Origin of the sequence: Cupriavidus alkaliphilus (assembly GCF_900094595.1) — a bacterium.
Lineage (GTDB): Bacteria > Pseudomonadota > Gammaproteobacteria > Burkholderiales > Burkholderiaceae > Cupriavidus > Cupriavidus alkaliphilus.
The window spans coordinates 337,191-747,599 of the sequence record NZ_FMAD01000001.1; the positions used below are offsets into that span (position 1 = coordinate 337,191).

General features: G+C 67.9%; 391 protein-coding genes, 4 tRNA genes, 1 other RNA gene, 4 pseudogenes and 2 riboswitches (1 of these 402 cut by a window edge). Of the genes and pseudogenes, 200 read left to right on the plus strand and 200 right to left on the minus strand.

Annotated features, from left to right (window positions below; genetic code table 11):
* Positions 1 to 1,283, plus strand: partial view of a malonate--CoA ligase gene (locus tag GA0116996_RS01565; RefSeq protein WP_092306666.1) — the 3' portion only. The gene continues 271 nt to the left of window position 1, outside the view; only the last 1,283 of its 1,554 coding nucleotides appear in the window; its start codon lies beyond the left edge, outside the window; it ends in the stop codon at positions 1,281 to 1,283.
* 103 nt (positions 1,284 to 1,386) lie between these two features.
* On the opposite strand, the gene GA0116996_RS01570 is transcribed toward GA0116996_RS01565, so the two are convergent.
* From GA0116996_RS01570 to GA0116996_RS01595, 6 genes are all read right to left on the minus strand, one after another.
* Positions 1,387 to 2,085 (minus strand): SIMPL domain-containing protein, encoded by a 699-nt coding sequence (locus tag GA0116996_RS01570; protein WP_092306668.1) that lies wholly within the window; start codon positions 2,083 to 2,085, stop codon positions 1,387 to 1,389.
* A 133-nt stretch (positions 2,086 to 2,218) separates the two neighbouring features.
* On the minus strand, positions 2,219 to 3,043 hold the full coding sequence (locus GA0116996_RS01575; protein ID WP_092306670.1) for a sulfite exporter TauE/SafE family protein: 825 nt from the start codon (positions 3,041 to 3,043) through the stop codon (positions 2,219 to 2,221).
* A gap of 75 nt (positions 3,044 to 3,118) precedes the next feature.
* Positions 3,119 to 3,601, minus strand: a complete 483-nt coding sequence (locus GA0116996_RS01580) for an EVE domain-containing protein (protein ID WP_208601225.1) — start codon at positions 3,599 to 3,601, stop codon at positions 3,119 to 3,121.
* A 106-nt stretch (positions 3,602 to 3,707) separates the two neighbouring features.
* Positions 3,708 to 3,925: non-coding RNA, 6S RNA (gene ssrS, locus GA0116996_RS01585), on the minus strand.
* A gap of 232 nt (positions 3,926 to 4,157) precedes the next feature.
* Positions 4,158 to 4,490, minus strand: a complete 333-nt coding sequence (locus GA0116996_RS01590; RefSeq protein ID WP_092306672.1) for a cell division protein ZapA — start codon at positions 4,488 to 4,490, stop codon at positions 4,158 to 4,160.
* The gene (locus GA0116996_RS01595; RefSeq protein ID WP_092306674.1) at positions 4,487 to 4,807 is read right to left on the minus strand and encodes a hypothetical protein; all 321 of its coding nucleotides are present in this window, start codon (positions 4,805 to 4,807) and stop codon (positions 4,487 to 4,489) included. Before GA0116996_RS01595 ends, GA0116996_RS01590 begins: the two co-directional genes overlap by 4 nt.
* 209 nt (positions 4,808 to 5,016) lie before the next feature.
* Positions 5,017 to 5,309, plus strand: a riboswitch (cobalamin riboswitch).
* 74 nt (positions 5,310 to 5,383) lie between these two features.
* Between GA0116996_RS01595 and GA0116996_RS01600 the strand changes: the two genes are divergently transcribed.
* From GA0116996_RS01600 to GA0116996_RS01630, 7 genes and pseudogenes are all read left to right on the plus strand, one after another.
* Complete coding sequence (locus GA0116996_RS01600; RefSeq protein ID WP_092306675.1) at positions 5,384 to 7,276, plus strand: TonB-dependent receptor domain-containing protein; 1,893 nt, start codon at positions 5,384 to 5,386, stop codon at positions 7,274 to 7,276.
* Positions 7,277 to 7,304: 28 nt separating this feature from the next.
* A complete protein-coding gene (locus tag GA0116996_RS01605; protein WP_092306677.1) occupies positions 7,305 to 8,312 on the plus strand; it encodes a FecCD family ABC transporter permease in 1,008 nt (335 codons plus the stop codon).
* 101 nt (positions 8,313 to 8,413) lie between these two features.
* Positions 8,414 to 9,151 (plus strand): annotated as a pseudogene (locus tag GA0116996_RS01610) (ABC transporter ATP-binding protein); the annotation flags it as partial.
* A complete protein-coding gene (gene cobO / locus GA0116996_RS01615) occupies positions 9,144 to 9,776 on the plus strand; it encodes a cob(I)yrinic acid a,c-diamide adenosyltransferase (RefSeq protein ID WP_092306681.1) in 633 nt (210 codons plus the stop codon). The pseudogene GA0116996_RS01610 and the gene cobO, both read left to right, overlap by 8 nt.
* Positions 9,777 to 9,809: 33 nt before the next feature.
* The gene (gene cobT, locus GA0116996_RS01620; protein WP_092306683.1) at positions 9,810 to 10,850 is read left to right on the plus strand and encodes a nicotinate-nucleotide--dimethylbenzimidazole phosphoribosyltransferase; all 1,041 of its coding nucleotides are present in this window, start codon (positions 9,810 to 9,812) and stop codon (positions 10,848 to 10,850) included.
* The gene (locus GA0116996_RS01625) at positions 10,847 to 11,689 is read left to right on the plus strand and encodes an adenosylcobinamide-GDP ribazoletransferase (protein WP_375790474.1); all 843 of its coding nucleotides are present in this window, start codon (positions 10,847 to 10,849) and stop codon (positions 11,687 to 11,689) included. The genes cobT and GA0116996_RS01625 overlap by 4 nt, the downstream gene beginning before the upstream one ends.
* Positions 11,674 to 12,255: a histidine phosphatase family protein gene (locus GA0116996_RS01630; RefSeq protein ID WP_092306685.1), complete on the plus strand. Its 582-nt coding sequence runs from the start codon at positions 11,674 to 11,676 to the stop codon at positions 12,253 to 12,255. The genes GA0116996_RS01625 and GA0116996_RS01630 overlap by 16 nt, the downstream gene beginning before the upstream one ends.
* On the opposite strand, the gene GA0116996_RS01635 is transcribed toward GA0116996_RS01630, so the two are convergent.
* From GA0116996_RS01635 to cobU, 4 genes are read right to left on the minus strand one after another with little or no spacing between them, the layout of a single operon-like run.
* Positions 12,256 to 13,161, minus strand: coding sequence for a cobalamin-binding protein (locus GA0116996_RS01635; protein WP_092306687.1), 906 nt, complete (start codon positions 13,159 to 13,161; stop codon positions 12,256 to 12,258).
* 24 nt (positions 13,162 to 13,185) lie between these two features.
* The gene (cobD, locus tag GA0116996_RS01640; protein ID WP_092306689.1) at positions 13,186 to 14,202 is read right to left on the minus strand and encodes a threonine-phosphate decarboxylase CobD; all 1,017 of its coding nucleotides are present in this window, start codon (positions 14,200 to 14,202) and stop codon (positions 13,186 to 13,188) included.
* The gene (locus GA0116996_RS01645) at positions 14,199 to 15,173 is read right to left on the minus strand and encodes a CobD/CbiB family cobalamin biosynthesis protein (RefSeq protein WP_092306691.1); all 975 of its coding nucleotides are present in this window, start codon (positions 15,171 to 15,173) and stop codon (positions 14,199 to 14,201) included. The genes cobD and GA0116996_RS01645 overlap by 4 nt, the downstream gene beginning before the upstream one ends.
* Positions 15,167 to 15,859: a bifunctional adenosylcobinamide kinase/adenosylcobinamide-phosphate guanylyltransferase gene (gene cobU, locus GA0116996_RS01650; protein ID WP_092306693.1), complete on the minus strand. Its 693-nt coding sequence runs from the start codon at positions 15,857 to 15,859 to the stop codon at positions 15,167 to 15,169. The genes GA0116996_RS01645 and cobU overlap by 7 nt, the downstream gene beginning before the upstream one ends.
* A 60-nt stretch (positions 15,860 to 15,919) precedes the next feature.
* On the opposite strand from cobU, the gene GA0116996_RS01655 reads away from it, so the two are divergent.
* Together GA0116996_RS01655 and GA0116996_RS01660 are read left to right on the plus strand one after the other, a co-directional pair.
* Positions 15,920 to 17,437 (plus strand): cobyric acid synthase, encoded by a 1,518-nt coding sequence (locus tag GA0116996_RS01655; RefSeq protein WP_092306695.1) that lies wholly within the window; start codon positions 15,920 to 15,922, stop codon positions 17,435 to 17,437.
* 165 nt (positions 17,438 to 17,602) lie between these two features.
* The gene (locus GA0116996_RS01660; RefSeq protein WP_092306697.1) at positions 17,603 to 18,796 is read left to right on the plus strand and encodes a PepSY-associated TM helix domain-containing protein; all 1,194 of its coding nucleotides are present in this window, start codon (positions 17,603 to 17,605) and stop codon (positions 18,794 to 18,796) included.
* A gap of 54 nt (positions 18,797 to 18,850) precedes the next feature.
* Here the strand turns inward: GA0116996_RS01660 and panC are convergent, their stop codons facing one another.
* The 3 genes from panC to GA0116996_RS01675 all read right to left on the minus strand — a co-directional run bounded on the left by panC (position 18,851) and on the right by GA0116996_RS01675 (position 20,957).
* Positions 18,851 to 19,699 carry a pantoate--beta-alanine ligase gene (panC, locus tag GA0116996_RS01665; protein WP_092306699.1) on the minus strand — a complete coding sequence of 283 codons (849 nt, stop codon included), beginning with the start codon at positions 19,697 to 19,699 and terminating at the stop codon, positions 18,851 to 18,853.
* 138 nt (positions 19,700 to 19,837) lie between these two features.
* On the minus strand, positions 19,838 to 20,731 hold the full coding sequence (locus GA0116996_RS01670) for a segregation and condensation protein A (RefSeq protein WP_092306701.1): 894 nt from the start codon (positions 20,729 to 20,731) through the stop codon (positions 19,838 to 19,840).
* Between the two features lie 34 nt (positions 20,732 to 20,765).
* Positions 20,766 to 20,957: a DUF3460 family protein gene (locus tag GA0116996_RS01675; protein ID WP_018008060.1), complete on the minus strand. Its 192-nt coding sequence runs from the start codon at positions 20,955 to 20,957 to the stop codon at positions 20,766 to 20,768.
* 189 nt (positions 20,958 to 21,146) lie between these two features.
* Here GA0116996_RS01675 and GA0116996_RS01680 point away from each other — a divergent pair, with 189 nt between their 5' ends.
* The 3 genes from GA0116996_RS01680 to bamE are packed head-to-tail and all read left to right on the plus strand — an operon-like array spanning position 21,147 to position 27,704.
* A complete protein-coding gene (locus GA0116996_RS01680) occupies positions 21,147 to 22,958 on the plus strand; it encodes an autotransporter assembly complex protein TamA (protein WP_092306703.1) in 1,812 nt (603 codons plus the stop codon).
* Positions 22,958 to 27,112, plus strand: coding sequence for a translocation/assembly module TamB domain-containing protein (locus GA0116996_RS01685; protein ID WP_092306705.1), 4,155 nt, complete (start codon positions 22,958 to 22,960; stop codon positions 27,110 to 27,112). The genes GA0116996_RS01680 and GA0116996_RS01685 overlap by 1 nt, the downstream gene beginning before the upstream one ends.
* A gap of 43 nt (positions 27,113 to 27,155) precedes the next feature.
* The gene (bamE, locus tag GA0116996_RS01690) at positions 27,156 to 27,704 is read left to right on the plus strand and encodes an outer membrane protein assembly factor BamE domain-containing protein (protein ID WP_092306707.1); all 549 of its coding nucleotides are present in this window, start codon (positions 27,156 to 27,158) and stop codon (positions 27,702 to 27,704) included.
* Between the two features lie 52 nt (positions 27,705 to 27,756).
* Here the strand turns inward: bamE and GA0116996_RS01695 are convergent, their stop codons facing one another.
* The 10 genes from GA0116996_RS01695 to GA0116996_RS01740 form a co-directional block, all read right to left on the minus strand.
* Complete coding sequence (locus GA0116996_RS01695) at positions 27,757 to 28,722, minus strand: ABC transporter ATP-binding protein (RefSeq protein WP_092306709.1); 966 nt, start codon at positions 28,720 to 28,722, stop codon at positions 27,757 to 27,759.
* Between the two features lie 23 nt (positions 28,723 to 28,745).
* Entirely contained in the window at positions 28,746 to 29,792 is a 1,047-nt protein-coding gene (locus GA0116996_RS01700) for an ABC transporter ATP-binding protein (RefSeq protein WP_092306711.1), read from the minus strand.
* Positions 29,789 to 30,679: an ABC transporter permease gene (locus GA0116996_RS01705; protein WP_092306713.1), complete on the minus strand. Its 891-nt coding sequence runs from the start codon at positions 30,677 to 30,679 to the stop codon at positions 29,789 to 29,791. Before GA0116996_RS01705 ends, GA0116996_RS01700 begins: the two co-directional genes overlap by 4 nt.
* Complete coding sequence (locus GA0116996_RS01710) at positions 30,672 to 31,583, minus strand: ABC transporter permease (protein WP_092306715.1); 912 nt, start codon at positions 31,581 to 31,583, stop codon at positions 30,672 to 30,674. Before GA0116996_RS01710 ends, GA0116996_RS01705 begins: the two co-directional genes overlap by 8 nt.
* A gap of 79 nt (positions 31,584 to 31,662) precedes the next feature.
* Complete coding sequence (locus tag GA0116996_RS01715; RefSeq protein WP_092306717.1) at positions 31,663 to 33,264, minus strand: ABC transporter substrate-binding protein; 1,602 nt, start codon at positions 33,262 to 33,264, stop codon at positions 31,663 to 31,665.
* 59 nt (positions 33,265 to 33,323) lie between these two features.
* A complete protein-coding gene (locus tag GA0116996_RS01720) occupies positions 33,324 to 34,112 on the minus strand; it encodes an IclR family transcriptional regulator (protein WP_092306719.1) in 789 nt (262 codons plus the stop codon).
* A 91-nt stretch (positions 34,113 to 34,203) separates the two neighbouring features.
* Entirely contained in the window at positions 34,204 to 35,937 is a 1,734-nt protein-coding gene (locus GA0116996_RS01725) for an AMP-binding protein (protein ID WP_092306721.1), read from the minus strand.
* A 46-nt stretch (positions 35,938 to 35,983) separates the two neighbouring features.
* The gene (locus GA0116996_RS01730; protein WP_092306723.1) at positions 35,984 to 39,319 is read right to left on the minus strand and encodes a carboxyl transferase domain-containing protein; all 3,336 of its coding nucleotides are present in this window, start codon (positions 39,317 to 39,319) and stop codon (positions 35,984 to 35,986) included.
* Positions 39,320 to 39,694: 375 nt separating this feature from the next.
* Positions 39,695 to 41,761 (minus strand): methionine--tRNA ligase, encoded by a 2,067-nt coding sequence (gene metG, locus GA0116996_RS01735; RefSeq protein WP_092306725.1) that lies wholly within the window; start codon positions 41,759 to 41,761, stop codon positions 39,695 to 39,697.
* A 288-nt stretch (positions 41,762 to 42,049) separates the two neighbouring features.
* Positions 42,050 to 42,688 (minus strand): YiaD family glycine zipper/OmpA-like lipoprotein, encoded by a 639-nt coding sequence (locus GA0116996_RS01740; protein ID WP_018008064.1) that lies wholly within the window; start codon positions 42,686 to 42,688, stop codon positions 42,050 to 42,052.
* 336 nt (positions 42,689 to 43,024) lie between these two features.
* Between GA0116996_RS01740 and apbC the strand changes: the two genes are divergently transcribed.
* The 14 genes from apbC to GA0116996_RS01810 all read left to right on the plus strand — a co-directional run bounded on the left by apbC (position 43,025) and on the right by GA0116996_RS01810 (position 58,337).
* Positions 43,025 to 44,113: an iron-sulfur cluster carrier protein ApbC gene (gene apbC / locus GA0116996_RS01745; protein ID WP_092306727.1), complete on the plus strand. Its 1,089-nt coding sequence runs from the start codon at positions 43,025 to 43,027 to the stop codon at positions 44,111 to 44,113.
* 17 nt (positions 44,114 to 44,130) lie between these two features.
* Positions 44,131 to 44,664, plus strand: coding sequence for a DUF3305 domain-containing protein (locus tag GA0116996_RS01750; RefSeq protein ID WP_092306729.1), 534 nt, complete (start codon positions 44,131 to 44,133; stop codon positions 44,662 to 44,664).
* 31 nt (positions 44,665 to 44,695) lie between these two features.
* A complete protein-coding gene (locus GA0116996_RS01755) occupies positions 44,696 to 45,304 on the plus strand; it encodes a DUF3306 domain-containing protein (protein ID WP_092306731.1) in 609 nt (202 codons plus the stop codon).
* Between the two features lie 100 nt (positions 45,305 to 45,404).
* Positions 45,405 to 47,570, plus strand: a complete 2,166-nt coding sequence (locus GA0116996_RS01760) for a 4Fe-4S binding protein (protein ID WP_092306733.1) — start codon at positions 45,405 to 45,407, stop codon at positions 47,568 to 47,570.
* Positions 47,571 to 47,607: 37 nt separating this feature from the next.
* Positions 47,608 to 48,246: a TorD/DmsD family molecular chaperone gene (locus GA0116996_RS01765; RefSeq protein WP_092306735.1), complete on the plus strand. Its 639-nt coding sequence runs from the start codon at positions 47,608 to 47,610 to the stop codon at positions 48,244 to 48,246.
* Positions 48,247 to 48,433: 187 nt separating this feature from the next.
* On the plus strand, positions 48,434 to 48,649 hold the full coding sequence (locus tag GA0116996_RS01770; RefSeq protein WP_092306737.1) for a formate dehydrogenase: 216 nt from the start codon (positions 48,434 to 48,436) through the stop codon (positions 48,647 to 48,649).
* Positions 48,650 to 48,722: 73 nt separating this feature from the next.
* A complete protein-coding gene (locus GA0116996_RS01775; protein ID WP_092306739.1) occupies positions 48,723 to 51,758 on the plus strand; it encodes a molybdopterin-dependent oxidoreductase in 3,036 nt (1,011 codons plus the stop codon).
* A gap of 15 nt (positions 51,759 to 51,773) precedes the next feature.
* A complete protein-coding gene (fdh3B, locus tag GA0116996_RS01780; RefSeq protein WP_092306741.1) occupies positions 51,774 to 52,475 on the plus strand; it encodes a formate dehydrogenase FDH3 subunit beta in 702 nt (233 codons plus the stop codon).
* Positions 52,472 to 52,708: a hypothetical protein gene (locus GA0116996_RS01785; RefSeq protein WP_018008073.1), complete on the plus strand. Its 237-nt coding sequence runs from the start codon at positions 52,472 to 52,474 to the stop codon at positions 52,706 to 52,708. Before fdh3B ends, GA0116996_RS01785 begins: the two co-directional genes overlap by 4 nt.
* A 49-nt stretch (positions 52,709 to 52,757) precedes the next feature.
* Positions 52,758 to 53,978 carry a formate dehydrogenase subunit gamma gene (locus tag GA0116996_RS01790; RefSeq protein WP_092306743.1) on the plus strand — a complete coding sequence of 407 codons (1,221 nt, stop codon included), beginning with the start codon at positions 52,758 to 52,760 and terminating at the stop codon, positions 53,976 to 53,978.
* 34 nt (positions 53,979 to 54,012) lie between these two features.
* Positions 54,013 to 54,372: a hypothetical protein gene (locus GA0116996_RS01795; RefSeq protein WP_092306745.1), complete on the plus strand. Its 360-nt coding sequence runs from the start codon at positions 54,013 to 54,015 to the stop codon at positions 54,370 to 54,372.
* A gap of 55 nt (positions 54,373 to 54,427) precedes the next feature.
* A complete protein-coding gene (locus tag GA0116996_RS01800; protein ID WP_092306747.1) occupies positions 54,428 to 55,258 on the plus strand; it encodes a formate dehydrogenase accessory sulfurtransferase FdhD in 831 nt (276 codons plus the stop codon).
* 93 nt (positions 55,259 to 55,351) lie between these two features.
* Positions 55,352 to 55,918 carry a dCTP deaminase gene (gene dcd / locus GA0116996_RS01805; RefSeq protein WP_018008077.1) on the plus strand — a complete coding sequence of 189 codons (567 nt, stop codon included), beginning with the start codon at positions 55,352 to 55,354 and terminating at the stop codon, positions 55,916 to 55,918.
* Between the two features lie 148 nt (positions 55,919 to 56,066).
* Entirely contained in the window at positions 56,067 to 58,337 is a 2,271-nt protein-coding gene (locus tag GA0116996_RS01810) for an arginine/lysine/ornithine decarboxylase (protein ID WP_092306749.1), read from the plus strand.
* Positions 58,338 to 58,402: 65 nt separating this feature from the next.
* On the opposite strand, the gene GA0116996_RS01815 is transcribed toward GA0116996_RS01810, so the two are convergent.
* The 3 genes from GA0116996_RS01815 to GA0116996_RS01825 form a co-directional block, all read right to left on the minus strand.
* Positions 58,403 to 58,819, minus strand: coding sequence for a type II toxin-antitoxin system VapC family toxin (locus tag GA0116996_RS01815; RefSeq protein ID WP_092306751.1), 417 nt, complete (start codon positions 58,817 to 58,819; stop codon positions 58,403 to 58,405).
* Positions 58,806 to 59,042 carry a FitA-like ribbon-helix-helix domain-containing protein gene (locus GA0116996_RS01820; protein WP_092306753.1) on the minus strand — a complete coding sequence of 79 codons (237 nt, stop codon included), beginning with the start codon at positions 59,040 to 59,042 and terminating at the stop codon, positions 58,806 to 58,808. Before GA0116996_RS01820 ends, GA0116996_RS01815 begins: the two co-directional genes overlap by 14 nt.
* 243 nt (positions 59,043 to 59,285) lie before the next feature.
* A complete protein-coding gene (locus GA0116996_RS01825; protein ID WP_092306755.1) occupies positions 59,286 to 59,981 on the minus strand; it encodes a glutathione S-transferase family protein in 696 nt (231 codons plus the stop codon).
* 126 nt (positions 59,982 to 60,107) lie between these two features.
* Here GA0116996_RS01825 and GA0116996_RS01830 point away from each other — a divergent pair, with 126 nt between their 5' ends.
* The gene (locus GA0116996_RS01830; protein ID WP_092306757.1) at positions 60,108 to 61,022 is read left to right on the plus strand and encodes a LysR substrate-binding domain-containing protein; all 915 of its coding nucleotides are present in this window, start codon (positions 60,108 to 60,110) and stop codon (positions 61,020 to 61,022) included.
* A 58-nt stretch (positions 61,023 to 61,080) separates the two neighbouring features.
* Here the strand turns inward: GA0116996_RS01830 and GA0116996_RS01835 are convergent, their stop codons facing one another.
* The 5 genes from GA0116996_RS01835 to GA0116996_RS01855 form a co-directional block, all read right to left on the minus strand.
* A complete protein-coding gene (locus tag GA0116996_RS01835; protein ID WP_092306759.1) occupies positions 61,081 to 62,799 on the minus strand; it encodes a TRAP transporter large permease in 1,719 nt (572 codons plus the stop codon).
* A 12-nt stretch (positions 62,800 to 62,811) separates the two neighbouring features.
* Positions 62,812 to 63,411, minus strand: coding sequence for a TRAP transporter small permease subunit (locus tag GA0116996_RS01840; protein WP_092306761.1), 600 nt, complete (start codon positions 63,409 to 63,411; stop codon positions 62,812 to 62,814).
* 294 nt (positions 63,412 to 63,705) lie between these two features.
* Complete coding sequence (gene argH / locus GA0116996_RS01845; protein WP_092306762.1) at positions 63,706 to 65,124, minus strand: argininosuccinate lyase; 1,419 nt, start codon at positions 65,122 to 65,124, stop codon at positions 63,706 to 63,708.
* Positions 65,125 to 65,256: 132 nt separating this feature from the next.
* Complete coding sequence (locus tag GA0116996_RS01850) at positions 65,257 to 66,012, minus strand: anti-sigma factor (protein ID WP_092306764.1); 756 nt, start codon at positions 66,010 to 66,012, stop codon at positions 65,257 to 65,259.
* Positions 66,009 to 66,605: a sigma-70 family RNA polymerase sigma factor gene (locus tag GA0116996_RS01855; RefSeq protein ID WP_092306766.1), complete on the minus strand. Its 597-nt coding sequence runs from the start codon at positions 66,603 to 66,605 to the stop codon at positions 66,009 to 66,011. Before GA0116996_RS01855 ends, GA0116996_RS01850 begins: the two co-directional genes overlap by 4 nt.
* 156 nt (positions 66,606 to 66,761) lie before the next feature.
* Here GA0116996_RS01855 and GA0116996_RS01860 point away from each other — a divergent pair, with 156 nt between their 5' ends.
* Complete coding sequence (locus GA0116996_RS01860) at positions 66,762 to 67,373, plus strand: ferritin-like domain-containing protein (protein WP_092306768.1); 612 nt, start codon at positions 66,762 to 66,764, stop codon at positions 67,371 to 67,373.
* Between the two features lie 278 nt (positions 67,374 to 67,651).
* Here GA0116996_RS01860 and ppc read toward each other — a convergent pair whose 3' ends face one another.
* On the minus strand, positions 67,652 to 70,699 hold the full coding sequence (ppc, locus tag GA0116996_RS01865) for a phosphoenolpyruvate carboxylase (RefSeq protein WP_092306770.1): 3,048 nt from the start codon (positions 70,697 to 70,699) through the stop codon (positions 67,652 to 67,654).
* Between the two features lie 74 nt (positions 70,700 to 70,773).
* On the opposite strand from ppc, the gene hemC reads away from it, so the two are divergent.
* From hemC to GA0116996_RS01880, 3 genes are read left to right on the plus strand one after another with little or no spacing between them, the layout of a single operon-like run.
* Positions 70,774 to 71,784 carry a hydroxymethylbilane synthase gene (gene hemC / locus GA0116996_RS01870; protein ID WP_092306772.1) on the plus strand — a complete coding sequence of 337 codons (1,011 nt, stop codon included), beginning with the start codon at positions 70,774 to 70,776 and terminating at the stop codon, positions 71,782 to 71,784.
* A 9-nt stretch (positions 71,785 to 71,793) separates the two neighbouring features.
* A complete protein-coding gene (gene hemDX, locus GA0116996_RS01875) occupies positions 71,794 to 73,953 on the plus strand; it encodes a fused uroporphyrinogen-III synthase HemD/membrane protein HemX (protein WP_092306774.1) in 2,160 nt (719 codons plus the stop codon).
* Positions 73,954 to 73,957: 4 nt separating this feature from the next.
* On the plus strand, positions 73,958 to 75,148 hold the full coding sequence (locus tag GA0116996_RS01880; protein WP_092306776.1) for a heme biosynthesis protein HemY: 1,191 nt from the start codon (positions 73,958 to 73,960) through the stop codon (positions 75,146 to 75,148).
* 21 nt (positions 75,149 to 75,169) lie between these two features.
* Here the strand turns inward: GA0116996_RS01880 and GA0116996_RS01885 are convergent, their stop codons facing one another.
* Positions 75,170 to 76,729, minus strand: coding sequence for a cryptochrome/photolyase family protein (locus tag GA0116996_RS01885; protein ID WP_092306778.1), 1,560 nt, complete (start codon positions 76,727 to 76,729; stop codon positions 75,170 to 75,172).
* A gap of 137 nt (positions 76,730 to 76,866) precedes the next feature.
* Here GA0116996_RS01885 and GA0116996_RS01890 point away from each other — a divergent pair, with 137 nt between their 5' ends.
* The 7 genes from GA0116996_RS01890 to GA0116996_RS01920 all read left to right on the plus strand — a co-directional run bounded on the left by GA0116996_RS01890 (position 76,867) and on the right by GA0116996_RS01920 (position 82,463).
* Positions 76,867 to 77,574, plus strand: a complete 708-nt coding sequence (locus tag GA0116996_RS01890; protein ID WP_092306780.1) for a pseudouridine synthase — start codon at positions 76,867 to 76,869, stop codon at positions 77,572 to 77,574.
* A gap of 102 nt (positions 77,575 to 77,676) precedes the next feature.
* Entirely contained in the window at positions 77,677 to 78,249 is a 573-nt protein-coding gene (locus GA0116996_RS01895) for a YqgE/AlgH family protein (protein WP_025583981.1), read from the plus strand.
* Positions 78,242 to 78,667 carry a Holliday junction resolvase RuvX gene (gene ruvX, locus GA0116996_RS01900; protein ID WP_010813827.1) on the plus strand — a complete coding sequence of 142 codons (426 nt, stop codon included), beginning with the start codon at positions 78,242 to 78,244 and terminating at the stop codon, positions 78,665 to 78,667. The genes GA0116996_RS01895 and ruvX overlap by 8 nt, the downstream gene beginning before the upstream one ends.
* Positions 78,664 to 79,200 (plus strand): bifunctional pyr operon transcriptional regulator/uracil phosphoribosyltransferase PyrR, encoded by a 537-nt coding sequence (pyrR, locus tag GA0116996_RS01905; protein ID WP_092306782.1) that lies wholly within the window; start codon positions 78,664 to 78,666, stop codon positions 79,198 to 79,200. The genes ruvX and pyrR overlap by 4 nt, the downstream gene beginning before the upstream one ends.
* A 106-nt stretch (positions 79,201 to 79,306) precedes the next feature.
* The gene (locus GA0116996_RS01910; protein ID WP_092306784.1) at positions 79,307 to 80,278 is read left to right on the plus strand and encodes an aspartate carbamoyltransferase catalytic subunit; all 972 of its coding nucleotides are present in this window, start codon (positions 79,307 to 79,309) and stop codon (positions 80,276 to 80,278) included.
* A 71-nt stretch (positions 80,279 to 80,349) separates the two neighbouring features.
* Positions 80,350 to 81,633, plus strand: a complete 1,284-nt coding sequence (locus GA0116996_RS01915) for a dihydroorotase (RefSeq protein WP_012353627.1) — start codon at positions 80,350 to 80,352, stop codon at positions 81,631 to 81,633.
* On the plus strand, positions 81,630 to 82,463 hold the full coding sequence (locus tag GA0116996_RS01920; protein ID WP_092306786.1) for a lysophospholipid acyltransferase family protein: 834 nt from the start codon (positions 81,630 to 81,632) through the stop codon (positions 82,461 to 82,463). Before GA0116996_RS01915 ends, GA0116996_RS01920 begins: the two co-directional genes overlap by 4 nt.
* 35 nt (positions 82,464 to 82,498) lie before the next feature.
* On the opposite strand, the gene GA0116996_RS01925 is transcribed toward GA0116996_RS01920, so the two are convergent.
* Positions 82,499 to 83,347 (minus strand): symmetrical bis(5'-nucleosyl)-tetraphosphatase, encoded by an 849-nt coding sequence (locus tag GA0116996_RS01925; RefSeq protein WP_092307342.1) that lies wholly within the window; start codon positions 83,345 to 83,347, stop codon positions 82,499 to 82,501.
* Positions 83,348 to 83,578: 231 nt separating this feature from the next.
* Between GA0116996_RS01925 and rfbB the strand changes: the two genes are divergently transcribed.
* The 12 genes from rfbB to GA0116996_RS01985 all read left to right on the plus strand — a co-directional run bounded on the left by rfbB (position 83,579) and on the right by GA0116996_RS01985 (position 96,347).
* On the plus strand, positions 83,579 to 84,643 hold the full coding sequence (gene rfbB / locus GA0116996_RS01930; protein ID WP_092306788.1) for a dTDP-glucose 4,6-dehydratase: 1,065 nt from the start codon (positions 83,579 to 83,581) through the stop codon (positions 84,641 to 84,643).
* On the plus strand, positions 84,633 to 85,547 hold the full coding sequence (gene rfbD / locus GA0116996_RS01935; protein WP_092306790.1) for a dTDP-4-dehydrorhamnose reductase: 915 nt from the start codon (positions 84,633 to 84,635) through the stop codon (positions 85,545 to 85,547). The genes rfbB and rfbD overlap by 11 nt, the downstream gene beginning before the upstream one ends.
* Positions 85,548 to 85,557: 10 nt before the next feature.
* The gene (gene rfbA / locus GA0116996_RS01940; RefSeq protein ID WP_092306792.1) at positions 85,558 to 86,436 is read left to right on the plus strand and encodes a glucose-1-phosphate thymidylyltransferase RfbA; all 879 of its coding nucleotides are present in this window, start codon (positions 85,558 to 85,560) and stop codon (positions 86,434 to 86,436) included.
* Positions 86,433 to 86,984 carry a dTDP-4-dehydrorhamnose 3,5-epimerase gene (gene rfbC / locus GA0116996_RS01945; protein ID WP_092306794.1) on the plus strand — a complete coding sequence of 184 codons (552 nt, stop codon included), beginning with the start codon at positions 86,433 to 86,435 and terminating at the stop codon, positions 86,982 to 86,984. The genes rfbA and rfbC overlap by 4 nt, the downstream gene beginning before the upstream one ends.
* 49 nt (positions 86,985 to 87,033) lie before the next feature.
* Complete coding sequence (locus GA0116996_RS01950; protein ID WP_092306796.1) at positions 87,034 to 87,867, plus strand: glycosyltransferase; 834 nt, start codon at positions 87,034 to 87,036, stop codon at positions 87,865 to 87,867.
* Positions 87,864 to 89,252, plus strand: coding sequence for a glycosyltransferase family 4 protein (locus GA0116996_RS01955; protein WP_141693706.1), 1,389 nt, complete (start codon positions 87,864 to 87,866; stop codon positions 89,250 to 89,252). The genes GA0116996_RS01950 and GA0116996_RS01955 overlap by 4 nt, the downstream gene beginning before the upstream one ends.
* A gap of 29 nt (positions 89,253 to 89,281) precedes the next feature.
* The gene (locus GA0116996_RS01960; RefSeq protein WP_244159741.1) at positions 89,282 to 90,325 is read left to right on the plus strand and encodes a glycosyltransferase family 2 protein; all 1,044 of its coding nucleotides are present in this window, start codon (positions 89,282 to 89,284) and stop codon (positions 90,323 to 90,325) included.
* A gap of 10 nt (positions 90,326 to 90,335) precedes the next feature.
* Positions 90,336 to 91,133 (plus strand): glycosyltransferase family 2 protein, encoded by a 798-nt coding sequence (locus tag GA0116996_RS01965; RefSeq protein ID WP_092307344.1) that lies wholly within the window; start codon positions 90,336 to 90,338, stop codon positions 91,131 to 91,133.
* Positions 91,126 to 92,217 carry an MraY family glycosyltransferase gene (locus GA0116996_RS01970; RefSeq protein ID WP_092306802.1) on the plus strand — a complete coding sequence of 364 codons (1,092 nt, stop codon included), beginning with the start codon at positions 91,126 to 91,128 and terminating at the stop codon, positions 92,215 to 92,217. The genes GA0116996_RS01965 and GA0116996_RS01970 overlap by 8 nt, the downstream gene beginning before the upstream one ends.
* 213 nt (positions 92,218 to 92,430) lie before the next feature.
* Positions 92,431 to 93,213, plus strand: coding sequence for an ABC transporter permease (locus tag GA0116996_RS01975; protein ID WP_092306804.1), 783 nt, complete (start codon positions 92,431 to 92,433; stop codon positions 93,211 to 93,213).
* 14 nt (positions 93,214 to 93,227) lie between these two features.
* On the plus strand, positions 93,228 to 93,974 hold the full coding sequence (locus GA0116996_RS01980; RefSeq protein ID WP_020384481.1) for an ABC transporter ATP-binding protein: 747 nt from the start codon (positions 93,228 to 93,230) through the stop codon (positions 93,972 to 93,974).
* Positions 93,975 to 94,019: 45 nt separating this feature from the next.
* A complete protein-coding gene (locus tag GA0116996_RS01985) occupies positions 94,020 to 96,347 on the plus strand; it encodes a glycosyltransferase (protein WP_092306806.1) in 2,328 nt (775 codons plus the stop codon).
* A gap of 109 nt (positions 96,348 to 96,456) precedes the next feature.
* Here the strand turns inward: GA0116996_RS01985 and GA0116996_RS01990 are convergent, their stop codons facing one another.
* The 10 genes from GA0116996_RS01990 to GA0116996_RS02035 form a co-directional block, all read right to left on the minus strand.
* Positions 96,457 to 97,539 (minus strand): glycosyltransferase family 4 protein, encoded by a 1,083-nt coding sequence (locus GA0116996_RS01990; protein WP_092306808.1) that lies wholly within the window; start codon positions 97,537 to 97,539, stop codon positions 96,457 to 96,459.
* Positions 97,532 to 98,635 carry a class I SAM-dependent methyltransferase gene (locus tag GA0116996_RS01995; RefSeq protein WP_244159742.1) on the minus strand — a complete coding sequence of 368 codons (1,104 nt, stop codon included), beginning with the start codon at positions 98,633 to 98,635 and terminating at the stop codon, positions 97,532 to 97,534. Before GA0116996_RS01995 ends, GA0116996_RS01990 begins: the two co-directional genes overlap by 8 nt.
* Before the next feature lie 8 nt (positions 98,636 to 98,643).
* Positions 98,644 to 99,813, minus strand: coding sequence for a glycosyltransferase family 2 protein (locus tag GA0116996_RS02000; protein ID WP_244159743.1), 1,170 nt, complete (start codon positions 99,811 to 99,813; stop codon positions 98,644 to 98,646).
* Positions 99,801 to 100,847: a DegT/DnrJ/EryC1/StrS family aminotransferase gene (locus GA0116996_RS02005; RefSeq protein WP_244159744.1), complete on the minus strand. Its 1,047-nt coding sequence runs from the start codon at positions 100,845 to 100,847 to the stop codon at positions 99,801 to 99,803. The genes GA0116996_RS02000 and GA0116996_RS02005 overlap by 13 nt, the downstream gene beginning before the upstream one ends.
* A gap of 114 nt (positions 100,848 to 100,961) precedes the next feature.
* On the minus strand, positions 100,962 to 101,594 hold the full coding sequence (locus GA0116996_RS02010; protein ID WP_092306816.1) for a NeuD/PglB/VioB family sugar acetyltransferase: 633 nt from the start codon (positions 101,592 to 101,594) through the stop codon (positions 100,962 to 100,964).
* A 378-nt stretch (positions 101,595 to 101,972) separates the two neighbouring features.
* Entirely contained in the window at positions 101,973 to 103,790 is a 1,818-nt protein-coding gene (locus GA0116996_RS02015; protein ID WP_092306818.1) for a DUF7657 domain-containing protein, read from the minus strand.
* A 20-nt stretch (positions 103,791 to 103,810) separates the two neighbouring features.
* On the minus strand, positions 103,811 to 105,067 hold the full coding sequence (locus GA0116996_RS02020; RefSeq protein ID WP_092306820.1) for a lipopolysaccharide biosynthesis protein: 1,257 nt from the start codon (positions 105,065 to 105,067) through the stop codon (positions 103,811 to 103,813).
* On the minus strand, positions 105,067 to 106,200 hold the full coding sequence (locus GA0116996_RS02025; protein ID WP_092306822.1) for a glycosyltransferase: 1,134 nt from the start codon (positions 106,198 to 106,200) through the stop codon (positions 105,067 to 105,069). Before GA0116996_RS02025 ends, GA0116996_RS02020 begins: the two co-directional genes overlap by 1 nt.
* A complete protein-coding gene (locus GA0116996_RS02030; RefSeq protein WP_092306824.1) occupies positions 106,200 to 107,519 on the minus strand; it encodes a sugar transferase in 1,320 nt (439 codons plus the stop codon). The genes GA0116996_RS02025 and GA0116996_RS02030 overlap by 1 nt, the downstream gene beginning before the upstream one ends.
* Positions 107,516 to 108,658 carry a glycosyltransferase family 4 protein gene (locus tag GA0116996_RS02035; protein WP_092306826.1) on the minus strand — a complete coding sequence of 381 codons (1,143 nt, stop codon included), beginning with the start codon at positions 108,656 to 108,658 and terminating at the stop codon, positions 107,516 to 107,518. The genes GA0116996_RS02030 and GA0116996_RS02035 overlap by 4 nt, the downstream gene beginning before the upstream one ends.
* Positions 108,659 to 108,901: 243 nt before the next feature.
* On the opposite strand from GA0116996_RS02035, the gene GA0116996_RS02040 reads away from it, so the two are divergent.
* The 3 genes from GA0116996_RS02040 to waaA are packed head-to-tail and all read left to right on the plus strand — an operon-like array spanning position 108,902 to position 112,663.
* On the plus strand, positions 108,902 to 110,287 hold the full coding sequence (locus GA0116996_RS02040) for a phosphomannomutase/phosphoglucomutase (protein ID WP_092306828.1): 1,386 nt from the start codon (positions 108,902 to 108,904) through the stop codon (positions 110,285 to 110,287).
* A complete protein-coding gene (gene waaC, locus GA0116996_RS02045; RefSeq protein WP_092306830.1) occupies positions 110,268 to 111,374 on the plus strand; it encodes a lipopolysaccharide heptosyltransferase I in 1,107 nt (368 codons plus the stop codon). Before GA0116996_RS02040 ends, waaC begins: the two co-directional genes overlap by 20 nt.
* Complete coding sequence (gene waaA / locus GA0116996_RS02050; protein WP_092306832.1) at positions 111,374 to 112,663, plus strand: lipid IV(A) 3-deoxy-D-manno-octulosonic acid transferase; 1,290 nt, start codon at positions 111,374 to 111,376, stop codon at positions 112,661 to 112,663. Before waaC ends, waaA begins: the two co-directional genes overlap by 1 nt.
* An 8-nt stretch (positions 112,664 to 112,671) precedes the next feature.
* On the opposite strand, the gene GA0116996_RS02055 is transcribed toward waaA, so the two are convergent.
* Together GA0116996_RS02055 and GA0116996_RS02060 are read right to left on the minus strand one after the other, a co-directional pair.
* Positions 112,672 to 113,763, minus strand: a complete 1,092-nt coding sequence (locus GA0116996_RS02055) for a glycosyltransferase family 4 protein (protein WP_092306834.1) — start codon at positions 113,761 to 113,763, stop codon at positions 112,672 to 112,674.
* Positions 113,760 to 115,190: an O-antigen ligase family protein gene (locus GA0116996_RS02060; protein ID WP_244159745.1), complete on the minus strand. Its 1,431-nt coding sequence runs from the start codon at positions 115,188 to 115,190 to the stop codon at positions 113,760 to 113,762. The genes GA0116996_RS02055 and GA0116996_RS02060 overlap by 4 nt, the downstream gene beginning before the upstream one ends.
* Positions 115,191 to 115,406: 216 nt before the next feature.
* On the opposite strand from GA0116996_RS02060, the gene GA0116996_RS02065 reads away from it, so the two are divergent.
* Positions 115,407 to 116,231, plus strand: coding sequence for an META and DUF4377 domain-containing protein (locus GA0116996_RS02065; RefSeq protein WP_092306838.1), 825 nt, complete (start codon positions 115,407 to 115,409; stop codon positions 116,229 to 116,231).
* 69 nt (positions 116,232 to 116,300) lie between these two features.
* On the opposite strand, the gene GA0116996_RS02070 is transcribed toward GA0116996_RS02065, so the two are convergent.
* From GA0116996_RS02070 to GA0116996_RS02095, 6 genes are all read right to left on the minus strand, one after another.
* Positions 116,301 to 117,821: a TolC family outer membrane protein gene (locus GA0116996_RS02070; RefSeq protein WP_092306840.1), complete on the minus strand. Its 1,521-nt coding sequence runs from the start codon at positions 117,819 to 117,821 to the stop codon at positions 116,301 to 116,303.
* A 77-nt stretch (positions 117,822 to 117,898) separates the two neighbouring features.
* The gene (locus GA0116996_RS02075; protein WP_062801478.1) at positions 117,899 to 118,222 is read right to left on the minus strand and encodes a rhodanese-like domain-containing protein; all 324 of its coding nucleotides are present in this window, start codon (positions 118,220 to 118,222) and stop codon (positions 117,899 to 117,901) included.
* A gap of 12 nt (positions 118,223 to 118,234) precedes the next feature.
* Positions 118,235 to 118,888 (minus strand): protein-L-isoaspartate O-methyltransferase family protein, encoded by a 654-nt coding sequence (locus GA0116996_RS02080; protein ID WP_092306842.1) that lies wholly within the window; start codon positions 118,886 to 118,888, stop codon positions 118,235 to 118,237.
* A 113-nt stretch (positions 118,889 to 119,001) separates the two neighbouring features.
* On the minus strand, positions 119,002 to 122,238 hold the full coding sequence (locus GA0116996_RS02085) for an efflux RND transporter permease subunit (RefSeq protein WP_092306844.1): 3,237 nt from the start codon (positions 122,236 to 122,238) through the stop codon (positions 119,002 to 119,004).
* 20 nt (positions 122,239 to 122,258) lie between these two features.
* Positions 122,259 to 123,368: an efflux RND transporter periplasmic adaptor subunit gene (locus GA0116996_RS02090; protein WP_092306846.1), complete on the minus strand. Its 1,110-nt coding sequence runs from the start codon at positions 123,366 to 123,368 to the stop codon at positions 122,259 to 122,261.
* Positions 123,365 to 124,189: a TetR/AcrR family transcriptional regulator gene (locus GA0116996_RS02095; RefSeq protein WP_092306849.1), complete on the minus strand. Its 825-nt coding sequence runs from the start codon at positions 124,187 to 124,189 to the stop codon at positions 123,365 to 123,367. The genes GA0116996_RS02090 and GA0116996_RS02095 overlap by 4 nt, the downstream gene beginning before the upstream one ends.
* A 272-nt stretch (positions 124,190 to 124,461) precedes the next feature.
* On the opposite strand from GA0116996_RS02095, the gene GA0116996_RS02100 reads away from it, so the two are divergent.
* The 3 genes from GA0116996_RS02100 (at position 124,462) to GA0116996_RS02110 (ending at position 126,328) form a co-directional block, all read left to right on the plus strand.
* Positions 124,462 to 124,746, plus strand: a complete 285-nt coding sequence (locus tag GA0116996_RS02100) for a zinc/iron-chelating domain-containing protein (RefSeq protein WP_092306851.1) — start codon at positions 124,462 to 124,464, stop codon at positions 124,744 to 124,746.
* A 60-nt stretch (positions 124,747 to 124,806) separates the two neighbouring features.
* On the plus strand, positions 124,807 to 125,367 hold the full coding sequence (locus GA0116996_RS02105; protein ID WP_092306853.1) for a DUF1439 domain-containing protein: 561 nt from the start codon (positions 124,807 to 124,809) through the stop codon (positions 125,365 to 125,367).
* Positions 125,368 to 125,446: 79 nt separating this feature from the next.
* Positions 125,447 to 126,328 carry an undecaprenyl-diphosphate phosphatase gene (locus GA0116996_RS02110; RefSeq protein ID WP_062801473.1) on the plus strand — a complete coding sequence of 294 codons (882 nt, stop codon included), beginning with the start codon at positions 125,447 to 125,449 and terminating at the stop codon, positions 126,326 to 126,328.
* Positions 126,329 to 126,406: 78 nt separating this feature from the next.
* On the opposite strand, the gene trmB (GA0116996_RS02115) is transcribed toward GA0116996_RS02110, so the two are convergent.
* The 4 genes from trmB (GA0116996_RS02115) to GA0116996_RS02130 all read right to left on the minus strand — a co-directional run bounded on the left by trmB (GA0116996_RS02115) (position 126,407) and on the right by GA0116996_RS02130 (position 128,691).
* Entirely contained in the window at positions 126,407 to 127,189 is a 783-nt protein-coding gene (gene trmB / locus GA0116996_RS02115) for a tRNA (guanosine(46)-N7)-methyltransferase TrmB (RefSeq protein ID WP_092306855.1), read from the minus strand.
* 66 nt (positions 127,190 to 127,255) lie between these two features.
* Positions 127,256 to 127,330 (minus strand) — tRNA-Gly (locus GA0116996_RS02120).
* A gap of 72 nt (positions 127,331 to 127,402) precedes the next feature.
* The gene (locus GA0116996_RS02125; RefSeq protein WP_092306857.1) at positions 127,403 to 127,636 is read right to left on the minus strand and encodes a hypothetical protein; all 234 of its coding nucleotides are present in this window, start codon (positions 127,634 to 127,636) and stop codon (positions 127,403 to 127,405) included.
* A gap of 62 nt (positions 127,637 to 127,698) precedes the next feature.
* Positions 127,699 to 128,691 (minus strand): LysR family transcriptional regulator, encoded by a 993-nt coding sequence (locus GA0116996_RS02130; RefSeq protein ID WP_092306859.1) that lies wholly within the window; start codon positions 128,689 to 128,691, stop codon positions 127,699 to 127,701.
* 90 nt (positions 128,692 to 128,781) lie between these two features.
* On the opposite strand from GA0116996_RS02130, the gene GA0116996_RS02135 reads away from it, so the two are divergent.
* From GA0116996_RS02135 to GA0116996_RS02145, 3 genes are all read left to right on the plus strand, one after another.
* On the plus strand, positions 128,782 to 129,771 hold the full coding sequence (locus GA0116996_RS02135) for a tripartite tricarboxylate transporter substrate-binding protein (protein ID WP_092306861.1): 990 nt from the start codon (positions 128,782 to 128,784) through the stop codon (positions 129,769 to 129,771).
* 8 nt (positions 129,772 to 129,779) lie between these two features.
* Positions 129,780 to 130,892, plus strand: a complete 1,113-nt coding sequence (locus tag GA0116996_RS02140) for a CoA transferase (protein WP_092306863.1) — start codon at positions 129,780 to 129,782, stop codon at positions 130,890 to 130,892.
* An 81-nt stretch (positions 130,893 to 130,973) separates the two neighbouring features.
* Positions 130,974 to 131,351, plus strand: coding sequence for a DUF5594 family protein (locus tag GA0116996_RS02145; protein WP_092306865.1), 378 nt, complete (start codon positions 130,974 to 130,976; stop codon positions 131,349 to 131,351).
* Positions 131,352 to 131,366: 15 nt separating this feature from the next.
* Here GA0116996_RS02145 and GA0116996_RS02150 read toward each other — a convergent pair whose 3' ends face one another.
* The 3 genes from GA0116996_RS02150 to ubiD all read right to left on the minus strand — a co-directional run bounded on the left by GA0116996_RS02150 (position 131,367) and on the right by ubiD (position 135,963).
* Positions 131,367 to 132,269 (minus strand): aldose epimerase family protein, encoded by a 903-nt coding sequence (locus GA0116996_RS02150; protein ID WP_092306867.1) that lies wholly within the window; start codon positions 132,267 to 132,269, stop codon positions 131,367 to 131,369.
* A gap of 22 nt (positions 132,270 to 132,291) precedes the next feature.
* Complete coding sequence (locus GA0116996_RS02155) at positions 132,292 to 134,316, minus strand: acetoacetate--CoA ligase (protein ID WP_092306869.1); 2,025 nt, start codon at positions 134,314 to 134,316, stop codon at positions 132,292 to 132,294.
* A 120-nt stretch (positions 134,317 to 134,436) separates the two neighbouring features.
* Positions 134,437 to 135,963 carry a 4-hydroxy-3-polyprenylbenzoate decarboxylase gene (gene ubiD, locus GA0116996_RS02160; RefSeq protein ID WP_092306870.1) on the minus strand — a complete coding sequence of 509 codons (1,527 nt, stop codon included), beginning with the start codon at positions 135,961 to 135,963 and terminating at the stop codon, positions 134,437 to 134,439.
* 647 nt (positions 135,964 to 136,610) lie between these two features.
* Between ubiD and GA0116996_RS02165 the strand changes: the two genes are divergently transcribed.
* Positions 136,611 to 137,720, plus strand: coding sequence for a lytic transglycosylase domain-containing protein (locus tag GA0116996_RS02165; RefSeq protein WP_092306872.1), 1,110 nt, complete (start codon positions 136,611 to 136,613; stop codon positions 137,718 to 137,720).
* A gap of 82 nt (positions 137,721 to 137,802) precedes the next feature.
* Here GA0116996_RS02165 and GA0116996_RS02170 read toward each other — a convergent pair whose 3' ends face one another.
* The 6 genes from GA0116996_RS02170 to GA0116996_RS02195 form a co-directional block, all read right to left on the minus strand.
* Entirely contained in the window at positions 137,803 to 138,984 is a 1,182-nt protein-coding gene (locus tag GA0116996_RS02170) for a pyridoxal phosphate-dependent aminotransferase (RefSeq protein ID WP_092306874.1), read from the minus strand.
* Positions 138,985 to 139,123: 139 nt separating this feature from the next.
* Positions 139,124 to 139,645 (minus strand): transcription antitermination factor NusB, encoded by a 522-nt coding sequence (nusB, locus tag GA0116996_RS02175; RefSeq protein ID WP_092306876.1) that lies wholly within the window; start codon positions 139,643 to 139,645, stop codon positions 139,124 to 139,126.
* Positions 139,638 to 140,138, minus strand: a complete 501-nt coding sequence (gene ribH, locus GA0116996_RS02180; RefSeq protein ID WP_012353576.1) for a 6,7-dimethyl-8-ribityllumazine synthase — start codon at positions 140,136 to 140,138, stop codon at positions 139,638 to 139,640. The genes nusB and ribH overlap by 8 nt, the downstream gene beginning before the upstream one ends.
* An 85-nt stretch (positions 140,139 to 140,223) precedes the next feature.
* Complete coding sequence (gene ribBA, locus GA0116996_RS02185; RefSeq protein ID WP_092306878.1) at positions 140,224 to 141,333, minus strand: bifunctional 3,4-dihydroxy-2-butanone-4-phosphate synthase/GTP cyclohydrolase II; 1,110 nt, start codon at positions 141,331 to 141,333, stop codon at positions 140,224 to 140,226.
* A 374-nt stretch (positions 141,334 to 141,707) separates the two neighbouring features.
* The gene (locus GA0116996_RS02190; protein WP_092306880.1) at positions 141,708 to 141,959 is read right to left on the minus strand and encodes a hypothetical protein; all 252 of its coding nucleotides are present in this window, start codon (positions 141,957 to 141,959) and stop codon (positions 141,708 to 141,710) included.
* Positions 141,960 to 142,027: 68 nt separating this feature from the next.
* Positions 142,028 to 142,318 (minus strand): hypothetical protein, encoded by a 291-nt coding sequence (locus GA0116996_RS02195; protein WP_092306881.1) that lies wholly within the window; start codon positions 142,316 to 142,318, stop codon positions 142,028 to 142,030.
* A 395-nt stretch (positions 142,319 to 142,713) separates the two neighbouring features.
* Here GA0116996_RS02195 and GA0116996_RS02200 point away from each other — a divergent pair, with 395 nt between their 5' ends.
* Complete coding sequence (locus GA0116996_RS02200) at positions 142,714 to 142,956, plus strand: hypothetical protein (protein WP_092306883.1); 243 nt, start codon at positions 142,714 to 142,716, stop codon at positions 142,954 to 142,956.
* Between the two features lie 9 nt (positions 142,957 to 142,965).
* On the opposite strand, the gene GA0116996_RS02205 is transcribed toward GA0116996_RS02200, so the two are convergent.
* From GA0116996_RS02205 to GA0116996_RS02240, 8 genes are read right to left on the minus strand one after another with little or no spacing between them, the layout of a single operon-like run.
* Positions 142,966 to 143,598 carry a riboflavin synthase gene (locus tag GA0116996_RS02205; RefSeq protein WP_092306885.1) on the minus strand — a complete coding sequence of 211 codons (633 nt, stop codon included), beginning with the start codon at positions 143,596 to 143,598 and terminating at the stop codon, positions 142,966 to 142,968.
* Between the two features lie 58 nt (positions 143,599 to 143,656).
* Positions 143,657 to 144,772 carry a bifunctional diaminohydroxyphosphoribosylaminopyrimidine deaminase/5-amino-6-(5-phosphoribosylamino)uracil reductase RibD gene (gene ribD, locus GA0116996_RS02210; RefSeq protein WP_092306887.1) on the minus strand — a complete coding sequence of 372 codons (1,116 nt, stop codon included), beginning with the start codon at positions 144,770 to 144,772 and terminating at the stop codon, positions 143,657 to 143,659.
* 51 nt (positions 144,773 to 144,823) lie between these two features.
* Positions 144,824 to 145,384 carry a GspH/FimT family pseudopilin gene (locus GA0116996_RS02215; RefSeq protein ID WP_092306889.1) on the minus strand — a complete coding sequence of 187 codons (561 nt, stop codon included), beginning with the start codon at positions 145,382 to 145,384 and terminating at the stop codon, positions 144,824 to 144,826.
* A gap of 7 nt (positions 145,385 to 145,391) precedes the next feature.
* A complete protein-coding gene (locus GA0116996_RS02220; RefSeq protein ID WP_092306891.1) occupies positions 145,392 to 145,847 on the minus strand; it encodes a type IV pilin protein in 456 nt (151 codons plus the stop codon).
* The gene (locus GA0116996_RS02225; protein ID WP_092306893.1) at positions 145,844 to 147,679 is read right to left on the minus strand and encodes a pilus assembly protein; all 1,836 of its coding nucleotides are present in this window, start codon (positions 147,677 to 147,679) and stop codon (positions 145,844 to 145,846) included. The genes GA0116996_RS02220 and GA0116996_RS02225 overlap by 4 nt, the downstream gene beginning before the upstream one ends.
* On the minus strand, positions 147,676 to 148,269 hold the full coding sequence (locus GA0116996_RS02230; protein ID WP_092306895.1) for a pilus assembly protein: 594 nt from the start codon (positions 148,267 to 148,269) through the stop codon (positions 147,676 to 147,678). The genes GA0116996_RS02225 and GA0116996_RS02230 overlap by 4 nt, the downstream gene beginning before the upstream one ends.
* Positions 148,263 to 149,207: a PilW family protein gene (locus tag GA0116996_RS02235; protein ID WP_244159746.1), complete on the minus strand. Its 945-nt coding sequence runs from the start codon at positions 149,205 to 149,207 to the stop codon at positions 148,263 to 148,265. The genes GA0116996_RS02230 and GA0116996_RS02235 overlap by 7 nt, the downstream gene beginning before the upstream one ends.
* Positions 149,204 to 149,524: a hypothetical protein gene (locus tag GA0116996_RS02240; RefSeq protein WP_092306899.1), complete on the minus strand. Its 321-nt coding sequence runs from the start codon at positions 149,522 to 149,524 to the stop codon at positions 149,204 to 149,206. Before GA0116996_RS02240 ends, GA0116996_RS02235 begins: the two co-directional genes overlap by 4 nt.
* Before the next feature lie 540 nt (positions 149,525 to 150,064).
* Here GA0116996_RS02240 and GA0116996_RS02245 point away from each other — a divergent pair.
* From GA0116996_RS02245 to GA0116996_RS02270, 6 genes are read left to right on the plus strand one after another with little or no spacing between them, the layout of a single operon-like run.
* A complete protein-coding gene (locus tag GA0116996_RS02245) occupies positions 150,065 to 150,670 on the plus strand; it encodes a GspH/FimT family pseudopilin (RefSeq protein WP_092307346.1) in 606 nt (201 codons plus the stop codon).
* Entirely contained in the window at positions 150,661 to 151,224 is a 564-nt protein-coding gene (gene pilV, locus GA0116996_RS02250; RefSeq protein WP_244159747.1) for a type IV pilus modification protein PilV, read from the plus strand. Before GA0116996_RS02245 ends, pilV begins: the two co-directional genes overlap by 10 nt.
* Positions 151,221 to 151,964: a PilW family protein gene (locus GA0116996_RS02255; protein ID WP_092306903.1), complete on the plus strand. Its 744-nt coding sequence runs from the start codon at positions 151,221 to 151,223 to the stop codon at positions 151,962 to 151,964. Before pilV ends, GA0116996_RS02255 begins: the two co-directional genes overlap by 4 nt.
* Positions 151,961 to 152,548, plus strand: a complete 588-nt coding sequence (locus tag GA0116996_RS02260) for a pilus assembly PilX family protein (RefSeq protein WP_092306905.1) — start codon at positions 151,961 to 151,963, stop codon at positions 152,546 to 152,548. The genes GA0116996_RS02255 and GA0116996_RS02260 overlap by 4 nt, the downstream gene beginning before the upstream one ends.
* Positions 152,548 to 155,922 carry a pilus assembly protein gene (locus GA0116996_RS02265; RefSeq protein ID WP_092306907.1) on the plus strand — a complete coding sequence of 1,125 codons (3,375 nt, stop codon included), beginning with the start codon at positions 152,548 to 152,550 and terminating at the stop codon, positions 155,920 to 155,922. Before GA0116996_RS02260 ends, GA0116996_RS02265 begins: the two co-directional genes overlap by 1 nt.
* Positions 155,923 to 155,927: 5 nt before the next feature.
* On the plus strand, positions 155,928 to 156,386 hold the full coding sequence (locus tag GA0116996_RS02270; protein ID WP_092306909.1) for a type IV pilin protein: 459 nt from the start codon (positions 155,928 to 155,930) through the stop codon (positions 156,384 to 156,386).
* A 15-nt stretch (positions 156,387 to 156,401) separates the two neighbouring features.
* On the opposite strand, the gene nrdR is transcribed toward GA0116996_RS02270, so the two are convergent.
* Complete coding sequence (gene nrdR, locus GA0116996_RS02275) at positions 156,402 to 156,866, minus strand: transcriptional regulator NrdR (RefSeq protein ID WP_012353559.1); 465 nt, start codon at positions 156,864 to 156,866, stop codon at positions 156,402 to 156,404.
* 152 nt (positions 156,867 to 157,018) lie between these two features.
* Entirely contained in the window at positions 157,019 to 158,266 is a 1,248-nt protein-coding gene (glyA, locus tag GA0116996_RS02280; RefSeq protein ID WP_092306910.1) for a serine hydroxymethyltransferase, read from the minus strand.
* Between the two features lie 122 nt (positions 158,267 to 158,388).
* Positions 158,389 to 158,514: riboswitch (ZMP/ZTP riboswitch) on the minus strand.
* A gap of 165 nt (positions 158,515 to 158,679) precedes the next feature.
* Between glyA and ybgC the strand changes: the two genes are divergently transcribed.
* From ybgC to GA0116996_RS02335, 11 genes are all read left to right on the plus strand, one after another.
* Positions 158,680 to 159,084: a tol-pal system-associated acyl-CoA thioesterase gene (gene ybgC / locus GA0116996_RS02285; RefSeq protein WP_012353557.1), complete on the plus strand. Its 405-nt coding sequence runs from the start codon at positions 158,680 to 158,682 to the stop codon at positions 159,082 to 159,084.
* Positions 159,081 to 159,764, plus strand: coding sequence for a protein TolQ (gene tolQ, locus GA0116996_RS02290; RefSeq protein ID WP_012353556.1), 684 nt, complete (start codon positions 159,081 to 159,083; stop codon positions 159,762 to 159,764). The genes ybgC and tolQ overlap by 4 nt, the downstream gene beginning before the upstream one ends.
* Before the next feature lie 61 nt (positions 159,765 to 159,825).
* On the plus strand, positions 159,826 to 160,269 hold the full coding sequence (gene tolR, locus GA0116996_RS02295) for a protein TolR (protein WP_092306912.1): 444 nt from the start codon (positions 159,826 to 159,828) through the stop codon (positions 160,267 to 160,269).
* Positions 160,270 to 160,305: 36 nt separating this feature from the next.
* A complete protein-coding gene (gene tolA / locus GA0116996_RS02300) occupies positions 160,306 to 161,364 on the plus strand; it encodes a cell envelope integrity protein TolA (protein WP_092307348.1) in 1,059 nt (352 codons plus the stop codon).
* A gap of 216 nt (positions 161,365 to 161,580) precedes the next feature.
* Positions 161,581 to 162,954: a Tol-Pal system beta propeller repeat protein TolB gene (gene tolB, locus GA0116996_RS02305; RefSeq protein WP_092306914.1), complete on the plus strand. Its 1,374-nt coding sequence runs from the start codon at positions 161,581 to 161,583 to the stop codon at positions 162,952 to 162,954.
* A gap of 15 nt (positions 162,955 to 162,969) precedes the next feature.
* On the plus strand, positions 162,970 to 163,482 hold the full coding sequence (gene pal, locus GA0116996_RS02310) for a peptidoglycan-associated lipoprotein Pal (RefSeq protein ID WP_092306916.1): 513 nt from the start codon (positions 162,970 to 162,972) through the stop codon (positions 163,480 to 163,482).
* Between the two features lie 15 nt (positions 163,483 to 163,497).
* Positions 163,498 to 164,256 carry a tol-pal system protein YbgF gene (ybgF, locus tag GA0116996_RS02315; protein ID WP_092306918.1) on the plus strand — a complete coding sequence of 253 codons (759 nt, stop codon included), beginning with the start codon at positions 163,498 to 163,500 and terminating at the stop codon, positions 164,254 to 164,256.
* A 120-nt stretch (positions 164,257 to 164,376) separates the two neighbouring features.
* Positions 164,377 to 165,060, plus strand: a complete 684-nt coding sequence (queC, locus tag GA0116996_RS02320; protein WP_092307350.1) for a 7-cyano-7-deazaguanine synthase QueC — start codon at positions 164,377 to 164,379, stop codon at positions 165,058 to 165,060.
* A 48-nt stretch (positions 165,061 to 165,108) separates the two neighbouring features.
* Positions 165,109 to 166,224, plus strand: coding sequence for a YeeE/YedE family protein (locus GA0116996_RS02325; RefSeq protein ID WP_092306920.1), 1,116 nt, complete (start codon positions 165,109 to 165,111; stop codon positions 166,222 to 166,224).
* A gap of 63 nt (positions 166,225 to 166,287) precedes the next feature.
* Positions 166,288 to 166,363: transfer RNA gene (locus GA0116996_RS02330), tRNA-Lys, on the plus strand.
* Between the two features lie 201 nt (positions 166,364 to 166,564).
* Complete coding sequence (locus GA0116996_RS02335) at positions 166,565 to 169,393, plus strand: EAL domain-containing protein (RefSeq protein WP_243419582.1); 2,829 nt, start codon at positions 166,565 to 166,567, stop codon at positions 169,391 to 169,393.
* A gap of 13 nt (positions 169,394 to 169,406) precedes the next feature.
* On the opposite strand, the gene GA0116996_RS02340 is transcribed toward GA0116996_RS02335, so the two are convergent.
* The 3 genes from GA0116996_RS02340 to GA0116996_RS02350 form a co-directional block, all read right to left on the minus strand.
* Complete coding sequence (locus GA0116996_RS02340) at positions 169,407 to 169,913, minus strand: DUF3318 domain-containing protein (protein ID WP_092306924.1); 507 nt, start codon at positions 169,911 to 169,913, stop codon at positions 169,407 to 169,409.
* A complete protein-coding gene (locus tag GA0116996_RS02345) occupies positions 169,910 to 170,290 on the minus strand; it encodes a phage holin family protein (protein ID WP_092306926.1) in 381 nt (126 codons plus the stop codon). Before GA0116996_RS02345 ends, GA0116996_RS02340 begins: the two co-directional genes overlap by 4 nt.
* 223 nt (positions 170,291 to 170,513) lie before the next feature.
* On the minus strand, positions 170,514 to 170,840 hold the full coding sequence (locus GA0116996_RS02350; RefSeq protein ID WP_010813729.1) for an ElaB/YgaM/YqjD family protein: 327 nt from the start codon (positions 170,838 to 170,840) through the stop codon (positions 170,514 to 170,516).
* A 275-nt stretch (positions 170,841 to 171,115) separates the two neighbouring features.
* On the opposite strand from GA0116996_RS02350, the gene GA0116996_RS02355 reads away from it, so the two are divergent.
* Entirely contained in the window at positions 171,116 to 171,754 is a 639-nt protein-coding gene (locus tag GA0116996_RS02355) for a peroxiredoxin (RefSeq protein WP_092306928.1), read from the plus strand.
* Positions 171,755 to 171,875: 121 nt separating this feature from the next.
* Here GA0116996_RS02355 and GA0116996_RS02360 read toward each other — a convergent pair whose 3' ends face one another.
* Positions 171,876 to 173,069: an acyl-CoA dehydrogenase gene (locus GA0116996_RS02360; RefSeq protein WP_092306930.1), complete on the minus strand. Its 1,194-nt coding sequence runs from the start codon at positions 173,067 to 173,069 to the stop codon at positions 171,876 to 171,878.
* 249 nt (positions 173,070 to 173,318) lie between these two features.
* On the opposite strand from GA0116996_RS02360, the gene GA0116996_RS02365 reads away from it, so the two are divergent.
* Positions 173,319 to 174,170 (plus strand): IclR family transcriptional regulator, encoded by an 852-nt coding sequence (locus GA0116996_RS02365; RefSeq protein WP_092306932.1) that lies wholly within the window; start codon positions 173,319 to 173,321, stop codon positions 174,168 to 174,170.
* 49 nt (positions 174,171 to 174,219) lie between these two features.
* On the opposite strand, the gene kynA is transcribed toward GA0116996_RS02365, so the two are convergent.
* From kynA to kynB, 3 genes are read right to left on the minus strand one after another with little or no spacing between them, the layout of a single operon-like run.
* Positions 174,220 to 175,098 carry a tryptophan 2,3-dioxygenase gene (gene kynA / locus GA0116996_RS02370; protein WP_092306934.1) on the minus strand — a complete coding sequence of 293 codons (879 nt, stop codon included), beginning with the start codon at positions 175,096 to 175,098 and terminating at the stop codon, positions 174,220 to 174,222.
* Between the two features lie 13 nt (positions 175,099 to 175,111).
* Positions 175,112 to 176,368, minus strand: a complete 1,257-nt coding sequence (gene kynU / locus GA0116996_RS02375; RefSeq protein WP_092306936.1) for a kynureninase — start codon at positions 176,366 to 176,368, stop codon at positions 175,112 to 175,114.
* 35 nt (positions 176,369 to 176,403) lie between these two features.
* Positions 176,404 to 177,054, minus strand: coding sequence for an arylformamidase (gene kynB / locus GA0116996_RS02380; RefSeq protein ID WP_092306938.1), 651 nt, complete (start codon positions 177,052 to 177,054; stop codon positions 176,404 to 176,406).
* A 157-nt stretch (positions 177,055 to 177,211) separates the two neighbouring features.
* Between kynB and GA0116996_RS02385 the strand changes: the two genes are divergently transcribed.
* On the plus strand, positions 177,212 to 177,694 hold the full coding sequence (locus GA0116996_RS02385) for an Lrp/AsnC family transcriptional regulator (protein ID WP_092306939.1): 483 nt from the start codon (positions 177,212 to 177,214) through the stop codon (positions 177,692 to 177,694).
* On the opposite strand, the gene GA0116996_RS02390 is transcribed toward GA0116996_RS02385, so the two are convergent.
* Together GA0116996_RS02390 and GA0116996_RS02395 are read right to left on the minus strand one after the other, a co-directional pair.
* Positions 177,691 to 178,149 (minus strand): MarR family winged helix-turn-helix transcriptional regulator, encoded by a 459-nt coding sequence (locus GA0116996_RS02390; protein ID WP_092306941.1) that lies wholly within the window; start codon positions 178,147 to 178,149, stop codon positions 177,691 to 177,693. The genes GA0116996_RS02385 and GA0116996_RS02390 overlap by 4 nt on opposite strands.
* Positions 178,150 to 178,165: 16 nt before the next feature.
* The gene (locus GA0116996_RS02395) at positions 178,166 to 178,726 is read right to left on the minus strand and encodes a flavin reductase family protein (RefSeq protein ID WP_092306943.1); all 561 of its coding nucleotides are present in this window, start codon (positions 178,724 to 178,726) and stop codon (positions 178,166 to 178,168) included.
* 191 nt (positions 178,727 to 178,917) lie between these two features.
* Between GA0116996_RS02395 and GA0116996_RS02400 the strand changes: the two genes are divergently transcribed.
* The 5 genes from GA0116996_RS02400 (at position 178,918) to msrA (ending at position 184,307) form a co-directional block, all read left to right on the plus strand.
* Positions 178,918 to 179,988: a 2,5-dihydroxypyridine 5,6-dioxygenase NicX family protein gene (locus GA0116996_RS02400; RefSeq protein WP_092306944.1), complete on the plus strand. Its 1,071-nt coding sequence runs from the start codon at positions 178,918 to 178,920 to the stop codon at positions 179,986 to 179,988.
* Positions 179,985 to 180,806 (plus strand): alpha/beta fold hydrolase, encoded by an 822-nt coding sequence (locus GA0116996_RS02405; RefSeq protein WP_092306946.1) that lies wholly within the window; start codon positions 179,985 to 179,987, stop codon positions 180,804 to 180,806. Before GA0116996_RS02400 ends, GA0116996_RS02405 begins: the two co-directional genes overlap by 4 nt.
* A gap of 95 nt (positions 180,807 to 180,901) precedes the next feature.
* Positions 180,902 to 182,155, plus strand: a complete 1,254-nt coding sequence (locus GA0116996_RS02410) for an acyl-CoA dehydrogenase family protein (protein WP_092306948.1) — start codon at positions 180,902 to 180,904, stop codon at positions 182,153 to 182,155.
* On the plus strand, positions 182,152 to 183,687 hold the full coding sequence (locus GA0116996_RS02415) for a class I adenylate-forming enzyme family protein (protein WP_092306949.1): 1,536 nt from the start codon (positions 182,152 to 182,154) through the stop codon (positions 183,685 to 183,687). The genes GA0116996_RS02410 and GA0116996_RS02415 overlap by 4 nt, the downstream gene beginning before the upstream one ends.
* A gap of 77 nt (positions 183,688 to 183,764) precedes the next feature.
* Positions 183,765 to 184,307, plus strand: a complete 543-nt coding sequence (gene msrA, locus GA0116996_RS02420; RefSeq protein ID WP_092306951.1) for a peptide-methionine (S)-S-oxide reductase MsrA — start codon at positions 183,765 to 183,767, stop codon at positions 184,305 to 184,307.
* A 25-nt stretch (positions 184,308 to 184,332) separates the two neighbouring features.
* Here the strand turns inward: msrA and GA0116996_RS02425 are convergent, their stop codons facing one another.
* The 5 genes from GA0116996_RS02425 to GA0116996_RS02445 all read right to left on the minus strand — a co-directional run bounded on the left by GA0116996_RS02425 (position 184,333) and on the right by GA0116996_RS02445 (position 191,605).
* Positions 184,333 to 185,412 (minus strand): DUF72 domain-containing protein, encoded by a 1,080-nt coding sequence (locus GA0116996_RS02425; protein WP_092306953.1) that lies wholly within the window; start codon positions 185,410 to 185,412, stop codon positions 184,333 to 184,335.
* Between the two features lie 15 nt (positions 185,413 to 185,427).
* Complete coding sequence (locus tag GA0116996_RS02430) at positions 185,428 to 186,669, minus strand: SAM-dependent methyltransferase (protein WP_092307352.1); 1,242 nt, start codon at positions 186,667 to 186,669, stop codon at positions 185,428 to 185,430.
* Between the two features lie 241 nt (positions 186,670 to 186,910).
* The gene (gene pdxH, locus GA0116996_RS02435) at positions 186,911 to 187,549 is read right to left on the minus strand and encodes a pyridoxamine 5'-phosphate oxidase (RefSeq protein WP_092306955.1); all 639 of its coding nucleotides are present in this window, start codon (positions 187,547 to 187,549) and stop codon (positions 186,911 to 186,913) included.
* Positions 187,550 to 187,689: 140 nt separating this feature from the next.
* Positions 187,690 to 188,901, minus strand: coding sequence for an MFS transporter (locus tag GA0116996_RS02440; protein ID WP_092306957.1), 1,212 nt, complete (start codon positions 188,899 to 188,901; stop codon positions 187,690 to 187,692).
* A 313-nt stretch (positions 188,902 to 189,214) separates the two neighbouring features.
* The gene (locus GA0116996_RS02445) at positions 189,215 to 191,605 is read right to left on the minus strand and encodes an AsmA family protein (protein WP_092306959.1); all 2,391 of its coding nucleotides are present in this window, start codon (positions 191,603 to 191,605) and stop codon (positions 189,215 to 189,217) included.
* A 209-nt stretch (positions 191,606 to 191,814) separates the two neighbouring features.
* Here GA0116996_RS02445 and tcdA point away from each other — a divergent pair, with 209 nt between their 5' ends.
* The gene (tcdA, locus tag GA0116996_RS02450) at positions 191,815 to 192,684 is read left to right on the plus strand and encodes a tRNA cyclic N6-threonylcarbamoyladenosine(37) synthase TcdA (protein WP_092306961.1); all 870 of its coding nucleotides are present in this window, start codon (positions 191,815 to 191,817) and stop codon (positions 192,682 to 192,684) included.
* A 19-nt stretch (positions 192,685 to 192,703) separates the two neighbouring features.
* On the opposite strand, the gene GA0116996_RS02455 is transcribed toward tcdA, so the two are convergent.
* On the minus strand, positions 192,704 to 193,282 hold the full coding sequence (locus GA0116996_RS02455) for a P-loop nucleotide/nucleoside kinase family protein (protein ID WP_092306963.1): 579 nt from the start codon (positions 193,280 to 193,282) through the stop codon (positions 192,704 to 192,706).
* Positions 193,283 to 193,414: 132 nt separating this feature from the next.
* Between GA0116996_RS02455 and GA0116996_RS02460 the strand changes: the two genes are divergently transcribed.
* Complete coding sequence (locus GA0116996_RS02460; RefSeq protein WP_092306965.1) at positions 193,415 to 193,855, plus strand: bacteriohemerythrin; 441 nt, start codon at positions 193,415 to 193,417, stop codon at positions 193,853 to 193,855.
* A gap of 18 nt (positions 193,856 to 193,873) precedes the next feature.
* Here the strand turns inward: GA0116996_RS02460 and GA0116996_RS02465 are convergent, their stop codons facing one another.
* Positions 193,874 to 194,251 (minus strand): cupin domain-containing protein, encoded by a 378-nt coding sequence (locus GA0116996_RS02465; protein ID WP_092306967.1) that lies wholly within the window; start codon positions 194,249 to 194,251, stop codon positions 193,874 to 193,876.
* Positions 194,252 to 194,319: 68 nt separating this feature from the next.
* Positions 194,320 to 195,171: a thioredoxin gene (gene trxA, locus GA0116996_RS02470; RefSeq protein WP_092306969.1), complete on the minus strand. Its 852-nt coding sequence runs from the start codon at positions 195,169 to 195,171 to the stop codon at positions 194,320 to 194,322.
* Between the two features lie 198 nt (positions 195,172 to 195,369).
* On the opposite strand from trxA, the gene GA0116996_RS02475 reads away from it, so the two are divergent.
* A complete protein-coding gene (locus GA0116996_RS02475; protein WP_092306971.1) occupies positions 195,370 to 197,085 on the plus strand; it encodes a long-chain fatty acid--CoA ligase in 1,716 nt (571 codons plus the stop codon).
* A gap of 70 nt (positions 197,086 to 197,155) precedes the next feature.
* Here GA0116996_RS02475 and GA0116996_RS02480 read toward each other — a convergent pair whose 3' ends face one another.
* Complete coding sequence (locus tag GA0116996_RS02480; RefSeq protein WP_092306973.1) at positions 197,156 to 197,965, minus strand: ankyrin repeat domain-containing protein; 810 nt, start codon at positions 197,963 to 197,965, stop codon at positions 197,156 to 197,158.
* Between the two features lie 17 nt (positions 197,966 to 197,982).
* Entirely contained in the window at positions 197,983 to 198,738 is a 756-nt protein-coding gene (locus GA0116996_RS02485; RefSeq protein ID WP_244159748.1) for a gamma-glutamylcyclotransferase, read from the minus strand.
* Between the two features lie 256 nt (positions 198,739 to 198,994).
* Here GA0116996_RS02485 and GA0116996_RS02490 point away from each other — a divergent pair, with 256 nt between their 5' ends.
* The gene (locus tag GA0116996_RS02490; RefSeq protein WP_092306977.1) at positions 198,995 to 199,315 is read left to right on the plus strand and encodes a hypothetical protein; all 321 of its coding nucleotides are present in this window, start codon (positions 198,995 to 198,997) and stop codon (positions 199,313 to 199,315) included.
* Positions 199,316 to 199,409: 94 nt separating this feature from the next.
* Here the strand turns inward: GA0116996_RS02490 and GA0116996_RS02495 are convergent, their stop codons facing one another.
* The 7 genes from GA0116996_RS02495 to GA0116996_RS02525 form a co-directional block, all read right to left on the minus strand.
* Positions 199,410 to 199,757 (minus strand): FKBP-type peptidyl-prolyl cis-trans isomerase, encoded by a 348-nt coding sequence (locus tag GA0116996_RS02495; protein WP_018008195.1) that lies wholly within the window; start codon positions 199,755 to 199,757, stop codon positions 199,410 to 199,412.
* Between the two features lie 62 nt (positions 199,758 to 199,819).
* The gene (locus tag GA0116996_RS02500) at positions 199,820 to 200,368 is read right to left on the minus strand and encodes a YaeQ family protein (protein ID WP_092306979.1); all 549 of its coding nucleotides are present in this window, start codon (positions 200,366 to 200,368) and stop codon (positions 199,820 to 199,822) included.
* 97 nt (positions 200,369 to 200,465) lie between these two features.
* Positions 200,466 to 200,774, minus strand: coding sequence for a hypothetical protein (locus GA0116996_RS02505; RefSeq protein ID WP_092306981.1), 309 nt, complete (start codon positions 200,772 to 200,774; stop codon positions 200,466 to 200,468).
* A 113-nt stretch (positions 200,775 to 200,887) separates the two neighbouring features.
* Positions 200,888 to 201,475: a YceI family protein gene (locus GA0116996_RS02510; protein ID WP_092307354.1), complete on the minus strand. Its 588-nt coding sequence runs from the start codon at positions 201,473 to 201,475 to the stop codon at positions 200,888 to 200,890.
* Positions 201,476 to 201,480: 5 nt separating this feature from the next.
* Positions 201,481 to 201,864: an MAPEG family protein gene (locus tag GA0116996_RS02515; protein ID WP_092306983.1), complete on the minus strand. Its 384-nt coding sequence runs from the start codon at positions 201,862 to 201,864 to the stop codon at positions 201,481 to 201,483.
* A gap of 66 nt (positions 201,865 to 201,930) precedes the next feature.
* Positions 201,931 to 202,173: an RNA-binding S4 domain-containing protein gene (locus GA0116996_RS02520; protein WP_092306985.1), complete on the minus strand. Its 243-nt coding sequence runs from the start codon at positions 202,171 to 202,173 to the stop codon at positions 201,931 to 201,933.
* Positions 202,173 to 203,930, minus strand: coding sequence for a glutamine--tRNA ligase/YqeY domain fusion protein (locus GA0116996_RS02525; RefSeq protein ID WP_092306987.1), 1,758 nt, complete (start codon positions 203,928 to 203,930; stop codon positions 202,173 to 202,175). The genes GA0116996_RS02520 and GA0116996_RS02525 overlap by 1 nt, the downstream gene beginning before the upstream one ends.
* Positions 203,931 to 204,178: 248 nt before the next feature.
* On the opposite strand from GA0116996_RS02525, the gene GA0116996_RS02530 reads away from it, so the two are divergent.
* A complete protein-coding gene (locus tag GA0116996_RS02530) occupies positions 204,179 to 205,639 on the plus strand; it encodes a CoA transferase (RefSeq protein WP_092306989.1) in 1,461 nt (486 codons plus the stop codon).
* Here the strand turns inward: GA0116996_RS02530 and GA0116996_RS02535 are convergent.
* From GA0116996_RS02535 to GA0116996_RS02550, 4 genes are all read right to left on the minus strand, one after another.
* Positions 205,636 to 206,253: a pyridoxamine 5'-phosphate oxidase family protein gene (locus tag GA0116996_RS02535; RefSeq protein ID WP_092306991.1), complete on the minus strand. Its 618-nt coding sequence runs from the start codon at positions 206,251 to 206,253 to the stop codon at positions 205,636 to 205,638. The two genes, GA0116996_RS02530 and GA0116996_RS02535, sit on opposite strands and share 4 nt — an antisense overlap.
* A 73-nt stretch (positions 206,254 to 206,326) precedes the next feature.
* A complete protein-coding gene (locus GA0116996_RS02540; protein ID WP_092306993.1) occupies positions 206,327 to 207,187 on the minus strand; it encodes a PhzF family phenazine biosynthesis protein in 861 nt (286 codons plus the stop codon).
* Between the two features lie 327 nt (positions 207,188 to 207,514).
* Positions 207,515 to 209,140: a gamma-glutamyltransferase gene (ggt, locus tag GA0116996_RS02545; protein ID WP_092306995.1), complete on the minus strand. Its 1,626-nt coding sequence runs from the start codon at positions 209,138 to 209,140 to the stop codon at positions 207,515 to 207,517.
* Between the two features lie 49 nt (positions 209,141 to 209,189).
* Entirely contained in the window at positions 209,190 to 210,167 is a 978-nt protein-coding gene (locus GA0116996_RS02550; protein ID WP_092306997.1) for a Bug family tripartite tricarboxylate transporter substrate binding protein, read from the minus strand.
* Between the two features lie 160 nt (positions 210,168 to 210,327).
* Between GA0116996_RS02550 and GA0116996_RS02555 the strand changes: the two genes are divergently transcribed.
* The gene (locus GA0116996_RS02555; RefSeq protein WP_092306999.1) at positions 210,328 to 211,212 is read left to right on the plus strand and encodes a LysR substrate-binding domain-containing protein; all 885 of its coding nucleotides are present in this window, start codon (positions 210,328 to 210,330) and stop codon (positions 211,210 to 211,212) included.
* A gap of 88 nt (positions 211,213 to 211,300) precedes the next feature.
* Here GA0116996_RS02555 and GA0116996_RS02560 read toward each other — a convergent pair whose 3' ends face one another.
* Together GA0116996_RS02560 and GA0116996_RS02565 are read right to left on the minus strand one after the other, a co-directional pair.
* Positions 211,301 to 212,803 carry a tripartite tricarboxylate transporter permease gene (locus GA0116996_RS02560; RefSeq protein WP_062801350.1) on the minus strand — a complete coding sequence of 501 codons (1,503 nt, stop codon included), beginning with the start codon at positions 212,801 to 212,803 and terminating at the stop codon, positions 211,301 to 211,303.
* A 13-nt stretch (positions 212,804 to 212,816) separates the two neighbouring features.
* On the minus strand, positions 212,817 to 213,278 hold the full coding sequence (locus tag GA0116996_RS02565; RefSeq protein WP_092307001.1) for a tripartite tricarboxylate transporter TctB family protein: 462 nt from the start codon (positions 213,276 to 213,278) through the stop codon (positions 212,817 to 212,819).
* Positions 213,279 to 213,660: 382 nt separating this feature from the next.
* On the opposite strand from GA0116996_RS02565, the gene GA0116996_RS02570 reads away from it, so the two are divergent.
* Complete coding sequence (locus tag GA0116996_RS02570; RefSeq protein WP_092307003.1) at positions 213,661 to 215,442, plus strand: potassium/proton antiporter; 1,782 nt, start codon at positions 213,661 to 213,663, stop codon at positions 215,440 to 215,442.
* Between the two features lie 30 nt (positions 215,443 to 215,472).
* Here GA0116996_RS02570 and GA0116996_RS02575 read toward each other — a convergent pair whose 3' ends face one another.
* The 3 genes from GA0116996_RS02575 to GA0116996_RS02585 all read right to left on the minus strand — a co-directional run bounded on the left by GA0116996_RS02575 (position 215,473) and on the right by GA0116996_RS02585 (position 218,299).
* Positions 215,473 to 216,468 carry a Bug family tripartite tricarboxylate transporter substrate binding protein gene (locus GA0116996_RS02575; protein ID WP_092307005.1) on the minus strand — a complete coding sequence of 332 codons (996 nt, stop codon included), beginning with the start codon at positions 216,466 to 216,468 and terminating at the stop codon, positions 215,473 to 215,475.
* Between the two features lie 28 nt (positions 216,469 to 216,496).
* Entirely contained in the window at positions 216,497 to 216,952 is a 456-nt protein-coding gene (locus GA0116996_RS02580; RefSeq protein ID WP_092307007.1) for a DUF2214 family protein, read from the minus strand.
* 126 nt (positions 216,953 to 217,078) lie between these two features.
* The gene (locus GA0116996_RS02585) at positions 217,079 to 218,299 is read right to left on the minus strand and encodes a CaiB/BaiF CoA transferase family protein (RefSeq protein ID WP_092307008.1); all 1,221 of its coding nucleotides are present in this window, start codon (positions 218,297 to 218,299) and stop codon (positions 217,079 to 217,081) included.
* 294 nt (positions 218,300 to 218,593) lie between these two features.
* Between GA0116996_RS02585 and alaS the strand changes: the two genes are divergently transcribed.
* Positions 218,594 to 221,227 carry an alanine--tRNA ligase gene (gene alaS, locus GA0116996_RS02590; RefSeq protein ID WP_092307010.1) on the plus strand — a complete coding sequence of 878 codons (2,634 nt, stop codon included), beginning with the start codon at positions 218,594 to 218,596 and terminating at the stop codon, positions 221,225 to 221,227.
* A 60-nt stretch (positions 221,228 to 221,287) separates the two neighbouring features.
* On the opposite strand, the gene GA0116996_RS02595 is transcribed toward alaS, so the two are convergent.
* From GA0116996_RS02595 to GA0116996_RS02605, 3 genes are all read right to left on the minus strand, one after another.
* The gene (locus tag GA0116996_RS02595) at positions 221,288 to 222,052 is read right to left on the minus strand and encodes a slipin family protein (protein ID WP_092307012.1); all 765 of its coding nucleotides are present in this window, start codon (positions 222,050 to 222,052) and stop codon (positions 221,288 to 221,290) included.
* 2 nt (positions 222,053 to 222,054) lie between these two features.
* Entirely contained in the window at positions 222,055 to 223,503 is a 1,449-nt protein-coding gene (locus GA0116996_RS02600; protein ID WP_092307015.1) for an NfeD family protein, read from the minus strand.
* A gap of 93 nt (positions 223,504 to 223,596) precedes the next feature.
* Positions 223,597 to 224,496: a LysR substrate-binding domain-containing protein gene (locus GA0116996_RS02605; RefSeq protein WP_092307017.1), complete on the minus strand. Its 900-nt coding sequence runs from the start codon at positions 224,494 to 224,496 to the stop codon at positions 223,597 to 223,599.
* Positions 224,497 to 224,624: 128 nt separating this feature from the next.
* On the opposite strand from GA0116996_RS02605, the gene GA0116996_RS02610 reads away from it, so the two are divergent.
* From GA0116996_RS02610 to GA0116996_RS02635, 6 genes are all read left to right on the plus strand, one after another.
* Positions 224,625 to 225,917 carry a YbfB/YjiJ family MFS transporter gene (locus GA0116996_RS02610; protein WP_092307019.1) on the plus strand — a complete coding sequence of 431 codons (1,293 nt, stop codon included), beginning with the start codon at positions 224,625 to 224,627 and terminating at the stop codon, positions 225,915 to 225,917.
* A gap of 133 nt (positions 225,918 to 226,050) precedes the next feature.
* Positions 226,051 to 226,824 carry a class II aldolase/adducin family protein gene (locus tag GA0116996_RS02615; RefSeq protein ID WP_092307021.1) on the plus strand — a complete coding sequence of 258 codons (774 nt, stop codon included), beginning with the start codon at positions 226,051 to 226,053 and terminating at the stop codon, positions 226,822 to 226,824.
* A 55-nt stretch (positions 226,825 to 226,879) separates the two neighbouring features.
* On the plus strand, positions 226,880 to 227,068 hold the full coding sequence (locus GA0116996_RS28405) for a 4-oxalocrotonate tautomerase (protein WP_012353493.1): 189 nt from the start codon (positions 226,880 to 226,882) through the stop codon (positions 227,066 to 227,068).
* A gap of 28 nt (positions 227,069 to 227,096) precedes the next feature.
* Complete coding sequence (locus GA0116996_RS02625) at positions 227,097 to 228,128, plus strand: threonine aldolase family protein (protein ID WP_092307024.1); 1,032 nt, start codon at positions 227,097 to 227,099, stop codon at positions 228,126 to 228,128.
* Positions 228,129 to 228,181: 53 nt separating this feature from the next.
* Positions 228,182 to 228,766: an NUDIX hydrolase gene (locus GA0116996_RS02630; RefSeq protein ID WP_092307025.1), complete on the plus strand. Its 585-nt coding sequence runs from the start codon at positions 228,182 to 228,184 to the stop codon at positions 228,764 to 228,766.
* Between the two features lie 51 nt (positions 228,767 to 228,817).
* Positions 228,818 to 229,045 (plus strand): sulfurtransferase TusA family protein, encoded by a 228-nt coding sequence (locus tag GA0116996_RS02635; RefSeq protein WP_010813669.1) that lies wholly within the window; start codon positions 228,818 to 228,820, stop codon positions 229,043 to 229,045.
* Between the two features lie 103 nt (positions 229,046 to 229,148).
* On the opposite strand, the gene galU is transcribed toward GA0116996_RS02635, so the two are convergent.
* Positions 229,149 to 230,039, minus strand: coding sequence for a UTP--glucose-1-phosphate uridylyltransferase GalU (gene galU / locus GA0116996_RS02640; RefSeq protein ID WP_025585208.1), 891 nt, complete (start codon positions 230,037 to 230,039; stop codon positions 229,149 to 229,151).
* 138 nt (positions 230,040 to 230,177) lie between these two features.
* Positions 230,178 to 233,045 (minus strand): valine--tRNA ligase, encoded by a 2,868-nt coding sequence (locus tag GA0116996_RS02645; RefSeq protein ID WP_092307027.1) that lies wholly within the window; start codon positions 233,043 to 233,045, stop codon positions 230,178 to 230,180.
* A 277-nt stretch (positions 233,046 to 233,322) separates the two neighbouring features.
* On the opposite strand from GA0116996_RS02645, the gene GA0116996_RS02650 reads away from it, so the two are divergent.
* Positions 233,323 to 235,671, plus strand: coding sequence for a UvrD-helicase domain-containing protein (locus GA0116996_RS02650; protein ID WP_092307029.1), 2,349 nt, complete (start codon positions 233,323 to 233,325; stop codon positions 235,669 to 235,671).
* 34 nt (positions 235,672 to 235,705) lie between these two features.
* Here the strand turns inward: GA0116996_RS02650 and GA0116996_RS02655 are convergent, their stop codons facing one another.
* The 3 genes from GA0116996_RS02655 to sauS form a co-directional block, all read right to left on the minus strand.
* The gene (locus GA0116996_RS02655; RefSeq protein WP_092307031.1) at positions 235,706 to 236,998 is read right to left on the minus strand and encodes an MFS transporter; all 1,293 of its coding nucleotides are present in this window, start codon (positions 236,996 to 236,998) and stop codon (positions 235,706 to 235,708) included.
* Between the two features lie 230 nt (positions 236,999 to 237,228).
* Entirely contained in the window at positions 237,229 to 238,758 is a 1,530-nt protein-coding gene (locus tag GA0116996_RS02660) for an acyl--CoA ligase (RefSeq protein ID WP_092307033.1), read from the minus strand.
* On the minus strand, positions 238,755 to 240,200 hold the full coding sequence (gene sauS / locus GA0116996_RS02665; protein ID WP_092307035.1) for an acylating sulfoacetaldehyde dehydrogenase: 1,446 nt from the start codon (positions 240,198 to 240,200) through the stop codon (positions 238,755 to 238,757). The genes GA0116996_RS02660 and sauS overlap by 4 nt, the downstream gene beginning before the upstream one ends.
* 186 nt (positions 240,201 to 240,386) lie before the next feature.
* Here sauS and GA0116996_RS02670 point away from each other — a divergent pair, with 186 nt between their 5' ends.
* Positions 240,387 to 241,145: an IclR family transcriptional regulator gene (locus GA0116996_RS02670; RefSeq protein ID WP_092307037.1), complete on the plus strand. Its 759-nt coding sequence runs from the start codon at positions 240,387 to 240,389 to the stop codon at positions 241,143 to 241,145.
* 72 nt (positions 241,146 to 241,217) lie between these two features.
* On the opposite strand, the gene GA0116996_RS02675 is transcribed toward GA0116996_RS02670, so the two are convergent.
* The 4 genes from GA0116996_RS02675 to GA0116996_RS02690 form a co-directional block, all read right to left on the minus strand.
* On the minus strand, positions 241,218 to 242,024 hold the full coding sequence (locus GA0116996_RS02675) for a BPSS1780 family membrane protein (protein ID WP_092307039.1): 807 nt from the start codon (positions 242,022 to 242,024) through the stop codon (positions 241,218 to 241,220).
* Between the two features lie 5 nt (positions 242,025 to 242,029).
* Positions 242,030 to 243,034: a homoserine kinase gene (locus tag GA0116996_RS02680; protein ID WP_092307041.1), complete on the minus strand. Its 1,005-nt coding sequence runs from the start codon at positions 243,032 to 243,034 to the stop codon at positions 242,030 to 242,032.
* Positions 243,035 to 243,163: 129 nt separating this feature from the next.
* Complete coding sequence (locus GA0116996_RS02685; RefSeq protein WP_062802232.1) at positions 243,164 to 243,598, minus strand: hypothetical protein; 435 nt, start codon at positions 243,596 to 243,598, stop codon at positions 243,164 to 243,166.
* 228 nt (positions 243,599 to 243,826) lie between these two features.
* The gene (locus GA0116996_RS02690) at positions 243,827 to 244,774 is read right to left on the minus strand and encodes an LOG family protein (RefSeq protein WP_012353484.1); all 948 of its coding nucleotides are present in this window, start codon (positions 244,772 to 244,774) and stop codon (positions 243,827 to 243,829) included.
* 4 nt (positions 244,775 to 244,778) lie between these two features.
* On the opposite strand from GA0116996_RS02690, the gene polA reads away from it, so the two are divergent.
* From polA to GA0116996_RS02710, 4 genes are all read left to right on the plus strand, one after another.
* Positions 244,779 to 247,598, plus strand: a complete 2,820-nt coding sequence (polA, locus tag GA0116996_RS02695; RefSeq protein WP_092307043.1) for a DNA polymerase I — start codon at positions 244,779 to 244,781, stop codon at positions 247,596 to 247,598.
* A gap of 170 nt (positions 247,599 to 247,768) precedes the next feature.
* Complete coding sequence (locus GA0116996_RS02700) at positions 247,769 to 249,094, plus strand: NAD(P)/FAD-dependent oxidoreductase (RefSeq protein WP_092307045.1); 1,326 nt, start codon at positions 247,769 to 247,771, stop codon at positions 249,092 to 249,094.
* 134 nt (positions 249,095 to 249,228) lie between these two features.
* Positions 249,229 to 250,107, plus strand: coding sequence for a dienelactone hydrolase family protein (locus tag GA0116996_RS02705; protein ID WP_092307047.1), 879 nt, complete (start codon positions 249,229 to 249,231; stop codon positions 250,105 to 250,107).
* A 115-nt stretch (positions 250,108 to 250,222) separates the two neighbouring features.
* The gene (locus GA0116996_RS02710) at positions 250,223 to 251,119 is read left to right on the plus strand and encodes a ZIP family metal transporter (RefSeq protein ID WP_092307049.1); all 897 of its coding nucleotides are present in this window, start codon (positions 250,223 to 250,225) and stop codon (positions 251,117 to 251,119) included.
* A gap of 13 nt (positions 251,120 to 251,132) precedes the next feature.
* On the opposite strand, the gene GA0116996_RS02715 is transcribed toward GA0116996_RS02710, so the two are convergent.
* The 3 genes from GA0116996_RS02715 to GA0116996_RS02725 all read right to left on the minus strand — a co-directional run bounded on the left by GA0116996_RS02715 (position 251,133) and on the right by GA0116996_RS02725 (position 254,260).
* Positions 251,133 to 251,990: a sulfurtransferase gene (locus GA0116996_RS02715; RefSeq protein ID WP_092307051.1), complete on the minus strand. Its 858-nt coding sequence runs from the start codon at positions 251,988 to 251,990 to the stop codon at positions 251,133 to 251,135.
* A 55-nt stretch (positions 251,991 to 252,045) separates the two neighbouring features.
* On the minus strand, positions 252,046 to 252,969 hold the full coding sequence (locus tag GA0116996_RS02720) for a DMT family transporter (RefSeq protein WP_092307053.1): 924 nt from the start codon (positions 252,967 to 252,969) through the stop codon (positions 252,046 to 252,048).
* A gap of 187 nt (positions 252,970 to 253,156) precedes the next feature.
* Complete coding sequence (locus GA0116996_RS02725; RefSeq protein ID WP_092307055.1) at positions 253,157 to 254,260, minus strand: aromatic ring-hydroxylating oxygenase subunit alpha; 1,104 nt, start codon at positions 254,258 to 254,260, stop codon at positions 253,157 to 253,159.
* Positions 254,261 to 254,637: 377 nt separating this feature from the next.
* Here GA0116996_RS02725 and GA0116996_RS02730 point away from each other — a divergent pair, with 377 nt between their 5' ends.
* From GA0116996_RS02730 to folE2, 4 genes are all read left to right on the plus strand, one after another.
* Positions 254,638 to 254,952, plus strand: coding sequence for an exodeoxyribonuclease VII small subunit (locus GA0116996_RS02730; RefSeq protein ID WP_092307057.1), 315 nt, complete (start codon positions 254,638 to 254,640; stop codon positions 254,950 to 254,952).
* Entirely contained in the window at positions 254,949 to 255,833 is an 885-nt protein-coding gene (locus GA0116996_RS02735) for a polyprenyl synthetase family protein (RefSeq protein WP_092307059.1), read from the plus strand. The genes GA0116996_RS02730 and GA0116996_RS02735 overlap by 4 nt, the downstream gene beginning before the upstream one ends.
* Before the next feature lie 24 nt (positions 255,834 to 255,857).
* Positions 255,858 to 257,774 carry a 1-deoxy-D-xylulose-5-phosphate synthase gene (gene dxs, locus GA0116996_RS02740; protein ID WP_092307061.1) on the plus strand — a complete coding sequence of 639 codons (1,917 nt, stop codon included), beginning with the start codon at positions 255,858 to 255,860 and terminating at the stop codon, positions 257,772 to 257,774.
* A gap of 209 nt (positions 257,775 to 257,983) precedes the next feature.
* Positions 257,984 to 258,787: a GTP cyclohydrolase FolE2 gene (gene folE2 / locus GA0116996_RS02745; protein ID WP_092307062.1), complete on the plus strand. Its 804-nt coding sequence runs from the start codon at positions 257,984 to 257,986 to the stop codon at positions 258,785 to 258,787.
* Between the two features lie 74 nt (positions 258,788 to 258,861).
* Here folE2 and tsaD read toward each other — a convergent pair whose 3' ends face one another.
* Entirely contained in the window at positions 258,862 to 259,896 is a 1,035-nt protein-coding gene (gene tsaD / locus GA0116996_RS02750) for a tRNA (adenosine(37)-N6)-threonylcarbamoyltransferase complex transferase subunit TsaD (protein ID WP_092307064.1), read from the minus strand.
* 156 nt (positions 259,897 to 260,052) lie between these two features.
* On the opposite strand from tsaD, the gene GA0116996_RS02755 reads away from it, so the two are divergent.
* The 4 genes from GA0116996_RS02755 (at position 260,053) to dnaG (ending at position 264,246) form a co-directional block, all read left to right on the plus strand.
* Positions 260,053 to 261,312, plus strand: coding sequence for a BaiN/RdsA family NAD(P)/FAD-dependent oxidoreductase (locus tag GA0116996_RS02755; RefSeq protein ID WP_092307066.1), 1,260 nt, complete (start codon positions 260,053 to 260,055; stop codon positions 261,310 to 261,312).
* 134 nt (positions 261,313 to 261,446) lie between these two features.
* Positions 261,447 to 261,659, plus strand: coding sequence for a 30S ribosomal protein S21 (gene rpsU, locus GA0116996_RS02760; protein WP_012353470.1), 213 nt, complete (start codon positions 261,447 to 261,449; stop codon positions 261,657 to 261,659).
* Positions 261,660 to 261,785: 126 nt separating this feature from the next.
* Positions 261,786 to 262,235, plus strand: coding sequence for a GatB/YqeY domain-containing protein (locus tag GA0116996_RS02765; protein ID WP_012353469.1), 450 nt, complete (start codon positions 261,786 to 261,788; stop codon positions 262,233 to 262,235).
* A gap of 199 nt (positions 262,236 to 262,434) precedes the next feature.
* Positions 262,435 to 264,246, plus strand: a complete 1,812-nt coding sequence (gene dnaG, locus GA0116996_RS02770) for a DNA primase (RefSeq protein ID WP_092307068.1) — start codon at positions 262,435 to 262,437, stop codon at positions 264,244 to 264,246.
* A gap of 106 nt (positions 264,247 to 264,352) precedes the next feature.
* Here dnaG and GA0116996_RS28345 read toward each other — a convergent pair whose 3' ends face one another.
* On the minus strand, positions 264,353 to 264,760 hold the full coding sequence (locus tag GA0116996_RS28345; RefSeq protein ID WP_232347993.1) for a hypothetical protein: 408 nt from the start codon (positions 264,758 to 264,760) through the stop codon (positions 264,353 to 264,355).
* Between GA0116996_RS28345 and rpoD the strand changes: the two genes are divergently transcribed.
* Complete coding sequence (gene rpoD, locus GA0116996_RS02775; RefSeq protein WP_208601227.1) at positions 264,750 to 267,026, plus strand: RNA polymerase sigma factor RpoD; 2,277 nt, start codon at positions 264,750 to 264,752, stop codon at positions 267,024 to 267,026. The two genes, GA0116996_RS28345 and rpoD, sit on opposite strands and share 11 nt — an antisense overlap.
* Positions 267,027 to 267,036: 10 nt before the next feature.
* A tRNA-Ile gene (locus GA0116996_RS02780) sits at positions 267,037 to 267,115 on the plus strand.
* 65 nt (positions 267,116 to 267,180) lie between these two features.
* Here the strand turns inward: GA0116996_RS02780 and GA0116996_RS02785 are convergent.
* The 6 genes from GA0116996_RS02785 to GA0116996_RS02810 all read right to left on the minus strand — a co-directional run bounded on the left by GA0116996_RS02785 (position 267,181) and on the right by GA0116996_RS02810 (position 272,939).
* Complete coding sequence (locus tag GA0116996_RS02785) at positions 267,181 to 267,891, minus strand: endonuclease/exonuclease/phosphatase family protein (RefSeq protein WP_092307072.1); 711 nt, start codon at positions 267,889 to 267,891, stop codon at positions 267,181 to 267,183.
* 116 nt (positions 267,892 to 268,007) lie between these two features.
* Positions 268,008 to 268,547, minus strand: coding sequence for a glycoside hydrolase family 19 protein (locus tag GA0116996_RS02790; protein ID WP_092307356.1), 540 nt, complete (start codon positions 268,545 to 268,547; stop codon positions 268,008 to 268,010).
* A 48-nt stretch (positions 268,548 to 268,595) separates the two neighbouring features.
* On the minus strand, positions 268,596 to 269,426 hold the full coding sequence (locus GA0116996_RS02795; protein WP_092307074.1) for a bestrophin-like domain: 831 nt from the start codon (positions 269,424 to 269,426) through the stop codon (positions 268,596 to 268,598).
* 4 nt (positions 269,427 to 269,430) lie between these two features.
* Positions 269,431 to 270,297 carry a hypothetical protein gene (locus GA0116996_RS02800; RefSeq protein ID WP_244159749.1) on the minus strand — a complete coding sequence of 289 codons (867 nt, stop codon included), beginning with the start codon at positions 270,295 to 270,297 and terminating at the stop codon, positions 269,431 to 269,433.
* Positions 270,298 to 270,367: 70 nt separating this feature from the next.
* Positions 270,368 to 272,065 carry a S8 family serine peptidase gene (locus GA0116996_RS02805; protein ID WP_092307075.1) on the minus strand — a complete coding sequence of 566 codons (1,698 nt, stop codon included), beginning with the start codon at positions 272,063 to 272,065 and terminating at the stop codon, positions 270,368 to 270,370.
* A 118-nt stretch (positions 272,066 to 272,183) separates the two neighbouring features.
* The gene (locus tag GA0116996_RS02810; RefSeq protein ID WP_092307077.1) at positions 272,184 to 272,939 is read right to left on the minus strand and encodes a hypothetical protein; all 756 of its coding nucleotides are present in this window, start codon (positions 272,937 to 272,939) and stop codon (positions 272,184 to 272,186) included.
* Between the two features lie 507 nt (positions 272,940 to 273,446).
* On the opposite strand from GA0116996_RS02810, the gene GA0116996_RS02815 reads away from it, so the two are divergent.
* From GA0116996_RS02815 to GA0116996_RS02830, 4 genes are all read left to right on the plus strand, one after another.
* Positions 273,447 to 273,722 (plus strand): response regulator transcription factor, encoded by a 276-nt coding sequence (locus tag GA0116996_RS02815; protein ID WP_092307079.1) that lies wholly within the window; start codon positions 273,447 to 273,449, stop codon positions 273,720 to 273,722.
* Positions 273,719 to 273,889 (plus strand): LuxR C-terminal-related transcriptional regulator, encoded by a 171-nt coding sequence (locus GA0116996_RS28605; protein ID WP_354674632.1) that lies wholly within the window; start codon positions 273,719 to 273,721, stop codon positions 273,887 to 273,889. The genes GA0116996_RS02815 and GA0116996_RS28605 overlap by 4 nt, the downstream gene beginning before the upstream one ends.
* Positions 273,890 to 274,047: 158 nt before the next feature.
* Positions 274,048 to 275,124, plus strand: a complete 1,077-nt coding sequence (locus tag GA0116996_RS02825; RefSeq protein WP_092307081.1) for an extracellular catalytic domain type 2 short-chain-length polyhydroxyalkanoate depolymerase — start codon at positions 274,048 to 274,050, stop codon at positions 275,122 to 275,124.
* A gap of 57 nt (positions 275,125 to 275,181) precedes the next feature.
* The gene (locus GA0116996_RS02830) at positions 275,182 to 275,760 is read left to right on the plus strand and encodes a hypothetical protein (RefSeq protein ID WP_092307083.1); all 579 of its coding nucleotides are present in this window, start codon (positions 275,182 to 275,184) and stop codon (positions 275,758 to 275,760) included.
* Positions 275,761 to 275,800: 40 nt separating this feature from the next.
* Here the strand turns inward: GA0116996_RS02830 and GA0116996_RS02835 are convergent, their stop codons facing one another.
* The 3 genes from GA0116996_RS02835 to GA0116996_RS02845 form a co-directional block, all read right to left on the minus strand.
* Positions 275,801 to 278,044, minus strand: coding sequence for a phosphocholine-specific phospholipase C (locus GA0116996_RS02835; protein ID WP_092307084.1), 2,244 nt, complete (start codon positions 278,042 to 278,044; stop codon positions 275,801 to 275,803).
* Positions 278,045 to 278,082: 38 nt separating this feature from the next.
* Positions 278,083 to 278,277, minus strand: a complete 195-nt coding sequence (locus tag GA0116996_RS02840; protein WP_092307086.1) for a hypothetical protein — start codon at positions 278,275 to 278,277, stop codon at positions 278,083 to 278,085.
* Positions 278,278 to 278,416: 139 nt separating this feature from the next.
* Positions 278,417 to 278,926 carry a nucleoside deaminase gene (locus GA0116996_RS02845; RefSeq protein ID WP_092307088.1) on the minus strand — a complete coding sequence of 170 codons (510 nt, stop codon included), beginning with the start codon at positions 278,924 to 278,926 and terminating at the stop codon, positions 278,417 to 278,419.
* Between the two features lie 307 nt (positions 278,927 to 279,233).
* Here GA0116996_RS02845 and GA0116996_RS02850 point away from each other — a divergent pair, with 307 nt between their 5' ends.
* Positions 279,234 to 280,151: a LysR family transcriptional regulator gene (locus GA0116996_RS02850; RefSeq protein WP_092307090.1), complete on the plus strand. Its 918-nt coding sequence runs from the start codon at positions 279,234 to 279,236 to the stop codon at positions 280,149 to 280,151.
* Positions 280,152 to 280,705: 554 nt separating this feature from the next.
* Here GA0116996_RS02850 and GA0116996_RS02855 read toward each other — a convergent pair.
* The gene (locus GA0116996_RS02855) at positions 280,706 to 281,485 is read right to left on the minus strand and encodes an IclR family transcriptional regulator domain-containing protein (RefSeq protein WP_092307091.1); all 780 of its coding nucleotides are present in this window, start codon (positions 281,483 to 281,485) and stop codon (positions 280,706 to 280,708) included.
* A gap of 191 nt (positions 281,486 to 281,676) precedes the next feature.
* Between GA0116996_RS02855 and GA0116996_RS02860 the strand changes: the two genes are divergently transcribed.
* Both GA0116996_RS02860 and GA0116996_RS02865 read left to right on the plus strand, forming a co-directional pair.
* Positions 281,677 to 283,314 carry an acyl CoA:acetate/3-ketoacid CoA transferase gene (locus GA0116996_RS02860; RefSeq protein ID WP_092307093.1) on the plus strand — a complete coding sequence of 546 codons (1,638 nt, stop codon included), beginning with the start codon at positions 281,677 to 281,679 and terminating at the stop codon, positions 283,312 to 283,314.
* Positions 283,315 to 283,487: 173 nt separating this feature from the next.
* Positions 283,488 to 284,486 (plus strand): Bug family tripartite tricarboxylate transporter substrate binding protein, encoded by a 999-nt coding sequence (locus GA0116996_RS02865; protein ID WP_092307095.1) that lies wholly within the window; start codon positions 283,488 to 283,490, stop codon positions 284,484 to 284,486.
* Between the two features lie 35 nt (positions 284,487 to 284,521).
* Here GA0116996_RS02865 and GA0116996_RS28185 read toward each other — a convergent pair whose 3' ends face one another.
* Positions 284,522 to 284,677, minus strand: coding sequence for a hypothetical protein (locus tag GA0116996_RS28185; protein WP_165835101.1), 156 nt, complete (start codon positions 284,675 to 284,677; stop codon positions 284,522 to 284,524).
* A gap of 326 nt (positions 284,678 to 285,003) precedes the next feature.
* Here GA0116996_RS28185 and GA0116996_RS02875 point away from each other — a divergent pair, with 326 nt between their 5' ends.
* A complete protein-coding gene (locus GA0116996_RS02875) occupies positions 285,004 to 286,506 on the plus strand; it encodes a DEAD/DEAH box helicase (RefSeq protein WP_092307099.1) in 1,503 nt (500 codons plus the stop codon).
* A 59-nt stretch (positions 286,507 to 286,565) separates the two neighbouring features.
* Here GA0116996_RS02875 and gluQRS read toward each other — a convergent pair whose 3' ends face one another.
* Positions 286,566 to 287,480, minus strand: a complete 915-nt coding sequence (gluQRS, locus tag GA0116996_RS02880; protein ID WP_092307101.1) for a tRNA glutamyl-Q(34) synthetase GluQRS — start codon at positions 287,478 to 287,480, stop codon at positions 286,566 to 286,568.
* 28 nt (positions 287,481 to 287,508) lie between these two features.
* Positions 287,509 to 288,429 (minus strand): LysR family transcriptional regulator, encoded by a 921-nt coding sequence (locus GA0116996_RS02885; protein WP_092307103.1) that lies wholly within the window; start codon positions 288,427 to 288,429, stop codon positions 287,509 to 287,511.
* 152 nt (positions 288,430 to 288,581) lie between these two features.
* Between GA0116996_RS02885 and GA0116996_RS02890 the strand changes: the two genes are divergently transcribed.
* Together GA0116996_RS02890 and GA0116996_RS02895 are read left to right on the plus strand one after the other, a co-directional pair.
* A complete protein-coding gene (locus GA0116996_RS02890; protein WP_092307105.1) occupies positions 288,582 to 289,280 on the plus strand; it encodes a pirin family protein in 699 nt (232 codons plus the stop codon).
* Between the two features lie 190 nt (positions 289,281 to 289,470).
* Positions 289,471 to 290,475, plus strand: a complete 1,005-nt coding sequence (locus GA0116996_RS02895; RefSeq protein ID WP_062801254.1) for a CobD/CbiB family protein — start codon at positions 289,471 to 289,473, stop codon at positions 290,473 to 290,475.
* Between the two features lie 42 nt (positions 290,476 to 290,517).
* On the opposite strand, the gene GA0116996_RS02900 is transcribed toward GA0116996_RS02895, so the two are convergent.
* The 3 genes from GA0116996_RS02900 to GA0116996_RS02910 are packed head-to-tail and all read right to left on the minus strand — an operon-like array spanning position 290,518 to position 293,082.
* On the minus strand, positions 290,518 to 290,823 hold the full coding sequence (locus tag GA0116996_RS02900) for a putative signal transducing protein (protein WP_092307107.1): 306 nt from the start codon (positions 290,821 to 290,823) through the stop codon (positions 290,518 to 290,520).
* A gap of 43 nt (positions 290,824 to 290,866) precedes the next feature.
* Positions 290,867 to 291,838: a ribosome small subunit-dependent GTPase A gene (gene rsgA, locus GA0116996_RS02905; protein WP_092307109.1), complete on the minus strand. Its 972-nt coding sequence runs from the start codon at positions 291,836 to 291,838 to the stop codon at positions 290,867 to 290,869.
* Positions 291,835 to 293,082 (minus strand): M48 family metallopeptidase, encoded by a 1,248-nt coding sequence (locus GA0116996_RS02910; protein ID WP_092307111.1) that lies wholly within the window; start codon positions 293,080 to 293,082, stop codon positions 291,835 to 291,837. Before GA0116996_RS02910 ends, rsgA begins: the two co-directional genes overlap by 4 nt.
* A gap of 221 nt (positions 293,083 to 293,303) precedes the next feature.
* Between GA0116996_RS02910 and orn the strand changes: the two genes are divergently transcribed.
* Positions 293,304 to 293,930, plus strand: coding sequence for an oligoribonuclease (orn, locus tag GA0116996_RS02915; protein WP_092307113.1), 627 nt, complete (start codon positions 293,304 to 293,306; stop codon positions 293,928 to 293,930).
* An 81-nt stretch (positions 293,931 to 294,011) separates the two neighbouring features.
* Entirely contained in the window at positions 294,012 to 294,893 is an 882-nt protein-coding gene (locus GA0116996_RS02920) for an AEC family transporter (RefSeq protein ID WP_092307115.1), read from the plus strand.
* 51 nt (positions 294,894 to 294,944) lie between these two features.
* Here the strand turns inward: GA0116996_RS02920 and mog are convergent, their stop codons facing one another.
* Together mog and yjgA are read right to left on the minus strand one after the other, a co-directional pair.
* Positions 294,945 to 295,583, minus strand: coding sequence for a molybdopterin adenylyltransferase (mog, locus tag GA0116996_RS02925; protein WP_092307116.1), 639 nt, complete (start codon positions 295,581 to 295,583; stop codon positions 294,945 to 294,947).
* Positions 295,580 to 296,191, minus strand: coding sequence for a ribosome biogenesis factor YjgA (gene yjgA / locus GA0116996_RS02930; protein WP_279327330.1), 612 nt, complete (start codon positions 296,189 to 296,191; stop codon positions 295,580 to 295,582). The genes mog and yjgA overlap by 4 nt, the downstream gene beginning before the upstream one ends.
* Positions 296,192 to 296,249: 58 nt before the next feature.
* Between yjgA and pmbA the strand changes: the two genes are divergently transcribed.
* The gene (gene pmbA, locus GA0116996_RS02935; protein ID WP_092307120.1) at positions 296,250 to 297,617 is read left to right on the plus strand and encodes a metalloprotease PmbA; all 1,368 of its coding nucleotides are present in this window, start codon (positions 296,250 to 296,252) and stop codon (positions 297,615 to 297,617) included.
* Between the two features lie 58 nt (positions 297,618 to 297,675).
* On the opposite strand, the gene GA0116996_RS02940 is transcribed toward pmbA, so the two are convergent.
* The 3 genes from GA0116996_RS02940 to GA0116996_RS02950 form a co-directional block, all read right to left on the minus strand.
* On the minus strand, positions 297,676 to 298,176 hold the full coding sequence (locus GA0116996_RS02940; RefSeq protein WP_092307122.1) for a dihydrofolate reductase: 501 nt from the start codon (positions 298,174 to 298,176) through the stop codon (positions 297,676 to 297,678).
* A complete protein-coding gene (locus tag GA0116996_RS02945) occupies positions 298,173 to 298,967 on the minus strand; it encodes a thymidylate synthase (RefSeq protein WP_092307124.1) in 795 nt (264 codons plus the stop codon). The genes GA0116996_RS02940 and GA0116996_RS02945 overlap by 4 nt, the downstream gene beginning before the upstream one ends.
* A gap of 139 nt (positions 298,968 to 299,106) precedes the next feature.
* Positions 299,107 to 299,814, minus strand: a complete 708-nt coding sequence (locus tag GA0116996_RS02950; RefSeq protein ID WP_092307126.1) for a TerC family protein — start codon at positions 299,812 to 299,814, stop codon at positions 299,107 to 299,109.
* 599 nt (positions 299,815 to 300,413) lie between these two features.
* On the opposite strand from GA0116996_RS02950, the gene egtD reads away from it, so the two are divergent.
* Complete coding sequence (gene egtD, locus GA0116996_RS02955) at positions 300,414 to 301,508, plus strand: L-histidine N(alpha)-methyltransferase (RefSeq protein ID WP_092307127.1); 1,095 nt, start codon at positions 300,414 to 300,416, stop codon at positions 301,506 to 301,508.
* Between the two features lie 167 nt (positions 301,509 to 301,675).
* Positions 301,676 to 302,932, plus strand: coding sequence for an SUMF1/EgtB/PvdO family nonheme iron enzyme (locus GA0116996_RS02960; protein ID WP_092307129.1), 1,257 nt, complete (start codon positions 301,676 to 301,678; stop codon positions 302,930 to 302,932).
* 82 nt (positions 302,933 to 303,014) lie between these two features.
* Here GA0116996_RS02960 and GA0116996_RS02965 read toward each other — a convergent pair whose 3' ends face one another.
* The 5 genes from GA0116996_RS02965 to GA0116996_RS02985 form a co-directional block, all read right to left on the minus strand.
* Entirely contained in the window at positions 303,015 to 304,919 is a 1,905-nt protein-coding gene (locus GA0116996_RS02965) for a DEAD/DEAH box helicase (RefSeq protein WP_092307131.1), read from the minus strand.
* A gap of 807 nt (positions 304,920 to 305,726) precedes the next feature.
* Positions 305,727 to 305,969: a hypothetical protein gene (locus GA0116996_RS02970; protein WP_092307132.1), complete on the minus strand. Its 243-nt coding sequence runs from the start codon at positions 305,967 to 305,969 to the stop codon at positions 305,727 to 305,729.
* A 105-nt stretch (positions 305,970 to 306,074) separates the two neighbouring features.
* Positions 306,075 to 306,347, minus strand: coding sequence for a hypothetical protein (locus tag GA0116996_RS02975; RefSeq protein ID WP_062801221.1), 273 nt, complete (start codon positions 306,345 to 306,347; stop codon positions 306,075 to 306,077).
* Between the two features lie 86 nt (positions 306,348 to 306,433).
* Entirely contained in the window at positions 306,434 to 306,703 is a 270-nt protein-coding gene (locus GA0116996_RS02980) for a hypothetical protein (protein WP_092307134.1), read from the minus strand.
* Positions 306,704 to 306,758: 55 nt separating this feature from the next.
* The gene (locus GA0116996_RS02985) at positions 306,759 to 307,028 is read right to left on the minus strand and encodes a hypothetical protein (RefSeq protein ID WP_092307135.1); all 270 of its coding nucleotides are present in this window, start codon (positions 307,026 to 307,028) and stop codon (positions 306,759 to 306,761) included.
* 408 nt (positions 307,029 to 307,436) lie between these two features.
* Between GA0116996_RS02985 and GA0116996_RS02990 the strand changes: the two genes are divergently transcribed.
* The gene (locus tag GA0116996_RS02990) at positions 307,437 to 309,521 is read left to right on the plus strand and encodes a serine/threonine protein kinase (RefSeq protein ID WP_092307137.1); all 2,085 of its coding nucleotides are present in this window, start codon (positions 307,437 to 307,439) and stop codon (positions 309,519 to 309,521) included.
* 49 nt (positions 309,522 to 309,570) lie between these two features.
* On the opposite strand, the gene GA0116996_RS02995 is transcribed toward GA0116996_RS02990, so the two are convergent.
* Positions 309,571 to 310,833 carry a formylglycine-generating enzyme family protein gene (locus GA0116996_RS02995; protein ID WP_425248307.1) on the minus strand — a complete coding sequence of 421 codons (1,263 nt, stop codon included), beginning with the start codon at positions 310,831 to 310,833 and terminating at the stop codon, positions 309,571 to 309,573.
* 257 nt (positions 310,834 to 311,090) lie between these two features.
* On the opposite strand from GA0116996_RS02995, the gene GA0116996_RS03000 reads away from it, so the two are divergent.
* From GA0116996_RS03000 to GA0116996_RS03040, 9 genes are all read left to right on the plus strand, one after another.
* Positions 311,091 to 311,516 (plus strand): DUF4399 domain-containing protein, encoded by a 426-nt coding sequence (locus GA0116996_RS03000; protein ID WP_092307141.1) that lies wholly within the window; start codon positions 311,091 to 311,093, stop codon positions 311,514 to 311,516.
* 49 nt (positions 311,517 to 311,565) lie between these two features.
* Positions 311,566 to 311,994, plus strand: a complete 429-nt coding sequence (locus tag GA0116996_RS03005) for a DUF4399 domain-containing protein (protein WP_092307142.1) — start codon at positions 311,566 to 311,568, stop codon at positions 311,992 to 311,994.
* Positions 311,995 to 312,297: 303 nt separating this feature from the next.
* Complete coding sequence (locus GA0116996_RS03010; protein ID WP_092307144.1) at positions 312,298 to 312,567, plus strand: hypothetical protein; 270 nt, start codon at positions 312,298 to 312,300, stop codon at positions 312,565 to 312,567.
* Positions 312,568 to 312,751: 184 nt separating this feature from the next.
* Positions 312,752 to 314,212: an efflux transporter outer membrane subunit gene (locus GA0116996_RS03015; RefSeq protein ID WP_092307146.1), complete on the plus strand. Its 1,461-nt coding sequence runs from the start codon at positions 312,752 to 312,754 to the stop codon at positions 314,210 to 314,212.
* Between the two features lie 228 nt (positions 314,213 to 314,440).
* Entirely contained in the window at positions 314,441 to 317,092 is a 2,652-nt protein-coding gene (locus GA0116996_RS03020) for an FHA domain-containing protein (RefSeq protein ID WP_092307148.1), read from the plus strand.
* A complete protein-coding gene (locus tag GA0116996_RS03025; protein WP_092307150.1) occupies positions 317,089 to 318,471 on the plus strand; it encodes a beta-barrel domain-containing protein in 1,383 nt (460 codons plus the stop codon). Before GA0116996_RS03020 ends, GA0116996_RS03025 begins: the two co-directional genes overlap by 4 nt.
* A gap of 78 nt (positions 318,472 to 318,549) precedes the next feature.
* Positions 318,550 to 319,302, plus strand: a complete 753-nt coding sequence (locus GA0116996_RS03030; protein ID WP_018005338.1) for a peptidylprolyl isomerase — start codon at positions 318,550 to 318,552, stop codon at positions 319,300 to 319,302.
* Complete coding sequence (locus GA0116996_RS03035; RefSeq protein ID WP_092307152.1) at positions 319,283 to 322,393, plus strand: peptidase domain-containing ABC transporter; 3,111 nt, start codon at positions 319,283 to 319,285, stop codon at positions 322,391 to 322,393. Before GA0116996_RS03030 ends, GA0116996_RS03035 begins: the two co-directional genes overlap by 20 nt.
* Positions 322,390 to 323,733 (plus strand): sigma-54 interaction domain-containing protein, encoded by a 1,344-nt coding sequence (locus tag GA0116996_RS03040; RefSeq protein ID WP_092307154.1) that lies wholly within the window; start codon positions 322,390 to 322,392, stop codon positions 323,731 to 323,733. Before GA0116996_RS03035 ends, GA0116996_RS03040 begins: the two co-directional genes overlap by 4 nt.
* Positions 323,734 to 323,746: 13 nt before the next feature.
* Here GA0116996_RS03040 and GA0116996_RS03045 read toward each other — a convergent pair whose 3' ends face one another.
* Both GA0116996_RS03045 and GA0116996_RS03050 read right to left on the minus strand, forming a co-directional pair.
* The gene (locus GA0116996_RS03045) at positions 323,747 to 324,523 is read right to left on the minus strand and encodes a PP2C family protein-serine/threonine phosphatase (protein ID WP_092307156.1); all 777 of its coding nucleotides are present in this window, start codon (positions 324,521 to 324,523) and stop codon (positions 323,747 to 323,749) included.
* Positions 324,524 to 324,589: 66 nt separating this feature from the next.
* Complete coding sequence (locus GA0116996_RS03050; RefSeq protein ID WP_092307158.1) at positions 324,590 to 324,883, minus strand: hypothetical protein; 294 nt, start codon at positions 324,881 to 324,883, stop codon at positions 324,590 to 324,592.
* Between the two features lie 316 nt (positions 324,884 to 325,199).
* Here GA0116996_RS03050 and GA0116996_RS03055 point away from each other — a divergent pair.
* From GA0116996_RS03055 to GA0116996_RS27910, 3 genes are all read left to right on the plus strand, one after another.
* Positions 325,200 to 325,274 (plus strand) — tRNA-Arg (locus GA0116996_RS03055).
* A 168-nt stretch (positions 325,275 to 325,442) separates the two neighbouring features.
* Entirely contained in the window at positions 325,443 to 326,645 is a 1,203-nt protein-coding gene (locus tag GA0116996_RS03060) for a tyrosine-type recombinase/integrase (RefSeq protein ID WP_092307160.1), read from the plus strand.
* A 24-nt stretch (positions 326,646 to 326,669) separates the two neighbouring features.
* Positions 326,670 to 327,533, plus strand: coding sequence for a hypothetical protein (locus tag GA0116996_RS27910; RefSeq protein ID WP_141693707.1), 864 nt, complete (start codon positions 326,670 to 326,672; stop codon positions 327,531 to 327,533).
* Between the two features lie 36 nt (positions 327,534 to 327,569).
* On the opposite strand, the gene GA0116996_RS03065 is transcribed toward GA0116996_RS27910, so the two are convergent.
* Together GA0116996_RS03065 and GA0116996_RS03080 are read right to left on the minus strand one after the other, a co-directional pair.
* Positions 327,570 to 328,109 carry a DUF1643 domain-containing protein gene (locus GA0116996_RS03065; protein WP_092307161.1) on the minus strand — a complete coding sequence of 180 codons (540 nt, stop codon included), beginning with the start codon at positions 328,107 to 328,109 and terminating at the stop codon, positions 327,570 to 327,572.
* A 671-nt stretch (positions 328,110 to 328,780) separates the two neighbouring features.
* Positions 328,781 to 329,770, minus strand: a complete 990-nt coding sequence (locus tag GA0116996_RS03080) for a phosphoadenosine phosphosulfate reductase domain-containing protein (RefSeq protein WP_092307167.1) — start codon at positions 329,768 to 329,770, stop codon at positions 328,781 to 328,783.
* Positions 329,771 to 329,805: 35 nt separating this feature from the next.
* On the opposite strand from GA0116996_RS03080, the gene GA0116996_RS03085 reads away from it, so the two are divergent.
* The gene (locus GA0116996_RS03085; protein WP_092307169.1) at positions 329,806 to 330,417 is read left to right on the plus strand and encodes a hypothetical protein; all 612 of its coding nucleotides are present in this window, start codon (positions 329,806 to 329,808) and stop codon (positions 330,415 to 330,417) included.
* A gap of 47 nt (positions 330,418 to 330,464) precedes the next feature.
* Here the strand turns inward: GA0116996_RS03085 and GA0116996_RS28350 are convergent, their stop codons facing one another.
* The 13 genes from GA0116996_RS28350 to GA0116996_RS03140 form a co-directional block, all read right to left on the minus strand.
* On the minus strand, positions 330,465 to 331,124 hold the full coding sequence (locus GA0116996_RS28350) for a hypothetical protein (RefSeq protein ID WP_208601228.1): 660 nt from the start codon (positions 331,122 to 331,124) through the stop codon (positions 330,465 to 330,467).
* Positions 331,121 to 331,324, minus strand: a complete 204-nt coding sequence (locus tag GA0116996_RS03095) for a hypothetical protein (RefSeq protein WP_092307171.1) — start codon at positions 331,322 to 331,324, stop codon at positions 331,121 to 331,123. The genes GA0116996_RS28350 and GA0116996_RS03095 overlap by 4 nt, the downstream gene beginning before the upstream one ends.
* Entirely contained in the window at positions 331,324 to 331,527 is a 204-nt protein-coding gene (locus tag GA0116996_RS03100) for a helix-turn-helix transcriptional regulator (protein WP_092307173.1), read from the minus strand. The genes GA0116996_RS03095 and GA0116996_RS03100 overlap by 1 nt, the downstream gene beginning before the upstream one ends.
* Positions 331,528 to 331,529: 2 nt before the next feature.
* Entirely contained in the window at positions 331,530 to 333,272 is a 1,743-nt protein-coding gene (locus tag GA0116996_RS03105) for an AAA family ATPase (RefSeq protein WP_092307175.1), read from the minus strand.
* Positions 333,269 to 333,958, minus strand: coding sequence for an Rmf/CrpP family protein (locus GA0116996_RS03110; protein ID WP_092307177.1), 690 nt, complete (start codon positions 333,956 to 333,958; stop codon positions 333,269 to 333,271). Before GA0116996_RS03110 ends, GA0116996_RS03105 begins: the two co-directional genes overlap by 4 nt.
* 59 nt (positions 333,959 to 334,017) lie before the next feature.
* Positions 334,018 to 335,169 (minus strand): hypothetical protein, encoded by a 1,152-nt coding sequence (locus GA0116996_RS03115; RefSeq protein WP_092307361.1) that lies wholly within the window; start codon positions 335,167 to 335,169, stop codon positions 334,018 to 334,020.
* A 14-nt stretch (positions 335,170 to 335,183) separates the two neighbouring features.
* Entirely contained in the window at positions 335,184 to 335,978 is a 795-nt protein-coding gene (locus tag GA0116996_RS03120) for a RecB family exonuclease (RefSeq protein WP_092307179.1), read from the minus strand.
* 120 nt (positions 335,979 to 336,098) lie between these two features.
* On the minus strand, positions 336,099 to 336,254 hold the full coding sequence (locus GA0116996_RS28190) for a hypothetical protein (RefSeq protein WP_167355467.1): 156 nt from the start codon (positions 336,252 to 336,254) through the stop codon (positions 336,099 to 336,101).
* A gap of 91 nt (positions 336,255 to 336,345) precedes the next feature.
* A complete protein-coding gene (locus tag GA0116996_RS03125; RefSeq protein ID WP_141693708.1) occupies positions 336,346 to 336,582 on the minus strand; it encodes a hypothetical protein in 237 nt (78 codons plus the stop codon).
* Between the two features lie 8 nt (positions 336,583 to 336,590).
* Positions 336,591 to 336,869, minus strand: coding sequence for a hypothetical protein (locus GA0116996_RS03130; RefSeq protein ID WP_092307183.1), 279 nt, complete (start codon positions 336,867 to 336,869; stop codon positions 336,591 to 336,593).
* A gap of 232 nt (positions 336,870 to 337,101) precedes the next feature.
* Positions 337,102 to 337,419: a hypothetical protein gene (locus GA0116996_RS03135; protein ID WP_092307185.1), complete on the minus strand. Its 318-nt coding sequence runs from the start codon at positions 337,417 to 337,419 to the stop codon at positions 337,102 to 337,104.
* Positions 337,420 to 337,421: 2 nt separating this feature from the next.
* Positions 337,422 to 337,598 carry a hypothetical protein gene (locus GA0116996_RS28195; protein WP_167355468.1) on the minus strand — a complete coding sequence of 59 codons (177 nt, stop codon included), beginning with the start codon at positions 337,596 to 337,598 and terminating at the stop codon, positions 337,422 to 337,424.
* Positions 337,599 to 337,847: 249 nt separating this feature from the next.
* Positions 337,848 to 338,894 (minus strand): S24 family peptidase, encoded by a 1,047-nt coding sequence (locus tag GA0116996_RS03140; RefSeq protein WP_167355469.1) that lies wholly within the window; start codon positions 338,892 to 338,894, stop codon positions 337,848 to 337,850.
* A gap of 40 nt (positions 338,895 to 338,934) precedes the next feature.
* Between GA0116996_RS03140 and GA0116996_RS03145 the strand changes: the two genes are divergently transcribed.
* The 6 genes from GA0116996_RS03145 (at position 338,935) to GA0116996_RS03170 (ending at position 342,909) form a co-directional block, all read left to right on the plus strand.
* On the plus strand, positions 338,935 to 339,231 hold the full coding sequence (locus GA0116996_RS03145) for a transcriptional regulator (RefSeq protein ID WP_092307363.1): 297 nt from the start codon (positions 338,935 to 338,937) through the stop codon (positions 339,229 to 339,231).
* A 276-nt stretch (positions 339,232 to 339,507) separates the two neighbouring features.
* Positions 339,508 to 339,774, plus strand: a complete 267-nt coding sequence (locus tag GA0116996_RS03150; protein WP_092307189.1) for a CII family transcriptional regulator — start codon at positions 339,508 to 339,510, stop codon at positions 339,772 to 339,774.
* Positions 339,775 to 339,776: 2 nt separating this feature from the next.
* Complete coding sequence (locus tag GA0116996_RS03155; RefSeq protein ID WP_092307191.1) at positions 339,777 to 340,649, plus strand: phage Gp37/Gp68 family protein; 873 nt, start codon at positions 339,777 to 339,779, stop codon at positions 340,647 to 340,649.
* Positions 340,646 to 341,815, plus strand: coding sequence for a DUF1376 domain-containing protein (locus GA0116996_RS03160; RefSeq protein WP_092307193.1), 1,170 nt, complete (start codon positions 340,646 to 340,648; stop codon positions 341,813 to 341,815). The genes GA0116996_RS03155 and GA0116996_RS03160 overlap by 4 nt, the downstream gene beginning before the upstream one ends.
* Positions 341,812 to 342,282: a RusA family crossover junction endodeoxyribonuclease gene (locus GA0116996_RS03165; protein ID WP_092307195.1), complete on the plus strand. Its 471-nt coding sequence runs from the start codon at positions 341,812 to 341,814 to the stop codon at positions 342,280 to 342,282. Before GA0116996_RS03160 ends, GA0116996_RS03165 begins: the two co-directional genes overlap by 4 nt.
* A 24-nt stretch (positions 342,283 to 342,306) precedes the next feature.
* Positions 342,307 to 342,909 (plus strand): DNA-binding protein, encoded by a 603-nt coding sequence (locus GA0116996_RS03170; protein ID WP_092307197.1) that lies wholly within the window; start codon positions 342,307 to 342,309, stop codon positions 342,907 to 342,909.
* Between the two features lie 93 nt (positions 342,910 to 343,002).
* Here GA0116996_RS03170 and GA0116996_RS03175 read toward each other — a convergent pair whose 3' ends face one another.
* Positions 343,003 to 343,566 (minus strand): hypothetical protein, encoded by a 564-nt coding sequence (locus GA0116996_RS03175; RefSeq protein WP_092307199.1) that lies wholly within the window; start codon positions 343,564 to 343,566, stop codon positions 343,003 to 343,005.
* 140 nt (positions 343,567 to 343,706) lie between these two features.
* On the opposite strand from GA0116996_RS03175, the gene GA0116996_RS28355 reads away from it, so the two are divergent.
* Positions 343,707 to 344,498 carry a ParB/Srx family N-terminal domain-containing protein gene (locus tag GA0116996_RS28355; RefSeq protein WP_208601229.1) on the plus strand — a complete coding sequence of 264 codons (792 nt, stop codon included), beginning with the start codon at positions 343,707 to 343,709 and terminating at the stop codon, positions 344,496 to 344,498.
* A gap of 6 nt (positions 344,499 to 344,504) precedes the next feature.
* Positions 344,505 to 345,089: a hypothetical protein gene (locus tag GA0116996_RS28360; RefSeq protein ID WP_208601230.1), complete on the plus strand. Its 585-nt coding sequence runs from the start codon at positions 344,505 to 344,507 to the stop codon at positions 345,087 to 345,089.
* Positions 345,090 to 345,093: 4 nt separating this feature from the next.
* Here GA0116996_RS28360 and GA0116996_RS27915 read toward each other — a convergent pair whose 3' ends face one another.
* Positions 345,094 to 345,675, minus strand: a complete 582-nt coding sequence (locus tag GA0116996_RS27915) for a hypothetical protein (RefSeq protein WP_141693709.1) — start codon at positions 345,673 to 345,675, stop codon at positions 345,094 to 345,096.
* Between the two features lie 91 nt (positions 345,676 to 345,766).
* On the opposite strand from GA0116996_RS27915, the gene GA0116996_RS03185 reads away from it, so the two are divergent.
* From GA0116996_RS03185 to GA0116996_RS03275, 20 genes are read left to right on the plus strand one after another with little or no spacing between them, the layout of a single operon-like run.
* Positions 345,767 to 346,177, plus strand: a complete 411-nt coding sequence (locus tag GA0116996_RS03185) for a hypothetical protein (RefSeq protein ID WP_092307201.1) — start codon at positions 345,767 to 345,769, stop codon at positions 346,175 to 346,177.
* Positions 346,128 to 347,678 carry a phage terminase large subunit gene (terL, locus tag GA0116996_RS03190; RefSeq protein ID WP_092307203.1) on the plus strand — a complete coding sequence of 517 codons (1,551 nt, stop codon included), beginning with the start codon at positions 346,128 to 346,130 and terminating at the stop codon, positions 347,676 to 347,678. Before GA0116996_RS03185 ends, terL begins: the two co-directional genes overlap by 50 nt.
* Positions 347,675 to 349,234 (plus strand): DUF1073 domain-containing protein, encoded by a 1,560-nt coding sequence (locus tag GA0116996_RS03195; RefSeq protein WP_092307205.1) that lies wholly within the window; start codon positions 347,675 to 347,677, stop codon positions 349,232 to 349,234. The genes terL and GA0116996_RS03195 overlap by 4 nt, the downstream gene beginning before the upstream one ends.
* Positions 349,185 to 349,817: a phage head morphogenesis protein gene (locus tag GA0116996_RS03200; protein ID WP_244159750.1), complete on the plus strand. Its 633-nt coding sequence runs from the start codon at positions 349,185 to 349,187 to the stop codon at positions 349,815 to 349,817. The genes GA0116996_RS03195 and GA0116996_RS03200 overlap by 50 nt, the downstream gene beginning before the upstream one ends.
* 1 nt (position 349,818) lies before the next feature.
* Positions 349,819 to 351,108, plus strand: a complete 1,290-nt coding sequence (locus tag GA0116996_RS03205) for a DUF2213 domain-containing protein (protein WP_092307209.1) — start codon at positions 349,819 to 349,821, stop codon at positions 351,106 to 351,108.
* Between the two features lie 12 nt (positions 351,109 to 351,120).
* A complete protein-coding gene (locus GA0116996_RS03210) occupies positions 351,121 to 351,615 on the plus strand; it encodes a structural cement protein Gp24 (RefSeq protein ID WP_092307211.1) in 495 nt (164 codons plus the stop codon).
* Positions 351,616 to 351,628: 13 nt separating this feature from the next.
* Positions 351,629 to 352,666, plus strand: coding sequence for a DUF2184 domain-containing protein (locus GA0116996_RS03215; RefSeq protein WP_092307213.1), 1,038 nt, complete (start codon positions 351,629 to 351,631; stop codon positions 352,664 to 352,666).
* Positions 352,667 to 352,679: 13 nt separating this feature from the next.
* Positions 352,680 to 353,066 carry an STY1053 family phage-associated protein gene (locus tag GA0116996_RS03220; RefSeq protein ID WP_092307215.1) on the plus strand — a complete coding sequence of 129 codons (387 nt, stop codon included), beginning with the start codon at positions 352,680 to 352,682 and terminating at the stop codon, positions 353,064 to 353,066.
* Positions 353,067 to 353,105: 39 nt separating this feature from the next.
* Positions 353,106 to 353,489, plus strand: coding sequence for a DUF4054 domain-containing protein (locus tag GA0116996_RS03225; protein WP_092307217.1), 384 nt, complete (start codon positions 353,106 to 353,108; stop codon positions 353,487 to 353,489).
* Between the two features lie 25 nt (positions 353,490 to 353,514).
* Positions 353,515 to 353,994, plus strand: a complete 480-nt coding sequence (locus GA0116996_RS03230) for a phage virion morphogenesis protein (RefSeq protein ID WP_092307219.1) — start codon at positions 353,515 to 353,517, stop codon at positions 353,992 to 353,994.
* A gap of 3 nt (positions 353,995 to 353,997) precedes the next feature.
* Positions 353,998 to 354,369, plus strand: coding sequence for a hypothetical protein (locus tag GA0116996_RS03235; protein WP_092307221.1), 372 nt, complete (start codon positions 353,998 to 354,000; stop codon positions 354,367 to 354,369).
* A 5-nt stretch (positions 354,370 to 354,374) separates the two neighbouring features.
* Positions 354,375 to 354,965 (plus strand): phage neck terminator protein, encoded by a 591-nt coding sequence (locus GA0116996_RS03240; RefSeq protein WP_092307223.1) that lies wholly within the window; start codon positions 354,375 to 354,377, stop codon positions 354,963 to 354,965.
* Between the two features lie 9 nt (positions 354,966 to 354,974).
* Positions 354,975 to 356,450 (plus strand): DUF3383 domain-containing protein, encoded by a 1,476-nt coding sequence (locus GA0116996_RS03245; RefSeq protein ID WP_092307365.1) that lies wholly within the window; start codon positions 354,975 to 354,977, stop codon positions 356,448 to 356,450.
* Between the two features lie 12 nt (positions 356,451 to 356,462).
* A complete protein-coding gene (locus GA0116996_RS03250; RefSeq protein ID WP_092307225.1) occupies positions 356,463 to 356,906 on the plus strand; it encodes a phage structural protein in 444 nt (147 codons plus the stop codon).
* A 2-nt stretch (positions 356,907 to 356,908) separates the two neighbouring features.
* A complete protein-coding gene (locus GA0116996_RS03255; protein WP_092307227.1) occupies positions 356,909 to 357,358 on the plus strand; it encodes a phage tail assembly chaperone in 450 nt (149 codons plus the stop codon).
* Between the two features lie 38 nt (positions 357,359 to 357,396).
* Positions 357,397 to 357,543, plus strand: a complete 147-nt coding sequence (locus tag GA0116996_RS28200) for a DUF6889 family protein (protein ID WP_167355470.1) — start codon at positions 357,397 to 357,399, stop codon at positions 357,541 to 357,543.
* Positions 357,533 to 359,281, plus strand: a complete 1,749-nt coding sequence (locus GA0116996_RS03260; RefSeq protein WP_092307229.1) for a phage tail tip lysozyme — start codon at positions 357,533 to 357,535, stop codon at positions 359,279 to 359,281. The genes GA0116996_RS28200 and GA0116996_RS03260 overlap by 11 nt, the downstream gene beginning before the upstream one ends.
* Positions 359,278 to 359,853 carry a phage baseplate protein gene (locus GA0116996_RS03265; protein ID WP_244159751.1) on the plus strand — a complete coding sequence of 192 codons (576 nt, stop codon included), beginning with the start codon at positions 359,278 to 359,280 and terminating at the stop codon, positions 359,851 to 359,853. The genes GA0116996_RS03260 and GA0116996_RS03265 overlap by 4 nt, the downstream gene beginning before the upstream one ends.
* Positions 359,853 to 360,170, plus strand: coding sequence for a phage baseplate plug family protein (locus GA0116996_RS03270; RefSeq protein ID WP_092307231.1), 318 nt, complete (start codon positions 359,853 to 359,855; stop codon positions 360,168 to 360,170). The genes GA0116996_RS03265 and GA0116996_RS03270 overlap by 1 nt, the downstream gene beginning before the upstream one ends.
* Positions 360,167 to 361,135, plus strand: coding sequence for a phage protein (locus GA0116996_RS03275; RefSeq protein ID WP_092307233.1), 969 nt, complete (start codon positions 360,167 to 360,169; stop codon positions 361,133 to 361,135). Before GA0116996_RS03270 ends, GA0116996_RS03275 begins: the two co-directional genes overlap by 4 nt.
* On the opposite strand, the gene GA0116996_RS03280 is transcribed toward GA0116996_RS03275, so the two are convergent.
* Positions 361,132 to 361,671: a hypothetical protein gene (locus GA0116996_RS03280; RefSeq protein ID WP_141693710.1), complete on the minus strand. Its 540-nt coding sequence runs from the start codon at positions 361,669 to 361,671 to the stop codon at positions 361,132 to 361,134. The two genes, GA0116996_RS03275 and GA0116996_RS03280, sit on opposite strands and share 4 nt — an antisense overlap.
* Positions 361,672 to 361,681: 10 nt before the next feature.
* On the opposite strand from GA0116996_RS03280, the gene GA0116996_RS03285 reads away from it, so the two are divergent.
* The 11 genes and pseudogenes from GA0116996_RS03285 to GA0116996_RS03320 all read left to right on the plus strand — a co-directional run bounded on the left by GA0116996_RS03285 (position 361,682) and on the right by GA0116996_RS03320 (position 368,861).
* Complete coding sequence (locus GA0116996_RS03285; RefSeq protein WP_092307237.1) at positions 361,682 to 362,413, plus strand: Gp138 family membrane-puncturing spike protein; 732 nt, start codon at positions 361,682 to 361,684, stop codon at positions 362,411 to 362,413.
* Between the two features lies 1 nt (position 362,414).
* Positions 362,415 to 362,765, plus strand: a complete 351-nt coding sequence (locus GA0116996_RS03290) for a contractile injection system sheath initiator (RefSeq protein ID WP_092307239.1) — start codon at positions 362,415 to 362,417, stop codon at positions 362,763 to 362,765.
* Positions 362,765 to 363,946, plus strand: coding sequence for a baseplate J/gp47 family protein (locus GA0116996_RS03295; RefSeq protein ID WP_092307241.1), 1,182 nt, complete (start codon positions 362,765 to 362,767; stop codon positions 363,944 to 363,946). The genes GA0116996_RS03290 and GA0116996_RS03295 overlap by 1 nt, the downstream gene beginning before the upstream one ends.
* A gap of 1 nt (position 363,947) precedes the next feature.
* Positions 363,948 to 364,403: pseudogene (locus GA0116996_RS28410) on the plus strand (DUF2612 domain-containing protein); the annotation flags it as partial.
* Between the two features lie 138 nt (positions 364,404 to 364,541).
* Positions 364,542 to 365,090, plus strand: a pseudogene (locus GA0116996_RS28610) (phage head spike fiber domain-containing protein); the annotation flags it as partial.
* A 114-nt stretch (positions 365,091 to 365,204) separates the two neighbouring features.
* Positions 365,205 to 365,450, plus strand: a pseudogene (locus GA0116996_RS28415) (baseplate wedge 1 family protein); the annotation flags it as partial.
* A gap of 10 nt (positions 365,451 to 365,460) precedes the next feature.
* On the plus strand, positions 365,461 to 366,414 hold the full coding sequence (locus GA0116996_RS27920; protein ID WP_141693711.1) for a hypothetical protein: 954 nt from the start codon (positions 365,461 to 365,463) through the stop codon (positions 366,412 to 366,414).
* A 366-nt stretch (positions 366,415 to 366,780) separates the two neighbouring features.
* On the plus strand, positions 366,781 to 367,533 hold the full coding sequence (locus GA0116996_RS03305) for a class I SAM-dependent methyltransferase (protein ID WP_167355471.1): 753 nt from the start codon (positions 366,781 to 366,783) through the stop codon (positions 367,531 to 367,533).
* A gap of 86 nt (positions 367,534 to 367,619) precedes the next feature.
* Positions 367,620 to 367,838: an HP1 family phage holin gene (locus GA0116996_RS03310; RefSeq protein ID WP_092307246.1), complete on the plus strand. Its 219-nt coding sequence runs from the start codon at positions 367,620 to 367,622 to the stop codon at positions 367,836 to 367,838.
* The gene (locus GA0116996_RS03315; protein WP_092307248.1) at positions 367,831 to 368,340 is read left to right on the plus strand and encodes a glycoside hydrolase family protein; all 510 of its coding nucleotides are present in this window, start codon (positions 367,831 to 367,833) and stop codon (positions 368,338 to 368,340) included. The genes GA0116996_RS03310 and GA0116996_RS03315 overlap by 8 nt, the downstream gene beginning before the upstream one ends.
* Entirely contained in the window at positions 368,337 to 368,861 is a 525-nt protein-coding gene (locus GA0116996_RS03320) for a DUF2514 family protein (RefSeq protein ID WP_244159752.1), read from the plus strand. Before GA0116996_RS03315 ends, GA0116996_RS03320 begins: the two co-directional genes overlap by 4 nt.
* Positions 368,862 to 368,882: 21 nt before the next feature.
* Here GA0116996_RS03320 and GA0116996_RS03325 read toward each other — a convergent pair whose 3' ends face one another.
* The 8 genes from GA0116996_RS03325 to GA0116996_RS03360 form a co-directional block, all read right to left on the minus strand.
* On the minus strand, positions 368,883 to 369,161 hold the full coding sequence (locus GA0116996_RS03325; RefSeq protein ID WP_092307250.1) for a transcriptional regulator: 279 nt from the start codon (positions 369,159 to 369,161) through the stop codon (positions 368,883 to 368,885).
* 31 nt (positions 369,162 to 369,192) lie between these two features.
* On the minus strand, positions 369,193 to 369,372 hold the full coding sequence (locus GA0116996_RS03330) for a hypothetical protein (protein ID WP_092307251.1): 180 nt from the start codon (positions 369,370 to 369,372) through the stop codon (positions 369,193 to 369,195).
* A gap of 119 nt (positions 369,373 to 369,491) precedes the next feature.
* Positions 369,492 to 369,707: a DUF2188 domain-containing protein gene (locus GA0116996_RS03335; protein ID WP_092307253.1), complete on the minus strand. Its 216-nt coding sequence runs from the start codon at positions 369,705 to 369,707 to the stop codon at positions 369,492 to 369,494.
* Between the two features lie 77 nt (positions 369,708 to 369,784).
* A complete protein-coding gene (locus GA0116996_RS03340) occupies positions 369,785 to 370,012 on the minus strand; it encodes a DUF2188 domain-containing protein (RefSeq protein WP_092307254.1) in 228 nt (75 codons plus the stop codon).
* Between the two features lie 292 nt (positions 370,013 to 370,304).
* Positions 370,305 to 370,532: a DUF2188 domain-containing protein gene (locus GA0116996_RS03345; protein ID WP_092307256.1), complete on the minus strand. Its 228-nt coding sequence runs from the start codon at positions 370,530 to 370,532 to the stop codon at positions 370,305 to 370,307.
* Between the two features lie 345 nt (positions 370,533 to 370,877).
* A complete protein-coding gene (locus GA0116996_RS28530; RefSeq protein ID WP_279615823.1) occupies positions 370,878 to 371,006 on the minus strand; it encodes a hypothetical protein in 129 nt (42 codons plus the stop codon).
* A gap of 157 nt (positions 371,007 to 371,163) precedes the next feature.
* Positions 371,164 to 371,469 carry a hypothetical protein gene (locus tag GA0116996_RS03355; RefSeq protein ID WP_092307259.1) on the minus strand — a complete coding sequence of 102 codons (306 nt, stop codon included), beginning with the start codon at positions 371,467 to 371,469 and terminating at the stop codon, positions 371,164 to 371,166.
* Positions 371,459 to 371,749: a DUF2471 family protein gene (locus GA0116996_RS03360; RefSeq protein ID WP_092307261.1), complete on the minus strand. Its 291-nt coding sequence runs from the start codon at positions 371,747 to 371,749 to the stop codon at positions 371,459 to 371,461. Before GA0116996_RS03360 ends, GA0116996_RS03355 begins: the two co-directional genes overlap by 11 nt.
* A 345-nt stretch (positions 371,750 to 372,094) precedes the next feature.
* Here GA0116996_RS03360 and GA0116996_RS03365 point away from each other — a divergent pair, with 345 nt between their 5' ends.
* Positions 372,095 to 372,337 carry a DUF2188 domain-containing protein gene (locus GA0116996_RS03365; protein ID WP_092307263.1) on the plus strand — a complete coding sequence of 81 codons (243 nt, stop codon included), beginning with the start codon at positions 372,095 to 372,097 and terminating at the stop codon, positions 372,335 to 372,337.
* Positions 372,338 to 372,416: 79 nt separating this feature from the next.
* Here GA0116996_RS03365 and GA0116996_RS03370 read toward each other — a convergent pair whose 3' ends face one another.
* Positions 372,417 to 372,749, minus strand: a complete 333-nt coding sequence (locus tag GA0116996_RS03370; RefSeq protein ID WP_012353408.1) for a DMT family transporter — start codon at positions 372,747 to 372,749, stop codon at positions 372,417 to 372,419.
* Between the two features lie 262 nt (positions 372,750 to 373,011).
* Between GA0116996_RS03370 and GA0116996_RS03375 the strand changes: the two genes are divergently transcribed.
* Positions 373,012 to 373,530: a hypothetical protein gene (locus tag GA0116996_RS03375; protein ID WP_092307265.1), complete on the plus strand. Its 519-nt coding sequence runs from the start codon at positions 373,012 to 373,014 to the stop codon at positions 373,528 to 373,530.
* A 20-nt stretch (positions 373,531 to 373,550) separates the two neighbouring features.
* Here GA0116996_RS03375 and GA0116996_RS03380 read toward each other — a convergent pair whose 3' ends face one another.
* The gene (locus GA0116996_RS03380; protein ID WP_092307267.1) at positions 373,551 to 374,729 is read right to left on the minus strand and encodes a benzoate/H(+) symporter BenE family transporter; all 1,179 of its coding nucleotides are present in this window, start codon (positions 374,727 to 374,729) and stop codon (positions 373,551 to 373,553) included.
* A 341-nt stretch (positions 374,730 to 375,070) separates the two neighbouring features.
* Here GA0116996_RS03380 and GA0116996_RS03385 point away from each other — a divergent pair, with 341 nt between their 5' ends.
* Positions 375,071 to 377,005 (plus strand): ATP-binding cassette domain-containing protein, encoded by a 1,935-nt coding sequence (locus tag GA0116996_RS03385; RefSeq protein ID WP_092307269.1) that lies wholly within the window; start codon positions 375,071 to 375,073, stop codon positions 377,003 to 377,005.
* A 942-nt stretch (positions 377,006 to 377,947) separates the two neighbouring features.
* On the opposite strand, the gene GA0116996_RS03395 is transcribed toward GA0116996_RS03385, so the two are convergent.
* On the minus strand, positions 377,948 to 379,159 hold the full coding sequence (locus GA0116996_RS03395) for an MFS transporter (RefSeq protein WP_092307272.1): 1,212 nt from the start codon (positions 379,157 to 379,159) through the stop codon (positions 377,948 to 377,950).
* A gap of 346 nt (positions 379,160 to 379,505) precedes the next feature.
* On the opposite strand from GA0116996_RS03395, the gene GA0116996_RS03400 reads away from it, so the two are divergent.
* From GA0116996_RS03400 to parC, 3 genes are all read left to right on the plus strand, one after another.
* Positions 379,506 to 381,497: a DNA topoisomerase IV subunit B gene (locus tag GA0116996_RS03400; RefSeq protein ID WP_092307274.1), complete on the plus strand. Its 1,992-nt coding sequence runs from the start codon at positions 379,506 to 379,508 to the stop codon at positions 381,495 to 381,497.
* Between the two features lie 91 nt (positions 381,498 to 381,588).
* Positions 381,589 to 382,389, plus strand: a complete 801-nt coding sequence (locus tag GA0116996_RS03405; RefSeq protein ID WP_092307276.1) for a lytic transglycosylase domain-containing protein — start codon at positions 381,589 to 381,591, stop codon at positions 382,387 to 382,389.
* 79 nt (positions 382,390 to 382,468) lie between these two features.
* Positions 382,469 to 384,808: a DNA topoisomerase IV subunit A gene (gene parC / locus GA0116996_RS03410; RefSeq protein ID WP_092307278.1), complete on the plus strand. Its 2,340-nt coding sequence runs from the start codon at positions 382,469 to 382,471 to the stop codon at positions 384,806 to 384,808.
* Between the two features lie 67 nt (positions 384,809 to 384,875).
* Here the strand turns inward: parC and GA0116996_RS03415 are convergent, their stop codons facing one another.
* On the minus strand, positions 384,876 to 386,705 hold the full coding sequence (locus GA0116996_RS03415) for an ABC transporter ATP-binding protein (RefSeq protein ID WP_092307280.1): 1,830 nt from the start codon (positions 386,703 to 386,705) through the stop codon (positions 384,876 to 384,878).
* A 180-nt stretch (positions 386,706 to 386,885) separates the two neighbouring features.
* Positions 386,886 to 388,568 (minus strand): L-lactate permease, encoded by a 1,683-nt coding sequence (locus GA0116996_RS03420; RefSeq protein WP_092307371.1) that lies wholly within the window; start codon positions 388,566 to 388,568, stop codon positions 386,886 to 386,888.
* Positions 388,569 to 388,982: 414 nt separating this feature from the next.
* Here GA0116996_RS03420 and GA0116996_RS03425 point away from each other — a divergent pair, with 414 nt between their 5' ends.
* Positions 388,983 to 389,636, plus strand: a complete 654-nt coding sequence (locus GA0116996_RS03425) for a LysE family translocator (protein ID WP_092307282.1) — start codon at positions 388,983 to 388,985, stop codon at positions 389,634 to 389,636.
* A gap of 27 nt (positions 389,637 to 389,663) precedes the next feature.
* Here GA0116996_RS03425 and GA0116996_RS03430 read toward each other — a convergent pair whose 3' ends face one another.
* From GA0116996_RS03430 to GA0116996_RS03465, 8 genes are all read right to left on the minus strand, one after another.
* The gene (locus GA0116996_RS03430; RefSeq protein ID WP_092307284.1) at positions 389,664 to 390,308 is read right to left on the minus strand and encodes a glutathione S-transferase family protein; all 645 of its coding nucleotides are present in this window, start codon (positions 390,306 to 390,308) and stop codon (positions 389,664 to 389,666) included.
* A 37-nt stretch (positions 390,309 to 390,345) separates the two neighbouring features.
* On the minus strand, positions 390,346 to 391,530 hold the full coding sequence (locus tag GA0116996_RS03435) for an aminotransferase-like domain-containing protein (protein ID WP_092307286.1): 1,185 nt from the start codon (positions 391,528 to 391,530) through the stop codon (positions 390,346 to 390,348).
* Between the two features lie 61 nt (positions 391,531 to 391,591).
* The gene (locus GA0116996_RS03440) at positions 391,592 to 391,921 is read right to left on the minus strand and encodes a DHCW motif cupin fold protein (protein WP_092307288.1); all 330 of its coding nucleotides are present in this window, start codon (positions 391,919 to 391,921) and stop codon (positions 391,592 to 391,594) included.
* Positions 391,922 to 391,928: 7 nt separating this feature from the next.
* A complete protein-coding gene (locus GA0116996_RS03445) occupies positions 391,929 to 392,396 on the minus strand; it encodes a RidA family protein (RefSeq protein ID WP_092307290.1) in 468 nt (155 codons plus the stop codon).
* An 11-nt stretch (positions 392,397 to 392,407) separates the two neighbouring features.
* Positions 392,408 to 393,406, minus strand: coding sequence for a DMT family transporter (locus tag GA0116996_RS03450; RefSeq protein ID WP_183298592.1), 999 nt, complete (start codon positions 393,404 to 393,406; stop codon positions 392,408 to 392,410).
* A gap of 38 nt (positions 393,407 to 393,444) precedes the next feature.
* Positions 393,445 to 394,095 (minus strand): LysE family translocator, encoded by a 651-nt coding sequence (locus GA0116996_RS03455; protein WP_092307293.1) that lies wholly within the window; start codon positions 394,093 to 394,095, stop codon positions 393,445 to 393,447.
* Positions 394,092 to 394,805, minus strand: coding sequence for an alanyl-tRNA editing protein (locus GA0116996_RS03460; RefSeq protein WP_092307295.1), 714 nt, complete (start codon positions 394,803 to 394,805; stop codon positions 394,092 to 394,094). The genes GA0116996_RS03455 and GA0116996_RS03460 overlap by 4 nt, the downstream gene beginning before the upstream one ends.
* Positions 394,806 to 394,836: 31 nt before the next feature.
* Positions 394,837 to 395,514, minus strand: a complete 678-nt coding sequence (locus GA0116996_RS03465; RefSeq protein ID WP_092307296.1) for a VOC family protein — start codon at positions 395,512 to 395,514, stop codon at positions 394,837 to 394,839.
* Positions 395,515 to 395,598: 84 nt separating this feature from the next.
* Between GA0116996_RS03465 and GA0116996_RS03470 the strand changes: the two genes are divergently transcribed.
* The 6 genes from GA0116996_RS03470 to GA0116996_RS03495 all read left to right on the plus strand — a co-directional run bounded on the left by GA0116996_RS03470 (position 395,599) and on the right by GA0116996_RS03495 (position 402,338).
* The gene (locus tag GA0116996_RS03470) at positions 395,599 to 397,149 is read left to right on the plus strand and encodes an aminotransferase-like domain-containing protein (RefSeq protein WP_092307298.1); all 1,551 of its coding nucleotides are present in this window, start codon (positions 395,599 to 395,601) and stop codon (positions 397,147 to 397,149) included.
* Positions 397,150 to 397,266: 117 nt separating this feature from the next.
* Positions 397,267 to 399,168 carry a molecular chaperone HtpG gene (gene htpG, locus GA0116996_RS03475; RefSeq protein ID WP_092307299.1) on the plus strand — a complete coding sequence of 634 codons (1,902 nt, stop codon included), beginning with the start codon at positions 397,267 to 397,269 and terminating at the stop codon, positions 399,166 to 399,168.
* 101 nt (positions 399,169 to 399,269) lie between these two features.
* On the plus strand, positions 399,270 to 399,773 hold the full coding sequence (locus GA0116996_RS03480) for a DNA-deoxyinosine glycosylase (RefSeq protein WP_092307301.1): 504 nt from the start codon (positions 399,270 to 399,272) through the stop codon (positions 399,771 to 399,773).
* A 232-nt stretch (positions 399,774 to 400,005) separates the two neighbouring features.
* Positions 400,006 to 400,443: a universal stress protein gene (locus GA0116996_RS03485; protein ID WP_092307303.1), complete on the plus strand. Its 438-nt coding sequence runs from the start codon at positions 400,006 to 400,008 to the stop codon at positions 400,441 to 400,443.
* 214 nt (positions 400,444 to 400,657) lie between these two features.
* Positions 400,658 to 401,410: a hypothetical protein gene (locus GA0116996_RS03490; protein WP_092307305.1), complete on the plus strand. Its 753-nt coding sequence runs from the start codon at positions 400,658 to 400,660 to the stop codon at positions 401,408 to 401,410.
* A gap of 55 nt (positions 401,411 to 401,465) precedes the next feature.
* Positions 401,466 to 402,338, plus strand: a complete 873-nt coding sequence (locus tag GA0116996_RS03495) for a class I SAM-dependent methyltransferase (protein ID WP_092307307.1) — start codon at positions 401,466 to 401,468, stop codon at positions 402,336 to 402,338.
* Between the two features lie 55 nt (positions 402,339 to 402,393).
* Here the strand turns inward: GA0116996_RS03495 and GA0116996_RS03500 are convergent, their stop codons facing one another.
* Positions 402,394 to 404,013, minus strand: coding sequence for an ABC transporter substrate-binding protein (locus tag GA0116996_RS03500; protein WP_092307309.1), 1,620 nt, complete (start codon positions 404,011 to 404,013; stop codon positions 402,394 to 402,396).
* Positions 404,014 to 404,130: 117 nt separating this feature from the next.
* On the opposite strand from GA0116996_RS03500, the gene trmB (GA0116996_RS03505) reads away from it, so the two are divergent.
* Positions 404,131 to 404,817 (plus strand): tRNA (guanine(46)-N(7))-methyltransferase TrmB, encoded by a 687-nt coding sequence (gene trmB / locus GA0116996_RS03505; protein WP_092307311.1) that lies wholly within the window; start codon positions 404,131 to 404,133, stop codon positions 404,815 to 404,817.
* A 61-nt stretch (positions 404,818 to 404,878) separates the two neighbouring features.
* On the opposite strand, the gene GA0116996_RS03510 is transcribed toward trmB (GA0116996_RS03505), so the two are convergent.
* The 4 genes from GA0116996_RS03510 to GA0116996_RS03520 form a co-directional block, all read right to left on the minus strand.
* The gene (locus GA0116996_RS03510) at positions 404,879 to 406,081 is read right to left on the minus strand and encodes a DUF2863 family protein (RefSeq protein ID WP_062800995.1); all 1,203 of its coding nucleotides are present in this window, start codon (positions 406,079 to 406,081) and stop codon (positions 404,879 to 404,881) included.
* Positions 406,082 to 406,187: 106 nt separating this feature from the next.
* Complete coding sequence (locus GA0116996_RS28205; RefSeq protein WP_165835099.1) at positions 406,188 to 406,343, minus strand: hypothetical protein; 156 nt, start codon at positions 406,341 to 406,343, stop codon at positions 406,188 to 406,190.
* Positions 406,344 to 406,557: 214 nt separating this feature from the next.
* Positions 406,558 to 409,263, minus strand: a complete 2,706-nt coding sequence (acnA, locus tag GA0116996_RS03515; protein ID WP_092307313.1) for an aconitate hydratase AcnA — start codon at positions 409,261 to 409,263, stop codon at positions 406,558 to 406,560.
* 276 nt (positions 409,264 to 409,539) lie between these two features.
* Positions 409,540 to 410,121: a hypothetical protein gene (locus GA0116996_RS03520; protein WP_092307315.1), complete on the minus strand. Its 582-nt coding sequence runs from the start codon at positions 410,119 to 410,121 to the stop codon at positions 409,540 to 409,542.
* Positions 410,122 to 410,409: the final 288 nt, after the last annotated feature.

The window sequence follows — 410,409 nt, forward strand, 5'->3', positions numbered from 1 at the left end:
CCGAGATCGATTACTTCGTCGGCAACGCCGAGCCGTCGGTGGTGGTCTGCAGCAGCAAGAATTTCGGCTGGGTCTCGAAGGTGGCGTTCGGCCACGGCGTGAACCATGTGTTTACGCTGGACGACGACCGCAGCGGCTCGCTGCTGTCGCGCGCGGCGGGCAAGCCCGATACCTTCGAGACGGTGGCGCGCGCCGACGATGACCTCGCGGCCATCCTCTATACCTCCGGCACTACCGGCCGCAGCAAGGGCGCGATGCTGACCCATCGCAACCTGGCCTCCAATGCGCAGACGCTGCATGACTTCTGGGGCTGGCGCAGCGACGACGTGCTGCTGCACATGCTGCCTATCTTCCATGTGCACGGCCTGTTCGTCGCATCGCATGGCGCGCTGCTGGCGGGCGCCAAGATGATCTGGGCGCCCAAGCTCGACATGGCGCAAGTGCTGAAATTCCTGCCGCGCTGCACCGTGATGATGGGCGTGCCGACCTACTACGTGCGCATGCTGCAGGAGCCGCGCTTCGACGACGACACCTGCCGCCGCATGCGCCTGTTCGTGTCGGGTTCGGCGCCGCTGCTGCTGGAAACCTTCGACGCCTTCCGCGAGCGCACCGGCCATACCATCCTGGAACGCTACGGCATGAGCGAGACCGTGATGCTGGTATCGAACCCGTATGACCCGGCGCTGGGCGAGCGCATCGGCGGCACCGTGGGCATGCCGCTGCCGGGCGTGTCGGTGCGCGTGGTCGACGGCGAAGGCAAGGCCTGCGCGCCGGGCGAGATCGGCAATGTCGAAGTGCAGGGGCCGAACGTGTTCAAGGGCTACTGGCGCATGCCGGAGAAGACCAGGGAAGAGTTCACCGACGACGGCTGGTTCAAGACCGGCGACGTCGGCCGCTTCGGCGGCGCCATCGTCACCCAGGCCGGCGAGCGCACGGTGCCGGACCACTACCTGACTATCGTCGGACGCAGCAAGGACCTGATCATCTCGGGCGGCTACAACGTCTACCCGAAGGAAATCGAAAGCTTTATCGACGAGATGCCGGGCGTGGCCGAGAGCGCCGTGATCGGCGTGCCGCACGCGGATTTCGGCGAAGCGGTGGTGGCGGTGGTGGTGCGCAAGCCCGGTGCCGACATCGACGAGGGCTCACTGATCGGCACGCTCAAGGGCCGCATCGCCAACTTCAAGGTGCCCAAGCGTGTGCACGTGGTGGACGAACTGCCGCGCAATACCATGGGCAAGGTGCAGAAGAACGTGCTGCGGGAACAGTTCGCGGTGCTTTGAGGAAGGTCGCGAAACGCCGTGGGGTTTCAACCACTGCGGGGTTTGCTCCCTCTCCCGCTTGCGGGAGAGGGGAGCACACAAGCGGTCGATCGAAGGCGCCAGCCTACTTCAGCATCTGCACCGATCCATTGACCGACACCGTGACCTGGGTCTTGCCGCCTTCGACCGGCACCGGCACCGCGGCGTCGGCCATCATGGCCTTGGCGGCGCCGTACATGCGCGGCACCGGCGGCACCATGCCGGTTTCGTTCACGCTGACTTCGCGGATGGTGAAGCTGTTGTAGCCGAACAGCCTGGTGGTGGCCTGCGCCTTGCTGCGGAACGAGGCGATGGCCTGCTCGGCGAGCTTGGCTTCGGCGGCCTCGCGCGCTTCGCGCGACAGCGAGAAGGCGATGTTCTGCACCTGCATCTGGCTGGCCAGCTCGCCCGCGAGCTTGGACACCGCCGAGAAGTCGCGCGACTTCAGGATGACCTCCGAGCGCCCGCGCCAGGTGCTGATGCGGCCGTTGCGGTCGGTGCTGGGGTGGATGGTGAAGCCGCCGGATTCGGCGGTCACGCCCTGCACGCGGCGCGCCTGCGTGATGACGGCCTGGGTCCGGCTCGACAGGCCCGAGGAGATCGCGGCCGGTTCCGCGCCTTCCTGCTCCGCGGCCAGCGTCAGGTGCACGATATCGGTCGGCACTTCGGTGACGGCCTGCGCGGTCAGCGACAGCACGCCCGACGGCGTTTCCGTGGGACCGCCGTGGGCCGAGGCGACGACGGCGGTGGTGCCGAGCAGGGTGGCGGCGAGCCATTGTTTCATGTGGTTCTCCCAATCAAAACGTGATGGGTATCAGACGTGGCCGCGAGGGCGATCGTTCCGCGACATTGCAAACGATTGTTGCGACGCCGCCGCGCGCAGGGTCCTGCTTCCCCCGTGCGGGTGACGCGCGTTATCAGAACGCCTGCCAGGCCTTCCACAACATATACGTGGCCAGGCACAGCAGCAGCACCGCAAAGACCTTGCGCAACTGGCCCACATCCATGCGGTGGGCGGTGCGCGCGCCGAGCGGCGCGGTCAGCACGCTGGCCGCGGCGATCACCAGCAGCGCCGGCAGGTAGAGATAGCCGAGCGAGGCCGCCGGCAGTCCGGGCGCGTGCCAGCCACTCCAGATATAACCCGCCACGCTGGCCGCGGCGATCGGGAAGCCGAGCGCGGCCGAGGTCGCCACCGCGTTGTGGATCGGCACATTGCACCAGGTCATGAACGGCACCGAGACAAAGGCGCCGCCCGCGCCCACCAGGCTCGACAGGAAGCCGATCACGCCGCCCGCGCCGGCCATGCCGGCAAAGCCCGGCAGCTGGCGCCCGGGCCTGGGCCGGCGGTTGCGCAGCATCTGCAGCGCCGAGAAGCCGACGAAGCCAGCGAACGCCAGCGACAGCCAGCTGGTCTTCAGCGCCGCGAAGACCTTGCCGCCGCCGACCATGCCGCCGATCACGATGCCGGGCGCCAGTGCCAGCACGATCGGCCAGCGCACCGCGCCGCGCTTGTGGTGCGCGCGCACGGACGACAGCGAGGTGAACAGGATGGTGCCCATCGAGGTGGCGATGGCCATATGGACGATGGCTTCGCCGGCAAAGCCCAGGCTGGTGAACAGCAGTGTCAGGAACGGCACCATCATCATGCCGCCGCCCACGCCGAGCAGGCCGGCGCAGAAGCCGGTGAAGGCGCCCAGCGCGAGCAGGGCGGGGATCAGCACCGGCAGGTTGTCGAACGGCATCGTGTCAGCAAGTCGTTGTTATTGTCGTCAGCCTTGCCGCGCAAGGCCTGGTTCGTTGCGGCGGCGATCGGCCGGTCAGTCCATCAGCTTGCCGGTGATATAGCGCCATTCCGCCGGCGTCACCGGCGTGATCGAGAGCCGGTTGCCGCGCCGGAGCACCACCATGTCGGCCAGCGCTTCATGCTCGCGCAACTCGGCCAGCGGAATCAGGCGGCTCTTGCGTTCGAAGCGCACGTCGACCAGCAGCCAGCGCGGCGCCTCGGCCTTCGAGGCGCCGTCGAAATACGGGCTCTTGCGGTCGAACTGCGTAGGGTCGGGGTAGGGCGCGGAGCAGACCTCGGCCAGTCCGGCGATGCCGGGCTCGGGGCACGACGAGTGGTAGAACAGCACGCCGTCGCCGACCTGCATGGCGTCGCGCATGAAGTTGCGCGCCTGGTAGTTGCGCACGCCGGTCCACGGCAGCGTCTGTTGCCGCGCCAGGTCGTCGATGCTGGCTTCGTCCGGTTCCGATTTCATCAGCCAGTACTGGCGGGCGCGTTGGTTCTGGTTAGGGCTCACGGCGCTGCTCAGGAAACGAAGGCAGGTGCGAAAAACACGGGCAAGCATGCGGGCGGGCATGCAGGCAAGAAAAAAGGCGATGGTTCAGAAAACCACCGCCTTTTTAGGGGTCCCCGCCTCGGCCGCTGGGTCGGCATCCTGAACCCAAGTGAGGTTCAGAGTGGCTGCGGAAGTCGCATTTCGGGTACATCATCCACTCAGGGAGTCCAGGCCAGGCCCGGACTATGAATGCGACGACGCGCTCGCCCACGCGACATAATCCCGCACCATGCAATGCATATCGGTTCAAGGAGTTTATGACCCTCACGAACCAGGCAGGGAAACTGTCAAACGTCTGACTGTCCACGTGCTGGATGTCAGACGTTTGCCGTTTCTAACAAGGATGGGATGAAAACGGCGGCCAGGCGCGATAACCTGACCTGTCAGCTGCACTTCTGTAGTGCCTCGTGCAGTCTGGCTACACTATACACCGCGTTGCAGGGCATACCAAGTGTGCTCGCGCGTGTCGTTACATTTTGCCGGCAGCGCGGCATCCGCAGCACATCCCCCTTGCCGCTCAGCCACGCGTACCGGTGCCCACGTGGGCATATTGCCGCAGCGCTTCGTCGGCGCGATCGTTCAGTTCGCGGATGCGCGCGCGGATGGCGTCGACCGGGATCGCGCCCTCGGCCTGCTGCTTGCGCTGGAGCGACAGCAGGTCCGAGGCGATGCTGATGGCGGCCATCACCGCCACGCGCTCGACGCCCTTGGCGGCGCTGCCGGTGCGCAGCTTGTTCATCTGCGTGTCGACCAGGGCCACGGCCTCGAGCAGCGCGGCCTCGTTCTCGGGCGCGATGGCAAAGCGGTAGGCCTGGCCGGCGATGTTGACTTCGACTTGCTTGTTGCTCATGCGTGTTCTCCGGGGGCCTTGTGCGCGTCGGCGCCCTGCGCCACGGCCTCTTCGCCGAGCAGGTCGAGCTGGCGCGTGTCGCTGGCGGTCGGCAGCTTGTCAAGGATGGACTGGATGCGCAGTTGCGCTTCCTCGATCTTGATATTGAGCAGTTCGCGGTCGGCGGCCATGGCCTCGCGCTCGCCGCGCAACTGCGCGGCTTCGCCCTCCAGCCGCGCGATCTCGTCGCGCAGCCGCTGGTTCTCCGCCGCCAGGGTGTCCGCATGGTGCAGCACGCGCCCGATCTTGGCGGCCAGTTGTTCGAGTTCGGTGAGCATAGGGCCTGTCATGATGGGAGTAGTGTCAGGTATCGCGATTCTAGCCGATGCGCCGGCATGCACAATGCGGAGGAAAGGTTTGTGACCGGCCGCCCGCATGGAAGTTGCAGGCTTCTGCACCCAAGACGCCGCGAGAGTGTGACAAAACGCTACCAGGCGAGCCATGCGAGCAGTGGGGTCGTCGCGTTGACGCGGGGGGCGAAACGCCATAGACTCGCGCACGTTCCAGGTGCTCGCCCTTTTCGTCCCTGGCGAAAGGGCAGTTCAACGGGAAACAGGGAGCCGGGCCGGCTGCGCGCCGGAGAGGCCAACCTGTGCTGCCCCCGCAACGGTAAGCGACCGCGGTGCGCATGCGCCAGCGACATCGCTGGCAAGGCCCGATCCGTCATCGGATGCCAGCCACATGCCCGCAGGACCGGCCACACGCCACTGAACCGCAGGTTCGGGAAGGCGCCGGTTTCGTGTCGCCAGCCCGGATACCGGCCTGAACGCGGGCTGCCGCCCGTGCGCGGCACGCCTCATCGCCATATGGCCCGCGGGGGAACGGGCCCGGCCGTTCCTATCCAGTCCTGCATCATGCGTTCATCGCTTCACAGGTCGACCCGCCCGGCAAGCCCGGCGGTGCGTCCGTCCGTGCCCGCCATCCTGGCGGCCATGGCCTCGTTCACCCTCGTTCCCGGTACCGCTTCCGCGCAGGCGGCGGACAGCCGCACCGCGCAGCTGGCGCCGGTGGTGGTCACGTCCACCCGCACCGCGCAGTCGATCACGGAGGCGCTGCCGCATACCACGGTGGTCACGCAGCAGGACATCGCCAATGCGCAGGCGCCCGACCTGCGCACGTTGCTGCGCAGCCAGGCCGGCGTGGAGTTCGCGACCAACGGCGGCATGGGCAGCAATACTTCGCTGTTCATGCGCGGCGCCAACTCCAACCAGACCCTGATCCTGGTCGACGGCGTGCGGGTGTCGTCGGCCAGCAGCGGCACCGCGCAGCTGGCCAATATCCTGCCCGACCAGATCGACCGCATCGAGGTGGTGCGCGGCAACGTCTCGGCGCTGTACGGCTCGGACGCGATCGGCGGCGTGGTGCAGATCTTCACCAAGAGCGGCGCGGGCCAGGCGCCGGCGGCCAACGCGGCGGTGGAGTACGGCAGCAACAATACGCGCCAGGGCACGGTCGGCTATGGCGGCCAGGTCGGCGACACCTCGTTCAACCTGACCGGCTCGGCGTTCAAGACCGACGGCTTCTCGTCGATCAATACCAAGCAGGCGCCGCGCGCCAATCCCAACGACAACCCGTACGAAAACCAGAGCGTGTCGGGGCAGGTAAAGCACCGCTTCACGCCCGGCTGGGATGCCGGCATCACCGGCTACTACTCGAAGAGCAAGCTGTCGTTCGACAGCGCCTTCGGCCGCCCCACCGACGAGAACCGCACCAACAGCGAGCTGTACACGCTGTCGGCCTTCGTCAACGGCAAGCTGGGCGCGGACTGGACCACGCATTTCAAGCTGTCGCAGAGCGAGGACCGCAGCGATACCTTCCTCAACGACAGGCCCAACGGCACCTTCAATACCCGCAACCGCCAGTTCAACTGGCAGAACGAGTACGCGCTGGCCGCCGGCCACACGCTGCTGTTCGGCACCGACTATCTGCAGCAGGAGCTGGACTCGAGCGCCTACGGCGCGCCCACGCGCAATGTGTTCTCGGTGTTCGGCGGCTATGACGGGCGCTTCGGCAAGCACCAGCTGCAGCTCAACGCGCGCAACGACCACTATTCCGACTTCGGCAACCAGGGCAGCTTCTTCGCCGGCTACGGCTACAACCTGACCGATGCGTTCAAGCTGATCGCCAGCGTCAGCAACGCCTTCCGCGCGCCGACCTTCAACGAGCTGTACTACCCCAACTTCGGCCAGCCCAACCTGCAGCCCGAGCGCGCCAAGTCGGTCGAGGCCGGCGTGCAGTACACCACCGCCAACGCCGGCCTGCTGCGCGTGACCGCGTTCGAGACGCGCTACCACGACCTGATCGTGTCGGCACAGCAGCCCAACGGCATGTTCCTGGCGCAGAACGTCAACCAGGCCAAGGTGCAGGGCATCGAGGCCTCGTGGCGCGCCAGCGTCCACGGCAACGACATCGGCGCCAGCGTGACTTTCCAGAACCCGGTCGACGAGCAGACCAACACCCAGCTGCTGCGCCGCGCGCGCCGCCATGCCGCGCTGGACGTGGGCCGCAATGTCGGCAACTGGCGCTTCGGCGGCGAATGGCTGCTGTCGTCGTCGCGCATGGACGCCGGCTCGCGCCGGCTGGGCGGATACGGTATCGTCAACCTCAACGCCCGCTACAACATCGACAAGCAATGGTTCATCGCCGCCCGCGTCGAAAACCTGTTCGACAAGGACTACCAGCTCGCCTACCCCTACAACACCCAGGGGCGCGCGGGCTTCATCACGCTGGGCTGGCGCCAGCGATGAGCGCGCGGGCGCGCCATGTCTGAGTTCCATGTCTGAGTTCAGGCGAGCCCTGGCGATCTGGCTGGTGCTGGCGTTCGCGGCGCTGCTGGCGTTCGCCTTGTCGCTGGCGCTGGGCAGCGTTGCGCTCGATGCGCGCGAGCTGTGGCTGGCGCTGAGCGGGGCCGACACCGGCACTGCCGGCGCCATCGTGCATGAGCTGCGCCTGCCGCGCGCGGCCGCGGCCTTTGCCTGTGGCGGGCTGCTGGCGCTGTCCGGGGCGCTGATGCAGGTGCTGCTGCGCAATCCGCTGGCCGAGCCCTATGTGCTGGGCGTATCGGGCGGGGCCTCCACCGCCGCGCTGCTGGCGATGCTGGCGCTGGCGCCGTGGTGGGGCGTGCAGGCGGCCGCGGCGATCGGCGCGTTGCTGGCGATGGTGCTGGTGGCCTCGCTGGCGCGGCGCGACCTGCTGCATCCGCAGGTGCAGGGCGGACATCGCGAAGCCGGCGCGCGGCTGCTGCTGACCGGCGTGATCCTGGCCGCCGGCTGGGGCGCGGTCATTACGCTGATCCTGTCGGTCGCGCCGGAGTCGCGGCTGCGCGGCATGCTGTTCTGGCTCACCGGCGACCTGGGCGGCACCGCCAGCTACGGTGGCGCGCTGGCCACGCTGGTGGCGGCGCTGCTGCTGGCCATGCCGATGGCGCGCGCGCTCAACGTGATGCTGCTGGGCGAGACCGTGGCGCAGTCGCTGGGCGTGCGCGTCGGCCGCGTGCGGCTGGCGACCTTCATGCTGGCCTCGCTGTGCATTGCCGCGGCCATCACCACGGCTGGCTCGATCGGCTTCGTCGGGCTGGTGGTGCCGCACCTGGTGCGGCTGGCGTGGGGCAACGACCAGCGCCTGCTGCTGCCGGCCGCGACGCTGCTGGGCGGGGCGCTGCTGATGGCCGCCGACCTGATCGCGCGTACCGTGGTGGCGCCGGCGCAGTTGCCGGTAGGCGTGATCACCGGGCTGCTGGGCGTGCCGACTTTCCTCTACCTGCTGTTGCGGAGGCCGCGATGAGCGCAGGTGCGCACTGGTCCCTGCCGCTCGCTGCCTGTCCGCGGCTGACGCTGCGCGACGTGCGCCTGCGCACCAGCCAGCGCGTGCTGGTGCAGCGCCTGAGCCTGGCCATCGGCCCGGGCGAGCTGTGGTGCATCGCCGGCCCCAACGGCGCCGGCAAGTCCACGCTGATGACCGTGCTGGCCGGATTGCGCCACGCCGACGGCGGCAGCGTCGAGATCGACGGCACCGCGCCGGCGCTGGTCGACCCCGCGGTGCTGGCGCGCCAGCGGGCCTATCTGCCGCAAGCCGTGCACGACACCTTCCCGATGCCGGTGCTCGACGCCGTGCGCGTGGGCCGCCATCCGCACCTGTCCGGCTGGGGCTGGACCGGGCGCGAGGACGACCGCATCGTGCACGACGTGATCCGCGCCATGGATATCGAGGCACTGGCCGCGCGCGATGTGCTGACGCTGTCCGGCGGCGAGCGCCAGCGCGTCTCGCTGGCCGCGGCGCTGGCGCAGCAGGCGCCGCTGCTGTTGCTGGACGAACCGGTCTCGCACCTGGACCTGCGCCACCAGATCCTGGTGCTGGAGCAGCTGGCCACGCTGGCCGGGGCGGGGCGCCACGCCATCGTGGTGATCCTGCACGACCTCACGCTGGCGCTGCGCTACGCCACCCACGCCCTGCTGATGGCCGAAGACGGCACCGCGCTGCACGGCCCGGCCGCGCAGGTGCTGACCCCCGAACACTGCTCGCGCGCGCTGCGCACCGCCATCGTCAGCGTCAGCGACGGCGCGCATACCGCGCTGATTCCCGATGGCGCGCGACTGACCACACCGAATTCACGACATGACTGAAAACCAGAACCCCGCTGTGCAAGACCCCGATCGCGATGCCCGCCACAAGGCGCGCATGGTGCGCAAGAAGGAAGTCGTCGACGCCAAGATCGCCGCCGCGCAGGACGAGCGCGGCGTGATCGTCATCACCACCGGCAACGGCAAGGGCAAGTCCAGCTCCGGCTTCGGCATGGTGGTGCGCGCGCTCGGCCATGGCATGCGCACCGGCGTGGTCCAGTTCATCAAGGGCGCGCAGCCCACCGGCGAAGAGATGTTCCTGCGCCGCTTTCCCGACGAATGCGCCTTCCACGTGATGGGCGAGGGCTATACCTGGGAAACCCAGGACCGCGCCCGCGACGTGGCCAAGGCCGAGGCCGCGTGGGAAGTGGCGCGCGGCATGCTGCGCGACCCCGGCATCGGCCTGGTGCTGTTCGACGAGCTCAACATCGCGCTCAAGCTGCACTATCTTGATGTGGAGCAGGTCATTGCCGACCTGCGCGCGCGCCCGCCGATGCAACACGTGGTCATCACCGGTCGCGGCGCGCCGCCGGCGCTGGTGGAGGCGGCCGATACCGTCACCGACATGACCCCGGTCAAGCACGCGTTCCAGCAGGGCATCAAGGCCCAGCGCGGCGTGGAAATGTAGCCCCATTTTTTCTGAGTACCCGATCCAGGCATCATGCAGTTTCCCGAAATCCCTCCGCTCGACGATGCCCTGCGCCCCGTGCTGCAGGCCGCCATCGACGACAAGACCAAGCCGCTCGGCGCGCTCGGCCGGCTTGAAGCATTGGCCTTGCAGCTGGGCCTGATCCAGGGCACCGCGCGCCCGGCGCTGCGGCGGCCCACCGTGATCGTGTTCGCCGCCGACCACGGCGTGGCCGACTCCGGCGTCAGTGCCTATCCGGCCGAGGTCACGGCGCAGATGGTGCAGAACTTCCTGGCCGGCGGCGCGGCCATCAACGTGTTCTCGCGCCAGCACGGCATTGCGCTGGAGATCGTCGACGCGGGCGTGCGCGTGCCGCTGCCGGCGGCGCCGGGGCTGGTCAACTGCCGCATCGCCGACGGCACCCGCAACTTCGCGGTCGAGCCGGCGATGACGCCGGAGCAGGCCGCCGCGGCGATGACCGCCGGCATGGCGCGCGTGCTGCGCCATGCGCAGCAGGGCTGCAACGTGATCGGCTTCGGCGAGATGGGCATCGCCAATACCTCGGTCGCGGCGTGCCTGATGCAGCGGCTGACCGGCCTGCCGCTGGAGGACTGCATCGGGCGCGGCACCGGCCTGGACGATGCCGGCCTGGCACGCAAGCGCGAGGTGCTGGCCGGCGCGCTGGCGCGGCATGCCGACGCGCAGGCGCCGCTGGACGTGCTGGCCGCCTTCGGCGGCTTCGAGATCGCGATGATGGCCGGCGCCTTCCTGGCCGCCGCGGCCAGCCGCATGGTGATCCTGGTCGACGGCTTTATCGCCACGGCCGCGCTGCTGGTGGCGCAGCGGCTGGACCCCAACGTGCTGCAGTACTGCGTGTTCACGCACTGCTCGCACGAGCGCGGCCACCGTGCGCTGCTGGCGCAGTTCGACGCCGCGCCGCTGCTGGCGCTGGACCTGCGCCTGGGCGAAGGCACCGGCTGCGCGCTGGCGTGGCCGCTGCTGGCCTCGGCCGCGGCGTTCCTGAACGAGATGGCCACCTTCAGCGGCGCCGGCGTCAGCACCGCATCGCCATGAGCGCGCCGACCGACCCGGTGCCCATGCCCGAACCCGGCCGCGAGCCACACCGCCCTGCCGGTGTGGCCGGCGAACTGCGCTATTTCCTGACGGCGCTGGGCTACTTCACGCGCGTGCCGCTGCCGGGCTGGCTGGCGCGCTGGGTCGGCTTCGAACCGCACTACCTGCACGCCGCGGCGCGCTATTTCCCGCTGGTCGGGCTGCTGGTGGGCGGCGCGGGCGCGCTGGCCACCTGGGGCGCGGCGCTGTGGTGGCCGCCCGGCGTGGCCGTGCTGCTGGGCATGGCGGCGACGCTGCTGCTGACCGGCGCCTTCCATGAAGACGGGCTGGCCGATTGCGTCGACGCCTTCGGCGGTGCGTGGCAGCGCGACGACGTGCTGCGCATCATGCACGATTCGCGCATCGGCGCGTTCGGTGCGATCGCGCTGGTGCTGGCGCTGCTGCTGAAGTGGCAGTTGCTGGTGGCGATCGCCGGGCGCGGCGGCATCGCGGTGCTGATCGCCGTGCTGGTCGCCGCGCATGCCGCCAGCCGCGCGATGGCGGTCAGCTATCTCGCCACGCTGGCTTACGTGCGCCCCGAGGGCAAGGCCAAGCCGGTGGCGCAGAAGCTGGCCGGCGCGGGCCTGGTGTTCGCACTGCTGTGCGGGCTGGTGCCGCTGTGGCTGGTGTCGCCGGGGTTCGGCGCGGCGGCCGTGGCAGCGTTGCTGGTGCTGCGCCTGCTGCTCGGCCGTTATTTCGTGCGCCGCATCGGCGGCTATACCGGCGACTGCCTTGGCATGGCCCAGCAATGCGCCGAAATCCTGCTCTACCTGGTGGCCGCGGCATGGACGTGGTCCTGATCCGCCATGCGCAGCCGCAGGTGCCGGCAGGAACCTGCTATGGCTGCCTCGACCTGCCGCTGCTGGCGCCGCTGACGCCGCCCGCCGCGAGCATCGTTGCCGGCCTGCCGGCACCGGATCGCATCGTGGCCAGCCCGCTGGCGCGCGCGCTCGGCACGGCGCAGGCGCTGGCCCAGGCATGGCCCGGCGGCGTGCCGGACATCGACACCGAACCGGCCCTGCGCGAAATCGACTTCGGCAGCTGGGAGGGCGTGGCCTGGGATGCGATCGACCGCGGCGCGCTCGACCAGTGGGCGGCCGACCTGCTGCATGCGCGTCCGCATGGCGGCGAATCGCCGGCGCAGGCGATGGCGCGGGTCGCCGGCTGGGCCGCGACACTGGCCGGGGAGCGCGCGCAATGTCTCTGGGTGGTCGGCCATGCCGGCCCGATGCGCATGCTGGCGGCACACTGGCTGGGCGTGCCGCTGTCGACCACGGTCTCCTGGAACCTGGGCTTCGGCGCCAGCTGCGGCTTCCGGCTGGGGCAGGGCGGGGCGCGGCTGGGCTGGTGGAACCGCGCCGGCTGATCAGCGTGCCGGCCGCCGGCTGCGCGCGGTATCCAGGTCCTTGCACATCTGCGCCGCACCTTGCACCACGCGCGGGCCGGCACGGTTGAGCAGGTCACCGTCGATCACGAACAGGTTGTTGCGCGCCACCGCCGTGACCTGCTTCCAGCGCCGCCACATCTCGAAATCCGGCAACGGCTGGTCCGAGCGCGTGGCGCCCATGCCCGCCGTCACCATCGCCTCGGGATTGCCCGCGATCACCGCTTCGACCGACACGGTCGGCACCAGCGGCGCCTCGGCCGCGAACAGGTTGCGGCCGCCGCACAGCGCCAGCATGTCGCTGACCAGGTGCTGGCCGTTGAGCGTCATCAGCGGCTGCTGCCAGACCTGGTAGAACACCGTGACCGGCGGGCGCGCCGCATAAGTCTTGCGCAGCGTTTCCACCTGCTGGCGGAAGCCGTCGGCGGCGCGCCGCGCGGTGGCCTCGGTGCCCAGCAGCGTGCCGAGCTTCTCGATGTTGTCCGGGATTGCCGCCAGCCGGCGCGGCTCGCTGTAGAACAGCGGGATGCCGAGCGCACGCAAGCGGTCGGCCTGCTTCTGCGCATTGCCGTGGCGCCACACCACGATCAGGTCGGGCCTGAGCGCGGCGATGCGCTCCAGGTCCAGCGCCTTGTTGTCGCCCACGCGCGCGATCTCGCGCGCCTGCGGCGGGTAGTCGCTGTAGTTGACGGTGCCGACGATGCGGTCGCCCCCGCCCGCTGCGAACAGCATCTCGGTGACGTGCGGCGCCAGCGAGACCACGCGGCGCGCCGGCTGCGCCAGGCTCACGGTCTGGCCGGCGTCGTCGATGACGGAGACCGTGGCGCTGGCGGGCAGCGCCGCGAACAGCAGGGCGGAGGCGATGACAGGGGTCAGGCGGTTCTGCATGGCAGGCGTCAGAGGGTCAGAGGGTCAGGCAGCGGCCGCCAGCGCCGCGTCCAGCCGCTGCCAGGCCAGCGGCTGGTCCGGCGGCAGGCCAAGGCGCAGGCTCGGCGCGCAGCCGCCGGCGGCATCGAAATAGCGGGTCCAGACGCCGTGCTGCGCCAGGGCGTGGTGCAGCCGCGCGGCGTCGCGATGCGGGACCCAGCAGAACAACGGGTGCATCGCCGGCGCCAGGCCGTGGCGGTCCAGCATGGCGGCCAGCCGTGCCCCGCATGCTTGCAGCCGGTCGCGGGTGGCGTGCTGCCACGGCTGGTCGGCCAGCGCGCGGCGCGCCACCTCGCGCGCGGGGCCGGCGACGGTCCAGTGGCCCAGGCGCGCGCGCAGCGCGTCGAGCAGCGCCGGCTGTGCCAGCACGAAGCCGCAGCGGATGCCGGCCAGGCCGTAGAACTTGCCGATCGAGCGCAACACTACCAGTCCGGGCCGGGCGCTATGCGCGGCGACGGAAGCGCCGGGCAGGCAATCGATAAAGGCTTCGTCGGCCAGCAGCGTGCCGCCGCGCGCAGCCAGCGCGCCATGCCAGCGCAGCAGCGTGGCGGCGGGCAGCACGCGCGCGGTCGGGTTATTCGGGTTGACGACGACCAGATGATCGAGCGCGTCGGCCAGATCAGGCCGCGTGAAATCCGCTTCGTCCAGCAGCACCACGGTGTGCCCCGCGGCGGCAAACGCCGGCGCGTATTCGCTGTACCCCAGCGCGGCGATGCCGACGCGTCCCGGGCGCAGCAGCGCCGGCAGCGTGCGGATCGCGGCCTGCGAGCCGGCCACCGGAAGCGCATGGGGCGCGCCGCATGCCGCCGCCGCCAGTTCGGCCAGGCCATCGTCGTCCTGCGGCAGCCGTTGCCACACCTGCGGCGGCAGCATCGGCACCGCATAGCCGTCGGGATTGATGCCGGTGGACAGGTCGAGCCAGTCGTCGGCCGGGCGGCCGTAGCGGCGCACCGCGGCGAGCAGGTCGCCGCCATGGCGGATCGGGGGCAGGGCGGCGCTCATGCTGGTGCGGAGATGATCAGCGCGGCCAGCGCGCTCGCGCCTGCCAGTGCCAGCCACAGCCATAGCGTGCGCTCGACCAGCCGCAGGCAGGCCATCACATGCGCCGCCTGCGGCGCGGTGCCGGCGCCCAGCGGCGGGCGTTGCTCGATTTCACCGTGATAGCGCGCCGGGCCGCCAAGCCGTACGCCAACGGCGCCGGCCCCCGCGGCCATCACCGGGCCGGCATTGGGGCTCGACCACGCCGGCGCCTGCGTGCGCCAGCAGCGCAGCCCCTGCGCGGTGGCGCCGAGCAGCGCATACGACAGCGCGGTCAGCCGCGCCGGCACCAGGTTGAGCGCATCGTCGAGGCGCGCCGCGGCCCAGCCGAAATACACCAGCCGCGGCGTGCGGTAGCCCCACATCGCATCGAGTGTATTGGCCAGGCGGTACACGATCACGGCCGGCGCACCGCCGGCCAGGAACCAGAACAGCGCGCCGAACACCGCGTCGTTGCCGTTTTCCAGCGCCGATTCGCAGGCGGCGCGGGCCAGCGCCTCCGCGTCGGCGTCGGCGGTGTCGCGCGAGACGATGCGTGCGGTCAGCGCGCGCGCGGCGGGCAGGTCGGCCGCGCCCAGTGCGCCGGCGATCGGGGCGATATGCTGGTGCAGGCTGCGCGCGCCCAGCGCCGCGTACAGCGCCAGCGCATGCAGCGCCAGCGCGGCGAGGGGATGCCAGCGGGCCGCGGCCGCCACCAGCCACCATGCCAGCGCGGCCGGGGCCAGCACCAGCGCACACCAGCCGGCAAGCCCGGCAAGGCGCTGGCGCCATGGCGCACTACGCTGCGGGGGAGGGTTGAGGCGTCGTTCCAATGCGGCCGCGATGCGGCCGAAGCCAACCAGCGGATGCCAGCGGCGCGGCTCGCCCAGCCAGCGGTCCAGCAGTGCCCCGATCCATGCCGCTGCCACGCATGCCGGCCAGGCCAGCATCAGCATGCGGGATCGGGCCCCTTTACCGCAACCGGGATGCCCGCCACCAGCAGCCGCACGCAGTCGGCGGCGGCAGCCAGCTTCTGGTTCAGGCGGCCCAGTTCATCGACATAGAAGCGCGTGATGGCGCCCATCGGGATCACGCCGAAGCCGATCTCGTTCGAGACCAGGATCACGTGGCCGGGCAGCGTCGGCAGCGCGTTGAGCAGCGCCTCGATTTCTTCGGTGAACGCCGCCGGGGGCGTGATCACGCCATGCTCGGGATAGCTGCGGCCGTTGGGGAAGAGCAGGTTGTTGATCCACAGCGTCATGCAATCCACCAGGATGCAGCCGTCGTGGCGCGCGTTGGCATAGAGCGCATCGGCCAGGTGCACCGGCTCTTCCACCAGGCGCCAGTCGGCGGGACGGCGGGCGCGGTGCAGCGCGATGCGCACCTCCAGTTCCTGGTCGGCATGGGCCGGATCCTGGTGCGCGGTGGCGATGTAGGTGACCGGCCCGCCGGTGAGGGTGGCGTGGTCGGTGGCGAGCTGTTCGGCAAAGTGGCTCTTGCCGGAACGTGCGCCGCCCAGCACCAGGGTGAGCTGGCGGCCGCCGGTGCCGCCGGCGGCAGCGCGCGGCTGTGCGGCAGGGGCGGTGGCGGGTGCGATGGCCGGGGTTTCCATCCGCGTATTGTAGCCGCCGCATCCAGGCATGGCACGGCCCGCGTGGGGCACAGTGCCAAAGTGCGATAAGGCCGGTGCGATAATCCGCCGATGCAACCCGACTCTCCGCAATTCCCGCCTGCGGGTGCCCTGCGCGGCACCCTGATGGTCCAGGGCACCACCTCCGATGCCGGCAAGAGCACTATCGTCGCCGGCCTGTGCCGGGTGCTGGCGCGCGCCGGCACGCGCGTGGTGCCGTTCAAGCCGCAGAACATGGCGCTCAACAGTGCCGTCACCGCCGACGGCGGCGAGATCGGCCGGGCCCAGGCCCTGCAGGCGCAGGCCGCGCGGCTGGCGCCGCACACCGACATGAACCCCGTGCTGCTCAAGCCCAGCAGCGACACCGGCGCCCAGATCATCATCCACGGCCGCGCGCGGCTGGACCTGGACGCGCGCGCCTACCACGCCTACAAGCCGCAGGCGATGCAGGCGGTGCTGGCCTCGCACGCGCGCCTGGCGCAGGCCCATGAGGTGGTGCTGGTGGAGGGCGCCGGCAGTCCGGCCGAGGTCAACCTGCGCGAGCGCGACATCGCCAACATGGGGTTTGCCGAGCAGGTCGACTGCCCGGTGGTGCTGGTCGCCGACATCGACCGCGGCGGTGTGTTCGCGCACCTGGTGGGCACGCTCGACTGCCTGTCCGAGAGCGAGCGCGCGCGCGTGACCGGCTTCATCATCAACCGCTTCCGCGGCGATATCGGGCTGCTGGAGCCGGGACTGGACTGGCTGGTGGCGCGTACCGGCAAGCCGGTGTTCGGCGTGCTGCCGTACCTGCACGGCCTGCACCTGGATGCCGAGGACGCCATCATCGGCGCGCAGGCCGATGCCGGCCAGGGCGCGCAGCGCCTGCGCGTGATCGTGCCGGTGCTGCCGCGCATCTCCAACCATACCGACTTCGACGCGCTGCGCGCGCACCCGCAGGTGGACCTGCAGTTTGTCGGCCCGGGCCGGCCGGTCCCGCCGGCCGACCTGGTGGTGCTGCCGGGCAGCAAGAACGTGCGCGGCGACCTGGACTTCCTGCGCGCCCAGGGCTGGGACGCGGCGCTGGCGCGCCACCTGCGCTACGGCGGCAAGCTGATCGGGATCTGCGGCGGCATGCAGATGCTGGGGCGGCAGGTGCACGATCCCGATGGCCGCGAAGGCCCCGCCGGCAGCAGCGCGGGGCTGGGCTGGCTCGATTTCGAAACCACGCTGGCGGCGGACAAGCAGCTGCGCCAGGTGCGCGGCCGGCTCGCGCCGGAGACGGCCGACGCGCCGGTGCGCGGCTACGAGATCCACCTCGGCGTCACCACCGGCAAGGGCCTGGAGCGGCCCGCCGCGTGGCTGGACCGCGGCGACGGCACCATGCGGCCGGACGGGGCGCGCTCGGCCGACGGGCAGGTGCTGGCCACCTATGTGCACGGGCTGTTCGACGATCCCGCCGGCTGCCAGGCGCTGCTGCGGTGGGCCGGGCTGGAGCAGGCGCAGGCGGTCGATCTCGACGCGCTGCGCGAAGCGTCGATCGAGCGCCTGGCCGACACCATGGCCGCGCACCTGGACCTGGCGGCACTGCTGGCGCCGTTGCAGCGCTGACGTTGCCGCACTGGCCTTGCCGCACGGTGGTCCCCCGCGCTGCAACGGCAGTGCCAAGGGGCCCTGCTAGAATCGCGAATCCTTCGCATTCGCACCGCGGCCCGGCATGGCTTTTACGCCATATTCCGCGCCTTGCAGCGTCCGCTCAACGTACTTCACCCCGTCATGGTCACCGGCCGCCTGCGCGTCGTCCTCGTCAAGCTGCATCGTTATATCGGCCTGAGTCTCGGCCTGCTGTTCGTCCTGATGGGGCTGACCGGCATGACCATCGCCTGGCGCGATGAACTGGACGCCTGGCTCAACCCCGACCTGCTGGTGGCCTCCGCGCCGATGACGGCGCCGGTCACTCCGGACACGGTCCAGGCCGTCACCGAGCGGCTCGCGGCGCCGCCCTACGGCAAGCCCAACCTGCTGATGCTGCCGACCCATGCCGACGGCGTCTTTATCGCCTGGTATCCGGTCAAGGGGCCGGGCGGGGTGGTGCCGGGGCGCTCGCGCCAGGTGATGGTCGACCCGCTCACGCTGGAAGTGAAGGGCGAGCGCGTCTGGGGCGAGCCCGGGCTGTCGCGCCGGTTGCTGCTGCCCACGCTGTTCCACCTGCACCGCTACCTGCTGTCGGGCGATACCGGCAAGACCATCACCGGCGTGGCCGGCATGCTGCTGTTGCTGACCACGCTGGTCGGGGTGGCGGCGTGGTGGCCCAAGATGAAGCTGCGCTCGGTGATGCAGGCGTTCCGCATCACGCATGGCGGCTCCTGGTCGCGTTTCAACTATTCGCTGCACCGTGCCGGCGGCATCCTGGCCGCGCCGGTGCTGGCCGTCATCGCGTTTTCCGGCTGGTACCTGAACCTGCCCAAGTGGGTGACGCCGATCGTGGCGGGCGTGATGACGGTGACGCCGCCCGCCAGGCACGTCTCGGCGCCGGCGCCGGCCGGGGCGCGGCCGCTGGAGGCGGGCGAGATCATGGCCGCGGCGCAGGCGCAGTACCCGCAGGCGCAGGTCACCCGCATCGGCTTTCCGCGCAAGCCCGGCGATGCCTTCGAGATCCGGCTGTGCCAGCCCGGCGAGGTGCGCCAGCATACCGGCGCGACGCGGCTCTGGCTCGATGCCTGGACCGGCGCGCCCCTGGGCGTGCGCGACCCGCAGCAGGCGCCCGCCGGCGACACGCTGCTGAACTGGCAGTTTCCGCTGCATACCGGCGAGGCCTTCGGCCTGCCGGGGCGGATCTTCATCACGCTGTTCGGGCTGGCGCCGCTGGGGTTTGCCGTGACCGGCACGCTGATCTGGTGGAAGCGGCGGCGCGGCCACCAGCGCCACGTGGTGAAGAGCGCGCAGCGCGCCGGCATGCGGCGGGCATGAAAAAAGGCAGGCCGCAGGGCCTGCCTTTGTCTTTGGCGGACGCGGATGCGTCGCTCAGATTTCCAGGTTGTCGATCAGCCGGGTCGCGCCCAGGCGGGCCGCGGTCAGGATCACCAGCGGCTCGCCGGCGAGGAATTCCTCGCGCGTGGGTGCCTGCAGGTTGACGCGCTTGCGGATCGACACATAGTCCGGCTTCCAGCCACGCTGTTCCAGCGAGGCGCGGGCATTGGCCTCCACCGCCAGCAGGTCGGCCGAGGCGCGGTCGCCGCCCAGCACGGTGTCGCGCACGTCGTGCAGGGTGCGGTACAGCATCGGCGCCTCGGCGCGCTCGTCGGGGCTCAGGTAGCGGTTGCGCGACGACAGCGCCAGGCCGTCTTCGGCGCGCACGGTCTCGGCCGGAATGATGTCGATCGGCAGCGCGAACTGCTGCACCATCTGGCGCACGATCATCAGTTGCTGGTAGTCCTTCTTGCCGAACACCGCCACGCGCGGCTGCGCGCACGAGAACAGCTTCATCACCACGGTGCACACGCCCTTGAAGAAGCCGGGGCGGAATTCGCCTTCGAGGATGTCGCCCAGGTCGTGCGGCGGCTCGACGCGGTATTCCTGCGGCACCGGGTACATGTCGCGCTCGGAAGGCGCGAACAGCACGTAGACGCCTTCGCTCTGCAGTTTTTCGATGTCGTCCTGCAGCGTGCGCGGGTACTTGTCGAAATCCTCGTTCGGGCCGAACTGCAGGCGGTTGACGAAGATGGATGCCACCACCGGGTCGCCATGCTGGCGCGCCAGGCGCATCAGCGACAGGTGGCCTTCGTGCAGGTTGCCCATGGTGGGGACGAAGGCCGCGCGGTTCTGGCCGCGCAACTGGTCCCGCAGCTCTTGGATGGAGGAAATGACTTTCATCTGCCTTGGTGTGCTGGTCGTGTAGGGGTGACCCGGACGCCGGTCCGCGGCGCGCGGCGGCTGCCGTGCCGGTCTGGGCCGGCTGTCGGCGGATTGTAGATCAAGTGGGCGGGGGCTGGCCTCGGCGGTTCGGACGGGTCAGCTGGGGCTGTACGCCAATCGCACATAAATCGGCGCGAACGGCTCGGCCTGGGTGATCTCCACCAGCGATTCGCGCGACAGCTCCAGCATGGCGATGAAGTTCACCACCACCACCGGCACGCCCTTGCCGGAGCGCACCGCGTCCTCGAACAGCTCCGAGAACTCCATGAAGCGCGCATGCTGCAGCCGGCGCAGGATCTGGCTCATATGCTCGCGCACCGACAGCTCCTCGCGCGAGATCTTGTGGTGCTGGTTGAGCTTGGCGCGCTTGAGCACGTCGGCCCAGGCCGCCTGCAGGTCGACGGTTTCGACGTCGGGAAAGCGCGGTGCCAGGCTCTGCTCGATATAGACCTGCGAGCGCAGGAAGTCGCGGCCCAGCTGCGGCACCGTATCCAGGCGCTGCGCGGCCAGCTTCATCTGCTCGTACTCCAGCAGGCGACGCACCAGTTCGGCGCGCGGGTCCTCGGCTTCCTCGTCGCTGTCGGCCTTCTTGACCGGCAGCAGCATGCGCGACTTGATCTCGATCAGCATCGCCGCCATCAGCAGGTATTCCGCCGCCAGCTCGAGGTTGGTCTTGCGGATCTGCTCGATATACGACAGGTACTGCCTCGTCACCTGCGACATCGGGATGTCGAGGACGTTGAAGTTCTGCTTGCGGATCAGGTACAGCAGCAGGTCCAGCGGGCCCTCGAAGGCTTCGAGGAAGATCTCGAGCGCGTCCGGCGGGATGTAGAGGTCCTGCGGCAGCTTGAACAGCGGCTCGCCGTACAGGCGCGCGAACGCCATCCCGTCGACCATGTCGGCGGGGCCGGCCGGGCCCGCGGCGGCAGCGGGCGCCACGGCGGGCAGCTCCACGGGCAGCGGCAGCTTGTCCTGGTCGCCTGCGCTCATGGTGCGGTCGGCTCGGGCTCGGGGGCGGCGGGGATCAGTTGTCCTGCGAGTAGACGTAGGGCTTCTGCGCCACGCGCGAAGCCTGGGCGCGGGCGCGCTCTTCGAGGTCGATCGGTGCCTTGTCCCACAGCAGGGCGCGGCCGTCGCGCTGCTCGGCCTCCAGCGTCGGGCGCTCTTGCTTGAGCTGCTTCAGGAACTGGGTGATATCGGATTCGTAGAGGGCCATGTTCAACCGGGGTGCACCCATGCGGGCGCCAGATAGGTACAGTGGGCCATGATTTTACAGTATCGGCCCCCCGGGATGCACGCCAGACCGTAGCCGGGGGCCGCGCGGGCACCGCAACGCGTGGGAAAGTTCCGGGCGTGTGGCCGGGTGTGGTCAAATACCGACTTTGTATGTGTGGACAATAGGGCGATGCCGCAAGACACCGCTAACACCGCTGACTCGGCTGGCCGTGCCGCCAGGCGCCTCGCCGCGCGCGCACCGGGCGTGCTCGGGGCGCTGGTGCTTGCACTTGCCGCAGGTGCGGGCCAGGCCGCCTACAAGGTCGAGGTCGAAGCGCCCAAGCCGATCCGCGAGATACTCGAGGAGCACCTCGACCTGGCCCGCTACAAGGACCGCACCGACCTGTCGCCCGACCAGTTCGACTACATGGTCGAGACCGTCGGCGAGCAGGTGCGGGCCTTCACCTCCACCGAAGGCTATTTCGACCCGACCACTACCACCCGCGTCGAGGGCGAGGGCGACAAGCGCGTGGTCCATGTGATGGTGGACCCCGGCGCGCGCACGCTGATCCGCAACGTCGACCTGCAGGTGACCGGCCCGGCGGCGACCCAGTCGCCCGAGCAGGTGGCGGAGATGAAGGCCAAGTGGGGCCTGCCCGCGGGCGAGCCGTTCCGCCAGGACGACTGGGACAAGGCCAAGGAAGACGCGCTGGTGACGCTGCAGAGCCACACCTACTATGGCGCGCGGCTGGCCGCGTCGCAGGCGCGGGTCGAGCCGGACGAGCTGCGCGCGGACCTGTCGGCGCACTATGTCAGCGGCCCGGCCTACCGCCTGGGCGCGCTCAAGGTCACCGGCACGCGCCGCTACCCGGAACAGATCGTCTACAACGTCAACCCGCTCAACGAGGGCGAGCCGTACCGGGTGGAGCGGCTGCTGGAGCTGCAGCGCGCGATCCAGAACCAGCCGTATTTCTCCAACGTGCAGGTCGACCTGGAGCCGCCGCCGGATGCCGAGCAGGCGCCGGATGGGGTGGTCACCGCGCCGGTGTCGGTGCGCGTGCGCGAGTATCCGGTGCACCGGCTCAACAGCGGTGTCGGCTTTACCACCGATACCGGGGCGCAGGTCGAAGGACGCTATTCCTACTACAACCTGTTCAACCGCGCCTGGACCTTCGATTCGCAGGCGCGCATCGAGCAGAAGCGTTCCTACCTGTTCGCCGAGGCGGCGATGCCGCCCTCGCGCGGGGCCTACCGCAACAGCGTCTACAGCAGCTACGAGCGCACCATCGACATCGAGAACACCGACACCACCAGCCTGCGCGCGGGCCTGAAGCGCGCGCGCTCGCGCGAGAAGTACGACGTCGCGATGTCGCTTGATTTCTACTACGACAAGCTGCTGCCCGCGGGCCAGGCCAGCCAGATCAGCAAGGCGCTGGTGCCGGCCTTTGCCTGGACCCGGCGCGATGTCGACAACCCGGTGTTCCCGCGCCGCGGCAACGTCATCAACACCCAGATCGGGGTGGCCGCCAAGAACCTGCTCAGCGATGCCACCTTCCTGCGCCTGTACGGCCGGATCCGCCAGTACGTGCCGGTGGGCAAGCGCGACCTGGTGGTGGCGCGGCTGGAGCTGGGCGCCGACCTTACCGGCGACAGCGCCAGCCAGATCCCGGCGACGTTGCGCTTCCGCGCCGGCGGCACCGACTCGATCCGCGGCTACAGCTACCAGTCGATCGGCACGCCCAGCGGCGCCAGCGTGCTGCCGGCCAAGTACCTGGCCACCGGCAGCCTGGAGTACCAGTACTGGTTCAAGCCGGACTGGGGCGTGGCCGTGTTCTGGGACGCCGGCACCGCCGCCGACAACCTGCGCGGCGTGACCATCTACAACGGCGTGGGTGTGGGCGTGCGCTGGCGCACGCCGGTGGGCCCGCTGCAGCTCGACGTGGGCTACGGCATCCAGGAGCAGCAGTTCCGGCCGCACATCTCGCTGGGGGTGGCGTTCTGATGAACGTGCACGACCTGCCTTCCGTGCCCGGCGGCGGCGACGCGCCGCCGCCTTCCGGTCCGGCGCCACGCAAGCGCCGGCGGCTGTGGCGCGCGCTGGGCTGGCTGGCCGGCATCCTGCTGTTGCTGGTGGTGGTGCTGGCGGCCACCGGCGTGGCGGCGCTGCGCACCGAAACCGGCACGCGGCACCTGTGGACGCTGGCCACGCGGCTTTCGGCCGGCATGCTCAGCGGGCGCCTGGAAGGCGGCACCGTGGCGCACGGCCTGCGCCTGCGCGACGTGGTCTTCGAAAGCGGCCAGACGCGCGTGACGGTCGATCGCGTCGACGGCAGCTGGAACCTGAGCTGGCAGCCGCGGCGGCTGCATGTGCAGTGGCTGCGCATCGGCAAGGCCGAAGTGCGGCTCGGGCCGTCGGAGCCCAGCACGGAACCGATGCAGAAGCCGGCTTCGCTCGAACTGCCGCTGGCCGTCGATGTCGATGCGCTGACGCTCGAGCGCCTAGCGCTGGTGCAGGGCCCGGCGCCCACGGCCGAGCCGATGGTGTTCAGCAACCTGTCAGGGGCGCTGCACAGCGACGGCCAGCGCCACCGCGTCAGCGTGGACAAGCTGGAAACGCCTTACGGCAAGCTGGCCGCCAACGCGCAGCTGGGCGCCGCCGCGCCGTTCGCGCTCAGCGCCGAAGCCTTGCTGGAAAGCAGCTGGCAGGACGAGGCCTTCGCCGTCAACGCCACCGCGAACGGCAATCTCGATGCCTTGCGCGCCGAGGTGCAGGCCAGCGGCGACCGCATCCACCTGCGTGCCGGCGCCGATCTGACGCCGTTCGGCAAGGTGCCGTTCACGCATCTGCTGGTCGACGGCGACCGCATCAACCCGCGCCTGTTCAGCCCGTCGGCGCCGCAGGCCAACCTGACCGTGCATGCCGAGCTGCGGCCGGTGGATGGCGTGGCGGGCGGCAGCAATGCGGCGGGCGCTTCGGTGCCCGCGGCTTCAGCGCCAGCCGCCTCCGCGCCATCGGCAGCACCGGCCGCCTCTGCCCCCGCAGCCGCGCCCGCGCCGGCGCCGCTGGCGGTCGCCGGCGAGATCGAGATCCGCAACCTGGAGGCCGGCCCGCTCGACCGGGAGCGGCTGCCGGTGCAGTCGGTGCGCGCCCGCGTGGAACTGAGCGAGGCGGCGCAGTCGGTGTCGGACCTGCGCGTGGCGCTGGCGGGCAAGGCGGAGATCGCCGGCAGCGGCTCGCTGCGCGGCGGCCGCGGCGGCTTCGACCTGGACGTGCGCAGGCTGGACCCGGCGGCGCTGCATGGCTCGCTGACCAGCGCCAGCCTGTCTGGCCCGGTGGTGGTCCGCATCGAGCCGGGCCGCCAGAGCGTGGCGCTGGACCTGTCCGGCGGGCAACTCAAGGTGTTTGCCGACGCCAGCATGGACGCCGAGACCGTGACCCTGGCCGCGCTGCGCGCCGTGGTCGGCACCGGCCTGCTGACCGCCGAGGGCAAGCTGGGGCTGAAGGACAAGCAGCCGTACAGCTTCAAGGGCAAGCTGTCGGCGTTCGATCCGTCGCGGCTGGCCAAGGTGGCGGCGGGCCGGATCAATGCGGATTTCACCGCCACCGGCGAACTCGCGCCGCAACTTGGCGTGGCGCTGGACTTCGCCGTGCATGAAAGCGAATACGCGGGCCTGCCGATGACCGGCGGCGGCAAGTTGCGCCTGGCGGGCGAGCGGCTGCTGCCGAGCGAGGCCGCGCTCAGCATGGCCGGCAACCAGGCCAGCCTGCGCGGCAGCTTCGGCGCGCGCGGCGATGCGCTCAGGCTGGCGGTCGATGCACCGCAGCTCGAGCGGCTGAAGTTCGGCGTGGCCGGCAAGCTCAAGCTCGACGCCACCATCACCGGCACGCTGAAGAAGCCCGAGGTGGTGGCCGACTACAACGCGCAAACGCTGGAAATGGGGCCGCACAAGCTGGCCAGCGCCAGCGGCCGCGCCGAAATCCGCGGCGGGCTCGACGGCCCGCTGTCGGTGCAGCTGGCGGCGCGCGGCTACCGCGGCCCGCACGCCAGCCTGAGCACGCTCGACGCCACCCTCAACGGTACCCAGGCCAACCACGGCTTCGACGTCAAGGCGGCCGGCAGCCTGAACCAGCGCCCGCTGCAGCTGGCGCTGGCGGGGCAGGGCGCGTGGCGCGGCCAGGAGGGCTGGAACGGCACCATCCGCACGCTGGAAGAGCGCGGCACCGTCAACCTGCGCCTGGCCGCGCCGGCGCAGCTGCTGGTGGCCGACCAGCGCGTGCGCCTGGGCGCGACGCGCCTGCTGCTGGACCGCGCCACGCTGGCGATCGACAGCCTGGACTGGGACCACGGCCGCATCCGCAGCGCGGGCAGCCTCGACGGCCTGCAGGTGGGGCGCGTGCTGGAGCTGATGGAAACCATCACCGGCGAGCGCCCGCCGGTGCGTTCCGACCTGGTCATCGACGGCCGCTGGAACGTGGCCCTGGCCGAGACCGCCACCGGCTTTGCGGAAGTGCGCCGGCGCAGTGGCGACCTCTCGGTCAACGCGGGCCGGGGCTTCACCACGCTCGGCCTGGGCGAGACCAGCCTGCGCGCCGACGCCGGCGGCAACCGCATCGCGCTGCGCGGCGGCATGGTGTCGGGCCGCATCGGCAAGGTGGTGGTCGATGCCTCGGCCGGCCTGGTGCAGGAGCAGGGGCTGCAGACCGTGGGTCCGGCCTCGACGCTGGGCGGCACCGTCACCGTCGACGTGCCGCGGCTGAAGTCGCTGGAGGCGCTGACCGGCCCGCAGTACGCCTTCGACGGCCGCCTGGCCGCGGCGATGCGATTGGCCGGCACGGTGGCGGCGCCGCTGCTGACCGGCACCATCAATGGCGACAACCTCGCGGTGACGCTGTACGACCAGGGCCTGCGCCTGACCGACGGCACCGTGCGCGTGGTGCTGGACCAGAACACGGTCGAGCTCAGGCAGGTGGAGTTCCATGGCGGCGAGGGCAAGCTCACCGCCACCGGCAATATCAAGCTGGGCGAGGCCGATCCCAACCTGACCGGCCGCATCGTCGCCGACAAGCTGCAGCTGTTCGCCAGCCCGGAACGCACGCTGGTGGTGTCGGGCGATGCCAGCATCGCCAACGAGAACAAGCAGGTGGTGATCCGCGGCAAGTTCCGCGTCGACCGCGGCCTGTTCGACCTGCCCAAGGCCGGCGCGCCGGTGCTGGGCGACGATGTCGTGGTGATCCGGCGCAAGGACCAGCGCGCGGTCAAGACCGCGGCCACGCCGGTGCCGGAAAGCAAGCCCGCCAGCCGCTTCAGCCCGGTGATCGACCTGACCGTCGACCTCGGCAACAACTTCCGCTTCCGGGGCGCCGGCGCCGACCTGCTGCTGGCCGGGCAGATGGGCGTGAAGAGCGAACCGCTGGCGCCGATGAAGGCCACCGGCACGGTGCGCGTCACCGACGGCACCTACGAGGCCTTCGGCCGCAAGCTGGACATCGAACGCGGCATCATCAATTTCAACGGCCCGATCGACAACCCGAACATGAACATCCGCGCCATGCGCCGCAACCAGGAGGTCGAGGCCGGCGTGGAAGTCACCGGCACGGTGCGGCTGCCGCGCGTGCGGCTGGTGTCGGAGCCCAACGTGCCCGACGAGGACAAGCTGTCGTGGCTGATGTTCGGCTACGGCGCGGAAAGCGCCGGCGCCGGCCAGCAGCGCCAGCTGAGCGGCTCGGCGCTGGGCGGCGCCGCGCTGGGGCTGATCGGCGGCAGGGCCGGCAAGGGCATCGTCTCGCATTTCGGCATCGACGAATTCTCGATCGGGCCCAGCACCGCCGGCCTGAACGACCAGCAGGTGGTCAGCATGGGCAAGGCCATCACCGAACGCATGTCGGTGGGCTACGAGCAGAGCCTGACTTCGGCCTCGAACGTGGTGAAGCTGACCTGGCAGTTCTCGCGGCGCTGGTCGCTGATTGCCAAGGGCGGCTCCATCAACGGTTTGTCGGTCTTGTTCAACCGCCGCTTCGATACCTGGGCCAACCTGTTCAGCGGGGCCCCGAATCGCGGCACCAGGAGGAGCCAGCAGGATGAAAGCCAGCCACTCGACCCCGAAAGCGCCGCCCAGGCAGCCTCGGCCGTCATCGCCGAGCCGGTGCGCCGGTGATTTGCCTTCGACCTTTGCCGCGTCGCCGCGACGCCTTGCCGCCATGGGACTGATTGCCTCGATGCTTGCGCTGTTCGGCTGCGACCAGCAGAAGGTCGACGAAGCCATGAAGAAGGCGGGCGAGACCGCCCGCAACACCTGGAACGCGATCAAGCCCGACAGCGAGCTGTTCAAGGGCATCGTGCCGGGCCAGTCGACCGAGGAAGAGCTGCGCCGCCAGGCCGGCAAGCCCGAGATCGTGTGGGAAGAGGCCGACGGCGGGCGCCGGCTGGAATACCCGCGCGGCCCCGAGGGCACCACCACGTGGATGGTCACCATCGGCGCCGACGGCAAGGTCGCGAAGATCGAGCAGGTGCTGTCGGCCGAGCATTTCGCGCGCGTGCGCGCCGGCATGAGCAAGGACGATATCCGCCGCCTGCTGGGCAAGCCCACCAGGGTGGAAGCGTTCGCGCTGAAGAAAGAAGAGGTGTGGGGCTACCGCTGGATGGAGACCTCGACCGACAAGGCCTTCTTCAACGTGCATTTCAACAGCGACGGCACCGTCACCACCACCTCGCGCAGCGACGATCCGTCGCGGATGCAGGGCGGCTGAACCCGGCCCGCGCCTGCCTTCCGCCTGCCTTCCGCCTGCCTTCACCGCAGCTTCACTGCAGCAGGTGGCAGGCGGCCTGGTGCGCCGGCATGGCCGCGCCGGCGGCCGGGTCCAGCCGTCGCATGGGCGGGGTCTCGGCCGCGCACGCCGGCAGCGCGCGCGGGCAGCGCGGATGGAACTTGCAGCCCGGCGGCGGGTGCAGCGCCGAGCCGATATCGCCCAGGATCAGGCCTTCGGCGGGCTGGTGGTCCGGGTCGGGCCGCGGCGCCGAGCCCAGCAGGGCCTGCGTATAGGGATGGCGCGGCGAGCCGAAGACCGCGCTGCTGGGGCCGCTTTCCGCGATATTGCCCAGGTACATCACGCCCACCGCCGAGCTGAAGTGCTCCACCAGCGCCAGGTCATGGGCGATCACCACATAGGCCAGCCCGAAGCTGCGCTGGATCTCCGCCAGCAGGTTGACGATCTGGGCGCGGATCGAGACATCCAGCGCCGAGGTCGGCTCGTCCAGCACCAGCAGCCGCGGCCGCAGCGCCAGCGCGCGCGCCACCGCGATGCGCTGGCGCTGGCCGCCGCTGAACTCGTGCGGGTAGAGCTCGAGCGCGCCGGGCGGCAGGCCGACGATCTCCAGCAGCTCCAGCAGCCGGGCCCGCAGCGCGGCGCGGTCGCCGCCCTGGCCATGCGCCAGCAGCGGCTCGGCCAGCAGCATGCTGACCTTCAGGCGCGGATTGAGCGACGACGACGGGTCCTGGAACACCGCCTGCACCTGGCGCCGGTAGGCCAGCACGCCCTTGCGGTCCAGCGACATCACGTCCTGGCCATCGAAGCGGATCGCGCCGGCGCTGGGGCGCTCGAGCAGCAGCAACTGGCGCGCGATGGTGGTCTTGCCGCAACCCGACTCGCCCACCAGCGCAAAGGTCTGGCCGGCATCGACGGCAAAGCTGACGCCGTCGACGGCCCGCACGGTGCCGCCGCCGCGCGCGGGAAAATGCTTCTTCAGGTCTTGCACTTCAAGCAGCATGGCGTCTCCTGGCTGGCGCGGTCTCAGCCGGCCGAGGCCAGCCAGCAGCTGACCTTGTGGCCGGACTCCAGTTCGATCTCGGGGGGATAGGCGTCGTCGCACAGCGGCTTGCGGTGCGGGCAGCGCGCCGCGAAGCGGCAGCCGTGCGGCGGGTCGACCAGGCTGGGCGGGCTGCCCGGGATCGCGTACAGCCGCTCGCGCCGGTCGCCGAAGCGGGGGATGGCCTGCAGCAAGGCCTGCGTGTACGGGTGGGCGGGGCGCTGGTAAAGCGTGCGCACGTCGCCGGTCTCGACGATGCGCCCCGCGTACATCACCGCCACGCGATGGCAGATGCTGGCCGCCACGCCCAGGTCATGCGTGATCAGGATGATGCCGACGCCGGTCTGCGCCTGGATGCGGCGGAACAGCGCCATGATCTGCACCTGGATGGTCACGTCCAGCGCCGAGGTGGGCTCGTCGGCCACCAGCAGCCGCGGCGCGCTGGCGATGGCCATGCCGGTCACCACGCGCTGGCGCATGCCGCCGCTGAACTGGTGCGGATAATCGTCCAGGCGGGTCTCGGGCGAGGGGATGCGCACGCTCTCCAGCACCTGCACCACCTGGCGCCGGCGCGCCTCGCGGCTGTCGGCGCGGCCGTGGTAGTGCAGCGGCGCGCCGACCTGGTCGCCGACCGTGAATACCGGGTTGAGCGAGGTCAGCGGGTCCTGCGAGATCATGGCGATCTTGCGGCCGCGGTACTGCGTGCTCAGGGTCTTTTCCGGCAGCTGCAGCAGGTCCACGCCGTCGAGCAGCACCTTGCCGCCCAGGCGCACGCCGCCCTGGCGCGGCAGCAGGCGCAGGATCGACAGGATGGTCATGGACTTGCCCGAGCCGGACTCGCCCACCACGCCCAGGGTCTCGCCCTGGTTGACATGCAGGTCCACGCCGTCGACCGCGCGCACCATGCCGCGGCGCAGTTCGAGGTGGGTCGTCAGGCCCTGCACCGACAGCATCGGCGTGCCGTGCGAAGACGTATCCTGGGCGGCCGTTGGCAACGGGCGTCGGGTCACGTGCGGGTCCGGTCCGTTCATAGCTGCCTCCGTTTCGGGTCGAAGTGGTCGCGCAACCAGTCGCCCAGCAGGTTGGACGCCAGGCAGGTGGCCATGATCGCCAGCCCCGGCATGGTGATGGCCCACCACGCGTTGGTGATGTAGTTGCGCGCGTCGGCCAGCATCAGTCCCCACGACACGTCGGGCTGCTGGATGCCCAGGCCGAGGAAGCTCAGCGAGGCCTCGAAGATGATCACCTGGCCCACCTGCAGCGTGGCCAGCACCAGCAGGGTGTTGAGCAGGTTGGGCAGCAGGTGGCGGCGGAAGATGGTGAGCGTGCCGCAGCCCGCCACGCGCGCCAGCGCCACGTAGTCGCGCTGCTTGAGCGACATCACCTCGCCGCGCACGATGCGCGCGTACCAGGTCCAGTAGGTGACCACGATCACCAGCACCACGGTCTCGAAGCCCGGCCCCAGCACCGCCGCCAGCACCAGCGCCAGCGCCAGCGCCGGGATCGACATCTGGATGTCGACCAGCCGCATGATGAGCGCGTCCAGGCGCCCGCCGAAGTAGCCGGCCAGCATGCCCGCGGCGGTGCCGATGCCGCCGGAGATCAGGATGGCGTACAGCGCGACCACCAGCGAGATGCGGGTGCCGGCCATGATCCGCGTGAGCAGGTCGCGGCCCATGTTGTCGGTGCCGAGCGGATAGGCCCAGCTGCCGCCGGCCAGCCACGCCGGCGGCTGGAACGCGAGCCCCAGGTCGAGGCCGTTGGGGTCGTGCGGCAGCAGCGCCTCGCCGCCGATGGCGCAGGCCAGCAGCAGCGGCAGCACCGCCAGCGCAAACCAGGGCAGGCCGCGCAGGTTGCGCCGCGGGCGCTGGCGCACCGGGGCGGTGGCGCCGGCAGGAGGGATGGCGATCTCAGGCATGGCGGATCCTCGGGTCGATCAGGCCGTAGCTCAGGTCGACCAGCAGGTTGGACAGCACGAACAGCACGGAGGTGAGCATCACGCCCGCCTGCACCACGGGGAAATCGCGCGCGAACACGGCTTCGACCACGGTGCGGCCGACGCCGGGCCAGGCGAAGATGACCTCGACCACGAAGGCGCCGCCCAGCATCGCCGCGAAGTAGACGCCGAGGATCGTCACCAGCGGAATCGCCGCGTTGCGCAGCGCGTACTTCCAGACCAGCACGCGCTCGGGCAGGCCCATGGCGCGGCCCATGCGGATGTAGTCGCTGTCGAGCACATCGAGCATGGCCGAGCGCACCACGCGGGTCTGCGCCGCCACCGGATACCAGCCCAGCGCAATCGCGGGCAGCACCAGGCTGTTCCACGAGTCGCGCCCGAAGGCCGGCAGCCAGTTCAGCTGCACCGCGAACAACAGGATCAGCAGCAGGCCAACCCAGAAGTTGGGCATGGCCTGGCCCGCCATGGCGAAGACCTTGGCGAAGCGGTCGAACCACGAGCCGCGCCAGACCGCCGACAGCACGCCGAACGGCACCGCCATCGCGATCGAGAACGCCAGCGCGGCCAGGGCCAGTTCCACCGTGGCCGGCAGCCGCTCCAGGATCAGGCCGAGCGCCGGTTCCTGCCAGCGGTAAGAGTTGCCGAAGTCGCCGGTGACGGCGTTGCGCAGGAACACCAGGTACTGCGCCACCAGCGGCTGGTCCAGGCCGAGGTGCTGGCGGGTCTGTTCGATTACCTCGGGCGGCGCGTCGGCCGGCAGCAGCAGGGCCAGCGGGTCGCCGGACAGGCGCGAGATCAGGAAGATGATCACGCTCGCGCCAAGGATGCTGATCAGGCCGTGCAGCAGGCGTTTGGCAATGGGCATGGCGGGCTCCGTCGGGGAGTCATCGGCGGGGATGCCGCGCCGGCGCGCCGGGTCGGGCGCGGCCGGGCGCGGCGGCGGCTCAGCGCGGCTTCCAGCTGACTTCCTGGAACGAGCGCCAATAGTCGCGGATCGGCCAGGGCACGTAGTCGATCTTGTTGTCGCGCCAGGCAAAGGTCACCAGCGGGCGGTAGGTGGGCAGGCCGCCCAGCACGCGCTCCTGCTTGAGGCGGGCGATCTGCTGCAGCAGCGCGGTGCGCGCGGCGGGGTCCATGGTCTGGCGCTGTTTTTCCAGCAGCGCGTCGACCTCGGGGTCGCTGGTGTACGAGTAGGTGCCCCAGCCGCCGCCGGCCTGGTAGCTGTGCAGGTGTCCCGACCACGCCAGGCCGGGATCGCCGGGCAGGCCCTGCGACCACATCCAGCTCAGCACGCCATCCATCTCGGGCGGACCGGAACGGCCGCGCTTGCCGAGGCTGATCCATGCGCCGTACTCCAGGTTGCGCACCTGGCAGCGGATGCCGACGGCGCTCAGGTAGGCGTACATGGCTTCGCCCACTTCCTTCACGCCCGGCTCGCGCGGCGTGGTGAGGTTGTAGCAGGGGGTGTCGAAGCCATTGGGGTAGCCGGCCTGCTTGAGCAGTTCGCGCGCGCGCTTCTGGTCGAAGGCATAGGGCTTGAGCGCGGGGTCGTAGCCGTTGGAGGCCTTGCCCACCTGCGCATAGCGCTCGCCCTGGCCGAACAGCACGCGCTTGATGATGGCGTCGACATCGATGGCATGCGCGGCGGCCTGGCGCACGCGCACGTCATTGAACGGCGACTTCGGCATCTGCGTGTTGAAGTTCAGGAAGAGATTGTTGCCGCTGACCAGCGTGACGGTCTTCACACCCGGCATCTTCCTGAATTCCTCCACCATCGATGGCGGCACGTTGTCGATGAAATCCACCTTGCCGGTCTTGAACGCCGCCACCCGGGTCAGGTCCTCGGGAATCACCTTGATCGTCAGTTCCTTGATGCCGGGGCGCTTGTCCTGGTTCCAGTAGCCGTCGAAGGCTTCCAGCCTGAGCTCGTCCTTGGCCGTGCGCGAGACGAACTTCCATGGCCCGGTGCCCACCGGTTTCCTGGCGAACTCTTCCTCGCCGACCTTCTGGATGTACTTCTTGGGCATGGCCCACAGCTGCATGTTGCCGACGATGAACTGCGCGTCGGGCTGCTTGAAATGCAGCTTGAAGCGGTGCGCATCGATGATCTCGAAGCGCTCGACCGACGACACATAGTGCGAGAAGAAGCTGCTCTTGGGATCGCGCTGGCGCTGCCACGAGAACTCGAGGTCCTCCGACGTCAGCGGGTCGCCGTTATGGAAGCGCACGCCCTTGCGCAGCTGCACGTCGAGCACCGGCTTGCCGTCCTTGCCGGTGTCGAGCTTCCAGCTTTCCGCCAGCCAGTTCTCGTCCTTGAGCGCGGCGTTGCGGCGCACCAGCATTTCGAAGATCTGGCCGACAAAATAATGGTCGACCCCGGCCGAGATCTTGACCGGGTCGAGCGTGGTCGACTCCGCGCCGAAGGCGACGGTGAGGCTGCCGGTGGCGGGCGCGGGCGCGGCATGCGCGAGCGGCACGATGGCCGCGGCGACGATGCCGGCCAGCAGCCGGTAATGGGTGGCGTCGGACGGTTTCTTCATTTGCATGGTGCTCCTCCTGTTGCGCCGTCTCGTGGCGGCGCTGTGGGTGTGAACAACGGGCGCGCTCAGCGCGGGAAGCTGCTCTCGAGCTGGCGCACCACCTCGAGCAGGCGCGGCCGCACTTCCTGCAGCAGGAATGACGGCGACAGCCGGAACGACGGCCCGCCCACGTTGAGCGCCATGGGCGGCATGCCCTGGCCGGGCTCGAAGCCGCGCGCGATGCCGTTGACATCGGCCTGCCACTCGCCCATCGAGCAGGTCACGCCGAGCTCGCGGTGATCGGTCAGCGCCTGTTCGATGCCCTGGCGCAGCCGCGGCCAGGCCACATCGTCGACATCGCGCACCTGCTCCATGAAGGCTTGCCGCTCGGCGTCGGTGACCACCGCCAGCCAGGCGCGGCCGATCGCCGAGGTCGCTACCGGAATACGCGAGCCGGTATCGAGCGTCAGTGCAATCGCGGCGCTGCTGCGGCAGTGCTCGACATAGATCATCGAGAAGCGGTCGCGCGTGCCCAGCGACACCGTGCCGCCGGAGAAATCGGCCAGCTCCTGCATCAGCGGGCGCGCCACCTTGCGGATATCCAGCCGCGACAGCATGGCGCTGCCCAGCCGCAGGCAGGCGGTGCCCAGGCTGTACTGCTGGCTGCCTTCGGCGCGCGCCAGGTAGCCCAGCCGGGTCAGGGTCGAGGTCAGGCGCGATACCGTGGACTTGGGCAGCTGGCAGCGCCGCGCGATTTCCTGGTTGCCCAGGGCGCGGTCGCTGGTGCGGAAGCACGCCAGCACCTCGAGCCCGCGCGCCAGCGCGGTGACGAAATGGCGGTCTTCCTTGGTGGTGCCGGTGGATCGATCGTGCATGGCCGATGGCTCCATGGTGGCGCGAAAGCGGCGCCCAAGCGCGTGGCATCCCTTTCGCCGGTGCTGCAGGACAGATGGGTAGCGCTTGCGCTCAGCCGCCGTCGCCGGTGTCCAGCAGCGCCTGCAGTTCCACCTTGCGCACCTTGCCGGTGGCGGTCAGCGGAAACTCGGCCAGGATGCGGATCTCGGGCACCTTGTAGACCGCCATCTGCTCGCGGCACCAGGCATGCAATGCATCGGCGCTGGTGCCGTCGGCATGCTCGGGGCGCAGGCGGATAAAGGCCACCGGCACCTGGCCCTTGTCGGGGTCCGGGCGGCCGACCACGGCCGAGCCCAGCACCGCCGGGTGGCGCGACAGCAGCACCTCCAGTTCGGACGGGAACACGCTCATGCCGCGTACCTTCAGCATCTCCTTGCGCCGGCCCAGGAAATGCAGGTAGCCGGCCTCGTCATACGCGCCGATATCGCCGGTGCGGAACCAGCCGTCGCGGAACACCTCGGCGTCGACGTCGGGACGGCCCCAGTAGCCCTTGAACAGCGACGGCGTGCTGACCACGATCTCGCCTTCCTCGCCAATCGGCAGCACCGCGCCGGTGTCGAAGTCGCAGATCTTGATGCGCGTGCCCGGCACCGGCAGGCCCACGAAGACCGGGCGCCCGCGCAGGTCCAGGTCGTCGGCCTGCATGCCGGTGGTGAAGGTGTCGCTGGTATGGGTCTCGGTCATGCCCCACGCGCCTTCGGCAATGATGCTGCCGGTCAGCGCGTGCCAGCGCTGGCGGATGTCGGGCGTGATCTTGCGGATGAACGAGGCCGCGCGCGTATGCTGCAGCGAGCGCAGGTCGTAGCGGCCGCACTCGGGATGGTTCATCAGCTCGACGGCGTTGTCGACCACGACGAAGGTGCGGTTGACGCGGTAGCGCTCGATCGCGGCCATCACCGCGACCGGGTCCCAGCGCGCCAGCAGCACCACGGTCGCGCCGCTGAAGATCGGGTAGATCAGGCCCAGGTTCTCGCCCGCGATCCAGAACATCGGCAGGAAGTTCAGCATCACGTCGTCGGAGCCCTCGGCCAGGCGCGCGGCGTCGACGCCGCCGGTCAGCGCATACGAGGCCGCGGCGGTGTACAGCATGTCGCGCTGCGTGTGCATGCAGCCCTTGGGCAGGCCGGTGGTGCCGCCGGTGTAGTTCAGCGCGGCCAGCGCGTCCAGGTCGACCGGCGGCAGCGCCACCGGCGCGGTCTCGCGCAGCGCCTGCAGCAGGTCGATGGCGCCATCGACGGCCAGCGCGGGGGCATCCAGCCCGGCCGGCAGCGGCAGCCCGGGCTGCGCCGGCAGCATGGCGCCGGCGCTGGTGGTGTAGACCGCCCGCAGCGCGGTCTGCGCGCGCACCGACATCAGCAGCGGCGCCAGCTGGTCCTGCACGATGATGGTGGTGGCGCCCGCATCGTTGAGCTCATACACCAGCTCCTGCTCCTTGAAGAGCGGGTTGACCGGCACGTATACCGCGCCCAGCTTCAGGATGGCGTAGAACACCACGTGGAACTGCGGGCAGTTGCCCATCATCACTGCCACGCGGTCGCCCGCGCCGACGCCGCGGCCCTTGAGCAGCGCGGCGCAGCGCTCGGACAGGTCGTCGAGTTCGGCATAGGTGACAGTGGTGCCGTACCAGACCAGCGCCGCATGGTGCGGGCGCTTGCGCGCCCACGCGCGCAGGTAGTCGCCCAGCGGGGCCTCGCCTTGGGGGTACACCGGTGCGTCGGGCAGGCCGGCGGGCCAGATCTTGCGATGCCGGGCTTCCAGGTCGGCGAAGAACGCCTGTTCGTCCATGTGCTGTCTCCTCTTGCTGTCGCTCTGGTGGTGTCCGCCGCCGCGCCTACCAGGCGTCGACGAAGGGGCGTATCGGCCGCTGGGCACGCTGTGGGTCGGCGGCGCCCGCGTCGAGTCCGCTGACCAGCCACTGCCGCGTGGCGGCGGGATCGATCACCGCATCGAGCTCCAGCGCCGCCGCGGCGTTGATGGCATGGCCGCGTTCGTACATCTGCGCCACCAGCTGCTGGTACAGCGCATCGCGCTGCGGCCCGGCCGGCAGCGCTTCCAGCTCCTTGCGGAAACCGAGCCGCACCGCGCCCTCCAGCCCCATGCCGCCGAACTCGCCGGTCGGCCACGACACCGTGAAGCTGGGCGCGCGGAAGCCGCCCGCGGCCATCGCCATCGCGCCCAGGCCATAGCCCTTGCGCAGCACCACCGCCAGGAACGGCACGCGCAGCTTGGCGCCGACCACGAACATGCGCGACACGTGGCGCACCTGGGCGCGGGCCTCGACCTCGGGGCCGACCATGAAGCCCGGCGTGTCGATCAGCGACACGATCGGCAGTCCGTGCGCGTTGCACACCTGCATGAAGCGCGCGGCCTTGTCGGCGGCGTCGGCGTCGATGGCGCCGCCGAGGTGGCGCGGATTGTTGGCGAGGATGCCCACCGGCCGGCCTTCGATGCGCGCCAGCGCGGTATGGATGCCGGTGCCGAAGCCCGCGCGCAGCTCCAGCACGCTGCCGACGTCGGCCAGCCCGTCGATGGCGGCACGGGTGTCGTACACGCGCAGGCGGTTCTCGGGCACCACGTGGCGCAGCGCCAGCGGGTCGGGCGCCTGCCACGCTTCGAGCCGGCCCTGGAACATCGACAGGTAGTGCCTGGCGGCGGCCACCGCCGCGGCTTCGTCGTCGACCAGCAGGTCGGCCACGCCGTTGTGGTACTGCACTGCGGCCGGACCGATGTCCTCGGGCCGGAACACGCCCAGGCCGCCGCCTTCGATCATGGCGGGACCGGCCATGCCGATGTTGGCGTTGCGCGTGGCGACGATCAGGTCGCAGCAGCCCAGCAGCGCGGCATTGCCGGCGAAGCAGCGCCCGGAGGCGATGCCGACCACCGGCACTTCGCCGCTCAGCTCGGCGAAGGCGCCGAACGATGGCTGGTAGAGGCCGGCCACGGTGGGGAAGTCGACATCGCCCGGGCGCCCGCCGCCGCCTTCGGCAAAGATCACCGTGGGCAGGCGGTTGCGCAGCGCCACCTCCAGGATGCGGTCGGTCTTGGTGTGGTTGCGCTTGCCCTGGGTGCCGGCCAGCACCATGGCGTCGTAGGCCAGCACCGCGCAGCGCGCGCGTTCGGGCGCGAACAGGCTGCCGTTGATGGTGCCGGTGCCGGTGATCAGGCCGTCGGCGGGGGTGTTGGCAATCAGGTCGGCCTCGCTGCGCCGGCTCGCCTGCGCCGCCAGCGCCAGCCCGCCGTATTCGCGGAAGCTGCCGGCATCGCACAGGTCGTCGACATTCTCGCGCGCGGTGCGCTGGCCGCGCGCATGGCGGCGCGCCACCGCCTCCGGGCGGGCCGCGTCGTACAGGAAGGCATGTCGATCGAGCACGCGCTGCAGGTCGGGGCGGATCGCCGCGGGGTCGGCGCATTCGGCGTCGGCGCCGGCATGCGCGCCGGCGTCGGCGGGCTCCAGCACCAGCATGACCTGGCCTTCGGCCACCTGCTCGCCGGATGCGGTGCGCAGGTCGATCACGCGTCCGGCCTGTTCGGCCACGATGGCATGTTCCATCTTCATCGCATCGAGCACCGCCACGGTCTGGCCGGCCTTGACCACGTCGTTCTCGCGCGCCAGTTCGATCACGCGGCCGTTCATCGGCGCGCGCACCGCGCACAGGCCTTCGCCCAGTTGCTCTTCGAAGCTGGCGCTGCTCGACGTGGCCGCCACCGGCGTCGCGGCGGCGCCCGCCAGCGCGTGCCTTGCCGCGTGCTGCGCGCCGATCTGCGCGGCGCGTTCCAGCAGCGCGGGCAGCGCCGTCTCGATGTAGCGGGTATGCACCTGCTGGCTGGCAAAGTCATCGCGCTCGGCCAGCGCGCGCAGCAGGTCCAGGTTGGTGGCGATGCCGGCGATATTGAACTCGGCCAGCGCGCGCTGCAGGCGCCGCACCGCGTCGGCGAAGTGGTCGCTGGCCGAGGTGACGATCAGCTTGGCCAGCAGCGTGTCGTAATGCGCGGACGGGGCATAGCCGGTATAGCCATGGGTGTCGACGCGCACGTCCGGCCCGGTGGGCGGATCGAAGCGCTCCAGCCGGCCCTGCGCCGGCCGCGCCAGCCCTTGCGGGTCGGTCGCTTCCGCGTTGACGCGCACCTGGATCGCATAGCCGCGCACGCGCGGCGGATGCCGCGGGTCCAGCCCCATCTCGGGCAGGCGCCGGCCCTGGGCCAGTCCCAGCTGGACCGCTACCAGGTCGATCCCGGTGACCTGCTCGGTGACGGTGTGCTCCACTTGCAGGCGCGGGTTGGCCTCGATAAAGACGAAGGGCAGGGTCGCGCCGTCGCGGCCGGCGCCGTCCTCGGGCTCTTCGACCAGGAACTCGAACGTGCCCAGGCTGCGGTAGCGCGCCTCGCGCGCCAGCGTGCAGGCGGCGTCGACGATGCGTTGGCGCAGCGCGGCATCGAGCGCCGGGCTGGGCGCGATCTCCACCACCTTCTGGAAGCGGCGCTGCAGCGTGCAGTCGCGCTCGCCCAGCGCGATCACGCTGTCGCTGTCGCCGGCGATCTGCACTTCGATATGGCGCGCACGGGCGACCAGTCGCTCGGCGTAGAGGGCGTCGACGCCGAACGCCGAGCGGGCTTCGGAGCGGCAGCGCGCATAGGCTTCCGGCAGGGCGTCGCGTTCGCGCACCACGCGCATGCCGCGCCCGCCGCCGCCGCCCACGGCCTTGAGCACCACGCCGGCGCCGTCCTGCTCGTCGAAGAAGGCCGTCACCGCATCGAGCGTGGCCCCGCCCGGCGTGGCCGGCATCACCGGCACGCCGCAGCGGGCGGCCAGCGCCAGGGCGCGGCCCTTGTCGCCGAACAGGGCGAGGTGTTCGGGCTCGGGTCCCACGAAGACGATCTGCACCGCCGCACAGGCGCTGGCGAAATCGGCGCGCTCGCTCAGAAAACCGTAGCCGGGGTGGATGGCATCGCAGCCGGTGGCTCGCGCGGCGGCGAGGATGGCGTCGATGTCGAGATAGGCCGCGGCACCTTCGCCCTGCAGCGCGACGGCTTCGTCGGCGAGCAGGCGGTGCCGGCTGCCGGCATCGTCGGTGGCGTAGACGGCCACGGTGGCGATGCCGAGATCGCGGGCGGCGCGCTGCACGCGCAACGCGATCTCGCCGCGATTGGCGATCAGGAGCTTCTTCACAAATGTCCCCTTCCATGCGAAGCGGCGGCACAGGATTACGCAAGCGCGCAAGCGCGCAAGCGGGTTGCGCTGCCGGCTTCTTGTTTTTGTGGTTTGTGATTCTGCGAGGTGGAATCTACGCGGCCAGCCAGGGGGTCACAAGCGCGATGCGCCGGAACCATGTATGACATGCCGCGTGTGCATAGAGCCGGGGAGAGGGAGGGGATTTGCCGCTGTTTTGTTCTGCATTGCAGAATTCAGCCGGCTGTGGCGGGCGAGATGTCTCGCCCCGGGGGTGCGGCGGCGATGCGCCGCCGAAGGAAGCCGCGTCACGGGCGTGCCGCGGGATGCAACCCTCTCCCGCGTGTCGGGAGAGGGAACAGCGATACCGGACGATCAGCCGATGCGCATGCCCGGCACCGCGCCGCTGTGCGGCTCGAGGATGTACAGGCCGGGCGCGGCCTTTTCATCCGCGGCCGAGGCCGCCAGCACCATGCCTTCGGACACGCCGAACTTCATCTTGCGCGGCGCCAGGTTCGCCACCACCACGGTCAGCTTGCCCACCAGCTGCTCGGGCGTGTAGGCCGACTGGATGCCGGAGAACACGTTGCGGGTGCGGCCTTCGCCGAGGTCCAGCGTCAGCTGCAGCAGCTTGTTCGAGCCTTCCACCTTCTGGCATTCGACGATCTTTGCCACGCGCAGGTCGATCTTGGCGAAGTCATCGATGGTGATGGTGTCGGCGATCGGCTCGATCGCGGCTGCGTTCGCGTTGGTGGCCGGCGCCGCGGTCGCCTGCAGCGATTCGCGGTTGGCGGCCAGCAGCGCGTCGACCTGCTTGGCATCGACGCGCGTCATCAGGTGCTGGTAGGGCTGTACCGGGCTGGCGGCCGACAGCTGCTGGTCGATGGCACGCCAGTCCAGCGGCGCGACGTTGAGGAAGCGCTCGACGCCGGCGGCCACGTTGGGCACCACCGGCTTCAGGTAGATGGTCAGCAGGCGGAACGCCTCCAGCGAGACCGAACATGCCGCATGCAGCGCGGCGCGCTTGCTGTCGTCCTTGGCCAGCTCCCACGGCTTCTCGGTGTCGACGAAGGCGTTGACGGCATCGGTCAGTTCCATCACCAGGCGCAGCGCCTTGCTGTACTCGCGGCTTTCATACAGGTGCGCCACCTGCGGCGCGGCCTGGCGCAGCTGCTCCAGCAGCGGATGGGCCAGCGCGGCTTCGTCGACCTTGCCGTCGAAGCGCTTGACCAGGAAGCCCGCGGCGCGGCTGGCGATGTTGACGTACTTGCCGATCAGGTCGCTGTTCACGCGCGCGATGAAGTCGTCGAGGTTCAGGTCGAGGTCTTCCATGCTGGCGTTGAGCTTGGCGGCGAAGTAATAGCGCAGCCACTCCGGGTTCATGCCGGTGTCGATATAGCTCTGCGCGGTGATGAAGGTGCCGCGCGACTTGCTCATCTTGGCCCCGTCGACGGTCAGGAAGCCGTGGGCGAAGACATTGGTCGGGGTGCGGTAGCCCGAGAAACGCAGCATCGCCGGCCAGAACAGCGTGTGGAAGTACAGGATGTCCTTGCCGATGAAGTGGTACTGCTCGGCGGTCGAGTGCGGGCCGACCCAGGCGTCGAAATCGATGCCGCGCTGCTGCGCCAGGTTCTTGAAGCTGGCGTAGTAGCCGATCGGCGCGTCCAGCCACACGTAGAAATACTTGCCCGGCGCGCCGGGGATTTCGAAGCCGAAGTAGGGCGCATCGCGCGAGATGTCCCAGTCGGACAGGGTCGAGGCCTCGCCCTCGGCGCCCAGCCATTCCTGCATCTTGTTGGCGGCTTCGGGCTGCGCCAGGTCGGCCACCCACTCGCGCAGGAAGCTTTCGCAGCGCGGATCGGACAGCTTGAAGAAGTAGTGGGCCGACGACTTGCGCACCGGCGTGGCGCCCGATACCACCGAGTAGGGGTTCTTCAGGTCGGTCGGCACGTAGGTGGTGCCGCACACCTCGCAGGAATCGCCGTACTGGTCCTTGGCGCCGCACTTCGGGCACTCGCCCTTGATGAAGCGGTCGGGCAGGAACATGTTCTTGACCGGGTCGTAGAACTGCTCGACCTCGCGCTCGGCGATCAGGTCCTCGGCCTTCAGGGCCAGGTAGATCTTTTCGCACAGTTCGCGGTTTTCCTCGGCGTCGGTGCTGTAGTAGTTGTCGAACGACACCAGGAAGCTGTCGAAATCGCGCTTGTGCTCGGTCCAGACGCGGTCGATCAGCGCCTTGGGCGTGATGCCTTCCTTCTCGGCGCGCAGCATGACCGGGGTGCCGTGGGTGTCGTCGGCGCCGACGTAGTAGACCTCGTTGCCCATCATGCGCTGGAACCGCACCCAGATATCGGTCTGGATGTACTCCACCAGGTGGCCGATATGGATCTGGCCGTTGGCGTAGGGCAGGGCGGATGTGACGAGGATGCGACGTGCGGTCATAAACAGGAGCCGGTCAGGAGCGGGGGAAATCGAGGGGTCGGCGCCAGCCAGGACGGGCAGGCGCGTGCCGGGAAGGGGCTATTTTAACAACTGGCCGGCCGCCGCGCGGCGGTTCCGCATCGCGGAATAGGCGGGGCGCCGGATCCGCGCGGGCAAAAAAAAGCGCCGGTCAGTGCCGGCGCAGCTTTCCACAACGGAAAAGGAGGAGAAATCAGGTACCGCCCGGGAGGTCAGCCACCCATCGCGAGCCAGCAACGGTGGCAAGCGGCACCTGTTTCTATGACAGGGTCACCCTTGAATTGGTTTCAAAAAAATTTCGACGCGGCGATTTTGTGCCCGTCCGGCCTCGGTCCCGTTGTCCGCGACCGGCTGGCTCTGGCCGCGGCCTTCGGCGCTCAGGCGGTTGCGTGCGACGCCGCGATCACCCAGGTAACCCGCCACGCTCTGGGCGCGGCGCTGCGACAGCTGCATGTTGTAGTTGGGGTTGCCGGTGCTGTCGGTATGGCCGACGACGTTGGCGCTGACGTCCTGGTGCTGGCCCAGCGTCTGCGCGACCTGGTCGAGCACCGAGCGGAACGACGGCTTGATGGTGGCGCTGTCGGTGTCGAAGGTGACCTGGCTGGGGATGTTGACCTTCAGCGAGCCGTCCGGCTGCTCGGTGATCTGGGTGCCCGTGCCCGCGGTGTCCTTGTTCAGCTTGCCGCGGATCGCGTTCCAGTTGTAGCCGGTCGCGCCGCCGATGGCGCCACCGACGGCCGCGCCCACCAGCGTGCCGGTGGTGTTGCCGCCGATCAGGTTGCCAAGCCCCGCGCCGACCGCGGCCCCGACGCCGGTACCAACCGCCGTGTGGGTTTGCTGTTCGGTGGCGCAGCCGGCGGCCAGCAGCGTGGCGGCGGCGAGCGAAACGGTAACGAGCTTGATCTTCATGCTTTCTCCTTCTGATGTTCCCGTAAATGTTCTTGGTACCGCGTCGCGATGGTAACGCCAAGGCAAGCGGCAGGTAACCCATTGTGCGCGTCGGTCAGGCCGGGCGCGGCACCGCTCGCGGTGTCGGCATGCCGGGCCGCCCAACCGCACTACAATATGGATATGGCGGCGCGCGCACAAGTGCAAGCTTGTGAGATTTGTAATTGTCTGTAATCCCCCACCCGACAGAGGGGATTGCGCGCGGACTTCCGGCGTTCATGGCCGGTGCTGCATACTTTGATACATTAGGCGCAGGCCATCATGCGCCCGTTCCCCACTATCCAAGCGGAGTTTGTCTTGAGCCTCAGCACTGAGCAGGTTACCGAAGCCCTGCGCACCGTCATCGACCCCAATACGGGCAAGGACCTGGTGTCCACCCGCTCGGCCAGGAACATCCGCATCGATGGCGGCGAGGTATCGCTGGAGGTGGAACTCGGCTATCCCGCGAAGAGCCAGTTCGATCCGATCCGCAAGCTGGTGGTGGCCGCGGTGCGGCAGGTGCCGGGCGTGACCAATGTCAGCGTGGGCGTGAGCATGAAGATCGTCGCCCACGCGGTGCAGCGCGGCGTCAAGCTGCTGCCGGGCGTGAAGAACGTGATTGCGGTGGCGTCGGGCAAGGGCGGCGTGGGCAAGTCGACCACGGCCGTGAACCTGGCGCTGGCGCTGGCTGCCGAAGGCGCGCGCGTGGGCATGCTCGACGCGGACATCTACGGCCCCAGCCTGCCGATGATGCTGGGCATCGACGGCCGGCCGGAATCCGCCGACGGCCAGACCATGGAGCCGCTGGAGGGCCACGGCCTGCAGGCCAACTCGATCGGCTTCCTGATCGAGCAGGACAACCCCATGGTGTGGCGCGGCCCGATGGTTACCTCGGCGCTGGAGCAGCTGCTGCGCCAGACCAACTGGCACGATCTGGATTATCTGATCGTCGACATGCCGCCGGGCACCGGCGACGTGCAGCTGACGCTGTCGCAGAAGGTTCCGGTCACCGGCGCGGTGATCGTGACCACGCCGCAGGACATCGCGCTGCTGGACGCCAAGAAGGGCCTGAAGATGTTCGAGAAGGTGGGCATTCCCATCCTGGGCATCGTCGAGAACATGGCGGTCTATTGCTGCCCGAATTGCGGCCATGTCGAGCATATCTTCGGACACGGCGGCGGCGAGAAGATGTGCGCCGACTACGGCGTCGACCTGCTCGGCAGCCTGCCGCTGAACCTCAGCATCCGCGAGCAGGCCGATTCCGGCCGCCCCACCGTGGTGGCCGAGCCGGACAGCCCGGTGGCCGAAATGTACCGCGCGATCGCGCGCAAGGTCGCGATCAAGGTCGCCGACAAGGCGCGCGACATGACCAGCAAGTTCCCCAGCATCGTCGTGCAGAACACCTGAGCGCTCCGCCTGCCGCCATGGACAGCCAGCCCACCGCCAACCCGCCGCCGCCCGGCACCCGCCCCGCCGTCACCATGGCCGTGGTGATGCGCAAGGTGGCGCTGGCCAACCGCTGGCAGCCCTGGAAATGGCAGCTGGACGCGGTGCTGCCCGACCTGGGCGAGTTCGGCACGCAGCCGGTGTGCCTGGAGCACGATGCCCACGGCGCGCGCTGGCTGTACCCGGGCTACGAGGTGGAGCTGTTCCGCGACCAGGGCGAGGGCTACTACCTGAACCTGACCTCGGCCACGCCGTGCTGGTTCGTGATGTGGCGCATGCCCGAGGACGAGGGCGAGGGTGACGAGGCGCATCCGGTGCCGGTCACCGTGACGCTGTCGTACAACGAGGCCGGCCGCTGGCTGGATGCCGGCGAGACCGTCGAGAACGTGCCGCTGGCCCCGGAGCAGCGCGACTGGCTGCAGGCCTACGTCAACGAACATTACCGGCCCGAGCCCAAGCAGCGGCGCCGGCCCGAATCCTTCAAGGCGCCGGACCAGCGCGCCCGCTATTGATCCCTGACACCACCGAGAAGCGGCCCTGCCCATGAGCGAATCGTCCTTCCTGTCGCGCTGGTCGCGCCGCAAGGCCGCGGTGCGCGAAGGCGTGGCCGTGCCCGCAGAACCGCCGCAGCCGGCGGTGCCCGCGGCCGAGGCAGTCCCTGCGACCGTCCAGGCCGGCCCCGAGGCGCCGCAGAGTCCGCCGCCGACGCTGGCCGATGTCGCGGCCCTGCGGCCCGGTGACGAGATCGCCCGCTTCGTCGCGCGCGGCGTGGACGAATCGGTCAAGCGCGCCGCGCTGAAGGCACTGTTTGCCGATCCGCACTTCAATGTGATGGACGGGCTCGATATCTATATCGACGATTACAGCAAGCCGGACCCGATTCCGCTCGCGATCCTGCGACAGTTGCGCCAGGCCGAGACCCTGGGCCTGTTCGAGCCGACCGACGAAGAACGCGCCGCGGCCGAAGCCGCGGCCCGGCTGGCGGGGCCGGACCAGGTATCGCCTGCTACGCATGAGGTGCCGCGGCAAGAGGCCGAGGATGCGCCAGTGCCGCCGGCGCAGGCCGAGGCGCCGGCAGGCGGCGAAACGCCGCCGGCAGCAGGCAGTCAAAGCGAACAACAGGGCCAGCAAGACCCGCATAAACGCGCGTAGCCCAGAGCGGCAGCGCAGGCCTACAATAGGCATCCCCACAATCCGCCGGCCCGCAGACCCCCGAAAGAAGGGACGTCCGGACCGGTCAGCCGCACTCGCCATGCCGACGCTGATCTGCAATTGCAACGACACCATGCCGCTGGACGGGGCGGCATTGTCAGACGCAACCCGCGACGCCAGCCAGGGACCGCTCAAAGTCCATCGACTGCTGTGCCGGCGCGAAATCGGTGACTTCACTGCCGCGCTGGACGGCACCGACGACGTGATCGTCGCCTGCACGCAAGAACGCCAGCTCTTTACCGAGGTGGCCGCGCAAGCCGCGCAGGGCCGCGATGGCCAGGCGGTAGTAACCGCGCCGGTGCGCTTCGTCAATATCCGCGAGACCGGCGGCTGGTCGCAGGGTGCCCGGCGCGACCCCAGGACCGCCAACGCCAAGATCGCCGCGCTGCTGGCCGTGGCCGCGCTGCCCGAACCCGAGCCGGTGCCGGTGGTGGACTACCGCAGCGACGGCGCCGTGCTGGTGCTGGGCCCGGCCGCGCGCGCGCTGCCGTGGGCCGAGCGGCTGGCGGCGATGCAATTCGAAGTCACGGTGCTGCTGACCGGTAGCGACCCGCGCGACGGCACCGCCGCGCAGCCCGCGGCGCGCGCCTATCCGGTCCACAGTGGCCGGCTGGCCGCGCTGAGCGGCTGGCTCGGCGCCTTCGAGGCCAGTTGGGAAACCGGCGCCGGCCGCAGCAACCCGATCGACCTGGACCTGTGCACGCGCTGCAATGCCTGCATCGAGGCCTGTCCGGAAGACGCGATCGATTTCAGCTACCAGATCGACCTGTCGCGCTGCCGCGCGCATCGCGATTGCGTGCGCGCCTGCGGCGCCGCCGCGGCGATCGACTTCGACCGTCCGCCGGGCACCGGCACGGGCCGCTTCGACCTGGTCTTCGACCTGTGCGACACGCCCGCCTTCACCATGCACCAGCCGCCGCAGGGCTACCTCCATGCCGGCGCCGACCCGGTCCGCCAGCAGGCCCAGGCGCTGCTGCTGGCCGGACTGGTGGGCGAGTTCGAGAAGCCCAAGTTCTTCCGCTACAAGGAAAGCCTGTGCGCGCACGGCCGCAACCAGACCACCGGCTGCACCGCCTGCATCGATATCTGCTCGACGCAGGCCATCGCCTCGCGCTGGCATGACGGCAAGGGCCGCATCGAGGTCACGCCCAACCTGTGCATGGGCTGCGGCGCCTGCACCACGGTTTGCCCCAGCGGCGCCATCAGCTACGGTTATCCCGGCCCGGAGACGACCGGCGCGCGGCTGCGCACGCTGTTGTCCGCCTACCGGCAGGCCGGCGCGCGCGATCCGGTGGTGCTGCTGCACGGCGAGGAATTCGGCACGCCCGCGCTGCTGGCTTTGGGCCGCGCCGCCCGCGGCGGCAAGGCGCGGGGTGTGCCCGCGCAGGTCATGCCGCTGTCGCTGTTCCATCCGGCCTCGGTGGGGCTGGAGCTGTGGCTGGCCGCGCTGTGCTGGGGCGCCAGCCGCGTCGCCGTGCTGCTGACCGGCGACGAGGCCCCGCAATACCGCACCGCGCTGCTGGAGCAGATGGCGGTCGGGCGCGCGCTGCTGTCGGGCCTGGGCTATGACGGCGAGGCGCTGTCGCTGGTCGAGTCCGCCGACACCGAAGCGCTCGATGCCGGCCTGGCGGCGCTGCGCCCGGCGCGCAACGCGCTGCCACCCGCGGCCTTCGGCCCGGTCGCGGCCAAGCGCGAGCTGCTCGACTTCGCGCTCGACCACCTGGTGCGCCATGCGCCGTCGCCGGCGCAGAGCGTGCCGCTGCCGGCGGGCGCGCCCATCGGCGCCATCGCCGTGGATACCGGCAAGTGCACCTTGTGCCTGGCCTGCGTCGGCGCGTGCCCGTCGCAGGCGCTGCGCGACAACCCCGAGCGTCCCGTGCTCAGCTTCATCGAGCGCAACTGCGTGCAGTGCGGGTTGTGCGAGAAGACCTGCCCCGAGGACGCCATTGCCCTGGTGCCGCGCCTGCTGGCCGGCGACGCGGCCCGGCGCCCGGTCACGCTCAACGAGGCCCAGCCGTTCCATTGCGTGCGCTGCGCCAAGCCGTTCGGCACGGCGCAGATGGTCGAGTCGATGCTGGTGCGCCTGGCCGGCCATCCGGCCTTTGCCGGCGCCGCCGCGGAGCGTCTCAGGATGTGCCCCGACTGCCGCGTGGTGGACATGATGGAACGCGACCCCGGCGCCATCACCGGCGCCACCCTGCGCTGAGACCCGGCCCGGGCCACCGGGCACAATTCATCACGACATGACAGATTTCCAGCCGATCCAGCTCACCGCCGCACCGCCCGCCGACCCCGCGGACAGCGAAGACACCGCCCGCGCCGACCTGTACGGCCTGCTGGCGACGCTGTTCTACCGCGCCCCCGACGCGGCCTTGCTGCATCACATCGCGGCCAACCGGGCCGTGGGCGAAGATGCGAAAACGGTGCTGGGCAAGGCGTGGAATGCGTTGTGCGACGCAGCATCCGAAACCACCGCGGCGGAAGCCGAGGAGGAGTACCGGCAACTGTTCGTCGGCGTGGGCCGCCAGGACGTGTTCCTCTACGGCTCCTTCTATATGACGGGCTTCCTCAACGAGCGCCCGCTGGTGGCGCTGCGCGAAGACCTGGCCCGCTATGGGCTGGAGCGCCACGAAGGCGTCAGCGAGACCGAGGACCACATTGCCACGCTGTGCGAGGTGATGCGCTTCCTGGTGGCGGGTGACGACCTGTCGGTGTCCAACCTGGGCGAGCAGCAGCGCTTCTATGCGAAGCATTTGCAGCCGTGGATCGAGCCCTTGTGCGAGGCGGTGGCGGCGCACCCGCAGGCGCGCTTCTATCGCAGCGTGGCCGGACTGCTGGGCACCTTCGCCGGCGTCGAGGCGGTGGCGCTGGAAATGACCTGAGCGGATCCGGGCGCGGGACCGATGCGGCGCAAGGCGCAGGTCCGGACCGGCTGCCTAGCTCAAATGGGAGCAGAAGGTAAGGAAAAACCCGTGCTTGTCATGGTCTTTCCTTCCAGTTGAATCTAGAATATGCATAACAACGCATAACGGCACAACCATCGGGCTTTGACAACCGAGGAGCCCCCACATGAGAGAAAAGCCAACCAGGGTCGGGCGCCGCACGTTTCTCGCGGGCGCCGGAGTTGTGGCCGCCGCCACGGGTGCGGCAGCGCTGAGCGCGCGCGCCCCCGCTGTGCCGGGCCAGGCTGCAGCCCTGCCGGAACCCACCGATCCTCCGTCGGACAGCAAGGGTTACCGGGTCTCCGACCACATCCGCAAGTATTACCGGACCACGCTGGTGTAACTGCCACGGCGGCGTGGTCTGGCGCGCCGCCCGCAACCGGACGCTACCCAATCGTCCGTTTCTGAGGTGAGACATGATCTTGACCCGCAAACGCGCGGCGCAGGGCGCATCCGCCCGCCTCGCTGATGGCCTTGCCAATCGGCCCGAATCCGCCGGCGCAAGCTCCGGCCGGCTCTCCCAACGACTCGCGGCCAGCCTGGCCGGCGCCATGCCGACCATGGACCGCCGCGGCTTCCTCAAGCGCTCCGGCATCGGCGTCGGCGCCGGCCTCGCGGCCGGGCAGCTGACGCTGCTGCGCAAGGCCGACGCTGCCGACGACAAGAAGGCAGCCGCCGGCGACGGCAAGACCGGCATCGTGGTCCGGCGTACCGTGTGCGGCCACTGCTCGGTCGGCTGCGCAGTCGACGCGGTGGTGCAGAACGGCGTGTGGATCCGCCAGGAGCCGGTGTTCGATTCGCCCCTGAACATGGGCGCGCACTGTGCCAAGGGTGCGGCGCTGCGCGAGCACGGCCACGGCGAATACCGGCTCAAGTACCCGATGAAGCTGGTCAACGGCAAGTACCAGCGCATCGGCTGGGACCAGGCGCTCGACGAGATCACCGCGAAGATGAAGGAGATCCGCCAGCAGAGCGGCCCGGATTCGATGTTCTTCGTCGGGTCTTCCAAGCACAGCAATGAGCAGGCCTACCTGATGCGCAAGTGGGTGTCGTTCTTTGGCACCAACAACACCGACCACCAGGCGCGCATCTGCCACTCCACCACGGTGGCGGGCGTGGCCAATACCTGGGGCTACGGTGCGATGACCAACTCGTACAACGATATGCAGAACGCCAAGGCGGCCCTGTATATCGGCTCCAACGCGGCCGAGGCGCACCCGGTGTCGATGCTGCACCTGCTGCATGCCAAGGAGAATGGCTGCAAGGTGATCGTGGTCGATCCGCGCTTCACGCGCACCGCGGCCAAGGCGCACCATTACGTGCGGATCCGCTCGGGCACCGATATCGCATTCCTGTTCGGCGTGCTGTACCACGTCTTCAAGAACGGCTGGGAAGACCAGAAGTACCTGAACGACCGTGTCTACGGCATGGACAAGGTCAAGGAAGAGGTGATGGCCAAGTGGACTCCCGACAAGGTCGAGGAGGTCACCGGCGTGCCCGAGGCGCAGGTCTACCTGGTGGCCGAGACCATGGCCAAGAATCGCCCCAGCACGCTGGTGTGGTGCATGGGCCAGACCCAGCACACCATCGGCAACGCGATCGTGCGCGCCTCGTGCCTGGTGCAGCTGGCGCTGGGCAATATCGGCGTGGCTGGCGGCGGCGCCAACATCTTCCGCGGCCACGACAATGTGCAGGGTGCCACCGACGTCGGCCCCAACCCTGACTCGCTGCCGGGCTACTACGGCCTGGCCACCGGCGCATGGAAGCACTATGCGGCGGTGTGGGGCGTGGACTACGAATGGATCAAGAAACAGTTCGTGTCGCAGGCGATGATGGAAAAGTCCGGCACCACGGTGTCGCGCTGGATCGATATCGTCACCGAGAAGAACGAGCTGATCGACCAGGACAACAACGTGCGCGGCGTGTTCTTCTGGGGCCATGCCCCGAACTCGCAGACGCGCGGCCTGGAAATGAAGAAGGCCCTCGACAAGCTCGACCTGCTGGTGGTGGTGGACCCGTACCCGTCGGCGACCGCGGCCATGGCCAACATGCCGCCGGCCGAGGGCGACAAGGTCAACCCCAACCGCGCGGTGTACCTGCTGCCCGCGGCGACGCAGTTCGAGACCTCGGGCTCGTGCACGGCGTCGAACCGCTCGCTGCAATGGCGCGAGAAGGTGATCGAGCCCCTGTTCGAGTCGATGCCCGACCAAACCATCATGCAGGCGTTCGCCGACAAGCTCGGCTTCGGCAAGGAGCTGTCGAAGAACTACAAGATGATCGAGGTCAAGCGGGCTGGCCGCACCTGGATGGAGCCGGAGCCCGAATCGATCCTGCGCGAGATCAACGCCAGCAACTGGACCATCGGCTACACCGGCCAGTCGCCCGAACGGCTGAAGTCGCACATGCGCAATATGCAGATGTTCGATGTCAAGACGCTGCGCTGCAAGTCGGGCAAGGACCCGGTGACCGGCTACGACCTGACCGGCGATTACTTCGGGCTGCCGTGGCCGTGCTATGGCACGCCGGAACTGAAGCACCCCGGCTCGCCCAACCTGTACGACACCACCAAGCACGTGATGGACGGCGGCGGCAACTTCCGCGCCAACTTCGGCGTGGAGCGCGACGGCGTCAACCTGCTGGCCGAGGATGGCTCGCACTCGCTGGGCGCGGAGATCACCACCGGCTATCCCGAGTTCGACCACGTGCTGCTGAAGAAGCTGGGCTGGTGGGACGACCTGACCGATGCCGAGAAGGCCAAGGCCGAGGGCAAGAACTGGAAGACCGACCTCTCCGGCGGCATCCAGCGCGTGGTGCTGAAGAACCATGGCTGCCATCCGTTCGGCAACGCCAAGGCGCGCGCGGTGGTGTGGAACTTCCCGGATCCGATCCCGCAGCACCGCGAGCCGCTGTACTCCACGCGTCCCGACATGGTCGCGAAGTATCCGACCCATGACGACAAGATGGCGTTCTGGCGGCTGCCGACGCTGTACAAGTCCGTGCAGCAGCGCAATATCGAGAACAAGGTGGCCGAGAAGTTCCCGATCATCCTGACCTCCGGGCGGCTGGTCGAGTACGAGGGCGGGGGCGAGGAAACCCGTTCCAACCCGTGGCTGGCCGAACTGCAGCAGGAGAACTTCGTCGAGATCAACCCGCGCGCCGCGTCCGACCGCGGCATCCGCAACGGCGACTACTGCTGGGTCAAGACCCCCACCGGCGCCACGCTGAAGGTGCGCGCGCTGGTGACCGAGCGGGTCGGTCCCGATACCGCCTTCATCCCGTTCCACTTCTCGGGCTGGTGGCAGGGCAAGGACCTGAAGGACTACTACCCCGAAGGGGCGATGCCGGTGGTGCGTGGCGAAGCGGTCAATACCGCCACCACGTATGGCTATGACTCGGTGACCATGATGCAGGAAACCAAGACCACCATTTGCCAGATCGAGCGGTTTGCCTAAGCGCAGAGGAACACCATGGCACGCATGAAATTTATCTGTGACGCCGAGCGCTGCATCGAGTGCAACAGCTGCGTCACTGCCTGCAAGAACGAGCACGAGGTGCCCTGGGGGGTGAACCGGCGCCGCGTGGTCACGGTCAACGATGGCATGGTCGGCGCCGAGAAATCGATCTCGGTGGCCTGCATGCACTGCTCGGACGCCCCCTGCATGGCGGTCTGCCCGGTCGACTGCTTCTACCGCACCGAGGATGGCGTGGTGCTGCACGACAAGGACGTCTGCATCGGCTGCGGCTACTGCTCCTATGCCTGTCCGTTCGGCGCGCCGCAGTTTCCGTCGACCGGCACCTTCGGCGTGCGCGGCAAGATGGACAAATGCACATTCTGCGCCGGCGGTCCGGAGAAAAACGGCTCGGAGGCCGAGTTCGAGAAATACGGCCGCAACCGGCTCGCCGAAGGCAAGCTGCCGCTGTGCGCCGAGATGTGCTCGACCAAGGCGCTGCTGGGCGGTGATGGCGACGTGATTGCCGACATCCTGCGCAACCGCGTGATCAAGCGCGGCACCGGCGGCGACGTGTTCGGCTGGGGCACGGCCTACGGCAATGCCCAGGCCGGCGCGAAGCCCGCGGCACCGGCGCAGCAGCCGGCGCCGGCACCAGCCGCGCCCGCCGCGCCGACCGCGCCGGCAGCCACGGCACCCGCAGGAGGGAAAGCGTCATGAATCGCATCCGCGTCGTTGCACTGGTGTCGCTGTGCGGCGTGCTGCTGGCCGCGTGCGGCGAAAAGCCGCAGACCATCGGCCCGTCGCACCGCAAGGCCGACGCCCAGGCGTTCCAGGGGGCCCCGGACGACCCGTTCGTGGCCAAGGGCTGGACCGCGGGCGACCGCAACAGCTGGAACAACCAGATCCGCCAGCGCAACCAGTTGCAGAACGAGTACAACCGGGTGCAATGACCGCGCCGCCGTGTGGATTTCCCGCCAGCCGGGAACTGAAGGAGGGGCTATGACGCCGTCGCACAATCGATGCCGCGCCGCAGGCTGGCGTGGCTGGCTGGCCGCCGGTGCGCTGGCGCTGGCGGCCGTCGCCGGCAATGCCGGCGCGCAGGCCCCGGCACCCGCGCCCGGGCCGTCGACCGGACCGGCGACCGAATCGGCCAGCGCCGACGCCAACAACCCGGCCACGCATCCGGCCCAGCCGCTGGCCGGCATTGCGTCCGAGAACATCTTCAACATCCCGCCGCGTGACATCGCCGCCGAGGCCCGGTCGCAGCAGCAGCGCAGCGTCACGCAGCCCGGCAACAACGCGCCGATGTGGCGCGAGGTCAATTCCGACCAGCGCCACTACAGCAGCCTGCCCGACAAGGAAGCCGGGGTGCTGATCCAGCGCACCGGCCAGTCGTGGCGGCTGTTCCGCAATGGCGTCATCACAGTCTGGGGCGGCTGGCTGCTGCTGATCGTGCCGGTGGTGATCCTCGGCTTCTTCCTGTGGCGCGGCACCATCCCGCTGCGCACGCCCAGGACCGGCCGCATGATCGAGCGCTTTACCCCGCTCGAGCGCATCGTGCACTGGACCATGGCGATTTCCTTCGTGGTGCTGACGGTGTCGGGCATCGTGATGCTGCTGGGCAAGCATTTCCTGCTGCCGCTGATGGGCCATATGCTGTTCGGCTGGCTCAGCTACATCCTGAAGAACCTGCACAACGTGGTGGGGCCGATCTTCACGCTGTCGGTGATCGTCGCCTTCGTGGTGTTCCTGCGCGACAACCTGCCCAGCCGCGACGACGTCCGCTGGGTCACCAGCCTGGGCGGACTGGCCTCGGGCAAGCACGTGCCGAGCGGGCGCTTCAACGCCGGCGAGAAGATGTGGTTCTGGGTGGGCGTGTTTGTGTTCGGCGTGGTGCTGTCGGCCTCGGGCTGGGTGCTCGACATGATCGTGCCGGGCATGGACTACTACCGCGCCACCATGCAGATCGCCAACGTGATCCACGGCATCTCGGCGGTGCTGATGATTGCCATGGCGTGCGGCCATATCTATATGGGCACCATCGGCATGGAGGGCGCGTACCGCGCCATGCGCGATGGCTGGGTCGACGAGGCCTGGGCCAAGGAGCACCACGAGCTCTGGTACGACGACATCAAGTCCGGCAAGATCCCGGCGCAGCGTTCGGCCGACTCCGATGCCGCAGCGGCCCGGCCGGCGCGGCAGAGTCCCGGCGAAGCCTGAAGCGGGCCCCACGACACAGCAGGAATCCACGACGATGACACGCATCCTGACGCTGATCGCCGTAGCCGCCGGTGCCGCCTGTGCGGCCTTCGCTCCGGGCGCGCTGGCCAAGCTGCCCGCGCCGACCGAGGCCCAGCAGGCCAAGTCCGCCGAGACCAGGGCGCGCGCCGCCTGGTCCGACAAGGTCGCGGCCTACCAGCTGTGCCGCGCCCAGGACAAGATCGCCGGGCGCTACCTGGCCGACCGCAAGGCGCACGGGCAGCAGGCGCGCGAGCCGGTGCAGACCGCCGCCTGCGCCGATCCGGGACCGTTCGTGGCGCCGGCCGCGGCCATCGCCAGCACCGCCGGTGCCCCCGCGGCAGGCGCGGTACAATCCCCCGCAAAGGCGCCGTAACTTCCGCCCCCTGCATGCCGCTCGGGGCCTCACCCGCAGCCCCGAGTCCCTCGTCATGACCTTGCGTCCCGAGCTTACCCAGGCAGCCGTTCCCCTAATCGAAGAGGTTGAGGTCGTCGACGAGCAAGGGCGCGTGCGCGCGGCCTACCTGCCGGGCGAGCGGCCGCTGACGGTCTATCTCGACAAGCGCGAGCTGGTCACGCTGATGACGCTGGGCGGCGCGCCCGAGCACCTGGTGCTGGGCTACCTGCGCAACCAGCGCCTGGTGGAATCGATCGAGGACATTGCCGCGGTGCAGGTCGACTGGGAGACCGAATCGGCCGCGGTGACCACCCGCACCGGCGTCGACCGCATCGAGGAGCGCACCGCGCGCCGCGTGGTGACCACGGGCTGCGGCCAGGGCACTGTGTTCGGCTCGCTGCTGGACGAGGTCGACAGCATCCGGCTGCCGGTTGGCGCCATGCTGGACCAGGACACCCTGTACGGCATCATCGACACCATCCGGCTGCAGCAGTCGGTGTACAAGCAGGCCGGCTCGGTGCATGGCTGCGCGCTGTTCCAGGGCACCGAGCTGCTGATGTTCGTCGAGGACGTCGGCCGCCACAATGCGGTCGATGCCATTGCCGGGCGCATGTGGCTGGAAGGCATGAGCGGCGGCGACAAGATCTTCTACACCACCGGGCGCCTCACTTCCGAAATGGTGATCAAGGGCGCGCAGATGGGCATCCCGTTCCTGCTGTCGCGCTCGGGCGTGACGCAGATGGGCTACCAGATGGCGCGGCGCGTCAACCTGACGCTGTTCGCGCGCTGCACCGGCAAGCACTTCCTGCTCTATACCGGGCGCGAGCGCTTCCGCCACCGCCAGCCCGAAGACATCGTGGCGTAGCGGTCACTTGCCCGCCAGCCTCCAGGCTTGAAGGACGTGCGCCGAATGGTTGTACAATGCGGCGCACTCCGAGCCGTCTATCCTCCCAACCTTATGAGCATCAAATCCGACAAATGGATCCGCCGCATGGCGGAGCAGCACGGCATGATCGAGCCGTTCGAGCCAGGCCAGGTCCGGGAGGCCGACGGGCGCAAGATCGTGTCGTACGGCACCTCGAGCTACGGCTACGACATCCGCTGCGCCGACGAATTCAAGATCTTCACCAATATCAACAGCACCATCGTCGACCCGAAGAACTTCGACGAGAAGTCGTTCGTCGACTTCAAGGGCGAGGTCTGCATCATCCCGCCCAATTCGTTCGCGCTGGCGCGCACGATGGAATACTTCCGCATCCCGCGCAGCGTGCTGACCATCTGCCTGGGCAAGAGCACCTACGCCCGCTGCGGCATCATCGTCAACGTGACGCCGTTCGAGCCGGAATGGGAAGGCTACGTGACGCTGGAGTTCTCCAACACCACGCCGCTGCCGGCCAAGATCTACGCCGGCGAGGGTTGCGCCCAGGTATTGTTCTTCGAGAGCGACGAGATCTGCGAGACCTCGTACGCCGACCGGGGCGGCAAGTACCAGGGTCAGCACGGTGTCACACTGCCGAAGACCTGAGCGCATTACAATCCGGCGTTTGCCGGCACGGCGGGCCTGCCAGGGGCCGCCAAACCTGACGTGAGAGCCACATGCCGCCGTCGCAGGGAACCCCTGCGGGCCATGTGGCTCAAGTCCTTTATGTCCTGCTTTCCATCAAGGATGCCCCATGAAATTCCGCTTCCCCGTCATCATCATTGACGAAGACTTCCGCTCAGAGAACATCTCCGGCTCGGGCATCCGCGCGCTGGCCGAGGCGATCGAGAAAGAGGGCATGGAAGTCATGGGGCTGACCAGCTACGGCGACCTGACCTCGTTCGCCCAGCAGGCCAGCCGGGCATCGACCTTCATCGTGTCGATCGACGACGACGAGTTCGCCAGCGACAGCGAGGAGCTCGAGGCCGCCGCAATCGAGAAGCTGCGCGCCTTCGTCACCGAGGTGCGCCGCCGCAACTCGGACCTGCCGATCTTCCTGTACGGCGAGACCCGCACCTCGCGCCATATCCCCAACGATATCCTGCGCGAGCTGCACGGCTTCATCCACATGTTCGAGGACACGCCCGAATTCGTGGCGCGCCACATCATCCGCGAAGCCAAGGTCTACCTGGACACGCTGGCGCCGCCGTTCTTCAAGGCGCTGATCGACTACGCGCAGGACAGCTCGTATTCGTGGCACTGCCCGGGGCACTCGGGCGGCGTGGCATTCCTGAAGAGCCCGGTCGGCCAGGTGTTCCACCAGTTCTTCGGCGAGAACATGCTGCGCGCCGACGTCTGCAACGCCGTCGACGAACTGGGCCAGCTGCTGGACCACACCGGCCCGGTGGCCGCGTCGGAGCGCAACGCCGCGCGCATCTTCAACTCCGACCACATGTATTTCGTCACCAACGGCACCTCCACCTCGAACAAGATGGTGTGGCATGCCAACGTGGCGCCGGGCGACATCGTGGTGGTGGACCGCAACTGCCACAAGTCGATCCTGCACGCGATCATGATGACCGGCGCGATCCCGGTGTTCCTGATGCCGACGCGCAACCACTACGGCATCATCGGCCCGATCCCGAAGAGCGAGTTCGATCCGCAGACGATCAGGAAGAAGATCGCCAATCACCCGTTCGCCAGCAAGGCGAAGAACCAGAAGCCGCGCATCCTGACCATCACCCAGGGCACCTACGACGGCGTGCTGTACAACGCCGAGCAGATCAAGGAAATGCTGGCGGCCGAGATCGACACGCTGCACTTCGACGAAGCCTGGCTGCCGCACGCGGCGTTCCACGAGTTCTATCGCAACATGCACGCGATCGGCAAGGATCGCCCGCGCAGCAAGGACGCGCTGGTGTTCGCCACGCAGTCCACGCACAAGCTGCTGGCCGGCCTGTCACAGGCCTCGCAGATCCTGGTGCAGGACTCGGAGACGCGCAAGCTGGACCGCTACCGCTTCAATGAAGCGTACCTGATGCACACCTCGACCAGCCCGCAGTACTCGATCATCGCCTCGTGCGACGTGGCCGCGGCGATGATGGAAGCGCCGGGCGGCACCGCGCTGGTCGAAGAAAGCATCCAGGAAGCGATGGACTTCCGCCGCGCCATGCGCAAGGTCGAGGGCGACTACGATGCCGGCAACAACGGCGACTGGTGGTTCAAGGTGTGGGGCCCGGACGCGCTCATCGAAGACGGCATCGGCGACCGCGAGGAATGGATGCTGAAGGCCAACGAGCGCTGGCACGGCTTCGGCGACCTCGCCGACGGCTTCAACCTGCTCGACCCGATCAAGGCCACCATCATCACCCCGGGCCTGGACGTCGACGGCGAGTTCAGCGAGCGGGGCATCCCGGCGGCGATCGTCACCAAGTACCTGGCCGAGCACGGCATCATCATCGAGAAGACCGGGCTGTACTCGTTCTTCATCATGTTTACCATCGGCATCACCAAGGGTCGCTGGAATTCGCTCGTGACCGAGCTGCAGCAGTTCAAGGACGACTACGACCAGAACCAGCCGCTGTGGCGCGTGCTGCCGGAATTCGTCGCCAAGTATCCGCAATACGAGCGCATGGGCCTGCGTGACCTGTGCGATGCGATCCACAGCGTGTACAAGGCCAACGACGTCGCGCGCGTGACCACGGAGATGTACCTGTCGGACATGGAGCCGGCGATGAAGCCGTCGGACGCGTGGGCCATGATGGCCCACCGCGAGATCGAGCGCGTGCCGGTCGACGACCTGGAAGGGCGTGTCACCGCCATCCTGCTGACGCCATACCCGCCGGGCATTCCGCTGCTGATCCCGGGCGAGCGCTTCAACCGCACCATCGTGCAATACCTGAAGTTCGCGCGCGAGTTCAACAAGCTGTTCCCCGGCTTCGAGACCGACATCCACGGCCTGGTGGAGGACGAGGTCGATGGCAAGAAGGCGTACTTCGTCGACTGCGTGAAGCAGGGCGCCTGAGCGCCAGCCGGCCTCCCGCCGATGCAGAGAAGGGCCCCGCCAAGGCGGGGCCCTTTCTTTTTGTCCTAGCTGAACGGATTCAGCACCATCGTGCCGGTGCCGCGGAAGTCCGCGACATTGCGCGTGACGATGGTGAGGCGGTGGATCAGCGCGGTGGCGGCGATGAACTTGTCCAGCGCGTGCTCGGGCCCCGCCGCGCGCAACTGGCCCCACACCTGCGCGACCTCGGCATCGACCGGCAGCACCTGTCGGCCGAAGTCCTCCAGCACATGGGCCAGCCAGCGCTCCAGCAGCGCCGCCTGCACCGCGTCGCCGCGATGGCGGATCAGTGCCACGCCGCGCTGCAGTTCCCCCACGGTCAGCGCCGACAGGTAGAGCGCGGCCCCATCGCGCGCCGCCTGCCGGAAGAAGGCGCGGACACCGGGGTTGGCGCGCTCCCGCTTGCGGGTCTCGCTGATGACGTTGGTATCAATCAAATACACGCGGCGCCTCGCCCGTATCCTGGATGCGCTCGAAGTCGGCGTCCTGCCCGACGTCCGGCATGGCGGACAGCACCTCGGCAAAGCTGCGCCGGGCCGTGCCGCCCAGCGCCTGCGCGAGGATGGCGCGGTGTTCTGCCTCGGCGCTGCGGCCATTGGCGACGGCCTGCTCGCGCAGGCGCTGGACCAGTGCTTCATCGACGCCACGAACCAGTAGGGTTGCCATCGTGAACTCCTCACCGTTGGATGGCGTGATGATAGCATTGTTATCACTACGGCGGTCACGTATCGATGGCAGGCAGAAGATCGGGGTCGCGGCGAAGTGCCCCGCGCATTTGGTGCTCGGCATGGTGTTCTCCTGGGTCATGGGCTGAACGCAGGAACCAGTCTGGGCCGTGCCGCCCCGCTGGTCGATGAGCCGATTCGCAATTGCGCGGGTTGCCTCGCCGCGACGCCGATGCCTGGCGCGTCAGCGCTGCGCCAGCACTTCTTCCAGCGTCACGTGCCCCTGGAAGCCGCCCGCGCTCTGCGCCGGCGCCTGGCGCTCGATGGCATGGGCAAAGCGCACCGCCGGATCGGCTTCCAGCTGGTTGTAGAGGCGTTGCAGGTTCGGGAAGTCCTCGACGTTCAGCACCTTGTGGTATTTCGACCAGCGCGCGATGCCGCTGAAGTAGGCGTCGGCCACGGTGCGGTGCTCACCCAGCAGCCAGGGCCGCTCGCCCAGCATGGCTTCGAGTTCCTGATGCACATGGCGGACCTGCTCCGTGCCGTAGCGGACCAGCGCCGGCCGGTCGCTCTCGTCCACGCCCTCCAGTGCGTGCCAGAGCGGGGCAAAGGCGCCGAAGTAGCTGGTGTTGAGGTAGGCCAGCTGCTGGTTGAGCCGGTCGAAATCGCGCGTGCCCTGGGCAAAGCCAAGCTTGCGCTCGATGCCGAGCGCGCCGATGTGGTTCAGGATCGCCATGCTTTCGCTGAGGAAGTTGCCTTGCGCGTCCATCAGCGTCGGCGTTTCGCCGACCGGGTTGATCTGGCGGTAGGCATCGCTGGTCACGACTTCGGGCATTTCGATGCGGCTCAGGCGATAGGGCTGGCCAAGCCATTCCAGCGCGACGATCGAGCCGAAGGAGCAGCCGGAGGGAACGCCGTAGAAGAGGGTGGGGGTAGTCATGGGTAGTTCTCCTGGATTCGGTTACGGCCCGCCGATCGGGCACGGGTGAACTGTAGATGCATGGACTTTGCGTGAGTAGTAGGCAAAAATTCGACCTATCGTCCACATACATAGACTTTGCAAGCGATGATCAACCTCAACGACCTGCGCTTCTTCGTCGTCGCCGTGACCCATGGCGGTTTTGCCGCCGCGGGGCGGGCGCTGGGGGTGCCCAAGTCCACGGTCAGCAAGCGCGTGGCCGAGCTGGAGCAGGCCCTGCAGGCGCGGCTGCTCTACCGCAGTTCGCGCAGCTTCACGCTGACCGATGCCGGCCGGGACTTCTACGATCACGCGCAGGCCGCGCTGATCGAAGCCGAGGCCGCGCAGGAGGCGGTGCAGCGGCGCGTGGCCGAGCCCAGCGGCACGGTGCGGATCACCGCCGCGGTGCCCACTGCGCAGCGCTACCTGGCACCGCACCTGCCGGCGCTGGCGCGCGCCTATCCGCGCCTGCACGTGCAGCTGGAGGTGTCCGACCGCATGGTTGACCTGGTGCAGGAAGGCTTCGATATCGCCGTACGCAGCCATTTCGCGCCGCTGCCGGACTCCGGCCTGGTGCAACGCCAGCTTGCCGTCGAGGACATCGTGCTGGTGGCGTCGCCCGCCTACCTGGCCGGGCGCGGCACGCCCGAAGCGCCCGCGCAGCTGTCCGGCCACGACGGGCTGCTGACCGGGGCCGCCGCGGGCACGTGGCGCCTGTGGGGTCCGCAGGGCGCGCGCGTGGAAGCCAGCCCGGTGCCGCGCATGACCGTGAACGAATCCACGGTGCTGCTCGGCGCGGCCATCGCGGGACTGGGCATCGTGCCGCTGCCGCACGAGCTGTGCCGCGCGGCGCTGGCGGCCGGGCAACTCGCGCGCGTGCTGCCGCACTGGACCGCCGGCAGCGTGACCACCACGCTGCTGTTGCCGGCGCGGCGCGGGCAGTTGCCCGGGGTGCGGGCCACCGTCGACTTCCTGGTGCAATGCCTGGCGCCGGGCGGCGCGGGCAACGCCATGCCGCAATGAAAAAGCCCCGCATTGCTGCGGGGCCTGGGGGTTGCCGGAGACTGCCGCCGGCGCAGTCCTATTTCTTCTTTTCGAACTCGAACTGCGGCGCGGCCGATTCGCTTTCCGCCGGCGGCTGCGTCGGCAACTCGAGCGAGCCGGACTCGGCCGGCGCGGAACCCGGGCCCGGAATCGACAAGCCCGGCGCCGTGGGTTTGGGGCTGCTGCCTTCCAGGTCGATGTTGAGGTCGCGCGTGATGCTGCGGTCCTGGGCCTTCTGCGTGCCGGTGCTGACCAGGCCGGGGAAGACGATGATCAGCGCCACCATCACCAGCTGGATCACCACGAACGGCACCGCGCCCCAGTAGATTTCGGAGGTCTTGACCTCGCGCGGGGCCACCGAGCGCAGGTAGAACAGCGAGAAGCCGAACGGCGGGTGCATGAACGAGGTCTGCATGTTCACTGCCAGCAGCACGCCGAACCAGATCAGGTCGATGCCGAGCTTGTCGGCCACCGGGCCCACCAGCGGCACCAGGATAAAGGCCAGCTCGAAGAAGTCCAGGAAGAACGCCAGCAGGAAGAACAGCACGTTCACCGCCACCAGGAAGCCGGTCTGGCCGCCAGGCAGCGCGGTCAGCAGGTGCTCGACCCAGATATGCCCGTCCACGCCATAGAACGTCAGCGAGAACACGCGCGCGCCGATCAGGATGAAGATCACGAAGGCCGACAGCTTGAGCGTGGCTTCCATGGCCTGCCTGGTCAGGCCCAGGTCGAGGCGGCGCTTCACCAGGGCCAGGATCAGGGCGCCGAGCGCGCCCATGCCGCCGCCTTCGGTCGGCGTGGCCACGCCGATGAAGATGGTGCCCAGCACCAGGAAGATCAGCGCCAGCGGCGGGATCAGCACGAAGGTGACCTTCTCCGCCATCTGCGACAGCAGGCCCAGCTTCAGCGTCTTGTTGATCACCGCCAGCACGAAGGCGAACAGGATCGCCGCGCCCACCGAGACCACCAGGCGCTCATCCAGCGGGGCTTCGGGCTTGTAGAGCTTGTCCACCGCCACGCCCACCGCCACCGCCAGCGCGGTCAGCACCAGCACCGAGGCGGCGCCGCTCTTGCCGGTGGGCTCGCGGAAGGTGCGCGCCTCGATCGGCAGCGCCGGCGCGGCGGATGGCTTGATCAGCGTGACCAGCAGCACGTACAGCATGTACAGGCCGGTCAGCACCAGGCCCGGCACGAACGCGCCCTTGTACATGTCGCCCACCGAGCGGCCGAGCTGGTCGGCCAGCACGATCAGCACCAGCGACGGCGGGATGATCTGCGCCAGCGTGCCCGACGCAGCGATCACGCCCGACGCCAGCCGCTTGTCGTACTTGTACTTGAGCATCAGCGGCAGCGAGATCAGCCCCATCGAGATCACCGATGCCGCCACCACGCCGGTGGTCGCCGCCAGCAGCGCGCCGACGAAGATCACCGCATAGGCCAGGCCGCCGCGGATCGGGCCGAACAGCTGCCCGATGGTGTCGAGCAGGTCCTCGGCCATGCCCGAGCGTTCCAGGATCAGGCCCATGAAGGTGAAGAACGGGATCGCCAGCAGCGTATCGTTCTCGATGATGCCGAACAGCCGGCTGGGCAGCGCCTGCAGCAGCTCGGGCGGCAGCATCCCCAGCTCGATGCCGATAAAGGCGAACAGCAGCCCGTTGGCGGCCAGCGCAAAGGCGATCGGGAAGCCCGATAGCAGGAATACGACCAGCGAGGCGAACATGATCGGTGCCATGTTCGCGATCAGGAATTGCGTCATCGTGCGCGCCTCTTATCGTTTTTCAGACGGGGCGGTCTGGTTGGCCTGCGCGATCGCGGCGATTTCCAGCGCCGGATCGACCGCGTGCTTGCGGAAGGCCGAGAACGGCAGTTCCCCCTTCAGGTAGGCAAAGCGCTTGATCAGCTCGGACAGGCCCTGCAGGATCATCAGGGCAAAGCCCGCCACGATCAGGAACTTGGCCGGCCAGCGGATCAGGCCGCCGGCATTGCCGGACATTTCATGGCCGGCGTAGGACAGCCAGAAGTAGGGGATCGACAACCAGAGGATGATGGCGCAGATCGGCAGCAGGAAGAACAGGATGCCGAACACATCGATCCAGACCTGGGTGCGCTCGGAGAAGCGGCCGGCGACGACGTCGATGCGCACATGCTCGTCGCGGCGCAGGGTGTACGGGGCGCCGAGCAGGAACACGCCGGCGAACATATACCACTGCAGTTCCAGCCAGGCGTTGGAACTGATGCTGAAGGTGTAGCGAATGATGGCGTTGCCCGCGCAGACCAGCACGGCCAGCAGGACCAGCCATTTCGCCCACTGCCCGATGAAAGCATTCACGGCGTCGATAAGCCGCGAGATCCTCATGAGGGAAGACATGTGATCGTCCTAGGGATTGGGGGATACAGGGGTGGCGCGTTAGTCTACGGCGTCGGCGGCCCCGCATCTTTAGGGTGAATCCCCAGTGCATCACATTTTCCCGCGAATTTGCACCAGTTATGTGCAGATTCGCGGGCCCTTCTAGGCCGATTCCATATTCCCGGATGGGAAATGGACGCGCGGCCGTGTCCGCTTCATGCAATATGCAACAGTCGTCGGTGCGCCGGCGCACGGAAAAGAAAAACGGGAGCTTGCGCTCCCGTTGCGGCTTGCCGGATTACCCGGGAAGGACGGTCAGCCGTTCAGCGCCTCGCGGGCCGCGGCGATGGCCGCGCGCACCTGGTCCGGCGCGGTGCCGCCGATATGGTTGCGCGCCGCGACCGAGCCTTCCAGCGTCAGCACCGCGTGCACATCGTCGCCGATCAGCGCGGCCTGGTCGCCCAGGCCGGAGACCTCGCGCAGCTCGGCCACGGTCAGGTCGGCCAGGTCGCACTGGCGGCCGTCGCAGGCGCGCACGGCGTGGGCCACGGCCTCATGCGCGTCGCGGAAGGGCAAGCCCTTCTTGACCAGGTAGTCGGCCAGGTCGGTGGCGGTGGCATAGCCCTGCAGCGCGGCGGCGCGCATCGCTTCGGGCTTGACGCTGATGCCCGGCACCATGTCGGCAAAGATGCGCAGGGTATCGACCACGGTATCGACCGTGTCGAACAGCGGCTCCTTGTCTTCCTGGTTGTCCTTGTTGTACGCCAGCGGCTGGCCCTTCATCAGCGTCAGCAGGCCGATCAGGTGGCCGTTGACACGGCCGGTCTTGCCGCGCGCCAGTTCGGGCACGTCCGGGTTCTTCTTCTGCGGCATGATCGAGCTGCCGGTGCAGAAGCGGTCGGCGATGTCGATAAAGCCCACGCGCGGGCTCATCCACAGCACCAGCTCTTCCGAGAAGCGCGACACGTGGGTCATCACCAGCGCCGCGGCGGCGCAGAATTCGATGGCGAAGTCGCGGTCCGAGACGGCATCCAGCGAGTTGCGGCAGACGCCGTCGAAGCCCAGTTGCTGGGCCACGAACTCGCGGTCGATCGGATAGCTGGTGCCGGCCAGCGCGGCGGCGCCCAGCGGCAGGCGGTTGACGCGCTTGCGGCAGTCAGCCATGCGCTCGGCATCGCGCGTGAACATCTCGTTGTACGCCAGCAGGTGGTGGCCGAAGGTGACCGGCTGCGCCACCTGCAGGTGGGTGAAGCCCGGCAGGATGGTGTCGGCGTGCTGCTCGGCCAGGTCCAGCAGCGAGGTGCGCAGCGCGCCCAGCAGCACGATGATGTTGTCGATCTCGCTGCGCAGCCACAGGCGGATGTCAGTCGCGACCTGGTCGTTGCGCGAGCGGCCGGTGTGCAGGCGCTTGCCGGCATCGCCCACCAGCGCGGTCAGGCGCGCCTCGATGTTCAGGTGGACGTCTTCCAGGTCCAGCTTCCATTCGAAGCTGCCGGCCTCGATCTCGCCCCGGACCTGCGCCATGCCGCGCTCGATCTCGGCGCGGTCGGCCTCGGCGATGATGCCCTGCTTTGCCAGCATGGCCGCGTGGGCCAGCGAGCCCTGGATGTCGAACAGGGCCAGGCGCTTGTCGAAGAACACCGAGGCGGTGTAGCGCTTCACCAGGTCGGACATCGGTTCGGAGAAGCGGGCGGACCAGGCTTCGCCTTTCTTGGCAAGTTGGGAGGTGGACATGGACGTCGGCTGCAGTGGCTCGCGCGGCAGGCGGCCGGCGTGCGGACGGCGGCGGGCGCGAAAAATTGGGAAACGGCGATTATATCGCCCGGCGGCGCGCTGGCGGTGCGCGCCGCCACGGCGGGGCGGTGCTCAGGGCCGGCTGTGGATCACGGGCCCCTTGAACACCACCGGGCCGCTCGGCCCGTCGGCATTGGGCGAACCGCCGGCAGGCTCGATACTGACGGCCAGCGCGGGCACCGCCGTTGGCCGCTGCGCCAGCGCCAGCCTCGCTTGCGGCACCCGGCCGATCAGGCCCAGGGACTGCGGCGTGCCGCCTTGCGGCAGCGCCCACAGCTGGAATACCTGCTGATCGCTCAGCTTTAAGTGGTCCAGGCGGCGCACCAGGAGGTCGCGTTGGCCTGCGTCCCATGACACCAGCATGGCCGGTTGCCCCCGGTCGTCGTTGAGCACGGCGATGACTTCAGCGGGCGCCGCCTCGCGCTGCGGCGCCAGGTGCATGCCAATACCGATCGCCAGCACGGCCACCAGCGCCATGGCCGCCGCGGCGCCGCGCCAGAATACCGGGGCTGACCACCGGCGCTGCCACCAGCTGGCGGCAGCACCGGGGCCAGGGGCGCCGGCCGCGGCGGCCGGGCTGCGATCCTCGGCCGCTTTCCAGCCCAGCCTTTCCTCGATCCCGCACCAGACCTTGTCGACCGGCACGGCCGCCGCCTGCAATTCGGCCACGCCGGCAAGGCGCGCCTGCCAGCGGCGGATCGCCGCGCGCACCGCCGGCTCTTCCTGCGCCAGCCGCTCCAGGCGCCGGCGCGCGCCGCCGCGCAGCACGCCCAGCGCGTACTGGGCGGCGATCCGGTCGAGCAGGTCGGGATGGCTGGCCAGCTTCATGCCGCGCCCTCCATGCAGCTGCGCAGCCGCTCCAGCCCGCGCCGGATCCAGGACTTGACCGTTCCCAGCGGCGCACGCAGGCGCGCGGCCAGTTCGGCATGGCTCAGGTCCTGCAGATAGGCCAGCATGATGGCCTGGCGCTGGGGCTGCTCCAGCCGCTGCAGGCAGCGGTTGAGGGCGCGCGCCTGCTGGCTGGCCTCGGCCAGCTCGGCGGGGCCGGCCGCGTCGTCGGCCAGCCATTCGCCAAGGTCTTCGTCCAGCTCGGCGGTCTGCGCGACGCGCGCCGCTGCCGCGCGGCGCAGGCAGTCCAGCGCGCGGTTGCGCACGATCGCGGTCATCCACGTCATCGGCGCGGCCAGTTGCGGCCGGTAGTCGCCGGCGTGGTGCCAGATGCTGACAAAGCTCTCCTGCACGACATCCTCCGCCCAATCGCGCCTGCCGGTAATACGCAGCGCAAGGCCAAACAGTTTCGTCGCGGTCAGGTCATAGAGCGCGCGCAGCGCCTGGCGGTCGCCCACGGCCACGGCCTGCAACAGCCCCTCCAGCCGGTCGGGGCTGGCGGGCGCGGCATAGGACGGCTGCGGGGAGGGCACCGGGACGGCTCCTTGCAGGGAAGCTTTGCCGGATTATAGGTAGCGCCGCCTCCAAACGCGCATCCAAACGCCCGGCCGCTGCGTAGATATCGACAGGCGCAAGCCAGGTACCCCGGCCCCGGGGCGCCACGTTGTCATCCCTCACAGGAGCACACCATGGACCGCATCTCACAGAGGCCCGCGCGCGAGCCCGACACCATCGTCACGCTGCCGGACGCGCGCCGGCGCGGGCTGCTCAAGGCGCCCGGCCTGTTCGCGCTGGGCTCGCTGGCCGTCATCACCCTCGGCGAGTCGATGCCGGCGTGGGCGCAGACGCAGTCGGGCAGCACCAAGGACGACATCAATATCCTCAACACCGCGCTGGGGCTGGAATACCAGGCGATCGCGGCCTACCAGATCGGCGCCGAAAGCGGGCTGCTGCAAAAGCCGGTGCTGGCCACCGCCGTCAAATTCCAGGACCACCACAAGGCCCATGCGCAGGTGCTGGCCGGCACGGTATCGAAGCTGGGCGGGACGCCGGTGGCGGCAAAGAAGGCGTCGGCGTATGAGTTCCCGACTGACAAGCTGAAGACGCAGGCTGATGTGCTGCGTTTTGCCGCCGGGTTGGAGAAGGGCGCCACTTCGGCTTACCTGGGCGTGCTGCCGAATTTCTACAACCGCGAGCTGACGCGCGCCGCCGGCAGCATCCTCGGGGACGAGGCGATGCACTGGGCGGTGCTGCTGCACGCGCTGGGCGAGGATCCGGTGCCGGGGGCGTTTGTCGGGTGAGGCGTTGAGATGGGGTGAAACTTGCCGACGGGTTGCTCCCCTCTCCCGCGTGCGGGAGAGGGGCAGGGGGAGAGGGGCAGGGGTGAGGGCAGGCGCTTCAACAGCTGAAGTCGGTGGGTTAACACCGTTGGGCTTGCTTGATGTGGTTCCTAGTCAAACCGCCCCTCACCCCGGCCCTCTCCCCGTGAGGGGAGAGGGGGAACACCTTGCCTGGGCGAGGTCGGGCGGCTTGGGCGTAGCCAAAACCGCCCTCCTTTGCCGAGGTTTGGGTTGGCCTGTCAGCCCGTATTGCGCAACCCCGCCGCCACCCCGTTGATCGTCAGGTGGATGCCGCGCCGTACCCGGATATCATCCCCATCCTTGCCGGCGCGGTAGCGCTTGAGCAGCTCCACCTGCAAGTGGTTCAGCGGGTCGAGGTAGGCAAAGCGGTTCTTGATCGAACGCGCCAGCAGCGGGTTGTCCGCCAGCCGTTCCTGGTGGCCGGTGATCAGCGCCAGCATGTCGCAGGTCAGGTGCCATTCCTTGCTGATGCGGTTGAACACGTTGCGGCGCAGCGCCGCGTCGTCGCACAGCTGCGCGTAGCGCGAGGCCACGGCCAGGTCGGTCTTGGCCAGCACCATGTCCATGTTGGACAGCAGCGTCGAGAAGAACGGCCAGGTCTTGACCATGCGCCGCAGCGTGGTGACGGCCTGCTTGCGCGCCTTGTCGTCCGGCGCGCTGTCGAGCAGCGAGCGCACCGCGCTGCCGAAGCCGTACCAGCCCGGCAGCAGCAGGCGGCACTGGCCCCACGAGAAGCCCCACGGGATCGCGCGCAGGTCTTCGATACGGCGGTTCTTCTTGTCCATCAGCTTGCGCGAGGCCGGGCGGGAACCCAGGTTCAGGTCGGCGATCTCGGTGATCGGCGTGGTGGCGAAGAAGTAGTCCTTGAAGCCGGGGGTCTCGTAGACCAGGTCGCGATAGGCGGTGAAGGCGCGGTCCGACAGCTGCTGCATCACGGCCTCGAAGGTATCCAGGTCCTTCGGTGCGTTCTGCTGCGGCAGCAGCGATGCCTCCAGCGTGGCGGCGACCACCGTCTCCAGGTTGCGCCGGCCGATCTCGGCGTTGGCGAACTTGCTGTTGATGATCTCGCCCTGCTCGGTCAGGCGGATCTGGCCGTTGACCGTGCCCGGCGGCTGCGACAGGATGGCCTGGTAGGTCGGGCCGCCGCCGCGGCCGACGGTGCCGCCGCGGCCGTGGAACAAACGCAGCTTGACGTTGCGCTGCTCGAACAGCTGCACCAGCTCCAGCTCGGCCTTGTACAGCTCCCAGGTCGAGGTCAGGAAACCGCCATCCTTGTTCGAATCCGAGTAGCCCAGCATCACTTCCTGCTCGACCCCATGGTGCGCGACCACCGCGTCGAAGCCCGGCAGGTCGAGCAGCGACTGCATGATGCCGGCGGCGTTGCGCAAGTCTTCGATAGTCTCGAACAGCGGGATCACCATCAGTTCCATGCGCGCCGGGTCGGTCTTGCTGCCCAGCGTGCCCTGCAGCATGCCCGATTCCTTCTGCAGCAGCATCACCTCGACCAGGTCCGACAGCGTCTCGGTGTGCGAGATGATGTAGTTGCGCGCCACGCGCTTGCCGTAGCGCGCACGCAGCCCGCGCGCGGCGGCGAAGATCGCCAGTTCCTTGCGGGTCTGCTCCGAGTACTGGTGCCACGGCAGCGTCAGCAGGCGCGGCTGGCGCAGTTCGGCCAGCAGCAGTTCGAGCTTGCGTTGCTCGGGCAGCGCGGCGTAGTCGGGGGCGATGCCGGCGGCGGCGAACAGTTCGGCGATGACCGCCTCGTGCACGTCCGAGACCTGGCGCATGTCGACCGAGGCCAGGTGGAAGCCGAACACGGCGATGGCGCGCGCCAGCGCGTCGATGCGGTGGCTGGCCAGCGCCTGGCCGTGGTGCGCGCGCAGCGAGTCGATCACCACCTGGATGTCGACGCCGAAGGCCTCGGCGCTGTCGTAGGGCTCGGCCGGCGCCACCGGGCGGCGGGTCGCGGCATGGCCGCTCAGCGCCTTGCAGGTGGCGGCCAGGCGCGCGTAGATGCCGATCAGCGCGCGCCGGTAGGGCTCGTCGGCGCGGTGCTCGGAATGGTCGGGCGAACGCTCGGCCAGCGCCAGCAGTTCCGGGCTGGCGTCGACCATCAGCATCGACATCGACAGCTCGGCGCCCAGCGCGTGGACTTCGTCCAGGTACCAGTCCAGGATCAGCTGCGCCTGCTGGCCGGCGGCGTGCTCCAGGGTCTCGGCGGTCACGTTCGGATTGCCGTCGCGGTCGCCGCCGATCCAGGAACCCATCTGCAGGAACGGCGCCAGCGGCGTTGCCTGCGCACCCGGGGCACCGGGGGTGCCCTTGCGCTTGCGCGTGGCCGGGAACACCGCGGCGATGTCTTCTTCCAGCTCGCTCATCAGCTGCGGGATGCCGCGCAGGAAGGTGGTGCGGTAGTACGACAGCGCGTTCTCGATCTCGTCGGCCACCGTCAGGCGCGCGTCGCGCAGCATGCGGGTCTGCCACAGCGTGGTGACCTTGGCGCGCAGCTGGGCGGTGTTGTGCTCGCGCTCGCGCGCGGTCATCGGCAGGTCGCGCTCGGCCAGCAGGCGGGCGATCTCGCGTTCGGCGTCGAGGATGCTCTTGCGCTGGACTTCGGTCGGGTGCGCGGTCAGCACCGGCACGATCAGCGCCTCGTCCAGGAACTTGCGCAGCTGCTTGCCGGTGACGCCGGCGGCGTCGATCTTTTCCAGCGCATGCTGCAGGCTGCCGTCCTGCGGCGGCGAGCCGGCCAGCGCGTGCACGCGGCGGCGGCGGTTGTGGTGCTGGTCCTCGGCGATATTGGCCAGGTGCGAGAAATAGCTGAAGGCGCGCACCACCTGGTTGGTCTGGTCGCGCGACAGGCGCTTGAGCAGCCGGTCCAGCTCGGCGCCGGCGGCGCGGTCATTCTCGCGGCGGAAGCGCACCGCGGTCTGGCGGATGGTTTCGACCACCTCGAAGGCGGCGTCGCCTTCCTGCTCGCGCAGGCAGTCGCCCAGCAGGCGGCCCAGGAAACGGATGTCCTCGCGCAGCGGCACGTCCTTGTCGGCGGTGCGGCGGGCGGGGGCGGCGATGGTGGTTCCGTTGCTCGACACGATCGAAAGCCTGGGCTTGGCGGAGCGCTTGGCTGCGCGGGCGGGGCGGGGCGGTTTGGCGCTGGTTGCGCCGCTTGCGCCGGTTGCGCCGGTTGCGTCACCTTTTGCGGCGGCCGAATCCTTGGCGGCCGCAGCGGTCTTCCGACCATTGGGCCGCGCAGCATGCTGCGTCATGCAATCTCCTCTTGCTTCTCTAAGCTTATCTAATGGTGCGGAGGGGCGATTGGGGCGCGTGCTACCATTGACGCATGTCGTCCGCCACCCCGTCTTCCGCTACCGCTGTCGTGTCTCGCAACCTTCCGCAAAAGCTCGTCATTGCCTCCCGAGAGAGCCGTCTGGCGCTGTGGCAGGCAGAACATGTGCGTGCTGCATTGCAACAATACTATCCCGCGTGCGACGTGTCCATTCTTGGCATGACCACGCGCGGAGACCAGATTCTAGACCGTACGCTGTCCAAAGTCGGCGGTAAGGGTCTGTTTGTCAAAGAACTGGAGTTCGCGATGGACGAAGGCCGGGCCGACCTCGCGGTGCATTCGCTCAAGGATGTGCCGATGGAGCTGCCCCCGGGCTTCACCCTGGCCGCGGTGATGGAGCGCGAGGACCCGCGCGACGCGCTGGTGTCGTCCGCTTATGCGTCGCTGGACGAGATGCCGGCCGGCACCGTGGTCGGCACCTCCAGCCTGCGCCGGGAGGCCGCGCTGCGCAGCCGCTACCCGCACCTGGTGGTCAAGCCGCTGCGCGGCAACCTGGACACGCGGCTGGGCAAGCTCGATCGCGGCGAATATGGCGCCATCATCCTGGCTGCCGCGGGCCTGAAGCGGCTCGGGCTGGGCGACCGCATCCGCGCACTGATCCCGGTCGAGGCGTCGCTGCCAGCCGCGGGCCAGGGCGCGCTGGGCATCGAGACCCTTTCCACCCGCCCCGAACTGGCCGAATGGCTGGCGCCGCTGAATCACCAGCCGACCGCGCTGGCGGTTACCGCCGAGCGCGCCGTGTCACGCCGGCTGGGCGGCTCCTGCCAGGTCCCGCTGGCGGCGCACGCGCGCTGGGACGGCGAGCAGCTGCGACTGGAGGCCTTCGTCGCCTTGCCCGACGGCAACCGCGCCATCCGCGCCGCGGCGGCCGGGCCGGCTGCCGACCTGGCTGCCGCCGAAGCGCTAGGCCAGGCTTGCGCCACCGACCTGCTGGCGCAGGGCGCCGAGTCGATCCTCGCCGCGCTGGCCGATTCAGGCGACGCCGCTTCTCCATCTCCCGCCTGAGGCTGCCCGATGCCCCGCCCGACCGTCGTTGTCACACGACCCGCCGGGCAGTCCCGGCAACTGACCGAGGCCCTGCAGGGCGCCGGTCTGGATGTACTCAGCTTCCCGCTGCTGGCGATCGGCCCGGCCGCTGACGACGCGCCGCTGCGCGCGGCGCTGGCGCGGCTGGAGACGTTTGCGCTGGTGGTGTTCGTCAGTCCCAATGCCATTGCCTTTGCGCTGGACGCGCTCGCCGGCGTGCAGGGCTCGGCCGTGGCCCGCTGGCCGGCTCAGGTCGCGGTGGCGGTGGTCGGCCCGGCCAGCGTCGCCGCGCTGGCCGAGCGCGGCATCGCCGCACCGGCATATCGCGTGATCGCGCCCGCGGGCGCCAATGCCAACGCGGCGGGCCATGACGATACCGTTCCCGATGCCGAGGCGCTGCGCTTCGATTCCGAGGCGCTGTGGGCGCAGCTCGATGCCGCCGCGCTGGCCGGCAAGCCGGTGCTGATCATCCGCGGCAACGGCGGGCGCGACTGGCTTGGCGAGCGCCTGCGCGAGGCCGGCGCCCAGGTCGAAGCCGTCGAGGCCTACCAGCGCACGCTGCCCGAACCGACTGCGATGCAATGGCAGGCCGTGCGCGACAACCTGCGCCCCGGCGCCGCCCCGCACGCCTGGCTGCTAACCAGTTCCGAGGCGGTGCGCAACCTCGACGTGATGGCACGGCAGCATCTGTCGCCCCAGGAAGACGCTTCCCTGCGGCAGGTGCAGTGCATCGCGCCCCATGCGAGAATCGCCGAACAGGCGCTGGCGCTGGGCTTCGCCCATATCCAGCGCGCCGCGCCCGGCGATGCCGGCCTGCTGGCGGCGTGCCTGCAGTGGGCCGATGCCTATGCTGGCCCCGCGCCCGCCGGTCCTGCGCCATCGAGCCTGCCGGCGCCGGTCGCGCCGGCGGCCGCCAGGCCGGTCGAAGCAACGCCGCCGGCCGCCGGCGCGCCTGCCGCAGTCCCTGCAATGTCAACGAAGGTCGAACGCGTGACGCAAGAAACCACGTCCTCCTCCGCTACGCCGCCGCCCGGCGCCGCCTCTGTCCACACGGCGCAGTCCGCGCAGGCGGTGCCGCCGCAAGGCGCCGGCCACGCCGGCGCTGCCCGTCCCGCCGCGCGCCGCTCCGCCGCGCTATGGGCGCTGGTCGCCGTGCTGGTGGTGGCGACCGCCGGCGGCTTCTGGTGGCTGCAGCAGCGTGTCGACCACCTGACCGGCGAGCTGGCGCGCCGCCAGCAAAGCAACGACGCCCTGGTGCAGGAGTCGCGCGTGCTGACGCGCAACGCGCAGGACACCGTCAAGGAACTGCAGGCCAAGGTCGGCGCGCTGGAGAACCAGGTCGGCGAGACCCGCGACAAGCAGGTGGCGCTGGAGCAGGTCTACCAGGACCTGATGCGCAACCGCGACGACTGGGAAATCGCCGAGATCCAGCAGCTGCTGACCAGCGCCGGCCAGCAGCTGCAACTGACCGGCAACGTGCAGGTCGCGCTGGCTGCGTTGCAAAGCGCCGACGCCCGCCTGGCGCGCGCCGACAAGCCGCAATACAACCTGCTGCGCCGGGCCATCGCCCGCGACGTGGCGCGCATGAAGGCGGTGCCCGACACCGACCTGACCGGCGCCGCGATCAAGCTGGACGAAGCCATCAACCAGGTCGACGCGCTGCCACTGCTGTCCAGCGAGCGCATGCTCGAACGCAGCGAGGCCAATGCCCGCAAGGGCGCCGCCGCCAACGGTGGCAATGGTGCCCAGGGCGCCAGCGCGCCGGCCGCCGCCAGCGGCAACGGTCCGGGCTGGATCACCCGCTTCTGGGACTACCTGCGCGAAGAGCTGGCGCAGGTGATCCGCATCCGCAAGGTCGACGATGCCGAGGCACTGCTGCTGTCGGGCGACCAGGGCTGGTTCCTGCGCGAGAACGTCAAGCTGCGCCTGCTCAATGCGCGCCTGGCGCTGCTGTCGCGCAACGAGCCCGTGTTCCGCAACGACCTCGCCGCGGCGCAGGCGATGATCGGCCGCTATTTCGATACCAAGTCGCGACGGGTGCAGGGCGTGCTGACGCTGCTGCGCCAGGCGCAGGCCGGCGCGGTCTCGGTGCAGCTGCCGACCATGGCCGAAAGCCTGGGCGCGCTGCAAGCCCTCAAGAAGGAGTAAGCCCATGCGCCTTCTGTTCTGGGTTGCGGTCCTGTTTGGCGGCGCCGTCGGGCTGGCCCTGTTCACGCAGTTCAACCACAGCAATGTGGTGCTGTTCTATCCGCCGTACCGTGTCGAGCTGTCGCTGAACCTGGCGCTGGCGCTGCTGCTGCTGATCTTCTTCGTGGTGTGGACGGTGATGTCCACCATCCGCCATCTGGCCGAAATGCCGCGCCGCGCCGCCGCCTACCGCGAGCGCAGCCGCATGAGCAAGGCCCAGGCGGCGCTGCGCGAGTCGATCGAAAACCTGTTCGCCGGCCGTTTCGCCCGCGCCGAGCGCGCCGCGCGCGAAGCCCAGTCGTGGGATGACCAGGCCCAGACCGCCGCGCTGATCGGCGCGCGCGCCGCCCACCGGATGCAGGAAACCGAGCGGCGCGACGCCTGGATGGCGCAGGTGACCGACCCCGAGCGCGAGCAGGCGCGGCTGGTGTCGATGGCCGAGCTGCTGGTCGATGCCCGCGACGCCGACGGCGCGCTCGAAACCATCGCCCAGCTGCAGTCGCAGGGCGCGCGCCAGATCCACGTGCAGCGCATCGCGCTGCGCGCGCACCAGCACCTGAAGAACTGGTCCGAGGTGCTGCGCCTGGCGCGCTCGCTGGAAAAGCGCAACGCGCTGCATCCGGTGCTGGCGCTGCGGCTCAAGCAGATGGCGGTCGAAGCCATGCTGGACGAGCGCCGCCACGATGCCGAGGCGCTGTCGGAGTTCTGGCGCTCCTTGTCCGCCGACGAGCGCCGCGCCACCCGCATCGCCGAGCCGGCGGCGCGTTATTTCGCCGCGCTGGGCCGGCAGAACGAGGCCCGCCGCATTATCGAAGACGCGCTCAAGGTCAACTGGGACAGCCGCCTGGTGCTGCGCTATGCCGATTGCGCCGTGCCCGGCCATGCGCTGCCGCAGATCCAGCAGGCCGAGAAATGGCTGGCCGCGCATCCCGCCGACGCCGACCTCTACTACACCCTGGGCGTGCTGTGCCTGGGCGAAAAGCTGTGGGGCAAGGCCCAGTCCAGCTTCGAGCGCGCGCTCAAGTATGCCGACCCCGACCAGCAGCGCCGCCTGCGCGTGCGCACGCACCTGGCGCTGGCGCGGCTGTTCGAGGAAACCGAGCGCTTCGAGGACGCGCAGCGCCACTATCGCGAAAGCGCGATGCTGGCCGCCTGAGCGGCGCCCCGGCCGGCGCGTTCAGTCCTGCGCGCCGGCGCTCTTCACCTCCTGCTTCGCCACCTGCTTCACCGCTTCATAGCGCCGCAGCGTTTGCTCGCGCGCCACGTCGTGCTGCACCAGCGGGCGCGGGTAGTTGTCGCCCAGGCGCACGCCGGCCTCGGCCAGCACGGATTCCGGCGCGGTCCACGGCGCATGCACGAACTTGTCCGGCAAGGCCGCCAGCTGCGGCAGGTATTTGCGGATAAAGCGGCCCTGCGGATCGAACTTCTGCGATTGCGTCACCGGATTGAAGATGCGGAACCACGGCTGCGCGTCGCAGCCGGTAGACGCGGCCCATTGCCAGCCGCCGTTGTTGGCGGCCAGGTCGAAGTCATTGAGCTGGTCGGCAAAATACTGCTCGCCGCGGCGCCAGTCGACGCCCAGGTCCTTCACCAGGAAGCTCGCCGTGACCATGCGCAGGCGGTTGTGCATATAGCCGCTTTGCCGGATCTGCAACATCGCAGCGTCGATCAGCGGATAGCCGGTGGCGGCGTCGCACCAGGCGCGGAAATAGCGCTCGCCGGTGTCGCCGTGCTGCCAGCGGATCGCGTCATAGGCCGGTTGGAACGCCGCGCCGGCAGCCACGCGCGGATGGTGATGCAGGATCATGAAGTAGAAATCGCGCCAGATCAGCTCCGACAGCCACACCGCGGCGCCCGCGCTGTCGGCGCCGCCGCGCAGCATGGCTGCGTGCGCCGTGCGCGCCAGCGTGCGGATCGAGATGGTGCCGAAGCGCAGGTGCACCGACAGGTAGCTGGGGCCGCGCAGGGCAGGGTAGTCGCGCCGGCGGCCGTAGTCGCCCATGCGATCGGTGAATTCCCCGAACAAGGCCTGCGCTCCCGATGCGCCGGTAGGCATCGCGATCTCGGCGAGGTTGCTGGCGCCAAAGCCGAGTTGCGCGAGCGTCGGCACCGGCTGGCGGTACGCGGCGGGCACCGGCGCCAGCGCCGGCAGGTACGGGTCGACGGGATAAGGGCGCAGGTCGAACGGCTCCACGCTCCTGAGCCAGGCGTTCTTGTACGGCGTGAACACCGAGAACGGCTTGCCCTGGCCGTTCAGGATCTCGTCGCGCTCGAACACCGCCTGGTCCTTGAAGGTAAACAGCGCGCAGGCCTGCGCCGACAGCGCCTGGCGCACCGCTTCGTCGCGGGCGTTCGCGGCGGGCTCGTAGTCGTGGTTGGCGAAGACGGCCTCGGCGTCCAGCGCGCGCGCCAGTGTCGGGATGGCGGTCTGCGCACGGTCGTGCAGCACGATCAGGCCGCCGCCGGCCGCGGCCAGTGTCTCGGCAAGTTCCACCAGGGATTGCCGGATGAACTCGACGCGCCGGTCGGCGCGCAGCCCGCGGGCGAGCAGCGGGTCGAGGATGTCGCGGTCGAACACGAACACGCACCACACCTGCGCGCAGTGCCGCAGGGCATAATGCAGCGCCGCGTGGTCGGTGGCGCGCAGGTCGCGCCGGAACCAGACCAGCCCGCGCGCAAAGGTCTTGCCGATCCGGTACGGTGGCCGGGACGTGGCCGGGTTGGCTGCTGACTGCATGTTCGCTTGCCTGTCTGACGGGTTTGCCGGCGCTGAACTCGTGGAACGCCGGATCGATCGCGCCGATACCCTAACATAGCGGTACAGGAGCCGGCACGCCGGCCGCCATGCCGCTACCCCATTCTCTACAGAAGCTCATGACTCTCGACCGAATTCTTCAATCCCAGGGCTTTGGCACGCGCCGGTACTGCGGCGACCTGATCGCCGCCGGGCTGGTCGAGGTCAACGGCGAACTGTGCGAAGACCCGCGCGCGCAGTTCGACGTCGATGGCCTGCGCCTGACCGTCGATGGCGAGGAGTGGCTGGCCTGCACCAAGGCCTACCTGATGCTGAACAAGCCCGCCGGCTATGAATGCTCGCAGCGCCCGCGCCATCACCCGAGTGTCTACAACCTGTTGCCGGTGCCGCTGCGCCAGCGCGAGGTGCAGGCGGTGGGGCGGCTCGACCACGACACCACCGGCCTGCTGCTGCTGACCGACGATGGCCAGTTCATCCACGCCCAGACCTCGCCCAAGCGCAAGGTGCCCAAGATCTATGAAGTGACCACCGCCGAGGCGGTCACGCCGGAACAGGCCGAAGCGCTGCGCAGCGGCGTGCAGCTGCTGGACGAACCGGCACCGATCGCGGCGGAAGCCTGCGAGATCACCGGCGAACGCAGCCTGCGGCTGACGCTGGTGCAAGGCAAGTACCACCAGGTCAAGCGCATGGTCGCGGCCGCGGGCAACCACGTCGACGCGCTGCATCGCAGCGCCATCGGCAGCCTGCAGCTCGATCCGGCATTGGCCGAAGGCGAGTGGCGTTGGCTGACGGCGGACGAACTGGCCGCGCTGACCCGCAAGGCCTGAGCCTGGCCGCGGTTGCGGCGGGCGGCGGAGCGCCCATTGCTGCACTGGGACGCCCGCCAATCTTTTCCGGAAGACCCCCGGCGATTTGATAAAATGCAAGGCATGGCGAAGCCCGAAGCACCCATCAATCTGACCAATCAGTTCCTGATTGCCATGCCCGGCATGGCCGATCCGACCTTTTCGGGTTCCGTCGTCTATATCTGCGAACACAACGAGCGTGGCGCGCTCGGGCTGGTGATCAACCGGCCCATCGACATCGACATGGCCACGCTGTTCGACAAGATCGACCTCAAGCTCGAGATCCAGCCCGTGGCGCACCAGCCGGTCTACTTCGGCGGCCCGGTGCAGACCGAGCGCGGTTTCGTGCTGCACGACCCGGTCGGCGTCTATGTCTCGTCGCTGGCCGTGCCCGGCGGGCTGGAAATGACCACCTCCAAGGACGTGCTCGAGGCCGTGGCCAATGGCAGCGGCCCGCACCGCTTCCTGCTGACGCTGGGTTATTCCGGCTGGGGAGCCGGTCAGCTCGAGGAAGAACTCAGCCGCAACGGCTGGCTCACGGTCCAGGCCGATCCCGAGATCATCTTCAGCGTGCCGCCCGACGAGCGCTTTGCCGCCGCCATCCGGCTGCTGGGCATCGACTTCACCATGCTGTCCGGCGAGGCCGGGCATGCCTGATGCCGTGGGGCGTGAACTGCCCCGCGACGGCACGGTCCTGGCATTCGACTACGGCGAAAAAAAGATCGGCGTTGCGCTGGGCAACTTCATCACGCGCGAGGCGCGTGCCCTGACCATCCTCCCCAATATCACCGTCGAGGGCCGCTTCGAGGCCGTGGCCGCGCTGATACAGGAGTGGAACCCGGTGCAGCTGATCGTCGGCATGCCGGTCAACCCCGAAGGCGGCGAGCAACCGTCGATGAAGCTGGCGCGGCGCTTCGGCAACCAGCTCAACGGCCGCTTCGGCCTGCCGGTGGAATGGGTGGACGAGCGCTATACCTCGCGCGCCGCGTCGATGGCCGGCGCCCGCCGCGGCGAACTCGATGCCGAGGCCGCCCGCATCATTCTGCAACAGTATTTCGACCAATTCCCGCTATGACGCAGATTTCCGTTCCCGACGCCGAGTCGCTGTACCGCAAGCTGCTGGACCAGGCGCAGGCGCTGATCCCCGAGGCCGAGCGCGCGCGCTGGTCGGTGGCCGGCATCCATTCCGGCGGGGCCTGGATTGCCGCGCGGCTGGCGGCGGACCTGCAGCTGCCCGACCACGGCGTGATCAACGTTGCCTTCCATCGCGACGACTATGCCAAGAAGGGCCTGCACAGCCAGGCCCAGCCGACCACGCTGCCGTTTGCCGTGGACGATCGCAACATCCTGCTGATCGACGACGTGCTGGCCACCGGCCGCACCATCCGCGCCGCCGTCAACGAGCTGTTCGACTACGGCCGCCCCGCGCGCGTGGCGCTGGGCGTGCTGGTCGACCGCGGCGGACGCCAGCTGCCGATCGCCGCCGACCTGTGCGCCGCCGAGATGGCGCTGCCGCCCGGCACGACCCTGGTGCTGTCGCGCCAGGGCGAGGGTGCGGCGGCGCAATTCGCCTTCGCCACCGAACCCACCGATTCCGCCACCGGCTGAACCCGCACCGAAGGGCGCCCGGCGCGCCCGGAAGCCCGGCCCGACAGCCCGCAAGCCTGCCCCGAGACCAGACCACCTCCCGTTTTTTGCCCGCGCCCGACCAGCCATGACCAAGACGTTCCGCAACCCGCAGCTCACCAAGAACGGCGAACTGAAGCACCTGCTGTCGATCGAGGGGTTGTCGCGTGACATGATCACGCACATCCTCGACACCGCCAGCCAGTTTGTCTCGCTGTCCGACTCCGACCGCGATGTCAAGAAGGTGCCGCTGCTGCGCGGCAAGAGCGTGTTCAACCTGTTCTTCGAGAACTCCACCCGCACCCGCACCACCTTCGAGATCGCCGCCAAGCGGCTGTCGGCGGATGTGCTGAACCTGAACATCAACGCCTCGTCGACCAGCAAGGGCGAGTCGCTGCTGGACACCATCAACAACCTGTCGGCGATGTCCGCCGACATGTTCGTGGTGCGCCATGCCAGCTCGGGCGCGCCCTACCTGATTGCCGAGCACGTTGCCCCGCACGTGCACGTGATCAACGCCGGCGACGGCCGCCACGCCCACCCGACCCAGGGCCTGCTGGACATGTACACCATCCGGCATTTCAAGAAGGACTTCACCAACCTGACGGTGGCCATCGTTGGCGACATCCTGCACTCGCGCGTGGCGCGTTCCGACATCCATGCGCTGACCACGCTGGGCGTGCCCGAAGTGCGCGCCATCGGCCCGCGCACGCTGCTGCCGTCCGGGCTGGAGCAGATGGGCGTGCGCGTGTTCCACAGTATGGAAGAGGGCCTCAAGGGCGTCGACGTGGTCATCATGCTGCGGCTGCAGAACGAGCGCATGAGCGGCGCGCTGCTGCCGTCCGCGCAGGAATACTTCAAGGCCTACGGCCTAACGCCGGAGCGCCTGGCGCTGGCCAGGCCCGACGCCATCGTGATGCACCCGGGACCGATGAACCGCGGCGTCGAGATCGACTCCGCCGTGGCCGATGGCCCCCAGTCGGTGATCCTGAACCAGGTGACCTTCGGCATCGCCGTGCGCATGGCGGTGATGGGCATCGTCGCCGGGAACAACGACTGATGCCGGACAGCTCGACCCCGTACGCCAGCCAGAACACACCGAACCAGCCCAGCGACACGACAAGCCAAGCTATGAAGATTCACATCCAGGGCGGCCGCCTGATCGATCCGGCCAGCAACACCGACGCCGCGCAGGACCTGTACATCGCCGCCGGCAAGATCGTCGGCGTCGGCAGCGCCCCGGCGGACTTCACCGCCAACAAGGTCATCGACGCCCGGGGCCTGATCGTGTGCCCCGGCCTGGTCGACCTGTCCGCGCGCCTGCGCGAGCCCGGCTACGAATACAAGGCCACGCTCGAGTCCGAGGTGGCGGCCGCCACCGCCGGCGGCGTGACCAGCCTGGTGTGCCCGCCCGACACCGACCCGGTGCTCGACGAGCCCGGCCTGGTCGAGATGCTGAAGTTCCGCGCCCGCACCCTGAACCAGACCCATGTCTACCCGCTGGGCGCGCTGACGCTGGGCCTGAAGGGCGAGACCCTGACCGAGATGGGCCAGCTGACCGAGGCCGGCTGCGTCGGCTTCAGCCAGGCCGAGGCGCCGGTGCGCAACACCCAGGTGCTGCTGCGCGCGCTGCAATACGCGCAGACCTTTGGCTTCACCGTCTGGTTGCGCCCGGAAGACCCGTTCCTTGGCGGCGGCGTCGCCGCCAGCGGCGCGGTGGCCTCGCGCCTGGGCCTGTCGGGCGTGTCGGTCATCGCCGAGACCGTGCGCCTGCACACCATCTTCGAACTGATGCGCAGCACCGGCGCGCGCGTCCACCTGTGCCGGCTGTCGTCCGCCGCCGGGCTGGAACTGGTGCGCCAGGCCAAGCGCGAAGGCCTGAAAGTGACCTGCGACGTCAATATCCACCACGTCTCGCTGACCGACATGGATATCGGCTACTTCAACTCGCAGATGCGCTTCTCGCCGCCGCTGCGCAGCCCGCGCGACCGCGACGCCATCGTCGCCGCGCTGGCCGACGGCACCATCGACGCCCTGTGCTCCGACCACACCCCGGTTGACGATGACGAGAAGCTGCTGCCCTTCGCCGAGGCCTCGCCGGGCGCTACCGGCCTGGAGCTGCTGCTGCCGCTGACCCTGCGCTGGGCCAGCGAGCACAAGGTCCCGCTGGCCCAGGCGCTGGCCCGCATCACCGCCGAACCCGCCCGCGTGATCGGCCTCAAGGCCGGCACCCTCGCCGTCGGCAGCGCCGCCGACGTGTGCGTGTTCGATCCCAAGCAGGTGTGGAAGGTCGAGCGCCGCTCCCTCAAGAGCCAGGGCAAGAACTCGCCGTGGCTCGGCTACGAAATGGAAGGCAAGGTCCGCATGACCCTGGTCGGCGGGCAAGTCGTCTACGGCAACCACGCCCAGGCATGATCTGGCTGCGCAAGACCGCACTGGTCCTGCACCTGCTGCGCGGGTTGCTGACCTGCGCCTTGCTGTTTCCATGGCTGGGCGTGCGCTCGCGCGAATGGCATATCCGGCGCTGGTCGCGGCGGCTGTTGCGGATCTGCGGGGTCGAGGTGGAGGTGGTCGACGCCACCGGCGCCGCGCATACCGGCGCGGCGCGGCAGGGGGCGATGGTGGTGTCCAACCACATTTCGTGGCTGGACATCTACGTCATCCACAGCTGGCAGCCGGTGCGCTTCGTCGCCAAGTCCGAGATCCGCAGCTGGCCGCTGATCGGCTGGCTGTGCGACAAGACCGGCACTATCTTCATCGAACGCGCGCGCAAGCGGGATGCGCACCGCGTGCTGCATGACATTACGGATGTGATGCTGCAGGGAGACCTGGTCGGGGTGTTTCCGGAGGGAACGACCACGGACGGGACCAGCGTGCTGCCGTTCCATGCCAACCTGATGCAAGCGCCGATTTCGGGCGGGCTGCCGGTGCAGCCGCTGGGCTTGAACTACCTCGATGCCGCCACCGGCCAGCCGACGCTGGCGGCTGCTTATATCGGCGACACCACGCTGCTGCAATCGCTGGAGGCTGTCTTGCGCGCGCCGCCGGTCAAGGCGCGGCTGGTGGTCGGGCCGGCCCTGGTGCCCGCCTCAGGCGACCGCCGCGATCTGGCCGCTGCCGCGAGGGAAGTCGTCGCCCATCTCAGCCAGGGCGCCGCGGAGCACGCCGCCACGGCAGCCCAACGGCTGAATCAGCCCTCAGAACCGGGCAGCGCGCCGCAGCCGGCGTCGGCTGCCATCGGCTAGCCGCCCTGTCGTCCCCGCCAACGCGGGATAGCGAGTCACGCCAGCGGATCGCAATATTGCGAGCACTCCACCTGGATGACAGTCCGCTCTGCGGGATCCTGCGCCAGGCGCGCCGCCGTCAGCTTGCCGCCCCAGACGCAACCCGTGTCCAATGCCATCAGGCTCGGCCGCATGACCAGGCCCAGCGTCGACCAGTGCCCGCAGACCACCGTCACATTCTCGGTGCGCCGCCCGGGCACGTCGAACCATGGCATGAACCCGTGCGGCGCCTTGCCCGGGCCATCCTTGGTCTTGAAGTCCATCACCCCGTCGATCGTGCAGTAGCGCAGGCGGGTGAGGGCATTCACCACCACGCGATAGCGGTCGATGCCGCGCAGGCCGTCTTGCCAGCGGTCAGGCGTGTTGCCGAAGATGTCGGCGAGGAAGCCCTGCCAGTTGGGACCCCGCAGCTGTTCTTCGACTTCATGGGCGAGGTCGATCACCTGGTCTGCGGTCCACTGGGGGAGGACGCCGGCGTGGACCAGCAGGAAGTTGTTTTCCAGCAGGGCCAGTGGGCGGTGGCGGAGCCAGGTGAGCAAGTCCTCACGGTCGGGAGCGGCGAGGATGTCGTCCAGGGTGTCGTGGCGGCCTTTCTTGCGAACGCCGGACGCTACGGCCAGCAGATGGATGTCATGGTTGCCGAGGACGGTTTCCGCACGGTCCCCCATGGCGCGGATGGTGCGCAGGGTTTCGAGAGAGGCGGGGCCTCGGTTGACGAGATCGCCGACCAGTCGCACGGCCGGCTGCGCCGGCATGCGGGCCAGCAGGGCGCCTAGCGAAGGTGCGCAACCTTGCAGGTCGCCGATGGCATAAAGTGCTGAGTGTGTAACTTTGTTATTGGGCATCTGGTCCAGGGAGAACAAATTCGCTTCTATTTGTAGTTTTGTGACCGATATACCGTGGCACGGTTACATGAGGCTACAAAAAGGCGCTACCGCCACGCAGGCTAGGGCGTTCCGTCGGATAGAATACCGCCACTTCTGCAGGCACTTACGGCCCCGCCGTCCAAAAAGAGGACAAGGTGGGCGCTCGGCTTTTGCCGGGTCATCGAAACATATCGAGGCAAGGAGCAAGTTTTGTCCCATATTCTGGTCACAGGGGGCGCCGGTTTCATCGGTGCCAATTTCGTCCTCGCCTGGTTGAGCGACAAGTCCGCGGATGGTGTGGTGAACGTCGACAAGCTCACCTATGCGGGTAATCGCAAGACCCTCGCATCGGTCGAGGACGATCCCCGCCACGTGTTTTCGCAAACCGATATTTGCGACCGTGCCGCACTGGACCAGCTCTTCGCCACCTATAAGCCGCGTGCCGTGGTGCACTTTGCCGCCGAGAGCCACGTTGACCGCTCCATCCATGGGCCCGGTGAGTTCATCCAGACCAATATCGTCGGAACGTTTACGCTGCTGGAGGCCGCGCGCGCCTACTGGAGCGGCTTGCAGGAACCGGCCAAGTCCGAATTCCGCTTCCTCCATGTGTCGACCGACGAGGTGTTCGGCTCGTTGAGCGAAACCGATCCGCAGTTCTCGGAAACGACCCCGTACGCGCCCAACAGCCCGTACTCGGCATCCAAGGCCGCATCGGACCACCTGGTGCGCGCGTATCACCATACCTACGGCTTGCCGGTTCTGACGACGAACTGCTCGAACAACTACGGCCCGTATCATTTCCCGGAAAAGCTGATTCCGCTGGTGATCGCCAACGCCCTCGCCGGCAAACCGCTGCCCATTTATGGCGACGGGAAAAACGTGCGTGACTGGCTGTACGTGCGCGACCACTGCTCGGCCATCCGCGAGGTGCTGGCACGCGGCCGCCTGGGCGAAACCTATAACGTTGGCGGCTGGAACGAGAAGACGAACCTGGACGTCGTCCACACGCTGTGCGACCTGCTCGACGAACTGTCGCCCAAGGCCGCCGGCTCGTACCGCGACCAGATCACCTTCGTCAAGGATCGCCCCGGGCATGATCGCCGCTATGCGATCGATGCACGCAAGCTGGAACGCGAACTGGGCTGGAAGCCGGCCGAGACGTTCGAGTCCGGCCTGCGCAAGACGGTGCAGTGGTATCTGGATAACCAGGCGTGGGTGCAGGACGTGATGTCGGGGGAGTATCGGAATTGGGTGGCGAAGCAATATGCCGCGTAACGCCGCCATTCCCACGTTTCTTATAACCGGCAGCAACGGCCAGGTCGGCTTTGAACTGCGCCGCAGCCTGGCACCGCTGGGCAAGGTCGTGGCGCTCGATCGTTCGAGCTGTGACTTGACCCGGCCCGACGACATTCGTCGCGTGGTGCGCGAGTTCCAGCCCGATGTCATCGTCAATCCTGCTGCCTATACGGCGGTCGACAAGGCGGAATCGGAGCCGGAGCTAGCTTACGCTATCAACGGCGCGGCTGTGGAAGTGCTGGCAGCAGAGGCAAAAGCGCTCGGCAGCCTGCTGGTGCATTACTCGACCGATTACGTCTTTGACGGCAGCAAGGCGGACGCCTATGTCGAAACCGATGCAGTCAATCCGCAATCGGTGTACGGCAAGAGCAAACTCGCGGGCGAGCAGGCCATTTCCGCGGCCGGCGTAGCCCATCTCGTCTTCCGCACCTGCTGGGTCGCCGGCGCGCATGGTGGCAACTTTGCCAAGACCATGCTGAAGCTGGGCCGCGAGCGCGACAGCCTGCGCGTGATTGCCGATCAGTTTGGGGCTCCGACTACGGCCGCGCTGATTGCCGATGTGACTGCGCAGGTGGTAGCGCGACACTGGCTGTCCGGCGACCGGACATCATTCGCATCCGGCATTTACCATCTCGCCGCGGCTGGCGAAACTACCTGGCACGCGTACGCCAGCGAAGTGCTGCGCTACGCCGCCGCCAAAGGCATCGAACTGAAGGTAGACCCGGCCCGCATCGAAGCGATTCCGGCTACGGCGTATCCGTTGCCTGCACCGCGCCCGGCCAACTCGCGCCTGGACACGAGCAAGCTGCGTCACACCTTCGGCATCCATCTTCCAGACTGGCAGCAGGGCATGCACTACCTGCTGGACCAGATCTTCTCCTGAGCTAGACACCATGCGTAAAGGCATTATCCTGGCTGGCGGTTCCGGCACCCGGCTCTACCCGATCACGAGATCGGTGTCCAAGCAGTTACTGCCCGTGTATGACAAGCCGATGATTTACTATCCGCTGTCTACGCTGATGCTGGCGGGTATTCGCGATATTTTGATTATTTCCACGCCAGAGGATACCCCGCGTTTCAGCGAAATGTTGGGTGATGGCAGCAAGTGGGGTATCAACCTCCAATATGCGGTGCAGCCTTCTCCGGACGGACTGGCCCAGGCGTTCATTATCGGCCGTGACTTCGTTGGCGGCGATCCGAGCACGCTGATCCTGGGGGATAACATTTTCCACGGTCACGATCTGGTGGCGCAGTTGCAGCGCGCTTCGGCCCAGCAGACCGGGGCTACCGTATTTGCCTATCACGTACACGACCCGGAACGCTACGGCGTGGTGGAGTTCGACGAAAATTTCCGCGCCCTGTCGCTCGAAGAAAAACCGGCGAAGCCGCGTTCCAACTACGCGGTGACGGGCCTGTATTTCTACGATAGCCAGGTCTGCGATATTGCCGCGGATATCCGGCCCTCTGCGCGCGGGGAGTTGGAGATCACGGATGTTAACAAGCGCTACCTCGAGTTGGCACAGCTTGACGTGGAGATCATGGGGCGTGGCTATGCCTGGCTCGACACCGGTACGCACGATTCGCTGCTCGAGGCGGCAAGCTTTATTGCGACCTTGCAGAGCCGGCAGGGCCTGATGGTGGCGTGCCCCGAGGAGATCGCCTTCCGCAACAAATGGATTTCTGCAGAGCAGGTCGCCGAACTGGCGACGCCATTGTTGAAGAACGGCTACGGCAAGTATCTCCAGCAAATTATTTCGGAGCCGATTAAATGAGTGTGACAGTTGTTCCTACTTCGCTGCCGGAAGTACTGATTCTCGAGCCCAAGGTATTTGGGGACGAGCGCGGTTTCTTCTATGAGAGCTTTAATGCGAGGGAATTCGAGCAAGTTACCGGCGTGCACCGGCATTTCGTCCAGGACAACCACTCCCGTTCTGCGCAAGGCGTGCTGCGGGGTCTGCACTACCAGATCCAGCGCCCGCAGGGCAAGCTGGTGCGTGTCGTCTCGGGCGAGGTGTTTGACGTCGCGGTCGACATCCGGCGCAGCTCGCCTAATTTCGGCAAGTGGGTCGGGGTGAAGCTATCGGCCGAAAACAAGCGCCAGATTTGGATTCCGGAAGGCTTTGCCCACGGCTTTCTCGTCATTTCGGAATCGGCAGAGTTTCTCTACAAGACGACGGATTACTACGCACCGGAATTTGAACGCAGCATCCGTTGGAACGATCCCAGCATCGGCATTGAATGGCCGATCGAGGGGGCGCCGGTGCTGGCGAAGAAGGACGAGAATGGCAGTCTGCTGGACCAGGCTGAGTTGTTTGACTGAGCGAACGCACGCGCGCGACGGTTCGGTATGGCAGAAGGAAGGGGTGCCCATGCACAGTGACTTATCCGTACTTATTCCATTCAAAGACAAGGCGGAGATGACTTTGCAATGCGTCGACTCCTTGTACCGCTTCGGCCCTGCATGCCGGGAAATTCTGCTGATCAGCAACAATTCGTCGGCAGCAGAGTTGAATGCCGTTGAGAAAGGTCTGGCGAAATATGACAACGCGCGCGTGCTGATCTACGACCAGCCATTCAACTACCAGAAGCTGAATAACTGGGCAGTCGCGCAGTCGCAGGGCAGCGATCTGCTGTTCCTGAACAACGATACCGAACTGGTCGAGCGCTCGCGCGGGTTGCTGGAATCGATGGTGGAGCGCGCGCACGCGCCCGCGGTTGGGGCGGTCGGCTGCGTATTGCTCTATGGCGACGCCAAGACGATCCAGCACGGCGGAGTTTTCCTGGTCTCCGGCGGGCTTGCCGATCATTTGTTTGTCGGCCGTCGGTTGGCAGACGTACTCGACGACTGCAAGGCGGGCCGTGTCGAACCGGATATTCGTGGTGATGTCCGGCTCAGCGCCGTAACGGGCGCTGTCACCGTGGTGCAGCGATCAAAGTTCGAAGAGATCGGTGGGTTTGACGAGGGCTTCATCATTTGCGGCGGCGACGTGGACATGTGCATACGCCTGGAAAAGCTCGGTTACCAGACGGTGCTGGCAGGAGCTGACTCCGGCTTCATCTTGCATAAAGAAAGCCAGTCGCGGGCGCACAAGCCCATCCCGTTCAACGATTTTTACCGCTCGTACTTGTCTTACCTGGAAAGTTACGACCCGCAACGGGGGGACCGCTTCGTCCCGACGAAAAACAAGGCCGCTCATTCATGAGTCAACGAATTTTCCTGCTACGCGTCATCAGACGCTTCGTCTTTATCGGTCGCAAGGCTACCAACCGCCTGTATCAGCTGGCTTCGGATACGGAGCATCGGCTGAGCGCCATGATCGAGTCGCGACCGGTAGTTGCAGGGGACGGGATGGTGGCCAAGGCCAGGCAGTTTGCCGAAGTCTATTACGGCGCCAATTCCGCCGTCACGCCGGTCATGCCGGCGCTTCCCACAGCCGGGCGCAAGCCGGCGGTGGTGCTCTTGCTACCGACCTTGTCGAATTCATCGCTGTTCGGCGGGGCTGCCACGGCGCTGATCTTTGCCGCATTACTGAGCCAGCGGCACGGCATGCCGTTGCGCGTGGTGCAGACTGTTGTCAACGGAGAAGCCAGCCGCCTGCAAGGGCTGTTCGACAAATACGGCATCCCGGTCAGCGCAGCATCGGTTGAAGTGCTGAGCGTCGCGGAGCGCCGCCATAATTTCTATGGCTACCTGGACCTGCATCCCGAGGATCAGCTGGTGGTCAGCGCCTGGTGGGACGCCGCACTGGCCGCAACCTTCCCGCTGCGCCGTAAATTCATCTATCTGGTGCAGGACTACGAGCCGATTTTCTACGCGAACAGCGACCAGAAATTGCTGGCCGAGCAGAGCTACGCCGGTGGTAATTTTGTTGCGGTCTGCAATACGTCGTTGATGGCGCAATGCATTAGTGAAAGCGGCAAGCTCGCGAAAGATACACCCGTGCTGCATTTTGAGCCCATGGTGGCCAGGCTGCCCAGGACTCAGCCGCAGGGCGCGGCTCGCGCAAAGCGCACGCTGTTCTTCTATGGGCGTCCGAGCGTGGAGCGCAACCTGTTCTATTTTGGACTGCGCATCCTGAACGAGGTGTTCTCGCGCAGCCTGTTGCGAGCCGAAGAGTGGGACGTCGTGATGGCCGGCGAAGGGTCGGCGCCCAATATCCAGCTTGAGTCCGGGGTGGTGATCCGTAATCTGGGCAAGCTGACGCTCGATGAATACGACGCGCTGAAGATGAAGACCGACGTGGCGTTGTCGCTGATGATGGCGCCGCACCCCAGTTACCCGCCGCTGGAGCTGGCGTTGGCCGGTGCCGCCGTCGTGACTTCGCGCTACGGACCCAAACAGAGTCTTGAAGACTATTCCGCGAACATTCTTTGCATGCCGGCCGATCTGGAAGCGATGATCGACGCCGTGGTGAAGGCGTCCCAGATGAGCGAGTCGGAACGGGTTGCCAACGCCAAGCGCAGCATCCTGCCGCTGGACTGGCAGTCGGCCTTTGCACCGTGCTTCGAGCAACTGGATCCGCTTTTCGACCGCCCTGCGAGTGGCCAGACCGGCACGGTCGCGGTGCCCGTCAGAACTACCGCGTAAGCGTCTTGGTCCTCCATTGAAGCTCTTGCATGCATCCCTGCCCCCCCAGCGCGCAATCCACTGACGCCGAGCGCGAGACTGCCCGCAGCCTTAGCTCCGGGGTCGCCATGTGCACCTGCAATGCGGGCGCCTTTATCCATCAGCAGCTCGACTCCATCGTCAATCAGACCGTGGCGCCGGACCAGATCGTCATCAGCGACGACCGGTCGGACGACGACACCTGGACGGTATTGCAGTCCTGGGCAGCGGCGACCGAGGCACAACGCGGCATCCGCGTTACGCTGCTGCGCAACGATCCGCGCCTCGGCGTGACCCGGAACTTTGAACAAGCGATCCGGGCGCTGGATACCGACATCATCTTTCTCGCTGACCAGGACGATGTCTGGACGGCCGGGAAGGTCGGGGCGCTGCTCGCATGTTTTGCCGCGGATCCGGAGCTGTTGCTGGTGCACTCAGACGCGGAACTGATCGATGAGCAGGGAAACGATCTGGGCAAGTCCCTTTTTGCCGCGCTGAGGCTGTCGGAACGGGAACAGGCTCTGGTGATGCAGGGCAAGTTCTTCGAAGTGTACTGCCGGCGCAACTTGGTGACGGGCACGACCGCCGCGTTCCGCAGACAGTTGCTGGACGTGGCCCTGCCGTTCGCCGAGGACTGGATCCACGACGAATGGCTGGCGGCGTGCGCGGCATCCGAAGGCAAGGTCGGCATGCTCGCGGACAAGCTTACGCAGTACCGCCAGCATCGGTCTAATGTGATCGGCATTCCCGTCGGCACCGTCTCGCGTCTTACGTCATACGCGATCCGGGTGGCACGAACGCCCCGCAACGAACACTTGCACTACAAATTGCGCCGCTTGCAGGCGCTGCGCGGCAGGTTAGTCGCAACGAATCCTGACGCTGCCGACAAACTTGCGCTGGTCGACGAGGCGATCGCCCACTATGTCCGGCGTATCGGCTTCGGACGCGGCCCGGTGTCGCGGCTGACCAGCATCCTGCACGAATACAAGGCGCGGGGCTATCACCGATTTGCCGACGGCTTTGCCGGCATGGTACGAGATGTCATTCATCTCTGAGGACGCGGCCATGCATCCATCGACGACATGGACGCCGCGGCTGACCGTCTCGGTCGTCAGCCATGGCCAGGGTCACCTGCTCGCGCCGTTGCTGCATCAGTTGCGTGAGGCTTCGCGACAGGTGCGGATGCAGGTCATTGTCACGCAGAATCTGCCGGAGCCGCGTATTCCGGTGGAGGAATCCGAGGATTTTCGGCTGACGTGGATCGTCAATACAGGGCCGCTCGGCTTTGCCGAGAATCACAATGCTGCATTCACGTATTGCCGTGCGCCGTTTTTTTGCGTGATCAATCCCGATGTGAGGCTGGAACAGCAAAGCCTGCTGCCGCTGCTCGATTGTGCTGCGCAATGGCCGGGCGTGGCTGGCCCGCGCGTGCTGGCGCCTGACGGACGCGTCGAAGACAGTGCCCGGCGTGTCCCTTCCGTTATCCGACTTGTGCGCAGGACCCTCAAGAAACGTTGCGAAGCCGACTATGCGGTTTCGCAGAAGATCCAGCAGGTCGACTGGCTCGCGGGAATGTGCATGGTGTTCCATGCAGATACCTATCGCAGCGTTGGCGGATTTGACAAGCGCTTTCATCTTTACTGCGAAGACGTCGACATCTGCCTGAAGATCCATTTGTCTGGCGGTTATGTGTCGTGGGTGCCGAATGCCGTCATCATTCACGATGCACAGCGCGCTAGCCGGCGCAACTGGCAATATTTGCGCTGGCATATAGGGAGCCTGTTGCGGCTGTTCGCTTCCGGCACCTACTGGCGCTTCCGGTTCTTTGCTTCAGGTCACGACAAGAGGGCCATGCATGTTTGATTTCTTCTGGGTGCCGTGCTTTGTTTTCCTGGTATGCGCATTTGCCATCATGGCGCTGCGCCCGTTGGCGCCGATCATGGGGCTGATGGACCGTCCCGATATGCGTAAGCGGCATCAGGGCGAAGTGCCCCTCGTGGGCGGCATCGCCATCACGCTGGCCGTCTGGATCGGCGCGCTGATGTTCATGCGCACCCAGGGCTACTATGTGGCACTGCTCGCCGGTTTGTCAGTGCTTGCGCTGGTGGGCATGGTCGACGATCTGAAAGGCATGTCGCCCGCAGCCAAGCTGGTGGTCCAGCTGTTTGCTGCGATCCTGATGACTTCGTGGGGCGGCGTCTACCTGTCTTCGCTGGGCGACCTGTTCGGGCGCCGCGAGATCGAGTTGCTCAACTGGGGCATCCCACTGACGTTGTTCGCGGTGGTCTCGGTGGTAAACGCGATGAATATGAGCGACGGGCTAGATGGCCTTGCAGGCGGCCTGGCGTTTTTTATCTTTGTCTGGCTGGCGGTGGTAGCGGGCGAGCTGGGCAACAACGCGGCACAGCGCATCTGTGTAATCTTCTGCGGCGCTATTCTGGGTTTCCTGGTTTTCAACATTCGCAATCCGCTGCGCGGCAAGCGACGGGTGTTTCTGGGAGACGCCGGCAGCCTGATGCTCGGTTTCGGCATCGTATGGTTCGCCGTGGAGCTGTCACAACCCGTCTATAACAGCGGGGCCAGGATTCCCCCCGTGGTGATGCTGTGGATTCTCGGCTTTCTGCTGATCGATTTGCTCGCCGTGGTGGTGCGGCGTGCGATGAAGGGCAAGAATCCGCTCGCGGCGGACCGTACCCATCTGCACCATATTTTGCTGCGGCTGGATATTGGCCACGGCACGATCGTGTGGCTGATTGTGCTGAGCAATGCTCTGATGGGTTTTGTCGGCGTGCTCGGCTGGAAAATGGGGGTCTCGGAGCAGGCCTTGTTCCTGGCCTTTCTTGCGGTGACGGGCGCACATCTGATGGTAACCCGCAATGCGTGGCGGTTTATCCGGATCGGGCGTCGGATGTTGAAGGGCCGCAAGCCGCGGATGCCGGCGCCGTGAGGGCGTGCCCAACCTGCTTCGAGCGGCTCGAGCGAGGCCGCCGCGCGCGTCGCCCAATGGGCTGCGTTGGCGGCTTGACGGCAAAGTCTTTATGGTATCGTGGCGCCTTTCGCGGCGAGGCAGAAGTCGCCGGCGAATCCGTCGCCGCGTTGGTTGATTCCGCTTCACCGCGCCGGGAAACCGGCGCAGCATCGTACTTTCTTGGTAACCCCTATGCTTTTGACTGCAATCGATGACCTCCGGGAGAGCGTCGCCTCCTGGCGCCTTTGGTCGTTACTTGGCTGGATCGAAATTCGCCAGCGTTACGCGCGCTCGGCGGTTGGACCGTTCTGGCTGACCATCAGCATGGCGATCATGATCGCGTCGATCGGTGCCGTGTACGGCACCTTGTTCGGCCAGGAACTGCGTGAGTACCTGCCATTTCTCAGCATCGGGCTGGTGATGTGGTTCCTGCTCGCGACGATCGTGAACGAGGGCGCGGTCGTCTATATCCATAATGCCCACTTCATCCGCCAGGCCGCCACGCCAAAATTGCTATACGTGCTGCAGGTTATGTGGCGCAACGTGATTATCCTGGGCCATAACTTTATTATTGTGGTGGCGCTGCTGATCATATTTGGCGTGAAAAATTGGGCCACGTTGCCATTGTTCATTCCGGCACTCCTGCTGTATGTGCTGAATGCAATGTGGATGGCGATGATTTCGGGCTTGTTGTCTGCGCGTTTCCGCGACCTGCCGCAGATCATTTCGTCGCTGTTCCAGGTGGCTTTCTATGTCACCCCGATCATGTACCGGCCGGATGCGCTGGTCCGGTTTTCCTGGATCGTTGACTACAATCCGCTCTCCTATTTGCTGCATCTGGTGCGCGCGCCGCTGGTGGGCGAGTTTCCGACAATGCTTACCTGGGGGGTTTCGCTGGGCATGGCTGTGGTGGGCTGGACTGCTGCGCTGTGGCTGACCGGGCGTTATCTCAAGCGCATTCCGTATTGGGTGTGAACGAATTCAGTAACATGGCATATATAGAACTTCGCAATGTCCGCCTCGAGCTTCCGATTTACGACGTCCAGGGGCGTTCGCTGAAGAAGCGCGTGCTGCGACTCGGACGGCGTAACCAGATCGCGGAAGAAGCTACCGGCGTGGTCGTAGTCAAGGCACTCGACGGTATCGATCTCCGGCTTGAGCCAGGCGATCGTGTTGGCCTGATCGGCCACAATGGAGCCGGCAAGTCGACCCTGCTCAGGCTGCTGGCCGGCATCTACGCGCCTACCTCGGGTAGCTATGACCGTCAGGGCAAGGCGGTGCCGCTGCTCGACATCAGCCTCGGGATGGACGAGAACTCGACGGGCTACCAGAACATCCGCTTGCGCGGCTTGCTGCTCGGCATGAGCGACGCCGAACTGCGCGCCAAGGAAAAAGACATCGCCGAATTCACCGACCTCGGCGATTCGCTCGACCTGCCGCTACGCACTTACTCCAGCGGCATGCGCATGCGGCTGGCTTTTGCGGTGTCGACAGCCGTGGACGCGGATATCCTGCTGCTTGACGAGGTGATCGGCGTTGGCGATGCATCATTCCAGGACAAGGCCAATGCGCGCCTGCATGATTTGCATAATCGCGCCCAGATCGTGGTGCTGGCCATCCATTCGAACGAAGTGATTCGCAAGATGTGCAACAAGGTCATCTGGCTGGAGCATGGAAAGATTCGCATGGCGGGAGCGGTCGAGGAAGTCTTGCCGGTCTACGAAGCCAACCACTAACCTCGCTCCGGGTCGTGGCCGAATCAAATTGATCAAGATGTCCGTATGACGGTTGATATCTCGTGCATCGTTACGCTGCACCACGAAGGCATTCTTGCTCACAAGACCCTGGCCAGCATCGGACGTGCGATGTATTTCGCTGCTGCCAACGGAGCGCGCACGGAGCTGTTGCTGGTAGCGGACCGAGCCGACGGCGAAACGCTGCAATATCTTCAGCGTAGTCCGCACCTTCCCCCGGATACGCGGATTCTGTCAACCGACTTCGGCGACCCGGGGCTTGCGCGCAATCACGGCGCTCGACAGGCCCGCGGCGAGTACATTGCCATCCTTGACGGGGACGACCTCTGCTCCGAAAACTGGCTGGCCAGCGCACTGCGGCAAGCCCGCGAGAATCCCGCCTATATCGTCCATCCCGACTATAACGTCTACTTCGGCGCGGAGCGCTGGATCCTGCGGCATCCGGACCAGCGCGATACCGGCTTTCGCGCGTCACAGTTGCTGGTCGAGAATGCCTGGACCGCATTATGTGTGGTGCGGCGCGAGACGCTTTTGACGATTCCTTATCGCGATACGCCGGCGGACTCCGGTTTCGGCTATGAAGACTGGCATTGGAACTGCGACACCATTGCCGCGGGCCTCATGCACGTCGTTGCCGCCGATACGGCGCACTTCATCCGGCTGAAGGTCTCGGGCAGCCGTAACGCGGCGGCGACGGAGCGCTCGCGGCTCATCCGGCATTCACCCCTGTTCGACCATGCGCAATTGCTGGGGCTGGAAGGTAAATCGGTACAAGCGACGGATACGCTAGCCGCGGGCGCCGTCGACGCGGATTGGGACGAGGAAGCCTATCTTCGGGTCCATCCTGACGTCCGGGACGCCGTGCGCGCGCGCAGCATGAAGTCCGGCAAGGACCACTGGCGGCTGTTCGGTCGTGCGGAAGGTCGCCTGCTGCCGACTCCGGCGCAGCGCGCCACAGTCAAGGCGTGGTCGGAAGAAGCTTACCTGGATGCCAACGAGGATGTGCGCGCGTCGGTGGCTCAGGGAAGGATAGCGTCCGGGTTGCATCACTGGCTGCGCTTCGGCGATCGCGAAGGCCGCGACCTCAAGGCGCCGGAGGTGCCGGCTTGGATCCGTAACGAGATGCACGCGCTGGCCGCCTACGAGTTGCAACTGTTTCCGTCCCGCCAGTTCTTCAAGGACGCACGGCGCCGCACCTTCCGCGCCAGCGTGGCTGTGGGAAACGCCTATCGCGATATGCTGGAGGTGGTTGGGCCAAGGCCGGTCACCCACGTCTTCATGCTGCCCTGGCTCAAGCGCGGCGGCGCGGACCTGGTGGCCCTGCATCACATCCATGCCCTGGTGCGTGATTTTTCGGCGCAGATCCTGGTTATCACCACCGAGAATACAGAGTCGCCCTGGATGTCGCGCTTGCCGGCGGATGTTCGCGTGCTGCCGTTCGGCATCACCCATGCGCCGCACCTGCAGCCAATTGAGCAACGGCTGCTGCTGTCTCGACTATTGTTGAAGCTGCGCCCTGGCGTAGTTCACAACATCAACAGCGCGACGGCATGGGACCTGTACGTGCGTCATGGCAACGCCTTGTCGGAGGACAGCGGCCTCTATGCCTCCCTGTTCGGGTTTGATTACACCGAAGAGCTGGAGCCATACGGCTATGGCGGCGCCCTTGAGGCATCGTACCGTTACCTGACCAAGGTGATGACCGATAACCAGGCTTTCGTCGGTCGGCTGATCTCGATGTACGGCCTGCCACCGGACTTGTTCGAGCGCTTCCGTTATCCCCAGCACAGCCGTCCGCGCTTCGAGTTCGATGCCCGGCAGAAACCGCGGATTCTGTGGGCAGGCAGGTTCGACAGGGAGAAGCGGCCAGACCTGTTGCTACAGATTGCTCAACGCTTGCCGGAGTGCCACTTCGACGTCTACGGCTCTCCCACGCTGTCGACGCCGCCGGAAATTCTCGCCGTGCTTGCGGCGTTGAGGCGCATGCGCAATGTTTCCGTTCTGGGCGCCTACGAAGGCTTCGACAGCGTGCCGGCAGAAAACTATGCACTGTTGCTCTATACGACGCAGTGGGATGGCCTTCCTAACGTGGTGCTGGAGGCCCAGGCTTCGGGCCTGCCGGTACTGGCCCCCGACATCGGCGGAATCAGCGAAGCCATTCCTGCCGGCAGTGGTTTCCTGCTGGAGCGTTTCGACGACGTCGAAGGTTATGTTGCCCGCATTCGTCAGTTTCTGACGGCGCCAGCCATGCTCTTGCATGAACGGGCTCGCGCATTGAGCCTGATCGAGGCAAACCATTCCCAGGAAGCCTTCCGAGAGCATCTCGCGCGCCTGCCGTCATACTCGGGAAGCTAGCGGACGCGCGGCCATGCCGTCGCGTGTGGTCGCAAGCCGCTGTGGCAGCGCCGTGAGCACGGTGAGCTGCCACAGCGGTTGTGCCGATCAAATAGGCCCGGGCGTGCAATCAGTGGGGTGCTTTCTCGCCCAGCTCTCGAAAGACATCATCATAGCTGTCCATCATCTGCTGGCGGCTGAAGTGCCGCTCCGCATACTGACGAGAGCTTTGCTTAATTCGTGTCAGTTCAGCCGGATTTTCCCGCCACGCGGACAGAATGCCCAAGATGCGGTCTGACTCCGCAGGGTGCGCCAGGAAGCCATTTACTCCCTCGGTAATCAGTTCAGGAACACCGCCCACCGGGGCTCCGATAACGGGGATGCCGCAGGCATTGGCTTCCATCACGATATTGGGCCGCCCATCCAGCTTGGACGGCAACACCAGTACATCAAGGGTCTGCAGTACGGCTCTTACATCAGACGCGTAGCCGCGATACTGCAGCTGGCCGCCTGCTGGACTTTTCTGAACCCGACGCCTTACTTCATCCGTCTGGGCGCCGTCGCCCGCAAGCACAAAGCGGGCGTCTGGCAATTGCGGATATATCCTTTCGATCAGGTCAATAAAGCCGAGCGGGTTCTTTTCCGGCGACATCCGCCCCACGTAGCCCACCACCAGCCCGTTTCCGGAGGGCGCCTCGGCCGCAGGCGTCAGCCACTCGGTGTCGATGCCATTCCGAACGATCCGCACCCTTGCGTCCGCCTTTGCCGAGTTTCGTTCCACGAACCGCTTCATGTGCTCGGTTTCGACGATCACGCCGTCGATGCACTGCTCATAGAGAAAGTGGTTCAGGGTATGGCCGATCTCGTTATACAGCGTATCGACGATGCGTAGCGACGGATTGCGCTCCTTCCAGTAAGGAAGGTGATGGTAGAGCAGCGGCGCACCGATCTGCAGCACCAGGCCGGTAGCCCGACGTTGCATCTCTCTCCACACAACATCAAGGGCGTCGTGATGCGGCACGGCGCTCAGATCAAGCAATTGCTTGTCGGCGCGAAAATCCTCCATATCGTCCGGTGTGTAGACGGACGAGGCGTCGGAGCAGAACGCCACCGTTACGTCGAAATTGCGGCGGCGCATCTCCCGTAACACCTGAAGAGACAATGCTCCTTTAACCAGGAACGGAAGAAGGGCCAGGATTCTCGGATTACTCATCAGTCTTTTTGCTTTCTTCTAATGCTTGCAAGTATCGAGTTTGCTTCGAATGCACATCCTGCAAGTTGTCAAACGAAGCCTTCCAGTTAGCTGCCTGCGTCTTGTACCACTCCGCGTTGGCTGCATCTGTGCAATCCGCATACCAGAGTTGCATCAGGTGCGTAAGCAGTCTGGGGCTGCAGGTTTTCTCGATGAGCGGAGGCAGGGCGAGGATGCGTTCAGGGCTAGGGCGGAACGAGTGGACTACTTGGTAGGCCACGTTCACATTGCTTTCCTGTTCATTCAGCCCGGACGGGGTGTCCTGCCTCATGCAGCGGAACAGATGTTCGACCCTGGCAAAAACTCCCGGGTCGCTTGCCACGGCACCGATGTAGGTCGAGCTATAGCCTTTGATGTCTGATTCAAAGCCGGTGAAGGAATAGCCGGGAAAGGTGCCGAGCAGGGTTTCGATACCTCGAACGGTCGGGTAGTAGATATGCTCATACGACCCTTCCAGCCAATCCTTGTTGTCGCGCGTTTGCGACATCAAGGGAATCTCGAAGATCAACACGCCCTCGGGCTTCAGCGCCTCCAGACAGGCACGGAAGGCACCGCGCAGATCCAGCACATGCTCGAACGTCGCAATCGAAGTGATCACGTCGAAGTGGCGCCTGAACTCATCGCGCCGCAAGTCCGCCAGCACATCGTTACCGATGATCGTCACGCCGCCCTGGCGCGCCCGTTCGGCAGCGTGCGCATTGACTTCGATGCCGTAAGTCTCGTAGGCCGCGCCGAGGCCGCGCAGCATGAAGCCATCGGCACAGCCCACATCCAGGACGCGACCGCCGCCGATCAGTGCCTGCACCAACAGCCTTGCCCATAACAGTGCATGCTCAGCGGTGAAGGCATAATCGGCGTAGCCAACTTCCAGGTGAGCTGCGCCGCCGTAATAGCCGTCCTGATAAAAGACACTGGTATCCGCAGGCGGGTTCTCGATCATTCCCATGCCACAACTTGCGCAAAACAGGATTCGCCGGCCGTCGCCACGCATTGCAGTATGAGAATAGTGCCGCTCGGCACATACATTGCATTCGAAAGCGCCGCTCTGGCGTTCCATACTTTGCGTCATCGGTAGCCGTCAAGTTTCCGTAATAGCTCAGGGGCAATCTTGGCGCGCCGCAGCAAGGCTGCGGCGATTCTCCGTGGGGTGTATCGGGTCCGCCGCATGTGATAGACCCGTTCCCAATGCTCGGCCTGTGCTTGCCAGTAATTCCGCGCATGGATGAACTCGCCAATATCCCGCTCCAGCTTATTGGCATAGGCGAACCCCGGCGAACCTTCCCGGTATGTAGTAAGCGCACGGCGTCCGGCGCGTACCAGGGCATTGTCCGGCTCGTCGGACAGCACCTCGCTGCGGAAGGCCGTAAAGTCGGGAAATTCAGGTGTTGCCAGGACAATGCCCAGCAGGCGATAGGCGTGCCTGGGTTCTAACTTGCACAACTCCCCGTGTCGCGCTACCCACGCGATGATGCTCTCGACGGTCGGATGAAGGGCGCGCGCTTCGGCCAGCGGGATCAGGTTGCGCATCATGGCGTAACTGAGTTCAAGGAACTGCCCGAGCGGGTCGGCGTGGGTGACGCCGCGCTTGTGCAGACGCATGAAGGTCAATTGCTGAGGCACGACTGCGAATTTGCACCCCATGCGTAGGGCGCGCGTCCACAACTCGTAGTCGGGGGCACGTACCATGGCCGCGTCGTCCAGGCCGATACGAAGGTGCGCTTCGCGACGTACCATGCTCGATGACCGGCACAGCCAGTTCATGCCAACCCAGTTTTGTACCAGGTTGAGGTTATGAGGCTGATTGATGCCAGCTTCGAGGGAGGGCGCATCGGGGTGCGGCTTGCCCTCGTGGTCCAGGATCTTGACGTGGGTGCCAATGATGTCGAGGCGAGGATCCTTCTGGACTGCGCGCAGCTGGATTTCTGCCTTGTTGGGCGCGATCCAGTCATCAGCGTCCAAATTGACCAGCCAAGTTCCGCGGGCCGCTTGCACCGCACGGTTGTAGCTGCCTGCGCCGCCGAGATTGTGTTCGTTGACAATGAGGCGGATGCGGGGGTCATTGAAGCTGCGGACCACCTCGACCGACCGGTCACGCGAGCAATCATCCACCACCACGATCTCAAAGTCCTGGACTGTCTGTTCCAGGATGGAGCGCAGTGTCGTGCCAATGTACTCTTCGTAGTTATATGACAGGACGATATAGGAAAGCAGCGGCTGGCCGTTCATTTCAGGCATGCTGTGATCCGGTCGAGGTCGGCGTCGGAAAGGTTGTCATGGAAGGGCAAGCCAATCACGCGGGCGGCCAGCTTGTCGGTGCCGGACAGATCTGCGCGCGGAACGTCGGCAAATGCCGGATGCCGGTGGCAACCCAATCCCCACCAGCGACGCCATTCGATGCCTGCGGCATCGAGCCGCTCTATGGTGCCAGCGACGTCTTGCTCGGGAATCGTCACATTCAGCGTCATGGTCACCCACTTCACGCCAACGCCGCGCTGCAACACGGCTGCCTTGCCCTCGAGACGGTGTCGATAGGCTTCAGTGAGATCGCGCAGCGCGCGCAGACGCTCCGGCAGGGCGTCCAGTGCAGCCAGGCCCACCGCTGCACTGTATTCCGAAATCCGGTAGTTGCCGCCGCGGATGCTCGACAGCCGCTCGACACCCATAAAACCGAAACCGGTCATCGCCGTCGTCCGGGCAGTCAGTTCGGTGTCGGCGGTCAGGATGGCGCCACCCTCGCCGATACCGAGCACCTTGGTGGCATGGAGGCTTACGCAGGCGGGTTGTGCGCCAACGTCGGAAATCGCGGTAACCGCGGCGGCGGCATCGAATACCACCGGGATGGCATGTCGTGCCTCGAATGCCGCCCAGGCCTTGAAATCAGGCGGCGCACCGAAGGCGCTCACCACCAGCACGGCCGCCGGCGGCTCGGGCACGGTGGCAAGCGCCGCTTCTGCGATTTCAGGCGTAAGGGCGAGACTGTCGGGATCGACTTCAAGCAGATAAGGCGTAAGCCCGGCATTGCAAACGGCATGGGCGCTTGCAATAAACGTGTAGGAAGGCATCAGGCAATAGCGCCTGCCCGGCGTTGATCGCGAGCGCAATGCAAGTTCGATCGCGGTCGTGCCGTTACTCGTGATCGTTACTCCTTTCGCACCCGTCAGCGCGCTCAGCCGAGCAACGAATTCACGATACAGTGGGCCATAGTTGCTGTAGCTGCGGTTCTCATCGATACGTCGCAGATAGGGCAGCAAGGCTGCGACTTCAGGCAAGTGGGGAACCAGTACTTTGATGGGGGCCTGCGACGCGGGAAGATGATTAGCCATGGAAGGAAGCAAGGAGCTGAACAATGTCAGGAATAACGCGAGCAACGCTCACGTCGGAATTTAAGAAGCTGCCGCCGATGCGGCACGCCGCACAATCGGACGTGCCGGGACGCCTACCACGGTGGCGCCGGGATCCACGTCACGGATGACGACGGCGCCTGCGCCGACGATGGCGCCGGCGCCGATCGTGCAGCGAGGTGCCACCACGGCACCAACGCCGAGATCCGCGCCTTCTTCTACAGTGACCCCGCCAGCCAGGGATACACCGGGCCCCAGGTTGACAAAAGCGCCGATCTTGCAATCGTGCGAAATCACACAACCAGGATTGATCAAGGCATGCTCGCCGATCTGGACATCCGTGGTCATGCTGGCCGGCCCCAGAAATATTGCTCCTTTTCCGATTTCCACGTGGTGTCCCTTGGCCACAGCGGGATGCATCAGCGTGGGGAAGTGCCGGGTATGCAACTTGCTGGCAATGCGTGCGCGCGCCTTGCAGTCTCCGACGGCGATGACAAAGGAGACATCTTCGCGGGCGAGCCACGGTTCGATGTTGTCGAAGACTGGTACGCCACGGATCGGCTGCGCCGCATAGCCTGGCTCGACGACGAATGCTATTACGTTATGTCCGGTGAGCTGCAGCGTCGCAAGCACCTCGCGACCAAGGCCGCCGGCCCCGAAGATCACAATCGACATAGCTGTTAGGGCGCCATTTGGCAGATTGTTTGGACATCGAAGTATCGCATACTGTCTGACGGGCTCCTGACGTTAACGGCAACCTTCCGGTAATCGACAGAGCATGAGCATGGCGGCGGTGTCGCCCATGGGAATGCCCACGCATCGGCTCCGGGTGGTGAGCAAACGCTTAACCCGCCATGTTACTGATGCCACGGTCCCCCGCGGCTATATGTGCGCTTTTGAAACAAAAGAAACTATGAGGAAACAACGTCGAGGTCGAGGGGCTGCCTTGTGTTAGTCGCGGCATTGGTCATCGGATGTGCGGTGATGGCGCGCCACGGCAAGCACGAAAAGAGCACATGCTGGTATAGAGCTAGACCATCGCTGTTGCGCTGCTTACAGCTGACCGACCCCGTTACTTTGCGGTTTGGCTGACATGGGAAACTTCCCGGGGCGGCTGCCGCTACCGCTGAAACTGAACAAATATCGCGGCACACCTACATTGTCCGGGCCCAGCAAGATTGGCATTTCCGAATCTATCAAAGTGATGTGCGAATACCTGTTAAATATGCTGTCTACCCGGCTTACGGGAAGCGCCGCGAAGCATTGTCGCCACATGGTCAGCGAGGGCACTGGCGTGACATGTGATGCGGAGCGATAACCGAGCCCGTTCAGCGTGGCGCCGGAAAAACCGTATGCGGCGAGAACGCCGTCATTGGCCTGCGCCTGTCTAGTGAGCTGCTGCAATATCACGGTATCGGGCACGTTGAATATAGGCCATGCCGATTGCACTGGATTGAACGGGAAGAACATCGTGGCTCCGCCAAATGCCGCGAGCCCTGAAATGGAAGTCAGCGGCTGCAGACTGCGCACTTTCTGGATGAAGCTGCACAGCAGCACAGCCGGAACCACGTACAAATCGTTCCAGTAGCGCGGGTGAAAGCCATATCTCGATGCCTTGAACAAGAGCCACGAGGCAATGGTGACGCCAATGAAAATCAGCGCCCGTTTGGTTGACCATGCCAGGCCCGTTACCCGCACGACGGCGAGCGCAAACAGGACGAGCAGCAGGCCGGCAGCGAATACCATGCGTTCGGGCTGTACGTGATTCCACAATAGTGGTTTGCCAAGCACCGCTGGAACCGGCAGCATCATCCAGCTCGTCACCAGCGCAAGTGCGGCAAACAGGACAGCCACTGGCACCCACTGACGTCTTGCGGCCAGTGCGTTGCGCAGGTTGCGGTAATCGAGGAAGCACAGGCACAGCACCACGAACCACGTTCCGACGACGCCAATCTCGGAGACGTTCGCGCCGATCAGGGAGTTGTATGACCGGTCAAAGCTACTGGCGGGAAAGAACTGCGAGAGCCAGCGCTCCACCGGCAGCGCGCCGCCCGAAAAGTTGCGCTGGCCCGGATAGAGCGTCTGCATGGTCCTTAGCAAATATTCCTTCAGGTAAAGCACCACAGTCGCGGCAGCCAGCAGCGACGTGCCGGCAAGGCTGGCCAGTCGTGCCGGACGCCACCACTCCCTACCGTAGCAGAGTAGGAAAACGACCCCGGCGAAGGCCAGAGATATGAATAGCGGCGGATAGAAATTAGTCATCAGCCAGCTTGTCGCCAGCCAATAGAAAAGAGCTACGCGCACTACGATCGGGGCCTCGATGAAAAGTACGGCCAGCGCGCCGGCAAACAAGGCAATGATCGGCCCTTTCTCATTCCACCAGAATTGTGAAAATCCGGTGAAATAGAGCGTCAGGGCAAGCAGGTACGATTGTGGTTGCGTGGCTCCGGCAACGCGGAAGAGCTTGCTGTATCCGACGATAAAGACCGCAAAGATAGCGAACCAATGAAACGAAAAAGCGTACGCTGCATTGACCAGCGGGTACAGCCACATGGTCGGCTTGAATATCAGGCCCCAATCGGCTATCGGCATACCATAGTTGATGCGCAGATCCTCCTGGTACAAAGAGGTGGCATTGAACCGTTGCAGGCCATTGCGTACAGTGGCCTGGGTCAGTGGCGTGACGACCGACCACTCATCGCTGCGTACCGCGCGCGGCTTGCCAAAGTGCAGCCCCTCGCCCTGGGCGCCGATGCGTTCGAGCACGACACCATACGACGATGGGGACCAGGTATTCCCGACATAAATCGCGCCGAGCGAAAGCAACACGAACCAGACCAGATATTTGCGGATCAGCGCAAATGGAAGCATTTTTTGCTTATCGGTAAAGCTCAGGCGGAAGAGGTGGCAACTGCCGGTTTCCGTCCGGAGACAAGAATCAAAGCGAGACCGAATATGACGGCGACCGCGTTGCCAACAGCGTATCCCAGGATAGCGCCCCTTGTGCCAAGGCTTGGCACGGTAATTAAATTGACAGCCACGGTGGTGGTGAGCACCAGAGCCCATTTCGCCGCCACCCAGCGCGGCTTGCGCAAGTAAACCGGCAGGAGGCCAAGTCCGACATCCGCAAAAATCAGCGCCGATGCCAGTGCGGCAAGTCGCAGCAGCACAACAGCCTGGGTAAAGGCATGGCCATAGAGCAGGCCGACGATCCACTCGGCGCAGATTGCGATAAGGCCCGCACCGCAAAGCCCGACTGCCGCCATGCCCACGGTGACGCGAAGCACGTTGCGACGTGCGGCCGCCCCGGATTTCTGTGCAAACACGTAGATCGGCGCCACTCCAGCCGCCAGGATGGTTGCGATGGTGGTGAAGTTGTCCAGTACTTGCATCGTGGCAGCATAGGCTCCAAGCTCGGCAAGCGGCACGACGGGCTTGAGGATCAGTTGATCGGCGCGGCGAGCTGCGACCATCAGCATGAAGCTGATCCAGAACAGTGCGCCGTCGCGGACCAGCTCGCGCGCCAGCGGTGACTGGTACGACGGAATGGCGCGCGGCGAGCGGTATAAGTAGTACCAGGCCAAAAGCAACGCCGCAACCAGTGGCTCGAAGGCAAAGGCGGTCGCGTAGGCCGGAACCGCCTTCACGCCAGCGATGAAGAGCATTGCAATCAATGCTGTTTTGAGCGCAAGCGCGAATAGATTGAAAACGACATTGGGACGGTTATGCGTACGCGCCTGCATCCATGCGATCACGATGCCGAAGGGTTCGCGCAGCATGATGGCGGTGCCCAGCAGGATGGCGGGAATCCACGTGTCAGCCGTTTGCTGGGTGAGTGCAAGCCAGGCACACATGAGCGCGTAGCCGGAAATGCCGGCGACGAGCCGGATCACGAAAGCATGAGCGACCAGGGTATGCCGATCCTCGGTCGTCGCTGCCGTCACCAGCCGCGGCACCACCACCTCCGCCGAACAAATCAACGGTATCGACGCCGCAATAAACACCAGCGACTGCGCATACTGGAAATGCGCGAACCCTTCCGTACCCAGCGCCCGTGCCAGCATGGCCACGACGCCGATCCCCACGATCACCTGCAGGCCACGGTCGGCCAGCATCCAAAGCAGGTTGCTTGCGACTTTGCGGCGCATCAGCGTTGTTTCCTCAGGCTGCGATATTGCGCCAGCCATTGCCGCGCCACACCGTTCACGTCGAAACGGCCGACAATCCGCTGGCGGCGGCGGTCGCGTTCCGACTCGGTGCCGGGCAGGCTGGCGATGGCGTTGCGCAAGGCGCTCGCCAGCGCCTGCGGATTGCCGGTGGGGGTCAGCGTAGCGGTGTCTCCCGCCAGTTCAGATACGCCCGCGGCGGCGGTCGCCACGACCGGCAGCCCGCTGGCCAGCGCTTCGCCCACCGCCAGCGGCATGCCTTCGATGCGCGAAGACAGCACGAAGACATCGGCGGCGCGCAGCAGGTCGGGAATGTCTTTCCTGGCACCGGCCAGCAGCACGACATGATTCAGCCCGCGCCGGGTAACCTGATGCGCCAGTTCATCGCGCAACGGACCATCGCCGGCGATCATGAGCCGTGCCTTTGGCAGGTCGCGGCTGACCTCGCCGAATGCCTCGATCAGCATGGCCTGGTCTTTCTCAGGCACCAGCCTGCCGACGTTGAGGACCAGCCGGTCGTCGGGTCCGAGGCCAAGGTCGCGCCGGGTCCGTTCGCGCGAAGGCGGGTCCGGCTGAAAGCGGCTGGTATCGATGCCGTTCGGCATCACGATCACGCGTCCTTCCGGCACGGCGCCGCTGGCGACCATCGCCAGGCGGCCGGCGTCGCTGACGTGGGTCGTCATGGCACACCATCGGTCAGTGATGCGGTAGGCGAGGGCGCGCAGGCGACCGCCTTCGCGCGCGCTGTGGGCGGAGCAGATGACTGGCGGCATGTGGCCGGTCCTGGCCAGCACGCGTGCGAACAGGTTGGCGTGGACCATATGGGCATGGATGACGTCCGGGCGCCACAGCCGTACCAAGCCCCGCGCCTGGCGCAGCGCCGACAGCATCGACAGCGGCGTTTTGCGCATGGCGAGTTCGGTCACGTGGACTTCGGCCGGCAAGTCGATCTCCCGCCCCTGCGTCAGGCTGAGGATGGCGACCTCGTTGCCCAGCGCCAGGAAGGCGCGCGCCAGCGCCGCGATCTGCTGCTCCGCGCCGCCCAGCTTGAGGCCTGTGGTGATGACAAGGATGCGCAATGGCGCCGGCGCGGCAGTCTCGTCGACGCTGCCCATCAGCGGGCTCCGTAACCGGTCGCGAGGGTCCTGAGCGTCTTCACTCCGATCAGCAGGTCCAGTGCCAGCGAGCAATGCTTGACGTAATACAGGTCATAGCTGAGCTTGGTCACGGTTTCTTCGTGGCTGCCGGCGTAACCCTGCTGCACCTGGGCCCACCCGGACAGGCCGGGCCGCACCAGGTGGCGGTACGGGTAATAGGGGATGGTTTCGGAAAACCGCTCGACCATGGGCGCCTGCTCCGGCCGCGGGCCGATCAGGCTCATATGCCCGAGCAGCACGTTCCACAGCTGCGGGATCTCGTCCAGGCGGTACTTGCGGATAAAGCGGCCGACCCGGGTCACGCGCGGATCGCGGCGGGCCGCAAACAAGGCGGGCGCGCTGGCGTCGACGCCCATGCTGCGGAACTTGAGCATGACGAAGGGTTTGCCGAACAGGCCCACGCGTTCTTGCCGGAAGATGGCGCCACCTGGGGTTTCCAGCCGGATGGCCAGCGCCACGGCAAGTCCCAGCGGCGCGGCAAGCGGTGCCAGGCACGCGACGGCCACGATATCGATCGCGCGTTTCAGGTAGCCGTAGAGGTAGTGCGCGGCGTAGTCGTCCAGGAAGTTCTCGTCGATGTGCGCCAGGCCGACGCGCCCGGTCAGCATTTCGCCGACACGCTCCACCGAGTACATGCGGACATGGCTCATCTTGTAGTGCGCCAGCAGTCGCGTGCGTTCGGGGTCGCCGGTGGCGCTGCGTTCTACCATCAGGCCGTCGAAGTGCCTGGCGTCCTCCAGCGAGCCTACCGGTTCGAAACGGATGCGGGCGGGCGCCGCGGCGCCGGGCATGGCGAGGATGGCGTCCAGCTGCGCCAGCGTACCCGGATCGGTATAGCCGAACAGCGGCACGTAGTTCTGCACGAAGCGCCGATAGCCGGTCCAGAGCCACGCCAGCGTGATCAGATAGGACAGCAGCAGGGCGCCGCGCGAGTATTCGATATGAAAGGCGGCAAACACAAAGAGCAGGCCGCAGAACGGCAGGGTCGCGGCAAGCCCGGCCAGGCTGTTGCCCTCCATCGCCGGCAGGTGCAGCGAGCGGTGCAGCAGCATGAACGCGACCAGGTACGGCATCACGGACCATAGCAGTGTGCGCGTGAACACGTAGGTCACGATGCCGGCGCGATGCGCCATTTCGGCGCCGACCGCGCTGAGCGCGAACAGCGCCAGGCCGAGCACCGCCCAGGCCACCATCCGGCTGACGCGGCGCACGGTCTCGGAGCCGCCGGTGCGCATGCGCAGGGCGCGGTGGCGCATGCTGTCGGCCTTGATGGTCATGACGTCGGCACCCGCGCGGCGCGGGGTGTCTGGGCGAGGGCGTCGCGGTAAACAGACCAGGTCGCGTCGGTCATGCGCTCCAGTCCATAGCATTGCTCCCACCGCTGGCGCGCGCCGTGGCCAAGCGCCGCGCGCAGGGCGCTGTCGTCGGCAAGGCGGCGCAGCGCTTCGGCGAACGCCTGCTCGTCATCGTGATCGACCAGCAGGCCGTAGCGGTTGCCGTCGAGCTGCTCCCGGATGCCAGGCAGATCCGAGGCCACGACCGGCAGTCCGGCTCGCATCGCCTCTAGCACCGACAGCGGGAAGCCTTCGTGGTCCGACGCCAGCACAAAGGCCTGGGCCGAAGCCAGCAGCGCCGGCACTTCCGTGACATTGCCGGAAAACTCCACGCGCCCCGGTGCAAGCTGTTGCGCCAGTTGCTGCATGGCGTGCCGCTGCGGGCCGTCTCCGACCAGGGTCAGTACGCACGACTCCAGCCCCGCGCGCGCGAACGCGCGGATCGCCGCGTCGTGGCGTTTGGGTGCGGCAAAGCGCGCGACCATCACGATTCGTCGCAAGGGGGCCTGCGGATCGGCGCGATGGGGTGTGTCGGGGATGCCGTTGGGGATGACCGAAATGCGTTCGGCGGGCAGGGGAAGCGAGCGGGCCAGGTGTCGTTCCGCCTGCGCGACGCAGATCACGCGCGCCGCCAGCGGCGCCAGCAGCCATTCCGCCACGCGCGCGGCCATGCGCTGGCGCCGCGGAGCTTCGGCCTTGAAGGCAAAGCCGTGGACGGTATAGACCACGGGTATGCCGAGCAACAGTCCGGCGATGCGGCCCAGGGCGCCCGCCTTGGCGCTGTGCGCATGGACCAGGTCCGGCGCGGCCTGCTTCAATGCCCTGACCAGTTCACGCAAGGCATGGATCGCGCGCCAGGGCGACAGGGCATTGTCCAGCCGTGTCAGCCGGATGGTCTGCGCGCCGGTGCGTGCCGCGATCTCGAAGAGGGGGCCTTCGCCGCCCGCCAGCAGCACGGTATCCGCCTTGCCGGCCGTCGACCGCAGCAGGTCGGCGACATGCGACTGCGCGCCGCCGATCTCCGCATTGGTGATCAGGTAGGCAATGCGAGGTCGGGACGACGGTTGCGCGGATGGCTTCAAGGCTGTGTACGTTTCGTGACGGATCGGGTCCGCCGCGGGTCCCGCGGCAGCACAAAATGCCCCTGAGCGCGAGGCAGGGCACCGCCGGATGTAGGACAGACTCCGAAAATTGTGTCCATCCGTGATAATGCGGCGATTATACCGCCCGGGCCCGCCGCAATCCGGCAAAATAGCTGCCTTTGGGGCGCCGCATCGGCCAGCTGGCGAGGTGTGGCGCGGACGACAAGCAACTCAGGACCCTACATGCAAATCGATCCTTCCGTCTTCAAAGCCTATGACATTCGCGGCATCGTGGGCAAAACGCTCACCCGCGACGTCGCGCGCCAGATCGGCTTGTCGTTCGGCTCCGCCGCCGTGGAGCTCGGCGAGACCTCCATCGCCGTCGGTCGTGACGGCCGGCTTTCGGGCCCGGACCTGATCGGCGGCCTGGTCGAGGGCCTGCGCGCCACCGGGCTGGATGTGCTCGACCTTGGCATGGTGGCCACGCCGATGGTCTATTTCGCTACCAATATCGAGATCGACGGCGTACGCCCCACCTCTGGCATCATGGTCACCGGCAGCCATAACCCGCCCGACTACAACGGCTTCAAGATGGTGCTGGCGGGACGGGCCATCTACGGCGAGCAGATCCAGGACTTGCGCAAGCGCATCGAGGCCGGCGCATATACCCGGGGCGCAGGTGCCTACAAGGAAGTCGATGTGCGCCAAAAGTACCTCGATCGGATCCTGGGCGATGTCAAGCTGTCGCGGCCGATGAAGATCGCACTCGATGCGGGCAACGGCGTTGCCGGCGCCTTCGTCGGCGACCTGTTCCGCGGACTGGGCTGTGAAGTGGTCGAACTGTTCTGCGAGGTCGACGGCAACTTCCCCAACCACCATCCCGATCCCGCACATATCGAAAACCTGCAGGACCTGATGAAGACCCTGCGCGAGACCGACTGCGAACTGGGCCTGGCCTTCGATGGCGACGGCGACCGCCTTGGCGTGGTGACCAAGGACGGGGAGGTGATCTTCCCGGATCGGCAGCTGATGCTGTTCGCCGAGGAAATCCTGTCGCGCAACCCCGGTGCGCAGGTGATCTACGACGTCAAGTGCACTGGCAAGCTGGCGCCGTGGATCCGCCAGCACGGCGGCGAGCCGCTGATGTGGAAGACCGGGCATTCGCTGGTGAAGGCCAAGCTGAAGGAAACCGGCGCGCCGATCGCCGGCGAAATGAGCGGCCATGTCTTCTTCAAGGACCGCTGGTACGGCTTTGACGATGGCCTGTACACGGGCGCGCGCCTGCTGGAAATCCTGTCGCGCCATGCGGATCCCAGCGCGGTGCTGAACGCGCTGCCGAACGCCAACAACACCCCTGAACTGCAACTGAAGTGCGCCGAGGGCGAGCCCTTCACGCTGCTCGACAAGATCCGCGCCAACGCCAGGTTCGACGGCGCGCGCGAAGTGATCACCATCGACGGCGTGCGGGTGGAATATGCCGATGGCTTTGGCCTGGCGCGTCCGTCCAATACCACGCCGGTGGTGGTGATGCGTTTCGAAGCGGACAACGACGCCGCGCTGGCGCGCATCCAGGCAGAGTTCAAGCGCGTGATCCTCGCCGAGAAGCCGGATGCTCAGCTCCCGTTCTGAGGGCGCGACGGTGCCTGCGGCATCGTCTGACGCGGCCGGTGTGGCACAGCCCATGCCGGCCGCGGTGCCTTTTGCACTGCCGGAGCGGCCGCGCATTCTGCTGGTCAAGGTATCGTCGCTCGGCGACGTGGTGCACAACATGCCGCTGGTGCATGACTTGCGCGCGCGCTGGCCCGGTGCCGAGATCGACTGGGTCGTCGAAGAAGGTTACGTAGAACTGGTGCGCCTGCTGCCCGAGGTGCGCCGCGTCATCCCGTTCGCGCTGCGGCGCTGGCGCAAGCGCCTGCTGCAGGGCGGCACCTGGCGCGAGATCGGCGCGGTACGCGACGCCTTGCGCCACGAGAGCTATGACGCCGTGATCGAAAGCCAGGGCCTGCTGAAGACCGCGGTAGTCGCGCGCGTCGCCGCGCGCGCGCCGGGTGCGCCCATCATCGGGCTCGGCAACGCCACGCAGGGATCGGGCTATGAGCCGGCGGCGCGGCTGCTCTATACCGACCCGGTGGCGGTGCCGCGCCAGACCCATTCGGTGCGCCGCTCGCGCTTGCTGGGCGCAGCGCTGACCGGCACCGCGCCGGCGGAGCCGCCGTTGTTTTTCGGGGAGGGTGCGCGCACGCTGTCTGTCGACGATCCGCTATGGGCGGATTTGCCGGCGCGCTATGCCGTGTGCTTCCATGCGACCGCGGGAGCGCGCAAGAAATGGGCGCTGCAGAACTGGCACGCGCTGGGCAGGCGCCTGGATCAAGCGGGCCTGGTAATGCTGTTGCCGTGGGGCAATGACAAGGAACGCGAGGCTGCCGAGGCCATCGCTGCCGGCGTGCCGCGGGCGAGGGTGTTGCCGCGCTTCTCGGTGATGCAGGGCTTTGGCCTGATCAATCGCGCTGAAGTCGTGATTGGCGTGGATACGGGCCTGGTCCACATTGCCGCGGCGTTGTGCCGGCCCACGGTGGAAATCTATACCGCTACCTGGCGCTGGAAGACCGAAGGCTACTGGTCGGCGCGCATTGCCAATGTCGGCGACGATGGCGTGGTGCCGTCGGTCGATGAAGTCTACGAGGCGGCTTGCCGCGTGCGTGGAGTGGCTGCCTGATGTTGCGCCTCGTGTACAGCTTGTTGTGGGTGGCGGTGCTGCCGCTGGCGCTGCTGCGCCTGGCCTGGCGCGCGCGCAAGGAGCCGGGCTACCTGCAGCATGTCGGCGAACGCCTCGGGACCTATGGCGGCCTGCCCCAGCCGGGGCCATGGCTATGGGTCCACGCCGTGTCGGTGGGCGAGACCCGCGCCGCCCAGCCGCTGGTCGAGGCACTGCTGGCCGCGCATCCGCATCACCGCCTGCTGCTGACGCACATGACGCCAACTGGCCGCCAGACCGGCGCGCAGCTGTTTGGCAAGGAGCCGCGCGTGGTCCAGTGCTACCTGCCGTATGACCTGCCATGGCTGGTGCGGCGGTTCATGCGGTATTTCCGGCCGCAGGTGGGCATGCTGATGGAGACCGAGGTGTGGCCGAACCTGGTCCATGGCGCGCGCAAGGCCGGCGTGCCGCTGTACCTCGTCAACGCCCGCTTGTCGCCGCGCAGCTACCGGCGCACGGCCCGCTTCGGTCGCGCCGCGGCGTCGATGTACCGCGACTTTGCCGGCGTGCTGGCACAGACGGCCGGCGACGCCGAGCGCTTTCGCGCCCTGGGGGTGCCGGCGGTACAGATCACCGGCAATCTCAAGTTCGACATGCAGCCCGCGCCGGCCGGCGTGGCGCTGGGCGGGCAGTTGCGCAAGGCCTTCGGCGCGCGCGCGGTGCTGGCGGCGGCCAGTACGCGCGAGGGCGAAGAGGCGATGCTGCTCGACGCCTTCTCGCGCTGGGAATCCCTTGCGCCGGGCGTGCCCCGGCCTGCACTGCTGCTGATTCCGCGCCATCCGCAGCGTTTCGATGAAGTGGCCGCGATGGCGGCGCGTACCGGGTTTTCGGTCGAACGCCGCAGCAGTCTGGATCTCGATCGCGAGCGGTCGCCGCTGACGGCCGATCTCGTGCTTGGCGATTCGATGGGCGAGATGGCAATGTACTTCGCCGCGTCGGACCTGGCGTTTATCGGCGGCAGCCTGTTGCCGCTGGGCGGACAGAACCTGATCGAGGCGTGCGCGGTCGGCACCCCGGTGCTGATCGGGCCGCACACCTTCAACTTTGCTCAGGCAACCGAGGATGCGATTGCCGCGGGCGCGTGCCTGCGTGTCGACAATGCCGACGTGCTGATGCGTACCGCGGCCAGCGTGTTGGCCGATCCGGCTCGCCTGGCTGAGATGCGCGCGCATGCGCAGACCTTCGCAGGCCTGCATCGGGGCGCCACGGTGCGCACCTTGGCGGCCGTTGCCCCGGCGTTGGAAGGCTGAGCTGGAGATCAGCCCGGCGCCCTGACCAGGGCATCCCACCGTTGCGCGATGTGTGCCAGCGCGAACTGGCTGGCCTTCTGGCGGCCGCTGGCGCCCAGCGTTGCGGCCAGTTCCGGTTGGCGGATCACGGCCAGCAGCGCCTGGGCCAGGGCATTGGCGTCGTCGGCGGCGACCACCAGCGCGTCCCGGCCCGGATCCAGTAATTCGCGCGGGCCGGTCTCGCAATCGGTCGATACGATCGGCAGCCCGAAGGCCATGGCTTCGATCAGCACCAGGCCGAAGCCCTCATAGCGCGAACTCAGGCAGAACACCGAGGCGTTGCCATAGGCTTGCACGGGGTCATGGCAGATCCCGGGCAGGCTGGCGCTGTCTTCCAGCCCCAGTTCCCGGATCAATGCCGCCAGCGCGGGGCGCTCCTCGCCTTCGCCATGGATCAGCAACTGCCATTGCGGCACCTGCGCCGCCACCATCTTCCAGGCGCGCAGCAGCACATCGAAACCCTTGGCCGGGACCAGCCGTCCCATGGCCAGCACCGTCCTTTGCGTGCGTGGCGCCGGCGCATCCGGCAAAGCAAACGGCAGCGGGTTCGGCAGGCACACCACCTCGCTGCGCGGCCGCAGAGCTTCCAGCCAGCGGCTGCGGTCGCGCTCCGTCAGTACCACCACCTGGCGGCAGAACCGCGCCGCCAGCCGGCGCGCCAGCTTGCGTGCGGGCTTGCCGAGGTCCTCGTCGAAGTGACAGTGCTCCCAGGCGATATGGTGCAGGCCCAGGCCGACCGTGGCGGGCCGCACGAACAGTTCGAGCATGGGGTCAACCTGCACCAGGACATCGATGCGGTGCGCGCGGCAGTGCCGGCGGATGCCGGCAATGGTGGCGAAATAGGCGCGCTTGAACGAAGGGCGTTGCGCGAACACCGCTTCATGGCGCACCTCGGGGTGCAATGGAAACTGGCTGGACGTGTCCCAGAGGCTGAGGATGGTGACGTGGTGTCCCAGCGCCGCCAGCGCGTTTGCGATGGTGGCGGTCATCCGCTCCGCGCCGGCCATCGCATTCAGGGTGCCGGTCAGGAAGCAGACATGGCGCCGCGAGTCCGGGTTCAAGGCGTTGCGGGCGCCGGCAGTTTGGTTTGGCGCGCGACAACGTAGCCAAAGCAAAACGCCATGACCAGGCTATAGAAGGCATTGACCAGCGTCGTGGCGAACATGACCTCGGTCAGCCCGAACACCATGAAGCCGCAGCACAGCGCCAGGCCCATGGCGCTGGCGACCCGGGTGCCGCGGTCGGTTCCGCGCAGGTGGCGCAGGAAGAAGACCGCTGGCACGAGGTACAGCGCGAGGATCGCCAGCAATCCAGGAATGCCGAGCGTCGCCGCGGCATGCAGCAGTTCATTGTGAGAGTGCGGCATGGTCGCCGCCAGCGGCGTGATGACCTGCTGCGCGGCGAGGGTCTGCAGGGTGGACTCGAAGTGTTCCGGCCCCACGCCGGTCCAGGGATGTGCCTGGATCAGTTCCAGCGACGCGCGCCAGAGCTGCAACCGGATCCCGGTCGAGGTATCCGACGTTACATGCTGAACAAATTGAGACAGTTCGGATACAACCGCGGCGGTCCTCTGCTGAACGATCGCACTGCTGAACCACCCCAGCGCCATCAGCCCGGCCAGCCCCACCAGCACCCCGGCCTTGTGCAGCCGCGTCAACCTGCGCGAGGCCGCCAGCGCGATCAGCGCCAGCACCGGAATGGCCAGCCAGCCGCCGCGGGTGCCGCTCATATAGGACGCATAGAGGCCGCCGAAGCCGGCCAGCAGTTTCAGGCCGGCCAGCCAATGATCGCCCGGGCGGTTCCAGCCTATCGAGATCACGGCGAGCATGCCGGTCAGCAGGGCCAGGTTGCCGAAGGGAATGACGTTGGAGAAACCGACATGGCTGGGACGTCCCGCCGCGGCGACTTCGTGCAGCCACAAGGCGGATATCAGCGCACAGGCCACGAAGCCCCACTGGATGCTCTGCATGCCGCGCCTGCCCAGGCGCAGCATGCCAGGGACCAGCAGGATGAACAGCGCAAAACGCAGGTAAAGATAAGGCACATGCGGGTCTTCGGCCCCGCTCAGCAGTTGCTGGATCAGCACGGCCAGCGGCAGCGCCGCCATGGCCAGCATGAAGGGCCAGTACCGGCGCAGGATCAGGCCATATTCCGCCACGGCGGCGCGGCCGCCGGCAGCCAGGGCGATGACGCTCCATCCCAGCAACAGCCCGAAGCAGGTGTTGCTGAGCGACGGCTTGACGAACATCAGCGCGGGAAACGCAGCCAGGACAACACAGGCGCTCAGGTACAGAGCTTTGTCGATCCCCAACGGTAGGGACCCTTGCAATCTCGTCATCAAGAGCATGGAGAAAGGTTTCCGGAGGAAGGTGGGTGCATGGGAGATGCATGCCGTTCCGTCCGTCTTATTATTGTCGCCGTCTCCTGAGGAGCGGTGCCCTGCGCCGGCATTGCGGCTCGGGGCGAAGCGATTATATCGGATGGCCACGGTGGCATTTCCAGGAGTTCCGCATCCTAGCCGGGTGAGCGTATCGACCCGTTACAGGATGTATGTGGAGGGTCAGGCGCTTCGGAGAGGGCTTGCCGGCTCGGCTTGCTAAACTGAAGGTCTATGGCCGGGTGCACTTTCCGGCATGCTGCTTGTCACATCCCTCGATGACATCGCTACGGGCGCCCCCGGGGCAGCCCCGCAACAGGAGTTTCTATGCACAGCCGTAACCGCCTGATTCCTTTCGCACTCGCTGGCCGCGGCGCGGCCGCCTTGCTGGTCGCCACCGTGCTCGGCGCCTGCGCCACCGCGACCGCGCCAGATCTGCCCTCGGCCGGCACCAACCTGAACCAGACCCAGCCGTCCGGCCCGAGCCGCTGGGAACTGGTGCGCTGGCAGCAGCCTGACGGCTCGCTGCGCGAGATCCCGCACGGCGACAATGGCCAGCCCATCATTTTCGAATTCAACGAGGGCATCGATGCCGCGCAGGGCACGGTCAGCGGCACCAGTGGCTGCAATCGCTTTAGCGGCAGCTATGGCAAGACCGAGACCGGCATCCGCTTCGACCGCATCGCCGGTACGCGCATGGCTTGCCCGCCGCCGCGCATGGCGCTGGAGTCGGCGCTGCTGAAGGCGATGCAGACGCCGTTTGCCACCGTGGGCACGCAACCGTCGGCGGGCAGTACCGGCCGGCAGATCATCTGGAAGACCGCGGACGGCGACCTGCTGCAGTTCGTCGAGCGCGAGGGCGTGGGCAAGCGTGGTGCGCGCGTGGAGGCCGCGGGCGTCGAGAAGACCGTCTATATCGATTCGCAGCGCGTGGAATGCACGGGCGTGGGCAAGATGACGTGCTACCGCTGGCGCGAGTCGCCGGATGCGCCGTGGCAGCTCTGGTATGGGCCGATCGAGGGCCTGGATTTCGAGCCGGGCGTGTCGTACCGGCTGCGCGTGCGCGAATACCAGGTGCCGAACCCGCCGGCGGATGCGTCGGCGATCCGCTGGGAGTTGCTGAACGTGGAGTCGCGCACGCGCGCGAAGTAGGGCGCCACGCCTCCATGCAAAACGGGCCGCGGTTGCGGCCCGTTTTCCTTTGCAGGTGCAAGCGGCGGGTCAGGAGCGCGGCGTGCCCGCGGGCGTGGTTTCGCGCCGCGTGCCGCGGCGCTCGGCCGACGACGCGCGCGGGTTTGCCGGGGCCTTCGCGCCAGCCTGTGCCGGGACCGGCAGCTTGTACAGCGCGCCCGGCGACGAAGTCAGCAGCGTGTTGATCTGCACCACGTCCGCTTCCTGCAGCACGCCGGTGGAGGCCTTCAGGCGCAGCCCGTTCATGATGGTGTCGTAGCGCGCCTTGGCCAGGTCGCGGCGGGTGGAGAACAGCTGGGCTTCGGCGTTGAGCACGTCGATGTTGATGCGCACGCCCACTTCATAGCCGAGCTGGTTGGATTCCACCGCGCTGGTGGCCGAGCGTTCGGCCGCCTCCAGCGCCTTGACCTGCGCCAGGCCGTTGGATACGCCGGAGTAGGTCTGGCGAGCGGTCTGCGCGGCGGTGCGCCGGGCGAATTCGAGGTCGCTGGCGGCCTTGTCGGCCAGCGCCAGGGTCTCGCGCACGCGCGACTGGATCTGGCCGCCGGCGAAGATCGGCAGGGTCAGCTGCACGCCGATCTGCGAGGCGTTGTAGTGCGTCGAGATCGCCTGCGTGGCGCTGCCGGTCTGGTTGTTGAAGCCGTACGAGGCCACCAGGTCCACCGACGGCAGGTGCCCGGCCTTGGCCTTGTTGGTCTCGCGCTGCGCGGTCTCGAGGTTGTAGCTGGCCAGGTTCACCTGCAGGTTGCTGGTCTCGGCCTGTGCCGCCCAGGCGTTGACATCGGGCGGCTGGGGTCCGGGGATCGGCGCTTCGGCGCGCAGGCCCATCAGTTCGTCGACGGGTTTGCCGGTGATCTGCTGCAGCGTGGCGCGCTTGATTTCCAGGTCGCTCTGCGCGGCGATCTCGGTCGAGGTGGCCAGGTCGAAGCGGGCCTGGGCGTCGTTGGCGTCGACGATGGTGGCGGTGCCGACCTCGAAATTGCGCCTGGCCTGTTCGAGCTGCTCGGAGATGGCCTTCTTCTGCGCGCGCGCCAGGTAGAGGTTGTCCTGCGCGGCCAGCACGTCGAAGTACGCCTGCGCGCTGCGCGTGATCAGGTCGAGCTCGGCCTGGTGGAAGGTGACTTCGCCCGCCTGCGCGGCCAGCTCGCCCTGTTTGTAGGTTTCCCAGCGGTCCCAGCGGAACAGCGGCTGGCTCAGCTGCAGCTGCCAGTTGTTGTTGTTGAAGAAACGCGTGCCGGAGGCGCTGGGCGCGCCGCCGATCGGCAGCGAAGCGGTCTGGTCGAGCTTGGTGCGGTTGGCGCCGGCGGTACCCACCACCTGCGGCAGCAGGCCGGCGCGGCCCTGGGGCAGCTTCTCGCGCGTGGCCAGCAGCTGCGCGCGGGCGCTGGCGAACTGGGCGTCATTGGCTTGCGCATCGCGATAGACCTGCAGCAGGTCGGCCGCGCCGGCCGGCGCCGCGGGCATCATCGCCAGCAGCGGGGCCAGCAGGGAAACCGCGATCGCCAGGCGCGTCCGGATTGCTCCGGGCTGGGCGTTGGGCGCAAACGTCATGACACCTCCAGGTGGGCGCGGCGGGTGCCGCGGCCGACAGTCGTTTCTTCTTCGTGTTGCTGCGCTGGCTTGCCGCGTCAGTATTTCGGCATGGCGGGGTCGACCTGGCTGGCCCAGGCGTCGACGCCGCCGGTCAGGTTGTAGACCTTGCCGTAGCCCTGGCGCTCCAGGTAGGCCGCCACCTGCATGCTGCGTGCGCCGTGATGGCAGATGCAGACGATGTCGGCGTCTTCGTCGAGTTCGGCGGCGCGCGCCGGGATGTCGCGCATCGGGATGTGGGTGATGCCGGGCAGGGCGCAGGTCTGCACCTCCCAGCCTTCACGCACGTCGAGCAGGACCGGCTTGGCGCGGCTGGCGTCGGCCAGCCACTGGGCCAGTTCGGTCGCTTGGATGACCTGCATGGCGGTACGTCCTCAGAACTGGAATTGCGAGGGCCGGGCCGCGCCCTGCAGGGGCTTGACCGCGGTCTCGAACAGGTTGACGACCTGGTACTCGGTCTCGGACACGCGCGTGACCAGGCGCGCTTCCATCACCGGCAGTTCGCCGACAAAGGCAGCGATGCGCCCGCCCACCTTCACCTGCGACAGGATCGACGGCGGGATCGCCGGCAGCGAGCCCGAGATGCAAATCACGTCGTAGGGCGCGGCGGCGGCCCAGCCGTCGGCGGCGTTGCCTTCGGCGACGTCGACGTTGGTGACGCCGGCGCCGGCCAGGTTGGCGCGGGCCAGTTCGACCAGCTCGGGCACGATGTCGACGCTCAGCACATGGCGGGCGCGGTTGGCCAGCAGCGCGGCCATGTAGCCGGAGCCGGCGCCGATTTCCAGCACGGTCTCATGCTTGCGCACCGCCAGGTCCTGCAGGATGCGGGCTTCGACGCGCGGCGCCAGCATGTTCTGCCCGGCGGGCAGCGGAATCTCCATGTCGACGAACGCCAGCGAGGCGTACGCGGGCGGGACGAACTGCTCCCGCTTGACCACCGCCAGCAGGTCCAGGATTTCCTGGTCCAGCACGTCCCACGGGCGGATTTGCTGTTCGATCATGTTGAATCGGGCTTTTTCGAGATCCATCTTGCCATTCCTTACCAATGCCAACCGCTGTCGGTCTGTGCGCCGGCCGCGCGGTGCCACGGCCGGACAGTCTTATCAAACCCGTTATTTTAACCTTGCGGGCGCCTCCGGGCTCATTCCGCGCTGGCCTCCGCCGGGGCCGGGCGCTCCGCTGCCGAAGGCCGGCCGGCCCCGGCCCGCGCGGGCGCTGCCGGCGCGGTACGCGGCTTGCCTTGCCACACCCGGCGCAGCCAGGCGGCGAAATCATCAAGGTACGTATAGATCACCGGCACCACCACCAGCGTCAGGATCGACGAGGTGATGATCCCGCCGATCACGGTCTGTCCCATCGGCGCGCGCTGCTCGGCGCCTTCGCCCAGGCTGAAGGCCAGCGGCACCATGCCGAAGATCATCGCCAGCGTAGTCATCAGGATCGGGCGCAGCCGCACGCGCGCGGCTTCGACCAGCGCCGCCTCCCGCGACAGCGGTTCGCGGCCATCGGCGCCATCCACATGGCCCTGGCGCGCCTGGTTGGCAAAGTCCACCAGCAGGATCGCGTTCTTGGTCACCAGTCCCATCAGCATGATGAAACCGATGATCGAGAACATGTTCAGGGTCGAGCCGAACAGCAGCAGTGCCGCGAACACGCCGGCCAGTGTCAGCGGCAGCGAGGTCATGATGGCGATCGGCTGGAAGAAGCTGGCGAACTGCGAGGCCAGGATCATGTAGATGAAGATCACCGCCAGCGCCAGCGCCGACACGGCGTAGCCGAACGACTCGTTCATCGACTTGGTCGAGCCGCCGAAGCGGTACTTGTAGCCGGCCGGCCAGTTCACCCCGTCCAGCGCCGCCTTGATGTCGCGCGCGACTTCGCCGGCCGAGCGCCCGGCCACGTTGGCGGTCAGCTCGACCTCGCGGTTCAGGTCGCGCCGGCTGATCTGGTTGGCGCCGGTGGTGGGCACCAGCTCGGCGATCTGGCGCAGCGGCACCATCTTCGGCGAGCCATCGGCATTGGCGTGGCTGCTGGCGATCATCAGCGCGCTGAGGTCGGCCATGCCGGTGCGCGCGTCCTTCGGCAGGCGCACGCGCACGTCATAGTTCTCGTCGTCGGGCGCGCGCCAGGAACTGATGGCATCGCCGGCCAGCAGCGGCCGCAGCGCATTGCCGATCTGCGCCACGCCCACGCCCAGGTCCGAGGCCAGCTCGCGCCGGATGCGGACCTCGATGGTGGGGCGGTCGTCCTTCATGCTCGAATCCAGGTCGGTCAGCCCGGGAATCGCCGCCATGCGCGCGCTGGCTTCGCGCGACAGGCGCCGCAGTTCGTCGAGGTCGTCGCCCTGGATCGATACCTGGATCGCCTTTTGCCCGCCGGCGCCGTCGGGCATGCCGACCATGGTCAGCGTGATGCCGGCAATGCCGGCCAGGCGCTCGCGGATCAGCGGGTTGAGCTGCGCGGTGGTCAGGGTGCGCGCGCGCCGCTCGGTCAGGCGTACCGACACCAGCGCGTTGTTGCGGCCCGAGGCGTTGCCCGAGTTGATGGTGGCGTAGGTGTAGGCCACTTCGGGGAAGGCCTTCAGCGCGGCTTCGACCTGCCGCACCTTGGCTTCGGTGACGTCGAGCGAGGTGCCGACCGGCGTGGTGAAGCCCACCTGGGTCTCGCCGAGGTCGGCATTGGGCACGAACTCGGTGCCGATCAGCGGCACCAGCGCAAAGCTGCCGAAGAAGGTCGCGGCGGCGATGAGGGCGGTGGCCAGACGGTGCTTGAGCGCCCAGCCCAGCATGCCGGCGTAGCCGTCGCCGAGCTTGTCCATCCTTGCCGAGAACCAGTCCAGCAACCGTCCCACCGTGCGTCCGTACCAGCTCTGCTTGTTGCCGGTGCCGTGCAGGTCCGGGTCATGCCAGACCGAGGACAGCATCGGATCCAGCGTGAACGAGACGAACATCGAGATCAGCACCGCCGCCACCACAGTGATGCCGAACTGGTGGAAGAAGCGCCCGATGATGCCGCCCATGAAGCCCACCGGCAGGAACACCGCGACGATCGAGAAGGTGGTGGCCAGCACCGCCAGCCCGATCTCGTTGGTGCCGTCCAGCGCCGCGCTGCGGTGGTCCTTGCCCATCAGGTTGTGGCGCACGATGTTCTCGCGCACCACGATGGCATCGTCGATCAGCAGGCCCACGCACAGCGACAGCGCCATCAGCGTGATCACGTTGAGGGTGAAGCCGCACAGGTACATCACGCCGAAGGTGCCGATCAGCGCGATCGGCAGCGTCAGCCCGGTAATCACCGTGCTGCGCCACGAGCCGAGAAACAGGAACACGATCGCCACGGTCAGGAAGGCGCCTTCCAGCAGCGTCGAGCGCACCTCCTTCACGCTGCTGCGGATGCCGCGCGCGGTGTCGTTGACCACGGTGAGCTGCACGCCGGCGGGCACCAGCTTGCGCACCTCGTCGGTCATGCGCACCAGGCCGTCGACGGTATCGACGGTGTTCTGGCCCTGCGCCTTCACCACCGACAGGAACAGCGCGCGCTTGCCGTCGAGCAGCGCCAGGCTTTCCTGCTCTTCCTGGCCGTCGCGCACGTCGGCGATCTCGCCCAGCGTTACCGGCTGGCCGGCGCGGCGCGCCACGATGATCTGCCGGAACGCATCCGGCGTGGGCACGCGGCCCTTGATCTGTACCACGGTCTCCGTCGCCGAGGAGCGCAGCTCGCCCGCGGGCAGCTCCTGGTTCTCGGTGCGGATCGCGTTCATCACCTGGTCCACGCCGATGCCCAGCGCCTCCAGCTGCGCCGGCCGGATGCGGATCTCGACCTCGCGCTTGGTGCCGCCCACGATATTGATGGCGCCGACGCCGCGCACCGTTTCCAGCCGCTTGCGCACGATCTGGTCGGCGATGGTGGTCAGCTCGCGCTGGCTGCGGCTGGCGCCCGGCGCGTTGGAGACGGACAGGTAGAAAATGGGCGCGTCCGACGGGTCATAGCGCAGCACGCGCGGTTCCTTGACCTCGTCGCGGAACTGCGGCCGGATCAGCGCGATCTTGTCGCGCACGTCCTGCGCGGCCTGGCCGACATCGACGCTCAGGTCGAACTTGATGACGACGACCGAAGTGCCCTGGTAAGAGTGCGAAAAGATTTCGTCGATGCCGGAGATGGTATTGACGATTTCCTCGACCTTGCGCGTGACGTCGGACTCGACCGACTCCGGCGCGGCGCCCGGGTATTCGGTCTGCACCACCACCACCGGGAAGGTGATGTCGGGAAACTGGTCGACCGGCAGCCGCTGGTACGAGAACAGCCCGACCACGATGAAGGCCATCATCATCATGGTGGCCAGCACCGGGTTGCGGATCGACAGGCGGGTGAACCACATGGGGCGCGTCCTCTACACCGTCAGGCCTTGACGCGCCTGACCTGGCTGCCGCTGCGCAGCGTGCCCAGGTTGTTGCGCACGATCTCGGCGCCGGCGTCGAGGCCGGAGACGATTTCCACCATGCCGCCGGCTTCGTCGCGCAGGCCGAGCTGCACCGGGCGTTCCGCCAGCGTGTCGCGCTCGATGGCATAGACGAAGGCGCGTTCGCCCTCGGTGCGCACCGCCGACACCGGCACCGCCACCACTGCGGCGCGCCGGCCCAGCACCAGTGCGCCGCGCGCGAACATGCCCGCGCGCAATACCTGGCCGGCATTGTCGACGCGGACATAGACCATGATGCTGCGCGTGCCCTCGCTGACCGCCGGGTTGATGCGCACCAGCTTGCCGGCAAAGCGGCCGGCGCCTTCCACTTCCAGCGCCACCGGCTGGCCCACCGCGGCGCGCGCCACGTCGGCCATCGGGATCGGTGCTTCCAGCTCCAGCACGCGCAGGTCGACCACATCGACCAGGCGCGTATCCGGCGACACCTTCTCGCCCGGCTGCACCGCGCGCGCGGCCACCATGCCGTCGAGCGGCGCCTTGACCACGGTGTCGGCGAGCGCCTTCTGCGCTACCGCCAGCCCGCCCTGGGCGGCGTCAAGGTTGGCGCGCGCCACCGCCAGGTCGGACTGGTACTTGTCGAAGGCGGTCTGCGAGATAAAGCCCTTGTCGACCAGTTCGCGGTTGCGTTCCCAGGTCTGGCGCGAGTTCTCGAACTGGCCGCGCGCGGCCAGCATCTGCCCGCGCGCCTGCGCGGCCCGGGCCTCGTATTCGGCCGGGTCGATGCGCACGATGACCTGGCCGGCGCGCACCGGTTCGCCTTCGCGCACCAGCACCTGCTTCACTTCGCCGGAGACCTTGGCCTTGACCGAGGCCTGGTTCAGCGCGCGCAGGCTGCCCGACAGCGGCAGCGACAGCTGCAGGTCCTGGCGCTCGACGCGAACCAGGTCGGTCTGCAGGAACTCGACGATATTGGCGGCCGCAGCGGCCACCGGCGGCTGGCGCGCGCTGCCGGCCTTGCGCACGGCCACCGTGGCGCTCAGCGCCAGGGCCAGGCAGGCGGCGGTGATCAACAGGGTCCTTCGCTTCATGTCGGGGTGCCGGGTCGTGGTGCGGCAGGGGCAGGATCGGCGTCGGCGGCCATCGCGGCGGCGCGTTGCGCCAGCATGTCGTCGCGGATCACTTCCCAGATGTAGGGGCCGTGCTGCGGCGGCAGCGGGCGGTCGCGGGCCTCGCCGGCGGTCAGCCCGAACAGCAGGGTGTCGAGCAGGCCATCGAGGAAGGCCTCGGGGTCGATGTCTTTCTCGGCGGTGGCGCGCAGCGCGCGCTGCCACATCATCAGGAAGACCAGCGGCGCGCAGATCAGCGTGGTGGTGGGGTTGGCCGGCAGCGGACGGAACTCGCCGCGCGCCACGCCGCGCGCCAGCACCCTGGCGAACAGCTCGTCGCCCGGCACCATCACTTCCTGGTTATAGAAGCGGGCGATGTCGGGGAAGTTGGCCGACTCCGCCATGATGAGCTTGGTCAGCCCCGCCACCGGCGTGGCGCCGATCAGCCCCCACCAGCCGCGCAGCAGTTCGCGCAACAACTCGGGCGTGCTGCCCTGGTAGGCATCGACCAGGTCGGCGCCGCGCGCCAGTGCCGGCACCAGGTTCTCGCGCACCACCGACTTGAACAGCTCTTCCTTGTTGGCGAAGTAGAGGTAGACCGTGCCCTTGGACACGCCGGCCGCCGCGGCTACGTCTTCCAGGCGCGTGGCGGCATAGCCGCGTTCGACGAACAGGTCCAGCGCGGCCGCCACCAGTTCCTGCGGACGCGCCGCCTTGCGCCGGCTCCAGCGCGGGCTGTCGGCGTCCTTGTGCGGATCGGCGGGTGGCTTGGTCACGGCGGGCTTGCGAAGACTGCGGGGCACGAGGGGCGTCGAAGAAAGTTAATAACTTGTGGGTCAGTAATGTAGATGAGGCCCTGCGAGGGGTCAAGCACACGCGTCGGCCAAGGCCACGCAAGGGCCGGGGTCCCACGGATACCTCGCTTGCCGTGTGATGGCAGAGGCGCGATCGTCTGGCGACAGTCGGTGCTGTGCTTACGGCGTTTTCCTTTTCTTACAGGACGGCCGCGGCCCTTCGGGCACAATGTCGCCTTTGTAGTGGCAGCCTCGGCGGCCGCCGATCCCGAACCATCGTCATGAGTTGCCGGTCAGACCTTTCCTGCCGCGCGGGCTGCGGCGCCTGCTGCATCGCGCCGTCGATCGCCTCGCCGCTGCCCGGCATGCCGGATGGCAAGCCGGCGGGCGTGCCGTGCGCGCAGCTGCTGCCGGATATGCGTTGCGCGGTGTTCGGCAGCCCGGACCGGCCCGCGTTCTGTGGCGGGCTGAAGCCGTCGGCCGAGATGTGCGGCGAGTCCCGCGAAGCGGCGCTGCAATGGCTGGCCCGGCTCGAGATCCTGACCGCGCCGCAAGCGCACACCTGAAAGGCCCGGCGCGCCATGACGCCTGGCATCCATTCCTGATATCCCGCCATCGGAGGCAATATGATCCGGACTTCCCGACGCCGCTGGCTCGCCGCTGCCGCCGCGGCCACCCTGGCCGTGGGGCTGGCCGCCTGCGGCGCCTTCCGCAACGAGTACACGTTCTCGCAAAGCGAGCTGCAGGCGGCGCTGGAGCGCAAGTTCCCGTTCAACAAGCGCTACATGGAGCTGTTCGACATCCAGCTGACCAACCCGCAGCTGACGCTGGATTCCGTGCGCAACCGCGTCAACGTGCAGTTCGACGCCACCATCGACAACAAGCTGTTCTTCAGCCAGGCCTTGAGCGGCCGCTTCGCGCTGGACAGCGGCCTGCGCTACGACGAGCCCACGCGTTCCGTGGTGCTGCAGGATCCGGAAGTGAAACGCTTCGACGTGCAGGGCATGCCCGCGCAGTTCTCGCGCCAGCTCAACGCGCTGGGCGGCATCCTGGCCGAACAGCTGTTGCAGGGCTATCCGCTCTATACCTTCCGCGAAGACCAGCTGCGCATTGCCGGCACGCACGTCGAGCCCGGTACAATCACCGTTTTGCCTGACGGCATCAACGTCAAGATCAACCGCCCCTGAACCGGGCGCATCGAACAACAATGCGGGCGGTCCGGCACCAGGCCGGACCACGCCCGTGACTACGTCTCTTTCGTTCCGCATGGAAATCGCACTAGCGCTGAAGGCCGTGATCCTCGGCATCGTCGAAGGCCTGACCGAGTTTCTTCCGATTTCGAGCACGGGCCACCTGATCCTGGCCGGCCAGCTGCTCGACTTCAACGACGAGAAGGGCAAGATCTTCGAGATCGTGATCCAGTTCGGCGCCATCCTGGCGGTGTGCTGGGAATTCCGCGCGCGCATCGGCAAGGTGGTGCGCGGCCTGCGCGACGACCCGCTGTCGCAGCGCTTTGCCGCCAACGTGGTGATCGCGTCGGTGCCGGCGATCGTGCTGGCGTTTATCTTCGGCAAATGGATCAAGGCCCACCTGTTCAACCCGATCTCGGTGGCGCTGGCCTTTATCGTCGGCGGCGTGGTGATCCTGCTGGCCGAATGGCGCGACGCGCGCCGCGGCACGGTCTCGCATCCGCAGGGCAATGCGCTGCTGGAAGCCGCCAAGGCCGGCGCGCCGCGCATCGAGTCGGTCGACGACCTGAACTGGCGCGACGCGCTCAAGGTGGGGCTGGCGCAGTGCTTCGCGCTGGTGCCGGGCACCTCGCGCTCGGGCGCCACCATCATCGGCGGCATGCTGTTCGGGCTGTCGCGGCAGGTGGCCACCGAGTTCTCGTTCTTCCTGGCGATCCCGGTGATCTTCGGCGCCACGGTCTACGAACTGTACAAGGCGCGCGCGCTGCTGAACGGCGACGATCTCGGCATCTTCGCGGTCGGCTTCGTCTTTGCCTTCCTGTCCGCCTTTTTGTGCGTGCGCTGGCTGCTGCGTTTCGTCGCCACGCACGACTTCAAGCCGTTCGCGTGGTATCGCATCGCCTTCGGCATCGTGGTGCTGCTGACCGCGTACACCGGACTGGTGTCCTGGCACGCCTGACCTCGCCGTAGCGCGGGCAACAAAAAAGCGTGGCAGGTGCCACGCTTTTTTGTTTGCGCGTTCGCGCGATTGGCGCGCTCAGGCGCGCTTGCGGAACACCACGTCCCACACGCCATGCCCGAGCCGCACGCCGCGCCGCTCGAACTTGGTCACGGGCCGGTAATCCGGCCGCTCGGCAAAACCGTCCGGCGCCGCCGAGGTGTTTTCCAGCAGCGGCTCGGCCGACAGCACTTCCACCATCTGGTGCGCGTACTCTTCCCAGTCGGTTGCGCAGTGGATATAGCCGCCCGGCTTCAGGCGCCCGGCCAGCACCTTCACCAGCGGCGGCTGCACCAGCCGGCGCTTGTTGTGGCGCTTCTTGTGCCACGGGTCCGGAAAGTAGATGTGCACGCCGTCGAGGCTGTTGTCGGTCAGCATATGCGCGATCACTTCCACCGCGTCGTGCTGCAGGATGCGCACATTGGACAGGCCGCGCTCGTCGATCAGCTTGAGCAGAGCGCCCACGCCCGGCTCATGCACCTCGCAGCCCAGGAAGTTGTCCTGCGGCCGCAGGCCGGCGATATGCGCGGTGGTCTCGCCCATGCCGAAGCCGATCTCCAGGATCGACGGCGCCTGGCGGCCAAAGGTCGCCTCCCAGTCCAGCGGCTGTGGCGCGTAGGGGACCAGCATGCGCGGCCCGACCTCGTCGATGGCGCGCTGCTGCCCGGTCGAGGTCCGGCCCGCGCGGCGCACGAACGAACGGATGCGGCGCGGATGCGCAACGCCTTCAGCATCGGCAGGGGAGGGGGCGGGCGCTGGTGCGGCGCTGTCTGCAGGCGCGGCGTCGTCGGCCGGTCTGGTGCTGGGGTCTTGGGGAAGCATGGCAACAAAAAAGCCGCCGGGCGGATCACCGTAACGGTGGCAAAGGCGGCTTGTCTCGACTGGAAGTGGAGCGGGCGATGGGAATCGAACCCACGTCTTTAGCTTGGGAAGCTAAGGTAATAGCCATTATACGACGCCCGCGAACCCGCGATTCTATGCGGGAACCCGGGGCAGTGCAAGCGAGTGGCTGATGAGGCCCATTCAGCGAATCATTCAGCGGCCCGGGTCCTTGCTCGCGAAATTCTTGCCGACGACCTGGCTGATATAGCTGCACAGCCCGCGTCCCGCCGTGGCGAGGCGCTTCATGTGTTCGACATGGCTGCGGCCCGTGCTTCGGTAGTCGTAGGTGTAGACGCCACCGTCTTCGAACTGGACCCGGATATGGTCGGGACCAAGTTCGTAGGCGACGATGCCTGATTGACCGCTGAGGTTTCGGTAGGGCTCCATGACCGCCAATGATATGCGCGTATGCCATGGCTGCTGGCACCAGAACGGGTCGCCCCGACGCGTCAGCGGCGTCGCACCGGCGCCGGCGGCAGTCCCCCGTCTTGTGCGGTCACCGCTACCAGCGCTTCGCGCAGCTGGTCCACCGCCGGGGGTGATTCGATTGCCGCCGGCGTGATGAAGACCAGATGGCCCGAGGCAAATGGCACGCGCAGCCGCACCTCGCGAACCATCGACATGGCCTGGTAGTGGGCCAGGGCGGTGGCCGGCGCCACCGTCAGGAAATCGCCCGCGGCGGTCATGGCCAAGTTGCTGTGGAACGACGCCGATTCGATATGTGGCACCGGCGGCAGCTGACCGCTGTCAAGAAAGGGTTGCTCGAACACGTCGCGGGTGTGGGTGCCGCGCGGCGGCAGGATCCACGGGCCGTCGTGCAGGTCCGCCAGCGCGACGTCGCGGCGCCGCGCCAGCGGGTGGCCGGGCGCGCAGACCACGGCCAGGTATTCGTCGCGCAGGCGCGTGATGCGGGCGCTGGCCTCGAGCTGTCCGGCGTCGTCCTGCTGCAGCCGGCCCACAATGCAGTCGAGTTCGCCGGCGGAAAGCATCGCGGCAAGCCCCGCGACGCTATGTTCCCGTACCGCCAGGCGCGGCAGGCTGCCCTGTGCGCGCAGTCGCGCCACGGCCCGCGGCAGCACGTCCACCCCCACCAGCGGCAGCATGCCGAGCCGCACCAGCGGGACTTCCGGCCGTGCCAGCAGCGCCTCGCCCGCCGCGTCGATCGCGCCCAACACCACGCGTAACCGTTCCAGCGCCCGCTCGCCCGCCAGGCTCAGGCGGCCGCCGCGCGTGGTCCGTTCGATCAGCTTGCAGCCGAAGGCAAGTTCCAGTTCCTGCAGCATCTTGGTGACGGCGGGCTGGCTGAGGTGCAGCACCTCGCCGGCCGCGGTCAGCGAGCCGTTGCGCGCCACCAGGTCGAGCAGGCGCAGGTGGCGGATGCGCAGGCGGTCGATCCGGCTGTGCAGTGGCGTGGCGCCACGCGCGGCAGAAGCTGGATTCATAACAAAACGTGATGACGGCATCAAGACTGGATAATTGTTTCGAATGCGTGGGCTGCGGACAATCGGGTCAAACCATGGAGGAGACCTGCGATGGATGCCAATCCCGGGCGGCGCCTGCTGCTGAAGTCATTGCTGGCGCTGCCGGCCGCCGCCGCGGCGGGCAGCGCGACCGCGGCCAACCCCTATCCGAGCCGTCCGATCCGGCTGGTGGTGCCCTACGCCGCCGGCGGCGGGCCGGACATCCAGACCCGCAAGCTGGCCGAGCGGCTGGCGCAAGTGCTGGGCCAGCCGGTCGTGGTGGAAAACAAGGTCGGTGCCGGCGGCATCCTCGCCGCCGAGTTCGTCGCGCAGCAGCCGGCCGACGGCTACACGCTGATGCTGGGCGCCTCCACCCATGTCGCACAGAAGCTGCTGCAGCCCGGCGCGAAGTTCGATCCGATGGCGTTCACACACATCATCCGCCTCGGCGTCAGTCCGTCGGTGCTGGTGGTCAGCGCCGGCGCGCCGTATCGAAACGTCGCTGACCTTGCCGCGGCGGCACGGCGGGCGCCGGGCACGCTGAACTACGCCTCGGGCGGGATCGGCTCGGCGGCGCATGTATCGGGCGCGGCGTTCGCGTCGGCGGCGGGCATCGACGTGGTGCACGTGCCGTACAAGGGTTCGGTCGAGATCGTGCCGTCGCTGCTCAAGGGCGATACGCAGTTCGGCTTCCCGGTCGCGGCCACGGCGATACCGCAGCTCGCCAGCGGCAAGGTACGGGCGCTGGCGGTGACCTCCGCCAGCCGCGCCGCGGCGTTGCCGCAGGTTCCCACGCTGAACGAGGCATTGGGGCGCAAGGACCTCGACCTCGATGCCTGGAGCGGGATCTGGGCGCCGCCCCGGTTGCCCGCCGCGATCACTGCGCGGCTGCATGCGGCGGTGATGCAGGCGCTGGAGGATCCCGGACTGCGCCGGACCTATGCCGACATGGGCGGCGTGCTCGCACCGACTCCCGCGCCGGAAGCGTTTTCCCGGCTGGTGGCCGACGAGACCGCGCGTCTGCGCCAGATCATCGACAAGAACCGCATCACCACGGAGTAGACATCGCCATGACCCTCACCCCCCAACCGGATTTCGCGCCGCTGGCCGGCATCCGCGTGCTGGATTTCTCGCACGTGATCGCCGGTCCGTTTGCCACCTTCCTGCTGTCTCGGCTGGGCGCCGAGGTAACCAAGGTCGAGAACGCGGGCGGCGGCGACGTGATGCGGCGCGCGGGCAAGGGCCATGCGGCCTTTGTCGCGCTCAATGCCGGCAAGTCGTCGCTTGCGCTCGACCTGGCCGATGCAGACGGGCGCGCGCATGCGCTGGAACTGGCCAGCCGCTGCGAGGTGTTCGTCGACAACCTGCGGCCCGGCGTGCTGGAGCGTTTCGGGCTGGGCTATGAGGCGGTACGCGCGCGCAACCCGCGCGTGGTCTATTGCAGCATCTCCGGCTTTGGCCGCGGGGCGGCGCAGTGGCACGGCCGGCCGGCGTATGACCACGTGGTGCAGGCCGCCACCGGCATGGCCTGGATGGGCGGGACCGAAGGCGATCCGCCGATGAAGACCGGCTTCCCGGTGATCGACTCCGCCACCGGCATGCTGGCCGCGTTTGCCATCCTGGCCGGCGTGCGCGAGAGCGAGCGCACCGGGCGCGGCATGCTGCTCGATGTGGCGATGGCTACCGCCGGCCTGCAGCTGATGTACCCGATGACATGCGATGCCATGACCACTGGCGGCGTGCCGGTGCGGCAGGGCAACCAGGGCTATTCGGGCAGCCCGTCGGCCGACTTCTTCCCCACGCAGGACGGCTGGCTGGCGATCGGCGCGAATACGCCGAAGCAGTTGCTGGCGCTGCTGCAAGCGCTCGGGCTGGCGGCGCTGGCGCACGACCCGGCCTTGTTCGACACGCCGCTGGATGCCACCGCCTTGCCATCCTTCGTGCGCTCGCTGGACCCGGCCGCGCTCAAGCGGGCCATTGCGGGCGCGGTGGCGGCCGGCACCGCGGCCGAGCTGGAGCCGCGCCTCGCGGCGCTCGGCATCCCCGCGGCGCGCCTGCGTACTATCGCCGAGTTCGCCGCGGAGTCGATGGCCAATGGCGGCCTGCAGCCGGTGACGCTGAGCGAAGGGCAGACCGAGGTCCTGTCGCCGGGGCTGGGTTTCCGCGTGTACCGCCAGGGCTGAAGCCCGGCGTATAGTGGCTGGCACGATGGCGCACCGCTGGATGTGCCGTCACCTTGCCCGCAACGTCAGGACGCCCTCACCTTGACCACCGACTTCTTCGCCCGCTTCGAAGCCGAATGCCTGCCGCGCATCGCCGATGCGATCGGCCAGCAACACCGGCGCGTGCAACTGCAACCCTTGCCTGCCGAAGCGCCGGGACAGGCGCCGCGCTTGCGCGTGACCGCAGACGGCCCGCCGGAGCTGCGGCGCCATCCGTATGCGCTCGATATCACGCTGGCGTGGGACGGGCTCGAGGTGCAGCGCCTGTTCGCGGCGGGCGGCGAGGCGCGCTTTGCCGGCTACCTGGCGGCATTGCCGTCCAAGCTGCGGGCGTGGCAGGAGCCGCGCGGCATCGATTTCCGCTCGCTGTCGCAGGCCGACCCGCAGATCCTGATCGGCGGGCTCGATTTCGAACACTGAGCGACGCCGCTTGAATCACCCGGCGACGCGCAGCCGGCACACCGCGCTTTCCGCCTGGCCGGGCTCGATCCAGCGCAAGCCGTGGCCATGGTGGATGGCATCGGGCAGGCCCACCCACGGTTCCACGCAATAGAAGTCGGAGGTTTCGGTTTCGGACCAGGTGGTCACGGCATGCCAGGGCGCACTGCCGGGCAGCCCGAGCTCGAACCGGACCTGGCGGCCCGGCATGGCCAGTTGCGCCGCGGGGCTGCCACGGAAGACGTGGAACGTGTCCTGCAGCCGTGGATCGGCAAGCTGGTAGGTCGGCTCGCCGGACTCGGCCGGCCCCGGGCTGCCATTCGGCAGCTGGCGCCGGCGCTCGGTGTCGGGCAGCGCCAGCGACGCCGCGGCGCGCTGCGCGTGGGGCAGGGCGAAATAGAAGTGGTGGCCGGGATAACAGGGCAGGCGCTGCGTGCCGGGGTTGGTGGTGCGCAGCGTCACCTCCAGGCCGTCGGGCAGCAAGGTGTAGACCACGTCGAACACGAAGGCGAACGGATAGCCGGCGCGCGTGGCCTCGCTGTCGCGCAGCGTCATCGTGATGGCGGTGTGCGTGTCGATGGCGCTGACCTCGAACGGCAGGTCGCGCGCAAAGCCATGCTGCGCCAGGGTATGGACCGTTCCGCTTGCATCGCGCCACTGGCCCGGGCTGCCATCGACAAAATGCCGGCCGATAAACGGGAACAGCAGCGGGTTGCCGCCGCGGATCCTGGCCGGGCGGCTCCAGTCGGCGGCGTCGGGCCAGTACAGCAGGGCTTGCCCGCGGTGCACCCAGCGCACCAGCCGCGCGCCATGTTGCGGCGCCAGCAGCAGGTAGGAATCGGCCTGGCCGATCCGCACCAGCGGCTGGCCCTGGAAGTCTTCGGTTGGCAGGTTGTGCATGGCCTGGACGATATGGTGGCGCTCAGGTCGTTGCCGACTCGGCCTGGCGCGCCTTGAGGAAGCGCGCGGCGTAGTCGAAGTACCAGTCGAGCGTGTCGGGATTGGCCATGGCGTCGCGGTTGGCGATGCCCTGCGGCGCATGGCCCAGCAGCAGCTTCTTGATCGGCACCTCCATCTTCTTGCCCGACAGCGTGCGCGGCACGCCGGGCGCCTGCACGATCTCGTTGGGCACATGGCGCGACGACAGCGCGCTGCGGATGCGCGCGCGCAGGGTGTCGCGCAGCGCGTCGTCGAGCACCACGCCTTCGCGCAGCACCACGAACAGCGGCATATACGACTCGCGGCCCAGGTATTCGAGGTCGACCACCATGCTGTCCAGCACCTCGGGCAGGTCTTCGACCACCCGGTACAGCTCGCTGGTGCCCATGCGGATGCCGTGGCGGTTGATGGTGGCGTCCGAGCGCCCGTAGATCACCGCGCCGCCGCGCTTGGTGATCTTGATCCAGTCGCCATGCCGCCAGGCGCCCGGGTAGGTGTCGAAATAGCTGTCGCGGTAGCGCTGGCCGTCTGCGTCGCCCCACAGGTAGAGCGGCATCGACGGCATCGGCTCGGTGCAGACCAGTTCGCCGACCGCGTCGACCAGCGGCTGGCCGTGGTCGTCGAAGGCTTCCACCTTCGCCCCAAGGCAGCGGCACTGCATCTCGCCGGAGTAGACCGGCAGCAGCGGGCAGCCGGCGACGAACGAGCCGGCGAAGTCGGTGCCGCCCGACATCGGCACCAGCCAGATGTCTTCGCGCACATGGCGGTAGATCCAGTCGTAGGCCTCGACCGGCAGCGGCGAGCCGGTCGAGCCCAGTCCGCGCAGCCGCGACACGTCGGCGATGCGCGCGGGCTCGATGGCGGCCTTCATGCAGTTGGTGAAGAACGCCGCGCCGGCGCCGAACAGGGTCACGCCGGCATCGTCGACGAAGCGCCACAGCACGCCGGCGTCGGGCCAGGCCGGGTTGCCGTCGTAGAGCGCGATGGTGGTGCCGAGCAGCAGCCCCGCGACCTGGGCGTTCCACATGATCCAGCCGCTGCTGCTGTACCAGTGGAACACGTCGTCCGGACCCAGGTTGTTGTGGAACGCCATCAGCTTGAGCTGCTCGATGACGATGCCGCCGTGGCCGTGCACGATCGGCTTGGGCATGCCGGTGGTGCCGGACGAGTAGACGATCCACAGCGGATGGTCGAACGGCACCGGTTCGATCGCCAGCGGCACTTCGTGCCGGAGCACGTCCTGCCACGCATGGACGCGCATGCCGGCGGACGGCGCGGTGCCGCTGCCGGTTTGCGGCACCAGCACCAGGTCCGTCAGCGAGGGCAGCGCTGCGACCAGTTCGGCCAGCACGGGTGCGCGGTCGTAGATCTTGCCGCCGTAGCGGTAGCCGTCGACGGCGATCAGCACCTTCGGCTCGATCTGGCGGAAGCGGTCGATCACCGCCACCTGGCCCATGTCCGGCGCGCAGCCGGACCAGACCGCGCCCACGCTGGCGGTGGCCAGGAAGGCGACGACGGTGGCGGGAATGTTCGGGAGATAGCCGGCGACACGGTCGCCGGGCTGCACGCCCATCTGGCGCAGCGCATGCGCCAGCGATGCCACCTGCGCTTCGAGCGTGGCCCAGCTGAGTTCAGCCAGCGGCTGCGCCTCGCCCGCGTAGCGGATGGCGGTGCGCTCGCGGGCCGCACCCGTGCCGGCGTGGCGGAACACCTGCTGCACATAGTTCAGCGTGGCGCCCTCGAACCAGCGCGCGCCCGGCATGGTGCGCCGGTCCAGCACTCGGGCCGCGGGCGTGTCGAAGCGGACGTCGAAGTAGGCGCGCACCGCGTCCCAGAAGGCTTCCAGCTCGGTGACCGACCATTGCCACAGGCTGTCGTAGTCGTCAAAGGCGAGGCCGCGCTCGGCGCGCAGCCAGCGCATGAAGGCGGCGATCTGGCTGCCGTCGCGGAACGCCTTGGACGGGGTCCACATCAGGTTCCCTTCGGTCAAGGGCGCAGTGCTGCTCATGTCTCCTCCTTGGGCCCGTCTGTCGCGGGTATCGGATGGTGGGCGATGGCGTCCCGGGCGCCTGTGGCGGCACCCGGGCATCAGCGTGACATGATAGCCGGGGATGGAGACGGTTGCCGGTCAGGGGCCCGCCGGCCGGTCGAACAGGCTTTCCCACAGGGTGTCGACCTTCGCCTTGACCGCGGCGTCCATGGCGATCGGCGTACCCCATTCACGCGTGGTTTCGCCGGGCCACTTGTCGGTGGCGTCGATGCCCATCTTGGAGCCCAGGCCCGACACGGGCGAGGCAAAGTCGAGGTAGTCGATCGGGGTGTTGTCGACCAGCACCGTGTCGCGGCTGGGATCGACGCGGGTGGTGATGGCCCAGATCACTTCCTTCCAGTCGCGCACGTCGACATCGTCGTCGACCACCACGATGAACTTCGTATACATGAACTGCCGCAGGAAGCTCCACACGCCGAACATCACGCGCTTGGCATGGCCGGCGTACTGCTTCTTCATCCGCACCAGCGCCATGCGGTAGCTGCAGCCCTCGGGCGGCAGGTAGAAATCGGTGATCTCGGGGAACTGCTTCTGCAGCAGCGGCACGAACACCTCGTTCAGTGCCACGCCCAGCACGGCCGGCTCGTCGGGCGGCTTGCCGGTGTAGGTGGAGTGGTAGATCGGGTCGCGCCGCATGGTGATGCGGTCGATGGTGAAGACCGGGAACCAGTCCTGCTCGTTGTAGTAGCCGGTGTGGTCGCCGAACGGGCCCTCCAGCGCATGCTGGTAGCCGGACGGGTGGTTCGGGTCCGGCTGGATATGGCCTTCCAGCACGATCTCGGCCGACGCCGGCACGCTCAGCTCGGACAGCGTCGGTGTCAGGCAGCTGGCCAGCGCGGTGCGGCTGCCGCGCAGCAGGCCGGCGAACTGGTATTCGGACAGCGTATCGGGCACCGGCGTCACCGCGCCCAGGATGGTGGCGGGGTCGGCGCCCAGCGCCACCGCGATCGGGAACGGCTTGCCGGGGTTGGCCAGCGCATGCTCGCGGAAGTCGAGCGCGCCGCCGCGGTGCGCCAGCCAGCGCATGATGACCTGGTTGCGGCCGATCACCTGCTGGCGGTAGATGCCCAGGTTCTGGCGCTTCTTGTGCGGGCCCTTGGTCACCACCAGGCCCCATGTGATCAGCGGCGCGGCGTCGCCCGGCCAGCAGGTCTGGATCGGCAGGCGCGCCAGGTCGACGTCGTTGCCTTCCCACACCACTTCCTGGCAGGCGGGGGCGCTGACGCGCCTGGGTGCCATGTCCCACACCGACTTGGCCAGCGTGAACAGCTTGCCGGCCTCGCGCAGCCCGCGCGGCGGCTCCGGCTCCTTCAGCGCCGACAGGACCCGGCCGATGTCGCGCAGGTCTTCCATCGATTCGGCGCCCATGCCAAATGCGACTCTGCGTGTCGTGCCGAACAGATTGGCCAGCACCGGCACGCTATAGATGTCGCCATGGGGAGCGCCCGCAGGTTGCTCGAAGACGACCGCGGGACCGCCGGCGCGCAGCAGGCGGTCGCAGATTTCGGTCATTTCCAGGTTGGGCGACACCGGGCGGGCGATGCGCCGCAGCTCGCCGAGCCCTTCGAGCTGGCCGATGAAATCGCGCAAGTCTTTGTATTGCATGGTGAATTCTGTTGTGGTGCGGCATCCCGCACCGGATCCAGGAGGCGGCAGTCAGGTCGGTGACAATACACATTCCTCGGGGCGGCGGCAAAAAAATCGTCCGGCCGGTACCGCGGAAATTGTAAGTTTTTTGTCCGCCCGGGGGCGGGCCGTAAAGCGGCGAGCCAAGGCCACACCTGCGATTGCGGGTATCCGAGTGATGCCGGGCCGACCAAAACTGCCTTGTTACAAATAACTGAAAGTAGTGAATTGTCGATTTATTATTCTTGACGGGATATAACACCGTTCCTACAATCCGGTCTGCTCCATGGAGTGTTGCGTCGCAACATGGATTTTCCCCCTGTGTCAAGGGGTGCACATCAAAAGAACGTGCCAGAAAGTCCCTCCAGCAAGGACCGATGGTCAGGCCCGCGCGCACGGCGGGCGACCGGTCGCCTCCGGCGGCTTGCCGGAGTGTAGAGAGTTAAGTCGTGGCAGGTAGCGCTCCCCCAGGGCGCGGCCTGTTTCCAGTTGGGCGCATGGGGAGCGCCCTGCCAACAGGTGCTTGGTCGTCACTGCTAGACGGCGCGGCATCCTTACTTGAGTACGTTGAGATCGGGCGCATGCCGCAGTCGGGCACGCGAAGCGGGCAACGGATGGAGGTAAGCATGAGCGGTTGGAAAACCCTTCATCTTCCCGGCATCGGGCGGGCCCTGCAGGTCCGTCTCCGACAGCCGGTACCCGGAGTGAGTCGGGCATTGCAGGTCCGTCTCGCGCATCCGGTCGCGGGCCGCGCCTTGCGCGGTGGCCGCACGACGCTGAAGTACGCCCTGAACAGCCTGGGCGTGATGGCGGTGGTTTCGGCGGTGTCGCTGTCGGTGAGCCAGGAATGGCGCACCACGTTGGCCGCCTTGCTGGCCGGTGACGAAGCGCCAGCGGTGCTGGTCAGCGCCGCCGTGGCAGCGCCCGCGCATGCCGGCACTGCTCCCGGCGCTGCGCCCAGCCCGGCCGTGTCCAACGCCGTCCCGGCGAGCACGGCGGACGTCGCGGCGGCCAAGTTCGGCTATGGCACTGGCCGCGGCGGCAAGCTCGGCCTGCCGACCGTGTCGGGCGTCGACGAATGGAGCCTGGCGGCCAATACCAAGGTGCCGTCGGTCGCGCACCTGGCCGCGCGCATCCCGGTGACGCGGGTGGCCATGGACGCCCGCAGCACCGGCGGCACGCTGGGCAGCGCGCGCGAACAGGCCGCGGTGGCGGACTATATCGCCCGCAAGTACCGCGTGGCGGCCCAGGCCACCGCGCAGCTGGTCAAGGCGGCCTACCTGACCGGGCGCGAGGTCGGCATCGACCCGCTGCTGATCCTGGGCGTGATCGCGATCGAGTCCAGCTTCAACCCGTACGCCGAAAGCGGCGTGGGCGCGCAGGGCCTGATGCAGGTCATGACCAAGGTCCACCAGGACAAGTACGAAGCCGTCGGCGGCGTGTCCGCGGCCCTGAACCCGTACGCCAACATCAAGATCGGCGCGCTGGTGCTCAAGGACTGCATCGCCCGCGCCGGCTCGCTCGAGGGCGGCCTGAAGTACTACGTCGGCGCCACCACGGCGACCGATGGCGGCTACGGCGCCAAGGTGCTGGCCGAGCGCGCCCGCCTGCGCCAGCTGATCGGCGTGCGCAGCGCGCCCGCCAATGCCGACAAGCCGGCCGCCGAGGACAAGGCGCCGGTCGAGCATGCGCCGACCGAGAAGCTGGAAGCCAACAACGGGCCGCACAACGCCTGAGCCGGCTCCCGCCATCGCCCAGAAAAAAAGCACCCCGCGGGGTGCTTTTTTATTGGCCTGCCGCCGCGGCGACCGGGTGCGGTCAGCGGAACAGCCTGCCCAGCCGTGCCATCGCCTCTTCGATATTCTCGCGCGAGGTCGCGTACGAGATCCGGATGTAGTCCCGGGCCGTATGCGGGCCGAAGTCCTGCCCCGGCACCATCACCACGCCCGCGTCGTGCAGCATGGCCTGCGTCAGGCGGTCGGCATCGCCGGCGGCCGGGTGGTTGACGCCGCGGCAGTCCGCATACACATAGAAGGCGCCGTCGGGGCGCACCGGCACGCGCAGCCCGAGCGACTCCAGCGCCGGCACGATCAGGTCGCGGCGGCGGCGGAATTCGGCCTTGCGCTCGTCGTAGATGGCCAGCGCCTCGGGCGTGAAGCACGCCAGCGCGGCGTACTGCGCCACCGCCGACGCGCAGATGAACAGGTTCTGCGCGACCTTCTCGAAGGCCTCGACCAGCGCCTCCGGCACCACCAGCCAGCCCAGGCGCCAGCCGGTCATGTTGAAGTACTTCGAGAAGCTGTTCACCGTGACCACGTTCGGGTCCAGGCTCAGCGCCGACACCGGCGCGGCATCGTAGGACAGGCCCTGGTAGATCTCGTCCAGGATGGCAAAGCCGTTACGCGCGCGCACCGCCTGCAGGATCCGCGCAAGCTCGTCGGGCAGGATCGAGGTGCCGGTCGGGTTGGACGGCGAGGCCAGCAGCACGCCCCGGGTCTGCTCGCCCCAGTTGGCCTCGACCTGCGCGGCGGTCAGCTGGAAGCGCTCGGCCGGGCCGCTCGGGATCATGCGCGCGACGCCGTCGAAGGCGGCGACGAAGTGGCGGTTGCACGGATAGCTGGGGTCGGGCATCAGCACTTCGGCGCCGATCTCGACCAGCACCGCGCACGCCAGCAGCAGTGCGCCCGAGGCGCCGGCAGTGACGATCACGCGCCGCGCCGGGATATCCAGCCCGTAGGCGGTCTTGTAATAGCCGGCGATGGCCTCGCGCAGCGGATGGATGCCGAGCGCGCCGGTGTACTGCGTGACGCCGCGGCGCATGGCCGCTTCCGCCGCGCGCACCACCGGCTCGGCGGCGGTGAAGTCCGGTTCGCCGATGCCCATGTGCACGATATGGCGGCCGGCGCGCTCCAGCGCGGCAGCTTGCTTGGCCAGCTCCATCACATGGAAGGCTTCGATGTTGGCGAGGCGGGAGGCGGTGGCCAGGTGCTGCAAGTCCATGGTGTTCCGGGGCGGGCAGGGGCCCGTTCAGCAATAGGGGTAGGTGGGAATGAAAACACCCGCCGCGGCGGGTGTCGTCTTCATCGGCGCCGGCCGCCAGGGCCAGCGCGACGGTACGGCAGGCCGCGGAGCCGGGCGCTCAGCGGCGCGCGGCCACCTCGGCGGCGCGCACCTGGGCGGCAAGCTTGTCCAGCACGCCGTTGACGTACTTGTAGCCCTCGACGCCGCCGAAGGTCTTGGTCAGCTCGACGGCTTCGTTGATGACAACCTTGTACGGGATGTCGAGGCAGTGCACCAGCTCATAGCTGCCGACCAGCAGGGCGGCGCGCTCGACCGGCGACAGTTCGTCGACGGAACGGTCCAGGAACGGCTCGAACGCGGCGGTCAGGCGGGCCTCTTCGCGCACGGCGCCGTTGAGCAGCGCGTCGAAGTGCTCGCGATCGGCCTTGTTGAAGCCCTGGGCGTCATGCAGGTGGGCCTGGATCGCGCCGATGTCGTTGCGGTTCAGCAGCCACTGGTACAGGCCCTGCAGGGCCAGCTCGCGCGAGCGGCGGCGCGCGCTCTTGGGCGGCGCCTTGGCTTCGGTGCGAGCCGCGGCGGGCTTGCCGCCGGCGCTCGTCTTGCCGGTGTCGTTGTCCGGGGTGTTCGACGTATCACTCATCGTCGTCCTCGTCTTCGTCTTCCTGGCCGCGCAGCGAATCCAGCGCTGCCACCAGGTTGGCCATCTCCACCGCGGCGCGGGCGCAGTCGCGGCCCTTTTCGCGGGTGCGGGCATGGGCCTGCTCGTCGGTGTCGACGGTCAGGATGCCGTTGGCGATCGGCACGTTGAAATCCAGGCCGACGCGGGTGATGCCGGCGCCCGACTCGTTCGAGACCAGCTCGAAATGATAGGTCTCGCCGCGCACCACGGCGCCCAGCGCGACCAGCGCGTCGAACTGGCCGCTCTCGCACATCTTCTGCAGTGCCAGCGGGACTTCCAGCGCGCCGGGAACGGTCACCACCAGGGTGTCTTCGCCCTCGACGCCGAGCTGTTCCAGCTCGGCCACGCAGGCCTCGAGCAGTTCGGCGCAGACCGGCTCGTTGAAGCGCGCCTGCACGATGCCGATACGCAGGCCTTCACCGTCGAGGTTGCTGGGGTAGAAGCCGTGATCCATTGTTCAATTCTCCAGTTATTCGGGAGGGCCGCGGCGGCATGCGCCGCGGCCCGGGTATTGGGGATGGCTCGGTCCTGGGGCCGGTTCAGTCGGCCTGGCCGCTCATCGGCTGGTAGCCGGTCACTTCCAGGTCGAAGCCGGTCATGCTGGGCATGCGCTGCTTTGCCGCCAGCACACGCATCTTGCCGACGCCGACATCCTTCAGGATTTGCGCGCCCATGCCATAGGTGCGCAGGTCGGGCTTGCGGCGCGGCCGCGACTGCGGCGCGTCGAGCGCGCTGAATTGCGTGAACAGCTGCTCGACGGTGTCGCCGCAGTTCAGCAGCACGATCACGCCCTTGTCGGCCTCGGCAATGGCCTGCATCGCCGCGGGGATGCTCCACGAGTGCGTCGTGCATTTCACTTCCAGCAGGTCCAGCACCGAGAACGGCTCGTGCACGCGCACCAGCGTTTCCTGTTCCGGCGTGGGCTTGCCCTTGACCAGCGCCAGGTGGGCCTGGCCAGTCGGCTTGTCGCGGTAGGCGATGCTGTGGAAGGTGCCGTACGGGGTTTGCATGGCGCGCTCGCCGACGCGCTCGATAATGCTCTCGGTGCGGCTGCGGTAGTGGATCAGGTCGGCGATGGTGCCGATCTTCAGGTCATGCTCCTGCGCGAACTCGATCAGGTCGGGCAGGCGCGCCATGGTGCCGTCGTCCTTCATGATCTCGCAGATCACCGCCGCCGGCGTCAGACCGGCCAGCGCGCCCAGGTCGCAGCCGGCCTCGGTATGGCCGGCGCGGATCAGCACGCCGCCGGGCTGCGCCGTCAGCGGGAAGATATGGCCGGGCTGGACCAGGTCGGCCGGCTTGGCGTCGCGGGCGACCGCGGCCTGCACGGTGCGGGCGCGGTCGGCGGCGGAAATGCCGGTGGTCACGCCTTCGGCCGCTTCGATCGAGACGGTGAAGTTGGTGCCGTGCTGGGTGCCGTTGCGGCTCACCATCGGATGCAGGTCGAGCTGGCGGCAGCGCTCGGCGGTCAGCGTCAGGCAGATCAGGCCGCGGCCATGCTTGGCCATGAAGTTGATCGCCTCCGGTGTGACGAAATCGGCAGCCAGGACCAGGTCGCCCTCATTTTCGCGGTCTTCCTCGTCGACAAGGATGACCATGCGGCCGGCGCGAATGTCGGCAATGATGTCTTCGGTACGGGCGATTGTCATGGCGTGCTGAACGGCAGGTTGGGGCGGAAAACAGGCGAAATCGGGCGGAAACCGTCGGATGGCTGTGGCAGGAACCATGGCCGCGGTGGAAAGCGGCCGGACTGAGGCGGGGCTTCGGGCCGGGCCGGCCGGGCCATATACGCGCGGCAGGTCGCCCAGTCAAGCCGGCTATTGTACGCCAAGGCAGGCCATGCGGGAGGCGGCGGCAGCGGAAAGTGCGCCGACTGGGGCAGCGAGTGGGGCGGGGTGGCCGCCGTGGCGAAACGCTGGGCCGACCGGGTGCCGGTTGCGGCGCCTAGGCGGCATGCGCCGCCGCAGGTGGCCTCAAGTGGCCTCAGGTGGCCTCAGGTGGCCTCAGGTGGCCTCAGGTGGCCTCAGGCGGCCTCGGCCAGCGGTGCCAGATAAGCGGCCCCGGCCGCGGTGCGCAGGCGTGAAGTCCTGGCGATGCGCGCCCGCGCTGCGTGCGTTGCGTCAGCCAGTGCGAGTTCGCGGGTGGGAAAGCCGGCGCCGGGCTGGGCGAACCTGGCGTGCGCATCGAGCGCATAGGACCATTCCCATTTGCCGAAGGTCACCTCGGCCAGCGTTACGACAACGTGGCAGTGTTGATAGAAGAAGCTTTCGCCCATGCGGGTTCCCTGTGTTGGCGCCGTGCCGGCGCGTGAGAAACGGTGAAAAGACGCTACGCCGCGGCCCTTCAGGCAGGCCGGCCATGGCACCACGGAAAGCCGGCATAGCGTCGCGCGCCGGCTCGCCTGAATGGCCGGAAGCGCATGAACAACGGTCGTGACGGCGGCTGCAGGCGCGGCCAGCCGTCGCCGACGGCGCGATCCCAGTCGATCAGCAGCGTGACGGCGCGCCGCAGTGGCGTTGAACTGAGCCGCAGCAGGCCCATGCGATGCGGCGCCTGGGCGGCATGGCGAGGCGGCTGCCACCGCGGCGTGGCGGCAACCCAGCGGTAAGTGATTCGGGAAGCTGGCGCGCTCATGTGATGTCCTCTTGAATGCCGGGCCGAAGGCGGCACAGCGGCCACGGCGCTTGCGCACGGTGTGGCGGATGCAGGGAAACGCCGGTGAACAGGACGCGTTGGCCGGCAGGGCAGCGTCCGGTGAGGCGTAGGCGAGGGAAGCTGGAATGCGTGGGTGCGCCGAGGGTCAGACATGTCCTGCGCACAGCCCTTTGATTCTAGGCGCGCCAGGCCATCAATCCCAGTTCACTTACAACATCGGGCATGGCGGCGAGAAATCCGCCACGAACGCGCGGCGGCAGCGTAAGCTGCGCCAGTGGCGAGGCGGAAGTTCCCGCCGGACTGCCGATCCGGCCCGGTCCGATCGCGTCCGCAAGCTTTGCATACTCATTGCGCACAAACTCAGGGAGACAGCCATGCCGAGACAGATCAAGAACAAGGCCGAACTGCGTGCGATGGTCCGGGCGGAGCAGGCGAAGGTGCCCGCGTGCGAGGGTGCCTGCTTCGGCGATATCGTCTGGCATGCGCCGGATGCCAGCGGCTGCAACTGGAGCCTGTCGACCATGGAAGGCGGCGACAGCGCCGCGTGCGTGGCAGCGCTGCGCCCCTTTACCGACCAGCTGCGCCAGTCTTACAACGTGCCCGACGAGGGCAAGTAGCCGCGGGTTTTACGCGGCGGCCTGGGCGGTCGACAGCATCCGTTCCACGTAGCGCGCGATCAGGTCGATCTCCAGGTTGACGCGCGCGCCGGGCTTGAGCTCCTGCAGCGTGGTCACTTCGACGGTGTGCGGGATCAGGTTGATCGAGAACACGCAGCCGTCGGCCTCGTCGGTGACGCGGTTGACGGTCAGCGACACGCCGTTGACCACCACCGAGCCCTTGTAGGCCAGGTAGCGCGCCAGCTCGCGCGGGGCGCGGATGCGCAGCTCGTGCGACTCGCCCACGGGGGCGAAATGCACCACTTCGCCCAGGCCGTCGACGTGGCCCGACACCAGGTGGCCGCCAAGGCGGTCGGCCAGGCGCAGCGCTTTTTCCAGGTTGACGCGGCCGGGGCGGTCGAGCCCCACGGTCTTGTCCAGCGATTCGCGCGAGACCTCGACGTCGAACGCGTCGGGCGCCATGGCGATCACGGTCATGCAGGCGCCCTGGATGGCGATGCTGTCGCCGATGATGACATCCGACAGGTCCAGCCCGCCCGCCGCGATGCGCAGGCGCACGCCGGCGTCGGCGGCCTCGGCTGCGGTGGCGAGCGGGGTCACGGATTCAATGCGGCCGACCGCCGCGACAATGCCAGTAAACATGGTGGAGTCTTGTGCTTGAGGTTTTGGGAATCTCGAATGGGCTGCCGGCGTTCCAGCGCTACGCATCGTTGCGCCGGGCGATCAGCCGCAGGTCGTCGCCGATCTGCCGGACTTCATGCCAGTGGAACTGCTCGGCATCCTGCAGCCGCGCCAGCGGCGGCAGGTTGAACATGCCCTGGGCATCGCCGAGCAACTTGGGCGCGAGGTAGATCAGCAGTTCGTCGGCGCAGTGCTCGCGCACCAGCGAACCGTTGAGCTTGAAACCCGCCTCGACGTGCAATTCGTTGATGCCGCGCCGGCCGAGTTCTTCCAGCATGCGGCGCAACTCGACCTTGCCGTGCGGGTTCGGCAGCACCACGACTTCGGCGCCGCGGCCTTCCAGCGCGCGCTGGCGCTGACGGTCTTCCACCGCGCAGAACACCAGCACGGGCTGGGCGAACTCGCCGGTATCCGGCGTCAGGATCTGCGCGTCGAGCGGCACTTCGAGGCGGGAATCGACCAGCACCCGCTGCGGCTGGCGCGGCGTGGCGATGGCGCGCACCGTCAGCGCGGGATTGTCGTCGCGCACGGTGCCGATGCCGGTCAGGATGGCGCAGGCACGGGCGCGCCAGGCATGCCCGTCGTCGCGCGCGGCCTGGCCGGTGATCCACTGGCTGGTGCCGTCATGCAGCGCCGTGCCGCCGTCCATCGACGCCGCCACCTTGACGCGCACCCACGGCAGCCCGCGCGTCATGCGCGAGACAAAGCCGATATTCAGGTCGCGCGCCTCCTTTTCCAGCAGGCCGCAGCGCACGTCGATGCCGGCATCGCGCAGGCGCTGGAGGCCGCGCCCGGAGACCGACGGGTTGGGGTCTTCCATCGCCGCCACCACGCGCGCCACGCCGGCGCGCACCAGCGCATCGGCGCAGGGCGGGGTGCGGCCGAAATGGCTGCACGGCTCCAGCGTGACATAGGCAGTGGCGCCGGCCGGATCGAGCCCGCGCGACAGCGCGTCTTTCATCGCCTGGATCTCGGCATGGTCCTGCCCGGCCGGCTGGGTGAAGCCCTGCCCGATGACCTGGCCGTCCTTGATCAGCACGCAGCCGACGCGCGGATTGGGCGTGGTGTTGAACATGCCCCGCGCGGCGAGCGCGAGCGCCTGCTGCATGGCGGCGTGGTCGGTATCGGAAAACATTCGGTGATCGGGTGGGCCTTGGCGCTGCGATTAGGTGGCAGGGCTGCCAGGTCATGGCGGTTCGGAGGATTCCGCCGCCTCGCAGTCAGCGTCGCGGCCGGGTGTGCAGAGTCGGATACGTCCCTGCGCGCCCAGCCTGACTTGCCGCTGCTCGCTACGGCAGAAAAGCGTGAAGGTGGCGGCCTGGAAACCGCCCTGCTCAGAACGAGAGTATCCCACAGGCAGGAATTTCAGCACATTGGCGCCGCGCACGGTTTGCCGCAGCGTCACGGACAGGCACGGCATGCCGGGCTCGACCACGGACAGCACTACCGGCTGGTCCGGGCCGGCGCCGGCCGTCACCAGTTGCCAGCCCGGACTCAGCGTGGCCTTTCCCGGCAGCGGCTGCAGCGTCACCTCGACGCGGCGCGACAGCGCGGTGGCGCGTGCCAGCGCCAACGACATCGCCAGCCGGTCGGCCGCCAGCGTGACCTGCTGGCGCGCGAGCATGCCGCTGAACAGCGGAAAGGCCGCGGCCGTGAACACGCCGAGAATGACCAGGCCGGCGACCAGTTCGACCAGCGTCAGTCCACCCGCGCGTCGATGCCTGCCGGCATCCCATGGTATGTCCATCCGGGCCTCAGCAATGGGGTGGCAACGGCCGCGGCACCGCGCCGTCGGGCAGCGCCAGCCACTGGCCGGTGCTGCGCAGGATCAGCGTTCCGCATTCGGGATCCGCGGCTTGCGGCACCGCACGGAGTTCGACACAGGCATCGAGCGCGACTTGCGGGCAAGCACCGGCGCTTACCAGATGGCGCACCGGGCCATCGGCTGGCACGCGCAGCGGCCACTCGCCCGCAACCATGTCGGTGCCTGGCGCGGCGGCAAAGGTCATGGCCTCGAGCGCATGCCGCTCCAGCTGCAGCATCGCGCCGGTCAGCGCGGCGCGGGCTTGCGCGCGCCAGCCTCGCGCCAGGTGGCGGTGCCATGCGGGCACGGCAATGGCCGCGAGGATGGCCAGCACGGCCAGTGCCGCCACCAGCTCGATCAGGCTGAAGCCGCGCTTGCGCCGGCCGGCCGATGCCAGGCTCGTCATGGCGCATCCTCCCTGGCCGGGCCGACGATCTCGCGCCAGCGCAGGCGTCCGGTGCGGCGCGTGGCCAGCGTTTGCGCGATCTGTGTGACGGCGTTGCCTGTGGCCGACCACACCGAGAGGGCAAACGCCTGGCGCCCGGCGCCGCCCGGTTGCGCGGGCGTGCTCGGCAATTCGGTGCGGGTCGCGAATACGCTGGCCTCGGGCGGCAGCAACTGGCCGGTGGCGACCAGCAGGCGCTCGCCGGAACTGCGCTGCACGACGGATTCCCCGGTCGCCGCCAGCACCAGGTAGCTGCGTTGCGCGCCATCGGGCGTGCGGGTCACGAACAGCAGGTAGCCGGGATAGACCGGCTCGATCTCGACCAGCTGTTCGCCGGCATGGGGCAAGCTCAGGCGCCAGCCGAGATCCTGCGCGTCGCCGGGGGGCGCGCGCAGGATGTGGCCGTTGTCCGCCGCCTGGGTCGTGACCTGCCGAGGCGCGCGCGCCGTGACGCTGCGTGAAGCGAGGCCATCGGGCACCGCGGCCAGTTCGTTGCCGGCGCCGTAGATGACCACGGGCGCGGTTGGGGATCCGAGCAATACGGGGGCTTCTTCCCTGGCCGGTTGCGCGCTCACCTGCATCCGGTACAGGCACGCCGAGGCGGGGCTTGCCGCGGCCTGCGACGCCTCGGCGAGCGCAAAGCGCCAGAGCTGGCCGGCATCGTCGGTGGCGTAGGCAGCCAGCGCGGCACCGGTGAGATCGGACAGCACGCTGACCGCCACGAGTCGGCTGGCCGCAGGGCCGCCGAGGCAATCGCGCTCCGGCAAGGGCAAGGTGCGGATGGCGTACTGGCCGGCCCATGCGGCGCTGGCGGGCTTGTCCAACGGCAGCAGCGCCAGTCCGGCGCGGCCAACGCCCGCCTCGTCATTGGCGCTTGCATCGACGATCCCCACCGCGAACCAGCGCAACCCGTCCGGGCCACGGATGCCGGCGGCGCGAACCGGCCCGCGCCCGGCCAGTGGCAGGGCGTCGGTCGCGGCGATCTCCCAGATCGGCACGAACGGCACCTGTCCGTCGGGATCGGTGACGTCGAGCGCGAAGGCTGCGGCGGGGTTGCCGGCCGCGGCATCGGTCGGGATGCCGCATAGCAGCACCGTGCGCCATTCGCCGCGGAGCGTGACGTCCTGCGTTTCCGGGCGCGGGCATGGCGGTGGCAGCGTCGGCGTGCCCGGGGCCGGCATGGCCAGGGCATAAGGCAGCAGCGCGCCCGGCAGGTAAGCGGCACGCTCCTCGCCGGTCGCGGCATCGAACGCGTGCAGCAGGCCGTCGACCGTGCCGTGCCAGGCCACGTGCGGGCGCAGGCCGTAGCGCAGGCGAAAGCCGGCGTGGCCGGCTTTGCCGGGCGACCAGGCCGGCGGCGCCACCACCCGCACGCGTGCGCCTGCCGCACTGCCCAGGCGCGTATCCCGCAGGCGCAGGCCCGCGCGGGTCTGGTCCCCGCGCAGCCAGTCCACCGCGGCGCTGTCGCCAGTGTGAAGGGCCTCGCTCACAGCATCCCACTGTAGCGGAATGGCGCGCGCCGTCTCGCCGTCCGGTGCCGCATACGTGAGGATCCGTCGCGATGGCACGGTCCGGCGATCGAGGCGATCGCCGGCCTCCCACAGGTCCGGCGAGGGCGCCTGCGTCAGGTCTTGCCAGCCGATGGCGAACAAGCGGCCGGTCCACGGATAGGCGCCGTTCGCGGTCCGGTAGGCCAGCGGCAGCCGGCCCGCTTCGGAACCGGCCGCATGGCAGGCCGCAGCCAGGACGAAGACAAGGCACGGGAGGGCGCAGCGGGCGGCTAGACGGATCATGGCTGGATTACGCTTTGCAACAGGGCGCGCACGGCGCGATTGCGGCCGAAGCCAACCGCGGTCACTCGCATCCGCGGCGGGGAGGCGAGCGCGGAGGCGGGGTCCGGCGCGCCTTGGCCGGCCGGCGCTTCGTCCAGGATTTCCGCGACATAGCGCGGCGGCTCCTGTACGACTGCGTCGGCCGGGAGCGCGGCGCCGGTAAATCGCCCCAGCGGCACGCCGATGGCGTCGACCTCGGCATCGGCCCGCAGCCACGGCTGCCACACCGGCGGCCCGGCCAGCGCGGGGCGGCAGAGGCCGGCCTGCTGGCCGCTGCCGCAGCGACCCGGCGCCGGCCACAGGCCCAGGCGGTCCTGCGTGTCCGGCGATGCCGCGGCCGCCAGCAGCTCCGCCTCGCCATCGCGCAGGGCTGCCTCGGCGGCACGGAACGCGAGTTCGCGCTCGCGCTGCATGACGGCAAGCTGTCGCCCGGACAGCAGCATCTGCAGCGTGGCGGCCGCGATCAGCACCACCATCAGCAGCAGGGTGCCGCACAGCAGCAGCGTGACGGCGCCGGCCTGGCATGGACGTGGCAGGCGGCGCGCTAGCACAGCGTCTCCTGGCAGCGTGGCGCATTGCGCAGCCGCACCGTGGCGGCGAACACGCGGCGGACGGTGCCGGCCGGCGCCGGTGCAGCGGGCGGCAGGTCCGCCGCGGCGGTGCCGGGCAGCGCCAGCGTGTCCGCACCGCTCCGGACTGGCGTGGCCGAGCCCGGCCGGTCGCCCCGCACGGCGATGGCGATCTGGACCGCCACCACGCGTTGCCAGGCGGCTTCGCCCAGCGCGGGGATCGCCGATGCCGTCTCGAAGCGCTCGGGGCGGCCGTCCTGATCCATATCGACGCCATAGCGTAATTGGAGAGATTCCACGCCGCGCACCAGCGCGCCCGAGGTCCAGCCGCTGCCGTCGATGAGGCCATTGCGGCGGGACGGGTAACGGCATAGCAGTTGCGGCACGCCATCGGCGCCAGCCGCCACATAGAGCAGGTTCTCGGCGACATAGCCGGCGGTTGGTGCGACGGCCGCCACGCCCGCCGCACTTGCCGCGACCGGATAGCCGCTGCAATCGGTCATGGTGTCGTCCGGCTGCGCCGGCGCGGCGGGCAGGCCGCTGCCGCTGAAGCGCAACAGCAGGGCGTCGCTTTGGCCGAGCGCAGCCCGGGCGCAGGCAGGTACGGCGGCCACGGCGGGTTGGCCACAATTGTCCGCGCCGCTGACCACCGGCAGGTCGGTGCCGGCCATGCCGGACGCGGGCTCGCCCGGCCAGCCGGATTGGCGCAGCAGCGTGGACAGAATGGCCAGCGCGCGCTGGCCGCGTTCCTCGGTCAGCACGCGGTCGGTGGCGGCGAGGTAGGCCGCGTGCGCGTTCAGGAAGGCCGCGCCGGCTGCGGCAGAGGCGATCAGGCCCAGCGTCATGCCGACCATCAGTTCGACCAGCGAAAAACCGCGCGGGCGGGTCCGTGCGCTGCGCGCGTGAATGAGCCCGCTCATGGGCGCCCCCATGTTGCCCCGGCCGGCAGGCAACCGCCGGCATCCGGCATCGGCACGATGGCGGCGACCGCGGTGCCCAGGGGTGCCGTGCAGCGGCCCAGCTCGGCATCGTCGGCCGCGCTGCGCGTGACCTGCGCCAGGCGCTCCAGCTGGCGCAGCCAGCCCAGTCCGGTGGTGCCGACCACCGCCATCGGCAGCAGTCCGGCAAGGACGATCGACAGGGCGCCAAGCGCCTCGATCAGCGCGTAGGCGCGCTGGAGCCTGGGTTGCGGGGTGACTGGCGGCGGTGTCCGGCGCGGGATGGCAGGTGAGGGCATGGCAGGTGAGGGCATGGCACGGGCTGTGAAGGCGACGGGCCAAGATTAGCGAGCCGCCACGGCCGCGAACGTGCCGAAACGTAAAGCGGGAAGATCCGCACCATTGTGTTAAGCGCGGGCATGCCGGCCGCGGTCATGACGCTTGCCCGCGGGCAGTTGCGGCGGCCCAACGCCTTGCCGGCTCGCCGCCAAACGCTGCGCGATGCAATTGACAGGAATTATCAAATTCCCCACTATCGCGGGTGTTGCAAAGTCGTAACGATTCCGCTATTCGATTGGCGATTCGCGGTATCCCGCTGCCGGCCGCTCAGCCGGCAGCGAGGCATAGAACAAGAATTTTCGGGTGCGGGCTGGCCTTTCCGCCGTCAGAGCGGAATGCCTTGCCCAGATAACAAAGCCATTTATCGGGGGTCAACATGCATCGGGTCATCCTGGCAGTTCCTTGTCCATCGGCGGCGGCATCTCTGCCCGCGCGCTGACATGCCGGCGACGGTTCGCCTTCGCGATACCGCGCCTCCCCGCCTTCACCACGATGTGGCCATGCCCGGTCCGGGCATGCCTGTGCGCGTGGCTCGCAGCGGCGCCGGCACCGGCCCGGGCCGGTTGCGCCGGCGCTGCCGCGGGCTGACGCTGGTCGAGCTGATGGCGGTGGTGGTGATGGTGGCGATCCTCGCGGCGATCGGCACGCCTTCGTTCGTCTCGCTGCTGCGCACCAGCCGCGTCGACAGCGAGATCCAGTCGATGGTCGGCACCCTGCAGCTCGCGCGCAGCGAGGCCATCAAGCGCGGCTTGCCGGTCAGCGTGTGCCCGTCCGGCAATGGCACGGCCTGCCTGGGCGCCGGCAACTGGGCGCGCGGCTGGATCGCGTTCGTCGACCGCAATGGGTCGGGAACGGTGGACGCGGCGCCGCCGGCCGACGAGGTGCTGCACTACCGCGCCGGCTGGTCCGCCACCGACACCTTCACCACGCCGGCCGGCGCGGCCTTCCTGACCTATAACCGCGATGGCTTCGCCGTGCTGCCCGGCGGCGCGCTGACGATGACCTTGCGCACCAGCCCGGTGGCCGCCGACGCCACGCGCTGCATCGCCATCAATATTGCGGGCCGGCAGACCATCCAGCGCGCCGGGGAGGGCGCATGCCAGTGACCGGACGGAACGGCAGCCTGCGCCGGCGCCGCATGGCGCGCGGACTCTCGCTGATCGAGGTGCTGATCACGCTGGTCATCACCTCGGTGGGGCTGCTCGGCCTGGCCAAGATGCAGGCGGCGGCGCTGGCCAATACGCAGATTGCGCGCGGGCGTTCGCTGGTGGCGCTGCAACTGGAAAGCCTGGCCGCGGCGATGCACGGCAACCGCGGCTTCTGGGCGGCCGGCACGGCGCCGCAGACGTTCACCCTGGCCGGCGCGACGGTGACCGACAGCACCGGCGCGCTCAGCGCCGCCGCGCCGGACTGCGCCAGCGTGGCCTGCACCCCGATCCAGATGGCCGCCTACGACGTGCAGCACTGGGCGGTGGATATGGCGGCGCACTTTCCCACCTACGCGGCCACGGTCAACTGCAGCAACGACATCAGCCGCCCGATCCGCTGCAGCCTGACCGCCTCCTGGAGCGAGCACTACCTGGCCTACAACCAGACCACCGCGGCGCAGACCTCGGCCATGGCCGCCACGCAAAGCCTGACGCTGCACGTCCAGCCATGAGATCCAGACCCGGAATTGCGCACGGATGGCATTGCCGCAGGCAGTCCGGTGTCTCGCTGGTCGAGGTGCTGGTGGCCATGGTGATCGCGCTGTTCATGCTGGCGGCGCTGATGACGGTGTTCCTCAACCTGCGCGGCACCGTGCGCGACCAGGAGCGGCTGGCCGCGCTGCAGGACAGCGAGCGCCTGGTGATGACGATGCTGGCCAACACGGTGCAGTCGGCGGGGTATTTCCCCGATCCGCTGAACCAGGTCGCGGCGGATGCGCTGCCGGCGCTGGCGGGCGGCGCCTTTGGCGATTTCGCCGCGGGGCAGGCCCTCGTCGGGCAGTCCGGCGCGGACGGTACGAGCGATACGCTGACGGCGCGCTTTGTCACCGCCAGCGGCGACGGCATCATGAACTGCCAGGGTGCGGCCAATGCCTCGGGCGCCAATGTCGCCTACCTCAACACCTTTGCGGTCAATGCCGCCAACGAGCTGACCTGCGCGGTCAACGGCGGCGCGCCGGTGCCGCTGGCCGGCGGCATCACCGCGCTGCGGGTGCGCTACGGCACCGACACCAGCAACGGCGGCAACGTCGACACCTACCTGAGCGCCAGCGCGGTCACCGCCGGCGCCCTGTGGGGCCAGGTGCGCAGCGCCCGCGTGACGCTGACCTTTGCCAATCCCTTTGCCGGTCAGCCCGGCCAGCCGGCCACGCTCGGCTGGACCCAGACCATCAGCCTGATGAACCGCCCATGACACGCGCCCAGCCAGCCCGTTTCCGCGCCGGTGCCGCGCCGCGCGGCTATGTCCTGATCATCGGCCTGCTGTTCCTGCTGATCCTGTCGCTGCTGTCGGTGACGATGTTCCGCGGCTTCGGCCTGCAGGAAAAGATCGCCGGCAACACCCGCGAGAAGCAGCGCGCGTTCGAGGCCGCGCAGGGCGCGTTGCAGTACGGGGAATGGTGGCTGGGGCGGGGCAATGGCTCTGCCGGCGCCGCCTGCAACACCGTGATCGACGCCAACGACCCGGCCAACCTGCAGGTCTGCGCCAACGCGCTGGCAGACCCGGCCAGCCTGCCGTGGACGCCGGCGCGGGCCGACTACCTGCCGCCGTCGATGCGCCTTGCGGCGGCCGGCAGCCCCGGCGGCCTGAACGGCACCGACATCAACTACGCGCGCGCGCCCAGCCTCTACATCCACTATCTGGGCCTGTCGCCGGATGGCCTGTCGATGCTGTTCCGCGTAACCGGCGCCGGCTACGGCGGCAGCGACGGCACCGCCGCGGTGGTGCAGAGCACCTACCAGCTTGGCGCGGGGACCAAGGACCTCGGGAAAGAGTGATGAGCCAACCTCCACGCCTCGCCGGCATTGCCGCCGCCGCAAGTGCCGTCGTCAACGCGCTGCTGGCGGGCCCGGCGCATGCGCTGGTGATCCAGGACAACCTCAACGGGGCTTCGTCCTCTTACGACTGGGTGGCGCTGAATGGCGCGTGCCTGACCGCAGGCAACGGCACCGGCTCGATTCCGGGCTGCGCCACGTCCAGCTTCACCTACTACCGGGACCGCAACTCGAAGCTGGTCGGGGGCGCCGGCGGCAGCGTGCCGGACGCACCAGGCTACGGCGCGCTGCGGCTGACCAACGGCGACACGGCCGAGGGCGCGAACGGCGACAACCAGACCGGCGCGGTGGTGTCCCGGTTCACCTTCGGCATGCAGGAAGGGCTGCAGGTTACGTTCTCCACCGTCACCTACGGCGGCGACAACCTGCGCGGCACCGGCGCCGACGGCATCAGCTTCTACCTGGCGGACGGCAGCAAGAGCCCGACCGTGGGCGGGCTGGGCGGCAGCCTAGGCTACAGCTGCTCCAACGTCAATGGCGCGTACGACGGCGTGGCCGGGGGCTATATCGGCATCGGCATCGACGAGTTCGGCAACTTCTCCAACAAGGCCGACAACACCGACTCGGGCCCTGCGTTCCAGGCCAACCGCATCAGCGTGCGCGGCTCGGGCGACACCAACTGGGCCGGCCTGCGCGCCGCCTATCCGGCCTATTACCCCGACAGCCTGAGCGCCGGCAAGCGCGCGCTGGCCGTGCAGAACACCTGCGCGCGCGGCTATGTGCAGGACTGGAGCAGCGGCAAGGACGGCGGCGACGTCAGGGGACGGCGGCTGGCCTACAACTACCGCATGCTCGGCATCAGCGACCTGCCCGACAGGATCGCCAACCAGCAGGCAGTGTCGAGGCCGACGCGCGCCAGGGGCATCCCCATCGTCTACTCGCTCAAGCTGACGCAGAACGGGCTGCTGAGCATGTCCTACAGCTACAACGGCGGCGCGGCCACGCCGGTGATCACCGACCAGGACATCACGCAGGCCAACGGGCCGGTGCCGGCGTCGCTGCGCTTCGGCTTCGCGGCCGGCACCGGCAGCGGCAGCAACGTGCACGAGATCACCTGCTTCAAGGCCGAGCCGGTGGGCCAGTCCAGCAGTTCGGCCGGCACCAACGTGCAGCAGTCGGCGCGGGTCGAGGCGGGCTCGCAGGTGTACCTGGCCTACTACCATCCGACCAACTGGTGGGGCGAGCTGAGCGCGCAGAACCTGCTCTACGATCCCGCCACCGATTCGGTGTCGATTGCCACGGTGGCCAACTGGAATGCCCACTGCACGCTGACCGGCGGCCACTGCGCGGCGACCGGCACCTCGGTGGTGGCGCAGGCGCCGGACAGCCGCAAGATCCTGACCTGGAGCGGCAGCACCGGCATCCCGCTGCGCTGGGACGCCAACCTGCCCGCCGCGCAGAAGGCGAAGCTGACCGCGGGCGATGCCGCGCCGAGCGGCGACCGCCTCGACTACCTGCGTGGGGACCGCAGCAAGGAACTGAGCGCAGCCGGTGCCGGGCTGTTCCGCAAGCGCACCGGCTTGCTGGGCGACATCATCGATTCCAGCCCGGCCTGGGTCGGCGCGCCGTCATCGCCGTACAGCGGGCCGTGGACCGATGCCTTGTACAAGCGCGCCAGCCCGCCCGAGCCCGCCGGCAGCTACGATGCCTTCCGGCAAGCGCGCGCGCAGCGGCTGAACGTGGTCTACGTCGGCGCCAACGACGGACTGCTGCACGGCTTCCGCTCGGGCTACTACAACGCGGCGGGCGCCTTCGTCGGCAACGACGCCGCCAAGCCCAACGACGGCCGCGAGGTGCTGGCGTACATGCCCGGCGCGGTGCTCGACACCATCCAGTCGACTAATGCGGCGCTCGCCTACAGTTCGCCGCAATACGTGCACAACCTGTTTGTCGATGCCACGCCCGGCACTGGCGACCTTTACTACGGCGGTGCCTGGCATACCTGGCTGGTGGGCGGCCTTGGGCCCGGGGCGAACCGCGGCGGGCCGCTCGCCAGCAAGAGCGCGACCGCGACCGGTGGCGCGCTCTACGCGCTCGACGTGACCGATCCGGAGCGCTTCAGCGATACCCCGGCGGCGGCCAGCGCCACGGTGATCGGCGAGTGGAACAACACGCTGCAGTGCACCGGCGATAGCGCGTGCGGCGACAACCTCGGCAACACCTACGGCACGCCCGTGATCCGCCGCCTGCACAACGGCCAGTGGGCGGTGCTGTTCGGCAACGGCCTGGGCAGCAAGAGCGGGTCGGCCGGCCTGTTCATCATGCTGGTCGACCCGGTCGACGGCTCGCGCAGCTTCCGCTATCTCGGCACCGGCTACGGGCCGCAACAGGATCCGGCCGGCGCCAACAGCCGCAACGGCATTGCCTATGTCACGCCGGCCGACCTCGACGGCGACCACATCACCGACTATGTCTACGCCGGCGACGTGTTCGGCAACCTGTGGCGCTTCGACCTGACCTCGGACAATCCGGACCACTGGCGCGCCGGCAGCCGGCCGCTGATGCAGACCGGCGGCAAACCGATTTCCACCAGGGTGGCGGTGGGCTCGGTGCCCGGCACCGGAACCGGCGCCGCGGCGATGCCGCGCGTGGTGGTGGCGTTCGGCACGGGGCGCCGGCTGGAGCAGACGCAGGGCAGCGAAGCGGTGTTCGAGCCGGGCGGGCAGGGCCTGTATGGCGTGTGGGACTGGGACATGGCGGGGTGGAACGCGGTGGCCGGCGCACAGGCCCGCTATGCGTCGCTGGCCAGCGCCACGCGGCCGCTGGCCAGCGCCAACCTGACACAGCAGTCGATCACCGCCGAAGGGCGCGCGGCCGGCAGCACGGTGACGGTGCGCACGGTCAGCGCGAACAAGGTGTGCTGGCAGGGCTCGAGCGCCTGCGCCAGCGGCAACAACAAGTACGGCTGGCAGCTGCCGCTGCCGTCGGCCACGCGCGAGCAGGTGATCTACAACCCGGTGATCGCGTACGGCATGGTGATCGTCAACACCACCATCCCGCCCGGTTCGGCGCTGTCGCAGGCGCTGTCGTGCAATGCCGAAGTGCCGTCGGGCTTCACCATGGGCGTGTCGATGGGCTCGGGCGGCGCGGCCGCGCAGTCGTTCTTCAGCAGCACCAACAGCAGCACCTTCCCGCTGCTGAACAACGGCATCGTCAGCGGCATCGGCCTGAGCGGCACCGGCACGCCCTCGGTGGTGACGGCGAAGAAGCGGCCTTACCTGGTGCAGCAGACCGTAGGCGGCAGCGGCGCCATCACGCAGATCAACCCCGGCGCCAACGGTGCCGGCGCCCGCCTCAACTGGATACGCTTGCGCTGACGACCATGAACCTGCCTGCCTTCCCGCTGCCGCGGCGTGCCGCCGCCGGCTTCACGCTGATCGAGCTGATGATCACGGTGGCGATCATCGCGGTGCTGGCTGCGATCGCCTATCCGTCCTACACGGAGCATGTGCGCAAGTCGCGCCGCACCGACGCCAAGACCGCCTTGCTCGACCTTGCGGCGCGCCAGGAGCGGTTGTTCAGCACGCAGAACGTGTATGGCGGCACGCCGGCGGCGCTGGGCTACGCCGGCGCGGCGTTTCCCGTGGCGATCCAGTCAGGCGGCCAGGCGTATTACCAGCTGACGGTGGCAGCGGGCAATCCGGCGACCAGCTATACCGCGACGGCGACGCCGATTGGCGCGCAGCAAGGCGACGACTGCGGCAGCTACACCATCAACCAACTGGGATTGCAGGGGAACACGGGGATGCGCGCCGGCGTGGCGTCGGCGCAGTGCTGGTAGCGGAAACCGCGGGCGTCAGCGCTTGCCGCTGCCGGCGGTGACTTCCGCCAGCACGTCCGAGAATTCGGACACGTCTTCAAAGCTGCGGTAGACCGAGGCAAAGCGGATATAGGCGATCTTGTCGAGCTTGCGCAGTTCGCGCATGACCAGCTCGCCGACCTGGCTGCTGGGGATTTCCTTTTCACCCAGCGCCAGCAGCTTTTCTTCGATACGGGTGATGGCTTCGTCGATGGCTTCGGCCGAGACCGGGCGCTTGCGCAGCGCCAGGCGCATCGAATCCTTCAGCTTGGCGCGGGCGTAGTCCACGCGCGAGCCGTTTTTCTTGACGATGGCGGGGAAGAACAGCTCGATCCGCTCATAGGTGGTGAAGCGGCGGTCGCAGGCTTCGCAGCGGCGGCGCCGGCGCACGGCATCGCCGTCTTCCGACATGCGGGTGTCGAGAACCTGGGTATTGGAATGACCGCAAAAGGGGCATTTCATGCCGGACCACCTTTAGTTGAACCCCATCGCCTTGCCGTGTTGTCGTTCTGCGGCGGCGGGGCGGGTTGGCGAGACCCGCGGCCCGCGCCGGGGGTGGCGCGGACCGCGGAGCTGCCGGCCGCCCATGCGCGCGCGCGGGCGGCCTGTCAGCGTCAGCCGTAGACCGGGAAACGCTTGGTCAGGGCCGATACCTGCTCGCGCACCGCGGCGATGTTGGCGGCGTCGTGCGGGTTGTCCAGCACGTCGGCGATCAGGTTGCCGACGATGCGGGCTTCTTCTTCCTTGAAGCCGCGCGTGGTCATGGCCGGCGAGCCGACGCGGATGCCGGAGGTGACGAACGGCTTTTCCGGGTCATTCGGAATCGCGTTCTTGTTCACGGTCAGGTGCGCCTCGCCCAGGATGCGCTCGGCTTCCTTGCCGGTGATGTTCTTGGCACGCAGGTCGACCAGCATCACGTGGCTCTCGGTACGGCCCGAGACGATGCGCAGGCCGCGCGCGATCAGGGTCTCGGCCAGCACCGCGGCGTTCTTCACCACCTGCTGCTGGTATTCCTTGAACTCCGGGGTCAGCGCTTCCTTGAACGCCACCGCCTTGCCGGCGATCACGTGCATCAGCGGGCCGCCCTGGATGCCCGGGAAGATCGACGAGTTGATCGCCTTCTCGTGCTCGGCCTTCATCAGGATCACGCCGCCGCGCGGGCCGCGCAGGCTCTTGTGGGTGGTGGTGGTGACGAAGTCGGCGTGCGGCACCGGGTTCGGGTAGACGCCCGCGGCGATCAGGCCGGCGTAGTGGGCCATGTCGACCATGAAGTAGGCGCCGATCGACTTGGCGACGCGGCCGATGCGCTCGAAGTCGATGCGCAGCGCGAAGGCCGAGGCGCCGGCGATGATCAGCTTGGGCTTCTTCTCTTGCGCCAGCTTTTCCAGCGCGTCGTAGTCGATGTCTTCCTGGGCGTTGAGGCCGTAGCTGACCACGTTGAACCACTTGCCGCTCATGTTCAGCGCCATGCCGTGGGTCAGGTGGCCGCCTTCGGCCAGGCTCATGCCCATGATGGTGTCGCCCGGCTTGAGCACGGCGAAGTACACGCCCTGGTTGGCCTGCGAGCCCGAGTTGGGCTGCACGTTGGCGGCCTCGGCGCCGAACAGCTGCTTGACGCGGTCAATGGCCAGCTGCTCGACGATGTCGACGTACTCGCAACCGCCGTAGTAGCGCTTGCCGGGATAGCCCTCGGCGTACTTGTTGGTCAGCTGCGAACCCTGCGCGGCCATCACCGCGGGCGAGGTGTAGTTCTCGGAGGCGATCAGCTCGATGTGGTCTTCCTGGCGCTGGTTTTCCTGCTGGATGGCGGCGAAGACCTCGGGGTCGATCTGGTCGATCGTAAAACGGCTGCGTTCGAACATGGCGAAACTCGTCTGAAAAAAAGGGAATCCGATTCAGGCATCGGGGGTAGGGCGCGCGGGGAAGGCTAGCGGCGACCGGCACCGGCGGCTTGGCCGTCGGCGCAGGGCGCACCCTGCTTCCCATTCGCTGCCCAGGCGAGCGGCAGGCATGACTCGCGTCAACGCCATGGCGTATGGAAACTTCACGCCAGAGAACTTGCGCTTCCTCGTGGTAGTGCCCACTGACTTCGCCAGTCGCGCAAGATGGAATGGTTGCGCGCAGTGTAGCGCGAGGCGGCCGCCCGCCGCAAGCCGTGGACCCGCCAGCCAAGCGCTGGCAAGGGCTGGCGCGGCCCTGGCCAGCAACTTGCTGTTGCAAAGTCGTCCTGCGGGTTTACACGAAACGGGTATCGCTCTCCGTTACAATCGCGGCCATGACAAACTTTGTCTGGACCCTGCGGGTGTACTGGGAAGACACCGATGCAGGCGGCGTAGTGTTCTACGCCAACTACCTCAAGTTCTTCGAGCGCGCCCGCACCGAGTGGCTGCGCTCGCTCGGCATCGAACAGCAGGCGCTCGCCGACCAGGCGGGCGTGGTCTTCATCGTCCGCAGCACGGCGGTGGACTACAATGCGCCCGCCCGGCTGGACGACCAGCTTGAGATCCGCACGCGCATCGACCGGGTCGGCCCGGCTTCGGTGCAGTTCACCCAGGAAGCCTGGCGTGGCGAGCTGATGCTCGCGACCGGCGCGATCCGCGTTGGCTGCGTCGACAAAAGCACTTTTCGTCCCGCCCCGATCCCCGACCCCGTTCTAGCCACCATCAAGTCAGCACGATGAATCCCGTGACCGTCACGCAAGACATGTCGATCGTAACGCTGGTGCTCCACGCCAGCGTGCTGGCACAGGCCGTCATGGCGCTGTTGCTCGTCATGTCGCTGTTTTCGTGGACCTATATCTTCCGCAAGCACCTGGCGGTGCGTTCGGCGCGCACCCAGACCGAAGGCTTCGAGCGCGACTTCTGGGCCGGCGGCGACCTGCAGGCGCTCTATAACAGCGCCGTCAACAACCGCCACAACACCGGTGCGCTGGAACGGATCTTCGAATCCGGCATGGGCGAGTTCCTGAAGGCGCGCGAGCGCGGCAACGAGGCCGGCGCGCTGCTCGACGCCGCCCGCCGCGCCATGCGCGCAGCCTACCAGCGCGAGATGGACGTGCTGGAATCGCATTTGCCGTTCCTGGCCTCGGTCGGTTCGGTGAGCCCGTATATCGGCCTGTTCGGCACGGTGTGGGGGATCATGAACGCGTTCCGCGGGCTGTCGAACGTGCAGCAGGCGACGCTTGCGTCGGTGGCGCCCGGCATTGCCGAAGCACTGGTGGCGACCGCGATCGGCCTGTTCGCGGCGATCCCGGCAGTGATCGCCTACAACCGCTATGCCACCGAAATCGATCGCCTGGCGATCCGGTTCGAGAGCTTCATGGAAGAGTTCCTGAACATCCTGCAGCGGCAGACCCGCTAACCGTATTCCCTATCAACGGTCCGGGCCGTGAGTCCGGGCCGGCGTTTCCAGGAGTCCTGCAATGGCAGCCATTCAGCGCCGCGGCGGCTCGCGCCGCCGGGCCAGCGCCGAGATCAACGTCGTGCCGTACATCGACGTCATGCTCGTGCTGCTGGTCATCTTCATGGTGGCCGCGCCGATCGTCAGCCCCGCCACCGTCGACCTGCCCACCGTGGCCAATGCCACGCCGCAGCAGAAGGCGCCGCCGATCGTCGTCACCGTGCATGAAGACGGCCAGCTCACCGCGCGCGGCAAGGACACCGCCGGCAATGCCTTCGAGCGCAAGCTCGACAAGCAGGGCCTGCTGGACTTCGTCCACCAGCGCCAGAACGAGAACCCGGACCAGCCGGTGGTGATCGCCGCCGACCGCGCGGTCAAGTACGAGGCGGTGCTGGACGTGATGTCGATCCTGAAAGCCGACGGCGTCAAGCGCGTGGGCCTGATGGTCAAGTCCAAGACCTCCTGACGCATTGAAGCGCCTATCCGATTGCCGTTGCGCCTGATGACGACCGCCGCCGCCTATCCCTACCAGCCGGTCAAGGAGCGGGGAACCCTGCGTTCCTTCCTGCTCGCGCTGCTCATGCACCTGCTGCTGTCCGTGGTGCTGTACTACGGCGTGAGCTGGCAGAGCAGCACCCCGGTCGGGGCCGAGGCCGAACTGTGGGAGGAGATTCCCGCCGCCACCGCGCCCCCGCCACCGCGGCCGCAACCCGAGCCCGAGCCGGTGGTGCAGCCGCGTCCGGCGCCGCCGCCGCCCCAGGTGAAGAGCAAGGTCGAGGACGACGCCGACATCGCGCTGGAGCAGAAGAAGCGCCGCGCCGAAGCGGCCGCGCGCGAAGAAGCCGAGCGCAAGGAAGCGGCGCGCAAGGAGTCCGAGCGCAAGGAAGAGGCCCGCAAGGAGGCCCTGCGCAAGGAGGCTGAGCGCAAGGAAACCGAGCGGCGCGAAGCCGAGCGCAAGGAAGCGCAGCGCAAGGAAGACGCGAAGAAGAAGGCCGCGCAGCAGGAGCAGGACCGCAAGGAACAGGCCGAGCGCGAGCGCAAGGAAGCCGCCGAGGCCAAGGCCAAAGCGCAGGCCGATGCCAAGGCCAAGGCCCAGGCCGACGCCAAGGCGAAAGCCCAGGCGGATGCCAAGGCCAAGGCGGATGCCGATGCCAAGGCCAAGCGCGAAGCCGCCGCCAACGCCCAGCGCAAGAGCGAGCTGGCGCGCCTGCAGGCGCTGGCCGGCGGCTCCGGCGCCGGCGGTGGCGGGGTCGGCAATGCGGCCGGCGCCGGTGCCGGCGGTGGTGGCAAGGCTTCGCCCGGCTATGCCGACCGCGTGCGCCGCCGCGTCAAGCCGAACATCGTCTTTACCGAGGACGTGCCGGGCAACCCGACCGCGGTGGTCTCGGTGCAGCTGGCGCCGGACGGTTCGCTGCTGTCGGCGCGGCTGTCCAAGTCCAGCGGCAACTCCGGCTGGGACAATGCCGTGCTGCGCGCAGTCGAGCGTTCCGATCCGCTGCCGCGCGACGAGAACGGCAAGGCGCCGGCCAGCTTCACCATTACCTTCCGTCCGAAGGACTGAGTGAGACTGAGTGAACGGCACAGCATGATTTGCAACATAATGCAACCTTCATCGTCGGGTTCCGGTCCCAGCGCTAGCATGACAGGTTGCCTGACGCAGCCGACGGTGCGGTATGCACACGGACGGGGCATGCGCCACGCGCTGCAATGCCGCATTTGCCCGTGTTGCCGATTGCCTGTCGTGCCCGACGAAACTTGAAATCGACTGAGGAGCAGCATGCGAAAGCTTTGGGCCCCCAACTGGCTGTCCGCGAGGCGGCACAACGCAGATTCCCCCGCATCCCGAGGTGCGAGCCGGCCGGTGCCGCTGGCGGGCCGGCGCGCGCTGATGGCGTGGCTGGCCGCGGCCATGACCATGGCCGCCGGCGCCGCCCACGCACAGCTGAACGTTGAGATCTCCGGCGTGGGCGCCAGCCAGTTCCCGGTGGCCACCGCCAACTTCCAGGGTGAGGCCCAGGGCCCGCAGAACCTGACCGCGATCATCCGTTCGGACCTGGCCCGCAGCGGCCGTTTCCGCAACGTCGACCCGGGCGGCGCGACCGTGGCCGAGTCGGCCAATGTCGACCTGGGCAGCTGGAAGGCGCGCGGCGCCGATGCCTTCGTCGCCGGCAGCGTGACCCCGGCCGCGGGCGGCAAGTACGAAGTGCGCTTCCGCCTGTACGACACCGTCAAGGGCCAGAGCCTGGGCGGGCTGGCCTTTACCGTGAACCAGTCGCAGCTGCGCGTGACCGCGCACAAGATCGCCGACTACATCTATGAAAAGCTGCTGGGCGAGCGCGGCGTGTTTGCCACGCGCCTGTCCTACGTGTCGAAGGTGGGTGGCCGCTACCAGCTGCTGATCTCGGATTCGGACGGGCAGAACGCCCAGGTGGCGCTGACCAGCAACGAGCCCATCATCTCGCCGTCGTGGTCGCCGGACGGCGCGCGCGTGGCCTACGTCTCGTTCGAGGCCAAGAAGCCGGTGGTCTATGTGCACGACCTGGCCAGCGGCAAGCGCACGCTGGTGTCGAACCAGAAGGGCAACAACAGCGCGCCGTCGTGGTCGCCGGACGGCCGCCACCTGGCGCTGGCGCTGTCGCGCGACGGCAATACCCAGGTCTACCAGGTCAACGCCGACGGCTCGGGCATCCGCCGCCTGTCGCGCAGCAGCGCCATCGACACCGAGCCGCAGTACTCGCCCGACGGCAAGAGCATCTATTTCACCAGCGACCGCGGCGGTGCGCCGCAGGTCTACCGCATGCCCGCCTCCGGCGAGGAGGGCGGCGGGGCGCAACGCGTCACCTTCAAGGGCAGCTACAACGTGAGCCCGCGCATTTCGCCGGATGGCAAGTACCTGGCGTACATTTCGCGCGGGGGCGGCTTCAAGCTGCAGTTGCAGGACCTGACCAACGGCGACGTGACGTCGCTGACCGATACGGCCAACGACGAAGCGCCCAGCTTCGCCGCCAACGGCAAGTACATCCTCTATGCCACCCGCGTGGGCGGTCGCGCGGTGCTGGCGGCGGTGTCCACTGACGGGCGTACCCGGCAGGTTCTGTCCCTCCAGTCCGGCGATGTTCGCGAGCCGTCCTGGGGTCCTTTCATGCAATAACAGGAGTCATTCACCATGCCTCAACTGATGACCAAAACCCTTGCCGTTGCCGCACTGCTGGCCCTGGGCGCCTGCAGCTCCGGCGTCAAGCTCGACGATACCGCCAACGCCGGCGCCGGCACGGCCGGCGCGGGCGCTGCCGATCCGCGCGCCGTCACCCCGGTGACCGCCGCCGATCCGCTGAACGACCCGAACAGCCCGCTGGCCAAGCGCAGCGTCTACTTCGACTTCGACAGCTACACCGTCAAGGCCGACTACCAGGGCATGCTGGGCGCGCACGCCAAGTACCTGGGTACCAACAAGGGCCGCAAGATCCTGATCCAGGGCAACACCGACGAACGCGGCACCAGCGAGTACAACCTCGCGCTGGGGCAGAAGCGCGCCGAAGCCGTGCGCCGCTCGCTGGCCTCGATGGGCGTGCCCGACGCGCAGATGGAAGCCGTCAGCCTGGGCAAGGAAAAGCCCAAGGCGACCGGCCACGATGAAGCCTCGTGGGCCGAGAACCGCCGCGCGGACATCAACTACTGATCTGGACCGCCTTCCATGAAAGCACGCGTTTCCACCCTGTTGTGGCTCGCCGCCGTTGTCGGCGGCGGCATGCTGCCGCTGTCGCAGGCGCATGCCGGAGTGTTCGACGATGACGAGGCCCGCAAGGCCGTCATCAGCCTGCGCGACCAGTTCAACGGTTTCCAGGCGACCGCGACGCAGCGCATCGAGCAGAACAGCCGCAACCTGCTCGACATGCAGAACCAGCTCGAAGGCCTGCGCCAGGAAGTGGCGCGGCTGCGCGGTCAGAACGAAGTCCTGCAGAACACGGTGGACACGCTGCAGAAGCAGCAGAAGGACTACTACGCCGACCTCGATGCACGCCTGAAGAAATTCGAGCCGCAGCAGGTCACGGTCGAGGGTCGCGAAGGCGTGTCGCAGCCGGGCGAGAAGCCTGAATACGATGCCGCGCTCAAGCAGTTCCAGGCGGGCGATTTCAAGACCGCGGGGAATTCGTTCTCGGCGTTCGTGAAAAAGTACCCGCAGAGCCCGTACCTGCCGCTGGCACAGTACTGGCTCGGCAACTCGCTGTACGCGCAGCGCGACTACAAGGGTTCCACCTTCGTGCTACAGAACATGGTCAACGCCAACCCGACGCACCCCAAGGTGCCGGACGCGATGATCGCCATTGCCAACAACCAGCTCGAGTCCGGCCAGAAGGCGGCCGCGCGCAAGACGCTGGAGCAGGTGGTGGCGAAGTATCCCGGCACCGAGGGCGCGCAGGCGGCGAGCAACCGGCTCAAGACGCTGAAGTAAGCGCCGGCGCCGCCGCCCGCCACTGCAAGGTCCGCTTCGGCGGGCCTTTTTCGTTTGTCGCGCTAGAATATGCGATTCGCCTGAATGTCCTTGCGCGCCGCCCCCGGCGCGACCCGCACCATGACTCAACGCGCCATCGTCCTGCTGTCCGGCGGACTCGACTCCGCCACCGTACTTGCCATGGCCCGCGCCCAGGGCTTCGAGACCTATGCGCTGTCGATGCGCTATGGCCAGCGCCATTCCTCGGAACTGGAAGCCGCCAAGCGTGTGGCCGCCGCCCTTGGCGCGGTCCGCCACGAGATCGTCGACCTCGACCTGCGCCGCTTTGGCGGCTCGGCGCTGACCGACGACGCGCTCCAGGTCCCCACCGACGGCGCCAGCGGCGGCATCCCGGTCACCTATGTGCCGGCGCGCAATACCATCATGCTGTCGCTGGCGCTCGGCTGGGCCGAGGCGGTGGGCGGGCGCGACCTGTTCTTCGGCGCCAACGCGGTCGACTATTCCGGCTACCCGGACTGCCGCCCGGAATACGTCGCGGCCTACGAGACCCTGGCCAACCTGGCCACCAAGGCCGGCGTCGAGGGCGACCGCTTCCGCGTGCATGCGCCCATCATCGACATGACCAAGGGCGAGATCATCCGCGCCGGCATCGCGCTGGGCGTCGACTACAGCCTGACCGTGTCGTGCTACCAGGCCGACGACGACGGCCGCGCCTGCGGCGTGTGCGATTCCTGCCGCATCCGCCGCGCCGGCTTCGAGGCCGCCGGCGTGCCCGATCCGACCCGCTACCAGGCCGCCGCCTGATCCTGCACCTGAGCCCGAGCCTTAGCCTGAGCCCGCCGTTCCCGCCCCATGCCTGAAATCGATCTTGCCGCGCTGTCGCGCTCGGTGCTGCTGAGCACCTTTGTCCTGACCTTCCTGTTCGGCGCGGTGCTGCAGCGCACGCACTTCTGCACCATGGGGGCGGTCTCGGACATCGTCAACATGGGCGACTGGAGCCGCATGCGCATGTGGGTCCTGGCGATCGGCGTGGCCATGATCGGCACCGGCGTGCTGGCCTGGAACGGCGCCATCGACCCGACCAAGACCATCTACGCCGCGAGCAAGCTGGCGTGGCTGTCGGCGCTGGCCGGCGGGCTGATGTTCGGCTTCGGCATGGTGCTGGCGTCCGGCTGCGGCAGCAAGACGCTGGTGCGGATCGGCACGGGCAACCTGAAGTCGCTGGTGGTGTTCGTGTTCCTGGGGTTGTCGGCCTACATGACGCTGCGCGGCGTGTTCGGCGTGGTGCGCGTCAATACCGTCGATGCGGTGGCGCTGGCGCTGCCGACCACGCAGGACCTGCCGTCGGTGCTGGCGCAGGGCACCGGCGCGGCGCGCGGCTTGCTGCAGCTGGGCCTGGGCCTGGCGCTGGGCGGCGTGCTGGCGGCGTGGGCGCTGGCAGGGCGCGGCTTCCGCACCTTCGACAATCTGCTGGGCGGCGTCGGCGTGGGCCTGATCATCGTGGCGATGTGGTACGTGTCCGGCCACCTCGGCTACGTCGCCGAAGACCCCAATACGCTGGAAGAACTGTTCGTCTCGACCAACAGCGGCCGCATGGAAAGCCTGAGCTTCGTCGCGCCGTATGCCTACACGCTCGACTGGCTGATGCTGTTCAGCGACAAGAGCAAGGTGCTGACCATCGGCATCGTCAGCGTGTTCGGCGTGATCGCCGGCGCGGCCGCGTATGCGCTGGCCACGCGCACGTTCCGCTGGGAAGGCTTCGGCAATGCCGAGGACGTCGCCAACCACATGGTCGGCGGCATCCTGATGGGCGCCGGCGGCGTCACCGCGCTGGGCTGCACGGTCGGGCAGGGGCTGTCGGGCGTGTCGACGCTGGCGCTGGGATCGTTTATCGCGCTGGCCGGCATCCTGGCCGGCGCGGTGCTGGCGTTCCGCTACCAGATGTGGCGCTTGGAACGCATGGTCTGAAGGCGACGGTGCGCGCTTGACACATCGAGAATCGCATCACTATAATCGCGGTTCTGTTTTTTCGGGTCGTTAGCTCAGTCGGTAGAGCAGCGGACTTTTAATCCGTTGGTCGCGTGTTCGAGTCACGCACGACCCACCAGCATTACGAAGGGCCTGTGGCGCACGTCACAGGCCCTTTTTGCTTTCTTTCCGTCCGGCATGCCCCGATGGTAGGGGGCGCTTTAACTAGTTCGAGGTAGAGACGCGGGCCCGGCGCGCGCCGCACAATGGGTCAGCCGCGGCATATGTGGACCGCGGGCGCTCGGAACGGCCGCGAGACACGGCCCCTCGGACAAGACCTATGCGGCGAGCAGGCGTTTCCTTGCCGGCCAGCGGGCATGTGCTGCGCATCATCTGGCCGTTCGTACCGGTGGTGGTCGCGCTGGCGTTGTTCAGCATCGCCAGCCTGGACCTGTTGTCGGCCGCGCGCGCCTTTGTCGCGGGCGAGAGCCAGTGGTCCAAGGGCCAGAAGAATGCCGTGCTGCACCTGCTGCGCTACGGCGAGGATCGCGATCCGGCGGATTTCGACGCCTACCTGGCGTCCATCGCCATCCCGTTCGGCGACCACCGCGCGCGCCTCGAACTGGACCGTGCCGAGCCTGACCTGGAACGCGTGCACGAGGGCCTGCTCGCCGGCGGCAACCATCCCGACGACATTCCGCGGATGGTGCGCCTGTACCGGAATTTCCGCCATATCCATGAGGTCGACGCCGCCATCCGCGTGTGGGCGCAGGGCGATGTCGAGATCTTTGCCTTGCATGAGCAGGCGCTGGCGCTGCGGCGGCTGGCCAGCCAGCCCGGCTGCGACGACGCCTGCGTCGCGCCGGTGCTGCGCAACATCGCCCAGATCGACGCCAGGCTGACGCCGCTGGAGCGTGCCTTCTCGGGCCACCTGGGCCAGGCTTCGCGACGGGTCACGCGGCTGCTCACCAACGGCAGCGCGGTGATGGCGGCGGCGCTGCTGATGTCGGCGATCCTGCTGTCGGTCGGGCCGCTGCGGCGCGAGCGCCGGCTGCGCGAGGCGCTGGCGCAGCGTGAGGAACAACTGCAGCTGGCGGTCGAGGGCAGCAACGATGGCCTGTGGGACTGGCACCTGGGCCGCGGCGAGCTGTATTTCTCGCCGCGCTGCGCGCAGATGCTGGGCTACCGCGGCGACGAGCTGCCGCATGCGCGCGAAACCGTGCTGGGACTACTGCATCCGTCGGAGCTGGCGGCGTTCGAAGCCAAGCTGGCGCATCACCTGCGCAGCGGCGAGCCCTACGATGCCGAATTCCGCCTGCGCAACCGGGCCGGCGACTATCTCTGGGTGCGCGCCCGCGGCCGGCTGGTGCGCGGTGCCGGGCGCCGGCGCGCGCGCATGGCGGGCTCGCTGACCGATATCTCCGACCACAAGCGCTACGAGACCCAGCTGTTTGCCGAAAAGGAACGCGCGCAGGTCACGCTGCAGGCGATCGGCGACGCGGTGGTGACCGCCGATGTATGGGGCCGCGTGCAGTCGCTCAACCCCGCCGCCGAAGCGCTGACCGGATGGCGCGAAGCCGAGGCCCGGGGCCTGCCGCTGAGCGAGGTCTGCGTGCTGCGCGACGAGGACAGCCTGGCGCCGCTGCCCGATATCGTGACGCTGGCGCTGCGCCAGCGCTGGCACAGCCGCTCGGCCCAGCTGGTGCAGCGCGATGGTGCCGGGCAGCCAGGGCAGGCACTGGCGGTCAAGCCGTCGGTGGCGCTGATCCGCGACCGCGCCGCGCAGGCCATCGGCGTGGTGGTGGTGCTGCACGACATCAGCCAGGAACGCGCGCATGCCGCGCGCCTGGCGTACGAAGCCAGCCATGACGCGCTGACCGGCCTGGTCAACCGCGCCGAGTTCGAGCGCCGGCTGGCCGCGGCGATCGAGCGCGCGCGCGCCCAGGGCATCCCCCACACCTTGATGTACCTGGACCTGGACCAGTTCAAGGTAGTCAACGATACCTGCGGCCACGCCGCCGGTGACGAGCTGATCCGGCAGATGGCCGAGATCATGCGCGGCCAGCTGCGCCGCAGCGACATGCTGGCGCGGCTGGGCGGCGACGAGTTCGGCGTGCTGCTCGAGCATTGCGGCACGGCCGACGGCGAGCGCGTCGCCGAGGGACTACGCCACGCGATTTCGAGTTTCCGCTTTGCGCACCGGCAGCGCACCTTCGCGGTCGGGGTCAGCATCGGCCTGGTCACGCTTGACCGGCACACCGGCAGCGTGGCCGAGGCGCTCAGCGCGGCCGACGCGGCGTGCTACGTGGCCAAGGAGGGCGGGCGCAACCGCGTGCAGGTCTACCATCCGCTGGACAGCGTGGTGCAGGCGCGCCATGGCGAGATGGAGTGGGTCAGCCGCGTGCACGCAGCGCTGGCGGCCGGCCGCTTCTGCCTGTTCTCGCAGGAGATCGTGCCGGTTCAGCCGGGCACGGTGCCGGCGGCGGGGCGCCATGTGGAGCTGTTGCTGCGCATGGTCGACGAGCGCGGACGGCTGGTGCCGCCGATGGCCTTCGTGCCGGCCTGCGAGCGCTACAACCTGATGCCGATGATCGACCGCTGGGTGGTCGAGACCGCGTTTGCCACGCTGGCCGGGCGCCAGGCCGAGATCACGACGTGTGCGATCAACCTGTCAGGCTCGTCGCTGGCCGACATCCAGTTCCCGGATTTCGTGCGCGAGCAGGCGCAGCGTTCCGGCATCGCGCTGGACGGCATCTGCTTCGAGATCACGGAGACCGCGGCCATTGCCAACCTGGCGCAGGCCGGCGCGTTCATCATGCAGTTGCAGCAGCTCGGCTGCCGCTTCGCGCTGGACGACTTTGGCGCCGGCATGTCGTCGTTTACCTATCTCAAGCACCTGCCCGCCGCCTACCTGAAGATCGACGGTGGCTTCGTGCGCGACATGCTGGCCGACCCGGTCAACCTGGTGATGGTGGAGGTGATCCAGCGCATCGGCCACGCCATGGGCAAGCAGACCATTGCGGAATTCGTCGAGAACGAGGCAATGCTCGAGCGCTTGCGCGAGCTGGGTGTGGACCTGGCGCAGGGCTATCACATTGCGCCGCCGGTGCCGTTCGCACCGGCCGCCCCGGAGGCCGGCGCGCGGCCGGCCATGGCGCTGGCCGGCTGAGTTGCCGGCACCGTCAGGGAATCAGCGGATCGCGGAAGCCGGTGTCGGCGGCGGGCGGGGTGCCTGCCGGGGCCGGGGTCGGCACGTTGGCCGGCGGCACCGCCTGGCCCTTGGCGTCGCGCCAGGTGTTGTAGGCCCAGTAGGCCGCGCCGGCGACCAGCCCCAGCTTGGACAGCTTCCAGGTCAGGCGCAGCACCGGCACCCGCTTGACCAGCGGCAGCGCCAGCGTCACCGCGGTGCTGAGCAGCGGGTAGTCCTTGGTCAGCCCGACCACCTTCATCCACGAGCCCGGCCGCGCGATCCGCGGCAGCCAGGCACTGACGGTGCCCAGGCGGTGCACGCCGCCGCGCACCGCGTGCAGCGCCTGCAGGCAATCGTGGCGTTCGAGGGCGGCGCGGGTCAGCAGCAGTTCCTTGCGCACCGCGAGCGGCAGGCGCACCTCCTGCGTGAACCGGGGCGCGCGCGGGTATTCGCCCCGTTCGCGAGCGGGCGTGCTGTCGTCAGGGTCGAGTGTGCTCATCGGCGCAGGATCTCCCGGTCTTTGTCGATTTCGGCAAGCGTGGCTTCCAGCATCGGCGGCGCGTTGCGCAGCACGCTGCGGGCGTACGCCAGGCAGACGGCGCACAGCACCAGGTAGAGCACCGTCAGCGCGCCCAGCGCCTGCCAGCGGTAGGTGTCCCAGAACAGGATCGCGATGAGGGCGGTCAGCGTGACCAGGCCCAGCCCGAAGAACGCCAGCCCGAACAAGGCCAGCAGGGCGACCTTCAGCAAGCGTGTGCGCTCCTCGGCCAGCTCCACGCTGGCAAGCTCCAGGCGCGTCTGCACCATCGCCACGAGCGAGCCGGCCAGGTTGCGCACGGCGTCGAGGAACTTGGGGGAAGGGGTGGCTTCGCTCATGCGGCTCCGGCGTGAAAGAGCGGTGCGCCGGCATGGCCGTACGCACCTATCCAGCTGGCGAGGCCGGATGACGGCGCCAGGTTGTGTCGGCAACGACGGGTCGACCATCACAGGCCAACCGCGACAGCGTTACCGGTACACCGGGCGCCCCGGCCATTGGCAACCCGCCGGGCGGGCTGCCGCGATGGCGCGGCCTTGGCGGGCCGCGCCGGATTTGCAGTGCTTACTTGCGGTTGAGCAGCAGACCGATCAGCAGGCCCACGCCGGCCGCCACGCCCACGGCGCGCCACGGGTGGTCGTGCACGTAGTCGTCGGTGGCGCGCGCGGCGGCCTTGCTCTTGGTTACGACGGCGTCTTGCAGGTCCTGGGCCTTTTCCTTGGCTTGCTTGAGCAGGCCCATGCCACGCTCGCGCAGTTCGGCGGCCTTTTCCCCGGTGGTCGAGGCGGCTTGCTTCAGCAGTTCCTCGGCGTCGGACAGAACGGTCTTGACATCGCTCATCAGTTTCTCCTGTTTGCGGGCGGTTGGTTCGGTTTGTGCGGATTCTGACATTTTCTTCGCTCCGAGGCTAACGGCATTTGTCGGTCTGATACTTAGCATATGTGGCGACACGTCGTCGTTTCAAGGCGACGCGCCCGGAACAGGGTTCGCGGCAGCGTTCGCTGCGGGTCGAGCTTCAAGTATTGCCAGCATGCACGAAAGCGGGCGTGATGAATGTCAGAGGATGTCTATATGACTACGAGTGATTTTGTAGTGACTTTATATTCGTTTGGGTTGGATATCAATCCAGTTACTCTGGTTCCACCGTGAAATCAGGAGAACAGAACATGGCGTTGCGTCTTGGCGATATCGCCCCGGACTTCGAGCAGGATTCCAGCGAAGGCCGCATCCGCTTCCATGCGTGGCTTGGCGACAGCTGGGGCGTGCTGTTCTCGCACCCGGCCGACTATACCCCGGTGTGCACCACCGAACTGGGCCTTACCGCACGGCTGAAGGATGAATTCGCCCGCCGCGGCGTCAAGGCGATCGCGCTGTCGGTCGATACCGTGGACTCGCACCGCGGCTGGATCGCGGACATCAACGAGACCCAGGCGACCGAGGTCAACTTCCCGATCCTGGCCGACGCCGACCGCAAGGTGTCGCAGCTCTACGACATGATCCACCCGAACGCGAACGAGACCCTGACGGTGCGCTCGCTGTTCATCATCGACCCGAACAAGAAGGTGCGCCTGATCATCACCTATCCGGCCAGCACCGGGCGCAACTTCAACGAGGTGCTGCGCGTGATCGACTCGCTGCAGCTGACCGACAGCCACAGCGTGGCGACGCCGGCCAACTGGCAGGACGGCGACGACGTGGTGATCGTGCCGTCGCTGAAGGATGAAGCCGTGCTGCGCGAGAAATTCCCCAAGGGCTACCAGGCCGTGCGTCCGTACCTGCGCCTGACGCCCCAGCCCGACAAATGAACACGGCCCCGCCAGGGCGGGGCCGTGTGCAAGGCAGGTGTTGTATCGACGGGGGCAGCCTCGTCGTCTCCTTGGTAGTGTGCTTGGCCCGGCTTCATCGCCGGGCTTTTTTATGCTGCCATCAGAAGAAGGCTTGCAGGCCGGTCTGGGCGCGGCCCAGGATCAGCGCGTGGATGTCGTGCGTGCCTTCGTAGGTGTTGACCACCTCCAGGTTGACCACGTGGCGGATCACGCCGAACTCGTCCGAGATGCCGTTGCCGCCCAGCATGTCGCGCGCCACGCGGGCGATGTCGAGCGACTTGCCGCACGAGTTGCGCTTCATGATCGAGGTGATCTCGACCGCGGCGGTGCCTTCGTCTTTCATGCGGCCCAGGCGCAGGCAGCCCTGCAGGCCCAGCGTGATCTCGGTCTGCATGTCGGCCAGCTTCTTCTGCACCAGCTGGGTGGCGGCCAGCGGGCGGCCGAACTGCTTGCGGTCCAGCGTGTACTGGCGCGCGGTGTGCCAGCAGAATTCGGCGGCGCCCAGCGCGCCCCAGGCGATGCCGTAGCGGGCCGAGTTCAGGCAGGTGAACGGACCCTTCAGGCCCTTCACGCCCGGCATGATGTTCTCTTCCGGCACGAACACCTGGTCGAGCACGATCTCGCCGGTGATCGAGGTGCGCAGGCCGACCTTGCCGTGGATGGCGGGGGCGCTCAGGCCCTTCCAGCCCTTTTCCAGGATGAAGCCGCGGATGTCTTCCTTGCCGTCTTCTCCCTGCAGCTTGGCCCAGACCACGAACACGTCGGCGATCGGCGAGTTGGTGATCCACATCTTGGCGCCGCTCAGCTCGTAGCCGCCGTCGACCTTCTTCGCGCGGGTGACCATCGAGCCCGGGTCGGAGCCGTGGTTCGGCTCGGTCAGGCCGAAGCAGCCGATCCACTCGCCGGTGGCCAGCTTGGGCAGGTACTTCTGCTTCTGCGCCTCGGTGCCGAATTCGTAGATGGGAACCATCACCAGCGACGACTGCACGCTCATCATCGAGCGGTAGCCGGAATCGACGCGCTCGACTTCACGCGCGATCAGGCCGTAGCTGACGTAGTTCAGGCCCGGGCCGCCGTATTGTTCGGGGATGGTCGGGCCGAGCAGGCCGAGTTCGCCCATCTCGCGGAAGATCTCGATGTCGGTCTTCTCGTTGCGGAACGACTGCAGCACGCGCGGCATCAGCTTGTCCTGGCAGTACGCCGCGGCGGCGTCGCGCACCATGCGCTCGTCGGCGCTCAGTTGCTGGTCCAGCAGCAGGGGGTCGGCCCAGTGGAATTCGGCGTTGGCAGCCATGCAGGTCTCCTTCGGTAGCGCAGGGGGAAGCGCCGGGCGGGCGGCAGGTATGCCGCGGGTCCGCGCCGGCGGATTCCGTCGTTCGTAACGGGTTCGGTGATCGATCGGTGATCGGTTTGACGATCGTGCGGAGGATTTTTTCGGGATCCTGGTAGTTCCGCATTGCGGAACTGTGTTCCGTTGAATTAGTATATCGCAATGGTCTTGCCACGCAACAGGCAAAACCCTGAACCTCCGCGCCTTTGTGCGATGAACGGACAAGCACCGAATGGAGCCGCGAACTTGGCCAACCTGAACCCCGATCCGTCACTTTCCCAGGAACCTGCCGCGGCATCCGTGCGCGACAGCGACCCGAATTTCGTCACCGCGCTGGCGCGCGGCCTGGAGCTGCTGCGCTGCTTCCGCACCGGCGAGGCGATGCTGGGCAACCAGGAGTTCGTGCGCCGCACCGGCTTTCCCAAGGCCACGGTAAGCCGGCTGGCCGGCACGCTGGTGCAGCTTGGTTACCTGCGCTATGACGAGAGCCTGGGCAAGTACGCGCTCGATGCCGGGGTGCTGGCGCTGGGCTACGCTTACCTGTCGGCGTCGGACGTGGTGTCGCTGGCGCGCCCGCACATGCTGGCGTTCGCGCAGTCGTACGGGGTCTCGGTGTCGCTCGGCAAGCGCGAGCGAATGGAGGTGATCTACCTGGAGTCGATCCGTAACGATGCCGGCGTGATGCTCGGGCTGGGCGTCGGCTCGCGGCTGTCGCTGGTGTCGAGTTCGATGGGGCGGGCCTACCTGGCCGCCTTGCCGGCGCCGCGCCGCGAGCGCGTGATGGCCGAGTTCAGCCAGGCTTTCCCGGAGCAATGGAAGCAGCAGGAGGCCGCCACCCGCGCCGCGCTGGCCGAGGCACAGCAGCGCGGCTATGCCGCGTCGTTCCGCGACTGGCATCCGGCCATCCATGCCTGTGCGGTGGCGTTCCGGCCGGTGGGGGAGAAAGAGCTGCACATGCTGAGCTGCAGTGCTTCCTACGGGGCGGTGGACGAGGCCGTGTTCCACCAGACGCTGGCGCCGGCGCTGCAGACGCTGGCGGCAAGATTGTCCGAGCCGGCGGGCTGAGGCAGCGCGCCAGCCGTACCGCGGTCCCTGCGCACAGGGACAGCGTGGATCAAAGGTCGGTCCGCAGCTTCCACAATTCCGGAAACAGCACCACGTCCAGCATCTTGCGCAGGTAGCTGACGCCTTCGGTGCCGCCGGTGCCGCGCTTGAAGCCGATCACCCGCTCGACCGTGGTCACATGGCGGAAGCGCCATTGCCGGAACGCGTCTTCCAGGTCGACGAACTTCTCGCCCAGTTCATAGAGTTCCCAATGCGCGCCGGGGTTGCGATAGACCTCGAGCCAAGCCGCCTCGACCGACGCGTTGTACGCGGTCGGCTGGGTCCAGTCGCGCTCGACGCAATCGGCGTCGATGGCAAAGCCGCGCCGCGCCATCAGCCGGATCGCCTCGTCGTACAGCGACGGCGTCTTCAGCGCGGCCTCGACCAGCGCCAGGTGTTCCGGCCGGTGCGCATGCGGCCTGAGCATGGCGGCGTTCTTGTTGCCCAGGATGAACTCGATCTCGCGGTACTGGTACGACTGGAAGCCCGACGACATGCCCAGGTAGGGCCGCATCGCCGAGTATTCCGGCGGCGTCATGGTGGCCAGCACGTTCCAGGCCTGCACCAGCTGGTCCATGATGCGCGACACGCGCGTCAGCATCTTGAAAGCCGGCGGCAGGCTGTCGCCCTTGACCGACTCGCGCGCGGCGCGCAGCTCGTGCAGCATCAGCTTCATCCACAGCTCGGTGGTCTGGTGCTGCACGATAAACAGCATTTCGTTGTGGTCCGGCGACAGCGGATGCTGCGCGCTCAGGATCTGGTCCAGGCCGAGGTAGTCGCCATAGCTCATGTCCCTGGCGAAATCCATCTGCGCGCCGTGCCAGCCCTCGCCCTGCGGCGTGGCTGCCGGCGCCGCGCCGGAGAAGGGGCATCCCTTGAATTCGCTCATGATGCGCTCCCGGTCAGGTTACCTGGCCGCGCGTCTGGAAGCGCGCGTCGCGATAGGCGCCGCTGTCCAGCACGTCGCGCAGGATTTCCACAGCATCCCACACCTCGGCGAAGCTGGTGTAGAGCGGGGTGAAGCCGAAGCGGGCGATGCGCGGCTCGCGGTAGTCGCCGATCACGCCGCGCTCGATCAGGGCCTGCACCAGGGCATAGCCCTCCGGATGCTCCAGGCTGACCTGGCTGCCGCGGCGTGCGTGCTCGCGCGGCGTCACCAGCGTCAGCGGGTGGTGGCCGCAGCGGGCTTCCACCAGCGCGATGAACAGGTCGGTCAGCTGCAGCGACTTGGCCCGCAGCGCCTGCATGTCGGTCTGCGCGAAGAGGTCCAGGCCGCATTCGACCAGCGCCAGCGACGTGACCGGCTGCGTGCCGCACAGGAAGCGGCGCACGCCCTCGACCGGGCGGTACTGCGGATCCATCGCAAAAGGAGCGGCGTGGCCCCACCAGCCCGACAACGGCTGCCAGAAGGCGTCGCGCAGCGCCGGCGCGACCCAGACGAAGGCGGGCGAGCCCGGGCCGCCGTTCAGGTACTTGTAGGTGCAGCCGATGGCGTAGTCGGCCCCGGCCGCCTTCAGGTCGACCGGCACGGCGCCGGCCGAATGGCACAGGTCCCACACCGTCAGCGCGCCGCGGGCATGGGCCAGCTCGGTCAGCGCGCCCATGTCGAGCATCTCTCCGGTCTTGTAGTTGACGTGGGTCAGCATCAGCACCGCGGTATCGGCGCCGACGGCGGCGTCGATCTCGGCCGGCGAGTTCACCAGCCGCAGCGAGTAGCCCTGCTGCAGCAGGTCGGCCAGGCCCTGCGCGATATACAGGTCGGTGGGAAAGTTGCTGGCCTCGGAGACGATCACCTTGCGCGCCGGGTCGCGCGTCTGCTGCACACGCAGCGCCGCGGCCAGCACCTTGAACAGGTTGATCGAGGTGGTATCGGTGACCACCACTTCATCGTGGCCCGCGCCCACCAGCGGCGCCAGCTTGTTGCCCAGGCGCTGCGGCAGGTCGAACCAGCCGGCGGTATTCCAGCTGCGGATCAGGCCGTCGCCCCATTCCTCGGCCACCACCTGGGCGGCGCGCGCGGCGGCGGCGCGCGGGCGGGCGCCGAGCGAATTGCCGTCGAGGTAGATCACGCCCTGGGGCAGCGCGAACTGGTCGCGCAGCGGGCGCAGCGGGTCTTGCTGGTCGAGCCGGATACAGTGCTCGCGGTCAATGGTCGTCATGTCGTGCAGAAAGGCCAGGCGGGTTCGGGAAAGGTTCAGTCGAGGCTGCGCAGCACCGCGCGCACCGGGCTGGCATCCAGCCCGGCAAAGCGCAGCGGCAGCGCGATCAGTTCATAGTCGCCGGCATCGACCTGGTCCAGCACGATGCCTTCCAGGATCGCCAGGCCATGGCGGCGCACGGCGTTGTGCGCGTCCATGGTCTTGGAATCCTGCGGATCGAGCGAGGGCGTGTCGATGCCGACCAGTTGCACGCCGTGCGCGGCCAGCAGCGCGATGGTGTCGGGCGACACCGCGCAAAAGCCGGGATCCCACTGTGCCAGCGGCGCCTGGCGGTAGGTACGCAGCAGCACCCGCGGCGGCAGCGCCTCGAGCGCGTGCTCGACATGGTGCGGCTGCACCAGCGGCGCGGCGCCGATGCAGTGGATCACGCGGCACGGGCCCAGGTAGGGCGCCAGCGGCACGGCGCCGATCGGCGCGCCGTCGGCGGCGTAGTGCAGCGGCGCGTCCGCATGCGCGCCGGTGTGCGGCGACAGCGTGATGCGGCCGACATTGACCGGGCAATGCGCGTCGATCTGCCAGGCCGGCTGCTGCTGGAACGGCGTATCGCCAGGCCACACCGGCGTGGCGGGCGACAGCGGCGGGCTGATGTCCCACAGCCGGCGCGGGTCGGGATTGGGGGCGGTCATGGGTTGCGCGGCGCCGTCCGTGGGCGCCGTTTCTGTGTGCCTCGATGTCGGGAATCATAGTCAAAATCGGCGACAAGAGGCTTGCTAAATGGCCCGTCATCCGCCCTGTCTTTCGCATAGAATGCGAAAAATTGCCGATTAATCGAAGGAAATTCGAATGAACCTCGATCCTACCGATCTGCGCATCCTGACCTGCCTGCAGGAGAATGGCCGCATCAGCAACCAGGACCTGGCCGACCGCGTGGCGCTGTCGCCGTCGGCGTGCCTGCGCCGGGTCCGGCTGCTGGAAGAGTCAGGGGTGATCGGCGGCTATCGCGCCTGGTTCGATGCCGAGCAACTGGGGCTGGAGCTGGAGGCGATCGTGCAGGTGTCGATGCGCCATGACGTGGAGGGCTGGCACGACACTTTTATCGCCGCGGTGCAGTCGTGGCCGGAAGTGCTGTCGGCTTACATCATCACCGGCGACAGCAACTACATCCTGCGCGTGCAGGCGCGCAACCTGAAGCACTACTCGGACTTTATCGTCAACCGGCTGTACCGTACCCCGGGCGTGATGGATATCCGCTCGAATATCGTGCTGCAGCGGATCAAGGTAGACAGCTCGCCGCTGGCGATCCTGAAGTCGGACGCTGAAACCTAGCGCCGCGTGTGCAGCGCGATCAGCTGCCGCAGGGTTTCCTTCAGCTGAGCGCCCTGGCGGACACCGAAGTCATCCAGCACCGCACGCTCGTGCTGCGCGGCGCGCTCGAGCAGCGGCTGCACCAGCGCCAGGCCGCGCGGCGTGATCGAGACCAGCGCCTGGCGGCGGTCGGTCTTGCCGGCGCGGCGCACGACCAGGCCATCGTGCGCCATGCGGTCGACCAGCTTGGTCAGCGTGGGCTGCTTGGTCAGCGTGATTTCCGCCAGCGCGCCGACGGTGCAGTCGGGGCGGTCGGCGAGCGTGGCCAGCACGCGCCATTCCTGCACGGACAGGCCGCTGGCCTCGACCTCGCGATGGAACTCGCCCGAGATCAGATGGCTGGCGCGCGCCAGCAGGTAGGCCAGGTAGCCGTCGACAAAGGGCTGGGACGAAGGGACTGCCGGCAGGTCCGCCATGATGGGGCAGGGCTGTTCAGAGATCGAGCGGGGCGGTGGTGGTGAACTGGCCGCCCTGGAATATCAGCGGGCCGTCCTTGCCATCGAGCACGCCGCAGCGCTCCACTTCACCGACAAAGATGACGTGGTCGCCCTCGTCGTAGCGGCTGCGGTTGTGGCATTCGAACCAGGCCAGCGCATTCGACAGGATCGGCAGGCCGGTGGCCGAGAGCCGGTAGTCGACGCCGGCGAAGCGGTCACCCTTGAGCGTGGCGAAGCGCTGGCACAGGTCGAGCTGCGAGGCCGACAGCACGTTGATGATGTAGTGGGTGCCATCGCGGAACATCGGCAGGCTGTTGGCACGCGTGGCCATGCTCCACAGCACCAGCGGCGGCTCCAGCGACACCGAGTTGAACGAGCTGGCGGTGATGCCGATGAACGGCGGCGCGCCGGCCGCAACCGATTCGTTGCTGGCGCGCGTGGTAATCACCGTGACCCCGGTCGCGAACTGCGACAGGGTGCGGCGGAAGTGCATCGCATCGAAGTCGGGGGCGGCGGCTACGTTGGCGATCCGTGGCTGGGCCTCAGGCATGCCCATGGGGGCTCCACTGGAGTTCATGAAATTTCATATATATTATTCGCGCCAGGGGCGGCGAGTTCAAGCCCGGCGCCGCAGGCGCTGGCCGGTGCATAAAAAGCCCCGGCGGCCCGCCCTATAGAACAAGTGGCGAACAAGAAGCGAACAACAAGCCAACAACAAGCCAACAACAAGCAGCAGGAGACAAGCGCATGCTCATCGAGCAGATCGAACACCGCTGGCTGGCGGCGTTCCGCCGCACGCTGGAACTCTGTGCCCTGCAGCACGGGGATGTCGTGGGAATTGTAACGGAGTCCCAATCCCGCCCTGTCAACGTGGCCTTGGCCGAGCTGGCGGTGCAGTCGCTTGGCGCCACCCCGGTGCGCATCCAGGTGCCGACCCCGGCGCTTGCGGCCCCGGCGCCGGTGCGCTCCACCGGCGCCAGCGACGCCTTGCAGCATCTGGCCCCGGTGCTGGCGGCATTGTCGCGCTGCCAGCTGGTGCTCGACTGCACCGTCGAAGGCCTGCTGCACGCCCCTGAGCTGCCGCAGATTCTGCGCGGCGCCGACGGCGTGGTGCCGCGCATGCTGATGGTCAGCAACGAGCACCCCGAGATCCTGGAGCGCTGCCAGCCCGATCCGTCGCTTGAGACCACCGTGCGCGCGGCCATGAAGCGCCTGCGCGGCGCGCGCGAGATGCGCGTGCATTCGGCCGCCGGCACCGAGCTGCGCATCGGCCTGGCCGAGGCGCGCGTGGGCGGCGTCTGGGGCTTCTGCAACAAGCCCGGCCAGGTCTCGCACTGGCCCGGCGGGCTGTGCCTGGCGTTTCCGGCCGGGCGCCAGGTCAACGGCATGCTGGTGCTGGCGCCCGGCGACGTCAACCTGACCTTCAAGACCTATCTGCGCGACACCGTGGTGTGCCATATCGAGGACGACTATATCGTCGCGGTCGAGGGGCAGGGCGTCGACGCCGACATGATGCGCGGCTACTACCAGGCCTGGGCCGACCGCGAAGGCACGCGCGACGCCTACGCGGTCTCGCACGTGGGCTGGGGCCTGAACCGGATGGCGCGCTGGGACGCGATGACGTTCTACGACAAGCGCGATTGCAACGGCACCGAGCTGCGCGCGTTCGCCGGCAATTTCCTGTTCTCGACCGGCGCCAACGAGGTCGCCGGGCGGCATACGCTGGGCCACTTCGACCTGCCGCTGCGAAACTGCACGGTTTCGCTCGACGGCCGCAACGAGGTCGAGGCCGGCACGCTGGTGGAGGACGCCGCATGAGCGCCGCCGCGACCACGCAGCGCCACGCCAACGGCATCGCCACGCTGGCCTGGGGCGACGGCCCGGTGGCGGTGGTGATGCTGCATGGCATCGGCGGCGGCAAGGCCGCCTGGCCGGCGCAGGGCGAGGCGCTGGCGCAGGCCGGTTATCGCGCCCTGGCGTGGGACATGCCCGGCTACGGCGACAGTGCCCTGATCGACCCCTATGACTTCGACGGACTGGCGCAGGCGCTGACGCCCGTGCTGCTGTTCGAACGCGACGCCGGCCGGCGCGTGGTGCTGCTGGGCCACAGCATGGGCGGCATGGTGGCGCAGCAGGCTTGCGCGGCCACGCCGGCGCTGGTCGACGGCATGGTGCTGTCCGGCACCTCGCCCGCCTTCGGCAAGGGCGATGGCCCGTGGCAGCGCGAGTTCATCGCCGCGCGCACCGCGCCGCTGGATGCCGGCAAGACCATGGCGCAGATGGCGGCCGGGCTGGTGCGCACCATGGTCGCCCCCGATGCCGACGCGCAGGCCGTCTCCTTCGCCACCGCGGTGATGGCGGCGGTGCCGGCGCCCACCTACCGCGCCGCGCTGGGTGCGCTGGTGCGCTTCAACCAGCGCGACGCGCTGGCCCGCATCGGGGTGCCGGTGCTGGCGCTGGCCGGCCAGCACGATACCAACGCCGCGCCCGAGGTGATGCAGCGCATGGCGCAACGCATTCCCGGCGCCGAGTACCGCTGCTTGCCCGACGTGGGCCACCTGGCCTGCATGGAGCGCCCCCGGTTGTTCAACGACGCGGTGCTGGACTTCCTGCGGCGGCACTTTCCCTTGCACTGAAGCGCGCCGCTTTCCGGCAACGCCCACACAAGAACCGCCGCCGCGCCGCCCCCTTTCCATCCATCGGCGCGAGCAGGCAAAACAGGAGACGCCACATGCCATCCGGCCAGCTCGACTTCATTCCCGCCGTCGGTACGGCGGACTTCTCTGCGGAACAGGCGCAATGGCTGACGCTGGCCAACCGCCTTGGCCGCGAGCGCTTCGCGCCGCGCGCCGCCACCTGGGACCGCGAGGCCAGCTTTCCCTTCGCCAACTATGACGACCTGCGCGAGGCCGGCCTGCTGGCCTTGTGCGTGCCGCGGGCGTTTGGCGGCGCGGGCGCCGACTTTGCCACCTATTGCATGGTCGGCGCCGAGATCGGCCGCTTCTGCGGCGCCACCGCGCTCACGTACAACATGCATATCTGCTCGACCATGTGGACTGGCGTGCTGTCCGATGGCATCGACATGACGCCGGCACAGCGCGACGAACACCAGGCCCGCCGCGAGCTGCATTTCGCGCGGGTGGTGCGGGACGGCGCGGTCTACGCACAACCGTTCTCCGAAGGCTCGGCCGCCGCCGCGGGCAAGGCGCCGTTCGGAACTACCGCGCGCAAGGTCGACGGCGGCTGGGTGCTGAACGGGCGCAAGATCTTCGCCTCGCTGTCGGGCGCGGCCGACTACTACGGCATCCTGTGTACCGAGGACCGCGGCGACCAGCATCCGGACATGCGCGACACGCTCTACATCGCCGTGCCCGGACAGGCGGACGGGCTCACCGTGACCGGCGACTGGGACCCGATGGGCATGCGCGGCACGGTGTCGCGCACGCTGCTGCTCAAGGACGTGTTCGTGCCCGACCACGAGCAGCTGATGCCGCGCGGGGTCTACCACCGCGCCGCGCAGACCTGGCCGGCGATGTTCTTCACGCTGTCGCCGACCTACCTCGGCGTCGCGCAGGCGGCGTATGACTTCACCGTGCAATACCTGCGCGGCGAGGTGCCGGGGCAGCCGCCGGTCAAGCGCCGCATGTATCCCACCAAGCAGATCGCGGTGGCGCAGATGCGCATCCAGCTGGAGACCATGCGCTCGATCTTCTGGCGCGCGATCCACGAAGCCAGGCCCAACCCGTCGAAGGACGAGCGCCTGCGCCTGTACGCCGCGCACTACACGGTGATGGAAGGCGCCAACGACATCGCCCGGCTGGCGATCCGCACCTGCGGCGGCCAGTCGATGCTCAAGGACCTGCCGCTGGAGCGGCTCTACCGCGATTCGCGCTGCGGCGCGCTGATGCTGCCGTGGACCGCCGAGCTGATCCTCGACCGCATGGGCCGCGAGACCCTGTACGAATCCGGCGAGCGCGACGAATGAGCGCCCCCCGCCGGGCCATCCGTGCCGGTGCCGCCGGGCTGGGCGCGCTGCCGGCCATGCTGCATGGCCATGCCGACGTGGCGCCGGGCCGGCCGGCGTTGCACTACCTGGGCCGCACCTTCACCTACGGCAAGCTGTGGCGGCGCGTGGAGCGCGCCAGCGCCCACCTGGCCGCAACCTGGGGTATATGCGCCGGCGACCGCGTCGGCACGCTGTGCCTGAACCACGAGCTGCAGCTGGTGCTGCTGTTCGCCTGCGCCCGCGTCGGGGCCATGTTCGCGCCGCTGAACTACCGGCTGGCGCCCGCCGAGCTGCGGGCGATCGCGGCCCACGCGCAGCTGGCCGTGTTGTTCCATGATGCGGCCCATGAAGCGCTGGCGCGCGAGGCCGGCGGCGATTCCCGGCTGGTGCCCATCGACCGGCTGGTCGACCATCCGGCGCCGTCCGGCGTGACCCATGCCGCCGTGCCGGACCACGCGCCGCTGCTGCTCGCCTATACCTCCGGCACCACCGGCAAGCCCAAGGGCGCGGTGCATACCCAGGCCGGCTTGCTGGCCAATGCGCGCGCCAGCTGGTGGGCGCACGGCATGAGCGCGGACGACCACGTGCTGTCGGTGCTGCCGCTGTTCCATGTCGGCGGGCTGTGCATCCAGACGCTGCCGGCGCTGCTGGCCGGCGCGCGCGTCACGCTGCATGACCGCTTTGCGCCGCAGGCGTGGCTGGAGGCGGTGGCCGCGGCGCGGCCGAGCCTGTCGCTGATGGTGCCGGCCACGCTGCGCGCGGTGCTGGAGCATCCGGGCTGGCCCGATGCCGACCTGGCGGCGCTGCGCGGGGTGATGGCGGGATCGTCGACCATTCCGCGCTCGTATATCGACGCGTTCCACGCCCGCGGCGTGCCGCTGGGACAGGTCTATGGCGCCACCGAGACCGGGCCGGTATCGGTGGTGCTGAAGCTGGAACAGGCCATGGCGCGCCCCGGCTACGCCGGCTGGCCGCAGCCCGAGGCCGAAGTGCGGCTGGCCGGCACCGACGGCGCCGAGGTGGCGCCGGGCGCGGTCGGCGAGCTGTGGGTGCGTGGGGCCAATGTCATGGTGGGCTACTGGAACCAGCCCGACAGCGGGCTGCCGGGCGGCTGGTTCCGTTCCGGCGACCTCGCGCACCGCGATGCCGAGGGCTGCATCGAGGTGGTGGGCCGCAGCAAGGACATGATCATCTCGGGCGGCGAGAACATCTATCCTGCCGAGATCGAGAACGTGCTGGTCGGCCTGCCCGGCGTGCAGGAATGCGCGGTGGTCGGCGTGGCCGATGCGCGTTGGGGCGAAGTGCCGGTGGCGGTGATCGTGCCGGCGCCGGGCGCGCCGCGCGGCCCTCTGGCGGCCGGACCGCTGCGCGAGCTGCTGGCCGCGCGCATCGCCCGCTTCAAGCTGCCGCGCGAGGTAGTGCTGATGGAGGACCTGCCGCGCAGCGCGCTGGGCAAGGTGCTCAAGCCGCAATTGCGCGCGCTGCTGGAGGCCCGGCGCGGGCCCGGCTGAATCCGCTGCAAGCGCGCCGATCTGCGCTTATGCTTGAGGCCTGGCAAGACAGACGACTACGCAAGGGAGCAGGGCAAATGGAACACGGATTGGAAACCGCCACGCTGGGCGGCGGATGCTTCTGGTGCCTGGAAGCGGTCTACCAGCAGGTCGAAGGCGTGGTTGCGGTCGAGTCCGGCTACACCGGCGGACATGTCGACCGCCCGACCTACCAGCAGGTCTGCGAAGGCGATACCGGCCATGTCGAAGTGGTGCGCGTCAGCTTCGATCCGTCGGTGATCAGCTACCGCGAGATCCTTGAGATCTTCTTCGCCATCCACGACCCGACCACGCCGGACCGGCAGGGCAACGACGTGGGGCCGCAATACCGCTCGGCCATCTTCACGCACTCGGAGGCGCAGCGCGCAACGGCCGAATCCGTGATGGAAGAGCTGGCTGCCGCCAAGGTGTTCGATGCGCCGATCGTGACGCAGGTCGAGCCCGAGCAGCCGTACTGGCGCGCCGAGGCCGGCCACCAGAACTACTACCAGGACCATCCCAGCCAGGGCTACTGCGCGTTCGTGATTTCGCCCAAGCTGGCCAAGTTCCGCAAGCAGTTCGGCGCGAAGCTGCGCAAGTAAGGCGGGAGCCGGCACGCCGGCGCGGTCAGCGCTCCAGCCGCGCCATGATGGCCTCGGCCAGCCGCGCGCAGCTCAGCGGGGCGCAGCCTTCGGCGTTGTTGCTGACGATGACGATGGCGGGCTGCCCCGCGCGCAGGGTGCGCGCCACCACGTCGGCAATTTCGTGGCGGGTGTCGGGATCGTCGTCGACGATGCGGTCGAACGGCGCGTAGCGTTTCTCCGCGTAGGCGTAGGGGCGGCCGGCATGCAGCATCCAGCGCAGTACCAGCGGGCCCGCCGCGGCCTCGTCCATCAGCGCCTGCGCCGCGGCCTGGCGCGGCACCGGCGGCAGCCGGTCGCGCGCCGACAGGCAGAAGCGCACGCCGTGGCGGCGCAGCAGGCGGATATAGCGCGGCGTCAGCAGGGCCGGGTCGCGCAGCTCGACGGCATAGGCGGCGTGCGGCGTCAGTGCCGGATCCAACGCCGGCAGCGCGCCGAGGAAGGCGTCTAGCCGCTCCAGGAATACCGCACTGTCGGCCAGCGGCCCCATCGGCGACAGCTGGAACAGCAACGGCCCGCACTTGTGGCCCAGGCCGCTGGTGGCCGGCACGATGAAGTCGCGCGCAGCGATCTCCGCATCCAGGAAGGCGGCGTTGGCCAGGCGCCCGGCACCGTCCGGGCCGCGCAGCCACGCGTCGCAGACGCTGGCCGGGGCCTTGACCAGGAAGCGGAAGCCCTCCGGCACCTGCGCCGCGTACGACAGGTAATCGGCCAGCGGGATCGGCCCGTAGAAGCCGCGGTCGATGCCGGCGGCGCGCAGCAGCGGGTGGCGCGAATAGGCGGCAAGGCCTTTGCGCGACAGCAGGCTGTCGCTGTACTCGCCGTCGTAGACCAGCCCATTCCAGCCGGGATAGGCCCAGGAAGAGGTGCCGAAATACAGGTGCGGCGGCAGCCGCGCGGCCAGCGCCGCCAGTGCCGGCGCGGCCGGAAACGGCTGCACGCTCTTGCCGCGCGCCGGTTTGGCTGGGGAGTCGGGGCGGGCGGCCACGCCGGCTGGCGCCGCGGGCTGCCCGGGAGGGGCTGCGGGGGCGGGCAGGGGCAGCCCGCCAAAGAGGTCTTCAGTCAATCGTCTCGGTTGCCTTCAGTCGTTGCCGCCGATGGGCTGGTCGTAGATATAGCGGCGCGACCACGGCAGCGAGTCGGCCTGCAGCCCTGCCTTGTGGCACACCACCTGGTAGATCGACATCTTCTCGGTTTCGAAGGCGTGCGCGCAGCCGGCCAGGTAGACGCGCCAGATGCGGTATTTCTTCTCGCCCACCATGCTGCGAATGGTATCGCCGCGCGCCTCGAAGTTGTCGGCCCAGTGGTGCAGCGTGCGCGCGTAGTGCCGGCGCAGCAGCTCGACGTCGAAGGCTTCGAGGCCGCCTTGCTGCAGCGTGCGCAGCACCAGCCCGATATGCGGCAGTTCGCCCTGCGGGAATACGTAGCGGTCCATGAACTCGGCGCCGTCCATCGGCGTGGCGCCATTGTCGGGATCGGGCGAGGTGATGCCGTGGTTCATGGCGAAGCCGTCGTCGGCCAGCAGCTCGCGGATGCGGCCAAAGTAGCCGGGCAGGTTGTCCTTGCCCACATGCTCGAACATGCCGACGCTGGTGATGCGGTCGAAGGTGCCGGTGGTGTCGCGGTAGTCCTGCAGCCGGATCTCGATGCGGTCGGACAGGCCCGCGGCCTTGACGCGCTCGGTGGCCAGGTCGAACTGGTTCTGCGACAGCGTGATACCCACGCAGCGCGCGCCGAACTTCTGCGCCGCGCGCAGCACCAGCGCGCCCCAGCCGCAGCCGATATCCAGCAGCGTCTGGCCCGGCTGCAGCCGGATCTTGGTCAGGATGTGGTCGATCTTCTTGATCTGCGCGGTGGCCAGGTCTTCGTCGCCGTGTTCGAAGTAGGCGCAGGAATAGACCATGTTGGGGTCGAGCCAGAGCTGGTAGAAGTCGTTGGAGACGTCGTAGTGGTACTGGATCGACTCTCTGTCTTGCTGCTTGGTATGCGAGAAGTGCTGCGCCACCTTGTACAGCGCCCCGCCGGCGCGCCGCGTGGCCGCGGCCGAGAAGCCGTAGCCCACCTTGATGATGTCCGCCAGCCGGCCGTCGAAATCGATCTTGCCCTGGACGTACGCCTCGCCCAGGTTGTCCAGGCTGGGGGTCAGCAGCAGCGGCAGGGCTGCGGCTTCGCGCACGGTCAGCGTCACCACCGGCTTGTCGAATTGCCCGAGCGGGTATTCGGCGCCATTCCACAGCCGCAGGCTGACCGGGAGATTGGCGTTCTCGCGCAGGTCGGCGATCCAGTTGTCGAGTTGCTTTTCCAGGGTTTGCTTGAAAAACATGCGCTTCACCTCCCGATGGTTGCGGCACACGCTTCGGCGGACGCATCCGGCAAGGAGAAACTGCGCGCAAACCTTGCCCGATCCGTCGCGAGCGCTGCAAGAAAAGAGTAGCCAAGCGACGCCTGTCTCACTTTAGTCCAATTCCGCAGCCCGTGCAGCACACCGCCGGAAGACCCTGCCGTCGTCCCGGGAGAGACGTAGAAGCATCAGAGCGGACGCGCTCGGCGTCCGCCGGCCCGGATCAGGGCGACAGTCGCACGATCTGCCAGCCGGTGCCCGGCTGGACCCGGTAGGCGATGCGGTCATGCAGGCGCGATGGCCGCCCCTGCCAGAATTCCAGCGCGGTCGGCACCAGGCGGTAGCCGCCCCAGTAGGGCGGGCGCGGCGGGTTCTCGCCGAACTTGCTGCGGTATTCCTGCTCGCGCTGCTCCAGCACGTCGCGGCCGGGTACCTCCCGGCTCTGCGCGGAAGCCCAGGCGCCCACGCGCGAGCCCAGCGGACGCGTAGCGAAATAGGCGTCGCTTTCGTCTTCGGAAACCTTCTCGACGCGGCCTTCGACGCGCACCTGGCGCTCCAGCTGGACCCAGTGGAACAGCAGCGCTGCGCGCGGGTTCGCCGCCAGGTCCAGGCCCTTGCGGCTTTCATAGTTGGTGAAGAAGGTGAAGCCGCGGTCGTCGATGCCCTTGAGCAGCACGATGCGCGCCGAGGGCTGGCCGTCGGCGTCGACCGTGGCCAGGGTCATGGCGTTGGGTTCAGGCAGCTTGGCTGTGACGGCCTCGTCGAACCAGCGCTTGAACTGGCTCATCGGGTCGGGGGCCACGTCGGATTCGGACAGCGCGCCCAGCACATAGGTGCGGCGCAGGTCGGCAAGTTGGGTCATGTCGCAATCATCAGGGAATCGGTCCGGAGGCGCGGTGCGCCCGGGGGCGGGGGCCGCGGGGTCCGGTTGATTCGAGTATAGCGAATGCATCGGGGGCCGCATTTGCGTGGCGACAAGCCCGGCCAGCGGTCCCCGGTGCGTCACCCGCCGGCGGTCGGCTGCGCCGGCGGCGCCAGCGCCTTGCGCCCCTGGCGCCGCGAATAGTAGCCGGCCGCGCCCATCGCGCCCGCCATCGACAGGAAGATCGGCAGCATGCCCAGCGCCGTGCCGACCACGCCGAAGGTAAGCGGCCATACCACCTGGCTGGTGTTGAGCACCGCCGAGCGCAGGCCCAGCGCCTCGCCCGCGCGGCCGTGCGGCGACGCGGTGTGCAGGATGTTCATGACATTGGGCTGCGCGCTGCCCAGCGCCAGGCCCAGCACGAAGGCCAGGGCGCACATCAGCCAGAAGTGCGCGGCGAAGGGATAGGCCAGGTAGGCCAGCGCACCCACCAGCAGGGCGGCGCGAATGATCTTCCATTCCGACAGCCGGCGCGACACCGCCGGCATCGCCACCCGGATGGCAAAGGTGGCGATGGCAAAAGCGCCCAGCACCCAGCCGATCGACGACGGCGACAGCCCGATGCGCGAGCCCTGGATCGGGATCAGGAACGCGTGCAGGTCCCAAGCGGCCGACAGCACCGCGCTGGCGACGAAGACCGCGCGCAGTTCGGGATGCTGCAGCAGGTCGAGCGTGGAGTGCCGGGTGCCGTCCTCGATGGCGATGCGCCCGGCGTTGCCGCCGCGCGCGGGCAGCCGCGGACGCACCCATTGCAGCCCGGCCTGGCCGGCCAGCGCCACCGCCACCAGCACCGCGAAGGCGGGGCGGAAGCCCGCATGCTCGATCACGTAACCCATTGCCACCGGCCCGAGCGTGCCGGACACCGACAGCCCCAGCGCATGCCAGGTGTAGTTGCGCAGCCGGGTGGCATCGGTCGAGACCTGCCCGATCAGCAGCTGCATCGCCACCTGGACCAGCATGAAGCCGACCCCGATCAGCGCGCACGACAGGTACAGCGCGTCCAGCTCGTGCCACAGCGCCGGCAGCAGCGTGCCGGCCACCACCATCAGCGAGCCCGCCATCATCGGCTTGCGCGGGCCGATCTGGTCGATGCGCTTGCCGGCGCGGATCGCCAGCAGCATCGGCAGCAGCGCGTACAGCGACATCAGCACGCCCAGCGTGACGGTGGAGGCCTTGAGGGAAATCGCGAACAGCGACACCACCACGCGGCTGGCATTGAAGGCCACGTGGTTGCACACCGTCAGTGCGATCAGCCAGGTGATCGGCGGGACGGCGGCATGCGTCAGCGTCATGGGGCGGGGCGGAGCGTGGTGGACCGCGCCTGATGCCGGCGGGGAGCCGTACCAGACGGGGCAAATCAGGAAAAAGGGCCGTAAAACAGGCAGCAAAAACAAAGGGCGGCCGCAGCCGCGCCTTCTCAAGGATGCCACACGGGCGGGCCCGCGTCGCAGCCAATGCTTGCCATGCTTAAGCTTCTTGTAAATGGCCGTTTAATTATGCGCCTGAGCGCGGCGCGGCACAACGACAATGTGCGTCAACTTGCCGCAGCGGCGACAAGTGTTGCGATTTTGTTTAAACGGCGAGGGCCCCGGGTGGCGTGTGGATCTATCCGCCCTGGTAGAACGACCGGTCGTTGCTGGGGCGCTGCGGCGCGCGCTCGTTGGCCGGGCGCTGCGGCGGGCGCTGGGCGGCGGGACGGGACGGCTCGTTCCGGCTGGCAGCGGGGGCCTTGCCGGCACGGGCTTCGGCCGCGGGCTGGCCGGGGCGCGTGGCCGTGGCATCCGCGCCGGGCCGGCTTGTGTCCGTCGCGCCGGTGGCGTCAGCGGGCGCCGCCGCGGCCTTCGGGTCCTTGTAGGTCTTGCCGGGCGGCGGCGCGGTGGGGCGCTTGCGCAGTTCGGCCAGCAGTTTGGCGCACTGCGTGTCGTCGCCGCCAGGCGAGAGGTCGAGCAGCGGCAGCACCGCGGTGGCGACCGGCGCCAGCAGCGCCAGCGACAGCGCGCCGCCGGCGCGCAGCGCCAGCACGCCGATATCGGGGCTGACGCGCGGGTTCTTCATGGTGCCGCCGACATACAGCGGCGAGCGCAGCGAGAAGATGCGCAGGCCCTTGGAGTCGGGATGAATGGTCAGCGCCAGCCGCTCGCTGCGCAGGTCGATGCCGCCGGTGGTCTCGATCACCGCGTCCTGGGTGTCGAGCACGAAGGTGCGCGCGCGCGCCACCCCGTCGGTCATGGCGAAGTCGCTGACGCCGCAGTTGATCTGGACCGGCTTGTCGCCGAACAGCTTCGACACCACCAGGCTGCCGACATTCAGGCCGATCGCCTCGAGCAGGAACTTGCTGACCGTGCCGTTCTCGACCAGCAGCCGCGCCTCGCCGTTGGACGAGCCCAGCAGCGCCGCCACGGAATTGCCGGTGGCCGACAGCTTGGCGCTGCCGTTGAGTTCGCCGATGCTGGCGCGCATCAGGTCGATGGTCGGGAACAGTTGCTTGAGCTTCATGCGCCGCGCCTTCAGGTCGACCATTGCGCCCATGGGCTCGCGCTTGCCGTCAAGCCGCACCGTCGACACCAGGTTGCCGCCCGCCACGCCAAAGTTGAGCGGGTCCAGCAGCAGCACGCCGTCCTGCAGCTTCAGGTGCGTGACCAGGTCGGTGATCGGCAGCTCGACATCGCGGATGATGCGCTTGCCGGTGAAGTGCACGTCGGCGTCGATCTCGTCCCAGCGCTCGGTGCGGAACGGCGCCACCGGCAGCGCCTTGTCCGCCGGCTGGGCCACCGGGCTGTCCTTGGCCGGGCGGCCGGGCTTGGCGTCGGCGCCGATCAGCGGGGCCAGGTCGACGAAGCGCAGCTGGTTCGACACCAGGTTGCCGGCCAGCAGCGGGCGCGGATCGCGCTTGGTGAAGGTGAGCGTGCCCGACAGGTCGCTGCCGCCGACGCGGCCGGTGAACTTCTGGTACTCGTAGATCGAGCCCTCCTTGCGCAGCGTCGCCATCAGCCGGCCACGGGTCTGGTACGGCGGCGTCGACGGCAGCACCACGCCGGTCAGCGCGTAGAGCTTCGCCATGCTGTCGCCGGCCAGGGTCAGGTGCACGTCCAGCGCCGCCAGGTGCGCCGGATTGGTGACCGTGCCTTCGATCTGGGCGCGCGTGCTGCCCACGCGCACATCCGCCTGGATCGGGAACGGCACGTCGGTATTGCGCAGGCTCAGCACCGTGCCGGCCTTGCCGCTGGCGTTGATGGTGGCCTCGTTGTAGCGCCCGGTCGCTTTCCAGCGCACGCCATAGCGGCCGTCGCCGCCATTGGCGGGCGCGGCGGAGGCCGGACCGCCGGCGCGCGGCGCTGAGGCCGCCTGCGCGGCGCTGCCCGGTGGTCCGGGCGGCACGGCCGAGGCCTGCGGCTCGATCAGCGCGCCGTCGCGCGCCTTGTCATAGAGCGGTGCGTTGCCGATGGTGTCGAGTTCCGCCTGCAGCGAGATCTTCTTGAGCTGGTCGGTCAGCGCCAGGTTGCCGCGCGCCAGCACTACCTCGCCGACATCCAGCTGCCATTTCGAGGTGCCCTTTTTCGGGCCGGTATCGAAGGTCCAGTTGTTGCGGCTGTCGGGCAGGCGCTCCAGCCATACGGCGGGGCTGTCGATGACGATGGTCGGCACCGCGATCTCGTTGGCCAGCAGCGGCAGCGGGCGCAGCACGAAGATCAGCTCGCGCACGGTCGCCATATTGGGCTGCGCGGCCCAGTCCGGGTTGCCGACGGTGATGTCGCGCGCCGACAGCCGCGGCCACGGCACCAGCGTGCGCCAGCCCTTCTCGCCCTCGCCGCGGCGCCAGGTCACGGTCAGGTCGCCATTGATGGCAAAGGGGCGGCCGATGGCTTCGGAGACCCGGTCGTTGAGCCAGGGCTTGATCCGGTTCCAGTCGAAGGTCAGGATCACGACCACCAGCAGCGCGATCAGCGCGACCGGTGTCAGGACACTCCACAGAACGACCTTGCGGCGCACGGGCATGAGGCGGGCTCCTGGCTGGCGGGGGCGAGGGCCCGCGGAACCCGCGCGGGGCGGCGCGGCGAACGGACCACTGCAGGTCTATTGTATAGTTGCGCGCTTCCCGTCCTTGTCGGGGACTGGCTGACATCGCCGCCGGAAAATGCCGGATTTTTTGTCCCGGTATCGCCGTGCCCGGCGCGGCCCGCGTCCCGAGATCCGCTCCTTCCCGTATGAACGATGCCGCACACGAGCTGGCTGGCCTGCCCGAGCCGCTGACCCACGAAAGCCCGGCCGACGACGACTACCATCGACGCTTCGGCGGCGTGGCGCGGCTTTACGGCGCCGCCGGGCTGGCCCGGCTGGAGGCGGCGAACGTGTGCCTGGTCGGCATCGGCGGGGTCGGCAGCTGGGCGGCCGAGGCGCTGGCGCGCAACGCGGTGGGCCGCATCACGCTGATCGACCTGGACCATATCGCGCTGTCCAACACCAACCGCCAGATCCATGCGCTGGGCGACGCCTACGGGCGTGCCAAGGTCGAGGCCATGGCCGAGCGCATCGTTGCCATCAACCCGCGTTGTCGCGTGACCCAGGTCGACGACTTTGTCACCGCCGACAACGTGCCGGACCTGCTCGGCGCCGGCTATGACTACGTGATCGACGCCATCGATGCGGTGCGCGTGAAGACCGCCATGCTGGGCTGGGCCAGGCGCCAGGGCGTGCCGGTGATTACCTGCGGCGGCGCTGGCGGCCAGCTCGATCCCACGCGCGTGCGCATCGACGACCTCGCGCGCACGATCCAGGATCCGCTGCTGTCCAAGGTGCGCGCCAGCCTGCGCAAGCAGTGGGGCTTTACCCGCGACCCGAAAAAGAAGTTCGGCATCGCGGCGGTCTATTCGGACGAGCCGCTGCAATATCCCGAGCCCGAGCAGCAGGCCTGCGAGATCGACGAGGCACCGCCGCTGGAGGTGCCGTCCGGCCAGGCCGCCGCGCGCGGGCCGCAAGGGCTGGCCTGCGCCGGCTTTGGCTCGTCGGTGGCGGTGACGGCGGTGTTCGGCTTTGTCGCGGCGTCGGCGGTGATCGGCGCGATCGCGCGCGGCTGAGACGCCGGCGCCGCGCCGTTCAGGCGCTCAGCGCGCGCAGCAGCGCGTCGATGTCGGCCGGTCCCGGTGCCTGGTTGTCGAAAAAGATCAGTTCCGGATAGTCGGCGGGCGCCGGCATGAAGCGCCGGGTCCGGTACGCGTCCCAGTGCGCCAGCTTGTAGGCGTCGTTGGGGTTGCCGCGCCGGACGATGCGCGCGTGGGCCTCGTCCTCGGGCAGGTGGACCCAGACCGTGCGCACCGTGGTGCCGGCGGGCACGTGCAGCCAGTCCGGGTCGTTCAGCAGGTGGGCGCGGACCTCGCGCGACAGCGGGCCGATCACGATCGCGCTGATGCCCAGCGCCAGGTTCTCGCGCGCGGTGTCGAGCAGGCCCTGGTATTCGGGGTCGCGCAGATGCTCCAGGTAGGCCGGGCTGTCGCGGTCGTTGGGGTCGCCGGTAATCGCGGCCATGGCCGCGGCGCTGTAGCGGCCGTACAGCGTGTCCTTGTCGAGCAGGCAGAACGGCTCGCCGGTGGCCTGCATCAGCGGGCCGATCAAACGGTGGGCGAGGGTGGTCTTGCCGGTGCCGGCATGGCCGCAGAAGAAAATCAGTCGTGGCATGAGCGAAAGACGATAGGGGTGACGGGCCGGCCGCATTGCCCACAGCATACCCGCTCGCTTGCGCCAGATCAGGCCCGGGTCGCGCCGATTCGGTATCCTTGCCGTTTTTCTCCACGCTTGCCGCCGCTTCCCATGGACGCCAAAGACCAGCTTTCCTCCGCCGGCCTGCCGGACCACCTGCACCTGGGCGAACCGGTCACCGACGCCACCCACGCCGAGTTCGTGCAGCTGCTGGCGGCGGTCGCCAGCGCCGCCGACGACGCTTTCCTGGCGGCGATGGACGCATGGATCGACCACACCCGCCATCATTTCGCCCAGGAAGAGCAGTGGATGGAAGCCATGGGCTTCGGCCCGCGCCATTGCCACGCGGGCGAGCACCAGCAGGTGCTGGCGGTGGCCGTCGCGGTGCGCGACAAGGTGCACAGCGATGCCGAGTTCCAGCTTGGCCGCCGGCTGGTGGCCGAGCTGTCAGGCTGGTTCGACCATCACGTCAAGTCGATGGACGCGATGATGGTCGAGCATATGCGCGAGAACGGCTTCACGCTGATCGAAGGCCCCGCCACGGCGGCGTGATCGCCGCCGGCGTGGCGCTCAGGCCTGGCGCGCCGCGTCGCGGTCGATCACCACGAAGTATTTGCGCACCGGGTCCAGCACCTGGAACACGCCGGTAAAGCCGCCCGGGATCACGCAGGCATCGCCGGGGCCGAATTCGCTGGCATGGCCGCTGTCGTCGCTGATGCGGATGCGGCCGCTGATGACGTGGAAGAACTCTTCCTTGCCCGCCGGGAAGGCGATGCGCCACGCGCCCGGCTCGCACGCCCAGATACCGCAATCGAAATCGCCATGCTGCGCGCTGTAGTGCGTCCAGGTGGTGCGGTCCGGATTGCCCGACACCAGCCGGTCGGGGCGCGGACGGTCGTGGCTGGGGGCGGGTTCGGTCTTGAAGTCGATCAGGCGGGGCGCGGTCATGGCAGCGGGCGAATCGGTGATGCGGAACTGGGAATCCGCCAGTCTACCGCGCCGGGCCCGCATCGCCGTCAGTTCAGCGACGTGCTCAGCTGGCGGCGCCAGCGCGACACCACCTCGGGCCGGTCGGCCAGCATCTCGAATACCGACAGCATGGTGCGGCGGCCGATATCGTCCTCGAAGCCGCGGTCGGTGCGCACGATCGCCAGCAGCTGTTCCAGCGCCGGCTCGTACTGCTGCTGCGCGATCATCAGCCGCGCCAGGTCCAGGCGCGCGCCGAGGTCGCGCGGATCGGCGTCGATGCGACCGGCCAGGGTGGCCGCGTCGGGCAGGCCGGCGGCGTTCTCCATCGCATCGATGCGCGTGCGCAGCGCGCCGTAGCCATCTTCCTGTTCCGCGCGTGGCGACAGCGCCGCGAACTCGGCCCTGGCCCGGTCGATGGCGTTGCCGTCCAGCAGGAAGCTGATATAGGCCAGGCGCGGGGCATCGGATTCCGGATCCGCCGCGATCGCGTCGGCGAACAGGGTCTCGGCGCCGTCGCGGTTGCCCGCGGCGGCCAGTTCCAGCGCGTGGGCCAGCGGCGAGCCGGCCTGGGCCTGGCCTGGCGCCAGCCGGCCCAGGAACTCGCGCAGGCCCGATTCCGGCAGCACGCCGATGAACTGGTCCACCGCCTGGCCGTCGGCAATCGCCACCACATGCGGAATGCTGCGCACGCCGAAGTGCGCGGCCAGTTCCTGGTTCTCGTCGACATTGACCTTGACCAGCTTCCACTGACCGTCCGCCTCGGCTTCCAGGCGTTCCAGCATCGGGCCCAGGGTGCGGCAGGGGCCGCACCACGGGGCCCAGAAATCGACCAGCACGGGTGCCTGGCGCGAGGCGTCGATCACTTCGGTTTCAAAATTCTGCAGGGTGACGTCGCTCATGGGGAATCCTGGACGGGAGAAAGATGGGGGAATCGATATCCCCTATTGTGAGGGCGAAGGCGCCGAATGCAACGCCCGTTGCCGCGGGTGCACCGTCGCCGTCCGGGAAGTCACCCGGTTGAAAATAGAACGATCGTTCGGTTATAGTCCTTGACCATACGACAGACCCGGTCCGCGAGACCGCACAGGAGACCCTTCATGCCGAACCCCGCCCGCCCGCATTTCCAGTTCTGGCCAAAGCGCCTGCCGCCCGCCATCGTGCTGCCGGAAACGTCGCTGTGGGCCAACCTGGAGGTCTCGGCGCTGCGCTATGCCGACAAGGCCGCGATCCGCTATTTCGGCAACGCCATCAGCTTCCGTGAGCTGCAGGCCCAGGCCACCGCGCTGGCCGGCTGGCTGCAGCAGCAGGCGGGCGTGAAGAAGGGCGACCGGGTGCTGCTGTACATGCAGAACTGCCCGCAGTTCATCGTCAGCTACTACGCCATCCTGCGCGCCGACGCGGTGGTGGTGCCGGTCAACCCGATGAACCGCGCCGAGGAGTTCAAGCACTACGTCACCGACGCCCAGGCGCGCGTGGCCATCTTCACCGCCGATCTTGCCGCCGGCGTCGAGCAGGCGCAGGCCGAGCTGGAACCGGCGCAGCGCCTGCAACACCTGCTGGTGACCCAATACGCCGACGCGCTGCCGCCGGCCCACGAACATCCGGAAGACGCGCCGCCGGCCTGGCTGACCACGCCGCATCCGTTGCCCGCGGGCGCCACCGCCTGGGCCGACGCGCTGGGCGCGGGCCTGCAGCCGGGGCCGCATACCGCCGGCCCGGACGACATGGCGGTGATGCCGTACACCTCGGGCACCACCGGCTTTCCCAAGGGCTGCATCCACACCCACCGCTCGGTGATGCACAACATCGTCGGCGGCGCGACCTGGTCGGGCTCGGGCGCGGAGTCGGTGGTGCTGTCGGTGCTGCCGCTGTTCCATGTCACCGGCATGCAGTACGGCATGAACGGGCCGATCTACAGCGGCGCCACCGTGGTGATGCTGCCGCGCTGGGACCGCGAAGTGGCGGGGCGCCTGATCTCGCGCTACCAGGTCACGCACTGGACCAATATCCCGACCATGGTGATCGACTTCCTGGCCAGCCCCAACCTGGCTGAGTTCGACCTGTCGAGCCTGCGCTATATCGGCGGCGGCGGTGCGGCCATGCCGCAAGCGGTGGCCGAGCGCCTGCGCGAGCAGTTCGGGCTGAATTACCTGGAGGGCTACGGGCTGTCCGAGACCATGGCGCCGACCCACAGCAACCCGTCGGACCGGCCCAAGCTGCAGTGCCTGGGCGTGCCGACCTTCAACACCGACGCGCGCGTGATCGACCCGGTCACGCTGAAGGAGCTGCCGCCCAACGAGATCGGCGAGATCATCGTCAGCGGGCCGCAGGTGTTCAAGGGCTACTGGGGCAAGGAGGATGCCACGCGCGAGGCCTTCATCGAATTCGAGGGCAAGACCTTCTTCCGCACCGGCGACCTGGGCCGCATGGACGAAGAGGGCTATTACTTCATCACCGACCGGCTCAAGCGCATGATCAATGCGTCGGGCTTCAAGGTGTGGCCGGCCGAGGTCGAGAACCTGCTGTACAAGCACCCCGACGTGCAGGAGGCCTGCATCATCGGCACCCGTGACCCGTACCGCGGCGAGACCGTCAAGGCGGTGGTGGTGCTGCGCGCCCATGCCAGGGGCAAGACCACGCCGGAGCAGATCATCGACTGGGCCAAGGACAATATGGCTGCCTACAAGTATCCGCGCGTTGTCGAATTCGTCGACGCGCTGCCGAAGTCGGGCACCGGCAAGGTGATGTGGCGCCATCTGCAGGAAAGCGAGAACGCGCGCAATCCGGCCGCAGGCGCGGCGCCGGCGGCCTGAGTCCGCGGGCCTGGGCATGAAAAAAGGCTGGTCGCCCGACCAGCCTTTTTTCTTTCTGCGTGTTCCGGGCTCAATGCCCGCGCACCCGCATCAGCATCTTCACCATGGTCTTGTAGCCCCGTTGGCGCGCATGGCGCGTGGGTGTCACGCCTTCACGGTCGGCCAGGTTGGCGTCGGCGCCCGCATCCAGCAGCAGCTGCACCGTATCCTCGTAGCGCGCGCTGCCGTCGCCCAGGATCACCGCCTCCAGCAGCGCGGTCCAGCCCAGGTCGTTGACGTGGTCGACGGCGATGCCGGCCTTGAGCAGCAGCTTTACCACTTCCACATGGCCCTGCTGGCTGGCCACGATCAGCGCGGTGCCATGGTAGCGGTCGGTGCTGGCGAGGTCGGCGCCGTGCGCCAGCGCCAGCCGCACCATGTCGGCCTGGCCGGTGGCGGCGGCCAGCAGGAACGGGCTGTTGGCATCGGCGTCCTTCAGGTTGACGTCGGCGCCGGCCAGCATCAGCGTGCGCGCGACCTCGGTGCGGCGGTTCTGCACGGCCGCCAGCAGCGCGCTGCGGCCCTGCTCGTCGGCGGCGCGGGCCGAGGCACCCGCGGCCAGCAGGCGCGACACCAGGACCTGGTCGCCGGCGCTGGCGGCGGTGATCAGGTTGCGGTCGAGCGTGCTGATGGCGTCGCGGCCAGCCAGTCCGCGGGGCGCCTGCGTGGCGGGGCCGCGCGGCGGGCGCGCCGCGGGCGGGTTGGCCGCACCGCCGGCGGGACGCGCCGCCAGGGTCTGGCTGCCCTGCGCCGCCAGCAGGCCGCCGCCCATCAGCAAGCCCATCAGCCCCAGCAACTCATTGAGTGCCTGTCTGCGGGTGCGGGCGGCGGGGCGCGTCATGGCGGCAGCTCCTGGGCTCAGACGGTTTCGTGAGGGCTGGCCGGCAACGCGAGGTTGTCCGGCGCCTGGGCGGCAGGTTCGGCGGCGGGTTCGGCGGCATCTCCCGCCTGCAGCTGGCGCCAGAGCCGCCCGAGGTAGGGATCGTCGACACCGTTGGTGGCCAGCCCAAGCAGGGTTTGCTGCAGGTATTCGCGAGCCGGGCCGTACAGGCCGGCCGCGTGGCGCAGCCGTTCCACCACGCTGGCGTCAGGCAGCCGGCCGGCGTAGGCCTCGTGGGAACGGTTCATGACGAAGGCCAGCGCGCGCTGTTCCGGCGCGCCGGCGGCGCCGACGCGGATGCGCAGCCAGCGCGGATGGTAGGCGCCGGTCAGCATCTCGCGCCGCCACAGCACGCGGAACTCCTGCTCGACCACATGGCTGGGCACGCGGAACACCATGCCGTGGCAGCAGCCGCCGCGGTCCAGTCCGAGCACCAGCCCGGGATTGTCCCAGGTACCGCGGTTGATGCGGGAATAGAGGTAGAAGCCGCGGTGGTAGCCGTGCACCGTGGCGCGCTGGCGCTCGGTGTGCACCACCATCGGGTTCCAGATCAGCGAGCCGTAGCCGAATACCCAGACATCGCCGCCCAGCGCGGGATCGTCGGGGCGGCGCGCCAGCGTATCGGCCAGCGATTGCTCCAGCGCGGCCTCGGGCAACAGCGAGGACGCAACCGGAGTGCTGCACAGCGAGGTGCGCAGCCGGTCGGATTCGAGGTCCTGTCGCGTAATGCCCATGCTGCAAGCATAAATCAAAGCAGCGGCCCGGGCGGGCCGGGGAAATGCCACAAGTGGCACTTTTGTTCGGAATTGTCCGAGTCAGCGGTCCGGGTGTGGGTGCCAGACAACGGTCCGGGCCGCGTGGTGCCGCTGCTGCTCGCCGTGGCCGTGCGCCGCCCATCCTTGTCGGTGGTCAGCCCGGCGCGAATTGCGCGCCGCTGGCGCCGCCGAGTCCTTACAATGGGGCCTCAATCCAACCCAGGGGGAACCTGCGATGGCACGTACGCTTACGGTGGTGTTCGGCAGCGGCAAGGAATATGACTTCACGATCGGCACGGACGAGCTGGCCGCGGTCACCGAGGATGCCGCCTGGCGCTGGTTCGACCGGGAATACACCGAGCTTGACTGCCAGGCATCGAGCCCGGTGGGCAAGGTGCTGGTGATCGACAAGATCCTGAATGTCGCCAAGTTCTCGGGGGAAGCGCGCTTTTCCGGCGATGCTGTCTGGGCGCAGGACTATGCGCGCCATGCGGCGCGGCTGCTGGACCGGGACAAGGTCCGCGTCGATGTCGGCAACGCCGCCATCGGCTTCTGAGAGCGCCCGGGCAGGGCGCCCGGGCTGAACACTCCGGCCGGGACGCCGCTCCTGCTGGCGCGGGAGCGGCGTGGCGCCGGCCGGGATCGTCTTCTTAAACTGCCAGCAGTTCCACTTCAAACAGCAGCGTCGCGTTGGGCGGGATCACGCCGCCGGCGCCGCGCGCGCCGTAGCCCAGGTCGGCCGGGATCACCAGGCGGCGCACGCCACCAACCTTCATGCCCTGCACGCCCTCGTCCCAGCCGCGGATCACATGGCCGGCGCCCAGCGGGAACACGAACGGGTCGTTGCGGTCCTTGCTCGAATCGAACTTGCGGCCGGCCTGGCCGTTCTCGTACAGCCAGCCGGTGTAGTGCACGGTGACATGCTTGCCGGCGGTGGCTTCGGCGCCGGAGCCGACGGTGGTGTCTTCGTATTGCAGGCCAGAGGGCGTGGTTTGCATGGCGTTGTTTCCTTGCGATGGAAAAGACGTGGACAGGGAAGATGAGCGCAGCGCCGCTGCGCTCAGGCTTGGGCGCGCTGGAGCACTTCCAGCGTCAGTTGTACGTTGCGATCGTCGTCGGCCACCCAGATATCGCCGTCCTGGATCGTCGCCGACAGGCGCATGGCGCGCTGCGCCAGCGCGGCCAGCGCGTCGACGGCCTCTGCCGGGACATTGTAGACGGTGACGTTGCGCAGCTTGCCGGCCTTGCCCGCCATGCCCTTCCACCACTCGCGCGCGCTCGCGGCATTGTAGGTGTAGACGGTCACGCGCTCGGCGCGGGCCGCGGCGCGTTTCAGGCGGGCTTCGTCGGGCTGGCCCAGCTCGACCCAATGGGCGATGTCGCCGGTCAGGCGCTTGTCCCACAAGTCGGGCTCATCGGGTTCGTCGAGGCCGCGGGTAAAGGCCAGGGTTTCGCTGGCTTCGCAGGCAAAGGCCAGCAGGCGCACCATCATGCGCGCGTCGTTCTCGGACGGGTGCTGGGCGATGGTCAGGCTGTGGCTGCCGTAATAAGGCCGGTCCATGTCCGACACGGACAGTTCGGCCTTGAAGATGGTGGATTTGAGCGCCATGAGGTGAGGTGAGCGGCAGGCGCCCCGGGCTGGGGTGCGTACGACGCAAAAGGCCGCATCATACGCGATTCAACGCCGGCAATTCAAAGCCGGCGCCTCAGCGCTTGCGGTATTCCTTCAGGTAGAAGCGCAGCAGCGCCGAGGCCAGCAGGGTGCCGAGGAAGGCCGCCGCCACCAGCAGCGCCTGGCCCGGCGGGGTATCGATCTGGCCGGCCAGGCCGAGGCGGAACAGCCAGGTGCCGACCATCATCGCCAGGAACGGCATCAGCAGTGCGCCGCGCCCGTAGGTGCGCACTGCCCACAGCGGGAAGCGGCGCAGGAAGTCGCCCGGAATGCTGCAGGCCAGGCAGGCTCCGGCAGCCGCCAGCGCGGCGGCCACGATGTCGCCGGAATGAATCTCGAACATGGTCTCTGTCTCGCGTCGCCGCACACGCGCACGAAGCGTGGCAGGGATTTTGCAAAGCGCTGATTCTACAAGAGAAATTTGTGGCGCAGGTGACGAGTAGGGTAAGCGCGGGGTCAGCGCGGAAGGCTTGCCGCAGGCGATGCCTCGACCGCCACTTGCAGCGTCACGATGTCGCCGACCTCGGGCAGGAAGCGGGTCATGCCGAAGGCACTGCGCGGCACTTCGGCGCGGAAGTCGCCGCCGCAGACCTGCCGTCGCACGCCGAACAGCGTGACCTCGCCGCAGCGGAAGCGCTCCGCCAGCAGGCGCACGGGCCGGGTCACCCCATGCAGCGTCAGTTCGCCTTCCACGGCAGTGAGGTGGCCGGCTTCAGACAGGAACCGGTCGGCGCGCAGCCGCGCCACCGGGTGCTCGGCAATATCGAAGAATTGCGCCGAGCGCAGCACGCCGTCCAGCGTGCGGTTGCCGGTATCGACCGAGCCCAGGTCCACGGTCACGTCGATTGCGCCGGCGCCGCTGTCCGCGTCATAGACCAGGCGGCCGTCGATCTTGCCGAAGCGCCCGCGCACCGAACTGCGTTCGAAATGGCTGGCCGAGAAATAGACGGTGGTATGGGCCGGATCCAGGGTGTACTCGACCGGCGCCGCGTGGGCGGCAGGGATGCCGAGGGCGGCCATCAGTACCAGCGCGCGCAGGGCCATGGGCATCAGTGGACAAAGACCGGCAGCAGGAAGATCCCCACCACCGTCAGGTAGCCGATGGTCCAGCACAGCGTGCGCAGGGTGGCGCGGTCGGTGATGTAGCACAGGGTGTAGAGCACGCGCACCGCGATAAAGGCCATCGCCAGTTCGTCGACGCGGGCCTGCGGTGCCTGCAGGTAGGTGGCGCTCAGTACCGCCGCGGCAAAGAAGGGGAAGGCCTCGAAATGGTTGCGATGCGCCAGGTCGGCGCGGCGTGCGCGGCCGGATTGCCGTTCCAGCCAGCCGCGCGGGTCATGGTTGTCATAGCCCGGCGCGCTGGCCTTGGCGATGGCCACCGTCGCCAGCGGCAGGACGCCGGCCAGCAGCACGCACCAGAAAGCGATCGGCATAGTCATCCTTTCGGTTGCAGTGCCGGCGCCAGCCGCAATCGGCGGCGCGCCGGCCGGTCCGCGCGCTCAGGCGGAGACCACGCGGATCTCGATGCCCGCCAGGCCCACCACCTGCCCGGCGCGGATCTTCGCAGTCTTGCGCGATTCGGGCGCGCCGTCCACCGAGACCTCGCCGGCCGCGACCAGCGCCTTGCCGGCGCCGCCGCTGTCGCACACGCCCGCCAGCTTGAGCAGGTCATTGAGGGCGATGAACTCGCCCTCGAGCGGGAAGGTGATGGTCTGCACCGTTGCCTTGCCAGGTTTGGCCATCACTTGCCCCAGCTGTCTTTGAGGCCGACGATGCGGTTGAACACCGGCTTGCCCGGCGTCGAATCGCTGCGGTCGGCGACAAAGTAGCCGTGGCGCTCGAACTGGAAGCGGTCTTCGGGCTGCGCCTCGCGCAGGCCCGGCTCCAGGTAGGCGGTGATCACCTGCTTGGAATCCGGGTTGAGCGCATCGAGGAAGTTCTTCCCGCCGGCATCCGGATTGGGATCGTTGAACAGGCGGTCGTACAGGCGCACCTCGGCTTCATACGCATGCGCGGCGCTGACCCAGTGGATCACGCCCTTGACCTTGACGCTGTCGGCGCCCGGCGTGCCGCTCTTGGTGTCGGGCAGGTAGCTGGCATGCACGGCGACCACGTTGCCGTCGGCATCCTTGTCCACGCCGGTGCACTCGATGACGTAACCGTACTTCAGGCGCACCTTGTTGCCGGGGAACAGGCGGAAGTAGCCCTTGGGCGGGGTCTCGTTGAAGTCCTCGCGCTCGATCCACAGCTCGCGCGACAGCGGGAACACCCGCTTGCCCAGTTCCGGCTTCTTGGGGTGGACCGGCGCCGAGCATTCCTCGCTCTGGCCTTCGGGATAGTTGTCGATGATCAGCCTGAGCGGGTCCAGCACCGCCACGCCGCGGGCGGCGCGGCCGTCGAGGTCGTCGCGCACCGAGCCTTCGAGGGTGCTCATGTCGATCCAGCTGTCGGCCTTGGCCACGCCGACGCGGTCGCAGAACAGCTGGATCGATTCCGGCGTGTAGCCGCGGCGGCGCACGCCCACCAGCGTCGGCATGCGCGGATCGTCCCAGCCGTCGACGCGCTGTTCGTCGACCAGCTGCTTGAGCTTGCGCTTGCTGGTGATGGCGTAGGTCAGGTTCAGCCGCGCGAACTCATACTGGTGCGGCAGCGGGTCGCGGAACACGCCGCTGTCGCGCAGGTGCTCCAGCACCCAGTCGTACAGCGGGCGGTTGTTCTCGAACTCCAGCGTGCACAGGGAGTGGGTGATGTTCTCCAGCGCGTCCGAGATGCAGTGCGTGAAGTCGTACATCGGGTAGATGCACCACTTGTCGCCGGTGCGGTGGTGATGCGCGTGGCGGATGCGGTAGAGCACCGGGTCGCGCATGACGATGTTGGGCGCGGCCATGTCGATCTTCGCGCGCAGCACGTGCTCGCCGTCGGCGTACTTGCCGGCGCGCATGTCGCGGAACAGCTGCAGGTTTTCCTCGACGCTGCGGTCGCGGAAGGGCGAGGGCTTGCCCGGCTCGGAGAAATTGCCGCGGCTGGCGGCGATCTGCTCGGCCGACTGGCTGTCGACGTAGGCGGCGCCGCGCTCGATCAGCGTTTCGGCAAAGGCGTAGAGCTGGTCGAAGTAGTCGCTGGCGTAGTAGAGGTGCGGCTGCGCGGCGCCGTCCTTGCCGGTGCTGTCCCAGGAGAAGCCGAGCCAGTGCACGGCGTCGATGATGGAGTCGACGTATTCGGTGTCTTCCTTGACCGGATTGGTGTCGTCGAAGCGCAGGTGGCAGCGGCCGCCGTAGTCGCGCGCCAGCCCGAAGTTCAGGCAGATGCTCTTGGCATGGCCGATATGCAGGTAGCCGTTGGGCTCCGGCGGGAAGCGGGTGATGACGGTCGGCAGCGGCTCGCCTTGCTTGTCCTGGCGGCCGGCATAGGTGCCGGCGGCGAGGTCCTGGTCGATGATGCTGCGCAGGAAGTTGGAGGCGGCTGGGGTGCTGTCGGTAGGCTTGTTGTCGTGGCTCATGATGGCGCCGGTTGGCCGGCCGCAAGCGCCTGCAAGGCGTGGGGGCCGGGTCGTCGGATTGCGTGGCGGAATGCCAATAGCGGGATTTTACCGTGCCGGCGGCGCCGCACGCCGTGAGCATCGGCTCATTTGTGGTCCGGTTCGTTGCCGGCACAAGTTGCCCGCACCGAAAGTGACGTGTCGGAGTAGCATGGAGACCCGTGCCGGCCGGCCACGGCCGACAGTCATCCATCGCAGCAGGAATGCCCATGAACGCCCCCACCGCTGCGGCACAAGTGCCGCCCATGCCCCTCGATGTCGTCGGCGCGCTGTGGCGCGATGCCGGCCTGCCTGACGCGGCACTGGCCCGGCTGCGCCTGGATGGCGCCGAGCCGGTGCTGCCTTCGAGCTTTGCCGTGGGCACCGCGGCGCAGGCCAGCCTGGCCGCGTCGGCGCTGGCCGCCGCCACGCTGTGGCAAGGCCGCAGCGGCCGCTGGCAGGAGGTCAGCGTCGACATGCGCCATGCCATCACCGAGTTCCGCAGCGAGCGCTACCTGCGCGTCGATGGCGGCCCGGCGCCGGAGCTGTGGGACAAGATCGCCGGCATCTACCGTTGCGGCGACGGCCGCTGGGTCCGCCTGCACACCAATTTCCCGCATCACCGCGACGGCGTGCTGCGGCTGCTGGGCTGCGCCTACGACAAGGCCGCGGTACAGGCGGCGCTGGAGAAATGGGAGGCCGAGGCGTTCGAAACGGCCGCATCCGACGCCGGCCTCGTGGTGGCCGCGCTGCGCAGCTTCGATGAATGGGACCGCCATCCGCAGGCGGCGGCGCTGCGCGGCCTGCCGCCGCTGACGCTGGAGCGGATCGGCGACGCCCCGCCGCAGCCGCTGCCGGCGCCGGTGTCGGCGCGGGTGTCGGCGGGCGAGCAGCCGCTGTCGGGCGTGCGCGTGCTCGACTTCACCCGCATCATCGCCGGCCCGGTGGCGGGCCGCACGCTGGCCGCGCATGGCGCCGACGTGCTGCTGGTGACCGCGCCGCACCTGCCGTCGATCGCACCGCTGGTGATCGACACCGGCCGCGGCAAGCGCAGCTGCCAGCTGGATCTGCGCGATGCCGACGACAAGCGCACGCTGCACAAGCTGCTGCACGGCGCCGACGTGCTGGTGCAAGGCTACCGGCCCGGCGGCCTGGCTGAACTGGGCGCGGGCCCGGAGGCCGCGGCGCGCGCCCGTCCGGGCATCGTCTATGTGTCGCTGAGCGCGTATGGCCACGTCGGGCCGTGGGCGCACAAGCGCGGCTTCGATTCGCTGGTGCAGACCGCCACCGGTTTCAACCACGCCGAGGCGGAAGCCGGCGGCAGCAAGGACGGCATCAATATGCCGCGCCCGTTGCCGGCCCAGGTGCTGGACCACGCCGCGGGCTACCTGCTGGCATTCGGCGCGATGGCCGCGCTGCACCGGCGCGCGGTGGAGGGGGGCAGCTGGCATGTGCGCGTGTCGCTGGCGCAGGTGGGGCAGTGGCTGCGCGGACTGGGGCGCGTGGCCGACGGGCTCAAGGCGCCCGAGCAGAAGATCGACGACGTGGCCGATTTGCTCGAGGCGGTGCCATCCGGCTTCGGCATGCTGACGGTGGTGCGCCACGCCGCGCAGCTGTCCGAGACGCCGGCGCGCTGGACGCTCCCGTCCGAGCCGCTCGGCACGCACGCGCCGGAGTGGCTGCCGCGCTAGTAGAGCGTGGTGCGCTGCCGCTCGGGCAGGTCGCGGTCATAGGCGGCGCCGTCGATGGCGTTGCCGCTCAGCGTGGCCAGGATTTCGCCGTTGCTGGGCAGGGACTGGCGCGCGACCTGCGACTGCGCGGCCCACAGGCGCGAGCGGATCAGCGCGCGGGCGCACTGGAAGAACACCGCCTGCACCGTGATCACCAGCACCGTGGTCGGGGCCTTGCCGTCGACCACGCAGCGCGCGATCAGCGCCGGATCGACGCTGATCTGCGCGGTGCCGTTGACGCGGATGGTCTCGTTGATGCCGGGGATCACGAACAGCAGGCCCACGCGCGGATCGGCAACGATATTGCGCAGGCTGTCGATGCGGTTGTTGCCGCGCCGGTCTGGCAGCAGCAGCGTGCGCGGGTCCAGCACCTGGACGAAGCCGGGGGCGTCGCCGCGCGGCGAGCATTCGGCCCAGTCCTGCCCGACCGTCGACAGCAGGCAGAACGGCGCCGCTTCGATAAAGGCCTGGTAGTGCGGGTGCAGGTAATCGACTTGCTTGGATAGCGAGGGCGCCGCCGGTTGCGCGTAGAGCGCTTCCAGTTCGGCCAGCGTGGTGATGGCGTGCGGGGTCATGGCAGGCTGGGCGTGGGTGGGGCGTAGGTGGGGCGAAAGCGTCAATGTAACGCACAAGCGCGGCGCGCAGGCCTTACACGGTCACGGTGCCCCGGCCGATCTCCAGCACGCGCCCGCCCACGCGGATCGCGCCCTCGGCATCGACGGCCAGGCGCAGCCGGCAGGGGCGGCCCACGGCCTCGCCCTGGTCGATCGCACAGGCAGCCGGCAGCGCATGGCCGGTGGCCAGCAGCCAGCCGCCCAGGTTGGCACAGGCCGAGCCCGTGCCGGGATCCTCGGCCACGCCGCCGCCCTGCTTGGTGAAGAAGTAGCGCGACAGCACGCGCCCGGGCTGTTCGGGGTCGAAAGCAAAGACGTAGGCGGTCTTGCGGCCCAGGCTGCTCTGCGGCCAGATGCCGAGCCGCGCGCTGTCCGGATTGGCGCGGCGCACGGCGTCGACGCTGCGCACCGGCACCAGCAGCTGGTCGGCGCCGGTATCGACCCACATGGGCGGCATCAGTAGGTCTTGTTCCCGCAGGCCGAGCAGGCTCGCCATGTCGGCGTCGGGCAGCCCGGCCGGCGCGGTCTTCGGCTTGCCGCGGTGGGGCGCGGTGAAAGTCCAGGCATCTGCCTGCGCGGTCACGGGCACCACGCCCGCGGCGAACTCCAGCGTCAGCGCATCGCCGGTGCGGGCGAGGTCGCGCACCACGTGCGCGGTGCCCAGCGTCGGATGGCCGGCGAAGCGCATCTCATAGCCGGTGGTGAAGATGCGCACTCGTGCGCTGGCCTGTTCCGACGGCAGGATAAAGGTGGTTTCCGACAGGTTGAACTGCAGCGCCAGCGCCTGCATGGTGGCGTCGTCCATGCCGCGCGCGTCCTCGAACACGCACAGGGGATTGCCGCCGAAGGTGGATTCGGCAAAGACGTTGAGCAGGCGGAAGGCGTAGGTGGTCATGGCGTGGGGGCTCCCGGGATTCTTCCGTCACAGTGTACGGAGACCGGGCCGGCGGGCCATGGACAATTGGTGGGTTTGCGAGCGGGCCAGTTGGACCGGCGCTGTTCTCGCGATGCCGTTCGCAGCAAGCGCCACTCGCCCGCTTGCGGGAGAGGGGCGGGGGAGAGGGCCGGCGCTGGCCGAAGCCAACATGCTGGAAAAAACCATTGGCCCGGTTTTGTCTGGTTCCTGGCCAAACCACCCCTCACCCCGGCCCTCTCCCCGTGAGGGGAGAGGGAGTAAACAAATGGTGGTTCGGGGCGGCGTTGGTGCTCCCGAATCTGGTGCTCAGAACCCCACCGCCTGCCCGTCGCGCCGGCTGTCGCTGGCCGCGACGTAGCCGTGTTCGGCGTCGTCCGACAGGCGCCAGATGAATTGCCCGGAGCCGAAGTCCATGTACGGATCGTCCACCGACTTGAGCTGGTGGCCGCGCGCCTTCAGGCCCTCGACCGTGGCCGGGTCCATGGTGCCTTCGACGTCCAGCGTGAAGTCGCGGTTGACCTTCCAGCGCGGCGCGCAGCAGGCCGCCTGCGGCTGCTGGTTGTAGTCAAGCATGCGCACCACGGTCTGCACGTGGCCCTGCGGCTGCATGTCGCCGCCCATCACGCCGAAGCTCATCACCGGCTGGCCGTTCTTTGTCAGGAAGGCCGGTATGATGGTGTGGAACGGACGCTTGCCGCCCGCGACCACATTGGCAGATTTCGGATCCATCGAGAAGCCGACGCCGCGGTTCTGCAGGCTGATGCCGGTGCCCGGCACCACCACGCCCGAGCCGAAGCCCATGTAGTTCGACTGGATGAACGAGATCATCATGCCGTTCTCGTCCGCCGCGGTCAGGTAGATGGTGCCGCCGACCTTGGGCATGCCGAAGTTGAAATGGGTGGCGCGCTGCATGTCGATCAGCCTGGCGCGCGACTTCAGGTAGGCGTCGTCCAGCATCTGCTCGGGCGTGACTTCCATGCTGCGCGGATCGGCCACGTACTGGTACAGGTCGGCGAAGGCCAGCTTCATGGCCTCGATCTGCAGGTGCTGCGAATCGACCGAATCCACCGGGATCGAGGACAGGTCGAACTGGTCGAGGATGCCCAGCGCGATCAGCGCGGCGATGCCCTGGCCATTGGGCGGGATCTCGTGCAGCTCGTAGCCGCGATAGGACTTGCTGATCGGCTTGACCCAGTCGGGCTGGTAGTTGCGCAGGTCGTCGAGCGTCATGGCGCCGCCGCACTGCTTGCTGAAGGCGGCGATCTTCTCGGCGATCTCGCCTTCGTAGTAGGCGCGGCCGCGGGTCGCGCCGATCTGGCGCAGGGTCTCGGCGGCGGCCTTCATGGTGAACTTCTCGCCCACCGCCGGGGCGCGGCCGTTGGGCATGAAGGTGTCGGCGTAGCCGGGCTGGTCCTTCAGCTCCGGCACCGCGGCGGCCCACTTGTGCGCCACCACCGGCGGCACGGCGTAGCCGCGCTCGGCGATCTCGATCGCCGGCTCCATCAGGTCGGCGAACGGCAGCTTGCCGAAACGCTCGTGGAGCGCGGCCCAGCCGGCGACCATGCCGGGGACGGTGACCGAGTCCCAGCCGCGGATCGGCCGTTTGGCGAGGCCGGCGGCGTCGGTGCCGTACCTGGCCTTGAAGTATTCCGGGCTCCATGCCGCCGGGGCCACGCCCGACGAGTTCAGGCCGTGCAGCGACTTGCCGTCCCACAGGATGGCGAAGGCGTCGCTGCCCAGGCCGCACGACACCGGCTCGACGATGGTGATGGCGGCGGCCGCGGCGATGGCGGCATCGACGGCATTGCCGCCCTTGAGCAGCATGCGCAGGCCGGCCTGCGCGGCCAGCGGGTGCGAGGTCGAGACCACGTTGCGCGCAAACAGCGGGATGCGCACGGACGGGTAGGGGTTGGTCCAGTTGAAGTTCTGCATGGGTAAGTCCTTTGTGCTCGGTGCGCCCGGGGGGCGCTCGGTGGCGTACTTATTCTGCCGTGATCTTGCGATCCCTGATCAGCTTGCCCCAGCGCGCGCTGTCCTGCTTCACCATGGCCGCGAACTGGGCGGGCGTGCCACCAACCGGTTCGGCGCCCAGCTTGGCCAGACGTTCCTTCACCTCGGGCGACTGGATGGCCTTGTTGAACTCGGCATTGAGGCGGTTGACGATATCGGCCGGCATGCCCTTGGGGCCATAGATGCCGAACCAGGTATCGGAGACGAAGCCCGGCAGGCCCGATTCGCTGGCAGTGGGGATTTCCGGCGCCAGCGGCGAGCGCCTGGCGCTGGTCACCGCCAGCGCCTTGAGCTTGCCGTCCTTCACATGCGGCAGGCCCGACACGATGCTGTCGAACAGCACCTGCACCTTGCCGGAGATCAGGTCAGGCACCGCCAGCGCGGTGCCGCGGTAAGGGATGTGGGTGATGAACACGCCCGCTTGCGTCTTGAACGCCTCGGTGGTCAGGTGCACCACGGTGCCGTTGCCGCTGGAGGCGTAGTTCAGCTCGCCGGGATGCTTCTTGGCGTAGTCGACCAATTCGCGCACGTTCTTCACCGGCAGGCTGTTGGGCACCACCAGCACGTTGGTGGCGATCGCCACCTGGCCCACCGGCGTGAAGTCGGTCTCGGTCTGGTACGGCAAGCGGGGATTGATATGCGGTCCGATCGAATGCGTGCTGGTGGTGGCGATCAGCAGCGTATAGCCGTCGGGCGCGGCCTTGGCAGCCATGTCGGAGCCGATCGCGCCGCCGGCGCCGGGACGGTTGTCGACCACGATCTGCTGGCCCATGTTGCTGCCCACCTTCTGCGCGATGGCGCGGGCCAGCAGGTCGGTCGCGCCGCTGGCGGGGAAGGGCACGAGCAGCCGGATCGGCTTGCTCGGGTAGGTGTCGGCCAAGGCAGGGGTGGCGGCCAGGCACAGGCCGATGCCGAGGCCGGTGCCGAGGCGGCGCAGCCAGGATGTCATGGGTGTCTCCGAGAATCAGGCGCAGGGCGGATTGATGATCGGCCTTCATTATTCCGTGCCGCCGGTCACAAAGAAAGCTAATATTTCTTTCCGATGTCGCAAGAATTTTTTAAGTATGGAACGCCCTGGCGACAGGGGCGTTTTTTGCCTGGTGTGCATCATGAGCACTGTCCGTTTCCTTCGCACCTTCGTCGCCGTGGCCGATCACGGGTCGTTCGCCGCCGCCGCGGCGCAGGTGGCGCTGACCCAGGCGGCGGTCAGCCTGCAGATGCGCGCGCTGGAGACCGAGCTGCGCCGCGAGCTGTTCGACCGCAACGGCCGGGTGGCGGTGCTCAATGCGGATGGCCGTGCGCTGCTGCCGCAGGCGCGCAAGCTGCTGGCGCTGTATGACGAGATGCGGCTGCCGCTGGCGTCGGCCGAAGCCATGGCGGGCGCGGTCGCGGTGGGCGCGGTGGTGTCGGTGATGGGCGGCCTGTCGCACGCGGTGGCGCGCATGAAGCGCACCTATCCGGCCCTCGACGTGCGCCTGGTCGGCGCCAAGTCGATCGAGCTGGCGGCGCAGGTGGAGGCCGGCGAACTCGACGCCGCCATCCTGGTGGAAGGCGCCGCGCGCGTGCCCGGCACGCTGCGCTGGACGCCGCTGTACCAGGAGCCGCTGGTGGCCATCGCCGCGCGCGGCAGCCCGGGCCGCGACGCGCGCGAGGCGCTGGCGGCCAACCCCTACCTGCGCTTTGACCGCAGCCAGCGCACCGGCGTGCTGGTGGAGCGCGCGCTGCGCCGCGCCCACCTGAAGGTCAATGAGTTCCTGGAGCTGAACGCGATCGAGGCGCTGGTCGAACTGGTGCGGCAGGAGGTGGGGGTGACCGTGGTGCCGCTGCTGCGGCGGGCGCGCTGGCGCGACGACGACGCCTTGCGCGTGCTGCCGCTGCTGGTCAACGGCGAGCCGGTGATGCGCCAGATCGGCATGCTGGAGCGGCGCGACCACGGCCGCGGACAGGTCACGGCGGCGGTGCGCGCGGCCTGCAGCGAACTGTTCGGCGCCTAGCGGCGACGGGCGGCGGACGAAAAAAAGGGCACCTCGCGGTGCCCTTCAGCGTTGTTGCCGCCGGCGCCAGGCCGGCGATGTTCCCTGCTTATTCTTCCTGGAATGCTTCTTCGCGCTTGGCCTTGATCGACGGCAGCGCCACGATCACGACCAGCACCGCGGCGGCGATCAGCAGGCCCAGCGACAGCGGGCGCGTCACGAACACGCTGAAGTCACCACGCGACAGCAGCAGCGAGCGGCGGAAGTTTTCTTCCATCATCGGCCCCAGCACGAAGCCGAGCAGCAGCGGTGCCGGTTCGCAGCGCAGCTTGATGAACAGGTAGCCCACCACGCCGAAGGCGGCGGTCTGGAACACGTCGAAGGTGGTGTTCTGGACCGAGTACACGCCGATGCAGCAGAACGTCAGGATGGCCGGATACAGGTAGCGGTAAGGCACCTTCAGCAGCTTCACCCAGATGCCGATCAGCGGCAGGTTCAGCACGATCAGCATCAGGTTGCCGATCCACATCGAGGCGATCAGGCCCCAGAACAGCGCCGGGTTGCTGGTCATCACCTGCGGGCCGGGCTGGATGTTGTGGATGGTCATCGCACCCACCATCAGCGCCATCACCGCGTTGGGCGGAATGCCCAGCGTCAGCAGCGGGATGAACGAGGTCTGCGAGGCCGCGTTGTTGGCCGATTCCGGACCCGCCACGCCTTCGATCGCGCCCTTGCCGAATTCCTGCGGGTGCTTGGAAGTCTTCTTCTCCAGCGAGTACGCCGCGAACGAGGCCAGCGAGGCGCCGCCGCCCGGCAGGATGCCCAGCGCCGAGCCCAGCGCGGTGCCGCGCAGCACGGCCGGGATCATGCGCTTGAAGTCGTCCTTGGTCGGGAACAGGTTGGTGATGTGGTCGGTGAAGGTCTCGCGGTGCTCCTTCTGCTCCAGGTTGGCGATGATCTCAGCGAAGCCGAAGATACCCATTGCCACCGAGACGAAGTTCAGGCCGTCGGTCAGTTCCGGCACGTCGAACGAGAAGCGCGCGGCGCCCGAGTTGACGTCGGTGCCGACCAGGCCCAGCAGCAGGCCCAGCACGATCATGGCGATGGCCTTGACCAGCGAACCCGATGCCAGCACCACGGCGCCGATCAGGCCCAGCACCATCAGCGAGAAGTACTCGGCCGGGCCGAACTTGAACGCCAGTTCCGACAGCGGCGCGGCAAACGCGGCCAGGATCATGGTGGCGACGCAGCCGGCGAAGAACGAGCCCAGGCCCGCCGTTGCCAGCGCCACCCCCGCTCGCCCTCGCCTGGCCATCTGGTAGCCATCGATGGTGGTCACCACCGACGACGATTCACCGGGCAGGTTCACCAGGATGGCGGTGGTCGAGCCGCCGTACTGGGCGCCGTAGTAGATGCCGGCCAGCATGATCAGCGCGGCCACCGGCGGCAGCGTGTAGGTCACCGGCAGCAGCATGGCGATGGTGGCCAGCGGCCCCAGGCCCGGCAGCACGCCGATCAGGGTGCCCAGCACGCAGCCCAGGAAGGCGTACGCGAGGTTCTGGAAGGTCAGGGCGGTGGAGAAGCCCAGACTCAGGTTGGTGAGTAGTTCCATGTTGGCGGCCTCCTTAGCTTGCCAGGAAAGCCGGCCACACCGGCATCTGCAGGTTGATGCCGTACACGAACGCGCCCAGGCTGATCAGCACCAGGATGACCGCGTTCAGGATGGCGCCCTTCCAGCTGAACTCGTGGCTGGCCATCGACGACACCAGCACCAGCACCAGCACCGACAGCACCATGCCCAGCGGCTTCAGCAGCAGCCCGAACAGCACCACCGAACCGAGAATCCACAACAGCGTCTTGATGTCCCAGCGGGCCAGGCTGTCTTCTTCCGTTTTGGACGACAGCGAGCCGAACAGCACCAGCGCGCCCAGCAGGGCGAGCACGATGCCGAGCCAGAACGGGAAGTATCCCGGTCCCATTTTTGCGGCGGTTCCCATGGAATAACCGCGCGCGACCCAGGAAAAGCCGAATCCGACCAGGATGAACATCAGGCCGGAGGCAAAGTCCTTTTGGCTACGTATGCGCAAAGTGAATCTCCTCGATAAGACTGCTTGAAATCAGCGGCGGGCCTCTTCGCTGGCTTTGTTGCGTTGCATCAATACAGCGAAATCCGGAGGCCTTCCGGCGGGCAGGGTGGAAGGTAAGGGGGCGACCTTTCAGCTACCTTTCAGATGTCTGCAAATGGGGTCATGGTTCGGGTATCCCCTAGTGAGAGCGCGCTTAAAAGTGCCGCCGAGCCAGGCTGCAGGCGGGTTGGCGGGTGGCAGCCCGGGCTGCTGCGCTATCATCCGGAACGGTCTTGCGCGCCGTGGTGGCTCACCGCGGCGGAAGGGTTCTGAAAGGTTCGGAAAGGTTCTGAAAGGTCCTGAAAGCTTCCGCAGGCGAATCCCAGGCAACACAAGGAGCGTTTTGGAAAGCATCGACCATGTCATCCTGCTCGGCGCCGTCGTGATGTCGCTGGGCATCGTGCTGGGCGCGTTCTCGGCGCGCTTCGGCGTGCCGTTCCTGCTGGTATTCCTGGCGGTGGGCATGCTGGCCGGGGTCGACGGCCCCGGCGGCATCCGCTTCTCGGATACCTGGCTCAGCTTCCTGGTGGGCAACCTGGCGCTGGCCGTCATCCTGCTCGACGGCGGGCTGCGCACCCGCCTTGCCACCTTCCGCGTGGCGCTCAGGCCGTCGCTGTCGCTGGCCACGGTAGGAGTGCTGGTGACGGCCGCGCTGGTGGGGATCTTCGCCGCCTGGCTGCTCGGCATCGACTGGCGCCTGGGGCTGCTGCTGGGGGCCATCGTCGGCTCGACCGATGCCGCCGCGGTGTTCTCGACGCTCAACAGCAGCGGCATCCGGCTCAAGGAGCGGGTCGCGAGCGTGCTGGAGATCGAGTCCGGCATCAACGACCCGATGGCGATCTTCCTGACGCTGACGCTGATCGAATGGCTGACCGCGCCCGAGGGCCTGACGCCGCTGGGGCTGCTGCTGCGCCTGATGGTGCAACTCGGCGTGGGCGGCGTGCTGGGGCTTGGGCTCGGCTATTGCCTGGCCAATGTGCTGGAGCGCACGCGCGTGGCCGAAGGGCTGCAGTCGATCCTGCTGTGCTCGGGCGGCGCGATGGTCTTCGCCATCGTGCAGACCGTGGGCGGCAGCGGCTTCCTGGCGGTGTACCTGACCGGCATGCTGATCGGCAATCGCGAGCGCGCCGTCACCGCCGACACCATGCGCGCCATGGACGGCATGGCGTGGCTGGCGCAGTCAGCCATGTTTCTGCTGCTGGGGCTGCTGGTGTCGCCGCACCGGATCTGGGAGGTCGCCGGCCCAGCGGTGGCGGTGGCGGCCTTCCTGATGCTGGTGGCGCGGCCGGTGGCGGTATGGCTGGCGCTGCTGCCGTTCCGCTTCAATGCGCGCGAGACCGGCTTTATCGCCTGGATGGGCCTGCGCGGGGCGGTGCCGATCGTGCTGGCGTTGTTCCCGCTGCTGCGCGAGGTGCCGCAGTCGGGGCTGCTGTTCCGCATTGCCTTTGCGGTGGTGCTGGCCAGCCTGCTGTTCCAGGGCACCACCGTGTCGGTGGCGGCCCGGCTGGCGCGCGTGCTGCGCCCCGGCTACCCCGAGCCGCTGGCGCGCTCGCGCCTGCGCGGCACGCGCGCGCCGATCCTGGAAGTGATGCAGTTCGAGGTCGGCCCCAACGCGCCGGTCGAGAACGTGCGTGCCGACCAGCTGGAGCTGCCGCCGCGCTGCCGGCTGATGACGGTGGCGCGCGACGACGCACTGGCCGACCCGGCCCAGACGGTATTGCGCGCAGGCGATGCAGTCTGCGTGCTGGGCCCGACCGTCTCGTTGCCGCTGCTGTCGGCGCTGTTCCAGACGCCGGGCCGGGCACCCACCTGGGAACAGGTCTCGCACGATTTCCTGCTGTCGGGCGACGCACCGCTGCGCGACGTGGCGGCGCTCTACGGCACGCGGGAACTGACGCCGGACGAAGATCCGCTGACGCTGGAAAGCGCGATGCAGCGCACGTTCACGTCGCCGCCGGTGGAGGGCGACAGCGTCGAGATCGCCGGGCTGCCGCTGACGATCACGCGGATGGAGGGCGCGCAGATCGTGCAGGTGGGTTTGCTGCTGCCGCGGCTGGAGGGGGGGGCGGGCGGGAAGTCGTGGGGGCGAAGGAAAAGGGCAGACGGGCGCGTGCGTGCCGGATAGCGCTGGTGTTCTCCCTTTCCCTGTTTGGGGTCAGTCGACCTTCGCCCCCGACACCTTCACGATCTGCGCATACTTCTTCAGTTCCTTCTGGATCAGCGCCGCGAACTGCTCCGGCGTGGTCGGTGCCGGCTGGGCGCCGATGCGGGCCAGGCGCGCCTTCATGTCGTCGGTCTTCAGGATCGCCACGATCTCGTGGTTCAGCTTCTCCACGATTTCACGCGGCGTGTTGGCCGGCGCGAACACGCCGAACCATGTCGAGATGTCGAAGCCTTCCAGCCCCAGCCCCTTGCCGGCCTCGGCAATGGTCGGCAGATCCGGGAAGGACGGGGCGCGGCCGGCGGTGGTGACGGCGAAGGCCTTGAGCTTGCCCGCCTTGATGTTGGCCGAGGCCGAGGCCAGGTTGTCGAAGATCAGGTCGGTCTGGCCCGACAGCACCGACAACTGCGCCGGCGACGCGCCGTTGTACGGGATATGGACCATGCTGAGCTTGGCCATGCTCTTGAACAGCTCGCCCGACAGGTGGCCGGCGCTGCCGTTGCCGCCCGAGGCGTAATCCAGCTTGCCGGGGTTCTTGCGCGCATACGCTACCAGGTCGCGCACGTTGTTGATATGCAGCTCGGCGGCCTTGCCCGGGTGCATCACCAGCACGTTGGGCACGTCTGCAACCAGCGTGACCGGCGCGAAGTCCTTCACGGGGTCATACGGCATCTTGCTGAACAGCGTCGGGTTGATCGCGTGCGTGGCGACCGCGCCCATCACGATGGTGTAGCCGTCGGCGGGCTGCTTCGCGACGTAGTCCGCGCCCAGGTTGCCGCCGGCGCCGGGCTTGTTTTCCACGATCACGGGCTGGCCCAGGCTGTCGCGCAGCTTGTCGCCGATGGCGCGCGCCACGGTGTCGAGCGGGCCGCCGGCCGGGTAGGGCACCACGAAGCGGACCGGCTTGGTCGGGTAGGCATTGGTGGCGGCAACGGCGGCAGCCGGCATCAGGGCCGCGGTCAGCGCGGCGGCAAGCAGTTTCTTCAGCATGTTGCGGAGTGCAGGAGGATAGGAATGGTCAGCGGGCCCCGATGCCGCGCGCCATCATCACGGCGCACAGCGGCAGCAGGATCACCAGGTGCGATTCGATCATGACCCAGCGCCGTGCCGCCTTGATCTCGGACGGCGGCGGCACGTAATCGGGCAGCCTGCGCGCCTGCTTGCGCCAGCGCGCGATGGCGAAGGTCGGCGGCAGCGAGGACAGCGCGATCAGCACGAACACGCCCATCTTGGCGTGGAACCACGGGTTGTGCAGGTAGAAGTCGACACCCTTGGCGCCGTAGAACAGGCGCAGCAGGCCGGTCGCCAGCGCCAGCATCGCCGACAGGAAATAGAACAGGTCGTACAGCGACAGGCGCCGCACGGTGGCCGGGGTCAGGTCGGGGCGCAGCGCCACGGCCTCGGCGGCCATCAGCGTGATCAGGACGAAGATCGCCAGGAAATGCAGGAAGGCGAGGATGGCGTCGGTCAGCATGGGTTCTCCTTCGCTTTTGCGCGGGCGCGCGCAAAGTGGCGGGCCCGGGGAAAGTACTTCAGTGGGGGACTGAACTTCCGGAAAGCACCCGCGGCCGGCTGGCCCGCCGCGGGCAGGAGGAGAATCTTACAGCACACCTTTTGCACGAAGTGCGGCGATCTGCGCCGCGCTGTAGCCCAGGGTCTCGGCCAGCACCGTGTCGGTATGCTCGCCCAGCAGCGGCGGGTGGCGCAGCGCCTGCGGCGGCGTCGCGCTCATCTTGATCGGGCTGCCGACCAGCTTGACCTCGCCCGCGCTCGGGTGTGGCAGGTCCACGCGCAGGCCGCGCGCCTTGACCTGGTCGTCCTCGAACACGTCGTCGAGCGTGTTGATCGGGCCGCACGGCACGCCCGCGGCTTCCAGGTCGCGGATCCATTGCGCGCGGGTGCGCGGGCGCACCATCTCGGCCAGGATCGGCACCAGCACGTCGCGGTTGGCCACGCGCTGCGGGTTGGTGGCAAAGCGCGGGTCGTCGGCCAGCCCGGGCATGCCGCCGTCGGTGACGAACTTGCGGAACTGCCCGTCGTTGCCCACCGCGACGATGATCCAGCCGTCGGCGGCCTGGAAGGTCTGGTAGGGCACGATGTTGGGGTGCGCGTTGCCCCAGCGGCGCGGCGCCTGGCCGCTGGCCAGGTAGTTGGTGTTCATGTTGGCCAGCATCGCCACCTGCACGTCGAGCAGCGCCATGTCGATGTACTGGCCCTCGCCGGTGCGGTCGCGGTGCGCCAGCGCCGCCAGCACGGCGATGGTGGCGTACTGGCCGGTCATCAGATCGGAAATCGCTACGCCGGCCTTCTGCGGGCCGCCGCCGGGCAGGTCGTCGCGCTCGCCGGTCAGGCTCATGAAGCCGCCCATGCCCTGGATGATGAAGTCGTAGCCCGGGCGCGCGGCGTACGGGCCGGTCTGGCCGAAGCCGGTGACCGAGCAGTAGATCAGGTCGGGCTTGACCTGCCTGAGCGAGTCGTAGTCCAGGCCATATTTCTTCAGCTGGCCGACCTTGTAGTTCTCCAGCACCACGTCGCTCTGCGCGGCCAGGTCGCGCACGATCTGCTGGCCTTCGGGGGTGCTGATGTCGCACGTCACCGAGCGCTTGTTGCGGTTGGCGGCCAGGTAGTAGGCGGCCTCGGCGGTGTCGCGGCCGTCTTCGTCCTTGAGCCAGGGCGGGCCCCAGGTGCGGGTGTCGTCGCCGGCGCCGGGGCGCTCGATCTTGATCACGTCGGCGCCGAAGTCGGCAAGGTTCTGGGCGCACCACGGCCCGGCGAGGACGCGGGTCAGGTCGAGGACGCGGAGATGGCTTAAGGCTCCCATGGCGGTATTCGAGACAAAGGTAAGGCGGGGATCGGATCGGAATGCGGGTCGGCGGCACGCCCCGGAAACGGGGCGGCGCGGGTTGGCTGCACTGTACCACCGGCAATCCGCGGGCGCCGCTATAAGTGCTTCGTGAGGCTCTCGCAGCGATGGGATTCAGGGCGATAGCCGGCCGCTTCCCGGGCGCCGTGGCTGACCTGCCCGACGGCCTGCCTTGCCCGTATAATCAACGGTTTGCAAATCCCATACTGATTCGTCGCGCCCGGCCACGCCAGGGCAAGCGTCCGCCATCCCATGAAAGTCTCAGACATTCGCAGCAAGTTCCTGCAGTTCTTCGAATCGAAGGGCCATACCGTGGTCCGCTCGTCCAGCCTGGTGCCGGCGAACGACCCGACGCTGCTGTTCACCAACTCCGGCATGGTGCAGTTCAAGGACGTGTTCCTGGGCACCGACAAGCGCCCGTACACCCGCGCGACCTCGTCGCAGCGTTCGGTGCGCGCCGGCGGCAAGCACAACGACCTCGAGAACGTGGGCTACACCGCGCGCCACCACACGTTCTTCGAGATGCTGGGCAACTTCTCGTTTGGCGACTACTTCAAGCGCGAAGCCATCCAGTACGCGTGGGAACTGCTGACCAAGACTTACCAGCTGCCCGCCGAGAAGCTGTGGGTGACGGTCTATGCGGAAGACGACGAGGCCTACGATATCTGGGCCAAGGAAGTCGGCGTGCCGGCCGAGCGCATCGTGCGCATCGGCGACAACAAGGGCGCGCGCTACGCCTCGGACAACTTCTGGCAGATGGCCGACACCGGCCCGTGCGGCCCGTGCTCGGAAATCTTCTATGACCATGGCCCGGACGTGTGGGGCGGCCCGCCGGGATCGCCCGAGGAAGACGGCGACCGCTACATCGAGGTGTGGAACCTGGTGTTCATGCAGTTCAACCGCGACGAGCAGGGCAACATGACGCCGCTGCCCAAGCCGTGCGTCGACACCGGCATGGGCCTGGAGCGCATTGCCGCGGTGCTGCAGCATGTGCACAGCAATTACGAGATCGACCTGTTCCAGGCGCTGATCAAGGCCGCCGCGCGCGAGACCCATATCGACAACCTGAACCAGAACTCGCTGAAGGTCATCGCCGACCATATCCGCGCGTGCGCGTTCCTGATCGTCGATGGCGTGATCCCGGGCAACGAAGGCCGCGGCTACGTGCTGCGCCGGATCATCCGCCGCGCCATCCGCCACGGCTACAAGCTGGGCCAGAAGACCCCGTTCTTCCACAAGCTGGTGCCGGACCTGGTCGAGCAGATGGGCCAGGCCTACCCGGAGCTGGCCGAGGCGCAGTCGCGCGTGACCGAAGTGCTGAAGGCCGAGGAAGAGCGCTTCTTCGAGACCATCGAGAACGGCATGGCCATCCTCGACGCCGCGCTCGCCGACCTGAAGCTCAAGGGCGGCAAGACGCTGGACGGCGAACTTGCCTTCAAGCTGCACGACACCTTCGGCTTCCCGCTGGACCTGACCCAGGACGTGTGCCGCGAGCAGGAAATCGGCGTGGACGAAGCCGCCTTCGACGCCGCCATGAACCGCCAGCGCGAGCAGGCGCGCGCCGCCGGCAAGTTCAAGATGGCCGCCGGCCTGGAGTACACCGGCGACAAGACCGTGTTCCACGGCTACGAGAAGCTGGAGCTGCCGCAGGCCAGGGTCACGGCGCTGTATGTGGATGGCGCATCGGTCGACACCATGCAGCCGGGCCAGACCGGCGTGGTGGTGCTCGACAACACGCCGTTCTACGCCGAGTCCGGCGGCCAGGCCGGCGACCAGGGCGTGCTGCAGGCCGCGAATGGCAATGGTGCCGTGTTCGCCGTGGCCGACACCACCAAGGTCCAGGCCGACGTGTTCGGCCACCAGGGCACGCTGCAGGGTGGCACGCTCAAGGTCGGCGACGCCGTGTCGGCGCAGGTCGACGCGCTGCGCCGTGCGCGCACGGTGCGCAACCACTCGGCCACGCACCTGATGCACAAGGCCCTGCGCGAAGTGCTGGGCGGCCACGTGCAGCAGAAGGGCTCGCTGGTGGATGCGGACAAGACCCGCTTCGACTTCTCGCACAACGCCGCGCTGACCGACGCGCAGATTCGCCAGGTCGAAGAGATCGTCAACGCCGAGATCCTGCGCAATGAGGACACGCACGCCGAGATCATGCCGTTCGACGACGCGGTCAAGAGCGGCGCGATGGCGCTGTTCGGCGAGAAGTACGCCGACGACGTGCGCGTGCTGTCGATCGGCACCTCGAAGGAACTGTGCGGTGGCACCCACGTGCACCGCACCGGCGATATCGGCCTGTTCAAGATCGTGATGGAAGGCGGCGTCGCCGCCGGCATCCGCCGCGTCGAGGCCATCACCGGCGACAACGCGCTGCACTACCTGCAAGGCCTGGACGCCAGGCTGAACGAAGCCGCCGCCGTGCTGAAGGCGCAGCCGTCCGAACTGGTGCCGCGCATCGGCCAGGTGCAGGACCAGGTGCGCGCGCTGGAGAAGGAGCTGGAGCGCCTGAAGAGCAAGCTGGCCGCCTCGCAGGGCGACGAGCTGGCGGCGCAGGCGGTCGACGTGAAGGGCCTGAAGGTGCTGGCTGCGCAGCTGGACGGCGCCGACGTGAAGACCCTGCGCGAGACCATGGACAAGCTCAAGGACAAGCTGCAGAGCGCCGCCATCGTGCTGGGCGCGGTCGCCGACGGCAAGGTCAGCCTGATCGCCGGCGTCACCGCCGATGCGACCGGCAAGGTCAAGGCCGGCGAACTGGTCAACTTTGTCGCCCAGCAGGTGGGCGGCAAGGGCGGCGGCCGTCCCGACATGGCGCAGGCCGGCGGCACCGAGCCGGCCAAGCTGCCGCAGGCGCTGGCCGGCGTCACCGAGTGGGTGGCGGCGAAGGTCTGATCGCCTGCGCGTTGCGCAAGCCAGCAGAGAAGGGGCGCCGGTGGCGCCCCTTCTGCTTTCCTACTTCTCGGTGTTTTCCGTGGCGCCGCGCAGTGTCGTCAGCAAATCGATCGGCAGCGGAAACACGATGGTCGAACTCCTGTCCCCCGCGATCTGCGTCAGCGTCTGCATGTAGCGCAGCTGCATAGCCTGCGGCTGCCGCGCCAGCATCTGCGCGGCTTCCAGCAGCTTCTCCGAGGCCTGCAGTTCGCCTTCGGCATGGATCACCTTGGCGCGCCGCTCGCGCTCGGCCTCTGCCTGGCGGGCGATGGCGCGGACCATGGTCTCGTTCAGGTCGACGTGCTTGATTTCGACGTTCGAGACCTTGATGCCCCAACCGTCGGTCTGCGCGTCCAGCACCTGCTGGATGTCGAGGTTGAGCTTCTCGCGCTCGGCCAGCATCTCGTCGAGCTCGTGCTTGCCCAGCACCGAGCGCAGCGTGGTCTGCGCCAGCTGGCTGGTGGCTTCGAGGAAGTTCGCCACCTGGATGATGGCCAGTTCGGGATCGACCACGCGGAAGTACACCACCGCATTGACCTTGACCGAGACATTGTCGCGCGAGATCACGTCCTGCGGCGGCACGTCCATCACCACCGTGCGCAGGTCGACCCGGACCATCTGCTGCACCGCCGGGATCAGCAGGACCAGCCCGGGGCCCTTGACCTTCCAGAAGCGCCCGAGCATGAACACCACGCCGCGTTCGTATTCGCGCAGCACGCGGAACGAGGTGATCACCAGCAGTGCCAGCAGGAAGATCACACCGCCGAAGCTGAATCCGTAGGCCATGGTCAGGCTCCCTTGTCAGGGGTCGGTTGGGAAGAGGAGGCCGGTGCGCTGCTGGCGGCGGTCACTTCGAGCACCAGGCCACTGCGTCCCGTGACCAGCACCGGCGTGCCGCGCGCCAGCGGCGTGGCGCTGCGCACGCGCCAGGTCTCGCCGCGCACGCTGGCCCAGCCTTCCTCGCGCAGGTCGTCGAGCAGCTCGCCGCGGCTGCCCACCAGCGTGTCGGCGCCGCTGACCACCGGGCGCTTGCGCGAGCGCATCAGCATGGCCGACATGCCGAACACGAACACCGCCGACAGCGCCGACATCGCCGCCACCATCGGCAGCGGCACGCCAAAGCCCGGCACGTCGGTGTCGATCAGCATCACCGCGCCGAAGGCGAAAGCGATGATGCCGCCGACGCCCAGCGCGCCGAAGGTGGGCAGGAACAGCTCCGCCACCATGCAGCCGATGCCCAGCGCCACCAGCGCCAGCCCGGCGTAGTTGACCGGCAGCATGTGCAGCGCGAACAGTGCCAGCAGCAGGCAGATCGCGCCGACGATGCCGGGGACCACCATGCCCGGCGTGGAGAACTCGAAGATCAGCGCGTAGATGCCGATCATCATCAGCAACAGCGCCACGCTGGGCTCGGTGATCACGGCCAGGAAGCGGTTGCGCCAGTCCGGCTCCAGCGTCACCGAAGGCGCGTTGCGCGTCTGCAGCGTGCTGGCCTTGCCGCCGGCGGTGGTCAGCTTGCGCCCGTCGAGCTGGCGCAGCAGCGCGGGCAGGTCGGCCGCGACCACATCGATCACGCGCTGCGCCAGCGCCTCGTCGGCCGACAGGCTGACCGATTCGCGCACCGCGCGCTCGGCCCATTCGGCGTTGCGCCCGCGCAGCTGCGCCAGGCCGCGGATATAGGCCGAGGCGTCGTGCAGCTGCTTGCGCGCCATGGCGTCGCCTGTCGCGGGCGCGCTGGCAGGGGCCGAAGCGGGGCTTGCGCCAGGCAAGGACTCCGGCTTCTGCGGCCCGCCGATGCCGACCTGCACCGGCGTCGCCGCGCCCAGGTTGGTGCCTGGGGCCATCGCCGCCAGATGGCTGGCATAGAGGATGTAGGTGCCCGCGCTGGCCGCGCGCGCGCCGCCGGGAGAGACATAGCTGGCCACCGGCACCGGCGAGGCCAGGATCGCCTGGATGATGTCGCGCATCGACGCATCCAGCCCGCCGGGCGTGTCCATTTCCAGTACCACCAGTTGCGCGCCGGCCTCGCGGGCGCGCGCCATGCCGCGCAGGATAAAGCTGGCGCTGGCCGGGCTGACCGCGCCTTTCAGGGGGATCACGTACACCGGCGCGGTGGCCGTGGCCGTGCCCGCCGGCGGAGCCGCGGCGCCGCTGCCGCCGAAGGCAAGCGCGCAGCACGCCAGCGCCAGGCTGGACAGCAGCCGGAAGGCCCGCAGCAATGCGGTGGCAGGGTTCATGGCAGGGGCGGGGCACGCGAAGTGCCGTGGTGGCGCCACTTCAAGTGTAGGCCACCGGGCACATCTTGCACGCGGCCCCGCAGGCCCGAAAGCTCAGGCCGCCGCGAGTTCAGGCCCGGCCGAGCCGGGCGGTGCGGGCGTAAGTTCGGGCAGGGCCTCGACCAGCGCATGCAGCGCGGCGCTGGCCATCGACGGCTGCCACGCCAGCAGCGTGCGCACCCGGCCCGCCGCCCCCAGGCTGTGCTGCTGGATGGCGGGCAGGTCGCGGTACAGGCCCAGCACGGAGCGCGGCACGATCGCCGCGCCGATGCCGGCCGCGACGCAGGCGACGATGGCATGGTAGGAACTGAGCTGCAGCACCCGCGGCGTCGGCGCCGTGCCGCTCCCGTACCAGGTCTCGAGCCGCGCCCGGTAGTTGCAGCCCGGCTCGAACGCCAGCAGTGTCGGCACCTCCAGGTCGGCCGCGCCGCGCACCGGGCGATGGTGCTCGCGCGTGATCACCACCAGCTCTTCCTCGAACACCGGCACCGCGCGCAGTGCCGGGTCGGCCAGCGGCTCGGCGACGAAGGCGCAGTCGACCTCGAAGCGCGCCAGCGCATCGAACGCCTGCCGCGTCGCCAGCGTCACCAGTTCCAGCTGCACCTCGGGCCAGGCCTGGTGATACACCGCCAGCACCTGAGGCAGGCGGCTCGCGGCGGTGCTTTCCATCGAGGCAATGCGCAGCCGGCCATGCGGGCGCGCCGGCAACACCGCGTGGCGCGCCTCTTCGGTCAGCGTCAGGATGCGGCAGGCGTAATCGAACAGGGTCTGGCCCGACGGCGTCAGCACCATGCGCCGGCCGACGCGCACAAACAGCTCGACGCCCAGCGACTGCTCCAGCTGGCGGATGCGGGTGGTGACATTGGACTGCACCCGGTGCAGCCGCTCGGCCGCGCGGGTGACGCCGCCGGCCTCGACGACGGCGCGGAAGATCTCTAGCGCGGCAAGGTCCATGGCCGGGCTCCACAGTTATCCATCAGATTTCAGAATGGCTGGCATCTTGAGAATTCATGTTTCAAGATGATGATGCCAGCGTAGCATACAGGGATCGCAATGCAACCGCTGTCCCCGCAGCCACTCTCATGCCGCGCCCCCAGAGCCTTGAGCCACAACACCCTGCTGCGCGCGTGGCCGCCGCCGCGCCAGCGCGCCGCGAGGCCGGCCCGTTCGCGGTGGCGCTGGCCGGCCTGGTATCGCTGGCGGTGGTGATGGGCATCGGCCGCTTCGCCTTCACGCCGCTGCTGCCGATGATGCTGCATGACGGCACCGTCACGCTGCAGCAGGGCGGCTGGCTTGCAACCGTGAACTACATCGGCTATTTCCTCGGCGCCGCGGCGTGCATGTTTGTCCGGCCCGATCCGGTCCGCATGGTGCGCTGGGGCCTGGTGGCCACGGTGCTGCTGACGCTGGGCATGGCCTTGCCGGGCGGCATGCCGGCGTGGTCGCTGTGGCGTACCGCCGCGGGCGTGGCCAGCGCCGTGGCGATGGTCTACACCGCCGCCTGGTGCCTGCAGCGGCTGGCCGAGCTGGGCAGGCCCGAGCTGGCCGGCCTGATCTTCTGCGGCCCCGGCCTGGGCATCGTGGTCACCGGGCTGGGCGCGTCCGCCATGGTCAGCGCGGGCTGGCATGCCGACCATGGCTGGCTCGCCTTCACCGTGCTGGCGGTGATGCTGGTGGCGGCGGTCTGGCGGATTTTTGTCGCGCCGGCCGCGGCGGCGGCAGCGGTGCCGTCCGCGGGCGCCGCCGAGACCGATACCGGCATCGATACCGGCACGGCGCGGCTCGACGCCCAGACCTGGATGCTGACGCTGGCCTACGGCCTGGCCGGCTTCGGCTACATCATCACCGCGACCTTCCTGCCCGTGATCGCGCGGGAAGCGCTGCCCGGCACGGTGTGGGCCGACCTGTTCTGGCCGATCTTCGGCGCGGGCGTGGCGGTGGGCGCTTTCCTGGCGACGCGCGTCGGCATGGGGCACGACAACCGCAAGCTGCTGACGCTGCTGTATGGCATGCAGGCGCTGGGCGTGGCGATCGCGGTGGTGTTGCCCAGCGTGGCCGGATTTGCCCTCAGCAGCTTGCTGGCGGGCCTGCCCTTCACCGCGCTGGTGGCGTTTGCGATGCGCGAGGCGCGGCGGCTGTGGGGGCCGCACGCACCACGGCTGATGGGCCTGATGACCGCGTCCTACGGCCTGGGCCAGATCGCCGGCCCGCCGCTGGCGACCGCGCTGGTGGCACGCACCGGTGGCTTTGCCGCTTCCCTGGCGTGCGCCGCGGCGGCGCTGGCGCTGGGCGCGCTGGTGTTTGCCTGGATGCGGCGCATGTGGCCGCTGCCGGCCGCCGGGACCAGCCTGAGCCCGGGCGCCAAGGTGCGCTAAAGTAGCGTCTTTGTCGTCCGGCGCGCCGCGCGAAGGGCTGCGGCCGGGTCTGCCGGCATCGCGGTCAGCGGCGCGGCACAGAAGGCCGGGGCCGTACCCGGCACGCCAGACCGGGCGGCGCAGGAGCGACCCCATGTCTTTTGCCTTGCAGCCCGCGCGCGCCGCGGGCGCTTCCCATCCCGTCTCAGCCGAAGAGAAGCGCGTGCGCGTGGACCTGGCCGCCGCGTACCGGCTGGCCGCGCGCGAGGGCTGGGACGACCTGATCTACACCCATATCTCGGCCACCGTGCCAGGCGAGCCGGATCACTTCCTGATCAACCCGTTCGGCTTTGCCTTCGACGAGATCCGCGCCAGTGACCTGGTCAAGATCAACGGCCGCGGCGAGGTCGTCGGCGACACCGTGCATCCGGTCAACGTGACCGGCTTCGCGCTGCACGCAGCGGTGCATGCCGCGCGCGCCGACGCGATGTGCGTGATGCACCTGCATAACACCGCCGGCATCGCGGTGTCGGCGCAGGCGGCGGGGCTGCTGCCGCTGTCGCAGCATGCCATGCGTTTCCATGGCCGCATCGCCTACCACGACTACGAGGGCCTGGCCTTCACCCCGGCCGAGGGCGCGCGGCTGACCGCATCGCTGGGCCCGCATCCGGCCATGCTGTTGCGCAACCACGGCACGCTGACGGTGGGCCGCACCGTGGCCGAGGCCTATGTGCTGATGGCAACGCTGATCAAGGCCTGCGAAGTCCAGATCGCGGCGCAGGCGGGCGGGGCGCTGGTGCAGCCCGGCGCCGCCGTGGCGGACAAGACCTCCGCGCAGCTCTATGACGATGGCGCGGTCGAGGGCGTGCTGGAATGGCCCGCGCTGCTGCGCAAACTGGATAGAATCGATCCTTCCTACCGGGGCTGAAGGCAAGGACTATTCCGCCCGGACCACAACAATCAATCAAGCACAGGAGCAATGTATGCCGACTTTCCACGTCGAAATGTTTGAAGGCCGCACCATCGAGCAGAAGCGCAAGTTTGTCGAGGAAGTGACCCGCGTCAGCTGCGAAACGCTGGGCTGCTCGCCGTCGGCGGTCGACATCATCATCACCGATATCAAGCGCGAGAACTGGGCCACCGGCGGCGAGCTGTGGGCCGACAAGAAGTAAGGCGCCAGGCCCCTACACACTGAACACCATGCAGCACTTCGCGTCCGACAACTACGCCGGCTTCTGCCCGGAATCGCTCAAGTATTTCCTGGAAGCCAACGGCAGCGGCCATGAGCAGGCCTATGGCGACGATAGCTGGACGCAGAAGGTCTGCGACCGGATCCGCGACCTGTTCCAGACCGATTGCGAAGTGTTCTTCGTGTTCAACGGCACGGCGGCCAACTCGCTGGCGCTGTCGGCGCTGTGCCAGTCGTACCACTCGGTGATCTGCCACGAACTGGCGCATATCGAGACCGACGAATGCGGCGGGCCGGAGTTCTTCTCCAACGGCTCCAAGCTGCTGACCGCGCCGGGCGAGCATGGCAAGCTCACGCCCGACGCGGTCGAGGCGCTGGTCACGCGCCGCGCCGACATCCATTACCCCAAGCCCAAGGTGGTGTCGCTGACGCAGTCGACCGAAGTCGGCACCGTCTACAGCGTCGAAGAGGTGCGCGCCATCGCCGCGATCGCCAAGCGCCGGCAGCTGCGCGTGCACATGGACGGCGCGCGCTTTGCCAACGCGGTGGCGTCGCTGGGCGTGCATCCTTCCGAGATCACCTGGCGCGCGGGCGTCGACGTGCTGTGCTTCGGCGGCACCAAGAACGGCCTGCCGGTGGGCGAGGCGGTGGTGTTCTTCGACCGCCGCCTGGCCGAGGACTTTGCCTACCGCGTCAAGCAGGCCGGACAGCTGGCGTCGAAGATGCGCTTTATCTCCGCGCCGTGGCTGGGCCTGCTCGAGAACGACGTGTGGCTTGCCAACGCGCGCCATGCCAATGCGATGGCGCAACTGCTGCAGCAGCGCATCCGCGAGATCCCGGGCGTGCGCATCATGTTCCCGACGCAATCCAATGCAGTCTTCGCCGAGCTGCCGCTGCCGGCGATCGAGGCGCTGCGCGCAAAGGGCTGGCGCTTCTACACCTTTATCGGCGCGGGCGGCTGCCGTTTCATGTGTTCGTGGGACCTGCTGCCGCAAACCGTGGAGGCGCTGGCCGCCGACATGCGCGCCGCCTGCGGCGCGTAGCGGCGCCGAATCCCGCCCGCGCATACTGATAACGACGAGACACAGGAGCCCCCATGACTTACCGATTCTGCCCGCAGTGCGGCGGGCCGCTGGAGCTGCTGCCGCTGTCCGGGCGCGAACGCCACGCCTGCGTGCAGCAGGACTGCGGCTTCGTGCACTGGAACAACCCGCTGCCGGTGCTGGCGGCGGTGGTGGAGTACCAGGACAAGCTGCTGCTGGCGCGCAACGCCGCGTGGCCGGAGAAAATGTTTGCGCTGGTGACCGGCTTCCTGGAGCGAGACGAGCCGCCCGAGCTCGGCGTGGCGCGCGAGCTGAAGGAAGAGACCAATCTCGATACCGAGTCGGTCGCGCTGATCGGCGTCTACGAGTTCATGCGCAAGAACGAGCTGATCATCGCCTATCACGTCAAGGCGACCGGCACCGTCGAACTGTCCGAGGAACTGGCCGAATACAAGCTGGTGGCGCCCGAGGACGTGCGCGTGTGGTCGGCCGGAACCGGCTTCGCGGTGGCCGACTGGCTTGCTGCACGGGGCTACCCGGTGCGCTTCTTCGATCGCCAGACCGGCGCCGACATTCCGGACCCGCGCCGCCCCCATGACTTCAGCCAGGCCGGGGCTTCGCTACAATACCGCTGGTAAGGCCGGTTTTTCAGCCAGCCTCCAGCCCCCAAGCATCAGAGGAAGAGACGAATGGAGTTCCAGAAAGAAGTGGACGCCCGCGGCCTGAACTGCCCGCTGCCGATCCTGCGCACCAAGAAGGCCCTGGCCGACATGGCCAGCGGCGACGTGCTCAAGGTGCTGGCGACCGATCCCGGCGCCACGCGCGATTTCCAGGCCTTTGCCAAGCAGACCGGCAACGAGCTGCTGTCGCACTCGGAAGTGGACAAGGTGTTCGTGTTCTACATGCGCCGGCGCTGATGGATGGCTCCCGTTCCCGCGCGCGGGGCAGGGAGCGTTCATCCGTCCGATAAGGAAAAAGCCGCCCGGGGGCGGCTTTTTCTTCGTGCCCGCGACGGCGAGCTCAGCGGCCCAGGCCGTTCAGGTGCTCGCGCGATTCCAGGTAGGCGCTGAAATCGGTGCCGACTTCGGGGTGCTTCAGCGCGAACTCGACGGTCGCCTTGAGGTAGCCCAGCTTGCTGCCGCAGTCATAGCGGCGGCCCTGGTAGCGGTAGGCCAGCACCTGCTCCTGGCCCAGCAGCGACTGGATCGCGTCGGTCAGCTGCAGCTCGCCGCCGGCGCCGGGCTTGAGCTCGCGCAGGTGGTCGAAGATGCGCGGCGTCAGGATGTAGCGCCCGACCACGCCGAGGTTGGACGGCGCGTCTTCCGGCGCCGGCTTCTCGACGATGCCCGAGACCTTGATCACGTCGTCATCCCATTCGCGGCCATCGATCACGCCGTAGGAGCGGCTCTGCTCGGGCGTGATTTCCTCGACGCCCAGCACCGAGCAGTTGTAGTGGTTGAAGGCATCCACCATCTGCTTCATCACCGGCGGGTTGCCGTCGATCAGGTCATCGGCCAGCATTACCGCAAACGGGGTGTCGCCCACCAGCTTGGCCGCGCACAGCACCGCGTGGCCCAGGCCCAGCGCCTCGGGCTGGCGTACGTAGTAGCACTCGACGTTGGCTGGCTTGATCGAGCGCACCACGTCCAGCAGCGCCTGCTTGTTCTTGGCTTCGAGCTCGACTTCCAGTTCGAAGGCCTTGTCGAAATGGTCCTCGATCGCGCGTTTGGAGCGGCCCGTGACGAAGATCATCTCGGTAATGCCGGCGGCCATGGCTTCTTCCACGGCGTACTGGATCAGCGGCTTGTCCACCACCGGAAGCATTTCCTTGGGGCTGGCCTTGGTGGCTGGCAGGAAGCGGGTGCCCAGGCCCGCAACCGGGAACACAGCCTTGGTGACGCGATTTTCCATATCAGGTGTACCTCTCAGATTCCAGTCCATAACCCTGCCAGCCAGCGTGGGCGCCGTCTGTCCGGTTCTGTCCGACGATGCCGCACAGAACCCCCGGCCGGCAGGGGCGTGATGCAGGCCGCCTGACTGACCCTCGGGTCAGGCCGGCAGCCGCTGCAGCTGGCCCTGCAGCTTGGCCAGCGTCTGCTCGAAATCGGACAGGCGCTGCGTCTCTTGCGCCACCACCGCGGGCGGTGCCTTGGCGACAAAGCTCTCGTTCGACAGCTTGGCGCGGCACTTGCCGATTTCGCCACCGATGCGTTCGACTTCCTTCGACAGGCGCGCGCGCTCGGCGGCGACATCGATCTCGATCTTCAGCAGCAGGTGGTTGCCCCCGGCAATGGCGACCGGCGCACCGGCGCCCTCCGCTTGCAGGGTGGCTTCATCTTCGAAGACGCGCACTTCCGAAAGTTTCGCCAGGGCCTGGATATGTGCGCTGGCCGCCCTCAGGAAGGCGCTGTCGCCCTGCGCATACAGCGGGATGCGCTGGGCGGGCGAGATGTTCATTTCGCCGCGCAGGTTCCGGCACGCGTCGATCACTTCCTTCAGGCGAGCGACCCACTGCTCGGCATTCTCGTCGATCTTGGCGACGGCGGGCAGCGGATACGGCTGCAATGCGATGGTTTCCGCACCATCGCCGCTGGCGCGGCCGGCCAGCGGGGCCACTTTCTGCCACAGTTCCTCGGTGATGAACGGGATCACCGGATGCGCCAGGCGCAGCACGGTCTCGAGCACGCGCAGCAGCGTGCGGCGGGTGGCGCGCTGCTGTGCCTGGGTGCCGTTCTGGATCTGCACCTTGGCCAGTTCCAGGTACCAGTCGCAATACTCGTCCCAGACGAACTTGTAGATGGCGTTGGCGATATTGTCGAAGCGGTATTCGGCGAAGCCCTTTTCGACCTCGGCCTCCACGCGCTGCAGCAGCGACACGATCCAGCGGTCGGCCTGCGAGAAATCGAGGTAGCCGTCCGGGCCGCAGTCGTTATTGCACGGGCCCATGCCGCAGTCATGGCCCTCGGTGTTCATCAGCACGAAGCGGGTGGCGTTCCACAGCTTGTTGCAGAAGTTGCGGTAGCCCTCGCAGCGGCCGGTATCGAAGTTGATGTTGCGTCCGAGCGTGGCCAGCGAGGCGAAGGTGAAGCGCAGCGCGTCGGCGCCAAAGGCCGGAATGCCTTCCGGGAATTCCTTCTTGGTCTTCTTCTCGATCTTGGGCGCGTCCTTGGGCCGGCGCAGGCCGGTGGTGCGCTTCTTCAGCAGCGTGTCGAGGTCGATGCCGTCGATCAGGTCGACCGGGTCGAGCGTGTTGCCCTCGGACTTGCTCATCTTCTTGCCTTCCGAATCGCGCACCAGGCCGTGCACGTAGACGGTGTGGAAGGGGACCTTGCCGGTGAAGTGCTTGGTCATCATGACCATGCGCGCCACCCAGAAGAAGATGATGTCGTAGCCGGTGACCAGCACCGACGACGGCAGGAAGTGCTTCAGTTCAGGCGTTTCTTCAGGCCAGCCCAGCGAGGAGAAGGGCACCAGCGCCGACGAGAACCAGGTGTCGAGCACGTCTTCCTCGCGGCGCAGCGTGCCGGTGCTGCCGGCGGCCTTCGCCTTGGCGAGCGCTTCCTCTTCGGTGCGGCCGACGAAGCAGTTGCCGGCATCGTCGTACCATGCCGGGATCTGGTGGCCCCACCACAGCTGGCGCGAGATGCACCAGTCCTGGATATTGCCCAGCCACTGGTTGTAGGTGCTGATCCAGTTCTCCGGCACCAGCTTGATCTCGCCGCTCTGCACGGCTTCGAGCGCGACCTCGGCGATCGAGCGGCCCGGGTAGAAAGTGCCTTCCGGCGCCGGCTTGCTCATGGCGACGAACCACTGGTCGGTCAGCATCGGCTCGATCGCGCTGCCGGTGCGCTCGCTGCGCGGGGTCATCAGCTTGTGCTTCTTGACGTCTTCCAGCAGGCCCTGCTTGTCGAGGTCGTCGACGATGGCCTTGCGCGCGTCGAAGCGGTCCAGGCCGGCATAGGCGGCCGGGGCGTCGGCAACGATCTTCGCGTCCAGCGTCAGGATCGACAGCTGCGGCAGGTTGTGGCGCTGGCCGACTGCGTAGTCGTTGAAGTCGTGGCCCGGGGTCACCTTGACCACGCCGGTGCCGAACTCGCGGTCGACATATTCGTCGGCGATCACCGGGATCTGGCGGCCGGTCAGCGGCAGGTGCACCGACTTGCCGATCAGGTGCGCATAGCGCTCGTCTTCCGGATGCACCATCACGGCGACGTCGCCGAGCATGGTTTCCGGACGCGTGGTGGCCACGGTCAGGTGGGTCAGGCCGCCCTTGGCGTCAGCCTCGACCAGCGGATAGCGGATATGCCACAGCGAGCCTTCTTCCTCGACGCTGTCGACTTCCAGGTCCGACACCGCGGTGCCCAGCACCGGGTCCCAGTTGACCAGGCGCTTGCCGCGGTAGATCAGGCCCTGCTCGTACAGGCGCACGAACACTTCAGTCACCGCCTTCGACATCTCCGGCGACATGGTGAAGTACTCGCGGCTCCAGTCGATCGACGCGCCCATGCGCCGCACCTGGCGGGTGATGGTCGAGCCCGATTCTTCCTTCCACGCCCACACCTTCTCGGTGAACTTCTCGCGGCCGAGGTCATGGCGCGACACGCCCTGGCCTTCGAGCTGGCGCTCCACCACGATCTGGGTGGCGATGCCGGCGTGGTCGGTGCCCGGCACCCACAGCGTGTTGGCGCCCAGCATGCGCGCGTGGCGTGCCAGGCCATCCATGATGGTCTGGTTGAAGGCATGGCCCATGTGCAGCGTGCCGGTCACATTGGGCGGCGGCAGCTGGATCGCGAAGTCCGGGCGGGCGGGATCGAAGGTCGGCTTGGCGATGCCGCGCTTCTCCCACTCGGGGCCCCATTTCGCCTCGATGGCGGCGGGTTCGAAGCTCTTGGCAAGCGATTGGTCTTGGGCGGTCATGCTGGGATGTCGAGGTTGGCGTCTGGGTGCGTGGCAGGTGCGGTGCCCTGCGCCTGGCGGTCGCTGGCGGGCTGCGAGGGCCCGGCCTGGCGCCAGTGAAACCACAAATTATACGGGGGCGGGCGCCTGGTGCCTATTTCGTGGCCGGAGCCGGCCGGCGCGCGGCTTGGGCCCGGCTTGTGCGCGGCTTGTGCGCGCCTCCCGCCGCCAGGCCGGATGTGATTTATGGAACAGGGCCCCCCGGTATAATTGCGGGCGATTCCACTAGGCCTTTCCGATGTCCGACCTGCTCGCCAACCTGAACGCCGAACAACTTGCCGCCGTCACCCTGCCCGACGAACCGGCGCTGATCCTGGCGGGCGCGGGCAGCGGCAAGACCCGCGTGCTGACCACGCGCATTGCCTGGCTGATCCAGAACGGCCATGTCTCGCCGGCGGGCATCCTAGCGGTGACCTTCACCAACAAGGCCGCCAAGGAGATGCAGACGCGGCTGTCGTCGATGCTGCCGATCAACACCCGCGGCATGTGGATCGGCACCTTCCACGGCCTGTGCAACCGCATGCTGCGCGCGCATTTCCGCGACGCCGGACTGCCCCAGACCTTTGCCATCCTGGACAGCCAGGACCAGCTGTCGGCACTGAAGCGGCTGCTCAAGTCGCTCAACGTCGACGACGAGAAATACCCGGCCAAGAACCTGCAGTACTTCATCAACAACGCCAAGGAGCAGGGTCTGCGCCCGGCCGACGTCGAGGCCAACGACGATTTCAACAAGCGCTTCGTCGACCTCTACGCCGCCTACGACATGCAGTGCCAGCGCGAGGGCGTGGTCGACTTCGCCGAGCTGCTGCTGCGCTGCTACGAGCTGCTGCGCTACAACGACGCCATCCGCCAGCACTACCAGCACCGTTTCCGCCACGTGCTGGTCGACGAGTTCCAGGACACCAACGTGCTGCAGTACCAGTGGCTCAAGCTGCTGGCCGGCCACGGCACGCAAAACCCGGCCGCGGTCTTTGCCGTGGGCGACGACGACCAGAGCATCTACGCCTTTCGCGGCGCCAACGTCGGCAACATGCGCGACTTCGAGCATGAGTTCCGCGTGCGCCGGATGATCAAGCTGGAGCAGAACTACCGTTCGCACGGGCATATCCTGGATTCGGCCAACCACCTGATCTCGCACAACGCGCGCCGGCTCGGCAAGAACCTGCGCACCGATGCCGGCCACGGCGAGCCGGTGCGGGTGTTCCAGGGCGGCTCGGACGGCCAGGAAGCCGCCTGGATCATCGAGGAGATCCGCGACCAGATCGCGCAGGGCGCCAGCCGCGCCGAGATCGCGATCCTGTACCGCAGCAACGCGCAGTCGCGCGTGATCGAGCATGCGCTGTTCTCAGCCGGCATCCCGTATCGCGTTTATGGCGGCCTGCGCTTCTTCGAGCGCGCCGAAATCAAGCACGCGCTGGCGTATATGCAGTTGCTGGAGAACCCGCGCAACGACGCCGCCTTCGGCCGCGTGGTCAACTTCCCGGCGCGCGGCATCGGCGCGCGCTCGCTGGAGGTGCTGCAGGACATGGCGCGCCAGTACGACTGCGCGCTGGCCGAGGCCGTGGCCTACGTGCCTGGCGCGGCCGGCAGCAAGCTGGCCACGTTCGCGCGGCTGATCGACAAGATGCGCGAGGACACGCGCCGCATGACGCTGGCCGAGACCGTCGAGTACGTGATCAACCACAGCGGCCTGATCACGCATTACCAGGGCGAGAAAGAGGGCCAGGACCGCATCGAGAACTTGCAGGAACTGGTGACCGCGGCGCAGGCCTTCGTGGTCGAGGAGGGCTACGGCCTGGAAGCGCTGGCCGCGGTGATCCCTGCCGACCGCGGCCCCGCCACGCCGGTGCTGGCCAACGGCGACCAGTCGCAGCAGCTGCTCGACCCCGAGGCGCTGCCGGTGGTGATGACGCCGCTGGTCGCGTTCCTGACTCACGCTTCGCTCGAGGCCGGCGACAACCAGGCCCAGGCCGGCCAGGACGCGGTGCAGATGATGACCGTGCACGCGGCCAAGGGGCTGGAGTTCGACGTGGTCTTCATCAGCGGGCTGGAGGAAGGGCTGTTCCCGCACGAGAACAGCATGATGGACCCCGACGGCCTGGAGGAAGAGCGCCGGCTGATGTACGTGGCGATCACGCGCGCGCGCAAGCGCCTCTACATGTCGTTCGCGCAAAGCCGCATGCTGCACGGCCAGACCCGCTACCACGTGCGCTCGCGCTTCTTCGAGGAACTGCCCGAGGCCTCACTCAAATGGCTGACCCCGCCGGCACAGAGCTACGGCGGCGTGCGCCGCCAGGAGCGCGACAATGCCTGGGGCCGCGACTGGTTCCGCAAGCCCGAGGACGTGCCCTATACCGGCACCAAGCCCACCGGCGGCATGGACAATGGCAACGGCTATGCCGACGCCAGGCGCGAGGCAGGCACCGGCTTCCGCGTTGGCCAGTCGGTGTTCCACAACAAGTTCGGCGAAGGCGTGATCACCGCGCTGGAAGGCGAGGGCGCCGATGCGCGCGCCAATATCAACTTCAAGCGCCACGGCGCCAAGTGGCTGGCGCTGTCGGTGGCGAAGCTGGACGCGATCGACTGAAAGGCGCCGGCCGTGCCGGCGCCTCTTACCGCGCTCAGGACAGCGCGTGCCGCACTTCGCCGGCCTTGGGCTCCGGACTGTCCACGGTCAGCAGCGGATTGATAAACAGCGACGCCACCGCGCCGACGCCCAGCAACGCCCCCGAGATCATGAACGGCAGGTCATAGCTGCCGGTACGCTCGATCAGGTAGCCGAACACCACCGGCGACACCATGCCGGCCAGCCCGAAGCCGGTGTTCATCATGCCGCCCGCGGTGCCGGCGTACTTGCCGGCGATGTCCAGCGGCAGGCTCCACAGCACGGCATTGGTCAGCTCCAGGAAGAAGAACGACAGCGACAGCAGGATCACCGCGTTGACGGCATCGGCGGTGAAGGTCATCGGCGCGATGAACATCAGCGAACCGGCCAGCCCGATGAACAGGATCGCGCCGCGCGCCAGGCGCAGGTTGCCGGTGCGCCGGTAGAGGCGGTCCGACAGCACGCCGCCGAGCGTGTCGCCGACCACCCCTGCCATCAATGGCAGCGCGGTGAACAGCGCCAGCTGCTTCAGGTCGAAACCGCGCGCCTCCTTCAGGTACGAAGGCAGCCACGTCAGGTAGACCCACAGCGACCAGCCATAGCAGAAGTCGACGAAGGTCACCAGCCACATGCGCCGGAACAGCCGCCGCCACGGCGTGGGCGCCTTGGCCGCCTGCTGCGAATCGCCGCGCCGGTAGCCGATCTCCTGCAGTTCTTCCGGCGTGACGCGCTTGTGCTGGTCGGGCGAGTCCTTGAACATCATCGCGTACAGCACGGTCCAGCCCAGGCTCACCGCACCCAGCACGACAAAGGCCTCGCGCCATCCCGCGGCCGCGACGATGGCCAGCACGATCGGCGGCGTAATGGCGCCGCCCAGGCGCGCGAAGCTGTGCGTAATGCCCTGCGCGAAGCCGCGCTCGGCAACCGGCATCCAGTAGGTGAAGGCGCGGGTCGCGGTCGGGAACGCGCCGCCTTCGCCGACGCCCAGCACGAAGCGCAGCACCACCAGCATCAGCACGCTGCCGGCGAAGCCGGTCAGCACCGTGGCCACGCCCCAGATCAGCGACAGCACGATCAGCACCTTTTTGGGCCCGAACTTGTCGGACATCCAGCCGCCCAGGATCTGCATGGCGGCATAGGGATAGGCAAAGGCCGAGAACACCAGCCCGAGTTGCGATGATGTCAGCCCCATCTCTTCGCGGATCAGCGGGGCGGCGACCGAGATGTTGACGCGGTCGATATAGGCGATGAAATACATCAGGCACATGACGCCGAGGATCATGTGACGGGTCTTGATGCGTTGCTGCATAACCACCTCCTATGCGCGGCGGGCGCGCGTGGTGTTGACGGGGCGGCGGCCGGCGCATGGTCCATTGCCATGCGCTTGCGGCTCGTCAGGGGCGCGCCAGGGGCAAGTCCTGGCCGCGCTGCCCCGTCCTTGAGCAAACAGCTGTGTGTCTCTGTGTGTGACTCCGGATCTGCGTTGGCGGTGAGCGGGCTCCTTGGCGAGGGTCTTGGGGGAAGGAAAGGGGCGTCAGTTCAGGCAGGGTCCAGCAGCCTGAGCCGCTGCACCTTGCCGGAGGGCCCGCGCGGCAATTCCGCGATGAAGCGGAATTCCCTGGGCGTCTTGTAGCGGCCCAGCTCGCGCAGGCAGTGCGCGCGCAGCGCCGCGTCGTCGCAGGCCACGGCCTCGCGCCTGACGATGAAGGCGATGATCTCCTGCCCGTAGGCCGGGTCGGGCACGCCCACCGCCGCCGCGTCCAGCACGCCCGGATGGCGCAGCAGCGCTTCGTCGATCTCGCGCGGCGCGATGTTCTCGCCGCCCTTGATGATCAGTTCCTTGACGCGGCCGGTGATGTAGAAATAGCCCTGCGCATCGCGGTAGCCGAGGTCGCCGGTGCGCAGCCAGCCGTCAGGCGTAAAGGCTTCGCGCGTGACCTCGGGCGCCTTGTAGTAGCCCGCCATCACGCTCTCGCCCTGCAGCACGATCTCGCCGATCTCGCCGTCGGGCAACGGTTGCCCGTCGCGGCCCAGCACGCGGGCTTGCGTGCCGGACGGGCGGCCGATGCTGCCGATGCGCCGCTGCTGCGGGTCCAGCGGATTGCTGAACGCCGGCGCCGCGGTTTCGGTCATGCCCATGGTCTCGATCACGCCGATGCCGAAGCGTTGCTCGAACGCGCGATGGTGCTCCGGCGGCAATGCGGCAGAGGCGGAACGGCAGAAGCGCACGCCGGCCGGGGCCTGGCCGTCGGGATCGTTGAGCAGGTAGGCGATGATGGTCGGCACCACGTTGAGCCAGGTGCAGCCATGACGGGCAATGTCGTGCCAGAACGCGCTGGCCGAGAAGCGCATCGGCATCACTACTGAGCCGCCGTGCACCAGCGGCGCGATCACGGTCACCACCAGCCCGTTGATGTGGTACAGCGGCAGCGTGGCCAGCACGCGATCCCCCGCGCCGAGCGCATGCTCGCGGCTGACGCTGGCGCCGTTGGCGGCGAGGTTGCGGTGGGTCAGCAGCACGCCCTTGGGCGTGCCGGTGGTGCCGGAGGTGTACATCAGCAGCGCCGGGTGGTGGGGCTGCGGTGGCGGAAGGGGAGCTGCGCCGGGCTGCATTTCCGGCAGCGCGGGCAACACGCTGCCGTCCGGTGCGGTGACCACCACTGGCACCTCGACGCCGGCTTCGGCCAACGCCGTGCGGATCGCGGCTTCACCTTCCGGCGAAATGAAGATCAGCCGTGTGTCCGAGTGCCCGAGGATGTAGCGCAGTTGTGCCGGCTGGCACAGCAGGTTGATCGGATTGGCCACCAGCCCGCAGGCCATGGTGCCGAGCAGCAGCCGCGCGGTCTGCTCGCCGTTGGGCAGGTACACCGACACCGTCTGGCCGCTGGCGAGGCCGGCCTCGGCGTAGCGGCGGCCGAGCGCAGCCGCGTCGGCAGCCAGGGCGCCGAAGCTGAGCGCGCGGCCGCTGTCGGGAGACAGCAGGTAGGTTTTGTCGGGGGCCTGCGCGGCACGGGCGGCCAGCAGCGTGGCCAGCGTGTCGAGCACCGCGGGTCGGATGCGGGCGTTCATTGGCCGACCCTCGCGAAGTAGTCGCCCAGCAGCTCGCGCTCGTCGGGCACGCGCTCGGCGATCGGTTCGGCGATGCGGGTGATATTGAGGTACTGCCGCCAGCCGAGGTTGTCCGAGAAGTTGTTGCCGCCCCAGGTGCCGCAGCCCATCGACAGCGAGAACGGCAGGCCGTTGTCGAAATTGCCGCCGGTGGCGAAGCAGTGCGCCTGGTTCACGATCACGCGCGCCACCGGCAGTTCCTGCCCGAGTTGCAGCGCCTGCCGCGGATCGGCCGTATGCAGCCCGACCGAGTGGCCCGCGCCCATGTAGTCGTAGAGGCTCGCTACCCGCGCCACGGCGGCCGTGAAGTCGGCGGCGCGATAGAGCGTGAGCACCGGCGAGAGCTTTTCGCCGGAGAAGGGATAGTCGACGCCGACGCCGGTCTCCGGCACCAGCAGCATGGTCGGCTGCAGCGCACGCACGCGCGCCAGGCCCGCCAGCTCGGCAATGCGCGGCGCGCTCTGGCCGGTCATGTCGCCGGCGAGCTTGCCGTGCCGCCACATCAGCGCCTGCAGCCGGGCCTTTTCCTCGGCCGTCAGCAGCACGCCGCCGACGGCGGCGAGTGCTTCGAGCATGGGCTGGTAGACCGCGTCTAGGATCACCACGCTGTTCTCCGACGAGCAACTGGTGGCGTTGTCGAAGGTCTTGGAGCGGACGATCTTTGCCGCCGCATCGGCCAGCGCCGCGCTGCCGTCGACGATGGCTGCAACGTTGCCGGCCCCGACGCCGAACGCGGGCGTGCCGCAGGTGTAGGCCATGCGCACGTTTGCCTGCGAGCCGGTGGCCACCACCAGGTCGGCCTGGCGCATCAGCTCGGCGGTCGATGCCTTCGACACCGGCGCGGGCAGCATCTGCACCAGGTCCGCGGGCAGGCCGGCGCGCGCGAACTCGGCGTGGATGAACGAAAGCAGCAGCGCGCACGTGCCCTGTCCCTTGGGCGAGGGCGCCACCACCACGCTGTTGCCGCACTTGAGCGCGTTGATGATCTTGTTGGCCGGCGTCGCCCCGGGGTTGGTCGACGGCGTGATCGCGGCGACCACGCCGACCGGGCGCGCGATCTCGGTGATGCCGGTGGCCGGGTCACGCGCGATCACGCCGACGGTCTTGCGTCCGTGCAGGTCGCGCAGCAGGCCCAGTGTCTTGCGATGGTTCTTGCGGATCTTGTCGTCGACGTTGCCGAGGCCGGTGTCGGCCACGGCCCGCTCGGCCAGCCGGCGGTTGCGCGCGGGCTCCATGATGGCCCACGCGGCGGCCGCCACGGCGGTGTCGACGGTGGCCTGGCCGGCACGCGCGAACGCGCGCTGCGCCTGCCGGGCGCGCGCCACGATCGCATCGACCTGGTCTTCCTGCGCGGGCACATCGGTGGAATGGGACTGCTGGCGCTGCAGTATCTGCACACTCATGGATCGGCTCCGGGTTGGATCGCGGGGTTGGGGTAGGTCCGCCGCGGCGGCCCCGGATCGAATCTAGTGAACCCGGACAGGCATGCCGTCCCAATTTGTGCGCATTCGCGAGCACGGCTGCGGGCCGCAACCGGTAATGCGGTTTTCGGGACGCCAGGGCGTCCCGGAATCCGCTAAATTGCATCCATGAGCAACCACTCGAACGCCGCCGCGGTGCGCGCCTTCCGCATCCTGGAGATCCTGTCCGCTGCCGACGGGCCCATGCCGCTGTCGGCCATCGTGCAGGAGATCGGCCTGCCCAAGCAGACCGTGCACCGCATCCTCAAGCAGCTGGAAAGCACCTGGCTGGTATCGCGCACGGCGGGCAGCCCCGGCTATGAATGTTCGTCACGCGTGCGCCAGCTTGCCGTCAACGTGCTGATGCAGGCGGGGCCGGCCGCGGCGCGCCACGCGATCCTGCAGCAGCTGGTCGACAAGGTCGGCGAGACCTGCAACCTGACCATGCTGTCGGGCGACGACGTGGTCTACCTGGACCGGGTCGAAACGCAATGGCCGCTGCGCATGCACCTGCAGCCGGGCTCGCGCGTGCCGCTGCATTGCACCGCCAGCGGCAAACTGTTGCTGGCATTCCTGCCATGCGCGCAGCGCGAGCGTCTGGTGGCAAACCTGCCGCTGCGCGCGCATTCGGCTCGTACCATCACCGACGCTGCCGCACTGCACGCGGAGCTGGCGCAGACGCGGCGCCGGCGCCTGGGCATCAACAACCAGGAAAACCTTGAGGGGATGATTGCGGTGGCGGTGCCGGTGATGCGCAACCGCAGCCGCGCCTGCGCGGCGATCGCGGTGCAGGCGCCGCTGGCGCGGATGACGATGGACCGGCTGATGGGATTCGTGCCCGACCTGCGCATGGCGGCGGACGCGATGGTGAAGACGTTCGGGGAGTAGTTGCGGGCGTGCTTGCCGCCGGTCTGCTCCCCTCTCCCGCGAGCGGGAGAGGGGCACACAATCGCTTGATTGTCAGGCGCCCGGCGTAGCCGGCGCTGCCGGCTCCACCCCCGGCGGGGTCACGTTGAAGCAGCCGCGGTAGGTCGCATAGAACGAGCAATACAGGATTGCCAGCATCAGCAGCGAATACGGCGTGACCAGGAACGACAGCACCGTCTCGGCGCCGAAGGCGCTGAACACCGCCTCCAGGAAGAACGGGATCGCCACCAGCAGCATCGCGAACAGCACCGCGTAGGTGAAGAACGCGCCGCGGTTGCGCCAGCACGCGGTCCAGCTGAAGAACAGCGCCTTGACCGGCGGCACGCCGTGCCACGCCGCCAGCAGCGGGGCGAACCAGAACATCATCGCGATCGGCGTGTACAGCAGCGCGCCGATCAGCATGGCGTAGTACAGCTGGCGCACCGCCTCGGCGGTCGGCGCCTCTTCCTTCAGCACGATCGGTACCAGCGCGCTCATGTCGACCACCGCGCCGGCGATCAGCCCAAGAATGAACACCAGCCCGGCGTAGATGCCGCCCAGCACCAGCAGGTTGCGCGTGGCTTCCTTGCCGTTGGCGCGGAAGCCCGCCAGCAGCACGGTGGGCAGCACCCGCTTGTTCTGGATCACGTCGCGGCAGGCGGTCATCACGCCGACCGACAGGCCCGGGGTGACCACCAGCAGCGCGATGATGCCGATCAGCGGCACCACGATGGCCAGCTGCGCGGCAATCAGGTAGACGAACAGCAGCATCAGGAAGGTCAGCGGGTTCTTGCGGAACAGCCAGATGCCCTGGCGGAACCAGGTGTAGCCTTCCTTGGCAGGGACTTCCAGTAGTTGCATACGGGTCAGATCCAGGGGAGCGGGGCGCTCGCAGGGTTCGCGGGTTGTGCGTCCAGGCGCCGGCGCAGGATGCGTTCGAAATGGGTCGGATCGTGCGGCTGCAGCATGTCGGCCTCGCGCGGCAGGTAGAAGTCCCACAGTCGCGATACCCAGAAGCGCAGCGCACCCGCGCGCAGCATGTCCTGCCAGTGCGCGGCCTCGGTCTCGGTCAGCGGCCTGACCGCATGATAAGCCCGCAGCAGCGCCTGCGCGCGTGCGGGGTCGAGTTCGCCGGTGGCCAGGTCGATGCACCAGTCGTTGACGGTGACCGCGACGTCGAACAGCCATTTGTCCTGGCCGGCGAAGTAGAAATCGAAGAAGCCGCCCAGCCGGTGGCGGCCGCTGGCGTCTTCCTCGAACAGCGCGTTGTCGCGAAACAGGTCGCAGTGGCACGGGCCCTCGCCCAGGCTGGCGTACGCCGGGCTGGCGAAGAACGCCGCCTGGTGGGCGATTTCCCGCTGCAGCAGCGTGCGCTGGCCGGCATCGAGGAAAGGCAGGATCTCGCGCTCGGTCTGCTGCCACCACGGCAGGCTGCGCAGGTTGGGCTGGCGGCGCGGGTAATCGGCGCCGGCCAGGTGCATGCGCGCCAGCATGTCGCCGACTTCGGCGCAGTGCTGCGCGTCGGGCGCCAGCTGCGACGCGCCGGGCAGGCGCGTGACGATGGTGGCGGGCTTGCCCTTGAGCGGGCGCAGGATCTCGCCGTCGCGCGCCGGGATCGGCGCGGGCACGCGGATGCCGCGCCCGGCCAGGTGCGCCATCAGGTGCAGGTAATAGGGCAGCTGCGCGAACGACAGCCGCTCGAAGATGGTCAGCACGTACTGGCGCGTCTGGCCCTCGTGCTCCATGGTGAGGAAGAAATTGCTGTTCTCGATGCCCGAGGCGATGCCGCGCAGCTCGCGCACTTCGCCAAGGTCGAAATCCAGCAGCCAGCGTGCGATCTCGTCCTGCGAGACCGTGGTGAATACGGCCATACTCGTTGTGTGATGCGAATCGGAAAGCGGCGGGCGCCAGTTCCGGACAAAATCCGGGCCGCCGCCGCGGCATGACTGCCGGAGGGCCGGCGCGGCCTGGCGCTCAGGCCAGGCCGTGGGTAAGCGGGTTCAGAACTTCAGGTTGACCGAAGGCACCCGGTTGACGTCGTGCTCGCGGATCTTGGGCGAGCTGTCTTCCGGCTTGCTCATCTCGTACCTGGTGCCGAAGCCCGACCTGACCTGGATGTCGGTGGCGCGTCCCTTGTCGCGGTATTCGCGCACCTGGGTGCCATCGCGCTCGTTCAGCTGGAAGCTCGGCTCGCGCGGCTGGTTCAGCTGCGACCTGGCGGCCGGGGCGATCGGCTGGTTGTTGATCTGGTTCAGTTCCTGCTGGGTCAGCGCATTGCTTTCCTGCGCGACGGCCCAGCCGGACGCCAGCGCCAGCGCGGCGGCCACTGCCGCGGCCAGGCCGGACACGGGCCGCCTGGCAGGCGATTCAGGCTCGCCGGCCACGGCGGCGGCGCGCGTGGACCGGACCGGGCGGACGGGAGAAGGGGAGGTCATCAGGTGCTCCTGTGCGGGCTGCGGCGCAAGCGGCACGCAGCGCCGCGGCATGCGGCGGTTGGACTGCAACCCGGCGGCGCCGGGCTTGGCAGACGGACAGGTTCCATTCTAGCAATTCCTGTCCCGCGCAGGCCGCCGCCGTGCCCCGCGGGGCACCTGCGCCACGGGGCCGGGTGGCGCATGCGTGGCCGCGGCGCCCCGGCGAGCCCAAAACCCCGGGCTGTGGCCTTACAGGTAGAACATCTCTTCCTTCGGCGGGATCGGCTTGTCGCCGCCGCGCTGCTCGTAGTAGTCGTAGACCGCTTCCAGCACTTCGTGCGGCTCGTCGACGATCTTCATCAGGTCCAGGTCGTGCTCGGCGATCAGGCCCATCGGCAGCAGCGTGAAGCGGAACCAGTCCAGCAGGCCCTTCCAGAAGCGGCTGCCGAACATGATCACCGGCACCGAGCGCGACTTGCCGGTCTGCACCAGCGTCAGCACCTCGGCCAGCTCGTCGAGCGTGCCGAAGCCGCCCGGCATCACGATAAAGGCGTCGGAATTCTTGACGAAGGTGACCTTGCGGGTGAAGAAGTGGCGAAAGCGCATGGCAATGTCCTGGTACGGATTGCCCTGCTGCTCGTGCGGCAGTTCGATGTTCAGGCCGACGCTGGCGGACTTGCCCGCGTGCGCACCCTTGTTGGCCGCTTCCATGATGCCGGGACCGCCGCCGGAGATCACGGCAAAGCCCGCGTCCGAGAACAGCCGCGCGATCTCGATGGTGCGCTGGTAGTAGGGGGAGTCCTCGCGCAGGCGAGCGCTGCCGTAGATCGACACCGCCGGGCGGATCTCGGACAGGTACTCGGTGGCCTCGATGAACTCTGCCATAATCGTGAACATTTGCCACGAGGCGCGCGCCTTCTTTGCGGTAGCGCGGTCTTCGTCGGCCAGCGCACGCAGGCTGGGGATCATCTTGCGCGGATTGGCGCGCGCCGCCGCCGCAGCAGCCTTTTCAGCAGCAACTTCAGGCGGATTGCCCGCAGCGGCGGCATCGGCCGCAGCGGCGATGGCCGCGGCGTGCTCGGAGGCAGCCTCCGGCGGGGGTTGTACGGTATCGCCGGAGATATCAGCAACATCCGGGTCAGCAAGGGGGGCGGTCGAGGCACCGCCTGCAGCGGCACCAGTCAATTTTGAGTCCATGGGAATGTCGGATAGTCCAAAAACACTCTTGCTCGTCGATGGATCGAGCTATCTGTATCGCGCTTATCACGCTTTGCCGGACCTGAGGAATGGGGAGGGTCTGCCCACAGGGGCAATCTACGGCATGATCAACATGCTGCGCAAGTTGCGCAACGACTACCCGGCAGAGTATAGCGCCTGCGTGTTCGACGCCAAGGGCAAGACCTTCCGCGACGACCTGTATCCGGCCTACAAGGAGCACCGCCCGTCGATGCCCGAGGACCTGGCGCGCCAGATCGAGCCGATCCACGAGGCCGTGCGCGCGTTGGGCTGGCCGATCGTGGTGGTCGACGGCGTCGAGGCCGACGACGTGATCGGCACATTGTCGCGCCAGGCCATGGAGCAGGGCGTGCGCACGGTGGTGTCCACCGGCGACAAGGACCTGGCCCAGCTGGTCAACGAGCAGGTCACGCTGGTCAATACCATGAGCGGCGAAGTGCTCGATCCTCCCGGCGTGGTGGCCAAGTTCGGCGTGCCGCCGGAGCGCATCATCGACTATCTGTCGCTGATCGGCGATGCCGTCGACAACGTGCCTGGCGTGCCCAAGGTCGGCCCCAAGACCGCAGTCAAATGGCTGGCCGAGCATGGCTCGCTCGATGGCGTGATGGCGGCCGCGCCCGGCATCAAGGGCGTGGTCGGCGAGAACCTGCGCAACACGCTGGAATGGCTGCCGATGGCGCGCCGCCTGGTGACGGTCAAGACCGACTGCGACCTGAGCAAGTCGGTTGCCGATTTCCACGCGCTGCGCGAGACCGGCGAGGACAAGGAACAGCTGGTGGCGTTCTTCCAGCGCTATGGCTTCAAGACCTGGCTGCGCGAGGCCACCGGCGAAAGCCTGCCCGATGCGCGTGCCCAGGCCCGCGCCCGTGCCGCGGCCAGCGCGCCCGCGCAGGGCGGCCTGTTCGACGCGCCGGCGCCGTCGACGGACGCCGGCGCGGCCCCGGCCGAGGACGCCGCGCCCACCGAGATCCGCTACGAGACCGTCACCACCGCGGGCATGCTGGAAGACTGGCTGCGGCGCATCGAGTCCGCGCCGCTGGTGGCGATCGATACCGAGACCACGTCGCTCGATCCGATGCAGGCGCAGCTGGTCGGCATCTCGCTGTCGGCGGCGCCGGGCGAGGCCTGCTATATCCCGGTGGCGCACCGCGGCCCTGACGTGGCCGGCCTGCCCGAGCACGGCCAGCTGGCGCGCGAGCTCGTGCTGGAGCGCATGCGGGCCTGGCTGGAAGATGCCAGCCGCCCCAAGCTCGGCCAGAACCTGAAGTACGACGTCCATGTGTTCGCCAACCATGGCATCAAGCTGCGCGGCATTGCACACGACACCATGCTGCAGAGCTACGTGCTGGCCTCGCACCGCAACCACGGCATGGACAGCCTGGCCGAGCGCCTGCTGAGCCTGAAGACCATCACCTATGAAGAGGTGTGCGGCAAGGGCGCGAGCCAGATCGGCTTCGACCAGATCGACCTGGCCCGCGCCACCGAATACGCCGCCGAGGACGCCGACGTGACCCTGCGCCTGCATCGCAGGATGTTCCCGCAGGTCGAGGCCGCGGCCGGGCTGCGCCGGGTCTATGAAGAGATCGAGATGCCGGTCTCGGTGGTGCTGCAGAAGGTCGAGCGCAACGGCGTGCTGATCGACGCCGAACGGCTGGCCGCGCAGAGCGCCGAGCTGGGCCAGCGCATGCTGGCGCTGGAGCAGTCGGCCTACGAGGCCGCGGGCCAGCCGTTCAACCTGGGTTCGCCCAAGCAGATCGGCGAGATCCTGTTCAACCAGATGAAGCTGCCGGTGGTGAAGAAGACCGCCAGCGGCGCGCCCTCGACCGACGAAGAGGTGCTGCAGAAGCTGGCCGAGGATTACCCGCTGCCCAAGCTGCTGCTGGATTACCGCGGCCTGTCCAAGCTCAAGTCCACCTACACCGACAAGCTGCCGAAGATGGTCAACCCGCAGACCGGGCGCGTGCACACCAGCTACGGCCAGGCCACCGCGGTGACCGGGCGGCTGGCGTCGACCGAGCCCAACCTGCAGAACATCCCGGTGCGCACCGAGGAAGGCCGCCGCATCCGCGAGGCCTTTATCGCCGAGCCGGGCAGCGTGATCGTGTCGGCCGACTATTCGCAGATCGAGCTGCGCATCATGGCCCATATCTCGGGCGACGAGAACCTGCTGCGCGCCTTTGCCAACGGCGAGGACATCCACCGCGCCACCGCCGCGGAGATCTTCGGCGTCGAGCGCGAGGCCGTCAGCAGCGAGCAGCGCCGCTACGCCAAGGTGATCAACTTCGGCCTGATCTACGGCATGAGCGCGTTCGGGCTGGCCAGCAACCTGGGCATCGAGCGCGAGGCCGCCAAGCACTACATCGACCGCTACTTCATGCGCTATCCGGGCGTGGCGCACTACATGGAAGAGACGCGCCAGACCGCGCGCGAGCAGGGCTATGTCGAGACCGTGTTCGGCCGGCGCCTGTGGCTGCCCGATATCAACGGCGGCAGCGGCCCGCGCCGCCAGGCCGCGGAGCGCGCCGCCATCAACGCGCCGATGCAGGGCACCGCGGCCGACCTGATCAAGCTGTCGATGATCGCAGTGCAAGACTGGCTGGAGCGCGACGGCCTGCAGACCCGCCAGATCATGCAGGTGCACGATGAACTGGTGCTGGAAGTGCCCGAGCACGAGCTGGAGCTGGTCAAGGCGCGCCTGCCTGAGTTGATGTGCACGGTGACCGAGTTGCGCGTGCCGCTGGTGGCGGAAGTCGGCAGCGGCGCCAACTGGGAAGAAGCGCACTGAAGCCTGCCCTGGCGAGCCGGCGTCCCGGCCGGCTCGCTGCCCCCCTGCGTGGTGGTATCGAATGAAGCGACTGCTGAGTCAGCGTGCGGCGCTTGCCAGCCATGCTGCAATGCAGCAGACTGTGGCAAACGCCTCAGGCAAAGCATTTACAAAAACGCAGCAGGTAGACCATGACAGAAACAAGGACGCACCGCATCGTCGTCGTCGGCGGCGGAGCAGGGGGGCTGGAACTGGTAACGAAGCTGGGCGACAAGCTCGGCCGCAAGGGCGCGGCGCAGGTGGTGCTGGTGGACCGCCTGCCCACCCATATCTGGAAGCCGCTGCTGCATGAAGTCGCCGCCGGCAGCATGGATCCCAACACCCATCAGCTCGAATACGCGGCGCAGGCGCGCTGGCATCATTTCGAGTTCCAGCAGGGCGAGCTGACCGGCATCGACCGCGCCCGCAAGACCCTCTCTGTGTCGGCCTGCGTCGACCAGGACGGCGCCGAGCTGCTGCCCGCGCGCGAACTGCCGTATGACACGCTGGTGCTGGCGATCGGCTGCGTCACGCATTTCTTCGGCGTGCCGGGCGCCGCCGAGCACGCCATTGCGCTGGACACCGTGGCCCAGGCCGAGCGCTTCCGCAAGCGGCTGATCGCGGCCTGCGTGCGCGCCCAGAACGGGCGCGGCCGCGTGGACGGGGACGGGCGGCCGCGCGTGGACGTGGCCATCATCGGCGCCGGCGCTACCGGCGTCGAGCTGTCGGCGGAGCTGCGCAACACCGCGCACGTGCTCAGCGCCTATGGCCTGCACCGGCTCGACCCCCGCCGCGACGTGCGCATCCACGTGATCGAGGCCGGTCCGCGCATCCTGCCGGCGCTGTCCGAACGGGTCTCGGCCGAGACCGCCAAGCTGCTCAGGAAGCTGGATGTCGACGTCTTCACCAGCGAGCGCGTGACCGAAGTCACGCCGCAGGCCGTGCTGACCGCCAGCGGCAAGACCATCGACGCCGACCTGACGGTGTGGGCCGCCGGCATCACCGCGCCCGCGGTGCTGGGCAGCCTGGGCCTGCCGGTCAGCCGCCAGGGCCAGATCGTGGTCGGGCCGACGCTGCAGAGCGAGGGCGATCCGGACATCTTCGCCTTTGGCGATTGCGCCAGCTGCCCGTGGCCCGAGAAGCAGACCGCGGTGCCGCCGCGCGCGCAGGCCGCGCACCAGCAGGCCACCTTCCTCTACGAGGCGCTGTGCGCGCGGCTGGCGGGGCGGCCGCTGCCGCAGTTTGCCTTCAAGGACTTCGGCTCGCTGGTGTCGCTCGGGCATTTCAGCGCGGTGGGCAGCCTGATGGGCGGGCTGATCGGCGGCTCGATGTTTATCGAAGGGCTGATGGCGCGCTTCATGTACACGTCGCTGTACCGGATGCACGTGATGGCGCTGCACGGCGCGGTGGGGATGGCGCTGGACACCGTCTCGCACTGGCTGCGCAGCAAGACCAGTCCGCGCGTCAAGCTGCACTGACGCATGGCCCGGGGCCCCCCGCTTGCGGGTGGGGGCGCCGGCGGGCCTGCGTCGCCATGTTTTCTCCATGTCTGCTTAAAATCGGGCGCGGGCGCCGCGTGGCGGCCCAGCCACCAACGATCCTGGAGACAAGCATGCTCAAACCAGAAGTGGACAGCCTGGTCCCCGGCCAGACCTTCGACCGCCGCGGCTTCGTCAAGACCGCGCTGGGATCCGCCTTTGCGGTTGCGGCCTTGCCGGTGATGGCCCAGCAGGCGATCAAGACCGATTTTTCCGGCCTGAACGCGGGCGAGGTCACGATTCCGTCGGGCGGCTTCAGCATGCCGGCCTACCGCGCCCAGCCGGAAGGGAAGAAAAACCTGCCGGTGGTGCTCGTAATCAGCGAGATCTTCGGTGTGCACGAGCATATCGCCGACGTGTGCCGGCGCTTCGCCAAGCTGGGCTACCTGGCGATCGCGCCCGAACTGTTCGCGCGCCAGGGCGATCCGCAGAGCTTCGGCACGATCCAGGAACTGCAGCGCGAGGTGATCGCCAAGGTGCCCGACGCGCAGGTGATGGGCGACCTCGATGCCGCCGTGGCCTGGGCCGGCGCCAATGGCGGCGACGTCTCGCGCCTGGCCATCACCGGGTTTTGCTGGGGCGGCCGCATGACCTGGCTCTACGCCGCGCACAGCCAGCGCCTGAAGGCCGGCGTGGCCTGGTACGGCCAGCTGGCGCCCGAGCCGACGCCGATCAAGCCGAAAAACCCCATCGACCTGGTCGGCCAGCTCCATGCGCCGGTGCTCGGCTTGTACGGCGGCAAGGACACCGGCATCCCGCTGGAGCAGGTGGACCGGATGAAGGCCGCGCTGGCGTCGTCGTCCGATCCGGACGCCAAAAAGTCGCGCTTTATCGTCTATCCCGAGTCCGGCCACGCCTTCCATGCCGACTACCGGCCCAGCTACCGCGAGGCCGATGCCAGGGACGGCTGGCAGAAGTGCCTGGACTGGTTCCGGCAGAACGGCGTCGCCTGACCTGGCAATCGCCCTCGCCCGTGGGGCGCCGACGGCAGGATTGCAAAGTCCCGGCGGATACGTACAATGCGGCCTTTGAGTTATTGCAACATTGTTGCGTTTGCCGCCCGGCGCGATGCGGGCGGAACGGCGGCGCCGCCCGGCACCGCCACCCCGGGAGCCCATCATCCATTCGACGCTTTTGTACATCCTGCTCGCCGCCACGATCTCGGGCGTGGGCAGCATCTTCGGGGCGGCGCTGCTGTCGCTGACGGTGGCGTCCCGCGTGGTCGAGCGCATGGTGAGCTTCTCGGTGGGGGTGCTGCTGGCCACCGCGCTGCTGCATTCGCTGCCCGAGGCGTTCGAGTCCGGCGCCGATCCGCGCGCGCTGTTCGGCACCTTGCTGGCCGGGCTGCTGGGTTTCTTCCTGCTGGAAAAGCTTTCGCTGCTGCGCCATTCGCACCATCACGAGGGCGACGGGCACCACCACCACCACGGCCATGACCGCGAGGAAGCGGGCCGCAGCGGCCTGACCATCCTGGTCGGCGACACCTTCCACAACTTTGCCGACGGCATCGTGATCGCGGCGGCGTTCCTGGCCGACCCGCATATCGGCGTGGTCACCGCGCTGGCGATCGCGGCGCACGAGATCCCGCAGGAGGTGGGCGACTTTATCGTGCTGCTCAACGCCGGCTTCTCCAAGGCGCGCGCCTTTGCCTTCAACCTGCTGTCGAGCCTGGCGGCGATCGCCGGCGGGGTGGTCGGATACTTCCTGCTCGACCAGTTGAGCGGGTGGATTCCGTACGTGCTGGTGATCGCGGCCAGCAGCTTTATCTATATCGCCGTCAGCGACCTGATGCCGCAGATGCAGCGCAAGCCGCGCTGGCGCGAGTCGGCGATCCAGGTGGTGCTGGTGGCCGCGGGCATCGCCGCCATCGTCTACATCACCAACGGCGTGCACGAGCGCCACAGCCATGGCGGGCACGGCAACGACGGCCACGGCCACGCCGCGCCCGTCGCGTCGTCACGCTAGCCGGCTAGGCGGCTCAGGCCGTCCCGGTGGCAACCGGGCGCGCCGGGTCGGCGCACCACTCGCTCCACGATCCCGGATACAGCGCCGCGCCGCCCAGGCCCGCCGCTTCCAGCGCCAGCAGATTGTGGCAGGCCGTGACGCCCGAGCCGCACTGCATCACCGCCTGCGCGGCGGCGTGCGTGCCCAGCACCGCGCCGAATTCCGCGCGCAGGGTCTCGGCCGGCTTGAAGCGGCCTTCCGCGTCCAGGTTGTGCTTGAAGAAACGATTGACCGCGCCCGGGATATGGCCGCCGACCGGGTCCAGGGTCTCGTTCTCGCCGCGGAAGCGGTCGGGCGCGCGCGCATCGACCACCAGCAGCCGGCCCTGGCCGAGATTGTCGACCAGTGTGTCCGCGTCGACGGTCGGCACCAGCGACTTGCCGCGGCGGATCGTGCCCGGAACCTCGGGCTCTGCCGCGGCATCGTGCTCCAGCGGCAGGCCGGCCTTGACCCAGGCGTCCTTGCCGCCATCGAGCACGGCCACGGCATCGTGACCGATCCAGCGCAGCAGCCACCACAGCCGCGCGGCGAACATGCCGCCCTGTGCGTCGTAGGCGACCACCGGGGTGTCGTCGTCGATGCCGAGTGCCTGCAGGCGCGCGACCAGGTCGTCGGCGTCCGGCAGCGGATGGCGGCCGTTGCGGCCGGTCTTGGGGCCGGACAGCTCGTTGTCCAGGTGCAGGTAGAAGGCGCCGGGCAGGTGGCCGGTGCGGTAGGCCTCGCGGCCGGCGGCCGGGTCGGCCAGGTCGAAGCTGCAGTCGATCACGACGCAGCGGCCGGGGCCGGCCAGCAGAGACTGCAGTGCGGTGACGGAAATCAGCGGTTTCTGCATGGGAATCCTGTAGCGGTCGGAGAGAGAAATCTAACGCAGTCGGGCTTACCGGATGCTACACCTCGGGGTGCACTTCCGCCTCCGGCGACTTGACCGGCGTGGCGGGCGTGGGCTTGGCGTCGGTGCCCTGGCGCGCGCGCATCAGCGTGGTGGCGATGCCGCTGGCGATGATCAGCCCCATGCCCAGCCACGACAGCCAGTTCAGGCGGTCGGACCAGATCAGCATGCCCCACACGCTGGAAAAGACGATGCCGGCGTATTGCAGGTTGGCGGTCAGCAAGGTGTTGCCGCGCTTGTAGGCGCGCGTCATCGCGGTCTGGCCCAGCGTGGCCAGGATGCCGATCGCCAGCAGCAGGCCGGCGCCATGCCAGGTATGCGGGCTGGTGCCGCCCAGCAGCATCCACACCAGTCCGGCGATCATGCCGACCAGCGAGAAATAGAACACGATGCGGCCTTCGGGCTCGCCCAACTGGCCGAGCTGGCGCACCTCGACATAGGCCAGCGCGGTGAAGATGCCCGAGATCAGCCCGACCAGGCCGCCGGTCAGCTGGTCCTTGCCCACCGACGGCTGCAGCAGGCAGATCACCCCGGCAAACGACAGCAGGATAGCCAGCACCAGGCGGCGGTCGGCGTTGCCGCCGGTGCCGGCCAGCGCCGCGCTGGCGCCCAGGATCAGCGCGATCCACACCGGCGACATGTAGTTCAGCGTCATCGCTGTGGCCAGCGGCAGCAGCGAGATCGAGGTGAACCACAGCATCAGCGAGGTCACGCCGAACACGCTGCGCTTGATATGCGACAGCATGTACGGGGTGCGCACCGAGACCCCGCGCGAGGACAGCAGCACCCACATGATCACCACACTGATCAGGCCGCGGTAGAACACGATCTCGCCGGTGGTATAGAGGTCGGACGCCAGCTTGACGCCAACCCCCATCAGCGAAAAGGCGAAGGCGGCGAACAGCATCCAGAGCGATTGCATGGCGAGGGCGCGGTAAAGCGGGCAGGAGCGAAGGAGAGAGTGTCGGCGCGCGAGCGGGGCTCTGCGGCTTCGCGTCCATCGCGCCGGACAATGATTCTAGCAGCGCACATCGCCTGCCAAAGCAAAACGGACCGCCGTGGCGGTCCGTTGCAGGTTGCGCGATGCAGTGATTTGTGCGCTGATCGCACTAGCCGGCGTAGGCCATGGCGCGGCGGTACCACTCATGGAAGTGCTGCATGCCGTCTTCCATCGGCGACTGGTACGGGCCGACCTCGCTGGTGCCGCGCTTGAGCAGCGCCAGCCGGCCGGCATCCATGCGTTCGGCGATTTCGTCGTCCTCGATGCAGGTTTCCATGTAGGCGGCGCGCTCGGCCTCGACGAACTCGCGCTCGAACAGCGCGATTTCCTCGGGGTAGTAGAACTCCACCACATTGCGGGTCTTGCGCGGGCCGATCGGGTGCAGCGTCGAGATCACCAGCACGTTCGGGTACCACTCCACCATGATGTTGGGGTAGTAGGTGAGCCAGATCGCGCCGTGCTTGGGCAGCACGCCGTTGTTGAAGCGCAGCACCGCGTCGTGCCATTTCTGGTACGTCGCGCTGCCGGGGCGCTTCAGGCCGGCGTGCAGGCCCACGGTCTGCACGCTGTGCCATTCGCCGAACTCCCACTTGAGGTCGTCGCACGAGACGAAGCTGCCCAGCCCCGGGTGGAACGGCACCACGTGGTAGTCCTCGAGGTAGACCTCGATGAAGGTCTTCCAGTTGTAGTCGCACTCGTGCACCTCGACGTGGTCGAGCATGTAGCCGTCGAAGTTCAGGTCCTGCGCCACCCCCAGCCGCGCCAGGTCGGCGCGCACGTCGCGCGGGCCCTCGAACAGCAGGCCGTTCCAGTTCTGCAGCGGCGAGCGCTTCAGGTGCAGGCAGGGCTGCTTGTCGAAATGCGGCGCGCCGAGCAGTTCGCCCTTGAGGTCGTAGGTCCAGCGGTGCAGGGGGCAGACGATGTTCTGCTTGTTGCCGCGGCCGTTCAGCATGATGGCCTGGCGATGGCGGCAGACGTTGGACATCAGCTCGACGCCGGCGGCGTTGCGCACCAGCATGCGTCCTTCGTCCTCGGCCTTGAGCGTGTGGTAGTCGCCGGTTTCCGGGACCATCAGTTCGTGGCCGACATAGCCCGGGCCATTCCGGAACAGCAGTTCGAGTTCTTGTTGATGCAGCGCTTCGTCGAAGTAGACGCCGACGGGCAGTTGCGAATCAGCCGGCGCCAGGTTGAGCGCGGTGCTGAGATTGGACATTATCCCCACTCCCAGATGAACAGGTGAAAGCAGTGAACAACCCAACCATCGAAAATGGAATCGATTTGGGAAACACTGCCGCCCGGTGTGGACGCTCTCGCGACCCCTGGCGGCGAACGAAAGATTGTACCCGACCCGAAAAGTTAAGGGACTGATTTTTTTGCCTTTTTAGCGAAAAAGTCGACCCGGGTCGTCATCGGGGTGCCGTAGCGGGCGCATTCGGAAAGACGACCCGAGCGCACAAGTCACTTCCGCCTCGGAAGCACCCGATCGGGGCACGGTATCCCCCTGCAAGATGGGGGCAGGGCCGCGCTTTGGCGTAAAATCCGGGCTTCCCCCTTCCGGGTTTCCCCCGGTTCCAGATTCCAGGGCCTGATATGCCAAAAACGATGACCGCTCCGGTCCAGACCGACAATACCGCCGACGCCGCCTCGGTGCCGCCCGCTTCCTACGAAGCGGCGATGGCCGAACTGGAGACGCTGGTGGCCAGCATGGAGAGCGGCGAGCTGCCGCTCGAGGCCTCGCTGGCGGCGTACCGCCGCGGCGCCGAGCTGGTGCGCTACTGCCAGCAGAAGCTGGAGCGGGTCGAGCAGCAGGTGCGGGTACTGGAGGGCGACGCGCTCAGGCCGCTGGCGGGCGAGGCCAACGGGACCAATGGCGGCAATGGGTCACAGGGGACGGACGAGGCATGAGCGACTTCGCACAATGGATGCAGGCGCAGGGCGTGCGCACCGAGGCCGCCCTGCAGGCCGCGCTGCCCGACGCCGGCACGGTGCCGCATACGCTGCACGAAGCGATGCGCTATGCTGCGCTGGGCGGCGGCAAGCGCGTGCGCCCGCTGCTGGTCCATGCCGCCGGCGAAGTCAGCGGCGCGGCCCCGGCCGCCTGCGACGCGGCCGCCTGCGCGGTGGAGATGATCCACGCCTATTCGCTGGTCCACGACGACATGCCGTGCATGGACGACGACGACCTGCGCCGCGGCCGGCCGACCGTGCACAAGGCCTATGACGAGGCCACCGCGCTGCTGGTCGGCGATGCGCTGCAGACCCAGGCCTTCATCGTGCTGGCGGAGGCCGGGCCGATCGCGCCGGCGGTGCGGCTGCAGCTGGTGGCGGAGCTGGCGCGGGCCTCGGGCTCGGCCGGCATGGCCGGCGGCCAGGCGATCGACCTGCAGAACGTGGGCCGCGCCATGACGCGCGACGCGCTCGAGGCCATGCACCGCATGAAGACCGGCGCGCTGCTGCGCGCCAGCGTGCGCATGGGTGCGCTGTGTGGCGAGATCGATGCCCAGGGCCTGGCCGCGCTGGACCGCTACGCGGCGGCGGTGGGATTGGCGTTCCAGGTCGTAGACGATATTCTGGACGTCACCGCCGATACCGCGACGCTGGGCAAGACCGCCGGCAAGGACGCCGCCCACGACAAGCCGACCTATGTGTCGCTGCTGGGGCTGGACGCGGCCCGCGAACTGGCCGGGTCGCTGCGCGCCGAGGCCTACGAGGCGCTGGCCGGCTTCGGCGAGCGCGCCGCGCGCCTGCGCGACCTGGCGGACCTGATCGTGCTGCGCACGCATTAAACTAGAGCCGGCCGAACGGACATCATGACCTACGCACTCCTCAACAAGATTGACGCCCCCGCGGACCTGCGCAAGCTCGACCGGCGCGAGCTCCAGACCCTGGCCGACGAACTGCGCGCCTATGTGCTGGAGTCGGTCTCGCAGACCGGCGGCCACCTGTCGTCCAACCTGGGCACGGTCGAACTGACCATCGCGCTGCACTATGTCTTCAACACTCCGGACGACCGGCTGGTGTGGGACGTGGGCCACCAGAGCTATCCGCACAAGATCCTGACCGGGCGCCGCGAACGCATGCGCACGCTGCGCCAGTGGGGCGGCATCTCAGGTTTCCCGCGCCGCAGCGAGAGCGAATACGACACCTTCGGCACCGCGCACTCGTCGACCTCGATCTCGGCCGCGCTGGGCATGGCGCTGGGCGCGCGCACGCTGGGCCAAAAGCGCGTCTCGGTGGCGGTGATCGGCGACGGCGCGATGACCGCGGGCATGGCCTTCGAGGCGCTCAACAACGCCGGCGTCTACAAGAACCTGCCGCTGGTGGTGGTGCTCAACGACAACGACATGTCGATCTCGCCGCCGGTGGGCGCGCTCAACCGCCACCTGGCACGGCTGCTGAGCGGCCAGTTCTACGCCGCCACCAAGAAGGGCATCGAGAAGGTGCTGTCGGTGGCGCCGCCGGTGCTGGAGTTCGCCAAGCGCTTCGAGGAACATGCCAAGGGCATGATGGTGCCGGCCACGCTGTTCGAGGAATTCGGCTTCAACTACATCGGCCCGATCGACGGCCACGACCTGAATTCGCTGGTGCCGACGTTGCAGAACATCCGCGAGCGCGCGCTCGAGGGCGGCGGCCCGCAGTTCCTGCACGTGGTCACCAAGAAGGGCCAGGGCTACAAGCTGGCCGAGGCCGACCCGATCCTCTACCACGGTCCGGGCAAGTTCAATCCGGCCGAAGGCATCCGCCCGGCCGCCAAGCCCGCGCGCAAGACCTACACCCAGGTGTTCGGCGACTGGCTGTGCGACATGGCCGCGGCCGACAAGCGCCTGGTCGGCATCACCCCGGCGATGCGCGAGGGCTCGGGCATGGTCGAGTTCGAGAAGCGCTTCCCGGAGCGCTACTACGACGTCGGCATCGCCGAGCAGCATGCGGTGACCTTCGCCGGCGGCCTGGCATGCGAGGGCCTGAAGCCGGTGGTGGCGATCTACTCGACCTTCCTGCAGCGCGGCTACGACCAGCTGATCCACGACGTGGCGCTGCAGAACCTGCCGGTGGTGTTCGCGCTGGACCGCGCCGGCCTGGTCGGCGCCGATGGCGCCACGCATGCGGGCGCCTACGATATCGCCTACCTGCGCTGCATCCCCAACATGATGGTGATGACGCCGTCCGACGAGAACGAATGCCGCCAGCTGCTGACCACGGCATTTCAGCAGGACTGCCCGACCGCGGTGCGCTATCCGCGCGGCTCCGGCCCGGGCGCGGCGATTGCCGCCGACCTGGCGCCGGTGCCGGTGGGCAAGGGCGTGGTGCGCCGCGACGGCGGGGCGCGCGCCGGGCACCGCGTGGGCTTGCTGGCATTCGGCTCGATGGTGCAGCCGGCGCTGGGCGCGGCCGAGGCACTGGACGCCACCGTGGCCGACATGCGCTTCGTCAAGCCGCTCGACGTGGCGCTGGTCCGGCGCCTGGCCGCCGACCACGACTACCTGGTGACGGTGGAAGAGGGCAGCGTGATGGGCGGTGCCGGCAGCGCCGTGCTGGAGGCGCTGGCCGAGGCCGGCATCGACAAGCCGGTGCTGACGCTGGGCCTGCCCGACCGCTTCGTCGACCATGGCGACCCGGCCTTCCTGCTGCAGCAATGCGGCCTCGACGCGGCCGGCATCGAGCGCTCGGTGCGCGAGCGTTTCGGGCTCGACCAGGCCCAGGTGACGGTCGCCTCGCGCGTGGCCTGATCACCTGCCATCCCGGGGGGATTCGGGCCGCCGCGCCACGAGTGCGTCCGAATTCCCTTACACTCCGTTTTTTGTGTTCGCAGCTGCGGGTCGGCACGCCAGTGCCGGGTCCCGTGGTTTCACACTCGTTGCGCGGCATGGAGGGACTGCGAAAATGCCGCGACCGTAAGGGCTTGCGCTTGCCTGCGCAACCCTGGAGGAAACCGTAGATGAATGACATCAACCCCGCCTTCATCATGCCCGACGTCCAGTCGAGCCCCGACACCCGCCAGATTCCGATCCAGCGTGTCGGCGTGAAGGGCGTGCGCTATCCCGTGACCCTGAAGACCCCGGCCGGCATCGTGCCGACCGTCGGCACCTTCAACCTCGACGTGCATCTGCCCGCCGAGCAGAAGGGCACGCATATGTCGCGCTTCGTCGCGCTGCTGGAAGAAGAGCGCGCGCCGCTGGAGCTGGCCAGCTTCCGGCTGATGCTGGACAAGATGCTGGAGAAGCTCGAAGCCGACGCCGGCCGCATCGAGGTCACGTTCCCGTACTTCATCAGCAAGATCGCGCCGGTGTCGGGCGTGGAGTCGCTGCTGGACTACGAGGTCACGCTGACCGGCGAGGTGCGCAATGGCGCCACGCGGGTGTTCCTGAAGGCGCTGGTGCCGGTGACCAGCCTGTGCCCGTGCTCGAAGAAGATCTCGCAGTACGGCGCGCACAACCAGCGCTCGCATATCACCATGAACGTCGAGCTGGCCGGCGAGCTGCCGGTGGAAGCGCTGGTGCGCATGGCCGAGGAAGAGGCGTCGTGCGAGCTGTGGGGGCTGCTCAAGCGGCCCGACGAAAAGTTCGTCACCGAGCGTGCCTACGAGAACCCCAAGTTCGTCGAGGACCTGGTGCGCGACATCGCCATGCGGCTGAATGCCGACGAGCGCATCGTGGCCTATGTGCTGGAGGCGGAGAACTTCGAGTCGATCCACAACCACAGCGCGTATGCGGTGATCGAGCGGGACAAGCGCGTCGGTTGATCGGGTTGTCGCTGCCAAAGAAAAAGCCACCGCATGCGGTGGCTTTTTCTTGGGGCGCCTGGGTATGTCGACGGTCAGGCAGCCGAGGGCAAGCGGATATCCGCCAGATCCCAGCGCGGCGTCACGCCATAACCGTATTCACGCCGCGCCAGCTCCGGCGCGGCCTGCAAGCGCATCGCGCCCGCAAACGCGATCATCGCGCCGTTGTCGGTGCAGAACGCCAGGTCAGGGTAGTAGACCTCCAGCTTGCGCTGCCTGCCGAGCTGGTCCAGCCGTTCGCGCAGTTGCCGGTTGGCGCCGACGCCGCCGGCCACCACCAGCCGCTTGTGGCCGGTTTGCTTGAGCGCCGCCATCGACTTGGCCGCCAGCACGTCGACGATCGCATCGACGAAGGCGCGCGCGAGGTTGGCGCGGTCCTGCTCGCAGGTATTGGCCAGCTTGCGGGTTTGCGTCAGCACTGCGGTCTTCAGGCCGGCGAAGGAGAAATCCAGGTTGCCCGAATGCAGCATCGGCCGCGGCAGCTCGAACGCGCCGGGCATGCCGAACTCGGCCAGGCGCGACACTTCCGGCCCGCCCGGATAGCCCAGGCCCAGCAGCTTGGCGGTCTTGTCGAACGCTTCGCCGGCGGCATCGTCCAGGGTTTCGCCGAGCAGCGCGTAGTCGCCGATGCCGCGCACTTCCATCAGCTGCGTATGCCCGCCGGACACCAGCAGCGCCACGAACGGGAATGGCGGCGGCTCGCCCGTCAGCAGCGGCGACAGCAGGTGCCCTTCCAGGTGATGCACGCCCACCATCGGCACGTTCAGCGCGAAGCCCAGCGCATTGGCCACCGAGGCGCCGACCAGCAGCGCGCCGGCCAGCCCGGGGCCCTGGGTGAAGGCAATGGCGTCGATGTCCTGGCGGCCGCGGCCGGCGTCGGCCAGCACCTGCTCCAGCAGCGGCAGCACGCGGCGGATATGGTCGCGCGAGGCCAGCTCGGGGACCACGCCGCCGTAGTCGCGGTGCATGGCGATCTGCGAGTGCAGCGCGTGCGCGAGCAGGCCGGCGCCGGTGTCATAGAGGGCGAGGCCGGTTTCGTCGCAGGAAGATTCGATGCCGAGGACAAGCATGAGAGGCATGACGCCGTTTCCGGTCAGGGGAAACAGCCGTCGGAATAAGGGTTTGCGGGAAGCGCGCAGGGTAGCACAGCGGCGCGCTGCGCGCTTTTCGCTACAATCTGCCCTTTCTCAGGCGGTGGCAAGACACATGGATTCGCGAGGCGTGCAATGAGCGAGGCAGCCCAGGCCCGGACCGGCCGGTATGACGTGGCGGTACTGGGCGCCGGCGCCGCGGGCATGATGTGCGCCGCGGTAGCGGGGCAGAACGGCGCGCGCGTGGTGCTGATCGACCATGCCACCCGGCTCGCCGAGAAGATCCGCATCTCGGGCGGCGGCCGCTGCAATTTCACCAACCTGCAGGCCGGGCCCGCCAATTACCTGTCGTCCAATCCGCACTTCTGCCGCTCGGCGCTGGCCCGCTACACGCCGCAGGATTTCCTTGCGCTGATGCGCCGCCATGGCATCGACTGGCACGAGAAGCACCGCGGCCAGCTGTTCTGCAACGACAGCGCCGAAGACGTGATCGCGATGCTGCGCGCCGAATGCGACGCCGGGCAGGTGCGCTGGCAGACCGGCTGCACGGTCGCGGAAATCCGGCGCGAGGGCGATGACTTCCTGCTGCTCACCGCCGCCGGCACGGTGCGGGCCGGGGCGCTGGTGGTGGCCACCGGCGGCCTGTCGATCCCCAAGATCGGCGCCACCGACTTCGGCTACCGCATTGCCCGCCAGTTCGGGCTGGGCATCGTCGAGACCCGGCCGGCGCTGGTGCCGCTGACCTTCGACGGCAAGGACTGGGCGCCGTTCGTGCCGCTGGCGGGAGTCTCGCTCGAAGTCGATATCGCCACCGGCAGCGGCAAGGCCGCGGGCGCGTTCCGCGAGGACCTGCTGTGGACGCACCGCGGCCTGTCGGGCCCGGCGGTGCTGCAGATCTCCAGCTACTGGCATCCCGGCACGCCGGTCGCCATAGACCTGTTCGATGGCGAGGACGCCGCCGCCTGGCTGCTCGAGCAGAAAGCCGGCAGCCGCAAGCACCTGGGCAACCTGCTGGCGCAACGGCTGCCGTCGCGGCTGGCCGAGGCGTGGTGCGCAGCCGCGGGCGTCGCGGCGACGATGCCGCTGCATGACGTGACCGACAAGGCGCTGCGCAAGCTCGGCGCCGCGCTCAACGACTGGCGCATCGTGCCGTCCGGCACCGAGGGCTACCGCAAGGCCGAGGTCACGCTGGGCGGGGTCGATACCCGGGCACTGTCATCGGCCACCATGATGGCGCGCGAGGTGCCGGGCCTGTATTTCATCGGCGAGGTGGTCGACGTGACCGGCTGGCTGGGCGGCTACAACTTCCAGTGGGCCTGGGCCTCCGCGGTGGCGGCCGGGCAGGCCACGGCCGAGGCGGCACGGCAGGCCCGGGCGGGGCAGGCGGCAGCCTGAGTTGAAGCTTGTACGTGCCGCATGAGTCGCATGCGGCACGCCGGTTGCACGCCACTTCCGCGCCGGATTGTTGGTGCTACAATCCAGAACTTCGTAACGCCGCCATCCCGAAAATACTTACATTTTCCGGCCAAATGACTACGATCCGCCTCAAGGAAAACGAGCCTTTTGAAGTTGCCCTGCGCCGTTTCAAGCGCACCATCGAGAAGAACGGCCTGCTCCCGGAACTGCGGGCCCGCGAGTTTTACGAAAAACCCACCGCCGCGCGCAAGCGCAAGAAGGCTGCGGCAGAGAAGCGCCATTACAAGCGTATCCGCAGTCAGATGCTGCCGAAGAAGCTGTACTGACGCCGGCTTCGCGCTTGCCCCTGACCCGCTGTGGCGTATGCTCGGCGGGTTTTTGCGTTGTGGGCCTTGCAGGCGGCGGTATTCGCCGCCATGTGTAAGTGCCCGCCCACTTTCTGGAAGATCACGATGTCCCTCAAAGCCCGTATCAGCGAAGACATGAAGACCGCCATGCGCGCCCGCGAAACGGAGCGCCTTGGCACCATCCGCTTGCTGCTGGCCGCGATCAAGCAGCGCGAAGTCGACGAGCGCGTCGAACTGGACGATACCGCCGTGCTGGCGGTGGTCGAAAAGCTGATCAAGCAGCGCAAGGACTCGATCGCGCAGTTCCAGCAGGCCGGCCGCAACGACCTCGCCGACAAGGAGCTGGCCGAGGTCGAGGTGCTGAAGGTCTACATGCCCGCCGCGCTGTCGGATGAGGAAGTGGCAGCCGAAGTGCAGCAGGCCGTGGCCGCCACCGGCGCGGCCGGCCCGCAGGACATGGGCAAGGTCATGGGCGTGCTCAAGGGCAAGCTGGCCGGCCGTGCCGACATGACCGCCGTATCGGCCCTGGTCAAGGCCGCGCTTGCACCAAAGTAAATGCTGATTTAATCGGTTGTAAGCGCGATGCGCGCAAGATCCGTGGGAATCACGGGAATTGCGCGCAGATGTGAAGCAATCCGGGCAGTCGTTCCGTGCTGCACTACAATATTCCGATAGCAGCCGGGCGCCGCACCGGTCACGCATTCCAAAAAGGGCCGCCCGCCGCGGGACGGCCAAGCCTCAGGACGGTCAGTCGGTGATTCCGCAATCCTTTATTCAGGACCTGCTCAACCGTGTCGACATTGTCGATGTGGTGGGCAAGTATGTGCAGCTGAAGAAGGGCGGCGCCAATTTCATGGGACTGTGCCCGTTCCATAACGAGAAATCCCCCTCTTTCACGGTGTCGCCGACCAAGCAGTTCTATCACTGCTTCGGCTGCGGCGCGCATGGCTCGGCCATCGGCTTCCTGATGGAGTTTTCCGGCCAGTCCTACCCGGAGGCGGTGCGCGAACTGGCCCAGTCGGTCGGCATGACCGTGCCCGAAGAGCGCGACCGCCTGCCTCCCGGCCAGCGCGCCGAGCAACAGGCGCGCTCGGTGGCGCTGTCCGACGCCATGACCCGCGCCACCGATTTCTACCGCCGCCAGCTGCGCGGTGCCCCGCAGGCGATTCAGTACCTCAAGGGGCGAGGGCTGACCGGCGAGATCGCCGGCCAGTTCGGCCTTGGCTATGCGCCGGACGACTGGCAGGGGCTGGAGGCGGTGTTCGGCAGCTATCGCGACGACAACGTGGCCGCGCCGCTGGTCGAGGCCGGCCTGCTGATCGAAAGCGACAAGCGCGATGCGGATGGCAAGCCGCGGCGCTACGACCGCTTCCGCGACCGCATCATGTTCCCGATCCGCAACACCAAGGGCGCAGTGATCGGCTTCGGCGGCCGCGTCATGGGGCAGGGCGAGCCCAAGTACCTGAATTCCCCCGAGACCCCGCTGTTCAGCAAGGGCACCGAACTGTATGGCTTGTTCGAGGCCCGCCATGCGATCCGGGAAACCGGCTATGTGCTGGTGGTCGAAGGTTATATGGACGTCGTGGCACTGGCCCAGCTCGGTTTTGCCAATGCCGTCGCCACCTTGGGCACGGCGTGCACCCCCGTGCACGTGCAGAAGCTGCTACGGCAGACCGACGCGGTGGTGTTCTCGTTCGACGGCGATTCGGCAGGCCGGCGCGCTGCCAGGCGGGCGCTCGAAGCCTGCCTGCCGCACGTGGCCGACAACAAGACCATCCGCTTCCTGTTCCTGCCGGCCGAGCACGACCCCGACAGCTATGTGCGCGAGGAGGGCACCGAGGCCTTTGCCGCGCAGGTGCGCAATGCCATGCCGCTGTCGCGCTTCCTGCTGCAGTCGGTCACCGAGGAACTGGACCTGCGCCAGCCCGAGGGCCGTGCCCGCGCCCAGTACGAGGCCAAGCCGCTACTGCAGGCGATGCCGGCGGGTGGGCTGCGGCTACAGATCGTGCGCGAACTTGCCGATGCCACCGGTACGACACCCGCGGAGATCGAGGCGATCTGCGGCCTGCGCAGCGACCCGGCCCGGGTCGGGCGCTTCGCCCAGCCGCGCCCGCGCGCGCGCCGCCAGGCCCCGACCGGGCTGGAGCAGCGGGTGATCCAGTTGCTGATGTGCTACCCGGCGCTGTCGGCGCGGCTCGACGAGGACGCGCGCGCGTTGCTGCTGGAAGGCGAGGGCGGCGACAGCGAAGTGCTGGCGCACCTGGTCAGCGCGTGCGATGGCGTCCAGGGCGAGGTGAATTTCGCGGCCTTCAGCGAGCATCTGGCCCAGACCCCTTATGCCGAGGTCTATGCCGCGGCGCGCACGGCGGTATTGCGCGAAGAGATTGAAGAGGCACCTGCAACACAGGAATTCGATGCGGCCATCACCAAGCTGCTGGCCGAGCCGCTGCGGCGCGAACTCGACAGCCTGCAGGCGGAAGTGGTCGCCGGCACCGCCGACGAGGCGGCCAAGCAGCGCATGCGCTGGCTGGTGGGTGAGATCCACCGGCGGCGCCAACTGGGCTGAGGCGCCGGCGGGCGCCCTGGCCTTCAACAGGGAGGCGGCAGCAAGCGTTGGACAGGCAGTGGATCAGGGACCGGGCCCGGCTGTGCCGAGCTTAAGCCTTGATTTTTCAGGTGAAAACCTCACCTGACAGGGAGCCGGCTATGCGTGGCGTGCTACAATAGCCGGTTTGGATTGCGAAATCTTTCTCTCCAGTTCTGGTGAAAGTGAGCGTGCCAATGGCAAAGGCCAAAGCAACCGAAAGGGTTACCTCTAAAGCTCCCCAATCAGGGAGCGGCAAGGCGTCTGTGAAAACCACGGCGGCGAAGACATCGACCGCGACAGTCAAGACGCCAGCCCGGTCTGCGCCATCAAAGTCCGTGCGCAGCGCGCAAGCGCCCGCCGTGACGACTCCCACCAGAACCCGCACATCCGAAAAGACAAAGGCCTCGACTTCGGCACGCGAGAGCGGCAAGAGCGCCAGTACGAGCGGCAAGGTTGCCGCGTCTGCAGCAGCATCTGCACCAGTGAAAGGCAAGAGTATCACCGTGGCGAAACAGCAGAATACCGAAGTCGAGAGCAAGCGAGCGGCAGCCGCCGGCGCCAAGAGCGGAGGCGCCAAGCAAGGCGCCGCCACGACGGCAGCCAAGGCGCGTGCCGCGACACCTGCATCCGTTGCATCCGAGCGTCCCGCTGCGCCGGCAATCAAGCCGGAGCCGAAAAAGCGTGGCCGCAAGCCCAAGGCCGAGATGCAGCACGACGACAGCACAACAGACGACGTGACTGAAGAGTTTTACGAGAACGATACGCGCGCGGCGGCCACACCGGCTGCGGCGCCGAAGACCGAAAAGCAGAAAGCCAAGGACCGCAAGGCCAAGGAAAAGGCCCTGCTCAAGGAGTTCGCCTCGACCCAGCAAGGCACCGAGGAAGAGCTCGAGCTGCGTCGCCAGAAGCTCAAGGCGCTGATCAAGCTGGGCAAGTCGCGCGGCTACCTGACCTACGCGGAAATCAACGATCACCTGCCGGACGACATGGTCGATTCGGAAACGATCGACACGCTGGTCGCCACGCTGAACGACATCGGCATCGCCGTCTATGAACAGGCGCCGGATGCCGAGACGCTGCTGCTCAACGACAACGCCCCGTCCGCCACCAGCGAGGAAGAAGCCGAGGAAGAGGCCGAGGCGGCCCTGTCCACGGTGGACTCCGAGTTCGGCCGCACCACCGACCCGGTGCGCATGTACATGCGCGAGATGGGCACGGTCGAGCTGCTGACGCGCGAAGGCGAGATCGAGATCGCCAAGCGTATCGAGGCCGGCCTGAAGGACATGGTGATGGCGATCTCGGCTTGCCCGGTCACCATCTCCGAGATCCTGGCCCACGCCGAGCGCGTCGCCAACGACGAGATCAAGATCGACGAGTTCGTCGACGGCCTGATCGACCCGAACGCCGAGGAAACCCCGGAAGCCCCGTCGGCCCAGGCCGCCGCGGCCGAGGACGAGGACCTCGAGTCCGACGAAGAAGAGGAAGGCGACGAGGACGATGACGACGAAGGCGGCGCCGGCGCCGGCGCGTCCGCGCGCCAGCTGGAAGAGCTGAAGCAGAACGCGCTGGAGAAATTCCGCGTGATCGCCGAGCAGTTCGACAAGATGCGCCGTGCCTTCGAGAAGGAAGGCTACAAGTCCAAGCCCTACGTCAAGGCGCAGGAAGCGATCCAGGCCGAGCTGATGGGCATCCGCTTCACCGCCCGCAACGTCGAGCGCCTGTGCGACACGCTGCGCGGCCAGGTCGACGAAGTGCGCAAGCTCGAGCGTGCCATCCTGAACATCGTGGTCGACAAGTGCGGCATGCCGCGCGCGGACTTCGTCGCCCGCTTCCCGGGCAACGAGACCAACCTCGAGTGGATCCACACCGTGGTGGCCGACGGCAAGGGCTACAGCACCATCGTCGAGCGCAACGTGCCGGCCGTGCATGAGCTGCAGCAGAAGCTGATCGACCTGCAGGCGCGCGTGGTGCTGCCGCTGAAGGAACTGAAGGACGTCAACCGCAAGATGTCGGAAGGCGAGCGCCGCGCCCGCGAAGCCAAGCGCGAGATGACCGAGGCCAACCTGCGCCTGGTGATCTCGATCGCCAAGAAGTACACCAACCGCGGCCTGCAGTTCCTCGACCTGATCCAGGAAGGCAACATCGGCCTGATGAAGGCGGTGGACAAGTTCGAATACCGTCGCGGCTACAAGTTCTCGACCTACGCCACGTGGTGGATCCGCCAGGCCATCACGCGCTCGATCGCCGACCAGGCGCGCACCATCCGCATCCCGGTGCACATGATCGAGACCATCAACAAGATGAACCGCATCTCGCGCCAGATCCTGCAGGAAACCGGCAACGAGCCGGATCCGGCAACGTTGGCCGAGAAGATGGAGATGCCGGAAGACAAGATCCGCAAGATCATGAAGATCGCCAAGGAACCGATCTCCATGGAAACGCCGATCGGTGACGACGACGACTCCCATCTGGGCGACTTCATCGAGGACACCAACACGCTGGCCCCGGCCGAAGCGGCGCTGCACGGCTCCATGCGCGACGTCGTCAAGGACGTGCTGGACTCGCTCACCCCGCGCGAAGCCAAGGTGCTGCGCATGCGCTTCGGCATCGAAATGAGCACCGACCACACGCTGGAAGAGGTCGGCAAGCAGTTCGACGTCACGCGTGAACGGATCCGCCAGATCGAGGCCAAGGCACTGCGCAAGCTGCGCCATCCGAGCCGCTCGGACAAGCTGAAGAGTTTCCTGGAAGGCAACTAAACGCTTCCAAGGGCCTCTAGCTCATGCCTGGTTAGAGCAGCGGACTCATAATCCGTTGGTGCCGTGTTCGACTCACGGGAGGCCCACCACGTATCGACAGGGGGTTGCGGGACATTTGTCCCGCAACCCCTTTGTCTTTTCAGCCCCGCCGCTGTCAATACTCCAGCACCATCCTGATCGCGTCGTGATCGCTCGGCATCTGTTCGATCAGTTCGACCGTCGCCGACACTTGCCGCTTGGCCAGCACGACAAAGAAGTCGAGCTCTCGTGCTTCGCGCCCGCGGTGGGTAGCCTTGCCGCAGTGGAAGACCTGACGGTACGCATACCTCAGCTTGGCCTGGGTACGATCGTTTTCGCGGCCCAGCATGGCGTTGATGTCTTCCGGGCTGGCGTTGAAGTCGCCACCGATGACGATCAGGTCGTACTTCTCATAGCAGCTGGCCTTGTCGAAGGCGCGCAGCAGCGCGCGCGTGTCGCCGTTCTGCGGCGCGGCGATCGAATGCCATGAAATAAACAGCACCTTGTCGATGGCGACGCCGCTGGCGGTGCGGCCGGCGTCGCCGCCCGCAAGCACCACGCCGTCCCGCTCGTCGACAATGTCGACCTGCGCGGCGCGAACCCGCGCGGCGAACGTTGCCTCCAGCAATGCATAAGGAGTGCAGCGCTCGTCGAACGCGCCGACCGTGCATCCATCGAACACTTTCCAGTTGCCGGCAGCACCGGCGCTCACGAGCTTCTGGCTGCCGCCTTCCTGCAGCAGGATGATGGTGGGATCGATCGCGGCCATGCGGTCGATGGCCCGCTGCTTGTCTGCGCGCGTGTGGTTGCCCTGGCTATTCCACGAATAGACGATGATCTTCGACATGGTATTCCCCTTGCTCTTCAAGCCTTGCCGCGGACTCCCGCGTAAACGGGCTGGCGCAGGCGCGGCGTCGGCGATGGTTGGTCATTGCGCCAGATGCGGGATATGGAGCGGCCGGTTCAGGCCAGCGCCGCAGTGGCGACCTTCCAGCGGCGCAGGCGGTCTTCAAGCCCATTGGTGCCGCCGTTGATGCGCCGCGTCAGCGCGATGAAGTCGCCGCTGTCGGCGAGTGCGTTGCAGCCGTGGGTGCGCCACCACCACGCCGCCGAGCGCGCGGCCCAGGCGTCCTGTTCCAGCAGTTCGGGCGTGGCGGTCAGGTCGGCGCCGAGCGCGGCCCCGCACGCCGCGTAGTTGGCGCGGCCGGTAATCTGGATCAGGCCCCGGCCGCGGAAGCGCTTGCCGTCGCCTGCCCGCACATTGCCGAGCGCCATGGCCTTGCGCGACGGCGGCTCGTACAGCGCCTGCGCCGGGGTCGGTCCCCACAGTTCGTGCGTGAACTGGTAGCCCAGCGACTCGTGCCCGGTCTGCGCCAGGAACGCGGCCATGCGGGCCGCGCCGGTGATGTCGTACGCCTGCATCGCTTCGCACAGGCGCGGGAACCAGCGCTCGCACTGCGGCTCGCTCAGTCCGGTGGCGGCGCGGAATTGTTCTGGGGTCATCTGCATGCTGCGTCTCCTTGTCAATGTCGTCCGTTGCGGTTGAGGCCGTTATGGCGCTTGGTAGGTCATAGGCTGAGGCTCCGGTTGCGACTGCGGCCACGTGCCGTTGGCCACCAGGGTGTCGATGGTGTGCTGCAACGGGTCGGCACTGACGCTGAATTCGCCGGCGAAGGGCCGGTCGACCGCGAGCAGGAAGAAAAACGCCAGGCCGATGGTGATGGCCCATGCGGTGATCAGCGCCAGGTTGAAGGGCGTTGCCGGCAGCACGTACAGCAACGCGAACGACAGCGCGCTGACAATCAAGATCACGCCCCACAAGGTGTTCGGCATCGCCGCGTGCAGGGTCAGGATCCGTTGCTGGCGGTACTTGACCATCTCGTTGACGCGCATCAGCACCTCCCCCAGCAGCACGGTCTGGCGGCTGTCGAGCGGACGGATCCGGTTGGCCAGGTCGAACATCAGGTCAAAGCGCTGTTCGGTGCGCGCATCGGGTTTGCCGTGGCGCTGCATGCGCGGCCATTCCTCGTGCACCACCATCACCAGGTAGGTGCGCAATGCCGCGGCGGCGGCATCGGCGGCGCTGCTGTCGAACGCGGCGAGGTCGCGCGCGAGTTCGCCGGCCGCGGTGGCTTCGGCGGCGACGGTGCGATCGGCGGCGTTGTAGGTGTCCCAGACGTTGATCGCGGCAAACGCGACCAGCAGCGAGTTGATGGTGGTGATGATCGAGACCATCGACACCGCCATCGCGCGCTGCTCGGCATCGAGCTCGATCAGGGCGAAGCGGCGCGCCACCGCATAGCCGGCCAGCACCACCGCGACGATGGCCGAGACCACGATGGCGGCCATGCCGGTGCTGGGGAGGCTGTAGAGGAACAGCATGGCGCTACTCCTTGCGCGGCTCGCGCGGGGCGCTGCCGCGCACCGCGGTCTCGACGATCTCGACGATACGCTGGAGCAGGCGGTGCACCGCGGTCGCGGAGAAGCCGCCCAGCATCGACAAGGCCGGCTTGCCGAAGCTGCGCATGCCGGCCGAGTCGAATAACTGCGGCGGCAGCATCTCGACCAGGATCAGCCCGGACATCACGCCAAGGATCAGTTGCGCGGCGTAGGCGGCGTCGTACTTGGGGTCATAGGTGCCTTTGGCGATGTAGCCGTGCACCTGGAACAGCGAGGCAAACGAGGCCCCCAGGCCGGCGCAGAACAGCAGGAACAGCATGTTGAACAGCAGCGTGCGGCCCGACGAGGCCAGGATGCCGGCGCGCATGTTGTCCATCGACACCTCCGCCGGCAAGCCGGTCAGCACTACTGCCAGCAGGCAGCACACCGCGGTGCCGGTCAATGCGCGCACCAGCGGCACGGGTCCCAGGCAGGCGAGCGGATGCGCGCGGCGGCGTTCGTCGTCGAGCAGCGTGATGCATTGCGGCGTCGCGGGCGCGATGGCGCGGGCCAGGTCCTGGTGGAGTTGTGCGAGCTGTTGCGCCGCAAGGCCGGTACTGGCTTGCGGCTGCGACGAAGCAGACGGTGCCGCGGCTGCTTCGGGGTCGCTGCCGAGCAGCACGGTCCAGCCGGCCGGCATCGCGATGCCGAGCCGCAGCGCATGGCTGGCCATGGCCTCGCATTCGCGGCGCAGCTGGCGATCTAGCGGCAACGGGGGAGCCGCCGCCGCAAGCCGGGGCGGTGCCGCGACGGTATCGGCGGCCGCGGCCGCGGCGCGCCGCAATGGCGCGGCGGTGAAGTCGAGCGTGCGCATGATCCGTGGAAGGAAGAGGGCGGCCCGGTGGCCCGGGCCGCGTTTTTGCCCGCGCGGCGGGAGGCGCGTCTTACTGCGGCCTGCCCAGCAGGCGCTGCAGGTTCTGCAACTGCGGCAGGCCCCCGCCGAAGCGGTTCTCCGGGTCGTGCGCAACGATCGGCGAACTGATGGCGCGGATCAGCTGGAACAGCGCCGCGACGCGGCGCGGCCCGCGCGGTCCCATCCACGCGGCCAGTTGGGGATCGGACAGCAGCAGCGCGGCCAGCCCCGCGATATGCGGCGCCGCCATCGAGGTGCCGGAGTCCGGCATGAAGGCGGCGCCAGGCACCGTCGAGATGATCCCCACGCCCGGTCCGCACACCGCGATCTGCGGGCCGAAGCACGAGAACGTCGGCGCGAACAGCCCGGCCCGCGTGGCCGCATGCTGCACCACCTGGGTACGTTCCCACACGTCGTGCGGCAGTTCGCTCTGCAGGCCCAGCGCCGAGACCGCCAGCACCGACGCGGAGGCCGCCGGGTACTGCACCGGCCCGCCCGAGTTGCCGGCCGCGACGATGCAGGCCACGCCGCTGTGCACGGCTTCGATCAGCTTCTGCTCGACCGCCTGCGAAGGCTGGGGCGCACCCAGGCTCAGGTTGACCACGTCGACATCGTGGTCGATGCAGTAGTCGAGCGCGCGCAGCAGCGTGCTGAACTGCCCGCCCGGGAAGATCTTGAGCGCATGCATTTCCGCCTCTGGTGCGAACCCGAGCATGGTGGCCTGGGCCTCGGCACCGGCGGACGCCGGCGCCCCCGGCTGCGGCCGCGCGCCGATCACGCCGGCGCAGTGCGAGCCGTGGCCGATGGTGTCGAGGCGCCAGGTATCGCTGGCGTCGACGCCGGTGCCGGTCAGGTCGACGCCATGGCGGATATGCGCCAGCAGCGGATGCGCGGCATCGGCGCCCGAATCGACCACCGCGACGCGCACGCCACGACCGCCGAAGCTGCGCGTGAGCTGGTCCAGCCCCATCAGCCGCTGGCCCCAGCCGAAGCGGCCGTGCGGCGGCACATCGGGATTGGGCTGCGACAGCGGCGTCACGCGGATCACGTTGGGCTGGCCTGACACCACGTTGGGCGACAGCAGGTACTTGTTCCAGTAGCCGCTCAGCGGCCGCACGAACAGCGAGCGCGCCGGCCCGGGTTGCTGCTGCACCAGCGTCAGCGTCGCTTCGCCGCCGGCGTCGGTGGTGGCGGTTGCGGGGAAGCCATCGCCCGCCAGCGTGATGGCAACGCCCGGCAGCGGCGTGTCGCCGCTACCCAGCACCCGCACCAGCACCTCGCGCGACACCGGGCCGTCGAACGCCGATTGCGGATGGAGCCGGTCGGAGGTTTCGAGTTCGGCCTTGCGGCCATAGCCGAGCGGATGGTCTTCCTCGACGATCATGTGCGGCGGCGCCGTGGCCTGCAGCATCTGCGCGTGCGCGGCGTCGAGCTTGACCACGTAGGTGTGGGCGGCCTCGTCGGGCCGCACCGAATGCAGGTGCGTGTTCTTGTGGCCTTCGACCACATGCACGACTTCGACGCCGGGCAGCTGCGTCACCGTGCTGTGCAGTTCGCTGGCCGACATCGGCGCCACGCCCGCCTGCCGGGCCAGTGCGTGGCGCCGCGGCGCGATCAGGTATTGCTTGCGGCCGGCGTCCAGCGCCACGGCATCGCGGCTGCCCGCGCCGGAAGCGGCGGCACGGTCGGCGCCGGCGCGCGTGGCCTCGCCTTTCTTGTCTCGTTCCATTTGCTATCTCCACCGCGGCGCCAGGCGGCGCGCGCATCGATTCGGGCGGGCCGGCGCGTACGCCGGCCGGCGGCGGCGCCGGCGGGCGCCACGGTCATGCCGGGGATGTCATGCGCCTTCAGGCATAGACCACTTGCGGCTGCGCCGAGAACGGCAGCAGGCCGCCGAGATGGCCGGCCACGGTGCCGATCTGCTGGCCCACGTTGGCGTTGCCCAGCAGGCCGCCGACGGCATGGCCGAGGGTCGGCGCCACCGCGCCGATCAGCGAGCCGAACACGCCCTGCGGTGCCAGCACAGCCTGGGGTTGCGCCGAGAACGGCAGCAGCCCGCCGAGGTGGCCGGCCACGGTGCCGATCTGCTGGCCCACGTTGGCATTGCCCAGCAGGCCACCGACGGCATGGCCCAGGGTCGGTGCGACGGCGCCGATCAGCGAACCGAACACGCCCTGCGGTGCCAGCGTGACGGCGGGCATGGCGGAGAACGGCAGGTAGCGCGCGCCTTCGCGAACGATGTTGGCGCCATGGATGGCGACGGTGGGATAGCCCGCGGCGGTGCCGGCCGCCTGGATGAATCCCGGCGCATGCACCGAGATCGCGTTGCCGATCGGGCCGGTATGCCCGGGCTCGGGGAACGGAAGATGCTGGGCCAGCGCGCCGGCCGCGGCGCCGGCCACATGGCCGATCACCGGGTTCACATAGTGCGTGACCACGGCCTGCACGCCGTCTCGCACCGCCGGAGCGACTGCGTCGGTCATCGCGCTTTGGGGCACCAGCATCGGCTGCGCGGCGAACGGCAGCAGGCTGCCGATACCGCTGACGAGATTGCCGAGCACACCTTGCGGCGCCAGGACGGCGGCGTGGATGGGGTAGGTCATGACGACTCCTTTGAATGACTGCGTGGATTGAGGAAGCAAGGGCGGCGGGCCGCGCATGCTGGCCCGGTTTCCGCGCCTGCCGCGGCGCCGCGCATCGGTGCGGCACCGGGACAGGTGGAATCATTCTTGGTTTTCGGCCCGCGGCGCCGCCATTGGGCAAATGCGGTATTGGCAGTGGATAATGCCGGGCAACAATCAGAATTAAATATCGCGCAGCATGAATTGGCTTTTAAATATAAAAACCAGCACCTAGAATTCGCCTCTGCTGCCGGCATCCGGAAACTCCGGGTCGCACCCTCGGGTAGTGCGAATCCCATGCCGGCGCAACACCGCAAGAGATCGAAAACAAAAGCAGTGATCTGGAGCCCGGCCGGGCCGTCCCCGGTTCCGCTCGTAGGTCCGCACTAGCCTTGCACGAAGGGTCCTGTGATGCACTGACGCACAGATAGACGCGTGGCTGCCGCTCCTGCGACGGAACCACTCGTTCCATCGCATGGAGTCCTCCGCATGAACCTCACCACTCGGGAAGAGACGGTGCTCGCCTTTATTGCCCGCGGCATGAGCGATCGCGAGATCGCCGCACGTCTCGCATTTTCCGTATCCACGGCGCGCAAGCACCGTGAGCATCTGCTCGCGAAAATGCAATTGCGAAAATCCTCGCAATTGACCATGTACTATCTCGCGCGCCAGCATGAGCTGTTTAAAAAAGCGGGCCGGCGGCCGCGGAAAATCCATTCTCGCAACGCGAGCGCGAATATCTGGAATGGCTCGGGCGCGGCCTGAGCGACAAGGAAATCGCGCGCGCGCTCGGCATCAGCGACCAGACCGCGCGCACGCACCGGGCCCGGCTGCTGCAGAAGGCGGGCGCGGGCAATGTCTGCGCCTTGCTGTTCCTGTGCGTACAGCAGGGATGGCTGGAGCTGCCGCAGCACCAGGCCTGCGATGCGTAGCCGGTGCGGACCACTGTGGCGCGCTACCGCATTTGCCCAATGGCCCGGCGTGGCGGTGGCTCCCGACAATGGTCCACGCAGCCGCCGCATGGCGACCAGCGTGCTGCCTGCCGCGATCCATGCGGCGCTCCGATACCTGTCGCCGTGCTGGAGCCATCATGATTCGATGCAAGTCAACCGCCCGCTACCGGGCACTTGCCGCGGCCTGCGCGCTCGGCGTCAGCGGGGGTGCCGCCGCGCAGGCGCTGCCCGCGCTGGGCGCGGACCTGGCGCAGACCTCGGTGTCGGGGCTGTCGTCCGGCGCGTTCATGGCCACGCAGTTCCACGTTGCGTATTCCGGCACCATGGTCGGCGCCGGCGTGGTCGCGGGCGGACCGTTCTACTGCGCCGGCCTGTTCGCGCCCACGCCGCCCGCCACCGCCGCCGCGACCCAGTGCATGCAGCCGGTCGGCGATACCGGCCCCGATGCGCAGGCGGCGCTGGACGCGGCGCGCACCTTCGCCCGCGACGGCCGCATCGACCCGGTGCAGAACCTCGCGCGGCAGCGCGTCTACGTGTTTTCCGGCACGCGCGACCAGACCGTGCTGCCGCGCGTCGCCGCGCAGGTGGGGCGGTTCTATACGCTGGGCGGGGTGCCGGCGTCGCAGCTGCAGTACGTGGCCGATGTCGCGGCCGGGCATGCCTTCATCACCAGCCAGGCGGGCGACGCCGCCTGCGCGGCGAGCGCGTCGCCCTACATCAACAACTGCGGGCTCGAGCAGGCGCGGCAGATCCTGCAGTGGATCTATGGCGCGCTGAAGCCGGCGGCACGGCCGTCGGGCGAGTTGCTGCGCTTCGACCAGCGCGCGTTCGATCCCGGCGGCAAGGCGCTGCTTGCCGACAGCGGCTATGTCTACGTGCCGCGCGAGTGCGGCGCGGGTGGCGCCCAGGGTGGCGCCGATGGCGGTGCTGCGGCTTGCCGCGTGCACGTGGCCTTCCATGGCTGCCTGCAGGGCGCGGGTGCCGTCGGCGAACGCTTCGTCCGCGGCGCCGGCTACCTTGAGAGTGCCGAGGCCAACCGCATCGTGGTGCTGTTCCCGCAGGTCGTCGTGTCGCGGCATAACCCGCTCGGGTGCTGGGATTTCTGGGGCTATACCAGCGACGACCCGGCCCAGCCGGACTTCTTCTCGCGCGAGGCGCCGCAGATGGCCGCGGTCATGCGCATGGTCCGCCGCCTCGGCGCCGCGCCGCAGTGAGCGCTGCGGCGCCGGCCCACATCCGATCCACTACCCCAATCCGCAAGGAGATCCGCCATGCTTTCGATCCTGCAAGCCCAATGGGCAAGCGCCAGCCGCACGGCGCTGGACCTGACCCTGTGCCAGCTGCAAGCCGCCACCGTGCTGGCGCAGTCGCCCTTTAGCGCCGCTGATCCCGCCGCGGCCCGGGCGCCGGCGCGCCAGGCGCTGGCCGTGCTGAACCGCTATGCCGAGGAGCGCGCCGCGCAGCAAGCGCAATGGTGGCGCGCGCAGCGCGACCGCCTAGACCTGGCCGGTGTCGCGCACGCGTGGCGCGGCCTCGATGCGATCGAGGCCGACCTGGCCGCGCGCGCGTCGCAGGCCAGGGCCAGCTACAACGATGCCGTGCGCGAAGCGCTGGCGCGCTGCCTCGAAGACGTAGGCGAGGCGCGCGACGGCAACGACATCGGCCTGGCGCTGCTGCGCGCGCTGACCGACTGGCAGGAGGCCGGCAAGACCTGCGCTGCGCAAGTCGCGGCCATGAGTGCCGCGATGATGCCGGCATGGACGCAGTGGCTGCAGTCGGCGCTGGCCGAACCCGGCGCGTCGCGTGCCGTCGCCGGCGCGGCGGCACAACGCGCGGCGCGGGACGGTTGAACCCCGCGCGGTGGCCACGCAGCGGCGCGGGCCCGCCGCCTCAGCCCTGCGCCGCGGTCCCCATGGCCGGATCGCTCACCGTATGACGGCCAGTCTCGACCCGGCCGGCAAAGCGGCGGTAGAAGGCCGGATCGGTGTCGCACGTCACCGCGAAGTCATACCACTGGCCGCTCTGCTCCAGCTGCCAGTGCTGTGACTTGCTGCCGTTGGCACCGACGGTGGCTTTCCACGGGCCATCGCTGCGGTAGGCCAGCGGCTCGATGTGGAAGTGGCAGGCCTTGCCGCCGGCGTTGATCAGGTCGACATAGACGTCGCCGTTGGCAATGTCGTAGCAGACGCGGATCTCGGGGGCGATGCCGGATTCGCCGATGCGGCGGGTGTCGCCGCGGAAGTGGCGATGGAAGCCGTTGGGGCCGAGCACCCACAGGTCGTATTGCCCGGCATTGTCCTGGAAGGCATTCCAGGTATCGCTGAGCGACTTGCCGGCTTCCACCATATAGCGGCGCGGGATCCGTCCCAGCTGGAGGCGGTCGTAGACGTGGAACACCGCGGCCTGCGTGCCGGTGTTGGCGAACACCAGTTCGACCTGGCCCACGGCGCTGCAGCGCGCGCTGGTGTGCAGTTCATACGGCAACGCGCGCGACGGGCGCGTGCCGGCGGCCTGCTGCGGCAGTTGCATGTCGGCGGGCAGCGGCACCGCCGGCAGCGCCTGCTGCGCGCGGCGCAGTTGGTCCGCGTCGCTGCGCGTGGTGCGGCCGCCGAGCGTGGGCAGCGCCTCGTTGTTGGGCGTCTTGAAGTTGAAGGCGCTGGTCAGGTCGCCGCACACGGCCCGGCGGAACGGGCTGATATGGGGCTCGGCCACGCCGAAGCGCGCTTCCAGGAAGCGCAGCACCGAAGTGTGGTCGAACACCTGCGAGTTGACCCAGCCGCCGCGGCTCCACGGCGAGATCACGTACAGCGGCACGCGCGGCCCCGGGCCGTAGACGCGGCCGTCCGCCGCGGGCTGGGTCCGGCTGCCCGGCGGCGCCGGCTGGTTGAAGTATTCGGCCAGCATTTCGGCATCGCTCAGCGTCGACTTGCCGGCGAAGGTCTGGTCCGGATTCAGCGACGGCGCCGAGGGCGAGGGCACGTGGTCGAAATAGCCGTCGTTCTCGTCGAAGTTGACCAGCAGCACGGTCTTGCTCCAGACCTCGGGCACCGCGGTCAGCGCGTCCAGCACTTCCTGCAGGAACCAGGCGCCCTGCACCGGGCTGGAGGGCCCGGGATGCTCGCAGTAGATCGACGGCGCGTTGATCCACGACACCTGCGGCAGCCTGCCTGCGCGGATGTCGCGGCGGAAGGCGTCGAGATACTCGTTGGGGCGGCTGCCGGGCAGGGTGTTGGCCACGCCCTTGTACAGCGGGTTGCCGGGGTTGTCGGTGGCGGCATCGTAGGCGTGGTACGGCAGCGGCTGGCCGGTGTTGGCATAGGGTGCGCCCGGTGCACCGCCGCTGGAGACCGGATAGCCCGACGCCAGGTTGGCCTTGCGGAACTGCTGGAACGCGCCCAGCATGTTGTCGCCCCATTCGTCCGGCATGTTCTGGTAGCAGATCCAGCTGATGCCGGCGTCTTCCAGGCGCTCGGCATAGGTCTTCCAGGTGTAGCCGGTGTTGGCCGAGGCCGGCAGCCCGTCGATCGCGTCCCACTCGTTGTTGACGAAGGCGACGTTGGCCGCGGTCGGGCCATTGGTGCCGGTCAGGTGGAAGGCGCGGTTGGCATCGGTGCCGGTATGCATCGAGCAGTGGTACGCGTCGCACAGCGTGAAGGCGTTGGCCAGCGCGAACTGGTACGGGATCTCCTGCTCCTTGAAGTAGCCCATCGACGTGCTGGTCTTGTACGTCGGCCAGTTGGCCATGCGGCCGTGGTCCCAGGCCTGCTGGCTGTCCAGCCACGCGTGCGGGGTGCCGGCGGCGCGCTGCGCGTTGTTGCTGGTGCCGTCGAGGTGGTACGGCGTCAGCACCGCGCCGCTGGCGCGCTGTTGCTGCCAGACCTGGCGCGCGCCGGGCAGCGGGATGGTAAAGCGGTCGCCGAAGCCGCGCACGCCGCGCAGCGTGCCGAAGTAGTGGTCGAAAGAACGGTTCTCCTGCATCAGGATCACCACGTGCTCGACATCCTGGATGGTGCCGGTGGCATTGTTGGCCGGGATGGCCAGGGCCTTGCGAATGCTGGGCGGAAACGCGGCCAGCGCGGCGGCGGCGAAGCCGGTGCCGGCTGCGGCCTGCAAGAAATTGCGGCGAGAAACCATGGTCTTGTCGGAATTGGGCGTGGGGACTGGCGGAAGGTTCAGGGCGCGCAGCGGATCACCGGATCGGGCCGCTGGTCTGGCTTGCCGGGCTGTCCCGGCTTGACCGGCTGGGCGCTCGGCGCAAGCGTTGCAGTGGGCGACAGGGTGGGGCCGCCGTCGCCGCCGCAGGCGGCGAGCAATGCCGCCGCGATCAGCATCGCGGGCAGGGTGGTGGGCAGTCTGCGGGGAAGCATGGAGTCACCTGGCTGGTTGGGGTGGCGGCTGCTGCGAGCCGGAGCCAGGCGAGTGTAGGAAGGCGCGGTGACGCGCCAATGACAGGGTTGGATGCCTTCCCGATGCCGTCCGCCCGGGAGGCGGACGGCGGATGCCGCGCTACTGCCAGAAGCCCGCGTGCGGTGCCGCGGCTTCGTCTTCCAGCACCGGCCCGACCACCTCGACCTTGCGCTGGCCGCGCGCAAACACTTCGCGGCACGGCAGCGAGAAGGTCGGATTCTCCGGATGGTCGCCGGTCAGGCCCAGCAGCTTGTGTTCCGACAGTGCATAGACCACGCGGCCGATGCCGGTCCAGTAGACCGCACCCGCGCACATGCAGCACGGCTCCGCACTGGTGTAGAGCGTGCAACCGGCAAGCTGCTCGGGCGGCAGCACGCGCGCGGCCTGCGCCGCGGCGACCAGTTCGGCATGCTGGGTCGGGTCGCCTTCGGGCGGCATCGAATTGTTGCCGGCGCTGGCGATGATATGGCCGGCCGCGTCGGCCACCAGCGCCGCGAACGGATGGCGGCCGCGGGCCCTGGACTCGTCGGACAGCGCAATCGAGCGGCGCAGCAGCGCGAGGTCGAGCGGCGACAGTCCGGCGCCGGACAATTCGGTGATTCGGGTCATGCCTGGGGTCTCCGGTCAGGTGGGTAAATCAATGCAGGGTTGACTCTTCGCTTTGGCCTTGCCGCCGCGGCGCTTGCGTGGTGGCGTGCGCGGCGCTGCCGTTGAGCCGCACGTTGAGCAGGATGGCGGGGATGCCTCATGCGCTTGTCTCCCGTTTCGATCGATGCCTCTGCCGGGCGCCTGGGGCGGGCAGGCCGCTGGCTCGCGGGTTTGTGCGGTCCGGGCGGTTGCGGCATCATCTCCGCAATCTCATCGGGATAACAAATCAACACCTATCGATCTGGTCGATGGGTGACGGGGAGGGGGAATGCGCTTTTCGCTGGACCAATTGCAGGTGTTCGCGCTGGTGGTGGAGACGGGCTCGTTCTCGGCCGCGGCGCGGCGGCTGGGCAAGACCCAGTCCACCATCAGCGCGGCAGTGGCCAACCTGGAGATCGACCTGGGCGTGCCCCTGTTCGACCGCAGCAGCCGCAATCCGGCGCTGACCGCGGCCGGCCGCAAGCTGTTGACCGAGGCCGAGGCGGTGCTGGAGCGCTGCCTGTCGCTGCAATCCCATGCCGCCAGCCTGGCCGATGCCAACCCGCCCGGGCTGACGCTGGCGATCGAGATTCCGTACCACGCGGTGACGCCTGTGCTGGCGGAGTTCGAGCGCGAGTTCCCGTATGTCGACCTGACCCTGCGCAACCCGGTCTACGGCGACGTCAGCGAACTGGTGCTGCAGGGAGAGGCCGAGCTCGGCATCGCCTTCGCGCAGCCGCACTACGCGCCCGAGCTGGCATTCGTTCAACTGGGCAAGCTGGTCATGGTGCACGTGGTGCATCCCGGCCACCCGCTGGCCGGGCGCGGGCAGGTGTCGTTCGCCGACCTGCACGCCTATCGGCGTCTCGCCTTCAGCGCGCATGCCGACAAGCTGCCCACCAGCGAATACCTGCGCGCGGCGCGGGTGTGGCGTGCCGAAAGCTACCTGGCGCTGGTGGAGATGGTGAAGAGCGGGCTGGGCTGGGCCACGCTGCCGCGGCAGCTGGTGCGCGAGGCGCTGGCGCGCGACGAGCTGGTGGAGCTGGACCTGGCGGCCTATCCGTACACGGACTGGCTGGTCGGCGTGGACCTGATCTGGGCGAAGTCAGCGCGGCCGCAGGGCCGGGCCGGGCAATGGCTGCGGCAGCGCTTCCGCGACAACATGGTGTTCGAGGTGGACCGGCACGGGCAGCAGACTGCGCGCTGAGGGCCACGGGCAGGGAAGGTGGTCGCCGGCGTGGCAGCGCCGGCGGCCGGTGGGGATGATCAGATCAGGTGGAAGACCATGCCGAGGGCGATCGCGCCGCCCAGGGTTTCCACTGCGGCAAGGGCGAGAAGGTTCTTCAGTACGAAAGCCTCTTCTTTCTTCGTCACCATGGTCTGTCTCCCGGTCATTGGACTAGTTCTGCAGCACCATCGGCGGTGGCAATCCGGCGTTGGGGCGGTGCCAGGGGCGTCGATGTGAGACCAGTAGACCGCATCCGGCCGCCGCGCGGAAGCTGGCGAAAACCCGCTCGGCGAAAACCCGGATTCCTACGAGCGTGTGACAGGGCCATGATTGACTGGCTTTGCAGGGCGCGCCTGCGGCCTGCCAGCCACGGCGCATGCAATGGCCCGCATTTGGGGGATGCCCGCGCCGGCGCGATGCGCCAAGATCGACGGCGTGGGTGGTCGAACAGATTGCCCCGCTACCGCTTGAGCCCCGCTGCCTCCCCGGCACGCGGGGCTTTTCTAATTGGGCCGGGCGCGGCTCAGCGCGGCTCAGCGCGCCTGCAGGATGGCTTCGATGCGGGCGGCGGCCTCGCGCAGCGGCGCCAGGAAGCGTGCTTCCAGCTGGGTTCGGTCGCGGCTGCCCAGCACCATGCTGAAGCCCAGCCCGGCCACCACCTTGCCGGCCTGGTCGCGCAGCGGCACCGAGATCCCGGCGTAGCCGTCGACCAGTTCGCTGACCAGCACGCAGTAGCCATCGGCGCGCACCTGGCGCAGCGTGCGCGCCAGCGTGGTGCGCGAGCTGACCGTGAACGGCGTCAGCTTGCGCAGCGTCGCGCCCGCCAGGTATGCCTCCAGCGCGCTGTCGTCCAGGCCGGCCAGCAGCACCCGGCCCAGCGAATGCGCATAGGCCGGCATCCGCCGCCCCAGCGCCATGTCCACGCGCAGCAGCTGGCGCGGCTCCTCGCGCGCCACCAGCACCACCGACTCGGCATCGAGCACGCCCAGCGAGCAGCTTTCGCCCAGGGTCTCGCACAGCTGCTGCAGATACGGGCGCGCCAGCTGCGGCAGGCTCATCGAGGCAAAGTAGGCGTAGCCCAGCTCCATCACCCGCGGCGTCAGCGCAAAGTGGCGGCCGTCCTGCGCCACGTAGCCGTTGTGCTCCAGCGTCAGCAGCAGCCGGCGCGCGGCGGCGCGGGTCACGTCGAGCTGGTCGGCGACTTCCTGCATGGTCAGCCGCTCCGCGCCAGCGCCCAGCAGGCGCAGCAGCGACAGGCCCTTGCTCAGCGATTCCAGCAGTTCGTCTTTCTTGGCGGTTTCGGCTTGCGGCATAGGGTGTCTGGCAGGGAACGGTCGTGAGATGAACGATCAGGCACGTGCTGGTCGGTGCCGCTGCAGAGGGCTTGCGCCGACCGGCAGCATCTCCGTATGATAGCGTTTTCCGAACAAATGTTCGCAAAACGAATTCACGGGAAGCGTGCCGACCGCGATGCGGGACGGCGCGACGAAAACCGGAGACAGCAATGAAGGTAATCACCGCGCGTGAAGCGGCGGCGCTCGTGCAGGATGGCTGGACCGTGGCCAGCGCGGGCTTTGTCGGCGCCGGCCACGCCGAGGCCGTGACCGAGGCGCTGGAGCAGCGCTTCCTGCACAGCGGCCTGCCGCGCGACCTGACGCTGGTGTACTCGGCCGGGCAGGGCGACCGCGGTGCCCGCGGCGTCAACCATTTCGGCAACGCCGGCATGACTGCCACCGTGGTCGGCGGCCACTGGCGCTCGGCCACGCGGCTGGCCACGCTGGCGATGGCGGAGCAGTGCGAGGGCTACAACCTGCCGCAGGGCGTACTGACGCACCTGTACCGCGCCATCGCCGGCGGCAAGCCCGGCGTGATGACCAAAATCGGCCTGCACACCTTTGTCGACCCGCGCACCGCGCAGGACGCGCGCTACCACGGCGGTGCCGTCAACCAGCGCGCGCGTCGCGCCATCGCCGAAGGCAAGGCGTGCTGGGTCGATGCCGTCGAGTTCCGCGGCGACGAATACCTGTTCTACCCCAGCTTCCCGATCGACTGCGCGCTGATCCGCTGCACCGCCGCCGACGCGCGCGGCAACCTCAGCACCCATCGCGAAGCCTTCCACCACGAACTGCTGGCGCTGGCGCAGGCGGCGCACAACTCGGGCGGCATCGTGATCGCGCAGGTCGAAAGCCTGGTCGATCACCACGAGGTCCTGCAGGCTGTCCACGTGCCCGGCATCCTGGTCGACTACGTGGTGGTCTGCGACAACCCCGCCAACCACCAGATGACGTTCGCGGAGGCCTTCAACCCGGCCTACGTCACGCCGTGGCAGGGCGAGGGCGCTGCCGGCGATGCCGCCGGTCCGTCGCCCGAGGCCGGCCCGCTGGATGCGCGCACCATCGTGCAGCGGCGCGCGGTGATGGAACTGGCGCGGCGCGCGCCGCGCGTGGTCAACCTGGGGGTCGGCATGCCTGCCGCGGTGGGGATGCTCGCGCACCAGGCCGGGCTGGACGGCTTCACGCTGACGGTCGAAGCCGGCCCCATCGGCGGCACGCCCGCGGATGGCCTCAGCTTCGGTGCCTCGGCCTACCCGGAAGCGGTGGTGGACCAGCCCGCGCAGTTCGATTTCTACGAAGGCGGCGGCATCGACCTGGCGATCCTGGGTCTGGCCGAGCTGGATGGCCAGGGCAACGTCAATGTCAGCAAGTTCGGCGAAGGCGAGGGCGCGCTGATTGCCGGCGTCGGCGGCTTCATCAACATTACCCAGAGCGCGCGCGCGGTGGTGTTCATGGGCACGCTGACGGCGGGCGGCCTGGAAGTGAGCGTCGGTGACGGCAGCCTGCGGATCGTGCGCGAAGGCCGCGTGAAGAAGATCGTGCCGGAGGTCTCGCACCTGAGCTTCAACGGCCCCTATGTGGCATCGCTGGGCATCCCGGTGGTGTACATCACCGAACGCGCGGTGTTCGAGATGCGCCCAAGTGCGGGCGGGGAGGGCGGGGAAGCCTGCCTCACGCTGGTGGAGATCGCTCCCGGCGTCGACCTGCAGCGCGATGTGCTCGACCAGTGCGCCACGCCGGTGGCGGTGGCGCCCGACCTGCGCCAGATGGATGCGCGGCTGTTCCGGGCCGGCACCATGCGGCTGTAACGGCCGCCGCACCACAACACCATTCCATCGGACGGGCCGGCCATGACCGGTTCCCAAGGAGGCACGCCAGATCTGTCATGACGTTACGCAACCGCAGTCGCTTCATCCCGGCGCGGCCTGGGCCGCGCATCGATTCTGATTTATCGCGATTCACCGCAGGAAACAGTCACACCATGCAGAACACCAGCCGCCGTACCTTCCAGCGCCGCCTGGGCGCCGTGCTCCTGAGCGCCACGCTGCCGCTCGCCGCCGCACCGGCTCTTGCCGAGTCCTACCCCAGCAAGCCGATCCGGCTGGTGGTGCCGTTCCCGCCGGGCGGCCCGACCGACACCGCCGCGCGCATCATCGGCCAGAAGATGAGCGAAACGCTGAAGCAGCCGGTGGTGGTGGACAACCGCCCCGGCGCCTCCGGCACCATCGGCGCCGAAAACGTCGCCAAGAGCCCCGCCGACGGTTACACCCTGCTGGTGCTGGCCACGCCCACGCTGCTGGCGCCGCACCTGATCAACCGCAAGGGCTATGACATCTTCAAGGACTTCACGCCCATCGGCGCGGCCTACGACCTGCCGATCGTGATGGTGGTCAATCCGCAGGCGATGCCGGACGTGAACAGCCTGCAGCAGTACATCGCCAAGGCCAAGGCCAAGCCGGGCGCGCTCAACTACACCAGCGCCGGCAACGGCAGCTTCGGCCACCTGTCGACCGAGCTGCTGAAGAACCTGGGCAACTTCGACGTGCAGCACGTGCCGTACAAGGGCAGCGCGCCGGCCATCTCCGACCTGCTGGCCGGCCAGGTGCCGATGATGTTCTCGGACATGATCGCGGCGCTGCCGCATATCAAGGCCGGCAAGCTGCGTCCGATCGCGGTCGGATCGGGCAAGCGGGTCAGCTTTACGCCGGAGGTCAAGACGGTGGCCGAACAGGGCTTCGCGGGCTTCGATGCCACCGCATGGGGCGGGCTGCTGGCGCCGGCCGGCACGCCCAAGGAGGTGGTGGCGACGTTGTCGGCCGAGCTGAAGAAGGCGCTGGCCGACCCGACCGTGCAGCAGAAGATGCTGGGCGCCGGCACCGTGGCCGCCTATATGCCGCCGGAGCAGCTGGCCGCGCGCATGAAGGCCGACTACAGCAAATGGGGCAAGGTGATCCAGGACAACGGCATCCGCGGCGACTGAGCGCGCGGATGACGACCCGGCGGCCCCGCTGCGGTTCAGGCGGGCTGCCGGCCCTGGGGCTGGCTCGCCGGCAGGGCGGGCAGCGCCGGCCTTGGCAACGCCGGCTGGCGGCCGGCCGCGGCCAGGCCCAGAAACTGGCTGGAGGTGCGCAGGAATTGCTGGCAGGTCTGGCGAAACAGCTCGAAGTCCATGTCGGTCCCGATGTGAAGAAGCCGCGCGGTCCGGCAGGGCCGCCGCGCCGCCGGCATCTTGCTTGGCCGATATGACAATGTCTTGACAATGGGCGCGCCGGCGCCGCCGCTGGCGCCGGCTTGTCGCGGCCGTCGCACGGCGGCGCCGGATCGCCCACTGCGGGGACAGAGATGCTAAAATCTAAGTCTTTGATTCTCATGGCCAAATGCTGTAGCCAGCAGGGCCGCGCCGGAACCTTGCCGGCGCCCGGCGAGATTCAGGGCGAGATGAGTTCCAGACGCGTATCCGTTTGTGCCGGGTTCGCCTCCCGCCAATACCGATACCCATGACCACTACGAACGCACCAGAACCTACCACCGCGGTTACCGCCGCTGTGCAGACCTTCGACAGCTTCGGCCTCGACGCGCGCATCCTGCGTGCCCTGTCCGAACAGGGCTATAGCTCTCCCACGCCGATCCAGGCGCAGGCCATTCCGGTCGTGCTGCTGGGCAAGGACGTGATGGGCGCCGCGCAGACCGGCACCGGCAAGACCGCCGGCTTCGCGCTGCCGATCATCCAGCGCCTGCTGCCGCTGGCCAATGCCAGCGCCTCGCCGGCGCGCCACCCGGTGCGCGCGCTGATGCTGACGCCCACGCGCGAGCTGGCCGACCAGGTCTACGACAACGTCGCCCGCTATGCCAAGCACACCGATCTGCGCAGCACGGTGGTGTTCGGCGGCGTCGACATGAACCCGCAGACCGACGCGCTGCGCCGCGGCGTCGAGATCCTGGTGGCCACGCCCGGCCGCCTGCTCGACCACGTGCAGCAGAAGTCGGTGAACCTGTCGCAGGTGCAGATGCTGGTGCTGGACGAAGCCGACCGCATGCTCGACATGGGCTTCCTGCCGGATCTGCAGCGCATCATCAACCTGCTGCCGGCGCAGCGCCAGACGCTGCTGTTCTCGGCGACGTTCTCGCCGGAAATCAAGCGGCTGGCCTCCAGCTACCTGAAGCAGCCGGTCACCATCGAAGTGGCGCGCAGCAACTCCACCAACGAGAACGTGCGCCAGGCGGTGTACCAGGTCGAGGACGGCCACAAGCAGGCCGCGGTGGTGCACCTGCTCAAGCAGCGCGCGGAGCAAGGGCTCTCGCGCCAGTGCATCGTCTTCGTCAACAGCAAGATCGGCTGCTCGCGGCTGGCGCGGCACCTGGAGCGCGAGGGCATCAACGCCGCCGCGATCCACGGCGACAAGACCCAGACCGAGCGCATGCAGACGCTGGACGGCTTCAAGAGCGGCACCATCGACGCGCTGGTCGCCACCGACGTGGCGGCGCGCGGGCTCGATATCCCCGACATGCCGTGCGTGATCAACTTCGACGTGCCGTACAGCGCCGAGGACTATGTGCACCGCATCGGCCGTACCGGCCGCGCCGGCGCCAGCGGCGATGCGCTGTCGATCTACGTGCCGGGCAACGACGAGCGCCTGCTGTCCGATATCGAGAAGCTGATCAAGCGCAGCATCCCGCGCGGCAAGCTCGAGGGCTTCGACCCCACCGGCACGCGCGCGCGCCAGGCCGACAGCGAGCGCCGCCGCGAGCGCGGCGACGTGCGCCGCGCGCGCGGCAGCGCCGACAGCGAAGACCGTCCGCGCCGCCACGACCACGGCGCCAGCCGCCAGGCCTTCCGCGCCTCGGACGACCCGTTCTTCTCGCGCCCGTATGAGCCCAGCCCCGCCAGCGCGGCGCAGGCCAAGGCCGCCGACGAAGTCGCCGCCGCGCTCACGCGCGGGCGCACGGCGCCCAAGCGGCCGGTGGCGGCCTTGCTGGGCGGTGTGCCGCGCAAGTCCTGAACGGATCGACGTTGTGCAGAGAATGGCCCGCTTGTGCGGGCCATTTGTTTTTGCGGCGGCTAGACCGATGCCGGCAGCGGCAGCGTGGCCAGCCGCTCGCGCCAGCCGTCGGTGGCCCGCGCCAGCCAGTCCTGGACCGTGCCGGCGGGATTCGACAGTCCCAGGTGCGCGCCGGCCTCGCGCAGCGCGTCCAGCGGGGCGTTTGTGTCGATCGCCTGCGCGCCGCTCTGCTTGCTGAGCTTCTCGCCAAGCTGGTTCACCACCACCGGCACGTGCAGGTACGCCGGCGTGGGCAGGCCCAGCAGGTGCTGCAGGTGGATCTGCCGCGGCGTGGAGTCGAGCAGGTCGGCGCCGCGCACGATATGCGTGATGCCCTGCAGGCCGTCGTCGACCACCACCGCCAGCTGGTACGCCCATAGCCCGTCGGCGCGGCGCAGCACGAAGTCGCCCAGCTCGGTTTCCAGGTTCTGGCACTGGCGCCCCTGCCAGCGGTCGTCGAAACACACGACGGCGGCCGGCCCGTCCGGCACGCGCACGCGCCACGCGCGCGGCAGCCTGCCGTTCAGGCCGTGGCGGCAGGTGCCGGGATAGCCCAGGGTCTGGTGGCGTTCGCGCACGTGCGCCAGCGAATCGGCGATCTCTTTGCGCGAACAGCCGCACGGGTAGAGCTGCCCCGCGGCATCGAGCCGGCGCAGCGCCTCGGCATAGTGCGGTTCGCGCCGGCTCTGCCACACCGGCGGCTCGTCGGGCGTCATGCCGACGCGCTCCAGCGTGTGCAGGATGTCGTGGTCCGCGTCGCGCACGCAGCGCGGCGTGTCGATGTCCTCGATGCGCACCAGCCATTGCCCGCCATGCGCGCGCGCGTCCAGCCAGCTGGCCAGCGCGGTCACCAGCGAGCCCATGTGCAGCGGCCCGGTGGGCGAGGGCGCGAAGCGGCCGCGATAGCCGCCCGCGGCGCTCTTCTGCACTGCCATTGCCGCCCTCTCTGCCATCAGCCCATCCTCAGCCGGCGAAGTCGGGTTGCTGCAGCAGCGCCTGCGCCAGGCGCGGGTCTTCCAGCTTGCCGGCCCACCACTGCAGCGCCTTGCCGCGGTTGCTGGTGCGCCACGCCACCTTGAAGTTGCCCGGCGCGCGCACCTCGACGGTCTCGCGTGCCTGCAGCACGCCGCTCTCGATATGCGGCTGCGCCATCGGCGCCGGCAGCCAGCCGCAGCCGAGGCCGCGGATCTGCGCTTCGAGCTTGTCGCGCATGGTCGGCACCACCAGCACGTCCTGGCCCGCCAGCACGCCATGGGTGCGCGCCGGCAGGTTGCGCGAGGTGTCGCCCACGGCGACGATGCGGTGCCTGGCGATCTGGATCGTGGTGAGCGGGCCTTCCTCGGTGGCGAGCGGATGATGCGCGGCCACGGCGAACACGAACGGCATCGACCCCAGCGGCCGGATCTGGAAGCCCTGCGTGCTGGGCGCGTCGTAGGCGCCGCCGATCACCAGGTCGGCGCGGTTGCTGACCAGCGCGTCCCACGCGCCGCCCAGCACTTCCTTGGAAAAGCGCAGCCGGGTCGCGGTGTTCTCGGCGTAGAAGTCGTGGATCACCGGCAGCAGCGCGCGGAAGTTGATCAGGTCGTCGACCACGATGGTGAGGGTGGCCTCCCAGCCGGTGGCCAGGCGCTTGACGCGCCGCGCGAGGTCGTCGGCGGCGTGCAGCAGGTGGCGGCCCTCGTCGAGCAGGGCGCGGCCCGCGGGCGTGAGTTCGGCGCGATGGCGGCGCCGGTCGAACAGCAGCACGTCAAGGTCCTCTTCCAGCTTGCGTACCACGTAGGTCAGCGCGGAGGGGACCTTGCCCATCTCGTGGGCGGCGGCGGCAAAGCTGCCCTTGCGTTCGATGGCGTCGAGGACTTCGAGGGATTCTAGCGAGAGGGCCATGTTCAGAAATTCTGAATGACTGCTTCTAAGGTGGTCCCCGTAAATATACGCCTGAAGGCCTAAACTGCCTAGCATCCAAAGCGAAAACGTATGCCGCAACACGGTTATCCAGACGGTGCTGTCGGCGAAAAGGCTCAAGGAGGGCCATCAAAATGATTGAAATCAGAAAGTCCGCAGAGCGTGGGTACGCCGATCACGGCTGGCTGAAGTCCTATCATTCGTTCTCATTCGCCGACTATTACGACCCGCAGCATGTGCAGTTCGGGCCGCTGCGCGTGATCAACGAAGACCGCGTCGCGCCGGGCATGGGCTTTGGCACCCATGGCCACCGCGACATGGAAATCATCAGCTACGTGCTCGAAGGCGAGTTGGCGCACAAGGACAGCATGGGCAACGGCAGCGTGATCCGCCCGGGTGACGTGCAGCGCATGAGCGCCGGCACCGGCGTGCGCCATTCGGAATACAACCACGCCGCGCACGACACCACCCATTTCCTGCAGATCTGGATTGTGCCGGCCGAGAACGGCATCGACCCCGGCTACGAGGAAAAGCACTTCGACGCGGCCGACAAGCGCGGCAAGCTGCGCCTGGTGGCCAGCGCCGACGGTGCCGATGGCTCGGTGCTGGTGCACCAGGACATCCGGCTCTACGCCGGCCTGTTCGACGGCGAAGAAGCCGCCACGCTGGCGCTGGCGCCGGGCCGCCGCGCCTATGTGCACGTGGCGCGCGGCCGGGTCGTGGTCAACGGCAAGGCGCTCGAGGCCGGCGACGCGGCCAGGCTGGAAGACGTGGCCGAGGTCGCGCTGTCCGGCGGCGACGGTGCCGAGGTGCTGGTGTTCGACCTGCCCTGACATCGTTCGCGGCCCCATGCGAGAGCCCGCCCCATGGCGGGCTTTTGCTTTTGCGTGGCGCACCGGGGTGCCCGCGCGTAGCGCTGTGCTATCTTCTCGCTATGCATTGCGCCTGCGCCGGCACATCGCTGGCCAGTCGCGCCGGCCGGCCCGAACGGGCCGGCGTGCCCTTGGAGCACCCCGTACCAAGATGACCTTTGTTTCCATTCTCCTGGCGCTGATTGCCGAGCAGTTCCGCGCCCTGGGCCGCAACAACCCGATCTACGAGATCGTGCGCGCGCTCGGCGACCGCGCCGAGCACGCCTTCGACACCGGCCGCCCGCGCGACGCCGCGCTGGCGTGGCTCACCGTGGTGCTGCCGCTGACCCTGGCGGTGATCGTGGTGCACTACCTGCTGGCGTCGATCAGCGTGGCGCTGACGCTCGCGTGGAACGTGCTGGTGCTGTACATGACGCTGGGCTTCCGCCAGTTCAGCCACTACTTCACCGACATCCACGAGGCGCTCAACCGCGACGACCTCCATACCGCGCGCACGCTGCTGCACGAGTGGACCGGGCTCGACACCGTCGAGATGCCGGTGTCCGAAATCGTGCGGCATACGCTGGAAGCGGCGATCATCGCCGTGCACCGGCACGTGTTCGGCGTGTTCTTCTGGTTCCTGGTGCCGGTCGGTCCGGGCGGGGTGGTGCTGTACCGCACCGCCGAATACCTGGGCCGCCACTGGAACCTGCCGTCGACCGAGCGCAGCCCGGCGCTGGGTCGCTTCGCCGCGCGCGCCTTCTACCTGCTGGACTGGATCCCGTCGCGGCTGACCTCGATCGGCTTTGCCATCGTCGGCAACTTCGAGGACGCGGTCTACGCCTGGCGCAACCATGCGCGCAAGTGGAACGATGCCGTCAACGGCATCCTGCTGGCGAGCGGCGGCGGCGCGCTGGGCGTGCGGCTGGGCACGCCGCTGGCCGAGGACGATTCCACCGTGGTGCTGCGCACCAGCGTGGCCGGCCCGGCCGTGGACTACGCGCCCGGCATGGAAGACGCCGACGGCGCCAACGGCGGCCCGGAGCCGGCGCCGCCCGAGTTCGGCACCGAGCCCGGCGTGCGCACGCTGCAGTCGGCGGTGGGGCTGGTGTGGCGCGCGGTGGTGTTGTGGATGCTGCTGCTGGCGATGCTGTCGCTGGCGCTGTGGGTGGGTTGAGCGGCGCCTGGCCGGCAAGCGCGGCAGGCTGATCCAGGCAGGTCAGGCGCGGGCCGCGCCGCAGCGCCAGCACGCGCCGAACTGCGCCTCGTGCCATTCGCCGCAACGGTCGCATTGCCAGCTGGGCCCCGGCACCGGGTTGGCCGCGGCATTGAGCACCGCCCACGCCTGCGCCTCCATCTCGTCGTCCACCAGCCACACCTGCGGCGCGCTCTCGCGGAACGGGATTTCGCCGGTCGCGCCGGCCAGCCAGGTATTGCGCAGTTCCGCCCGGATGCCGGCCGCGCGCAGGACGTTTTGGCAATGGGCCGCGTGGACGAGGGACGTTGCGGACAGCAGAAGTTTCATGACAGCGCACCGGGAACCCTGGTGCGCTTACCTTACCACGGCTTCACCACGGTTTCTGCTGGCTGGATTCGTGCAGCAACTGCGTGTAGAGCTGGTGCCGGCGTTCCGAGATGTCGCCGGCGGCCACCGCGGCCAGCACGCCGCAGCCTGGCTCGTTGACGTGATGGCAGTTGTAGAAGCGGCACGCGGTCAGCAGCGGGCGGAACTCGGGGAAGGCGCGTTCCAGCATGCCCTCGCTGAGATGGTAGAGGCCGAACTCCTGGAAGCCCGGCGAATCGATCAGCGCCCCCTGGCGCCCATCGACGGTACCCCAGTCCTGCGGCAGATGGTAGAGCCGGGTGAAGGTGGTGGTGTGCTTGCCCGAATCGAGCTTGGCCGAGATCTCGCGGGTCTGCGCGTCGACGCCCGGGATCAGCAGGTTCAGCAGCGACGACTTGCCCATGCCCGACTGGCCGATCAGGATGCTGGCCAGCCCCGCCACGCGCGGCCGCAGCGCGGCCAGCGCCTGCGCCGGATCGGCGCGCACCGACAGCTCCAGCGTGTCGTAGCCCAGCCCGCGGTACAGCGCCAGGCGGCCGCGCGCTTCTTCCAGCCGCTCGGGCAGGTCGGTCTTGTTGAGCACCACCAGCGGCCGGATCCCGAGCGCCTCGGCCGAGACCAGCGCGCGCCCGAGCAGGTCTTCGGAGAAACCCGGCTCGGTGGCCAGCACGATGATGACCTGGTCGATATTGGCCGCCAGCAGCTTGGACTTGAACTGGTCCGAGCGGTGCAGCAGGTTCTTGCGCGGCGAAACCCCGGTGATCACGCACTGGTCGGCGGCGGCGCGCTCGACGCTGACGTGGTCGCCCACCGCGCAGTCGCTCTTCTTGCCGCGCGGGAAGGCGTGCATGCGCGCGCCGTCCTCCAGCTCGACCACGTAGTGGCGGCCGTGGGCGGCGATGATCAGCGCGGATTCGGTCGGGTTGCCGGCCGGGGTGCCGCCCCCGGCGTTGCGGTGACGCGTGGCGCGGCTCATGCGTGCGCCAGCAGGCGGTCGATCCGCTGTGCCGCGGGCGGATGCGAGTAGTAGAAGGCGCTGTAGAGCGGGTCGGGCGTCAGCGTCGAGGCGTTGTCCTTGTACAGCTTCACCAGCGCCGACACCAGGTGGCTGGCATCGGTCTGGTCGGCGGCAAAGGCATCGGCCTCGAACTCATGGCGGCGCGACGACTGGCTCGACAGCGGCCCCAGCAGGAACGTGAAGACCGGCAGCGTCAGGAAGAACAGCACCAGCGCCAGCGCGCTGTTGGACACGCCCAGGTTGGGCGCCACCCCCAGCCCGGTGTAGAACCAGCTGCGCGTCGCCAGCCAGCCCAGCAGCGCCAGGAATACCAGACTCAGCGCGAAGGTCACGGCGATGCGCTTGGCCACGTGGCGGCGCTTGAAGTGACCCAGCTCGTGCGCCAGCACCGCCTCGATCTCGTCGCCCGACAGGCGCGACAGCAGCGTGTCGAAGAAAACGATGCGCTTGGCGGCGCCGAAACCGGTGAAGTACGCATTGCCGTGCGCGCTGCGCTTGCTGCCGTCCATCACGAACAGCCCCTTGCTGGCAAAGCCGCAGCGCTGCATCAGGCTCTCGATGCGCTGGCGCAGCGAGGCGTCGTCGAGCGGCTCGAACTTGTTGAACAGCGGTGCGATAAAGGTCGGGAACACCACCAGCAGGAACAGGTTGAACGCCATCCACACCAGCCAGGTCCACACCCACCACAGCGAACCGGCGCGCTCCATCAGCCACAGCACCGCCAGCAGCAGCGGCAGGCCCAGCGCGCTGGCGACCAGCAGCATCTTGACCAGGTCGGCCAGCCACAGCCCGAAGGTCATCTTGTTGAAGCCGAAACGTTGCTCGATGCCGAACTGGCCATACAGCGAGAACGGCAGGTCGACCAGCCCGCCGATCAGCGCCACGCTGGCCACCAGCGCCACGCCGTAGGCGTAGCCCGGGCCGAAGGCCTCCAGCCAGAACTGGTTGAGCCACTGCAGCAAGCCCAGCATGGTGAAGGCGATCAGCACCGCGGCGCCGGCCAGCACCTCCAGCATCGACAGCCGCGTGCGGGCGATGGTGTAGTCGGCGGCCTTCTGGTGCGAGGCCAGGCTGATGGTGTCGGCAAAGCGCGCCGGCACGGCGTGGCGGTGCTGCGCGACATGGCGCACCTGGCGCGCGGCCAGCCACAGCTTGGTCAGCACCATCAGCACCAGGGCGGCGAGAAAGACAATCGTGAACATCGGCAAGCGCCTTGTGGGTGCGGGCGCCCGTCGTTGCAGGCGACGGGTGCCCGTGGGGACCGCGCCGCGGGGTGGGGCAGGCGGCGGTCCGGGAATTCCGGAAAACGGCGCCGCGCTGGTGCGCAGTCAGCCGTCCCGGACGGATATGCGAGAATTATAAATTGTTCGCGCCCGGCCCCGCCGCGGCCGCTTCCCCGAAATCCCTATCTCCCGCAGTCCCGATGACAAGCCAAGCCGCCGCCAAATCCGTCAAAAGCGAAAACAACCTGATCTGGCTGGACATGGAAATGACCGGCCTGCAGCCGGATACCGACCGCATTATCGAAGTGGCGGTGGTGATTACCGACTCCGAGCTCAATATCCTGGCCGAAGGCCCGGTGCTGGTGATCCACCAGAGCGATGCCGTGCTCGACGGCATGGACAACTGGAACAAGGGCACCCACGGCCGCTCGGGCCTGATCGACAAGGTCAAGGCCTCGACCCTGACCGAAGAGCAGGCCGAAGCCGAACTGCTGGCCTTCCTCAAGCGCTGGGTGCCGGCGGGCAAGTCGCCGATGTGCGGCAACTCGATCTGCCAGGACCGCCGCTTCATGGCGCGCTACATGCCCAAGCTGGAAGCGTTCTTCCACTACCGCAACCTCGACGTGTCCACGCTCAAGGAGCTGTGCAAGCGCTGGGAGCCGGTCATCCACAAGGGCTTCGTCAAGCGCCAGCTGCACACGGCGCTGGCCGACATCCTGGAGTCGGTGGAAGAGCTGCGCTACTACCGCACCCACTTTATCCGCCACGCCGCGCCCGGCGCGGCGCCTTCCGGCGAGGCGCCGGCTGCCGGCACGCCGGCGCAGTAAGCGGAGCGCGGCACCCGCACGCATCCCACCATTTCCGGCGCGCCGTTCCGTGCAGGCGGCGCGTTGCCCGCCCGCCTGCCCATGCTCGAGCGCATCGTCTCCATCATCACGCCGGTCATCCTGATCATCCTGGTCGGGTGGCTGTACGGGCGCCGCGCCCATCCGGACATGGCGGGCATCAACCGCGCCACGCTGGACGTGATCGCGCCGCTGCTGGTGGTGTCGGCCTTCGTCAGCAAGGACTTCGTGCTGGCCGACCAGCTGGTGCTGCTGGGTTGCGCGGTGGCGGTGGTGCTGGGCTCGGGGGTGCTGGCGTGGGGGCTGGCGCGCTGGATGAAGGTCGATCCGCGAACCTTCGTGCCGCCGATGATGTTCAACAACTGCGGCAACATGGGTTTGCCGCTGTCCGTGTTCGCCTTCGGCCCGGCCGGGCTGGCGCCGGCGGTGGCGCTGTTCGCGGCGTCGAACCTGATGCACTTCACCATCGGCATGAAGATCGTCAACCGGCATGCGTCGCTGGCGCAGATCGCCCGCAACCCGATGGTGCTGGCCACCGTGGCGGGGGTGGCGCTGGCGCTGGCGCGGCCGTGGTTCACGCTGCCGGACCCGGTCTACCAGTCGGTCAAGCTGCTGGGCGATGCCACCGTGCCGCTGATGCTGTTTGCGCTGGGCGTGCGCATGAAGGATGTGAGCCTGCGCAACTGGGGCATGGGGCTGGTCGGCGCGGCGGTATGTCCGCTGACGGGCATCGCGGTGGCGCTGGCGCTGGCGCAGTGGGTGCCGCTGAGCGAGCTGCAGCGCGGCCTGCTGTTCGTGTTTGCGGCGTTGCCGCCGGCGGTGCTGAATTTCCTGGTGGCGGACCACTTCCGGCAGGAGCCGGACCAGGTGGCGTCGATCGTGCTGCTCGGCAATATCGCCGCGGTGGTGTTCGTGCCGGTGGGGCTGTACCTGGGCCTGCGCTGAGGGCGGCACGCCCGCGCGGCGCGTGCCGGCGGGCGGGACCGTCAGTCCGGGTCAGGCCGCGGGCCTGGTCCGCACGGCGTTCTTGGGCCGCCAGGCCTTGACGATGGCCTCGTCGGTTTCCATGTAGGGCCCGCCGATGAGGTCGATGCAATACGGCACCGCGGCAAAGATGCCCTGCACCACCGGCTTGCCGTCGGCGTCGCGCAGGCCTTCCAGGGTTTCGCGGATGGCGCGCGGCTGGCCGGGCAGGTTGATGATCAGCGCCGCGCGGCTGGCGGTCTCGCGGATGACCGCGACCTGGCGCGACAGGATCGCGGTCGGCACGAAATGCAGGCTGACCTGGCGCATCTGCTCGCCGAATCCCGGCATTTCCTTGGTCGCCACCGCCAGCGTGGCCTCGGGGGTCACGTCGCGGCGCGCCGGGCCGGTGCCGCCGGTGGTCAGCACCAGGTCGCAGCCGGCGACGTCGACCAGTTCGATCAGCGTGCGCGAGATCTGCGCCTGCTCGTCCGGGATCAGCCGCTCCACCGCCTGCCAGGGCGAGGTCAGCGTGCGCCCGAACCAGTCGCGCAGCGCCGGGATGCCCTCGTCCTGGTAGGTGCCGGCCGAGGCACGGTCCGAGATCGAAACGAAGCCGACGACGAGTTCGTCGGGATGGTTGCGGACTACCGGCTGCGTGGTCTGGGTCATGCCTCGGGCTCCGGGGTAGGGGGTTGGTCCTCGGCGGCGCCGGCCTTGCCATCCTTCACGTCGAGCGCCGTCTTGATCGCCTGGAACAGCTCGCGGAAATAGCGCGGCGGCTTGCCCAGCTCTTTTTCCTTGCGCGCGTTGCGGATGGTGTTGCGCAGCGCCTGCACGTCGATGCCGGGATGCTCGCCGAGGAAGCGCGTCAGCGCCGCGTCGTCGGCCAGCAGCAGCTCGCGCCAGCGCTCGATCAGATGCATGCGGGCGGTTTCGGCCTTGCTGGTGCCCTTGAAGCCTTCCAGCGCTTGCCGGATCACCTCGACCTCTTCGTCCTCGAGGCCGCGCATGATCTTTCCCACGTACTGCATCTGGCGGCGCTTGCCTTCATGGCTGTTGATCCGGCGCGCCTCGCGGATGGCGTCGGCGAGCGCTTCGGGCATCGGCACGCGCGCCAGGCGGTCCTTGGCCAGCGCCTCGAGCTCGGCGCCGAGGTCCTGCAGGGCGGTCATGTCGCGCTTGCGCTGCGACTTGCTTTTCGGTTCGTCGTCTTCCGGCTCGGGGGCAAAGCCTCCGGGAAAGCGCGAGCCTTGGTGGTTACGGGAATTTCGCGTCATGGCCGGCATTTTATCTTGCTATGATTGCCGCTTGGACTTTTGATGACACCCGCCCAGCATGGACCAGATCGCCGAACAGACCGCGCATTTCACCTACACCCAGGCCCAGCTCAGCGAGATGGCCGCCGATGTGCTGCGGGTGGCACGCGAACTGGGGGCGACCGACGCCGCCACCGAGATCTCCGAAGGCAGCGGCCTGTCGGTGTCGGTGCGCAAGGGCCAGGTCGAGACCATCGAGCAGAACCGCGACAAGGTGGTCGGGGTCACGGTGATGATCGGCAAGCGCCGCGGCAACGCCAGCACCTCGGACTTCTCGCCGGCCGCGCTGCGCGCCACCGCCGAGGCGGCCTACAACATCGCCCGCTTCACCGCGGAGGATGACTGCGCCGGCCTCGCCGAAGAGGAACTGCTGGAGCGCGCGCCGCAGGACCTGGACCTGTTCCACCCGTGGGCGCTCGACGCCGAAGCCGCGATCGACATCGCCACCCGCGCCGAGGCGGCCGCCTTCGCGGTATCGCCGCGCATCCGCAACAGCGACGGCGCCAGCGTCTCGGCCCAGCATTCGCAGTTCGTGCTGGCGACCACGCGCGGCTTCACCGGCGGCTATCCGTATTCGCGCCATTTCATCTCGTGCGCGCCGATCGCCGGCAGCGGCAGCGGCATGCAGCGCGACGACTGGTATTCGTCCAAGCGCTCGCCGCTGGCGCTGGCCGCGCCCGAGGACATCGGCCGCTACGCCGCCGAGCGCGCGCTGGCGCGGCTGCAGGCGCGCAAGCTGTCGACGCGCCGCTGCCCGGTGCTGTTCGAGGCGCCGCTGGCCGCGGGGCTGCTGGGCGCCTTCGTGCAGGCGGTGTCGGGCGGCGCGCTGTACCGCAAGTCCACCTTCCTGTGCGATTCGCTGGGCCAGGCCGTGTTCGCTCCGCATATTCAGATCCACGAGCAGCCGCATGTCCCGGGCGCCATGGGTAGCGCCCCGTTCGACGAAGAGGGCGTGCGCACGCGCGAGCGCGATGTGGTCAAGGACGGCGTGGTGCAGGGCTACTTCCTCTCCACCTATTCGGCGCGCAAGCTCGGCATGCAGACCACCGGCAATGCCGGCGGCTCGCACAACCTGACGCTGTCGAGCAGCCTGACCCAGCCCGGCGACGACTTCCCCGCCATGCTGCGCAAGCTTGGCACCGGCCTGCTGGTGACCGAGCTGATGGGGCAGGGCGTCAACTACGTGACCGGCGACTATTCGCGCGGCGCGTCGGGCTACTGGGTCGAGAATGGCGTGATCCAGTATCCGGTCGAGGAAATCACCATCGCCGGCAATATGGCCGAGATGTTCCGGCAGATCGTCGCGATCGGCGCGGACGCGCTGGTACGCGGCACCAAGGAAACCGGCTCGATCCTGCTCGAGCAGATGACCATCGCCGGCAACTGAGCGGCATCGATCCAAAAAAAAAGCGGGCCACGGCCCGCTTTTTTATTTCATGCGCCGGTCACGATTCTTCCGACGGCGGCCGCTCGTACGTGACGAAGGCGTAGTCGAAGCCGTTCGCTGCCGAATGATGGGTCTCGCGCGCGGTTTCGATCCATTGGGTGCGGTCGATCGCGGGGAAAAAGGCATCGCCTTCCACATCGGCGTCGATCTCGGTCACCACCAGCCGGTCCGCGCTCGGCATGGCCTCGGCATACAGCTGCGCGCCGCCGATCAGGAAGATCTGCTCGGCGCCCACGCACAGGCGCTGGGCTTCTTCCAGCGAAGGCGCCACTTCGGCCCCCTCGAGGCGCAGGTCGGGGTTGCGGCTGACCACGATATTGCGCCGGCCCGGCAGCGGGCGGCCGATCGAATCCCAGGTCTTGCGTCCCATGATCACGGGCGCGCCCATGGTGGTGCGCTTGAAGTGCGCCAGGTCTTCCGGCAGGCGCCACGGCAACGTGTTGTCGCGGCCGATGGTGCCGTTGCGGGCGCGTGCTACAACCAGTGTCAGCAGCGTCATACGGCCACCGGTGCCTTGATCGCGGGATGCGACTGGTAGCCCGCCAGTTCGAAGTCTTCGTAGCGGTAGTCGAAGATGCTGTCGGGCCGGCGCAGGATATTCAGTCGCGGCAGCGCCAGCGGCTCGCGCGCCAGCTGGGTCTGCACCTGTTCGAAATGGTTGTTGTACAAGTGGCAGTCGCCGCCGGTCCAGATGAAGTCGCCCACTTCGAGCCCGGTCTGCTGCGCCATCATATGGGTCAGCAGCGCATAGCTGGCGATATTGAACGGCACCCCCAGGAAGATGTCGGCACTGCGCTGGTACAGCTGGCACGAGAGCCGGCCGTCGGCCACGTAGAACTGGAAGAACGCATGGCAGGGCGGCAGCTTCATGCGCGGGATGTCGGCGACGTTCCAGGCCGACACGATCAGGCGGCGCGAATCCGGGTTGGCGCGGATCTGCGCCACCAGCTCGGAGATCTGGTCGATATGGCGGCCGTCCGGGGCCGGCCACGAACGCCATTGCGAGCCGTAGACCGGGCCCAGTTCGCCGTGCTCGTCGGCCCACTCGTCCCAGATGGTGACGCCGTGCTCCTGCAGCCAGCGCACATTGGTCGAGCCCTGCAGGAACCACAGCAGTTCATAGATGATCGACTTCAGGTGCAGCTTCTTGGTGGTCACCACCGGGAAGCCTTCGCGCAGGTCGAAGCGCATCTGGTAGCCGAACACCGAGCGCGTGCCGGTGCCGGTGCGGTCGGCCTTGTCGGTGCCATGCTCGTAAACATGGCGCATGAAGTCGAGGTACTGTTTCATCGGCGCGGGGCGGGATGGAAGGTGGCGCGGGCGCCTGGGCCCGCGAAACCGGCATTTTAAAGCAAGACGGGCCGCCCCTTGCGGGCGGCCCGTCCTTTGCGGCAGGGCCAGGGCGCGAGGCCCTGGCGCCGGGGCAGGCTTAGTGGCTGCCGGCCGGCTCCTGCTGCTGCTCGCGGCGCTTCTGCACCAGGTAGCCGGCACCCAGCACGCCGCCGACGATCAGCACGTACAGGCCCCAGTTGACCACCGGGTTGGCTTCGAAGAACGCCTTGATCATCGGCTCGTGCACGATCATCTTGACCGCCGTGAAGGCCAGCACGCCGGCGCCCACGTAGATGATGACCGGGAAGCGGGCCATCAGCTTGAGCACCAGGCTCGAGCCCCACACCACGATGGGGATGCTGATCAGCAGGCCCAGCACCACCAGCAGGAAGCTGCCGTGGGCGGCGCCGGCCACGGCCAGCACGTTGTCCACGCCCATCACCGCGTCGGCGATGATGATGGTCTTCATCGCGCCCCACAGGGTCGAGGCGCCGGTGCCATGCTCGTCGCCGCCGCTGTCGTCGGACAGCAGCTTGTAGGCGATCCACACCAGCGCCAGGCCGCCCACCAGCATCAGCCCGGGGACCTTCAGCAGCCAGACCACGCCGATCGTCATGGCCGAGCGGACCACCACGGCACCCACGGTACCCCAGATAATGGCCTTCTTCTGCAGGTGGGGCGGCAGGTTGCGTGCCGCCAGCGCGATCACGATGGCATTGTCCCCGGCCAGCACCAGGTCAATGACGACGATGGACAGCAGCGCCGTCAGGAACTGCATCGTGAACAGATCGGTAAACCACTCCATGAACTCTCCTCAGGTACGAATCAGCGCAAGCGCGCGCATTGGGTTCGCCTGGATTCACGTGCACGGGAGCGTGGGGGCGCCTTTGCAAACCATGAAGTCCAGGTTGCAAAGGTCTTGCTCGACCACTGGCGCGGTATGCGCGCCGGTTGTCAGCACAACCGGAGACTGCGGTCCCGGAATGACGATTGTGCTAAGGGCAAAGCCCCGGAGCTACTCCCCTTTGAGGGACACGACCCGTTCAGGGGCCGCGCTGGGCGGGATTATAAACGAACTGCAAGGGACATGCCGAATTAGGAAAGATACTGACTCAAGTTCGCCGGGGTGCCGTAATCGTCTCGCCCGGGCGCGCCGCGCGGGCGCTCCGGCGCGACGGCGCGTTGACTGCACGTGAGCGGCGCGTTTGCGGCGATTTTGTATCGGGCCCGCCATGGGGCTGCGCGATCCGCCGGATCGGCCTATCCTTGAGGTTCGGCTCCGACCGATGCGTCCCGGACAGCACAGGCGCGCATTGCGGAGACCGGCGCGCACGACATGCACAGCGCGGCCTTGGGGAATACGCAGTGAAGCAGTGCCCATTTGCGACCACACAAGGAAACGACATGCCGGTTGTCCCGAACCCGCCCAACCCTCCCGCACGCCACAAAGCCCCGCAGACCCCCCTCCCGCCCCTGAACCACCATAACGGCCATGCCGTGGCGCCGCCGGCGCTGGTGGCGCTGGCCAATGGCCGCGCGCAGCGCCCGCCGCAGCCGGAGTTGGTGCAGCAGTACCGCGAAGACAGCGGCGCGCTGCGCGAGCAGGTGCTGTCCGGGCTGCGCGCCGCGCAGGCGGCGATCAGTCCCAAGTTCTTTTACGACGTGCTGGGTTCGCGCCTTTTCGAAGCCATCACCGACCTGCCCGAGTACTACCCGACCCGCACCGAGGCCGCGATCTTTGCCAGCGCGGCGCCCGCCATCGCGGCGCGCGCCGGCAGCGGCTGCGTGCTGGTGGACCTGGGCGCGGGCAACTGCGAGAAGGCGGCGCGGCTGTTCGGCAGCTTGCGCCCGGCGCAGTACGTTGCGGTGGATATCTCGGTCGAGTTCCTGCGCGCGACGCTGTCGTCGCTGCAGCAGCAGCATCCCGAGATCCCGATGCTCGGGCTGGGCGCCGACCTGTGCGCGCCGTTCGACCTGCCGGCCCAGGTCAGGAGCGGCAGGCGCCTGTTCTTCTATCCGGGCTCGAGCATCGGCAATTTCGCCCCGGTGGAGGCGCTGGCGCTGCTGCAGCGCCTGCGCGGCGCGGCCGGGCGCGGCGACGGCGTGCTGATCGGCGTGGACCTGCACAAGGACGAGGCCACGCTGGTATCGGCCTATGACGATGCGCTGGGCGTCACCGCGGCCTTCAACCGCAATGTGCTGCGCAACGTGAACCGTATCGTGGGCACCGATTTCGCGCTGGACGACTGGCGCCACCAGGCCAGCTTCGACCGCGAGGCCTCGCGCATCCAGATGCACCTGCAGGCATGCCGCGACGTGCGCGTGCAATGGGACGGCGGCGCGCGCGAGTTCGCCGCCGGCGAGCGCATCCATACCGAGGATTCGTACAAGTACCGCCCGGAGGACTTCGCGCTGCTGCTCGAAGCCGCCGGCTTCGACGACCCGGTGTACTGGTCCGATCCGCGCGGCTGGTTCGCGGTGTTCCACGCGCGCGGCTGACCGGCCTGCCGGTCGGGTAGTGTCATAATGGCCGCAGTCCGGCGCGGCGTGCCACGGCGCGCCGCCTGCGGGCCGTGGCTGCCCCGGTCGCCCCGGTTGCGCCGGTTGCCCGCGGCTGTACGGACCGCTGCCTGGCCACCCTCCATTCCCTGCGCGGACTTCCCCCGATGAGCGGCTTTCCCATGCTTCCCGATCTCTACTTCACCGGCGGCAAGGCGACGTGGTCGGACCCGCGCCGGCTGCCGCGCGAAGGGCTGGCGCAGGCCCTGGTCGACACGCGCAGCCGCACGCTGGCGTGGCTGGCGCCGTTCGGGCAGACCCGCCGCGCCTGGGACGTGCCGCGCCAGCACGATGCCGATCCGCCGCTGTGGACCCTCGGCCACGTTGCCTGGCATGCGGAGTGGTGGTGCCTGCGCGGCGTACGCCAGGTCGATCGCGGCGGCGTGCCGGTGCCGGTGGCGTCGGAGCCGTCGCTGCTGGACGGCGCCGATGAATGGCTCGATCCCGACCGCATCGGGCCCGAGGAGCGCTGGGAGATCGCGCTGCCCGACGTCGCGGTGGTCAAGCGCTATGCCGCCGAGGTGCTCGACGGCGTGCTGCGCCGGATCGCGCTGCTGCCCGACGACACCGACCTGACCCTGTACCCGTTCCGCCGCGCGCTGCTGCATGAAGACGCGCAGGGCGAGGGCGTGGCCGCGCTGCTGCAGGCGCTTGGCATGGCCCCCGCCGAAGCCGCCGGGGCGGCGCCGGCGGCGGCCGCCGGACATGGCGGCACGCTGCATTTCCCGGGCGGGCGCTTCACGCTCGGCTGGAGCGATGCCGACGGCTTTGCCTGGCCCGACGAACTGCCGCCGCAGCCGACCTACGTGCCCGCGTTTGAAATCGACATGGCGCTGGTCAGCAACGCGCAGTTCCTGGAATTTGTCGAGGACGGCGGCTACGAGCATCCGGCCTGGTGGTCGTCGGCGGGACGGCAATGGCTGATGACGCAGGAACGTTCCGCACCGCGCTACTGGTCGCGCCATCCGGAGTCGCGCACATGGATGCTGGAGCGCTTCGGCACGCTGCGCACGCTCAACCCCGACGAGGCGGTGCGCCATGTCACGCTGTACGAGGCGCAGGCGTGGTGCGTCTGGGCCGGGCGGCGCCTGCCGGCGGAATCGGAATGGGAACTCGCCGCGACCCAGAACCGCGGCCTGCAGTGGGGCGCATTGCGCGAGTGGACCGCGACGCCGTACGAGCCGTATGCCGGCTTTGTCGCCGCCCCGTCCGATGGCGACATGGTGGGGCGCTTCGGCACGCACCAGGCGGTGCGGGGAGTGTCGTTCGCCAGCCCGGCGCGGCTGCGCCATGTGCGCGCCCGCTGGGCGCGGCTGCCCGAGGACGACCTGTCCTTCATCGGCTTCCGCACCTGCGCGATGTAAGTACCGCGCCAGCAGAAAAAAACAGGGCACCCGAGGGTGCCCTGTTTGCTATCCGGCAGGTGCGCGCAAGCGCACCGCGCGATCAGCGCTCGTAGCGCGAGCGGCTGTTGCGGTTGCCGCCGCCGTTGCCGGCGAAGCCGCCGCCAAAGCCGCGGTTGCCGTCGCGGTTGCCGAAGCTGCGGCCTTCGCCGTTGCCGCCATTGCCACGGTAGCCGCCGCCGTTGCCACGGCCTTCGCCGAAGCCGCGGTTGCCGTCACGGTTGCCGAAGCCGCCGCGCGGATCGTCGCCGAACGGACGACCGCCTTCGCGGTTGCCGAAACCGCGGGCACCGTCGCTGGCGCCGCGGAAGCCGCCGCCCTGGCCGCGGTAGCCGCCTTCACGGTTGCCGAAGCCGCCACGGTTGTCGTCGCCGAACGGGCGCGCGCCTTCCGTGCGATTGCCGAAGCCGCGGCTCTCGCCGCCGAACTTGCGCTCGCCGAAGCCGGCACGGTTGTCGCCGCCGAACTTGCGGTCGCCGAAGCTGCGCTCGCCGCCACGGTAGCCGCCATTGCCGCCGCCGTTGCCACGGAAGTCACCGCGGCCGCCACCCGGCTTGCCGCCGAAGTTCGAGCGCGGCTTGGGCGCGCGGCGCGGCTCCAGGCCTTCGATCACCGACGCGTCGACGCGCTGGTTGGTGAAGCGCTCGATCCGGCGCCACTGGAACATGTCGTTGTGGTTGACCAGGTTGATGGCGATGCCCGAGCGGCCCGCGCGGCCGGTACGGCCGATGCGGTGCACGTAGTCCTCGGCCTGCTTGGGCAGGTCGAAGTTGACCACGTGGGTGATATCGGGCACGTCGATGCCGCGCGCGGCCACGTCGGTGGCCACCAGCACGCGCAGGTTGCCGCGGCGCAGCGCGGTCAGGGTGCGGTTGCGCGCGCCCTGGGTCATGTCGCCGTGCAGCGCGCCGGCCGAGAAGCCGGTGTCGGACAGGCGCTCGGCCAGCGAATCGGCATCGCGCTTGGTCGCGGTGAAGACGATCGCCTGCTTGAGCGACGCGTCGCGCAGCAGGTGGTCCAGCAGGCGCTCCTTGTGCGACATGTCGTCGGTGAAGTGCAGGCGCTGCTCGATATGGCTCTGGTCGGCGCGGGCCGCGGCGATCTCGATGCGCTGCGGGTCCTTCAGCTGGCGCGAGGCCAGCTGGGCGATGCGCGCATCCAGCGTGGCCGAGAACATCAGCGTCTGGCGCGAAGCCGGGGTGGCGTTGACGATGGCGTCGATGTCGTCGGCAAAGCCCATGTCGAGCATGCGGTCGGCCTCGTCGAACACCAGCATCTGCAGCGCCGACAGGTCGATGCGGCCGGCGTCGATATGGTCGAGCAGGCGGCCCGGCGTCGCCACCAGGATGTCAGGCATCTTGGCCAGCGCGGCCAGCTGCTTGGGGTAGGGCATGCCGCCCAGGATGCTGGCGCAGACGATGCGACGCAGGTTGCGGCCGTACTTGGCGGCGGCCTCGGTCACCTGCAGCGCCAGTTCGCGCGTCGGCGTCAGCACCAGCAGCGCCGGCTGGGCCGGGGCCGGACGGGGGCGCTTGCCCTTCATGCGCTTGGCGGGCTCGGTCGAGCGCTGGGGCGCCGGCATTTCGCTGATGCGCTGGATTGCGGGCAGCATGAAGGCCGCAGTCTTGCCCGAGCCGGTCTGGCTCGACACCAGCAGGTCGCGGCCGGCCAGGAAGGCGGGGATGGCCTGGGCCTGCACCGGGGTCGGCGTGTTGTAGTTCAGTTCGGAAAGCGCGCGCAGGATGGCCGCGTCGAGGCCAAGCTTGGCAAAGCCGCTTTCGGTCGCTGCGGTTTCAGTGGCGGCCTGGGCTTCGGCTGCCGGGCTGCCGTTGAGCATGGCGTCGAGCTTGTCGAGCGGGCTCTCGATAATCTGGGCAGCGTCGGAAGTGATCGAAGCGTCGGTCGCGGAGGCAATAGCTTGCTCCGCACGAATGTCGTGCTGGGTCATGTCGGAATGGTCAAATAAATGCATGGCACCCCGAAATGCAGAATGGGGTGGGCGCAGTGCAAAGTCTTAAAAAGGCTTCGGCGCCAATCGGTGAGGCCGTTACGACAGACACAGCTGGCAGTACGGCGGCAGGCAGGGTGGTGGCTGGTAACCGCGGGGCGGTCCGGCCATGTCCCTGGCAGGCAAACAGCTCAGTTCAGGCTGTTCAACAGGATCGGAGACGAGGCGACGTCAGGTGAGCGGTGCGTTCTGCTGGGCGGCTGGGGCCATATTGTGATGACTAGGCGTCCGGCAGCGAGGAAACAGAGCTTGGGAGGGCAGCGGATTCGCCGGGCAGGAAGCCGGGCGCTTGGCGGATCTCACAGTTGCGAAACTCACGGCGCGGATTATAGCAGAGTGCCAGAATTTTGTTGCACTGCGAAAACGTAACCGGATATGTCAGGCAGGCGTCACCTGCGCGGTAGCGGCCGGCCCGCTGGTTGCAAGCGGAAATGCCCCGCCTATACTTGAGGCGCGAGCACACAGGATGCCCGCACGGGGCGGACGAAAACGCTCCCGCTTGACCTCCTTCAGCGGCATTGCGCCGCTGTTCGCGGCAAGCACTGCGGTCATTGACTCCACGCGCCAGTCTTCCTGCGACTCTCCGGGTGGTCCGGATGGGCGTCCGCGTCATGGGCGGAATCATGGGAAGCCTGCATGGATACAGAATGACCGAACTGCTGACCGCGTGACCCAGGCGGTCCGGGCCCGTCCGCATCCAAAGCCCGCCAGAGATGGCGGGCTTTTCATTTGGGCCGGCGGGTCGCTTCAGTCCTCGGCAGCGTTGCCCGCGGACTTGCGCGGGAGCCGGCCGAGCGGTGCCTCGCGCGGCATCGCATGGCGATTGCCGGGCAAGCCACCGGGGTAGTCGACGATGCGCACGGCGCCCGGGCGCCGCAAGCCATGCCACGCCTGGCCGCCGGCCGTGCGCCCGCCGCCGAGGATGGTGATCATGGCCTGCCGGTCGAGATCCATGCTGTCGGGCAAATCCTTGATGACGATCACTGCCATGGCTGTCTCCGGTCAAGCGGGACCCCGGCCCTGCGGCCGCGGGACCGCTTCAGTATAGGCGAGGCGGTCCCGCGCTCCTGCCCGCGGGGCCGCACCGCGCTGCGCTCAGACGGCGGCAAAGTTGCCGGCCCATTGCGACGGGTTGACGTTGACGCGCACCGGACCGACGCCGGGGCCGACAAAGCTGTTGTTGAGCGTGTTGACGTTGATGCTTTGCAGCTGCGCGATGTTCTGGTTGACGTTGACGGTGACATTGGCGAGCGGGCCGACATCGCCGACACCGCGGCTGAGCCACGAGCTGCCGCCGCGTACGGCGCCCAGCGAGGCACGATCGAGTTCCTTGCTCAGGGCAAGGTCGCGGACGAGGATGGTTGACATGATGGTGCTCCTTTGAATCGGTGTGGGGCGGCAGGCGCGGAGATTGCTGCGCTCAGGCAGGCTCCGCGCGCGCTGCGCATCGGCTTTCAGCCGAAGATGTTGTTGGTGGCGTTCTGGTTGGTGTGCACGTCGGACTTGACGTGGTCCAGGAAGGCCGAGCCGTTGCCGTTCAGGTTGGTGACGGACTGCATCTGCGCGATGCTCTGCACGGCGCTGATGCTCTTGTCGACCGACGCCTTGATCGGCATGTAGACGGCGGCGAAGGGCAGGTAAGACGTGCCGCCGCGTACGGCGTGCATGCGCTTGCTGTCGAGGGTTGCGGCGGCGGACAGGTCCTGGATGGTCAGCGTGGTCATGATGGTCTCCGGTATCGGTAGTCAGTGTCTGGGTTCGGTGGGCCGGGCGCGAAGCTCAGCCGAAGATGTTGTTGGTGGCGTTCTGGTTGGTGCGCACGTCGGACTTGACGTGGTCCAGGAAGGCCGAGCCGTTGCCGTTCAGGTTGGTGACGGACTGCATCTGCGCGATCTCCTGCACGGCGGTGATGCTCTTGTCGAGCGACAGCTTTACCGGGCTGTAGACGGCGGCGAAGGGCATGTAGGCGATGCCGCCGCGCACGGCGTGCATGCGCTTGCTGTCGAGGGTTGCGGCGGAGGACAGGTCCTTGATGGTCAGCGTGGTCATGATGGTCTCCAGTAGAGGAAGGTGTTGCCTTGGGTTTGGGGTTCGAGCATCGGGTTGGTGTCGCGCTCGGGAGGGACAATCGCAGGGACTGTGCCAGGGCCATGGGAACTTGCGCTGCGCGCGCGCAAGTGCCTGAAAACAAGGGGAATTCAATGCCGATGTCGACCCGGCGGCAGCGCCCGCGCGGTGCTGCCGGCGCCCCGGTGTGACGGGCCGCGGCCAACACTGGCGGCGCCGGTGTTGGTGCCGCCGCGACAGTGCCGCGCGCGGGCGGCCATGGCGCATGCAAAGCGCGCCGCGGTGCGGTCGCATGCCGTCCTCGCATGGTTTGCGCATGCCTTGGGTGCGCACTAGTATCCAGCGAGGAGGGGGCATCTCCGCAGGGCGGGACAGGCCCTGCCAGCAACCATGTCGGGGCATCCCGTGGCCAGTCTCAAAGACCTGATCCGCAAGTTCCAGAACGGTGGTCTCTCCGACGACGAGTTCGTCGCGTCATTCGAAACGGCCCTGGCGCAAGACCCCACCACGCCGAGCCAGGCGGCGCGGGTGGTGATCGAGGAAAACACGCGCTTTCCGTTTCCGCCCGCGGTCTATGCCGAAGTCATGCGGCGCATCGAGCGCCGCGGCGCCACCCAATACGATGGCGCCGGCGATGCCACGCGCCTGGCCGGCACGGAAACCGGCTCGATGTATGCGGCCTCGCCCGAACCCGGCACGCTGCCGCAGACGCCGGCCACCAAGGGCGTGGGCGATACGCTCAACGGTCGCTTCGTGCTGGAGGAATGCCTGGGCGTGGGCGGCATGGGCACGGTCTACAAGGCGCTCGACCTGCGCAAGCTGGAAGCCTCGGACCGCCGGCCGTACATCGCCATCAAGGTGCTGAACCTGCAATTCAGCGGCCATCCCAAGTCGCTGATGGCGCTGCAGCGCGAGGCGCGCAAGGCGCAGACGCTGGCGCACCGGAACATCGTCACCGTCTATGACTTCGACCGCGACGGGCCGGTGGTCTTCCTTACCATGGAGTACCTGTCGGGCTCGTCGCTCAACCATGTGCTCAAGGCCCCGGGCTTTGCCGGCATGCCGATGGCGCGCGCCATGCCCATCATCCAGGGCATGGGCAATGCGCTGGCGTATGCGCACGAGCGCGGCTTCGTGCACTGCGACTTCAAGCCCGCCAACGTCTTCCTGACGGGCAACGGCGAGGTCAAGGTGATCGACTTCGGCATCGCGCGCGGCTTCCTGCCGCCGGCCGACGAATCCGACCGCACCGTATTCGATCCCGGTTCGCTGGGCGGCATGACGCCGGCCTATGCCAGCCCGGAGATGTTCGAGCATCGCGAGCCCGACCCCCGCGACGATATCTACGCGCTGGCCTGCGTGACCTACGAGCTGCTGAGCGGCAAGCATCCCTACCAGCGGCTCTCGGCCAACCAGGCGCGCGAAGCCGGGCTCAAGCCGGCGCAGCTGCCGCAATTGGGCCGCACGCAATGGAAGACCCTGCGCGAAGCGCTTTCGCTCGACCGCGAGACGCGCACGCCGACGGTCGCGCGCTTCCTGCAGGGCATGAGCGCGGCGCCGGCCGCCAGCAGCGGGCCGGCGCGCCGCTCCGCGCCGTTGGTGGGCGCGGGCGTGCTGACCGCGTTGGCCGGCGTGGCGGCACTCGGCTACTACGCCTGGCAGTCGCAGCGGCCAGCCGAAGCCCCGGCCGCGGATGCCGGCGCGACCGCGCCGCTCAGCGCTGCCGCGCCGGCCGCGGAGCCGCCCGCCGCGCCCGTGCCGGCGCCGCCAGCACCCGCGCCAGCCGCCGCGGCGGAGTTGTCGATGGCCGAGGTCGGCAAGCTGCTGGCCGCGGTGCCGTGCTCGCTGCTTGCCGGCGCGCGGCAGGACCAGACCCTGCACGTGCGCGGCTACCTGGCGGAAAGCGTGGGTGCCGCGCGCCTGCGCGAACAGCTCAGCGGCTTGCCGGGGGCCAAGGCGCTGCGCGAGGTGGTGGTCGACGCCCAGCCGCTGGCCGCCGACAAATGCGAGGTGGCCAGGATGATCGCGCCGTACTGGTCGGGCAACCGCCAGGGCGAGACCGCGTCGTCGCTGCAGTTGCGCGGCAAGGGCACGCAATTGACCGAGGGCGCGCCCATGGTGCTCGACCTGCGCACGCCGGCGCAGGATTCCTATGTCTATGTCGACTACTTTGCAGCGGACGGCAAGGTGGCGCATATGGTGCCAAGCCAGCGCATTCCGGCCCACCAGGCGCCGCCGGCGCATCACGCCACCATCGGCGACAGCGGCGACTGGATCGTCTCAGCGCCCTTCGGCAACGAACTGGTGGTGATGCTGACCACGCCGGCGCCGCTGTTCGCGTCGCGCCGTGCCGAGGTGGAGTCGCGCCAGGAGTATCTGCGGGCGCTGGAAAAGCCGCTGGCGCAGATGGCGCGCACGTATGGCCGCGACCGCATCAGCGCGGACCTGGTGCAGATTTCCACGCGCGCACGCTGACGGCGCTGGCCACGGTGCGCGGGCTTGCGCTTCACGCCGCAGCGGCTTCCTATTTCATGTCGCGTGCCACGCGAAAGCCGTTCTGCGATTGCCGCACGCTCGGGCTGTACTTGAAGCGCGTCGACGACACCATGTAGCTGGCGCCTTCGCGCCACGAGCCGCCGCGGATGACACGCGCCCCGCAGGCGTTCTCGTTCCATGCGCGCCCGTCGGTGGGCGCGCCCTTGTACGAGCTGTGCCAGCAATCGGCGACCCATTCCCACACGCTGCCGTTGACGTCATGCAGGCCGTAGGGGTTGGCCGCGAACGAGCCCACCGGGGCCGGCGCATCCTGGCTCCACGGATCGCCGCAGTCCTTGCAGTTGGCATTGCCCTTGCGCATCTGGTCGCCCCACCAGTAAGTGCTGGCACTGCCGCCGCGCGCCGCGTATTCCCATTCCGCCTCGGTGGGCAGGCGGTAGCTCTTGCCGGTGGTCTTGCTGAGCCACGCCACGTACTGCTGCGCGTCGTCCCAGCTGACGTCGCGGACCGGTGCGTTCTTCGCGCTGTCGGCGAGGGTGGGAATGCGCTGGCAGCCGCCGGCGTCGGCACAGGCGTTCCATTGCTCGACCGTGACTTCATAGCGGCCGATGGCAAAGGGCTGGCCGATGGCGACCTGATGCGGCGGCTTTTCGGCCGGGTCGCTGGCGTTGCTGCCCATGGTGAAGCTGCCCGCCGGCACCGTGACCAGCGCCGGGCAGGCCGGGCAATCGCGGATCTCCGCAGTGCGCAGCGTGGTACTGACCACGCCGTCGCCCGCCGTGCCGGCGCGCGGCGCCGTGGCCGGTGGCGCCGGTGCGGGCGCTGAAGGACGCGCGGCCGCGGGCGCGGCCGGTGCAGCCTTGGCCGGGGGTGCCGAAGCCGTGGCTGGCGCCGGGGATCGCGAGGCCTGTCCGCCGGCCGTGGCGCCGGCGCGTGGCTGCGGCGCGGGCGCCTGCGCCTTGGGCGCGGGGGCGCTGCCCGCCAGGCGCTCGAGCCGCGCCCTGGCCAGTCCCGCGAAGCGGCCGTTGGGGTACTGCTTCAGGTAGGCCTCGTAGTCGGCGGCGTAGTTGCTGTTCTTGATCGATTCCCAGAAGCTCAGCTCATACTGCTCGTCGGTGTTCTTCGGCATGATGCCGGCGAGCAGTGTCCGGGCTTGCGCCGGTTCGCCGGCCGCGGGCATTGCCGTGGCGAGCAGCCCTGCCGTGACGGCCATCGGGATCATCGCAGCCACGCGTACCACTGGTAGGTTGCGCCACATCTTCACACCTCGCTGGAGCCGCCGCGATTCCATTGCATGCCGTAGCCGCCGGCATGCGCTGGGCACCTTGGGGTGTGGCCAGGACGTCGACCGGCTTGCTTCAAGATAGCACAGCGCGTGTGGATGCGGCGGAGCATTGCCGGGCCCGCGCCGCACGCCGGGGTCGCCTTTTCCGCGCTTGCGTTCTAACCTGAATGACGAATCGCCGAGCGCTGACCAACAAGCAACAACAAGGGGCTTTCGGGACAACGTGATCGGGTTTCGGGATAGATCTCGGGGAGGCGACGCGCATGTCCAGACGATTCCTGCTCCGCCTGCTGGCGGCCACCACGCTGGCCGTCGCGCCGTCGCTGTCGTTGCCGACGGCAGCCCCGCCCAATGCCGAGGCTTATATCATCTGGCCGCACGACGGCGCTGTCATCGGCGGCGGCAAGTTCTGGGTGCGCATGGGCCTGCGCAATATGGGCGTATGCCCCAAGGGCGTCGAATCGCCACGCTGCGGGCACCATCACCTGCTGATCGATACCGAGCTGCCACCGCTCGACAAGGAAATCCCGTCGGACAAGAACCACCTGCACTTCGGCGCGGGCGAGACCGATGCGCGCATCGAACTGCCGCCCGGCAAGCACACGCTGCAATTGCTGATGGGCGACGCCAAGCACGTTCCGTTCGAGCCGCCGATCTATTCGAAGAAGATCACCATCACGGTGAAATAGCGACGCAGCACGCGCCGGCGGAGCCGATCAACAAACAGGGGAGAGCGCCATGTCCCGACTACTTGCCGCGGCTGTCTTCGCCGTCAGCCTGTTGCTGTCCGCGTGGGTGCAGGGCGGCCCCACGGCTGCGCCGCCCAATGCCTATCTGTACATCGGCTGGCCCAATGACGGGCAGACCCTGCCCGCCGGCAAGCCGTTCAAGGTGTGGTTCGGGCTGCGCAACATGGGGGTGGCGCCCAAGGACGTGAAGTTTCCCAATACCGGCCACCATCACCTGCTGATCGACGTGGAGCTGCCGCCGATGGACAAGGAGATTCCCAACGACCGCAATCACCTGCATTTTGGCGCTGGCGAGACCGAGACCATGATCGAGCTGGCGCCGGGCAAGCACACGCTGCAGCTGCTGATGGGCGATGACAAGCACATACCGACCAACCCGCCGGTATATTCCAAGCGCATCACGATCTACGTAAAGTAGGCCGCAGCAGGCAGGCTGGCGACCTGGCGCGGAATCGGGCCAGGTTGTTGGCCCGCTTCCAACACGCATCCTCCCATCTGTTGGCGGCCTCCCGCCACCAGGCCCGCGCGTCAATCGTGGCGCAGTCCTGCCGGGCCATGCGCCGAGAACGAAAAACCCCCGTGTTTACAGGCACTTCCGCCATCTGGCGCGGCATCGCGGGCGCGCTGGCACGGTCCCTGCATTTGTCCCTCCCGAGCGCGACACCAACCCGATGCTCGAACCCCAAGCCCAAGGCAACACCTTCCTCTACCGGAGACCATCATGACCAAGCTGACCCTCACCGACCTGACCACCGCCGAAACCCTGGACCGCAAGGGCATGCACGCCGTGCGCGGCGGCCGCGCGCTGATGCCGTTCGTGGCCGTGTTCCAGCCGCTGAACCTGTCGATCGACAAGAGCATCACCGCCGTGCAGGAAATCGCGCAGATGCAGTCCGTGACCAACCTGAACGGCAACGGCTCGGCCTTCCTCGACCATGTCCGTTCGCATGTGGATACCAACCAGAACGCCAGCAACAATATCTATCGTTGAGAGGATGGTTGAGATGGCGCAGCGCCGCGGGGGCATCCCCGCGGCGCTTTTGCCGACCCCGTGCCGATCGGGGTTGGAGCGCGCGCCCGCGCGCACCACAATACAGACAGACGCGGCGGCCCCGCTGTACCGGCGAACCGGTACAGCCCTTGCCGACCGCCGCCGTCGCACGCAGGAACACATCGTGCCCGCATTCTCCCTTGCTCCGTCCGTACTGGCGGTGATCCGCGCGCCGCGCCGTGGAGCCTGGCTTGCCGCGCTGGCGGGCCTGGCGCTGCTGGCGGGTTGCGCCGATTTCCGCCCGCCGGTGTACCAGCGCCCGGAAACGCCGGCCAAGGCCGAATGGTCGCGCCAGGACTCGATCACGGTATCGCCGTCCGAAGCGGTGCAGCCCAACTGGTGGCAGGGCTTCAAGGACCCGTACCTGAACCAGCTGATCGAACGCGCGCTGGCCGGCAACTTCGATATCAAGGTGCTGGCGGCGCGCATCCGCGTGGCCAACGCGCAGATCGGCGAGGCCCGCGCCGGCGGGCTGCCGGTGATCGACGTCGGCGCCGGCGCAAGCTTCGACAAGAGCACCGGGCAGAAGTCCACCTGGACCTATAACGCCGGGGCCCAGCTGAACTGGGACATCGATATCTGGGGCAAGGTCGAGAAGGGCGTGCAGGCGCAGACCGCCGAGTTCCGCGCCACCGAGGCGGACTGGCGCGCCGGCTACCTGACGCTGGTGGCCAATGTCTCGACCACTTACTTCCAGATCCTGCAGTTCGACGAGCAGATCGAGCAGCAGTCGCGCACCGTGGCCAGGAACGGGCAGATCCTGTCGACCTACCAGGCCATGTACCAGAACGGGCTGGTGCCGAAAATCCGCGTGATGCAGCAGCAAGCCGAAATCAACCGGTTGAACAAGGATCTGCTCGAGCTGCGCCGTTCGCGCGATGTGGCGGAGAACGCGCTGGCGACGCTGGTGGGCGTGCCCGCCGGCAATCTCAAGGTGCCGGCAGGGCGGCTGCAGGAGCGCGTGCAGCCGCCCCCGGTGCCGGCGGGGCTGCCGTCGCAGCTGCTGGCGCGGCGCCCGGACGTGGTGGCGGCGGAGTATCGCGTGCTGGCCGCCTACAACATCGTCGGCCAGGCGCGCCTGGCGCAGCTGCCCAGCATCAGCCTGACCGCGCGCGGCGGCACCGCCAGCTTCGCGTTGAGCGACCTGCTGAAGTCCTTCACCTTCGGCTTCATGCCGAGCATCAACCTGCCGATGCTCGACCCGGGCGTGCGGGCGCGGGTGAAGACCACAGAGGCGCAGGTGGGCGTGGCGGAAAACGAATATGGCCGCACCGTGATGACCGCGTTCGAGGAAGTCGAGACCGCGCTGGTCAACGTCGACGCCCACAAGAAGCAGCGCATCGAACTGCAGCAGCAGGTGGAACAGCTGCGCGTGGTATCCGCGCAGATCGAGGCGCAGCTGAAGGAAGGCGTGGTCTCGCAGCTCGAAGTGTTCGAGACCGAGCGCTCGCTGCTGGCCGCGCAGCTGCAGTTGTTGGCGGTCCACCAACAAATCCTGGGCGACACCATCACGCTCTACAAGGCGCTGGGCGGCGGCTGGCCCGAGGCCGATGTGCGCAACACCGCCCTGAATCCGCCGCAGTAAGTGGTGCCCGCGATGCCGCCCCCGCGCGAAGGTGATGCCGGCGCAAGCAACGCGTTGCGCAACCCCGGCGCGCGCGCCGGCCGCCGGCCTTGCCCCGATGCCGCTGCCACGCCAACCACGCGTGCCGCGGCCGATTGACTAGCCTAGGCCGTCGCCTACTATGTTCTTAGTCGCTTCATCCCCCCTGGCCTGCCGCCGCGGCAGCCGCGCTGTTGGCTCGCTGGAAACATGGCTCCTGACGAAGCACTGATCATGGAAATGCCGGTGAAAATGGCCCAGGGATCCGCACGGGACCTCGCGCAGCATGCGGCGCAAGATGTGGCGCAGGAATTCGACGTATTCCTCACGCCCGTGGCGCGCCCCGAGCTCGGCGAAATCCGCATCGACGAAGCGCTGTTCGCGGTCGGCCGCAGCGAGCTGCCGTTCGCCACCTACCCGGAAGCACTGGCCGCACCGCTGTCACGGCGCCATGCGCGCATCTTTGCCGAGCATGGCGAGGTCTATGTGGCGGACCTCGGCAGCAAGAACGGCACGCGCGTGAACGGCGTGGCCGTGGCGCGCCAGCCGGCGCGGCTCGGCGATGGCGATGAAGTCGCGTTCGGGCCGATGCTGACGTTCCGGGTGCGGCTGTCGCCGCGCGCGCCGCAGCCCGAGCCGCCGCGCGTGGCGCTGACGCTGGTGCCGGAACGCCATGACGTCGGGCTGCAGCCGCTGCACGTGGAGCAGTTCCCATACCTGATCAGCAAGGGCGACGAGGCCTTCGCGCGCTTTCGCGACAGCTATCCGCACCAGGTCAACTACCTGTCGCGGCGCCATGCGCATATCTACCTCAAGGGCGGCATTCCCTTCGTCGAGGACCTTGGCAGCACCAATGGCACCTTCGTCAACGGCAAGCGCCTGGCTGACCACGGTGTGCCGCTCGACGATGGCGACCTGATCGCGTTTGGCGGCAACCACTTTGTCTACCAGGCGCAGGTGCGGTACGACGGCGCCGGCGATGCCACGGCGACGCGTTCGCTGCTGCAGCCTCCAGACACGCCTGACACGCCCGGCACGCCCGCATCGTCTGCCGCCGTGGCTGCCACCATTGCCACGCCGCCCGCCCGCGACGACGGCGACCGCACCACCTTTGTCGGCGCGCCCGATTCCTTCCTCGACATCTTCTGCGTCGACTACGCCGCCCACCAGGAGGACGAGGTCAACAGCGAAGCCGAAGCCCAGGCCGCGGCAGCCACCGCCGCCGGCGACGGCGCGCGGCGCCCGCGCGGCCGTGCCGCGCTGCTGCTGGCGGAAGGGGCCCGGCAGTTCGGACTGGACCAGCCGGCGCGCACGCGGCGCGCGGCGCGCTGGGGCGTGGCCTTGCTGCTGCTCGTGCTGGTGGCGGGCGCTGCGCTCTACTGGCGTGGCGCGCCGGAGCGCGCGGTGCAGTCGCGCTTTGTCGCCGGCGACCACGCCGGCGCGGCGCAAGCGGCCGACAGCTACCTGGCGCGACATCCCGACGACGTCGAGGTCCAGGCCATCGGCACCGAAGCCCTGTTGCGTGCCTACGTGCCCGATTTTGCCGCCAGGCTGAAGGCCGGCGACATGGCCGGCGCCGATGCCGTGCTGGCGCGCCTGCGCCAGCTCAGCACGCACAACGCCGAGGCGCGGCCGCTGGTGGCCGAGCTCGACTGGATCGGCAGGCTCGAGCGCTTCACCGCGCCGCGCGGCGCCGATGCGCCGATCCGGCTCTACACCGACGAAACGCCGATGCGCCAGCTGCTGGCGTACTGGAACCAGGACACCGCCGCGCACCAGCGCGCGCTCGGGCGCATCGCGGCCGACGTGCCGGCGTTCCGCGACCTGTATGCCGATGCGCTCAGCGATGTGCGCCGGCTGCAGAACGACGCCTCGGTCTATCTGGCGGCGATCGACCGGCTCAATGCCAGCATCGCTGCCGAACTGGGCCGCGATCGGCCGGAGGCGTTGCAGCCGGTGCTTGCCGAATACCGCGACAAGTATCCGCGCCTGGCCGGCCTGGAGCGGCTGCAGTCGGACCTGGATCGCTACACCGGCCTGCTGCAGGCGTTGCGCGCGCGCCGGCCGGGGCAACTGGTGGCCCGGCTGGCCGACAGCCGTTTCGCCACGCCGCCGTTCCAGGCGCAGCTGGCCAGCCTGGCCGCGCGGCTGCCGCCGCCCGAGGTGGCGCGCGCGTATGCGAACGCAGCCCGGGCGTGGCAACGCGGCGACAGCGGCGCCGCGCTGGCCGCGCTCGGGCAGATCCGTGGCGGGCCGTGGGCCGACGACCTCGCGCGCGACCTCGCGCACAAGCAGAAGGTCGCGGCGCAGTACGCCGCGTTGCAGTCCGCGCGCGGCGGCCGTGGCTACGAGGACCGCCTGCTGGACTTCTACGCCATGCTCGAGGCGGAGGAGGACGGCTACTTCGCCAAGGCGGTCGAGGCGGATGTCAACGGCGTGCGCGACAGTGCCCTGCGGCGCGCGCGCGAGCTGATGGCGAGCGCGCTCGCGGCGTGGAAGCAGTATCGCGCCAACGGCGTGATCGGCGGCGAGCAGCGGCTCGAGCCCGGCATCTCGCCGAAGTTCCGCGCGCAGGCGCGGCTGCTGTCGCAGGCGCAGGACGACGCGCGCCAGGGCATGCGCATCTTCACACAACTGCGTGCCGGCGAAAGCGCCGACCTGGCGCAACTGGCCAAGGTCGAGCTGGAGATCCGCGCCGAGGCGGAGCAGCAGCGGCACGCGCTGCGCGAACTGGGCACGGTGCTCGATCCAGCCGTGCTCAAGGCCAAGCTCGAGCTGATCGGCGGTGAAGACACCGGCAAGGCGCCGGAATCCGCCGCGGCGGCCGCGGTCCCGCCACCGGCGGCAGTGGGGAAGCCATGAAGGACGATGCCCGCCACGCCGGCCTCAAGCCACTGTCCGAGGCGCTGGAAGACCACAGCGCCGAAGGCATCGGCCTGCTCAGCGCCGAGCCGTCGCGCCTCGGCCTGCTGACCATCGTCACCACCTTCGCCCTGGTGTTGTGCGGGCTGGTCTGGTCGTTCGTCGGCCACGCCGATGTCATCGTCACCGCGCAGGGTACGCTGGCGCCGGAGTCCGAGGTGCGGCGCTTCTATGCGCCGGTGGACGGCGAGCTGGCCGACCTTTACGTGGCGGAAGGGCAGCCCGTTTCCAAGGACGATGTGCTGGCGCGCCTGAATGCGCGCGGCGCGATCGAGGCCGCCGCCAACGCGCTGGAGGCGCAGCTCAAGCTGGAAGACTCCGAACGCGAGTGGAAGCAGTTCCCCGACAAGAAGGCGCTGATGGAACGCCGCGCGGCGGCGCTCAAGCAGCAGATTGACGTGGCCACGCGCCAGCACGAGACCCGCATCGCCGAAGGCACCACGCGGCTGGCCGAGCAGCAGCGCGCCCAGTTGCAGGAGGCGCGCAGCAACCTGGACAACGCGCGGCGCGCGCGCGAGTTCGCGCGCCAGGAGCAGGACCGCTATGCGCGCCTGCTGGCGCTGCCCGGCGGCGGCGGGGTTTCGCAATCGCAGGTCGACGCCAAGCGTGCCGCGGCGCAGGACGCGGAGAACAACCTGCGCGTGGCGCAGTCGCGGCTGGGCGAACTGGAGGCGCGCCTGGGCCGCGAGCTGACCCAGGCCAGCTCCGAGCTGGAAAGCAGCGGCCAGGACCTCGCGGGGTTGCGCGTGCAATATGACGCGGCGCTGCGCGAGATCGCCAATACCGAGGACAAGCTGCGCCTGCAGGTGCAGACCGCCCGCCTGGTGGCGGACGCCGCCGCGCGCATCCGCTTCGAGAACATCGACAAGGACAACTTCCTGCTGATCCTGGCGCCGGTGTCCGGCGTGATCACCGACGTCACCTCGACCCAGCGCGGCGACAAGATACAGGCCAATACGCCGCTGGGCGGCATCGCGCCGAAGGATGCGCGCCCGGTGGTGAAGATCGTGATTGCCGAGCGCGACCGCGCCTTCCTGCGCGAAGGGCTGCCGGTCAAGCTCAAGTTCAATGCGTTCCCGTACCAGCGCTACGGGATCATCGATGGCACGCTCGAGTTCATCTCGCCCGCGACCAAGCCGGGCGGGCCTGACAAGCAGCCGGTCTACGAGGGCCGCGTGCGCCTGGCGCGCGACTATTACACCGTGGCCGACAACAAGTACCCGCTGCGCTATGGCATGACCGCCACGGCGGAGATCGTGGTGCGCGAACGGCGCCTGATCGACCTCGGGCTCGATCCCTTCCGCGAGGTGGCGGGCTAGCGCCGCGGTCGCACACTGGAACAGCATCTGGACAGCCTTGGCGCGCCGCCGCGCCAGGCCGCCAAAGGAGTCGGAAAAATGACTGGCATCGTGCGTATCGACGACGAGGTGCTCGGGGTCGAGGAATTCGTGCGCCTGCTCAAGCTGACCGGGCAGTTCGAAGGACTGGTCGAGCAGATCGTGCGCGACAAGCTGACCGTGCACGCCGCCAGGCGGCAGGGGCTGGTGGTCACGCCCGAAGAGATCCAGGAACGCGCCGACCAGTTCCGCCGCGTGCAGGGCCTGCATCGCGCCGCCGACATGAACCACTACCTGGATGCGCTCAATGTCAGCCTGGACGAGTTCGAGGCCTTCATTACCGACAGCCTCTATCAGGAGCGGATGATGGCGCAGGTGTGCAGCGACGCGGCGGTGCAGGAATACTTCGCGCTGAACTCGCCGCGCTTCGACAGCATCGAGGTCAGCCATATCGTGGTCGACAGCGAGGGCAAGGCCAGGGAGTTGATCTCGTACCTGCAGGACGACCCCGACGCCTTTGCCGAGATGGCGCGCGAGCACTCCATTGCCGACACGCGCGAGCGCGGCGGCGAGATCGGCAAGGTGCTGCGCGGCTCGCTCAAGACCGAGATCGAGGCCAAGGTCTTCAACGCCGAGCCGGGCGACCTGCTGGGGCCGTTCCCGGCCGCCGACCGCTCGTTCTTCGAGGTCTTCCTGGTGCGCGCCAAGCACCCGGCCACGCTCGACAGCGAGGTGGCGGTCGAGGTGCGCCGCCTGCTGCGCGAGGACTGGCTGATGGCCAGGGCGCAGGAACATGTCATCGAAGCCCGCTAGCGAGGCCGGACCGGCCGGCGCCGCCACCGCCGCGCCGCAGCCGGAGGCGGGCCCGGCGCTGGCCGCTTTCCTGGCGTCGGTCGAGATCCTGTCGGTGCTGACGCCGGAAGAACTGGCACGCCTGGCCGACGCCGCGCAGGTGCTGAGCTTTGGCTTTGGCGACACCGTCTGCAATGCCGGCGAAACCGCGCCGGGCCTGTTTATCGTCAAGTCCGGCTCGGTGCGCGTGTTCAACGAGGAGCACGGCAAGGAAATCAGCATGGGGGTGCGCAAGACCGGCGAGGTCTTTGCCGATCTCGCGCTGCTGCGCGAGTACCGGCACGAGTCGTCGGTGCGCGCCTCGGGCAAGACCGAGTTGCTGATGATTCCGCGCACCGTCAGCGAGCCTGTGGTGGCGGGCAACCCCGCGGCGCTGGCCTTCATCACCAGCTATGTCGCGATCAGTTCGGCCGGCGGCTTTGTCGCGCGGCTGTTCGACCTGCGCGGCAAGCTCGACAAGCAGGAACTGGAAGACGCGGTGCGCAGCGTCGGCGTGAAGCGCGTGGCGGCCGGCCGGGAAATCCTGAAGCAGGACGGACGCGAGGACCGGCGCCTGTACGTGGTGCGCCAGGGCACGGTGCGCATCGTGCGCAGCGAAGAGGGCAGCGAGTTTCCGCTGGCGACGCTGGGCCAGGGCGATATCTTCGGCGAGCGCGCCTGCGTGATGCGGCAGGAGCAGCTCGCGTCGGCCATTGCCGAGACCGACGTGCGCCTGCTGGTGATTCCCGAGAAAACCGTACAGCTGATCCTCGAGCGCAATCCGCGCCTGCGCGAGGTGCTCGAGGAGCGCATCCGGGTGCTGGACCGCGAGCTGCATCGGCAAAAGAAGCTGGCCGAACGGCGCAAGCGCCCGGTACTGCTTGACCTGGCCTCGAAGCCGGAGCTGGGCGAGAAGCTGATTCGCCGCTTCGCGCTGGTGGAGCAGGCCGAGGAAATGGATTGCGGCGCGGCTTGCCTGGCGATGATCTGCCGGCACTACGGCATCCCGATGACGCTGGGCAAGCTGCGCGAACTGGCCAACGTCACCACGCAGGGCGCCACCCTCGACAGCCTGGCGCGGGCGGGGGAATCGCTGGGCTTCACCACGCGCGGGGTGCAATGCACGCGCGATTCGCTGATGGGCTTCGAGCTGCCGTTCATCGTCCATTGGGAGGGCTACCACTACGTGGTGGTGTACGGCATCTCCGCGCGCTGGGTCTGGGTGGCCGACCCGGCCATCGGCTTCCGCAAGATGAGCGCCGAGGAGTTCGAGCGCGGCTGGAGCGGCACCTGCCTGCTGTTCGCGCCGGGCGAGAGCATGACGCAGCTGTCGGTGCAGCGCTCGCCGTGGCTGCGCTTCATCGGCTACCTGGCACCCTACAAGAAAATCCTGGCGCACCTGTTCCTGGCGACCTTCGTGATCCAGATGCTGGGGGTGGTGCCGCCGCTGATCATCCAGAACATCCTGGACGGCGTGGTGGTGCACCAGAACGTCGGGCTGCTGCACCTGCTGATCGCGGGGCTGATCATCTCCAGCGTGTTCTCGCAGCTGATGTCGACAATCCGCGCGTACCTGGCCAACTTCATGGTGCGCAACATGGATTTCGCCATGATGTCGCACTTCTTCAGGCACACGCTGTCGCTGCCGCTGTCGTTCTTCGCCAAGCGCAAGACCGGCGATATCTTCGCGCGCTTCCAGGAGAACCAGACTATCCGCGCCTTCCTGACCGAATCGACGGTGACCACGGCGCTGAATCTGCTGATGGTGTTTATCTACTTCACCATCATGTTTCTCTACAACGTCAAGCTGACGCTGCTGCTGATCGCCTTCGTGATCCCGATCGCCGCGCTGACGGTGGTGGTGACGCCGCGCGTCAAGACCTATGCGCGCGACGTCTTCGCGACCGCGACCGATGCCAAGGCCTACCTGATGGAGACGCTGGGCGGCGCCGAGACCGTCAAGGGCATGGGCATCGAGCGCCCGGTGCGGCTGCGCTGGGAGCGCAAGTACACCAAGGCGCTGGAGTCGCAGTACAAGGCGCAGCAGTTCCATATCCTGGTGGGGCTGGCGAGCCAGCTGCTCAACGCCGCCACCACCATCGCGGTGCTGTGGGTGGGCGCGACGCTGGTGCTGGAGCGCGAGCTGACCATCGGCCAGCTGATGGCCTTCAACGCCTTCATGGGCAGCGTGCTGGCGCCGCTGATGGGACTGGTGGCGCTGTGGGGCCAGCTCAACGATGCCGGCGTGGCGATGGAGCGGCTGGGCGACGTGCTCGACCTGGAGCCGGAGCAGAAGCCGCAGGACGTGCTGTCGCGCGTGATGCTGCCCGACCTGCAGGGCGAGATCGTGATGAAGGACCTGTACTTCCGCTACGGCGGCGAAGACACGCCTTATGTGCTGGAGAACATCAGCTTCACCATCCGGCCCGGCGAGATGGTGGCCATCGTCGGCCGCAGCGGCTCGGGCAAGACCACGCTGGCCAAGCTGCTGGTCGGCTTCTACAAGCCCACCGAGGGTTCGATGACGGTCGACGGCTACGACCTGAACGTGATCGACGCGGCGTTCTACCGCGCCCAGGTGGGCTACGTGATGCAGTCCAACCTGCTGTTCTCCGGCACCATCGCCGAGAACATCGCCTGCGGCGACGACAGCCCGGAGCGGCGCCGCATCGAGGAAGTCGCGCGCATGGCCGACGCGCATGCCTTTATCAGCAAGCTGCCGCTGGGCTACGAGCAAGTCGTCGGCGAACGCGGCATCGGCCTGTCTGGCGGGCAGATCCAGCGGCTGTGCATTGCGCGCGCGCTGTACCACGACCCGCGCCTGCTGGTGTTCGACGAAGCTACCTCGGCGCTGGACACGCAGTCCGAGAGCAACATCCTGGCCAATATGCAGGAAATCCTGCGCGGGCGCACCGCGGTCATCATCGCGCACCGGCTCAGCACCATCATGCAGGCCGACAAGATCCTGGTGCTGTATGAAGGCGCCATCGTCGAGCAGGGCCGGCACGAGGAACTGCTGGAGCGCAAGGGCATGTATTTCCAACTGGTGCAGAAGCAACTGAGCGCAGCATGAAGCTATACAACCAGGGTGCCACCCCCGTCTCGGTGACTTCGCCGGTGTCGTTCGCCGGGCTGATCGAGAAGATCGAGATCCTGCGCTCGACGCTGCGCTGGGCGTCGAAGCTTGACCGGCCCGAGATCGAGAAGCTGCTCAAGCAGGCCACCACGCTGCGCGACGAGGTGATGGGCCTGTCGCACAAGGAGCGCTTCGTGCAGGCGGCATCGTCTGCCGAAACCGCGGCCGGAGCCACGGCCGGGGACGCGCCGCCGCAGCCGGAGGTCGAGCGCCTGCCGCGCGAGCGCCGCCAGGCGCTGATGGAGCGCAGCTTTATCTTCGAGGGGACCTTCGGCGACAACCCGCGGCTGCTCGAGGCGCTGGAAATCGCCGAGAAGGCCGCGCCGACCGACCTGCCGGTGCTGATCGACGGCGAAAGCGGCACCGGCAAGGAGCTGATGGCCAAGGTGATCCACGCCAACGGCGCGCGCACCGACAAGCCGTTTATCTCGGTCAACTGCGGTGCCATTCCGGATAGCCTGCTCGAATCCGAGTTGTTCGGGCACAAGAAGGGCGCCTTCACCGGCGCCAGCAACGACCGGCGCGGCAAGTTCGAGAGCGCGCATACCGGCACCATCTTCCTGGACGAGATCGGCGAACTGCCGCTGACCGGGCAGGTCAAGCTGCTGCGCGTGCTCGAGGCGCACGAGATCCAGCGGGTCGGCTCGGACGAGATCATCTCGGTCGATGCGCGCATCGTCGCCGCGACCAACAAGGACCTGCGCCGGATGAGCCAGGCCGGCACCTTCCGCGAGGATCTGTTCTATCGCCTGAGCGTGATCCACGTCAGCCTGCCGGCGCTGCGCGAGCGGCGCGACGAGATCCCGCTGCTGGTGTCGTACTTCAGCGACGAGGCCGCCGGCATGCTCCGGCGCGCGCCGGTCAGGCTGACGCCGCGGCTGCGCGACTTCCTGCTGCACTACGACTACCCCGGCAATATCCGCGAACTGCGCAACCTGCTGTACCGGCTGAGCTGCCTGGCCGGCGATACCGCCGACCTGCCGCACCTGCCGCAGGACATCCGCCCGAAGCCCGCGGCGCTGGCGGTGGTAGGCGCCGGTGCGTCCGGCGCGGACCTCGCCATGGCGACCTCGCTGAGCGAAGCCAAGCGCGCGGCCAGCGACGAGGCCGAGCGCGCCTTCCTCGAGCGCGGACTGCAGGAGGTGGGCGGCACGGTTGCCGAACTGGCGCGGCGCTTCGACATGAACCGCTCGCACCTGCAGATGCTGCTGAAGAAGCACGGCATCCACTCGAAGGACTTCCGCGCCAGCCGGCAGGCCGAGGCCGGCAAGGGCTAGGGCGCGGCGGGCTTCAGGCGTCGAGCTCGGGGTTGACCAGGGTGCGGTCCGATCCGCAAGGGTCGGCGGCGCGCAGCACCACCACCGAGATGTTGTCGCGCCCGCCCGCATCGAGCGCCTTGTGCACCAGCGTCAGCGCGGCCTGCGCCACGTCCTGCTGCGCCAGCACCGCGGCAATCTCGTCGTCGTCGACCTCGTTGCTCAGGCCGTCGCTGCACAGCAGGTAGACGTCGCCGTCGGCCACGTCGGTCAGCAGCTGCTCCGGCGCCAGCGTCGGCGCCGCGCCGACGGCGCGCGTGATGGTGTTCTGCGCGGGATGGTGGCGCGCCTGCTCCGGCGTGATCAGGCCGCGCGCGAGCAGGCGCTCGACCTGGTTGTGGTCGCGCGTCAGACGCGCCAGCTGGCCGCCGCGCAGCCGGTACAGGCGGCTGTCCCCTGCCCACAGGCAGGCACAGCGGCTGTCGCCGGCCAGCAGGACCACCACCGTGCTGCCGATGCAGCGCACGCCCAGGCGCGCGGCTTCGTCGACCAGCGCCAGGTTCACCCCCTGCAACGCCGCGCGCGCGGCGTCGATGCGGTCTTCCAGCCGCGCTTGCGGCGGCAGCGCTGTCAGGGCCCTTACCACCGCCTGGCTGGCGAAATCCCCCACCGCATGGCCGCCCATGCCGTCGGCCACGGCCCACAGTTCCTGCCCGGGCAAATCCAGGCAAGCGTCCTCATTGCGCTCGCGCACGCGCCCGACGTCCGTGCACGCCGCCGAGGTCCACCGGAAATGCGAGTCGAAACCCAATCTGGCCTCCGCTGCGATCCGCAACGCTCCACGCCAGCGCCTGCCGGCGCCCGGGGTTCGGCCGGATCAGACCAGCCTGCCGTCGTTCCTGGCACCCTGGTCGCCCCGGACATTGATGTTGGCGTTTGGTGCGTTGTTGCGGATATCGATGTTCTGGAACTGGTTGTTTATCTGATCAGCATAGAAGCTGTAGTTGATCTCGTAAAAGTTGATCACCGTGCCGAGCGGCGCCGGCGACGACGCCACGAACGGGCGGATCCAGCCGAACACCCACTGTCCACCCGCGCCGCGTACGCGCGCCATGGCGGCGGGAGCCAGTTCGCGGCAGCCGGCAAGGTCATTGATCGAGAGGGTGGCCATATGCGGTCTCCGGTGGAAGGCGCCGATGCGCCGGGGGCGGTATGGGTGGTTGAGCAAGCGGCGTGCCACTGACGGGTAGCGGAACGGCCCAGGCCCTGATCCGGGGCCTGGCGCGGGTTCCGGGCAGGGCGGGGGACCAGCCGCCACTTGCAGCCGGCGCCGCCGCGTTGGCTGCGCGCCGACACCCTGGCACGCCGGTGTCGGTCAACACCCACCACCGCGGCGGCGCCGGGCCGTGGGCGTGCGGATTTTGATATACTCCCGCCCGTCTCCAGGATCACCGCGCCCGCGGCTTCCGCTCCTGGCAGTCCTGTCCCTCGCCGTAGTTCAATGGATAGAACGAGCGCCTCCTAAGCGCTAGATACAGGTTCGATTCCTGTCGGCGGGACCACAGAATAGTTCGCGGCAGTTCGCCAAAGTCCTCCTCTCCCAAGTAAATCAACGCTTTGCGCCGAATCGGCGTTCGCCTGCGTTCGTCTAAGACCGTTGGCATCCGTCACTTTTTGGGGCATCCTTAGGGGCATCTTCGAATGCCCCTATTTTCGGTGCCCCTAACGCGATGCCCCGCACGGTCGAGCCATTAACCGATACCAAAATCCGCAATGCCAAGCCGCGTGAGAAAGCCTACAAGGTTTTCGACGGCGGCGGCCTGTATATCGAGGTAATGCCGGATGGCCGAAAGCTGTGGCGCTTCAAGTACGTGAGGCCGTCCGGCAGCGAAAGCCGTCTCGGCTTCGGTGCCTATCCTGGCGTCACCCTGGCGCAGGCCAGGTCGCAGCGTGAGGCCGCCCGCGCCATCGTGGCGGACGGGCGCGACCCGGGCGCCGTGAAGCAGGAAGAGCGCCGCGCCGCGCGCATCGCCGCGGGCAATTCGTTCGAGGCAGTGGCCCGAGACTGGCACGCTACCCAGAAGGGCGGCTGGAACGAGGTCTACGCTGGCAAGGTGTTGGCGTCGCTGGAGAATGACGTCTTTCCGACGCTGGGCGGCACGCCGATCGCAGACATCAGGGCGCCGGCCGTGCTGGACCTGCTTAGGAAGGTCGAGGCCCGGGGCGTGCGCGATACGACAAAGCGCATTCTGCAGCGCATGCGAGCCGTCTTCCAGTACGGGATCATCTACGGCCTGTGCGATCGCAACCCAGCCGCCGACATCGACAGCGCCGCGGCGCTGAAGTCGGATCCGGTCCAGCACCAGGCGCGCGTGTCACCCATCGAGCTGCCGCAGCTGCTGCGCGACATCGATGCCTATGAGGGCGACGCCGTGACCCGCCTGGCGCTGCAGTTCATGACGCTGACGTTCGTGCGCACCACCGAAATGATCCAGGCCCGTTGGGCCGAGATCGACGAGGCCAAGGCCGAGTGGCGCATCCCTGCTGACCGAATGAAGATGCGCGACCCGCACATCGTGCCGCTGTCCACACAGGCCCAGGCCGTCTTGGCTGAGCTGCGCGCGATCACGGGGCACCGCGACTACCTCTTCTACAGCCCACGGGGCAAGACTGGCCACATCAGCAACAACACGATGCTGTACGCGCTGTACCGAATGGGGTACCACTCGCGGATGACCGGGCACGGCTTTCGTGGGGTGGCATCGACCGCGCTGAACGAGCTAGGGTTCCGGCCTGACGTGATTGAGCGCCAGCTGGCTCATGCAGAGCGCAACAAGGTGCGGGCAGCGTATAACCACGCTCAGTATGTGCCTAAGCGCCGTCAGATGATGCAAGCCTGGGGCGATTATCTCAAAAAGCTAAAAAGTAAGTAATTAAAAAGGTCCAAGGTAAAAGGCATGGCAGACGATCAACAAAAGTTTCCAGGGCTGGAATTTGCAGAGTATTTGTCCGGCGTTGCGCCATTGCAAGTAAGGGAAATTCCCGACGCGTGGAGTAAACGGAGAATTCAGGGCTCAAGCTTTATAAAGCGCGTTTTGGACTTGCCGGCAATTCAGTTGCATTGCTCAGCGGACACATGCAATGGGACCCGATTCTTTGACCCCGTGGAAGATGAGGTGGTTTTAGTCGAAGAAGTATCGGACGTCTTTGCGCACTATAAATGTCGAAACTGCAAAGGGTCTGAGAAAACCTTTGGACTGACTGTTGGACGGCTGGATGAACCGGCGGCCGTGATAATGAAGATTGGGGAAAGCCCTCGATTTGGCAGTCCTATGCCCCCGAAGCTTCGTAAACTCGCTGGGTCAGAAGTGGATCTTCTCGACAAGGGATATCGTTCTGAGCGAGATGGTCTTGGGATTGCTGCTTTTGCCTACTACAGGCGAGTTGTCGAATCCATAAAGGTCCGCCTTATCGAGGAAATCATCAAGGCATCGAGGGCGCTTAATGCGTCCCCTAAGGTTATCGAAGACTTAGAAGCGGCAAAGCGCGAAACACGCTTCACGCAGGCCGTAGAGGCAGTTAAGCACGGTATTCCAGAAAGCCTATACATAAACGGTCACAGCCCTCTGCTTCTCTTGCATGATGCATTGAGCGACCATTTGCATGATAAGTCCGACGAACAGTGCCTCGAAACGGCAAGGATCGTCCGAGTGCTGCTTGCAGAATTGGCGGAGAAATTATCTGCCGTCTTCGCCGATAGGAAGGAGGTCGAGGGTGCCGTGGCTGCATTGCTGCAGCGCAGAGCTGCTCGCGGGAAATAGTCGATAGGCGCTGAACAGGGCACAGCCTGTAAAGCGCTAATACAGGGTATTGCCTGTAAAAGGGGCAGGGCGCATCTTAGAAGCGACGTAAAGCGGGTGTTTCGGGCTCCCGTCCTTATTCAGCCCCAAGTGATAGAGCAGTTTCCCGCGGCCGCACATACGGACGACGCGCAACACTTCCGCTGCGCGCGCTGGCGCCGCCTTGTGCGCGCCCCACGCGCAGATCACCATCGAGCAGCGGTCGATCGCGTCCATGATCGCGCATTCGTTGAGGTCGGGGCGATCGCCCAGCGGCGCCGGATGCACCAGCAAGCCGGCTGGGTCCGTCGATCGCAGCGGAAAGAGGTTGACCACCTGCAGCCCACCGAACTTGCCGCCGGCCACCGCCCGCTGCTGGCATCGGGTGATAGTCGGATCATTGACCTGGTGGTCGGCGATGGACGGGTTCAGCATGATGAAGGCGAGTGCGGGCCGGGTCCGGTCCCATTCGCGCCAGAGGCGGTAGCGGTACTGCTCGCAGTCCGAAAGGATGCAGCCCGCCTCTCCGTCTAGGGTGGTTTCGATTAGGCGTTTCATGCTGCCTCCTGTGATTGCTCCAGCGCGTGTGCAAGATGACGTTCATAGGTCGCAACGGCGCGCCAGTAAGCTGCCATTGGCCCTTTCCTGCGGCGCCACGCCACCTCCGCCTCGACATTCGCCTGATCGCGCAGCTGGCGGAGGACAAGTGCCATTGCCTTCCGCTGTTCGGGAGGCAACCCAAGGAGGGTGCGAGATGCCGGCAGCCGCAACAGTGGATTGATGTATCCCACTACGCCAGCTCCGTGTCGCCGCTGAAGAGTTTAGGGCGTTCTTTCGCCATGCTAGGATTCCTTTGCCATATCGAGGAGACAGGAAATGCGCGAGATAAAGACGGCAGACGAGATTCGGGCCTTGGTGCAAGAAGCTGCTGACCGGTGCGAGGATTGTGCCGATGCACACTTCGGAGGTGTCTACTGGCACGAGCCCGACGAGACCGGGTGTAACTGGAGCATCTCGACCATGAGGGGAACGTCTTGGAAACCGTGCTTTGATTGCGTTCAGCCTGCCGCGGTCGAGCTCCGTGCCAAGTACAACCTCCCTGAGCCTGAATAGCTTCACGTCGCCTCAGCATGCTGTGCTACTGACAAGGCCACGGCCACCGGCCGCACTCACACCGGTGTGGTCGACAGCACGAAGGTCTCGCCGGCTGCGGAATTTGCTTCTGTAGTTCATTCGCAAAGTCCATATGCGGACGAGCATGCGGTGGGCTCGTCGAGTTGATCGAGAAGACTGTATTGCCGACCCCCCCGAGTGGTCTTGCTCCACTCGACGACTGCGTGAATGGTCGAGTCCTGATCGGCATGGCCTTGCGTCCCCATGTGGAAAAAGGAGACTGGCGAGCGGGGCCGGCAGACAGCAGACACCAGGCGCTCCCATTCGGCAATTCTCTCGATGTGCTCTGGAAAACGGCGCGCGATCTCGCGCAGTTCGGCCTTGCCGCAGTTGATGCACGGCATGCAGCCAACCCGCTCCATGCCTTGTAGGTAGAGAGGATTCGGTCGAACGCCAGCCAGTTCGTGGGCCTGGAAAACATCACGCGCCGTCCAGCGTAGGATGGGCCGGTAATTGAAGAGGCCGCCGCCGACCACCTCGAACGACTTCACGCATGCGCCGCTGCCTTGCAAGCGCTCGCGGCGGGAATGACTCTCATCAATCCGAACTCCTTGCCACGACCAAACGGCATGGCCCGCGTCCAACACACCCACTGCGTAGGCAGTCAGCGGCTGGGTCTTCAGGTAGTCGGTGCAGTACTGGCGCTTCCTCGACGGAAAGCCCCCCTTCAGCATGCACATGTCGAGGTACGGATTGCCGGTGGGGTGCAGTAGATCGAGCGCACGCGCAGCGGCGGCCGGCGTCCAGGCGTACTGGAACTTGCGGCGTCCGTAGACAGCGCTCTCTGGCTCGCCGGCCGCCAGCCGCGCGAGGTTGGCGCGCTTCGTAGCGAACTCGTCGGAGAAGTCGGCACGCACCACATCGACGGAGATGCCGAGAGCGATGGGCAGGTACTCAAGCGCATAGCGGTAGGTTTCGGCATGCTCGTTGCCGGTATCGGCAAACACGAAGCGGCACGCCTCGCGACCGTGTTGCTCGATTGCCAATATGGCGGTTGCCGTGCTGTCTTTCCCGCCGGACATTGAAACGACGTGGATAATGCTCATGCTAGGATGCCTCCCCAAAACGGGAGGGTCGAAGAATGTTGAAGCGAGTCTGGCAATGGTTCGAGGTTGGTGCAGCGCTGCTCGCGCTCACCATACTGACGCTTGCTTGCCACGCGATGTGGCCGGATAAAGATGGAGTCGCTGCGTGGTTCCAGGCTATTGGCTCTGTTGCGGGTATCGGCATTGCCGTCTACGTGCCGTGGCGACAACGTAGGGACCAGATCCAACAGCAGAATTTCGATGTGGCTCGTCAACGGGTCGGTGTAGCAAGACGGCTCTATTTCCTTTCCACTGACTTCGTGCGCGCTTGCCAGCGTTACGCGGACGATGTCTTCATGGAAGGCAATTCGCCGCCGGGGTTGGCCCAATTGGAGGTTGAAGACTTGGTTCGCGTGATGGAAGTCACGCGGATGTTGGAGGCACAGGATCACGACAACGTGGCGGTTCCCATGCTCTACGCTATTCGGGCTCAGGCGGATCTTATGATTACGAAGGTAAAGAGGGTCGCACGAAATCCGGGCGAGTCGGACGATTTCTTTGATGCGAGCAGAAAGTGGCTTGAGCATGCGTCGGCATTTCAGTTGACTGCAGACGGCATCAAGAGGAATGCCGAGCGGCGTGCGCATGAGCTGGGGATCGAGGACTGATAGACGCGGACCCTGCGCAGCAGCGGCTGGTGCAGATTCGCAAACGATCATGCCTTGACCTCCTCGCTGGCGCGCAAGGCGGCGGAGACGGCGATGTACGCGGCAGCCGTGCGCGTGCCCGCGATTTCATGAGCCGGCAGTTCTTCCAACAGGGACTTGGCACCTTTCAGCGCGTCCAGGACCAGAGCATCCCTCGCATCGTCGGGCGGCACATGCTCAGGCAGCGGCGAGTGTTTCGGCTTCGCGGCTTGCTTGGCGCGAATCTTCTCAACCATGGTCCAGATGCGTGCCAGCTCAGTTTCGCCGGCTGAATGCATGTCCAGCCCTTGCGCCAGACACAGCGCTGCGAGCGTGACCATCACGCCACCGGCCTCTTGACCCTTGTCGCCGACCGGGCGGCCGTAGACGTAGTCGACGAGCTGGTGCGCCTCGCTGGCAGTGGCGCCGCAGGCCTGCACCAGCTCCAGCGCCTCTTCCAGAAAGCGGTGGTTGCGCTCCTGGCGGTCGCCAGCGATCTCGGTGCCGAAGCATTCCAGCATCCACGGTTTCACGCGGTCCTGGAAAGATGCGGAAGGCAAGGCGCTAGTTGCCGTGCCAACGCGCTTTGCCACGCGCATGCAGAGTTCGAAGTCGTCTCGGGACAAGGTGCGGCCAGCTTCCTGGTGAATGATTGCCAGCAGCGCGGCGTGCGTATTCTTGTCTGTCATGCCTGGTCCTTGATCGTTGCGAGGAAGGCCGCCATCGGCCCGAACTTCACCCAGCGCGACAGCGGCTGGTGCGGGTGCTTCGCCGCAGCGTTCTTGAGCTCGCGCGCCAGGCGTTCGAGCTGGGCGACACGCGAGGCTAATGCGACATTGGTCTCGCGCGCGACGGCCAGCAGCGATTCCACTTCTGCCAGCGTCCGCATCAGTGCCCCCCGCGCGTTGCGATGATTTGCTCGTCCACCCACTTCTGAACCTCCTCCTCGATCCAGCCGCTGGCACGTCCCAGCTTGATTGGCGCCGGAAAGGTGTGTTCCTTGATGCGCTCGTAGATCGCGGTCTTGCCGAGGCCCACGCGCTGGCTCACCTCTGGCAGCCGGATGATCCGGCGTTGGGGTTCGGTGTTCATGGTTACGCTGCCTCCCTGATGCTTCCAACCTGGTGATCCTCGATCCAGTAGGCGGTGATCGATTCCGGCAGCGCGCTCGGCGGCGCCTTGAGGCTCATGAAGACCAGCGCCGTGTCGATCTCGCCGGCGGCGGCCAGGTCGTCGAGCCACCAGAAGAGCCGGTCGCGCTCGGCGCCGATCAGCACGTCGGCCCGGTCCAGCACCAGCAGGCGCATGCCGGTCAGGCGCGAGATGGCCTCGGCCAGCAGCGCGTCAGCGCGCCACTTCTCCGACTCGGAGAACAGGGCATACGGCCGACCGCCGTCGCCGGTGATAGCCATATCGGCGCCGATGCCGATGCGCATCCATTCGGACTCGGCTGCTGCTGCGGCCAGGCGCTCGTTGATGGGGTCCAGCGCCTCGGACAGCAGCTCTGCCGGGATGCCGCTGGGGCCGAAAGCGTCGGCCAGCGCTTCCCAGGCGACCACGTCGGCGTGGTGCTGGGCGGCCTTGGCCGTCTGCTCGGCGGCCTGGGCGATCGCGCGGCGCGCGGCGCGCGCGGCTTCCAGTTCCTCGCTGACCTTGCCGATGACCGACTGCAGAATCGCCAGCTCGGCCTCGATCCCGGCGCGCAGCTCGCCGTCGGCATCACCGCTGTCAGCCGCGGCGTCCTTGCGCAGCAGCTCGAGCTGCTTGGCGGCGGCGTCAGCTGCGTCACGCTCGGCCGTGCGGCTCTTCAGGGCGTTTTCCAGCACCTTCAGGCTGCGCTCGTACTCGGGCAGGCGGGCCGCGGCTTCCGGGTCGGCCTGGGTCGGCTCGTACTTCGCCAACTGTCCGGTCAGGAAGAGCAGCATTGCGCCGCACTCGGGGCAGGCGCAGGGGATGCCGGCCACCTTGCCGCCGGCGGCGGCGCGCAGCGCTTCGACCTTGGGCCGGAAGGCGTCCAGCTCGGCCTGCGCGCGCGCGACGGATTCCTGCGCCTTGGGCAGCTGGTCCGCTTTGCCGGCCAGGTCAGCAATCTGGCGATCGCGGTGGGCGCGCTGGCGCGCCGCGGCGTCGATCTCGCCCAGCTGGCGCTGCAGGTCGCCGGCCGACCCGCTGGCTTCCGCAATATCGGCCTCGCATTCCGCGATGGTCGCGGCAAGGTCTTCGGCGGCCGGGCCACCGGCCGGCGCCGGCGCGACCCAGTCGGCGGCCTTGACGCTGCCATACGTCTCGTTGGTGATGGCCCGCCACGCGCCCTTGGCGGCGGTGGCCTTCATCTGCGCTTCCTTGGCTGCCGCCTCGAAGCCGGCGCGCACCATGGGCAACACCGCTTCGGCCTTCTTCGTGTCGCACCCGCGCGCGGCCAGGCGCTCGCGCACCTGGTCGGTGCCGATCTTGATGCCCATCAGGTCGAACAGGAAGGCGCGGCGTTCCTTGACGTCCAGGTGGGCGAAGCGCTGGGCGTCCAGCACGAACGGCAGCCTGGGATCGGCCGGGATGCCCTGCGTGGCCTTGCCGGAGGGCAGGGCGACGCTGTTGGACTGCGGGCCCATGGAAATCACAATCGAGCCCGATTCGGTTCCGTCGTGCAGCAGCTGGCCATATTCCTTTTTGAGGCTGACGCGCACGCTCTCGCCGGCCAGCGCCATGCGCACGGCTTCCTGGATGCTCGACTTGCCGGCCCCGTTCGGTCCGCAGATGAGGGTGACCGGCGTGGCCGGGCTGATGTCGGCCGCCCGGATGCCGAGGAAGTTGCGGGCGTGGATGTGGGTGAGCTTCATGCCGCTTCCCCTTCGGTGTGCTTTGCGTGCCAGGCCTTCCAGCCCTTCACCCATTGGATGCAGAGCGGCCCCGCCATTACCGGGCAGTCGCTTTCCGGCTTGCCCTCCGCCGCGGCGTCGTAGCCGGCTTGGAACGCCGCGTCGAGCTCTTCCTGCAGGGGCTGGTGCTCGATGCCGATGACCTTCGCTTCGGCGTCGATCACGCCGTCGTCTACATCCGCTTCCGGCATGCCGTCGCCGTCGTCGTCGGTGTATTCCTTGCCGAGGTCCAGGCCGCGCTGGTCTGCCTCGCCGCGGACTTCATCCATGCCGCCGGTGTACGCATCTGCGTTGGCGCTCAAAACCAGCAACACGGCCTGGCCTTGCGCTTCGGCCAGCTCATGCAGCGCGGAGACCGACTTGCCGATCTTGATCAGCGCCTGAGCGCCGTCCTTGATGGTGATCTTGTCGAGATCGCCCTGGACGACGGTGCGGCCGTTCGCAGCGATCAGGTGCGTTGCCATCTTCACCGACGCATCAACGCGGCTGCGCAGGCGATCGATGATGTCGTCCTGCTTCTTCTGCGACAGCTTCACCCACGTGTCGGGCAGCATCTTCAACTCCAACACCAGCGCGGACAGCAGGTCCTTGCCGACGGTGGTGGCGGTCATGTTCAGGGTTTCGCGCATTTCGGGGGAGTGGCTCATTTCGGTGTCCTGTGGTGTTGGGCGGGGCGGCGGCAGGCCGCCCGTTCGCAGAATTGGGTTCAGTCAGCGTTGATCGGCGCGCGGGAGCGGCGGGTCGGCTGCGCGGCGGATTCATCCGGCGGCGCCAGTTCGCGCATGCGGCGCGCGGCCACCTGGTTGAGGGTCGCCTTCTGCGTTTCGTCCGGCAGCTGCTTGATCAGGCTGCGGGCGTAGTCCAGATCCTCGAGCGACGAGGCCTGCAGCAGCTCGCGGTTCACGTCCTGAAACGTGGGGGCGTCGTCGGCGCCGGTGTTGTCGCCCGGCCCCGGCTCGCCAGCCGGTGCATGCGCGGCATCGACTTCCGGTTTTTCCACCTCGGATGAGGCGGTCTGCACCGGCGCGGGCTTGCGCTCGACGACCTCGGCAGGCTGTGTGGGCTGAGCCGCCGCGCGCGCGCCGCTGCGCAGCTCGTCGACCGATGTGCTGGCCACGGTGTACGAGCCATCCGGGTGCAGATCTATGATGTCCTGGGCTTCCTCGACGGACTGCAGGCCCATCAGCAGCTCGGGCGCGTAGAGCTTCCCGAAGAAGCTGGCGGTGCGGTAGCGCAGCATCACCTCGTCCATGGTCTGCCACTTGCTGCCGTTCTTCGTGTACCAGCCTTCCTTCACGGCCATCTCGATCGACACGGCGGGCGATTCGATTCGCTCGCCGGTTTCCTTCTCGACAGCCCAGGCCACGCAAACCTTGTCGACGATCTCGACCTTGGTGGTTCGACTCTGCTTCTGGTTGTTTTCCCAGTAGGTTTCGGTGCGCTCTACGACCTTCTTGCCAAGCACCTTGATGTCGAAGCGCAGCGGCGAGAAACGGCCGCAGCCGTTCACGGCGGCAATGATCCACTGCGAGGACCAGGACGGCCGGCCTTCGACGATGTAGAGGTTCTGCATCACCATCAGCGGGTCGGCGCCCATGCGCTGGGCCATGTTCAGCGCGACGACAGCGTTGGCCAGTGCGTTCGGGTTCTCGCGCGATTCCTTGACGTTGCCGTATTTGTCCAGCTTCTCGATCACCTTGCGGTACGCCGCAGGGACCAAGGTGGATGACGCCAGCAGGTTAGCGGCGCGCTGCATCAGTTCGAACGACTGCGAAGTGCCGAAGCCCATGGTCACGACAGGGGCGGCTTCGCGCACGGCGGGCGCGCGCATTTTTTCGAGGGTTGCAGTAGCGGTCATGGTGGTGGTCTCGATCAGGACTTGTAGGGGCAGGTGGCGTGCCGCGGGCAGTACTTCGCCGAGCACAGGACGGATTTGCCGTTGCCGTAGAAGGCGCCGGAATGGATGAGGCGGGATGCGTGCTGCAGCAGGCCCGGCTGTTCTTCGGTGCCCAGCAGCGCCGTGCGCGGGGATTCAATCTCGCCGGTACCGACGCGCTGCGCCGCGGCGGTCTTGCCGGTGTTCAGGCCGACGATCTGCGCCGGCGCGCTGATGGGCACGCCCAGGGCGTGTTCCGCCAGCAGCTCGTAGACGCCCAGCTGCGGGCCGTGGCCGGCGGTCACCGCGGTGCCGTCGGTGCCCACCGCGCGCCCGCCGGTCTTCAGGTCGGAGATGCCGAAACCGGCCTCGGTGGTGCGCACGCGGTCGGTGGTGCCGGTCAGGGCCAGGCCCAGCTCGGGGATCTCCAGGCGCTCGCAGGCAACCTCGACGCCCACATAGTGCTGGCGCGGCGCGATCTCGGCGCAGTAGCGCGCATGCAGCGCCAGGCCGATGCGTTCGGCGGCGGCCGGGTCGGTGTCGTCCCAGTCCACTTCGGCGTTCTTGTCGCGGATCGCGTCGACCAGCGCGCCGGCGGCGTCGTCGGCGGTGATGGGCGCGCCCTCGAGCGTGGCCTGGTCGAACAGACCGGTGCTGGCGTGCACGGCGGTGCCCAGGTGCGCGGCGGCGCCGGACGGCATGCGCATGCCCAGGATGTGCTTCGCTTCCCAGCGCGCGGGGCAGTCGAAGAGCTCGGCCAGCGAGCTGGCGCGGATGGTGACGATGTTCATGGTGGTGGCCTCAGTGGATGCGGATCAGCTCGGGTTCACCGCTGGCGAGCCAGCGGCCGGTGGGGCGGAAGCCCGCGGCGCGCTGCAGGCGCAACCAGGCCTCCCAGGTGATTTCGGGGTTCATGTGGTCTTCCGGAACGAGGTGGGATGGACCAGCACCGGCTCGTCGGTCGCTGCGGCGTAGACGCAGAACAGCGCGGCCAGGGCGGCGGTGGAGGCGAGCCACAGGCAGATCAGCTGGCCGATGGCGCGCGCAAGGGCGGGGCGGCGCTTCATTGCGACACCACCATGCTGATGAACGTCGCTGCCAGCACCACCAGCGGCGGCGCCACGCAGATGACCAGGGCGGTCAGGAAGAGGTCGCGGCTCACGATTGCACCCCCGTGGCTCGCGCGATCGCGGCCTCGCGCTCGTTGGCGCGCGTGATGCCTTCGCCGTCGACGCAGTCGCGGGCATTGCGCTCGCCCCAGACCATCTGCTGGCACGGCGACATCAGGTTCAGGGCGTTGCGGATGATCAGGTGCGCGGCTTTAAGCTCGCGCAGCAACTCGGCACGAGCGCTGTCAGCGACTGCCTGGCGGATGGCGGCTTGGGTAGGGGTCATGGCGCGCCTCAGTCCAGATTGAAGGCGCGGACCACAACCACGTAGTCGATGCCGTCTCGGTAGCGGCCGACCACCGCCGGCGAGCGATACGGGTCGATCAGGTTCTTGCGGTCGAGCGCGGCGGCGTAGACCTGGTCTTCGTCGGTGCCGCGGAACTCGAAGTGCGGATTGCCGTACATCATGCGGCTGATCTCGCGCACTGCCGGCAGGGCGTGGCCGCCGCCGGCGCGTTGTTGCGCTTCGTACGCGCGCTGATAGGCGGCTGCAGGGGGAACGGCGTTTGGCATCTCTGTCTCCAGCGAACCGCTGCGAACGTCAGCGGCGTGGAGAAATACTAGCAACGCTAGTTCTTCAATTCAATAGCGGAGCTAGTTCATCGGGATTGTATGTTTTAATAGCTTCGCTAGTATTGATAGACGGAAGCGCAAAAAAGCCGCCTCAAGGGCGGCTGCAGTGTGTGGCGCGGGCAACAAAAAACCCGCCGGGCGGCGGGCTGTTGCTGGTTTTTACTTTGGGGTGTTAGTAGAGCTGCCGGGCCGACTGCGCATCGTCGGATTCGTCGAGGATTGCGAGCAATGCAAAGATTCCGGCCACCGACAGGCTCATTTTGGACGCTTCCACAATGCCCTGGATCAGTTTCGACGAAAGCACACTGAGGGCAAGAATACTCAGTGGGAAGAGGGCCGCGCCATTGGCGAAGTCCATACCCGTCGTCTTGGAAAAAAACCGCTGGTGGTCCCAGCGCCTCAGCTTACGATAGAACAGATAGACGAACCCGGAAATCAAAGACCCGATGTCGACCCAGTTCCCATCAATGGGAATCTCTGGAAGGGCCATTTTCAGATCAGATGAAAGATCTTGATAGCACTGATCAGGGCACCCATGGATGCTCCAACGATCCGCGGGTCGAACGAGAGATCCGAGGCACCAAAGAAGGTGCCAGCGACTACAGAGCCAATCAGCGCGCAGCCGGCAATGAGCCGAAGCTTCGGCAGAGTTACTTTCATCGAGCCCATGGTGATACCCCTTGTTCTTCTTAGTTTTATATGTGTTGCAAGGGGAATCTTAACACCGTAATTAACGTTTTGTGTGCGCGCACGAATGTCGGCGGGCGTTGGCGAACGTCTACGGAAGTAACTTCCGACGGCTTGAGGATCCAGTTTCAACGTAGAAACTTGGTGTGAAATCGATTTCAAAGTGCTCCATTAGGCACTTATCGGCATGTGTCGGGCTTACACATGTCGGGATAATCATGGCCCGCAAAGCTAGTCTGGTCGCCAAGCCGACGACTTGACGATGCCCGCGACATACTGCAGCCGCTCGATCTGGTCCTGCGGGATGCGCACCATGCCGTGCCGCTCGTTGACCGACGACAGGTGCACCACGCCGTCGCGCACGTAGGCCAGCTCCTTTACCATGACGCGGCCGTCCTGCGACTTGACTAGGACCTCATCGCCGTTCGTTACCGCGTGGTTCGGCTCTACCACCACGAACTCGTTGTGCTTCACGCGAGGCCGCATGGAGTCGCCGTTGCAGCGCAGGCCGTACGCGTCTGGGTCCATGGTGGGAAATACCAGGAAGCCGTCACCGTGGCCCACAGGGTATTCGATATCGGAGAAGTGCCCGTTGTCGCCGAGCTGAGCCATGCCAACCACTGGGATGCGCCTGTAGCTGTTTGGAGGGATATGGACGATGTCAAAGGGCAGGCTGGGTTCGTCCGGCTCGGACTCTAGGCGGTTCGTCAACCGCGGATTTCCTTTGCCGTTGATCAGCCATGCCGGGTTGTAGCCGAAGGCCTCCTGCAGCTTGATTGCATGGTGCAGCTGCAGCTTGTCGCCGTCGGGCTCCAGCCACGCACGGACCACCGCTGTCTCCACACCCAGGAGCTCCGCTACCCCGGTGATTTCCAAGTGCTGCTCGGCCATGACGATGAGCAGCCGGTCTGCGGGCTTCGCACCAATTTCCGTGCCCGGCTGCACCGTTGGAACCGTGTCGGTGACAGTGCTGGACGCTCGGCGGATCTCTTCAGCCAGGCGCGGGCTGAAAGCATCGACCTCGACGCCTAGGCCGCGAGCAAAGCCCGTGGCGGCCTTGATGTTCAGGGGGCGATGGGCGTTTAGGTACTGCCAGACCATGCCCTGGCTGCCGATCTCAAATCGGCTGCCGAACTCTTCCTGGCTCATCTTGCCTTTGCGCTCGCCATAGAGCGCCTTCAGACGCGCTGCGTCTTCAGCTTGCCAGGCTTCGAGGGTTTTGCTTGGTCGCGACATGCGCGCGAGTGTAGCAATGCTATTTGAGTCTGCAATGAGCATAGCTATTGATCTATTTACTAGCTGTGCTAGTATTTGTGGCATGAAACTCGCCGACTTCCTCGAATCGACGAAGACCAGCCAAGCGGCTTTTGCAGAGCAGCTGGGGGTCTCCCAAGGGCTCATCCATCAGTGGATCTCGGGCAAGCGGCCTGTTTCGGCCGAACAATGCCCGGTCATCGAGCGCATCACTGGCGGCAAGGTGACCTGCGAAGAGCTGAACGACAAGGTCGACTGGGCCTTCGTGCGCTCGTCGCGCGACTCGCCTGCTGAGCGCGGGGCGCGGAAGGGCGGTAAGCCGAAGGCTGACGCTCAGGAATCTCACCCTGAGGCCGCCTGAAGGCGACCCAGGCACCAAGACCTTTGGCGCGCCGCTTGGGGCGCCGGGCACAAAAGACGGGCGAGAGCCCAACCGGGGGAATAGCCATGCTGCGCAGTCCGCAGAGGGCGACATCTGGCCGAAGCCGACGCGGCATAGCGCGGCGCGCTGCTTGCCTCAGTGGCAAGCGGTGGTGGCATCCGTTTCCCATTGTCTTTTTCTCGCCGGCCTGCGCGCCGGCTGTTCTGTTTCGTTGGGTGAATCGTATGAACCTCTTTGAGCACTTGGGAGCATCGCATGCCTAGCCTGGAATCCATGGTGCTGAACCGTGTTGCTCCGCTCACCCAGAAGAAGGTGGCCGAGCGCATCGGCGTCGAGCCGACCAACTTCTCCCGGTTCCTGAACAACAGCGGGCACAGGTTGACGTTCGCCGAGTTCTGCCAGCTGTTCGACGTGCTCGAGCTGGACGTCGTCGCGCCTGGTGATGACAGCATGGTTTGCCTGCCGCGCGAGGAATACCAGGCGCTGCGCACACTGGCGAGGAAGGGATTGGAGGTGGCCTGACCATGAGCGAGTACAGCAAGATCGAGTGGACTGACCATACATTCAACCCATGGGAGGGCTGCCAGAAGGTCGGGCCCGGCTGCGACCACTGCTATGCAGAGACACGCAATGCCCGCTTCGGCGGCGGCACGCCGGTGAACTGGGGCCCGGGCGCGCCGCGGCGGCGCACGTCGCCAGCCAACTGGCGCAAGCCGCTCGCGTGGAACCGCGACGCCGGCGTCTTCTATGCCCAGCACCGTCGGCGCCAGCGCGTGTTCTGCGCGAGCTTGGCCGACGTGTTCGACAATGCCGTCGATCCGGCTTGGCGCGCCGACCTGTTCGATCTGATCATGGCCACGCCGAACCTCGATTGGCTGCTGCTGACGAAGCGGATCGGCAATGTCGCCAGCATGCTCGTTGGGCCCGGCATGCCTGGGCGCCTACCGTCGAACGTCTGGCTCGGCGCCACGATCGTGAATCAGGCCGAGGCTGACCGCGACATCCCGAAGCTGCTGGCCACGCCGGCGGCGGTGCGCTTTCTGTCGATGGAGCCGCTACTCGAGGAAGTGACGGTGTTCAGCGTCGACGGCCCCATCGACGTGCCAGACGGCGACGCGTCGCCGCTGCACTGGGTGATCGTCGGCGGCGAGAGCGGCCCTGGCGCGCGCCCGATGCATCCGGACTGGGCCCGCAGCCTGCGCGACCAGTGCGCCGCGGCAGGCGTGCCGTTCCTGTTTAAGCAGTGGGGCGAATGGGGATCTGTCAGCGAAGTTCCTGGCCCTGGTGAGCACTTCCACTTCCGTGACGGCGCGACCGTACGGCGCCTCGGTAAGAAAACCGCTGGCCGCCTGCTCGACGGCGTGCGGCACGATGGATTTCCTATGGGGCGGCCATGAGCGAAGCACCATTGCCCCTCACCCCTCCCGATTGCGACCTGCGGGATTTCCCATTCATGCCGCTGGAGATCAACCGGCTGCGGCGTTCGAAATCGTGGCTCAAGGCGAAGCGCAATCCGGCGCTGGCCTTCTACCAGATCAACCTTTGGACGGCCGCGTGGCATGACGTGCCGGCGGGCTCGCTCGAGGACGATGACGACGTGCTGGCTGACTTGGCCATGTGCGACCCGGCGAAGTGGGCCAAGGTCCGCGACGAGGTCATGCGCGGCTGGGTCAAATGCAGCGACGGCCGCCTCTACAACCCCACCGTCTGCGAGAAGGCCATGGAAAGCTGGGCCGCCAAGGTCGAGCGCCGCGAGAAGGACGAGCACGAACGGGACCGCAAGCGCCGCGAGCGCGAGGACCGCACGCGCATGTTCGAGCAGTTGAAAGCCGCCGGACAGTCACTGCCTTGGAACACCTCGACCACGGAACTGCGACGACTGGTCACAGACCTGTCACGCGGACAGGTGCGTGACAGTCACGGTGACATGTGCGGTCAGTCACGGCTAAGAGAGAGAGAGGGACAGGGAGAGGGACAGGGACAGGGAGAGAGAGAAGTTAAAAGCTATAGCGGCGGCGTAGGTGGCTCAACCGGTGTAGGCCCTGTGGATAACTCGGACTCGCCGCCGCCGCTTTCCGCTGACGCGATCGGCGAACAACTGGTGCTGCTCGAAGCCGAGCGGGGCAGGACGTTGCGGCTGTCCTCGCGCGCGCACGAGGCGTTGCTCCGGCTTGAGGCGCGCCAAGTCGCGTTGCCGGTGTTGCTCCGGGCTCATGCCCTCGCGTGCGCGCGAAGGGCTGCCGATGGGGACCCGTCGGCGGTGAACCCGGGTTTTCTCGAGCCGTTCATCGACGAGGCCCTGGCGCTAGGGCAGGGCAGCGGTACCGCGGCGGATTGGGACGAGACCACCGAAGGCGTGCAGGCCAAGGCCTGCGAGCTGGGCATTCCGCCGCAGCAGGACGGCGAGGCGTGGTTCTGGTTCCGGCTGCGGGTCATCCGCGATTCCGGTGAGCAGCACCGCATCGAGCGCGAGGTCAGCAAGGCCGAGCGGATGAACCCCAACGAGTTCGAGCGCGTGTACCGGCTCATGTACGGCGTCGCGCCGGGTCAGGTGGCAGCATGACGCAATCGCTTTTCGACCGACCCCAGCGGGCGCTGCGCCGCGTGGCCTTTACCATCCCAGGCCAGCCGGTGGCCAAGGGCCGGCCCAAGTTCGCGCGCCAAGGCGCCTTCGTGCGGACCTACACGCCGGAGAAGACGGCCACCTACGAGAACCTGGTCAAGCTGTCCGCGACGCAAGCCATGTCCGGCCGCCCGCCGTTCGACGGCCCGGTCGAGCTGACGCTGGAGATCCGGCTGCAGATCCCGGCCAGCTGGTCCAAGAAGCGCCAGCAGCTGGCCGAGGCCGGCCAGGTCGCGGCGACCAAGAAGCCCGACGCCGACAACGTGCTCAAGGCCGTCAAGGACGGGATGAACGGCATCGTGTGGATCGACGACGCGCAGGCGGTCGAGTACCGGATCAGCAAGCGCTACGGCACGACGCCAGGCGTGCGCGTCATCGTGGAACAACTGCCGCTGCAGGCGGCGTGAGGAATGAATTTGACGGGGGAAAACATGACGGAAGAACGCCTCTTCGACAGCTCGCACGCGGCGCTGGTGTTCGCGTTCAACTACTCGGGCCAGCAGTACCAGGCCTCGGCGATGAACAAGGCCATGACGCCGGCTATCGGCTCAGGCAAAGGGCTGATCGGCGTCGACGGCGCGGCGCAGGCGGGCATGATCCGCAACGAACTGAGCATGCTGCCCGAGCTGCACCAGGCAGTGCTCACCGCGCGCTGCGCGCCGCGCGACATCATCTGCGACTGCGGCCGACCCTGCTGCGCTGCCCGGCGCCCCAACCCGGAATGGGAAGCGGCCATCGTCTGGCTGACCGAGCGGGCCATGCAGCAGCTGTCCGGCACGTTCTCGCACTACCGCGTGCGGCGGTCGATCCTGGAGAAGATCTTCGGCGTCCGGGTCGACCTGCAGCAGATCGCGGAAGACTGCGGCGCGCACCGCAACACGGTCAGCGCCCACAACACCAAGCTGAAGGTCTGGATCGAGGGCGAGAAGAAGCGCGGATTGATGGCCGCGCCCGGGGTTGAATCGGTTGCCTGGACGGCGATCGACATCCGCCTGAAGGCTGCCGCGATGGTGAAAATCGAAGAGGTGGCTTGACATTGTGCATTTCATGCACAAAAATCGCCTCAATTCGATACACCTCCGAACTACGTCTAAAGCCCGCGCAAGCGGGCTTTTTCGTTTTGGAGTTCACCAAGCGATGGCTCGGCGCATCAGTAGGTTGCTGAACTCGATGGCCCTTCTCCACAGCTGGTTCTGGATTTTCTCCTGTTGCGTCTCCTGCGTTTTCACCGGGGGATTGTTAATCACAAGACGTTCGTTCCAGTGGTGACTCGCAGAAATATCTTGCTCGGCAGTGCCGAAAGCATTGCTGAAGAAGATCACCGAGACGTTATATCCGCGGGCGATGGGGAGCTCAAACATGCGTTGGATGTCCTGGAGCGACCCCTTGTCAGCATGGGATGACAGGATCGTTACGTCAGCATCCTGATCTAGCGCACCGTTGACGTAGTCGTCGATGGGGCCCCATTCGCTTCGCTTCTCTTGGAAGCTGCGGTTGGCCAGGAAGATCTTCTCGAAGCGGCGAGGGGCATCCTGGTGGACGACATCCCAAGTTCGACCGGTAGGTAATTTTTGGTACGGTTGGTCGCAAAGATACGCCAGCAGGTGCCGTTGGAAAGATGTCTTACCCGTATTGTTGTTCCCGATAAGGACAAATACCTGTCGAGACAAAAGATTTGCCATTTGCTTCATTTTTTTGTTTGAGGGAACCGCAAGCCTAGCATCGTCCGGCCACTTCCCGTTCCGTTGTCTCCTTCCACCGCTCCTGTGGTGGTTTGCCCGGTCACCCGTTCCGGGCGTTTTTATTTCCCGTCCCCGCATTTCTACCGCGTATGAAAAAGGCCGATCAGCTCGCCATCCGCTACCGCGCGGCGAGCGACCTGGTCCGGTACGAGCGGAATGCGAGGACGCACAGCGCCGCCCAGATCGAGCAGATCAAGGCTTCGCTGCGGCAGTTCGGCTGGACCAACCCGGCGCTGACCGCGGGCGATGAGCTGCTGGCGGGCCACGGCCGGCTGGAAGCGGCCACGCAGCTGTGGGCCGCCGGCGAGACCATCGCCAACTGCCCGACCCAGGGCGAGGTGCCAACGGTCGACCTGTCGCACCTGTCGGCGGACGAGCGGCGCGCCTACATCCTGGCCGACAACAAGCTCGCGGAGAACGCGGGCTGGGACGTCGACCTGCTGGCCGGCGAGCTGCTGGATCTGCGCGACGTTGGCTTTGACCTGTCGCTGACAGGCTTCGACGCCGGCGAGCTGGCCGAGCTGCTGGACCCGCAGCAGCCCGGGCCGGGCGGTGGTGGTGGCCAGTCGCTGGCCGACCGGTTCATGGTGCCGCCGTTCAGCACGCTCAACGCGCGCGACGCGGCGTGGCAGGATCGCAAGAAGGCCTGGCTGGCACTGGGCATCCAGTCCGAGCTGGGCCGCGACGCGCCGGCGTACGCCTCGGCGTCTGAGCATCAGAAGGCTGGCGGCCCGGCAACGCAGCACAGGACCAGCGTCTTTGACCCGGTGCTGTGCGAGCTGGCCTACCGCTGGTTCTGCCCGGCCGGCGGCATGGTGCTGGATCCGTTCGCCGGCGGCAGCGTGCGCGGCATCGTCGCGGCGCGGCTGGGCCGGCAGTAGGTCGGCATGGAGCTTCGGCCGGAACAGGTCGAGGCCAACCGCGGCCAGCTGGGCCTGCTGCAGCCGGCGGACCCGGCGCCAGCCTGGCACGTCGGCGACAGCCGGCAGATCGGGCGGCGCCTGGCCGATGTCGAGGCCGATTTCGTGTTCTCGTGCCCGCCGTACGCGGACCTGGAACGCTATTCGGACGACCCGGCCGACCTGTCCACGATGGACTATCCGGCCTTCCTGACGGCCTACCGCGAGGTGATCGCGGGCGCCGTGGGCCAGCTCAAGCCCGACCGCTTTGCCTGCTTCGTGGTGGGCGACGTCCGCGAGAAGCGCGGCACCGGGGTCTACCGCAATTTCGTGGCCGACACCATCGAGGCCTTCCTCGACGCCGGCGCGCAGCTGTACAACGAGGCCATCCTGCTCACCGCCTACGGCAGCCTGCCCATCCGGGCCGGCAAGCAGTTCGCGGCCAGCCGGAAGCTGGGCAAGACGCACCAGAACGTGCTGGTGTTCGTGAAGGGCGACTGGAAGCGGGCGGTGGCCGCATGCGGCGACGTGAACGTGTCGGACGACCTGTTTCCCGAGGCTGATGAAGAGTAGCGCCCTACCTATGCAATTGTGGCGGGTCCATCTTGATGACGCATCCCATCGGCTCCTTTGCCTCTTTCGATATGGATGTGTAGCCCCCTGAGACAGCCGAAACAAGCAGGCCGAAGCCGAGGACGACGCTCCAGATCGCAATCCGACCCCACCAGTGCGTGTAGCGACTGAGATCGGATGACGGCAGTGCCAACTCCGTAGTGCTGCGACCGTTGATCGCTGCCGCGAGCAAATCGGCCCTTCTGCGGCTTGCTTCGGCTGACGACAGGAACGTCCCGGCGCAAGCAATCAAGCAACCGACCAAGACCCCGAGTGCTCCTAGCAGTTGTATCGGTGCGTGCTTCATGTAGCCAACGCTTGCAAATACCCCAACGGCTGCAAGTGAGGCGACTGCGAGAATCGCAATATGCTTGACCGATTCCAGTATCCAGGTCGAGTGCTGGTTAGCTTCGAAGTACCACAGGGTGATTTGCTCATCCCTGCGTTTCGCATGAGCAGTATCGGCAGGGACCGGTGGCTTCGGATCATGTGGCGCATCTTCGGCCCATTGCATGATGCTGCGAACAAGGGTCTTAATTAGTTTCATGTTGGATCGCAACTCAGGTGACCGATGATTGACGGCATTGGCACGCGGTTTCTGAACCCAACCTGCATGGGGTTCAACGGAGTGACGTTGTATGGCAGGACGCAAACCATTCCAGCCGACCGACGAAGACCGCCGCGTGGTCACGTCGCTCGCGGGCTTCGGCGCGCCGCATGAGTACATCGCCAGCCAGGTGATCAACCCGCAGACCGGCAAGCCGCTGACGGCCAAGACGCTGCGGGCGCATTTCCGCGCCGAGCTGGACAACGCGAGGGACAAGACAAACGCCCTGGTGGCGCAGGCCCTGTTCAAGCAAGCCACCGGCACCGGCAAGGGCGCTGTGCCAGCCGCCATCTTCTGGATGAAGGTGCGGGCGGGTTGGAAAGAGCCGGCCCAAGGGATTGAGCTGACAGGCAAGGACGGCGGCCCGGTCGAGCAACGAACCACCGTCGTCGATGAAAAACAGGTCGCAGCCGCCGTCGCCAAGCTCGAGGACGAGTATTGACCCTGCCATCGAGCGGGCCGTCCTGAAGGCGAAGTGCGAGCGCGACCACCTGTTCTTCAGCCGGTACTTCTTCAAGCACCGCCAGGGCATCAAGTTCCGCGTCAACTGGCACCACGTGCTGATCGCGGACACGGTGCAGCGTGTCATCGATGGCGAGCTCAAGAACGTTGTCATCAACGTGCCGCCGGGCTCGTCGAAGACCGAGCTAGTAGCGATCAACCTGATCGCGCGGGGCTTGGCGGTGAACCCGCGCGCGCGGTTCCTGCACATCTCGTACTCGGATGACTTGGCCCTGCTGAACAGCGAGACGGCGCGCGAGATCGTCCAGTCGGACGAGTTCCAGGCGCTGTGGCCGCTGACCATCGCGCCGGACGCGAAGTCGAAGAAGCGGTGGAACGTCATCGCCGACGGCAAGAAGGCTGGCGGCGTGTACGCGGTGTCCCTGGGCGGACAGATCACTGGCTTCCGCGCGGGCCACATGACCGATGGCTGGCAGGGCGCCATCATCATCGACGACCCGCTGAAGGTCGAGGACGCGTACAGCAAGCCGAACCGCGACAAGGCGAACCGCAAGCTGCTGTCCACGGTGAAAAGCCGGAAGGCCAACCCGGACACGCCGATCATCGTGATCATGCAGCGGCTGGCCGAGGAAGACCCGACGGGCTTCATCAAGGCCGGCAAGGTGCCGGGCGACTGGGAATTCATCGAGATCCCGGCGCTGATCACCGACGAATACGTCGAAGCGCTGCCCGAGCGCGTGTGCGACCTGGTCGAACACGGCGAGCAGGACGAGGAAGGCCGGTACAGCTACTGGCCTTACAAGGAACCGCTCGACGACCTGCTGGCCAGCGAGAAAGCTGACCGGTACGTGTTCAGCGGGCAGTATATGCAGCGCCCCAGTCCGCTGGGTGGCGGGATCATCCGCAGTGCCAACTTCGGTCGGTACACGGTGGTGCCCGAGCTGCACAAGCGCGTCATCTACGCCGACACGGCGCAGAAGACTGCCGAGCGCAACGACTACAGCGTGCTGCAGTGCTGGGGGCACGGGAAGAACGGCCGCATCTACCTGCTGGACCAGATCCGGGGGAAGTGGCCGGCGCCCGAGCTGCGGCAGAAGGCCATCGACTTCTGGAACAAGCATCTGCCGTATGACTTTCACTTCGGCGCGGCGCTGGTGAAGATGCGCGTCGAGGACAAGGCCAGCGGCACAGGCCTGATCCAAGACATCCAGGCGTCGGGGACCATCCCCGTCGAGGGAATCGAGCGGCACCGCGACAAGCTGGTGCGCGTCATGGACGTGGTCAGCTATATCGATGCCGGTCTGGTGATGATTCCCGAGGCGGCCGAGTGGGTCAGCGATTTCACGCAGGAATGCGACGCCTTCACCCCTGACGACACGCACGCGCACGACGATCAGATCGACCCGATGGTCGACGCGATCAATGACATGCTGGCCGGCGGCCGGTCGCTGGACATCTGGACCAAACTCGGACAGCAATGAACCGTAACCAACGCAAAGCGCTACAACGGGCGCACAAGGCCAACGTGGCCGCGTCCGCGAACGCCAAGCGCTGGATGAGCGGCGACAGCTTCCAGAACTTCGAGGCGCGCGTCGGCCTGGGTACGAACAACCAGGCCAGCCAGTACAGCTACGGCTTCGACTTCATCAGCCGCAACCGCGTGCAGCTGGAGGCGATGTACCGGTCCAGCTGGGTGGTGGGCCAGGCGGTCGACGTGGTGGCCGAGGACATGACCCGCGCGGGCGTGGATCTTGACGCCGACATGGATCCGGCCGACCGGGACAAGCTGACGGCCGGCTTCGAGCGCATGGCGCTGTGGGACCGGATCAACGACACGATCAAGTGGGGCCGGCTGTACGGCGGCGCCCTCGCGGTGATGTTGATCGACGGGCAGGACTCTGCGACGCCGCTGCGGCCGGATACGGTCACCCGAGACCAGTTCAAGGGGCTGTTCGTGCTGGACCGCTGGCTGGTGCAGCCGTCCCTGAATGACCTGGTCACGGAGATGGGCCCGGACATGGGCATGCCGCGGTTCTACGACGTGGTCGACGACAGCATTGCCCTGCGGCGCCAGCGCATTCACTACAGCCGGGTGCTGCGGATCGACGGCGTCGAGCTGCCGTATTGGCAAAAGATCAGCGAGAACCTGTGGGGGCAGTCGGTGATCGAGCGGCTGATCGACCGCCTGGTGGCGTTCGACAGCACCACCGTCGGCGCGGCGCAGCTCGTCTACAAGGCACACCTGCGCACGTACAAGGTGGAGAAGCTGCGCGAGGTGATTGCCATGGGCGGGCCGGCGCTGGAAGCGCTGGTGAAGAACGTCGATTTCATTCGCCGGTACCAGTCGAATGAAGGCCTGACCTTGATCGACGCCGCAGACGATATGCAGGTCGACACCTACCAGTTCTCCGGCCTGGACAACGTGCTGATGCAGTTCGGCCAGCAGCTGTCCGGGGCGCTGCAGATCCCGCTGGTGCGCCTGTTCGGGCAGTCGCCGGCCGGTCTGAACAGCAGCGGCGAGTCCGACCTGCGGACGTACTACGACAACATCAAGCAGCAGCAGGAACGCCGGCTGCGCGCGCCGCTGACGCGGCTGTTCGAAGTGCTGGTTCGGTCCGAACTGGGCAAGGCGCCACCGGAAGGCTTCGCCTACCAGTTCACGTCGCTCTGGCAGCTATCCGACACCGAGAAGGCCAACAACGCCAAGACGGTGACCGAAGCAGTCACGACGGCGCTGGATGCCGGCCTTATCGACACGGCCACCGGCATGAAGGAACTGCGAGCGTCCAGCCACGCGACCGGCATCTTCACCAGCATCACCGACGAGCAGATCACGGAAGCGGAGAACGCGCCGCCGCCCGAACCGGAGTTGAGCCTTGACCCTGACAACCGACCGCAAGAAGGGCCGGAAGAACCCGGTCAAGCTCGCCGGGCCGGAAAGGCAGTACAGGACGCAGCTCCGACAGGTCGCGCAGCAGGTGGGCGCGTTGGTCAATGGCTTTCCGCCTGGCGATCCCGCCGCGGCGCCGACGATTGAGCAGCTGTTGCGCCGGTACGCCGAGGCCCTGACACCCTGGGCTGAGGCGACAGCGGCGCGCATGCTTTCCGACGTCAACCGACGCGACGAGGCGGCGTGGATGGAACAGGCCAAGGAGATGTCCCGCGCGCTGCGGCTGGAGATCCGGACGGCGCCCACCGGCGCCACCATGCGCGCGCTGATGGCCGAGCAGGTCGGGCTGATCAAGTCGCTCCCGCTGGATGCTGCAGAGCGCGTGCACCGCCTGACGATCGAGGGGCTGGAAGACAGCACCCGCGCGTCGGAGATCTCGAAGGCCATCCAGGCGTCCGGCGACGTGGCGAAGAGCCGCGCCGACCTGATCGCCCGGACGGAGGTGGCGCGCACCGCGTCGACGCTGACCGAGGCCCGCGCGCTGCATGTCGGCTCGCCGGGCTACTTCTGGCGAACGTCTGGCGACACGGACGTTCGCGACTCGCACCGCAAGATGAACGGCCAGTTCGTGGCGTGGGACGACCCGCCGACGCTGGACGGCATGACCGGGCACGCCGGGCAGTTTCCCAACTGCCGGTGCTACCCCGAACCTGTGATTCCCGAGGACTGAGATGCGCTTCTACACCGTGCAGAAGCTGGGCCCGAAGCGCTCGCTGACGCCCGAGGGCTTCCTGCTGTGCGAGGAAGTGCCCGTCGCGCGCACCGGCGAGATGCTATACGGCCCGGGCGAAGTGCCCGTTGAGCCCGGCCCGGATGGGCTGATCCGCATCAGCCGGACACCGGAAGAGGTGTTCCGCGATGCGACCCTGGCCAGTTGCGTTGGCAAGCCCGTGACCCTCGACCACCCCGAGGATTTCGTTACGCCCGCCAATTTCTCGGCGCTCGGCAAGGGGGCGATGCTCAATCTTCGGCGCGGAACTGGCATTGCCGATGACCTGCTGATCGCCGATCTGCTGGTGACAGACCAGGCCGCAATCGACGCCATCCAGAAGGACAGCATCGAAGAGGTCAGCCTCGGCTATGAGGCCGACTACGAACAGGTATCACCCGGCCGCGGGGTACAGCGGAACATCGTTGTCAACCACGTAGCCCTCGTCGAGCGCGGCCGGTGCGGCCCGCGCTGCGCGATTGGCGATAAGGAACCCCAAATGGCAAAGAAGAAGCCCACTTTCCTCGACAAACTCCGCGCCCTGATGAAGGACGCAGAGTCCGAGATGGAAGAAGAGAAGAAGACCGGCGACGAAGCGCCGGACGACGAGGACGAGGATGACGATCCACCGGCGAAGACCGGCGACGCTCAATCCGTCCTGCTCAAGAAGATCCTGAAGCGCATGGACGCCCAGGATGCCGCCATCGCCGCGCTGGGCCAGCGCCGCGCCAAGGACTCGGGGAAGGAAAAGACCGACGACGAGGACGAGGAAGACCCGGAAAAGAAGAAGACCGGGGACGACGGCGACCTGACCGAAGCCGAGACCGCCGGCAAGCTGAACCAGTCCGAGGTCGACCTGTACACCGGCGACGCCGCGGCCAGCATCCCGTCGCGCGCCGAGATCCTGGCGCCCGGCATCAAGCTGCCCACCCTGGACGCCAAGATGGCGACGGCCGACCGCGCTGCCGCGCTGTGCAAGTGCCAGCGCAAGGCCCTGGACCTGGCCTACCAAACCGACGCCGGAAAGAAGGCCATCGGCCCGTTCCTGGGCGGCCTGACGGCTGACTTCGAGAAGCTGCCGGCCGCGCTGGTGCATGCGGCGTTCATGGGCGCCAGCGAGCTGGTGAAGGCCCAGAACAATGCCGGCAACAGCCGCAGCGCCGCGCCGACGCGCGACTTCGGCAAGGCCCGCACCGTGGCCGACATCAACGCCGCCAACCGCAAGTACTGGGCCGACCGGTCCGCCAACTAAGGAGTCCCGAACATGGGCAACGCAATCCTGTATCGCATGGCCTCGGGCATCCCGGGCGACATCTCGCGCCAGTCGCAGGCGACCGTCGAGGCGCAGATCCTGAACTCGGCCCTGCCGTTCCCGGGCTATGGCCTGTTCGGCAAGATCGCCGCCGGCAAGTTTGTGCCGATCGCCGGCGGCGACACCGCGGCGGCGGTCTACGGCCTGCTGGTGCGCCCGTACCCGACCACCGGCGGCGCCGGCTCGGAACCGCTGTGTACGGCCACGCCGCCCACCACCGGCATCGCGGACGTCCTGCGCCGCGGCTACATGACCGTCAAGAACAACGCCGGCACGCCCGCCATCGGCGGCCCCGTGTATGTCCGCGTGGCCACGCCCGCCGCCGGCAAGCCGATCGGCGGGATCGAGGCGGCCGCTGACGGCGCCAACACCATTGCGGTGACCGGCGCCACGTTCATGAACGCCGGCGACGCCAACGGCAACGTCGAAATCGCCTACAACATCTAAGGGGTCACCCAGAATGAGCAAAATCATCGTTCCGCGCATGGCAGCGGCGGCCGCGATCGCCATGGTCAACGCCCCTGCGGTCATCCGCGCCCGCACGCGCGACAACATGCTGACGTTCGACAGCCGCACGATCGACAGCGCCGGCGCCTTCCTGATCGGCGAGCTCGAGCGCCTGGACCAGACGCTGCACGGCCCGCTGGCCTCGGTCACCTGGTCGCGCGACATCGACCTGCGCGAGGACGTCTCGATCGCCGACGAAACCTCGTCGTTCACCAACTCCAGCTTCGCGGCCGCCGGCGGCGCCTCGCCGAACGGCAAGTCGTGGATCGGAAAGGACGCCTCGGCCATCGCCGGCATCGCTCTGGACATCGGCAAGACGGCGAACCCGCTGACCCTGTGGGGCATGCAGATCGGCTGGACCATCCCCGAGCTGGAAAGCGCCCAGAAGCTGGGCCGCCCGGTGGACCAGCAGAAGTTCGCCGGCATGCAGCTGAAGCACAACATGGACGTCGACGAGCAGGTCTACATCGGCGACACCGTGCTGGGCGTGACCGGCCTGGTGAACAACGCCGCGGTGACCAACCTGTCTAACGCCGTCACTGGCAACTGGAATACCGCAACGGCTGACCAGATCGTCGCGGACATCAACGAGCTGCTGACGAGCGTCTGGACTGCCTCGGCCTACGCCTACTGTCCGGCGGAGCTGCGCCTGCCGCCGGCCAAGTTCGGCATCCTGGTCAGCCGCAAGGTCAGCGACGCCGGCAACATCAGCGTGCTCGAGTACGTGAAGCAGAACACGATCTCGAACTCGATCAACGGCCGGCCGCTGAACATCCAGCCGCTGAAGTGGCTGTTCCAGCGCGGCACGGCGAACGCTGACCGCATGATGGCGTACACCAAGGAACAGGACAAAGTCCGCTTCCCGATGGTGCCGCTGCAGCGCACGCCGCTCGAGTACCGCGATATCCGCCAGCTCACCACCTACTTTGGCCGCCTGGGCGTGGTCGAGGTGGTGTATCCCGAGCTCATCGGCTACCGCGACGGCATCTGAAGGGGAGAGCGACATGCCGAAGATCTACGTCAAGAAGGGCTTCACGCTCCAGCACGAAGGCGAGAAGCACGAGTTCGCTGTGGGCAACCACGACGTGCCGGCTGCGATTGCCGCGCACTGGTTCGTGAAGGCGCACACCGGCGACGAACCGGCGGCTGGTAGCGAAGCTGAGCAGGGCGACATGGCCGAGCAACGCGCCGCGCTCGAATCGGCCGCCCAGTTGCTGGAGGGACGGGCCGAGCAGCTGCGGCAGCTGCAGGACCAGTTGGCCCAGCGTCAGGAGGCCATCGCCGAGCGCGACGCCGAGCTGGCCAAGCGCGAGGCCGCAGTGGCGGAACGCGAGCAGGCCGCCGACAAGGCAGCAGCCGACGCGGCCAAAGCGGCGAAGCAGTCGAAATGAGGGGTATGATGCCTCGCAAGGGGCATCACCCATCCGCCTATGACACCCAGCCAGTTCCGACAGGACTTTCCCGAGTTCGCCGACACGACGAAGTATCCCGACGCCACGGTGCAGTTCTGGCTGACGGTGTCGGCATCGCTCGTCAACGAGTGCCGCTGGGGCGTTCTGACCGATCAGGGCATCGAGCTTTGCACGGCCCACCACCTGGTGCTGGCCGCCCGCGACCAGCAGGCCGCAAGCGTTGGCGGCATCCCGGGCCAGATGACCGGCCCGCTGTCTTCCAAGGCCGTCGACAAGGTCAGCGCCAGCTACGACACCGGCGCGGCGACCATCGACGACGGCGGATTCTGGAACCTGACCACCTACGGCGTGCGGTACCTCACCCTCGCCAAGATGATGGGCGCCGGCGGCATCCAGCTGTAGCGCAGCCGCCCATCGGGAGATCCCCATGGGCGTCATGAAAGTGGACCGACTGAAGGAAGTCCTGCAGTCGATCAACGGCCTGGTGCAGAGGGAAGTGCTGGTCGGCATTCCCGACAGCGCGCCCGAGCGCAAGGACGACGAGCCGATCGGCAATGCCGCCATCGGCTACATCCAGGAGACCGGTTCTCCGGTCAACAACCTTCCCCCGCGACCGTTCCTGGTGCCCGGCGTCGCCACGGCAGAGGGAAAGGTGTCGCCGCAGCTGCAGAAGGCCGTCGAGTCTGCACTGGACGGCGACCTGGCCGGCGCTGAGCGCCGCATGGGCGCCGCGGGCCTGACCGCGCAGAACTCGGTGCGCGCGCGGATCAACAGCGGCATCGACCCGGCGCTGAAGGATTCCACGCTTGCCAACCGCCGGCGGCGCGGCCGCACCGGCACGGTGCCGCTGATCGACACCGGCCAGCTGCGCAACGCGATCACCTACGTGATCCGAAAAAGGAAGTAGGCCATGGCGCTACTCGACGTCACCGACGTCCTGCTGGACCCGGATTTCATGGACACCGGTCTGGTGTGCAACCGGATGACGCAGGCGGTGGACAGCCACGGCCGCGCGACGAACACGGTCACCGCCACACCGTTCGCCGCGGTGGTGACCAGTGACAAGGGCGACATCCTGCACCGCAACGCTGACGGCAGCCGGATCATCGGCTCCATCACCGTTCACACGCCGTTCCGGCTCTCGGACGGCAGCACCGGCCAGGACGCGGACGAGATCGTCTGGCAGGGACGGACCTACACCGTGGTCAACGTCAACGACTACAGCCACTTTGGTCGCGGCTTCGTCTGCGCCACCTGTGACCTGAAACCGCTTTCTGGGTAATCCACATGGCCAATACCAGTGCAACCGGCGGCTACCTGGCGCCGACGGCACCGGTACCGCCAGAAGACGATGCGCTCGACAACCTGCTGCAGGAGCTGGTGGCGGGCGTGACGGGCCTGCCCGGCAACTTGGTGCGGCCGCGCTGGCAGCCGACCGTGCCCAAGCAGCCGGAACCCTCCGTGAACTGGTGCGCCTTGGGCATTCCCGAGCAGGAGAACGACGCCGGCCCGGCGATCCAGCACGACCCCGCCGGCGAGGGGCACGACGAATACCAGCGGCACCAGGACATCAGGCTGCTGTGCACCTTCTACGGGCCGGCCGCCAAGGGCTACGCCCAGCGCCTGGCCGACGGGCTGTCAATCCCGCAGAACCGCGAGCAGTTGCGCCTGAACGACATGGCCTTCGTCTCGGTCGGCGAGATCCGCGCGGCGCCGGACTTCGTCAACCAGCAGTGGGTGCGGCGCTACGACCTGACCGTGCTGCTGCGCCGCAAGATCACCCGGACCTACCCGGTCCTCAACCTTCTGTCAGCTCAGGTGAGCACGGAAACCGACTCGGTACCGCCGATGGCGAGCACCAACAACATCGACCAGTAGAGGATGACCATGCCCAACGGATTGCCGGTTTCGCGGCTGATCGACGTCACCATCAACATGTCGCCGCTGGCGGCGCAGGGTGCGAATCTCAACACGGCGCTGATCCTGGGCGCCTCGGCGGTAATCGACACCAGCGAGCGGATGCGCTCGTACGGCACCATCGACGCTGTCGCAGCCGATTTCGGCACCACCGCGCCGGAATACCTGGCCGCGCTGCTGTACTTCCAGCAGACGCCCCAGCCGTCGCAGCTCTATCTGGGCCGCTGGGCCAAGACGGCCACCTCTGGTTCGCTGCGTGGCGCTGCGCTGACGGCCGCGCAGAAGGACATCGCGGCGTGGCAGGCAGTCACCGCTGGCTCGTTCAAGGTCACCATCGACGCCACCGTCAAGACGCTGTCGGCGCTCAATTTCTCGACTGCCACCAATCTGAACAACGTCGCCAGCATTATCACGACCGCGCTGACCGGCGCGACCTGCGTCTGGAACGGCACGCAGTTCGTGATCACGTCGCCGACCACTGGCGTCGCATCGAAGGTGAGCTACGCGACGCCCACCGGTTCGGGCACCGACATCTCGGCGATGCTGGGACTGACCAGCGGCCTGGCCTCGGCGCCCGTCGACGGCATTGTTGCCGAGACGCCCGAGGCCGCGGTGGCCATCTTCCTGAACCGCTTCGCCAATAGGTTCCTGGGCCTGATGTTCGCCGACACGTCGCTGACGAACGCGCAGCACACCGCGGTGGCCAACCTGGTCGAGGCGGACCAGCGCCACATCTACGGCGCGACCTCGCAGGAGCCGCAGGCGCTGGATTCGACCAGCACCGCCGACCTGGCGTCCACGCTGAAGGCGCTGGGGCTGAAGTACTCGTTCGTGCAGTACTCGAGCTCCAGCCCGTACGCTGCGGCGTCGATGTTCGGCCGGCTGCTGACGACCGACTTCAACGCCAACAACAGCACCATCACGCTGATGTACAAGCAGGAGCCCGGCATCGTGCCGGAGAGCCTGACCAGCAGCCAGGCGGACACCCTGCAGGCCAAGCGCTGCAACGTGTTCGTCGCCTACAACAACGACACGGCGATCATCCAGTACGGCGTGACGCCCAGTGGCATCTTCATCGACTCGGTCTACAACTCGATCTGGTTCCAGAACCGGGTCCAGACCGACGTGTACAACCTGCTGTACCAGAGCCCGACGAAGATCCCGCAGACGGACGCCGGCAACGCGCTGATCGCTGCCACCATCGAAGCGGCATGTGATGCCGCGGTGAACAACGGCTACCTGGCGCCAGGCGTCTGGAACTCGGGCGGCTTCGGTGCGCTGAAGCAGGGCGACACGCTGGCCAAGGGCTACTACGTCTACGCGCCGCCCATCGCGCTGCAGTCGCAGGCGGACCGCGAGGCCCGCAAGTCGGTGTCGTTCCAGGTCGCGGCCAAGGAAGCCGGCGCCATCCATTCTGTTGACATCCTGGTCAACGTCAACCGCTGATAGGGGGAAACCATGTCCGGAACGTATTCGTTCATCGATGTGCAGGCCTCGCTGGTCGGCCCCGGCGGCGCATTCTCGCTGGGCTACGGCGAAGCCACGGCTGAGGAAGGCATCACCATTGCCGCGGCCAACGACAAGAACACCATGACCGTCGGCTCGGACGGCAAGGTGATGCACAGCCTGCGCGCCGACGGCTCGGGCCAGATCACGCTGCGGTACCTGAAGACCGCGCCCGTCAACTCGCGCCTGATGGCGCTCTACAACGCTCAGAAACTCGACAGTCGGCTGTGGGGCAAGAACGTCATTACGGTCAGCCAGTCGGTGGCCGGCGACATCGCGACGGGCATCCAGTGCGCCTTCAAGAAGGTGCCGGACCTGACCTACGCCACCGAGGGCGGCACGGTCGAGTGGGTGTTCGACGCCGGCCGCATCGAGGAAATGCTGGGGACCTACTGACCATGGCTCACGAAATCGATCTGGCGGGCAACCGCTACTCGCTGGGGCGCTTGAACGCGATGCAGCAATTCCACGTGTCGCGGCGCATCGCACCGATCGTGCCGACGCTGATCCCGGTGTTCCTGCGCGTGCGCGCCAGTGGCAAGCCGCTGACCGACGATCTGGAAGGCCTGGCCGCCGCTCTGCAGCCGCTGGCCGATGGCCTGGCCGCGCTGAAGGACGAGGACGCCGAATACGTGTTCGGTACCTGCCTGTCGGTCGTGCAGCGCCAGCAGCAGACCGGCTGGGCGCGCGTATGGAGCGGCTCGCAGACCATGTTCGAGGACATGGATCTGGCCGTGACACTGCCGCTGGTGGTGCAGGTCATCACGGCGAATCTCGGCCCTTTTATCAACGGGCTGCTTACCAGCCAAGCGAGCAGCCCGGCGGCCGCGGCAGCGCGGGCTGGCTAAGGCACCTTCCCGGCGGCGAGGACTGGCTGCTGGCGCCGGTGGCCGAGGGCTGGTGCAAGTACGAATCGCTGCTGGACGGCTCGCTGGGGCTGGAAGACATCGCCCTGATGAACGACGCCATCACCGTGCGCGGTGACAACCTCGCGGCGGCCCGCCGCATGCTGGAAGAGAAGAATGGCCGATAGCACCGTCATCCGCGAGTTCCTGGTCGCGCTCGGCTTCAAGGTCGACGAGAAAGGCCTGAAGAACTTCACGACCGGCGTGGATCAGGCCACGAAAGGCGTGGTGCGGCTGGTGAGCACCATCCAGGGCGCGGCGCTGTCGATCGGCGCCGGCGTTTCCGCCTTTGCCTCGAAGCTGGAAGGTCTGTACTTCGTCAGCCAGCGCACCGGCGCCGCCGCAACCAGCCTCAAGGCACTCGAGTACGCCGCGCGCAACCTGGGCGTCTCGTCGGAAGCGGCGTTCGGCACCGTCGAGAATCTGGCCCGCTTCCTGCGGAACAACCCGGCGGGCGAGGGCTACCTCGCCACCATCGGGGTGCAGACGCGCAACGCCAACGGCGAGCTGCGCGACACCGTCGACATCCTGGCCGACCTGGGCAAGGAGCTGGCCCAGCGCCCGACCTGGCTGGCGAGCCAGTATGGCAACGTCCTCGGCATCGACGAGAACCTGCTGCTGGCCATGCGCAATGGCGACTTCGCCAGGTTCATGGCGCAGTACCGCGTCATGGCCCGCAACAACGGGCTGGACAAGGCGGCGGAGGACTCGCACGCGCTCATGATCGCCCTGCGCGACCTGGGCACGACGTTCGAGAATTTCGCCATACGGGTGCAAGGCGCGCTGCTGCGCAAGATCGGCCCGCAGCTCGAGCGGTTCAAGCGGTGGTTCGATGACAACTCGCCGGCCATCGCCGACCGGGTGGCGAGCATCGCCAGCGCAATCCTCGCGGCGGCCGCGGCCATGGGCCCGCCGCTCCAGTGGGTCGTGGACAAGTTCATCGAGCTGGACAAGGCCACCGACGGGTGGTCCACCCAGCTGCTGCTGCTGGTGGGCGTGTTCAAGGTGCTGGGCGGGTTCCAGATCATCGCGGGCATCTGGAAGATGGTCGCAGCGGTGCGTGCGCTGGGCGCTGCGAACGCGGCCGCTGCGGCGGCCGGGGGCGCCGCGGGCGCTGGCGGGGCGGCTGGGGCTGCCGGCGCCGGCGCGGCGGCGGGCTGGTTGTCCAGGTTTCTGCCGTGGCTGGCCAAGGCCGGCGGTGCCGCGGCGCTGCTACTGCACAGCGGCAGCCTGAATGACGGCGAGGAAGCAGAGCTAGAACGCCGTCGCGCCGCGGCTGGGCAGTCGCCCGGCGGAGCGCCGGCGCCCGGCCAGGCCGGCGCCGGGCAGCAGCCGGCCGGCGGACGGCGGGCAGCCCTCGATGCCGTTGGCTTCTTTCAGCGCATGGGCTGGACGCACGACCAGGCCGCCGGCATCGTGGCCAACCTGCGCCATGAGAGTGATCTCAATCCGCGTGCCGTGGGCGACAGCGGCCAGGCGTACGGTGTGGCCCAGTGGCATCCGGACCGACAGGCCAACTTCGCGCGCTGGGCCGGCAAGGACATCAGGGAATCGTCGCTGATGGAGCAGCTGCAGTTCGTGAACTACGAGCTGACGCAGGGCGCCGAGCGGCGCGCCGGCCAGCTGCTGCGCGCGGCGCAGAACGCCCAGCAGGCGGGCGAGATCGTCTCGCGGCACTACGAGCGGCCGGCCCGGGCTGATATGGAAGCGGCACGGCGCGGCTCTACCGCCGTCGACCTGAAGCAGGAAACCAATATCCATATCCATGGGGTGTCGGATCCTGTCGCGGCCAGTCGGGCCACCGCCGGGGAGCAGGGGCGCCTGAACGGTGACCTGGTGCGCAACCTCCAAGGAGCGGTTTCGTGATTCTGGACATGATCACCTTGGTGCCAAAGAGCATCGGCAGCATCACCATCCCGGTGCTGATCGAGGAAGCCCACCAGGACGAACTGCAGATCACCGAGCACCCGGTGGAGAAGGGCGCCGAGATCAATGACCACGCCTTCAAGCGCCAGCCGGAGGTCGTGCTCAAGTGCGGGTGGAGCAATTCGGATCTCGCCGCGCTGGCCGGCTTGGCCCAGTCCATCTTCTCGGGCGGTGGGCTGCCGTCCGCCGACTACATCAGCACGGTCTATTCCCAGCTGCTGGCACTGCAGGAGCTGCGAGAGCCCTTCGACGTGGTGACGTCGCTGCGGATGTACGACAGCATGCTCTTCAAGGGCTTAGCCGTACTGAAGGACCAGAAGACCGGCGCCGCGCTGTCGGTGACGGCCACACTGAAGCAGCTGCGCATCGTTGAAACGCAGGTGACGACGCTGCCGCCGCGGGAGAACCAGGCCGACCCAGCAGCCACTGCCGAGACGCAGAACACCGGCGTCAAGGCAGCTACGCCGGCCACGCCAGCGCCAGGCGGGTCCGTACCACCGACGAGCATGTGATGCCCAACTTCTTCGAGATCCCGCTGTCGCCGCTGCCGCAGCGCTTCACGATCACGCTGGGCGGCGTGGACTATCGCCTGACGGTCCAATACCGGAAGGCCGGCGGCGCAGGCTGGGTGCTGGACATCGCTGACGCCACCAACGCGTCGCTGGTGTCCGGCATCCCACTGGTGACCGGCACCGACCTACTGGCGCAGTACAAGCACCTCGGCTTCGCCGGCCGGCTCTGGGTCCAGGGCGCGGCGGATCCCGACGACGTGCCAACTTACGAGGACTTGGGCATCGGCTCGCATCTCTACTGGGTGACGGACGCATGAGTACACCGCAATTTGGCCGCAAGGTCTCGCTGATCATCGGCCAGGACAGCGGTGATGCCCTTGACCTGTCCGAACTGCGCGTCGTGTTTTCCATCAAGCGAGGCGATCTGCAGACGCCAAACTCGGGGCGCTTCCGGGTGTTCAATCTGGCGCCAGAGACCGCGCGGCGCGTCCAGAAAGAGTTCACGCGTGTGGTGTTCCAAGGCGGCTACGCCGGCAACTATGGGATTCTGTTTGACGGGACGATCAAGCAGGTGCGCCGAGGGCGCGAGAGCCAAACGGATACCTACCTGGACATCACCGCGGCGGACGGCGATTCCGCCTACAACTTTGCGGTGGTGAACACCACCCTCGCGGCTGGCTCGACGCCGGCCGACCACGTGGCGGCCGCCTGCACGGCAATGAACCCGTACGGCGTGACGCAGGGCTACCTGCCGGAACTGCCGACGAACCCACTGCCGCGCGGCAAGGTGATGTTCGGCATGGCCCGGGACTTCATGCGCTGGACGGCCCGCACGTGCCAGACGGTCTGGAGCATCCAGGACGGCAAGGCGATCATGGTGCCCGAGACGTCCTACATGCCCGGCGAGATCCCGGTGATCACATCGGAAACAGGGATGATCGGCCTGCCCGAGCAGACCCAGAACGGCATCACGATCAAGATGCTGCTGAACCCCAGCGTCAAGATCGGCCGGCTCATCGAGATCAATAACGCCAGCGTGCAGCAGTACGAATACAGCCTGAATGTCGGGCAGCAGGCACAGAACGAACGGATCGAGCAGCAGGCGAAGCTGCAGGACGACGGCTACTACTACGTGATGATCGCCGAGCACTACGGCGATACCCGGGGGAACGACTTCTACACGGATGCGATCTGCCTGGCGGCGGACGTCACGGTGTTGCCTGATTCCTTCAAGACCAAGGCCGCGGTGCCGCCGGACTTCGTGATCAAGAAGTACGGCTAGCGCAGAGAGTCGTGATAGGACCGCACGTTCTTCATGAACTCTTCTTGTGACATGGCCGGCTTGACGTACTGCGCCGATCCGTCCCGCTGGATCTTGGCCTCGACGTAGGCGGTGAGAGAGTCCTGGCGCGCGTCGCCGTAGGTGGAAACGACCACGATTCGGTCCTTCGTCGGGCTGACCAGCGTGCCCCAGCATGCCGGCACCAGGGCGCGCCCGTGCAGAGTCTCGGCCGCGCGCATGTCCTTGGCATTGACGATTGGCAGCCTGCACGGCGTGTCGCGATAGAGAACAGTGACCATCGAACCGCGGGAGATGGTTTCCTCGACGGCTTTGCTGAAGAGGAAAGCTACCCGTCCGACAGTGGCCGGATCGAAGGACTTCATTCTGATTTGGGCGTCTTCCGCTTCCTGCTGCACCTTCCATTGAGGCTTCACCGCTTGTTCGGCAGCCCATGCCCGGTTCCTCTCGGTGAGGGAGTCGGCGCCCATCGCATAACTGGCAGCGCCTAACAGGACTGTTGCGGCAAGCATTTTCATAGCGATCACCATGGATAGACGAGAGCGAGTTGACGATCCCGAGGTAGCGCTTCGGGAGGCGTTCGACGGGCTGCGCGCGGGCATCTGGACCGCGCTGCCGGGGGTCATCCAGTCGTTCGACGACGGCGCCATGACCTGCGAGGTGCAGCCGACGATCAAGATCCCGGTGCGCCGGCTCAATGGCACCGTCGAAAGCGTCGCGCTGCCGCTGCTGGTGGATTGTCCGGTGCAATTCCCATCTGGCGGGAATTGTAGTCTGACCTTCCCGGTTGCTCCAGGCGATGAGTGCCTGGTGGTCTTTGCCAGCCGCTGCATCGACGGGTGGTGGCAGTCCGGCGGCGTGCAGGAGCAGGCCGAGCTACGGATGCACGATCTCTCGGACGGGTTCGTGCTGCTGGGCTTTCGGTCGAAGCCTCGTGCCCTGGCCGGCGTGAGCACCACCGCGGCGCAGCTGCGGACGGACGACGGGGAGGCCTTCGTCGAGGTCAACGCGGCGACCCATGCGATCAACATCCAGACGACGGCGCCGGTGAACGTCACTTCGACGGCGTCGGCAAGTGTGACAGCGCCCAGCATCAGCCTGGGCGCCGCTGGCCAGTCGCTGCTGTCCTTTGTGACGTCGGCGTTCCAGGCCCTGTTCAACGGGCATACACACACGTCCGCCGGCGCTGGTTCGCCAACGAGCGTGCCCAACCAGACGATGGGCAGTAGCCATTTGACCAGCACAGTAAAGGGCGGATGACATGCAATACCGAAAGGAAGACGCCGATGGCGACTATGTCTTCGGTGGGGGATCGGCTGACTTCTACAAGGACGTGCCAGAGGCCGTCGGCCAGGCGGTGGTCACCCGGCTGCGCTTAGCGCGCGGTGAATGGTTCCTCGATATCACCGAAGGCACACCCTGGGAACAGGTGCTGGGCAAGTACACCAGCGGGACTTATGACGCGGTCATCCGGCAGCGCATCCTGGGCACGCAGGGCGTCCTGTCGCTGGCTTCCTACAGCAGCACGCTGAACAGCGAGACGCGGGCGCTGAGCGTGACAGCGACGATCAACACCATCTACGGCCCCACCACCATTCAGGCGACATTCTGATGGCCATCACCACGACCGCACCGACCATCGATGCCAACGGCATCACGGCGCCTACCTATGCCGACGTGCTGGAATATCTCAAGGCGAAATACCGATCGATTTACGGGCAGGACACGTACCTGGAAGCGGACAGCAAGGATGGGCAGCTGCTGGCGGTGTTCGCTTCGTCGATCAACGACGCCAACGCGGTGGCGGTCGCCATCTACCGGTCATTTAGCCCAGCCACCGCACAGAACGATGCGCTGTCGAGCAACGTCAAGATCAACGGCATCGCGCGGCATGCGTCTTCATATTCGACGGTGGACCTGCTGCTCGTCGGCCAGGCCGGTACGACGATCACCAACGGCATCGCCAAAGACAGCAACGGCGTGAAGTGGGCGCTGCCGGCTTCGGTGACGATCCCGCCGGCCGGCGAGATTACCGTGACTGCCACCTGCCAGACCATCGGTGCGGTGTCGGCCGCCGCCGGCAGCATCACACAGATCGGGACCCCGACGCAGGGCTGGCAGACGGTGACGAACCCGGCCGCCGCCGCCGAGGGCGCGCCGGTGGAATCCGACGCCGCGCTGCGCCAGCGCCAGACCGTTTCCACCGCGCTGCCGTCCCTGACGGTGTTGGACGGCATCGTCGGCGCCGTCGCTAGCCTGCCTGGCGTGACGAGGTGGGCTCCCTACGAGAACGACACGGACGCCACGGATGCCAACGGAATCCCAAAGCACTCGATCTCGCTGGTGGTGGAAGGGGGCGATGCAACGGCCATTGCCAACGCCATCGCGGCCAAGAAGACGCCCGGGTCAGGCACGTACGGCACGACGTCGGTGGTGGTGCTGGACGTCTACGGCCGGCCCATCACGATCCGGTTCTTCCGCCCCTCCAACGCCGCCATCACCGCGACCGTCAACGTGAAAGCGCTGGCCGGGTACAGCACGCAGACTGGCGACGCGATCAAGCAGGCCATCGTCGACTACGTCAATGGCGTCGCTATCGGTGGTGGGCAGTCTGGCAGCGTGGAATGGGCGGATGCCATCACCGCGGCAAACAGCGTGGGCGGCGGCACGGCTTTCAAGCTGACCGGCCTGACGCTGAGCGGCCCGGCCGGCGCCGGCGCGCCCGACGTAGCGCTCGCATTCAACCAGGCGGCGTCGTGCACGCCAGCAAGCATCACTCTCAACGTGACCTGACATGGCAGACCTGACCGATTACACCGGGCTGGTGACGTCCGAGCATAGCCAGCGCCCGAAGTTCATGAGCGTAGTTGCGGCACTGGCCCAGCCGATGGTCGACCTGATGAACCTGCTCGGCGGCATGCCGGACAAATTCGACCTCGACCAAGCAGTCGGCGCGCAGCTGGACGACGTTGGACGATGGGTCGGCATCTCTCGGCGGGTGTCCACGCCGCTCACCGGCGTCTACTTCTCTTTCGACACGCCTGGCGTGGGCTTTGACCAGGGGAGCTGGAAGGGGCCGTTCGACTCGGACACCGGGCTGACGCTGCTGGACGATGACACCTACCGGCTGGTGCTGCGCGCGAAAATTGGCGCGAACCATTGGGACGGCACGCTGGAATCGACGGCGGGCATCCTGAACAGCATCTTCTCGCCCGGCGACGGGCCGGTGGCGGTGCATGCGAATGCCGAACCGTTCGGGACTGGTGACGGTGCCTCGACGCAGTTCCAGCTGCTGTACCAGGGGCAGCCGGTCTACCAGATTGACAGCGCGACACTCTACCGGAACGACTGGCAGGGCAACCAGTTGATGTACCAAACGCCGCGAACGAACATAGCCACCTACTCGGAACAGCTGGACTTATCGGCATGGGGTAAAGCCGCCCTCACTGTCACACCGAACGCAACAACAGCCCCGAATGGCACGACCACTATGGACAAACTGGTGGAAACGGCTACTACCGGCACGCATGCCTTGACCCGTAACATCTTCGGCACGCTGGGCAATACGCCCTATACGGTGTCTGCATTCGTCAAAGCTGGTGAGCGTAGGTATGGCCGAATCCGTCTTGGTACAAACATCGGGTTCGTAGCCGATGCCAAGTTTGACCTTGTCACCGGCAAATACACAAACTCAGCCGGAAACCCCATCGGGGACATCATCCACCTGGGCGGCGGGATTTATAGGGTGACGGTGACCGGGGTAACTCAAGAGGGCGCCACCAATCTATCCGGCACAGGCCTGTATCTGCATGACCTCGTTACAGGCGGGTCGGCTGGAGGGGACGCGTACGCAGGTGATGGCACCTCGGGATATTACGCATGGGGTCTGGACGTCAAAGAAGGTCCGGACCTGACAAGTTACGTATCCGCGACCAATGCACCGGCAACGCTCACTGACTACACGCTCGGCCCCAGCGGCATCGCGCAACTGGCCGTTCCGCCGGCGGCCGGTGCCTCACTGAGCTGGACTGGCGACGGCGAAATCTATCCCTCGGGCACCTACGTCTTCATCCAAGACAACCAGGACATGTCGATGACCATCGGCGTCGCCGGCAAGGTGCCGTCGGCGGTGTTCCTCGCGCTGCTGGAAGGCGGCTACATCCCGCTCAAGCCCGAGGGCGTGCGGGTCAACTTCGTGATCGTCACCTCTGTTGACGGCGTGCCGATGTTCGGTTTCGACGTCGCCAACCAATACGTCATGGGCCTCGATGCTGGGGCCTGGGGCACACCACTGTAAGGACCAATCAATGGCAACGAACGATTTTCTGGTGTTCGGCGGCGGCGCGGGCGCCAACGTCATCACGCAGGTCACCTACTCGGGCCTCGCCGCGCGCACGGCCGGCTTCTCGTCCGGCGTTGCTCAATCGGCCCAGCTCAACAAGGTGTGGCGCCAGTCGAGCATCATGGCCGCGGTGCTTGCCCAGTTCATTTCGGATCGGACGGGGCAGGATGCGATCGACGATGGCACCACAGCCACGCTTCTCGCAAACCTAAAAAAGTCGACGCCTGGCCGCCTCTTGCGCATTTGCGTGTACCAGCGCATTGGTGGGGTTCAAATGGTATCCGTCGACGGCGCGGCACCCACTGCGACCGCAGCGACAACTCACACGCGCCTATCCAATGCGACTAGGATCATCGGTAGGTGCCAGGGGGCTGGTTCAGCTGGAGGCGGGGCAGGCGGCGCGGCATCTGGAAACGTCAGCATGGGCGCGCCAGGTATGTCAGGCGCGTACGGTGTCGCCTCGTGGGATGCAGCAGCGTTTGGCGCGTCTCAAGTTATCACTGTGGGAGCTGCCGGCGTACCGGTCTCCAACAACGTTGGTGGTAACGGAGGGTCATCATCGGTCGGATCCTTGATGACAGCGCCGGGCGGAAATGGCGGGGTAGTCTTCAATAACGTTCCACCGCCTTCTTTGAATGGGAACGGTGGATTGTCTTCTGCCGCTACCGGCGCAAATCTGTACTCGTGGAGAGGGGCTGGCGGATCTCCATCGTTAGGTTTGGCAAGTACAGGTGGCGTTGGCGGTCAAGGCGGCGCATCTGCGTTTGGTCCGGGGCCAGCGGTGAGCTTTAATGCGAACGGCGCCGATGCAGTCAACCCAGGAAGCGGCGGCAGCGGGGTGGCGATTAATCAAGCCGGCGGTGTCGCTATCGGCGGAAAAGGCGGTGACGGCATCGTAATCATTGAGGAATACGAGTGATGAAGACATATGTGCGAATCGATGGTGGCGTAGTTGTAGAGTTGATCCGGCCGATGGTGGATGAGGAAGGGAAAGATGTACCCATTGAGGCCCGATACCACCCTGACTTTGTAGCCACGCTGGTGGACGTCACGGATGTCACTCCCACTCCTGTCCAGGGCGATGTATATGCTGATGGAGAGTTCACGAAGCCAGAACCATTACAGGAGTCTGGAGCATAGGTGCGTTTTGTACCTGGGCTCCGGCACCGTGTGTCTATTAACCTAGAACTGCTAGAATCACCAACGCCCGTGATTGTTGCGGAGGTCGCATCTTTCAAGCTGCTTGATGCTCTACTGGTGCAGGTTAATAGACACTATTTCCCACATGTTCAGCCAGATCAAATCGATGTTTCGCGAGCAGGGCTCAGAACCGGACCGGATCGGATCGTTCTTCCAGGATGGCAAGCTGTTGCTGGATCGACTCGATGCACTGCCCGAGCCAATGTCGTTCTTCCCAACGGGTTGGATGACGCCGCTGGAATTGCAGGTGCTGTACAACGCGGCGAAGTATGGTCGTGGCGATTTTCTCGAAATCGGGACTTGGATTGGTAAGTCTTCAACTGCCATTGCGCTTGGCAGGCGTGATGCCGGTGATTGGCGTACGCGCAAGTACGACGCTGTCGACTTCGGCTTTGTCTCTCTGACAGACTTTTGCTCCGCGCTTGCTGTTGGTATGGAGTACGCGGCGCAAGATGAAATTGCGAGGCCCGTCCTGACCCCGGGTGGAACCATGGCGGTGCTGATGGAGAATCTTCGCTCGCGCGGCTTGCTCGATACGGTAACTTCGGTGATTCGAGGCAACGCTGCAGACGTGCCGGTCCGTGAACACTATGGTGTGGTCTTCTGCGATGCGACTCACAATGAAGCTGAGATCGCTGTTGTGGGTCCGATGTTGTCGCGCGCACTACGGCCGGGGAGTTGGCTCATGTGCGATGACATTCATGAGCATCAGCATCTGGTTGACGCGTTGAGCAAATACGTGACCTTCGACTTCTTCCATCTGCTGACTCATTCGGATTCTCAGAGCAAGGCAGCAATCGGTCGAGTTAAGGCGACCGCTGCGCATAAGCCGAGATAGCAGAAAGCCCCACGACACGATGTGCCACCTTCGGGTGGCATTTTTTTTGCCCGCCACGAGCGGGCTTTTTCATTTCCGGGGAATCTATGCGGCAAACCAATCCGGCCGAGGTATCGAGCTACGCGGGCAGCCTCGTCGCTGTGCTGTCCTCTCTCACGCTGACCGACATCGGGATTATCGTCGGCATCGTCACGGCGCTGGCCACGTTCGCTCTAAACGCCTTCTACATGCGGAGGAAAGATCAACGCGAGCGCGAGGCACACATCGCCCGCATGCACGCATTGACGGAGGCATGCCATGAGTAGGCAGCGGATTGCTGTGGCGCTGCTGACGATTTCGGCGGCCGGCTTCGGCGTGTGGAAATCGTGGGAGAGCTTCACCGGTCAGGCGGTGATTCCGACCAGGGGTGACGTGCCGACCCTGGGGTATGGCTCTACTCGCTATGAGGACGGCCGGCCCGTTCGCATGGGGGACAGCATTACGCGCGAGCGCGCTGAGGTGCTGGCTCGCAACCTCATGAAGGCCGACGAGCGGCAGCTCGCAGCCAGTTTGCCGGGCGTGAAGCTGTATCAGGCCGAGTTCGATGTCTATGCCGATTTCGTTGGCCAGTTCGGCATCGGCAACTGGCGCGCGTCGACCATGCGTCGGCGCCTGCTCGCCGGCGACTATGCGGGAGCCTGTGATGCGCTGCTGCGCTACCGGTTTTCGGCCGGCTTCGACTGCTCGACGCCAGGGAACAAACGCTGTTACGGGGTCTGGGCGCGCCAGATGGACCGGCACCGCAAATGCGTGGAAGCGCAGCCATGATGGCGCTCACCAAGGTGTCGTGGCGAGCCATGGGCGCGCTGGGTGTTGCGGCCTCCTTGTTCGCGGCCGGCTGGGCGGCCAACGGCTGGCGCATCGGCGCGAAGATCGTTCAACTGGAAGCGGCACAGGCCAAAGAACGGGAAGGGCGGGCCGGCGCACTGGCCGCGGCGTCTCAAGCCGCGCGCGCCGAGGAACAACGCAGGACCGCAGAACAGAGGGGGATTGCCAATGCTGCAGCGAAAGAACGTGACCATGCCCAGGCTGATGCTCGCGCCGCTGGCGCTATTGCTGAGCAGCTGCGCGTGCGAGTTGCCCAGCTTGCCGCAGCTGCCCGCGCCGCCGGCAATTCCGGCGCTGCCGGCGGAAGCGCGGCAGCCGGAGACCCCCTCGATGTGCTTACCGACGTGCTCAGCCGGGCTGACGCGCGAGCGGGGCATCTGGCTGAGTATGCCGATCGCGCCCGGGTCGCCGGCCTTGCCTGTGAGCGAAGCTACGATGCGCTGACGCCGGCGGCGCAATAAAAAAGGCCGGCGCGGGGCGAGTTATTCGGGGCGTCCAGAATCACCGTCAAGCTCAACGTCGGCGCCTATGTCGCGCATGCGCGTCAGTACGCGCTCCATCTCAGCAGCGGATAGCGCCAGGCGCGCGGCGCCGAAGAACAGCATCTGCGGGGCCATCTCGCGCGGCTGGGCACCGCCCGTGTACTTGCGCCACTGTTGGCCACCGGCGACGCCGAACAGTTCAGCCATTTCCTCGCCCGTTCGGCCGAGATCGTTCTTGAGGCGCTGCAGGTCGTCGGGTTTCGGCGGGTTGTATCGCATAGAAGAAACCCGCCTTGCGGCGGGCCTTGGATCAGTTGAGGAAGAGCTTTGCGAAGGCCATCGCAGCAGCGATCAGGCCGGTGGCGTACACCACTGGAAGCCAACGGTGCTCGCGGTTCAGCTTCGAGGCTTCCGCGTTGAGCTTCATCGTCTCAGCCATCAGCTTGCCGATTTCGGCTTCAGTCTTCAGGATGTCCAAGGTCTTTTCCATTTCGTCGTCCTTTCGGGGTGCCGGGCGGCGCGGTGCGCTACCTCTGGGATGAATATTAGCACCAAAGGGGCTAATGTCAAAGAACTTTTGTGCCTCCTGACTGGTCACGACGCTCGCCGCTAGAGACTGGGCGAGCCTTCGACGAATGTACTTCGCTGCCTGACGTGGCCGTCGCGGCCATGGATCAGCAGCTCCACTTGCCGTTGCCGAGCCTTTTCGGCTCCAGCAGCGATAGCGTCCTCTAGGGTGCGGAATGTTTCGCGGCCGTGCCCACCGTCGGCCACAACGGCCCAGCGGTCCCCGGCGGCTACGACATGCACTTCCTTGCGCGGCATGATTAACTCCTGAGCTTCATAGGCCAGTCTAGTTGTCCGAGACCTGGTATGGGTGCTTCCGAACGAAAATCCTTCGGTCACCCCTTGACGCTACGCGGGTCGTTGCCGAAGGAATTCCGCTCTCGGATCTGGCCGTCGCGGCCGTGGATCAGCAGTTCGACCTTGTCCTGCTTCGCTTTCTCCCTGCCAGCGGAGATCGCCTCTTCCTGGCTGGGGTAGTGCGTGGTCGCGCCGTCGGTGCCTTCAACGGCGACCGCCCAACCTTGGTCGCCGGCGGGCAGCACGTGGATGTTCTTGCCTGGCATGGCTGTCTCCTGGCTGTTGATGCTGCTGCCAGTCTCGGCGCGTCGTGTGCCCGGCGGTATCGGACGCTGTCCGACAAAAGAAAAGCCCTCGGCCGGGTGGCGAGGGCTTCAAATTTAGGGTGGGCGATCCGGACGCCCGAAGAAATGATACTGTCACCTTCCTCAAATTGGTGCTGTCGCCGGCGCGCTATGTTGATTGGAGCACAAACCTCTTTAAGAGGCAGTTGATCGGCGACCGGGCAGGCGGCTCTTGGGGCGCCGCATGGTAGGTGGCCGCCGATTCGGTAGCCAGTCAGTGCCTCTTGGTGGTGTCCATAGTGCAGTTACGAAGGTCCAGCTCACTATCCTTCTTTCCTGCTCCGTGAATCATCAAAAGCGCATCGTTCTCCATTGCCATGCGCACACCCGCCGCGATGGCTGCATTGCGCGATGGATAAGTCGTGAACTGTTCGGCGCCATCTATTTCAACTTTCCACCGAGCGTCGTCAGTAAGTCGAATCTGAACGGTGATTGTTGTCATACAAGTCCCTCCTTGTATGAGTGGTCATATCTGTGTTTTAGGAAAGCTCTCCGTGACGCGCTGTAGGAGAGTTCCGGCTTTTTTCGAAGAGAAGCTGCCCAGCGCACATGATGTGCCCCCCAATCAACGCGCGGCAGGCGCCGTCCGGCGCGGGAGTCATCACTTCTTGATTTCGCGTCGGGCGTTGGCATAGCTGCGTCGCTCGGTAAGTTCGCGTCGACGTCATGATGAAGCCGGTGTGCGCGCCGGGTCGACACGGTGCAATCATGCGCCGTCCGACAAATTCAGGAACGTCTACAGCACTTCCCAATTCGTCTATTTTCAGGCGATGCGCTATCGATTCAACTATTTTTCTAGGCCTTCGAGTTCGGCGCGGTAGGCAGCCCAGTAGTAGTGGCTGTGCCGGTTGTGGCGGGCAAGCTTTTTCTCGACGAAGAGCCGGACGGTGCCAAGATAGCCGGCGTCGATCAGCAACTTATGGTGGCTTGGCGCGGTCGCCGTGGCTGGGCCCAGCGTCTGTAGGCCGGCGGCAATGTAGTTGCCTTGGACGCGCCCGAGTATGCCGTTTGCGCCGGCGGCAGGAGAGGGCTCGGACCCTGCGCCTGGGAGATGGCAGCTGGCGGCGAGTTTGCTATTTCCCATGGTCGGCTTGATCCGGCGTCGCGGCGTGTTCGCGCCGCGCAAACACGACCGTGCTCGGCCCGGCTTCGGCCCAGCGACTCACTGCATGCCGTCGCACCTGACCGGCGGCCTGAAACGAGACGTAGTCCGGCGTCCAGCGCAGTGCGCGGATGTGGCGAACATCGAGACCGTGGACAACGATGCGGTCTCGCCTCTCGGTGATGGCTTCGCAGTCCAGCCGCTGTTCGACCTGGTCGTCGGGGAAGAACTGTGCCTCGAGGAATACCGCAGACATCTCGCGCAACTCAGTGGACATGCTTCCATGCCTCCACGATGATGCTGAAGCTCACTGCCACCGCGCCGGCGCTGCCAAAATCAGCGGGCTCATCGTTCGTCGGATACCCCATCAGCGGCGAGGCGCGCATCATGCGCACGATCCCCGGATTGGCCTTTCCCGCGGCCGAGACGGCGGCAACAACCTCATCTTCGATTTGATGGAGTAGGCGCCAGGTGAGATGTCCGGCGCCGCGGTGGCGCGCTACGATGTCCGGTGTGGCTTCGCGAATGGCGGCTTCTGCCGCACGGATAGGGTCCATGGCGGTGTGGGATGAGTACTGTATGGATATACAGTGTACCCAACCGCGAAATCGATCAGCAAATTATTTTCGGGGCACCGTAAGGGGCACCGGAAATATCACAGTCTGATAAGCCCGCGTCAGATAATGGTCTGCGGCTGATTTATGAATCCTGTCGGCGGGACCACCGGCCATCTGGCAACGGTCTGCCAAAATCCTTCCTCCCGCGTCATTCCAGGAGTTTCTGCGGCATTATGGCCTGCCGTATCTCATGCTCCGCTGTTGCAAATCCGCCCTGTCGGACAAAATCCGATACCGACCAGGGGGCCGACTGCAGATACTCACTGCGTCAGCTTTGGAGCAGCCATGTCGGACGTTCACGTTTTGCGGATCGAGGGACTTCAGTGGGTAGTGGAACGCGCGTGCGGCAGCGAGGGCCGGCTGCTGTTCCCCAACCGGGAAGCGGCCATCGCGGCCGGCACGGCGAAGGCTGAGGAAGACCGCGTCGACCTGATCGTCCACACGCGCGATGGCCGCGTCGGCCGGCGCATCTCCTTTGGCAAGGAGAAGGTCCGAATGCACCCATCATGCGCTCGTCCGCGCGAATGATTCGCGTTGCTCGCGCCAGGAAGCGGTGGCGCCTGGCCCGCTGTGGGACGCAACGGGCGCGGCGCGGCCTTCCCGCGCTTCAGTGCGCGCTGGTCTTGGAAAACAGCTGGATCACCGCCACCCCGGCAATGATCAGCCCGATCCCGACACACGCTGCCAGGTCCGGCACCTGCCGGTACAACACCACCGCGATCAGCGATACCAGCACGATTCCCGCGCCGCTCCAGATGGCATAGGCGATGCCGACCGGGACGGTGCGCATCACCAGCATCAGCAGATAGAAGGCGGCGACATAGCCGGTGACCACCAGCACGCTGGGCAGCAACCGGGTAAAGCCCTGCGAGGCTTTCAGGCTGCTGGTGGCGATGACCTCGGCGACGATGGCGAGGGCGAGAAGCAGATATCCGTTCATGGCAATGCAGAAGAGGCTGGCCGGCAATGGGCTGAGCCGGCATCTTAGCGTCCCGCGCATGTTGCGCCAAAGCCGCGTCCCTCCCATGCGGTGGTTGTGCGCGGCGGCAAGGGCGGGGTTGAATGTGACGCTCAGAACTACAACAGGCGGGTCCACGCTGGCCCGCGGCAACAGGGTCGTCCAGACAGTCGCGAATAGTTTTGCCAGACCAAGCCGGCACGAGATCACGATGCCGGCGGCGGCCACGGGATAGGGGAGCGGTATGCAGCACACTGGCATCGACGGGGCGGCCATGCCGGCATCGTCGGCAACATCGGGGTCGGGGGACACGGCCATCGCGCCGGACGCCAATCCATGGCAGGACACCATCGCGGCGGCGGACCACGCGCTGGAAGAGGCCGCGCGCATCCAGCGCGGCGTGCAGCACAACCTGAAGCTGATGCATGACGTGCGGGCGCTGCGTGAAGAGCTGCGCAAGGCCCATGCGGAAATCGACCGCTACCGCGGCATGCATGCCCGGGTACTGGTGGGCATGCGCCAGCTCGAGGAAGAGCACGCCAGCGCGATAAGCCGGCTGCATGCCGACAACGAGATGCTGCGGGTGCGGCACCGGGTTTACCGGCTGCTGGCCGAGCACTACGCGCGCGTGGCGCTGCGGCTGGATCCGGAGACCTTTGCCGATGACCGCGACCGCGTGATGCAGCACATCCTGTTCCAGCGCCGCAAGGGTGTGCCGCCCGAAGAGATCGGCCTGTCCGACCTAGCTTTCCTGCTGCTGTAGTTTCCGCGCCGGACCTGCCTTCAGGCTGCCCGGGGGCGCAGCACGTGGTAGGCGAGCATGCCGCCCACCACGCCCCAGAACGCCGAGCCGATGCCGGCCAGGGTCATGCCCGAGGCGGTGATCATGAAGGTCAGCAGGGCGGCCTCGCGCTCGGCCGGGGTTTGCATGGCGACGGTCAGCCCGTTGGCGATCGAGCCCATCAGCGCGAACGCGGTCACGCCGACCACCAGCGCCTGTGGGAAGGCGGCGAACAGCGCGGCAATGCTGGCGGCCAGCGTGCCCGCGACCAGGTAGCCGACGCCGCAGACCACGGCCGCGGTATAGCGGCGATGGCGGTCGGGGTCGGCCTGCGGGCCGGTGCAGATTGCGGCGGTGATGGCCGCCAGGTTGATGCCGTGCGAGCCGAACGGGGCCAGCGCGGCCGAGGCCAGCCCGGTGACGGTGATCAGGCGCGAGGCCGGCACGTGGTAGCCATCGGCCTGCAGCACGGCCAGCCCGGGGATGTTCTGCGACGCCAGCGCGACGATGAACAAGGGTATCGCCAGGCTGATGAAGGCCGGCATCGAGAACGCCGGCGTGGTCCACACCGGCACGGCAAGTTCCAGCCGCACGCCGGAGAAATCGAGCTGCCCGAGCACCCCTGCCACCACCACGCCGGCCAGCAGCACCCCCGGCACCGCATAGGCCGGCCACAGCCGCCGCCCCAGCAGGAAGGCGGCGAACATCGCCAGCAGCAGCACGGTCTGGTGCTGCGCCTGCACGAACACGTCCACGCTGATGCGGAACAGGATGCCGGCCAGCAGCGCCGAGGCAATGCTGGCCGGCAGGGCGCGCATCAGCTTGTCGAACCAGCCGGTCATGCCGGCTGCGGCCATCAGCAGCGCGGCCAGCAGGAAGGCGCCGATCGCCTCGGCATAGGGCACGCCTGGCAGGCTGGCGATCAGCAGCGCCGCCCCGGGCGTGGACCACGCCACCACGATGGGCACGCGCAACGCCAGCGACAGGCCGATGGTGGTGATCCCCATGCCGATCGACAGCGCCCAGATCCACGACGAGATCTGCGCGTCGGTCAGGTGGGCCGCGTGTCCCGCCTGGATCATCAGCACCAGCGAACTGGTGTAGCCGGTGAGCGTCGCGACCAGCCCGGCGACAAGCGCCGACACGGACAGGTCGGAAAGTTTGAGGGAAGCGGTGGTCATCGGACGGGCAACTGGCACTTGGGTACGGCCGCCATCTTCGCACGAGTGCCTTGGCCGTACCAATCTGGCCCGGCTCGTCGCGGCCGCGGCGCGGCGACTGCCGTTGACGGGGCTTTCCCTTACGGACTTGTCCGACTGGAGCGGGGCGTGGGCGATTGTTATGCTGGTTCCGTGCCTTGCGAGCAGGGCACCGAGGAGAGACTCTTGGGCCCGCAGTGCGCGGGCCCTTCTTTTTTGCCCGGCCGGCTCCCGCTGCCGGTCGTCTACAATGCGGGCTGCCGCCGGGCGCGCCCGCGCCGCCGGCCCGTCCCTTCTTTCCTCGCTGTCTCGCCTTCCTTCCCATGGCCCTGTTTTCCATTACCGACGCCCAGCTTGCCTTCGGGCACGTGGCCCTGCTCGATCACACCGACTTTTCGCTGGAGGCCGGCGAGCGCGTGGGGCTGATCGGGCGCAACGGTTCGGGCAAATCCTCGCTGCTGAAGATCGTGGCCGGGCTGTCGGCGCCGGATGACGGGCTGATCGCCCGCCAGAGCGGCGTGACCAGCGCCTACGTGCCGCAGGAGCCGCAGTTCGCGCCCGGCATCACCGTATTCGACGCAGTGTCGCAGGGCATGGGCGACGCGTACGACCTGCTGGTCCGCTACGAGGCCGCCGCCGACCGCGTCGCCGAGCACCACGACGACGAAGCGGCGCTGGCCGAGCTGCACCGGCTGCAGTCCGAGCTCGACGCCGCCGGCGCATGGCAGCTGCGCACCCGCGTGGAAACCACGCTGGCCCGGCTGGGGCTGGATTCGCACACGCGCGTCGACGCGCTCTCGGGCGGGCTGCAGAAGCGCGTGGCGCTGGCGCAGGCGCTGGTGGCCGAGCCCGACATCCTGCTGCTGGACGAGCCTACCAACCACCTCGACGTGGAGGCGATCCGCTGGCTGGAAGACCTGCTGCTGCAGTTCCGCGGCAGCGTGCTGCTGATCACCCACGACCGCGCCTTCCTCGATCGCGTCGCCACGCGCATCGTCGAGCTGGACCGCGGGCGGCTGGTGTCCTTCCCTGGCAACTTCGCCGCCTACCAGGCGCGCAAGGCGGAGATGCTGGCCGCCGAGCAGGTCGAGCAGGCCAAGTTCGACAAGCTGCTGGCGCAGGAAGAGGTGTGGATCCGCAAGGGCGTGGAAGCGCGCCGCACCCGCAGCGTGTCGCGCATCCAGCGGCTGGTGGCGATGCGCAACGAGCGCGCCGCGCGCCGCGAGGTGCAGGGCAATGTCAGGCTGGAGGTGTCGCAGGCCGACCGCTCCGGCAAGATCGTGGCCGAGCTGACGGACGTGAGCAAAGCGTATGGCGACAAGGTGGTGGTGCGGGATTTCACCGCCACCATCATGCGCGGCGACAAGGTTGGCCTGATCGGCCCCAACGGCGCGGGCAAGACCACGCTGCTGCGGCTGATCCTGGGTGAACTGGCGCCGGACAGCGGCACGGTGCGCAACGGCAGCAACCTGCAGGTGGCGTACTTCGACCAGATGCGCACCGCGCTCGACCTGGAGAAGTCGCTCGCCGACACCATCAGCCCGGGCAGCGACTGGGTCGAGGTCAACGGCCAGCGCAAGCACGTGATGAGCTACCTGGGCGACTTTCTGTTCGCGCCAGAGCGCGCGCGCTCGCCGGTCAAGTCGCTGTCGGGCGGGGAGCGCAACCGGCTGCTGCTGGCGCGGCTGTTCGCGCGGCCGGCCAATGTGCTGGTGCTGGACGAGCCCACCAACGATCTTGACATCGACACGCTGGAGTTGCTGGAGGAGTTGCTGCAGGACTACGGCGGCACCGTGTTCCTGGTTTCGCACGACCGCGCCTTCCTCGACAACGTGGTAACCTCGACGCTGGCCGCGGAAGGCGACGGGGTCTGGCGCGAGTCGGTGGGCGGGTATTCCGACTGGGTCGAGCAATCAGCGCGCAGCGCCGCGCTGCAGGCGGCGCGCAAGCCGGCGGAGCAGAAGGTGGCGGAGCCGGCCAGGGGCAAGGATTCGCGCGAGGCGCGCGGGGCCAACCGGACGGTCAAGCTGTCGTACAAGGAGCAGCGCGAGCTGGATGGACTGCCCGAGCGCATTGCCGCGCTTGAGACCGAGCAGAAGACGATCTCGGCGCAGCTGGAGGATGGATCGCTGTATGTCAGCGATGCCGGCAAGGCGGCTTTGCTGGCGACACGGCATGATGAGATCGAGATGGAACTGCTGGAGGCGCTGGAGCGCTGGGAAGTGCTGGAGGGGAAGTCGAAGGGGGAGGGGGTATAAGGGCTTATTTGAAGCAGCGATGTCGGTTCTGGTGACATGCTCGCGGTCGTTGAGCCGCCGTGGTGCCAAATGGTGACATGCTGTCGGCCTTTGACCCGCGTGGTTCCGCCCTGCTGGGCCGGTCACTTTTTGGCCGAGCGCCAAAAAGTAACCAAAAAAAGCGCGTTTACTGCCCTGCGGGCGGCATGTCTTATCGTAGTGTGCGTTGGGGTTTTCGTACGGGGCTTTGCTTCCTCACATAGCGGGACTGCCTGCCGCGGTGGTGCGCGATGGTGACAGGGGCGTTGAAGTGTGGGTTGAACGAGCCCAGAGCACGGAGTGGCCCCTGCTGCTGGCCCTGTCGTAGGAACGTCTACGGCTGCGCTGCGCGCCGGCCCAAAACGGCAAGACTGCCTCACTGGTCGCGCGCCGCAATCGCCAAGCGAGCGCAGCGACGCATCCCGTGCCAGTGCCCACGCGCTGCGATACTGCCCGCGCGCAGCGCAGCCGAAGGCGTCCCGGCGTTGACGCCGGCAGCAGGCGGCCTACGCCCTGCATGGGGATCGTTCAATAGTGGGTCGACGTAGGCACTATCCCAGACTCACCTGGCGTAGCAGGTTCGACCCACCAGCCACATCGAACGGAAATCACCGCCGCGCGAACCAGCAACGCCGCCAAATTGATAGCCAGCCGCTCAGGCGACGCGTTTTTTGGTTACTTTTTGTCGCTCGGACAAAAAGTGACCCGCCCAGGAGGGCGGAACCAGACGGTTCAAAAGCCGACAGCATGTCACCAACAGCGACAAAACCGCCGACACTACCCCTCACCCACACCAAGCCAACACCATATTCGCCAGGTCCACCACGAACGACGGCCGCAGATATCCCACGAACCCAAGCGCCAGCAGCCCAGCCAGCACCGCCAGCCCGGCCGCCTTTGCCATGGTCGCCCGTCCCGCCGCCATCATGCCGCCGCCGGCTGCGCCCGCACCAGCGCTTGCTCGCGGATCGGCAGGTTGACCAGCGCGGCCACCAGGCCCAGTGCGATCGCGATCAGCCACACCGTGTTGTATCCGCCGGTGCGGTCATAGAGGTAGCCGCCCAGCCACGCGCCGAGGAAACTGCCGATCTGGTGCGAGAAGAACACCACGCCCGACAGCATCGACAGGTATTTCACACCGAACACCTGCGCGATGATGCCGTTGGTCAGCGGCACCGTCGACAGCCACAGGAAGCCCATCACCGCCGCGAACACCCAGGTGCTGGCCACCGTCAGGGGCAGCAGCAGGTAGGCGGCGATCACCACCGAGCGCGCCAGGTAGATAAACGCCAGCAGGTAGCGCTTGGGCAGGCGCTGGCCCATCGCGCCGGCGGTATAGGTGCCGAAGACATTGAACAGCCCGATCAGCGCCAGCGCCACCACTGCTACCTTCGGATCGGTCAGCCCCTGGTCTTTCAGGTACGGCGCCAGGTGCACGCCGATAAAGACCACCTGGAAGCCGCACACGAAGTAGCCCAGCGTCAGCAGCTGGAAGTTGCGGTTGCCGAAGGCTTCATGGATGGCCTGGCCGATGGTCTGGTGGTGGCCTCCGGTGTGGGCGGCCTCGCGCGGCTCGCGCAGGGTCAGCGCCAGCGGCAGCATCACGCAGGCCATCAGCGCCATCACGTACAAGGCGTTCTGCCAGCCCAGGCCGGAGATCAGCCCCTGTTCCACCGGGATCATCAGGAACTGGCCGAACGAGCCCGCCGCGGCGGCAATGCCCATGGCCCAGACCCGCTTTTCCGGGCTGGCCACGCGGCCGATCACGCCATAGACGATGCTGTAGGTGGTGCCGGACTGGGCGATGCCGATCATCACCCCGGCGCCGGTGGCGAAGGCGGTGCCGCTGGTCGCCAGCGCCATCACCACCAGCCCGGCCACATACAGCGCCACGCCCACCAGCATGATGCGCAGCGCGCCGAACTTGTCGGCCAGGGCCCCGGCGAAAGGCTGGCTGGCGCCCCACATCAGGTTCTGCAGCGCCAGCGCAAAGGCAAAGGTCTCGCGGTTCCAGCCGTGCGACTGCGTGATCGGCAGGTTGAACAGGCCGAAGCCGTGCCGGATGCCCATCGAAAGCGTGACCAGCAAGCCACCGCACACAAGGACGGTGGTCAGGGAGAGTTGTCGGTTCTGCATGTCTTGGCTCGGTGTGCGGCGGCCGCGCCGGGTGACGCGGCGCCGACAGGAATTGTCTGTGCTTGTTGTTTTACCGCGCCGGAACGGCAATCAGGCTTGCCGGGGCCGGGTGGTGGGGAGTTTACTCCGCTCCGGGAAAACGCGTACGGCGCCGCCCGCACCCGCGGCGCCCCGACAAAAAGTGCCGGCGGCCCGGCAAGCCGGACCGGCGCAGGTCGTGGGGCACGCGCGCTTTTTCTGCGGGATTGGCGTCGCGCGCTTCCATTACAATGCAGTGCCCGGTGCCACGGCGCGTGCACAGTTGTGCGCCTCGCGGCAGCCGGACCATCACTTTCGTAGCGACTCCATGGCGAGCAAAACCAGTCAGTACAGCGAATCTTCCATCCGGGTCCTGAAGGGCCTGGAGCCGGTCAAGCAGCGCCCCGGCATGTACACCCGGACCGACAACCCTCTGCATATCGTGCAGGAGGTGATCGACAATGCCTCCGACGAGGCCCTCGGCGGCCACGGCTCCGAGATCCTGGTGACCCTGCATCGCGACGGCAGCCTGAGCGTGGAGGACGACGGCCGCGGCATCCCGGTGGGCATCCACCCGGAAGAGGGCGTGCCCGTGGTCGAGATCGTCTTTACCCGGCTGCATGCCGGCGGCAAGTTCGACAAGGGCAAGGGCGGCGCCTATGCCTTTTCGGGTGGCCTGCACGGCGTGGGCGTGTCGGTGACCAATGCCTTGTCGACGCAGCTGGACGTGACCGTGTGGCGCGACGGCATGTGCTCGACGCTGACCTTCTCCGGCGGCGACGTGACCGTGCCGCTGGCCTCGCGCAAGCTCGAGCGCGGCGAGAAAAAGAATGGCACGCGCGTGCAGGTGTGGCCGGACGCGAAGTATTTCGATTCGGCCGCGATCCCGCTGGCCGAGCTGCAGCGCCTGCTGCGCAGCAAGGCCGTGCTGCTGCCGGGCGTCAAGGTCACGCTGGTGACCGAAAAGACCGGCGAGCGCCAGACCTGGCAGTACGACCAGGGCCTGAAAGGCTACCTGGTCGAGGCGCTGGCGCAGGGCAGCGGCGCCGAGCTGGTGATCCCGATGTTCGAGGGCGAGCACTTTGCCGACCCCGACGCCAATCCCGGCGAGGAAGGTTTTGCCGACGGCGAGGGCGCCTCGTGGGTGGTGGCCTGGACCGAGGACGGCGCGCCGGTGCGCGAGTCCTACGTCAACCTGATCCCCACGCCGGCCGGCGGCACGCACGAGTCCGGCCTGCGCGAAGGCCTGTTCCAGGCGGTCAAGAGCTTTATCGAGATGCACGCGCTGCAGCCCAAGGGCGTCAAGCTGATGAGCGAGGACGTGTTCGCGCGCGCCTCGTTCGTGCTGTCGGCCAAGGTGCTGGACCCGCAGTTCCAGGGCCAGATCAAGGAGCGCCTGAACAGCCGCGACGCGGTGCGGCTGGTGTCCACCTTCAGCCGCCCGGCGCTGGAGCTGTGGCTGAACCACCATGTCGAGTACGGCAAGAAGCTGGCCGAGCTGGTGATCCGCCAGGCCCAGGCGCGCACGCGCGCGGCGCAGAAGGTCGAGAAGAAGAAGGGCTCGGGCGTGGCCGTGCTGCCCGGCAAGCTGACTGACTGCGAGTCCACCGACGTGACCCGCAACGAGCTGTTCCTGGTCGAGGGCGATTCCGCCGGCGGCTCGGCCAAGATGGGCCGCGACAAGGAATTCCAGGCCATCCTGCCGCTGCGCGGCAAGGTGCTGAACACCTGGGAGACCGAGCGCGACCGCCTCTTCGCCAACAACGAGGTGCACGACATCGCCGTGGCGATCGGCGTGGACCCGCACGGCGCCAGCGACGAGCCCGACCTGTCGAACCTGCGCTACGGCAAGATCTGCATCCTGTCCGACGCCGACGTCGACGGCGCGCATATCCAGGTGCTGCTGCTGACGTTGTTCTTCCGGCATTTCCCCAAGCTGATCGAGACCGGCAACGTCTATGTGGCGCGTCCGCCGCTGTTCCGCGTCGATGCTCCCGCGCGCGGCAAGAAGCCGGCGCAGAAGCTGTACGCGCTGGACGAGGGCGAGCTCGAAGCGATCCAGGACAAGCTGCTCAAGGACGGGGTCAAGGAAAACTCGTGGCAGATCTCGCGCTTCAAGGGCCTGGGCGAGATGAGCGCCGAGCAGCTGTGGGAAACCACCATGAACCCCGACACGCGGCGCTTGCTGCCCGTGATGCTGGGCGAATACGACCTGCCGCAGACCGTCGAGATGATGAACATGCTGATGGGCAAGGGCGAGGCCGCCCAGCGCCGCAGCTGGCTGGAAGAGAAGGGCAACGAGGTCGAGGCCGATATCTGAGCCGGGGCGCCGCGGGCGCGGGCGCGCCGGTGCCAGCCAGGCCCGATTGGCGCATAATGCCCGCTCCGGTCCGCCTCCTCTGGAACCCACGATGAAGACGAGAACCCACGGCAATCCCTGGCGCAAGGCAACCGCAGTCCTGCTGGCGCTGGCCGGGCTCGCCTGCGTGCCGGCTGCGCATGCCGAGCTGTGGGGCTTTATCGATGCCGACGGCGTGGCGCACTTCGCCGACCAGAAGCTGGATGCGCGCTACAAGCTGTTCATGAAGGACGGCGGCAGGCTCGACACCGGGCGCCTGGCCGCGCGGCAGGCGCAGGCGGCGCGCGGCGACATCGACCTCGAGCAGCACAAGCTGTATCGCTACGTCCTCAACCATCCCAATATCAAGACCGTCGAGCCGCTGATCCACCAGATCGCCGGCAAGCAGGATGTCGATCCCGCGCTGGTCAAGGCGGTGATGGCGGTGGAGTCCGGCTTCAACCCGGCGGCGGTGTCGCCCAAGGGCGCGATCGGCCTGATGCAGGTGATTCCCGACACCGGCGCGCGCTTTGGCGTCAGCGCCGATGCGCGCCGCACCATCGAGCAGAAGCTGGCCGATCCGCGCACCAACATCACCGCCGGGGTGCGCTACCTGAGCTGGCTGATGCAGCAGTTCCCCAACAACCTCGAGCTGGTGCTGGCGGCGTACAACGCCGGCGAGGGCGCGGTGCAGCGCTACAACAACCGCATCCCGCCGTATCCGGAGACGCGGCAGTATGTCAGCACCGTGCTGCAGTTCTACCGGCTGTACCAGCCGCAGCAGGGCGTGGTGCTCAAGCACGCCAGCGCCGGCGCCGGCGACGACGGCCCGCGCGTGAAGATGGTGATCGGCGCGCGCCGGCCCATGCCCTGACCGGCACCCAAGAATCACAAGCAACCGGTGCGCCGGCCGTTGAGGTCCGACGCGTGGCGCGCCGAATCCTTGCCTATCCATGGAACAACAAGACATCACGTTTCAACCTGAAGAGCCCGCCGATTCGCTGACGCTGGCCCGCTACGCCGAGCGCGCCTACCTGGACTACGCCGTCAGCGTGGTCAAGGGCCGCGCGCTGCCCGAGGTGGCCGACGGCCAGAAGCCGGTGCAGCGGCGCATCCTGTTCGCGATGCACGAGATGGGGCTGCGCGCCGACGCCAAGCCGGTCAAGTCCGCGCGCGTGGTCGGCGACGTGCTGGGCAAGTTCCACCCGCACGGCGACCAGTCCGCCTATGACGCGCTGGTGCGGCTGGCGCAGGATTTCTCGCTGCGCTATCCGCTGATCGACGGCCAGGGCAACTTCGGCTCGCGCGACGGCGACGGCGCCGCGGCGATGCGCTACACCGAAGCGCGCCTGACGCCGATCTCGCGGCTGCTGCTCGACGAGATCGACGAAGGCACGGTCGATTTCATCCCCAACTACGACGGCTCGATGCAGGAGCCCAAGCTGCTGCCGGCGCGGCTGCCGTTCGTGCTGCTCAACGGCGCCTCGGGCATCGCGGTGGGCATGGCCACCGAGATCCCGCCGCACAACCTGCGCGAGGTCGCCGGCGCCACCGTGGCGATGATCCGCAATCCGAATATCTCGCTGGCCGAGCTGCTGGCGCTGATGCCGGGGCCGGACTATCCCGGCGGCGGCCAGATCATCTCGCCGGCGGCGGACATTGCCCAGATCTACGAGAACGGCCGCGGCAGCCTGAAGGTGCGCGCGCGCTGGACCATCGAGGAACTGGCGCGCGGCCAGTGGCAGCTGGTGGTGACCGAGCTGCCGCCGAACACCTCGGCGCAGAAGGTGCTGGAAGAGATCGAGGAAATCACCAATCCCAAGATCAAGACCGGCAAGAAGGCGCTGACGCCGGACCAGCAGCAGCTCAAGGCCACCGTGCTGGCGGTGCTGGACGCGGTGCGCGACGAGTCCGGCAAGGACGCGCCGGTGCGGCTGGTGTTCGAGCCCAAGAGCAAGAACATCGACCAGCAGGAGTTTATCCAGACCCTGCTGGCGCATACCAGCCTGGAATCCGGCGCGCCGATCAACCTGGTGATGATCGGCACCGACGGCCGTCCGCGCCAGAAGGGCCTGCGCGAGATCCTGGCCGAGTGGATCGCGTTCCGCTTCGACACCGTCACGCGCCGCACGCGCCATCGCCTGGGCAAGGTCGAGGACCGCATCCACATCCTCGAAGGCCGGATGCTGGTGCTGCTCAATATCGACGAGGTGATCCGCATCATCCGCGAGAGCGACGAGCCCAAGCCCGCGCTGATCGAGGCCTTCGGCCTGAGCGACCGCCAGGCCGAGGATATCCTGGAAATCCGGCTGCGCCAGCTGGCGCGCCTGGAAGCGATCCGGATCGAAAAGGAACTGAAGGACCTGCGCGAAGAGCAGGCCGACCTGGACGTGCTGCTCAAGTCCGAGACCATGATGCGCCGTCGCATCATCAAGGAGATCGAGACCGACGCCAAGCAGTACAGCCCGGAAGACAAGGACCCGCGCCGCACGCTGATCCAGGAAGAGCGCCGCGCCGCGGCCGAGGTGCGCGTGATCGACGAGCCGGTGACGGTGATCATGTCGCAGAAGGGCTGGGTGCGCACGCGCCAGGGCCATGGCCACGACCCGCAGCAGTTCACCTTCAAGGCGGGCGATGCGCTGTACAACACCTTCGACTGCCGCACCGTCGACGTGCTGCTGGTGTTCGGCACCAACGGCCGGGTCTATTCCGTGCCGGTCTCCAGCCTGCCGGGCGGGCGCGGCGACGGGGTGCCCATCACCACGCTGATCGAGCTGCAGTCCGGCAGCCAGGTGGCGCACACCTTTGCCGGCAGCGCCAGCCAGCGCGTGCTGATCGCCACCGCGAGCGGCAACGGCTTCCAGACCACGGTGGGCGACATGACCGGCCGGCAGAAGGGCGGCAAGTCGTTCCTGACGCTGGACCACGGCGATGCCCCGCTGCCGCCGGCGCCGATCGGCGCCGAGGCCACGCACGCTGCCTGCCTGTCCGGCAACGGCCGCCTGCTGCTGGTGGCGCTGGATGAAGTCAAGGTGCTGTCCGCCGGCGGCCGCGGCGTGATCCTGATGGAGCTGGAACCCAGGGAGAAGCTGCTGCAGGCGGTCGCCGTGGGCGCGCCGGGGCTGGTGCTGTCCGGCGCGGGCCGCGGCGGCAAGCCGTCGTCGCAGAAGCTGGCCGGGCAGTCGCTGCTGCCGTACGTGGGCAAGCGCGCGCGCAAGGGCAAGCAGCTCGAGGCGAAGCTGAAGGATCCGAGGATCGATCCGGTGCGGATGGAGCCTGCTGGCGGCAATTGAGTGGCTGCTGGTTTGCTCCCCTCTCCCGCTTGCGGGAGAGGGAGCCCGCAATCTGGCGGACAACGCCTCAATCGACCCCCACAAATCCCCCCGTCTGATGCGCCCACAACCGCGCATACAGCCCCCCATGCGCGAGCAATTCCGCATGCGTGCCGCTCTCCACGATATGCCCGTTGTCCAGCACCACCAGCCGGTCCATGCGCGCGATCGTCGACAGCCGGTGCGCGATGGCAATCACTGTCTTGCCTTGCATCAGCGTTTCCAGGCTGTCCTGGATCGCCGCTTCCACTTCCGAATCCAGTGCCGAGGTCGCTTCGTCCAGGATCAGGATCGGCGCGTTCTTCAGCAGCACCCGCGCGATCGCGATGCGCTGGCGCTGTCCGCCTGACAGCTTCACGCCGCGCTCGCCCACCTGCGCCTCCAGCCCGGTATTGCCGTGGGCATCGACCAGGTTGGGAATGAACTCGTCGGCGCGGGCGCGGTGCAGCGCTTCGGCCAGCTCGGCCTCGGTGCTGGAGGGTTTGCCGTACAGCAGGTTCTCGCGGATCGAGCGGTGCAGCAGCGAGGTGTCCTGCGTGACCATGCCGATCTGCGCGCGCAGGCTTTCCTGCGTGACCGTGGCGATGTCCTGGCCGTCGATCAGGATGCGGCCGCTCTCCACGTCATAGAGCCGCAGCAGCAGGTTGACCAGCGTCGACTTGCCCGCGCCCGAAGGGCCGACCAAACCGATCTTCTCGCCCGGCCGCACCGTCAGGTTGACGCCCTCGATCACGCCCGAGCCCTTGCCGTAGTGGAACCCCACCTGCTCGAAGCGGACTTCTCCGCGCGTGACGCGCAGCGGCTGCGCGTTGGCGCGGTCGGTGACCTGGCGCGGCACCGCGATGGTCTTCATGCCGTCCTGCACCTGTCCGACGTTCTCGAAGATGCCGTTGACCACCCACATGATCCAGCCCGACATATTGTTGATGCGGATCACCAGCCCGGTGGTCAGTGCGATCGCGCCGGTGGTGACATGGCCGGTGCTCCACAGCCATACCGCCAGCCCGGTGGTGCCGGCGATCAGTGCGCCGTTCATCGCGGTGATGGTGACGTCCATGCCGCTGACCATGCGCCCGGCCTGCCGCGTCTTCTCGGTCTGCTCGGCCATGGCGTCGCGCGCGTAGTCCTCTTCCTGCCGGGTATGGGCGAACAGCTTGAGCGTGGTGATATTGGTGTAGCCGTCGACGATGCGCCCCATCAGCCGCGAGCGCGATTCGGTGGCAACCACCGAGCGCTGCTTTACGCGCGGCACGAAGTACAGCAGCGCGGCCACGTAGCAGACGATCCACAGCAGCAGCGGGATCATCAGGCGCCAGTCGGCCTGCGCGAACAGCACCAGCGAACTGACCGCGTAGATCGCCACGTGCCACAGCGCGTCCACCGCCTGGACCGCGGAGTCGCGCAGCGAAAAGCCGGTCTGCATGATGCGCTGGGCGATGCGCCCGGCGAAGTCGTTCTGGAAGAACGACAGGCTCTGCTTGAGCACGTAGCGGTGGTTCTGCCAGCGGATCAGGTTGGACAGGCTGGGGCTGATCACCTGGTGCACCAGCACGTCGTGCAGGCCGAAGAAGATGGGGCGCAGCAGCACCGCCACCACCGCCATCCATACCAGTTCGTTGCGGTGCCGGCTGAAGAACTCGGCGCCGGGCGTGGTCTGCGCCATGTCGACCAGCCGGCCGAGGAAGCTGAACAGCGCCACCTCGATCAGCGCGCCGACCAGGCCCACCAGCAACAGCAGCACGAACACGCCCCAGACCTCGCGCAGGTACCACGTGTAGAAGCGCAGCACCTGGCCCGGCGGCTCGCGGTCGGGCATATGGCGGAAGGGGTCGATCAGTCTTTCCAGGCGACGCAACATGGCGGGGTTCCCGTTGTGTGCCACGGCACGCCCGCTCGTCCTGGTGGGATGCCGGGCGCTTGCGGCGGATCAGACGCAACATGATACGCGCCTTGCCCAACGGAAAAGCCCCGCCTGGGGCGGGGCCTTTTCCGGAACGCCATTGGAGAAACCGCTGCCGCGGCAGCGGCGTCAGCAGCGTCAGGGGTGGTGGATCACCATATGCGTGAACGGCGGCACGTAGGCCTGCAGCGTCACGAACAGGCCTACCAGGATCGCCAGCACGATCGAATGGAAGAACACGTAGCGCAGGATGTCGCCCTCGTGGCCGTACCACTTGGTTGCGGTCGACGCCACCACGATCGACTGCGCGTCGATCATCTTGCCCATCACGCCGCCCGAGCTGTTGGCCGACGCCATCAGCACCGGCGACAGACCGAGCTGCTCGGCGGTGGTCTTCTGCAGGCCGCCGAACAGCACGTTCGAGGCCGTGTCCGAGCCGGTCAGCGCCACGCCCAGCCAGCCCAGCATGGTGCCGAACAGCGGGTAGAACACGCCGGTGTGGGCAAAGGCCAGGCCCAGCGTGGCATCGAGGCCCGAGTAGCGGGTCAGGTAGCCGACGCCGAACATCGCGCAGATGGTCAGCAGCGAGTAGCGCACCAGCTTGATGGTTTCCCAGTACTCCCTGAACAGCCGCGGCACCGAGTAGCCCATCAGCAGGCCGCCGGCGATGGCCGAGACGAAGATGCCGGTGCCGGCCATCGACAGCACGTTGAAGTTGAACACCGCGCCTTCGATGACTTCCTTCGGCACCACCGGCGGCACCTTGACGATGGCCTTGTCCAGGCCCGGCACCGGGAATTTCCAGGCCCACAGGCTATCCATCAGCTTCTTGAACTCGGGGATGCCCCAGACGAACACAAACACCGTCAGGATCACCCACGGCATCCAGGCCTTGGCCACCGAGATCCCGGCCGAGGCGGCGCTGGCGCGGGCGTCGGCTGCCAGCGCTTCGGGGTGGTCGACCTTGGAGTCGTCGTGGCGGCCCAGGATCTTGGTCGAAGTCCAGATTTCCTTCGGATGCCAGATCTTCAGGAACAGCGTCAGCGCGCCCATCGACACCAGCGCGGCGATCACGTCCACCAGCCACGGGCCGTGGAAGTTCGACACCAGGTATTGCGGGATGGCGAAGCTCACGCCCGCCACCAGGATCGCCGGCCAGATCGCGAGCATGCCGCGGAAGCCGGCAAAGGCCCAGATCAGCCAGAACGGCACGAGCACCGAGAAGAACGGCAGCTGCCGGCCGATCATCGCCGACAGGTCGAGCAGGTCCAGCCCGGTCACCGAGGCCAGCCCGATGATCGGCGCGCCCAGCGCGCCGTACGCCACCGGCGCGGTGTTGGCGATCAGCGCCAGGCCCGAGGCCGCCAGTGGCGAGAAGCCCAGCCCGATCAGGATGGCGCCGGTCACGGCCACCGGCGTGCCGAAGCCGGCCGCGCCCTCGAAGAACGCGCCGAAGCTGAACGCCACCAGCAGCAGCTGCAGGCGGCGGTCTTCGGTGATGCCGGAGATCGAGTTCTGCAAGACCTTGAACGATCCGTTCAGCGTGGTGAGCCGGTGCAGGAAGATGATGTTCAGCACGATCCAGCCGATCGGGAACAGTCCGGACACAATGCCCAGCCCCGCCGCCTTGCCCGCCATTGCCGCCGGCATGCCGAACACGGTCGAGGCAACCACGATGCCGATCACCAGCGCCAGGCCCGCCGCCAGGTGCGCCTGCATATGAAAGAACGCCAGCGCTGCCAGCAGCACGGCGACGGGAATGCCCGCGGCAATGGTCGACAGCGCCATATTGCCTAGCGGGTCATAGACTTGACTCCACACGATCGAAATCCTCCTCTGGTTTGGCTCGGGCGCCCGGACGATCTGCGTGCCCTGGAACTCCCGCATTCGCTTTGCACCGGCGTGCGGTATCCGCCGCGCCGGCAAAGAACAAGGAATTTTAAAAAGGGGCTTGCCGGCGCCCGCCGTACATCGCGTCATGATCGCGATGAGCCACATTCAGGGATCAGGGTTTGTCCGGAGAGCATGGCGGTGCACATGGGGCCCTTGCGGCACACCCGGCCAGAGTACTCTAAACGGCGCCCGTTGCAAAAGTATGCAAGCCAGCCGCGCGCCGGCATGACCGGCCCTGGCGACGATTCCGGCCGGCTGGCGCGGGCGCGGCCATGGCGCCATACTGGCGGGCAGCGCGCCGGCACACCGCGGGCGCCATCACTCTTCCAGGCGAGGTTTCCCATGACTGAATTCCTTCCGCCGTGGCCGTTGCTGACCGCCTTCGTGGTGGCCAGCCTGGCGCTGGCGATCACGCCGGGCCCGGCCGTGGTCTATATCGTCACGCGCACGCTGGCGCAGGGCCGGCAGGCCGGGCTGGCCTCGATCGGCGCGGTGGCGCTGGGCAACCTGGGCAATGCCATCGGCGCCTCGCTGGGGCTGGCGGTGCTGTTCTCGGTCTCGGCGCTGGCGTTCACGGTGGTCAAGTACGCCGGCGCGGCCTACCTGATCTGGCTGGGCCTGCGCGCGCTGCGTGGCGCGGGCACCAGCGCCGCCGGCGGCGCCCCGGAAGTGTCGCCGCGCAGCCTGCGCCAGGTGGTGCGCGATGGCTTCGTGGTGGCGCTGCTCAACCCCAAGACCGCGATCTTCTTCGCGGCCTTCCTGCCGCAGTTCATGAACCCGGAGGGTTCGGCGCTGGCGCAGAGCCTGGCGCTGGGCGTTGCCTTCGTGCTGATCGCCGCGACCACCGACGCCTGCTACGTGATGGCCGCCGCCGCGGTCATGCCGGCGCTGCGCCGCGCCGGCCGCGCGCGCGCAATGGGCCGCTACCTGACCGGCGCGGCCTTTATCGGGCTGGGAATCTTCACGGCGGCGTCGGGCTCGCGCGCGCCGAAGTAGCAGGGCGGGTGAAAAAACTGCCGCGGCTCAGCGCAGCGGCAGTTCCAGGATGCCGCCCGCGGCGGGGCGGGCGCGCATGGCGTTGAGCCAGCGCTCGAGCTCGGGGCGCGGCTGGTGCCGGCGCGGCAGTCCCATCCAGCGGTGCGCGGCGCAGGCCAGCGAGATGTCGGCCATGGTGAAACGGTCGCCGCCGATGAATTCGCGCCCGGCCAGCGCCTGGTCCAGCAGCGCGGCGAGCGGCTCGGTGCGCTCGCACGAGGCCTCGATGGCGGCCGCATCGCGCTCGGCCTCGGGCTTGCGCACCAGGTTCAGGAACGCCGTCACCATCGCCGGGCTGAAGGCGGTGGTCTGCCAGTCCATCCAGCGGTCGGCCGAGGCGCGCGCCTTTACGTCCTCGGGCCACAGCGTGCCCTCGCCGTAGCGCGCGCACAGGTAGCGCACGATCGCGTTGGATTCCCACAGCACGAAGGGCTCGCCGCCGACATCCGTGCCGCGGAAATCCTCGATCACGGGGATCTGGCGGTTAGGGTTCAGGCGCACGTAGGCCTCGGTGTCGAGGTCGCCCTTGGTCACGCCGATATCGACGCGCTCGTGGTCCAGGTGCAGCTCGCGCGCGCACCAGACCACCTTCTGCACGTTGATGGAGGAAAGCCGGCCCCAGATACGCAACATGTCGTCTCCCAAGTGAAGTGCGCCCCTTGCCGTGGCGTCAGGCCGCGCGCGGCTGCCGCGCCGCGGCAATGGCTTCGCGGAACAGCTCGCCGAGGATCGCCACGCCTTGCTCGATGCGCTCCGCCGGCACCGTGACAAAGGCCAGGCGCAGCGCGTTGCGCTTCGGGTTGTTGGCGTAGAACGGCGCGCCCGGCACGTAGGCGACGTTGCGCTTCACCGCTTCTTCCAGGATCACCATGCTGTCCAGGCCCTCGGGCAGTTCCATCCAGATGAACATGCCGCCTTCGGGCGCATTCCAGCTGACGCCCTCGGGCATGTGGCGCTTCAGCGCATCCAGCATGGTCTGGCACTGCTTGCCGTAGAGCTCGCGGATGGTCGGGATGTGGGTGTCGAGCAGGCCGTCGCGCACGGTCTCGTAGGCCACGCGCTGGGTGAAGGTGGGCGTGTGCAGGTCCGAGGCCTGCTTGGCCTGGCACAGCTTGAAATGCAGCTCGGGCGGGGCGATCACGTAGCCCAGGCGCATGCCGGGGGCCAGGATCTTCGAGAACGAGCCCATGTAGATCACGCCGTCGGGGTTCATCGACAGCAGGCTCGGCAGCTGGTCGCCGGTGTAGCTGAGCGCGCCGTACGGGTCGTCCTCGACCAGCAGCACGCCCAGTTGCTGCGCGCGCGCCACCAGCGCCTGGCGGCGCTCGAGCGGCAGGCGGCGCCCGGTCGGGTTCTGGAAGTTGGGCAGGGCGTACAGGAAGCGCGCGCCGGCGGTCAGCTCGGGCGTCAGCGCCTCGGGCAGCAGGCCCTTGTCGTCGCTGGGGATCGAGACGAATTCCGGCTCGAACAGCGAGAACGCCTGCAGCGCGCCGAGGTAGCTGGGGGTTTCCACCATCACCTTGCTGCCCGGGTCGATCATCACCTTGGCGATCAGGTCCAGCGCCTGCTGCGAGCCGGTGGTGATCAGCACGCGCTCGACCGCCACGTCATGGCGCTTGGCGACGAACTCGCGCAGCGGCAGGTAGCCTTCGGTCGCGGCGTATTGCAGGGCCGCCTGCGGGTTGTCGGCGAAGACGCGGGCCGTCGCGGCTTCCATCGCCGCTACCGGGAACGAGGCCGGCGACGGCAGGCCGCCGGCGAACGAAATGACTTCCGGACGCTCGGTCACCTTCAGGATTTCGCGGATGGCCGAGCTGGTGAGTTGCTGCGCCCGGCGGGAAATGGCCCATTTCATGATGTGTCTCTAGTGGTCTGCGGTAATACTGGGGAGAGCGGCCATGGCAACGGCCGGCCGCTCAGTCAACGATAAACAGTCTGGCACCCTTGGGCGAAGACGAACGGTGCGCTTCCGCCTGGTCGGCGACCTGGTAGCTGGTGCCCGCGCCGAGCACGAACTGCCGGCCGTCTTCCAGCTCGGTATGCAGCTCGCCTTCCAGCACGAACAGGATATGGCCCTTGCTGCACCAGTGGTCGGCCAGGTAGCCGGGCGAATATTCGACCATGCGCACGCGGATGTCGCCGAACTGGCGCGTGCGCCAGGTGGCCTCGCCGTGCTCGCCGGGATGGCGCGTCGGCGCGATCGCCGCCCAGTCGGTGGTGCCGAAGGGCAGGTTGTCGATCCGCATGCAGTCTTCAGCCCTGCACTTCGGCGATCAGCTCGATCTCGACGCAGGAACCCAGCGGCACCTGCGCCACGCCGAACGCGCTGCGCGCGTGCTTGCCCTTGTCGCCGAAGACTTCGGCCAGCAGCTCGGAGGCGCCGTTGGTGACCAGGTGCTGCTCGGTGAAGTCGGTGGTCGAATTGACCAGGCTCATCACCTTGACGATGCGGGTGACGCGGTTCAGGTCGCCGACATGCGCATGCAGCGTCGCCAGCAGGTCGATGGCGACGGCGCGGGCGGCGGCCTTGCCGGTTTCGGTGTCGATGTCCTGGCCCAGCTTGCCGGTCCATACCTTGCCGTCCTTGCGCGCGATATGGCCGGACAGGAACACGGTATTGCCGGTCTGCGCGGCCATCACATAGGCGGCGGCGGGGGTGCTGACGGCCGGCAGTTCGATGCCGAGGCGGGCAAGGGTATCGTAGACCGAGGTTTGGGACATGTAGGCTCCAGTCAGTGAATGCGTCCGGGAAGGATCGGTGAGGGTTCCGGGGCAGGTGCGGATTGCTGCACGGCGGCGCGGCGGCCCAGGGCCACGACGGCAATCACCGCCACCGCGAAGGCGATGGTGGCAGCGTCGAGCGGCTCGGACAGGATCAGCGCGCCGCCCGCCAGCGTCAGGAACGGCTGCAGCAATTGTATCTGGCCGACGCGGGCCACGCCGCCTTTTGCCAGGCCGGCGTACCAGAAAAGAAAGCCCACGAACATCGAGAACACCGAAACATAGGCCATGCCGCCCCAGGCCCGCGGCGACGCCGCGGCAATCGCCGGCAGGTCGCGCAGCGTCAGCCAGGCCACCACCGGCACCAGCACCGGCAGCGATACCACCAGCGCCCAGCTGATGGTTTCCAGCCCGCCCAGCTCGCGCGACAGCTTGCCGCCCTCGGCATAGCCGAGCGCGCCCAGCAGCACCGCGCCGAACAGGAACCAGTCGGCGTGCTGCAGGCCGCCGGCGCCCTGCCATACGGCAAAGCCGACCACCAGCGCGCTGCCGGCTACCGCCGACAGCCAGAACGCCGGCGACGGCCGCTCGCGCCCGAACCACGCGGCGAACACCGCGGTCGCCAGCGGCAGCAGGCCGATCACGATGGCGCCGTGGCTGGCCGGCACCTCGCGCATGGCCAGCGAAGAAAACAGCGGAAAGCCCGCCACCACGCCCAGCGCGGTCACGGCCAGCCGCGCCCATTGCCCGCCGCGCGGGCGCCGGCCCGCGCGCAGCGCGCCGCGCCAGGCCAGCAGCGCCAGCGCCAGCAGCGCGGCCAGCACGGCCCGCGCCAGCGCGACGAAGATCGGGTCCAGTTCGGCCACCGCCATGCGCGTGAACGGCAGCGTCTGGCTGAAGATAGCCACGCCGGTCAGGCCCAGCAGCATGCCGCCGGAGGCCGGCACGGCGGCAGCCGGAGGTGTCGTCGATGACAAGGGGGTTTGCGGAGCGGGGCGGCTGGCGGGCATGGTTGGCCTCTGTGTTGTCAGGGGTGTCGATGGCGTGGTCAGGCAGCCGCGGGCACGCCGGGACGGGCCCCGAGCGCAATCCACAGCGCCGTCAGCGCCAGCGCCGCGCCCATGGCGCGGTTGAACCAGCGCACGCGCTCGCCGTGCTGCAGCCACTGCCGCAGCGACGCGCCCACCGCGCCATAGACGCCGTTGCTGACGAAGCCCAGCACGCCGAACACGCCGCACACCAGCAGCACGCGCTGCACCGGCGACGACGCGCCCGCCATGTATGACGCCGCCACCGCCAGCGCCAGCATCCACGCCTTGATATTGGCGTACTGCAGCGCCGCCGACTGCCACACGCTGAGCGGGCGCAGCACCTGCTTTTCGGCCAGCGCCGTGCTGCGCGCGATTTTCCACGCCAGCCACAGCAGGTAGGCGACGCCGGCCGCGTGCACCGCGGCGGCCAGCGCGGGCTGGCCCAGCACCAGCGCGCCCACGCCCAGCGCGCACAGCGCCAGGATGCTGGCAAAGCCGAAGGCGACGCCGACGCAGTGCGGCAGCGTCGCGCGCAGGCCGAAGTTGGCCCCGGTCACCGCGGCGATGGTGGTGTTGGGTCCCGGGGTGAACAGGCCGACCGTCAGCAGCGTCAGCAGCGCCGCGAACTGCGCCGCGCTCAGGCCGGTGAGCAGTGCGGAAGCGGTCATGCGAACGCCACCGCCACGCGCCGGTTGGTGCGGCTTTTCTTTTCGATCCTGGTCACCACCACCGCGCCGATCTCGCCGGTGTTGGCCACGTGCGTGCCGCCGCACGGCTGGCGGTCGACGCCGGGGATCTCGATGATGCGGATGCTGGCCGTGCCCGCCGGCGGCGCGGCGCCGATGGTGCGCACCAGGTCGGGTTGCGCGGCCAGTTCCTGCGGCGTGATCAGGGTGGTGCGCACCGCGGTGTTGGCGCGGATCAGCGCGTTCAGGCGCTCGGTCAGGTCGGCCTTGTCGAGCGTGGATTCGGGCAGGTCGAAGTCGATGCGCGCGGCATCCGGCGAGATGCCGCAGCCGGTCACCGGCACCGGGATCAGCGAGCCCAGCAGGTGCAGGCAGGTGTGCAGGCGCATCAGCCGGTGGCGGCGCTCCCAGTCGATCGCCACGGTGACGCGCTCGCCGACGCGCGGCAGCGGCGCCCCGGCCGCCGGCACATGCAGGATGCGGCGGCGGTCGTCGGCGTAGAGCGTGTCGACGATGGCCACGGTGCGCCCGTCGGCCAGCGCCAGCGTGGCGGTGTCGCCCGCCTGGCCGCCGCTGCGCGCGTAGCACACGGTCTCGTCGAGCTCGATCCCTTCGGCGCTGGCGGCCACTACGGTGGCGGTGCAGTGGTCGAGGTACGGTTCTTCGTCGAAACGCTTGCGGGTGGCGGACATCGGGGGCTCCTGGGGGCTTATGTGGGGATGGCTAGCGCAGGGTGCGGATGCCCTGCGCCGTTTCGATCTCGGCCATCAGGCCGGGCGGGCCGTCGTCCTGCTCCACCGCGAGCAGGTGGTCGGCACCCAGCCAGGCCAGCCCCTGGCGCAGCAGCTCGGCGCGCGGATGGCGTGCGCACAGCCGGCGCAGCGCCAGGTCCTGCCGCGGCAGGCTGGCGCCGGGGGCGGGGGTCACGTCCCACTGGATCAGGCTGGGCAGCGCGCCGTCGCCGGCGCTGCCGGCTTCGCCGGGCCAGGCCGGCAGGCTGCCGTCGGCCGGGACGGTGATGCGCCAGTGCAGGCTGCCGCGGCTCATGGGGATGACGGGGGCGATGCGGTCGGGATACTGGGCCTGCCAGCGGCTCAGGTCGGCGGGCCGTTCCACGCGCGCGGCCCAGTGCAGCAGGAACGGGCCGTCGCGCAGGCGCTGCTGTACTGCATCGCTGTCCAGGCCGAACCAGCGCGGCCGTGCCGGCGCGGCGGCGGCCGGATCGATCGCGATCACTTCCAGGTAGATGCCGCCGAACAGGCCCAGCACGCGGTTGTGCGTGCCCATGGCCGCATGCGCGCCGCCGCCCCGGGGCGCAATGCCCAGCACGCCGGCAACGTAGTCCGTGCCGGCGTCGAGGTCTGCGGCGGCAACGACGAGGTGATCGAGGGCTAGCTTCATCTTGGCTTGATGGTAGACAAGGTACTCGGTACAGTACCGGTACAGTTGAGCGGATCGTCTTCAGTACAGTTGCAGGAGCAGCACATGGATGCCCATACCAGCAAGGACGGCGCCGGCGGAAACAGCGCCGCCGCGGCCAGCCAGAAGGATAGCCGAGGTGGCGCGCCAGCCGCAGCCGGCACCGCGCCGGCGCGCGCGCTGCAACTGGTGCTGCCGTCCACGGCGCGGCTGCCCGACCCGATCCCGTCGGCGCAGATGACGCTGGTCGAGCAGCTGACCGAATGGGCGCGCATGCGCATCGACGAGCGCGTGTTCCGCGCCGGCATGCGCATGCCGTCGATCCGGCAGCTGGCGCAGGAGAAGGGCATCTCGCGCTTCACCGTGGTCGAGGCCTACGAGCGGCTGGTGGCGCTGGGCTACCTGGAATCGCGCCGCGGCTCGGGCTTCTACGTGCGCGAGCGGGCCCCGGCCGCGCCGGCGGCGCCGGTCTCGCGCGACGCGCCGGCGGCGCGCAAGATCGACGTGACCTGGCTGCTGCGCAGCATGTTCCATACCGCCGAAGCGCACAAGGCGCCGGGGCTGGGCTTCCTGCCCAACGACTGGCTCGACGGCGAGCTGATCGCCAGCGCGCTGCGCGGGCTTGGCCGCCAGCCCGGCAACCATTTCCTGGCCAGCGGCACGCCGCAGGGCTTCCTGCCGCTGCGCCAGCAGCTGCGCACCCGGCTGGAAGAGCTGGAAATCCGCGCCGGCGCCGAGCAGATCGTGCTGACCTCGGGCATCACCCAGGCGCTCGACCTGATCGCGCGGCTTTACCTGCAACCCGGCGACGCGGTGCTGGTGGGCGACCCGGCGTGGTTCGTGATGTTCGGCCGCTTTGCCGCGCAGGGCGCGCAGGTGATCGGCGTGCCCTACACCGGCGAAGGGCCGGACCTGGAGGCGCTGGAGCGCATCGTGCAGGCGCGCCGCCCCAGGCTGTTCGTGATCAACTCGGTGCTGCACAACCCGACCGGCACCTCGCTGTCGGCCGCCAAGGCCTTCCAGCTGCTGCGCATGGCCGAGCAGTACGACTTCCTGATCGTCGAGGACGACATCTACTGCGACCTGTGCCCGCCCGGCCATGCCGCCACCAGGCTGGCCAGCCTGGACCAGCTGCGCCGGGTAATCTACCTGGGCAGCTTCTCCAAGACGCTGGCGGCCAACCTGCGCGTCGGCTTTGTCGCCGCGCACCCGGAGACGGCCGCGGCGCTGACCGACAGCAAGCTGCTGGCGGGCCTGGCCACGCCCGAGATCAACGAGCGGGTGCTGTACAAGGTGCTGACCGAAGGGCATTACCGCAAGCATGTCGAGCGCGTGCGCACCCGGCTGGACCGTGCCCGCGACGACACCCGGCGCGAGCTGGAACGGCTGGGCCTGCGCCTGTTTCCCGGCCAGCACGCCGGCATGTACCTGTGGGCCGACACCGGCCGCGATTCCAACGCGATCACCACCGCCGGCCATGAAGAAGGCTATCTGTTCGCCCCGGGCAGCTTGTTTTCGCCGTCGCAGATGCCATCCGGCTGGATGCGCTTCAACGTCGCCAGCAGTGGCGACCCCGACATGCTGCGCTTCCTGGCGCGGCAGCTCGAACGGCTGTAGCCGCGGCAACCGGCGCGCCCCGGGTCTTGAAAATGGCCCGGGCGTCCCTATTTTTGCCGGCACGGCCCCGGCGGCCACCCAACCCATCCAGACTCGCCTGTTTTCAAGAGGAGAACCATGACCGCACCGCACGAGACGATGAGCTTCCAGGCGGAAGTGAAGCAGCTGCTGCACCTGATGATCCACTCGCTGTACAGCAACAAGGAAATTTTCCTGCGCGAGCTGGTCTCGAATGCTTCGGACGCCACCGACAAGCTGCGCTTCGAGGCGATCGCGAATCCCTCCCTGCTGGAAAACGACGCCGACCTGGCCATCCGCATCGAGGCCGACGCCCAGGCGCGCACGCTGAAGATCACCGACAACGGCATCGGCATGAGCCGCGACGAGGCCATCCGCAATCTCGGCACCATCGCGCGCTCTGGCACGAAGGAATTCTTCCAGCAGCTGTCCGGCGACCAGCAGAAGGACGCCGCGCTGATCGGCCAGTTCGGCGTGGGTTTCTACTCGGCCTTTATCGTCGCCGACAAGGTCACCGTGGAAACGCGCCGCGCCGGCCTGGGCGCCGAAGACGCGGTGCGCTGGGAAAGCACCGGCGACGGTGAGTTCACCATCGATGCCATTGCGCGCCCCGAGCGCGGCACCACCATCACGCTGCACCTGCGCGAGGGCGAGGACGATTTCCTGTCGGCCTGGCGCCTGAAGAGCATCATCCAGAAGTACTCGGACCACATCTCGCTGCCGATCCGCATGCCCAAGGAAGTGTGGGACGCGGAGGCCAGCACCTACAAGCGCACCGACGAGTGGGAGAGCGTGAACCAGGCCAGCGCGCTGTGGACCCGCAACAAGTCCGACATCACCGACGAGCAGTACACCGCCTTCTACCAGCACATCGCGCACGACAACGAGGCGCCGCTGGCGTGGACCCACAACCGGGTCGAGGGCCGCAGCGAATACACCCAGCTGCTGTACATCCCGGCGCGCGCGCCGTTCGACCTGTGGGACCGCAACCACAAGGCCGGGCTCAAGCTGTACGTGAAGCGCGTCTTCATCATGGACGACGCCGAGCAGCTGCTGCCGGGCTACCTGCGCTGGGTCAAGGGCGTGGTCGACTCCGCCGACCTGCCGCTGAACGTGTCGCGCGAACTGCTGCAGGAAAGCCGCGACGTCAAGGCGATCCGCGAGGGCTGCACCAAGCGCGTGCTGTCGATGCTGGAAGCGCTGGCCGACGCCGAGGACGAAGCCGAACGCGCCAAGTACGACACCTTCTGGCAGCAGTTCGGCCAGGCGCTGAAGGAAGGCGCCGGGGAAGACCAGGCCAACCAGGAACGCGTGGCAAAGCTGCTGCGCTTCGCCTCGACCCATAACGACACCGCCGAGCAGAACGTGTCGCTGGCCGCCTATGTCGGCCGCATGAAGGAAGGGCAGGACAAGATCTACTACGTGACGGCCGACACCTGGTCCGCCGCCAGGAACAGCCCGCACCTGGAAGTGTTCCGCAAGAAGGGCATCGAAGTGCTGCTGCTGACCGACCGTGTCGATGAGTGGATGCTGTCGTTCCTGCGCGAGTTCGATGGCAAGGAGCTGGTGTCGGTGGCGCGCGGCGACCTCGACCTGGGCAAGCTGGCCGACGAGGCCGAGAAGGCCGAGCAGGAAAAGGCCGAGGCCGACTGGAAGGACGTGGTCGAGCGCGCCAAGACCGTGCTCGCCGGCAAGGCCAAGGACGTGCGCGTGACGCTGCGCCTGACCGAGTCGGCATCGTGCCTGGTCTCGGACGAAGGCGACATGAGCGGCTACCTGCAGCGCCTGCTCAAGCAGGCCGGCCAGAAGGCGCCCGATGCCCAGCCGATCCTGGAACTGAACCCGGAGCACGCGCTGGTCAGGAAGCTGCGCGACCTGCCGGAGGGCGAGGCCTTCAGCGACCGCCTGCAGGTGCTGTTCGACCAGGCGCTGCTGGCCGAGGGCGGCATGCTGGAAGACCCCGCGGCCTACGTGCAGCGCGTGAACAAGCTGCTGGCCTGAAGCTCGCGATTCGGGCCAGCACGGCGCTGGTTTTTGCTGCCCTCTCCCGCTTGCGGGAGAGGGCAGGCACTACTCGCGGTGTCTGCATCGCCCCGTTTGCCATGTCCACCCCTACGCCCCCCACGACCGATCTCCACCAGGGCCTGCCCCCCGTCATCGACACCCACACCCGAGTGCTGGTGCTGGGCAGCTTTCCCGGTGCCGCGTCGCTCGCCGCGCGCCAGTATTACGCTCATCCCCGCAACCAGTTCTGGCCGCTGCTGGGCGCGCTGACCGGCGAGCCGCTGCCGCAGCTGCCCTATGCCGAACGGCTGGTGCGGCTGCTGGCACATCGCATCGGCGTGTGGGATGTGCTGGGCGCGTGCCAGCGCGAAGGCAGCCTGGACAGCAATATCCGCTATCCGCAGGCCAACGATTTCACGCGCCTGCGCGCGCTGGCGCCGTCGCTGCGGCGCGTCGGCTTCAATGGCGGCACCTCCGGCCGCTTTGCGCCGCAGTTTGCCGCGCACGGCTACGAGACCGTGGTGCTGCCATCGTCCAGCCCGGCGCATGCCGCGCGCAGCTTCGAGCAGAAGCTGGCGTTATGGCGCAGCCTGCTCGACTGAGGGGCTTGCCGCCGGCATTGAGCGTATGGAATCGGCCTGCCCGGAAGTGACGCGTTCCGGATTGTCGTGGGCCATCGCGCACCTATACTGGAATCGGGCCGGCCCATGATTCCAGACCGGGAGTATCGGCCGCTCCTTGTGCGCCTTGCGGGCTCGCACTTTCTGACGCATGGCGCGAATGCATCGGAAGTGAGTTGCCTGAGCCGGCAAGTTTGCAGGCAAGGAGGCAATCATGTTCAAGCATCTGCTGCTGGCGGTCGATGGTTCCGACCTGTCTGAATCGGCGTTCCGCAAGGCGCTCGCGCTGGCGCGGGACATGGGGGCGCGTACCACCGCGGTGCGCGTCTGTCCGAACTACCACGTGCTGACCTACCAGGTCGAGATGCTGGAGGACACGCGCGAAACCTACGTCAAGGAAGCGGCGGCGGGCGCCACGCAGTACCTGCGCGAACGCGCCGAGGAAGCCAGCGCGGCGGGCGTGCCCTGCGACACCGCCTACGCCGTCAACGACCATCCCTACGAAGCCATCATCAAGACCGCCGAGGAGAAGGGCTGCGACCTGATCGTGATGGCATCGCACGGGCGGCGTGGCATCCAGGGCATGCTGATCGGCAGCGAGACGCTGAAGGTGCTGACGCACAGCAAGATTCCGGTGCTGGTCTATCGCTAGCCCGGCAACGCGCGTCAACCAGCAGGCCCCGGCCGGCACCGGTTGCGACACCGGCGCTGCCGGGGCCGCTTTTTTGCTGCCGCCAGGCGCTTCTGGCATCCTGAGGGCCTGTTCGCAGCCCTGTGCTGCGCCTGCGCCCCGGCCCCCCGCGGCGCCTTTCTGTCACAATGCCGGCGGCTGGCGCGCCCGCCATGGTCTCAAAGGTGATCTTCCTATGCGTATCTTCGGCATCAGCATCCATATCATCGTCGCACTGTTCTTTGCCGTGCACGCGGTGCGCACGCACCAGAACATGTACTGGCTGCTGATCCTGTTCCTGTTCCCGGGCCTCGGCAGCGTGGTCTATTTCTTTGCGATCTACCTGCCCGAGCTGCGCCAGTCGCGCGGGGCGCGCGCGGCAACGCGCGCCATCACGCAGCTGGTCGATCCCAACCGCGCCGTGCGCGAGGCCCGCTCGGATTTCGATCGGGCCCCGACGGTGGCGCATCGCATGCGCCTGGGCGCGGCGCTGCTGGCCGCCGGCGAGCCGGCCGAGGCGCTGCAGCACTACCAGGCGGCGGCCAACGGCCCGTTCGCGACCGATCCCGCGCTGCTGCAGGGCCTGGCGCAGGCGCAGTTCGCCACCAGCGACGCGCCCGGCGCGCTGGCGACGCTGGAGAAACTGTTCGCGGCCCAGCCGCACGCGCGCCAGCAGCCGGAGCCGGCCCTGCTGTACGCGCAAGCCCTGGCCGCCACTGGCGCGGCCGGCACGCGCGCCGCCTTCGAGCAGGCGCTGACCAGCGCCAGCGATGCCGCGCCGCGCTGCCTGTTCGCCGACTGGCTGGCGACCCAGCCCGACCCGGCCGACCGCGAGCGCGCGCAGCAGCTCTATGCCGAAATCATCCACGACGCCCGCCACTGGCCGCGCCATGCGCGCGACCACAACCGCGCCTGGCTGCAGCGCGCGCAGGCGGCGCTGGGCAAGTAAATCCGCGTTGCTTCCCATCGCCGGCTGGCGGGGAACGAACGCCTTTCTCGACGACATGACCCTACTGAAACGCAAATCGATTGAAGCCGTGGCCTCGCGCCGTCCGGCACGCGGCACCCGCACCCGGGGCGAGGCCCCTGTCCGCGAAGAAAAACGCATGACGCCGCGCTTCGCGCCGGTGACGTTCTCGGAAATGGAAGGGGTGCGCTACCTGCACTTCGGCACCGAGTGGGTGCAGGGCGCGATGAGGCTGCGCAAGCCGGACGCGATCGAGCTGGAATACGCGCAGCAGATGATGGCCTGGCTGCTGTTCCTGTCGCCGTCGGTCGATGAATTCCATGTGGTCCAGCTGGGCCTGGGCGCCGCCGCGCTGACCAAGTTCTGCCATCGCCAGTTCAGCCGCGCGCGCGTGACCGCGGTCGAGCTGAATCCCGCCGTGATCATCGCCGGGCGCAGCATGTTCGGCCTGCGCGAGGACGACGCGCGCCTGACCGTGCGCGAGCAGGATGCCTGGGACTACGTGATGGACGGCACCCACGCCGGCGCCGTCGACGTGCTGCAGGTCGACCTGTACGACGCCACCGCGCGCGGCCCGGTGCTGGACACCACCGCGTTCTACCGCGCCTGCCGCCGCACGCTGAAGGCCCCCGGCGTGATGACGATCAACCTGTTCGGCGACCACGACAGTTTTCCGAAGAACATCGAGCGCATCTGCGATGCCTTCGACAACCGCGTGCTGGTGTTCCCGGAAGTGCATGACGGCAACATCATCGCGCTGGCCTTCAACGGGCCGGAAATCGATGTGTCGTGGGCGGTGCTGGAAGCGCGCGCCGACGTGGTCGAGGACACCACCGGGCTGCCGGCGCGGGACTGGGTGAAGAAGCTGCGCGCGGCGAATGCGCGGCAGGAAGAGCGGCTGAGGATTTAAGCGCCTCTCTCCCGCAAGCGGGAGAGAGGAGAAAACCCTCGGCGCGCGGACGCCCTCACTCCTTGTGGAAGAACTGCGCCAGCGACCACTCGTCCGTCCGCGCCTCGTACTTCAGTCCCTTCTTCATCGCCCACATCGCCAGCTGGCTGTGCGACGGAATGATGGCGTGGTCGGCCAGCGCGAATTTTGCCGCGGCGCGGGCATTTTCCTCGCGCGCCTTGTCGCTGCTGACCGTGGTCAGCGACTTCTCGATCAGCTGGTCCAGCTGCGGGTTGCTGTACTTGCCCCAGTTCCAGGTGCCGTAGCCGGTCTTCGGGTTGGGCGTGCCGGTGATCGAGCGCAGCGCCACGTCGGCGGCGGCCGAGCCCCAGCCCAGCATCTGGAACGCAAACTCGCCCTGGCGCGCGCGCGTGAAGTAGGCGGCCACCGGCATGGTTTCCACCTTGGTCTGGATGCCGATGCGGGTCAGCATGCTGGCGGTGGCCTGCGCCACCGCCGCGTCGTTCAGGTAGCGGTTGTTGGTGGCGTGCAGCGTCAGGCCGAAACCGTCGGGGTAGCCGGCCGCGGCCAGGAGCTTCTTCGCGCCTTCCGGGTCATAGGCCTCGGGTTTGGTGCCGGGATGGCCGAAGATCTGCGGCGACACGATCGACGATGCCGGCACTGCCAGGCCTTCCATGATGCGGCTGACGATAGCGTCGCGGTTCAGCGCCTTGCTGACCGCCGCACGCACGCGCGCATCCTTGAAAGGATTCTTGCCCAGCGGCTTGCCGGCCTTGTCGGTGACAAAGGGCGGGTTGTCGCGCGACTGGTCCATCTGCCAGAACACGGTGCGCCACGAGACCTGCTGCTCGATCTTGAATTTCGGGTTCTGCTTGAGCTTGGCGACGTCGGCCGATGGCACGCTTTCGATCACGTCGACATCGCCCGCCAGCAGCGCGGCGCTGCGCGCGCCGTTGTCGGTGATGATGCGGAACACCGCGCGGTCCCACTCGGGCTTGGGACCCCAGTAGTCGGGATTGCGCGCCATCACGATTTCCTGGCCGCGTGCAAAGCGCACGAACTTGAACGGGCCGGTGCCGATCATGGCCTTGCCTGAATCGAAATCGGTCTGGGTCAGCGTGGCGGCGATCTTCTTCGGCATGATCGGAACGCTGTTCAGGTCGTTGGCCAGGTTGGCGTAGTTGGGCACGCTCATGGTCAGGCGCACGGTGAGCGGGTCGGGCGTGTCGATGCGGGCGATCGGCTTGGTGTAGCTGGTGAACGAGCCCGGACTGTTGACCAGCTTCTCCGGGCGCTCCAGCGAGGCCTTGACGTCTTCGCTGGTAAAGGGCGAGCCGTCGTGCCACTTCACGTTGGGACGCAGCTTGATTTCCCAGGTGATGGCGTTGACCGGTTTCCACGACAGCGCCAGGCCGGGGATGTAGCGGGCGTTCTTGTCCATGAACACCAGCGACTCGAACACATGCAGGGCGATGGCGTTGTTGGGGCCGGCGTTGTTCCAGTGCGGATCCATCGACGTGACGTCGGCGGCCAGGCCGATGCGCAGGTCTTCGGCATGCGCGGCGCCGGCCGGCAGCAAGGCGAAAGCGGCGCTGCCGAAGACTAGCGCCGCGGCGGCACGGAGCACCGCTCGGCGCGGTGGATGTTGTGGCGGCAGGGCGTGGAGGGTTGGCATCGGGCAGGCTCCTCGTACGGTCCGCGCGGTCGCGGACGGGTTCTCAGGCGGGTTTGTCCCGCATTGTGCCGCTAAAGTGGCATGGTTGCAGCCTTGCCGCCGGGGCTGCCCGGTAAAATGGCATCCATGTTCGCCAATTCCCGCACCATCGTCTCGGCGCAGTCCGATGTCCATGAACACCTGGCCGCGCGCGTCGCGCGCCACCTGGCCGAGCCGTTCCGCAAGCCCATCGGCGAGCCCAGCCGGCGCGAGCTGGGCGCGGCGCTGCAGCGCTGGCAGCAGGCCGGCGGCGCGCCGCTGATCCTCGATGCCGGCTGCGGCGTCGGCGAAAGCACGCTGCGCCTGGCCACGCAGTTCCCCGACCATTTCGTCATCGGCGTCGACCAGTCCGAAAAGCGCCTGGCCGCCGGCAAGGACTGGTGGGGCGACGCGCCGATGCCGGCCAATTTCTGCTGGGCGCGCGCCGACCTGGTCGATGTCTGGCGGCTGCTGCAGGCGGATGCGGTGCCGGTGGCGCGCCACTACGTGCTGTACCCGAACCCGTGGCCGAAGATCGGCCATCTGGGGCGGCGCTGGCAAGGGCACGCGGTGTTTCCGGCGCTGGCGGCGTGTGGCGACTACCTCGAGTGCCGCAGCAACTGGCGCATCTATATCGACGAGTTCGCGCAAGCGCTGGAACTGGTGGGACGGCCGGCGCGGGTCGAGGCCTGGGCGCCGGCGCAGCCGCTGACGCCGTTCGAGCGCAAGTACGCGGCCTCCGGCCATGGCTTGTGGCGCTGCGTCAGCGAGCGGCAGCCCGGCTGAACGCCCAATGAGAAACGGCCCGCAGCGCGGGCCGTTTCGCTGTCTGGCGCGTCAGTGCGCGTCAGTGGAACAGCGGCTGCTGCGTGGGCGCGTCTTCCGGCAGTTCGGCATGCACGATCTCGCCATTGCGGTCGGCGTACAGCGGCGTGCCGCAGTCTTCGCAGTATTCCGGATCGAACAGCGCGGCATGGCGGAAGATGTCCTCGACGCCGGCATTGCGCAGCTCCTCGCAGATCTGCTCGAGCGGATTGCCTTTTTCGTCGGCATCGACCTCGCCGGCTTCGCGGCCGTAGACCGGCCAGACGATGCCGTAGATCACATCCTTCTCGCCGCGCATGGTGAAGCCGACGCGGTATTCCTCGACCACTTCCTCGCCGAAGGCGGCCACCACCGCGGCCAGCTGGCCCGCGGAGATGTCCAGCGTGCCGCACAGGTAGTTGACGGCGGCGCGCACGGTCAGCGGGCGGATGCTCTTGTCGGACTCGCGGCAGGACAGGAAGAACGCGTCCGGCAGCAGCAGCTCGAACTCGCAGCCCGGCAGCAGCAGCGCCACCGACGGCTGCACCTGGCTGCGCCATTGTTCCAGGCAGGTCGAGCGCTCGGCGTGATGGTCCTTGGCGTCTTCCTGCCAGCGGAACAGCGCCTGTTCGCGCGGAGCCACCACCACGGCCAGCAGGTAGCGCGGGTCGGCCAGGATCGGCGCGGTCTCGGGCAGGTCGCGCAGGTCGACCTTGGGCACCGCGCCGGCCAGCGCGGCCGCGGCCAGCTTGTGCGTCAGCGCGAAGGTGTCGCTGTGCGTGCGCGGCAGCTGGTCGATGCTGTACAGGTAGGGCGACAGCGCGACCTTGGTGCCGTTGGCGAGCACGTGTGCCTGCAGGTGCACGGCCAGCGTCTGCGCCAGTTCCGGCTTGAGCGCGCCGGACGGGATGGCGTAGCGGGTGTGCGCGAGGATCGGGGCGGCGATCAGCAGCGCGTCATAGTGCTGGCCGTCGACCTCGATCGAGGCGGATTCGGCCAGCGTCTCGGCCTGCTCGGCGAGCACATCTGACGCGTCGGCATTGTGCTTGAACAGGTGCTCCAGCGCCGCGTCGAGCGCGGTCTGGCTACCGTTCTTCAGCAGGCGGCCAAGGCGCTGCGAAAGCCGCCGCTCCCAGTATCCGTCCTCCATGCGGCTGCCCGATGCGTCGAGGGCGAGCGCATCGGCCACCAGACGCTCGGCGTCGGGAGAGAGTCGCGGGGAAGCCTTGGGGCGAAAACCTGCCATAGAAAGAAACCGTCCGTTTTTTGCGTAAAACGGTATTCTACTCGTTGCGTTGACAGGGAGACCGCTATATGCGTGCGGTCGATGTGGACGCTACGCCCCGCCGCGCTTATTTCTCGGCCGGAGCGGACGCTGCGGGGGCCGCGGGCGCGTGGCTTTCGACGCTGTGCGACTCGCCGGAAATGGAAACGTCGCTGCCGCCCTTGGTCAGCAGGTAGAGGGCCGCGCCGGCGACCACGATGAATGCGATGAGGATCTTGACCATGGTGTCTCCTGGTTCTGGGTGATGCCGGGGTCCGGCTTCCGGTCATTCGACCGCGTTCTTGTGCGACACAGTTTGGCAGCCGTGGCTTGCGTGGAACTTACACGCGCCGGTTGGCGCTTCAGGTGATGCCCGGGTCGCAAGCGCCAATGAAAAACGCCGCCTGGCCACGCCCCCGAAGGGACAGGACAGGCGGCGTCCATGGCGCGGATGGCGCTCAGGCAGCCAGCAGCTGGCGCAGCACGAACGGCAGGATGCCGCCGTGGTTGTAGTAATCGACCTCGATCGGCGTATCGATGCGCAGCAGCACCGGCACGCGCTGCACGTCGCCGTTGGCGCGCTTGATCACCAGCACCACGTCCTGCTGCGGCTTCAGATCGCCCTCGATGCCTTCGATGTCGAAGGTCTCGTTGCCGGTGATGCCGAGCGTCTGGGCGCTGTCGGCGCCCTTGAATTGCAGCGGCAGCACGCCCATGCCGACCAGGTTGGAGCGGTGGATGCGCTCGAAGCTGCGCGCAATCACCGCCTTCACGCCCAGCAGCTGCGTGCCCTTGGCGGCCCAGTCGCGCGACGAGCCGGTACCGTACTCTTCGCCGCCGAACACCACCGTGGGCGTGCCCTCGGCGACATACTTCATCGCCGCGTCATAGATCGACATCTGCTCGCCGGTGGGCTGGTGGATGGTGATGCCGCCTTCCACGCGCGCGCCGTCGGCCGTCGGCGGGATCATCAGGTTCTTGATGCGCACGTTGGCGAAGGTGCCGCGCATCATCACCTCATGGTTGCCGCGGCGCGAGCCGTAGCTGTTGAAGTCGGCCTTGAGCACGCCGTGCGACAGTAGGTACTTGCCCGCCGGCGAGGTGTCCTTGATCGAGCCCGCCGGCGAGATGTGGTCGGTGGTCACCGAATCGCCGAAGATGCCCAGCGCGCGCGCGCCGCGCACGCTGGCCGAGGCCGCCGACGGCTCCATGCTGAAATCCTGGAAGAACGGCGGCTCGGCGATATAGGTCGAGCGGGGCCAGTCGTAGACTTGGCCCTTGGTGCCCTGGATCGCGCCCCACAGCTTGCTCGGCTTCTTGACCTGCTCGTAGTTGCCCTTGAAGGTCTTGGCGTCCATCGCGTACTTCATCAGCGCGTGGATCTCTTCCGAGCTTGGCCAGATGTCGCCCAGCCAGATGTCGCGGCCGTCCTTGCCCTTGCCGACCGGCTCGGTCATCAGGTCGCGCGTGACGTTGCCGGCGATGGCATAGGCCACCACCAGCGGCGGCGAGGCCAGGAAGTTGGCGCGGATGTTGGGGTGGATGCGGGCCTCGAAATTGCGGTTGCCCGACAGCACCGCGGCCGCGACCAGGTCGTTGCTGGTGATGGCCTCGTTCAGTTCCGGCGACAGGTCGCCGGCATTGCCGATGCAGGTGGTGCAGCCGTAGGCGGTCACGCCGAAGCCCAGCTGTTCCAGGTACGGCAGCAGGCCCGCGGCCTTCAGGTATTCGGTGACCACGCGGCTGCCAGGCGCCAGCGAGGTCTTGATGTGCGGCGCCACGCTCAGGCCGGCTTCCACCGCCTTCTTGGCCAGCAGGCCGGCGCCCAGCAGCACGCTGGGATTGGAGGTGTTGGTGCACGAGGTGATGGCGGCGATCAGCACGTCGCCGTTGCGCACTTCGATGCCGTCGGCGGTGCTGTAGCTGCGGCCCAGTTCGGCGGCGTCCTTGTTGAAGCCGTTCTCGGCCACCGGCTTGCTGAACAGCGAGGCAAAGGTGCTCTTGACGTTGCCGATCTCGATGCGGTCCTGCGGGCGCTTCGGCCCCGCCAGCGACGGCGCCACCGTGCCCAGGTCCAGCGTCACCACCTTGCTGTAGTCGATCTCGCCGGCCCCGGGGATGCCGAACATGTCCTGCGCGCGGAAATAGCCCTCGAACGCGGCGATTTCCTCGTCGGTGCGGCCGGTGCCGCGGAAGTATTCGATGGTCTTCTCGTCCACCGGGAAGAAGCCCATGGTGGCGCCGTATTCGGGGGCCATGTTGCCGATGGTGGCGCGGTCGGGCAGGGCCAGGCTGGCGGTGCCTTCGCCGAAGAACTCGACGAACTTGCCCACCACCTTCTCCTTGCGCAGCATCTCGGTGATGGTCAGCACCAGGTCGGTGGCGGTCACGCCTTCGCGCAGCCGGCCCTTGAGTTCCACGCCGACCACGTCCGGCGTCAGGAAGTACACCGGCTGGCCCAGCATGCCGGCCTCGGCCTCGATGCCGCCGACGCCCCAGCCGACCACGCCGATGCCGTTGATCATGGTGGTGTGCGAATCGGTGCCGACCAGCGTGTCAGGGTAGTAGACGCCGTCCTTCCGGTGCACGCCGCGCGCCAGGTATTCCAGGTTGACCTGGTGCACGATGCCGAAGCCCGGCTGCACCACGCCGAAGGTGTCGAAGGCCTGCATGCCCCACTTCATGAACTGGTAGCGCTCGTTGTTGCGCTGGAACTCCAGCTGCATGTTCAGGTCCAGCGCCTTCTTTTCGCGGAAGTGGTCGATCTGCACCGAGTGGTCGACCACCAGGTCGACCGGCACCAGCGGCTCGATCTGCTTGGGGTTCTTGCCCATCTTCTCGGCGACGTTGCGCATCGCCGCCAGGTCGGCCAGCAGCGGCACGCCGGTGAAGTCCTGCAAGACCACGCGCGCCACCACGAAGGGGATCTCGTCGACGCGCTCGGCGTTGGGCTTCCAGTTGGCCAGCTGGCGGACGTGTTCCTCGGTGACCTTCTTGCCGTCGCAGTTGCGCAGCACCGATTCCAGCACCACGCGGATCGACACCGGCAGGCGGCCGATGTCCAGGTCCAGTGCCTCGCCCAGCTGGGGCAGGGAGTAATACTGGCCCTTGCCGGAAGAGCCGATGCTGAATTCTTTTAGCGTGTTCTTGAGGTTGTGGGGCATTGCCGTACTCCGATCGAAGGATGATGCGATGCATTTGGCTCGGACCTGACTCGGGACCCCGATGCGCTGCCGCAGTGATGACCGCGGTCCGAGGCCGGCAGCGCACTGCAACTGCATACTCTAACCGCCGCGCGGCGTCGCCGCCACCCGGCGCGGCAACCCGCCGGTCAAACCACCTCCGGCGCGACCGCCTGCCCGGCCGGGAAGAGCCGCCCCGGCAAGGCAAAAAGGGCGCTGGCGGCCACGTATGCGGCCGCCAGCGCCCCCGTCAAGGACTTACTGCTTGGGCGCGGCGGGCTGCTGACCGCCTTCGGTCTGCAGCAGCGGACCGCCCGGGACCTGGGTCGGGCCGCCCGGGGGCGTGACCAGCAGCGGCGAGGTCGCCGGCGCGCGCAGGCCGCCGGCCTGGGTCGGGGCCGCGGCACCGGCCTGCATGGCGGCGCTCTGGCAGTCGTCGGCCAGGCGCTGGCCCAGGTTCTTGTTGAACAGCATGGCCTTGCTCGGGATCACCACCAGGTCCAGGCCGGTGCGGGCGTCATAGTAGCGGTCGGCGCCGGTCACGGTGGCCTGGCGCGGCAGCTTGTAGTCGCGGCCCTGCCAGTGCACGGTCAGGACCTCGTCGCGCAGCATGTCGCCGGCGATATACAGGCTGTTGCCCAGCTCGCACTGCCACTTCTCGCCGCTCGGGGCCACCGCGGCAGCGGTGCCGGCCGCGGCGGCCGCGCCTGCGGCGGCCTTCTTCTTGGTCGACGATTTTTTCTTGGTGGTGGTCTTCTTGGCCGGCTCCTGCGCCATCACGGCGGTGGCGGTGGTCAGGCTGAAGGCGCCGATGCAGGCGGCAAGGACAAGATGTTTCATTTTGTGAGTGCCTTTCGGATACTGAAATCGAGTTATGGTCATGTGCCGCCGGCAGGCGGGCGGCGCTGGGATCATTGCCGCCGCTATTCTCTACGATTTGGCCGGGGCGGCGTAGTGCTCTGGGCTTTGGTTACATAATCGGCGCCGCTGTTGGGCCGGCTTCACTTGCGCCGTTTTACTTGCGATGCTTGAGCGGCACGAACTTCAGGTTCTCCGGCCCGGTGTAGTTGGCGCTGGGGCGGATGATCTTGTTGTCGATGCGCTGCTCGATGATATGCGCGGCCCAGC

What these genes read in the sequence shown, in the direction of transcription:
- GA0116996_RS01570 (WP_092306668.1), bottom strand. Translation starts at nt 2,085, where the DNA reads ATGAAACAATGGCTCGCCGCCACCCTGCTCGGCACCACCGCCGTCGTC.
- GA0116996_RS01575 (WP_092306670.1), bottom strand. Translation starts at nt 3,043, where the DNA reads ATGCCGTTCGACAACCTGCCGGTGCTGATCCCCGCCCTGCTCGCGCTG.
- GA0116996_RS01590 (WP_092306672.1), bottom strand. Translation starts at nt 4,490, where the DNA reads ATGAGCAACAAGCAAGTCGAAGTCAACATCGCCGGCCAGGCCTACCGC.
- GA0116996_RS01595 (WP_092306674.1), bottom strand. Translation starts at nt 4,807, where the DNA reads ATGCTCACCGAACTCGAACAACTGGCCGCCAAGATCGGGCGCGTGCTG.
- GA0116996_RS01600 (WP_092306675.1), top strand. Translation starts at nt 5,384, where the DNA reads ATGCGTTCATCGCTTCACAGGTCGACCCGCCCGGCAAGCCCGGCGGTG.
- GA0116996_RS01605 (WP_092306677.1), top strand. Translation starts at nt 7,305, where the DNA reads ATGTCTGAGTTCAGGCGAGCCCTGGCGATCTGGCTGGTGCTGGCGTTC.
- cobO (WP_092306681.1), top strand. Translation starts at nt 9,144, where the DNA reads ATGACTGAAAACCAGAACCCCGCTGTGCAAGACCCCGATCGCGATGCC.
- cobT (WP_092306683.1), top strand. Translation starts at nt 9,810, where the DNA reads ATGCAGTTTCCCGAAATCCCTCCGCTCGACGATGCCCTGCGCCCCGTG.
- GA0116996_RS01625 (WP_375790474.1), top strand. Translation starts at nt 10,847, where the DNA reads ATGAGCGCGCCGACCGACCCGGTGCCCATGCCCGAACCCGGCCGCGAG.
- GA0116996_RS01630 (WP_092306685.1), top strand. Translation starts at nt 11,674, where the DNA reads ATGGACGTGGTCCTGATCCGCCATGCGCAGCCGCAGGTGCCGGCAGGA.
- GA0116996_RS01635 (WP_092306687.1), bottom strand. Translation starts at nt 13,161, where the DNA reads ATGCAGAACCGCCTGACCCCTGTCATCGCCTCCGCCCTGCTGTTCGCG.
- cobD (WP_092306689.1), bottom strand. Translation starts at nt 14,202, where the DNA reads ATGAGCGCCGCCCTGCCCCCGATCCGCCATGGCGGCGACCTGCTCGCC.
- GA0116996_RS01645 (WP_092306691.1), bottom strand. Translation starts at nt 15,173, where the DNA reads ATGCTGATGCTGGCCTGGCCGGCATGCGTGGCAGCGGCATGGATCGGG.
- cobU (WP_092306693.1), bottom strand. Translation starts at nt 15,859, where the DNA reads ATGCCTGGATGCGGCGGCTACAATACGCGGATGGAAACCCCGGCCATC.
- GA0116996_RS01655 (WP_092306695.1), top strand. Translation starts at nt 15,920, where the DNA reads ATGCAACCCGACTCTCCGCAATTCCCGCCTGCGGGTGCCCTGCGCGGC.
- GA0116996_RS01660 (WP_092306697.1), top strand. Translation starts at nt 17,603, where the DNA reads ATGGTCACCGGCCGCCTGCGCGTCGTCCTCGTCAAGCTGCATCGTTAT.
- panC (WP_092306699.1), bottom strand. Translation starts at nt 19,699, where the DNA reads ATGAAAGTCATTTCCTCCATCCAAGAGCTGCGGGACCAGTTGCGCGGC.
- GA0116996_RS01670 (WP_092306701.1), bottom strand. Translation starts at nt 20,731, where the DNA reads ATGAGCGCAGGCGACCAGGACAAGCTGCCGCTGCCCGTGGAGCTGCCC.
- GA0116996_RS01675 (WP_018008060.1), bottom strand. Translation starts at nt 20,957, where the DNA reads ATGGCCCTCTACGAATCCGATATCACCCAGTTCCTGAAGCAGCTCAAG.
- GA0116996_RS01680 (WP_092306703.1), top strand. Translation starts at nt 21,147, where the DNA reads ATGCCGCAAGACACCGCTAACACCGCTGACTCGGCTGGCCGTGCCGCC.
- GA0116996_RS01685 (WP_092306705.1), top strand. Translation starts at nt 22,958, where the DNA reads ATGAACGTGCACGACCTGCCTTCCGTGCCCGGCGGCGGCGACGCGCCG.
- bamE (WP_092306707.1), top strand. Translation starts at nt 27,156, where the DNA reads ATGGGACTGATTGCCTCGATGCTTGCGCTGTTCGGCTGCGACCAGCAG.
- GA0116996_RS01695 (WP_092306709.1), bottom strand. Translation starts at nt 28,722, where the DNA reads ATGCTGCTTGAAGTGCAAGACCTGAAGAAGCATTTTCCCGCGCGCGGC.
- GA0116996_RS01700 (WP_092306711.1), bottom strand. Translation starts at nt 29,792, where the DNA reads ATGAACGGACCGGACCCGCACGTGACCCGACGCCCGTTGCCAACGGCC.
- GA0116996_RS01705 (WP_092306713.1), bottom strand. Translation starts at nt 30,679, where the DNA reads ATGCCTGAGATCGCCATCCCTCCTGCCGGCGCCACCGCCCCGGTGCGC.
- GA0116996_RS01710 (WP_092306715.1), bottom strand. Translation starts at nt 31,583, where the DNA reads ATGCCCATTGCCAAACGCCTGCTGCACGGCCTGATCAGCATCCTTGGC.
- GA0116996_RS01715 (WP_092306717.1), bottom strand. Translation starts at nt 33,264, where the DNA reads ATGCAAATGAAGAAACCGTCCGACGCCACCCATTACCGGCTGCTGGCC.
- GA0116996_RS01720 (WP_092306719.1), bottom strand. Translation starts at nt 34,112, where the DNA reads ATGCACGATCGATCCACCGGCACCACCAAGGAAGACCGCCATTTCGTC.
- GA0116996_RS01725 (WP_092306721.1), bottom strand. Translation starts at nt 35,937, where the DNA reads ATGGACGAACAGGCGTTCTTCGCCGACCTGGAAGCCCGGCATCGCAAG.
- metG (WP_092306725.1), bottom strand. Translation starts at nt 41,761, where the DNA reads ATGACCGCACGTCGCATCCTCGTCACATCCGCCCTGCCCTACGCCAAC.
- GA0116996_RS01740 (WP_018008064.1), bottom strand. Translation starts at nt 42,688, where the DNA reads ATGAAGATCAAGCTCGTTACCGTTTCGCTCGCCGCCGCCACGCTGCTG.
- GA0116996_RS01750 (WP_092306729.1), top strand. Translation starts at nt 44,131, where the DNA reads ATGGACAGCCAGCCCACCGCCAACCCGCCGCCGCCCGGCACCCGCCCC.
- GA0116996_RS01755 (WP_092306731.1), top strand. Translation starts at nt 44,696, where the DNA reads ATGAGCGAATCGTCCTTCCTGTCGCGCTGGTCGCGCCGCAAGGCCGCG.
- GA0116996_RS01760 (WP_092306733.1), top strand. Translation starts at nt 45,405, where the DNA reads ATGCCGACGCTGATCTGCAATTGCAACGACACCATGCCGCTGGACGGG.
- GA0116996_RS01765 (WP_092306735.1), top strand. Translation starts at nt 47,608, where the DNA reads ATGACAGATTTCCAGCCGATCCAGCTCACCGCCGCACCGCCCGCCGAC.
- GA0116996_RS01770 (WP_092306737.1), top strand. Translation starts at nt 48,434, where the DNA reads ATGAGAGAAAAGCCAACCAGGGTCGGGCGCCGCACGTTTCTCGCGGGC.
- GA0116996_RS01775 (WP_092306739.1), top strand. Translation starts at nt 48,723, where the DNA reads ATGATCTTGACCCGCAAACGCGCGGCGCAGGGCGCATCCGCCCGCCTC.
- fdh3B (WP_092306741.1), top strand. Translation starts at nt 51,774, where the DNA reads ATGGCACGCATGAAATTTATCTGTGACGCCGAGCGCTGCATCGAGTGC.
- GA0116996_RS01785 (WP_018008073.1), top strand. Translation starts at nt 52,472, where the DNA reads ATGAATCGCATCCGCGTCGTTGCACTGGTGTCGCTGTGCGGCGTGCTG.
- GA0116996_RS01790 (WP_092306743.1), top strand. Translation starts at nt 52,758, where the DNA reads ATGACGCCGTCGCACAATCGATGCCGCGCCGCAGGCTGGCGTGGCTGG.
- GA0116996_RS01795 (WP_092306745.1), top strand. Translation starts at nt 54,013, where the DNA reads ATGACACGCATCCTGACGCTGATCGCCGTAGCCGCCGGTGCCGCCTGT.
- GA0116996_RS01800 (WP_092306747.1), top strand. Translation starts at nt 54,428, where the DNA reads ATGACCTTGCGTCCCGAGCTTACCCAGGCAGCCGTTCCCCTAATCGAA.
- dcd (WP_018008077.1), top strand. Translation starts at nt 55,352, where the DNA reads ATGAGCATCAAATCCGACAAATGGATCCGCCGCATGGCGGAGCAGCAC.
- GA0116996_RS01810 (WP_092306749.1), top strand. Translation starts at nt 56,067, where the DNA reads ATGAAATTCCGCTTCCCCGTCATCATCATTGACGAAGACTTCCGCTCA.
- GA0116996_RS01820 (WP_092306753.1), bottom strand. Translation starts at nt 59,042, where the DNA reads ATGGCAACCCTACTGGTTCGTGGCGTCGATGAAGCACTGGTCCAGCGC.
- GA0116996_RS01825 (WP_092306755.1), bottom strand. Translation starts at nt 59,981, where the DNA reads ATGACTACCCCCACCCTCTTCTACGGCGTTCCCTCCGGCTGCTCCTTC.
- GA0116996_RS01830 (WP_092306757.1), top strand. Translation starts at nt 60,108, where the DNA reads ATGATCAACCTCAACGACCTGCGCTTCTTCGTCGTCGCCGTGACCCAT.
- GA0116996_RS01835 (WP_092306759.1), bottom strand. Translation starts at nt 62,799, where the DNA reads ATGACGCAATTCCTGATCGCGAACATGGCACCGATCATGTTCGCCTCG.
- GA0116996_RS01840 (WP_092306761.1), bottom strand. Translation starts at nt 63,411, where the DNA reads ATGTCTTCCCTCATGAGGATCTCGCGGCTTATCGACGCCGTGAATGCT.
- argH (WP_092306762.1), bottom strand. Translation starts at nt 65,124, where the DNA reads ATGTCCACCTCCCAACTTGCCAAGAAAGGCGAAGCCTGGTCCGCCCGC.
- GA0116996_RS01850 (WP_092306764.1), bottom strand. Translation starts at nt 66,012, where the DNA reads ATGAAGCTGGCCAGCCATCCCGACCTGCTCGACCGGATCGCCGCCCAG.
- GA0116996_RS01860 (WP_092306768.1), top strand. Translation starts at nt 66,762, where the DNA reads ATGGACCGCATCTCACAGAGGCCCGCGCGCGAGCCCGACACCATCGTC.
- ppc (WP_092306770.1), bottom strand. Translation starts at nt 70,699, where the DNA reads ATGACGCAGCATGCTGCGCGGCCCAATGGTCGGAAGACCGCTGCGGCC.
- hemC (WP_092306772.1), top strand. Translation starts at nt 70,774, where the DNA reads ATGTCGTCCGCCACCCCGTCTTCCGCTACCGCTGTCGTGTCTCGCAAC.
- hemDX (WP_092306774.1), top strand. Translation starts at nt 71,794, where the DNA reads ATGCCCCGCCCGACCGTCGTTGTCACACGACCCGCCGGGCAGTCCCGG.
- GA0116996_RS01880 (WP_092306776.1), top strand. Translation starts at nt 73,958, where the DNA reads ATGCGCCTTCTGTTCTGGGTTGCGGTCCTGTTTGGCGGCGCCGTCGGG.
- GA0116996_RS01885 (WP_092306778.1), bottom strand. Translation starts at nt 76,729, where the DNA reads ATGCAGTCAGCAGCCAACCCGGCCACGTCCCGGCCACCGTACCGGATC.
- GA0116996_RS01890 (WP_092306780.1), top strand. Translation starts at nt 76,867, where the DNA reads ATGACTCTCGACCGAATTCTTCAATCCCAGGGCTTTGGCACGCGCCGG.
- GA0116996_RS01895 (WP_025583981.1), top strand. Translation starts at nt 77,677, where the DNA reads ATGGCGAAGCCCGAAGCACCCATCAATCTGACCAATCAGTTCCTGATT.
- ruvX (WP_010813827.1), top strand. Translation starts at nt 78,242, where the DNA reads ATGCCTGATGCCGTGGGGCGTGAACTGCCCCGCGACGGCACGGTCCTG.
- pyrR (WP_092306782.1), top strand. Translation starts at nt 78,664, where the DNA reads ATGACGCAGATTTCCGTTCCCGACGCCGAGTCGCTGTACCGCAAGCTG.
- GA0116996_RS01910 (WP_092306784.1), top strand. Translation starts at nt 79,307, where the DNA reads ATGACCAAGACGTTCCGCAACCCGCAGCTCACCAAGAACGGCGAACTG.
- GA0116996_RS01915 (WP_012353627.1), top strand. Translation starts at nt 80,350, where the DNA reads ATGAAGATTCACATCCAGGGCGGCCGCCTGATCGATCCGGCCAGCAAC.
- GA0116996_RS01920 (WP_092306786.1), top strand. Translation starts at nt 81,630, where the DNA reads ATGATCTGGCTGCGCAAGACCGCACTGGTCCTGCACCTGCTGCGCGGG.
- GA0116996_RS01925 (WP_092307342.1), bottom strand. Translation starts at nt 83,347, where the DNA reads ATGCCCAATAACAAAGTTACACACTCAGCACTTTATGCCATCGGCGAC.
- rfbD (WP_092306790.1), top strand. Translation starts at nt 84,633, where the DNA reads ATGCCGCGTAACGCCGCCATTCCCACGTTTCTTATAACCGGCAGCAAC.
- rfbA (WP_092306792.1), top strand. Translation starts at nt 85,558, where the DNA reads ATGCGTAAAGGCATTATCCTGGCTGGCGGTTCCGGCACCCGGCTCTAC.
- rfbC (WP_092306794.1), top strand. Translation starts at nt 86,433, where the DNA reads ATGAGTGTGACAGTTGTTCCTACTTCGCTGCCGGAAGTACTGATTCTC.
- GA0116996_RS01950 (WP_092306796.1), top strand. Translation starts at nt 87,034, where the DNA reads ATGCACAGTGACTTATCCGTACTTATTCCATTCAAAGACAAGGCGGAG.
- GA0116996_RS01955 (WP_141693706.1), top strand. Translation starts at nt 87,864, where the DNA reads ATGAGTCAACGAATTTTCCTGCTACGCGTCATCAGACGCTTCGTCTTT.
- GA0116996_RS01960 (WP_244159741.1), top strand. Translation starts at nt 89,282, where the DNA reads ATGCATCCCTGCCCCCCCAGCGCGCAATCCACTGACGCCGAGCGCGAG.
- GA0116996_RS01965 (WP_092307344.1), top strand. Translation starts at nt 90,336, where the DNA reads ATGCATCCATCGACGACATGGACGCCGCGGCTGACCGTCTCGGTCGTC.
- GA0116996_RS01970 (WP_092306802.1), top strand. Translation starts at nt 91,126, where the DNA reads ATGTTTGATTTCTTCTGGGTGCCGTGCTTTGTTTTCCTGGTATGCGCA.
- GA0116996_RS01975 (WP_092306804.1), top strand. Translation starts at nt 92,431, where the DNA reads ATGCTTTTGACTGCAATCGATGACCTCCGGGAGAGCGTCGCCTCCTGG.
- GA0116996_RS01980 (WP_020384481.1), top strand. Translation starts at nt 93,228, where the DNA reads ATGGCATATATAGAACTTCGCAATGTCCGCCTCGAGCTTCCGATTTAC.
- GA0116996_RS01985 (WP_092306806.1), top strand. Translation starts at nt 94,020, where the DNA reads ATGACGGTTGATATCTCGTGCATCGTTACGCTGCACCACGAAGGCATT.
- GA0116996_RS01990 (WP_092306808.1), bottom strand. Translation starts at nt 97,539, where the DNA reads ATGAGTAATCCGAGAATCCTGGCCCTTCTTCCGTTCCTGGTTAAAGGA.
- GA0116996_RS01995 (WP_244159742.1), bottom strand. Translation starts at nt 98,635, where the DNA reads ATGGAACGCCAGAGCGGCGCTTTCGAATGCAATGTATGTGCCGAGCGG.
- GA0116996_RS02000 (WP_244159743.1), bottom strand. Translation starts at nt 99,813, where the DNA reads ATGCCTGAAATGAACGGCCAGCCGCTGCTTTCCTATATCGTCCTGTCA.
- GA0116996_RS02010 (WP_092306816.1), bottom strand. Translation starts at nt 101,594, where the DNA reads ATGTCGATTGTGATCTTCGGGGCCGGCGGCCTTGGTCGCGAGGTGCTT.
- GA0116996_RS02015 (WP_092306818.1), bottom strand. Translation starts at nt 103,790, where the DNA reads ATGCTTCCATTTGCGCTGATCCGCAAATATCTGGTCTGGTTCGTGTTG.
- GA0116996_RS02020 (WP_092306820.1), bottom strand. Translation starts at nt 105,067, where the DNA reads ATGCGCCGCAAAGTCGCAAGCAACCTGCTTTGGATGCTGGCCGACCGT.
- GA0116996_RS02025 (WP_092306822.1), bottom strand. Translation starts at nt 106,200, where the DNA reads ATGGGCAGCGTCGACGAGACTGCCGCGCCGGCGCCATTGCGCATCCTT.
- GA0116996_RS02030 (WP_092306824.1), bottom strand. Translation starts at nt 107,519, where the DNA reads ATGACCATCAAGGCCGACAGCATGCGCCACCGCGCCCTGCGCATGCGC.
- GA0116996_RS02040 (WP_092306828.1), top strand. Translation starts at nt 108,902, where the DNA reads ATGCAAATCGATCCTTCCGTCTTCAAAGCCTATGACATTCGCGGCATC.
- waaC (WP_092306830.1), top strand. Translation starts at nt 110,268, where the DNA reads ATGCTCAGCTCCCGTTCTGAGGGCGCGACGGTGCCTGCGGCATCGTCT.
- waaA (WP_092306832.1), top strand. Translation starts at nt 111,374, where the DNA reads ATGTTGCGCCTCGTGTACAGCTTGTTGTGGGTGGCGGTGCTGCCGCTG.
- GA0116996_RS02065 (WP_092306838.1), top strand. Translation starts at nt 115,407, where the DNA reads ATGCACAGCCGTAACCGCCTGATTCCTTTCGCACTCGCTGGCCGCGGC.
- GA0116996_RS02070 (WP_092306840.1), bottom strand. Translation starts at nt 117,821, where the DNA reads ATGACGTTTGCGCCCAACGCCCAGCCCGGAGCAATCCGGACGCGCCTG.
- GA0116996_RS02075 (WP_062801478.1), bottom strand. Translation starts at nt 118,222, where the DNA reads ATGCAGGTCATCCAAGCGACCGAACTGGCCCAGTGGCTGGCCGACGCC.
- GA0116996_RS02080 (WP_092306842.1), bottom strand. Translation starts at nt 118,888, where the DNA reads ATGGATCTCGAAAAAGCCCGATTCAACATGATCGAACAGCAAATCCGC.
- GA0116996_RS02085 (WP_092306844.1), bottom strand. Translation starts at nt 122,238, where the DNA reads ATGTGGTTCACCCGCCTGTCGATCCGCAACCCGGTGCTGGCCACCATG.
- GA0116996_RS02090 (WP_092306846.1), bottom strand. Translation starts at nt 123,368, where the DNA reads ATGAAGCGAAGGACCCTGTTGATCACCGCCGCCTGCCTGGCCCTGGCG.
- GA0116996_RS02100 (WP_092306851.1), top strand. Translation starts at nt 124,462, where the DNA reads ATGAGTTGCCGGTCAGACCTTTCCTGCCGCGCGGGCTGCGGCGCCTGC.
- GA0116996_RS02105 (WP_092306853.1), top strand. Translation starts at nt 124,807, where the DNA reads ATGATCCGGACTTCCCGACGCCGCTGGCTCGCCGCTGCCGCCGCGGCC.
- GA0116996_RS02110 (WP_062801473.1), top strand. Translation starts at nt 125,447, where the DNA reads ATGGAAATCGCACTAGCGCTGAAGGCCGTGATCCTCGGCATCGTCGAA.
- trmB (WP_092306855.1), bottom strand. Translation starts at nt 127,189, where the DNA reads ATGCTTCCCCAAGACCCCAGCACCAGACCGGCCGACGACGCCGCGCCT.
- GA0116996_RS02125 (WP_092306857.1), bottom strand. Translation starts at nt 127,636, where the DNA reads ATGGAGCCCTACCGAAACCTCAGCGGTCAATCAGGCATCGTCGCCTAC.
- GA0116996_RS02130 (WP_092306859.1), bottom strand. Translation starts at nt 128,691, where the DNA reads ATGAATCCAGCTTCTGCCGCGCGTGGCGCCACGCCACTGCACAGCCGG.
- GA0116996_RS02135 (WP_092306861.1), top strand. Translation starts at nt 128,782, where the DNA reads ATGGATGCCAATCCCGGGCGGCGCCTGCTGCTGAAGTCATTGCTGGCG.
- GA0116996_RS02140 (WP_092306863.1), top strand. Translation starts at nt 129,780, where the DNA reads ATGACCCTCACCCCCCAACCGGATTTCGCGCCGCTGGCCGGCATCCGC.
- GA0116996_RS02150 (WP_092306867.1), bottom strand. Translation starts at nt 132,269, where the DNA reads ATGCACAACCTGCCAACCGAAGACTTCCAGGGCCAGCCGCTGGTGCGG.
- GA0116996_RS02155 (WP_092306869.1), bottom strand. Translation starts at nt 134,316, where the DNA reads ATGAGCAGCACTGCGCCCTTGACCGAAGGGAACCTGATGTGGACCCCG.
- ubiD (WP_092306870.1), bottom strand. Translation starts at nt 135,963, where the DNA reads ATGCAATACAAAGACTTGCGCGATTTCATCGGCCAGCTCGAAGGGCTC.
- GA0116996_RS02165 (WP_092306872.1), top strand. Translation starts at nt 136,611, where the DNA reads ATGAGCGGTTGGAAAACCCTTCATCTTCCCGGCATCGGGCGGGCCCTG.
- GA0116996_RS02170 (WP_092306874.1), bottom strand. Translation starts at nt 138,984, where the DNA reads ATGGACTTGCAGCACCTGGCCACCGCCTCCCGCCTCGCCAACATCGAA.
- nusB (WP_092306876.1), bottom strand. Translation starts at nt 139,645, where the DNA reads ATGAGTGATACGTCGAACACCCCGGACAACGACACCGGCAAGACGAGC.
- ribH (WP_012353576.1), bottom strand. Translation starts at nt 140,138, where the DNA reads ATGGATCACGGCTTCTACCCCAGCAACCTCGACGGTGAAGGCCTGCGT.
- ribBA (WP_092306878.1), bottom strand. Translation starts at nt 141,333, where the DNA reads ATGACAATCGCCCGTACCGAAGACATCATTGCCGACATTCGCGCCGGC.
- GA0116996_RS02190 (WP_092306880.1), bottom strand. Translation starts at nt 141,959, where the DNA reads ATGGGCGAAAGCTTCTTCTATCAACACTGCCACGTTGTCGTAACGCTG.
- GA0116996_RS02195 (WP_092306881.1), bottom strand. Translation starts at nt 142,318, where the DNA reads ATGAGCGCGCCAGCTTCCCGAATCACTTACCGCTGGGTTGCCGCCACG.
- GA0116996_RS02200 (WP_092306883.1), top strand. Translation starts at nt 142,714, where the DNA reads ATGCCGAGACAGATCAAGAACAAGGCCGAACTGCGTGCGATGGTCCGG.
- GA0116996_RS02205 (WP_092306885.1), bottom strand. Translation starts at nt 143,598, where the DNA reads ATGTTTACTGGCATTGTCGCGGCGGTCGGCCGCATTGAATCCGTGACC.
- ribD (WP_092306887.1), bottom strand. Translation starts at nt 144,772, where the DNA reads ATGTTTTCCGATACCGACCACGCCGCCATGCAGCAGGCGCTCGCGCTC.
- GA0116996_RS02215 (WP_092306889.1), bottom strand. Translation starts at nt 145,384, where the DNA reads ATGGACATACCATGGGATGCCGGCAGGCATCGACGCGCGGGTGGACTG.
- GA0116996_RS02220 (WP_092306891.1), bottom strand. Translation starts at nt 145,847, where the DNA reads ATGACGAGCCTGGCATCGGCCGGCCGGCGCAAGCGCGGCTTCAGCCTG.
- GA0116996_RS02225 (WP_092306893.1), bottom strand. Translation starts at nt 147,679, where the DNA reads ATGATCCGTCTAGCCGCCCGCTGCGCCCTCCCGTGCCTTGTCTTCGTC.
- GA0116996_RS02235 (WP_244159746.1), bottom strand. Translation starts at nt 149,207, where the DNA reads ATGAGCGGGCTCATTCACGCGCGCAGCGCACGGACCCGCCCGCGCGGT.
- GA0116996_RS02240 (WP_092306899.1), bottom strand. Translation starts at nt 149,524, where the DNA reads ATGCCCTCACCTGCCATCCCGCGCCGGACACCGCCGCCAGTCACCCCG.
- GA0116996_RS02245 (WP_092307346.1), top strand. Translation starts at nt 150,065, where the DNA reads ATGCCCGGTCCGGGCATGCCTGTGCGCGTGGCTCGCAGCGGCGCCGGC.
- pilV (WP_244159747.1), top strand. Translation starts at nt 150,661, where the DNA reads ATGCCAGTGACCGGACGGAACGGCAGCCTGCGCCGGCGCCGCATGGCG.
- GA0116996_RS02255 (WP_092306903.1), top strand. Translation starts at nt 151,221, where the DNA reads ATGAGATCCAGACCCGGAATTGCGCACGGATGGCATTGCCGCAGGCAG.
- GA0116996_RS02260 (WP_092306905.1), top strand. Translation starts at nt 151,961, where the DNA reads ATGACACGCGCCCAGCCAGCCCGTTTCCGCGCCGGTGCCGCGCCGCGC.
- GA0116996_RS02265 (WP_092306907.1), top strand. Translation starts at nt 152,548, where the DNA reads ATGAGCCAACCTCCACGCCTCGCCGGCATTGCCGCCGCCGCAAGTGCC.
- GA0116996_RS02270 (WP_092306909.1), top strand. Translation starts at nt 155,928, where the DNA reads ATGAACCTGCCTGCCTTCCCGCTGCCGCGGCGTGCCGCCGCCGGCTTC.
- nrdR (WP_012353559.1), bottom strand. Translation starts at nt 156,866, where the DNA reads ATGAAATGCCCCTTTTGCGGTCATTCCAATACCCAGGTTCTCGACACC.
- glyA (WP_092306910.1), bottom strand. Translation starts at nt 158,266, where the DNA reads ATGTTCGAACGCAGCCGTTTTACGATCGACCAGATCGACCCCGAGGTC.
- ybgC (WP_012353557.1), top strand. Translation starts at nt 158,680, where the DNA reads ATGACAAACTTTGTCTGGACCCTGCGGGTGTACTGGGAAGACACCGAT.
- tolQ (WP_012353556.1), top strand. Translation starts at nt 159,081, where the DNA reads ATGAATCCCGTGACCGTCACGCAAGACATGTCGATCGTAACGCTGGTG.
- tolR (WP_092306912.1), top strand. Translation starts at nt 159,826, where the DNA reads ATGGCAGCCATTCAGCGCCGCGGCGGCTCGCGCCGCCGGGCCAGCGCC.
- tolA (WP_092307348.1), top strand. Translation starts at nt 160,306, where the DNA reads ATGACGACCGCCGCCGCCTATCCCTACCAGCCGGTCAAGGAGCGGGGA.
- tolB (WP_092306914.1), top strand. Translation starts at nt 161,581, where the DNA reads ATGCGAAAGCTTTGGGCCCCCAACTGGCTGTCCGCGAGGCGGCACAAC.
- pal (WP_092306916.1), top strand. Translation starts at nt 162,970, where the DNA reads ATGCCTCAACTGATGACCAAAACCCTTGCCGTTGCCGCACTGCTGGCC.
- ybgF (WP_092306918.1), top strand. Translation starts at nt 163,498, where the DNA reads ATGAAAGCACGCGTTTCCACCCTGTTGTGGCTCGCCGCCGTTGTCGGC.
- queC (WP_092307350.1), top strand. Translation starts at nt 164,377, where the DNA reads ATGACTCAACGCGCCATCGTCCTGCTGTCCGGCGGACTCGACTCCGCC.
- GA0116996_RS02325 (WP_092306920.1), top strand. Translation starts at nt 165,109, where the DNA reads ATGCCTGAAATCGATCTTGCCGCGCTGTCGCGCTCGGTGCTGCTGAGC.
- GA0116996_RS02335 (WP_243419582.1), top strand. Translation starts at nt 166,565, where the DNA reads ATGCGGCGAGCAGGCGTTTCCTTGCCGGCCAGCGGGCATGTGCTGCGC.
- GA0116996_RS02340 (WP_092306924.1), bottom strand. Translation starts at nt 169,913, where the DNA reads ATGAGCACACTCGACCCTGACGACAGCACGCCCGCTCGCGAACGGGGC.
- GA0116996_RS02345 (WP_092306926.1), bottom strand. Translation starts at nt 170,290, where the DNA reads ATGAGCGAAGCCACCCCTTCCCCCAAGTTCCTCGACGCCGTGCGCAAC.
- GA0116996_RS02350 (WP_010813729.1), bottom strand. Translation starts at nt 170,840, where the DNA reads ATGTCAGAATCCGCACAAACCGAACCAACCGCCCGCAAACAGGAGAAA.
- GA0116996_RS02355 (WP_092306928.1), top strand. Translation starts at nt 171,116, where the DNA reads ATGGCGTTGCGTCTTGGCGATATCGCCCCGGACTTCGAGCAGGATTCC.
- GA0116996_RS02360 (WP_092306930.1), bottom strand. Translation starts at nt 173,069, where the DNA reads ATGGCTGCCAACGCCGAATTCCACTGGGCCGACCCCCTGCTGCTGGAC.
- GA0116996_RS02365 (WP_092306932.1), top strand. Translation starts at nt 173,319, where the DNA reads ATGAACGGACAAGCACCGAATGGAGCCGCGAACTTGGCCAACCTGAAC.
- kynA (WP_092306934.1), bottom strand. Translation starts at nt 175,098, where the DNA reads ATGAGCGAATTCAAGGGATGCCCCTTCTCCGGCGCGGCGCCGGCAGCC.
- kynU (WP_092306936.1), bottom strand. Translation starts at nt 176,368, where the DNA reads ATGACGACCATTGACCGCGAGCACTGTATCCGGCTCGACCAGCAAGAC.
- kynB (WP_092306938.1), bottom strand. Translation starts at nt 177,054, where the DNA reads ATGACCGCCCCCAATCCCGACCCGCGCCGGCTGTGGGACATCAGCCCG.
- GA0116996_RS02385 (WP_092306939.1), top strand. Translation starts at nt 177,212, where the DNA reads ATGAACCTCGATCCTACCGATCTGCGCATCCTGACCTGCCTGCAGGAG.
- GA0116996_RS02390 (WP_092306941.1), bottom strand. Translation starts at nt 178,149, where the DNA reads ATGGCGGACCTGCCGGCAGTCCCTTCGTCCCAGCCCTTTGTCGACGGC.
- GA0116996_RS02395 (WP_092306943.1), bottom strand. Translation starts at nt 178,726, where the DNA reads ATGGGCATGCCTGAGGCCCAGCCACGGATCGCCAACGTAGCCGCCGCC.
- GA0116996_RS02400 (WP_092306944.1), top strand. Translation starts at nt 178,918, where the DNA reads ATGCTCATCGAGCAGATCGAACACCGCTGGCTGGCGGCGTTCCGCCGC.
- GA0116996_RS02405 (WP_092306946.1), top strand. Translation starts at nt 179,985, where the DNA reads ATGAGCGCCGCCGCGACCACGCAGCGCCACGCCAACGGCATCGCCACG.
- GA0116996_RS02410 (WP_092306948.1), top strand. Translation starts at nt 180,902, where the DNA reads ATGCCATCCGGCCAGCTCGACTTCATTCCCGCCGTCGGTACGGCGGAC.
- GA0116996_RS02415 (WP_092306949.1), top strand. Translation starts at nt 182,152, where the DNA reads ATGAGCGCCCCCCGCCGGGCCATCCGTGCCGGTGCCGCCGGGCTGGGC.
- msrA (WP_092306951.1), top strand. Translation starts at nt 183,765, where the DNA reads ATGGAACACGGATTGGAAACCGCCACGCTGGGCGGCGGATGCTTCTGG.
- GA0116996_RS02430 (WP_092307352.1), bottom strand. Translation starts at nt 186,669, where the DNA reads ATGTTTTTCAAGCAAACCCTGGAAAAGCAACTCGACAACTGGATCGCC.
- pdxH (WP_092306955.1), bottom strand. Translation starts at nt 187,549, where the DNA reads ATGACCCAACTTGCCGACCTGCGCCGCACCTATGTGCTGGGCGCGCTG.
- GA0116996_RS02440 (WP_092306957.1), bottom strand. Translation starts at nt 188,901, where the DNA reads ATGACGCTGACGCATGCCGCCGTCCCGCCGATCACCTGGCTGATCGCA.
- GA0116996_RS02445 (WP_092306959.1), bottom strand. Translation starts at nt 191,605, where the DNA reads ATGCCCGTGCGCCGCAAGGTCGTTCTGTGGAGTGTCCTGACACCGGTC.
- tcdA (WP_092306961.1), top strand. Translation starts at nt 191,815, where the DNA reads ATGAACGATGCCGCACACGAGCTGGCTGGCCTGCCCGAGCCGCTGACC.
- GA0116996_RS02455 (WP_092306963.1), bottom strand. Translation starts at nt 193,282, where the DNA reads ATGCCACGACTGATTTTCTTCTGCGGCCATGCCGGCACCGGCAAGACC.
- GA0116996_RS02460 (WP_092306965.1), top strand. Translation starts at nt 193,415, where the DNA reads ATGGACGCCAAAGACCAGCTTTCCTCCGCCGGCCTGCCGGACCACCTG.
- GA0116996_RS02465 (WP_092306967.1), bottom strand. Translation starts at nt 194,251, where the DNA reads ATGACCGCGCCCCGCCTGATCGACTTCAAGACCGAACCCGCCCCCAGC.
- trxA (WP_092306969.1), bottom strand. Translation starts at nt 195,171, where the DNA reads ATGAGCGACGTCACCCTGCAGAATTTTGAAACCGAAGTGATCGACGCC.
- GA0116996_RS02475 (WP_092306971.1), top strand. Translation starts at nt 195,370, where the DNA reads ATGCCGAACCCCGCCCGCCCGCATTTCCAGTTCTGGCCAAAGCGCCTG.
- GA0116996_RS02480 (WP_092306973.1), bottom strand. Translation starts at nt 197,965, where the DNA reads ATGACGCGCCCCGCCGCCCGCACCCGCAGACAGGCACTCAATGAGTTG.
- GA0116996_RS02485 (WP_244159748.1), bottom strand. Translation starts at nt 198,738, where the DNA reads ATGGGCATTACGCGACAGGACCTCGAATCCGACCGGCTGCGCACCTCG.
- GA0116996_RS02490 (WP_092306977.1), top strand. Translation starts at nt 198,995, where the DNA reads ATGGCACGTACGCTTACGGTGGTGTTCGGCAGCGGCAAGGAATATGAC.
- GA0116996_RS02495 (WP_018008195.1), bottom strand. Translation starts at nt 199,757, where the DNA reads ATGCAAACCACGCCCTCTGGCCTGCAATACGAAGACACCACCGTCGGC.
- GA0116996_RS02500 (WP_092306979.1), bottom strand. Translation starts at nt 200,368, where the DNA reads ATGGCGCTCAAATCCACCATCTTCAAGGCCGAACTGTCCGTGTCGGAC.
- GA0116996_RS02505 (WP_092306981.1), bottom strand. Translation starts at nt 200,774, where the DNA reads ATGTTCGAGATTCATTCCGGCGACATCGTGGCCGCCGCGCTGGCGGCT.
- GA0116996_RS02510 (WP_092307354.1), bottom strand. Translation starts at nt 201,475, where the DNA reads ATGGCCCTGCGCGCGCTGGTACTGATGGCCGCCCTCGGCATCCCTGCC.
- GA0116996_RS02515 (WP_092306983.1), bottom strand. Translation starts at nt 201,864, where the DNA reads ATGCCGATCGCTTTCTGGTGCGTGCTGCTGGCCGGCGTCCTGCCGCTG.
- GA0116996_RS02520 (WP_092306985.1), bottom strand. Translation starts at nt 202,173, where the DNA reads ATGGCCAAACCTGGCAAGGCAACGGTGCAGACCATCACCTTCCCGCTC.
- GA0116996_RS02525 (WP_092306987.1), bottom strand. Translation starts at nt 203,930, where the DNA reads ATGAGCCACGACAACAAGCCTACCGACAGCACCCCAGCCGCCTCCAAC.
- GA0116996_RS02530 (WP_092306989.1), top strand. Translation starts at nt 204,179, where the DNA reads ATGAACGCCCCCACCGCTGCGGCACAAGTGCCGCCCATGCCCCTCGAT.
- GA0116996_RS02535 (WP_092306991.1), bottom strand. Translation starts at nt 206,253, where the DNA reads ATGACCCCGCACGCCATCACCACGCTGGCCGAACTGGAAGCGCTCTAC.
- GA0116996_RS02540 (WP_092306993.1), bottom strand. Translation starts at nt 207,187, where the DNA reads ATGACCACCTACGCCTTCCGCCTGCTCAACGTCTTTGCCGAATCCACC.
- ggt (WP_092306995.1), bottom strand. Translation starts at nt 209,140, where the DNA reads ATGCAGAACTTCAACTGGACCAACCCCTACCCGTCCGTGCGCATCCCG.
- GA0116996_RS02550 (WP_092306997.1), bottom strand. Translation starts at nt 210,167, where the DNA reads ATGACATCCTGGCTGCGCCGCCTCGGCACCGGCCTCGGCATCGGCCTG.
- GA0116996_RS02555 (WP_092306999.1), top strand. Translation starts at nt 210,328, where the DNA reads ATGAGCACTGTCCGTTTCCTTCGCACCTTCGTCGCCGTGGCCGATCAC.
- GA0116996_RS02560 (WP_062801350.1), bottom strand. Translation starts at nt 212,803, where the DNA reads ATGGAACTACTCACCAACCTGAGTCTGGGCTTCTCCACCGCCCTGACC.
- GA0116996_RS02575 (WP_092307005.1), bottom strand. Translation starts at nt 216,468, where the DNA reads ATGCTGAAGAAACTGCTTGCCGCCGCGCTGACCGCGGCCCTGATGCCG.
- GA0116996_RS02580 (WP_092307007.1), bottom strand. Translation starts at nt 216,952, where the DNA reads ATGCTGACCGACGCCATCCTCGCCTTCCTGCATTTCCTGGCGATCTTC.
- GA0116996_RS02585 (WP_092307008.1), bottom strand. Translation starts at nt 218,299, where the DNA reads ATGGGAGCCTTAAGCCATCTCCGCGTCCTCGACCTGACCCGCGTCCTC.
- alaS (WP_092307010.1), top strand. Translation starts at nt 218,594, where the DNA reads ATGAAAGTCTCAGACATTCGCAGCAAGTTCCTGCAGTTCTTCGAATCG.
- GA0116996_RS02595 (WP_092307012.1), bottom strand. Translation starts at nt 222,052, where the DNA reads ATGGCCTACGGATTCAGCTTCGGCGGTGTGATCTTCCTGCTGGCACTG.
- GA0116996_RS02600 (WP_092307015.1), bottom strand. Translation starts at nt 223,503, where the DNA reads ATGAACCCTGCCACCGCATTGCTGCGGGCCTTCCGGCTGCTGTCCAGC.
- GA0116996_RS02605 (WP_092307017.1), bottom strand. Translation starts at nt 224,496, where the DNA reads ATGGACCTTGCCGCGCTAGAGATCTTCCGCGCCGTCGTCGAGGCCGGC.
- GA0116996_RS02610 (WP_092307019.1), top strand. Translation starts at nt 224,625, where the DNA reads ATGCCGCGCCCCCAGAGCCTTGAGCCACAACACCCTGCTGCGCGCGTG.
- GA0116996_RS02615 (WP_092307021.1), top strand. Translation starts at nt 226,051, where the DNA reads ATGTCTTTTGCCTTGCAGCCCGCGCGCGCCGCGGGCGCTTCCCATCCC.
- GA0116996_RS28405 (WP_012353493.1), top strand. Translation starts at nt 226,880, where the DNA reads ATGCCGACTTTCCACGTCGAAATGTTTGAAGGCCGCACCATCGAGCAG.
- GA0116996_RS02625 (WP_092307024.1), top strand. Translation starts at nt 227,097, where the DNA reads ATGCAGCACTTCGCGTCCGACAACTACGCCGGCTTCTGCCCGGAATCG.
- GA0116996_RS02630 (WP_092307025.1), top strand. Translation starts at nt 228,182, where the DNA reads ATGACTTACCGATTCTGCCCGCAGTGCGGCGGGCCGCTGGAGCTGCTG.
- GA0116996_RS02635 (WP_010813669.1), top strand. Translation starts at nt 228,818, where the DNA reads ATGGAGTTCCAGAAAGAAGTGGACGCCCGCGGCCTGAACTGCCCGCTG.
- galU (WP_025585208.1), bottom strand. Translation starts at nt 230,039, where the DNA reads ATGGAAAATCGCGTCACCAAGGCTGTGTTCCCGGTTGCGGGCCTGGGC.
- GA0116996_RS02645 (WP_092307027.1), bottom strand. Translation starts at nt 233,045, where the DNA reads ATGACCGCCCAAGACCAATCGCTTGCCAAGAGCTTCGAACCCGCCGCC.
- GA0116996_RS02650 (WP_092307029.1), top strand. Translation starts at nt 233,323, where the DNA reads ATGTCCGACCTGCTCGCCAACCTGAACGCCGAACAACTTGCCGCCGTC.
- GA0116996_RS02655 (WP_092307031.1), bottom strand. Translation starts at nt 236,998, where the DNA reads ATGCAGCAACGCATCAAGACCCGTCACATGATCCTCGGCGTCATGTGC.
- GA0116996_RS02660 (WP_092307033.1), bottom strand. Translation starts at nt 238,758, where the DNA reads ATGAACGCCCGCATCCGACCCGCGGTGCTCGACACGCTGGCCACGCTG.
- sauS (WP_092307035.1), bottom strand. Translation starts at nt 240,200, where the DNA reads ATGAGTGTGCAGATACTGCAGCGCCAGCAGTCCCATTCCACCGATGTG.
- GA0116996_RS02670 (WP_092307037.1), top strand. Translation starts at nt 240,387, where the DNA reads ATGAGCAACCACTCGAACGCCGCCGCGGTGCGCGCCTTCCGCATCCTG.
- GA0116996_RS02675 (WP_092307039.1), bottom strand. Translation starts at nt 242,024, where the DNA reads ATGCAACTACTGGAAGTCCCTGCCAAGGAAGGCTACACCTGGTTCCGC.
- GA0116996_RS02680 (WP_092307041.1), bottom strand. Translation starts at nt 243,034, where the DNA reads ATGGCCGTATTCACCACGGTCTCGCAGGACGAGATCGCACGCTGGCTG.
- GA0116996_RS02685 (WP_062802232.1), bottom strand. Translation starts at nt 243,598, where the DNA reads ATGACCTCCCCTTCTCCCGTCCGCCCGGTCCGGTCCACGCGCGCCGCC.
- GA0116996_RS02690 (WP_012353484.1), bottom strand. Translation starts at nt 244,774, where the DNA reads ATGGACTCAAAATTGACTGGTGCCGCTGCAGGCGGTGCCTCGACCGCC.
- polA (WP_092307043.1), top strand. Translation starts at nt 244,779, where the DNA reads ATGTCGGATAGTCCAAAAACACTCTTGCTCGTCGATGGATCGAGCTAT.
- GA0116996_RS02700 (WP_092307045.1), top strand. Translation starts at nt 247,769, where the DNA reads ATGACAGAAACAAGGACGCACCGCATCGTCGTCGTCGGCGGCGGAGCA.
- GA0116996_RS02705 (WP_092307047.1), top strand. Translation starts at nt 249,229, where the DNA reads ATGCTCAAACCAGAAGTGGACAGCCTGGTCCCCGGCCAGACCTTCGAC.
- GA0116996_RS02710 (WP_092307049.1), top strand. Translation starts at nt 250,223, where the DNA reads ATGCGGGCGGAACGGCGGCGCCGCCCGGCACCGCCACCCCGGGAGCCC.
- GA0116996_RS02715 (WP_092307051.1), bottom strand. Translation starts at nt 251,990, where the DNA reads ATGCAGAAACCGCTGATTTCCGTCACCGCACTGCAGTCTCTGCTGGCC.
- GA0116996_RS02720 (WP_092307053.1), bottom strand. Translation starts at nt 252,969, where the DNA reads ATGCAATCGCTCTGGATGCTGTTCGCCGCCTTCGCCTTTTCGCTGATG.
- GA0116996_RS02725 (WP_092307055.1), bottom strand. Translation starts at nt 254,260, where the DNA reads ATGTCCAATCTCAGCACCGCGCTCAACCTGGCGCCGGCTGATTCGCAA.
- GA0116996_RS02730 (WP_092307057.1), top strand. Translation starts at nt 254,638, where the DNA reads ATGCCAAAAACGATGACCGCTCCGGTCCAGACCGACAATACCGCCGAC.
- GA0116996_RS02735 (WP_092307059.1), top strand. Translation starts at nt 254,949, where the DNA reads ATGAGCGACTTCGCACAATGGATGCAGGCGCAGGGCGTGCGCACCGAG.
- dxs (WP_092307061.1), top strand. Translation starts at nt 255,858, where the DNA reads ATGACCTACGCACTCCTCAACAAGATTGACGCCCCCGCGGACCTGCGC.
- folE2 (WP_092307062.1), top strand. Translation starts at nt 257,984, where the DNA reads ATGAATGACATCAACCCCGCCTTCATCATGCCCGACGTCCAGTCGAGC.
- tsaD (WP_092307064.1), bottom strand. Translation starts at nt 259,896, where the DNA reads ATGCTTGTCCTCGGCATCGAATCTTCCTGCGACGAAACCGGCCTCGCC.
- GA0116996_RS02755 (WP_092307066.1), top strand. Translation starts at nt 260,053, where the DNA reads ATGAGCGAGGCAGCCCAGGCCCGGACCGGCCGGTATGACGTGGCGGTA.
- rpsU (WP_012353470.1), top strand. Translation starts at nt 261,447, where the DNA reads ATGACTACGATCCGCCTCAAGGAAAACGAGCCTTTTGAAGTTGCCCTG.
- GA0116996_RS02765 (WP_012353469.1), top strand. Translation starts at nt 261,786, where the DNA reads ATGTCCCTCAAAGCCCGTATCAGCGAAGACATGAAGACCGCCATGCGC.
- GA0116996_RS02785 (WP_092307072.1), bottom strand. Translation starts at nt 267,891, where the DNA reads ATGTCGAAGATCATCGTCTATTCGTGGAATAGCCAGGGCAACCACACG.
- GA0116996_RS02790 (WP_092307356.1), bottom strand. Translation starts at nt 268,547, where the DNA reads ATGACCCCAGAACAATTCCGCGCCGCCACCGGACTGAGCGAGCCGCAG.
- GA0116996_RS02795 (WP_092307074.1), bottom strand. Translation starts at nt 269,426, where the DNA reads ATGCTGTTCCTCTACAGCCTCCCCAGCACCGGCATGGCCGCCATCGTG.
- GA0116996_RS02800 (WP_244159749.1), bottom strand. Translation starts at nt 270,297, where the DNA reads ATGCGCACGCTCGACTTCACCGCCGCGCCATTGCGGCGCGCCGCGGCC.
- GA0116996_RS02805 (WP_092307075.1), bottom strand. Translation starts at nt 272,065, where the DNA reads ATGGAACGAGACAAGAAAGGCGAGGCCACGCGCGCCGGCGCCGACCGT.
- GA0116996_RS02810 (WP_092307077.1), bottom strand. Translation starts at nt 272,939, where the DNA reads ATGACCTACCCCATCCACGCCGCCGTCCTGGCGCCGCAAGGTGTGCTC.
- GA0116996_RS02815 (WP_092307079.1), top strand. Translation starts at nt 273,447, where the DNA reads ATGAACCTCACCACTCGGGAAGAGACGGTGCTCGCCTTTATTGCCCGC.
- GA0116996_RS02825 (WP_092307081.1), top strand. Translation starts at nt 274,048, where the DNA reads ATGATTCGATGCAAGTCAACCGCCCGCTACCGGGCACTTGCCGCGGCC.
- GA0116996_RS02830 (WP_092307083.1), top strand. Translation starts at nt 275,182, where the DNA reads ATGCTTTCGATCCTGCAAGCCCAATGGGCAAGCGCCAGCCGCACGGCG.
- GA0116996_RS02835 (WP_092307084.1), bottom strand. Translation starts at nt 278,044, where the DNA reads ATGGTTTCTCGCCGCAATTTCTTGCAGGCCGCAGCCGGCACCGGCTTC.
- GA0116996_RS02840 (WP_092307086.1), bottom strand. Translation starts at nt 278,277, where the DNA reads ATGCTTCCCCGCAGACTGCCCACCACCCTGCCCGCGATGCTGATCGCG.
- GA0116996_RS02845 (WP_092307088.1), bottom strand. Translation starts at nt 278,926, where the DNA reads ATGACCCGAATCACCGAATTGTCCGGCGCCGGACTGTCGCCGCTCGAC.
- GA0116996_RS02850 (WP_092307090.1), top strand. Translation starts at nt 279,234, where the DNA reads ATGCGCTTTTCGCTGGACCAATTGCAGGTGTTCGCGCTGGTGGTGGAG.
- GA0116996_RS02855 (WP_092307091.1), bottom strand. Translation starts at nt 281,485, where the DNA reads ATGCCGCAAGCCGAAACCGCCAAGAAAGACGAACTGCTGGAATCGCTG.
- GA0116996_RS02860 (WP_092307093.1), top strand. Translation starts at nt 281,677, where the DNA reads ATGAAGGTAATCACCGCGCGTGAAGCGGCGGCGCTCGTGCAGGATGGC.
- GA0116996_RS02865 (WP_092307095.1), top strand. Translation starts at nt 283,488, where the DNA reads ATGCAGAACACCAGCCGCCGTACCTTCCAGCGCCGCCTGGGCGCCGTG.
- GA0116996_RS28185 (WP_165835101.1), bottom strand. Translation starts at nt 284,677, where the DNA reads ATGGACTTCGAGCTGTTTCGCCAGACCTGCCAGCAATTCCTGCGCACC.
- GA0116996_RS02875 (WP_092307099.1), top strand. Translation starts at nt 285,004, where the DNA reads ATGACCACTACGAACGCACCAGAACCTACCACCGCGGTTACCGCCGCT.
- gluQRS (WP_092307101.1), bottom strand. Translation starts at nt 287,480, where the DNA reads ATGGCAGTGCAGAAGAGCGCCGCGGGCGGCTATCGCGGCCGCTTCGCG.
- GA0116996_RS02885 (WP_092307103.1), bottom strand. Translation starts at nt 288,429, where the DNA reads ATGGCCCTCTCGCTAGAATCCCTCGAAGTCCTCGACGCCATCGAACGC.
- GA0116996_RS02890 (WP_092307105.1), top strand. Translation starts at nt 288,582, where the DNA reads ATGATTGAAATCAGAAAGTCCGCAGAGCGTGGGTACGCCGATCACGGC.
- GA0116996_RS02895 (WP_062801254.1), top strand. Translation starts at nt 289,471, where the DNA reads ATGACCTTTGTTTCCATTCTCCTGGCGCTGATTGCCGAGCAGTTCCGC.
- GA0116996_RS02900 (WP_092307107.1), bottom strand. Translation starts at nt 290,823, where the DNA reads ATGAAACTTCTGCTGTCCGCAACGTCCCTCGTCCACGCGGCCCATTGC.
- rsgA (WP_092307109.1), bottom strand. Translation starts at nt 291,838, where the DNA reads ATGAGCCGCGCCACGCGTCACCGCAACGCCGGGGGCGGCACCCCGGCC.
- GA0116996_RS02910 (WP_092307111.1), bottom strand. Translation starts at nt 293,082, where the DNA reads ATGTTCACGATTGTCTTTCTCGCCGCCCTGGTGCTGATGGTGCTGACC.
- orn (WP_092307113.1), top strand. Translation starts at nt 293,304, where the DNA reads ATGACAAGCCAAGCCGCCGCCAAATCCGTCAAAAGCGAAAACAACCTG.
- GA0116996_RS02920 (WP_092307115.1), top strand. Translation starts at nt 294,012, where the DNA reads ATGCTCGAGCGCATCGTCTCCATCATCACGCCGGTCATCCTGATCATC.
- mog (WP_092307116.1), bottom strand. Translation starts at nt 295,583, where the DNA reads ATGACCCAGACCACGCAGCCGGTAGTCCGCAACCATCCCGACGAACTC.
- yjgA (WP_279327330.1), bottom strand. Translation starts at nt 296,191, where the DNA reads ATGACGCGAAATTCCCGTAACCACCAAGGCTCGCGCTTTCCCGGAGGC.
- pmbA (WP_092307120.1), top strand. Translation starts at nt 296,250, where the DNA reads ATGGACCAGATCGCCGAACAGACCGCGCATTTCACCTACACCCAGGCC.
- GA0116996_RS02940 (WP_092307122.1), bottom strand. Translation starts at nt 298,176, where the DNA reads ATGACGCTGCTGACACTGGTTGTAGCACGCGCCCGCAACGGCACCATC.
- GA0116996_RS02945 (WP_092307124.1), bottom strand. Translation starts at nt 298,967, where the DNA reads ATGAAACAGTACCTCGACTTCATGCGCCATGTTTACGAGCATGGCACC.
- GA0116996_RS02950 (WP_092307126.1), bottom strand. Translation starts at nt 299,814, where the DNA reads ATGGAGTGGTTTACCGATCTGTTCACGATGCAGTTCCTGACGGCGCTG.
- egtD (WP_092307127.1), top strand. Translation starts at nt 300,414, where the DNA reads ATGCCGGTTGTCCCGAACCCGCCCAACCCTCCCGCACGCCACAAAGCC.
- GA0116996_RS02960 (WP_092307129.1), top strand. Translation starts at nt 301,676, where the DNA reads ATGAGCGGCTTTCCCATGCTTCCCGATCTCTACTTCACCGGCGGCAAG.
- GA0116996_RS02965 (WP_092307131.1), bottom strand. Translation starts at nt 304,919, where the DNA reads ATGACCCAGCACGACATTCGTGCGGAGCAAGCTATTGCCTCCGCGACC.
- GA0116996_RS02970 (WP_092307132.1), bottom strand. Translation starts at nt 305,969, where the DNA reads ATGGCAGTGATCGTCATCAAGGATTTGCCCGACAGCATGGATCTCGAC.
- GA0116996_RS02975 (WP_062801221.1), bottom strand. Translation starts at nt 306,347, where the DNA reads ATGTCAACCATCCTCGTCCGCGACCTTGCCCTGAGCAAGGAACTCGAT.
- GA0116996_RS02980 (WP_092307134.1), bottom strand. Translation starts at nt 306,703, where the DNA reads ATGACCACGCTGACCATCCAGGACCTGTCCGCCGCCGCAACCCTCGAC.
- GA0116996_RS02985 (WP_092307135.1), bottom strand. Translation starts at nt 307,028, where the DNA reads ATGACCACGCTGACCATCAAGGACCTGTCCTCCGCCGCAACCCTCGAC.
- GA0116996_RS02990 (WP_092307137.1), top strand. Translation starts at nt 307,437, where the DNA reads ATGTCGGGGCATCCCGTGGCCAGTCTCAAAGACCTGATCCGCAAGTTC.
- GA0116996_RS02995 (WP_425248307.1), bottom strand. Translation starts at nt 310,833, where the DNA reads ATGGAATCGCGGCGGCTCCAGCGAGGTGTGAAGATGTGGCGCAACCTA.
- GA0116996_RS03000 (WP_092307141.1), top strand. Translation starts at nt 311,091, where the DNA reads ATGTCCAGACGATTCCTGCTCCGCCTGCTGGCGGCCACCACGCTGGCC.
- GA0116996_RS03005 (WP_092307142.1), top strand. Translation starts at nt 311,566, where the DNA reads ATGTCCCGACTACTTGCCGCGGCTGTCTTCGCCGTCAGCCTGTTGCTG.
- GA0116996_RS03010 (WP_092307144.1), top strand. Translation starts at nt 312,298, where the DNA reads ATGACCAAGCTGACCCTCACCGACCTGACCACCGCCGAAACCCTGGAC.
- GA0116996_RS03020 (WP_092307148.1), top strand. Translation starts at nt 314,441, where the DNA reads ATGGCTCCTGACGAAGCACTGATCATGGAAATGCCGGTGAAAATGGCC.
- GA0116996_RS03025 (WP_092307150.1), top strand. Translation starts at nt 317,089, where the DNA reads ATGAAGGACGATGCCCGCCACGCCGGCCTCAAGCCACTGTCCGAGGCG.
- GA0116996_RS03030 (WP_018005338.1), top strand. Translation starts at nt 318,550, where the DNA reads ATGACTGGCATCGTGCGTATCGACGACGAGGTGCTCGGGGTCGAGGAA.
- GA0116996_RS03035 (WP_092307152.1), top strand. Translation starts at nt 319,283, where the DNA reads ATGTCATCGAAGCCCGCTAGCGAGGCCGGACCGGCCGGCGCCGCCACC.
- GA0116996_RS03040 (WP_092307154.1), top strand. Translation starts at nt 322,390, where the DNA reads ATGAAGCTATACAACCAGGGTGCCACCCCCGTCTCGGTGACTTCGCCG.
- GA0116996_RS03050 (WP_092307158.1), bottom strand. Translation starts at nt 324,883, where the DNA reads ATGGCCACCCTCTCGATCAATGACCTTGCCGGCTGCCGCGAACTGGCT.
- GA0116996_RS03060 (WP_092307160.1), top strand. Translation starts at nt 325,443, where the DNA reads ATGCCCCGCACGGTCGAGCCATTAACCGATACCAAAATCCGCAATGCC.
- GA0116996_RS27910 (WP_141693707.1), top strand. Translation starts at nt 326,670, where the DNA reads ATGGCAGACGATCAACAAAAGTTTCCAGGGCTGGAATTTGCAGAGTAT.
- GA0116996_RS03065 (WP_092307161.1), bottom strand. Translation starts at nt 328,109, where the DNA reads ATGAAACGCCTAATCGAAACCACCCTAGACGGAGAGGCGGGCTGCATC.
- GA0116996_RS03080 (WP_092307167.1), bottom strand. Translation starts at nt 329,770, where the DNA reads ATGAGCATTATCCACGTCGTTTCAATGTCCGGCGGGAAAGACAGCACG.
- GA0116996_RS03085 (WP_092307169.1), top strand. Translation starts at nt 329,806, where the DNA reads ATGTTGAAGCGAGTCTGGCAATGGTTCGAGGTTGGTGCAGCGCTGCTC.
- GA0116996_RS28350 (WP_208601228.1), bottom strand. Translation starts at nt 331,124, where the DNA reads ATGACAGACAAGAATACGCACGCCGCGCTGCTGGCAATCATTCACCAG.
- GA0116996_RS03095 (WP_092307171.1), bottom strand. Translation starts at nt 331,324, where the DNA reads ATGCGGACGCTGGCAGAAGTGGAATCGCTGCTGGCCGTCGCGCGCGAG.
- GA0116996_RS03100 (WP_092307173.1), bottom strand. Translation starts at nt 331,527, where the DNA reads ATGAACACCGAACCCCAACGCCGGATCATCCGGCTGCCAGAGGTGAGC.
- GA0116996_RS03105 (WP_092307175.1), bottom strand. Translation starts at nt 333,272, where the DNA reads ATGAAGCTCACCCACATCCACGCCCGCAACTTCCTCGGCATCCGGGCG.
- GA0116996_RS03110 (WP_092307177.1), bottom strand. Translation starts at nt 333,958, where the DNA reads ATGAGCCACTCCCCCGAAATGCGCGAAACCCTGAACATGACCGCCACC.
- GA0116996_RS03115 (WP_092307361.1), bottom strand. Translation starts at nt 335,169, where the DNA reads ATGACCGCTACTGCAACCCTCGAAAAAATGCGCGCGCCCGCCGTGCGC.
- GA0116996_RS03120 (WP_092307179.1), bottom strand. Translation starts at nt 335,978, where the DNA reads ATGAACATCGTCACCATCCGCGCCAGCTCGCTGGCCGAGCTCTTCGAC.
- GA0116996_RS28190 (WP_167355467.1), bottom strand. Translation starts at nt 336,254, where the DNA reads ATGAAGCGCCGCCCCGCCCTTGCGCGCGCCATCGGCCAGCTGATCTGC.
- GA0116996_RS03125 (WP_141693708.1), bottom strand. Translation starts at nt 336,582, where the DNA reads ATGACCCCTACCCAAGCCGCCATCCGCCAGGCAGTCGCTGACAGCGCT.
- GA0116996_RS03130 (WP_092307183.1), bottom strand. Translation starts at nt 336,869, where the DNA reads ATGCCAAACGCCGTTCCCCCTGCAGCCGCCTATCAGCGCGCGTACGAA.
- GA0116996_RS03135 (WP_092307185.1), bottom strand. Translation starts at nt 337,419, where the DNA reads ATGGCCCTTCCAGAGATTCCCATTGATGGGAACTGGGTCGACATCGGG.
- GA0116996_RS28195 (WP_167355468.1), bottom strand. Translation starts at nt 337,598, where the DNA reads ATGGGCTCGATGAAAGTAACTCTGCCGAAGCTTCGGCTCATTGCCGGC.
- GA0116996_RS03140 (WP_167355469.1), bottom strand. Translation starts at nt 338,894, where the DNA reads ATGCTCATTGCAGACTCAAATAGCATTGCTACACTCGCGCGCATGTCG.
- GA0116996_RS03145 (WP_092307363.1), top strand. Translation starts at nt 338,935, where the DNA reads ATGAAACTCGCCGACTTCCTCGAATCGACGAAGACCAGCCAAGCGGCT.
- GA0116996_RS03150 (WP_092307189.1), top strand. Translation starts at nt 339,508, where the DNA reads ATGCCTAGCCTGGAATCCATGGTGCTGAACCGTGTTGCTCCGCTCACC.
- GA0116996_RS03155 (WP_092307191.1), top strand. Translation starts at nt 339,777, where the DNA reads ATGAGCGAGTACAGCAAGATCGAGTGGACTGACCATACATTCAACCCA.
- GA0116996_RS03160 (WP_092307193.1), top strand. Translation starts at nt 340,646, where the DNA reads ATGAGCGAAGCACCATTGCCCCTCACCCCTCCCGATTGCGACCTGCGG.
- GA0116996_RS03165 (WP_092307195.1), top strand. Translation starts at nt 341,812, where the DNA reads ATGACGCAATCGCTTTTCGACCGACCCCAGCGGGCGCTGCGCCGCGTG.
- GA0116996_RS03170 (WP_092307197.1), top strand. Translation starts at nt 342,307, where the DNA reads ATGACGGAAGAACGCCTCTTCGACAGCTCGCACGCGGCGCTGGTGTTC.
- GA0116996_RS03175 (WP_092307199.1), bottom strand. Translation starts at nt 343,566, where the DNA reads ATGAAGCAAATGGCAAATCTTTTGTCTCGACAGGTATTTGTCCTTATC.
- GA0116996_RS28355 (WP_208601229.1), top strand. Translation starts at nt 343,707, where the DNA reads ATGAAAAAGGCCGATCAGCTCGCCATCCGCTACCGCGCGGCGAGCGAC.
- GA0116996_RS28360 (WP_208601230.1), top strand. Translation starts at nt 344,505, where the DNA reads ATGGAGCTTCGGCCGGAACAGGTCGAGGCCAACCGCGGCCAGCTGGGC.
- GA0116996_RS27915 (WP_141693709.1), bottom strand. Translation starts at nt 345,675, where the DNA reads ATGAAACTAATTAAGACCCTTGTTCGCAGCATCATGCAATGGGCCGAA.
- GA0116996_RS03185 (WP_092307201.1), top strand. Translation starts at nt 345,767, where the DNA reads ATGGCAGGACGCAAACCATTCCAGCCGACCGACGAAGACCGCCGCGTG.
- terL (WP_092307203.1), top strand. Translation starts at nt 346,128, where the DNA reads ATGAAAAACAGGTCGCAGCCGCCGTCGCCAAGCTCGAGGACGAGTATT.
- GA0116996_RS03195 (WP_092307205.1), top strand. Translation starts at nt 347,675, where the DNA reads ATGAACCGTAACCAACGCAAAGCGCTACAACGGGCGCACAAGGCCAAC.
- GA0116996_RS03205 (WP_092307209.1), top strand. Translation starts at nt 349,819, where the DNA reads ATGCGCTTCTACACCGTGCAGAAGCTGGGCCCGAAGCGCTCGCTGACG.
- GA0116996_RS03210 (WP_092307211.1), top strand. Translation starts at nt 351,121, where the DNA reads ATGGGCAACGCAATCCTGTATCGCATGGCCTCGGGCATCCCGGGCGAC.
- GA0116996_RS03215 (WP_092307213.1), top strand. Translation starts at nt 351,629, where the DNA reads ATGAGCAAAATCATCGTTCCGCGCATGGCAGCGGCGGCCGCGATCGCC.
- GA0116996_RS03220 (WP_092307215.1), top strand. Translation starts at nt 352,680, where the DNA reads ATGCCGAAGATCTACGTCAAGAAGGGCTTCACGCTCCAGCACGAAGGC.
- GA0116996_RS03225 (WP_092307217.1), top strand. Translation starts at nt 353,106, where the DNA reads ATGACACCCAGCCAGTTCCGACAGGACTTTCCCGAGTTCGCCGACACG.
- GA0116996_RS03230 (WP_092307219.1), top strand. Translation starts at nt 353,515, where the DNA reads ATGGGCGTCATGAAAGTGGACCGACTGAAGGAAGTCCTGCAGTCGATC.
- GA0116996_RS03235 (WP_092307221.1), top strand. Translation starts at nt 353,998, where the DNA reads ATGGCGCTACTCGACGTCACCGACGTCCTGCTGGACCCGGATTTCATG.
- GA0116996_RS03240 (WP_092307223.1), top strand. Translation starts at nt 354,375, where the DNA reads ATGGCCAATACCAGTGCAACCGGCGGCTACCTGGCGCCGACGGCACCG.
- GA0116996_RS03245 (WP_092307365.1), top strand. Translation starts at nt 354,975, where the DNA reads ATGCCCAACGGATTGCCGGTTTCGCGGCTGATCGACGTCACCATCAAC.
- GA0116996_RS03250 (WP_092307225.1), top strand. Translation starts at nt 356,463, where the DNA reads ATGTCCGGAACGTATTCGTTCATCGATGTGCAGGCCTCGCTGGTCGGC.
- GA0116996_RS03255 (WP_092307227.1), top strand. Translation starts at nt 356,909, where the DNA reads ATGGCTCACGAAATCGATCTGGCGGGCAACCGCTACTCGCTGGGGCGC.
- GA0116996_RS03260 (WP_092307229.1), top strand. Translation starts at nt 357,533, where the DNA reads ATGGCCGATAGCACCGTCATCCGCGAGTTCCTGGTCGCGCTCGGCTTC.
- GA0116996_RS03270 (WP_092307231.1), top strand. Translation starts at nt 359,853, where the DNA reads ATGCCCAACTTCTTCGAGATCCCGCTGTCGCCGCTGCCGCAGCGCTTC.
- GA0116996_RS03275 (WP_092307233.1), top strand. Translation starts at nt 360,167, where the DNA reads ATGAGTACACCGCAATTTGGCCGCAAGGTCTCGCTGATCATCGGCCAG.
- GA0116996_RS03280 (WP_141693710.1), bottom strand. Translation starts at nt 361,671, where the DNA reads ATGAAAATGCTTGCCGCAACAGTCCTGTTAGGCGCTGCCAGTTATGCG.
- GA0116996_RS03285 (WP_092307237.1), top strand. Translation starts at nt 361,682, where the DNA reads ATGGATAGACGAGAGCGAGTTGACGATCCCGAGGTAGCGCTTCGGGAG.
- GA0116996_RS03290 (WP_092307239.1), top strand. Translation starts at nt 362,415, where the DNA reads ATGCAATACCGAAAGGAAGACGCCGATGGCGACTATGTCTTCGGTGGG.
- GA0116996_RS03295 (WP_092307241.1), top strand. Translation starts at nt 362,765, where the DNA reads ATGGCCATCACCACGACCGCACCGACCATCGATGCCAACGGCATCACG.
- GA0116996_RS27920 (WP_141693711.1), top strand. Translation starts at nt 365,461, where the DNA reads ATGGCAACGAACGATTTTCTGGTGTTCGGCGGCGGCGCGGGCGCCAAC.
- GA0116996_RS03305 (WP_167355471.1), top strand. Translation starts at nt 366,781, where the DNA reads ATGTTCAGCCAGATCAAATCGATGTTTCGCGAGCAGGGCTCAGAACCG.
- GA0116996_RS03310 (WP_092307246.1), top strand. Translation starts at nt 367,620, where the DNA reads ATGCGGCAAACCAATCCGGCCGAGGTATCGAGCTACGCGGGCAGCCTC.
- GA0116996_RS03315 (WP_092307248.1), top strand. Translation starts at nt 367,831, where the DNA reads ATGAGTAGGCAGCGGATTGCTGTGGCGCTGCTGACGATTTCGGCGGCC.
- GA0116996_RS03320 (WP_244159752.1), top strand. Translation starts at nt 368,337, where the DNA reads ATGATGGCGCTCACCAAGGTGTCGTGGCGAGCCATGGGCGCGCTGGGT.
- GA0116996_RS03325 (WP_092307250.1), bottom strand. Translation starts at nt 369,161, where the DNA reads ATGCGATACAACCCGCCGAAACCCGACGACCTGCAGCGCCTCAAGAAC.
- GA0116996_RS03330 (WP_092307251.1), bottom strand. Translation starts at nt 369,372, where the DNA reads ATGGAAAAGACCTTGGACATCCTGAAGACTGAAGCCGAAATCGGCAAG.
- GA0116996_RS03335 (WP_092307253.1), bottom strand. Translation starts at nt 369,707, where the DNA reads ATGCCGCGCAAGGAAGTGCATGTCGTAGCCGCCGGGGACCGCTGGGCC.
- GA0116996_RS03340 (WP_092307254.1), bottom strand. Translation starts at nt 370,012, where the DNA reads ATGCCAGGCAAGAACATCCACGTGCTGCCCGCCGGCGACCAAGGTTGG.
- GA0116996_RS03345 (WP_092307256.1), bottom strand. Translation starts at nt 370,532, where the DNA reads ATGACAACAATCACCGTTCAGATTCGACTTACTGACGACGCTCGGTGG.
- GA0116996_RS03355 (WP_092307259.1), bottom strand. Translation starts at nt 371,469, where the DNA reads ATGTCCACTGAGTTGCGCGAGATGTCTGCGGTATTCCTCGAGGCACAG.
- GA0116996_RS03360 (WP_092307261.1), bottom strand. Translation starts at nt 371,749, where the DNA reads ATGGACCCTATCCGTGCGGCAGAAGCCGCCATTCGCGAAGCCACACCG.
- GA0116996_RS03365 (WP_092307263.1), top strand. Translation starts at nt 372,095, where the DNA reads ATGTCGGACGTTCACGTTTTGCGGATCGAGGGACTTCAGTGGGTAGTG.
- GA0116996_RS03370 (WP_012353408.1), bottom strand. Translation starts at nt 372,749, where the DNA reads ATGAACGGATATCTGCTTCTCGCCCTCGCCATCGTCGCCGAGGTCATC.
- GA0116996_RS03375 (WP_092307265.1), top strand. Translation starts at nt 373,012, where the DNA reads ATGCAGCACACTGGCATCGACGGGGCGGCCATGCCGGCATCGTCGGCA.
- GA0116996_RS03380 (WP_092307267.1), bottom strand. Translation starts at nt 374,729, where the DNA reads ATGACCACCGCTTCCCTCAAACTTTCCGACCTGTCCGTGTCGGCGCTT.
- GA0116996_RS03385 (WP_092307269.1), top strand. Translation starts at nt 375,071, where the DNA reads ATGGCCCTGTTTTCCATTACCGACGCCCAGCTTGCCTTCGGGCACGTG.
- GA0116996_RS03395 (WP_092307272.1), bottom strand. Translation starts at nt 379,159, where the DNA reads ATGCAGAACCGACAACTCTCCCTGACCACCGTCCTTGTGTGCGGTGGC.
- GA0116996_RS03400 (WP_092307274.1), top strand. Translation starts at nt 379,506, where the DNA reads ATGGCGAGCAAAACCAGTCAGTACAGCGAATCTTCCATCCGGGTCCTG.
- GA0116996_RS03405 (WP_092307276.1), top strand. Translation starts at nt 381,589, where the DNA reads ATGAAGACGAGAACCCACGGCAATCCCTGGCGCAAGGCAACCGCAGTC.
- parC (WP_092307278.1), top strand. Translation starts at nt 382,469, where the DNA reads ATGGAACAACAAGACATCACGTTTCAACCTGAAGAGCCCGCCGATTCG.
- GA0116996_RS03415 (WP_092307280.1), bottom strand. Translation starts at nt 386,705, where the DNA reads ATGTTGCGTCGCCTGGAAAGACTGATCGACCCCTTCCGCCATATGCCC.
- GA0116996_RS03425 (WP_092307282.1), top strand. Translation starts at nt 388,983, where the DNA reads ATGACTGAATTCCTTCCGCCGTGGCCGTTGCTGACCGCCTTCGTGGTG.
- GA0116996_RS03430 (WP_092307284.1), bottom strand. Translation starts at nt 390,308, where the DNA reads ATGTTGCGTATCTGGGGCCGGCTTTCCTCCATCAACGTGCAGAAGGTG.
- GA0116996_RS03435 (WP_092307286.1), bottom strand. Translation starts at nt 391,530, where the DNA reads ATGAAATGGGCCATTTCCCGCCGGGCGCAGCAACTCACCAGCTCGGCC.
- GA0116996_RS03440 (WP_092307288.1), bottom strand. Translation starts at nt 391,921, where the DNA reads ATGCGGATCGACAACCTGCCCTTCGGCACCACCGACTGGGCGGCGATC.
- GA0116996_RS03445 (WP_092307290.1), bottom strand. Translation starts at nt 392,396, where the DNA reads ATGTCCCAAACCTCGGTCTACGATACCCTTGCCCGCCTCGGCATCGAA.
- GA0116996_RS03450 (WP_183298592.1), bottom strand. Translation starts at nt 393,406, where the DNA reads ATGCCCGCCAGCCGCCCCGCTCCGCAAACCCCCTTGTCATCGACGACA.
- GA0116996_RS03455 (WP_092307293.1), bottom strand. Translation starts at nt 394,095, where the DNA reads ATGACCGCTTCCGCACTGCTCACCGGCCTGAGCGCGGCGCAGTTCGCG.
- GA0116996_RS03460 (WP_092307295.1), bottom strand. Translation starts at nt 394,805, where the DNA reads ATGTCCGCCACCCGCAAGCGTTTCGACGAAGAACCGTACCTCGACCAC.
- GA0116996_RS03465 (WP_092307296.1), bottom strand. Translation starts at nt 395,514, where the DNA reads ATGAAGCTAGCCCTCGATCACCTCGTCGTTGCCGCCGCAGACCTCGAC.
- GA0116996_RS03470 (WP_092307298.1), top strand. Translation starts at nt 395,599, where the DNA reads ATGGATGCCCATACCAGCAAGGACGGCGCCGGCGGAAACAGCGCCGCC.
- htpG (WP_092307299.1), top strand. Translation starts at nt 397,267, where the DNA reads ATGACCGCACCGCACGAGACGATGAGCTTCCAGGCGGAAGTGAAGCAG.
- GA0116996_RS03480 (WP_092307301.1), top strand. Translation starts at nt 399,270, where the DNA reads ATGTCCACCCCTACGCCCCCCACGACCGATCTCCACCAGGGCCTGCCC.
- GA0116996_RS03485 (WP_092307303.1), top strand. Translation starts at nt 400,006, where the DNA reads ATGTTCAAGCATCTGCTGCTGGCGGTCGATGGTTCCGACCTGTCTGAA.
- GA0116996_RS03490 (WP_092307305.1), top strand. Translation starts at nt 400,658, where the DNA reads ATGCGTATCTTCGGCATCAGCATCCATATCATCGTCGCACTGTTCTTT.
- GA0116996_RS03495 (WP_092307307.1), top strand. Translation starts at nt 401,466, where the DNA reads ATGACCCTACTGAAACGCAAATCGATTGAAGCCGTGGCCTCGCGCCGT.
- GA0116996_RS03500 (WP_092307309.1), bottom strand. Translation starts at nt 404,013, where the DNA reads ATGCCAACCCTCCACGCCCTGCCGCCACAACATCCACCGCGCCGAGCG.
- trmB (WP_092307311.1), top strand. Translation starts at nt 404,131, where the DNA reads ATGGCATCCATGTTCGCCAATTCCCGCACCATCGTCTCGGCGCAGTCC.
- GA0116996_RS03510 (WP_062800995.1), bottom strand. Translation starts at nt 406,081, where the DNA reads ATGGCAGGTTTTCGCCCCAAGGCTTCCCCGCGACTCTCTCCCGACGCC.
- GA0116996_RS28205 (WP_165835099.1), bottom strand. Translation starts at nt 406,343, where the DNA reads ATGGTCAAGATCCTCATCGCATTCATCGTGGTCGCCGGCGCGGCCCTC.
- acnA (WP_092307313.1), bottom strand. Translation starts at nt 409,263, where the DNA reads ATGCCCCACAACCTCAAGAACACGCTAAAAGAATTCAGCATCGGCTCT.
- GA0116996_RS03520 (WP_092307315.1), bottom strand. Translation starts at nt 410,121, where the DNA reads ATGAAACATCTTGTCCTTGCCGCCTGCATCGGCGCCTTCAGCCTGACC.